General features: G+C 36.8%; 422 protein-coding genes, 5 tRNA genes, 1 other RNA gene, 8 pseudogenes, 2 riboswitches and 2 other annotated features (2 of these 440 running past the window's edge). Of the genes and pseudogenes, 326 read left to right on the forward strand and 110 right to left on the reverse strand.

Annotated elements, in window-relative coordinates; translation table 11 throughout:
• The 6 genes from gyrA to dnaA all read right to left on the reverse strand — a co-directional run.
• Window positions 1–1,866 carry the 5' portion of a DNA gyrase subunit A gene (gene gyrA, locus AB1280_RS18105; protein WP_429756582.1) on the reverse strand. Its footprint begins 609 nt before the window's first position, so 1,866 of the gene's 2,475 nt are visible here — the first part of the coding sequence; the start codon lies at window positions 1,864–1,866; the stop codon falls past the left edge of the window.
• A gap of 91 nt (window positions 1,867–1,957) precedes the next feature.
• On the reverse strand, window positions 1,958–3,880 hold the full coding sequence (gene gyrB / locus AB1280_RS18110) for a DNA topoisomerase (ATP-hydrolyzing) subunit B (protein WP_272190492.1): 1,923 nt from the start codon (window positions 3,878–3,880) through the stop codon (window positions 1,958–1,960).
• A gap of 38 nt (window positions 3,881–3,918) precedes the next feature.
• Complete coding sequence (gene recF / locus AB1280_RS18115) at window positions 3,919–5,046, reverse strand: DNA replication/repair protein RecF (protein ID WP_272190489.1); 1,128 nt, start codon at window positions 5,044–5,046, stop codon at window positions 3,919–3,921.
• Window positions 5,047–5,058: 12 nt separating this feature from the next.
• Complete coding sequence (gene yaaA, locus AB1280_RS18120) at window positions 5,059–5,271, reverse strand: S4 domain-containing protein YaaA (protein ID WP_035433842.1); 213 nt, start codon at window positions 5,269–5,271, stop codon at window positions 5,059–5,061.
• Window positions 5,272–5,398: 127 nt separating this feature from the next.
• Window positions 5,399–6,544, reverse strand: coding sequence for a DNA polymerase III subunit beta (gene dnaN / locus AB1280_RS18125; protein WP_272190488.1), 1,146 nt, complete (start codon window positions 6,542–6,544; stop codon window positions 5,399–5,401).
• A 193-nt stretch (window positions 6,545–6,737) separates the two neighbouring features.
• A complete protein-coding gene (dnaA, locus tag AB1280_RS18130) occupies window positions 6,738–8,081 on the reverse strand; it encodes a chromosomal replication initiator protein DnaA (RefSeq protein ID WP_272190487.1) in 1,344 nt (447 codons plus the stop codon).
• 564 nt (window positions 8,082–8,645) lie between these two features.
• Between dnaA and rpmH the strand changes: the two genes are divergently transcribed.
• The 10 genes from rpmH (at window position 8,646) to AB1280_RS18180 (ending at window position 18,535) form a co-directional block, all read left to right on the forward strand.
• On the forward strand, window positions 8,646–8,780 hold the full coding sequence (gene rpmH, locus AB1280_RS18135; protein WP_000831901.1) for a 50S ribosomal protein L34: 135 nt from the start codon (window positions 8,646–8,648) through the stop codon (window positions 8,778–8,780).
• 78 nt (window positions 8,781–8,858) lie between these two features.
• Entirely contained in the window at window positions 8,859–9,224 is a 366-nt protein-coding gene (rnpA, locus tag AB1280_RS18140) for a ribonuclease P protein component (protein WP_272190486.1), read from the forward strand.
• A gap of 39 nt (window positions 9,225–9,263) precedes the next feature.
• Entirely contained in the window at window positions 9,264–10,031 is a 768-nt protein-coding gene (gene spoIIIJ / locus AB1280_RS18145) for a YidC family membrane integrase SpoIIIJ (RefSeq protein WP_020059662.1), read from the forward strand.
• The gene (jag, locus tag AB1280_RS18150; RefSeq protein WP_429756583.1) at window positions 10,028–10,645 is read left to right on the forward strand and encodes an RNA-binding cell elongation regulator Jag/EloR; all 618 of its coding nucleotides are present in this window, start codon (window positions 10,028–10,030) and stop codon (window positions 10,643–10,645) included. Before spoIIIJ ends, jag begins: the two co-directional genes overlap by 4 nt.
• Before the next feature lie 517 nt (window positions 10,646–11,162).
• The gene (gene mnmE, locus AB1280_RS18155) at window positions 11,163–12,539 is read left to right on the forward strand and encodes a tRNA uridine-5-carboxymethylaminomethyl(34) synthesis GTPase MnmE (protein ID WP_272190483.1); all 1,377 of its coding nucleotides are present in this window, start codon (window positions 11,163–11,165) and stop codon (window positions 12,537–12,539) included.
• Window positions 12,540–12,558: 19 nt separating this feature from the next.
• Window positions 12,559–14,448, forward strand: a complete 1,890-nt coding sequence (mnmG, locus tag AB1280_RS18160; protein ID WP_272190482.1) for a tRNA uridine-5-carboxymethylaminomethyl(34) synthesis enzyme MnmG — start codon at window positions 12,559–12,561, stop codon at window positions 14,446–14,448.
• Window positions 14,449–14,469: 21 nt separating this feature from the next.
• Window positions 14,470–15,189, forward strand: coding sequence for a 16S rRNA (guanine(527)-N(7))-methyltransferase RsmG (gene rsmG / locus AB1280_RS18165; RefSeq protein ID WP_272190481.1), 720 nt, complete (start codon window positions 14,470–14,472; stop codon window positions 15,187–15,189).
• Window positions 15,190–15,576: 387 nt separating this feature from the next.
• Complete coding sequence (noc, locus tag AB1280_RS18170; RefSeq protein ID WP_272190479.1) at window positions 15,577–16,425, forward strand: nucleoid occlusion protein; 849 nt, start codon at window positions 15,577–15,579, stop codon at window positions 16,423–16,425.
• A gap of 507 nt (window positions 16,426–16,932) precedes the next feature.
• Window positions 16,933–17,694 (forward strand): ParA family protein, encoded by a 762-nt coding sequence (locus AB1280_RS18175; protein ID WP_272190477.1) that lies wholly within the window; start codon window positions 16,933–16,935, stop codon window positions 17,692–17,694.
• A complete protein-coding gene (locus tag AB1280_RS18180) occupies window positions 17,687–18,535 on the forward strand; it encodes a ParB/RepB/Spo0J family partition protein (protein ID WP_334313770.1) in 849 nt (282 codons plus the stop codon). Before AB1280_RS18175 ends, AB1280_RS18180 begins: the two co-directional genes overlap by 8 nt.
• Window positions 18,536–18,556: 21 nt before the next feature.
• Here the strand turns inward: AB1280_RS18180 and yyaC are convergent, their stop codons facing one another.
• Complete coding sequence (yyaC, locus tag AB1280_RS18185) at window positions 18,557–19,153, reverse strand: spore protease YyaC (protein WP_272190475.1); 597 nt, start codon at window positions 19,151–19,153, stop codon at window positions 18,557–18,559.
• A gap of 695 nt (window positions 19,154–19,848) precedes the next feature.
• Here yyaC and AB1280_RS18190 point away from each other — a divergent pair.
• From AB1280_RS18190 to msrB, 27 genes are all read left to right on the forward strand, one after another.
• On the forward strand, window positions 19,849–20,730 hold the full coding sequence (locus tag AB1280_RS18190; protein WP_272190474.1) for a mechanosensitive ion channel family protein: 882 nt from the start codon (window positions 19,849–19,851) through the stop codon (window positions 20,728–20,730).
• Window positions 20,731–20,750: 20 nt separating this feature from the next.
• Window positions 20,751–20,948, forward strand: a complete 198-nt coding sequence (locus AB1280_RS18195) for a DUF951 domain-containing protein (RefSeq protein WP_272190473.1) — start codon at window positions 20,751–20,753, stop codon at window positions 20,946–20,948.
• Between the two features lie 221 nt (window positions 20,949–21,169).
• Complete coding sequence (ychF, locus tag AB1280_RS18200) at window positions 21,170–22,270, forward strand: redox-regulated ATPase YchF (protein WP_272190472.1); 1,101 nt, start codon at window positions 21,170–21,172, stop codon at window positions 22,268–22,270.
• Window positions 22,271–22,461: 191 nt separating this feature from the next.
• On the forward strand, window positions 22,462–22,749 hold the full coding sequence (rpsF, locus tag AB1280_RS18205; RefSeq protein WP_272190471.1) for a 30S ribosomal protein S6: 288 nt from the start codon (window positions 22,462–22,464) through the stop codon (window positions 22,747–22,749).
• A gap of 30 nt (window positions 22,750–22,779) precedes the next feature.
• Window positions 22,780–23,289: a single-stranded DNA-binding protein gene (ssb, locus tag AB1280_RS18210; RefSeq protein WP_154710359.1), complete on the forward strand. Its 510-nt coding sequence runs from the start codon at window positions 22,780–22,782 to the stop codon at window positions 23,287–23,289.
• A gap of 44 nt (window positions 23,290–23,333) precedes the next feature.
• Window positions 23,334–23,570 carry a 30S ribosomal protein S18 gene (rpsR, locus tag AB1280_RS18215; RefSeq protein WP_020059677.1) on the forward strand — a complete coding sequence of 79 codons (237 nt, stop codon included), beginning with the start codon at window positions 23,334–23,336 and terminating at the stop codon, window positions 23,568–23,570.
• A 108-nt stretch (window positions 23,571–23,678) separates the two neighbouring features.
• The gene (locus AB1280_RS18220) at window positions 23,679–24,617 is read left to right on the forward strand and encodes a YybS family protein (protein ID WP_272190470.1); all 939 of its coding nucleotides are present in this window, start codon (window positions 23,679–23,681) and stop codon (window positions 24,615–24,617) included.
• Window positions 24,618–24,793: 176 nt separating this feature from the next.
• Window positions 24,794–26,767, forward strand: coding sequence for a DHH family phosphoesterase (locus AB1280_RS18225; RefSeq protein ID WP_429756584.1), 1,974 nt, complete (start codon window positions 24,794–24,796; stop codon window positions 26,765–26,767).
• On the forward strand, window positions 26,764–27,210 hold the full coding sequence (gene rplI / locus AB1280_RS18230) for a 50S ribosomal protein L9 (RefSeq protein ID WP_429756585.1): 447 nt from the start codon (window positions 26,764–26,766) through the stop codon (window positions 27,208–27,210). Before AB1280_RS18225 ends, rplI begins: the two co-directional genes overlap by 4 nt.
• A gap of 27 nt (window positions 27,211–27,237) precedes the next feature.
• Complete coding sequence (dnaB, locus tag AB1280_RS18235; protein ID WP_429756586.1) at window positions 27,238–28,599, forward strand: replicative DNA helicase; 1,362 nt, start codon at window positions 27,238–27,240, stop codon at window positions 28,597–28,599.
• 214 nt (window positions 28,600–28,813) lie between these two features.
• Window positions 28,814–30,103 carry an adenylosuccinate synthase gene (locus tag AB1280_RS18240; RefSeq protein WP_272190465.1) on the forward strand — a complete coding sequence of 430 codons (1,290 nt, stop codon included), beginning with the start codon at window positions 28,814–28,816 and terminating at the stop codon, window positions 30,101–30,103.
• 162 nt (window positions 30,104–30,265) lie between these two features.
• Window positions 30,266–30,341, forward strand: a tRNA-Lys gene (locus AB1280_RS18245).
• 13 nt (window positions 30,342–30,354) lie between these two features.
• Window positions 30,355–30,426: transfer RNA gene (locus AB1280_RS18250), tRNA-Glu, on the forward strand.
• Between the two features lie 21 nt (window positions 30,427–30,447).
• Window positions 30,448–30,523, forward strand: a tRNA-Asp gene (locus AB1280_RS18255).
• A 43-nt stretch (window positions 30,524–30,566) separates the two neighbouring features.
• Window positions 30,567–30,639: transfer RNA gene (locus AB1280_RS18260), tRNA-Phe, on the forward strand.
• Between the two features lie 160 nt (window positions 30,640–30,799).
• Window positions 30,800–31,507 (forward strand): cell wall metabolism DNA-binding response regulator WalR, encoded by a 708-nt coding sequence (gene walR, locus AB1280_RS18265; RefSeq protein ID WP_272190464.1) that lies wholly within the window; start codon window positions 30,800–30,802, stop codon window positions 31,505–31,507.
• 4 nt (window positions 31,508–31,511) lie between these two features.
• A complete protein-coding gene (gene walK, locus AB1280_RS18270) occupies window positions 31,512–33,359 on the forward strand; it encodes a cell wall metabolism sensor histidine kinase WalK (RefSeq protein ID WP_272190463.1) in 1,848 nt (615 codons plus the stop codon).
• The gene (locus AB1280_RS18275) at window positions 33,356–34,693 is read left to right on the forward strand and encodes a YycH family regulatory protein (protein WP_429756587.1); all 1,338 of its coding nucleotides are present in this window, start codon (window positions 33,356–33,358) and stop codon (window positions 34,691–34,693) included. Before walK ends, AB1280_RS18275 begins: the two co-directional genes overlap by 4 nt.
• Window positions 34,680–35,498 carry a two-component system regulatory protein YycI gene (locus AB1280_RS18280; RefSeq protein WP_429756588.1) on the forward strand — a complete coding sequence of 273 codons (819 nt, stop codon included), beginning with the start codon at window positions 34,680–34,682 and terminating at the stop codon, window positions 35,496–35,498. The genes AB1280_RS18275 and AB1280_RS18280 overlap by 14 nt, the downstream gene beginning before the upstream one ends.
• The gene (locus AB1280_RS18285) at window positions 35,495–36,289 is read left to right on the forward strand and encodes an MBL fold metallo-hydrolase (RefSeq protein WP_272190461.1); all 795 of its coding nucleotides are present in this window, start codon (window positions 35,495–35,497) and stop codon (window positions 36,287–36,289) included. Before AB1280_RS18280 ends, AB1280_RS18285 begins: the two co-directional genes overlap by 4 nt.
• A gap of 63 nt (window positions 36,290–36,352) precedes the next feature.
• Window positions 36,353–37,546: a S1C family serine protease gene (locus AB1280_RS18290; RefSeq protein ID WP_429756589.1), complete on the forward strand. Its 1,194-nt coding sequence runs from the start codon at window positions 36,353–36,355 to the stop codon at window positions 37,544–37,546.
• Between the two features lie 53 nt (window positions 37,547–37,599).
• Window positions 37,600–37,785 (forward strand): CxxH/CxxC protein, encoded by a 186-nt coding sequence (locus tag AB1280_RS18295; protein ID WP_272190459.1) that lies wholly within the window; start codon window positions 37,600–37,602, stop codon window positions 37,783–37,785.
• A 59-nt stretch (window positions 37,786–37,844) separates the two neighbouring features.
• Window positions 37,845–38,324 carry a 23S rRNA (pseudouridine(1915)-N(3))-methyltransferase RlmH gene (rlmH, locus tag AB1280_RS18300; RefSeq protein ID WP_272190458.1) on the forward strand — a complete coding sequence of 160 codons (480 nt, stop codon included), beginning with the start codon at window positions 37,845–37,847 and terminating at the stop codon, window positions 38,322–38,324.
• A gap of 412 nt (window positions 38,325–38,736) precedes the next feature.
• On the forward strand, window positions 38,737–39,732 hold the full coding sequence (locus AB1280_RS18305; RefSeq protein ID WP_272190457.1) for a glycosyltransferase family 2 protein: 996 nt from the start codon (window positions 38,737–38,739) through the stop codon (window positions 39,730–39,732).
• Window positions 39,733–40,247: 515 nt separating this feature from the next.
• Entirely contained in the window at window positions 40,248–41,636 is a 1,389-nt protein-coding gene (locus AB1280_RS18310; protein WP_429756590.1) for a hypothetical protein, read from the forward strand.
• A 341-nt stretch (window positions 41,637–41,977) separates the two neighbouring features.
• Window positions 41,978–43,012: an AI-2E family transporter gene (locus AB1280_RS18315; protein ID WP_272190498.1), complete on the forward strand. Its 1,035-nt coding sequence runs from the start codon at window positions 41,978–41,980 to the stop codon at window positions 43,010–43,012.
• Between the two features lie 83 nt (window positions 43,013–43,095).
• Window positions 43,096–44,055: a peptide-methionine (R)-S-oxide reductase MsrB gene (gene msrB / locus AB1280_RS18320; protein WP_429756591.1), complete on the forward strand. Its 960-nt coding sequence runs from the start codon at window positions 43,096–43,098 to the stop codon at window positions 44,053–44,055.
• A 264-nt stretch (window positions 44,056–44,319) separates the two neighbouring features.
• On the opposite strand, the gene AB1280_RS18325 is transcribed toward msrB, so the two are convergent.
• The 5 genes from AB1280_RS18325 to AB1280_RS18345 form a co-directional block, all read right to left on the reverse strand.
• A complete protein-coding gene (locus AB1280_RS18325; RefSeq protein WP_429756592.1) occupies window positions 44,320–45,753 on the reverse strand; it encodes a glycosyltransferase family 39 protein in 1,434 nt (477 codons plus the stop codon).
• A 223-nt stretch (window positions 45,754–45,976) separates the two neighbouring features.
• Window positions 45,977–47,536 (reverse strand): ABC-F family ATP-binding cassette domain-containing protein, encoded by a 1,560-nt coding sequence (locus AB1280_RS18330; RefSeq protein WP_429756593.1) that lies wholly within the window; start codon window positions 47,534–47,536, stop codon window positions 45,977–45,979.
• Between the two features lie 689 nt (window positions 47,537–48,225).
• Entirely contained in the window at window positions 48,226–49,047 is an 822-nt protein-coding gene (locus tag AB1280_RS18335; protein ID WP_429756594.1) for a glycosyltransferase family 2 protein, read from the reverse strand.
• A gap of 66 nt (window positions 49,048–49,113) precedes the next feature.
• Window positions 49,114–50,568, reverse strand: coding sequence for an oligosaccharide flippase family protein (locus AB1280_RS18340; protein WP_429756595.1), 1,455 nt, complete (start codon window positions 50,566–50,568; stop codon window positions 49,114–49,116).
• Between the two features lie 568 nt (window positions 50,569–51,136).
• Complete coding sequence (locus AB1280_RS18345; protein WP_429756596.1) at window positions 51,137–51,649, reverse strand: acyl-CoA thioesterase; 513 nt, start codon at window positions 51,647–51,649, stop codon at window positions 51,137–51,139.
• 291 nt (window positions 51,650–51,940) lie between these two features.
• Between AB1280_RS18345 and AB1280_RS18350 the strand changes: the two genes are divergently transcribed.
• Complete coding sequence (locus AB1280_RS18350; protein ID WP_429756597.1) at window positions 51,941–53,266, forward strand: glycosyltransferase family 39 protein; 1,326 nt, start codon at window positions 51,941–51,943, stop codon at window positions 53,264–53,266.
• A gap of 100 nt (window positions 53,267–53,366) precedes the next feature.
• On the opposite strand, the gene AB1280_RS18355 is transcribed toward AB1280_RS18350, so the two are convergent.
• The 3 genes and pseudogenes from AB1280_RS18355 to AB1280_RS18365 form a co-directional block, all read right to left on the reverse strand.
• Window positions 53,367–54,077 carry a methyl-accepting chemotaxis protein gene (locus tag AB1280_RS18355; RefSeq protein WP_429757362.1) on the reverse strand — a complete coding sequence of 237 codons (711 nt, stop codon included), beginning with the start codon at window positions 54,075–54,077 and terminating at the stop codon, window positions 53,367–53,369.
• A gap of 45 nt (window positions 54,078–54,122) precedes the next feature.
• A pseudogene (locus tag AB1280_RS18360) lies at window positions 54,123–54,671 on the reverse strand (protoglobin domain-containing protein); the annotation flags it as partial.
• 190 nt (window positions 54,672–54,861) lie between these two features.
• On the reverse strand, window positions 54,862–55,494 hold the full coding sequence (locus AB1280_RS18365; protein WP_272190448.1) for a trimeric intracellular cation channel family protein: 633 nt from the start codon (window positions 55,492–55,494) through the stop codon (window positions 54,862–54,864).
• A gap of 575 nt (window positions 55,495–56,069) precedes the next feature.
• On the opposite strand from AB1280_RS18365, the gene AB1280_RS18370 reads away from it, so the two are divergent.
• The 8 genes from AB1280_RS18370 to AB1280_RS18405 all read left to right on the forward strand — a co-directional run bounded on the left by AB1280_RS18370 (window position 56,070) and on the right by AB1280_RS18405 (window position 65,360).
• The gene (locus AB1280_RS18370; protein WP_429756598.1) at window positions 56,070–57,452 is read left to right on the forward strand and encodes an O-antigen ligase family protein; all 1,383 of its coding nucleotides are present in this window, start codon (window positions 56,070–56,072) and stop codon (window positions 57,450–57,452) included.
• A gap of 85 nt (window positions 57,453–57,537) precedes the next feature.
• Window positions 57,538–58,668: a glycosyltransferase family 4 protein gene (locus tag AB1280_RS18375; protein ID WP_429756599.1), complete on the forward strand. Its 1,131-nt coding sequence runs from the start codon at window positions 57,538–57,540 to the stop codon at window positions 58,666–58,668.
• A 49-nt stretch (window positions 58,669–58,717) separates the two neighbouring features.
• Window positions 58,718–59,458 (forward strand): WecB/TagA/CpsF family glycosyltransferase, encoded by a 741-nt coding sequence (locus AB1280_RS18380; protein ID WP_272190445.1) that lies wholly within the window; start codon window positions 58,718–58,720, stop codon window positions 59,456–59,458.
• A 221-nt stretch (window positions 59,459–59,679) separates the two neighbouring features.
• The gene (locus AB1280_RS18385) at window positions 59,680–60,879 is read left to right on the forward strand and encodes an MFS transporter (protein ID WP_272190444.1); all 1,200 of its coding nucleotides are present in this window, start codon (window positions 59,680–59,682) and stop codon (window positions 60,877–60,879) included.
• Between the two features lie 155 nt (window positions 60,880–61,034).
• Entirely contained in the window at window positions 61,035–61,751 is a 717-nt protein-coding gene (locus tag AB1280_RS18390) for a LytR/AlgR family response regulator transcription factor (protein ID WP_429756600.1), read from the forward strand.
• A gap of 123 nt (window positions 61,752–61,874) precedes the next feature.
• On the forward strand, window positions 61,875–63,950 hold the full coding sequence (locus tag AB1280_RS18395; RefSeq protein ID WP_429756601.1) for a carbon starvation CstA family protein: 2,076 nt from the start codon (window positions 61,875–61,877) through the stop codon (window positions 63,948–63,950).
• Window positions 63,943–64,146 carry a YbdD/YjiX family protein gene (locus AB1280_RS18400; protein ID WP_272190441.1) on the forward strand — a complete coding sequence of 68 codons (204 nt, stop codon included), beginning with the start codon at window positions 63,943–63,945 and terminating at the stop codon, window positions 64,144–64,146. The genes AB1280_RS18395 and AB1280_RS18400 overlap by 8 nt, the downstream gene beginning before the upstream one ends.
• Window positions 64,147–64,319: 173 nt before the next feature.
• Window positions 64,320–65,360 (forward strand): GGDEF domain-containing protein, encoded by a 1,041-nt coding sequence (locus tag AB1280_RS18405; RefSeq protein WP_429757363.1) that lies wholly within the window; start codon window positions 64,320–64,322, stop codon window positions 65,358–65,360.
• A 34-nt stretch (window positions 65,361–65,394) separates the two neighbouring features.
• Here AB1280_RS18405 and pdxK read toward each other — a convergent pair whose 3' ends face one another.
• The 3 genes from pdxK to AB1280_RS18420 form a co-directional block, all read right to left on the reverse strand.
• Complete coding sequence (gene pdxK, locus AB1280_RS18410) at window positions 65,395–66,219, reverse strand: pyridoxine/pyridoxal/pyridoxamine kinase (RefSeq protein WP_429756602.1); 825 nt, start codon at window positions 66,217–66,219, stop codon at window positions 65,395–65,397.
• Window positions 66,220–66,373: 154 nt separating this feature from the next.
• On the reverse strand, window positions 66,374–67,615 hold the full coding sequence (locus AB1280_RS18415) for a chloride channel protein (RefSeq protein ID WP_272190439.1): 1,242 nt from the start codon (window positions 67,613–67,615) through the stop codon (window positions 66,374–66,376).
• A 632-nt stretch (window positions 67,616–68,247) separates the two neighbouring features.
• Entirely contained in the window at window positions 68,248–68,619 is a 372-nt protein-coding gene (locus tag AB1280_RS18420) for an enoyl-CoA hydratase (RefSeq protein WP_272190438.1), read from the reverse strand.
• Between the two features lie 187 nt (window positions 68,620–68,806).
• Window positions 68,807–68,910: riboswitch (SAM riboswitch) on the forward strand.
• 92 nt (window positions 68,911–69,002) lie between these two features.
• On the opposite strand from AB1280_RS18420, the gene AB1280_RS18425 reads away from it, so the two are divergent.
• From AB1280_RS18425 to thrB, 5 genes are all read left to right on the forward strand, one after another.
• Entirely contained in the window at window positions 69,003–70,298 is a 1,296-nt protein-coding gene (locus tag AB1280_RS18425) for a bifunctional O-acetylhomoserine aminocarboxypropyltransferase/cysteine synthase (protein WP_429756603.1), read from the forward strand.
• Window positions 70,279–71,184 (forward strand): homoserine O-acetyltransferase MetA, encoded by a 906-nt coding sequence (gene metA / locus AB1280_RS18430; RefSeq protein WP_429756604.1) that lies wholly within the window; start codon window positions 70,279–70,281, stop codon window positions 71,182–71,184. The genes AB1280_RS18425 and metA overlap by 20 nt, the downstream gene beginning before the upstream one ends.
• A gap of 143 nt (window positions 71,185–71,327) precedes the next feature.
• Entirely contained in the window at window positions 71,328–72,623 is a 1,296-nt protein-coding gene (locus AB1280_RS18435) for a homoserine dehydrogenase (RefSeq protein ID WP_429756605.1), read from the forward strand.
• Complete coding sequence (thrC, locus tag AB1280_RS18440; protein WP_429756606.1) at window positions 72,623–73,681, forward strand: threonine synthase; 1,059 nt, start codon at window positions 72,623–72,625, stop codon at window positions 73,679–73,681. The genes AB1280_RS18435 and thrC overlap by 1 nt, the downstream gene beginning before the upstream one ends.
• On the forward strand, window positions 73,678–74,601 hold the full coding sequence (gene thrB, locus AB1280_RS18445) for a homoserine kinase (RefSeq protein ID WP_429756607.1): 924 nt from the start codon (window positions 73,678–73,680) through the stop codon (window positions 74,599–74,601). Before thrC ends, thrB begins: the two co-directional genes overlap by 4 nt.
• 3 nt (window positions 74,602–74,604) lie before the next feature.
• Here thrB and AB1280_RS18450 read toward each other — a convergent pair whose 3' ends face one another.
• Window positions 74,605–75,228, reverse strand: coding sequence for a YczE/YyaS/YitT family protein (locus tag AB1280_RS18450; protein WP_429757364.1), 624 nt, complete (start codon window positions 75,226–75,228; stop codon window positions 74,605–74,607).
• 135 nt (window positions 75,229–75,363) lie between these two features.
• Between AB1280_RS18450 and AB1280_RS18455 the strand changes: the two genes are divergently transcribed.
• From AB1280_RS18455 to AB1280_RS18475, 5 genes are all read left to right on the forward strand, one after another.
• Entirely contained in the window at window positions 75,364–76,341 is a 978-nt protein-coding gene (locus AB1280_RS18455; protein WP_429756608.1) for a LacI family DNA-binding transcriptional regulator, read from the forward strand.
• Window positions 76,342–76,452: 111 nt separating this feature from the next.
• Window positions 76,453–77,262, forward strand: a complete 810-nt coding sequence (locus tag AB1280_RS18460; RefSeq protein WP_429756609.1) for an SGNH/GDSL hydrolase family protein — start codon at window positions 76,453–76,455, stop codon at window positions 77,260–77,262.
• The gene (locus AB1280_RS18465; protein WP_429756610.1) at window positions 77,259–78,176 is read left to right on the forward strand and encodes an ABC transporter ATP-binding protein; all 918 of its coding nucleotides are present in this window, start codon (window positions 77,259–77,261) and stop codon (window positions 78,174–78,176) included. The genes AB1280_RS18460 and AB1280_RS18465 overlap by 4 nt, the downstream gene beginning before the upstream one ends.
• Entirely contained in the window at window positions 78,169–79,161 is a 993-nt protein-coding gene (locus AB1280_RS18470) for an ABC transporter permease (protein ID WP_272190428.1), read from the forward strand. The genes AB1280_RS18465 and AB1280_RS18470 overlap by 8 nt, the downstream gene beginning before the upstream one ends.
• A gap of 19 nt (window positions 79,162–79,180) precedes the next feature.
• The gene (locus tag AB1280_RS18475) at window positions 79,181–79,858 is read left to right on the forward strand and encodes a uracil-DNA glycosylase (protein ID WP_272190425.1); all 678 of its coding nucleotides are present in this window, start codon (window positions 79,181–79,183) and stop codon (window positions 79,856–79,858) included.
• A 68-nt stretch (window positions 79,859–79,926) separates the two neighbouring features.
• Here AB1280_RS18475 and AB1280_RS18480 read toward each other — a convergent pair whose 3' ends face one another.
• From AB1280_RS18480 to AB1280_RS18490, 3 genes are all read right to left on the reverse strand, one after another.
• Entirely contained in the window at window positions 79,927–80,223 is a 297-nt protein-coding gene (locus tag AB1280_RS18480; RefSeq protein WP_272190424.1) for a DUF3817 domain-containing protein, read from the reverse strand.
• 232 nt (window positions 80,224–80,455) lie between these two features.
• A complete protein-coding gene (locus AB1280_RS18485) occupies window positions 80,456–81,277 on the reverse strand; it encodes a Cof-type HAD-IIB family hydrolase (RefSeq protein ID WP_272190423.1) in 822 nt (273 codons plus the stop codon).
• A 388-nt stretch (window positions 81,278–81,665) separates the two neighbouring features.
• Window positions 81,666–82,940, reverse strand: a complete 1,275-nt coding sequence (locus AB1280_RS18490) for a purine/pyrimidine permease (RefSeq protein WP_429756611.1) — start codon at window positions 82,938–82,940, stop codon at window positions 81,666–81,668.
• A 124-nt stretch (window positions 82,941–83,064) separates the two neighbouring features.
• On the opposite strand from AB1280_RS18490, the pseudogene AB1280_RS18495 reads away from it, so the two are divergent.
• The 3 genes and pseudogenes from AB1280_RS18495 to AB1280_RS18505 form a co-directional block, all read left to right on the forward strand.
• Window positions 83,065–83,163, forward strand: a pseudogene (locus tag AB1280_RS18495) (TrkA family potassium uptake protein); the annotation flags it as partial.
• Window positions 83,164–83,169: 6 nt separating this feature from the next.
• Window positions 83,170–83,451: a YwdI family protein gene (locus AB1280_RS18500; protein ID WP_429756612.1), complete on the forward strand. Its 282-nt coding sequence runs from the start codon at window positions 83,170–83,172 to the stop codon at window positions 83,449–83,451.
• 68 nt (window positions 83,452–83,519) lie between these two features.
• Entirely contained in the window at window positions 83,520–83,888 is a 369-nt protein-coding gene (locus AB1280_RS18505) for a DUF423 domain-containing protein (RefSeq protein ID WP_035434394.1), read from the forward strand.
• Window positions 83,889–84,012: 124 nt separating this feature from the next.
• Here the strand turns inward: AB1280_RS18505 and gerQ are convergent, their stop codons facing one another.
• The 4 genes from gerQ to hemQ form a co-directional block, all read right to left on the reverse strand.
• On the reverse strand, window positions 84,013–84,432 hold the full coding sequence (gene gerQ, locus AB1280_RS18510; protein ID WP_035434393.1) for a spore coat protein GerQ: 420 nt from the start codon (window positions 84,430–84,432) through the stop codon (window positions 84,013–84,015).
• A gap of 26 nt (window positions 84,433–84,458) precedes the next feature.
• Window positions 84,459–84,881: a cell wall hydrolase gene (locus AB1280_RS18515; protein WP_272190420.1), complete on the reverse strand. Its 423-nt coding sequence runs from the start codon at window positions 84,879–84,881 to the stop codon at window positions 84,459–84,461.
• Between the two features lie 389 nt (window positions 84,882–85,270).
• Complete coding sequence (locus AB1280_RS18520) at window positions 85,271–86,545, reverse strand: serine hydrolase (RefSeq protein WP_429756613.1); 1,275 nt, start codon at window positions 86,543–86,545, stop codon at window positions 85,271–85,273.
• 173 nt (window positions 86,546–86,718) lie between these two features.
• Entirely contained in the window at window positions 86,719–87,462 is a 744-nt protein-coding gene (gene hemQ / locus AB1280_RS18525; protein WP_272190418.1) for a hydrogen peroxide-dependent heme synthase, read from the reverse strand.
• 224 nt (window positions 87,463–87,686) lie between these two features.
• On the opposite strand from hemQ, the gene pta reads away from it, so the two are divergent.
• On the forward strand, window positions 87,687–88,658 hold the full coding sequence (gene pta / locus AB1280_RS18530; RefSeq protein ID WP_272190417.1) for a phosphate acetyltransferase: 972 nt from the start codon (window positions 87,687–87,689) through the stop codon (window positions 88,656–88,658).
• Between the two features lie 33 nt (window positions 88,659–88,691).
• Here pta and AB1280_RS18535 read toward each other — a convergent pair whose 3' ends face one another.
• A complete protein-coding gene (locus AB1280_RS18535) occupies window positions 88,692–89,537 on the reverse strand; it encodes a lipoate--protein ligase family protein (RefSeq protein WP_429756614.1) in 846 nt (281 codons plus the stop codon).
• A 239-nt stretch (window positions 89,538–89,776) separates the two neighbouring features.
• The gene (locus AB1280_RS18540) at window positions 89,777–90,481 is read right to left on the reverse strand and encodes an RsfA family transcriptional regulator (RefSeq protein ID WP_272190414.1); all 705 of its coding nucleotides are present in this window, start codon (window positions 90,479–90,481) and stop codon (window positions 89,777–89,779) included.
• Between the two features lie 236 nt (window positions 90,482–90,717).
• Between AB1280_RS18540 and AB1280_RS18545 the strand changes: the two genes are divergently transcribed.
• From AB1280_RS18545 to AB1280_RS18570, 6 genes are all read left to right on the forward strand, one after another.
• Window positions 90,718–90,942, forward strand: a complete 225-nt coding sequence (locus tag AB1280_RS18545; protein ID WP_272190413.1) for a DUF1450 domain-containing protein — start codon at window positions 90,718–90,720, stop codon at window positions 90,940–90,942.
• Window positions 90,943–91,163: 221 nt separating this feature from the next.
• Window positions 91,164–92,222 carry a FecCD family ABC transporter permease gene (locus AB1280_RS18550; protein WP_429756615.1) on the forward strand — a complete coding sequence of 353 codons (1,059 nt, stop codon included), beginning with the start codon at window positions 91,164–91,166 and terminating at the stop codon, window positions 92,220–92,222.
• Window positions 92,219–93,235 carry a FecCD family ABC transporter permease gene (locus tag AB1280_RS18555; RefSeq protein ID WP_272190411.1) on the forward strand — a complete coding sequence of 339 codons (1,017 nt, stop codon included), beginning with the start codon at window positions 92,219–92,221 and terminating at the stop codon, window positions 93,233–93,235. Before AB1280_RS18550 ends, AB1280_RS18555 begins: the two co-directional genes overlap by 4 nt.
• Window positions 93,236–93,248: 13 nt before the next feature.
• Window positions 93,249–94,040, forward strand: a complete 792-nt coding sequence (locus tag AB1280_RS18560; RefSeq protein WP_429756616.1) for an ABC transporter ATP-binding protein — start codon at window positions 93,249–93,251, stop codon at window positions 94,038–94,040.
• Between the two features lie 119 nt (window positions 94,041–94,159).
• Window positions 94,160–95,101, forward strand: coding sequence for an ABC transporter substrate-binding protein (locus AB1280_RS18565; protein WP_429756617.1), 942 nt, complete (start codon window positions 94,160–94,162; stop codon window positions 95,099–95,101).
• Window positions 95,102–95,240: 139 nt separating this feature from the next.
• The gene (locus tag AB1280_RS18570) at window positions 95,241–96,545 is read left to right on the forward strand and encodes an HD domain-containing protein (RefSeq protein ID WP_098914495.1); all 1,305 of its coding nucleotides are present in this window, start codon (window positions 95,241–95,243) and stop codon (window positions 96,543–96,545) included.
• A 35-nt stretch (window positions 96,546–96,580) separates the two neighbouring features.
• Here AB1280_RS18570 and AB1280_RS18575 read toward each other — a convergent pair whose 3' ends face one another.
• Window positions 96,581–96,769, reverse strand: a complete 189-nt coding sequence (locus AB1280_RS18575) for a 2-hydroxymuconate tautomerase (protein WP_035434058.1) — start codon at window positions 96,767–96,769, stop codon at window positions 96,581–96,583.
• A 109-nt stretch (window positions 96,770–96,878) separates the two neighbouring features.
• Between AB1280_RS18575 and AB1280_RS18580 the strand changes: the two genes are divergently transcribed.
• The 3 genes from AB1280_RS18580 (at window position 96,879) to AB1280_RS18590 (ending at window position 98,759) form a co-directional block, all read left to right on the forward strand.
• Window positions 96,879–97,553 carry a site-2 protease family protein gene (locus AB1280_RS18580; RefSeq protein WP_429756618.1) on the forward strand — a complete coding sequence of 225 codons (675 nt, stop codon included), beginning with the start codon at window positions 96,879–96,881 and terminating at the stop codon, window positions 97,551–97,553.
• A gap of 16 nt (window positions 97,554–97,569) precedes the next feature.
• Complete coding sequence (locus tag AB1280_RS18585) at window positions 97,570–98,079, forward strand: YwhD family protein (protein ID WP_272190406.1); 510 nt, start codon at window positions 97,570–97,572, stop codon at window positions 98,077–98,079.
• A 140-nt stretch (window positions 98,080–98,219) separates the two neighbouring features.
• Window positions 98,220–98,759: a GNAT family N-acetyltransferase gene (locus AB1280_RS18590; RefSeq protein ID WP_272190405.1), complete on the forward strand. Its 540-nt coding sequence runs from the start codon at window positions 98,220–98,222 to the stop codon at window positions 98,757–98,759.
• A gap of 47 nt (window positions 98,760–98,806) precedes the next feature.
• On the opposite strand, the gene AB1280_RS18595 is transcribed toward AB1280_RS18590, so the two are convergent.
• Window positions 98,807–100,864, reverse strand: a complete 2,058-nt coding sequence (locus tag AB1280_RS18595) for a transglycosylase domain-containing protein (RefSeq protein ID WP_429756619.1) — start codon at window positions 100,862–100,864, stop codon at window positions 98,807–98,809.
• A 331-nt stretch (window positions 100,865–101,195) separates the two neighbouring features.
• Entirely contained in the window at window positions 101,196–101,921 is a 726-nt protein-coding gene (locus tag AB1280_RS18600; RefSeq protein WP_429756620.1) for a glycerophosphodiester phosphodiesterase, read from the reverse strand.
• 151 nt (window positions 101,922–102,072) lie between these two features.
• Here AB1280_RS18600 and AB1280_RS18605 point away from each other — a divergent pair, with 151 nt between their 5' ends.
• The 9 genes from AB1280_RS18605 (at window position 102,073) to AB1280_RS18645 (ending at window position 117,715) form a co-directional block, all read left to right on the forward strand.
• Window positions 102,073–102,474 carry a MerR family transcriptional regulator gene (locus AB1280_RS18605; protein WP_272190402.1) on the forward strand — a complete coding sequence of 134 codons (402 nt, stop codon included), beginning with the start codon at window positions 102,073–102,075 and terminating at the stop codon, window positions 102,472–102,474.
• 5 nt (window positions 102,475–102,479) lie between these two features.
• The gene (locus tag AB1280_RS18610; protein ID WP_272190401.1) at window positions 102,480–103,643 is read left to right on the forward strand and encodes an MFS transporter; all 1,164 of its coding nucleotides are present in this window, start codon (window positions 102,480–102,482) and stop codon (window positions 103,641–103,643) included.
• A 186-nt stretch (window positions 103,644–103,829) separates the two neighbouring features.
• Complete coding sequence (speE, locus tag AB1280_RS18615) at window positions 103,830–104,657, forward strand: polyamine aminopropyltransferase (protein WP_272190400.1); 828 nt, start codon at window positions 103,830–103,832, stop codon at window positions 104,655–104,657.
• Window positions 104,658–104,954: 297 nt separating this feature from the next.
• Window positions 104,955–105,830, forward strand: coding sequence for an agmatinase (gene speB, locus AB1280_RS18620; protein ID WP_272190399.1), 876 nt, complete (start codon window positions 104,955–104,957; stop codon window positions 105,828–105,830).
• Window positions 105,831–106,132: 302 nt separating this feature from the next.
• Window positions 106,133–106,492 (forward strand): YxeA family protein, encoded by a 360-nt coding sequence (locus tag AB1280_RS18625; protein ID WP_429756621.1) that lies wholly within the window; start codon window positions 106,133–106,135, stop codon window positions 106,490–106,492.
• Window positions 106,493–106,777: 285 nt separating this feature from the next.
• A complete protein-coding gene (locus tag AB1280_RS18630) occupies window positions 106,778–107,236 on the forward strand; it encodes a DUF1934 domain-containing protein (protein WP_272190395.1) in 459 nt (152 codons plus the stop codon).
• Window positions 107,236–108,906: an arginine--tRNA ligase gene (gene argS, locus AB1280_RS18635; RefSeq protein ID WP_429756622.1), complete on the forward strand. Its 1,671-nt coding sequence runs from the start codon at window positions 107,236–107,238 to the stop codon at window positions 108,904–108,906. The genes AB1280_RS18630 and argS overlap by 1 nt, the downstream gene beginning before the upstream one ends.
• 1,731 nt (window positions 108,907–110,637) lie before the next feature.
• The gene (locus AB1280_RS18640; protein ID WP_429756623.1) at window positions 110,638–113,367 is read left to right on the forward strand and encodes a Cna B-type domain-containing protein; all 2,730 of its coding nucleotides are present in this window, start codon (window positions 110,638–110,640) and stop codon (window positions 113,365–113,367) included.
• Window positions 113,368–114,100: 733 nt separating this feature from the next.
• The gene (locus AB1280_RS18645) at window positions 114,101–117,715 is read left to right on the forward strand and encodes a Cna B-type domain-containing protein (protein WP_429756624.1); all 3,615 of its coding nucleotides are present in this window, start codon (window positions 114,101–114,103) and stop codon (window positions 117,713–117,715) included.
• Window positions 117,716–117,929: 214 nt separating this feature from the next.
• On the opposite strand, the gene map is transcribed toward AB1280_RS18645, so the two are convergent.
• Window positions 117,930–118,724, reverse strand: a complete 795-nt coding sequence (map, locus tag AB1280_RS18650; protein ID WP_272189916.1) for a type I methionyl aminopeptidase — start codon at window positions 118,722–118,724, stop codon at window positions 117,930–117,932.
• Window positions 118,725–118,870: 146 nt separating this feature from the next.
• On the opposite strand from map, the gene AB1280_RS18655 reads away from it, so the two are divergent.
• The 4 genes from AB1280_RS18655 to AB1280_RS18670 are packed head-to-tail and all read left to right on the forward strand — an operon-like array spanning window position 118,871 to window position 122,232.
• Entirely contained in the window at window positions 118,871–119,773 is a 903-nt protein-coding gene (locus AB1280_RS18655; protein ID WP_429756625.1) for an ABC transporter ATP-binding protein, read from the forward strand.
• On the forward strand, window positions 119,770–120,504 hold the full coding sequence (locus AB1280_RS18660) for an ABC transporter permease (protein ID WP_429756626.1): 735 nt from the start codon (window positions 119,770–119,772) through the stop codon (window positions 120,502–120,504). The genes AB1280_RS18655 and AB1280_RS18660 overlap by 4 nt, the downstream gene beginning before the upstream one ends.
• Window position 120,505: 1 nt before the next feature.
• Window positions 120,506–121,633, forward strand: a complete 1,128-nt coding sequence (locus AB1280_RS18665) for a sensor histidine kinase (protein ID WP_429756627.1) — start codon at window positions 120,506–120,508, stop codon at window positions 121,631–121,633.
• Complete coding sequence (locus AB1280_RS18670; protein WP_429756628.1) at window positions 121,630–122,232, forward strand: response regulator transcription factor; 603 nt, start codon at window positions 121,630–121,632, stop codon at window positions 122,230–122,232. The genes AB1280_RS18665 and AB1280_RS18670 overlap by 4 nt, the downstream gene beginning before the upstream one ends.
• Before the next feature lie 45 nt (window positions 122,233–122,277).
• Here the strand turns inward: AB1280_RS18670 and AB1280_RS18675 are convergent, their stop codons facing one another.
• Window positions 122,278–124,035: a M4 family metallopeptidase gene (locus tag AB1280_RS18675; RefSeq protein ID WP_429756629.1), complete on the reverse strand. Its 1,758-nt coding sequence runs from the start codon at window positions 124,033–124,035 to the stop codon at window positions 122,278–122,280.
• A gap of 168 nt (window positions 124,036–124,203) precedes the next feature.
• Here AB1280_RS18675 and AB1280_RS18680 point away from each other — a divergent pair, with 168 nt between their 5' ends.
• Together AB1280_RS18680 and AB1280_RS18685 are read left to right on the forward strand one after the other, a co-directional pair.
• Window positions 124,204–125,061, forward strand: a complete 858-nt coding sequence (locus AB1280_RS18680; RefSeq protein WP_429756630.1) for a helix-turn-helix domain-containing protein — start codon at window positions 124,204–124,206, stop codon at window positions 125,059–125,061.
• A gap of 87 nt (window positions 125,062–125,148) precedes the next feature.
• Window positions 125,149–125,295 (forward strand): quorum-sensing peptide PapR, encoded by a 147-nt coding sequence (locus AB1280_RS18685; protein ID WP_272189908.1) that lies wholly within the window; start codon window positions 125,149–125,151, stop codon window positions 125,293–125,295.
• Between the two features lie 81 nt (window positions 125,296–125,376).
• On the opposite strand, the gene uvsE is transcribed toward AB1280_RS18685, so the two are convergent.
• Both uvsE and cls read right to left on the reverse strand, forming a co-directional pair.
• A complete protein-coding gene (uvsE, locus tag AB1280_RS18690; RefSeq protein ID WP_429756631.1) occupies window positions 125,377–126,330 on the reverse strand; it encodes a UV DNA damage repair endonuclease UvsE in 954 nt (317 codons plus the stop codon).
• A gap of 70 nt (window positions 126,331–126,400) precedes the next feature.
• Complete coding sequence (gene cls / locus AB1280_RS18695) at window positions 126,401–127,594, reverse strand: cardiolipin synthase (RefSeq protein WP_429756632.1); 1,194 nt, start codon at window positions 127,592–127,594, stop codon at window positions 126,401–126,403.
• A 292-nt stretch (window positions 127,595–127,886) separates the two neighbouring features.
• Between cls and AB1280_RS18700 the strand changes: the two genes are divergently transcribed.
• The 8 genes and pseudogenes from AB1280_RS18700 (at window position 127,887) to pyrG (ending at window position 137,783) form a co-directional block, all read left to right on the forward strand.
• A complete protein-coding gene (locus AB1280_RS18700) occupies window positions 127,887–130,013 on the forward strand; it encodes a heterodisulfide reductase-related iron-sulfur binding cluster (RefSeq protein ID WP_429756633.1) in 2,127 nt (708 codons plus the stop codon).
• A 105-nt stretch (window positions 130,014–130,118) separates the two neighbouring features.
• A pseudogene (locus tag AB1280_RS18705) lies at window positions 130,119–131,294 on the forward strand (acetyl-CoA C-acetyltransferase); the annotation flags it as partial.
• A 15-nt stretch (window positions 131,295–131,309) separates the two neighbouring features.
• Complete coding sequence (locus AB1280_RS18710; RefSeq protein WP_272189902.1) at window positions 131,310–132,161, forward strand: 3-hydroxybutyryl-CoA dehydrogenase; 852 nt, start codon at window positions 131,310–131,312, stop codon at window positions 132,159–132,161.
• Between the two features lie 76 nt (window positions 132,162–132,237).
• Complete coding sequence (locus AB1280_RS18715) at window positions 132,238–133,368, forward strand: acyl-CoA dehydrogenase (RefSeq protein WP_429756634.1); 1,131 nt, start codon at window positions 132,238–132,240, stop codon at window positions 133,366–133,368.
• Window positions 133,369–133,381: 13 nt separating this feature from the next.
• Window positions 133,382–134,521, forward strand: a complete 1,140-nt coding sequence (locus AB1280_RS18720) for an acyl-CoA dehydrogenase (RefSeq protein WP_272189899.1) — start codon at window positions 133,382–133,384, stop codon at window positions 134,519–134,521.
• Window positions 134,522–134,578: 57 nt separating this feature from the next.
• A complete protein-coding gene (locus AB1280_RS18725) occupies window positions 134,579–135,220 on the forward strand; it encodes a TetR/AcrR family transcriptional regulator (RefSeq protein ID WP_272189898.1) in 642 nt (213 codons plus the stop codon).
• A gap of 171 nt (window positions 135,221–135,391) precedes the next feature.
• Entirely contained in the window at window positions 135,392–135,919 is a 528-nt protein-coding gene (rpoE, locus tag AB1280_RS18730) for a DNA-directed RNA polymerase subunit delta (protein ID WP_429756635.1), read from the forward strand.
• A gap of 256 nt (window positions 135,920–136,175) precedes the next feature.
• Window positions 136,176–137,783: a CTP synthase gene (gene pyrG, locus AB1280_RS18735; RefSeq protein ID WP_272189896.1), complete on the forward strand. Its 1,608-nt coding sequence runs from the start codon at window positions 136,176–136,178 to the stop codon at window positions 137,781–137,783.
• 38 nt (window positions 137,784–137,821) lie between these two features.
• Here pyrG and AB1280_RS18740 read toward each other — a convergent pair whose 3' ends face one another.
• On the reverse strand, window positions 137,822–138,349 hold the full coding sequence (locus tag AB1280_RS18740) for a DUF2529 domain-containing protein (protein WP_429756636.1): 528 nt from the start codon (window positions 138,347–138,349) through the stop codon (window positions 137,822–137,824).
• A gap of 191 nt (window positions 138,350–138,540) precedes the next feature.
• On the opposite strand from AB1280_RS18740, the gene AB1280_RS18745 reads away from it, so the two are divergent.
• The 13 genes from AB1280_RS18745 to AB1280_RS18805 all read left to right on the forward strand — a co-directional run bounded on the left by AB1280_RS18745 (window position 138,541) and on the right by AB1280_RS18805 (window position 150,816).
• Window positions 138,541–138,909, forward strand: coding sequence for a response regulator (locus AB1280_RS18745; protein WP_272189894.1), 369 nt, complete (start codon window positions 138,541–138,543; stop codon window positions 138,907–138,909).
• Window positions 138,910–139,118: 209 nt separating this feature from the next.
• Window positions 139,119–139,976 carry a class II fructose-bisphosphate aldolase gene (locus AB1280_RS18750; protein ID WP_098310043.1) on the forward strand — a complete coding sequence of 286 codons (858 nt, stop codon included), beginning with the start codon at window positions 139,119–139,121 and terminating at the stop codon, window positions 139,974–139,976.
• Window positions 139,977–140,237: 261 nt separating this feature from the next.
• A complete protein-coding gene (locus AB1280_RS18755) occupies window positions 140,238–141,527 on the forward strand; it encodes a UDP-N-acetylglucosamine 1-carboxyvinyltransferase (RefSeq protein ID WP_272189893.1) in 1,290 nt (429 codons plus the stop codon).
• A 90-nt stretch (window positions 141,528–141,617) separates the two neighbouring features.
• Window positions 141,618–142,583 (forward strand): class II fructose-bisphosphatase, encoded by a 966-nt coding sequence (gene glpX / locus AB1280_RS18760; protein WP_272189892.1) that lies wholly within the window; start codon window positions 141,618–141,620, stop codon window positions 142,581–142,583.
• A gap of 299 nt (window positions 142,584–142,882) precedes the next feature.
• A complete protein-coding gene (gene rho, locus AB1280_RS18765) occupies window positions 142,883–144,154 on the forward strand; it encodes a transcription termination factor Rho (protein WP_020059786.1) in 1,272 nt (423 codons plus the stop codon).
• Between the two features lie 141 nt (window positions 144,155–144,295).
• On the forward strand, window positions 144,296–144,541 hold the full coding sequence (locus AB1280_RS18770; protein ID WP_034635411.1) for a type B 50S ribosomal protein L31: 246 nt from the start codon (window positions 144,296–144,298) through the stop codon (window positions 144,539–144,541).
• A 305-nt stretch (window positions 144,542–144,846) separates the two neighbouring features.
• Entirely contained in the window at window positions 144,847–145,431 is a 585-nt protein-coding gene (locus tag AB1280_RS18775; protein ID WP_272189891.1) for a thymidine kinase, read from the forward strand.
• A gap of 173 nt (window positions 145,432–145,604) precedes the next feature.
• Entirely contained in the window at window positions 145,605–146,672 is a 1,068-nt protein-coding gene (gene prfA / locus AB1280_RS18780; RefSeq protein ID WP_272189929.1) for a peptide chain release factor 1, read from the forward strand.
• Window positions 146,672–147,520 carry a peptide chain release factor N(5)-glutamine methyltransferase gene (prmC, locus tag AB1280_RS18785; protein ID WP_429756637.1) on the forward strand — a complete coding sequence of 283 codons (849 nt, stop codon included), beginning with the start codon at window positions 146,672–146,674 and terminating at the stop codon, window positions 147,518–147,520. Before prfA ends, prmC begins: the two co-directional genes overlap by 1 nt.
• A gap of 188 nt (window positions 147,521–147,708) precedes the next feature.
• Window positions 147,709–148,536 (forward strand): stage II sporulation protein R, encoded by an 828-nt coding sequence (gene spoIIR / locus AB1280_RS18790; protein ID WP_429756638.1) that lies wholly within the window; start codon window positions 147,709–147,711, stop codon window positions 148,534–148,536.
• A gap of 52 nt (window positions 148,537–148,588) precedes the next feature.
• Entirely contained in the window at window positions 148,589–149,047 is a 459-nt protein-coding gene (locus AB1280_RS18795; protein ID WP_272189888.1) for a mechanosensitive ion channel protein, read from the forward strand.
• A gap of 107 nt (window positions 149,048–149,154) precedes the next feature.
• Window positions 149,155–150,198, forward strand: a complete 1,044-nt coding sequence (locus AB1280_RS18800; protein ID WP_429756639.1) for an L-threonylcarbamoyladenylate synthase — start codon at window positions 149,155–149,157, stop codon at window positions 150,196–150,198.
• Window positions 150,199–150,255: 57 nt separating this feature from the next.
• On the forward strand, window positions 150,256–150,816 hold the full coding sequence (locus AB1280_RS18805; RefSeq protein WP_429756641.1) for a manganese efflux pump MntP family protein: 561 nt from the start codon (window positions 150,256–150,258) through the stop codon (window positions 150,814–150,816).
• A 519-nt stretch (window positions 150,817–151,335) separates the two neighbouring features.
• Here AB1280_RS18805 and AB1280_RS18810 read toward each other — a convergent pair.
• Both AB1280_RS18810 and AB1280_RS18815 read right to left on the reverse strand, forming a co-directional pair.
• Entirely contained in the window at window positions 151,336–151,944 is a 609-nt protein-coding gene (locus AB1280_RS18810) for a flavin reductase family protein (protein WP_272189883.1), read from the reverse strand.
• Between the two features lie 158 nt (window positions 151,945–152,102).
• Window positions 152,103–152,489 carry a DoxX family protein gene (locus tag AB1280_RS18815; RefSeq protein ID WP_272189881.1) on the reverse strand — a complete coding sequence of 129 codons (387 nt, stop codon included), beginning with the start codon at window positions 152,487–152,489 and terminating at the stop codon, window positions 152,103–152,105.
• Between the two features lie 360 nt (window positions 152,490–152,849).
• On the opposite strand from AB1280_RS18815, the gene AB1280_RS18820 reads away from it, so the two are divergent.
• The 17 genes from AB1280_RS18820 (at window position 152,850) to AB1280_RS18900 (ending at window position 165,659) form a co-directional block, all read left to right on the forward strand.
• Entirely contained in the window at window positions 152,850–153,347 is a 498-nt protein-coding gene (locus AB1280_RS18820) for a PTS sugar transporter subunit IIA (RefSeq protein WP_272189880.1), read from the forward strand.
• Window positions 153,348–153,492: 145 nt separating this feature from the next.
• A complete protein-coding gene (locus AB1280_RS18825) occupies window positions 153,493–153,933 on the forward strand; it encodes a low molecular weight protein arginine phosphatase (protein WP_429756642.1) in 441 nt (146 codons plus the stop codon).
• Window positions 153,934–154,032: 99 nt separating this feature from the next.
• Window positions 154,033–154,476, forward strand: a complete 444-nt coding sequence (rpiB, locus tag AB1280_RS18830) for a ribose 5-phosphate isomerase B (protein WP_098917345.1) — start codon at window positions 154,033–154,035, stop codon at window positions 154,474–154,476.
• A 66-nt stretch (window positions 154,477–154,542) separates the two neighbouring features.
• On the forward strand, window positions 154,543–155,115 hold the full coding sequence (locus tag AB1280_RS18835) for a TIGR01440 family protein (RefSeq protein ID WP_272189878.1): 573 nt from the start codon (window positions 154,543–154,545) through the stop codon (window positions 155,113–155,115).
• A gap of 178 nt (window positions 155,116–155,293) precedes the next feature.
• Window positions 155,294–156,535 carry a serine hydroxymethyltransferase gene (gene glyA / locus AB1280_RS18840; RefSeq protein WP_429756643.1) on the forward strand — a complete coding sequence of 414 codons (1,242 nt, stop codon included), beginning with the start codon at window positions 155,294–155,296 and terminating at the stop codon, window positions 156,533–156,535.
• A 583-nt stretch (window positions 156,536–157,118) separates the two neighbouring features.
• Complete coding sequence (gene upp / locus AB1280_RS18845; protein WP_020061432.1) at window positions 157,119–157,748, forward strand: uracil phosphoribosyltransferase; 630 nt, start codon at window positions 157,119–157,121, stop codon at window positions 157,746–157,748.
• 397 nt (window positions 157,749–158,145) lie between these two features.
• Window positions 158,146–158,190, forward strand: a complete 45-nt coding sequence (locus AB1280_RS18850) for a DUF4024 domain-containing protein (RefSeq protein ID WP_368087050.1) — start codon at window positions 158,146–158,148, stop codon at window positions 158,188–158,190.
• 41 nt (window positions 158,191–158,231) lie between these two features.
• Window positions 158,232–158,456, forward strand: a complete 225-nt coding sequence (locus tag AB1280_RS18855; RefSeq protein ID WP_272189876.1) for an AtpZ/AtpI family protein — start codon at window positions 158,232–158,234, stop codon at window positions 158,454–158,456.
• Window positions 158,456–158,848, forward strand: coding sequence for an ATP synthase subunit I (locus AB1280_RS18860; protein ID WP_020061434.1), 393 nt, complete (start codon window positions 158,456–158,458; stop codon window positions 158,846–158,848). Before AB1280_RS18855 ends, AB1280_RS18860 begins: the two co-directional genes overlap by 1 nt.
• Before the next feature lie 7 nt (window positions 158,849–158,855).
• Window positions 158,856–159,575, forward strand: a complete 720-nt coding sequence (gene atpB, locus AB1280_RS18865; protein WP_272189874.1) for a F0F1 ATP synthase subunit A — start codon at window positions 158,856–158,858, stop codon at window positions 159,573–159,575.
• 57 nt (window positions 159,576–159,632) lie between these two features.
• Window positions 159,633–159,851: a F0F1 ATP synthase subunit C gene (atpE, locus tag AB1280_RS18870; RefSeq protein WP_020061436.1), complete on the forward strand. Its 219-nt coding sequence runs from the start codon at window positions 159,633–159,635 to the stop codon at window positions 159,849–159,851.
• A 126-nt stretch (window positions 159,852–159,977) separates the two neighbouring features.
• Entirely contained in the window at window positions 159,978–160,487 is a 510-nt protein-coding gene (atpF, locus tag AB1280_RS18875; protein ID WP_272189872.1) for a F0F1 ATP synthase subunit B, read from the forward strand.
• Window positions 160,484–161,026 carry a F0F1 ATP synthase subunit delta gene (locus tag AB1280_RS18880; protein ID WP_272189871.1) on the forward strand — a complete coding sequence of 181 codons (543 nt, stop codon included), beginning with the start codon at window positions 160,484–160,486 and terminating at the stop codon, window positions 161,024–161,026. The genes atpF and AB1280_RS18880 overlap by 4 nt, the downstream gene beginning before the upstream one ends.
• Window positions 161,027–161,037: 11 nt before the next feature.
• Window positions 161,038–162,546: a F0F1 ATP synthase subunit alpha gene (gene atpA / locus AB1280_RS18885; protein ID WP_272189870.1), complete on the forward strand. Its 1,509-nt coding sequence runs from the start codon at window positions 161,038–161,040 to the stop codon at window positions 162,544–162,546.
• Window positions 162,547–162,753: 207 nt separating this feature from the next.
• Window positions 162,754–163,611 (forward strand): ATP synthase F1 subunit gamma, encoded by an 858-nt coding sequence (gene atpG, locus AB1280_RS18890; protein WP_272189869.1) that lies wholly within the window; start codon window positions 162,754–162,756, stop codon window positions 163,609–163,611.
• A gap of 231 nt (window positions 163,612–163,842) precedes the next feature.
• Window positions 163,843–165,237 carry a F0F1 ATP synthase subunit beta gene (gene atpD / locus AB1280_RS18895; protein ID WP_272189868.1) on the forward strand — a complete coding sequence of 465 codons (1,395 nt, stop codon included), beginning with the start codon at window positions 163,843–163,845 and terminating at the stop codon, window positions 165,235–165,237.
• A gap of 20 nt (window positions 165,238–165,257) precedes the next feature.
• A complete protein-coding gene (locus tag AB1280_RS18900; RefSeq protein ID WP_090917905.1) occupies window positions 165,258–165,659 on the forward strand; it encodes a F0F1 ATP synthase subunit epsilon in 402 nt (133 codons plus the stop codon).
• Between the two features lie 375 nt (window positions 165,660–166,034).
• Here the strand turns inward: AB1280_RS18900 and AB1280_RS18905 are convergent, their stop codons facing one another.
• On the reverse strand, window positions 166,035–167,978 hold the full coding sequence (locus AB1280_RS18905) for a diguanylate cyclase domain-containing protein (RefSeq protein WP_429756644.1): 1,944 nt from the start codon (window positions 167,976–167,978) through the stop codon (window positions 166,035–166,037).
• A 267-nt stretch (window positions 167,979–168,245) separates the two neighbouring features.
• Window positions 168,246–168,689: a MarR family winged helix-turn-helix transcriptional regulator gene (locus AB1280_RS18910; RefSeq protein WP_429756645.1), complete on the reverse strand. Its 444-nt coding sequence runs from the start codon at window positions 168,687–168,689 to the stop codon at window positions 168,246–168,248.
• 355 nt (window positions 168,690–169,044) lie between these two features.
• Here AB1280_RS18910 and AB1280_RS18915 point away from each other — a divergent pair.
• The 43 genes and pseudogenes from AB1280_RS18915 to manA all read left to right on the forward strand — a co-directional run.
• Window positions 169,045–169,257: pseudogene (locus tag AB1280_RS18915) on the forward strand (DUF975 family protein); the annotation flags it as partial.
• A gap of 284 nt (window positions 169,258–169,541) precedes the next feature.
• On the forward strand, window positions 169,542–169,910 hold the full coding sequence (locus AB1280_RS18920) for an NADH-quinone oxidoreductase subunit A (RefSeq protein ID WP_272189865.1): 369 nt from the start codon (window positions 169,542–169,544) through the stop codon (window positions 169,908–169,910).
• The gene (gene nuoB / locus AB1280_RS18925; protein WP_020061447.1) at window positions 169,901–170,419 is read left to right on the forward strand and encodes an NADH-quinone oxidoreductase subunit NuoB; all 519 of its coding nucleotides are present in this window, start codon (window positions 169,901–169,903) and stop codon (window positions 170,417–170,419) included. Before AB1280_RS18920 ends, nuoB begins: the two co-directional genes overlap by 10 nt.
• The gene (locus AB1280_RS18930; protein ID WP_429756646.1) at window positions 170,416–171,567 is read left to right on the forward strand and encodes an NADH-quinone oxidoreductase subunit C; all 1,152 of its coding nucleotides are present in this window, start codon (window positions 170,416–170,418) and stop codon (window positions 171,565–171,567) included. Before nuoB ends, AB1280_RS18930 begins: the two co-directional genes overlap by 4 nt.
• Before the next feature lie 3 nt (window positions 171,568–171,570).
• A complete protein-coding gene (locus AB1280_RS18935; protein WP_272189863.1) occupies window positions 171,571–172,671 on the forward strand; it encodes an NADH-quinone oxidoreductase subunit D in 1,101 nt (366 codons plus the stop codon).
• On the forward strand, window positions 172,671–173,672 hold the full coding sequence (nuoH, locus tag AB1280_RS18940; protein WP_272189927.1) for an NADH-quinone oxidoreductase subunit NuoH: 1,002 nt from the start codon (window positions 172,671–172,673) through the stop codon (window positions 173,670–173,672). The genes AB1280_RS18935 and nuoH overlap by 1 nt, the downstream gene beginning before the upstream one ends.
• A 22-nt stretch (window positions 173,673–173,694) precedes the next feature.
• Window positions 173,695–174,114 (forward strand): NADH-quinone oxidoreductase subunit NuoI, encoded by a 420-nt coding sequence (gene nuoI / locus AB1280_RS18945; protein ID WP_020061451.1) that lies wholly within the window; start codon window positions 173,695–173,697, stop codon window positions 174,112–174,114.
• Complete coding sequence (locus AB1280_RS18950) at window positions 174,111–174,635, forward strand: NADH-quinone oxidoreductase subunit J (protein ID WP_272189861.1); 525 nt, start codon at window positions 174,111–174,113, stop codon at window positions 174,633–174,635. The genes nuoI and AB1280_RS18950 overlap by 4 nt, the downstream gene beginning before the upstream one ends.
• Window positions 174,628–174,942 (forward strand): NADH-quinone oxidoreductase subunit NuoK, encoded by a 315-nt coding sequence (gene nuoK / locus AB1280_RS18955; protein ID WP_272189860.1) that lies wholly within the window; start codon window positions 174,628–174,630, stop codon window positions 174,940–174,942. Before AB1280_RS18950 ends, nuoK begins: the two co-directional genes overlap by 8 nt.
• Before the next feature lie 29 nt (window positions 174,943–174,971).
• Entirely contained in the window at window positions 174,972–176,837 is a 1,866-nt protein-coding gene (gene nuoL / locus AB1280_RS18960) for an NADH-quinone oxidoreductase subunit L (protein ID WP_429756648.1), read from the forward strand.
• Window positions 176,834–178,336, forward strand: coding sequence for an NADH-quinone oxidoreductase subunit M (locus AB1280_RS18965; protein WP_272189858.1), 1,503 nt, complete (start codon window positions 176,834–176,836; stop codon window positions 178,334–178,336). Before nuoL ends, AB1280_RS18965 begins: the two co-directional genes overlap by 4 nt.
• Before the next feature lie 7 nt (window positions 178,337–178,343).
• Window positions 178,344–179,864, forward strand: a complete 1,521-nt coding sequence (gene nuoN, locus AB1280_RS18970) for an NADH-quinone oxidoreductase subunit NuoN (RefSeq protein WP_429757365.1) — start codon at window positions 178,344–178,346, stop codon at window positions 179,862–179,864.
• 129 nt (window positions 179,865–179,993) lie between these two features.
• The gene (locus tag AB1280_RS18975) at window positions 179,994–180,230 is read left to right on the forward strand and encodes a DUF1146 family protein (RefSeq protein WP_020061457.1); all 237 of its coding nucleotides are present in this window, start codon (window positions 179,994–179,996) and stop codon (window positions 180,228–180,230) included.
• 70 nt (window positions 180,231–180,300) lie between these two features.
• Window positions 180,301–180,999, forward strand: a complete 699-nt coding sequence (locus tag AB1280_RS18980; RefSeq protein WP_429757366.1) for a YwmB family TATA-box binding protein — start codon at window positions 180,301–180,303, stop codon at window positions 180,997–180,999.
• 34 nt (window positions 181,000–181,033) lie between these two features.
• The gene (gene murA, locus AB1280_RS18985) at window positions 181,034–182,338 is read left to right on the forward strand and encodes a UDP-N-acetylglucosamine 1-carboxyvinyltransferase (RefSeq protein WP_272189857.1); all 1,305 of its coding nucleotides are present in this window, start codon (window positions 181,034–181,036) and stop codon (window positions 182,336–182,338) included.
• Window positions 182,339–182,539: 201 nt separating this feature from the next.
• Window positions 182,540–183,562, forward strand: a complete 1,023-nt coding sequence (spoIID, locus tag AB1280_RS18990; protein WP_429756649.1) for a stage II sporulation protein D — start codon at window positions 182,540–182,542, stop codon at window positions 183,560–183,562.
• A gap of 244 nt (window positions 183,563–183,806) precedes the next feature.
• Complete coding sequence (locus tag AB1280_RS18995; protein WP_429756650.1) at window positions 183,807–185,417, forward strand: long-chain fatty acid--CoA ligase; 1,611 nt, start codon at window positions 183,807–183,809, stop codon at window positions 185,415–185,417.
• A 201-nt stretch (window positions 185,418–185,618) separates the two neighbouring features.
• Complete coding sequence (locus AB1280_RS19000; RefSeq protein ID WP_429756651.1) at window positions 185,619–187,574, forward strand: pre-peptidase C-terminal domain-containing protein; 1,956 nt, start codon at window positions 185,619–185,621, stop codon at window positions 187,572–187,574.
• Between the two features lie 116 nt (window positions 187,575–187,690).
• Window positions 187,691–188,698, forward strand: coding sequence for a LytTR family transcriptional regulator DNA-binding domain-containing protein (locus AB1280_RS19005; protein ID WP_429756652.1), 1,008 nt, complete (start codon window positions 187,691–187,693; stop codon window positions 188,696–188,698).
• Between the two features lie 233 nt (window positions 188,699–188,931).
• Window positions 188,932–189,774: an ATP-binding cassette domain-containing protein gene (locus tag AB1280_RS19010; protein WP_429756654.1), complete on the forward strand. Its 843-nt coding sequence runs from the start codon at window positions 188,932–188,934 to the stop codon at window positions 189,772–189,774.
• Window positions 189,774–190,481: an ABC transporter permease gene (locus AB1280_RS19015; RefSeq protein ID WP_429757367.1), complete on the forward strand. Its 708-nt coding sequence runs from the start codon at window positions 189,774–189,776 to the stop codon at window positions 190,479–190,481. The genes AB1280_RS19010 and AB1280_RS19015 overlap by 1 nt, the downstream gene beginning before the upstream one ends.
• A gap of 161 nt (window positions 190,482–190,642) precedes the next feature.
• Entirely contained in the window at window positions 190,643–191,611 is a 969-nt protein-coding gene (locus tag AB1280_RS19020) for a peptidoglycan DD-metalloendopeptidase family protein (RefSeq protein WP_429756655.1), read from the forward strand.
• A gap of 139 nt (window positions 191,612–191,750) precedes the next feature.
• A complete protein-coding gene (locus tag AB1280_RS19025) occupies window positions 191,751–191,885 on the forward strand; it encodes a hypothetical protein (RefSeq protein ID WP_035430594.1) in 135 nt (44 codons plus the stop codon).
• Between the two features lie 323 nt (window positions 191,886–192,208).
• A complete protein-coding gene (spoIIID, locus tag AB1280_RS19030) occupies window positions 192,209–192,478 on the forward strand; it encodes a sporulation transcriptional regulator SpoIIID (protein ID WP_272189847.1) in 270 nt (89 codons plus the stop codon).
• Window positions 192,479–192,639: 161 nt separating this feature from the next.
• A complete protein-coding gene (locus AB1280_RS19035) occupies window positions 192,640–193,641 on the forward strand; it encodes a rod shape-determining protein (RefSeq protein WP_242216887.1) in 1,002 nt (333 codons plus the stop codon).
• 476 nt (window positions 193,642–194,117) lie between these two features.
• The gene (gene fabZ / locus AB1280_RS19040; protein WP_035430592.1) at window positions 194,118–194,552 is read left to right on the forward strand and encodes a 3-hydroxyacyl-ACP dehydratase FabZ; all 435 of its coding nucleotides are present in this window, start codon (window positions 194,118–194,120) and stop codon (window positions 194,550–194,552) included.
• 286 nt (window positions 194,553–194,838) lie between these two features.
• The gene (locus AB1280_RS19045) at window positions 194,839–195,516 is read left to right on the forward strand and encodes a CpsD/CapB family tyrosine-protein kinase (protein WP_429756656.1); all 678 of its coding nucleotides are present in this window, start codon (window positions 194,839–194,841) and stop codon (window positions 195,514–195,516) included.
• Between the two features lie 307 nt (window positions 195,517–195,823).
• On the forward strand, window positions 195,824–196,567 hold the full coding sequence (locus tag AB1280_RS19050; RefSeq protein WP_272189844.1) for a YveK family protein: 744 nt from the start codon (window positions 195,824–195,826) through the stop codon (window positions 196,565–196,567).
• Window positions 196,557–197,261, forward strand: a complete 705-nt coding sequence (locus AB1280_RS19055; protein WP_272189842.1) for a CpsD/CapB family tyrosine-protein kinase — start codon at window positions 196,557–196,559, stop codon at window positions 197,259–197,261. The genes AB1280_RS19050 and AB1280_RS19055 overlap by 11 nt, the downstream gene beginning before the upstream one ends.
• Before the next feature lie 65 nt (window positions 197,262–197,326).
• The gene (locus tag AB1280_RS19060; RefSeq protein ID WP_429756657.1) at window positions 197,327–198,094 is read left to right on the forward strand and encodes a tyrosine-protein phosphatase; all 768 of its coding nucleotides are present in this window, start codon (window positions 197,327–197,329) and stop codon (window positions 198,092–198,094) included.
• A gap of 257 nt (window positions 198,095–198,351) precedes the next feature.
• Window positions 198,352–199,233, forward strand: coding sequence for a UTP--glucose-1-phosphate uridylyltransferase GalU (gene galU / locus AB1280_RS19065; RefSeq protein WP_272189841.1), 882 nt, complete (start codon window positions 198,352–198,354; stop codon window positions 199,231–199,233).
• 105 nt (window positions 199,234–199,338) lie between these two features.
• Window positions 199,339–199,929 (forward strand): sugar transferase, encoded by a 591-nt coding sequence (locus AB1280_RS19070; protein WP_429757368.1) that lies wholly within the window; start codon window positions 199,339–199,341, stop codon window positions 199,927–199,929.
• A gap of 37 nt (window positions 199,930–199,966) precedes the next feature.
• The gene (wecC, locus tag AB1280_RS19075) at window positions 199,967–201,208 is read left to right on the forward strand and encodes a UDP-N-acetyl-D-mannosamine dehydrogenase (protein ID WP_429756658.1); all 1,242 of its coding nucleotides are present in this window, start codon (window positions 199,967–199,969) and stop codon (window positions 201,206–201,208) included.
• On the forward strand, window positions 201,205–202,191 hold the full coding sequence (locus tag AB1280_RS19080) for a glycosyltransferase family 4 protein (RefSeq protein ID WP_429756659.1): 987 nt from the start codon (window positions 201,205–201,207) through the stop codon (window positions 202,189–202,191). The genes wecC and AB1280_RS19080 overlap by 4 nt, the downstream gene beginning before the upstream one ends.
• Window position 202,192: 1 nt before the next feature.
• The gene (locus AB1280_RS19085) at window positions 202,193–203,464 is read left to right on the forward strand and encodes a lipopolysaccharide biosynthesis protein (protein WP_429756660.1); all 1,272 of its coding nucleotides are present in this window, start codon (window positions 202,193–202,195) and stop codon (window positions 203,462–203,464) included.
• A 25-nt stretch (window positions 203,465–203,489) separates the two neighbouring features.
• A complete protein-coding gene (locus AB1280_RS19090) occupies window positions 203,490–203,936 on the forward strand; it encodes a serine O-acetyltransferase (protein ID WP_429756661.1) in 447 nt (148 codons plus the stop codon).
• Window positions 203,937–203,976: 40 nt separating this feature from the next.
• Window positions 203,977–206,196, forward strand: a complete 2,220-nt coding sequence (locus tag AB1280_RS19095) for an alginate lyase family protein (RefSeq protein ID WP_429756662.1) — start codon at window positions 203,977–203,979, stop codon at window positions 206,194–206,196.
• Between the two features lie 311 nt (window positions 206,197–206,507).
• Window positions 206,508–207,788: a polymerase gene (locus AB1280_RS19100; RefSeq protein ID WP_429756664.1), complete on the forward strand. Its 1,281-nt coding sequence runs from the start codon at window positions 206,508–206,510 to the stop codon at window positions 207,786–207,788.
• Entirely contained in the window at window positions 207,760–208,911 is a 1,152-nt protein-coding gene (locus AB1280_RS19105; RefSeq protein WP_429756665.1) for a glycosyltransferase, read from the forward strand. The genes AB1280_RS19100 and AB1280_RS19105 overlap by 29 nt, the downstream gene beginning before the upstream one ends.
• A gap of 10 nt (window positions 208,912–208,921) precedes the next feature.
• Complete coding sequence (locus tag AB1280_RS19110) at window positions 208,922–210,019, forward strand: glycosyltransferase (RefSeq protein ID WP_429756666.1); 1,098 nt, start codon at window positions 208,922–208,924, stop codon at window positions 210,017–210,019.
• Window positions 210,016–211,140, forward strand: coding sequence for a glycosyltransferase family 4 protein (locus tag AB1280_RS19115; protein ID WP_429756667.1), 1,125 nt, complete (start codon window positions 210,016–210,018; stop codon window positions 211,138–211,140). The genes AB1280_RS19110 and AB1280_RS19115 overlap by 4 nt, the downstream gene beginning before the upstream one ends.
• Window positions 211,141–211,193: 53 nt before the next feature.
• Window positions 211,194–212,567, forward strand: a complete 1,374-nt coding sequence (locus AB1280_RS19120; RefSeq protein ID WP_429756668.1) for a sugar phosphate nucleotidyltransferase — start codon at window positions 211,194–211,196, stop codon at window positions 212,565–212,567.
• A gap of 69 nt (window positions 212,568–212,636) precedes the next feature.
• Window positions 212,637–213,584: a mannose-6-phosphate isomerase, class I gene (gene manA, locus AB1280_RS19125; RefSeq protein WP_429756669.1), complete on the forward strand. Its 948-nt coding sequence runs from the start codon at window positions 212,637–212,639 to the stop codon at window positions 213,582–213,584.
• A 135-nt stretch (window positions 213,585–213,719) separates the two neighbouring features.
• On the opposite strand, the gene AB1280_RS19130 is transcribed toward manA, so the two are convergent.
• Window positions 213,720–214,709, reverse strand: coding sequence for an LCP family protein (locus AB1280_RS19130; RefSeq protein WP_429756670.1), 990 nt, complete (start codon window positions 214,707–214,709; stop codon window positions 213,720–213,722).
• Between the two features lie 364 nt (window positions 214,710–215,073).
• Here AB1280_RS19130 and AB1280_RS19135 point away from each other — a divergent pair, with 364 nt between their 5' ends.
• From AB1280_RS19135 to AB1280_RS19190, 12 genes are all read left to right on the forward strand, one after another.
• Window positions 215,074–215,991: a LytR family transcriptional regulator gene (locus AB1280_RS19135; RefSeq protein WP_429756671.1), complete on the forward strand. Its 918-nt coding sequence runs from the start codon at window positions 215,074–215,076 to the stop codon at window positions 215,989–215,991.
• Between the two features lie 100 nt (window positions 215,992–216,091).
• Window positions 216,092–216,916, forward strand: a complete 825-nt coding sequence (locus tag AB1280_RS19140; protein WP_429756672.1) for an SGNH/GDSL hydrolase family protein — start codon at window positions 216,092–216,094, stop codon at window positions 216,914–216,916.
• 200 nt (window positions 216,917–217,116) lie between these two features.
• Complete coding sequence (locus AB1280_RS19145) at window positions 217,117–217,785, forward strand: response regulator transcription factor (protein ID WP_272189823.1); 669 nt, start codon at window positions 217,117–217,119, stop codon at window positions 217,783–217,785.
• Window positions 217,786–217,795: 10 nt separating this feature from the next.
• A complete protein-coding gene (locus AB1280_RS19150; protein WP_429756673.1) occupies window positions 217,796–219,223 on the forward strand; it encodes a sensor histidine kinase in 1,428 nt (475 codons plus the stop codon).
• A 66-nt stretch (window positions 219,224–219,289) separates the two neighbouring features.
• Window positions 219,290–220,072: a DUF3919 family protein gene (locus tag AB1280_RS19155; protein WP_429756674.1), complete on the forward strand. Its 783-nt coding sequence runs from the start codon at window positions 219,290–219,292 to the stop codon at window positions 220,070–220,072.
• Window positions 220,069–221,103, forward strand: coding sequence for an ABC transporter substrate-binding protein (locus AB1280_RS19160; protein ID WP_429756675.1), 1,035 nt, complete (start codon window positions 220,069–220,071; stop codon window positions 221,101–221,103). The genes AB1280_RS19155 and AB1280_RS19160 overlap by 4 nt, the downstream gene beginning before the upstream one ends.
• A 19-nt stretch (window positions 221,104–221,122) precedes the next feature.
• Window positions 221,123–222,463 (forward strand): MFS transporter, encoded by a 1,341-nt coding sequence (locus tag AB1280_RS19165; protein ID WP_429756676.1) that lies wholly within the window; start codon window positions 221,123–221,125, stop codon window positions 222,461–222,463.
• 253 nt (window positions 222,464–222,716) lie between these two features.
• Window positions 222,717–223,904, forward strand: coding sequence for an efflux RND transporter periplasmic adaptor subunit (locus AB1280_RS19170; protein WP_429756677.1), 1,188 nt, complete (start codon window positions 222,717–222,719; stop codon window positions 223,902–223,904).
• Window positions 223,901–224,581 (forward strand): ABC transporter ATP-binding protein, encoded by a 681-nt coding sequence (locus tag AB1280_RS19175; RefSeq protein WP_272189816.1) that lies wholly within the window; start codon window positions 223,901–223,903, stop codon window positions 224,579–224,581. Before AB1280_RS19170 ends, AB1280_RS19175 begins: the two co-directional genes overlap by 4 nt.
• Complete coding sequence (locus AB1280_RS19180; protein WP_429756678.1) at window positions 224,578–225,777, forward strand: ABC transporter permease; 1,200 nt, start codon at window positions 224,578–224,580, stop codon at window positions 225,775–225,777. The genes AB1280_RS19175 and AB1280_RS19180 overlap by 4 nt, the downstream gene beginning before the upstream one ends.
• 169 nt (window positions 225,778–225,946) lie before the next feature.
• Window positions 225,947–226,612 (forward strand): Yip1 family protein, encoded by a 666-nt coding sequence (locus tag AB1280_RS19185; RefSeq protein ID WP_429756679.1) that lies wholly within the window; start codon window positions 225,947–225,949, stop codon window positions 226,610–226,612.
• A 245-nt stretch (window positions 226,613–226,857) separates the two neighbouring features.
• Window positions 226,858–227,334 (forward strand): sigma-70 family RNA polymerase sigma factor, encoded by a 477-nt coding sequence (locus tag AB1280_RS19190; protein WP_429756680.1) that lies wholly within the window; start codon window positions 226,858–226,860, stop codon window positions 227,332–227,334.
• A gap of 261 nt (window positions 227,335–227,595) precedes the next feature.
• On the opposite strand, the gene AB1280_RS19195 is transcribed toward AB1280_RS19190, so the two are convergent.
• The gene (locus tag AB1280_RS19195; protein ID WP_429756681.1) at window positions 227,596–228,099 is read right to left on the reverse strand and encodes a competence protein ComK; all 504 of its coding nucleotides are present in this window, start codon (window positions 228,097–228,099) and stop codon (window positions 227,596–227,598) included.
• A 229-nt stretch (window positions 228,100–228,328) separates the two neighbouring features.
• Here AB1280_RS19195 and AB1280_RS19200 point away from each other — a divergent pair, with 229 nt between their 5' ends.
• Entirely contained in the window at window positions 228,329–228,718 is a 390-nt protein-coding gene (locus AB1280_RS19200; RefSeq protein ID WP_272189811.1) for a DUF4359 domain-containing protein, read from the forward strand.
• Window positions 228,719–228,748: 30 nt separating this feature from the next.
• Here the strand turns inward: AB1280_RS19200 and AB1280_RS19205 are convergent, their stop codons facing one another.
• Both AB1280_RS19205 and AB1280_RS19210 read right to left on the reverse strand, forming a co-directional pair.
• Complete coding sequence (locus AB1280_RS19205; protein WP_272189810.1) at window positions 228,749–228,964, reverse strand: DUF2922 domain-containing protein; 216 nt, start codon at window positions 228,962–228,964, stop codon at window positions 228,749–228,751.
• A gap of 19 nt (window positions 228,965–228,983) precedes the next feature.
• Window positions 228,984–229,208, reverse strand: a complete 225-nt coding sequence (locus AB1280_RS19210; protein ID WP_272189809.1) for a DUF1659 domain-containing protein — start codon at window positions 229,206–229,208, stop codon at window positions 228,984–228,986.
• Between the two features lie 111 nt (window positions 229,209–229,319).
• Here AB1280_RS19210 and AB1280_RS19215 point away from each other — a divergent pair, with 111 nt between their 5' ends.
• Entirely contained in the window at window positions 229,320–229,805 is a 486-nt protein-coding gene (locus tag AB1280_RS19215; protein ID WP_429756682.1) for a VanZ family protein, read from the forward strand.
• Window positions 229,806–229,854: 49 nt separating this feature from the next.
• Here the strand turns inward: AB1280_RS19215 and AB1280_RS19220 are convergent, their stop codons facing one another.
• The 4 genes from AB1280_RS19220 to AB1280_RS19235 all read right to left on the reverse strand — a co-directional run bounded on the left by AB1280_RS19220 (window position 229,855) and on the right by AB1280_RS19235 (window position 235,764).
• Window positions 229,855–232,611, reverse strand: a complete 2,757-nt coding sequence (locus AB1280_RS19220) for a DEAD/DEAH box helicase (RefSeq protein ID WP_429756683.1) — start codon at window positions 232,609–232,611, stop codon at window positions 229,855–229,857.
• The gene (locus AB1280_RS19225) at window positions 232,595–234,214 is read right to left on the reverse strand and encodes an SWIM zinc finger family protein (RefSeq protein ID WP_429756684.1); all 1,620 of its coding nucleotides are present in this window, start codon (window positions 234,212–234,214) and stop codon (window positions 232,595–232,597) included. Before AB1280_RS19225 ends, AB1280_RS19220 begins: the two co-directional genes overlap by 17 nt.
• 294 nt (window positions 234,215–234,508) lie before the next feature.
• Window positions 234,509–234,823 (reverse strand): DUF3910 family protein, encoded by a 315-nt coding sequence (locus AB1280_RS19230; protein ID WP_272189804.1) that lies wholly within the window; start codon window positions 234,821–234,823, stop codon window positions 234,509–234,511.
• 92 nt (window positions 234,824–234,915) lie between these two features.
• Window positions 234,916–235,764, reverse strand: coding sequence for an SH3 domain-containing protein (locus AB1280_RS19235; RefSeq protein WP_429756685.1), 849 nt, complete (start codon window positions 235,762–235,764; stop codon window positions 234,916–234,918).
• Between the two features lie 841 nt (window positions 235,765–236,605).
• Between AB1280_RS19235 and AB1280_RS19240 the strand changes: the two genes are divergently transcribed.
• Window positions 236,606–236,740 carry a hypothetical protein gene (locus AB1280_RS19240; RefSeq protein WP_429756686.1) on the forward strand — a complete coding sequence of 45 codons (135 nt, stop codon included), beginning with the start codon at window positions 236,606–236,608 and terminating at the stop codon, window positions 236,738–236,740.
• 324 nt (window positions 236,741–237,064) lie between these two features.
• On the opposite strand, the gene AB1280_RS19245 is transcribed toward AB1280_RS19240, so the two are convergent.
• From AB1280_RS19245 to AB1280_RS19260, 4 genes are all read right to left on the reverse strand, one after another.
• The gene (locus AB1280_RS19245; protein ID WP_272189801.1) at window positions 237,065–238,273 is read right to left on the reverse strand and encodes a NupC/NupG family nucleoside CNT transporter; all 1,209 of its coding nucleotides are present in this window, start codon (window positions 238,271–238,273) and stop codon (window positions 237,065–237,067) included.
• A gap of 402 nt (window positions 238,274–238,675) precedes the next feature.
• On the reverse strand, window positions 238,676–240,205 hold the full coding sequence (locus AB1280_RS19250) for an SH3 domain-containing protein (protein ID WP_429756687.1): 1,530 nt from the start codon (window positions 240,203–240,205) through the stop codon (window positions 238,676–238,678).
• 202 nt (window positions 240,206–240,407) lie between these two features.
• Window positions 240,408–241,289, reverse strand: coding sequence for a D-amino-acid transaminase (locus tag AB1280_RS19255; protein WP_429756688.1), 882 nt, complete (start codon window positions 241,287–241,289; stop codon window positions 240,408–240,410).
• A 258-nt stretch (window positions 241,290–241,547) separates the two neighbouring features.
• The gene (locus AB1280_RS19260) at window positions 241,548–243,470 is read right to left on the reverse strand and encodes an LTA synthase family protein (protein WP_272189797.1); all 1,923 of its coding nucleotides are present in this window, start codon (window positions 243,468–243,470) and stop codon (window positions 241,548–241,550) included.
• A 634-nt stretch (window positions 243,471–244,104) separates the two neighbouring features.
• Here AB1280_RS19260 and AB1280_RS19265 point away from each other — a divergent pair.
• Both AB1280_RS19265 and AB1280_RS19270 read left to right on the forward strand, forming a co-directional pair.
• Complete coding sequence (locus AB1280_RS19265) at window positions 244,105–244,470, forward strand: YkvA family protein (protein ID WP_429756689.1); 366 nt, start codon at window positions 244,105–244,107, stop codon at window positions 244,468–244,470.
• Between the two features lie 29 nt (window positions 244,471–244,499).
• Window positions 244,500–244,991, forward strand: a complete 492-nt coding sequence (locus tag AB1280_RS19270) for a metal-binding protein (RefSeq protein WP_272189795.1) — start codon at window positions 244,500–244,502, stop codon at window positions 244,989–244,991.
• Between the two features lie 92 nt (window positions 244,992–245,083).
• On the opposite strand, the gene AB1280_RS19275 is transcribed toward AB1280_RS19270, so the two are convergent.
• Entirely contained in the window at window positions 245,084–245,257 is a 174-nt protein-coding gene (locus tag AB1280_RS19275; RefSeq protein WP_429756690.1) for a hypothetical protein, read from the reverse strand.
• 334 nt (window positions 245,258–245,591) lie between these two features.
• Here AB1280_RS19275 and AB1280_RS19280 point away from each other — a divergent pair, with 334 nt between their 5' ends.
• A complete protein-coding gene (locus AB1280_RS19280) occupies window positions 245,592–247,253 on the forward strand; it encodes a lactate permease LctP family transporter (protein WP_429756691.1) in 1,662 nt (553 codons plus the stop codon).
• A 44-nt stretch (window positions 247,254–247,297) separates the two neighbouring features.
• On the opposite strand, the gene AB1280_RS19285 is transcribed toward AB1280_RS19280, so the two are convergent.
• Together AB1280_RS19285 and AB1280_RS19290 are read right to left on the reverse strand one after the other, a co-directional pair.
• Window positions 247,298–247,990 (reverse strand): DUF2642 domain-containing protein, encoded by a 693-nt coding sequence (locus tag AB1280_RS19285; protein ID WP_429756692.1) that lies wholly within the window; start codon window positions 247,988–247,990, stop codon window positions 247,298–247,300.
• A 45-nt stretch (window positions 247,991–248,035) separates the two neighbouring features.
• Window positions 248,036–249,394, reverse strand: a complete 1,359-nt coding sequence (locus tag AB1280_RS19290; protein ID WP_429757369.1) for an arsenic transporter — start codon at window positions 249,392–249,394, stop codon at window positions 248,036–248,038.
• 199 nt (window positions 249,395–249,593) lie between these two features.
• Window positions 249,594–249,709, forward strand: a riboswitch (TPP riboswitch).
• A gap of 125 nt (window positions 249,710–249,834) precedes the next feature.
• Between AB1280_RS19290 and thiC the strand changes: the two genes are divergently transcribed.
• Window positions 249,835–251,595 carry a phosphomethylpyrimidine synthase ThiC gene (thiC, locus tag AB1280_RS19295; protein WP_429756693.1) on the forward strand — a complete coding sequence of 587 codons (1,761 nt, stop codon included), beginning with the start codon at window positions 249,835–249,837 and terminating at the stop codon, window positions 251,593–251,595.
• A gap of 254 nt (window positions 251,596–251,849) precedes the next feature.
• Here the strand turns inward: thiC and AB1280_RS19300 are convergent, their stop codons facing one another.
• From AB1280_RS19300 to AB1280_RS19310, 3 genes are all read right to left on the reverse strand, one after another.
• The gene (locus AB1280_RS19300; protein WP_429756694.1) at window positions 251,850–253,208 is read right to left on the reverse strand and encodes an arsenic transporter; all 1,359 of its coding nucleotides are present in this window, start codon (window positions 253,206–253,208) and stop codon (window positions 251,850–251,852) included.
• A 556-nt stretch (window positions 253,209–253,764) separates the two neighbouring features.
• A complete protein-coding gene (locus AB1280_RS19305) occupies window positions 253,765–254,784 on the reverse strand; it encodes a cytochrome d ubiquinol oxidase subunit II (RefSeq protein ID WP_272189785.1) in 1,020 nt (339 codons plus the stop codon).
• Entirely contained in the window at window positions 254,777–256,132 is a 1,356-nt protein-coding gene (locus AB1280_RS19310; RefSeq protein WP_272189784.1) for a cytochrome ubiquinol oxidase subunit I, read from the reverse strand. Before AB1280_RS19310 ends, AB1280_RS19305 begins: the two co-directional genes overlap by 8 nt.
• A gap of 297 nt (window positions 256,133–256,429) precedes the next feature.
• Between AB1280_RS19310 and AB1280_RS19315 the strand changes: the two genes are divergently transcribed.
• The 6 genes from AB1280_RS19315 (at window position 256,430) to AB1280_RS19340 (ending at window position 259,889) form a co-directional block, all read left to right on the forward strand.
• The gene (locus AB1280_RS19315) at window positions 256,430–256,573 is read left to right on the forward strand and encodes a hypothetical protein (RefSeq protein WP_272189783.1); all 144 of its coding nucleotides are present in this window, start codon (window positions 256,430–256,432) and stop codon (window positions 256,571–256,573) included.
• A 256-nt stretch (window positions 256,574–256,829) separates the two neighbouring features.
• Window positions 256,830–257,132: a PTS sugar transporter subunit IIB gene (locus AB1280_RS19320; RefSeq protein WP_272189782.1), complete on the forward strand. Its 303-nt coding sequence runs from the start codon at window positions 256,830–256,832 to the stop codon at window positions 257,130–257,132.
• Window positions 257,133–257,146: 14 nt separating this feature from the next.
• Window positions 257,147–258,451 carry a PTS cellobiose transporter subunit IIC gene (gene celB, locus AB1280_RS19325; protein ID WP_429756695.1) on the forward strand — a complete coding sequence of 435 codons (1,305 nt, stop codon included), beginning with the start codon at window positions 257,147–257,149 and terminating at the stop codon, window positions 258,449–258,451.
• 6 nt (window positions 258,452–258,457) lie between these two features.
• Window positions 258,458–258,775 (forward strand): PTS lactose/cellobiose transporter subunit IIA, encoded by a 318-nt coding sequence (locus tag AB1280_RS19330; protein ID WP_429756696.1) that lies wholly within the window; start codon window positions 258,458–258,460, stop codon window positions 258,773–258,775.
• Window positions 258,776–259,033: 258 nt separating this feature from the next.
• Window positions 259,034–259,480 carry a LytTR family DNA-binding domain-containing protein gene (locus AB1280_RS19335; protein WP_429756697.1) on the forward strand — a complete coding sequence of 149 codons (447 nt, stop codon included), beginning with the start codon at window positions 259,034–259,036 and terminating at the stop codon, window positions 259,478–259,480.
• Window positions 259,481–259,484: 4 nt separating this feature from the next.
• Window positions 259,485–259,889: a DUF3021 domain-containing protein gene (locus AB1280_RS19340; protein ID WP_429756698.1), complete on the forward strand. Its 405-nt coding sequence runs from the start codon at window positions 259,485–259,487 to the stop codon at window positions 259,887–259,889.
• 91 nt (window positions 259,890–259,980) lie between these two features.
• On the opposite strand, the gene speD is transcribed toward AB1280_RS19340, so the two are convergent.
• Entirely contained in the window at window positions 259,981–260,352 is a 372-nt protein-coding gene (gene speD, locus AB1280_RS19345; protein WP_429756699.1) for an adenosylmethionine decarboxylase, read from the reverse strand.
• Between the two features lie 163 nt (window positions 260,353–260,515).
• Entirely contained in the window at window positions 260,516–261,484 is a 969-nt protein-coding gene (locus tag AB1280_RS19350; protein WP_429756700.1) for a spermidine synthase, read from the reverse strand.
• 301 nt (window positions 261,485–261,785) lie between these two features.
• Between AB1280_RS19350 and AB1280_RS19355 the strand changes: the two genes are divergently transcribed.
• Complete coding sequence (locus tag AB1280_RS19355; protein WP_429756701.1) at window positions 261,786–263,105, forward strand: 6-phospho-beta-glucosidase; 1,320 nt, start codon at window positions 261,786–261,788, stop codon at window positions 263,103–263,105.
• A 174-nt stretch (window positions 263,106–263,279) separates the two neighbouring features.
• Complete coding sequence (gene chbG, locus AB1280_RS19360; RefSeq protein WP_429756702.1) at window positions 263,280–263,984, forward strand: chitin disaccharide deacetylase; 705 nt, start codon at window positions 263,280–263,282, stop codon at window positions 263,982–263,984.
• Between the two features lie 144 nt (window positions 263,985–264,128).
• Here chbG and AB1280_RS19365 read toward each other — a convergent pair whose 3' ends face one another.
• From AB1280_RS19365 to AB1280_RS19380, 4 genes are all read right to left on the reverse strand, one after another.
• The gene (locus tag AB1280_RS19365; protein WP_429756703.1) at window positions 264,129–264,794 is read right to left on the reverse strand and encodes a hypothetical protein; all 666 of its coding nucleotides are present in this window, start codon (window positions 264,792–264,794) and stop codon (window positions 264,129–264,131) included.
• Window positions 264,795–265,196: 402 nt separating this feature from the next.
• Window positions 265,197–266,387, reverse strand: a complete 1,191-nt coding sequence (locus AB1280_RS19370) for a chromate transporter (RefSeq protein WP_429756704.1) — start codon at window positions 266,385–266,387, stop codon at window positions 265,197–265,199.
• A gap of 474 nt (window positions 266,388–266,861) precedes the next feature.
• On the reverse strand, window positions 266,862–267,626 hold the full coding sequence (locus AB1280_RS19375; RefSeq protein ID WP_429756705.1) for a polysaccharide deacetylase family protein: 765 nt from the start codon (window positions 267,624–267,626) through the stop codon (window positions 266,862–266,864).
• Window positions 267,627–267,779: 153 nt separating this feature from the next.
• The gene (locus AB1280_RS19380; protein WP_272189765.1) at window positions 267,780–268,850 is read right to left on the reverse strand and encodes a glycosyltransferase family 4 protein; all 1,071 of its coding nucleotides are present in this window, start codon (window positions 268,848–268,850) and stop codon (window positions 267,780–267,782) included.
• 408 nt (window positions 268,851–269,258) lie between these two features.
• Between AB1280_RS19380 and galE the strand changes: the two genes are divergently transcribed.
• Window positions 269,259–270,245 carry a UDP-glucose 4-epimerase GalE gene (gene galE / locus AB1280_RS19385; RefSeq protein ID WP_429756706.1) on the forward strand — a complete coding sequence of 329 codons (987 nt, stop codon included), beginning with the start codon at window positions 269,259–269,261 and terminating at the stop codon, window positions 270,243–270,245.
• 157 nt (window positions 270,246–270,402) lie between these two features.
• Window positions 270,403–271,518: a non-hydrolyzing UDP-N-acetylglucosamine 2-epimerase gene (wecB, locus tag AB1280_RS19390; protein ID WP_272189921.1), complete on the forward strand. Its 1,116-nt coding sequence runs from the start codon at window positions 270,403–270,405 to the stop codon at window positions 271,516–271,518.
• A 60-nt stretch (window positions 271,519–271,578) separates the two neighbouring features.
• On the opposite strand, the gene AB1280_RS19395 is transcribed toward wecB, so the two are convergent.
• Together AB1280_RS19395 and AB1280_RS19400 are read right to left on the reverse strand one after the other, a co-directional pair.
• Window positions 271,579–272,769 carry an LCP family protein gene (locus tag AB1280_RS19395; RefSeq protein WP_429756707.1) on the reverse strand — a complete coding sequence of 397 codons (1,191 nt, stop codon included), beginning with the start codon at window positions 272,767–272,769 and terminating at the stop codon, window positions 271,579–271,581.
• 26 nt (window positions 272,770–272,795) lie between these two features.
• Window positions 272,796–273,434: a YigZ family protein gene (locus tag AB1280_RS19400; protein ID WP_429756708.1), complete on the reverse strand. Its 639-nt coding sequence runs from the start codon at window positions 273,432–273,434 to the stop codon at window positions 272,796–272,798.
• Between the two features lie 285 nt (window positions 273,435–273,719).
• Between AB1280_RS19400 and AB1280_RS19405 the strand changes: the two genes are divergently transcribed.
• From AB1280_RS19405 to AB1280_RS19475, 15 genes are all read left to right on the forward strand, one after another.
• A complete protein-coding gene (locus tag AB1280_RS19405) occupies window positions 273,720–274,562 on the forward strand; it encodes a DegV family protein (protein WP_272189761.1) in 843 nt (280 codons plus the stop codon).
• 113 nt (window positions 274,563–274,675) lie between these two features.
• Window positions 274,676–274,990, forward strand: a complete 315-nt coding sequence (locus AB1280_RS19410) for a winged helix-turn-helix transcriptional regulator (protein WP_272189760.1) — start codon at window positions 274,676–274,678, stop codon at window positions 274,988–274,990.
• A 487-nt stretch (window positions 274,991–275,477) separates the two neighbouring features.
• A complete protein-coding gene (locus AB1280_RS19415; protein WP_429756709.1) occupies window positions 275,478–276,656 on the forward strand; it encodes an NlpC/P60 family protein in 1,179 nt (392 codons plus the stop codon).
• Between the two features lie 130 nt (window positions 276,657–276,786).
• A complete protein-coding gene (locus tag AB1280_RS19420; RefSeq protein WP_429756710.1) occupies window positions 276,787–278,133 on the forward strand; it encodes a DEAD/DEAH box helicase in 1,347 nt (448 codons plus the stop codon).
• Entirely contained in the window at window positions 278,133–278,840 is a 708-nt protein-coding gene (locus tag AB1280_RS19425) for a ComF family protein (protein WP_429756711.1), read from the forward strand. The genes AB1280_RS19420 and AB1280_RS19425 overlap by 1 nt, the downstream gene beginning before the upstream one ends.
• A 1,034-nt stretch (window positions 278,841–279,874) precedes the next feature.
• Entirely contained in the window at window positions 279,875–281,473 is a 1,599-nt protein-coding gene (locus AB1280_RS19430; protein ID WP_429756712.1) for an esterase/lipase family protein, read from the forward strand.
• A gap of 119 nt (window positions 281,474–281,592) precedes the next feature.
• Window positions 281,593–281,793: a cold-shock protein gene (locus AB1280_RS19435; protein WP_272189919.1), complete on the forward strand. Its 201-nt coding sequence runs from the start codon at window positions 281,593–281,595 to the stop codon at window positions 281,791–281,793.
• Window positions 281,794–282,114: 321 nt separating this feature from the next.
• The gene (gene hpf / locus AB1280_RS19440; RefSeq protein WP_272189755.1) at window positions 282,115–282,657 is read left to right on the forward strand and encodes a ribosome hibernation-promoting factor, HPF/YfiA family; all 543 of its coding nucleotides are present in this window, start codon (window positions 282,115–282,117) and stop codon (window positions 282,655–282,657) included.
• A gap of 287 nt (window positions 282,658–282,944) precedes the next feature.
• Window positions 282,945–285,455 carry a preprotein translocase subunit SecA gene (gene secA / locus AB1280_RS19445; RefSeq protein WP_272189754.1) on the forward strand — a complete coding sequence of 837 codons (2,511 nt, stop codon included), beginning with the start codon at window positions 282,945–282,947 and terminating at the stop codon, window positions 285,453–285,455.
• A 188-nt stretch (window positions 285,456–285,643) separates the two neighbouring features.
• A protein-coding gene (prfB, locus tag AB1280_RS19450) for a peptide chain release factor 2 (protein ID WP_429756713.1) occupies window positions 285,644–286,745 on the forward strand; the annotation gives its coding sequence in 2 pieces (ribosomal slippage) (window positions 285,644–285,715 and window positions 285,717–286,745; 1,101 coding nt in all).
• A 530-nt stretch (window positions 286,746–287,275) separates the two neighbouring features.
• Complete coding sequence (gene cccB / locus AB1280_RS19455; RefSeq protein WP_429756714.1) at window positions 287,276–287,605, forward strand: cytochrome c551; 330 nt, start codon at window positions 287,276–287,278, stop codon at window positions 287,603–287,605.
• Window positions 287,606–288,010: 405 nt separating this feature from the next.
• On the forward strand, window positions 288,011–288,697 hold the full coding sequence (ftsE, locus tag AB1280_RS19460; RefSeq protein ID WP_272189749.1) for a cell division ATP-binding protein FtsE: 687 nt from the start codon (window positions 288,011–288,013) through the stop codon (window positions 288,695–288,697).
• Entirely contained in the window at window positions 288,687–289,580 is an 894-nt protein-coding gene (gene ftsX, locus AB1280_RS19465) for a permease-like cell division protein FtsX (protein ID WP_272189748.1), read from the forward strand. The genes ftsE and ftsX overlap by 11 nt, the downstream gene beginning before the upstream one ends.
• 123 nt (window positions 289,581–289,703) lie before the next feature.
• Entirely contained in the window at window positions 289,704–291,134 is a 1,431-nt protein-coding gene (locus AB1280_RS19470; protein WP_429756715.1) for a S41 family peptidase, read from the forward strand.
• 175 nt (window positions 291,135–291,309) lie between these two features.
• Window positions 291,310–292,512 carry a PDZ domain-containing protein gene (locus AB1280_RS19475; protein ID WP_429756716.1) on the forward strand — a complete coding sequence of 401 codons (1,203 nt, stop codon included), beginning with the start codon at window positions 291,310–291,312 and terminating at the stop codon, window positions 292,510–292,512.
• A gap of 376 nt (window positions 292,513–292,888) precedes the next feature.
• Here AB1280_RS19475 and AB1280_RS19480 read toward each other — a convergent pair whose 3' ends face one another.
• Window positions 292,889–293,767: a helix-turn-helix domain-containing protein gene (locus AB1280_RS19480; protein ID WP_429756717.1), complete on the reverse strand. Its 879-nt coding sequence runs from the start codon at window positions 293,765–293,767 to the stop codon at window positions 292,889–292,891.
• A gap of 165 nt (window positions 293,768–293,932) precedes the next feature.
• Between AB1280_RS19480 and AB1280_RS19485 the strand changes: the two genes are divergently transcribed.
• The 11 genes from AB1280_RS19485 to AB1280_RS19535 all read left to right on the forward strand — a co-directional run bounded on the left by AB1280_RS19485 (window position 293,933) and on the right by AB1280_RS19535 (window position 303,421).
• The gene (locus AB1280_RS19485; protein ID WP_272189744.1) at window positions 293,933–294,064 is read left to right on the forward strand and encodes a hypothetical protein; all 132 of its coding nucleotides are present in this window, start codon (window positions 293,933–293,935) and stop codon (window positions 294,062–294,064) included.
• A 21-nt stretch (window positions 294,065–294,085) separates the two neighbouring features.
• Complete coding sequence (locus AB1280_RS19490; protein WP_429756718.1) at window positions 294,086–294,850, forward strand: ParB N-terminal domain-containing protein; 765 nt, start codon at window positions 294,086–294,088, stop codon at window positions 294,848–294,850.
• Between the two features lie 14 nt (window positions 294,851–294,864).
• Window positions 294,865–295,950, forward strand: coding sequence for a PLP-dependent cysteine synthase family protein (locus AB1280_RS19495; RefSeq protein WP_429756719.1), 1,086 nt, complete (start codon window positions 294,865–294,867; stop codon window positions 295,948–295,950).
• A gap of 29 nt (window positions 295,951–295,979) precedes the next feature.
• Complete coding sequence (locus tag AB1280_RS19500; RefSeq protein ID WP_272189741.1) at window positions 295,980–296,885, forward strand: ATP-grasp domain-containing protein; 906 nt, start codon at window positions 295,980–295,982, stop codon at window positions 296,883–296,885.
• A 15-nt stretch (window positions 296,886–296,900) separates the two neighbouring features.
• Window positions 296,901–298,241 (forward strand): glutathionylspermidine synthase family protein, encoded by a 1,341-nt coding sequence (locus tag AB1280_RS19505; RefSeq protein ID WP_272189740.1) that lies wholly within the window; start codon window positions 296,901–296,903, stop codon window positions 298,239–298,241.
• A 62-nt stretch (window positions 298,242–298,303) separates the two neighbouring features.
• On the forward strand, window positions 298,304–299,521 hold the full coding sequence (locus tag AB1280_RS19510) for an MFS transporter (protein ID WP_272189739.1): 1,218 nt from the start codon (window positions 298,304–298,306) through the stop codon (window positions 299,519–299,521).
• Window positions 299,522–299,535: 14 nt separating this feature from the next.
• The gene (locus tag AB1280_RS19515) at window positions 299,536–300,750 is read left to right on the forward strand and encodes an ATP-grasp domain-containing protein (RefSeq protein WP_429756720.1); all 1,215 of its coding nucleotides are present in this window, start codon (window positions 299,536–299,538) and stop codon (window positions 300,748–300,750) included.
• 638 nt (window positions 300,751–301,388) lie between these two features.
• A complete protein-coding gene (locus AB1280_RS19520; RefSeq protein WP_272189017.1) occupies window positions 301,389–301,721 on the forward strand; it encodes a DUF1904 family protein in 333 nt (110 codons plus the stop codon).
• A gap of 34 nt (window positions 301,722–301,755) precedes the next feature.
• On the forward strand, window positions 301,756–302,070 hold the full coding sequence (locus AB1280_RS19525; RefSeq protein WP_090915904.1) for a heavy metal-binding domain-containing protein: 315 nt from the start codon (window positions 301,756–301,758) through the stop codon (window positions 302,068–302,070).
• A gap of 110 nt (window positions 302,071–302,180) precedes the next feature.
• Window positions 302,181–302,597, forward strand: coding sequence for an RrF2 family transcriptional regulator (locus AB1280_RS19530; RefSeq protein ID WP_272189018.1), 417 nt, complete (start codon window positions 302,181–302,183; stop codon window positions 302,595–302,597).
• Window positions 302,598–302,713: 116 nt separating this feature from the next.
• Window positions 302,714–303,421 (forward strand): nitroreductase family protein, encoded by a 708-nt coding sequence (locus AB1280_RS19535; protein WP_272189019.1) that lies wholly within the window; start codon window positions 302,714–302,716, stop codon window positions 303,419–303,421.
• A 72-nt stretch (window positions 303,422–303,493) separates the two neighbouring features.
• Here AB1280_RS19535 and abc-f read toward each other — a convergent pair whose 3' ends face one another.
• The 4 genes from abc-f to AB1280_RS19555 form a co-directional block, all read right to left on the reverse strand.
• Window positions 303,494–305,131: a ribosomal protection-like ABC-F family protein gene (abc-f, locus tag AB1280_RS19540; RefSeq protein WP_429756721.1), complete on the reverse strand. Its 1,638-nt coding sequence runs from the start codon at window positions 305,129–305,131 to the stop codon at window positions 303,494–303,496.
• 279 nt (window positions 305,132–305,410) lie between these two features.
• Complete coding sequence (locus AB1280_RS19545; protein ID WP_429756722.1) at window positions 305,411–305,947, reverse strand: flavodoxin family protein; 537 nt, start codon at window positions 305,945–305,947, stop codon at window positions 305,411–305,413.
• A 6-nt stretch (window positions 305,948–305,953) separates the two neighbouring features.
• Window positions 305,954–306,313 carry a MerR family transcriptional regulator gene (locus tag AB1280_RS19550; RefSeq protein WP_272189023.1) on the reverse strand — a complete coding sequence of 120 codons (360 nt, stop codon included), beginning with the start codon at window positions 306,311–306,313 and terminating at the stop codon, window positions 305,954–305,956.
• Between the two features lie 50 nt (window positions 306,314–306,363).
• A complete protein-coding gene (locus AB1280_RS19555) occupies window positions 306,364–307,257 on the reverse strand; it encodes a LysR family transcriptional regulator (protein ID WP_429757370.1) in 894 nt (297 codons plus the stop codon).
• A gap of 286 nt (window positions 307,258–307,543) precedes the next feature.
• Between AB1280_RS19555 and AB1280_RS19560 the strand changes: the two genes are divergently transcribed.
• The 5 genes and pseudogenes from AB1280_RS19560 to AB1280_RS19580 all read left to right on the forward strand — a co-directional run.
• Entirely contained in the window at window positions 307,544–308,557 is a 1,014-nt protein-coding gene (locus AB1280_RS19560; RefSeq protein ID WP_429757372.1) for a YeiH family protein, read from the forward strand.
• A 116-nt stretch (window positions 308,558–308,673) separates the two neighbouring features.
• The gene (locus AB1280_RS19565) at window positions 308,674–308,871 is read left to right on the forward strand and encodes a helix-turn-helix transcriptional regulator (protein ID WP_429756723.1); all 198 of its coding nucleotides are present in this window, start codon (window positions 308,674–308,676) and stop codon (window positions 308,869–308,871) included.
• A gap of 11 nt (window positions 308,872–308,882) precedes the next feature.
• The gene (locus tag AB1280_RS19570; RefSeq protein WP_272189027.1) at window positions 308,883–309,272 is read left to right on the forward strand and encodes a hypothetical protein; all 390 of its coding nucleotides are present in this window, start codon (window positions 308,883–308,885) and stop codon (window positions 309,270–309,272) included.
• An 89-nt stretch (window positions 309,273–309,361) separates the two neighbouring features.
• Window positions 309,362–309,592, forward strand: a complete 231-nt coding sequence (locus AB1280_RS19575) for a hypothetical protein (RefSeq protein ID WP_429756724.1) — start codon at window positions 309,362–309,364, stop codon at window positions 309,590–309,592.
• Between the two features lie 108 nt (window positions 309,593–309,700).
• Window positions 309,701–309,997: pseudogene (locus AB1280_RS19580) on the forward strand (MerR family transcriptional regulator); the annotation flags it as partial.
• A 105-nt stretch (window positions 309,998–310,102) separates the two neighbouring features.
• Here AB1280_RS19580 and AB1280_RS19585 read toward each other — a convergent pair.
• Window positions 310,103–310,510 (reverse strand): exosporium protein D, encoded by a 408-nt coding sequence (locus AB1280_RS19585; protein WP_429756725.1) that lies wholly within the window; start codon window positions 310,508–310,510, stop codon window positions 310,103–310,105.
• Window positions 310,511–310,855: 345 nt separating this feature from the next.
• Window positions 310,856–312,265, reverse strand: coding sequence for an amino acid permease (locus AB1280_RS19590; RefSeq protein ID WP_272189030.1), 1,410 nt, complete (start codon window positions 312,263–312,265; stop codon window positions 310,856–310,858).
• Window positions 312,266–312,550: 285 nt separating this feature from the next.
• Between AB1280_RS19590 and AB1280_RS19595 the strand changes: the two genes are divergently transcribed.
• The 11 genes from AB1280_RS19595 (at window position 312,551) to trxB (ending at window position 324,922) form a co-directional block, all read left to right on the forward strand.
• Complete coding sequence (locus tag AB1280_RS19595; RefSeq protein WP_429756726.1) at window positions 312,551–313,009, forward strand: DUF4362 domain-containing protein; 459 nt, start codon at window positions 312,551–312,553, stop codon at window positions 313,007–313,009.
• A gap of 166 nt (window positions 313,010–313,175) precedes the next feature.
• Complete coding sequence (gene uvrB, locus AB1280_RS19600) at window positions 313,176–315,152, forward strand: excinuclease ABC subunit UvrB (protein ID WP_429756727.1); 1,977 nt, start codon at window positions 313,176–313,178, stop codon at window positions 315,150–315,152.
• A gap of 5 nt (window positions 315,153–315,157) precedes the next feature.
• On the forward strand, window positions 315,158–318,025 hold the full coding sequence (uvrA, locus tag AB1280_RS19605) for an excinuclease ABC subunit UvrA (RefSeq protein ID WP_272189034.1): 2,868 nt from the start codon (window positions 315,158–315,160) through the stop codon (window positions 318,023–318,025).
• Between the two features lie 77 nt (window positions 318,026–318,102).
• Window positions 318,103–318,414, forward strand: a complete 312-nt coding sequence (locus AB1280_RS19610; protein WP_429756728.1) for a hypothetical protein — start codon at window positions 318,103–318,105, stop codon at window positions 318,412–318,414.
• Window positions 318,415–318,552: 138 nt separating this feature from the next.
• Complete coding sequence (locus tag AB1280_RS19615; RefSeq protein ID WP_429756729.1) at window positions 318,553–318,927, forward strand: phage holin family protein; 375 nt, start codon at window positions 318,553–318,555, stop codon at window positions 318,925–318,927.
• A gap of 171 nt (window positions 318,928–319,098) precedes the next feature.
• The gene (gene hprK, locus AB1280_RS19620; RefSeq protein ID WP_272189037.1) at window positions 319,099–320,028 is read left to right on the forward strand and encodes an HPr(Ser) kinase/phosphatase; all 930 of its coding nucleotides are present in this window, start codon (window positions 319,099–319,101) and stop codon (window positions 320,026–320,028) included.
• A gap of 44 nt (window positions 320,029–320,072) precedes the next feature.
• Entirely contained in the window at window positions 320,073–320,885 is an 813-nt protein-coding gene (lgt, locus tag AB1280_RS19625) for a prolipoprotein diacylglyceryl transferase (protein WP_429756730.1), read from the forward strand.
• Between the two features lie 186 nt (window positions 320,886–321,071).
• Window positions 321,072–321,719 carry a pyrophosphatase PpaX gene (gene ppaX / locus AB1280_RS19630; protein ID WP_429756731.1) on the forward strand — a complete coding sequence of 216 codons (648 nt, stop codon included), beginning with the start codon at window positions 321,072–321,074 and terminating at the stop codon, window positions 321,717–321,719.
• Window positions 321,720–321,734: 15 nt separating this feature from the next.
• Window positions 321,735–322,247 (forward strand): acyltransferase, encoded by a 513-nt coding sequence (locus tag AB1280_RS19635; protein ID WP_272189040.1) that lies wholly within the window; start codon window positions 321,735–321,737, stop codon window positions 322,245–322,247.
• A gap of 122 nt (window positions 322,248–322,369) precedes the next feature.
• The gene (locus AB1280_RS19640) at window positions 322,370–323,881 is read left to right on the forward strand and encodes a tetratricopeptide repeat protein (protein WP_429756732.1); all 1,512 of its coding nucleotides are present in this window, start codon (window positions 322,370–322,372) and stop codon (window positions 323,879–323,881) included.
• Between the two features lie 42 nt (window positions 323,882–323,923).
• Window positions 323,924–324,922: a thioredoxin-disulfide reductase gene (gene trxB, locus AB1280_RS19645; RefSeq protein WP_272189042.1), complete on the forward strand. Its 999-nt coding sequence runs from the start codon at window positions 323,924–323,926 to the stop codon at window positions 324,920–324,922.
• A 621-nt stretch (window positions 324,923–325,543) separates the two neighbouring features.
• Here the strand turns inward: trxB and AB1280_RS19650 are convergent.
• Window positions 325,544–325,825: pseudogene (locus AB1280_RS19650) on the reverse strand (IS3 family transposase); the annotation flags it as partial.
• A 100-nt stretch (window positions 325,826–325,925) separates the two neighbouring features.
• Here AB1280_RS19650 and AB1280_RS19655 point away from each other — a divergent pair.
• The 5 genes from AB1280_RS19655 (at window position 325,926) to AB1280_RS19675 (ending at window position 332,885) form a co-directional block, all read left to right on the forward strand.
• Window positions 325,926–326,120, forward strand: coding sequence for a hypothetical protein (locus AB1280_RS19655; protein ID WP_429756733.1), 195 nt, complete (start codon window positions 325,926–325,928; stop codon window positions 326,118–326,120).
• Between the two features lie 160 nt (window positions 326,121–326,280).
• Window positions 326,281–329,361, forward strand: coding sequence for an efflux RND transporter permease subunit (locus AB1280_RS19660; RefSeq protein ID WP_429756734.1), 3,081 nt, complete (start codon window positions 326,281–326,283; stop codon window positions 329,359–329,361).
• A gap of 117 nt (window positions 329,362–329,478) precedes the next feature.
• Window positions 329,479–330,720 carry an MFS transporter gene (locus AB1280_RS19665; protein WP_429756735.1) on the forward strand — a complete coding sequence of 414 codons (1,242 nt, stop codon included), beginning with the start codon at window positions 329,479–329,481 and terminating at the stop codon, window positions 330,718–330,720.
• A gap of 207 nt (window positions 330,721–330,927) precedes the next feature.
• Window positions 330,928–331,338 (forward strand): methylmalonyl-CoA epimerase, encoded by a 411-nt coding sequence (gene mce / locus AB1280_RS19670; RefSeq protein ID WP_272189045.1) that lies wholly within the window; start codon window positions 330,928–330,930, stop codon window positions 331,336–331,338.
• Complete coding sequence (locus tag AB1280_RS19675) at window positions 331,335–332,885, forward strand: acyl-CoA carboxylase subunit beta (protein ID WP_429756736.1); 1,551 nt, start codon at window positions 331,335–331,337, stop codon at window positions 332,883–332,885. The genes mce and AB1280_RS19675 overlap by 4 nt, the downstream gene beginning before the upstream one ends.
• Before the next feature lie 132 nt (window positions 332,886–333,017).
• On the opposite strand, the gene AB1280_RS19680 is transcribed toward AB1280_RS19675, so the two are convergent.
• The 6 genes from AB1280_RS19680 to AB1280_RS19705 form a co-directional block, all read right to left on the reverse strand.
• Window positions 333,018–333,113 (reverse strand): hypothetical protein, encoded by a 96-nt coding sequence (locus AB1280_RS19680; protein ID WP_429757373.1) that lies wholly within the window; start codon window positions 333,111–333,113, stop codon window positions 333,018–333,020.
• 191 nt (window positions 333,114–333,304) lie between these two features.
• Window positions 333,305–333,958 (reverse strand): hypothetical protein, encoded by a 654-nt coding sequence (locus AB1280_RS19685; RefSeq protein ID WP_429756737.1) that lies wholly within the window; start codon window positions 333,956–333,958, stop codon window positions 333,305–333,307.
• Between the two features lie 12 nt (window positions 333,959–333,970).
• Window positions 333,971–334,474, reverse strand: coding sequence for a PadR family transcriptional regulator (locus AB1280_RS19690; RefSeq protein ID WP_429756738.1), 504 nt, complete (start codon window positions 334,472–334,474; stop codon window positions 333,971–333,973).
• A 12-nt stretch (window positions 334,475–334,486) separates the two neighbouring features.
• Window positions 334,487–336,961 carry an ABC transporter permease gene (locus tag AB1280_RS19695; protein ID WP_429756739.1) on the reverse strand — a complete coding sequence of 825 codons (2,475 nt, stop codon included), beginning with the start codon at window positions 336,959–336,961 and terminating at the stop codon, window positions 334,487–334,489.
• The gene (locus AB1280_RS19700) at window positions 336,921–337,649 is read right to left on the reverse strand and encodes an ABC transporter ATP-binding protein (RefSeq protein ID WP_272189051.1); all 729 of its coding nucleotides are present in this window, start codon (window positions 337,647–337,649) and stop codon (window positions 336,921–336,923) included. The genes AB1280_RS19695 and AB1280_RS19700 overlap by 41 nt, the downstream gene beginning before the upstream one ends.
• An 80-nt stretch (window positions 337,650–337,729) precedes the next feature.
• Window positions 337,730–338,491 (reverse strand): 4'-phosphopantetheinyl transferase family protein, encoded by a 762-nt coding sequence (locus AB1280_RS19705; RefSeq protein WP_429756740.1) that lies wholly within the window; start codon window positions 338,489–338,491, stop codon window positions 337,730–337,732.
• 153 nt (window positions 338,492–338,644) lie between these two features.
• Here AB1280_RS19705 and AB1280_RS19710 point away from each other — a divergent pair, with 153 nt between their 5' ends.
• The 10 genes from AB1280_RS19710 (at window position 338,645) to ltaE (ending at window position 361,268) form a co-directional block, all read left to right on the forward strand.
• The gene (locus tag AB1280_RS19710; protein ID WP_429756741.1) at window positions 338,645–339,907 is read left to right on the forward strand and encodes a cation:proton antiporter; all 1,263 of its coding nucleotides are present in this window, start codon (window positions 338,645–338,647) and stop codon (window positions 339,905–339,907) included.
• Window positions 339,908–339,963: 56 nt separating this feature from the next.
• The gene (locus AB1280_RS19715; RefSeq protein ID WP_429756742.1) at window positions 339,964–341,505 is read left to right on the forward strand and encodes an NAD(P)-binding domain-containing protein; all 1,542 of its coding nucleotides are present in this window, start codon (window positions 339,964–339,966) and stop codon (window positions 341,503–341,505) included.
• Between the two features lie 605 nt (window positions 341,506–342,110).
• The gene (gene fabF, locus AB1280_RS19720; protein WP_272189055.1) at window positions 342,111–343,352 is read left to right on the forward strand and encodes a beta-ketoacyl-ACP synthase II; all 1,242 of its coding nucleotides are present in this window, start codon (window positions 342,111–342,113) and stop codon (window positions 343,350–343,352) included.
• 15 nt (window positions 343,353–343,367) lie between these two features.
• A complete protein-coding gene (locus AB1280_RS19725) occupies window positions 343,368–351,542 on the forward strand; it encodes an amino acid adenylation domain-containing protein (protein WP_429756743.1) in 8,175 nt (2,724 codons plus the stop codon).
• Window positions 351,543–351,559: 17 nt separating this feature from the next.
• Window positions 351,560–355,528, forward strand: coding sequence for a non-ribosomal peptide synthetase (locus AB1280_RS19730; RefSeq protein ID WP_429756744.1), 3,969 nt, complete (start codon window positions 351,560–351,562; stop codon window positions 355,526–355,528).
• Entirely contained in the window at window positions 355,513–357,012 is a 1,500-nt protein-coding gene (locus tag AB1280_RS19735) for an argininosuccinate lyase (protein ID WP_429756745.1), read from the forward strand. Before AB1280_RS19730 ends, AB1280_RS19735 begins: the two co-directional genes overlap by 16 nt.
• Window positions 357,012–357,965, forward strand: coding sequence for a kinase (locus tag AB1280_RS19740; RefSeq protein WP_429756746.1), 954 nt, complete (start codon window positions 357,012–357,014; stop codon window positions 357,963–357,965). Before AB1280_RS19735 ends, AB1280_RS19740 begins: the two co-directional genes overlap by 1 nt.
• The gene (locus tag AB1280_RS19745; RefSeq protein WP_272189060.1) at window positions 357,946–359,001 is read left to right on the forward strand and encodes a PLP-dependent cysteine synthase family protein; all 1,056 of its coding nucleotides are present in this window, start codon (window positions 357,946–357,948) and stop codon (window positions 358,999–359,001) included. The genes AB1280_RS19740 and AB1280_RS19745 overlap by 20 nt, the downstream gene beginning before the upstream one ends.
• The gene (locus AB1280_RS19750) at window positions 358,979–360,223 is read left to right on the forward strand and encodes an ATP-grasp domain-containing protein (RefSeq protein WP_429756747.1); all 1,245 of its coding nucleotides are present in this window, start codon (window positions 358,979–358,981) and stop codon (window positions 360,221–360,223) included. The genes AB1280_RS19745 and AB1280_RS19750 overlap by 23 nt, the downstream gene beginning before the upstream one ends.
• Window positions 360,207–361,268, forward strand: coding sequence for a low-specificity L-threonine aldolase (gene ltaE, locus AB1280_RS19755; protein ID WP_272189062.1), 1,062 nt, complete (start codon window positions 360,207–360,209; stop codon window positions 361,266–361,268). The genes AB1280_RS19750 and ltaE overlap by 17 nt, the downstream gene beginning before the upstream one ends.
• Here ltaE and AB1280_RS19760 read toward each other — a convergent pair.
• The 3 genes from AB1280_RS19760 to AB1280_RS19770 form a co-directional block, all read right to left on the reverse strand.
• The gene (locus AB1280_RS19760) at window positions 361,261–361,599 is read right to left on the reverse strand and encodes a transposase (RefSeq protein ID WP_429756748.1); all 339 of its coding nucleotides are present in this window, start codon (window positions 361,597–361,599) and stop codon (window positions 361,261–361,263) included. The two genes, ltaE and AB1280_RS19760, sit on opposite strands and share 8 nt — an antisense overlap.
• A gap of 137 nt (window positions 361,600–361,736) precedes the next feature.
• Window positions 361,737–361,829: a hypothetical protein gene (locus AB1280_RS19765; RefSeq protein ID WP_429756749.1), complete on the reverse strand. Its 93-nt coding sequence runs from the start codon at window positions 361,827–361,829 to the stop codon at window positions 361,737–361,739.
• Between the two features lie 348 nt (window positions 361,830–362,177).
• Complete coding sequence (locus AB1280_RS19770) at window positions 362,178–363,092, reverse strand: helix-turn-helix domain-containing protein (RefSeq protein ID WP_429756750.1); 915 nt, start codon at window positions 363,090–363,092, stop codon at window positions 362,178–362,180.
• A gap of 799 nt (window positions 363,093–363,891) precedes the next feature.
• Here AB1280_RS19770 and AB1280_RS19775 point away from each other — a divergent pair.
• From AB1280_RS19775 to AB1280_RS19855, 17 genes and pseudogenes are all read left to right on the forward strand, one after another.
• Entirely contained in the window at window positions 363,892–364,062 is a 171-nt protein-coding gene (locus tag AB1280_RS19775; protein ID WP_272189064.1) for a hypothetical protein, read from the forward strand.
• Between the two features lie 14 nt (window positions 364,063–364,076).
• A complete protein-coding gene (locus tag AB1280_RS19780; RefSeq protein ID WP_272189065.1) occupies window positions 364,077–364,724 on the forward strand; it encodes a response regulator transcription factor in 648 nt (215 codons plus the stop codon).
• A 238-nt stretch (window positions 364,725–364,962) separates the two neighbouring features.
• Window positions 364,963–365,619 (forward strand): GNAT family N-acetyltransferase, encoded by a 657-nt coding sequence (locus tag AB1280_RS19785; RefSeq protein ID WP_272189066.1) that lies wholly within the window; start codon window positions 364,963–364,965, stop codon window positions 365,617–365,619.
• A complete protein-coding gene (locus AB1280_RS19790) occupies window positions 365,603–366,355 on the forward strand; it encodes an SDR family NAD(P)-dependent oxidoreductase (protein ID WP_272189067.1) in 753 nt (250 codons plus the stop codon). Before AB1280_RS19785 ends, AB1280_RS19790 begins: the two co-directional genes overlap by 17 nt.
• Window positions 366,356–366,378: 23 nt before the next feature.
• Entirely contained in the window at window positions 366,379–367,323 is a 945-nt protein-coding gene (locus AB1280_RS19795; RefSeq protein ID WP_429756751.1) for an ACP S-malonyltransferase, read from the forward strand.
• Between the two features lie 3 nt (window positions 367,324–367,326).
• Window positions 367,327–368,235: a hypothetical protein gene (locus AB1280_RS19800; RefSeq protein WP_272189069.1), complete on the forward strand. Its 909-nt coding sequence runs from the start codon at window positions 367,327–367,329 to the stop codon at window positions 368,233–368,235.
• Between the two features lie 16 nt (window positions 368,236–368,251).
• Entirely contained in the window at window positions 368,252–369,700 is a 1,449-nt protein-coding gene (locus tag AB1280_RS19805; RefSeq protein ID WP_429756752.1) for a class I adenylate-forming enzyme family protein, read from the forward strand.
• The gene (locus tag AB1280_RS19810; protein WP_429756753.1) at window positions 369,688–370,926 is read left to right on the forward strand and encodes an aldehyde dehydrogenase family protein; all 1,239 of its coding nucleotides are present in this window, start codon (window positions 369,688–369,690) and stop codon (window positions 370,924–370,926) included. The genes AB1280_RS19805 and AB1280_RS19810 overlap by 13 nt, the downstream gene beginning before the upstream one ends.
• Window positions 370,914–372,596, forward strand: coding sequence for a thiamine pyrophosphate-binding protein (locus AB1280_RS19815; RefSeq protein WP_272189072.1), 1,683 nt, complete (start codon window positions 370,914–370,916; stop codon window positions 372,594–372,596). Before AB1280_RS19810 ends, AB1280_RS19815 begins: the two co-directional genes overlap by 13 nt.
• A 6-nt stretch (window positions 372,597–372,602) precedes the next feature.
• On the forward strand, window positions 372,603–373,649 hold the full coding sequence (locus AB1280_RS19820) for a 3-oxoacyl-ACP synthase III family protein (protein ID WP_429757374.1): 1,047 nt from the start codon (window positions 372,603–372,605) through the stop codon (window positions 373,647–373,649).
• Window positions 373,646–373,906, forward strand: a complete 261-nt coding sequence (locus tag AB1280_RS19825) for an acyl carrier protein (protein WP_429756754.1) — start codon at window positions 373,646–373,648, stop codon at window positions 373,904–373,906. Before AB1280_RS19820 ends, AB1280_RS19825 begins: the two co-directional genes overlap by 4 nt.
• Window positions 373,907–374,106: 200 nt before the next feature.
• A pseudogene (locus AB1280_RS19830) lies at window positions 374,107–374,261 on the forward strand (tetratricopeptide repeat protein); the annotation flags it as partial.
• Window positions 374,262–374,705: 444 nt separating this feature from the next.
• Window positions 374,706–375,164 carry an NUDIX hydrolase gene (locus AB1280_RS19835; RefSeq protein WP_272189074.1) on the forward strand — a complete coding sequence of 153 codons (459 nt, stop codon included), beginning with the start codon at window positions 374,706–374,708 and terminating at the stop codon, window positions 375,162–375,164.
• An 18-nt stretch (window positions 375,165–375,182) separates the two neighbouring features.
• A complete protein-coding gene (gene rapZ, locus AB1280_RS19840; protein ID WP_272189075.1) occupies window positions 375,183–376,064 on the forward strand; it encodes an RNase adapter RapZ in 882 nt (293 codons plus the stop codon).
• A 3-nt stretch (window positions 376,065–376,067) separates the two neighbouring features.
• Window positions 376,068–377,021, forward strand: a complete 954-nt coding sequence (locus tag AB1280_RS19845) for a gluconeogenesis factor YvcK family protein (protein WP_272189076.1) — start codon at window positions 376,068–376,070, stop codon at window positions 377,019–377,021.
• A 101-nt stretch (window positions 377,022–377,122) separates the two neighbouring features.
• Window positions 377,123–378,073 carry a DNA-binding protein WhiA gene (whiA, locus tag AB1280_RS19850; protein WP_429756755.1) on the forward strand — a complete coding sequence of 317 codons (951 nt, stop codon included), beginning with the start codon at window positions 377,123–377,125 and terminating at the stop codon, window positions 378,071–378,073.
• A 21-nt stretch (window positions 378,074–378,094) separates the two neighbouring features.
• Window positions 378,095–378,352, forward strand: a complete 258-nt coding sequence (locus AB1280_RS19855; protein WP_429756756.1) for an HPr family phosphocarrier protein — start codon at window positions 378,095–378,097, stop codon at window positions 378,350–378,352.
• Between the two features lie 227 nt (window positions 378,353–378,579).
• Here AB1280_RS19855 and clpP read toward each other — a convergent pair whose 3' ends face one another.
• From clpP to AB1280_RS19895, 8 genes are all read right to left on the reverse strand, one after another.
• Window positions 378,580–379,161, reverse strand: a complete 582-nt coding sequence (gene clpP / locus AB1280_RS19860; protein WP_272189079.1) for an ATP-dependent Clp endopeptidase proteolytic subunit ClpP — start codon at window positions 379,159–379,161, stop codon at window positions 378,580–378,582.
• Between the two features lie 299 nt (window positions 379,162–379,460).
• A complete protein-coding gene (locus tag AB1280_RS19865; RefSeq protein ID WP_429756757.1) occupies window positions 379,461–380,336 on the reverse strand; it encodes a DUF421 domain-containing protein in 876 nt (291 codons plus the stop codon).
• A gap of 20 nt (window positions 380,337–380,356) precedes the next feature.
• Complete coding sequence (locus tag AB1280_RS19870; protein WP_035430469.1) at window positions 380,357–380,563, reverse strand: DUF1657 domain-containing protein; 207 nt, start codon at window positions 380,561–380,563, stop codon at window positions 380,357–380,359.
• A gap of 11 nt (window positions 380,564–380,574) precedes the next feature.
• The gene (spoVAE, locus tag AB1280_RS19875; RefSeq protein ID WP_090915955.1) at window positions 380,575–380,925 is read right to left on the reverse strand and encodes a stage V sporulation protein AE; all 351 of its coding nucleotides are present in this window, start codon (window positions 380,923–380,925) and stop codon (window positions 380,575–380,577) included.
• Between the two features lie 3 nt (window positions 380,926–380,928).
• On the reverse strand, window positions 380,929–381,939 hold the full coding sequence (gene spoVAD, locus AB1280_RS19880; RefSeq protein WP_429756758.1) for a stage V sporulation protein AD: 1,011 nt from the start codon (window positions 381,937–381,939) through the stop codon (window positions 380,929–380,931).
• Window positions 381,940–382,416, reverse strand: coding sequence for a stage V sporulation protein AC (gene spoVAC, locus AB1280_RS19885; RefSeq protein ID WP_035430466.1), 477 nt, complete (start codon window positions 382,414–382,416; stop codon window positions 381,940–381,942).
• 83 nt (window positions 382,417–382,499) lie between these two features.
• Entirely contained in the window at window positions 382,500–382,994 is a 495-nt protein-coding gene (locus AB1280_RS19890) for a YhcN/YlaJ family sporulation lipoprotein (RefSeq protein WP_272189083.1), read from the reverse strand.
• Between the two features lie 115 nt (window positions 382,995–383,109).
• Entirely contained in the window at window positions 383,110–383,316 is a 207-nt protein-coding gene (locus AB1280_RS19895; protein WP_020061705.1) for a DUF1657 domain-containing protein, read from the reverse strand.
• A 321-nt stretch (window positions 383,317–383,637) separates the two neighbouring features.
• Here AB1280_RS19895 and AB1280_RS19900 point away from each other — a divergent pair, with 321 nt between their 5' ends.
• The 22 genes from AB1280_RS19900 (at window position 383,638) to AB1280_RS20005 (ending at window position 407,080) form a co-directional block, all read left to right on the forward strand.
• Window positions 383,638–385,551, forward strand: coding sequence for an APC family permease (locus AB1280_RS19900; protein WP_429756759.1), 1,914 nt, complete (start codon window positions 383,638–383,640; stop codon window positions 385,549–385,551).
• A gap of 175 nt (window positions 385,552–385,726) precedes the next feature.
• Window positions 385,727–385,802 (forward strand) — tRNA-Arg (locus AB1280_RS19905).
• A gap of 289 nt (window positions 385,803–386,091) precedes the next feature.
• On the forward strand, window positions 386,092–387,387 hold the full coding sequence (rpoN, locus tag AB1280_RS19910) for an RNA polymerase factor sigma-54 (RefSeq protein WP_429756760.1): 1,296 nt from the start codon (window positions 386,092–386,094) through the stop codon (window positions 387,385–387,387).
• A gap of 9 nt (window positions 387,388–387,396) precedes the next feature.
• Window positions 387,397–387,645 carry a glutaredoxin family protein gene (locus AB1280_RS19915; RefSeq protein ID WP_272189086.1) on the forward strand — a complete coding sequence of 83 codons (249 nt, stop codon included), beginning with the start codon at window positions 387,397–387,399 and terminating at the stop codon, window positions 387,643–387,645.
• Window positions 387,646–387,778: 133 nt separating this feature from the next.
• Complete coding sequence (locus tag AB1280_RS19920; RefSeq protein ID WP_272189228.1) at window positions 387,779–388,801, forward strand: sugar-binding transcriptional regulator; 1,023 nt, start codon at window positions 387,779–387,781, stop codon at window positions 388,799–388,801.
• A 34-nt stretch (window positions 388,802–388,835) separates the two neighbouring features.
• Window positions 388,836–389,840 carry a type I glyceraldehyde-3-phosphate dehydrogenase gene (gap, locus tag AB1280_RS19925; RefSeq protein ID WP_020061700.1) on the forward strand — a complete coding sequence of 335 codons (1,005 nt, stop codon included), beginning with the start codon at window positions 388,836–388,838 and terminating at the stop codon, window positions 389,838–389,840.
• Window positions 389,841–389,974: 134 nt separating this feature from the next.
• Window positions 389,975–391,159, forward strand: coding sequence for a phosphoglycerate kinase (locus AB1280_RS19930; protein ID WP_429756761.1), 1,185 nt, complete (start codon window positions 389,975–389,977; stop codon window positions 391,157–391,159).
• A 31-nt stretch (window positions 391,160–391,190) separates the two neighbouring features.
• Window positions 391,191–391,946, forward strand: coding sequence for a triose-phosphate isomerase (gene tpiA / locus AB1280_RS19935; protein ID WP_429756762.1), 756 nt, complete (start codon window positions 391,191–391,193; stop codon window positions 391,944–391,946).
• A complete protein-coding gene (gene gpmI, locus AB1280_RS19940) occupies window positions 391,943–393,472 on the forward strand; it encodes a 2,3-bisphosphoglycerate-independent phosphoglycerate mutase (RefSeq protein WP_272189090.1) in 1,530 nt (509 codons plus the stop codon). The genes tpiA and gpmI overlap by 4 nt, the downstream gene beginning before the upstream one ends.
• Window positions 393,473–393,499: 27 nt before the next feature.
• Entirely contained in the window at window positions 393,500–394,792 is a 1,293-nt protein-coding gene (eno, locus tag AB1280_RS19945) for a phosphopyruvate hydratase (RefSeq protein WP_090998036.1), read from the forward strand.
• A gap of 175 nt (window positions 394,793–394,967) precedes the next feature.
• Window positions 394,968–395,747 (forward strand): DUF6612 family protein, encoded by a 780-nt coding sequence (locus tag AB1280_RS19950; protein ID WP_429756763.1) that lies wholly within the window; start codon window positions 394,968–394,970, stop codon window positions 395,745–395,747.
• Between the two features lie 258 nt (window positions 395,748–396,005).
• On the forward strand, window positions 396,006–396,374 hold the full coding sequence (locus tag AB1280_RS19955) for a CidA/LrgA family holin-like protein (RefSeq protein ID WP_272189092.1): 369 nt from the start codon (window positions 396,006–396,008) through the stop codon (window positions 396,372–396,374).
• Entirely contained in the window at window positions 396,371–397,060 is a 690-nt protein-coding gene (locus AB1280_RS19960) for an LrgB family protein (RefSeq protein ID WP_429756764.1), read from the forward strand. Before AB1280_RS19955 ends, AB1280_RS19960 begins: the two co-directional genes overlap by 4 nt.
• Window positions 397,061–397,152: 92 nt before the next feature.
• Window positions 397,153–397,386, forward strand: a complete 234-nt coding sequence (secG, locus tag AB1280_RS19965) for a preprotein translocase subunit SecG (RefSeq protein ID WP_090915984.1) — start codon at window positions 397,153–397,155, stop codon at window positions 397,384–397,386.
• Between the two features lie 145 nt (window positions 397,387–397,531).
• Window positions 397,532–398,272 (forward strand): alpha/beta hydrolase, encoded by a 741-nt coding sequence (locus AB1280_RS19970; protein ID WP_272189094.1) that lies wholly within the window; start codon window positions 397,532–397,534, stop codon window positions 398,270–398,272.
• A gap of 356 nt (window positions 398,273–398,628) precedes the next feature.
• Window positions 398,629–400,929: a ribonuclease R gene (rnr, locus tag AB1280_RS19975; protein ID WP_429757375.1), complete on the forward strand. Its 2,301-nt coding sequence runs from the start codon at window positions 398,629–398,631 to the stop codon at window positions 400,927–400,929.
• A 72-nt stretch (window positions 400,930–401,001) separates the two neighbouring features.
• Window positions 401,002–401,469 carry an SsrA-binding protein SmpB gene (gene smpB / locus AB1280_RS19980; protein WP_272189096.1) on the forward strand — a complete coding sequence of 156 codons (468 nt, stop codon included), beginning with the start codon at window positions 401,002–401,004 and terminating at the stop codon, window positions 401,467–401,469.
• A 127-nt stretch (window positions 401,470–401,596) separates the two neighbouring features.
• Window positions 401,597–401,958, forward strand: a transfer-messenger RNA (tmRNA) gene (gene ssrA, locus AB1280_RS19985).
• A 604-nt stretch (window positions 401,959–402,562) separates the two neighbouring features.
• Window positions 402,563–403,330 carry an ABC transporter ATP-binding protein gene (locus AB1280_RS19990; RefSeq protein ID WP_429756765.1) on the forward strand — a complete coding sequence of 256 codons (768 nt, stop codon included), beginning with the start codon at window positions 402,563–402,565 and terminating at the stop codon, window positions 403,328–403,330.
• A complete protein-coding gene (locus tag AB1280_RS19995; protein ID WP_429756766.1) occupies window positions 403,320–405,308 on the forward strand; it encodes an FtsX-like permease family protein in 1,989 nt (662 codons plus the stop codon). Before AB1280_RS19990 ends, AB1280_RS19995 begins: the two co-directional genes overlap by 11 nt.
• 81 nt (window positions 405,309–405,389) lie before the next feature.
• The gene (locus AB1280_RS20000; protein ID WP_429756767.1) at window positions 405,390–406,061 is read left to right on the forward strand and encodes a response regulator transcription factor; all 672 of its coding nucleotides are present in this window, start codon (window positions 405,390–405,392) and stop codon (window positions 406,059–406,061) included.
• Entirely contained in the window at window positions 406,058–407,080 is a 1,023-nt protein-coding gene (locus tag AB1280_RS20005; RefSeq protein ID WP_429756768.1) for a sensor histidine kinase, read from the forward strand. The genes AB1280_RS20000 and AB1280_RS20005 overlap by 4 nt, the downstream gene beginning before the upstream one ends.
• 380 nt (window positions 407,081–407,460) lie before the next feature.
• Here the strand turns inward: AB1280_RS20005 and AB1280_RS20010 are convergent, their stop codons facing one another.
• The 4 genes from AB1280_RS20010 to AB1280_RS20025 form a co-directional block, all read right to left on the reverse strand.
• On the reverse strand, window positions 407,461–409,431 hold the full coding sequence (locus tag AB1280_RS20010; RefSeq protein ID WP_429756769.1) for an FtsX-like permease family protein: 1,971 nt from the start codon (window positions 409,429–409,431) through the stop codon (window positions 407,461–407,463).
• Window positions 409,409–410,176 (reverse strand): ABC transporter ATP-binding protein, encoded by a 768-nt coding sequence (locus AB1280_RS20015; protein ID WP_429756770.1) that lies wholly within the window; start codon window positions 410,174–410,176, stop codon window positions 409,409–409,411. Before AB1280_RS20015 ends, AB1280_RS20010 begins: the two co-directional genes overlap by 23 nt.
• Before the next feature lie 138 nt (window positions 410,177–410,314).
• Entirely contained in the window at window positions 410,315–411,301 is a 987-nt protein-coding gene (locus AB1280_RS20020) for a sensor histidine kinase (protein ID WP_429756771.1), read from the reverse strand.
• A complete protein-coding gene (locus tag AB1280_RS20025) occupies window positions 411,301–412,008 on the reverse strand; it encodes a response regulator transcription factor (protein WP_429756772.1) in 708 nt (235 codons plus the stop codon). Before AB1280_RS20025 ends, AB1280_RS20020 begins: the two co-directional genes overlap by 1 nt.
• 617 nt (window positions 412,009–412,625) lie before the next feature.
• On the opposite strand from AB1280_RS20025, the gene AB1280_RS20030 reads away from it, so the two are divergent.
• The 5 genes from AB1280_RS20030 (at window position 412,626) to AB1280_RS20050 (ending at window position 417,508) form a co-directional block, all read left to right on the forward strand.
• Window positions 412,626–412,946 carry a PadR family transcriptional regulator gene (locus tag AB1280_RS20030; RefSeq protein ID WP_272189098.1) on the forward strand — a complete coding sequence of 107 codons (321 nt, stop codon included), beginning with the start codon at window positions 412,626–412,628 and terminating at the stop codon, window positions 412,944–412,946.
• A 70-nt stretch (window positions 412,947–413,016) separates the two neighbouring features.
• Complete coding sequence (locus AB1280_RS20035; protein WP_429756773.1) at window positions 413,017–413,358, forward strand: DUF1048 domain-containing protein; 342 nt, start codon at window positions 413,017–413,019, stop codon at window positions 413,356–413,358.
• A 171-nt stretch (window positions 413,359–413,529) separates the two neighbouring features.
• Window positions 413,530–414,291, forward strand: coding sequence for an ABC transporter ATP-binding protein (locus AB1280_RS20040; protein WP_272189100.1), 762 nt, complete (start codon window positions 413,530–413,532; stop codon window positions 414,289–414,291).
• Window positions 414,292–415,041 carry an ABC transporter permease gene (locus AB1280_RS20045; RefSeq protein ID WP_429756774.1) on the forward strand — a complete coding sequence of 250 codons (750 nt, stop codon included), beginning with the start codon at window positions 414,292–414,294 and terminating at the stop codon, window positions 415,039–415,041.
• 928 nt (window positions 415,042–415,969) lie between these two features.
• Entirely contained in the window at window positions 415,970–417,508 is a 1,539-nt protein-coding gene (locus tag AB1280_RS20050; RefSeq protein ID WP_429756775.1) for a thiol-activated cytolysin family protein, read from the forward strand.
• 603 nt (window positions 417,509–418,111) lie between these two features.
• On the opposite strand, the gene AB1280_RS20055 is transcribed toward AB1280_RS20050, so the two are convergent.
• On the reverse strand, window positions 418,112–418,303 hold the full coding sequence (locus AB1280_RS20055) for a hypothetical protein (protein ID WP_429756776.1): 192 nt from the start codon (window positions 418,301–418,303) through the stop codon (window positions 418,112–418,114).
• A 401-nt stretch (window positions 418,304–418,704) separates the two neighbouring features.
• Between AB1280_RS20055 and AB1280_RS20060 the strand changes: the two genes are divergently transcribed.
• The 4 genes from AB1280_RS20060 to AB1280_RS20075 all read left to right on the forward strand — a co-directional run bounded on the left by AB1280_RS20060 (window position 418,705) and on the right by AB1280_RS20075 (window position 421,190).
• The gene (locus tag AB1280_RS20060) at window positions 418,705–419,577 is read left to right on the forward strand and encodes a YitT family protein (protein ID WP_429756777.1); all 873 of its coding nucleotides are present in this window, start codon (window positions 418,705–418,707) and stop codon (window positions 419,575–419,577) included.
• A gap of 249 nt (window positions 419,578–419,826) precedes the next feature.
• Window positions 419,827–420,231, forward strand: coding sequence for a phosphate-starvation-inducible protein PsiE (gene psiE, locus AB1280_RS20065; protein WP_272189105.1), 405 nt, complete (start codon window positions 419,827–419,829; stop codon window positions 420,229–420,231).
• 348 nt (window positions 420,232–420,579) lie between these two features.
• A complete protein-coding gene (locus AB1280_RS20070; RefSeq protein WP_098918943.1) occupies window positions 420,580–420,738 on the forward strand; it encodes a XapX domain-containing protein in 159 nt (52 codons plus the stop codon).
• Window positions 420,739–420,854: 116 nt separating this feature from the next.
• Window positions 420,855–421,190 (forward strand): zinc ribbon domain-containing protein YjdM, encoded by a 336-nt coding sequence (locus AB1280_RS20075; protein WP_272189107.1) that lies wholly within the window; start codon window positions 420,855–420,857, stop codon window positions 421,188–421,190.
• 115 nt (window positions 421,191–421,305) lie between these two features.
• Here AB1280_RS20075 and AB1280_RS20080 read toward each other — a convergent pair whose 3' ends face one another.
• A complete protein-coding gene (locus AB1280_RS20080) occupies window positions 421,306–421,425 on the reverse strand; it encodes a DUF4027 family protein (RefSeq protein WP_429756778.1) in 120 nt (39 codons plus the stop codon).
• Window positions 421,426–421,731: 306 nt separating this feature from the next.
• Complete coding sequence (locus AB1280_RS20085; protein ID WP_429756779.1) at window positions 421,732–422,550, reverse strand: LysR family transcriptional regulator; 819 nt, start codon at window positions 422,548–422,550, stop codon at window positions 421,732–421,734.
• 122 nt (window positions 422,551–422,672) lie between these two features.
• On the opposite strand from AB1280_RS20085, the gene AB1280_RS20090 reads away from it, so the two are divergent.
• The 5 genes from AB1280_RS20090 (at window position 422,673) to AB1280_RS20110 (ending at window position 427,081) form a co-directional block, all read left to right on the forward strand.
• Window positions 422,673–423,413 carry an SDR family NAD(P)-dependent oxidoreductase gene (locus tag AB1280_RS20090; RefSeq protein WP_429756780.1) on the forward strand — a complete coding sequence of 247 codons (741 nt, stop codon included), beginning with the start codon at window positions 422,673–422,675 and terminating at the stop codon, window positions 423,411–423,413.
• 228 nt (window positions 423,414–423,641) lie between these two features.
• Entirely contained in the window at window positions 423,642–424,232 is a 591-nt protein-coding gene (locus tag AB1280_RS20095; RefSeq protein ID WP_272189111.1) for a class I SAM-dependent methyltransferase, read from the forward strand.
• Window positions 424,219–424,803, forward strand: coding sequence for a DedA family protein (locus AB1280_RS20100; RefSeq protein WP_429756781.1), 585 nt, complete (start codon window positions 424,219–424,221; stop codon window positions 424,801–424,803). Before AB1280_RS20095 ends, AB1280_RS20100 begins: the two co-directional genes overlap by 14 nt.
• A gap of 69 nt (window positions 424,804–424,872) precedes the next feature.
• Complete coding sequence (locus AB1280_RS20105; protein ID WP_429756782.1) at window positions 424,873–425,574, forward strand: response regulator transcription factor; 702 nt, start codon at window positions 424,873–424,875, stop codon at window positions 425,572–425,574.
• Window positions 425,558–427,081: an ATP-binding protein gene (locus AB1280_RS20110; RefSeq protein WP_429756783.1), complete on the forward strand. Its 1,524-nt coding sequence runs from the start codon at window positions 425,558–425,560 to the stop codon at window positions 427,079–427,081. Before AB1280_RS20105 ends, AB1280_RS20110 begins: the two co-directional genes overlap by 17 nt.
• Before the next feature lie 403 nt (window positions 427,082–427,484).
• On the opposite strand, the gene AB1280_RS20115 is transcribed toward AB1280_RS20110, so the two are convergent.
• The gene (locus AB1280_RS20115; RefSeq protein WP_000637487.1) at window positions 427,485–427,796 is read right to left on the reverse strand and encodes a heavy metal-binding domain-containing protein; all 312 of its coding nucleotides are present in this window, start codon (window positions 427,794–427,796) and stop codon (window positions 427,485–427,487) included.
• Between the two features lie 229 nt (window positions 427,797–428,025).
• Here AB1280_RS20115 and AB1280_RS20120 point away from each other — a divergent pair, with 229 nt between their 5' ends.
• From AB1280_RS20120 to AB1280_RS20155, 8 genes are all read left to right on the forward strand, one after another.
• A complete protein-coding gene (locus tag AB1280_RS20120; protein WP_429756784.1) occupies window positions 428,026–428,463 on the forward strand; it encodes an Rrf2 family transcriptional regulator in 438 nt (145 codons plus the stop codon).
• A gap of 63 nt (window positions 428,464–428,526) precedes the next feature.
• On the forward strand, window positions 428,527–429,177 hold the full coding sequence (locus AB1280_RS20125) for a DsbA family oxidoreductase (protein ID WP_272189117.1): 651 nt from the start codon (window positions 428,527–428,529) through the stop codon (window positions 429,175–429,177).
• A gap of 48 nt (window positions 429,178–429,225) precedes the next feature.
• Window positions 429,226–429,828, forward strand: a complete 603-nt coding sequence (locus tag AB1280_RS20130) for a nitroreductase family protein (RefSeq protein WP_429756785.1) — start codon at window positions 429,226–429,228, stop codon at window positions 429,826–429,828.
• 356 nt (window positions 429,829–430,184) lie between these two features.
• Window positions 430,185–431,243, forward strand: coding sequence for an endonuclease/exonuclease/phosphatase family protein (locus AB1280_RS20135; RefSeq protein ID WP_429756786.1), 1,059 nt, complete (start codon window positions 430,185–430,187; stop codon window positions 431,241–431,243).
• Between the two features lie 46 nt (window positions 431,244–431,289).
• Window positions 431,290–432,792: a DUF4077 domain-containing protein gene (locus AB1280_RS20140; protein WP_429756787.1), complete on the forward strand. Its 1,503-nt coding sequence runs from the start codon at window positions 431,290–431,292 to the stop codon at window positions 432,790–432,792.
• A 122-nt stretch (window positions 432,793–432,914) separates the two neighbouring features.
• Entirely contained in the window at window positions 432,915–433,466 is a 552-nt protein-coding gene (locus tag AB1280_RS20145) for a sigma-70 family RNA polymerase sigma factor (protein WP_429756788.1), read from the forward strand.
• Entirely contained in the window at window positions 433,436–434,830 is a 1,395-nt protein-coding gene (locus AB1280_RS20150) for a DUF4179 domain-containing protein (protein WP_429756789.1), read from the forward strand. The genes AB1280_RS20145 and AB1280_RS20150 overlap by 31 nt, the downstream gene beginning before the upstream one ends.
• Window positions 434,831–434,896: 66 nt before the next feature.
• Window positions 434,897–435,019, forward strand: coding sequence for a DUF4023 domain-containing protein (locus tag AB1280_RS20155; protein WP_035433200.1), 123 nt, complete (start codon window positions 434,897–434,899; stop codon window positions 435,017–435,019).
• 39 nt (window positions 435,020–435,058) lie between these two features.
• Here AB1280_RS20155 and AB1280_RS20160 read toward each other — a convergent pair whose 3' ends face one another.
• Window positions 435,059–435,616 carry a DedA family protein gene (locus AB1280_RS20160; protein ID WP_272189123.1) on the reverse strand — a complete coding sequence of 186 codons (558 nt, stop codon included), beginning with the start codon at window positions 435,614–435,616 and terminating at the stop codon, window positions 435,059–435,061.
• A gap of 318 nt (window positions 435,617–435,934) precedes the next feature.
• On the opposite strand from AB1280_RS20160, the gene AB1280_RS20165 reads away from it, so the two are divergent.
• The 4 genes and pseudogenes from AB1280_RS20165 to AB1280_RS20180 all read left to right on the forward strand — a co-directional run bounded on the left by AB1280_RS20165 (window position 435,935) and on the right by AB1280_RS20180 (window position 440,005).
• On the forward strand, window positions 435,935–436,210 hold the full coding sequence (locus AB1280_RS20165) for an ArsR/SmtB family transcription factor (protein WP_272189124.1): 276 nt from the start codon (window positions 435,935–435,937) through the stop codon (window positions 436,208–436,210).
• A 384-nt stretch (window positions 436,211–436,594) separates the two neighbouring features.
• A pseudogene (locus AB1280_RS20170) lies at window positions 436,595–436,909 on the forward strand (alanine:cation symporter family protein); the annotation flags it as partial.
• Window positions 436,910–437,095: 186 nt separating this feature from the next.
• A complete protein-coding gene (locus tag AB1280_RS20175) occupies window positions 437,096–438,520 on the forward strand; it encodes an alanine/glycine:cation symporter family protein (protein ID WP_429756790.1) in 1,425 nt (474 codons plus the stop codon).
• A 303-nt stretch (window positions 438,521–438,823) separates the two neighbouring features.
• The gene (locus AB1280_RS20180) at window positions 438,824–440,005 is read left to right on the forward strand and encodes a NupC/NupG family nucleoside CNT transporter (protein WP_272189126.1); all 1,182 of its coding nucleotides are present in this window, start codon (window positions 438,824–438,826) and stop codon (window positions 440,003–440,005) included.
• Window positions 440,006–440,693: 688 nt separating this feature from the next.
• Here AB1280_RS20180 and AB1280_RS20185 read toward each other — a convergent pair.
• The 4 genes from AB1280_RS20185 to AB1280_RS20200 all read right to left on the reverse strand — a co-directional run bounded on the left by AB1280_RS20185 (window position 440,694) and on the right by AB1280_RS20200 (window position 443,909).
• The gene (locus AB1280_RS20185; protein WP_429756791.1) at window positions 440,694–441,872 is read right to left on the reverse strand and encodes an NAD(P)/FAD-dependent oxidoreductase; all 1,179 of its coding nucleotides are present in this window, start codon (window positions 441,870–441,872) and stop codon (window positions 440,694–440,696) included.
• A gap of 44 nt (window positions 441,873–441,916) precedes the next feature.
• Complete coding sequence (locus tag AB1280_RS20190; protein ID WP_272189128.1) at window positions 441,917–442,357, reverse strand: DUF1641 domain-containing protein; 441 nt, start codon at window positions 442,355–442,357, stop codon at window positions 441,917–441,919.
• A gap of 667 nt (window positions 442,358–443,024) precedes the next feature.
• The gene (locus AB1280_RS20195; protein ID WP_272189129.1) at window positions 443,025–443,531 is read right to left on the reverse strand and encodes a ferritin; all 507 of its coding nucleotides are present in this window, start codon (window positions 443,529–443,531) and stop codon (window positions 443,025–443,027) included.
• Between the two features lie 63 nt (window positions 443,532–443,594).
• A complete protein-coding gene (locus AB1280_RS20200; RefSeq protein WP_429756792.1) occupies window positions 443,595–443,909 on the reverse strand; it encodes a MazG nucleotide pyrophosphohydrolase domain-containing protein in 315 nt (104 codons plus the stop codon).
• Between the two features lie 72 nt (window positions 443,910–443,981).
• On the opposite strand from AB1280_RS20200, the gene AB1280_RS20205 reads away from it, so the two are divergent.
• A complete protein-coding gene (locus AB1280_RS20205; protein WP_272189131.1) occupies window positions 443,982–444,560 on the forward strand; it encodes a TIGR00730 family Rossman fold protein in 579 nt (192 codons plus the stop codon).
• 295 nt (window positions 444,561–444,855) lie between these two features.
• On the opposite strand, the gene AB1280_RS20210 is transcribed toward AB1280_RS20205, so the two are convergent.
• A complete protein-coding gene (locus AB1280_RS20210) occupies window positions 444,856–445,296 on the reverse strand; it encodes a Dps family protein (protein WP_272189132.1) in 441 nt (146 codons plus the stop codon).
• Window positions 445,297–445,486: 190 nt separating this feature from the next.
• Here AB1280_RS20210 and AB1280_RS20215 point away from each other — a divergent pair, with 190 nt between their 5' ends.
• The 3 genes from AB1280_RS20215 to AB1280_RS20225 all read left to right on the forward strand — a co-directional run bounded on the left by AB1280_RS20215 (window position 445,487) and on the right by AB1280_RS20225 (window position 448,722).
• Complete coding sequence (locus AB1280_RS20215; protein WP_272189229.1) at window positions 445,487–445,921, forward strand: DUF3920 family protein; 435 nt, start codon at window positions 445,487–445,489, stop codon at window positions 445,919–445,921.
• A gap of 304 nt (window positions 445,922–446,225) precedes the next feature.
• Window positions 446,226–446,924: a pirin family protein gene (locus AB1280_RS20220; protein WP_429756793.1), complete on the forward strand. Its 699-nt coding sequence runs from the start codon at window positions 446,226–446,228 to the stop codon at window positions 446,922–446,924.
• Window positions 446,925–447,072: 148 nt separating this feature from the next.
• Entirely contained in the window at window positions 447,073–448,722 is a 1,650-nt protein-coding gene (locus AB1280_RS20225; protein WP_429756794.1) for a M4 family metallopeptidase, read from the forward strand.
• Window positions 448,723–448,763: 41 nt separating this feature from the next.
• Here AB1280_RS20225 and AB1280_RS20230 read toward each other — a convergent pair whose 3' ends face one another.
• From AB1280_RS20230 to AB1280_RS20240, 3 genes are all read right to left on the reverse strand, one after another.
• Complete coding sequence (locus tag AB1280_RS20230; RefSeq protein WP_272189134.1) at window positions 448,764–449,078, reverse strand: metal-sulfur cluster assembly factor; 315 nt, start codon at window positions 449,076–449,078, stop codon at window positions 448,764–448,766.
• 130 nt (window positions 449,079–449,208) lie between these two features.
• Window positions 449,209–450,900: a methyl-accepting chemotaxis protein gene (locus tag AB1280_RS20235; protein WP_429756795.1), complete on the reverse strand. Its 1,692-nt coding sequence runs from the start codon at window positions 450,898–450,900 to the stop codon at window positions 449,209–449,211.
• 611 nt (window positions 450,901–451,511) lie between these two features.
• Complete coding sequence (locus AB1280_RS20240; RefSeq protein WP_429756796.1) at window positions 451,512–452,306, reverse strand: class I SAM-dependent methyltransferase; 795 nt, start codon at window positions 452,304–452,306, stop codon at window positions 451,512–451,514.
• A gap of 118 nt (window positions 452,307–452,424) precedes the next feature.
• Window positions 452,425–452,697, forward strand: a binding site (T-box leader).
• Window positions 452,698–452,748: 51 nt separating this feature from the next.
• Between AB1280_RS20240 and metG the strand changes: the two genes are divergently transcribed.
• The 3 genes from metG (at window position 452,749) to AB1280_RS20255 (ending at window position 457,175) form a co-directional block, all read left to right on the forward strand.
• On the forward strand, window positions 452,749–454,389 hold the full coding sequence (gene metG / locus AB1280_RS20245) for a methionine--tRNA ligase (protein ID WP_429756797.1): 1,641 nt from the start codon (window positions 452,749–452,751) through the stop codon (window positions 454,387–454,389).
• Between the two features lie 162 nt (window positions 454,390–454,551).
• A complete protein-coding gene (locus AB1280_RS20250) occupies window positions 454,552–455,166 on the forward strand; it encodes a DedA family protein (protein ID WP_272189138.1) in 615 nt (204 codons plus the stop codon).
• 857 nt (window positions 455,167–456,023) lie between these two features.
• A complete protein-coding gene (locus tag AB1280_RS20255) occupies window positions 456,024–457,175 on the forward strand; it encodes a methyl-accepting chemotaxis protein (protein WP_429757376.1) in 1,152 nt (383 codons plus the stop codon).
• A 209-nt stretch (window positions 457,176–457,384) separates the two neighbouring features.
• On the opposite strand, the gene AB1280_RS20260 is transcribed toward AB1280_RS20255, so the two are convergent.
• Window positions 457,385–457,756, reverse strand: a complete 372-nt coding sequence (locus AB1280_RS20260) for a DUF3938 domain-containing protein (RefSeq protein ID WP_429756798.1) — start codon at window positions 457,754–457,756, stop codon at window positions 457,385–457,387.
• 325 nt (window positions 457,757–458,081) lie between these two features.
• Entirely contained in the window at window positions 458,082–458,975 is an 894-nt protein-coding gene (locus AB1280_RS20265) for a YitT family protein (RefSeq protein WP_429756799.1), read from the reverse strand.
• A 204-nt stretch (window positions 458,976–459,179) separates the two neighbouring features.
• On the opposite strand from AB1280_RS20265, the gene AB1280_RS20270 reads away from it, so the two are divergent.
• The 3 genes from AB1280_RS20270 to AB1280_RS20280 form a co-directional block, all read left to right on the forward strand.
• Entirely contained in the window at window positions 459,180–459,464 is a 285-nt protein-coding gene (locus AB1280_RS20270; protein ID WP_272189141.1) for a hypothetical protein, read from the forward strand.
• A 31-nt stretch (window positions 459,465–459,495) separates the two neighbouring features.
• Window positions 459,496–460,293: a membrane protein insertase YidC gene (yidC, locus tag AB1280_RS20275; RefSeq protein WP_429756800.1), complete on the forward strand. Its 798-nt coding sequence runs from the start codon at window positions 459,496–459,498 to the stop codon at window positions 460,291–460,293.
• A gap of 244 nt (window positions 460,294–460,537) precedes the next feature.
• Window positions 460,538–460,775, forward strand: a binding site (T-box leader).
• 59 nt (window positions 460,776–460,834) lie between these two features.
• Window positions 460,835–461,373, forward strand: partial view of an APC family permease gene (locus tag AB1280_RS20280; protein WP_429756801.1) — the start only. It continues 760 nt past the right edge of the window; only the first 539 of its 1,299 coding nucleotides appear in the window; it begins with the start codon at window positions 460,835–460,837; its stop codon lies off the right edge, out of view.

Consider the following 461,373-nt stretch of genomic DNA (forward strand, 5'->3'; position numbering starts at 1 on the left):
AATTCCCTGTTTAGTCGTAAAGAATAGATAATGGTCATCACTAAATTCTCGAATCGGGATAATCGCATTTACCCATTCATCTTTATCCACTTCTAACAGGTTAATAATCGGTATCCCTTTCGCTGTACGGCTATACTCTGGGATCTCATATCCCTTCGTCCGGTATACTTTCCCTTTATTTGTGAAGAATAAAATATGATCATGTGTAGATGTTGTTAACAAATGTTCTAAGAAATCATCATTGTTCGTTCCCATACCTTGAACTCCACGTCCGCCACGATTTTGCGTTTTGTACGTAGAAGCTGGTAATCGTTTCACATACCCATTATGAGTAAGTGTGATTACAATGTTTTGCTCTGGAATTAAATCTTCATCCTCGATTGCTTCCATACCGCCAATTGTAATTTCTGATCTTCGTGTATCATTAAAGCGATCTTTAACTTCTGTTAATTCTTCACGAATAATTTCAAGAACTTTCTCTTCATCTGCAAGAATTGCTTTTAACTCCGCAATCAATGCAAGTAGTTCTTGATATTCTTGTTCGATTTTTTCACGCTCTAACCCCGTTAAACGTTGCAAACGCATATCTAAAATTGCTTGTGCTTGCTTTTCACTTAAGCCAAAACGTTCCATTAATCCTTGCTTTGCAATGTCTGCTGTCTTCGAATTACGAATTAGAGTAATTACTTCATCAAGATGATCTAACGCGATGCGTAAACCTTCTAAAATATGAGCACGTGCTTCCGCCTTCTCTAATTCATATGCAGTACGTCTACGGATGACGACCTTCTGATGATCCAGGTAATAATATAGGCATTCTTTTAAATTTAATACTTTAGGCTCTCCATTTACGAGCGATAGCATATTAATACCAAAGCTTGTCTGAAGTGCTGTATGTTTATATAGGTTATTCAATAACACATTTGCATTAGCATCTCGTCGTAATTCCATGACGATACGCATACCATTTCGATCTGATTCATCACGTAAATCTGTAATACCATCAATCTTTTTGTCTCGAACAAGCTCCGCAATCTTTTCAATCAATCTTGCTTTATTCACTTGATATGGTAGTTCAGTTACAATAATAGATTGTTTTCCATTTGCCTTCTCTTCGATCTCTACTTTTGCACGAAGAATTACTGTACCACGCCCTGTTTCATACGCTCTTCGAATTCCACTTCTTCCAAGAATTTGACCAGCTGTTGGGAAATCCGGTCCAGGAATATACTCCATTAATTCTGCAATCGTGATATCCGGATTATGACTTAATGCTAATACCCCATCAATTACTTCCCCAAGCTGATGCGGTGGAATATTCGTTGCCATACCAACCGCGATACCAGTTGCACCATTTACTAATAAATTAGGAAAGCGTGCGGGTAATACAATGGGTTCTCTTTCCGAACCATCATAGTTATCTTGATAATCAATTGTATTTTTTGTGATATCACGCAATAGTTCCATAGAAATCTTGGACATTTTTGCTTCTGTATAACGCATTGCAGCCGCCGAATCACCATCGACAGAACCGAAATTACCATGTCCATTTACTAGCATATAACGTTGACTAAAATCTTGGGCCATTCGCACCATTGTTTCATATACCGCTGAATCACCGTGTGGATGATACTTACCAATTACTTCACCAACAATACGTGCAGATTTCTTATACGCTTTATCAGCAGTAATTCCTAAATCGTTCATCGCATATAAAATTCTGCGGTGAACAGGCTTTAATCCATCACGAACATCTGGCAGTGCACGAGATACGATAACGCTCATCGCATAATCTAAAAACGAGGTACGCATTTCTTGGCTAATATTAATTTCTCGAATTCGGCCTTGTTGTTGGTTGTCTGACATCAACCAGCACCTCCTCATTACATTTCCGATCGATATATCATGTTCATTTATACGTAGAAGACAGGAATACTCCGATTCCTGTCATCAATCATTAAATATCAAGATTTTTTACATATTTTGCATTTTCCTGGATAAAGTTACGACGTGGTTCAACTTTATCACCCATTAAAATTTCAAATGTTTCATCCGCTTCAATTGCATCTTGAAGCGAAACTTGAAGAAGCGAACGTACTTCTGGATCCATTGTTGTTTCCCATAGCTGCGTTGGATTCATTTCTCCAAGACCTTTATAGCGTTGAATACCTGGTTTTGGTTGCTTCGGAATCTCCGCTAATATACTTTCAAGTTCTTTATCGTTGTAAGCATATTCAACTCGTTTACCCTGTTGCACTTTATATAATGGCGGTTGTGCAATATATATATAACCGTGCTCAATAATTTGACGCATATAACGATAGAAGAACGTTAATAATAGGGTGCGAATATGAGCACCGTCGACATCAGCATCCGTCATAATAATAACTTTATGATAACGCGCCTTTTCAATCTCAAAGTCTCCACCAATACCAGTGCCAAGCGCAGTAATAATTGTACGTACCTCATCGTTTGATAAAATTTTATCTAAACGAGCTTTTTCTACGTTAATAATTTTCCCTTTAAGCGGTAAAATTGCTTGGAAATGACGATCGCGCCCTTGTTTTGCTGAACCACCCGCTGAATCACCCTCTACGATATAAATTTCACTAATAGAAGGATCTTTGGAAGAGCAATCTGCAAGTTTTCCTGGTAAGCTCGATACTTCTAGCGCACTTTTTCTACGTGTTAATTCACGAGCCTTTTTTGCCGCTACACGTGCACGTGCTGCCATCGTTCCCTTATCTACAACTTTTCGAGCAACATTTGGATTTTCAAGTAAAAACTTTTCAAACGCTTCAGAGAAAACTGATTCTGTAATTGTTCTCGCTTCGCTATTTCCAAGTTTTGTTTTCGTTTGCCCCTCAAATTGTGGGTTTGGGTGTTTAATGGATACAATAGCCGTTAAACCTTCACGAACATCTTCACCTGTTAAATTACTATCAGCATCTTTTAAAATATTATTTTTTCGACCATAATCGTTAATCACACGTGTTAATGCTGTTTTAAATCCTACCTCATGCGTACCACCTTCATACGTATGAATGTTATTTGTAAATGAATAAATGTTAGTTGTATATCCTTCATTGTATTGAAGAGCAACTTCAATTTGAATTCCATCTTTCGCACCTTCTACATATACCGGCTCTTCATGTATCGGTTCTTTAGAGCGATTTAAATGCTCAACATAAGACTTAATACCGCCTTCATAATGGAATTCTTTCTTTTGTTTATGCTCACGTTTATCTTCAATTGTTAGTTTAATATTACGATTTAAAAACGCTAGTTCTCGTAAACGAGTTGCCAACGTATCAAATTCATATTCCGTAGTTTCAGTAAAAATTTCTGCATCTGGTTTGAAACGCGTTACTGTTCCTGTGTGATCTGTATCTCCAATAACCTTTAAGTCTGCAACTGGAATACCACGTTCATATTTTTGATAATGAATTTGCCCGTCACGATGAACAAATACCTCTAACTCCGTTGATAATGCATTTACGACAGAAGCACCTACACCATGTAAACCACCAGAAACTTTATAACCGCCGCCACCAAATTTCCCACCCGCATGAAGGACTGTCATAATAACTTCTACAGCGGGGCGGCCCATTTTCTCGTGCATCCCAACTGGAATACCACGACCATTATCTGTTACTGTAATACTATTGTCTTCTTCAATAGCTAGATTAATCTCATCACAATATCCCGCTAATGCTTCGTCAATACTATTATCAACAATTTCCCATACAAGATGATGAAGACCTTTTCCACTCGTCGAACCAATGTACATCCCTGGACGTTTTCGAACTGCTTCTAGTCCTTCCAACACCTGTATTTGACTTTCATCATATGCATTCTCTTGCATTTGCTTTTGTTCCATTGACACAAAGATCACCTACTTTTCCATTTAGACAGAAGTTATTTATCTTCTTCTCCACAATCCACTGTGCCGTTCGTTACATGAATTGTTTTTGCTTGTTTTAATGTATCATGCTCAATTCCATCAACACTTGTCGTTGTTACAAACGTTTGCACTTTTCCTTGAATCGTATTAAGCAGATGTGATTGCCTGTAATCATCTAGTTCCGATAACACATCATCTAATAAAAGGATTGGATATTCGTTAACTTCTGAATAAATCAATTCGATCTCAGCTAACTTTAGGGACAGCGCGGTCGTTCGTTGTTGTCCTTGCGAACCAAAAACTTGAACGTTTTTCCCATTAACAAAGAATTGCAAATCGTCACGATGAGGCCCAATTAAGGTTGTACCACGGAAGATTTCACGTTGTTTCACAGATTGGAAACTTTCATAGTATACTTCTTCTATTTTCGACAAATCCATGGATTCTGATACATCTATACTTGGTTTATAAACTATTTCTAGCTCTTCAAGTCCTCTGCTAATTCCTCGATGAATTGGAGCTGCCCATTCTTGCAATAGACGTAAAAATTCAAAACGTTTTTTTAACACTTTTACACCATGTTCAACGAGTTGGAGTGTAAACACATCTAGCATAGTTTCATCATTCTTACTGCTTCCTTGCATTTTTTTAAGCAAATGATTACGCTGTGTAAGGACTTTTTGATATTGACTTAATTCATACAAATACACAGGAGCTATTTGTCCAAGCTCCATGTCTAAAAAACGTCTTCGTACTTGAGGACTTCCTTTAACAAGATTTAAATCTTCTGGTGCAAACATAACAACATTCATTACGCCAATATATTGACTTAATTTTTGTTGTTCAAGTTGATTTAACTTTGCCTTTTTTCCCTTTTTAGAAACATTTAGTTCTAAAGACAAAGAGTTGTTTCTTTTTTGTAGTTTCCCTTTTATTTTACCATAATCCTCATCCCATCGGATAAGTTCACGATCATTAGAAGTTCGATGAGACTTTGCCATCGCTAATACGTAGATCGCTTCCATCAAATTGGTTTTTCCTTGCGCATTTTCACCAATAATTACGTTTACTTTATCTTCGAAGGAAAGATCTAACCTCTCATAATTGCGATAGTTTTGTAAATGTAATTCTGTAATATACAAAGGGATCCCCCTTTATCCTTGAACTTGAAATGTTCCGATCTCCGGAATTTCAACAATATCATTTGTATATAATTTTCGGCCTCGTCGATTTTCAAGCTCTTTATTTACATACACTTCGTACTCTTGTAAAAACCACTTTACCGCTCCGCCTGTATCAATCACGTCAGCCAGCTTTAAAAATTGTCCTAATGTAATATATTCTGTCGAAATTTGAATACGTTTCATCATAAATCGCTCACTTTCTAAAAGTGTTCATTCTTTCATTGTACTAAATAAACAAGCATTAGGAAAGTAATAGCGAGAAATCAAAAGGGTTACCAGTAGATTTGTACTAGTAACCCTTATCATAATTTTAGTACGTACGTACCGGTAAAATTAATTGAGTAATGGAATCATCGTTCACAGTACGAATTAAAAATGGTCTCATCGCACCAGTAAAACTAACTTTGATTTCTGTACTATCCAATGCTTTTAATGCATCCATCATATACTTTGCACTAAACGAAATTTTTAACTCTTCCCCAGTAAATTGCTCACATTGAACTTCCTCTACTACTTTTCCGATTTCTGGAGAATTTGATGAAATTTCCAACATTTGATTTTCTAAAGTTGATAATTTCACAACATTATTACGTCCATCTCTCGCTAATAATGAGGCCCGATCAATCGCTTGTAAAAATTCTTTTGTATTTACAAAAATATCCGTTTTACTATCAGGCGGAATTAGTCTTGTAGTATCAGGATAGCTGCCCTCTAATAGTCTAGAGAAAAATAATAAATGTTTTGTACGGAATAGAACTTGATACTCCGTTATAACAATATCTACCACTTCTTCTGATTCATCAAGAATTTTACTTAATTCATTTAAACTTTTTCCTGGAATAACAACATTAGCTTGAAATTCATTCGCAATAGTTTGTCCTGTGATTTTTGCTTTACGAAGTGCTAAACGATGACTATCTGTTGCAATGCAAGTCAACTCGCTGTTATATACCTTCCAGTTTACACCTGTCAAGATTGGACGTGTTTCTGATGTAGATACAGCAAATACGGTTTGACGAATCATATGTTTTAAAAGATCTGTTGGGATTTGAAATACATGATGTTCTTCAATCTGTGGTAATAATGGGTATTCAGCTGAATCTAAACCATTTAGATTAAACTCAGATTTTCCAGATTTTATTTTTGTCATAAAATGACTTTCTAAAGAAATTTCAACTGTATCTTTCGGTAATTTTTTTACAATCTCACTGAAATATTTTGCTTGTAAAACAATACTTCCAGGTTGTTTTACTTCTACAATTTCTTTCCCATCTTCTTCGACTGGGATAAAAGATTCAATGGATATATCTGCGTCACTACCTGTTAATGTAACACCTTCTTCAGTTGCTACAATTTTAATCCCTGTAAGAATTGGAATGGTTGTACGAGAGGAAACAGCTTTCATTACATCTTGTACACTTCTGACAAGGTAGTCTTTTTGAATTAAAAAATGCATATCGAAAACCTCCGGTAAGTATGAAATTGAGTTTATTTAATAATAATAAAAAATTAGTAGTAATAGTAATAGTAATAGGACTTGTGGATATGTGGATAACCCGTGAAAAAGACGGAAAAACAGTCTATCTACATGTGGATAGACTGTGTGTAAAACAGGAATAGTTATTCACGTTGTTCACATTATTTGATTATTACTTTAAAATATCGCGAATTTCTTCAAGTTGTCTTTGTAATTGTGTATCTGTTTTTAACAACTTTGAAATTTTTTCATGAGCATGAATGACTGTAGTATGATCACGTCCGCCGAACTCTTCACCGATTTTTGGTAAAGAGGAATCAGTTAATTCACGAGACAGATACATTGCAATTTGACGAGGGAAAGCGACAGATTTTGTTCGCTTTTTTGCTTTAAAGTCTTCTAATTTTACTTGGAAAACATCCCCCACAGCCTTCTGAATGTCATAAATTGAAATAATTTTTGGCTTTGAATTTGGAATAATATGTTTTAGTGCTTCAGCAGCTAAATCCGCATTAATATCTTTATTAATTAAAGAAGAGTATGCCACAACACGAATGAGGGCACCTTCTAATTCACGAATGTTAGAGTCAATTTGATTGGCAATATAAAGCATAACTTCATTTGGGATATCAAGCCCCTCAGCTTTTGCTTTCTTACGTAAAATCGCAATCCTTGTTTCTAAATCTGGAGGAGTAATATCTGTAATGAGTCCCCATTCAAAACGTGAGCGTAAGCGATCTTCTAATGTTGGGATTTCTTTTGGTGGACGATCACTCGAAATTACAATTTGTTTACTTTCTTCGTGCAATGCATTAAACGTATGAAAGAACTCTTCTTGTGTCTGTTCTTTTCCAGCAAGAAATTGAATATCATCTATAAGCAGAACATCGACGTTTCGGTATTTATTGCGAAAATCAACTGCTTTATTATCACGAATAGAATTAATAAACTCATTTGTAAATTTTTCAGATGATAGATAAACGACTTTTGCGTTTGGATTATGTTCGATGACGTAATGACCAATCGCATGCATTAAATGCGTCTTTCCAAGTCCTACCCCTCCGTAAATAAATAAGGGATTATATGCTTTAGCGGGTGCTTCCGCTACAGCTAAAGAAGCAGCATGGGCAAAGCGATTGCCAGAACCGATTACAAAAGTATCAAATATATATTTTGGATTCAGCATACTTTGTGGGAAATGATTAGGTTCATCATGCATCGTTTTATTCTTTTGAACAGGAGGATAGTCAAATTCCTCTTCTGTTTGACTTTGTGGAATGATAAAGCGAATTGTAAGTTCTGCTCCCATTAAATGAATAATTGTTTCTGAAATAAGTTCAGAATAATGGGATTCCAACCAATCACGTGCAAACTCATTTGGCGCAGTAATTGTTAAAACGTCCTTTTTTAAGGAATACGCTTTTGTAGACTTAAGCCAAGTTTCATAACTAGGCTTACTCACTTTTTTTTCTAATTCTTTTAAGGTGCTATTCCATAAATCCGAAATATTTTCCAATAGGTGTCCCTCCTTTACAAAAGATGATGAGTAAACAGTGTGTTTAATATTTGTATAACGTAAGCGGAAAACGCTGTATATTTATACGAAACACTTTTTAAAAGAAAAAAGCGCTTGAAATAATAAGATAGAGTTTTCGACAAAAAAACACATTGTGGAAAACTATTTATGCACATGTGATTATATCTGTCCACAAGTTATACACAAACTGTGGATAAAAAATAATTATAAAAAACTTGTTCAAGGTGAAAACACAACTATAATATCAAAAAAAGATAGCGATAGCAATGTATTTCGGAAAGTTATCCACAAAATCAATACCTTGTGGAATAAACTTGTCCACAGTACGATATACTGTGTAAAAAAGAAAAAAATATTTGTGGATAGAAAAAAGTGGCGAAAAAAATTATCCACAACGAATAGAGTGTGCTGTGAACAACCTTGTGAATAGGGAGAAAATGAATATTTGATTAAAATTTTTAGAAGCATTGACATTTTCATAGCAAATTAACTATAATTTATAGGACTGTCTTTAACAGTTATTCCTCAGGGAGGTGTCATATAATGAAAAGAACTTATCAACCAAATAAACGTAAGCGCAGCAAAGTACATGGTTTTCGTAGCCGTATGAGCACAGCGAACGGACGTAAAGTTCTAGCAGCTCGTCGTCGTAAAGGTAGAAAAGTATTATCTGCGTAGGCCACTGATCGTTCAGTGGTCTTTTTTTCTAGTAATTATGAATTTTCCACTGGCGAAATACAGGAGTGTTCAATTGATATGAAGAAAAAGAATCGTGTAAAGAAGAATGAGGAATTTCAAGCTGTTTTTCAAAATGGAAAATCAAATGCCAATCGTCAATTTGTTATATATCAGTTAGAGAAGCCTGATCAAGCGTATTTTCGAATTGGTCTTTCCGTTAGTAAGAAATTAGGAAATGCAGTCATGCGTAATCGTATTAAACGTATGATCCGTCAAGCTTTTACAGAATTAAAAGATGAGATAGATTCTGGGAAAGATTTTGTTATAATAGCAAGGAAGCCTTGTTCAGACATGGACTATGAACAATTAAAGAAAAGTTTAATTCATGCTCTGCAGCGCTCGGGAGTTAAACGGGCAAAAAATGGCGAAAAAAGAGGAAAATGAATTACACTATATACATACCTAAACAAGGAGGAGCAGGCTGTGAAAAAAAAGATAGGCTTACTAGTCATGCTTATTGCTGTTATGGCAATTGCTGCTGGCTGTAATCAAACAAATCAGCCGATTACACCGCAAAGTACGGGAATTTGGAATGAATATTTTGTATACCCGCTTTCTCAATTAATCACGTATTTTGCAAAGTTATTTGGCAATAACTATGGTTTAGCGATTGTTATCACGACTCTTATCATTCGTTTTGCTTTATTACCATTAATGATTAAGCAAACAAAGAGTACGAAAGCAATGCAAGTATTACAACCTGAAATGGCAAAATTAAAAGAAAAATATAGCTCTAAAGACCAAGCAACTCAACAAAAATTGCAACAAGAAATGATGCAATTGTATCAAAAGCATGGTATCAATCCATTAGCAGGTTGTTTACCAATATTTATTCAAATGCCAATTTTATTTGCATTTTATCATGCAATTATTAGAACAGCAGAAATTAAACAACATAGTTTTTTATGGTTTGATTTAGGTCATGCTGATCCATTGTATATTCTTCCAATTGTTGCAGCGATTACAACGTTTATTCAACAAAAGCTTGCAATGGCTGGTACTGCGGGACAAAATCCACAAATGGCGATGATGCTTTGGCTTATGCCTATTATGATTTTAGTTTTCGCAATTAACTTCCCGGCTGCATTATCCCTTTACTGGGTGGTAGGTAACATCTTTGGTATTGCTCAAACATATTTGATCAAAGGGCCGGATCTTAAGGCTAGTAAGGCAGGAGGATCAAGTAAGTGAGTATGATTACTGCTAAAGGACAAACAGTCGAACTGGCAGTGCAATTCGCATTAGAACAATTGCAAGTATCAAGAGATAAAGTTGAGATACATGTTGTTGATGAAGGGAAAAAAGCTTTTCTTGGTTTTATTGGAGGACGACCTGCTATTGTAGAGGTCATTGTAAAAAAAGATCCTGTAGAAGAAGCAGAACTTTATTTGAAAAGCATTATAAAAGAAATGAATGTTGATGTAATTGTTGGAACAGATGTAAAAGGGCGTGATGTCCACTTTACACTTTCTGGTAGTGATGTAGGTGTATTAATTGGAAAAAGAGGGAACATATTAAATTCTTTACAATATGTAACAAAACTTGTTGCATATCGTAGCACGAAACAATATATCGGTGTAACAATCGACGCTGAAAATTATCGTGATAAACGAAAAAATACGTTAGAGTCGCTTGCGCTTCGGTTAGCGAAACAAGTTAGCAATACGAAAAAAAGAGTTGTGTTAGAACCGATGCCTTCTTTTGAAAGAAAAATTATACATCAAGCAATTTCAAATCATCCATATGTGATTACAACGTCTGAAGGTAAAGAACCACATCGACATGTTGTTGTATCTCCGAAATAAAATGAAACTTTAATCAGTGTGTGGGGGGCATCCCAGGCTGATTACTAGCCCTCCCAATCGGACTTTTACGGGCAGTTTATCTCCTGCATAACTTCTTAAGAAAAGCGGAAGCGGCTCGCTCAGAATTGCAGGGCGTCCACGCACCCGACAGAGAGGCGTTTTTTGCCTCGTCCAAGGGGGCGAAACGACCGGAGATTCTAGCCGCTAGAGCTGGACAATGCTTTTGCTGAAATTTGAGGTGGGAATATTACTTGCCCGCGAATAGCGGGATAAACCGGTAACTCGTTTGAGTGCCGGTTTTTTACTGGATAAAATATAAAGACAGAAAAATAAACTGTGGATAAACAAATTGCACTAAACTTATCCACTGTGTATAAGTTTAGTGCGATTTAGGTGAGGACATAATAAAATAAGTTATTATTCTTTTTTACGCAGTTTCGTTATGGTATCCTAATAATTTAGTGAAAGAAAAAATCGTGTTGAAATATAGAGAAATAAGCAAGTGAGGTGAAAGAACATGGAATTTGATACAATTGCTGCGATTTCCACAGCTCTTGGGGAAGGTGCAATTGCCATTGTTCGAGTAAGTGGAGATGATGCGGTAGAGAAGGTAAACCGTATTTTTAAAGGAAAAGATTTAACGACAGTCCCATCTCATACAATTCAGTATGGGCATATTGTGGATTTAGATACAAATAAAGTTATTGAAGAAGTTATGGTTTCAATTATGCGGGCACCAAAGACATTTACGCGTGAAGATATTGTCGAGGTAAATTGTCATGGTGGCCTTGTTTCTGTAAATAAAGTATTACAGCTTATTTTATCACAAGGTGTTCGCTTGGCAGAGCCTGGAGAATTTACAAAGCGTGCTTTTTTAAATGGACGTATTGACTTATCGCAAGCAGAAGCGGTTATGGATTTAATTCGCGCTAAAACAGATCGTGCAATGAACGTTGCGATTAATCAAATGGAAGGTCGATTATCAAAATTAATTGGTCGTTTGCGACAAGAAATTTTAGAGACGTTAGCTCATGTAGAAGTAAATATTGATTATCCGGAATACGATGACGTAGAAGAAATGACACATGGTGTTTTAATTGAGAAGGCAACCTATGTCAAATCAGAAATTGAAAAGTTGTTACAAACTTCAAAGCAAGGGAAAATTTTGCGTGAAGGAATTGCAACGGCTATTATCGGAAGGCCGAATGTTGGAAAGTCATCGCTATTAAATAGCCTTGTACAAGAAAAGAAAGCAATTGTAACAGATATAGCAGGAACAACCCGAGATGTTATTGAAGAATATGTGAACGTGCGCGGTGTACCTCTGAAACTGATTGATACAGCTGGTATTCGTGAGACGGAGGATATTGTAGAACAAATTGGTGTCGAACGTTCAAAAGATATGATGAATAAAGCAGATTTAGTTCTTCTTGTTGTAAATTATAGCGAAGTGTTAACAAATGAAGATGAAGAGTTATTTCGAGCGGTGCAAGGAAAAGACTTTATCGTTATTGTAAATAAAACAGATTTACCGCAGCAAATTGATATGGAGTGTGTTGCAAAATTAGCTGGTTCAGCTCGTGTTATTACAACTGCTTTACTTGAAGAGAAAGGTGTAGATGAGCTAGAACAGGCAATTGCTGATCTCTTCTTTAAAGGAACAATTGAAGCGGCTGATATGACATACGTATCGAATGCCCGTCACATTGGTTTATTAACACAAGCAGAAAAGACGATAGGTGATGCAATCGCGGCTATTCATAGCGGCGTGCCAATTGATATGGTGCAGATTGATTTAACAAGAACATGGGAAATACTAGGTGAAATTACGGGAGACACTGTACACGAAAGTTTAATTGATCAGTTATTCTCTCAATTTTGTTTAGGAAAGTAATTGTAAGGAGGAATGGAAAATGGGATACAACGCTGGTTCTTATGATGTTATTGTAATCGGTGCTGGCCATGCAGGATGTGAAGCTGGTTTGGCAGCAGCCCGTATGGGAGCAAAAACATTAATGTTAACAATTAACTTAGATATGGTTGCGTTTATGCCGTGTAACCCTTCAGTTGGTGGACCTGCAAAGGGAATTGTTGTTCGTGAAATTGATGCGCTTGGCGGCGAAATGGGCAGAAATATTGATAAAACACATATTCAAATGCGTATGTTAAACACAGGAAAAGGTCCTGCAGTACGTGCACTTCGTGCCCAAGCAGATAAATTTGCGTATCAGCATGAATTAAAAAAAACAATCGAAGAAACGCCAAATTTAACATTAAGTCAAGCAATGGTTGAACACTTAGTTGTAGAAGACGGTGTATGTAAAGGTGTTGTTACACAAACTGGAGCAGAATATACAGCGAAAACAGTTGTTATTACAACAGGTACGTTTTTACGCGGTGAAATTATCGTTGGGGATTTAAAATATTCAAGCGGTCCAAATAATCAACAACCATCTGTCAAATTATCAGAGCATTTAGAAGAGCTTGGTTTTGAACTAGTTCGTTTTAAAACAGGTACGCCTCCGCGTGTAGATAGTAGTACAATTGATTATAGCAAAACAGAAATTCAACCAGGTGATGATATACCACGTGCATTCTCATTTGAAACAACAAAGTTCATCATGGATCAAATTCCATGCTGGTTAACATATACAAGTGAAGAAACGCATCGTTTAATCGATGGAAACTTACATCGTTCTGCTATGTATTCTGGCATGATTAAAGGAACAGGCCCACGATATTGCCCTTCCATTGAAGATAAGGTTGTTCGTTTCCACGATAAGCCGCGTCATCAAATTTTCTTAGAGCCAGAAGGTCGTAATACACAAGAAGTATACGTACAAGGTTTATCAACAAGTTTACCAGAAGATGTGCAACGTGAGATGTTAAAGACCATTCCAGGCCTAGAGAACGTAGAAATGATGCGCACAGGATATGCAATTGAGTATGACGCAATTGTACCAACGCAGTTGTGGCCAACACTTGAAACAAAGAAAATACAAAATTTATATACAGCGGGTCAAATTAATGGAACTTCTGGTTATGAAGAAGCGGCAGGACAAGGTTTAATGGCCGGTATTAACGCTGCGTGCCGCTCATTAGGCAAAAAAGAAGTAATTTTAAATCGTTCAGATGCGTACATTGGCGTTTTAATCGATGATTTAGTCACAAAAGGTACAAATGAGCCATATCGCTTATTAACATCTCGTGCAGAATACCGATTATTATTACGTCATGACAATGCAGATCTGCGTTTAACAGGGATTGGGCATGAAATTGGTTTAATTCCAGAAGAACGTTATGAACGTTTTACAGCAAAGAAAGAGAAAATTGAAAAAGAAAAAGAACGTTTAGCAAGCATTATTATTAAGCCACGTCCTGAAGTACAAGAGCTCATTCGTGGAGCTGGCGGAAGTGAATTAAAAGATGGTATACGTGCGAGTGATTTATTACGCCGTCCAGAAATGACGTATGAGCATATTCATCTTCTCGCTCCAAGTGAAGTAGAAGTTAGTGATGAAGTAGCAGAGCAAGTTGAGATTCAGCTTAAATATGAAGGATATATTGAAAAATCTTTACAACAAGTAGAACGAATGAAGCGTATGGAAAGTAAAAAGATTCCGGTTGATATTGATTACGATGCAATTTCTGGAATAGCTTCTGAAGCACGTCAAAAATTAAAAGATGTCCGTCCGCTATCTATGGGGCAAGCATCTCGTATTTCCGGGGTAAATCCAGCTGATATTTCCATCTTACTTGTGTATATAGAACAAGGAAAAATTGCACGAGTATCGAACCAATAAATAGTTAGGAGATATAGCGAGATGAATATAGAACAATTTCAATCTATGCTATTAGAAAGAGGGATTACTCTTTCTAATAGGCAGTTAGAACAATTTGAAATCTATTTTGAGACATTAGTTGAATGGAATGAAAAAATGAACTTAACTGCAATTACAGAGAAAGAAGACGTGTATTTAAAGCACTTTTTTGATTCTATTACAGCTGCTTTTTATCATGATTTTTCAAAGCCATTTTCTATTTGTGATGTTGGTGCAGGAGCAGGGTTCCCTAGCATTCCATTAAAAATATGTTTTCCGAATTTAAAAATTACAATTGTAGATTCCTTGCAAAAACGTATTACGTTTTTAAATCATTTAGCAACAAAATTGGAATTACAAGACGTAGCATTTTGTCATGATCGTGCTGAAACATTTGGGCAAAAGGAAGGAGTACGTGAATCCTTTGATATTGTAATGGCACGTGCTGTTGCTCGCCTTTCTGTCTTAAGTGAATTGTGTTTACCGCTTGTGAAAGTAGGGGGAACATTTATTGCGATGAAAGGTGCAGCTGCAAACGAAGAAATTGAAAATGGTAAGTATGCTCTGCAAGTGCTTGGTGGCGAATTGAAAGAGATGTTTACGTTTCAATTACCATTTGAGGAAAGTGATCGTAACGTTTTATTGATTGAGAAAAAGAGAAAAACGCCAAAGAAATATCCGCGTAAACCAGGAACACCGAATAAATTACCTATTGAAAAATAAATCTTATTAGACGTAAGATTAAGTTATATATCAGTAAGCTACTTTATTAGCACTGATGGTTAGTTGAATGAATCGAGCTTTTACAGGCAGTTATCCACCACCTATCTTTTAGATTTATTACAATGTTAAGGCGTGAGCTTACTGCCCGTTAGAGCGAAAGAAATAAAGTGAAACTTTGATTAGTAGGGAGGCTGCGCTTCTTATTAATCGCTAGTTCAACAAATTTAGCTTTTGCGGACAGTTTATCTCAACCTGCCTTCTTTAATGTGTGGAAAAATGTTGAGATGGGGATATTGCTGCCTGTTAATGCGGGATAAAAACGTAAATGTTTCACATGGAACATTTTTGTATAGAGTATTCAATAGGATTCAAGGTGGTGGAATATGTATGAAAAACACATTTTCTCGTTTATTTGGCTTTGGAGATAAAGAGGCTGAATTAGCACTACAAGAAGAAAGTCATGAAGAAATTAAACAAATTCCGTTAGCAAGTATCGTTCCGAATCGTTATCAGCCACGGTCAATTTTTGATGATGCTCGTATTGAAGAGCTTGCTCTTACAATTCATACACATGGATTAATTCAACCAATTGTTGTTCGACAGTATGAAGAGGGCAAATATGAGATTATCGCTGGTGAAAGACGTTTTCGAGCTGCTACAAAATTAGGTTGGGAAACTGTTCCGGCTATTATAAAAAATTTGAACGATACTGAGACTGCTTCTGTTGCTTTAATTGAAAACTTGCAACGAGAAGAACTTACGGCAATTGAAGAGGCTGTTGCTTATCAAAAGTTAATTGAATTACATAATTTAACGCAAGAAGCATTAGCACAGCGATTAGGCAAAGGACAATCTACAATTGCGAACAAATTGAGACTATTAAAGTTACCTGAAGAGATTAAACAAGCACTATTAGAGAAGAGTATTACAGAACGCCATGCTCGTGCTCTTATTCCACTTAAAAATGAAGAGATTCAATTACAACTTTTGCAAGAAATCGTTGAAAAGCAATTGAATGTAAAGCAAACAGAAGATAGAATTGCTAAGTTGTTAGAAGAAACGAAACCGAAACGAAAAGCAAAACAAAAAGCGGTAAGCCGTGATATGCGTATTGCAATGAATACCATTCGTCAATCTTTACAAATGGTTGCGAATAGTGGCTTAAATGTGAATTCAGAAGAAGAAGAATTTGATGAATACTATCAAATTACAATTAAAATTCCCAAAAAGAAGTAAGAAAAATAGAAAGACCTCAAACCGCCGGTAGAGGTCTTTTTGTTTTGTCACGCATTAAAAACTATATAAATTCAAATTAAAAAATGACACTTCCCCTCTCTTTTTAGAGGGACGAGAGCATCTGACAATGCATAGCAGCAATCTATATGTCGAAAAATCAAAATTGATTTATATAGTGAGGTCTTACTGATGGAAGTTTCACTTTATCCCGCTACTAAGGGGTAGTAATATCCCTCACCTTGAGATTTTAAGGAAAGCAAAGAAGTAAGATGAGGTATAACTGCCCCTAAGAGCCCGATTGGTTCAACTAACCATCAGCGGGGAAAAGCATCCCACTGATGGAAGTTTCACTTTATAAGTACTATATTTTCTTTTAAAATTAAGAAGGAGTTTGTAAATAAATTTTGAAGTTTAATATACAGAAGCAAATGAAGCGTGATTGTTTCATGTTAAAATGAAAATAATCATTTGAAGAATAAGATATAAAGGTTGAAAGTAGGTGACATCATGGGGAAAATCATTGCCATTGCTAATCAAAAAGGTGGAGTTGGAAAGACAACAACATCGGTAAATTTAGGAGCTGGATTGGCACAAGCAGGAAAAAAAGTACTTCTTGTTGATATTGATGCACAAGGGAATGCAACAACAGGAGTCGGAATTGAAAAATCAGATTTAAATGAATGTATTTATAATGTGCTGGTGGAAGACATGGATGTTCGCGTTGTTATACAGAGAACAACAACTGAAAATTTAGAGGTACTCCCTGCTACCATTCAACTAGCAGGAGCCGAGATAGAACTTGTACCGACAATTTCCCGGGAAGTTCGTCTGCAACGTGCGCTGCAACCAATTCGTGATGAATATGATTATATTATTATTGATTGTCCCCCATCTTTAGGTTTATTAACCATTAATGCATTAACTGCTGCAGATTCTGTTATTATCCCTGTTCAATGTGAGTATTATGCCCTAGAGGGGTTAAGTCAATTATTAAATACAGTTCGCCTTGTACAAAAGCATTTAAATAAAGATTTAGCAATTCAAGGTGTTTTACTAACAATGCTGGACGCTCGTACAAATTTAGGATTACAAGTAATTGATGAAGTGAAGAAATACTTCCGAGATAAAGTATATAGATCCATTATTCCGCGTAATGTACGTTTAAGTGAAGCACCGAGTCATGGAAAACCAATTATGATGTATGATGCTAAGTCAAGGGGGGCAGAAGTGTATTTAGATTTAGCAAAGGAAGTGATTGCAGGTGGCTAAAGGACTAGGAAGAGGAATTAATGCGTTTTTTCCAGATTTAGATGTGAAAGAGGGAGAAACAATTCAAGAATTGCAAGTAAATCAATTACGTCCTAACCCATATCAGCCGCGTAAATATTTTCATAATGAAGCAATTCAAGAATTAGCGTTATCTATTAAAGAACATGGGATTTTACAACCTCTTATTGTTCGGAAAAGTATTAAAGGATATGAAATCGTTGCAGGAGAACGGAGATTTCGTGCTGCAAAAGAAGCAGGGATTAAAACAGTTCCTGCCGTTGTTCGAGAGTTAAATGATCAACAAATGATGGAGTTTGCGCTACTAGAGAATTTGCAACGTGAAGATTTAACGCCTATTGAAGAAGCATTAGCTTATCAAATGCTCATGGAAGAGCTTAAGGTAACGCAAGAACAGTTAGCAAAGCGGCTTGGAAAAAGCAGACCGCATATTGCAAACCACATTCGTTTACTTTCTCTCCCATCTTTCGTACAAGACATGATTGTAAATGGAAGCATTTCTATGGGACATGGACGAACGCTACTTGCGTTAAAAGACAAAACAAAAATTAACAATTTATTGCAACGAATTAAAAAAGAAGGATTAAATGTCCGTCAGTTGGAACAAATTATTCAGCAGATGAATGAATATGTTTCACGTGAAACAAAGAAACAAAAACCACAAAAAAATATCTTTTTTGTGGAACAAGAAACGGTACTACGAGACCGATTTGGAACATCTGTGAAAATTAAAGAAACGAAACAAGAAAAAGGGAAAATTGAAATTCAATTTTTCAATAAAGATGATTTGCAACGCATTTTAGAGATTTTAGCGGGAGAATGATAAAAAATAAACCATCTTCAGTTATAGATGGTTTATTTTTTTCATTACAGCAATTTTTTTATCAGTTTCAATAATACTTTCTGCAATACCAGTAGCCATTTTCATAACAAGATTTAGTCTTGTATTTTGTAGTACAAAAAACTCCATAAATCCATTTAAATTTACAATACCATGAATATGCATATCACCAATCGCGGGAAGATTTTTATTCATAGCTGCTCCAGGTTTACTGGGCCCTTTTCCAACTGTAATTGAACCAATATTTTGTGATTTTCCTAGACAAGCATCAATTGCAATGATAAAGGGATTCATAAATGATTTTTGTATTTCTGTAATTGTTTCTTCTAAGTTTAAAGCATGGACAGGTGATTCTAGCGTCCCGTATAACTGAAAATTTTGAATATTGCAGTCTTGTAGCTTTGAGCCAACAAGGGGTCCTAATGCATCACCTGTTGAGCGGTCCGTTCCAATACACAGTATAATAAGTGGAGAGTTTTGTTCGATTGGGAGATGAGAAAGTAGAAAACTACTAATGGTTTGATTGCAATTTGCATCATGATACATAATCTGCTGTGAATCTTTTTCAAAAAAAGGTAAACGAAAACTTCCGATATTCATGAAGCATCCATCCTTTAATAGAATTTAGTATATTTCATATAAAGTGAAACCCCTATCAGTGGAGAGTTTTTCCTCATCTCCCACTGATGGAAAGCCTGCCCAATCGAGCTCTTACGGGCAGTTATATCTCCCTCCTATCTTTTTTAGAAAAGCGGAAGCGGCTCGTTCAGAATCGTAGGACGTTGGATCTCCCAACGGAGAGGTGCTTTTTGCCCTCGTTCGAGGAGGCGAAACGACCGGAGGTTCTAGCCGCTAGAATTGGACACCATTTTCTCAGAATCTTGAGGTGGGAGTCTTACTGCCCCAAAATAGCGTGATAAACTTGATTTTGCATATTACATATTTCTCTTAAGGTAAGAACTATTTTACTTTTAGTCTAGGGGAAACTTGATGCTATGTTAGGTATTCGGATATTCTTGCTGCGTAGATGTTGCTTTCTTATGGGATAAGAGTGTTTGAAAAGATATGATATGAGCAGAAGAGGAGGGCACTCTTGTTTATAGATTTATAAAGTATAAAAAGGATGAAGCGTACCATGTAGTATGGAGAATACTAGTACTAGTATATAAAAAAATGTGTTATTTTATACCTCATGGAATGCGAAAATAAAAGTGTATGAAAGAACTTTTTTCGTAAAATATAGGAGAAATTCTGTTACAATAAATAATGAATATGAGATAGAAAGGTAGGTCGCGATGAAGGGATTTCACGACTTATATACAGACTTTACAAATTGGTTATTAAACGTAGGATTATGGGAGAATATCGGTCTCGGTTTGCTGAAAATCATACTTATTTTTATTATTTCAAGTGTCGTTATTCGGCTCGGCAGGGTGATTATCCGTAATGCTTTCAAAATGAAGGCCAAATCACCAATTCAAATTTCTGAAAGACGAACGATGACAGTAGCGAAATTGTTAGAAAACATTTTAACATATGTTATCTTTTTTATTGTAATAATTGCGATTTTAGGAGTATTTGGAATTGATACAAAAGGATTATTAGCCGGTGCAGGGGTTGTAGGTTTGGCGGTTGGTTTTGGTGCACAAAACTTAGTCAAAGACGTTATCACTGGATTCTTTATTTTATTAGAAGATCAATTTTCAGTAGGGGACTATGTACGCTTAGGTCAATTTGAAGGAGTTATTCAAGAAATTGGTTTACGCACAACAAAAATGAAGAAATGGACAGGAGAAATTCACATTATTCCAAATGGAAGTATTAAGGAAGTAACAAATTTCTCTGTTACTAATAGTGTTGCCTTTGTAGATGTAGCTATTTCATATGAAAGTGATATTGAACATGCAGAACAAGTTCTTGAAAAGTTGTTAGATGAATTACCAACAAGGTATGAGCAAATGGTTGCTCGTCCGGAATTATTAGGTGTACAGAGTTTAGCAGCATCAGAGGTTGTTTTGAGGGTTACAGCTGAAGTAGAACCGATGCAACATTTTGTGGTTGCGAGAGCACTGCGTAAAGAAATTAAAAATCGTTTGGATTTACACGGGATTGAAATTCCATATCCGCGTATGGTTCTATACAACCGTGAAGAACTGATGAATGAGAAAGTAAATTAGCAGTGAGGGGAGTTTAGAGAATGGAGCAAAAACAATATAACTTGCATGACATAGTGGAAATGAAGAAAGCTCATCCTTGTGGCGAAAATCGTTGGAAGATTATCCGGATGGGAATGGATATCCGGATTAAGTGCGAGGGGTGTAACCATTCGGTATTAATTCCTCGAAGAGAATTTGATCGCAAGGTGAAGAAAGTACTTGTAAAACATGAAGAATAGATGAAATAGAAAACAGCAGCGTTGTTGCTGCTGTTTTTTTATTTAGCGATTAATGGGTAGTAAGATTCCCGCTTCAAATTTATAAGAAATCCGCGGAAGATGGAAGGGGAGAAATTGTCTATAAAAGATTATTCGTTTCACTTGATAAGTTTGGATGAAGCTTGTCATTTTATTCGTTACTATCTATAATGATGGAAGATTGAGTCATAGGAGTGGATTACATGGGATTAACGGCTGGTATCGTTGGATTACCGAACGTAGGTAAGTCAACACTATTTAATGCAATTACACAAGCAGGGGCAGAATCTGCGAACTACCCATTCTGTACAATAGATCCAAACGTTGGAATCGTAGAAGTTCCAGATTATCGTTTAAATAAATTAACTGAGCTTGTAGAACCAAAGAAAACTGTGCCAACTGTATTTGAATTTACAGATATTGCAGGTATTGTAAAAGGTGCGAGTAAAGGGGAAGGGTTAGGAAATAAATTCTTATCTCATATTCGTCAAGTAGATGCAATTTGCCAAGTAGTTCGTTGTTTTGAAGACGAGAATATTACGCACGTAGCAGGAAAAGTAGATCCAATTGCAGATATTGAAACAATTAATTTAGAGCTTATTTTAGCGGATTTAGAATCTGTTGATAAGCGTCTTGAACGCGTTACAAAATTAGCGAAACAAAAAGATAAAGATGCTGTATTTGAACATGAAATTTTAGTTCGTTTAAAAGAAGCATTTGAAGAAGGACAGCCGGCTCGTACAGTTGAATTTACTGAGGAGCAAATGAAAGTAGTAAAAGGTCTTCACTTATTAACAATAAAAGAAATGCTATATGTAGCAAACGTTTCTGAAGACGATGTAATCGATCCGTCTGGAAATAAATATGTACAAATTGTAAAAGAGTTTGCTGCAAAAGAAAATTCACAAGTAATTGTGGTTTGTGCAAAAATCGAATCAGAAATTGCAGAGTTAGATGAACAAGAGAAAAAAGTTTTTCTTGAAGAGCTAGGTATTGAAGAATCTGGTCTCGATCAATTAATTCGTGCAGCTTATGATTTATTAGGATTAGCTACTTATTTTACAGCTGGTGTACAAGAAGTTCGTGCTTGGACATTTAAAACAGGAATGAAAGCACCACAATGTGCTGGAATCATTCATACGGATTTTGAACGTGGATTTATTCGTGCAGAAACAGTATCTTATGATGATTTAGTAGAAAATGGATCTATGACAGCTGCTAAAGAAGCTGGAAAAGTACGCTTAGAAGGAAAAGAATACATTATGAAAGACGGAGATGTTGTACACTTCCGCTTTAATGTATAATATTTTTATTTCCTAGGAAAAAATAAAGTATTTAACTTGGCAAATTCATTGGATTTGCCAAGTTTTTTATGTTTTCGTGAGTTGATTCCTCTAACTTACTATGATATAATCTAAACTCGTGAGTAATTACTATAAATTAATTGCTCCTTGCCCAATATGGGCCGTTTAGACCAAAAGGAGGTGAAAGTGTAATGAAAAAGTACGAAATCATGTACATCATTCGTCCAAACATGGAAGAAGAAGCTCAAAAAGCTTTAGTTGAACGTTTTGCAGGCGTTTTAACTGAAAATGGTGCAGAAATCATTAACACAAAAGATTGGGGTAAGCGTCGTTTAGCTTACGAAATCAACGACTTACGTGACGGTTTCTACATGATCTTAAACGTAAATTCTAATCCAGAAGCGATTAATGAATTCGATCGTTTAGCTAAGATCAGCGAAGATATCATTCGTCACATCGTTGTTAAAGAAGAAGAATAATCATTAAGATATATAGGGAGAGTGGTTCGATTGATGAATCGTGTTATACTCGTTGGTCGTTTAACTAAGGACCCTGACTTACGTTACACGCCCAATGGTGTTGCAGTAGCTACTTTCACGTTAGCTGTAAATCGCGCATTTACGAATCAGCAAGGTGAGCGTGAAGCTGACTTTATTAACTGTGTAATATGGCGTAAACAAGCAGAGAACGTGGCAAATTATTTGAAAAAAGGTAGCTTAGCAGGCGTAGACGGACGTCTTCAAACTCGTAATTACGATGGACAAGATGGTAAGCGTGTATATGTAACAGAAGTGCTAGCGGAGAACGTACAATTTTTAGAGCCGCGTAATAGCGGTGGTGAGCAACGCGGTTCATTCAATCAGCAACCATCGGGAGCAGGGTTCGGAAATCAAGGCTCTCAAAACCCATTTGGTCAATCTGGTAACAATGGCAATAATGCTGGATTTACTAGAAATGACGATCCATTTGCAAATGTAGGTCAACCGATTGATATTTCAGACGATGACTTACCTTTCTAATGGGGTAGACGGAACATTTTAACACGAAATGGAGGGAAATGAACATGGCAGGAGGACGCAAAGGTGGACGTGCGAAACGCCGTAAAGTGTGTTTCTTTACATCTAACGGTATCACTCGCATCGACTATAAAGATGTTGATTTACTAAAACGCTTTGTTTCTGAGCGTGGTAAAATTTTACCACGTCGTGTAACAGGTACTAGCGCAAAATACCAACGCAAATTAACAGTTGCAATTAAACGTGCTCGTCAAATGGCACTTTTACCATATGTTGGTGAATAAAAAGGTATGAAATGCACAGTAGAGTGATACTCTACTGTGCATTTTGCTATTCTTTTCTTTTTGTTAACCATGATAGAAGTTTCACTTTATAGAAAGAGGGTGTGAAAAATGAAACGCACACGACTCATTACAGAAGGAGCAGTATTACTTGCTTTATATGCTATTTTGCTTCTTGCTTCTCTGTATATGCCTGTTTTAGGGGCTATATTTATGTTTGCATTGCCGTTGCCATTTCTTATTTTTACGATAAGATATCAGTTAAGTGGTGCTTGTATGTTATTAGGAGCGGCAGTTCTAGTAACGCTTATTGTGAGTTCGCCTCTTAGTATTGCGAATACACTTATGTTCGGAGTAACAGGTGTTATATTAGGGTATATGTATAAAAAGAAAAAAAGTGTTATTGAAATTTTATTGGTTGGGACACTTGTATATCTTGTAAGTTTTGTATTGCTGTATATTGTTAGCATACAGTTTTTTAATATAGATATTGTGAAACAGATGCAAGATATGTTCAAACAATCGATGGAACAAAGCGAGAAGTTTATGAAAATGGCGGGTGCATCTGTAAATGAAGGGCAGCTAGCTGAATTGAAAAAAGCGGTTAATACAATTGGGATGCTTTTACCAACTGTACTTGCTATGGCTTCGCTATTCTCTTCTTGGATTACTATTTTAATTGCCAATCGTGTTTTAAAACGATTAAAGTACACGGCGGCATCTTGGCCCAAATTTCGTGATATACAAATTCCAAAGAGTATTGTTTGGTTGTATGTCGTGATTATTTTGTCCGCTTCTTTTGTAAAAATAGAAGCTGGTTCATATGTAGAAATGATGTTCTTGAATTTATCAACAATTTTTACCTTTTTACTGTTGTTTCAAGGTTTTTCGTTCCTTGCTTTTTTTACAAATACAAAAGGATATACTAAAGCTGTTCCAATCTTAATCTTTGTTGTAGGTTTGTTTGTGCCGGTTTTGTTTCCTCTTATGACAATCTTAGGTATAATTGATTTAGGTTTTTCGTTACGATCGAAAGTACAGGTAAAATAAATATTTGAAAAAAAGTGCTTTTATAAGGCTTTTTTGTAACGAAACATAGAAATCGAAGCTTTTATCCTAAACGGTCAGGCTTTGATCGTCTAGGATAAGTGTAGCTGACTCGACTGAACATCAGTAGAGGATAAAAACTTAACTGATGGAAGTTTCACTTTATAGGAGTTGTATATATGCCTGAATTTTATAAGAAACAGCGGTTTCTATATCCTGTTTATGTATTGGCGTTTTTAGCATTTTTACTCATTACCATTCTTCTTTATTTTCATTGGATGACAGGGATGATTTCCTTTGTTGTTTTTTGTATTGTCTTATTTTTCGTTATTAAATTTGAACTTGCATTTCAAAAAAGTGTTGAAAAGTATACGAATGATACGATTACAAGGGTAAAAAAAGTAAGTAATGAGGCTTTCAATCAAATGCCGATTGGAATTTTACTATATAATAAGGATTACGGGATTGACTGGGCAAATCCATATTTATCTTCTTGTTTAGGACAACATTCTTTAGCTGGATGGCACTTGTATGATCTATCAGAAACCTTGCTTTTATTTACAAAAGGGGAAACAGCTAATGATATTGTATCTTTAAACAATCGGAAATTTCGTGTATTTGCGAGGAAAGAAGAGAAGTTAATCTATTTCTTTGATGTAACAGAGCAAACAGAAATTGAGAAAATGTATGAAGACCAAAGGACGGTACTTGCTGTTATCTATTTAGATAACTACGATGAAGTAACACAAGGATTAGATGATCAATTGCGTACAAATATTACAAGTCATGTTACATCTTTGCTAAATGAATGGGCTGTGAAGCATGGGGCGTATTTGAAGCGAGCTTCATCGGAACGATACTTCGTTGTATTAAATGAAAGTATTTTAATGCAGATGGAGAAAGGGAAATTTGATATTTTAGATCAAGTACGTGAAGAGACGTCTAAACGAAATATTCCTCTTACTCTTAGTATTGGTGTTGGTTCTGGTGATTTATCATTAGTAGAACTTGGAGCTATGGCGCAATCTGGTCTCGATTTAGCGCTTGGTCGGGGTGGAGATCAAGTGACTATTAAACAAGCGACAGGGAAAGTAAAGTTTTATGGCGGGAAAACGAATCCTGTAGAAAAACGTACTCGTGTACGTGCACGCGTGATTTCTCATGCTTTAAAAGATCTTGTGTTAGAAAGTAGCAATATCATTATTATGGGGCACCGAGCGCCGGATATGGATGCAATCGGAGCAGCAATTGGGATTTTAAAAGTAACACAACTGAATGAGCGCGAAGGATATATCGTATTAGATGAAAATGATTCTGATAAAGGGATTAAGCGTTTAATGGACGAAGTTAAGCAGCACGAAGAATTATGGTCGCGCTTTATTACACCGCAGCAGGCTCTTGAATTTGCGAATGATGATTCGCTTCTGGTTGTAGTAGATACGCATAAACCATCTATGGTTATGGAAAGGAAGTTACTTGATAAGATTGAAAATGTTGTTGTAATTGATCACCATCGCCGCGGTGAGGACTTCATTGAAGATCCGTTGCTTGTTTATATGGAGCCTTATGCATCATCTACAGCAGAACTTGTAACAGAGCTGTTGGAATATCAGCCTAAGCGTTTGAAAATGAATATGCTAGAGGCAACAGCTTTACTAGCAGGTATTATAGTGGATACGAAGAGTTTTACATTCCGCACTGGAGCACGTACGTTTGATGCAGCTTCCTATCTTCGTTCTCATGGAGCGGATACTATATTGGTACAAAAGTTATTAAAAGAAGATATGGCCCATTATTTACAAATTGCAAAAACAATTCGAAATGCGTACATTTATAAAAATGGTATTGCAATTGCAAAGGTAGATGGTGATGGGTTTTATGATCAAGTATTAATCGCCCAATCAGCTGATACATTACTTACAATGACAGGAGTGGTTGCTTCTTTCGTGATTGCGCAGCGCAGTGAAAGTGTGATTGGAATTAGTGGACGTTCATTAGGGGAAGTAAATGTACAGCTTGTTATGGAGAATTTAGGCGGGGGCGGTCATTTAACGAATGCGGCAACGCAAATACAAGACATATCAATTGATGAAGCAGAAATGAACTTACAATCTGTTATAAATGAGTATTTAGAGGGAGGAATACAATTATGAAAGTAATCTTTTTAAAAGACGTAAAAGGTAAAGGGAAAAAAGGGGAAACAAAAAACGTACCAGATGGTTATGCGAATAACTTTTTATTAAAGCAAGGACTTGCAATTGAAGCGACAAATGCAAATGTGAAAACATTAGATGCGAAAAAGCGTAAAGAAGAAAAAGATGCAGAATTAGAGCTTGAAAAATGCAAAGAATTAAAAGAAACTCTAGAAAAGTTAACAGTAGAATTAAAAGCAAAATCTGGTGAAGGTGGCCGTTTATTTGGTTCTATTACAAGTAAACAAATTGTAGATAACTTACAAAAAATGCATAATATTAAACTTGATAAACGTAAATTTGAAATGGACGATGCGATTCGTGCATTAGGATATACGAACGTTATTGTGAAATTACATCCACAAGTAACGGCAACAGTAAAAGTGCATGTTACTGAACAATAAACAAAAGATTGAAGAGGAGGTTTGCGTATGAGTGACGTATTTGCTGATCGTACCCCTCCGCATAATATTGAGGCCGAACAAGCCGTATTAGGAGCTATTTTTCTCGACCAAGAAGCGTTAACATCAGCTTCGGAAATGCTAATGCCAGAAGACTTCTATCGAACGGCGCATCAAAAAATTTATCAGATGATGCTTGATCTTTCTGATAAAGGAGAGCCCATTGATTTAGTTACCGCAACAGCAGCACTTGCTGATCAAAATTTGTTAGAAGAAATTGGCGGTGTTTCTTATTTAGCTGAACTAGCGGAAGCTGTACCGACGGCTGCCAATGTAGAATATTATGCACGTATTATCGCGGAAAAATCGATTTTGCGTCGGCTTATTCGGACAGCAACGCATATTGTGTCGGATGGTTATGAACGAGAAGATGATGTTGAGAGCCTATTAAATGAAGCTGAGAAAAAAATATTAGAAGTATCTCAGCGTACGAATACAAAAGGTTTTCAAAACATTAAAGATGTCCTTGTAGCAGCTTACGATAAAATTGAATTACTGCATAATCAAAAAGGTGAAGTTACAGGAATTCCAACTGGTTTTACCGAGTTAGATCGTATGACAGCGGGTTTCCAGCGCAATGATTTAATTATTGTAGCGGCGCGTCCATCTGTAGGGAAAACAGCATTTTCTTTAAATATTGCTCAAAACGTTGCGACGAAAACGGACGAAAACGTTGCGATTTTTAGTTTGGAGATGGGTGCTGACCAGCTTGTTATGCGTATGCTTTGTGCAGAAGGAAATATTGATGCACAGCGTCTTCGTACAGGGACTTTAACTTCAGAAGACTGGGCGAAACTAACGATGGCAATGGGAAGTCTTTCAAATGCAGGTATTTTTATTGATGATACGCCAGGTATTCGTGTTAGTGAAATTCGAGCAAAGTGCAGACGTTTAAAACAAGAACATGGTCTTGGAATGATTCTAATTGATTATTTGCAGCTTATTCAGGGTAGCGGGAAATCTGGCGAAAACCGTCAGCAAGAAGTATCAGAGATTTCTCGTACACTAAAAGGACTTGCGCGTGAACTAGAAGTTCCAGTTATTGCTTTATCTCAGCTTTCTCGTGGTGTAGAATCTCGCCAAGATAAGCGTCCGATGATGTCGGATATTCGTGAATCAGGAAGTATTGAGCAAGATGCTGATATAGTAGCATTCTTATATCGTGAAGATTACTATGACCGAGAAACAGAAAATAAAAATACAATTGAAATTATTATTGCTAAGCAGCGTAATGGTCCAGTAGGTTCAGTTGAACTGGCGTTTGTGAAGGAATTTAACAAATTCGTAAACTTAGAACGGCGCTTTGATGATGGGCATGCACCGTCGGCATAGTGAGAGTATAAAAAAGAAGCACATTTCTTATAATAAAATGTGTTTCTTTTTTTGTTTGTAAAAAATCATGCTTTACATAGGTAAGGAGAAATTCTTACGAACGAAAAAGATAAAAGAGAAAAAAATGTTCGTTTTTAAATTGACTTCTCTTTGCATTTTGGTACAATTATATTGTTTGAAAAGTTCGTTTGAAAATTTCGGAGGTGCTTGAATAATGTCTTCAGTAGTAGTTGTAGGAACACAGTGGGGCGATGAAGGAAAAGGTAAAATTACTGATTTTCTTTCTGAGCATGCGGAAGTAGTTGCAAGATATCAAGGTGGAAATAACGCTGGGCATACAATTGTTTTTGGCGGAGTTAAATATAAATTACACTTAATTCCATCTGGTATTTTCTATAAAGAAAAAATTTGTGTAATCGGAAACGGTATGGTAGTAGATCCGAAAGCATTACTTGTAGAGTTAAAATACTTACACGATCGTGGTGTAAGCACTGATAACTTACGTATTAGTAACCGTGCACACGTTATCTTACCTTATCACTTAAAACAAGATGAGTTAGAAGAAGAGAGTAAAGGCGATAACAAAATCGGTACTACGAAAAAAGGTATCGGTCCTGCATATATGGATAAAGCTGCTCGTATTGGTATCCGTATGGCTGATTTATTAGATCGTGAAGCATTTAAAGAAAAGCTTGAACGCAGTTTAGCAGAGAAAAATCGTTTATTTGAAAAAATGTACGATACAGAAGGTTTCAGTGTAGAAGAAATCTTTGAGGAGTACTTCGAATATGGACAACAAATCGCACAATATGTATGCGATACATCTGTTGTATTAAATGATGCATTAGATGACAACCGTCGCGTATTATTTGAAGGTGCACAAGGTGTTATGCTTGATATTGACCATGGTACGTACCCATTCGTTACATCTTCTAACCCAGTTGCTGGTGGTGTGACAATCGGATCTGGTGTTGGTCCTTCAAAAGTTAATCGTGTAGTAGGTGTGTGTAAAGCATATACAAGCCGTGTTGGTGACGGTCCATTCCCTACTGAACTTCATGATGAAATTGGTCATCAAATTCGTGAAGTTGGTCGTGAATATGGTACAACAACAGGTCGTCCACGCCGCGTAGGTTGGTTTGATAGTGTTGTTGTAAGACATGCACGTCGTGTTAGTGGTTTAACGGATTTATCATTAAACTCTATCGATGTATTAACGGGTATTCCAACTGTTAAAATCTGTGTTGCTTACAAATACAACGGAGAAGTTTTAGATGAAGTTCCAGCAAACTTAAACATTTTAGCAAAATGTGAGCCTGTTTACGAAGAGCTTCCAGGTTGGACGGAAGATATTACTGGTGTAAGGTCATTAGATGAGCTTCCTGAAAATGCAAGAAAATATGTAGAGCGTGTTTCTGAATTAACAGGAATTCAATTATCTATGTTCTCAGTTGGTCCAGACCGTAGCCAAACAAATATTGTTCGTAACGTATACGGTATCTAATCTTGTCTTTTTCTTAAAAATACGGTATATTAAAAAAGAACCCACATTAAATGGGTTCTTTTTTCACGTTTTTATAAAAAATTTTAAAAAAGTATTGCAAAAAGAAAACATTTCATGATATTATAAATCCTGTCGTCACGAAAACATGACATTGGTGAACACGAGCCATTAGCTCAGTTGGTAGAGCATCTGACTTTTAATCAGAGGGTCGAAGGTTCGAGTCCTTCATGGCTCACCATTTTTATTTTCGTGGCCCGTTGGTCAAGTGGTTAAGACACCGCCCTTTCACGGCGGTAACACGGGTTCGAATCCCGTACGGGTCACTTCTTTATATAGTATGTTTTGGTCCCGTGGTGTAGTGGTTAACATGCCTGCCTGTCACGCAGGAGATCGCCGGTTCGACCCCGGTCGGGACCGCCACTTTTGTTTAATACCACAATTAGTGGTTTTATATATATGTTTTGGCTCGGTAGCTCAGTCGGTAGAGCAGAGGACTGAAAATCCTCGTGTCGGCGGTTCGATTCCGTCCCGAGCCACTTCCAGGATATTAAGTGGGCCCGCTTAATATCCTTTTTATATTGTGCAATTTTACAAATGGGATTAGTTCTTTTAAAATAGAATGAAAGGAAGCCTCTAGCATTTGAAGCTAGAGGTTTTTCTGTAAGGAAGGCATTAAATGTTTAGGAGGAAACTAATATGATGGGAAAGAAAATTTTAATCGTTGATGATGAAAAACCAATTGCAGATATTTTAAAGTTTAATTTAGAAAAAGAAGGTTTTGAAATTGTAATGGCTCATGATGGTGATGAAGCTATTGAAAAAGCAAATGAAGAACAACCAGATATGGTTTTATTAGATATTATGTTACCGGGAAAAGATGGTTTAGAAGTTTGTCGTGAAATACGAAAAAACTATGAAATGCCAATTATTATGCTAACAGCAAAAGACTCTGAAATTGATAAAGTTCTTGGATTAGAACTGGGGGCAGATGACTATGTAACAAAGCCGTTTAGTACACGTGAATTATTAGCACGAGTAAAAGCGAATTTACGTCGTCATCAACAAGGAGGGGCAGCTGAAAAAGAAGAAAATGCAGAGATGGTTATTGGTCCAATTGTGATTAACCCAAATGCATATAGTGTAACAAAACGCGAGGAAAATATTGAGTTAACACATCGCGAATTTGAATTACTTCATTATTTAGCGAAGCATCTAGGACAAGTTATGACGCGTGAACATTTATTACAAACCGTTTGGGGCTATGATTATTTTGGTGATGTGCGTACAGTAGATGTAACGGTTCGTCGTTTACGTGAGAAAATTGAAGATAATCCAAGTCATCCGACTTTAATTGTAACAAGACGTGGTGTGGGATATTACTTACGCGATCCAGAGCAGGAGTAATATTATGAAGAAAGTTGGTTTTTTTCAGTCTATTCACTTAAAGTTCGTATTAATTTACATGCTATTAATTTTAATGGCAATGCAAATTATTGGTGTCTATTTCGTTCGAGAGTTAGAGAAAAATCTTGTGAAGAGTTTTAAAGAATCATTAACACAACGAACGAACTTACTTGCTTACAATTTAAAGCAGGAATTTGCAAAAGAAAGAGATAAAACAAAAGATTCTACCCTTGAAGAAGCACTTAAGACGAGTATAGAAGATTTTGCTTCTGATCGAAAAGCAGACATCCAAGAGGTTCGCGTCATTGATGAGAATAGTCGTGTGTTAGCAACATCAAATCAACATAATCAAGGTATTGTCGGAAAAAAAACAACGGATTTATTGGTAAAGCGAGCTTTAGTGCAAGAAAAACCTGTTGAAAAACTGGAAATAGACCGTAATACAGGAAATCGTGTGCAGGTTGTTGCTACTCCAATCAAGGTGCCCATCCAAGCAAATAATGATAAACCTTGTGTAATCTATATCGTTGCTTCTATGGAAGATGTTTATAAACAAATGAAGCTCATTAATCAAATCTTTGCAACGGGAACAGTTATCGCATTATTAGTAACAGCTGTGCTAGGTATTTTATTAGCACAAACCATTACAAGACCAATTTCAGATATGCGAAAGCAAGCTATTGAAATGGCAAAGGGAAATTACTCTCGTAAAGTAAAAGTGCATGGTAATGACGAAATTGGTCAATTAGCATTGGCATTTAATAACTTATCAAAGAAGTTGCAACAAGCCCGTTCTTCTACAGAGAGCGAGAGAAGGAAGCTTTCGTCTGTATTATCTCATATGACAGATGGAGTAATTGCGACGGATCGAAAAGGAGATATTATCTTATTAAATGATCCGGCAGAAAAAATGCTCAACGTTTCACGTGAAACGGCATTAGATCAATCAATTTTAGAAATATTAGGCATCCAAGAAGATTACACATTAGAGAACTTATATGAAGAACCAGACTCAGTTATATTAGATTTTAGTACAAGAGATGAGCCATATATTTTACGAGCTAGCTTTTCTATTATTCAAAAAGACAATGGAAAGGTAAATGGTTTCATCGCTGTACTATATGATGTGACAGAACAGGAACGAATTGAGGGGGAACGTCGTGAATTTGTGGCAAACGTTTCTCATGAACTACGTACACCATTAACAACGATGCGAAGCTATTTGGAAGCATTGGGTGAAGGGGCGTGGCAAGATCCGAATATTGCACCGCAGTTCTTACAGGTAACACAAGAAGAAACGGAGCGAATGATTCGACTTGTTAACGCATTGCTACAACTTTCAAAATTAGATAGTACAGAATATCGTTTAATGAAAGAATGGGTAGACTTTACACAATTCTTTAGTAATATCATTGATCGTTTTGAAATGTCGAAAGAGCAGAATGTATCGTTTAAACGTTCATTTTCTAAGAGAACACGTTTTATTGAGATCGATGAAGATAAAATTACACAAGTTCTTTATAATATTATTTCAAATGCATTAAAGTATTCTCCAGAAGGTGGAACAATAACATATCGTTTACGGGAAAGAGAAGATATGTTAGAAATAAGCGTTAGCGACCAAGGAATGGGGATTCCGAAAGAGAACGTAGATAAGATTTTTGAACGTTTCTATCGCGTTGATAAAGCGCGTTCACGTAAATTGGGCGGAACAGGATTAGGTCTAGCAATTGCCAAGGAAATGATTCAAGCTCATGGCGGTTCCATTTGGGCAAAAAGCGAAGAAGGAAAAGGGACAACTATTTATTTCACGCTTCCAATGGAAAAGGAAGAAGAGGATGACTGGGAATGAATATTGAGAAATTAAAATCAGTCTTGCTAATTAACTTAGTTGTTATTAGTATATTTCTTACTTTTAATTTATGGACCTATGTACCTGATTCTAGTAAGTTGCAAAATGCGAAATATTTACAAGATAATACAGAAGGAGAACAGAAGAGCCTTGCAAATGTAATTTTGCCTTCTGTAGTTCTTTTTCATAAAGAGAATACGCATCTTGGAAGCGAAAATATGGATAGCATTGACCCGTTATATAAGTTGCTTGAAAGAGGAGAATTGTCCGACTTTAAAGATATATCAAATGATATCCCAAAACAGCAATTCTTCTCCTTTATTCGTGGTAAAAACAAGATTGAAATGATTTTTCCTACACATATACCATTGGATTCTACGAGAGGCGTTTTTTCCATTAAAGAAAAAATCCCAGAGTCATATAGCTTTAATCGTATAATGATTGATTTACAAAAAAGTCGGGATGGTAATATTCCTGTATATTTCATTTCATATGAACATCACAAGGTATATCATATGGTATTAAAAGGAGTTATGCTTCGAGAGCTTGAAACGGCACGTGATCAATTTGCAGCTAGTGCGAGGGATTACTCTCAATACGCACTAAGTGAAACGAGAGAGATATTTTTACCAGATACGAAAACGGATATGCAGAGTATGGGGTATTTAGTAAGTGACATATCCGAGGATGTATTTATAAATGCACTATTTACAGATCCTCGTTATGTAAAAAAAGTATCTGATGAACGTGAAAACACATATACAGATGGAATTCGCCTCATGCAGGTAGTAAAGAAAAAGCAAATGTTACAGTACACAAATTCAGCTGTATCAGAACAAGCAAATATATCTGGAAATGCGCTTGTTCAACGTAGTTTTGATTTTATTAATGGTCATGGTGGTTTAACAGATGCTTATCGTTTTGAATATATGAACCCTAGAAAAAGACAAACAACGTATCGTTTATATGTTGATAGCTTACCTGTATTTAACGAAAATGGCATGGCAACGTTAGAAGAAGTATGGGGGGGAGAAGAATTAATTTCCTATAAGCGTCCATTGTTTAAGCTATCATGGAAATATGGTGATGATCAAACAATCTCTCTTGCGGATGGTAAGACTGTTATACAATCCCTGGGGAAAAATGAAAATGTGGATATGAAATTAATTCAGGATATTCGATTAGGTTATAAGCTTACACCGGAGTCAGGGACAGATGGGAAAAATATTGCTGCAGTAAATTTAAAACCTATTTGGTATGTTGTGTACGGTGAAGACAATAAAGTTCAAGAGTGGTGTGAAGAGAAGGGGGGAGAGCTCATTGGATTGGAATAGGATTAAAACAATTTTTATTGTTACCTTTTTCATTTTAGATCTCTTCCTCGTCTTTCAGTTTGTAGACAAAAAAGATAGTAGCCAACTTGATTATACGACGGAAACGAATATTGAAGAACAAATGAAGGCAGATAAAATTACAGCTGAGAATTTTCCGAAAGAACCGACGAAAGATACGTATATTATGGCGAAAAATAGAGTTTTTTCCGATGAAGATATACATTCTTTAAAAAATCAAACGGTGTCTCTACAAGAGACAAATACACTTGTAAGTAAGCTTAAAGAGCCATTTTGGAATGCAAAAACAACAGCAAGTGATAATTATAGTGAATTTCTACGTTCTTATGTAATTGATGGACAAAAATACAGTGCTGCAGGAAAAGTGGAAGGATCGAGAGTGTATTTTTTTCAAAAATATAAGGATAAACCACTTTTTTATAATCAACATGGGATGATTGTTGCTGAACTAAATGAAAAGAAGGAAATTGTATCGTATACGCAAACAATGCTGTATGAATTTAAAGAGATGGGAGATCGAAATAAAGAGTTGGATATTATTTCTGCCCGAAATGCATTAGAAACGTTATATACGAAAACTGAATTGAAACAAGGGATTCATATAAAAGGAGCAAAATTAGGCTATGCAACAGTGGTAGCTCCTTCTTCCTCAAATGTACAAGTTCTTGTTCCAACCTGGAATTTGTATACAGACAAAATGGACTACTTTGTAAATGCAATAGAAGGACAAATTATTCAATTAGGTAAGGACAACAAGGAAATTGAGCAATGGAGTGAGGCTAAATGAGTTTGCATTTTAGTGTACTCGCAAGCGGCAGTACGGGAAATGCGCTGTATGTAGGGACAGAACGTGAAAAATTATTAGTAGACGCGGGATTGAGTGGGAAAGCAATGGAAGCGTTGTTTCACCAAGCCGAATTAGATATAAATAGTATATCTGGTATTCTTGTCACACATGAACATAGTGATCATATTAAAGGGCTAGGTGTGTTGGCTCGTAAGTATCATTTACCTGTTTATGCAAATGAGAAAACATGGAATGCAATGGAGCACTTAATTGGCAATATTTCAACGGAGCAAAAATTTGTTTTCTCGACTGGAGAAGTGAAAACATTTGGAGATATTGAAGTGGAATCATTTGGCGTTTCACATGACGCTGCGGAGCCAATGTTTTATGCGTTTCATCATAACGGAAGAAAATTAGCGCTTATTACAGATACTGGGTATGTTAGCGACCGAATGAAAGGGATTATTAAGGGAGCCAATGCTTTTGTGTTTGAGAGTAATCACGACGTTGAAATGCTCCGAATGGGACGTTATCCATGGAGTGTTAAACGAAGAATTTTAAGTGATGTAGGGCATGTTTGTAATGAAGATGCAGCTCTAGCAATGACTGATGTAATTACTGATGAAACAAAGCATATTTATTTGGCTCACCTTAGTTTAGATAACAATATGAAAGAACTTGCTCGTATGTCTGTTGCGCAAGTGCTTGAAGAAAGAGGACTTGCTGTAGGAGAAGCGTTCCAGCTGCACGATACTGATCCGAAAGCGCCAACTAAAATTCAATACGTATAATTCTTCATTTTGGTAAACAATAAAGGAAAATAGAGATGCTTTCGGAAGGTTAGGTGAGCAAACATGTCCTTTATTGATGAAGAAGATATGCAAATGAAACGAAAAAGAAAGCAAAAGCATAAACATATTTTTATTTCTGGTGTAGCGGGAACAGTCATTGGTGCTACATTATTTGCTTTTGCTATTCCAACGTTTTCGAAATTAGGTTGGACTACAATAAGAGAAACAGAGGCGAGTGAAGAGAAACAGTATATAGCACAGTCTACTCCTCAGGTTGCGAATACCGGAGATGGTTTTGTTAAGGCTGTTGACCGCGCTTCAGAAGCAGTTGTTGGTATTATTAACATTCAGCGTGATAATTTTTCAGAAGCAGATTCAGAAGCAGGAACAGGGTCTGGTGTGATTTATAAGAAAGAAAATGGACACGCGTACATTGTAACGAATAATCATGTCGTAGCAGGAGCAAATCGCATTGAAGTAAGTTTGAGCGATGGAAAAAAAGTTCCTGGAAAAATTTTAGGAACCGATGTTGTAACAGATTTAGCTGTCGTACAAATTGATGAAAAATATGCGAAAAAGATTATTAATCTTGGTGATTCTACGAAAGTTAAACGTGGTGAAGCTGCACTTGCAATCGGAAATCCACTAGGTTTACAATTTTCAGGTACTGTAACACAAGGGATTATTTCAGCCAATGAACGCATTGTACCGGTTGATTTAGATCAAGATGGACATTATGATTGGCAAGTAGAAGTATTGCAGACAGATGCTGCGATTAATCCTGGTAATAGTGGTGGGGCTCTTGTAAATGAAGCAGGGCAACTTATTGGCATTAACTCCATGAAAATTGCTGCAAAAGAGGTAGAGGGAATTGGACTTGCAATTCCTGTTGCAAGAGCTGTCCCTGTGATGAATGAGCTCGAAAAGTATGGGAAAGTAAGACGGCCTTATGTTGGAGTTGAGCTTAGATCTTTAAATGAAATTCCTACTTATTATTGGGATAAAACATTGCATATCCCAGCTAATGTAACGGAAGGTGTATGTATTTTAGATGTAAAAAGTCCATCGCCAGGTAACGATGCTGGTTTACATGAATATGATGTCATTGTAGCGGTTGATGGAAAAACAGTCCAGGATATTATTGCATTCCGAAAAATTCTATACAATAAGAAAATTGACGATAAGATGACGATTACATATTATCGTGGTGCAAAACGAGTAACAACAACTGTAAAATTAGGCAGTCAGCAGTATTAAAACAGGAGGCGGCCCCCTCCTGTTTTCTATTGTGGATAAGTGAGGTGAAAATTATGAAGTTACCTTGTTGTTTAGAACATGTAGAGTTGGCGCTAGATATCATTGTGGATGAATGTGAAGTAGCTCCAGTTATCCACAATGTGGATAATGCAGAAGACGAGAAAAAAATATGTGAATTTTGTCAAAATAAGGCGATATATGTTGTGTCGAACACAGATTCCCACACAATATGTGGATGATGCATGTGGATATGTGGATAACTTCTGTGGATAATGTGTTTGTAAAGTGGGGAGTACATGTGAATATCTTAATTATCTCAATCGGAAAGTTAAAAGAAAAATATTTAAAACAAGGTATTGAAGAATATTTAAAACGACTATCTTCTTATGCGAAAGTGGAAGTTGTTGAATTGCCAGATGAAAAAGCACCAGAAAATTTGAGTGAAGCAGAAATGCAAATGGTAAAAGAAAAGGAAGGAATTCGTATTTTGGATAGAATTTCTGATGATACGCATGTGATTGCATTAGCAATTGAAGGAAAACAAAAATCATCAGAAGAATTTGCTGCAAATTTAGACCGTCTTGCTACATATGGGAAGAGCAAAGTGGCATTTGTTATTGGGGGATCGCTTGGATTAAGTGAAGAAGTGATGAAACGCTCTAATGAGTCATTGTCGTTTTCGAAAATGACGTTGCCGCATCAGTTGATGCGTTTGGTACTGTTAGAACAAGTATATAGAGCATTTCGAATTAATCGTAATGAACCTTATCATAAGTAGATAAGGTTCATTACGATTAAGGGTATCAACTGAATGAAAAGGAGAAGAGAAATAAAGGAATCAATATTTCTCTTCTTTTTTATTTTGGGATTCGAAAGGGATAAAAAATTAATTTTTATTAGGTCAGTGCTAAAAAGTTTATCAGCATTAACGGACAGTAGGTCCCCACTGATGGAAGTTTCATTTTATAACTAAATTAGTCAAAGAAAACCTTCCCATAAGCAAATAGGCTCCTCATTTCTTAGGAGAGACGTTAAAGAAATACTTAACAATAATTTTAATTTAAATTGAAAAGCTACTGGGTATTATTACATTTTATAACTGGATATGTTAAAATAGTTGAGGCATTACTGAAGCTAAAAATTTTTAAGATATATGAAATAGAGTTTTTTGAAAATTAAGGAGTGGAAAAATGGCACGCAATGTACCTCTATTGTCGATTGTTGTTCCTTGCTACAATGAAGAAGCTACATTAGAAGAAACAACAAAAGAACTAACAAGGGTTATGGACGATTTAGTTGCAAATAACAAAATAAGTGATGAAAGTATCATTTTTTATGTAGACGATGGAAGCGCTGATAATACTTGGGGCATAATTGAAGAGAAAACAGCAACAAACCCTTATGTTCAAGGTTTAAAATTAAGTAGAAATTTTGGTCATCAAGGAGCGTTAATCGCGGGTTTAGAATCAGCAAGAGAGTTTTCAGATTGCGTAGTTTCAATAGATGCTGACCTTCAAGATGATGTTAACGTTATCTATCAATTTATTGATAAATATCAAGAGGGTTATGAGATTGTATACGGGGTTCGGGATAAGCGAGACACTGACACTAAATTTAAAAGAAATACTGCTTTATGGTTTTACAGTCTAATGGGAAAAATGGGTGTTAAGTTAGTACCCAACCATGCAGATTATCGTTTAATGAGCAAAAGAGCGTTAGACGAATTTATAAAATATCAAGAAGAAAACTTATTTATTCGCGGAATTGTTCCTCTATTAGGTTTTAAATCTACTAATGTTTATTATGACCGCAAAGAAAGATTTGCTGGCGAATCGAAGTACCCATTAAAGAAAATGATTGCCTTCGCTTTTGACGGACTTACTTCATTTAGCGTTGCACCAATAAGATTCGTTTCATATTTAGGGTTTTTAATGGTGCTTATTGGGATCGGAATTGCTCTTTATGCATTATTTGCAAAAGTTTTTTCATATACAACTAGTGGCTGGACCTCGTTAATGCTATCCATTTGGATTGTTGGAGGAGTACAGTTGTTGGCAATTGGAATTATTGGTGAATATATAGGGAAAATTTTCAAAGAAACAAAAGGGCGACCGAGATATACAATTGAAAAAAATAGTGTTCTTGAGAAACAAAAAGAGTACGTATCAGACTTGATCAAAAAGTAAATGAAAAGCCAGAAAATTCATCCTCACAAAAGTATTTTGGAGTGGATATTCGTAAAAAAGCTATGAGTCTAGTATAAGTTTTTCGTTGAATGTATGGCTAAGGAGAATTCCATAGAAAAATATTCTTAGGATGGACAAACCTTATAAGTATTTACTAACAATTATTTAGGCTGTGTCTAATCAAAATCATCCCCATCTTACTGCTGGGTTATTGCCTAGTACGTGTCTGAAGATGGGGATGAATTTTTAGGGTAGGTATTACATTAGCGTGGCATTTAAAGCTAGCTATCAAATGTTCCTGGCCTTAATTAAATGAATGAGAGGAAGACTTAAAAGAAATGAAAAAGTCAGTTAGATTTAATGATCTCAGGATAAATACAATATCATTTGAAAAACTAAATATCTTTTTATTTTTTTATTCCTTTTTTATTATGCTGTTTTTTACGCAGACATCTCCATTCTTTACGTTAAGTGAGTGGGTAGACTCTAATGCCTTTTTTACAGTTGGAAAAGGTATGGCTAATGGAGTAGTCCCTTATCAAGATATTTTTGAACAAAAGGGTCCTTTGTTATATGGTTTGCATGCATTAGCTTATTCGTTTTCTCATACTACTTTCGTTGGAGTATACATACTGGAAAGTCTTGCGATGTTTGCTAACGTTGTTTTAGCATTCAAGATTTCCCGTCTTTATTTGAAGTGGATGCCTTCTGCACTTATATCTATTTTTTTCCCAGTATTAGTATTAAATCAAAATGCATTTCGTTTTGGGGATAGTGCTGAAGAGTTTTCAATTCCTTTTATAATGACACTTCTTTATATGATATTTAAATATTATAAGTATGGCTCTGATTCTCTATTTAAACGAGGAATTTTTCTTCTAAATGGGATTATGATTGCCTGTGTATTTTGGATTAAATTTACCCTTGTCGGGGCTTGGATTGGATTCTATCTTGCAATTTTAATTATTTGTATAGGTGAAAAAAGATGGAAGGACTTAGTGAACGCAATTGTTTTCACATTTGCGGGGCTAGTTCTTGCAAGTATTCCATGGTTTATCTATTTTGGTATGAATCATGCAATTCAAGATTTGATAGATGTGTATTTAAAATTTAATCTTGGTACCTATTCATCACAAGTTGGTAAAGTTGAAAAACTAGCCAATTTTGCGTTTACTTTTGGAGATGCATTTAATGGTAATTTCGAAAGTAAAGTGTTAATTCTTGTTGGTCTAATTGATTTTATGTTTACATGGAAGTATTTTAAAGATAGAAGCCAAAAATGGATGCTTTTAAGTACGATCATTTTCCTAATAGTAGGAGTATATATTGGGGGAAGAGGCTATCCATACTACTTCCTTATTATAACTCCTTTAGGACTATTTGGATTGATAGCAATCGCTCATTTTATTCAAAATGCTAATATCAAGTCACAGATTACTCTTGATAAAAGTAAATGGTTTGCCCTATCAATGATGGCAATGGCAACAATTTTCTTTTGCTTCGGTTATAATTCAAATATGAAGTCTTCAAAGTTCTATCAGAAGGAACCTCTTGCACAAGAAAAATTTGCAGAAATCATGCATCAAGAACCGAATCCAACGTTATTAAATTATGGTGAGTTAGACGGAGGGTTTTATTTGGTGGCAGATATTGTACCGAATATCCGCTATTTTGAAAGACAAAACATTGATTATAATGAATATCCTGAAAATATGGATGAACAACATCGTTATATAAAAGAGAGAAAAGTTAAATTTGTTGTATTAAGAGTTGATCCAAAAATGAGCCCAAATCAGGTTACAGTTCCTTATCTTCGTGAAAATTATCGTTTAGTTGCTGAGCATACGCAATTTGTAGAAGGAGCAGAAAGAAAATACCTACTCTATAAGGATAAAAGTTTGTAAAACTTGTGGTTTACTATGACAACTGAACAACAAAAAGATTTGCTCTATTCTTTAGTTAAGACATTAATGTGAAACAGAAGCAAGTGGAGTATATGGAAAAAAATCCTCATCTATAGTTAAAGCAGATGAGGGTTTTTTCTATCCATTTAAATTTTTCTATAAGTTACTGTGGCGTGTACTGGTTTTCTTAAACCTTGTATCTGACTGTTTATACGTCAGTTTTTAATGTTTCATAATAAAACTTTTTATTTAGTTTATAATAATACGTTCTGAAAGTATCGTTTATATTGTACAATAAAATAAAAATGAATTATAAGGACAGGAGAGATCACGCTTCGATTATGCAAATGAAAAACCTGTTTCAAAGTAAAGGGTTTCAGAGATTAGCCATATTAGGGTTACTTGTGCTCATCTTATATGGGATGAAAAGCATGTTTAATTTAATTTTGATTACATTTATTCTTACGTATTTAATGGATAGATTTCAAAAATTTATTTCTCGCAAGTTGGAACATTTTTTACCAATTAATAGGAAAATAATTATTGCATTTTTATATGCAGCATTAATTAGTGGAATCGTTATTACATTATACAAATATGTACCAGTTTTAATGGTACAAATTACGCAACTTGTGTATCAGTTTAATGTATTTATAAGAAATCCACCTGATAATGAGGTAGTTAGATATCTAGTTTCTGCAATTGATCATGTGGAATTATCGAAGTATGTGAATCAAGGCGTTGATATTATTTATAATTCACTTACAAACGTTTGGAAAGTAAGTTTGCAAATTTTACTTTCACTTATTTTGAGCTTGTTTTTCTTGCTAGAAAAGTCAAGAATTGTTATGTTTACAGCGAAGTTCAAAGAGAGTAAACTAGCCATTTTCTATAATGAAATTGAGTATTTTGGAAGAAAATTTGCTCGCTCATTCGGAAAAGTGATTGAGGCGCAATTTTTAATTGCGATTGTAAATTGTGTGTTATCGACCATTGCACTTTGGATTTTAGGTTTCCCACAGTTACTTGGACTAGCGTTAATGATCTTCTTGTTGGGGCTTATTCCAGTCGCGGGTGTAATTATTTCGCTGTTTCCACTTTGTATAATTGCTTATAATACCGGTGGCATGGTGTATATTTTATATGTTTTAATTATTGTGGCAGTTATTCATGCGATTGAAAGTTATTTCTTAAATCCAAAGTTTATGTCAGAAAAAACAAATTTACCTATATTTTATACATTTATGATTTTAATTTTCTCTGAACATTTTTTAGGTGTATGGGGATTGATTATAGGAATTCCAATTTTTATGTTTTTACTCGATGTGTTAGAAGTAATAAGTGATGAGAAAGAAGAAATGGTAAATAAGAAATAAAAAGCATCTATTTTGATGCTTTTTTATTTATAACTTACATTTTTGTATGCCATACTGTAAAAAAAAGATAATGGGGTGAAGAAGTGGTTGTAAATGAAAAATATGAATTTGCAACATTTGCTGGAGGCTGTTTTTGGTGCATGGTGTCGCCATTTGAGGAAATGGATGGCGTTATAAAGATTGTATCTGGATATACAGGTGGACATAAGGAAAATCCAACATACAAAGAAGTTTGCTCAGAAACAACTGGGCATTATGAAGCGGTACAAATTACTTTTGATCCAGAGCGTATGTCGTATGGGCAATTGCTGTGCTTATATTGGCAACAAATTGATCCAACTGATGCCGGAGGTCAATTTCATGATCGTGGACAATCATATGAAACAGTCATTTTTTATCATAATGAAGAGCAACGTAAAGCCGCAGAAACGTCTAAACGTGAGTTAGAAGAAAGTGGGCGCTTTTCGAAGCCGATTGTCACAAAAATTTTACCAGCTGCAACATTTTATCCTGCGGAAGATTATCATCAAGGTTACCATGAGAAAAATTCGTTTCGATACGCTTTATATCGCCAAGGTTCAGGGCGTGATGCGTTTATCAAAAAATATTGGCCAAAGGATAATGCTCATTTAAAGGAAAAGCTTACTGACATGCAATTTTATGTTACGCAAGAAAACGGAACAGAACCACCTTTTCAAAATGAATATTGGGACCATAAAGAAGAAGGTATTTACGTTGATATCGTGTCAGGAGAGCCTTTATTTAGTTCGTTAGATAAATTTGATAGCGGTTGTGGGTGGCCTAGTTTTACGAAATCAATGTTATCAGCAAGTATTAAAGAAAAAACAGATGTAAGTCATAATATGACGAGAACGGAAGTGCGCAGTAAAGAGGCAGATTCTCATTTGGGACACGTATTTCCAGATGGACCGGGACCAAATGGTTTGCGCTATTGTATTAACTCTGCTGCATTACGCTTTATCCCTAAAGAGGATTTAGAAAAAGAGGGATATGGGGATTTTCTCATCCTGTTTAGACGCTAAAAATATAACAGCCTGTTCCGTTTATTTCATTTTTGGACAGGCTGTTATTATATTGGAACATATCTGGCACAATCGACGATTCAGAAATCACCAGTATCTTTTTAGGTGTGAATATTTTACATGTAATTTAAAGAACAATGAAATTTACAAGTTTATATATCTATAGTGACGTTTAAACATATGGATTACTCAAAATATGACCTGCACTTACCCCCGCATGTGGCAAGAAAAGGCCCTGACAGCCCAGATGCTCTGGTCTCTACCTTAAAAAGAAAGAGGTTTTTTTCTCATATATCGATGAATTACATAGATTCCATAGCTTTGAATAATGAAGAAGCTAGGAATGATAAAATATCGATACCTTGTCTGTATCTCTATTAAAAAATGCACAGCTATATATCCGATAATAAGTAAGAGAAATAATGTATATTGAAGGTTTTTCTGTTTTGTGAAAAGAAGGGATAATGATCCTATCACACCAAATAACATAGTTGCCATATACACATATTTTTCATACTTCATGGATGTATCAATTAATTCTTTTTTATTTAATTGATTTAAACTCCAGTAACCAGCGGAGTCAGTATCACCCCACATAGAGGAAAATTTATCTCCAAAGAGTGTGAATAGCTTTTCTTTATCAGCAATTCGTTCTTTAATGAGTTTCATTTCTATTGCTTTTCGTTCTTCACCTATTTCTAGACTCATGATTTGTTCAGCATCTGACGCTGAATATGTCCCTGTTGTTTCAGAATTAAGTCCTAAGACAAATTTCCAAAGAGGATCACGGTTAGATAAAGGATACTTTGTAACTCCTGTAGCAATGAATATAGAGCTTACAATATAATGGACCGCGAAAAAGGTCACAAGAATACCAATAAGTTTCTTTGTTGTAGTAAACATTGTTTTTTTATCTTTTCCAAGAAATTCATGAAGGAGTAGATAAATGATAACAGCTAATAAGACGAAACTACCTAAAGGGCGTATTATATCACCAAATGCTAGTGTAATTCCGACAAAGATCCAAGTATATTTACTGTACAACCTTACTAATAAATAGAACCCTAAATAAAATAAAAATGTTGCAAGATGTTCATTAGTTAAGACTGAACTCATCATAATGCTTGGAATAAAAAAAGCATACAATAATCCAGCTATGCGTCCAGTCCACTCATTGAAAATTTCGCTTGTAATGCTATATACACATAGTGTAATTCCTGTACAATAAAGAACATTTAACAACTTTAAAATAAATATATGGTTACCAAATAATTTGATGACGAAAGCTTGGTACGTTGTAAATCCAAATTGATACACCCATGTTGTGTAGTATGGAGAACTTGAAAAACTATAGTCACCTTGAGCCGCTTGTACAGCCCCCTTATACATTAATGCAAAGTCAGATTCAATTGGTGTTGGGATTTTTAGAATCCAAATGAATCGAGTGATAAACGCACAAAGTGTTAATAAAATAATAAATGTAGTTTTTGAAAAGTATGTATTACAAAGATAAGTTAGTAGTATAAGCAAAATCATGATGATAATTATACTGGGAGCACTAATAAGTGTTCGAACGAATAGGGTTTCTTTAACAGTTAAATAAGAATTCCAAATAGAAAAAGAAAAGATAAATAAGCACAAAATTACGAAGCATTTTGCTAAAAATGAATTGAAACGATTCCATTGTATAGATAGCATGATTTGATACACCCCTTGTTGAATAGAATGATTTATACAGGAATAAAGAGCACTATTTATCACGTTTAAGAACTCAAAGTTTCACTTTATAAGAATACAATTTTTTTCAACAAGGTAAAATGTTTTTGAAGAAGAAAAATAATAAAATATGCCCCTTGTTTTAGACAAGAGGCATACTTTTATCTCACTATGTGTAAATAGTAAGACTCCAATTGGTTAAACTTTATTGTTGAGCCGCTTTCTCTGCCCATTCTTCTACGTTCCAAACTTTTGTAATCCAACCTTCATAAAAGTCAGGTTCGTGGCAAACAAGAATAATTGTACCTTTATATGCTTTCATAGCACGCTGTAACTCTTCCTTAGCTATTACGTCAAGATGGTTTGTTGGCTCGTCAAATAATAGCCAGTTACTTTCTGTTGCCATTAATTTGCATAAACGAACTTTTGCTTGTTCACCACCACTTAATTGGCTCAATGGACGAGAAATATGTTCATTTTTTAAGCCGCATTTTGCAAGCATTGCACGTACTTGATGTTGATCTAAGTGTGGGAACGCATTCCATACATCATCAATTGGTGTAATATTTTCAGCCTTAACTTCTTGTTCAAAATAAGCAGGCTCTAAAAAATCACCGAGGCTAATTTTCCCGTTCAGCGGTTTAATTTTTCCAAGAATTGTTTTGAGTAATGTTGATTTTCCGACCCCGTTACATCCAACAATAGCAATTTTTTCACCACGTTCAACAGTCATTGTTAATTTTGGTAATAGAGGGTGCGTATAGCCGATTTCTACACCTTCTCCTTCAAAGACAAAACGACTGCTTGCACGGCATTCTTTAAAAGAAAACTCCGGTTTCATAGCAGTTTCTGGACGATCAATACGTTCCATGCGATCGAGTTGTTTCTGACGACTTTTTGCACGTCCAGTTGTTGAATAACGCGCTTTATTTCGTGCAATAAAATCTTCTTGCTGTTTAATAAATTCTTGTTGTTTTTGATATGCTTGTAAATGTTGGTTTTTGTTCAGTTCTGCTAGTTCTAAGAACTTTTCATATGTTGCTGTATAACGTGTCATTTTTGAAAATTCAAGATGAAAAATAACATTTACACATTTGTTCATAAACTCTGTATCATGGGAAATTAAAAGGAACGCATGAGGATATTCCTTTAAATAGCTTGTTAACCATTGAATATGTTCAACGTCTAAATAGTTAGTTGGCTCATCGAGTAATAGTACTTCAGGTTGTTCAAGTAATAGCTTTGCAAGCAATACTTTCGTACGTTGTCCACCACTTAACGCCGAAACATCACGATCTAGGCCAATTGCATCAATTCCAAGGCCGCGTGCCGCTTCTTCAATTTTAATATCTAATAAATAAAAGCCGCCTGCTTCAAGTGCATCTTGCACTTCTGCCATTTTTTCAAGTAGTTCTTCCAATTCTTCTGGTGATGCTGTTGCCATGTTTTCAGCAATCGTATTTAATTCTTTTTCTTTTTCAAATAAAGATAAGAACGCATCTGTTAATACATCACGAATAGTTCGTCCAGGTGTTAAAATTGTGTGCTGATCTAAGTATCCATAGTGGGTGCCAGGTGTCCATTCTACACGTCCCTGATCATGAATCAGTTGTCCTGTAATAATATTCATAAAGGTTGATTTGCCAACTCCGTTTGCACCGACTAATCCAACATGTTCTCCTGCTAATAAACGCATTGATACATCTTTAAATAGTGTACGATCACCAAAAGTATGACCTAGGTTTTCAACTGTTAATAAGCTCATAGTGTCCTCCGCTCTATTTCAAATCTATAAGTTCATTTTAATTTTTCAATATAAAAGTCGCTGCTACGCAGCATAAAAAATGACCTCATTCACTTTCTCCCTTTGTTTTCATCCTTATATGTTCAGATGCTCTTGCCTATCTAAGAAGAAAGAGGTTTTAGGTCGGTTTTTCAATTTTTATTTAGAATAGTATCTTGAATCATGATACTAAATTCTTAAATATAATGCTATCTTTTATCTTTGAATTATCGCATATTTCTTATGGAAATCGACTGTAATTTTATGGGATTTTCTATTGAGATAATGTGATTTTTATTACAATATTGTAATGTTCTTGTAAGCTAAATCGATAGTGGAGTTCTTGTATATATTATAAACTTTAGTTAGTAAGGTGGTACAAACACTGTAAAGGTGAATAAACATAATGATAAAAAAACTACGATAATGTGTGCTGTATACCAATATGATAAATAGTCATTAGTCTATTCATTTTATAATTGTTTAGAGATTATAAAGAAACCCCTTGTTTTTACGAAAAGACCCCTTGTAGAAAGAGCAACTGTTCCTGTATTGGACAGTTGTTTTTTTATTCTACTTATTTGAGATTAGCTGTTGAAAGCGTCAGTTGATTGTGCTGTTTTCCAGCAGTAAACCCCCTGCTAAAATAGGGGGCTTACTGCTGAACTTATTTATTTAAAGTATCCTCTAACAATCCCTTTTAAGCGATTTGTATGGAATTTTCGTTTATCAGTAGAGACGTTTTGCACTGCACGGAATGAAGCAGCGGCAATGGCGCGTAGAAAGTAAGGGAATCCATAATGTAAGCGAATGACTCTTCCGAAACCGCCGGCATAGGAAATAGCTCTTTTTAATGATTGTTCATTAATAATCTCTTCTTTTACTGGATGATATACGAAAAGATCTTTTTTAAATAAACCTGTATACCCATTCTTCATACCGCGAAGTACAAAGTCAGTTTCTTCACCAGCTCCGTAAATTGTTCCCGCTCCAACTCCTAAGTCTTCATCAAAAGTGCCTACATCTTGTACAAATTGTTTTGTGAAGAAAAGGGCAAAGGAAGGACCCATGAATCCATATTTATTATTTAAAATAATATCTGTTTTAGGAGCGTGTATTAAAGAGCCTGTCCCTTCTACATTTGTTGTATTGGTAGAAATAAAATGAATATTTTTATTTTGTTTAAACGTTTCTTGAATGTTTTCTAACACGTTTGTTTCGTAAATACAGTCGTCATCTGGAAAAGCGATAATATCACCATCAGCTACTTTTAAACCTGTGTTTCGTGCACGGGAAAGCCCTTTGATTGGTGTGTATATATAATTGATTGGGAATTTTTCTTTATAGTCATTAAATAAATCAGCGATTGGTGCATCGTTTTGGTCGACTACAATGAGTTCAAATCCTTTATATGTTTGTTTTTCTAACGATTTTAGTAGATCTATAATATCATCACGTCTGCCGCAGGTCGCCATGATTAAAGAGAATTTCAATCGGAACAGCTCCTTTAAAGAAGTTTCATTCACTTAAACAAGCAAGATGGTGTTTTGTTACTTACATCATTTTTTCTTCAGTTTTCCTTTAATTTTATCTAAAAACATAAACAATATCTCATCTTTTGTTATCAATAAAATCAAGGCATATACACATCCGCATGTGATGATGGTAACAAGAACAGAAAGGATTTTTCCTGCTATTGTTATATGGACGAGAAATGATAACGGTATAAATGTAAGTGAGTAGAAGAGATATTTCAGTTTCGACATATCGAATAATGTATAGTTTACTTTTAGTTTCTTTTTTACATATATATATTCCAGTGCAATTAACAAGCAGTAAGCAATCGTAGTTGTGACAATTGCTGTTGTTGGTGTGAATACATGAAAGACGATAAGCGAGATATTTAAAATCAGGTTTAGGAAACCACCAATGAATAAAAAACGTACTAAAATGCTTTCTTTCTTTTTTACGTAAATAATTTGATTAGATAAGATGGACTCGATACCTATTGAAATCATGTATAATGCAAAAGCAACTAATGTGTTACCAGCGTTAGCATATTCACTTCCTCCATAAATAACAACAGTTCCATGAGCGATAAGCATTAAGCCAATAGCTGCTGGAAATAATGTAATAAAGTACACTTTTGAGATTTTATTTAATAATGCTTCATACTCTTTTTCATCTGCATTTCCTGATAAATAAGAGAGCCGCGGAACGGTAACTTGAATTACACTTAACATAAGTGTATTAATAATCGTCATAATTTGAAAAGCCATTACATAGTAAGCAAGTTCGGATTTACCAGCATACTCCCCTAATAAAAGTCGGTCTAATTGTGTATACAGGATACTTGCATTTGAAAAAATAACAACTAAAAATAATGGTTTTAAATGCGGAACAATGGTTATGTTAGAAAAATCAAACTTAACTTGACGTTTTACATATATAAAACTGATAAAATGGTTTAAAAATGTTGATAAAACTAATAAACCTGCAAATTGTTTGTAATCATTTGCACCATGAATAAAAATAAATAGAAGGACAACATAAATGAGACGAACAATAACTGTTTTTTTCGCAATGAAATCATAATTTTCATGTGCTTCATTGTACCATTCTACATAAAATAAACTTGAAATAAAGTTGAATCCAAAAATAAGAAGGACTGGAAACTCCTCTTTATTCCCATATCCAATGTAACTAAAAAGTAAAAATGCAATTAAAGCAAGGATACTAGTTGTAAAGTTAATAAGATATAAACTCGTAAACAATTGTGAAGTTTTTTTCTTATTTTTTTTTACTAAGCTAATTTCACGTAAACCATATTGATATACGCCAAATGTAGCAAAAACAAAGAAATAATTAAAAATTGTTTCGCTAAGGTTAACTGTCCCCATTGAATGAGACCCAAGCATTCGATATGCATATGGACCTACTAGAAGTGGAAGGATGATATTAAAGGTGTTGAGCAATAATTTATAAAAAATATTTGATACAATTGATTTTTGCATAATTTCACCTTTCATTGATAGTTCTTGAAATAAAATGTTTTTGTGTTTTCTATTGAAAGGAATTCAATATTGGAAGTCTAATTTGCATTTTTAATTCTATAATTTTGACTGTTATGACCTGCCGGATATTGTGAATCAATTCCATTTTATATAAATTCATTTTAAATTTCGACATATAAGTCGCTGCTATATGATCTGTACTCGCTTTTTACCTTTGTTTTAAGCTTTGCATACGGGCCTTTATGCGAGGCCAAATTCCCTCGTCTCTCCTAAAAAGAAAAGGGTTTTTAGGCCGGTTTTATAACTTGTATATATAGTATAAGATTTTTTTATTGAGTGATATGTACGAAATGTTCTTCTAGCTAACAAATTATGTAAGGTATTTCATTCTAAGTAATTACGGATATAAGTTTACCGCAGATAAACTTTGTAAAGCAACAGTGGATTCTTTTCTTAATTGTATTAAAAATAGCATATAATGTATGGAAATAGCATATAAGAGGGCTTGGTATTTCTTCATAAATATAAAAAACTTGGCGAATATATTCGCCAAGAAGAGGTTGTGGAGTTACACATTCCACGGTTTTTGAATTGTTAGCACTTCTGCCATTTCCTTACTTTTTAATCGGTTCATTTTTCGTTTTTCTGCACGTTCCCCGCCCGTGTTATATAACCAGATCTCTTCTTCTGTTTCAGCAATTACACCTGGTATAGAGGCTGGTTTTCCATCTCTTAATGCGACGAAAGTGATGAAGCAAGTAGCGGCAATGCGGCGTTCTCCGCCTAATAAATCCTCTGCAACGATTTTTACGAACACTTCCATAGAAGATCTTCCTGTATAACAAACGAATGCTTCATAGCAAACAGAATCGGTTTGATGAATTGGTGTTAAGAAGTCAACAGAATCGATAGAAGCAGTTACACAATGCTCACGGCTATGGCGGGCAGCGGCGATAGATGCGATGCTATCAATTTCTGCTAATAATTTCCCGCCAAATAATGTTTGATGGTTATTTAAGTCATTGGGGAAAACACGTGTTGTTTTTATCGCTCTTGACTCTCTCATAAATTTCTTTTCCATGTTATCTACTCCTGTTTCGTGTGTTCTAATGATGTTCATCAGAACTTAATTTATTTCATCCATCCATCATTCATTAGAAATAGTGGATGAAAGTTTCTCTGTATATAGATTGTAGTGTAAAAGAGATTTCGCTTACATTGCAAGGAGAATATACGATGTTACTAACTTTGTCATAGAAATAGAGTACCGGTATTCTCTTTATTCGTGATAAAATCGTTTTGTTACAAATATGAAGTTAAGGGTATATATACCTATTAACAAGAGAAAAAAGAGGTGCGATAGGATAAAGTTATGGACAAGATGCAGATAGGTTTTTCAGCTTTTTTTTACAAGGTAGTAGTTGGACTCATGTTCCTCTTTTTTGCATATTCCTTTTGGTATTCTTTTGGAGAGGCAAAAACTGTTTTTGATGTAAAATCTTCTAGTTTAGCAATTATATTAGGTGTTTGTATCATTTTACTTTTGCTGACTACCTCTATTTTACAATATCGATTTACGGATAAACAATTTATTATTTTTCTCATTTCTGGTACTGTGTTCCTCCGGTTTCTATCTATTGTATTAATGAAAGATCCGATCGAAAGTGATATGAATGTGATGTATGAAGCTGCTAAACAAGTTGCACAAGGAAATACTATTTTTAGCAGTCTAGAAACTGTAGTTCAATCTCCTTTTATTATGTACGAATCCTTTTTAATTCGTTTTTTCGGAGATGCAACGTTTGTCTTAAAGGTATGTAATGTTTTATATTGCGGAGCTACCGCTTATTTTATTTATCAGCTTGCTTCAAAACTATTTCATGAAGAATGTGGCCGAATTGCAGCGGTATTATATGCTTTGTATATTCCTAATATCATGCTTTGTTCTGTGTTAACGAATGAGCATTTGGCAACATGTTTATTTTATTTTGCCTGTTACTTACTTATACATAAAGGATTAAGTCATTCGTATATGTGGGGAGTCGCCGTTGCTTTATTTGCTTTCAGTAATATGATTCGTCCATTAGGCTTATTTTTAATTATAGTTCTTGTTTTGTATCTTGTATTAGTAGAAGTTTTACAAAGTCCAGATAGAAAAGGAATGTTGATTAGACTAGTAGGTGTATGTGTTATATTTTATGGTGTTCATTACGCAGTAAGTTATGCACTTGGAACATCAAGTAATTCGCGATACACCTTTACAAACGAGGGGTATATTCAATCTGTCCTAGTAGGAAAAAATGAAAAAAGAGCAGAACAAGGGAAAAAAGAATATAATATGGATTTTATAAACAAAAAGTTGAATAAAATAGAGAAGGATCGTTTTTCTTCTATTCAAATGAGTTTAGGAAAGCTAGAGAAACAAGAAATGAAAAACACCTTTATAAAAGGTGGATATTTTATATACATGATGATTACGATATTTGCGGCAATCTCTATGTTACATCTTCTAGTTCAAAAACAGGAAAATAGAAATTATATGCTGTTTCTACTCATAATTGCGAGCCATTTGTATACAAAGTTTATGAATATGCATATTGTATATGAGGGTGTATTAGTCCCAAGTCTATTGATATTACAAAGCTATGGGATATATATGATAAATCAATATTGTCAAAAGTTATTTTTTAAAAAGTAGGGTTCCTATGAGTGTGGATGTTTTGCTTCCACACTCATAGGAGTTTTGTTTTATCACGTTATTCGTTGATAGTAAAATCCCCACGAATGGAAGCTTCACTTTATCGATTTAATTCTGACATTAAACTATCAGCTGTTAGGGACATTTTTGTAGAAGCCTCTTTAATTGTTTTTATAACATGTGTAATTAACTCAAGTTCACTTTCAATTTTTTGAGTTTGTTCTTTTGAATTCGACATATCTTTTACAATTTCTTCAAAGTAACTGTCGGTTTCATTCATGCTATTTGTTCCATCAGAGACAAAGTTATTAATTTGTTCAACAGAAGATGAAACATGTGTAATTTGTTCATTTGTTTTTTTGACAAGCTTCGTTACATTTGAAATAGATTCTTTTGTTTGCTCTGATAATTTACGGATTTCCCCTGCTACAACTGCAAATCCTTTTCCAAATTCACCAGCACGTGCAGATTCAATCGCTGCGTTTAAGGCAAGTAAGTTTGTTTGATCAGCAATCGATTTTACAATGTCGATGATTTCGTTAATTTTTTTGGAAATGACAAGTAGCTCTTGTGTATCTTGAATAATGGTTTGCATGCTGCCCTTCATGCTTTCCATTTGCTGATTTTGAATATGTAGCTGCTGTTTTCCTTGATTTGCTTTTTGTTCTGATTGTATTGCTAGTGATGTACCTGTTTTGGCAATGTCAATCATATTCTCTGATTGCTGTGTTAATTGGTGAATGGAGGCATTTGTTTTCTCTGATACAACAGCAAGTTCTTGAGCGATATGGCTGATTGTCATTTGGGTCATTTCTTTTTCTTGCTCATGTTCTTTTCGAATCGCTTCATATTCTTGTTCATATGCCGTTAAAACAAGTTCCTGCTCGAGCGTAAAGAGTTTGTTTAGTACATGTACAGCGCAGGAAAAATCCTCAATTTTTGTGAATTTCTCTTTGAAAATTTTAATGATGGAACGGAATAATTCTTGATATGCAGATGTATACCATTTTCTATGTAAACCAATTTTTACGTGTCTTCGTGCAATTTGAACGCGACGTTGAATAAAATCCTCGTCAATATCACCGCTAAATAGTTGTTCAATATGTTTTTTTAATGTTATTTGTAATTTTTGAATGGAACTATGTTTTTCAATGATTTGTATAAGGTATGGTTGCTTTGTAATATTTTCATAGAATTTCTTTGTAATCCAATCCAATTGTTCATAAATAAAAGGTTGTAGCACTTTTACAATCTGTAAATCTTCTTTTGTTACGTGTAACATGTTCATTTGTGCGGCTAAATCGGAACCTTTGGGTACAATAAATGTTACAGTTTTATCTTTACTTTGCTCTTTTATACTTCTTTCTTTCGTTTGATTACTTTCCCTTTTAAAAAAATTTAGCATAATCGTTCCCCCTGTATATATGTCTTTCTCTACTTGTAAAAAACCCCTTGTTAAAGCATTTCCAATATCTGTGCCTTATTTATTATATATACTTTATTGAAATTTCTCCATATCGTTATATGAAATTAAATGGATTTATTTGATATAAAAAAAGAGAATCCATGAAAGAATTCCCTTTTTATAAAATAGGTCAATGACCTTTATGGATTTTTGCATGTGTTTTAAAAAAGACTGGGAAATGTACATTATAGATAAAAGTTACTACACGTATAAAAAATGTTACGAGTAAACAAATATAGAAAGCTAATACGTGTGATCCCATCTCATAAGTAATAAGGAAGCTAATTGCGCCTAGGATGGAGGCAATTGCATAAATTTCTTTACGAAAGACATATGGAATATCTTGCGCACACATATCACGTAAAATTCCACCACCAATACCTGTAATGACTCCCATAGAAACAACTAAGAAAGGAGCATTCATATGATGAGTAATGGCCGCATTTGCACCGATAGCAGTAAATACGCCTAAACCGACGGCGTCTGAGAGCATAATTACAACTTGTAATTTATGAATTCGTTCAAAAAACATACAAGTAAATAATGCTGCTAAAATACTAATAAAAAAATAAATGGGTTGAACAAATGCAACTGGAGGTAAGTTTCCAATCATAACATCTCGAATGATCCCGCCGCCAAGTGCAGTTGCTACAGACAAACAAAGGACACCAAATAAATCAAGTTCTTTTTTTAAACCTACTAATGTACCAGAAATGGCAGCTGCGATAAGGCCGAGAAACGTAAACACATCAATTAAAAACATCACTCCGATCCCTTCTTTCTAAAGATGTTCCAAGGAAAGAATATACACTAAAGTTATAAAAATAACAATTACTGTTTCGCTACATGTAAAAAAAATGAAAGAATAAGGAAAGAAAGCGTTTGAAAATGTCATATAAAGTGAAACTTCTTCTTTGTATCCCACTGATGGAAAACCCTCACCAATCGGGAATTTATGAACAGCTATTCTCACTTATCTTCTTTAGAAAGGCAGAAGCAGCTCGCTCAGAATCGCAGGGCGCCCACGCACAAGGTGGAGAGGGACCTTTTTCCTCTCTCGAGGGGATGAAAAGCCCGGAGATTCTAGCTGATAGAGCTTGACAACTCTTCTCTCTTAATCTTTATACTGCCCACAAATAGCGGGATAAATGTTCTTGGGGTGACGGATATGTTTTATTTTGCATAGCGATGATTTCTGTATTTGCAAGTAAATAAGGAAGAAATGAAAATTACATTTTATAGGATTTTATGATTCAATTAAAATACCATCTAGTCAATTGAAAACTTATGCTATAATAAGTATTTGGAATGACGCAACTATATTTATAGGGGGTAAAGATGTTAAATCACAATAGTTTAAGTTATAAATTTGAACAATTTCTATTGATTTTTATTATATTACAACCAATTATAGATTTACTTACATCGTTTTGTATTTTAGAGCTTAAAATCGATGCAACGGTTGGAGTAATAACACGCTTATTTGTTATGGCTCTTGGTGGCATTTATATTCTTACACAAGCCCGTATGAAAGAAAATCGAAAATATGTTATCTATTTACTTGGGTTAGGAATTGTCCTTGGATTAGGATTTTTAAATAATAAAATGATTAAACATCCGATGTTACAAATGGAAGACCTTAAGTTTATTGCAAAGGCGTTATATCCATTTGTGATGATAAGTTGCTATATTCTCGTATTCAAGTCATTAAAGATGAAAGAAACAATGCATACAAAGATGAGAAATTATATAGCATATGCAGCTCTAATTATAAATGTAACGATGGTTGCAGCTATCGCAACTGGAACGGATTATAATAGTTATGATTATTTTAAAGAAGGTTCTCGTGGCTGGTTTTTTGCAGGAAACGAACTTGGATCGATTTTAGCGATTATATGCCCAGTTGTTGTTTTATATTCTATTGAAAAAACAACAAGCTTAGCAAAAAGTTATTTTTGGATTCCGTCTCTTTTAATCATATTTTCATTGTTTGCAATTGGTACAAAAGTAGGGGCTGGAGCTATTGTCTGCACAGTTGTTATTGCTGTTTTTATGTGCTTTATACAAGCATTTTTACAACGGAAAGAGCGTAATAAAAAGCCATATTTGTTAAATGGTTTAATTGCAACAGTTATATTAGTAGGAGTAGCAGGATATTTTCCATTCTCTCCAATATATAAAAATACAGGGATCAGTCATAAAGTATTTAAATTGCAAGAGGAAGAAAGGCAACAAAAGAATCATGTTAAACAAGAGGAAACGGTAAAAGGGACAGAAAAAACGAAAGAAGAAGAGAAAAAGGCTGAGACACAAGCTATTATTTTTAGCGGACGTGAATTATTTATGCAAACGTATAAAGAGTTTTATAAACAAGCACCTATGTCTCAGAAATTACTTGGTATGGGGTATGGTGGTAACCTTAAAGATGTCTCAGAACTAAAAATAATTGAGAGAGATTTCCATGATTGGTTTTATACTTTTGGAATTATCGGTTTCATTTTTCTTATGATTCCGTTTTTGTATTATGGTTTGAGAATCTTAATGGTATTAATAACAAGGTTCCGTGAAGTATTGACAGTTAAGTACGCATTGTTAGCGGCAGGCCTTGGATTAGCATTAGGAATTGCATTTACAGCAGGACATGTGCTAACGGCACCGGGAGTAAGTATTTACTTTGTCGTATTATTAGCATATTTAATCGTTGATTTAGAAATAGAATAATGGAAAAATAAAAGCTAGCATTATGTTAGCTTTTATTTTTTGCTATAGTAAAAAATAAGAAAATATATTTAATGGAGGAAAAAAGATGAAAGTGTTACATATGAATGCTGGAGCAGAAACAGGTGGCGGAAAAACGCATATTATTTCACTTTTGTCACAATTCCCAAAAGATGTAGTAGAATTAGCGGTATTTGAAGAAGGTGCAATAGCAAGCGAGGCGAGAGCATTAGGGATAAAAGTACACGTTTTTTCACAATCATCTCGTTATGATATATCTATTCTTTCAAAAATACGTTCTTTTATTAATAAAGAAGGTTTTGATATTGTGCATACACACGGGGCAAGAGCCAACTTTTATCTTTCTTTATTAAAAAGAAAGATAAAAGCAAAATGGGTTACAACCATTCACAGTGATCCAACGTTAGATTTTATGACGAGTGGTTTAAAAGGTTGGATTTTTACAAAGTTAAATTTACGTTCGTTTAAGAAAGTTGATTTATTTTTTGCTATTACAGAGCGTTTTAAGATGAATACGGTAACACTAGGTGTACCAGAAGAGAAAATTTGTACAATCTATAACGGGATTGAATATGATCATACGCCAGCAAAGCCTTATGATTTAAAAGAGAATTTTGATATACAAGAAGATGTATTTACAGCAATTCAAGTAGCCCGTTTACACCCTGTTAAAGGGCATGAAATATTATTTGAAGCGTTGCAAAACACAACAATTCCCAAAATTAAAGTGCTGTTACTTGGTGATGGACCGATTGAGAATGAGTTAAAAGAAACAGTGAAACAAAAAGGATTAGAAGATAAAGTTCTATTTTTAGGACATCGTGAAGATGCAAAGAATTTATATGCCGCAGCGCATATAAATTTATTAACATCGTATAGTGAAAGTTTCCCCCTTGTTTTATTAGAAGGGGCGAATCAGCGTTTAACCTCTATTGCTACAGATGTTGGTGATATGTCCCAACTTATTGTTGATGATACATATGGCTGGATTATTCCAATTGGTGATGCTGCGGCGCTTACTCGTGTGTTAGAAGAGGCATATGAAAAGTGGAAAAATGGTGAATTAGTAGAGATGGGTGAGCGTTTGTATACCCATGCGTCTTCTCATTTTTCGTTACGGAATTTATATGAAAATACGTATGGAGCGTATGAGAAGGTTTTGTCTGGTAGTAATGAGTATGCAAAAGTAAGAGGTTAGAATAATTAGTAGTGGAAAAAGATATTTGAAATAGAGAGGATATGTAAATATGGCAGTGCAAACAGTTGATATTTTAGGCGTGCCCTTCTCAACGATGACAATGGAAGAAACAGTTCGTTATGTAATGCAGCAACTGGAAAAGAAACAAGAGAATACGTTTCAAGTTGTAACAGCCAATCCTGAAATTGTGATGTGTGCTAAAAAGGATGCTGCGTTTCATCAGACGCTTCTTCAGGTAGATCTTATTACACCAGACGGGATTGGTGTTGTAAAGGCAAGCGGTATGCTAGGAACACCGTTAAAAGAACGTGTGGCAGGCTTTGATTTAATGTGTAATTTGTTTGAAAGATTATCACAAGAAAAGAAGGCTGTATCTGTCTTTTTACTTGGAGCAAAGCCGCACGTTATCGAAAGAGCTGCTCAAACTTTAACAGAAAGATATTCAGCTGTATCTATTGTTGGAACACAAGATGGATATTTTAAAAAAGAGAAAGAAGAAGAAATTATCGAACGTATTCAAGAAGTGAAGCCGGACATCTTACTGGTTGCACTTGGATTTCCGAGACAGGAAAACTTTATTCAAAATAATAAACATCGTTTACATACAAAAGTAGCTGTTGGTGTTGGTGGTAGCTTTGATGTTTGGGCTGGAGAAGTAAAGCGTGCCCCGAAATGGATTCAAGCTATTCATTTAGAGTGGTTTTACCGTTTGTGCAGTAATCCAACGCGCTGGCGTCGTCAACTTGTATTAGTTGAATTTTTAAAAGAGGTTGTTCGGTCGAAAAAGTAGCGAAATATCGCTGCTTTTTTTCTTTTTTTAAATATTTATTTTCAGGCATAAGGGTATGGATCCGGCTGCTCATTGAAAAATGCCTATGTATGAGGTGTTTTTTTGTGGAAATGATAAGAATCATATGAACAATGATTATCTTTACATATAAATTGTTTTACTTCTATGATATACATATGTAAAATATGATGTAAAGACACCTGTGTTGAGGAGGGCCTGTAGTGGGGAAAATTAAGGAAATCTCAAATCGAAAGCTTCTCGGAATTGCTGGGCTTGGTTGGCTATTTGATGCAATGGATGTTGGGATTCTTTCATTTATTATTGCTGCTTTGCAAAAAGAATGGCAGCTTAGTGCACAGCAGATGGGGTGGATTGGTAGTATTAACTCCATTGGAATGGCAGTTGGAGCGCTCGTATTTGGGATATTAGCAGATAAAATCGGTCGAAAATCTGTTTTTATTATTACATTATTATTATTCTCTGTTGGAAGCGGGTTAACTGCTTTATCAACAACATTAACCGTATTTCTTATATTTCGTTTTTGTATTGGAATGGGTCTTGGAGGAGAGTTGCCTGTTGCATCAACACTTGTATCTGAAAGTGTTGCAGCTCATGAACGTGGTAAAATTGTTGTTTTGTTAGAAAGCTTTTGGGCTGGTGGTTGGTTAATTGCTGCTCTTATCTCATATTTTATTATTCCAACATACGGTTGGCAAACAGCGATGGTTTTAAGTGCACTTCCAGCTTTTTATGCACTATATTTACGATGGGGTTTACCTGATTCACCGCAATTTCAAAAAGCAAAACAAAAGCAATCTGTATTTGCAAACATAAAGGCCGTTTGGTCAGGGGAGTACAGACGAGCGACAATTATGCTTTGGATTTTATGGTTTTGTGTTGTATTTTCATATTATGGAATGTTTCTTTGGCTTCCGAGTGTATTAGTGCTAAAAGGATTTAGTTTAATTAAAAGTTTTCAATATGTGTTAATTATGACACTTGCACAGCTTCCAGGTTATTTTACAGCAGCTTGGTTTATTGAACGTCTTGGCCGGAAGTTTGTGTTAGTCACATATTTACTTGGAACGGCATGTAGTGCATATTTCTTTGGAGCCGCAGATTCAGTAATCACGCTAATGATTGCAGGAATGTTGCTTTCATTCTTTAATTTAGGAGCTTGGGGAGCATTATATGCGTATACGCCAGAGCAGTATCCAACCGCTATTCGTGGTACAGGAGCTGGTATGGCGGCAGCATTTGGACGCATCGGTGGTATTTTAGGACCATTATTAGTTGGTTATCTTGTAGCTACACATGCTTCACTCTCTTATATTTTTACAATCTTTTGTACGGCCATTGTAATTGGTACCCTTGCTGTCCTTGTGCTTGGTCAGGAAACAAAACAACGAGAATTAGTATAATGAAAAGGGAGCTGTATATAGCTTCCTTTTCATTGTTTTCTGACAAAAATATAATATATTTGATAGAAAACTGGCTTGTAAAAAGGGTTTATTTCTAGAAAAGCGAATGTATACAACGAGGCTTATGGACAAAAGGATTAGGTGGTTGGACAGACATGAAAATTTTAATTGTAAATGAAAGAGAAGAAGACAGGGGTCAATTAATAGATTTTTTCACAGAACACGTAAATAATTTGGAATGCTTTGAAGCAAAGACGGGAATGGAATCACTACAATTAGCGAAAAAGCATACGCCAGATTTTATTTTTCTAGATACAGATTTACCAGATGGAACAGGATTTGAAGTTGTAGGATTGCTGCGCCAATTAACGTTAAGCACAAAATTTATATTCATGGGAAATGATATAAAAGATGCAATTAAATCATTTCGTTTCCACGCTTTCTATTATTTATTGCAACCATTTGGGCAGGAAGATTTGCAATTTTTATTGCATAGTATTGAGCAAGAAAAAATAAAGCAAGGGAAGAATCGACTGCAAAAGCTTCCGATTGAGAACCATGAAGGAATTACATATATTCTTCCAGATGATATTGTATACATAAGCAAGAATAAAGAAAATAAAACCGTTTCTATTTATACAAATAATAATCGATATATTTCCACATATACATTACAAGAATTAGAAAATAGGCTAGCGGCATATGATTTTTTACGTGTGCATAAAAGTTATCTTATTAATGTTATTTATGTGAGAGAATTAAAGCCTTATTATAACGGGACATATAATTTATATTTAGAAAAGTATGATAATCAGCCAATTCCTGTTAGCAGAAATTATGTAAAACGACTTCGAAATAAAATTGAGTTGTAGCAGGTCGTGGCCAAATTTGGACATGTTACAATAGGAAATACTCATCATAAGGAATATTATTTCTAAATATTTTGAAAATTTAGTACAATTCCCTCTAAGACATAACATAGGAGGGGATTATATTTGAAAGCATGGAAATCTATTTTACTTTGGGGTGTGATTGCGGCTTTAGGAGCAGCGGGATTTGCGGTGTTAGCATTATCTCGCGGTGAAACAATTAATGCAGTTTGGTTATTGGTTGCTGCCGTTTCTGTCTATGCGGTTGCGTATCGATTTTATAGTAAATTTATTGCAAAAAAAGTTTTTGAGTTGGATGACAACCGAAAAACGCCAGCAGAGCTTCTAAATGATGGGAAAGATTATGTTCCGACCAATAAATGGGTCTTATTTGGACACCATTTTGCTGCAATCGCTGGAGCTGGTCCGTTAGTTGGGCCAATTCTTGCTGCACAGATGGGATATTTACCAGGAACACTTTGGATTATTGTTGGAGTTGTATTAGCTGGAGCTGTTCAAGATTTTGTGATTTTGTTCACATCTATGCGCCGTAACGGAAAATCACTTGGTGAAATGATTAAAGCAGAAATCGGTCCTGTAACAGGTTTTATTGCAATGATTGGTATTTTAGGTATTATGATTATTTTATTAGCGGTATTAGCTCTTGTTGTGGTAAAAGCGCTTGTAGGAAGTCCGTGGGGAATGTTTACAATTGCAGCAACTATTCCAATTGCTATTTTAATGGGTGTATATATGCGGTATATTCGCCCAGGTCGTGTTGGAGAAGGTTCAGTTATTGGTGTTATTTTACTTCTTTTATCGATTGTAGCGGGTCAATATGTAGCAGAAAATCCAATGCTTGCGACTATGTTTACATTTAAAGGTGAAACAATTGCCATTATGCTAATTATTTATGGATTTATTGCTTCTGCATTACCTGTTTGGCTATTACTTGCACCGCGTGATTATTTAAGTACGTTTTTAAAGATTGGAACAATTGTTGGTTTAGCGCTCGGTATTATCATTGTTGCACCAGATTTACAAATGCCAGCAGTTTCAAAATTTATTGATGGAACAGGTCCGGTATTTTCGGGGAATTTATTCCCATTTCTATTTATTACAATTGCTTGCGGAGCTGTCTCTGGTTTCCATGCACTTGTTTCTTCTGGTACAACTCCGAAAATGATAGAAAGAGAAGGGCACGCCCAATCAATTGGTTACGGTGCTATGTTGATGGAGTCATTCGTTGCAGCGATGGCAATGATTGCAGCTTGTGTACTAACACCAGGTACATATTTTGCGATTAATAGCCCGCCAGCACTTATTGGAACGGATGTAACACAGGCAGCACAAGTAATTGGTTCTTGGGGATTTACTGTAACACCAAATGAATTGAAAGAGCTAGCTGCAAACGTTGGAGAACAAACGATATTATCTCGTACAGGCGGAGCACCAACACTTGCAATTGGGATGGCTCATATCTTCTCTCAAGTTATTGGTGGAAAAGCGTTAATGGCATTTTGGTATCATTTTGCCATTTTATTTGAAGCGCTCTTTATCTTAACAACAATTGATGCAGGAACACGAGTTGGTCGATTTATGATTCAAGATATTTTAGGGCAAGTTTATAAACCGTTCGCAAAAACAGATTCTACGCTTTCAAATATTGTAGCAACGACAATATGTGTACTGGGGTGGGGTTATTTCTTATATCAAGGGGTAGTTGATCCGCTTGGCGGTATTAATACATTATGGCCGCTCTTTGGAATTGCAAATCAAATGTTAGCTGGGATTGCATTATTACTTGGAACGACTGTTTTGTTTAAAATGGGGAAAAAGGCATACGTTTGGGTGACGCTCATTCCGACAACATGGTTACTAATTGTGACAATGACAGCGGGTTATCAAAAGTTATTTCATGAAAATCCGAAAATTGGATTCCTCTCTCATGCAAAAGTGTTCCAAGGTGCACTAGATAAAGGTAAACTATTAGCACCAGCGAAAGACGTAGCGCAGATGAAACAAATTATTCTTAATGATTATATTGATGCAGCGCTTTGTGGAATTTTTATGCTTGTTGTAATTGCAGTACTAATATCGTCTATTAGAATATGGATACAAGTATTAAATAATAAAGCGATACCTTTAAAAGAAGCAGCGTATGTTCCGCGTGATGAAAGCGAGGCACAGCATTATGCTTAAAACAGTAATTAACATGTGGAGATATCGAAAACAATTTATTAGCTTACTTGTTGGTGTACCGAGTTATGAAAAGTACGTTGTGCATATGAAACAATATCATCCAAACGAGCAAGTATTATCTCGAAAACAATTTTTTGCTGAAGCGCAAGAGGCAAGATTTAATGCAAAGGGTGGGAAAATTTCGAGATGTTGCTAACGAGGTTATAGTGAAAAAAGGGCGAGATTTCGCTCTTTTTTTGTTTGAAAGTTTCACGTGAAACATCTAGAAAAAATGTTTGGGAGTTATAGGGATATAATATACAATAATAAGTAGGAAAGGGACAAGTTTTTTGTAAAGTGTTAAGTTGTAGAAAGGCCAGGTATATGTTTATGCTAGACGATCTATTTATTAATACAACTATTATTCTTTCCTTTATTTTTGTTGGGGGGCAACTTTTAAAAAATACTTCATTAAAAGAGCCATTATCATTTGAAGTGAAATGTTTTGTTGGTATTGTAACGGGTGCTTTAGGTGCCCTGCTTATAAAGTTTGGTGTTCAAGTTGAGAGTGTAATGTTAGATTTACGATATCTTGCGGTTATATTAGCTGCTATTATTGGTGGGCCCATTGCAAGTTTACTATCGGCTAGCATTCTCTTAATTGCACGTTTGTTGTTTACAGGTTATTCAATGTGTCCATCTGTATGTGTTCTTGTACTAACGGGTATTGGATGTGCTCTTATTTCAACATTTCATATTTCAATGCTGAAAAAATGGATATGGTTACATGTTTATTGCTTAACAATTTCATCGCTTGCGATTTATTTTGTTTTCCAAGATGTTTTTGTATTAAGCCTATACTTACTTATTAGCATTACGACAGGATATATTACTTTTTTAAGTGCACATTATGTTTTGCAATCAAACGAGTTATTTCATGTGATGAAACAGCAAGCAACGATAGATGCATTAACAGGACTTGGGAATGTTCGTAAGTTTGATACAGAATTGAATAGACATATTGAAGATAAGAAAAGCGATGAAAATTCGCTCTGTTTATTGTTGGTAGATATCGATTATTTCAAGCGTGTGAATGACAAGTATGGGCATCCAGCAGGTGATGAAGTTTTACAGCAAGTAGGAGAAATTTTGAAGAATAGTTCTCCATTTCCGCATTTAGTGTTCCGAAAAGGTGGAGAAGAATTTGCGTTATTGTTACCAAATTCAACATTACAGTTCGCTGTAGATATAGGGGAAAAAATTAGAACAGGTGTAGAGAATCATGTGTTTCGATTGCAAAATAATAGTTGTTTAAATATCACGATTTCAGTAGGTACTTCAATTTATAAAGATTCACCACAAGAGTTTATTCAACTTGCAGATGATGCATTGTATTCTTCTAAACGAAATGGTAGAAATCGTGTTTCATAAAAAATAAAGTCGTCACAAATGACGACTTTATTTTTTATACAAGTTCTTTTCCAGCGCCAAATCTACGATATGCACCGTGATGTGTTGGTCCTACATATTCATTTAATTTGAAAGAATGAAGAATGGCAGCTGTAATAAATTCCTTTGCCACTTGAACTGCTTCTTTTACAGGTTTTCCTTTTGCTAGTTCTGCTGTAATTGCAGCAGCGTATGTACAACCTGCGCCATGTGTATACGTTGTTTCAATTTTTTCAGATTCTAAAATATCAAATGTTTCTCCATCGTATAATAAATCAATTGCTTTGTCTGTTCCTAGCTTGCTGCCGCCTTTAATAAGTACATACTTTGCTCCTAAAGCATGGATTTTTTCAGCAGCTTGCTTCATATCTTCAAGTGAGTTAATTTTGACACCGCTTAGTTGATACGCTTCAAATAAGTTTGGTGTTACAATTAAAGCTTTTGGAACGAGTTTGTCACGTAAGCAGTCATTTGTTTCTGGATGAAGTGCTTCATCTGCACCCTTACATACCATAACTGGGTCTATTACTACGTTTTGTAGATTATGCTTCTCAATTGTTTCAGCAACCAGCTCAATGATTTCAACAGAGCCAAGCATACCTGTTTTTAATGCATCAACGCCAACACCTTCAATTGTTGTTTCTAGTTGTGGTTTTAATGTAGACGCTGGAATTGGGAACACGTTATGTGCCCAACCGTTATGCGGGTCCATTGTTACGATTGTTGTCAGAGCTGTCATACCGTATACACCAAGCTCTTGGAATGTTTTTAAGTCTGCTTGCATACCAGCGCCGCCGCTTGTATCCGATCCAGCAATTGTCAGTGCTTTATTTAATGACATTTTGAAAGCCCCCTTGGGTGATAGAATGAAAACCATATTTTTAATTATTATATCAATGATATGAGGAAGTACAAAGTGAAAAAAGAAAGTAGTTCAATCAAAACAAGCAGTACTAACACTTTCATAGCGGTAGTATTGCTTATATATTTTTACTTTAGCTTTGTACTATTCCTTCCTGTTCATTATGGTTAGGGAGTGGAAATAGATTACCAATCATTGCAGCTCCAATCATTGGTATCAATAAATTAATTGGGAAGAACATGAGTAATAATAATGTAATAGCGATTGGTTTTCGTACTGCATAGCTTGAAATGGCTGTAGTGACAATGGCTACACAAGCAATTGGATCTAGTGGTATGACAGTAGCGACAGCATATCCAATACTTGCACCAGCAAATACAATTGGAAAAATATGTCCGCCGCGCCAACCTGTACTTAAACAAACTGCCGTTACACATAATTTTAAAACCCCTGAAAGAAGCAGCATCCCAAATGATAATGCTGTCCACTCATGGACTAAGTCTTTTAATTGATGTTCTCCTGAAAACATTGTATAGGGTAGTAAAGTTCCTGCAATCCCTAAAAGAATGCCACCTATAACTCCTAATGTAACTTTATATTCTTGAAAAGGATGGACTATTTTTTCCAATATATATTCTACCTTGAAATAAAAATAGCCGACACCAGCTCCTATACAAATCAGAGGTAAAAAGGCAAGCCATTCATGTAATGAAAAAGACCCTTTCCCAAAATCAACAATAAAAGATCCTCGATTATCAAACTTACTAAGTAATAAATAAACAGAAAAACCAGCAAAAGTAGTAGCGAGATATACAATAGTCTTTTTTCCTTTGGAAATTTCGTCAATTGGTTTATTCTCATTTTCACTTGGAGCTAAATAACCGAATAATGGTGCATTAAAAATAACACTTAAAGTAGCGCCAATTCCAATTTCAGTTAGTCCCTTCATTCCTTTTAAAGTAAAATGAAAACGATCGCCAACCCACGTACAAAGTCCACCGATAATTCCAACAAGTGCTGCTTCCGGTCCTAAACTTGCACCAAATATTAAAACAATAATAGCTGTTAACGTAGATTGAAGCACAAAACGGTACTCAATCCTACCTGTTTTCTTATATTCACCCATTACCTCTGGCATTAAACGCGGGCATGTACCGAAGTACTTTTGTGACAGTCCGACAAGAACACCGCCAAGCACTGTTACACAAATTGTGTAATAAGGTGGTAATGAAAATTCCTTAGGTAAATATCCCCAAATAAAATGAATTCCAGCATTTGTGGTAACTAAAAATAACCAGACTGTAGCACCAACTATAGCACCTAGAAACATACCGTACATGATAAGTAAAGAATGCATGCCTCTCCTAATTTCCATTTTTTATGCCTCCTTTATGTTATATTCTGTTATGAAAAAATTCGGGATTTTGATACGAAAATAATTATACTTATAAATGTTATAACAGTTCTTTTTCCATTTTTATAAAGAACTTATTGAAGAGAATTGATACAAAAGATAGAGAATTACCTATAGTGTTTAATATTAAAGGGTTTATATGAATTTTATTTGAAATTCATATGAAAAATGTGTAGGGGGCACAGTGATATACCAATCAACTTAAGTTTTGAAAGTATCCCTATAAAGAAAAAAGATCACTTTATAATAAGTGATGTAGAAACATTTATATAAGGTATAACATTGTTGCAAATAGTATTTTCAGGGTTACCATAATGAATAAAATATAACTCTTTCATTTTACATAGTAAGTAAGGTTTTTAAAATGTATTTTTTATCTTAAAATAGAACATTTCCTGTATTTTTTCAAATTTAAAGCCCTATTTCATTCTATTCATATAATAAATTCATGTATATATGTTATTTGTGTCTCTGGAAAGTGGTAGGTGGTAAAATCTCATTTCACGGTTTAGAGAGAAGTAAAAAAATAAGCGGGGCAGGTTTTCTATCAGTGAGGGATGAAGCATCCCCCACTGATGGAAGTTTTACTTTAATTATTGACGAATAATTCCTTGAAAAGATCCTTCCAACACTTTTTTACCGTTTTGATTAAAGCATTCTGCCTTTGAAACGGCAATTACTCGATCTGCTTGTTCTTCGTGATGAGTAAGTGTGACTTCACATCGAACGGTATCTCCGGTAAAGACTGGACGTAAGAAAGTAAATTCCGCATCTCTTGCGATAAAATTTAAATCGCCGCCAATTTTCGTAGGTAATGTTGCAACTAGTAATCCTTGTACCATTACGCGTCCATGTTCATCTGGAACGACATGGTGTTCACCGGCATCACCAGAAATTTTACTAAATAGCTCTACATCTTCTCTCGTAAATGATTTTTCAAAAGTTAACATTTCCCCGACTTTCATGTATGTATCGCCTCCTATTGGTTTGTGAATGATTTGTCATTCATACCTTGAATTTTACAGAATATTCTTTACTCGGTAAAGTCTGGTGGTGGAAATGATGGGGGAATTAATGGAATATTTTAAGAACATTCAGAAAAAAAGTTGACATAAGGAAATAATTTCTATAAAATCATCGGTAATTGCATATGTCTTATCAAGAATAGGTGGAGGGAACGGGCCCTATGAAACCTTGGCAACAGCCGTAAATCGGAATTGTGCTAAATCCTGCAGGTATTTCCTGAAAGATAAGAAAGGCTACATGGCGAGCGTTTATCTAAACTGCTTCTTTCTTATTAAGGAAAGGAGCAGTTTTTTATTTTTTATAAAAGAAAGGAGATTGAGAAATGGAAGAATCATGGGGAAAAGGAACGATTTGTGTGCAAGGTGGCTATACGCCAAAAAATGGTGAGCCGCGTGTTTTGCCGCTTTATCAAAGCACGACGTACAAATATGATACTTCTGATGATTTAGCGGCCCTCTTTAATTTGGAAGCGGAAGGATATATTTATACGCGTATTGGAAATCCGACGCTTGCGGCCTTTGAGCAAAAGCTCACAGAGTTAGAAGGCGGCGTTGGTGCGGTTGCAACGGCATCAGGGCAAGCTGCAATTATGCTAGCAATATTAAATATTTGTGGCAGTGGTGATCACTTGCTCTGCTCATCAACAGTATACGGCGGTACATTTAATTTATTTGCAGTTAGTCTTAAAAAGCTTGGGATTGAGGTCACGTTCTTTAATCCAAACTTATCTGCTGATGAAATTGTTGCTCTCGCAAATGAGAAAACAAAGCTTGTATATGCGGAATCGCTTGGGAATCCAGCGATGAATGTACTGAATTTTAAAGAGTTTTCTGATGCGGCAAAAGAGCTTGGAGTACCGTTTATTGTGGATAATACATTAGCGACACCGTATTTATGTCATGCATTTGAACATGGTGCAAACATTGTTGTTCATTCTACAACGAAATATATCGATGGTCATGCAAGCTCACTAGGCGGCATTGTTATTGATGGAGGGAATTTCGATTGGAGTAAATTCCCTGAATTTGTTGAATCAGATCCAAGCTATCATGGTGTGAGTTATGTGAACAAGTTTGGGCAAGCGGCATATATTGTGAAAGCTCGTGTACAGTTATTAAGAGACTATGGAAATTGTATGAGCCCATTCAATGCGTACATGAGCAATATTGGCTTAGAGACATTGCATCTTCGCATGGAGCGTCATAGCCAAAATGCACTAGCCGTTGCACAGTGGTTATCGCAGCATGAATGCGTTGAGTGGGTCAATTATCCTGGACTTCAAAGTAATGAAAATTATGCATTGGCGCAAAAATATTTACCGAAAGGTGCGAGCGGTGTTTTAACATTTGGAATAAAGGGCGGCCTTGAACCTGCTAAACAGTTTATTGGAAATGTGAAGCTTGCCACATTGGTGACGCATGTTGCAGATGCAAGAACTTGTGTCATTCATCCTGCAAGCACAACGCATCGTCAGCTTACAGAAGAGCAGCAATGTTTGGCAGGTGTAACACCTGATTTAATTCGGTTATCAGTTGGTATTGAAGATGCGGCGGATATTATTGCTGATTTAGGGGCAGCACTTTCTGGAGGAAAACAGTATGCCGATCATCATTGCTAAAGATTTACCAGCTCGTAAAGTATTGCAAAATGAAAATATTTTTGTGATGACGAAAGAACGAGCAGAAACGCAAGATATTCGTGCTTTGAAGATTGCTATTTTAAACTTAATGCCAACAAAACAAGAAACAGAAACGCAGTTGCTTCGTTTAATTGGGAATACACCGCTTCAACTCGATATCCACTTACTTCATATGGAGTCCCATACAGCAAAAAATGTAACGCAGGAGCATTTAACAAGCTTTTATAAAACATTTCGTGATATTGAAGGAGAAAAATTTGACGGACTTATCATTACTGGTGCTCCGGTTGAAACACTTCCTTTCGAAGAAGTAGATTATTGGGATGAATTGAAACAAATTATGGAGTATTCGAATGCACATGTCACATCAACGCTTCATATTTGCTGGGGGGCGCAGGCAGGATTGTATTATCACTACAACGTTCCGAAATATCCGCTAGAACAAAAGATGTTTGGGGTATTTGAACATGAAGTGCAGCAGGAGCATGTGAAACTATTACGCGGTTTTGATGAAAGCTTTTTTGCACCGCATTCTCGTCATACAGAAGTACGGGCATCTGATATTCAACGCGTACAGGAGCTTGATGTGTTAGCGACATCTGAAGAAGCCGGTGTTCATCTCGTTATAAATAAAGATGGAAAGCATATTTTTGTTCTTGGTCATAGTGAATACAGCTGTGAGACATTAAAGCAAGAATATGAGCGCGATCAGCAAAGAGGATTGGATATTGCTATTCCCAAAAATTATTTTAAGCATGACAATCCTTTGGAAAATCCAGTAGTAAGGTGGCGTAGTCATGGAAATTTACTATTCTCAAATTGGTTGAATTACTATGTGTATCAGGAAACTCCTTATATTTTGTAAAGGAAGTTGAGCATAACACGTGGTAACGTTTTCTTTGTAAAGAACGATCTTTATTATTCAGAATGTTCTAAATATATTGTTTTTTATGATCTGACCTTATATAATGGCACCTAAATACAATTTTTAAAGGGGTGGACAGTACTATGAACGAAATTCAAGTTGGCCTATTAGGTCTTGGAACTGTAGGAAGCGGTGTCGTGCGCATTATTGAAGATCATCAAGATCGTTTAGCACACCAAATCGGTTGTCCTATCAAAGTAGCAAAAGTATTAGTACAAAACTTAGAAAAAGAACGAGAGGTCCAAGTAACCCCTACATTATTAACGAGGAATCCAGATGAAATTATAAATAATCCAGATGTTGATGTTGTGATTGAAGTGATGGGCGGTATAGAAGAGGCAAAAGCATATATTTTACAATCGCTCCAAAACGGTAAGCATGTTGTCACAGCGAATAAAGATTTAATGGCACTTCACGGTGCAGAACTTCTTACTGTAGCAAAGGAAAATCAAGCGGATTTGTTTTATGAAGCGAGTGTAGCAGGTGGTATTCCGATTCTACGAAGCATTGTAGAAGGTCTTTCTTCTGATCGGATTACGAAAATGATGGGTATTGTGAACGGAACAACGAATTTTATTTTGACAAAAATGTCTGACGAAGGGAGAGCGTATGACGACGTGTTAAATGAAGCGCAGCGGCTTGGATTTGCAGAAACAGATCCAACATCAGATGTTGAAGGTTTAGATGCGGCACGAAAGATGACGATCTTAGCAACACTTGGATTTTCTACAAATGTAGAACTTCATGATGTGAATGTAAAAGGAATTACATCTATTACGGAGGAGGACATTTCGTATAGTAAGAGTCTAGGCTATACAATTAAGTTAATTGGTGTAGCGAAGCGCGATGGTGAAAAATTAGAGGTAACAGTAGAACCAACATTGTTACCAAATACACACCCGCTTGCCGCCGTTCAAAACGAATATAATGCAGTATATGTATATGGCGAAGCGGTAGGAGAAACAATGTTTTACGGACCAGGTGCGGGAAGTTTGCCAACAGCAACAGCAGTTGTATCTGATTTAGTAGCGGTTATGAAAAATGTACGTCTTGGTGTAACAGGAAATAGTGCAGTAACGCCGCAATATAAAAAAGTATTAAAAGCAGAAGACGAAATTTATGTGAAGAAGTTTCTCCGCCTTCATGTGAAGGATGAAGTAGGTGTGTTTGCGAAAATTACATCACTATTCTCTGAACGAGGCGTAAGCTTTGAAAAGATTATTCAAATGCCATTACAAAAGAAAGGAGCAGCAGAAATCGTTATTGTTACACATCGTGCATCCCTTGCAGATTATACATACATTCTCGAAACACTAGAGACGTATGAAGAAGTAGATTGTGTGAAAGCAAACTACCGTATTGAAGGAGATGCTCGCTAATGTGGAACGGATTACTTGCTGCTTATAAAGAATATTTACCGATTAATGAGCAAACACCGTCGCTTTCGCTATCAGAAGGAAATACACCGCTTATTTTATTAGAAAATCTTTCAGAAAAATGGGGTGTTTCTGTTTATGCGAAAGTAGAAGGGGCAAATCCGACGGGTTCTTTTAAAGATCGCGGGATGGTTATGGCTGTAGCAAAGGCAAAGGAAGTTGGCAGCAAAACGGTTATTTGCGCTTCAACAGGAAACACATCTGCATCGGCAGCTGCTTATGCAGCGCGCGCAGGTTTATCTTGTATTGTTATGATTCCAAATGGAAAAATCGCCTATGGCAAGCTAGCGCAGGCAGTCATGTACGGAGCTGAAATTATTAGTATTGATGGAAACTTTGATCATGCCTTGCAAATGGTACGAAAGCTTAGCGATTCATCACCGATTACACTTGTGAATTCAGTGAACCCATATCGCATTGAAGGACAAAAAACAGCAGCATTTGAAATTTGTGATGCACTTAGGAAAGCACCTGATATTTTAGCCATTCCAGTTGGAAATGCAGGGAATATTACAGCGTATTGGAAAGGTTTTAAGGAGTATAACGAAAAGCGCGGCACGGGTTTACCTGAGATGCGCGGCTTTGAAGCAGAAGGATCGGCAGCGATTGTGCGTGGATATAAAATTGAGGAACCGGAGACAGTTGCGACTGCAATACGTATCGGGAACCCCGCAAGTTGGGATAAGGCCGTTGCTGCTGCTCATGATTCAAATGGGAAAATTGATGAGGTAACAGATGCAGAAATTCTTAGGGCATATGAATGGCTTGCTAAGTATGAAGGGATTTTTGCGGAGCCTGCTTCTTGTGCATCGCTTGCCGGAATTTACAAACAAGTACAAACAGGAGAAATAGCAAAAGGAAGCAGCATTGTCACTGTTTTAACAGGAAACGGTTTAAAGGACCCAAATATTGCGATTGATACAAAAAAAATTCAACCGCTTGTGCTGCCAAATGATGAGAAGGTTGTGTTTGAGCATATTCAAGGAGTTGTCCTTCGATGAAGGCGGCTCCTATGTTTACAATTCGTGTGCCGGCTAGTACAGCAAATCTTGGGCCAGGCTTTGATTCAATTGGTCTTGCAGTAAGCAAATATTTAACGGTGGATGTATGTTCACACTCTAGCTGGGAATGCACAGCGAAAACAACAATTCTTCAAGGGATTCCAAAAGGTGAGAATAATTTACTCATTCAGACGGCGCGCATGGTAGCTGCCCGTTATAGTAAGGAGCTTCCCTATTGTCATCTTCATCTAGACAGTGATATTCCATTAGCGCGCGGACTTGGAAGCAGCGCTTCGGCAATTATTGCGGGCATTGAACTTGCTGATCAGCTTTGCGAATTACATATATCTAGAAGAGAAAAGTTATTGATTGCAACGGAAATGGAGGGGCATATTGATAATGTTGGAGCGGCCTTATATGGCGGCCTTATGATAGGAACATATGATGGAAAAGATATTTCATTTTTGTCTCAACCTATTTATGATATAGAACTTGTCGCGGTCATTCCTTCATATGAACTAAAAACAGTTCATTCGAGAGATGTGCTTCCGAGTACGTTACCGTATATGGACGGTATTCGTGGCAGCGGCGTTGCTAATGTACTTGTCGCGGCCCTATGTAAGGAGGACTGGGTGCTTGCTGGGGAAATGATGAAACAGGATATGTTTCATGAACCATACCGGAAAGAGCTCGTAACTGAATTACAAAAGCTTCAAGAATTAGAACATGAACATTTATATGGTGTTTCTTTAAGCGGCGCCGGGCCAACTGTACTTTGTTATGTGAAAAAAGGAAGTGCTGAAGAAATAAGGGTATGGCTGCAATCAATTTTCAGCTATTGCGTAGTAGAAACGCTTCAAGTTGTAAATGAAGGAGTTCATATTATATATGAACAACAAAAGCCCATTGAAAGTGTATAACTTTCAATGGGCTTCTTGCGTACGACAACTTTGTAATGCTTTTGTACCAACTTGAATAAATGTTTGAATGAGCCAGCCAGTTGTAAAAGAGAGAATAATGGTGCCGAAATAGATAGGACCATTTAGCATGAAACTAGCAGTTAGAAATAAACAAGCTAGAGAAATTTCAGTTTTTTGAAAGGACCATTTTGTTTTTTCCGAGATTGTTAATACAAATGCTTCTTGCGGTGCAGTCCCAAGCTGTGATGAAACATAGATACCAATACCTGCGCCGACAGATACATTTCCGCATATGAGTGTTATATACTTTGGAAGAGATCGAATGCCATCCATTATAACTGTAACTGAGCCAATCATATCAACAAAGACAGAGATTAGCACCATCGTCACAATTGTCCCAATTGTAATACGCTTTCGATTCATATACAGTACGATAAGAGTAAAAATCAAATTAATAATAAACATCCAAGAGCCGATGCTTAAACCAAAGTTTTGATATAAAGCAATGAAAAGGGAATCATACGGGCTAAGGCCAAATGAAGTGATGGTTGTCATCATATTGATTCCGAGAGAAAGTAACAGTAATCCACCTATGAAAAAGATATGTTCTAATTTTAATGGCATAATAAAACACCAATCCTTCCTTATTTCTTCTGCTAGCACAGGATATAATGTGGAAAGCTTACCAGGTCAAGGGGGATATTTCTAAATTCTAAAATTGTTTTGGATGCGGTAATATGTAGGAAGAAGGGAGCTTGTTTGATGTCAAATATTAAAAAAATCGCAGAAATGGCAGGGGTTTCGATTTCTACTGTTTCTCGCGTTTTAAATAATCATCCATATGTAAATGAACAGAAAAGAAAAGAGATATTAGCCATTATTGAAGAGTTAAATTACACGCAAAATTCGAATGCGATTCATTTAGTACGAGGAAAAACAAATGTGATTGGTGTGCTTCTTCCATTTGTAAATAATCAATATTACAGTGCAATTATAGAGGGTATTTCAAGAGAGGCTGCAAAACATAATTACAATATGATGCTTTGCCAAACGGGTTATAGTGCTGATAAAGAAATAGAAATTTTGAATATGTTAAAGATGAAAAAGTTAGACGGGGTCATTATATGTTCGAAAATAAATGCTTGTGAGGAGATTGAAAAATACGCAACATTTGGCCCGATTGTGACGTGTGAAGACACGATATCTAATACAATTTCTAGTATTCATATTGATCACTACAAAACGTTTGCATTAGGAATGGAGTACTTAATAGAAAAGGGACATACTCGAATCGGTTACTGCATTGGACGAAGCGATAGTTTTAATAGTCAAAATCGAAAAAGGGCTTACGCAGATGCTTTATCATCTATTCATGTTACGCCACGACAAGAGTGGCAATTTATAGATTGTTTCACAGTAGAAGATGGGGCTCGTATTGTTCAATCGTTACTTTATATGAAAGAGCGTCCAACGGCTCTTCTCGTATCTTGTAATCATATTGCAGCTGGTATTGTAACAGCTGCTCAAAAAAATGGTCTTTCGATTCCAGAGGATATTAGAATTATTGGATGCGATGATCAACAGGTTGCAGAGATATTAGATATTACAACCATTGCTCATTCGAGTGTGGAAGTTGGTGCAGGTGCATTTACAATTTTAAATGAACAAATTATGAATAAGGAAGCAGAAGTAAAAAGAATTGAGTTATTTGCGAAGTTAACGGAAAGACTGACAACATGAACGAAAAGCACAATCTTAATCAAAATGATTGTGCTTTTTTCATAAGAGAATGAAAATCGCTTTTCAAAATTCCGTTTGGTATAATATGGTCAATCTATAAGGGGGGGTAGCATGAGATCGAAATTTGTGAAAGTTATTTTATTCGTTGCACTAGCGTCTTTTTGTTTATTTGCATACGGATTTATTACTAGTGTGAGTGATGTTCTAAATCCGAAAACATCTAAGCTAACTCCTACCGTGCAAAAAGAAGCGAAAGGGAAACAACAAAAGGAAACATTACAAATTGTTAGCCTAGGTGATTCGTTAACTCGCGGTGTTGGAGATAAAGAAGGTATTGGATATATTGGACGGATGAAGAATGAACTGCAAACAAAATACAAACAAAAGGTAGCGCTCACAAATTTGGCGGTGAGCGGTGCAAAAATGCCAGATTTACTAAAACAAATGGAAAGCAGCGGTACCAGGTATGCAATTAAGCAAGCGGATGTACTTGTTTTGACAATTGGTGGAAATGATTTATTTCCCGGATGGGAATCACTTGGAAACATTGATTTAACGACATATCGTCCTGATACCGTAACATTTCAAGCTAACGCAAGGGAAATTTTGGAACAATTAAGGAGTTTAAACCCAAACAGCTCAATTTTTTGGATTGGTTTGTATAATCCATTTGAAGATGTAGAAGAGTTAAAAGGCTCGTCTCCAATTGTTGTCGATTGGAATGGATCATTAGAAAAGCTTGCGCTTAGTTATTCAAACGTATATGTTGTCCCAACGTTTGATATGTTCCAAAATCGTGGTAAGGATTTATTATATTCGGATCATTTTCACCCGAATGAAGCCGGTTATACATTAATAGCAGATCGTTTATTACAAAACGTTGTTAGCCAGTTAAAACTAGCTGGAGGTGAGAAAAAATGACGGCGATTCTATCTGTACGAAACTTAAAGAAGATTATTAAGAAGAAAACGCTCGTTGAAAATGTATCATTTGATATACAGCAAGGGGAAGTATTTGGATTTTTAGGCCCAAATGGGGCAGGGAAGACAACGACGATTCGAATGCTTGTCGGTCTCATTACGGCAACAGAAGGAAGTATTTCGATTGGTGGTTATGACATAAAAGAAAATTTTTGCGGTGCGATGAAGCAAATTGGAAGTATCGTTGAAAACCCTGAATTGTATACATATTTAACGGGATTTGAAAATTTAAAGCAATTTGCCCGTATGTTAGGTGGGATTTCCGATGAGCGGATTATGGAAATTGCCAAAATGGTACATCTTGATGAACGCATTCATGATAAAGTGAAAACATATTCACTTGGGATGAAGCAACGTCTTGGGATTGCACAAGCTCTTCTTGGCAGTCCGAAACTCCTTATATTAGATGAACCGACAAATGGTCTCGACCCAGCTGGTATTCGGGAACTTCGGGAGTTTGTGCATACGCTTGTGAAAGAAGAAAACATGAGCGTATTCATTTCTAGTCATTTATTAAGCGAAGTACAAATGATATGTGACCGCGTTGCAATTATTCATAAGGGGAAAGTAATTACGGTCGCAAGTGTTGAAGAGTTAGTGAAACAAGCAAGCGACCGTGTGGAGTGGGTTGTGACGCCGCTAGATAAAGCGAAATCGTTGCTTGAAGATTCGGGGGAAGTGACAGAACTTGTCATAGAAGAAGGGCGACTACTATGCCGCATGAATCAAGAGCGTGTAAGCTTTTATAATAAGCAGTTAATTGAGCACGCTGTAGACGTTCATAGTGTAAAACAAGTTGTATTTACATTGGAAGATCTATTTATGGAACTGACAAAGGGGGAGCAACATGCGTGAATTTGCGAACCTCGTCTATAATGAGGCGGAGAAAATATATCGAAAGAAACGTATTGTAGTAGTCATGCTTATTTTAGCAATTTTAATTCCGATTTTTGTTTATGCACAGTACAGAGAAGTGCAGACGACTGTAAAGCGCCTTGGTACGAGCGATTGGAAAGTATCATTACAGCAGCAAATCGTTGATTCACAAAACCGTTTAAATAATTCGCGTCTTCCCGAAGAATGGAAATCGTGGTTAAAGGTAAGAGTGCAGCAGCAACAATATTATTTAGACCATAATATTAATCCAAGTGCACCGGGCGCACCGACTTTTGTACGTATGTTTATTGAACAAGGAATTACACTATTTATCCCGCTTCTTATCATGATTGTAGCAATTGATATCGTATCGGGAGAACGAAGCGACGGAACAATGAAAATGCTCCTTACGCGGCCGATTCGGCGCTGGAAAATTCTTTTAAGTAAATATGTGACGATGGTGTTGTTTATTTCACTCATTTTGTTGCTTGTAGGGGTTCTTTCCTATTTGTTATCAGGCATTGTATTTGGTTATGCTGGATGGGATTTGCCGGTGCTGACGGGTTTTGCAACTGAGAAGGATACGTTAAATACAAGTTTTGTTCATCTCATTCCGCAGTGGCAATACATTGTTATGGCTTACGGACTTGCTTGGTTTGTAGCAATTGTTGTTGGCACAATCTCATTTATGGTGTCTGTACTGATTCGCAATACACCAGCCGGTATGGGAATTATGCTGGCAGCGTTAATTGCTGGAGGTATCTTAAATAATTTTGCAACGTCCTGGGAAGGGGCAAAATATATTTTTAGTGTTAACTTATCGCTAACGGATTATTTGTCAGGACAGTTACCAGCGTTGCAAGGATTATCGATGAGTTTTTCATTACTCAATCTCACGGTATGGGCAGTTGTATCGCTCATGATCGCTTTTGTAGTATTTACAAAACAAGACATGGTAAATTAATTCGATAGGAAGTGACAGAATGAAACAAATATTAAATAATGATTGGGCACAGCTATTAGCACCTGAATTCGAAAAATCATATTATCAACAAGTGCAATCATTTTTAATAGAAGAGTACCGTACACATGTTGTATATCCAAAGCAGGAGGATATTTTTAATGCTTTGCGTTATACGAGCTATCAAGATACGAAGGTCCTTATTTTAGGACAGGATCCATATCATGGGCCAAATCAAGCGCATGGTTTAAGTTTTTCGGTGCAACCTGGCGTACGAACGCCGCCATCACTGCAAAATATGTACAAAGAGCTGCAGGATGATCTAGGGTACCCAATTCCGAATAACGGTTATTTAGTAAAATGGGCAGAGCAAGGTGTGCTTTTACTAAACACTGTATTAACGGTGCGTCAAGGAGAGGCCAACTCTCATAAAGGAAAAGGGTGGGAAGTTTTCACAGATCGCATTATCGAGTTGTTAAATGAGAGGGAAAAACCAGTTATCTTTGTATTATGGGGACGCCCTGCGCAGGCGAAGAAGAAGCTCATTACAAATTCTAATCATCATATTATTGAATCTGTTCATCCAAGTCCATTATCAGCACGACGAGGATTCTTTGGCAGCAAACCATTTTCAAAAACAAACCATTTCTTGGTAAGTAACGGAGAACGGGAGATTGATTGGCAAATTCCGAATCTATAAGTAAGGATTCTTTCGTTTAGGAATTTATACGTAAAAAAACAGGCCACTACGGATGCAGCGGTCTGTTTTTATTTATTATCTTCTTGTTTTAATTTTGCATCTAGTACGAACGTACCAAATGGAATAACAGATGCAACAAGCGCACCAAACGCCCATAATTTTGATTTATTATGAATTGTCGTTACTTGAATAACAGCGAAGATGAATAGTATAAACAGGACACCGTGTGCCATACCCGTTACAGTAACAGCTTTCGGAAAATCTGCAAAATACTTCAGCGGCATTGCAATGAATAGAAGGATTAGAAAAGAAATCCCTTCCAGTACCCCAATGACTCTTAAACGTCCAATCGGTGTTGATAACATAAAATGGCCTCCTAAGTTATGTATGCTTGTATATGATATATTTGTATTCTTTTGGTAAATAAAATAGCCTAGTTTATTTCATTATAATCAAAAATAAACTTTACACTATGATAATGGTGTAAAGTTCAAAATATCTTCACAAGCTAATACATATAAAAAGTAAATCGCGCCTAAGTATTTGACTCAGGCGCGATTTTATGGATGATTAGTTCTCTTCAACGTGAAAACAGTTCTAAACTAGCACTTCGCTATTCAAAACAAATTGTTCTACAACTTTTGCAACGCCATCATTCATGTTTGTGTCTGTTACATGATTTGCAATGGCTTTAATGTCGTCCGGTGCATTGCCCATTGCAACGCCAAGGCCAGCAAATTCAATCATAGCCTGGTCATTATAGCTATCACCCATCGCAATCACTTCTTCACGTGTAATACCAAGTTTTTGGATAAGTTGGTGCAAGCTTGTTCCTTTTGTTACACCATATTCTGTGAATTCTAAGAAGAACGGCTTAGAACGCATAACACTTAATTGTCCTTCGAATTCTTGTTGTAATTTCTTTTCAACTTCTGCAAGACGTTCTGGTGCTTTCATCATTAATACTTTCACAACAGGTTCTTTCACTGCACTTACAAAATTATTAACCTCTATAACTGGCATACCTGTAATATAAGCTTCGACTTCTGTATATTCATTATTTTCCTCTGTCACAATGCCATCACCAATGTACGTATGAATCCACACATCTTCGTTTTGGCTTGTTTTATATAAATTATGGACAATTTCAGGTGATAAAGTACTGCTAAATAATTCTTCGTTTGTTTTACAGTTAATAATTTTTGCGCCATTAAACGATAAAATGAAGCTGCCGTATTCCTCTAATTTTAGTTCTTTTGCAATTGGCCACATCGCAAATGTTGGACGGCCGGAAGCTAGTACAACTTTTACACCGCGCTCTTGGGCGGTCATTAGGGCTTCTTTCGTACGCGGTGAAATCGTATGGTCATCGCGAAGTAATGTATCATCTAAATCTAGTACAATCATTTTATAAGACATTTGAACAATCCTTCCTAATATGAATTTATAATGTGAAATGAATTGTAAGACATCGAACCTCTTTGAAGATGGAATCGATTTTATATGAATGTATATATGAGCAAGCATATTTTGCTTGCTCATATATGTTTCTATTATCGTAACAATTCTTAAAATAGACTGCAATGCTTGAAGCGTGCCAATTTTGTTTACGTTTTGTGTCGATTGGTTTAACTAATTCTCAACGAGAAACCCACTCGTTGAGGAAAGTTTCACCTTACCCCGCCCAAACAGCTGGTAAGAGGTTAGGACAAGGAAACAAAGTACAAACCATCTGTAAGGACCCGATTGGTTCAACTAATCCTCAACGAGAAACCCACTCGTTAAGGAAAGTTTCACTTTACTCCGCTTATTTATCTGTTGAACGAGAGAATAGTATTTCTAGTATAATTGCCATTACAGAGCCGAGTACAAGACCGTTGCTTAAGAAGGATGCTAGGAATGGCGGCAGTGAAGAAAAGGCATCTGATGGAATGAACATAACGCCAATTCCGGTAAAGAGAGCGAGACCTGCAACTTTGAATAAGCGTTCTTTATCTTTCACAGTTTCATATTCTCGAAATGCTAGTCCGATCATACTAGCAAATACCGGATAAATGGCTGCATAGCCAACAGCTACCGGAATTGCTGCAATGAATGAAGTAACCTTTGGAAATAGACTCATAAGAATAATAAAGGTTGATCCAAGAATAAACGGTAGTCGTTTGTAAATATTTGTTGTCGCAATAAAACCAGCTGATCCAGAAATAGCGACAGGTCCAATTGCTGAAAACAGACCGCCAAGAAGCTGATTAATACCGGTTATAATTCCTGCCTGTTTGAATCGATTTTGCACGGCAGTTGCTTCGTATTTCGAAACTACTTGTTGAACAACGCGAATACTTGCTAACATGTTAGTTAGTAGTAACAACGTAACAAAGAGAATGGTAATAACCATATTCCATTCTAAGCGAGGCGTACCAAATACAAAGATAGATGGCATACGGATAATGTCTGATACAGGTGTGATTGGATTTGATAGACCAAAACATGCAAATAAGATCCACCCAATTACAATACTGCACAGTACAGAATATTGACCAATAACAGGTAGTTTCGTAACAAAGAAAGATAGAAAAATGATGATAAGAGAAAGAATAAAGACTTTACCTTGAACAGCAGTATGCTGTCCGTTAAGTCCAAACATGCCTTTTAAGAATGATCCACTTAGCTGTGCAACGAGTAAAAATAGGTAGGTTCCAATAACAGTTGATGTAAAATAGCGGACAAGTTTATCAATAAGTCCAAATATACTAAGAAGAATGCAAATGAGACCGCTTAATAAGAAGGAATATTGCAGTACGCGTAGCGTTTCACCGGTTGATCCAAATAATACAACGCCTAAGCTTGCATATAAGGAAAAGATGCCCCACCAAAGTCCAGCAGGCCCTTCTTGAATTGGTAAGCGATGACCAAAGGAAGCTTGTAAAATACCTGCAAATCCAAGAACAAATAATGTTCGTTGGACGAATGCAATTGCTTCTGCGCCTTCTAGTCCATAGTTAGCGGCAACACTAATGGGAACAATTAAGCTGCCGGCTAAAATAAATAATGCCCATTGCAGGGCAGAAAGAAATGTTTTCATTATATATCGACCTCTTTTTCGTATTTCCATTTCTAGTATATATGTGTTTGATTCGTTATGGCAAAGTTTGAAAATAGAGAAAAGAGATGAAAGTATTGTTTGAGTGCATGAAACATCGGAACAAACAGGAGCGGAAAAATTTGCAGAACGTGATATGATAATAGTATTTGGTCCAGTAGAGAAATTGGGACGATTTGAAAAAGAATTACAATACGTGAGGTGAGAAAGCATGCAAATATCTAGCGATAAGATTTTAAATAAAATGGCAAGTGAAATTGCAAAAGCGAAAGGGGGTGACTCACATAAAGCAAAAGAACATCTTTTAGTTGTTCGTGCATTATGTGATCTATTACTTGAAGAACAGCCAGAAGCTTCTGCATATGTTGAACCAACATTAAGAACAAATGTTGTGGCACCGCAAATGCCTGTTCAGCCAATGGCTTCATTTTCAGGAGAGCCTGTATATGTGAAAGAGGATGATGCAAATGGAAACTCTCTTTTGGATTTTTAGACGCTAAATAGTTGGAGTGTTCGAGGAAATTTTTTATTATAAAAGTAAAAAGAAAAAGGGGAATTCCAATGAAAATTTTCTTCTTATTAGGTTGTATTGCAGCAGCATTATCTGTTGCGCTTGGAGCATTTGGAGCGCACGGACTTGAAGGGAAAATCTCAGCGAAAATGTTAGAGGTTTGGAAAACAGGTGTTACATATCAAATGTTTCATGCAGGGGGATTATTTGTTGTTGCTTTATTAATGGATAAGATTCAATCTTCTCTTGTAGGCGCGGCAGGCTGGTGTATGGTAGCAGGTATTGTGCTGTTTTCCGGAAGTTTATACGCATTAAGTACAACTGGTATAAAATTTTTTGGTCCAATTACTCCGCTTGGCGGTGTAGCATTTATTGTAGGATGGATTTTACTGGGGACTGCGATTGTAAAAGGGCTATAAGGTGAAACTTCCTCTTGGGAAACGCTTTTCTTCCCAGGAGGCTAGTTGAACTAGTTGGGCCCTTACAAATGGTTTGTACAGGATAGCAATAAAACAAAAGCTGGCATATGCCAGCTTTTTCTTATTATCTTGGAGGATAAGTTGCGGGTTGCTGTGTTGGGAAGTAAATGATTTCTCCTGGGAATTCTACATAATCAAGATAGATCATAAGCAGTAAGTAACGTTTTCCAGACTTAGGGTCGCTTAAAATGATGTGATCGCGTCCCGCAGCCTCAATGATGCCTGTATAGGATTGTGTACCAAGTGTGCTGCCGCGCTCATATGTCATGAATATAGTTGCTGGTTTTCCTTTGTTTAAGCGAAGGATATTTTCAATATATGATTGCTCAAGTGGAAGCATCCCTTGAGAAACGGCAAGTTGTGCTTGTGCAGCTTGCGGCGTTGTTGGCATTTGTTGTCCTTGTTGTCCGGGCTGTGGTTGCATATATCCGCCAGATGGTTGATAAAATCCTCCCCCATAGTATGGGTTTTGTTGCTGTGCCATACGAAATCCCTCCTCTTTTCAGTTCACTAATACACACTTGGACAATCCTCAGCACTTGGTTGGAAAAAGCAATGATTTTTAAAGCGACCAGAGTTTTCTTGATTAAACCAAGTTGGTGGACAGGCGCCTCCTGGCCTAAAAAACCATAACGAAAAATTAGCGGGCCAGAATCGCTCTCCTTGAATCGTACGTCTTGCTAGAGCAATATCGCTTTCACGAGCACGCTGATAGAAGTAACCTTTTTGCGTAGCCTCAAATCCACCAGGACTTTGAAATACCATTTGACGAAGGTTTCGAATCTTTTTAAAGTCTAAGCAATTTCCTTTTACGCGATTGACGCCGACATTTCCAACCATAAGCATTCCTTGAGGTCCTTCTCCTTCTGCTTCTGCCCGCATTAATCTGGCAAGTAGTTTTACATGTTCTTCTGTATATGCAATAACACCCATCTGTTTCACCTCTCTTATTACTCCGCTAGAGAAAAGAAAGTGTAGAATAATTACTAATTCATAGGTATGAAAAAAAGGGGGCAGATATGACAACCAAACCATGTTTTAATATGTATCTCTATAGATATTAGTTGAAAAACTGAAATAGAAACCCCTTTCTTTTTAGGGGCGAGAGCATCTGGCCATGCATAAAGGCGGTTAGGGGATTTTTCCTGCCACATGCAACATTTAAAACAAAGGGAGAAAGCAAGTAGCGGACATTTTCTTGCTGCATAGCAGCGACTTATATATTAGGAAATTAAAGTGAAGTTATTACTATTCAGAAGAAATAAGGAATACGCTGAGGAAGATTTGGATAATAAAAAGCTAGCAAATTTGCTAGCTTTTTATTATCCAAATAATTTTAACCACATATTAGAAAAGAAGTCTCCAATGGATCGCATTGTCAATACGAACCAATTTGCTTTTTCTACTTCCTGCGTTGTTTTTACATCGAATTTCGTTTGTTTATTTCCATCAAGGAAACCATATTGATCAGTGGATTCTAAAACAAGTGAGCCGACTTTGGAATCTTTTTTCACAGGTGCAACTAAGCTTCCATCTTCGGAGATTGATTTGTTTGCTTCATAAGAAATTTTGTAAGGCGGTTTACTTCCTTTTTTGGTGACTACCGTTATTTCTTTTTCAGGTGTCACAGCTACAGTATCTTCTTTTCCTTTTACGACAGGAATTGTATTATTTTTATCTATTTTCAATTTCTGTTTTTCAAAGTTTTTGAAGCCGTAATCCATTAATGCACGGGATTCTATGAAACGCTCATCCATTGATTTTGTTTTAATAATAACGGAGATTAGGCGTAAATCACCGCGTTTGGCTGTAATGGTAAAGCAATATCCAGCTGAATCAGAACTTCCTGTTTTTAAGCCATCTGTCCCCTCATATGCAAATGCAGCGTCTGGTAACATCCAGTTCCAGTTTTCCATACGAATTGGGCGTGGATGATTATCAGGGAAATTTCTAAATCTTTGTTTTGTATCTTCCAATATTTCTGGATATTTTGTCATAATTGTTCTAGATAAGATTGCCATGTCTCTAGCTGATAAAGAGTTTTCACCGTTTGGATCTGTTCCTTCCGGGTGCTTGCCTTTTAAATCAGCGTTATTTAATCCTGTAGCATTTACAAATTTATATTTCTTTAACCCTAGTTTTTTTGCATGTTCATTTGCAAGATTTAAGAAGTTCTTTTCACTTCCTGCAAGAAGTTCAGCAAGTGCAACACTTGATCCATTTGCTGAGAAGACAAGAATAGAATGATATAATTCTTTAACTGTATATTGTCGTCCTTTTTCAAATGGAACGTTGGAAAATTCATTGTTACGGGAAATTTCGTAAGCATAATCAGAGATATTCACTTTTGTATCCCAGGTGATTTTCCCTTCTTTAATGGCTTCTAAAACGGAGTATATAACCATGAGTTTTGACATACTAGCAATTGCAAGTAATTCATCGGGGTTTTGCTCGTGTAGTATTTTTCCTGTATCTGCATCAAACAGAATAGCAGCAGCGGCTTCAATATGTATGTCTTCTTTCGCATAAGAGGGAGTTGCTCCTATGAAAGAAAACATGAGTGTGAGCCCTAATAAAATAGATAACATTTTCCTCATAATAAATTATCACCTTCGCATCGTTATTAGCATGTAGCTTGTACTATTCTAACATGAGTTTGAATATGGAAAGATTACAATTTTGTAAGTGATTTGGATAATTTTTCTATTTAATTAGAGATTTCTATTATATAAAACAATAAAAAAAGGACAATTTTCGTCCTTTTTTGTTGTTATACGTGTAAAAATTTTGCAACTTTTTCGCTTGGTAAAATGTTTCCGACAAAGAATGTCCCGAACTCACCGTAGCGTGCACTTACTTCATCAAAGCGCATTTCATATATAAGTTTCTTAAATTGAAGAACATCGTCGGCAAATAATGTTACGCCCCATTCATAATCATCAAAGCCAACAGAACCAGTAATGATTTGACGTACTTTTCCTGCATATTGACGGCCAATTTTCCCGTGGCTATACATTAATTTTTTGCGCTCTTCCATCGGTAACATGTACCAGTTGTCTTCGCCTTGACGACGCTTGTCCATTGGATAGAAACAAACATGGTTTGCTTTAGGAAGCATTGGGTATAAACGCGCAAGAATTTGTGGATTTTGATATGGATCTTCTTCAGCAGGAAGATAGTTACTTAGTTCCACAACAGATACGTAAGAGTATGTAGGAAGCATATACTCTGCTAATGTTGTTTTATTGAATTCAGCTTCAATTTCATTTAATTCTTCCATTGTTGGACGTAAAATCATAAACATAATATCAGCCTTTTGTCCAACGATTGTATAGAGGGCGTGGCTACCTTGTTTTGCAGCTTCTGTTTTATTCCATTTTTCAACGATGTTTAAAAATTCGAACATTGCTTGCTGACGTTCATCACTAGACAATGTTTTCCATGCTGCCCAGTCCATAGAACGGAAATCATGTAGACAATACCAACCATCTAACGTTTTTGCTGCTTCACTCATTAGATTCACCTCGAATAGTCAAGTTTTACACGTTAACTATATCATATATAGATGGAAAAGCATGTATCTTAGTCTCAGGCGCACAAAATTGTCACATTTTATAGCAGAATTTTGGGAAAATATAATCATTTTTATTTTATCAATTTTTTAGAAGCAATACGTTTAAAATAGAGATAAAAAGCGGTATTCTTAAATATGGATTTCAATTCGTAGGAGGGTTATTAGTGAGCGATTTATTTACAACAGTAAAAGAAAAAGTTCAAGGTAAAGGCATTTCTATCGTACTTCCTGAAGGTACTGATGAAAGAATTTTAGGCGCTGCAGAGCGTTTAGCAAAAGAAGAATTAGTAAAACCAATCTTAGTTGGTAATAAAGAAGAAATTAGCGCGAAAGCTGCTAGCATGAACTTAACATTAGCGGGTGTTGATATTTATGACCCAGTTACATACGAAGAAATGGATGCAATGGTAGCATCTTTCGTTGAACGCCGTAAAGGGAAAGCAACAGAGGAATCGGCTCGTGAAATCTTAAAAGACGAAAACTATTTCGGTACTATGCTTGTACACATGGGCAAAGCACATGGTTTAGTAAGCGGTGCAGCTCATTCTACAGCTGATACAGTTCGTCCAGCACTTCAAATCATTAAAACAAAACCAGGCGTTACAAAAACTTCTGGCGTATTTATCATGGTACGCGGTGATGAGAAATATGTATTTGCTGATTGCGCAATCAACATTGCACCAAACAGCCAAGATTTAGCTGAAATTGGTATTGAAAGTGCAAAAACTGCTGAATTATTTGGTATTGATCCACGCGTTGCAATGTTAAGCTTCTCTACAAAAGGTTCTGCGAAATCTCCAGAAACAGAAAAAGTTGTAGAAGCAACTCGCATCGCGAAAGAAATGGCTCCTGAATTAACATTAGACGGTGAATTCCAATTTGACGCTGCATTTGTACCATCTGTAGCAGAAAAGAAAGCACCAGGTTCTGTTATTAAAGGTGACGCTAACGTATTCGTATTCCCAAGCTTAGAAGCTGGCAATATCGGCTACAAAATTGCACAACGCTTAGGTAACTTCGAAGCAGTGGGACCAATCTTACAAGGCTTAAACATGCCAGTAAATGATTTATCTCGCGGTTGTAACGAAGAAGAAGTGTACAAGCTTGCTTTAATTACAGCAGCACAAGCGCTATAATTATAAAAAAAATCCCCGCATATGCGGGGATTTTTAGCTTTCTAACCCAAGTGATTTGTTATTGCGATCAATCATGCGCTGTAAGTGATGCTCGTATAGCGGTACTTCATCTACTGTCAGCTGTGATGGCGTTAATTGCGGCGTAAAACGCTGTAATGTTTGTAAAAGGCGCATCATTAAATCTTGTACAGTAATTGTTTCACCAAGTAGTTCAGATAGTGAAGCCATTGTACTTGGGACAATTTCAGGATACGTAAATCTAGTTTCTGCACCTTGAATTGCTAAGTTGTAAAAATCACGAACAAGTGCCGCACGTGCAGAGCCACTTTCGGTAGCGCATAAATAAATTTGTACTGCGACACCGCCGCGAATACGGCGCTGCGAAATACCAGCAAATTTTTTATCGTTAATACTTAAGTCATAGCTGCCAGGACAGTAAGAGCCAACGATTTCTTTTGCTTCAATAGTAACGTTGTAATCTTTTAACATTTCTTTAATTAAATGCCACATTGTATCATAGCCAAGGTCGATATCGATACCTTTATCTGTTTCCTGGAACAGAAGAGAGATGTTTAGAACACCCTCATCTAATACAACAGCAAGTCCACCTGAATTGCGGACGATAACATGGAAGTCTTTCTTTTTCAAAAATTCAATTCCCTGCTTTAAATAAGGTAATCGTGTATCTTGAATGCCAAGAACAATTGTATTGTGATGAACCCAAGAGCGCATTGTTGCGGCAGATGTACCATTCCCAACTGTTGTACATAACGTATCATCCATTGCGAAAGATTGCAGCGCATGAAATTGTGGACCTAAGCTTGACTGATCAACAATGCGCCACTCTGGCTGAGATAAAATCGAACGAGAATCGCTCATGTAAATAACCCCTTATCTATAAAATGACAATATTTATTATAGCAAAAAAGAGTGATTATAAATATAAGCTGAAAACGGACATAAAGCTCCTCTGCTTTAGGAGGGCGAGAGGAACTGATCAGTCAGGGCCCTTTTCTACCACATGCCAGGATTAGAACAAAGAGAGAAAACGAGTGAAAGTTTCACTTTATAGGTTAGAGTGAAGCCAAAATTAAAAGGATGCTATTATAGCATCCTTCTTATTCTGCAATCTTCTCTAAATTCCCGTTTCGATCCATGCGAAATGATGTTTGTGTACGCTCTTCATCGTCCATTAATGCCAATTTCCTTGCACGGTTCATAATTTTCATGAGCGTCTCGTAATCTTCTTGAACGGTTGTTGATTGTTGTTCTAATTTTTCAACTTTCTGTTCCAACTCAGCATTTTTTCTCATATACTCAGCAATGTCTTGTTTCAATCTCTCATTCTCTCTTTCGAGTGCGGATACTTTTACATTAGAAGTTCCGAGAGTTTGTAGAAAACGGATAACGTCATGCATCGCAATGGAAGAATCTGTTGGCATTGCTTGCGTAGTTTGCATAGTTTGCATAGGCTGAACGGGTTGAACAGGTTGTTCAATATCAATCTCAATATTAATATTGTCATCCAATGTTACCGTAGATGGAGTCGGCGGTGTATATAAAAGACGTTTTTTCGCTTGCTCGCCCCCATTTGCACGCATTTTGTCTTTGCGATGTTTTTTCGCAAGTTGTAATGCTTGATCGTAACTATAGCGTACGACAGCATTCCAGCGGAAACCGCAAGCTGCTGAAGTGCGATTTAATTTATCACCAACTTCTTCAAAGGCATTTAATTGTGTACTTCCTTCGCGTACGTGACGTAAAACTGTTTCAGCAAGAAGTAAATCATCTTCTTCAGTCCAAGCATCTTGTCTTACTTTCATAGATTCATCTCCCTTTCTTTTTATCAATATCTTATTTTTAGAATGGACAAAATGAATCGCTTTTATACAAAGCTGTCAAAATTATGGTAGATTTTGAGTGGAAATATGTTTGTATGCCATTTGTTTCTTGCAGGAAGAAAACTTGCATCGCATCGAAAAGAAAGGTAAAATACCATTTAGTGTTTATTGTTATATGTACTTGAGAAAAGTTTCAAATAGAGGAAGTGTTATATAAAATGGGAAACGAATTTCGTGTGTGTGATGATTGTCAGGCAACGAATATCAAGACGTTAGTACCACGTTTAAAGAAAATAGATGAATGTGCAGATATTCAAATTGGCTGTCAATCATATTGTGGTCCTGGTCGTAAAAAATCATTTGCATTTGTAAATAACCGTCCAGTTGCAGCGCCAAATGAAGATGAGTTAATTGAAAAAATTGAAGCAAAGTTAAACAAGTAAAAAGATACGATGTCGTATCTTTTTTTGTTTTATGAAACGAAAAAAAGTTTTATATAACAAAATTAGTGGTTGACAAATTTTAGTTTGCGTTTGTAGAATAAAAAAGGTGATATTGAGAATCATTATCAAAAATCAAGTTCGTTCTTGGTTTTCTTTTTTTTCCCTTAATGAGAATGAGTTTCATTTTCTTGTTATACATATTGAAAGTTAGGATGTTGTAGATGGAAGTGAGTATGAGAAAGGTTTATGAAGAAGAATCGGTAGACATAAAAGAGATAAAAAGCCATCCGCTTATCGCCTTGACGATTTTAATCGTTGGAACTGTTTTATTAGCTTTAAGTATGGCAGTTTCTATTTCATTTGGTGCCGCTAATATTAGCTTGAAAACAATATGGCAAGCGGTATTTCAGTTTGACGCATCTACTACATATCATAGTGTCATTCAAGAATTGCGTCTTCCAAGGGCAATTGGAGGAGCAGCTGTAGGGGCATTTTTAGCAGTATCTGGTGCAATTATGCAAGGGATGACGAGAAATCCACTTGCATCTCCATCACTTATGGGGATTACAGATGGAGCGGTATTCGGCATCGCCATCATGTTTGCATTCTTCCCAAACTCGCCATATTTAATGTTTGTAATTGCTTCTTTTATCGGTGCAGCATTTGGTGCAAGTATTGTATATGGAATTGGAGCAGCGTCTCCGGGCGGATTAACACCAATTAAACTAGCGTTATCTGGAGCAGCAATTAGTGCCTTACTAGGCGCAATTTCATCTGGGATTGCCTTATATTTTAATCTAGCGCAAGAAGTTAGTATGTGGCATGCAGGCGGCGTTGCTGGCGTGAAAGGGACGAGTTTAAACATGTTACTTCCAGTTGGTCTTGTTTGTCTTATTATTGCGATTATGCTAGCGAGATACATTACGATTTTAAGTTTTGGCGAAGAAATTGCCATTGGTCTTGGACAAAATACGAAGCTCATTAAGTTTATTGGAACAATTCTTGTACTTGTGCTAACAGGTAGTGCGGTTTCTATAGCTGGGTCTGTTGGATTTGTTGGTCTTGTTATTCCGCATTTAACACGTTTTCTTGTAGGATCAGATTATCGCTGGATAATCCCGTGTTCTGCCGTTTTAGGTGGATTACTTATTGAGTGTGCAGATATGATTTCACGTATTATTAATCCGCCGTTTGAAACGCCGATTGGAGCTGTAACAGCGATGGTTGGTGTACCATTCTTCCTCTACTTAGCACGTAAAGAAGGGAGAGGGAAAATGTGAGACAAGGAATATTAACGAGAAAAAACATCTCAATTTTATCTAGTATTGGTTTGTTAATTTGCGTCGTATTTTTAATTAGCTTAAATACGGGTACGTTCAAAATTTCACCAGTTGGGGTGTTGAAAACGCTCGTTGGTCTTGGAGCAGAAGATCAAACAACGATTTTATTTGATTTTCGGATGCCACGAATGATTGTCGCTCTTTTAGTCGGATCAGCTTTAGCAGTATCCGGTGCAATTATGCAGGGGTTATCACGAAATCCACTTGCCGATCCAGGAATTATTGGTATTAATGCTGGATCGGGATTGTCGGTTGTAATCTTCGTTTATTTCTTCTTTGGGAAAGTGACGATGACCTCGTTTTTATCTGTATTCATTCTGCCGTTTTTTGCTTTAGTTGGTGCAATAGTAGCGGCAGGCATCATCTATGCACTTGCTTGGAAAGATGGTGTTTCGCCGGTTCGTTTAATTCTCGTTGGGATTGCAGTAGCAGCTGGGTTCGGTGCGGTGAGTTTAGTATTCTCGATGAAAATGACAGCGAATGATTTCCGTTTTGCTACGATTTGGTTATCGGGAAGCTTATGGGGGACAGATTGGAAGTTCGTATTAAGTGTGCTGCCATGGATGCTTATTTTCTTACCGATTGCTTTTATGAAAGCGCACGTTTTAAATGTAATGAATTTAGGAGATGCGGTGGCAACGGGTCTCGGTCTGAATGTAGAGAAAGAACGCCGTAAGCTATTATTTATCGCTGTTTGCTTAGCTGGTGCATCTGTTGCAGTTGCGGGGGGAATCAGTTTTATTGGATTAATAGCACCGCATCTTGCCCGCCGTTTAGTAGGTGGAAAATATCAAATTATGCTGCCAACTGCTGCGTTAATTGGAACATTATTGCTATTGTTTTCCGATCTTCTTTCGCGCAGCTTACTTACAACATCAGAAATACCGGTAGGTCTTGTCATTTCGGTAATTGGCGCGCCGTATTTCATTTATTTACTTATAAAAACAAGATAAGGAGACGATCTGTATGCCATCTTTATCAGTTGAGTTGATATCTGTTGGATATAGTGAAAATTTAATTATTGATGGGTTGTCTGTTGAAATACCTGAAGGGAAAATTACGACCATCATTGGTCCAAATGGATGCGGGAAATCTACGCTCCTGAAAACAGCATCGCGTATTTTAAAAGCGAAACGGGGTACTGTTTATTTGGACGGAAAAGCAATTGAGAAACAGCCGACGAAGGAAATTGCAAAAAAGATGGCAATTTTGCCACAAACAGCAGAAGTGCCAACAGGTCTTACCGTACTTGAACTTGTTTCATATGGGCGTTTCCCACATCAAAAAGGGTTCGGTACGTTATCAGAAGAAGATTATCGTTACATTCGCTGGGCGCTTGATGTGACTGGTATGCAGGAATTTGCTAATCGTCCAGCAGAGGCGCTGTCAGGCGGACAACGTCAACGCGTTTGGATCGCAATGGCATTAGCACAAGGAACGGATTTACTTGTACTAGATGAGCCAACAACATACCTTGATATGGCACATCAACTTGAAGTGCTGAACTTATTAAAAAAGTTAAATGAAGAAGAAGGAAGAACAATAGTGATGGTTATTCACGATCTAAATCACGCTTCTCGTTTTTCTGATCATATGCTTGCATTAAAAGATGGGAAATTAATGAAACAAGGAACGCCAGATGAAGTCATGACATCTGAAACGCTCCGCGAAGTGTTTGAAATTGAAGCACAAATGGTTCCGTGTCCTGTTAATGGCAACCCAATTTGTCTGACTTATGACTTGATGACAAGTGCGTAAGCAGGTTTAAGTTTGTTCTAGCGGGGAAAAGTTTAATTTCCATAAATTTGTATAGATAGTTGTCTTTACTGAAAGAGCCCTTGTAGCACTTTTACTACAATGAATAAGGAGAGGGAAACATGAAGAAATTTAAAGCTACTCTACTAGTTTTCGTATTAGCGATTACTTCTATATTATTTGCGTCGTGTTCTTCTGATAAGAAAGAAGAAAAGAAAGCAGACGCAAAAAGTGAAGAGCGTGTTGTAAAACATGCAAAAGGAGAAATTAAAATTCCAGCAAATCCAAAGAAAATTGCTGACTTAAGTGGGTCAACAGAAGAGTTATTAATTTTAGGTATGAAGCCGGTTATTACGGCAAATACGACGCAAGAAAAAATTGATGCACATATTGAAGATAAATTAAAAGGTGTGAAACCAGTTGGTTCTGCTTGGGGAGATAAAATTAATATTGAAGCAGTAGCTGCTGCAAAACCAGATTTAATTTTAGTAAACAACCGTCAAGAAAAAATTTATGATCAGTTATCTAAGATTGCACCAACAGTCATGTTAAGTACTCCATTAGATCAATGGCGTCCGAAGTTTGAAGAAGTAGGGAAAATCTTCGATAAAGAACAAGAAACAGCTGCATGGTTAAAGAAATACGATGAAAAAGCAAGTAATTTACATGATAAAATCACTGCGAAAACTGATGATGCAAAATTCATGGTAATGGCTGTATATCCGAATGCATTCCGTGTATATGGTGACTATGGATACGGCAGTATGCTATTTAAAGATTTAAAATTGCCAGCAGTTAATGGTACACCAGCAGATAAACCGTTAGTACAGTTACAAAAAGAGGCATTAATTGATTACAATCCAGACTTCTTATTTGTATTCACAACAGGTGATGGTGCACAGCGTCTAAAAGAATTTCAAGAAGAAACCATCTGGAAGAATATGAACGCTGTAAAAAATAACCGCGTGTATACGATTAAAAACGAAGATTTAAATAAAGGATACTTCCCACTTGGTAAAGAGATGTTATTAGACGAACTATCTACGTTTATTTTAGGAAAATAATAATGATAGAGAAAATCACCTTCGTTTTTTGGATGGTGATTTTCTTTTTATGCAGGAATATACAGTCTTTCATTTCTTTCTGTTTCGCCTTTCGTTTATAATAGGAATAAGAACGTATAATGGAGGGCGGTGAATTTTAATGGCATATGTAAGTGATAAATTAAATGAAACGAAAGTGTTTAAAGACCCAGTGCATAAATATGTGCATGTACGCGATCGCGTAATTTGGGATTTAATCGGAACGAAAGAGTTTCAACGTCTGCGTCGCATTAAGCAGCTAGGGACGACATTTTTTACCTTTCACGGTGCGGAGCATAGTCGCTTTACTCATTCACTAGGTGTCTATGAAATTATTCGCCGCATGATTGATGATGTGTTTGATGGAAGACCAGATTGGAATGCCGAAGATCGTTTGTTGTGCTTATGTGCAGCACTTCTTCACGATGTAGGACACGGTCCTTTTTCGCATTCATTTGAAAAAGTCTTTGAACTAAACCATGAAAAATTTACACAAGCAATTATTGTCGGTGATACAGAAATTCATGAGGTGTTAAGCCGCGTTGATCGTGAATTTCCGCAAAAAGTAGCGGATGTCATTGCGAAAACGTCTACTAATAAATTAGCGATTAGTATGATTTCTAGCCAAATTGACGCAGATCGCATGGACTATTTATTACGAGATGCGTATTTCACAGGTGTGAAATATGGAAACTTTGATATGGAACGGATATTACGGGTAATGCGTCCATTTAATAATCAAGTTGTGATTAAATATAGCGGTATGCATGCTGTTGAGCATTATATTATGAGCCGTTATCAAATGTACTGGCAAGTGTATTTTCATCCAGTCACGCGCAGTGCTGAAGTGATTTTAACGAAAATTTTGCACCGCGCGAAAGCGTTGCATGAACAGTACTATACATTTAAATATCACCCCGTTCATTTCTATTCTTTATTTGAAGGAGAAGTAACAGTAGAGGATTATTTAAAGTTAGACGAGAATGTCATGTATTATTACTTCCAAGTATGGCAAGAAGAAGAGGATGCTATTTTAAGTGATTTATGCCGTCGTTTTATGAACCGTAACTTGTTCAAGTGCGTTGATTTTACGGAAAAGCACGGATTAAACAATTGGGTGGAATTAAATAGTTTATTTAAGAAGATTGGGCTTGATCCGGAATATTACTTAGTAGTAGATTCTACGTCGGATTTGCCGTATGACTTTTACCGTGCAGGTGAAGAGGAAGAACGATTGCCAATTTTACTGCTTATGCCAAATGGAGAGTTGCGCGAATTGTCTCGTGAATCGGACATTGTAGAAGCAATTACAGGTAAGAAGCGAACAGATCAAAAGCTATTCTATCCGCATGATTTACTGTATGAAGATGGGAGAAAAGGAAAAGTAAAAGAAAAAATTATTCGTTTATTAGAAGGAAAAGAGTAAGAGAAGCAGCACAGCTACTTCTCTTATATCAATGATTACTCTTGATCGCTTAAGCGTTTTCCGCCAATTGCGTAATGATTTTTAGACATTTCTTCAATGAATACAACGATTTTTTCTTCTGGAGCACCAGTAGTTTCACTTACTGCAGCTGTTACTTTTTCAGCAAGGGCTTTCTTTTGCTCTTCTGTGCGGCCTTCTAACATTTTTACTGTTACGTATGGCATATGTATCGCTCCTTTTATGTAGATTACAGTACTATTATAACGGATTCTTGAAAAGAACAATCAGAAAATGAAGGATTTTTTGCTTAGATAATTAAGAAGGAGATGAAGTATGGATAATTTCTTTAGATACCCATTGCATGAGTTACCATTGTTAGCTCTTGCAGTTGCAATGGCACTCTCTGTACATGAGTTTGCACATGCATATGTTGCTTATAAATTTGGAGATTTAACGGCGAAGAATCAAGGGCGTTTAACAATATCGCCCCTTTCTCATATTGATCCAATCGGTGCACTCGCATTCTTATTTATTGGTTTTGGATGGGCTCGCCCTGTACCGGTAAACCCATATAACTTTAAGCGTCCGCGCCTTGCGGGAGTTTGTGTTTCGATTGCGGGGCCAATTAGTAATTTATTATTAGGGGCTTTTGGACTTGTTGCTTGGTATAGTTTGCTGAAATTTGGAGTTGTTGACGCGGTCCCAGTAGCGGTAGGAGAGACACTATTTCAGTTCTTTCAAATCTTTATTGGGATTAATATTGTTCTGTTTGTTTTTAACTTGATACCAATTCCGCCACTAGATGGTTATCGTGTTTTGGAAGATTTAGCGCCAACCAGTATACGCGCGAAAATGACGCAATATGAAAAATACGGTGCAATCATTTTATTAATTCTTGTCATTACACCGTTAGATCGCTATACGATTCAACCAATATTTCAAGTTATCATTCCGCGAGTTTTAGGTATGTTGCATACTATAATTGGGCCATTATTTGGATTGTATTAGAAGGGGAGGCTTTTCTATGGCAGAGAAAAAGAAACAAATCGGTTTTAATATTATTAAAAATGACTCTACAGATGGACATGGTGGCTTTGGAGTCGGCGCATTAAGTCTTGAAAATATTTCTCCTGTTATTATTGATGTAACTGAAGGAACGGCAGTTGTGGATATCGGAGCAATGCATGCCCGCAGTGCTGTTGAAAAAGGAATTAAATTTTTAATCAATAAAGAAGAAGTACCAAATGCAAAACCCTACTGGCTCGTGTGGGTAACAATTGAGCGTACGGCAAATGGTGCGTATTATGCAGGTGTAACTGCATGTGAAATGACAGTAGACCGTGAAATTCGCCGCGGTTACAAATCTCTTCCTGAGCATGTAAATAAAATGGATAAATCATTAAAGCGTCACATCATGGTTGATCATATGGATGAGCCTTCTAAAAAAGTGCTCGGAACATTCTTGAAAGAGCATAATGAGGAGCTATGGAATTTTTCTAGTGAAAAATTACGTAGTGAATTGTTAGGAGAGTAATAGGTAGCCCCTTTCTTGTTGAAAGGGGCTTTTTATTTGTTTGAAAACATGTTTTTAATTGAACTGCGCAGGAAAATTATGGTATATGTCAGAAAAAATATATAAATAGAAAATAAAGGGATGTAGGTGGGAATGTGAGAATGAGCGGAGAGTCTATTTTTGTAAAAAGTTTAGAAGAATGTGATGCGGAAGCTATGATGCATTTGGAATCGAAAAACCAAGATTTTTTTCAACTGTATACAGCGTTACGAGAGGATAATTTTTATACGTTAGAGGGTCAAAAGGAACGTATTAGAAAAGGGAATGAAAAGCAGGAGCTTGATGAGCAGTATTCATTTGGCATTTATCTAAATGAAACAGGAGAATTAATTGGGTCTGTTACATTGTTTGAAGTACTACGCGGTCCTTTGCAAAGCTGTTTTATTGGATATACCTTAGACAAACACCGTAATGGGAAGGGATATATGACGGAGGCTGTTAAGCTCGTCGTGTCTTACGCATTCGATGGGTTAAAGCTTCATCGGATTGAGGCGGGCGTTATGCCGCATAATATCGGATCAATAAAAGTTTTAGAGAAATCAGGCTTTCATAAAGAGGGAATTGCAAGGAAAAATGTAAAGATAAATGGAAAATGGGAAGACCATCAAGTATTAGCAATTGTAAATAATAAGGATGAATAGAAAGAAAAGGAGCGATAGAATACGCTCCCTTTTTCAGTCAATTTTATTTACCACGGAAAATACTTCTTCCACCAGCTTTGTTTATTTTTGTCCTTCTCTTTTAGCACTGCCTCAAACTCATCTTTCTCATCAATATGATCCATGCAGTACTCTGTTGGTTCGGTCCCTTTTACAAAATACATTTTAACAGAAACAGGGCACCCTTTCGTGGCGACTTTCCCATTTTCAGGGTTAATGTTTAACGCGACTACATTGGCGGGTTTTTTAAAGCCTTGTTTTGGAGCTTCTTCTAACCCTTGCTCCATAATCGTTGCCCACATATTTTTTGCATAGACTTGCTCAGCTGGATTAGAGATTGTTTTTTGTTTATCATAGCCGACCCAAACACCTGTTACGAGATCTGGTGTAAAGCCAATCATCCAGCTATCTGTCTCGGTTGAACCGGACTTTCCGGCATACGTGCGAGATAACTTTGGAATAAGGTTTTGTCCAGTGACGGAGGCGTAGCTACTTAGCCTTTTATTAAACATGCCAGTCATCATTTCTTCCATTACAAAGGCATTGTTTTCATCAAGAATTTGTTTGTTTTCTAAATGAGCATCATATAAAATGTTGCCATCATGATCGACCACGCGCCGAATAAATGTTGGGTTTACTTGTTTGCCGCCGTTAGCAAGCATACCATAAGCGTTTACCATTTCAAGAGGTTTTACAGGAGATGTTCCAAGCGCAAGCGATGGGACATCTTTTAATGAACTTGTAATTCCAAATTGCTTCGCTGTTTTTACGAGTGATTTTTCTCCTAAGAAAAGATGCGTTTTTACAGCGTATACGTTGTCGGAAACAGCTAGTGCTTGCATCATTGTAATGAAGTCATCGGCGTAATAGTTTTTATAATTGGTCGGATTATATTTTGAAACACCGTCGCCTAATGTGAACACAGTATGTTCGCTTTTTAGGCGGGTTGCTGGTGTAAAGCCTTGCTCAAGAGCGGCGTAATATAAAAAAGGTTTAAACGTAGAACCTGGTTGTCGGTACGCTTGAGTTACCCGGTTGAATTGGCTTTTTTTATAATCGCGTCCGCCGACAAGGGACATAACTTCGCCTGTTTTTGGATTCATGGATACAATAGCAGTTTCAATCTCCGTTGTACTTGGAATGGTTTCGTTTACTGCATGTTCGGCAATCTTTTGTAGCTTTGGATCTAGTGTTGTGTATACACGCAGGCCGCCGCGTGTTACCGTTTGCTCATCGAGACCAGCATCATTGATGAGAGAAGCTTGTACTGCATCTTGAAAGTAAGGTGCAACTTCTGCCACTTCTTCTTTTTCAAGCGGAGCGAAGCTGAGTTGTTCTTGTTTTGCTGCTACTGCTTCTTTTTTTGTGATGTATCCCTGTTCCACCATTTCATTTAAAATGAGAGCTTGTCTTTCTTTTGCCCTGTTTTTATGCAAATAGGGAGAATACAAACTTGGTCCTTTTGGAATACCTGCAAGCATACTTGCCTCGGCTAAGTTTAAATCCTTCGCATTTTTATGAAAGTAAAGACGCGCCGCTGCCTCAATTCCATAGGCACCGTGCCCGTAGTAAATCGTGTTTAAATATCCTTGTAAAATATTGTTTTTATCGTAATTCACTTCTAGACGAACGGTGTACATTGCCTCTAATAGCTTTCTTTTCCATGTTTTATCGTGATCCAAATATAAATTACGTGCGTATTGCTGCGTAATTGTACTCGCACCTTGTACCTTTCCCATCGCTTTGATGTCGGCAATTATCGCCCCGCCTATGCGTTTTAAATCAAAGCCATGATGGTTATAAAAGTGCTGGTCTTCAATAGAAAGTGCCGCTTCTCTTACGTAAGGTGAAATATGATCGAGTGACACGTTATAGCGTTCCTGCGCCCCATGACTTTGCCCCATAACCGAGTCGTCATTTGCATAAAAGATAGTTGTTTGTGGAACTGCAACAGGTGGTGGTCCTAGAATTTTTGCAACAAGTAACACAATGAAAATAGTAAGAACAAAGAAAAGGACACATGATAGCAGTGCAGTAAGGAAAAAGCGCTTATATTTCGCTTGTTTTTCATTTGTTGTAAGTTCCATTTCTTTTGTCACCCCTCATAGCATACTTTTATCCCGCTATCTGTGGGCGGTAACCCCCCGCTTCCGCATTTCTAAAGAAAATAGGTAGGGGGGAACTACCCGTAAAATCCCGATTGGGCGGGCAAACCTTTCATAGTAAAATCATCCATGAAAGGAAGTTTCACTTTACTAGTATTGAGGTTTTGGGTTGTTTTTAAACCATATAAATCCATTTTGATTTTTCGAAATATAAGTCGCTGCTATGCACGGCCAGATGATCTCGTCCACCTAAAAAGAAAGTTATTTTCAGGTCGTTTTTTCAATTCGTATTTATATAAAAAAGAGCTTCTTATTAAGAAAGAAGCTCAAAGGCACGTGTAGGCCAGTCGGTAATGATGACATCAACGCCGTAATCTATCATCTTTTGTAAATCGTCGTATTCATTAATTGTATACGGGCGGAATATATATCCTTGTTGCTGGGCCGTTTGTACAAACTCTTTTGTGAGTAATTCGAAGTTTGGATGGAGGCCATTAGCCTGTCTTTTTGTTGCTTCAGCAATTGGATCTACGAGTGGTTTATCGTATAAAATCGCACGGGGAATCTCTGGTGCTAAAGCTGCAAGTAGAGCAACAGATTCATGGTTAAACGAAGAAAATACAATTTGATTAGCAAGATGAAATTCGCGAACAAGATCTACAACTTTCGCTTCTATACCAGGATAACGAATGACATCTGTTTTTAATTCAATATTTAATTGTAGTGTTGTTGTAGAAAGCCAAATAAGCACTTCGCGGAGCGTTGGGATTTTTGCCTCATGAAAAGAAGAATCCTTGTAACTACCAGCATCGAGTGTTTGTAATTGTTCGGCGGTTTGTTCACAGACAAGCCCTGTTCCATTAGTTGTTCGGTCCACAGTTTCGTCGTGAATAACAACAAGTTCGCCATCTTTTGATACGTGTACATCAAGCTCAATGCCGTGCGCACCAACACGCTCTGCTTCTTGAAAAGCAATCATTGTATTTTCGGGGTGTGTACTTCTCACACCGCGATGCGCAAAAATAAGTGGTTGTTTCATATGTAATAGGCTCTCCTTCTTATTTGTTTTAACTCAATTATGAAACTGAGTAATTTAAAAGACAACCTTTGTAGGAAAAATTTACAAAGGTGTAATAGTTGCATAAAAGTTAACGTTAACGTAAAATGTAATAATATTAGGAGGGATAGACGTGTATAAAATTGAGGAAGTAACTAAACAAACTGGTTTAACAAAGCGGACTCTTCGTTATTATGAGGAAATTGGTTTAATTCATCCACCAGAGCGCAGCGAAGGAAATATTCGCTTATATACAGACGAAGACGTGGAGAGAATTAAAAAAATTGTAGAAGCGAAAGAAGTATTAGGGATTACGCTTCAAGAAATGCAGTATTTCTTATCACTTAAAGAACGGATGGAGCAAAGAAAAAATAGTGAAAATCCGCGTGATCGAGAAGTCATTCAAGAAATAGCAAATATGCTGGCGAATCAAATCGAGACACTAGACAAGAAAATGTTACAAATGAAGCGTGTAAAAGAAGAATTAGAACATAGCCTGGAAAGAGCAACGAAGTTTTTAGAAAGAGGAGAATAATTCATATGGAGAGTAAACAACGATTTGGAAGGCTTATTACAGTTGTCGCTACGTTTCTTGCCTTTTCAGGCATTGGAGTAGTCGATCCGATTTTGCCAATCATTGCAGAGAAGATTGGGGCAACACATTGGCAAGTAGAAATGTTATTTACAGCTTATATTTTAACGATGGCCATTATGATGCTGCCAGCTGGTCTTCTTGCGGCACGGTTTGGTGATAAGCGTATGATGACAATCGGTCTTGCGATTGTAACAGTATTTGCATGTATTTGCGGGTTATCACAAACCATTGCACAGTTATCTATTTTTCGTGCTGGCTGGGGTTTAGGAAATGCAATGTTTTTTGCAACGGCGATGACATTATTAATTGCGCTGAGCAAAGAGGTGCATGAAGCGGTTGGGTTGTATGAGGCCGCGATTGGTTTAGGTATGGCGGGAGGTCCGTTGTTAGGTGGTTTATTAGGTGGGTATTCTTGGCGTTATCCGTTTTTTGCGACAAGTGTTTTAATTGCTTTAGCATTTATTCTCGTTTTCTTTTTTGTAAAAGAACCAGAGCGCAAAGTGAAGCGTCAATCAGCTGGATTGAAAGAATTAATTAACTTAGTGAAATATAAACCTTTCATACAAGGTGCCATTTCTGGGATGTTATATTACTATGCTTTCTTTGTTGTTTTGGCGTATTCACCGCTTATTTTACATTTATCTGCTATTCAGCTTGGATTCGTCTTTTGCGGATGGGGTCTTGCGTTAGCGTATGGTTCTGCTAAACTTGCGCATCGATTAGAAGAGAAATATGAGCCGAAAATGTTATTGCGTTATAGTTTACTCGTATTTGCTGGCTTTTTAATTTTATTATTCTTCGTACATGTAATGTGGTTACAAATTGTACTTATCGTTTTATCAGGATTAGCGTCTGGTCTTAATAATGCATTATTTACAAGTTATGTAATGGATATTTCACCTTATGAAAGATCTATCACGTCTGGTGTATATAACTTTGTTCGTTGGTTAGGCGGAGCGATTGCACCAATTCTATCTGGAATTCTTGGTCACGTGATTTCACCACAAAGTCCGTTTTTAGTAGGAGGAATTGTGGCGCTAGTTGGCTGTGTAATGATTTGTATACCAGTTCGTGAAAATGTAAAAAATGATAGCAAAACCCTTTCCTAGGAAAGGGTTTTCTGACTGTTTTATACATAATTGACTAAATATACGAACAAAAACAATTTGTTTCAAATATATTTACGGTATTTTTATATTTTTAACTATACATTTTATATGTTTTGTTTTATTTTTGTTAGGGGACATTAATGGTGTATCCACATTATAAATTGCAATGAAAGGCGTGATCGCACAATGGAACTATGGTTCACGGAAAAACAAACAAAGCATTTTGGAATTACAGCGCGTATTAACCGCACTTTACATACGGAGCAAACAGAATTTCAAAAGCTTGATATGGTTGAAACAGAAGAATTCGGTAACATGCTTATTTTAGATGGCATGGTTATGACAACGCAAAAGGATGAGTTCGTATATCACGAAATGGTAGCGCACGTACCATTATTTACACATCCAAACCCTGAAAACGTTTTAGTTGTTGGTGGCGGTGATGGCGGTGTTATTCGTGAAGTATTAAAACACCCAAGCGTGAAAAAAGCGACACTTGTTGAGATTGATGGAAAAGTAATCGAATACTCTAAAAAGTACTTACCAGAAATTGCTGGTGAATTAGAAAACCCACGCGTAGATGTAAAAGTAGGCGATGGCTTTATGCATATCGCTGAAAGTGAAAATGAGTATGATGTAATTATGGTTGATTCTACAGAGCCAGTAGGTCCAGCTGTAAACTTATTTACAAAAGGATTCTATGCTGGAATCTCTAAAGCGTTAAAAGAAGACGGTATTTTCGTAGCGCAAACGGACAACCCTTGGTTTACACCGGAATTAATCTCAAACGTGTTTAAAGACGTAAAAGAAATCTTCCCGATTACGCGTCTATACACAGCTAACATTCCAACATACCCAAGTGGACTTTGGACATTCACAATCGGATCTAAGAAGTATGATCCGTTAGAAGTAAGTGAAGAGCGTTTCCACGAAATCGAGACGAAGTATTACACAAAAGAACTTCATAAAGCAGCATTTGCATTACCGAAATTCGTTGGGGATTTGATTAAGTAAGAAAAGCGGAAGCGGCTTGCTCAGAATGGAAGGGGGATGGAGCTCCTGACAGAGAGGCGTTTTTTTGCCTCGGAGGAAGGCGCGAAGCCACCAAGCATTCTAGCCGCTGGAGCTAGACAGTAAGAAAAGCGGAGCCGACTGTTTAGGCCTGCTGGCTAAGGGTCTTTCCCGCAGAAGGAGTTTCGTCCTTCGCGCAGGGAAGGACGTGGTAAATCGATAAAGAGGAGCCAATAGCTCCAAATTTGAGACAAAATGAAAGGTTGGGATACCTTAAGTTCCAGATAGGAGGAAAAGAATATGCGTTTTGATGAAGCTTATTCAGGTAAAGTATTTATTAAAAGTCATCCAAGTTTTGAAGATGCTGAAGTAGTTATTTACGGGATGCCAATGGATTGGACAGTAAGTTATCGTCCTGGCTCTCGTTTTGGCCCAGCACGTATTCGTGAAGTATCAATTGGATTAGAAGAATATAGTCCATATTTAGATCGTGAACTAGAGGAAGTTAAATATTTTGATGCGGGTGATATTCCGCTTCCTTTCGGTAATGCACAGCGTAGCTTAGACATGATCGAAGAATATGTAACAAAACTATTAGATGCGGGTAAGTTTCCGCTAGGTCTTGGTGGTGAGCACTTAGTGTCTTGGCCAATTTTTAAGGCAATGGCCAAAAAATATCCAGATTTAGCGATCATCCATATGGATGCTCATACAGATTTACGTGAATCTTATGAAGGTGAGCCTTTATCTCACTCTACACCAATTCGTAAAGTGTGCGATTTAATTGGCCCAGAAAACGTATATTCTTTCGGGATTCGTTCTGGTATGAAAGAAGAATTCGAGTGGGTAAAAGAAGTTGGTATGAACTTATACAAATTTGATGTATTAGAACCATTAAAGAAAGTATTGCCAACACTTGCAGGACGCCCAGTCTATGTCACAATTGACATTGACGTATTAGACCCAGCTCATGCTCCTGGTACAGGAACGTTAGAAGCTGGTGGTATTACATCAAAAGAACTATTAGATTCCATTGTTGCAATTGCAAATTCAAATATAAACGTAGTTGGAGCAGACTTAGTAGAAGTAGCTCCTATATATGATCACAGTGATCAAACACCAATCGCAGCAAGTAAATTTGTGCGCGAAATGTTACTTGGATGGGTGCAGAAATAAAAGCGAAGCCGACTGTTTAGGCCTGGTGGCTAAGGTTCTTTCTCGCAAAAAGTGCTTTTTACTTTTTGGCGGGGAAGGTTCTTAGACGCGAGGGCCTAGGAGGCGTAGCTAGATAAAATAAAAGCGAAGGCTATTTCGAATGAATTCGAAATAGCCTTCGCTTTTTCATCGGAACATATATTCAGTACCTTTTCTTACAATGATGTAAGGAAAGTGTAAGGAAAATCGATAGTGACTATCTTATATAGATTTTATACTGAAGATAATAATAAGGAATTATTACGTAAGAGGTGAAAAGCTTTATGCGTACAATATTGAAAGTTGTAGTGGTAGTTGCTATTTTATGCGGGGCAGGAGCCTTTTATTTACAATCAAAAACAGAAGGTTTGCAAGCCTTTGTAGATAACTTTTTTTCAAACAAGGAAGTAAAGGCATGTTATGCTATCTCAAATCAAGGTGAAAAAAAAGGAGATTCGTATTTGTATGCTTTTACTGCTTATGATAGAGAAGGAAATAAGCAAGTTGTGAAAAAAATGATAAATCGTGAATTGCGCCATGGAGAATATTTGAAAATCTATGCAAAAGGAAGCCAAGGTCAAGGATGGGCTGAATTGCGGGAGAATGAAGTGCCAACAAATGTGCTAGAAAAATTGAAGAAATAGTGGAAAACTGAGTTTGCAAAGAACTTGGTTTTCTATTTTTCACATGGATAATCGTTATATCGTGATTATGAGTGGGGATTTTCTTTTTTCTGCCAATTTAGAAAGCAAATTGTATAAATTGTTTTTGGAAATACAGCTTTCAGCAGACAGACACCACTGTTTTTTGATATGATAGAAAGAGTGTTTTATTTTTAGGAAAACTTCAGTAGCTTGTCTGGAATAGGTGAAGAAGAATGCCAAATATTCTAGACACTGGAGCTAGACAAATGCTATATCTATAACATTTTGAAAGGTGTGCAAGACGTGGAGAAGCAACAACTTGCAGGCTTACCAGTACAAGTTCACTTTGTAACAGAAATTCGTGAGGGAGTGCGAAAGGAAACTATTGCTTTTGATATAAATGGTCTATACTATGTAAAAGGTCAAAGTACATATGTAACGTTTCAAGAGCCGAACGAACAAGGCGAAGTGAAGACAATTATTAAAATCCAAGATGATCAAGTTCTCATTATGCGTTCCGGTGCTGTTTCGATGCGCCAAACTCATAAAAAAGGTGAGTGGACAACAGGAACGTATACAAGTGAGCTTGGAACGTTTGCATTGCAAACGAAAACAGATAACGTCCTTTTTAAATGGTCGGAAGAAAAGAAAAAGGGACAACTCTTTCTAACGTATGCATTGCTTCTAAGTGAACAAGAAGCAGGCCGATATACAATTACCATTAATCTTAAGGAGGCACAATAATGAACTCTTTAGAACAAGTAAAAGAACTCATTAAAGAGGAAATTAAGGCGGCTGTAGTAAAAGCAGAATTAGCGACAGAAGAACAAATTACAAACGTTATATTAGAAACGCCAAAAGATAAAACATACGGTGATTTCTCTACAAACACGGCGATGCAACTTGCACGTGTAGCGAAAAAAGCACCTCGTATGATTGCAGAAGAATTAATTGCAAACTTTGATAAAGCAAAAGCTTCTATTGAAAAAATCGAAATTGCTGGTCCTGGTTTCATTAACTTCTACATGGATAACAGTTATTTAACAGATTTAATCCCTGCAATTATTACAGCCGGCGAAGCTTATGGTGAAACAAACACAGGTAAAAGTGAAAAAGTACAAGTTGAATTCGTCTCTGCAAATCCAACAGGTGACCTTCACTTAGGTCATGCACGCGGCGCGGCAGTTGGTGATACGCTATGTAACGTATTAGCAAAAGCAGGTTACGATGTATCGCGTGAATATTATATTAACGATGCAGGTAATCAAATTCATAACTTAGCGCTTTCTGTTGAAGCTCGTTACATGCAAGCGTTAGGTTTAGAAAAAGAAATGCCAGAAGACGGGTACCATGGTGCTGATATTATCGGAATTGGTAAGCGTCTTGCAGAAGAATTCGGCGATCGTTACGTGCAAGCAGACGCAGAAGAAAGCTATGAGTTCTATCGTCAGTACGGTTTAAAATATGAACTAGAAAAGCTTCAAAAGGACTTAGGAAGCTTCCGTGTAAATTTTGATGTTTGGTATTCTGAAACATCATTATATAAAAACGGTAAAATTGATGAAGCTCTTGCAGTATTAAAAGAGCGTGGTGAAGTGTTTGAAGAAGAGGGCGCAACATGGTTCCGTTCTACAACTTATGGTGATGATAAAAACCGCGTATTAATTAAAAACGATGGGTCTTACACATACTTAACGCCAGATATTGCATATCACCGTGATAAATTAGAGCGCGGTTTTGATAAATTAATTAACATTTGGGGCGCTGACCACCACGGTTACATTCCTCGTATGAAAGCAGCAATTCAAGCGCTTGGATACGATAAAGATACATTAGAAGTAGAAATCATTCAAATGGTACAACTGTACCAAAACGGTGAAAAAGTAAAAATGAGTAAACGTACAGGTAAAGCTGTTACACTTCGTGAGCTTATGGAAGAAGTGGGCGTGGATGCAATGCGTTACTTCTTTGCAATGCGCAGCGGTGACTCTCATTTAGACTTTGATATGGACTTAGCGGTATCAAAATCAAATGAAAACCCTGTATACTATGCTCAATACGCACATGCACGCGTATGCAGTATTCTTCGCCAAGGTGAAGAACTTGGATTAGCTGCAGGCGGCGATGTGAACTACAAATTAGTTGCTTCAGAGAAAGAAGTAGACTTATTGAAGAAATTGGGTGAATTCCCAGCAGCAGTTGCAGAAGCAGCACAAAAACGCCTGCCGCACCGCATTACAAGCTATGCATTTGATTTAGCAGCAGCACTTCATAGCTTCTATAATGCAGAAAAAGTATTAAACCAAGATAACTTAGAATTAAGCAAAGCTCGTTACGATTTAATGCGTGCGGTACGCATTACACTTCAAAATGCATTAGCATTAGTTGGAGTATCTGCACCAGAAAAGATGTAATGAAGAATATATCTATTTTATTTAGAAGTGATATAAAAATATCTGATCAGTCTATAGACTGATCAGATATTAAAAATAAGAAATTTGGAAGGTCATGAAGAAATATCGCATATACAGTTTGATTTTGGGAAATTATCCCTAAGAAATCGTTTTCGGTTTTTTGTTCTAAATATATATGTGTCAAAAATGTGTAATATTATTGACGTAAAAAATAGAAAATATTGCTTTTTTGTAATTACTTTAGAATAATAGGCTTGAGAAATAATTTCTGTTTAGGGGGAGGAATGACCTGATTGTTATAAATTATGTTTCACATATTTAAAATAATACTTCATCTAACCAAGTGTCTAAACGATTAGCAAGTAACTTTGAACACGTTTAACCTAATCAATTAACTAGGGAATTATGTGTCTCAAATATAAAATTTTAAAAATGACATAAGAACCCTCTTTCTGTTTAGGTAAGCGAGGGTAGTTAATCATGCATAAAAGGTGGTCAATACTTTTTCTTGCTACATGTAAGGGTGAGAATAAAGGTAGAAAGCGCGAATGCAACTCATGTTTTATTCTGCATAATAACGAATTATATGTTGATAAATCAAAATGAATTTATATAGTACGTGCGGTACAATTTAATTTTTCATAATTTGATAAGGGTAATGAAAGGATATAAATCTTTCAATTTCGATATTACCATTGATCATTAAGATATGTCAATATCTCGATTCTTGGATTTTATTCCTCTTTAGAAAAATTATTGTATATAATTTCACTTTCATTCTTCGACATAAAAACCAGTAGGCGAAGACCTTTTTTGTAATACACATTTATATACTCCAAAAATGAAAATACTGACTGATGTATTTCTGCATCATGCATATAAATTTGGTTGGCAATTACGCTTTTTTACTACCTCAAGTTTGTACTGTATTCAGATTTGGAGAATATGATTATTTATCCGTATAGATGAATGATAAAAACTTCGTCCGGAGCGTTTTTAATCATATAGCGCTGAGGTTAAAATACTTCTTGTTTTTCTTACCAGTTTGTTTCGGCGTGTAGGTCAGTTTTGTATCTCTAAATTTAGCATATGACTGATTTCACTTCGATTCATGGTCACAGAAAACTTATCTTCAATGACATTCTTTAGAATATGAGTATACTAGCACGCTTCAAAGCTGCTTTTTTTCGACTTGTGTCATACGCCGTACTTCTTGTTCTTCATCTGGAGAATCATTAAGTAAGGTGGCTAGATGCATATTTATTGCGAAATGGCTCGTCCATATTGCCCACATTAGAGTTTTTACGTACTTAGCATTTTGCAATGGATATGAAGAAGTTTTGCAATCTCTACCACAGAATACTCTTACATAAAAAGGCGAATGGTTACCATAGATCCTTTTAAAATTTGTTCTTGTTAAATAGTACAAATCAATAATTTAACTGTTTAGATATATTAGGAAAAATTAGATGAGTTTATATAGAAGTAACATTTTGAGTTTCGAATTAATAGAAGGGGTGAGGAAAGAGACGAAGATTATAATGGCTATTCAACATATATAAATAAAATAGCTCAATGACATTGAGTAATAGAATTTTTGTTATAGCCTCTTCACCCCGAAATTACCTATATTGCAATTAAGAGGGGGTAACATAAAGCGTGTATTTAAAAAGAATCACTTCAATTTTTTCAATTATAATGATTTTTATGTTTACTATAGGTCAGAGTTTAATGCCCATAATAGTAAATGCACAAGAGTTAAATACAGCAGGATTTGTGGATAGTTTTACGATTAAGCAAAATCTACAGAGCGGGGAACAGACGAAAGTAACTATAAACTTCAGTGAAAAAAATGGATTTAGGCTGAAGTCCGGAGACACACTAACATTAACGCTGCCTCCAGAATTAACAGGATTAAATACAACTTTTAATTTAAATGATTATGGTACTTGTACAGTCACTAATGGTACTGTGGTATGTACATTTAATGATAAAGTGAGTGAATATCAAAATATTAAAGGGTATTTAAACTTTAGAGTGCAAGCTGATAATGTAGGAACGGACCAAAAGAAAGAGATTGAAACAAATTTTGGTACAACTGTAGCTAAGCAAGCTATAACAATTACCGGTCCAACTAGTGGTGGTGGTACAGATCCTGGAGAGAGACCTTTTTTTTATAAAACTGGTGATATGAACTCAGGTAATGATAATGAAGTGCGTTGGTTTTTGAATATAAACTTAAACAGAGAAAAATTAAAGAATGATATTACTGTGACTGATAATTTACAAGAAGGCCAAAAGCTTAATAAAGATAGTTTCTATATAATCGTTGATGATGGAATTGATCGGAAAAGTATATCATTCCAAGATTTTCAAGATAATTATGGGACGATTACGTTTACTGGTGATACCTCATTTAAGGTTGTAATTCCGAAAGATAAAGCGAATGGTAACTCATTTTCGATTGGTTATACATCTACTATAACAGAAGCTGGAAAGAAACAAGATTTCTTTAAGAATGATTATCAAATTGATTACCAAGTAGCAGACAAACAGCCAGTTTCTGACTCGGGTACTTATCCAGTCGAAAATATGTCAGCTGGTGGTGGAGCTAGCGGAGATGTACCTTCAAAAGGAACACTAAAAATTGTTAAGCACCTTGAAGGAAGTGAAGAAAAGGTAATACCGAATGTTTCATTTAATTTGTATAAAGATTCAGGCGAAAAAGTTGGAGGTCAATATACAACAGATGAAAAAGGTATTATCGAAATCAAGGATTTAACACCAGGAAAATATTATGTGCAAGAAGTTTCAGCTCCAAATTATATTGATTTTGATCCGCAGGCAAAAGTAGAGTTTGAAGTAAAATCAGATACTGTAAATGGCATTAAATTACCGATTTCGAATAGAGTGAAAACTACATCCATTACAGGGATGAAGACGTGGAAAGACGACAATCAAAATCGCCCGAAAGCCATCAAAGTCGACTTATATCAAAATGAAAAAGTGGTTGACACGAAAGAGGTAAGTGAAGCAACGGGTTGGAAATATGAATTTGAAAATTTAGCAGCCTACGATACAGATGGTAAAGAATATAAGTATGAAGTGAAAGAACAACCGGTGGCAGGATATGAATCAAAAGTGAATGGTTATGACATTACGAATACAAAAGTAGGAAAGACATCCGTTGCAGGAACGAAGACGTGGAAAGGTGGCACAGAGGAAGAGCATAAAGCCATCAAAGTCGACTTGCTACAAAACGGTCAAGTGATTGACACGAAAGAAGTAAGTGAAGCAACAAATTGGATGTACAAGTTTGATAATCTGCAAGCTTATGATGTGAATGGAGTAGCATATAAGTATGAAGTGAAAGAAAAACCAGTACCAGGATATGAATCCAAAGTAGATGGTTTTAACATCACGAATACAAAAGTAGGAGAAGTAAACGTAGAAGGAACGAAAACGTGGAATGACGGTAACGCGACAGATCGTCCAAGCTCAGTTAAGGTAGACTTATACCAAAATGATACGTTCCTACTTACGCAATATGTGACAGCAGCAAATGATTGGAAGTATACATTTGCAGATTTAGCAGCTTATGATGCAAATGGAAAAGCCTATAAGTATGAAGTGAAAGAACAACCGGTGGCAGGATATGAATCCAAAGTGAATGGTTATGACATCACGAATACAAAAGTAGGCGAAACAAAAGTAGAAGGAACGAAGACATGGAAAGACGATAATGCAAAAGATCGTCCAGCAATGATCAAAGTCGACTTACTACAAAACAATAAAGTAGTAGATACAAAAGAAGTAACAGCGGCAACAGATTGGAAGTACACATTTGAAAAACTACAAGCATACGATGCAAATGGAGTAGCGTACAAGTATACAGTGAAAGAGCAGCCAGTAGATGGCTACAAAACAGAAGTAAGAGGTTATGACATTACAAATACAAAAGTAGGCGAAACAAAAGTAGAAGGAACGAAGACATGGAAAGACGATAATGCAAAAGATCGTCCGAAAATGATCAAAGTAGACTTACTACAAAACGGCACAGTAATCGCAACACAAGAAGTAACAGCTGAAAAAGGCTGGAAGTATGAATTCAAAGATTTAGCAGCATATGATGTAGACGGCAAAGCATATAAGTATGAAGTAAAAGAGCAGCCAGTAGATGGCTACAAAACAGAAGTAAAAGGTTATGACATTACAAATACAAAGATTCGGGAATGGACAGATGAAGACCCCAAAGATCCATCCAAGGGTCCAAACATAGATCCGAAAGATCCGAACACAAATAGCGATACAAAAGTTCCATCCAATAAAGAAAACGATAAGACGACAGTATTACTTCCTAAAACGGGAGGAACACCAGCGGAGATGATTTCAATTGTTGGAGGTATGATATTGTTCGTTTTAGGGGGAATGTTATTCGCTCGTCAACAAATGAAACAATAAAAAGCTTTGGAGTATTATAGATGGCCCCTTTAGGGAATCATTCAAGAAACTTCATGGATAGGTGAAGAAAAGAATGAAACCTAAAGGGTTTTTTATTCTAAAGATATTTGTCATAGTAATAACGTAAAAGTAGGAAAATCTTCGTTAGTTTTTCCTTGTTTGTTTTGGTGTGTAGGGTGATTTTGTAATGAAGGATTAATTCTACCCTGATTCACGGTAACAAAAAGCGTATCCTCAAAATTATCCTTTAGAATACAAATATTCCAGTACATTTTACAGCTATAACGTCCTTTAGCGGTTATGCTGCATTCAATTATAAACATTACTTATTGCCTTTTTAGGAGATCCGTATCAGATTCGGTTGAAGTAGCTTCGCACTCCTAACAGCATAATAAGACGAATAACTGTCACGTGTTTTATCATGGTTGTTTATCTACTACCTTTGTATTTGTGATATGAAATCATTCCCATATATTCATCGGTATCCTTATCTATTCTTGTTAAACAATATAGAACAGAATAGTTGAGGCCTACATACATCGAGAAAACTAGATGGATCAGACCCCCGTGGATGGAAGTGTTACTTTATCTAATCGATGGAAGGACTGAAAAAGAGGGATAATATTTATTGAGAATTAAGTAAAGCATCCCAATGACATTGAATAATAGAACCATTGTTATAGTTTGTTTGTATCGGACTGTATCTATATTTAGAATTTACAGGAGGGAACACATGCATTTAAAAAGAGCAACTTCGATTTTTTCAATTATAATGATTTTTATGTTTACTATAGGTCAGAGTTTACTGCCTATAATAGCTAATGCACAAGAGTTAAGTACAACAGGATTTGTAGATAGTTTTACGATTGATAAAACAAATCTAAAATATGGAGAACAGACTAAACTAAATGTAACTTTTAGTGATAAATCTGGAAATAAGATGAAGGCTGGAGACACACTAACATTAACACTGCCTCCGGAATTACAAGGGTATAACGCAACGATTTCATTAAATGATGGACAAGGTAATAATTTTGGTACTTGTCAAGTAAGTGCAAGTAATGTGGTATGTACATTTAATGATATGGTGGAGAAATTTCACAATATTAAAGGGTATTTTAATTTTACGATTCAAGCTACTAATGTAGGGACGGACCAAAAGAAAGATGTTGAAACAAATTTAGGTACAACTTTAAATAAGCAAACTGTAACGATTGCTGGTCCAACCAGTGGTGGTACAGGCTCTGGTCCATTTTTCTACAAAACTGGTGATATTCAAACAAATAACACTGATGAAGTGCGTTGGTTCTTGAATATAAACCTAAACAAAGAATATTTAGGTAGTGATATTTTTGTGTCTGATAGTTTACAAGAAGGTCAAACACTTAATAAAGATAGTTTCAGGATAACTATTGAGAATAGTAGCATCGGCCGTACAGCCTTATCACTGCAAGAATTTGAAGCTAAAGGTTATGGAAGGATTGAGGTTACTAGTCCTACCTCATTTAAAGTTGGGATTTATAGGGATAAAGCACATGCTACCTTATTTGAGATTTATTATACAACTGCTATAACGGAAAGCGGAAAGAGCCAAGAGTTTTTTAAGAATGATTATAAGATTAATTATCAAGTTCTATACAAACAACCGGTTTCTGAGTCGGGTAGTTCCGAAGTCAATAATATAACATCTGGCGGTGGTGCTCAAGGTGATTTACCTCCTAAAGGAACGTTAAGGATTGTTAAGCATCTTGAAGGAGATGAAGAAAAAGTAATACCGAATGTCTCATTTAAGTTGTATAAAGAGTCAGGTGAACAACTTGGAGATGGATATAAAACAGATGAAAAAGGCATAATCGAAATTAAGGATTTACCACCAGGTAAATATTATGTGCAAGAGGTTTCGGCTCCAAAATATATTGATTTCGATTCTCAGAAAAAAATAGAGTTTGAAGTGAAAGCAGATACTAAAGATGGAATTAAACTATCAATTTCAAATAAAGTGAAGACTACATCTGTTACAGGAACAAAGACTTGGAACGATAACAACGCATCAGAACGTCCAAGTACAATCAAAGTCGACTTACTACAAAACGGTCAAGTAGTTGACACGAAGGACGTAACAGAAGCAACCAATTGGAAGTACACGTTTGATAATTTACAGGCGTACGATGCAGACGGCAAAGCATATAAGTACGAAGTAAAAGAACAAGAAGTAGCAGGATATAAATCAGAAGTAAAAGGCTATGACATTACGAATACAAAAGTTGGTCAAACAAAAGTAGAAGGAACGAAGACGTGGAAAGACGATAATGCGAAAGAACGTCCAAGTACAATCAAAGTCGACTTACTACAAAACGGTCAAGTAGTTGACACGAAGGACGTAACAGAAGCAACCAATTGGAGGTACACGTTTGATAATCTCCAAGCGTACGATGCAGACGGCAAAGTATATAAGTACGAAGTAAAAGAACAAGAAGTAGCAGGATATAAATCAGAAGTAAAAGGCTATGACATTACGAATACAAAAGTTGGTCAAACAAAAGTAGAAGGAACGAAGACGTGGAAAGACGATAATGCGAAAGAACGTCCAAGTATAATCAAAGTCGACTTACTACAAAACGGTCAAGTAGTTGACACGAAGGACGTAACAGAAGCAACCAATTGGAGGTACACGTTTGATAATCTCCAAGCGTACGATGCAGACGGCAAAGTATATAAGTACGAAGTAAAAGAACAAGAAGTAGCAGGATATAAATCAGAAGTAAAAGGCTATGACATTACGAATACAAAAGTTGGTCAAACAAAAGTAGAAGGAACGAAGACGTGGAAAGACGATAATGCGAAAGAACGTCCAAGTACAATCAAAGTCGACTTACTACAAAACGGTCAAGTAGTTGACACGAAGGACGTAACAGAAGCAACCAATTGGAGGTACACGTTTGATAATCTCCAAGCGTACGATGCAGACGGCAAAGTATATAAGTACGAAGTAAAAGAACAAGAAGTAGCAGGATATAAATCAGAAGTAAAAGGTTATGACATTACGAATACAAAGGTTGGTCAAACGAAAGTAGAAGGAACAAAAACATGGAAAGACGACAACGCGGCAGCTCGTCCGAATACAATCAAAGTCGACTTACTACAAAACGGTCAAGTAGTTGACACGAAGGACGTAACAGAAGCAACCAATTGGAAGTACACGTTTGATAATTTACAGGCGTACGATGCAGACGGCAAAGCATATAAGTACGAAGTAAAAGAACAAGAAGTAGCAGGATATAAATCAGAAGTAAAAGGCTATGACATTACGAATACAAAAGTTGGTCAAACAAAAGTAGAAGGAACGAAGACGTGGAAAGACGATAATGCGAAAGAACGTCCAAGTACAATCAAAGTCGACTTACTACAAAACGGTCAAGTAGTTGACACGAAGGACGTAACAGAAGCAACCAATTGGAGGTACACGTTTGATAATCTCCAAGCGTACGATGCAGACGGCAAAGCATATAAGTACGAAGTAAAAGAACAAGAAGTAGCAGGATATAAATCAGAAGTAAAAGGCTATGACATTACGAATACAAAAGTTGGTCAAACAAAAGTAGAAGGAACGAAGACGTGGAAAGACGATAATGCGAAAGAACGTCCAAGTACAATCAAAGTCGACTTACTACAAAACGGTCAAGTAGTTGACACGAAGGACGTAACAGAAGCAACCAATTGGAGGTACACGTTTGATAATCTCCAAGCGTACGATGCAGACGGCAAAGTATATAAGTACGAAGTAAAAGAACAAGAAGTAGCAGGATATAAATCAGAAGTAAAAGGCTATGACATTACGAATACAAAAGTTGGTCAAACAAAAGTAGAAGGAACAAAAACATGGAAAGACGACAACGCGGTAGCTCGTCCGAATACAATTAAAGTAGATTTACTACAAAATGGTACAGTGATTCAAACACAGGACGTAACAGCGTTAACCAATTGGAAGTACACGTTTGATAATTTACAGGCGTACGATGCAGACGGCAAAGCATATAAGTACGAAATAAAAGAACAAGAAGTAGCAGGATATAAATCAGAAGTGAATGGTTATGACATTACGAATACAAAGATTCCGGCATGGACAGATGAAGATCCCAAAGATCCATCCAAGGGTCCAAAAGTAGATCCGAAAGATCCAAACACAAATGGCGATACAAAAGCTCCACCTAATAAAGAAAACGACAAGACGACAATATTACTTCCTAAAACAGGAGGAACACCAGCGGAGATGTTTTCGATTGTTGGCGGTATGGTATTGTTCGTTTTAGGTGGAATGTTATTCGCTCGTCAACGAATGAAACAATAAAAAGATTTAGAGTATTATTGATAGCCCCTTTAGGAAATCATTCAAAAAACTTCATGGACAGGTGAAGAAAAGAATGAGCCCTAAAGGGTTTTTTCTATGCTGAAAACTGAAAGCTTTTTAAAATGAAATCAGCGCGTCCAAATTGAGTACTGGGACGCGCTGATTTCGTTTTTTATGACAGGGGTTAGATTACTATAATTCCTGTATTTTTTGCTTATAGCGCTGTTAAAATAATCGGTTCACTGCGAGTTACAACGATTGTATGTTCACACTGAGCAACAAGGCTTTTATCTGGTGTGACAAATGTCCAGCCATCGTCGCCACGTTCGATAATATGATCTGCTCCCATTGATACGAATGGTTCTACTGCTAAGACAAGGCCGTCTTTTAAGAGAGTGCTATCCATTGGATCGAAATAGTTTAAAATATGGTTTGGTGCTTCGTGTAAGCTAAGGCCAATGCCGTGTCCCGTTAAGTTTTCAATGACTTTATAGCCATTTTTACGAGCATCATTGTTAACTGCACGACCAATTTGGTTTTGTTTTGCACCAGCTCTTATTTTTTTCATAGCTGCCCAAAATGCACTCTCAGCAGCAGCGCAAAGCTTTTCTTTTGCTTCGTCTTGTCCAAGAACAAATGAAATACCTGTATCTGCGTAGTAACCATCAAGTGCTGCAGATACGTCGACGTTTACTAAGTCGCCTTCTTTTAGAACGCGGTCTCCTGGGATGCCGTGTGCAACTTCTTCATTGACGCTAATGCAAGTTGTCCCTGGAAAATTATATTCTTTTTCAGGTGCAGAAATAGCACCGTGCTCATCTAATACTTTCTTACCGATTAAATCAAGCTCTTTTGTTGTCATGCCTGGTTGCGCTTGTTTTTTCATTTCCTCGCGAGCAAGCGCAACGATGCGGCCGATTTTTCGTAAGCTTTCTAAATCTTGTTCATTGCGAATAATCATGAAAACCACTGTCCTTCCTCGAATGTACATCTTATATGATTGTATCATGTTTATTTTTGTCCTGCTACCAACGTGGGAAGTCACCCATTTCAAGATTTTCTGACATTTGTCATATTCATGTCATGACGTCTCATACTGTTTTCCATCCCTTCCAATTTATACAATATAAATATAAGAACGACGGAGGTGGAGGAATGAAACAAGTAATTGAAGTAAATGGTGTTTCAAAAACATTTAAACATAAAAAGGCAGTAAATAACGTTTCATTTACAGTAGCGAAAGGAGAGATTGTTGCATTACTTGGACCGAACGGAGCGGGGAAAACGACAACAATTTCGATGATGCTTGGATTAAGGGATCCTTCAGAAGGAAAAGTTTCTATCTTCGGTAAGAGCCCAAAACACCGAGATGTTCGCAATCGCCTAGGAGCAATGCTGCAAGAAGTGAGCGTCATTGATAGCGTGTCAGTAGAAGAAGCAATTGACTTGTTTCGTAGTTATTATACGAATCCAATTGCAAAAGAGACATTACTTAAGTTATCCAATTTAGAATCAGAAAGAAAGCAAAGGTGTGAAAAGCTATCTGGCGGTCAAAAAAGACGTTTAAATTTTGCACTTGCACTTGCGGGAAATCCCGATTTACTTTTCTTGGATGAACCAACAGTAGGGATGGATATTACATCTAGAAAAAGCTTTTGGGATACAATTCGAAAATTAGCAGGTGAAGGAAAAACAATAATTTTAACAACGCACTATTTAGAAGAAGCAGATGCGTTAGCAGATCGAATTTTATTATTTGGTAATGGAAAAATCATTGCTGATGGAACGCCAGATGAAATGAAAGCAACAATTTCTCAAAAAACAATTTCATTTTATGTGAAAGAGGAATTGCCGACGAATATGCTTCGCAGCCTATCTCATGTTACAAGTGTCCAGTGGCATGAAAAACGTGTGGTGCTGACAACAGATGATACGGATGCTACGCTTCGAGAAATTTTTCATAAAAACTTGCCTGTTATGGATATTGCTGTTGATCGGGGCAGCTTAGATGAAGCTTTTGAACAATTTGTCGCTAATCAGAAGGAGGAAATCGCATGAGAGCGTTTTGGATGCAATGTAAGATAGAAATATTACGTACGTTTCGCAATAAATTATTTATCTTTTTCTCTTTATTAATGCCAGTTATATTTTATTATATTTTTACAAATGTTGTGTCAGTGCCGCGAAACGGAGATGCATGGAAAGCGCATTATTTAATTTCAATGGCTACTTTTAGTATTGTAGGAACAGCACTCTTTAGTTTCGGTGTTCGTCTTTCACAAGAAAAAGGGCAAGGGTGGACACAGCTTTTACAAATTACACCACTGCCAGAAGGAGTATATTTAACAGCTAAAATTATTGCTCAAACGGTTGTAAATGCTTTTTCAATCATCGTTATTTTCATCGCGGGTATAGTCATTAATGATGTACAGTTAACAATTGGACAGTGGATTGGCGCTGGATTATGGCTATTGGTTGGTGTTACACCATTTTTAGCACTTGGAACGATTATCGGTGCGATTAAGAAAGCGGATGCGGCTACCGGACTAGCAAATATATTAAATATGTGTTTAGCGATTCTAGGAGGCTTGTGGATGCCGATTGAAATATTTCCAAAGACGTTAAGAAGTATTGGGGAATGGACACCGACATATCATTTCGGAAGCGGAGCTTGGGACATTGTTGCTGGTAAGACAATCGGTTGGGAAAATGCGGCGATTTTGGGAGGTTATTTTATCGCTTTTGTTGTACTATCAATATATATAAGAAAAAGACAGGAAGCGGTATAACATGATCGAAAAGAAGCAGTTTGAAATCTTTCCAAGACATATGGGAGTCTTCCCTTATATATGGCTCGTATATTTGTTGTACCCTCTTTACTACTTGATGGGGCAATCAGGTTGGAAGTTGATATTAGGAGGCGGGATGCTTGTACTTTTTGTTATTGCATACCGCCAGCTTTATTTTGTGCCAAAGAACTTTGTTATATGGGCTTGTATTCAATTTGTAATTACTTTCTTATTTGGTACGTTTTATCACCCATCTATGATTTTCTTTGGATTTTTTACAGCAAATGCAATGGGGTTTACACCGACAAAGAAACAATTTCGATTGTTGTTTTTCTTTTTTATTGTAATGATTGGTTCTTTTATGTTGGTGAACATCAGCGAGTTTACAAACACGTCTGCTATAACTATGATCCCAATGTTTATTTTAATGATTGTTACACCATTTGGCATGCGGAATTTTAATCAGAAAAAGATATTAAGAACACAGTTAAGTGAAGCGAATGAACAAATTCGTGATCTAGTAAAACGAGAAGAACGGCAGCGCATTGCAAGAGATTTGCACGATACGTTAGGACATACGTTATCGCTTATTACATTAAAAGGCCAGCTTGTTGAGAAGCTTATTGTGAAAAATCCAGAGCGTGCTTGTCTGGAGGCAAAGGAGATCACGCAAACATCAAGAACAGCGTTAAAACAACTGAGAGAATTAATTTCTGATATGCGGATGATTACTGTAGAAGAAGAGCTAGAGCAAGTGAAGGTGATTCTTCAAGCTGCTAGCATATCGTTAGAAGTGCAGCAGGAGACAAGTACGAATGTATTATCACCGCTAGAACAAAACATTTTAGGAATGTGTATACGTGAAGCGGTGACAAATGTTGTTAAGCATAGTAAGGCAACGGAGTGCGTAATTACTCTACTTGAAGTACAAGGGAAATTGGCTGTACAAGTAAAGGATAATGGTGTTGGATTACAAAAGAATCATGATGGGAATGGTATTCTTGGCATGAGGGAGCGATTGGCCCTTATTGATGGAATGCTTAAATTAAATGATGTTCATAATGGAACGATGTTAACAATACATGTTCCAATTGTCATAAGAACAGGGAAAGAGGGTGCGCGTGCATGATTCGAATCATCATTGCCGAAGATCAGCGTATGCTTCGCGGAGCGTTAGGAGCTTTGCTGGATTTAGAGGATGATATTGAAGTTGTTGGACAAGCGGAGAATGGAGAAGAGGCCTTAAAGCTAATTGAAACATTACAGCCGGATATTAGTATTATGGACATTGAAATGCCGATTCAGAGCGGGCTGGATGTTGCTGAAACATTACGGAAACAACAATCACTGTGCAGAGTTATGATTTTAACAACATTTGCTCGTCCTGGCTACTTCGAGCGTGCAATGAAAGCAAATGTTCATGGATATTTATTAAAAGATAGTCCGAGTGAAGATCTTGCAGCGGCAATTCGTAATGTTATGAACGGAAAACGAGAAATTTCTCCGGAGCTTATGTTTGGACTTTGGCAAGAACAAAATCCGTTAACAGATCGGGAAAAAGAAGTTCTTCTATTAGCCAAAGAAGGAAAGACGACAAATGAAATCGCCAAAATACTATATCTTTCATCTGGAACTGTTCGAAATTATATTTCCGATGTTTTAACGAAATTGGATGCAAAAAATCGGATCGAGGCGATTACGATTGCGGAAGAAAAAGGGTGGATATGAGAAAAGATGTTTACCAATGTGAATCGGTAAACATCTTTTTAATTATTATTTTTTTTGTATTTCAATTACGTTATTTACTTGTGGTAATGCTTTGTAACCATGAGCAATAAATGCCTTTTCCACCTGTGTCGCTACTGCATTGCCATATAAATCTTTTGCAGCTTGTACAATGTGAGAGTGAAGGGACTCGAAATCTTCTGCTGATGTTGCATAGTTTTGCAGGGTTCGCATAACGATTTTGCTTACTTTCTCGTTCCCTTGTTTCGCGACTGTTACACCATTATATGTTTTTCCCTCTACCAATTGATAAAGAACGTGGCTAATAATACCTGAATTTGCGTGAGATTCTTGGTTGTTTCCGTCATTATAGAAATCTTGTAAATTTGTATATAGTTTTTTACCACGGTCACCAATTTCGTTTGGAATATCGCGAATTGTTTGGCCGTCTAATGTATCACCCATAATCCAATTTCCTTTGTCTTTTTTTACGTAAAACTCTACTTGTGTTCCCCAGAAGTCCGCAAGTCCTTCGTTTAATGCATTTGTTTCATCGTTTGGATATTTTACAACTTTATTTTTAGTTGTTCCGCTAAATACAGCGTGTCCAAATTCATGTGCAGTTACATCAATAGCAGATGTTAATTTTCCGTTTAAGCCATCGCCAAATACCATTTGATTCCAACCTGGATGCCAAAAAGCGTTTTCATAGTTTGTTTTTACGCCATCATTTACTTCAGTAGAATCAAATCCGTGTACGCTTGCAACAATTTTTGCATCTTTATTATCATAACTTTTTAGATTGTGCTTTGTTTTATAATAATCATAAATAGCACTCATGTTTTTCATAACACCAACAGCTTCTTTATCTGCGAATGTAGTTGATGTACTAGAAACGAGTGTGCCAGGATAACCAGTTTGGTTATATCCGCCTTGTGAATCCGCATAGTTTGCATCATAAATATAAATACCATTACCACGCGTTAAATCAGCTAAATAAAATTTTTCATCAGTTCCCTTTGCGATATTAAATAATACCTTTTCTAGTAGTGTATTTACACCAGCTCCGTGTTTCTTTGCTGGAGAGAACTGAGGAATCCCAGCTTGTGGAATAGGTTGTTTTTCTTTATTTTTTACCATTTTTTCTTGGAATAACATTTCACTATGAATTAAATCAATAATTGCTTGACCGTTAATGATTTGATCATTATTTTCATATGTAAATGTAATAACATCTGCATATGTATAGCTGCCGTCTTGCTTTTTATAAATGACAGTTTCACTAGTGAATTCTTTTTCTAACGCATCGTTTGGAATTTGAAGAGAATTTCGTAAGGAAGTTTTTACTTCATTTTTCGACAAAAAATTTGTTATAGTAAGATTAGGTTGTTGTTCTAAATTTTGGGTAACCTTACCGCTGACAGTTGTAATTACTCCATTTTTATCTACTTTTACAATTAAGTCTTGGCCGTATACTTTGTAGCTTTTATAAGTTTGGGTAAGACGTACTTCTGTTTGGTTTTCTTTTGTTTCTTGATTTGTTAGTTTGAAATCAGCACTTTTTTCAGTGGTAACTTGCTCTTGTTGTGCCTTTGCCCCTTGTACGTCACCTTTTAAGTATTTTTTCGCGATATTTTCTTTCGTATCGTTTTGGGGTTCTGTTAATGTTCCGATTGTTAGACCAGGTTGAGCAACGTCAACTTTCACCTGGTTATTATCAATTTCTTGAGCATGAATTGCTTCACTTGATAAAGGACAGAGCAAGCCGAAAGCAAAAAGAGCACTAGTCATTTTTTTGTAATTCATCTTTAACACTCCTAATCTTGTATTTGTATGAGATGAATTGTAAGAGGAAATTGCTGAATTTTATATAAATTATGCAATATTTCATATCGAAAATTGTCGAATTGGCATTATTGTAGTGGTGTGGCCATTTTTAAAACTAAATTGCTATAAATGGGATGGTGGACGAATATGCACGCGCAAAAACTTGGAGCCGAAATTAAAAAGATTAGAATGATGAGAGGTTTGACACAAAAGCAACTATCTGATAATATATGTCATCAATCAGAAGTAAGTAGAATTGAATCAGGAGTAGTATATCCGAGTATGGATATATTGCAAGGGATTGCAGCGAAGCTACAAGTACCAATTATTCATTTTTATGAAGTACTGGCTTATTCTGATATTGAACGAAAAAAACAATTTAAGATTCATATTAAAGCGTTATGCAAACAAAAGAAATATGAAGAAATTTATAAAAAGGTATGGGATGAATTAAAGAAAGAAGAAGAACATCCAGAGTTTCAACAGTTTCTTCTTTGGCATTATCACCTGTCAGCGTATGTGTTGAAAAAAGTGAATTATGAATACTGCATTTTGGAGCTGAAAAAATTAATAAATCAGCAATTAGTGGGAATCGACGTATTTCAAAATTTATACATTGAAAATTCAATTGCAAATATTTATGCGGAAAATGAATGTATTCAAAAAAGCATTGAACTTTATCAAGATATTTTAAAACAGCTGGAATCATTACATAGTAACGAGGAGTTTGCCATAAAGGTTGGCTATAATCATGCAAAGGCATTGTATTTAGATGAACAGTATGAAGAAGCTCTTTATCACGTTGAAAAAGCAATCGAAACATCATGCCGAATTAGTAACATGACACTCATTGGGCAGTTATTTTATCAAAAGGGAGAATGTCTTGAGAAACTAGGACATTTAGAAGATGATATTAGAGTTGCTTATGAGAAAGCACTTTTCTTTTTTGAACTATTAGACTTAAATTCTTACAAAAATACGCTCTTAAAAAAGATGAAAATTTAGATAGGCAAAAAATGGGTATGCACAATTGCATGTTTTATGGATAAAATTTCATGTTATATTAGAAAAAAAGACATGGGGGAATGGAATATGAAGAAACTTCTTGTTGGTAGTTTATTGACATTAGCAATGTTAGCAGGTATTTCATTTGGCGGTACGCTAGTAGATCAAAATCAAGCAGTAACAAATCATAGCGATGTAGTACAGTTAGCTTCAGATTTACCATTTGAGCACTAAGATATAAAAACAACCGTCTATTCAAGGCGGTTGTTTCTTTTTTAGGTCTTATTTTTTTTTATAATACTTTTTGGCATAGGTTTACCATTCAAGGATGCTGCCGCTTCGGCGTTTTACGCCTCTAATAGATGAAAGGTCCGCTACTAGTTGAAAGAGTGCTAAATCTTTTTGTTTACTTTCAATCATAATATCGAAGTCTTGATTTAATTCTTTTGCAGTCGATAGGAACTTTTGGATAAATGGAACGTCAATATAATCAGAATGCGCCCGAAACTCTTTTTTTGATTTTGGCGAAGAAATATGAACTTTTGGTAGGACATTTGTATGATTCCAAGTTGCAAAAATAGCTGGAAGCAGTTCTTCTAATGATTCTTCACATGGATTTGCAACATGGTGATGATAATCGAAGACAAAGGGAATTTGTTCCTGTTTACAAACCGTTAATGTTTCGGTTGCTGTATATGTTTTATCATCATTTTCAAGTGTCATTTGCCTTTTAATAGAAACAGGAAGTTTTTTGATATTCTCATGAAATCGAAGCAAGGCTTGTTCTTTATTCCCGTATGCTCCTCCGACATGAATGTTAATGTATGCAGAATCCGCAATGTTCATGGCAGATAACAAGTTGTAATGGTATGTCATATCAAGAATAGCATTTGTCGTAATATGTGTTTTCTCACTTGTAAACAGCGTGAATTGATTCGGATGAAAGCTTACGCGCAAATGATGTTTTTTAATTAGTACCCCCATTTCTTTCCATAAATTTTTAAAGGGGTTGATGTAATCGAATTTTACCTCTGGATGTGTAGCTAATGGAACAATAGAAGAAGATAGGCGATATAATTCAATTTCATGTGCGATATTATAGTGCAAGATGCGTAACGTATGCAAAATATTTTGTTTTGTCACATCATATAATTTTTCATCGCGTGCTTGTTTATTCATTTCTTTCCACTTTGTAAATGTAAGTGTTTTTGAAGGAGAACAGTCCCACAGTGCAAGTGCATGTGAGACATATCCAAATCTGATGCGCATTTGTATCCTGCCTTTCTGTATTTATCCTGTTTTAAAGGGTAGTAAGCCCCGCGCTGATGGAAGTTTCACTTTATAGGAAAAGAGAAAATAGCGTTCCAATCCATTCCTTGCCTTTGTCAAGGAGAGAGAGCGAAGACACATCGTCCATAGAAAGTAAAACGGAGGATTCTAAGTCTTGCTCAATTTCTTTCTTCACTTGTTCTAAAAATGGCGAGCCATATAATATACAATTAATTTCATGATTAATATATAAGCTTCGCTTATCAAAATTTGCCGTTCCGATATCACAAATACAACCATCTACCATTACAATTTTCGCGTGAAAAAATCCATCTAGAAATTCGTAAATATGACAGCCTGCTTTAATAAGCTTCCGGCAATATGGAAGTTTTGCTTCGCGAACAAACGGATGATCTGCTTTTTTAGGTACGAGTATAGTGATATGAACGCCTCTTTTTTGAGCGCGTAGCAATGCGTTCATTAGTTTTTTGCTAGGAATAAAATAGGGCGTACCAATATACAGCTCTTTTGTTGCATTTTCGATAAGATCGAGAAAAATTTGTTGTAAATATGCGCCGTCAGTTGGTACGAATTGATGAGAAGTCCCTCCTTTTTTTAGTATAGGAAAATAATAATTTTCATGTAATAAGTCTTCATTTGTATCATCGCGCCAATCATGTAGAAACTGCGTTTGCAAATCTTGTACACCTTCTTCGGTAAGGCGTAGGTGATAGTCCCGCCAAGGCCCTAGTTCTTGGTTGTGCCCTAAATACTCTTCTCCGATGTTGAAGCCTCCAATGTACCCAATTTTCCCATCAATAATTGTAATTTTTCTATGGTTTCTTTGGTTAACAGAGAAAAAGAGAAAGGGAAGGCGGATTTTATGACAAAATGAAAAGTGCACACCATGTTGCTTTAGTTTAATAATCATTTGTTTTGACAAATGATGACTGCCGATTCGATCAAGAAGAAGGCGCACTTCGATGCCTTGTTGCGCTTTTTCCATCAAAAGCTGTAAAAATGTATGACTAATCTCATCATTTTTTACGATAAAAAATAAAATATGTATATGATGTTTAGCGTGTTGTATATCAGTAAACAGCTCCTTATATAACGCTTCGCCATATGTATAAAGTTTAAAATTACTATGGCGTACAGGAAAGGAACGCGTCTTAAGGTTGTTTAAATGAATTTTTCTTCCGTAGATGAAGTCAAAAGTTGCCCATAGTAAGAGAAAGACAAGGGCGAGAAATAAGAATTTCATGCAATCATTCCCACTCTGTATTCATTTTTATCCGATTATTCGAAGGTAGTAATGGATTAGTTCAACTCATCATCAAAGGAGAATGAAAAACCCCACTGATGGAAGTGTCGCTTTATAGTTTCACCGAAATAAAAAGCTTTATGAAAAAATATATTGTTGTATAACAAAAAACTGTTGACTGAATGCTCACTCATCATATAATGGGAGTAGGGGTAGTGAATTCAGAAAATTATTTATTTTTGAAGATTCGAAAATAAATAAGTATACTACATGTAGAGGGGTTGGCAGAAATATGAATAGCTTGTTAATTGTAAATTGGTTGGCGACAATTGCCATCATAGCGTATGCAGCATATTTATTTGTGTATCTTATACGCACACGAATTACCTACATACGATTAGGAAAGAAAGTAGAGTTTGATCGCCGCTTCAAAGAAAGATGGGATCTTATTAAAGGGAATGTCTTCGGACAAAAGAAGCTGCTCAAAGATAAAAAAAGCGGTATCATGCACGTTATGTTTTTTTACGGATTTATTCTTGTCCAGTTTGGAGCAATTGACTTCATATGGAAAGGCTTAGCACCAGGATCACATCTTCCACTTGGACCACTATATTCTGCATTTACATTCTTCCAAGAAATCGTCACACTCGTCATTTTAATCGCAGTCTTTTGGGCTTTTTATAGAAGGTATATTGAGAAACTTGTTCGCTTAAAGAGGAACTTTAAAGCGGGACTTGTTTTAATTTTTATCGGCGGTTTAATGTTATCTGTTCTCCTTGGTAATGGAATGGGCATCATTTGGCATGGAGAGGAATTATCATGGAGCGAACCAATTGCTTCTGCAATCGCTTACTTATTTTCTGGGATTGGCGAAACAGCTGCAATTGCCCTATTCTATTTTGCTTGGTGGATGCATCTGCTTATTTTGTTAACGTTTTTAGTTTACGTTCCACAATCGAAACATGCGCATTTAATTGCAGGACCAGCAAATGTGTACTTTAGCCGTTTAACAAACCCAGGAAAATTAGAAAAAATTGATTTTGAAGATGAAACGCAAGAAACGTTTGGCGTTGGGAAAATTGAAGACTTCAAACAAACGCAGCTTATTGATTTATATGCATGCGTAGAGTGCGGCCGCTGTACGAATATGTGCCCGGCAACGGGAACTGGTAAGATGCTGTCGCCAATGGATTTGATTTTAAAATTGCGTGACCATTTAACAGATAAAGGTGCAGCAATAACGTCGCGCGCACCGTGGGTACCAACTGTTGCGTTTAACAATACAAAAGGAAACCAATTAGCGATGATGGCAACTGGAGATGGACAACATGAATCTGCAGCAACGCTCGCATACAATCCAAGTTTAATTGGTGATGTCATTACTGAAACAGAAATTTGGGCTTGTACAACGTGTCGTAACTGTGAAGATCAATGTCCAGTTATGAATGAACATGTTGATAAAATTATTGATTTGCGCCGTTATCTCGTTTTAACAGAAGGAAAAATGGATCCAGAAGCGCAGCGCGCCTTAACAAATATCGAGCGTCAAGGAAACCCGTGGGGACTGAATCGTAAAGAGCGTGAAACGTGGCGTACGATGGAAGAGGAAGTTTCCATTCCAACTGTGAAAGAAAAAGCAAAAGCAGGCGAAGAGTTTGAATACTTATTTTGGGTAGGTTCTATGGGATCTTATGATAATCGCAGTCAGAAAATTGCGTTATCGTTTGCGAAATTAATGAATGAAGCTGGCATTTCCTTTGCTATCCTCGGAAATAAAGAGAAAAACTCAGGAGATACACCGCGCCGCCTTGGAAATGAATTTGTTTTCCAAGAGATGGCGAATAAAAATATTGAAGAGTTCGAGAAAGCAGGCGTGAAGAAGATTGTTACGATCGACCCGCATGCGTACAACACGTTTAAAAATGAGTATCCGGACTTTGGCTTAAAAGCAGAAGTCTATCATCATACAGAATTGTTAGCACAGTGGGTGAAAGAAGGGCGCTTAAAGCCAGTTCACCACGTAGAAGAAACGATTACGTATCACGACTCTTGTTATTTAGGTCGTTACAACGAAGTGTACGAAGCGCCTCGTAATATTTTAAAAGCAATTCCAGGTGTGAAGGTTGTTGAAATGGAGCGTAATCGTGAAACAGGAATGTGCTGCGGAGCGGGCGGCGGTCTGATGTGGATGGAAGAGACGGCTGGTTCACGTATTAACGTGGCACGTACTGAACAAGCACTTTCGACATCGCCGACGATTATCGGTACGGGATGCCCGTATTGCTTAACGATGATCAGCGATGGTACGAAGGCGAAAGAGGTAGAAGAGCGCGTGCAAACGCTAGATATAACAGAGATTTTAGAGCGCTCTGTCATTGGACCGAAGAAAGAAGCAATGCAAGAATCCGTACAACTTTAGATATAGGGGGGTGCAAACCTTGCACCTCTTTCTCACAACAGCTGCACTGAACGAGCGTTCAATCAACGCCATAAATAAGAAGAAATGGGGGAATATGTTTTGACAAGAACAGTAATTTTAAGTGCTGCAAGAACACCTGTTGGAAAGTTTGGGGGAGCTTTAAAGGATGTAAAGGCAACGGAGCTTGGAGGAATTGCAATTCGAGCGGCATTAGAGCGCGCGAATGTTGCAGCAAGTGATATTGAAGAGGTTGTATTTGGGACGGTTATTCAAGGAGGACAAGGTCAAATTCCATCGCGCCAGGCAGCACGAGAAGCTGGGATTCCGTGGGAGACTCGCACGGAAACAGTGAATAAAGTTTGTGCATCTGGACTTCGTGCTGTAACGTTAGCGGATCAAATTATTCGTACTGACGATCATTCATTACTTGTAGCAGGCGGCATGGAATCAATGAGTAATAGTCCATATATTTTACGCGGCGCACGCTGGGGATATCGCATGGGGCATAACGAAGTTGTCGACTTAAATGTGGCAGATGGTTTAACGTGCTCATTTACTGGCGTGCATATGGGGGTGTACGGCGGCGATGTTGCCAAAGAAGATGGTATTTCCCGCGAAATGCAAGACGAATGGGCATACAGAAGCCACATGCTTGCTATCCAAGCACAAAAGGAAGGCCGCTTTGAAGAGGAAATTGTTTCTGTATCTGTGCCACAGCGAAAAGGGGAGCCGGTAGTCGTAGCGCGCGACGAAGCGCCGCGCGAAGATACAACAGTTGAAAAATTAGCAAGGCTAAAACCTGTATTTGATAAGGATGCAACGGTTACAGCTGGAAATGCCCCAGGTTTGAATGATGGAGCAGCAGCGCTCGTATTAATGAGTGAAGAGCGTGCGAAGGAAGAAGGAAGAAAGCCGCTTGCAACAATTTTAGGGCATACAGCGATAGCGGTGGAAGCAAAGGATTTTCCAAGAACACCGGGTTATGCCATTAACGAGCTATTAAAGAAAACTGGCAAGAAAATAGAAGACATTGATTTATTTGAAATTAATGAAGCGTTTGCTGCTGTGGCAATTGCAAGTGCGAATATTGCAGGCATTGATCCAGAGAAGATTAACGTAAATGGCGGAGCTGTTGCGATGGGGCATCCAATTGGAGCGAGCGGGGCGCGCATTATTGTGACCCTTATTCATGCATTGAAGCAGCGCGGTGGCGGAATTGGGATTGCTTCTATTTGCAGTGGTGGTGGCCAAGGCGACGCAATTATGATTGAGGTTCATTAAAAGGGGGCTATAAGCATGACGGTACAAAGCATTGTTGTAATTGGTTCGGGGCAAATGGGTTCTGGCATTGCACAAGTGTGTGCGATGGCAGGTTATAACGTATATATGCAAGATTTAAAGCAAGAACAGTTAGATCGCGGCATCGCAATTATTACGAAAAATTTATCTAGGCAAGTTGAGAAGGGCCGCATGAGCGAAGACGATAAGCAGGCAACGTTACATCGTCTGACAGCAACACTTACGCTAGACTGTGTAAAAGAAGCAGATCTTGTCATTGAAGCGGCTGTAGAAAGAATGGACATTAAAAAGAAAATTTTTGCTAACTTAGATGAATTAGCACCGGAGCATGCGATTTTAGCAACAAATACATCTTCGCTGCCAATTACTGAAATTGCAGCTGTTACGAATCGTCCAGAAAAAGTTATCGGTATGCACTTTATGAACCCGGTTCCGGTTATGAAACTAGTTGAAATTATTCGCGGCTTAGCAACAGAGGACGCAGTATATGAAACGATTGAGGATATTACAAAAAAAATCGGTAAAGTCCCAGTTGAAGTAAATGATTTCCCTGGGTTTGTGTCTAACCGTATTTTATTGCCGATGATTAACGAAGCAATTTATACGCTATATGAAGGCGTGGCAACGAAAGAAGCAATCGATGAAGTTATGAAGCTTGGCATGAATCATCCGATGGGACCGCTGACACTTGCTGATTTTATCGGTTTAGATACTTGTTTATACATTATGGAAGTACTGCATGAAGGATTAGGAGATAGCAAATATCGACCATGCCCGCTCCTACGTAAATATGTAAACGCAGGCTGGCTAGGACGGAAGACAGGACGCGGCTTTTACGTTTATGAATAAGTAATACCTCTTTCTATTTACTAGTGGTCTTACCAAGTCATTCAATCACAATAAAAAATAATTTGAGGTGGAGCAGATGAACTTTCAATTTACAGAAGAGCAGCAAATGATGCGAAAAATGGTTCGGGACTTCGCTCAGAAGGAAATAGCTCCCTTTGTTCCAATTATGGAACAAGGGGTGTTTCCTAGAGAAATCCTAAAGAAAATGGGTGAGCTTGGACTAATGGGGATACCGATTTCAGCAAAATACAGCGGAGCGGAAATGGACTTTATTTCGTATATTTTAGCCATTCATGAAATTTCAAAAGTAAGCGCTACCGTAGGGGTGATTTTAGCTGTACATACATCTGTTGGAATGAATCCGATTTTATATTTTGGAACAGAAGAGCAAAAACAAAAATATCTTCCGAAGTTGGCAACTGGTGAATATTTAGGAGCATTTGCGTTAACGGAGCCAGGCGCCGGATCGGATGCAGGGAGTTTAAAATCAAGAGCAGTTAGGCAAGGTGATGAGTACGTTATTAACGGTTCGAAAGTATTTATCACAAACGGCGGCGAGGCAGATACATATATTGTTTTTGCTTCGACGAATCCGGAGGCAGGTACGCGCGGAATATCGGCATTTATTGTTGAAAAAGATACACCGGGTTTAATTATTGGGAAAGATGAACACAAAATGGGGTTATTAGGTTCTCGTACAGTGCAATTAACGTTTGAAGATATGAAAGTTCCTGCTGAGAATTTGCTTGGTGAAGAAGGGCAAGGTTTTAAAGTGGCGATGGCAAATTTAGATGTTGGTCGCATCGGTATCGGGGCACAGTCACTTGGTATCGCTGAAGCAGCGCTGGAGTGTGCTACTGATTATGCGAAAGAACGTCATCAATTTGGCAAGCCAATTGCTGCGCAGCAAGGACTAGGGTTTAAGATAGCGGATATGGCAACGTCTGTTGAAGCAGCTCGTTTGCTTGTATATCGTGCTGCGTCACTAAGAGCACAAGGTTTACCGTGCGGGAAGGAAGCGTCAATTGCAAAATTATTTGCTTCCAAAACAGCAGTAGAAGTGGCAATTGAAGGTGTGCAGGTGTTAGGTGGTTACGGTTATACAAAAGAGTATCCTGCAGAGCGATTCTTCCGTGATGCAAAAATATGTGAGATTTATGAAGGAACAAGTGAGATTCAGCGTTTAGTTATTAGCAGAGCACTTTAAGGGGGAAATAGAGATGCATTTTAAACTATCAGAAGAGCATGAAATGATTCGAAAAATGGTTCGTGATTTTGCGAGAAATGAAGTCGCACCAACGGCAGCAGAGCGCGATGAAGAAGAACGCTTTGACCGCACTTTATTTGATCAAATGGCGGAACTTGGCTTAACTGGTATTCCGTGGCCTGAAGAGTACGGCGGAATTGGAAGCGATTACTTAGCGTACGTAATTGCAGTAGAAGAGTTGTCGCGTGTTTGTGCATCTACAGGTGTAACATTATCGGCGCATACATCGCTTGCAGGATGGCCAATTTTTACATTCGGTACAGAGGAGCAAAAGCAGAAGTACTTACGCCCGATGGCAGAAGGAAAGAAAATTGGCGCTTACGCTTTAACGGAGCCGGGTTCTGGCTCAGATGCTGGCGGAATGAAAACAACAGCAAAGCGTGACGGCGATCATTATATTTTAAATGGTTCGAAAATTTTCATTACAAATGGTGGAATTGCAGATATTTATGTTGTATTTGCACTGACAGATACAGAATCAAAGCAGCGCGGTACAAGTGCATTTATTGTGGAAAGCAGTACGCCGGGGTTTTCTGTTGGGAAGAAAGAGAGCAAGCTCGGTATTCGTTCTTCACCGACGACGGAGATTATATTTGAGGACTGCCGCATTCCTGCTGAGAATTTACTTGGCGAGGAAGGACAAGGATTTAAAATTGCAATGCAAACGTTAGATGGCGGTCGTAATGGTATTGCCGCGCAAGCCGTTGGTATCGCACAAGGCGCACTTGATGCTGCTGCTGATTATGCGAAGGAACGTCATCAATTTGGGAAACCAATTGCCGCGCAGCAAGGAATTGGATTTAAGCTAGCGGATATGGCGACGGGAGTAGAGGCGGCGCGCTTGTTAACATATCAAGCGGCTTGGCTTGAATCAGAAGGTTTACCGTATGGAAAAGAATCAGCAATGTCTAAATTATTTGCAGGAGATACAGCGATGAAAGTGACAACAGAGGCTGTACAAGTATTTGGAGGATACGGTTATACAAAGGATTATCCAGTGGAACGCTTTATGCGCGATGCAAAGATTACGCAAATTTACGAAGGGACGCAAGAAATTCAGCGCCTTGTTATTTCACGTATGTTAACAAAGTAGAATTTATGAAGAAGCGTAGGAGCCCCCTACGCTTCTTCATGCAAAGGGGTGAAGGAGATGGCTAAGCACAATGTACAAGCATCTGTGAAAGATGAAAGACTCATTGCACTTCGGCGTGAACAAATGATTAAGGGTGCTGTGCAGCTCTTTAAACAAAAAGGATTTCCGCGCACAACAACGAGAGAAATTGCAAAGGCAGCAGGCTTTAGCATTGGTACACTCTATGAATATATTCGAACGAAAGATGATGTGCTTTATTTAGTGTGTGATAGTATTTATGAACATGTAAAAGAGCGCTTAGAACGAGTGCTTTGTAAAGGAAATGGCAATGTTGATAGTTTGAAAGCAGCGATTACAAATTATTTTAAAGTTATGGATGAATTGCAAGAAGAGGTTCTTATTATGTATCAAGAAGTTCGTTTTCTACCAAAAGAATCGCTGCCTTACGTACTAGAGAAAGAATTTCAAATGGTAGGGATGTTCGAAGATATTTTGCAGCAATGTGTTCAAAATAAAGTATTTACTTTAACAAAAAAAGAGATTCAATTGCTTGCTCATAATATTTTTATTCAAGGGCAAATGTGGGGATTTCGTCGCTGGGCGTTGCAGAAACTTTATACACTGGAAGAGTATACAGAGATGCAAATTTGCTATGTGTTAAATGGCGCTCATATGATTCAAAACGAAAAAGGAAAATAAACTTCCATCAGTGGGGGGAAGAGCCCCCCACTGATGGAAGTTTCACTTTACAATTCCCTATTTTTTTGTGGCATATTTGGTGCAGTTTTGTTTATAATGAATAGTATGGATTTTTTTTGAACAGGCCTTTATATAATTAGGATATATTTTAAGAAAGGAAGTGCCGCACAAGTGAATTTAAAGCAATTTTCACCAGAAGAGCAAAAAGAATTGTCTATGATCGAAGTTGTACATAGCTTGTTAGAGGAAAAAAAACAAGCAACACCGTTTCATGATCTAGTTCAAGAAATTGCTCAATTACTGGAACTATCCGAAGAACAAGTTGCTGCGAAAATCGCGCAATTTTATACAGATTTAAATATCGATGGGCGTTTTATCAACCTTGGAGAAAATCGTTGGGGATTACGTGGATGGTACCCATACGAGCAAATTGATGAAGAAATTTTACCTCAACCGAAGCCTAAGAAGAAACGTAAAGCTGACGAAGATGAGTTAGATGCCTATGTCAATGAAGATGAGGACTTCGAAGAAGATGCCGACTTCGAAGAAGAAGAGGAAGAAGTAGAAGATCTTGATGAACTTCTTGCTGACGAAGATGATGATGATCTTGATGACTTAGATGAGGAAGATGATGATTTCGTTGATGAAGATGAGTTAGAATACGACGAATCAGAAGAAGAAGAAGAGGAAGAGCTGTAGTTCTTGACTTTTCATTATCGTCCATGTAGAATCATTTTTGGGCTCTTTAAAAAAGACGATAATAACTTTTACGTGTAAATATAAAAGAAAATTGCTCCCTATTTATTACTTTTTGTGATAAAGGGAGCAATTTTCTTTTTTGTTTTTTGTTTAGAAAAATGAAAGAGTCTAACAATAAGGTAAGGTAAGTGTTATCTACATACGTTGCGATTTGCAGCGGTAATTATATAACAGCAAAGTAGAAGGGAGTACATTCATGACTAAGTATATTTTTGTAACAGGCGGTGTAGTATCATCTCTAGGAAAGGGGATCACAGCAGCATCCCTTGGAAGACTATTAAAAAATCGTGGTTTAAACGTAACAATTCAAAAGTTTGATCCATACATTAACGTAGACCCAGGAACAATGAGTCCATACCAACACGGTGAGGTATTCGTAACAGATGATGGTGCAGAAACAGATTTAGACCTTGGTCACTATGAGCGTTTCATCGACATCAACCTAAATAAATATAGCAACGTAACAACAGGTAAAATTTACTCTTCTGTGCTTCAAAAAGAGCGCCGTGGTGAATATTTAGGAGGAACTGTTCAAGTTATTCCTCACATTACAAACGAAATTAAAGAACGCGTATATCGTTCGGGCCGCGAAACTAATGCGGACGTTGTTATTACAGAAATCGGAGGAACTGTTGGTGATATCGAGTCTTTACCGTTCCTAGAAGCAATTCGTCAAATTAAGAGCGATATTGGTCGTGACAATGTAATGTACATTCATTGTACGTTAATCCCTTATTTAAAAGCAGCTGGCGAAATGAAAACAAAACCAACACAGCATAGCGTTAAAGAACTTCGCAGCTTAGGTATTCAACCAAATATTATCGTTGTTCGTACAGAGCTTCCTGTTTCTCAAGATATGAAAGATAAGCTTGCATTATTCTGCGACATTGATACAAAAGCAGTAATTGAAGCACGTGATGCAGATACATTATATGCAGTTCCATTATCTCTTCAAGAGCAAAACATGGACCAAATCGTTTGCGATCATTTGAAATTAAACAATCCAGCTGCAGATATGACAGAATGGAATGCATTAGTTGAGAAAGTACGCAACCTGTCTAAGAAAACAAAAATCGCTCTTGTTGGTAAATATGTAGAGCTTCAAGATGCATACATTTCTGTTGTAGAAGCACTTCGTCATGCAGGTTATAAATTTGATACTGATGTAGAAGTAAAATGGGTAAATGCTGAGCATGTGACAGTAGAAAACGTGAAAGAATTAGTTGGCGATACAGATGGTATCCTTGTACCAGGTGGTTTCGGGGACCGCGGTGTAGAAGGTAAAATCGCTGCAATTCAATATGCTCGTGAAAACAAAGTTCCATTCTTAGGAATTTGCTTAGGAATGCAACTTGCATCAATCGAATTTGCACGTAACGTATTAGGATTGGAAGGTGCGAACTCTTCTGAAATTAATCCTGACACGCCTTATGCAATTATCGATTTATTACCAGAACAAAAAGATGTTGAAGATTTAGGCGGTACACTTCGTCTTGGTTTATACCCATGTAAGCTTACACCAGAAACAAATGCTTACAATGCATATAACGAACCGGTTGTATACGAGCGTCATCGTCATCGTTATGAGTTCAACAACCAATTCCGCCAAGATATGGAAAACGCAGGATTCCTGTTCTCTGGTACAAGCCCAGATGGCCGTTTAGTAGAAATTATCGAGTTAAAAGAACATCCTTGGTTCGTGGCAGCACAGTTCCACCCAGAACTTGTATCTCGTCCAAACCGTCCACAACCGTTGTTCCGTGACTTCGTACAAGCTTCTATTATTAATAAAGAAAGTAAGTAATAAGAAAAAGGCGTCCTACTATAGGGCGCCTTTTTCTGTTACTCATATTCATTCATAATGTCATCGATTGTAAATTTTAATCCGTGATATGCAAATAAAGCTGTCATTAAGCTTGGAAAACCATAACGAGAGCCGTCATCATCTGGAATTAATGGTTTTACAAGTTTTGTATCAATATGTGCATCGGTGAATTGTTCTAATGATAATTCGCCTTCTTGTTTAGCTGACATACCAACAATAAAAGAACCGTTTTCTTGCAATTGTTTTGCTAGTGAAATAATTTCTTCATCTGTGGAAAAACGGCTAATAAGTAGTACGCGATCGGTAGCAGTTACGTCTGCTTGTTTACCGTCTTCAAATAGACGTTTTGCATTTTGCATAGGCTCGGTTCCATATAAAGCCTCGTAAATTACACCTTCCATCTCTTTCGTACCATGCAAATAAATGTGCCCATCTGAGGCTAAGGCTTGTGCAAGTAAACGAGCGCTATCTTCTATATTCATCTCTTCTTTCTGAGCAATGTTTGTGAAATAGCCACTTAGCTGAGTAGAAAAAATTTTAAACATGGTGATGCTCCTTTCTAGCGTGCTTGACGGCTTTTATTATAGCTTATTTATTCACAATGGTGCTAGCACTAGGGAATGAGAGGCGGTAAAATAAGAAAGAATAGGAAGGAATTTGATAAAAAGTAGCGAAAATAATCGAAAGAGATGCGAAAAATATAAATTATGGGTTTATTATAGAAAGGTTGGGGAGCATGGAAGGGAAAATTTTAATCGTTGATGATCAATATGGTATTCGTGTTTTATTACATGAGGTGTTTCAAAAGGAAGGTTACGAAACATTCCAAGCGGCAAATGGTTTTCAAGCCCTTGATATCGTGAAAAAAGATTGCCCAGATCTAGTTATTTTAGATATGAAAATTCCAGGAATGGACGGAATTGAAATTTTAAAACATATAAAAGAAATTAATCAAGACATTAAAGTGATTTTAATGACGGCTTATGGTGAATTAGATATGATTCAAGAAGCGAAAGAACTCGGTGCGTTAATGCACTTTGCAAAGCCGTTTGATATTGATGAAATTCGTGGTGCTGTGCGAAAAGAAATTGCTGTACAAGCATAATCGTGAATTTTTTATTAAAAAATATAGAAAAAGCGTTTTCATGGGCTGATGAGCAGGTGAATGCAGTTGAGTTTTTGAGTACAAGTTGGTATCCTATGGAGTGTAGAAGAAAGTCCGGTATGTGATTATACATATTTTTCCTCGTTGTGGTGATACTACCACCGATAAGAACTTATCGGATACAAAAAACGTTTTTAGGAGGATTTACCATGCCTTTAGTTTCTATGAAAGAAATGCTAAACAAAGCGCTAGAAGGAAAATACGCAGTTGGTCAATTCAACATGAACAACTTAGAGTGGACACAAGCTATCTTAGCTGCTGCGGAAGAAGAAAAATCTCCTGTAATTTTAGGTGTATCTGAAGGTGCAGCTCGTCATATGACTGGTTTCAAAACAGTTGTAGCTATGGTTAAAGCTTTAATCGAAGAAATGAACATCACTGTTCCTGTTGCGATTCATCTTGACCATGGTTCAAGCTTCGAAAAATGTAAAGAAGCAATTGATGCAGGTTTCACATCTGTAATGATTGATGCTTCTCACCACCCATTTGAAGAAAATATCGAAACTACTAAAAAAGTAGTAGAATATGCACATGCTCGTAACGTATCTGTAGAAGCTGAGCTTGGTACAGTTGGTGGACAAGAAGATGACGTAGTAGCTGAAGGTGTTATCTACGCTAACCCAGAAGAATGTAAAGAACTAGTAGCTGCAACAGGTATCGACTGCCTAGCTCCAGCATTAGGTTCTGTACATGGCCCTTACAAAGGTGAGCCTAACTTAGGATTCAAAGAAATGGAAGAAGTTCGTGACTTAACTGGTGTACCTTTAGTACTTCACGGTGGTACTGGTATCCCAACAGCTGACATTAAAAAATCTATCTCTTTAGGTACTTCTAAAATCAACGTAAACACTGAAAACCAAATCGAGTTTACAAAAGCGGTTCGTGAAGTATTAAATAAAGACCAAGAAGTTTACGATCCTCGTAAATTTATCGGACCTGGTCGTGAAGCAATTAAAGCGACTGTAATCGGTAAAATCCGTGAGTTTGGTTCTAACGGTCAAGCATAATTCTAAGAATGACTTTAGAAACCGTCTAGCCTTTTAGACGGTTTCGTTTCGTTGTATAATGAAAGCGCGAACATTTTATGGAATAGACAAATTTCTACTTGTTAGGGCATTTAAAGAGAAATATTTTTGTAATTGTGTAAAAATAAAGGGAACAAATAGCATGGACATACTCGTAAGTGTAAGAATGTATCCGAATTAGTAAATTTACCGGTTTAAGTAGGGAGTAGATCGGGAAATGAATTCACATGAAGGGGGCTTAAGATGGATAAGTTGCTGATTGAAGGCGGTGTGCCCTTACATGGTTCGATTCGTGTGAGCGGTGCGAAAAATAGTGCTGTTGCGCTTATTCCTGCGACCATTTTAGCAGAAACACCAGTTACAATTGGTGGTGTACCTAATATTTCTGATGTGAAAATCCTCGGTGATTTGTTAGAGGAAATTGGTGGATCTGTCACGTATCATCAAGATGAGGAAATGACAATTGATCCTTCTAAGATGGTAGCAATGCCTCTTCCGAATGGAAAGGTAAAAAAGTTGCGTGCTTCTTATTATTTAATGGGAGCAATGCTCGGTCGTTTCAAACAAGCGGTAATTGGGCTTCCTGGTGGATGCCATTTAGGGCCTAGGCCAATTGACCAACATATTAAGGGGTTTGAAGCGCTTGGAGCACATGTCACGAATGAGCAAGGTGCAATATATTTACGTGCAGATGAACTGCGGGGTGCGCGTATTTATTTAGATGTTGTCAGTGTAGGTGCGACAATTAACATTATGCTTGCTGCCGTGCGTGCAAAAGGTAGAACAATCATTGAAAATGCAGCGAAAGAACCAGAAATTATTGATGTAGCCACACTGCTTACAAGTATGGGAGCTCGTATTAAAGGGGCAGGAACAGACGTGATTCGTATTGATGGTGTTGAATCGCTTCACGGTTGTTATCATTCTATTATTCCAGATCGTATTGAAGCTGGAACATATATGATTTTGGGTGCGGCTTCTGGCGGTGAAGTTGTAGTTGATAATGTGATTCCGCAGCATTTAGAATCTATAACGGCTAAGCTTCGAGAAATGGGTGTAAGAGTAGAAACGCACGATGATCAAATTTTGGTAGACGGGGATCGCCAATTAAAAATGGTAGATGTAAAAACGCTCGTATATCCAGGGTTTCCAACTGACTTACAGCAACCGTTTACCACGTTATTAACGAAGGCTAGTGGAACGGCAGTTGTAACAGATACCATTTACGGAGCGCGATTTAAACATATAGATGAGTTAAGAAGAATGAATGCGCAAATTAAAGTAGAAGGCCGTTCTGCTATTGTGACAGGCCCTGTTTCGCTGCAAGGAGCTAAAGTGAAAGCGAGTGACTTACGTGCCGGAGCTGCTCTTGTCATTGCAGGTTTAATGGCAGAAGGAATTACTGAGGTTACGGGGCTCGAGCATATTGATCGCGGCTATGAAAATTTAGAGGACAAGCTTCGAGGTCTTGGAGCCAAAATTTGGCGTGAAAAAATGACAGAACAAGAGATTGAACAGATAAAAAATGCCTAAAGAGCTTTGCGGTTGCCAAAGGGCATAAGGTAAATGGGATTGAATATGAATTGTGGGAGAAATATTAAGGTTTAAAGGAGAGGGATTAGATTGGAAAGAAGTTTATCCATGGAATTAGTACGTGTAACGGAGGCTGCAGCGTTATCATCAGCGCGCTGGATGGGACTCGGTAAGAAGGATGAAGCAGATGGAGCAGCAACTTCAGCGATGCGCGATGTGTTTGACACAGTACCGATGAAAGGAACTGTAGTAATTGGTGAAGGGGAAATGGATGAAGCACCAATGCTGTATATCGGTGAAAAATTAGGGACTGGATATGGTCCGCGCGTTGACGTAGCGGTTGATCCATTAGAAGGAACAAATATCGTTGCAGCAGGAGGATGGAATGCATTAGCAGTCATTGCCGTAGCAGACCATGGAAACTTGCTACATGCACCTGACATGTATATGGATAAAATTGCGGTTGGCCCAGAAGCAGTTGGCGCTGTTGATATTAATGCACCGGTTATTGATAACTTACGTGCTGTTGCGAGAGCAAAAAATAAAGATATTGAAGATGTTGTAGCAACTATTTTAAATAGACCGCGTCATCAAGCAATCATTGAGGAAATCCGTAAAGCGGGAGCGCGTATTAAATTAATTAACGATGGTGATGTAGCTGGTGCTATTAACACAGCGTTTGATCGCACAGGTGTTGATATTTTATTCGGATCTGGCGGTGCGCCGGAGGGGGTTCTAGCTGCTGTAGCATTAAAATGTTTAGGTGGAGAAATTCAAGGGAAGCTTCTTCCACAAAGCGAAGCAGAATTAGAACGTTGTAAAAAAATGGGTATCGATGATATTAATCGTATTCTTCGTATGGAAGACTTAGTAAAAGGTGACGATGCAATCTTTGCAGCAACAGGTGTTACGGACGGTGAATTATTGCGCGGTGTTCAATTTAAAGGAAGTACTGGTACAACACACTCTCTTGTTATGCGCGCGAAATCGGGAACAGTTCGCTTTGTTGATGGGCGTCACAGTTTAAATAAAAAACCAAATTTAGTTATGAAGTAAAACTTCCATGAGTGGGAATTTTTCTTCATTCCCGCTACTGGAAATTATAGCTAATAAGGATTTAGCTGTTTGCATAGATAAAATAAGACGTGTAAAAGTGATGGATAGGGCGAAGACAAATTTTATTGTCTTCGCTTCTTGTATTTGTCTCGCAATGTATTGATTAAAATGAGGTAAAAGGGTTACAATAGGGAATATTACTCTACTTGTATTTATTGCCTTTCATTAATATGTATTAGCCTTCCGTAATTTCCCTTACCCAATGAAAAAAGAGAATAATATTAAAGTGTGGTGTCCGAATGAATTTAACAATTTCAGCATTAGAGAACATGAAGTTAAAAGAATTATATGAACTTGCAAAAGAATTTAAGATTTCTTATTACAGCAAATTAACGAAGAAAGAATTAATTTTTGCAATTTTAAAAGCGCGAGCAGAAAAAGAAGGTTTCTTTTTCATGGAAGGTGTACTGGAAATTATTCAATCAGAAGGATTTGGATTCCTACGTCCAATCAACTACTCTCCGAGTTCTGAAGATATTTATATTTCAGCTTCGCAAATTCGTCGTTTTGATTTGCGTAATGGAGATAAGGTTTCTGGTAAGGTACGACCTCCAAAAGAGAATGAACGATATTTCGGGTTGTTGCAAGTTGAGGCGGTTAATGGAGATGATCCAGAATCAGCAAAAGAACGTGTGCATTTTCCAGCGTTAACACCGTTATATCCAAATCGTCAAATGAAATTGGAAACGGAAACGAAGAAATTATCAACACGTATCATGGATTTAATTGCACCAGTTGGATTTGGACAACGTGGTCTTATCGTTGCACCGCCAAAGGCTGGTAAAACGATACTGTTAAAAGAAATTGCACACAGCGTTACAACAAATCATCCAGAAGCAGAACTGATTGTACTTTTAATTGACGAACGTCCAGAGGAAGTAACGGATATTGAACGTTCTGTAAAAGGCGATGTTGTAAGTTCTACTTTTGATGAAGTACCAGAAAATCATATTAAAGTAGCTGAACTTGTACTAGAGCGTGCGATGCGTCTTGTTGAACATAAAAAAGACGTTATCATTTTAATGGATAGTATTACCCGTTTAGCACGTGCTTACAACCTTGTGATTCCGCCAAGCGGACGTACGTTATCTGGTGGTATTGATCCAGCGGCATTCCACAGACCAAAGCGTTTTTTCGGAGCGGCTCGTAATATTGAAGAGGGCGGTAGTTTGACAATTTTAGCAACGGCTCTTGTCGATACAGGGTCTCGTATGGATGATGTCATTTATGAAGAGTTTAAAGGAACGGGAAATATGGAGCTTCACTTAGATCGTTCTTTAGCAGAACGTCGTATTTTCCCAGCTATTGATATTCGTCGTTCTGGTACACGTAAAGAAGATTTATTGATTCCAAAAGAACATTTAGATAAGTTATGGGGTATTCGTAAAACAATGAGAGATACGCCAGACTTCATAGAAAGCTTCTTGCGTAAGTTGCGTCAGACAAAGACAAATGAAGAATTCTTGCAAAATATCCCTGCAGATTCAAAGAGATATGTCACAATGAAGTAATGCTAAAAACAGGTAGTTGCAAAATGCAGATAGCCTTGTTATAATTTCATCATGTGCGTTTCATCACTATAGTTGTGATTGCAGCTAACGATGAAAAAACTCTGTTTCGAAAATGATTCAGGGCGGAAGGAGATGAAAAGAATGAAAGCAGGAATCCATCCAGATTACAAGAAAGTTGTATTTATGGATACAAACACAGGCTTCAAATTCTTAAGCGGATCTACAAAAGGTTCTAACGAAACTATCGAGTGGGAAGATGGTAACACTTATCCATTACTAAAAGTTGAGATCAGTTCTGATTCTCACCCATTCTACACAGGACGTCAGAAGTTTGCTACTGCAGACGGACGTGTTGACCGCTTCAATAAGAAATACGGCCTTAAGTAATAACAAACATAAAGCAGGCAAGTGTATATATCCGCTTGTCTGTTTTTTTTGCAAAAATATAAAGCTTTACCTACTTAGAGTAGGAATAAGTATATAAATCCAAAGTAAAAAACGACATAAAACCATCTTTTTTAGGTGGGCGAGAGCATCTGACCATGCGTAGAAGCGGTCAGAGACTTTTACTGCCATATGCGAAGTTCAAACAAAAGGAGAAAGAAAGTAGCAGGCTCCTTTTTTCCTGCATAGCAGCAATCTATATGTCGAAAAATCAAAATGGGCTCATATAGGTGAAAGGAGGAGCTTTTATGTACGTAATAAATCAACACGGTTGGCTTGAAGTGATTTGTGGAAGCATGTTCTCAGGGAAATCAGAAGAGCTCATCCGCCGTGTGCGCCGTACGCAATTTGCAAAGCAGAACGCGATTGTATTTAAACCGTGTATTGATAATCGTTATAGTGAAGAAGATGTTGTGTCGCATAATGGATTGAAAGTAAGAGCGGTTCCTGTTGCTGCTTCAAAAGAGATGTTTGAACACGTAACAGAAGATATTGATGTTATAGCAATTGATGAAGTACAATTTTTTGATGGGGACATTGTGGAAGTGGTGCAAGAATTGGCAAACCGTGGCTATCGTGTAATTGTTGCCGGTTTAGACCAAGATTTCCGCGGTCTACCATTTGGACAAGTTCCTCAGCTTATGGCAATTGCGGAGCATGTAACAAAGCTGCAAGCAGTATGTGCTGAATGCGGATCTCCTGCAAGTCGTACGCAACGTTTAATCGATGGGGAACCAGCTTCTTTTGATGATCCCATTATTTTAGTTGGCGCATCTGAGTCATATGAGCCACGTTGTCGTCATTGCCATGCTGTACCAACTAAACAGAGATAAAAACTCGCTACATAAGGCGGGTTTTTTTAGAAAGTGCGGGCAGATTAGATGTGGCTCTGTTTTTAGGAGATATCTAATTCCGCCTCCACTTTTAAATATAATTTGCGTTTTTTTTGTTATGTACCATATACTATTTGTATTAGATTAGAGACTAGGATGTTGAGGTGAATGTTGTGTTAGATCGTTTGCAAGCTGTAGAGGACCGTTATGAAAAGTTAAACGAGCTTTTAAGTGATCCAGAGATTATAAGTGATTCGAACAAACTTCGTGAGTATTCAAAAGAACAATCTGATATACAAGAGACGGTAGAGGTGTACCGTGAGTATAAAGATACTCGTGAACAATTAAGAGATGCAAAAGCGATGTTAGAAGAGAAGTTAGATGCTGACATGCGTGAAATGGTAAAAGAAGAAGTGTCTGAGCTAGAGGGGCAAGAGAAGGAATTATCAGAGCGTCTGAAAATTTTACTTGTTCCAAAGGACCCGAATGATGATAAGAACGTTATCGTAGAGGTTCGTGGTGCTGCTGGTGGTGATGAAGCGGCATTATTTGCTGGTGATTTATACCGTATGTATAGCCGTTATGCTGAGGTGCAAGGTTGGAAAACTGAAATTATCGAAGCGAGCTATACAGAACTAGGTGGATATAAAGAGATTATTTTTATGATCAACGGTAAAGGTGCTTTTGCAAAGTTGAAATTTGAAAATGGTGCACACCGTGTACAGCGTGTTCCGGAAACAGAATCTGGAGGACGTATCCATACTTCTACAGCAACTGTAGCTGTATTACCAGAAGCAGAAGAAGTAGAAATCGATATTCATGAAAAAGATGTTCGTGTGGATACGTTTGCTTCCAGTGGTCCTGGTGGACAAAGTGTTAATACAACGATGTCAGCGGTACGTTTAACGCATTTACCGACTGGCGTAGTTGTTTCTTGTCAGGATGAAAAGTCACAAATTAAGAATAAAGAAAAAGCAATGAAAGTATTACGTGCACGTGTTTATGATAAGTTTAGACAAGAAGCGCAAGCTGAGTACGATCAAAACCGTAAACAAGCTGTTGGTACGGGAGACCGTTCTGAGCGTATTCGTACGTACAACTTCCCGCAAAATCGTGTTACAGACCATCGAATCGGTTTAACGATTCAGAAGCTGGATCAAATCTTACAAGGTAAGTTAGATGATTTCATCAATGCCTTAGTGATGGAAGATCAGGCGCAAAAGATGGAGGCAGCTGAGTAATGCGCCTATATGAAGCCCTGAAATGGGCTTCTTCTTTTTTACGTGAATATGGACGTGATGAAAACGCGGGAGAAATCGTCCTTTGTCATGTACTGCATACAAATCGAACAGGTTTAATGATGAACATGCGTGAAGAATTAACGGAAGAACAAGAGCAAACTTTTACAAACTTTATTCATAAGCATGTAGAGGGTATTCCTGTTCAGTATTTAATTGGCTATGAAATGTTTTATGGGCGCCCATTTTTCGTAAATGAAGAAGTGCTCATTCCAAGGCCAGAAACAGAGGAACTGGTGCTAGGGGTGTTAACACGTATTCGTCGTAAATTTGGAGATAAAGATGTTCACGTGGCAGACATTGGTACTGGGAGCGGAGCAATTTCAATTACTCTGGCTTTAGAAAATCCGCATTTACATGTATACACAGTTGATATTGCTCCAGAATCAATTGAAGTGGCGCAGAAAAATGCGGCAGAACTTGAGGCGAATGTAACGTTCTATTACGGTGATTTATTGTCGCCATTTCTGGAAACAAAGCAAAAGCTAGATGTTGTTGTGTCGAATCCGCCTTATATTCCAGAAGAGGATTGGAGAGGTCTTTCTTCTGTAGTGAAAGAGCATGAGCCAAAGCGTGCACTTGTTGGCGGTGAAGATGGGCTTGATTTCTATAGACGCTTTATGGAGGAATTGCCAAAGGTGCTGCAAGAGGAAGCGATTGTTGCGTTTGAAGTGGGTGTAGGACAAGGTGAAGATGTGCGTGTCTTGCTGCAAGAAACATTCCCTCATGCGCATGTAGAGGTTGTATTTGATATTAACGGGAAAGATCGCATGGTCTTTGCGGAAATGTGATTTTAACAGGGAGCTGACCTGGGAACGGATTTTTGTCAGCTCTCTTTTGTGCATTTAGCATGTCGAACCGCCGATATATTAGTGGACATGCAATCGTCAGTCTAAAAAATGAATAGATTCTAAATTTACTAGTTTAGAAAGAAAAAAACTTGTCTACACTGTTTTACTGAAGGGGCGGTGGAGATAAGATGAAAAAACAAGCGATTGCTTATCTGCTTTTATTATTAATTGGTGCACAGATGATTGCGCACTTTGGATATATGAAAGTTGATGCAAAAGGACCTGTCGTAATTCCGAAAGAGGCGATTCGATTACGTATTTTGGCTAATAGTGATTCGAAGGAAGATCAAGAGTTAAAACGTAAAGTGCGTGATGAAGTGAAAGCGCAAATCGATGGTTGGGTGGCAGAGTTAAAATCGTTTGAAGACGCACGTCGCGTCATTCAAAGCCGTATCCCAGAACTTGAACAAACAGTTGCAAAAGCATTGAAACGAGAAGGCAGTAAGGAAACTTTTACTGTTCAGTTTAATAAAAATATCAAATTTCCAACGAAAGTATATGGGAATTTTATTTATCCGGCTGGAGAGTATGAAGCAGTACTTGTGACAATTGGAAAAGGTGAAGGGGCAAATTGGTGGTGCGTGTTATTTCCACCTATGTGTTTCTTAGACTTCTCTAGTGGTACAGCTGTTAAGCGAGAAGAGCATGTTGTAAAGGCCGAAACAATTGATGAGGACGATGTAGAAGAAAATTATGTGCAAAAGGAAATTGTAAAAGAAGAAGTAAAACAATCTCTTAAGGATAAGAAAGAGACGCACATCGCACCTAAGCGAAAATTGAAAGCAAAGGCTGTGCAAGAAAATCGTATCGAAAAAGAATTACAAGAAGAAAGCAAGCAAGAAGAACCACGTATTAGTAAACAGGAAGAACAAGTGAAGGTAGTAGAAGAAACGGAAGAAAAGCCAGAAGTAAAATTGTTTATTGTAGAAGCATTTACATCTTTATTTTCAAAGTAAGTTCTAAAAAAGAGTCCCTCCTCATATATACAAGTATGAGGAGGGATTGTGTATGAAGCAAATTCGTTTTGCTACAAAAACAGATGTGGAAAGATTGCAAACCTTTTTTGGACAAGCTCGAATGAAAGAAGAACGCTTAGATCAATTGCATGGGAATTTTATGATATTAGAAGAAGAGGAACAAATTCAAGCAGCTGTTGGATATGAGCAAGCTGGAAATGATGCGCTTCTTCGTTCTTGTTTATTCACACCTGCTGTGGATAAAGCTATGTTTTTGCACTTTTTCGAAACGTTTTTACAGTATATTAAAGAGAAAAATATTGAACAATTATATTTACTCACAAATAGTCCACAATCTGTGACAATATTTCAATTTTTTCGATTTGAAATGGTTGAAAAGGATGTTGTAGCAGAAGGAATTCGGGAATTAGAACATTTTTGTAAAAATATAAAACAACCGAATGTAATTATACTAAATTGTCAGCTATTCACAAAGTTATCCACTGATTAAAAGGATTTATCCACATTTTGTGGATAAATCTTATTTGTCTTTTGGATAAATCTCATAGTAAACTACAAATAACAAGTATTTCATGGTAGAAAAGGACGTGGAAAAAAATGAACACAAAAATGTGGACTGTGGATAATGTTGTGGAAATAAAAAAATATTATCCACAATTACAAGAAGCAGCGCATTTATTACGAGAAAATGAAGCGGTAGCGTTTCCGACTGAAACAGTATATGGCCTTGGTGCGAATGCATTAAGCGACGAAGCTGTTGCAAAAATTTTTGAAGCAAAAGGAAGACCAAGCGATAATCCGCTTATTGTACATATTGGTACGGAAGAACAATTAGATGGTATTGTAGCTCATATTCCGCCAGTTGCGAATGAATTAATGAAGCATTTCTGGCCGGGACCATTAACGCTTGTTTTTCCGAAAAAGGAAGGGATCTCTGAAAAAGTAACGGCTGGATTGGAGACGGTGGCAGTTCGTATGCCAGATCATCCGGTAGCATTAGCGCTTATTGAAGCAGCGAGTGTACCGGTAGCGGCTCCAAGTGCGAATCGTTCTGGGCGCCCTAGCCCGACGCTCGCTTCCCATGTATATGAAGATTTAGATGGGAAAATTGCTGGTATTGTGGATGGCGGGGCAACTGGTGTTGGTGTGGAATCAACCGTACTAGATTGTACGAGTGAAATACCAACGATTTTACGTCCGGGTGGTATTACGAAGGAGCAATTAGAAAAAGTAATTGGTCCTGTTTTATTGGATCCGGCATTAAAGGATGAAACGGAAAAACCAAAATCACCAGGGATGAAATATACGCATTATGCACCGAAAGCTCCGCTTAGTATTGTAGAAGGTTCACGTACATTTATCCAACAACTTGTGGATAATAAAAGGCAAGAAGGCTATAAAGTAGGTGTATTAACAACAGAGGAATATGAGCACGTCTATCAAGCAGACGTTGTTTTATCTTGTGGAAAGCGCAGTGATTTAGCAACCGTTGCGACGAAGCTTTATGATGTATTGCGTACATTTGACGCAAGCGGTGTTGATATTATTTTTAGCGAGTCGTTCCCAAGTGAGGGGATTGGTAGTGCCATCATGAATCGCTTAACAAAAGCTGCAGGTCACCGAATCATATTCGAAAAATAAATTCTAACTTTCCTCGGACGTGCATATTTTGAAGTAGCAAGTCCGAGGGGGGACATTATGACAATTGAACATATTATAAGCGAATTGTTGCCGCTATTTATTATGGCATTTGCGCTAGGACTTGATGCGTTTTCTGTTAGTCTCGGTATGGGGATGATTACGCTTAAAGTGCGTCAAATCTTTTATATCGGCATTACAATTGGTACATTTCATATAATTATGCCTTTTATAGGTATGATGCTTGGGCGTTTTTTATCAGAGCAATTTGGCTCTATTGCTACTATTATAGGTAGTGTTTTATTAATGGGATTAGGATTTCACATTGTGTATACGTCAATGTCCCGCGGTGATGAGTATAGGAATGCTCCGGCCGGGGCGAGTTTACTATTGTTTGCTTTTAGTGTGAGTATGGATAGTTTTTCTGTTGGCTTAAGTCTCGGTATTTACGGAGCGCGTACGTTTGTCACAATTCTCATATTTGGTGTTGTGAGTATGATGCTTACTTGGTTCGGATTGTTAATTGGCCGTAAGGCACATAGTATTCTGGGAACATATGGAGAAGTACTTGGCGGTATTATACTTGTTGGATTTGGGATAAAATTATTATTTTCAGTATGAACGTAGTCAACTTTAATTGTATTTATTGTAACTCTTATTTCCTTATATTTTTTTGTTGTTAAATTAGCGAAACCGAAGAAAAAAGAAGTCGAATCATTTTATGAGGAATAGTATGAAAGCCCAGATGCGATAAGTAGCTGGGCTTTCATAGTTGTATACATAAAATATCGGCGTCTAGAACAGTCGGTGGCTTCGCGTCTTCCGCCGAGGCAAAAAGCGCCTCTATGTCAGAAGCTCCATCTCCCTCTTGTTCTGAGCAAGCCGCCTCTGCTTTTAATATATCTAGCTCCGGCGTCTAGAACAGTCGGTGGCTTCGCGTCTTCCGCCGAGGCAAAAAGCGCCTCTATGTCAGAAGCTCCATCCCCCTCTTGTTCTGAGCAAGCCGCCTCCGCTTTTAATATATCTAGCTCCGGCTCCTAGCCCCTTCTGTCTAAGAGCCTTCCGCACCAAAAGGTAAAGAGCACCTTTTGTGCGAAAGAACCTTAGCCGACGGGGCTAAGCAGTCGCCTCCGCTTTTAATTATGGCCTTACAAGCTCAAACTGCTCCCCAAGTTTTGCGTAGTTATGTCCAGCTAATCGGCTGATTGGTTTTAGTTCTTCAGCATGAATGCGTCCGTTTTCATATAAGTGCTCAGCGATATGGAATCGTACGATGCGACCGATTAATAGATCGCATGCTGGGGAATTTTCTGTTCCACCTAATTGAATAGCGCGCTCCAATACACATTCCATACGAATGCTTGCTTCCTTTACCCCTGGTACAGAAATGATATCGCTATCAATTGGTGTTAGTTTGGCAAGTTCAATTTCGCTTTCATTCGGAGGAAGATTGGCTGCGGTTTCGTTAATGGCTTCTGCATAAGATTCATCAGAAATGTGAACGACAAATTCTTCTTTTTCCATTGCATTTCGTGCTGTATCTTTTGGTTTGCCCTCTTTTCGTTGTACAGAAACGGAGATTAGAGGCGGATTCGCCGCAACGATATTAAAGTAGCTAAATGGGGCGCCGTTTAGTACTCCTTCATTTGTAACAGTTGTGACGAATGCGACTGGGCGCGGAATAATACTCCCCGTTAGTAATTTGTAATTGTCTTTCTCAGTTTGTTCATTTGGATTAATCGATAGCATATATGTAATCTCCCCTCTTAACATGTGTAACACTTCTTTGTTTGTTTACAAGATAAAAGGGGGAAACTCCTGCTGAAAAAATATATTTTTGTAAAGGGGATAAAAAAATCCCCCACAATTGTGAGGGATTGAAAACATCTTGAATTCAAGATGTTTAGTTAAATTAAAGTGTAAGCACCAGGACCAATAAGTGCTACGCCAACGGCAACCGCGATTAAAACAAGGTTATATTCGAAACCGTTTTGTGTAACCCAGTAGCCGTTTTTACCGTGAACTGTGATGATCGATACTAACATTGTACCAACAATAAATAGAGCGCCTATCCAAGTGAAAATACCAGCAGCAAATAAGAAACCGCCTAGTAATTCAGTTGCTCCGGCCATAAATGCCATCAATACGCCTGGTCGTAAGCCGATTGATTCCATCCAGCCGCCAGTTCCTTTTAAACCGTACCCCCCGAACCAGCCAAATAACTTTTGAGCGCCATGTCCCATGAAAGTAATACCGATAATAAGACGAATAATAAGAAGACCAATGTTCATCATTTTATAAAACCTCCAAAAAGTTTATTTACTTACCTTATGTAAGTAATAATAAAATAGTTACTTACTTTAGTCAAGTGGATTATCAAAAAAACAAAAATTAATTTTACAAACAATAAATGAAAAGATAATGATGTTGTTAAGGAGTTTAGACAATTTGTGGGTAAAATTGAAAGGAATTCGCTTCATTTTCAATTGAATTCAGACAGTCTGAATTGACTAGAATTTTCCAAGAAGATACAATAAGGGTCTGGTTAACAATTTCAACTAACCATCAGTGAGAAAAGCATCACTAATGGAAGTTTCACTTTATGGAAACGTTTTTATATCCCTAAAGCGGTGAATGATAAGGAGGATTACCCTATGTTTAAAAAATTATTTGGTTTTGGTTCTAAAACAAATGCAGAAACAATTGTATCTCCATTAACTGGAGAAGTGAAAAATATTGAAGAAGTACCAGATCCAGTATTCGCTGGTCGTATGATGGGAGACGGTGTTGCCATCGAGCCAACTGAAGGTGTAGTAGTATCTCCGGTAGATGGCGAGGTTGTCCAATTATTCCATACAAAACATGCTGTAGGGATTAAATCGAAAAACGGCGCAGAAATCTTAATCCACGTTGGATTAGAGACTGTAAAAATGGAAGGCGAAGGCTTCGAAACACACGTATCGGAAGGACAAGTTGTTAAAGCTGGCGATAAATTAATCTCTTTCGATTTAGAACTAATCCGTGCAAAAGCGAAAAGTACAATTACACCGATCGTTATTACAAACACAGATGCAACCGAATCTATTGAAACAACTGTAGGTGTAACAGCTACAAAAGGTTCAACTGGAGTAATGAAAGTAACAATGAAATAATCATTTGATGAGTAGGGAATCCATTTCATAATTGAAATGGGTTTCTTTTTTATGTCAATTTTTTAACTTATATATACATTTCTTTTTTTCGCTACCATTGTGAGTTATGATGAAAATAGATATTCATCATAAGGAGTGGTGTTTGGTGAAGCGAGTATTATTCGTTTGTACAGGTAATACGTGCCGCAGTCCAATGGCAGAGGCGCTATTACGTCATCATGGTAATGGACAGTTTGATGTGCAATCTGCTGGTGTATTTGCGGCGGTTGGCAGCGATGCATCTTCTCATGCCAAAAGTGCACTGGATGAAAAAGGTATCCGGGTTGTGCATTCTTCAAAGCAAGTGACAGAAGGGTTGCTGGAGTGGTCGGATGTTGTATTGACGATGACAGCGGGACATCGTCAACTTTTATTAACACACTATCCGGAAATAAGCGAAAAAGTGCATACATTATATGAATTTGTAGAAGGTACAAATAAGGACATTTCTGATCCTTTTGGCGGTTCGCTTGCTACCTATCGAGCAACACTGGAAGAAATAGAACAACTTATGCAAACTTTAGTGAAAAAACACTCAGAAAGCTGATGTTTCGTGTATAATACGATATTGGAGATTATGCTGATTTAATGGAAAGAAGAGATTTCTACTAATAGAAGTTTCATTTTATATTTGGAGGGGTTTAGAATGAAAGTAGTTGTAGCATCTGATCATGGCGGATTGAATATTCGTAAAGAAATCGTAAGTCTATTAGAGGAATTGAACATTGAATATATTGATTTAGGTTGTGAGTGCGAAGCGGGTTCTGTAGATTATCCAGATTTTGCATTCCCAGCAGCAGAAATGGTTGCAAACGGTGAAGTGGATCGCGGTATTTTAATTTGTGGAACAGGCATCGGTATGTCAATTGCAGCAAATAAAGTACACGGTATTCGCTGCGCATTAGTACATGATACATTTAGTGCAAAAGCAACGAGAGAACATAATGATACAAACATGTTAGCAATGGGTGAGCGTGTAATTGGAGCTGGATTAGCACGCGATATCGCAAAAATTTGGTTAACAACGGATTATGAAGGCGGCCGTCACGAAAATCGTGTAGGGAAAATTAAAGCGTACGAAGCGAAGTAATTGTAGTCTAACTTCTAGTAAGAGATAATATAATTTGTTGAACCTACCTGCGAAAGGAAGAGCGTAATGAGTGAAATATCACAATTAAAAGAGCAGTTGCAAACAGCGCTTTTTGAATTTCAAGAGCAAGCCACGCTGCGGAATGGGAACCTTTTTGTTGTGGGATGTAGTACAAGTGAAGTGCTTGGTGAAAGAATTGGAACATCCGGAACGATGGAAGTTGCAGAGGCGATTTTTTCTGAGTTAACACATTTTCAAGAGCATTATGGCATTACTCTAGCATTTCAGTGCTGCGAACATTTAAACCGTGCTTTAGTGGTAGAAAGAGAAGTCGCAGAAAAGCATCAGTTTGAGATTGTAACTGTTACGCCTGTCAGATCAGCGGGTGGGGCTCTTGCAACATATGCATATCATAATATGAAAGACCCCGTTATCGTAGAGTTTGTAAAAGCGGATGCAGGTATTGATATTGGAGATACATTTATCGGTATGCATTTAAAACATGTAGCTGTTCCGGTCCGTACGCGAGTGAAAGAGATTGGGCATGCTCATGTAACCATGGCAAAAACGCGTCCGAAGTTAATTGGCGGAGCACGTGCAGTATATGCAATAAAAGAGGAAACGTTTACTTGTAGTTAAGTAAGAAAAAAAGACCGAATTTGGTCTTTTTTTCTTTTATCATGTGTGGAGTCGTGTTAGAATGTAGTTGAAAATGTGAAGATTTAATAGGATTACAGCTAGAACTTTCGTTTTTTCTTAGGAAATGAAGGGAAAATATCGGAAATAGGTGTAGTTCGTTCAGAAAAGGGGGATTTTGGTGGAGCATTTAAAACGTCAAGATGAAAAGGTGTTTGCTGCGATTGAATTAGAATTAGGAAGACAGCGTTCAAAAATTGAGCTTATTGCATCTGAAAACTTCGTAAGCGAAGCGGTAATGGAAGCGCAAGGTTCTGTATTAACGAACAAGTATGCAGAAGGATATCCTGGAAAACGTTATTACGGTGGTTGTGAACATGTAGATATCGTGGAAGATATCGCACGTGATCGCGCAAAAGAAATTTTTGGCGCAGAGCACGTAAACGTTCAACCACACTCTGGTGCACAGGCAAATATGGCTGTATACTTCACAATTCTAGAGCAAGGTGACACTGTGCTTGGTATGAACTTATCTCACGGCGGTCACTTAACACACGGAAGTCCTGTTAACTTTAGCGGTGTGCAATACAACTTCATTGAATACGGTGTAGATCCTGATACACATCACATCAATTATGAAGACGTATTAGAAAAAGCGAAAGAGCATAAACCAAAATTAATTGTTGCCGGTGCTAGTGCATATCCTCGTGTGATTGATTTTAAGAAATTCCGTGAAATCGCTGATGAGGTTGGCGCATATTTAATGGTAGATATGGCACATATCGCAGGACTTGTAGCAGCAGGCTTACACCCAAACCCAGTACCATACGCTGATTTCGTAACAACAACAACTCATAAAACATTACGCGGACCGCGCGGCGGTATGATTTTATGTAAAGAACAATTTGCAAAGCAAATTGATAAATCCATCTTCCCTGGTATTCAAGGCGGACCGCTTATGCATGTAATCGCGGCAAAGGCAGTTGCATTTGGAGAAGCATTACAAGATGACTTTAAAGCATATGCACAAAATATTATTAACAATGCAAATCGTTTAGCTGAAGGTCTGCAAAAAGAAGGGATTACTCTTGTTTCTGGTGGAACGGACAACCACCTAATTTTAATCGATGTTCGCAATTTGGATGTTACCGGAAAAGTTGCAGAGCATGTATTAGATGAAGTTGGTATCACAGTAAACAAAAATACAATTCCATTTGATCCAGCTAGCCCATTTGTAACAAGTGGCGTTCGTATTGGAACTGCAGCTGTAACATCAAGAGGTTTTGGGTTTGCTGAAATGGATGAAATCGCATCAATTATTGCTTACACATTAAAAAATTATGATAATGAAGCAGCATTAGAAGAAGCGCGTATTCGTGTAAATACCTTAACTGATAAATTCCCAATGTATAAAGAGCTATAATAAAAAAAGCTGTTGAAACGTATTGTTTCAACAGCTTTTTTTAAGACAATTATTCTTTTGATATTAAATGGAAACAAATATGATATCAGTAAGTGGATGTAATATATCAAGAAGCTATTGTGTAATCCAAAACAGGTGGAGCATTTCGGAAAACGTAAGGTAAAAGGGGGATTTCTTCCTTTCGAAATAACGGATTTAGATGAAGTGCTTCCTGAAATGAATTGCAAAGACATAGTTTTGAAGGAGTTTATTAAATGAAAGGTTCATTTTTTTCTTATATTAATTATGTTCTATTGAAATAACATAATTAATAGTAAGAAACTAAAAAACAGTATTTCATAAAACTTTATATATGAAGAGAAGAACATTCAAGGTAACCTATGTATACAAATCTTGAAGACATTCTAAATATATAATGAGGGATGCCGTCTCTATAATTGGTAAAGCTATTCTTGTAAAAGGAAGAAGTGTTTGAAATTTTACCAAATTTGCCCTTGAATATTAGAAGCGTTTTCTTTACAATCGTACATAGTGTAAAAACAGGTGCTCTCACGCATCAATATCATCCGAAGGAGCGATTCACATGGGAAAACTGTATGTTTTTGATCACCCTTTAATTCAACATAAGATTACATATATTCGCGATAAGAATACAGGTACGAAAGAATTTCGTGAACTAGTAGATGAAGTAGCAAGTTTGATGGCGTTTGAAATTACACGCGATCTTCCTCTTGAAGAGATTGAAATTGAAACACCTGTAAGTAAAGCGAAAACAAAAGTGATTGCAGGTAAGAAGCTTGGTTTAATTCCGATTTTACGCGCGGGCTTAGGAATGGTAGATGGAATTTTGAAATTAATTCCAGCAGCGAAAGTAGGTCATATCGGTTTATACCGTGATCCAGAAACATTACAACCTGTAGAATATTATGTGAAGCTTCCAACTGATGTAGAAGAACGTGACTTTATTGTACTTGATCCAATGTTAGCGACGGGCGGTTCTGCATCAGAAGCCATTACGTCATTAAAGAAGCGCGGTGCGAAACATATTAAATTAATGTGTATCGTTGGTGCTCCAGAAGGCGTAAAAGTGATTCAAGAAGACCATCCTGATGTAGATATTTATGTGGCTGCATTAGATGAAAAATTAAACGATCATGGATATGTTGTACCAGGTCTTGGAGATGCTGGCGACCGTTTATTTGGAACGAAGTAAGACAACAGACGAGAGGGCATCCTTCTCGTCTGTTTTTTTATACAACATAAAAATTGGTGAAATCGCATATAATATAGAAACATCATATTTGAGAAAGGTATGTTAAATGTGAAAATTTATATATCAAGAAAACATAATAGTGACAAAGTTGTGAACTTTTTTCTTCTATTATAATGAGAAAAGGTCTAGAAGTTAGACGACTTTTAACATTTTTTTGAAGGAGAACGTTTTCAGTTATGGGAATAAATACCTAATACTCAAATTTTTTGATTTTTTTCGATTTGACGTTGACACTGTTTAATACCCTATTGTATGCTAACAACGGGGATAGATGGTAGGGTTTTCATTGACAAATTTTCGTCTATTCTTTGACAAAAAAAATAATTTTCTCATTTAAATAGGATTTATGCAAAAAAATGAGTTATTATTAACACATTCTTAAACACATAGTGAATGAGGCGTTACATATGGAGGGATGAATCCTTGGGGGAAAACAAGCGTAGTCCATTTAAGGCATATGCTTTAATGACCGGAATTCTTTCTCAGCTCGTTGGTGCGATTTTAGTTGGAATTTTTGGCGGGCAATGGATTGATAGTAAGCTTGGAACGTTTCCATTATTTCTAGTAATCGGTTTATTATTAGGACTTGGAACAGGGGTTTATGCGATGATTCGACTCATTCGACAATTTTATTCGGGAGAGCAATGATGATAGAAGTACATGAACTTGTCCAAAGACAAAAGAAATATATGTACAACCTTCTCGCACTCTTTGTATTAGGATGGGGCTTTACCTCATACAAAGATGTCTTTCTAGGACTGATTATCGGAACGATTTTCGGTTTTCTTAGTTTGCGCATCGTTGCACACAAGACGGACAAACTGTTAGATCGCGTTACACAAGGTGAGACAGTGAAGTATAAAGCGACTGCAGTGAGTACATATTCGAGATTAGCCGCGATAGGGCTATTAATTTTATTTGCAGCAAAATATCAACATTTAATGGCGATGTGGAGCTTAGCATTAGGATTGCTGACAGGATATCTTGTCATGATCATAGATTTTCTTTATCTACAGTATAAGAGCAGGGAAGAGAGGTGAATTACTAGTGGAACACGGTAAATTAGTTGAATTTCTAGGTTTAACGTTCGACTTGTCCTCTGTTATGATGACGACTGTTGCGGCAGTAATCGTATTTATCATTGCTATTATGTGTACCCGTCGCTTAGCTCTACGTCCAACAGGAATGCAAAATTTCTTTGAATGGGTTGTGGACTTCGTAAAAGGTATGATTAATAGTACGATGGATTGGCAAACAGGTGGACGCTTTTTAACGCTTGGAGTTACACTCATTATGTACATCTTTGTAGCAAACATGCTCGGTTTGCCGTTCATGATTGCGACAGCTGAAGGTGGAGAGCATATTGCATGGTGGAGATCTCCAACGTCTGACCCAGCAGTTACTCTAACTTTAGCCGTGATGGTAGTTGCCCTCACCCATTATTATGGAGTTAAAATGAAGGGTACGAAAGAATATTTAAAAGGCTATATTCAACCAATGAAATTCTTATTCCCATTAAAGGTAATTGAGGAATTTGCGAATACATTGACGTTAGGTCTGCGTTTATTTGGTAACATTTATGCAGGTGAAATTTTATTAACGTTACTTGCTCAGTTAGGAGCAAGCGGAACGTTTGGCGCATTAGGTGCTGTTCTGCCGATGTTAGCATGGATGGGCTTCAGTATCTTCGTAGGTGCTATCCAAGCATTTATCTTTACAATGTTAACGATGGTGTACATGGCTCATAAAGTAAGCCATGACCATTAATATATTTAAAGTAAGTACAAAATTTATTTTTTATTGATAAAAAGGAGGACTTTTAAAATGAGTTTAGGTGTAATCGCAGCTGCAATTGCAATTGGTTTATCTGCATTAGGTGCTGGTATTGGTAATGGTCTTATCGTATCTCGCACAGTTGAGGGTGTTGCTCGTCAACCAGAATTACGTGGTGTACTTCAAACAATCATGTTCATCGGGGTAGCGTTAGTTGAGGCGCTTCCAATCATCGGTGTAGTAATCGCGTTTATCGTATTAAACAAATAAGGGATAGCTCCCCTTACAATAAGTGGCGAAGATCGTTTTGGGACCTTCTTCGCCATTGCTTTATGAATGAAACATTACTTGTCTTTTCATTTGTTTAATTTAGATTTTTGAAGGGAGTGAATCCTTGTGCCAACTCTATTATTAGGAGCTGCTGCTGTCCCATACGGAACAGTGATTTATACAATTGTCGTTTTCCTAATTCTATTAGCATTACTTCGTAAATATGCATTTGGACCTTTAATGGGAATTATGAAGGAACGTGAAGATCATATTTCTAGCGAAATCGACGCTGCAGAAAAGAACAATGCAGAGGCGAGAAAGTTAGTAGAAGAACAACGTGACATGTTAAAACAATCACGTATTGAAGCGCAAGAATTAATCGAGAGAGCGAAAAAGCAAGCAGAGGATCAAAAAGAAAGTATCGTTGCTGCTGCAAAAGAAGAAGCAGTATCTATTAAAGAATCTGCTGTACAAGAAATTCAACGCGAAAAAGAGCAAGCAATTGCTGCTCTTCAAGAACAGGTTGCTTCTTTATCTGTCCAAATTGCTTCTAAAGTTATGCAAAAAGAACTGAAAGAAGAAGACCAAGTTCAATTAATTCGCGATTATATTAAAGAGGTAGGAGAAGCGCGATGAGCAATGAGATTGTAGCTAAACGTTATGCCGTCGCTCTTTTTCAAATCGCAAAAGAAAAACACGTACTAGAAATGTTTGAGGAAGAACTACGCCTTGTGCAAAGTGTTTTTGTAAGTAGTAAAGAACTACATACATTTTTAGGACAACCAAGCATTTCAGTTGAAAAGAAAAAACAATTTCTTTCTAACGTGTTTTCTACTGTTTCTCAGCCGATTTTAAGCACGTTATATATTTTAATCGATAATCATCGCGAAACATTATTACCTGAAATTGTAGATGTGTACGTTGCACTTGCCAATGAAGAGCGTAACGTAGCGGATGCAACGGTTTACTCTACTCGTTCTCTAACAGAAGATGAGAAGCTTAGCGTTGCAGAGGCATTTGCAAAGAAAACAGGAAAAGATGCAATTCGCGTTCAAAATGTTGTAGATGAAGATTTACTAGGCGGTATTAAAGTACGCATTGGAAACCGCATTTACGACGGCAGTTTACAAGGAAAGTTAGCACGTATTCAGCGTGAACTTATGAAGAATAGATAGGGGTGAAGCGCATGAGCATCAGAGCTGAAGAAATTAGCGCACTGATTAAGCAACAAATTGAAAACTATCAGTCTGAGATCGAAGTTAGCGATGTTGGTACAGTTATTCAAGTTGGTGACGGTATTGCACGTGCTCATGGTCTGGATAACGTTATGGCTGGTGAGCTTGTTGAGTTCGCTAACGGCGTTATGGGACTAGCACAAAACTTAGAGGAAAATAACGTAGGTATCATTATTTTAGGACCTTATACTGAAATTCGTGAAGGTGACGAAGTACGTCGTACAGGTCGCATCATGCAAGTACCAGTAGGGGAAGAATTAATCGGTCGTGTTGTAAACCCACTAGGTCAACCAGTAGACGGTTTAGGTCCAATTAACACAACAAAAACTCGTCCAATCGAAAACCCAGCACCAGGCGTAATGGATCGTAAATCTGTTCATGAGCCACTTCAAACTGGTATTAAAGCGATTGACGCTCTTGTACCAATTGGACGCGGACAACGTGAGTTAATTATCGGTGACCGCCAAACTGGTAAAACAGCTGTTGCACTTGATACAATCTTGAACCAAAAAGATCAAGATATGGTTTGTATCTATGTAGCAATCGGACAAAAAGAATCTACAGTTCGTAACGTAGTTGAAACGTTACGTAAGCACGGTGCATTAGAGTACACAATCGTTGTAACTGCATCTGCTTCTCAACCTGCTCCATTATTATACTTAGCTCCATATGCTGGTGTAACAATGGGTGAAGAGTTCATGTACAACGGCAAACACGTATTAGTTGTATATGATGACTTATCAAAACAAGCAGCTGCATACCGTGAGCTGTCATTACTATTACGTCGTCCTCCAGGTCGTGAAGCGTATCCAGGGGATGTATTCTACTTACACTCTCGCTTACTAGAGCGTGCGGCGAAATTAAGTGATGCAAAAGGCGCTGGTTCTTTAACAGCATTACCTTTCATCGAAACACAAGCAGGGGACGTATCAGCTTACATCCCAACAAACGTAATCTCTATTACAGATGGACAGATCTTCTTACAATCTGATCTATTCTTCTCTGGTGTACGTCCAGCGATCGACGCAGGTACTTCTGTATCTCGTGTTGGTGGTGCGGCTCAGATCAAAGCGATGAGCAAAGTATCTGGTACACTTCGTCTTGACCTTGCATCTTATCGTGAATTAGAAGCGTTCGCTGCGTTCGGTTCTGACCTTGATAAAGCAACACAAGCGAAATTAAGCCGTGGTGCACGTACAGTAGAAGTATTAAAACAAGGCTTACATAAGCCATTAAAAGTAGAGAAGCAAGTTATGATTCTTTACGCATTAACACGCGGATTCTTAGATGATATCCCAGTAGTAGATATCACTCGTTTCGAAGACGAGTTCCATGCTTGGTTAGATACAAATGCTGCTGAACTATTAACTGAAATTCGTACAACAACAAAACTTGCTGAAGACGACAAAATGGCAGCAGCTATTAACGGCTTCAAAAAAGTTTTTGTGGCTTCTGAGTAATAATAAAAAGCGGAAGCGGCTTGTTTGGCCGCTCCACTTTTATATAAGCAGGACTCTTACATAGAGTGCTAACGGATATGAAGAGGAAAAGAGTAGGTGCACCTATTCTTTTCCTTCAATCATGAACAAGTATAACGATTAGAAAGATTGACGAAGTGGAACTCTTTCTAATCATGCCAACTTCCGGAAAAAAGGTGGTGAAAACCTGTGGCATCTTTACGCGATATAAAAGCGAAAATTAACTCGACAAAGAAAACGAGTCAAATTACGAAAGCGATGGAGATGGTATCTGCATCGAAGTTAAGCCGTGCAGAACAAAATGCTAAATCTTTCGTTCCGTATATGGATAAGATTCAAGAAGTAGTAGCGAGCATAGCGCAAGGTAGCGGGGTAAATCACCCAATGTTAACAGCGCGTCCTGTGAAGCGAACAGGATACATCGTTATTACATCGGATCGCGGACTAGCAGGTGGATATAACAGTAACGTTTTACGTGCAGTAAGCAACGTAGTGAAAGAGCGTCATAACATGGATGCAAATCAATACGCAATTATTGTACTTGGACGTCTAGGACGTGATTACTTAAAACGTCGTGGTTTTAATATCATTGATGAAGTACTTGGATTATCAGATCAACCAGTATTCGCTGATATTAAAGACATTGCTTCAAGAGCAATTTCTATGTTTACAGATGGCGCTTATGATGAATTGTATATTTACTACAATCATTATGTAAGTAAGATCTCACAAGAAGTAACGGAGAAGAAAATTTTACCGCTTACGGATGTGGCATCTGACAAAGCAACAACTTCATATGAATTTGAACCATCTGAAGAAGATATTTTAAAAGTATTATTGCCACAATACGCAGAAAGCTTAGTTTACGGTGCATTACTAGATGGTAAAGCAAGTGAACACGCAGCGCGTATGACAGCAATGAAAAGTGCTACAGACAACGCAATGGAAGTTATCGATACACTTACACTTTCTTTCAACCGCGCTCGTCAAGCAGCGATTACGCAAGAAATTACGGAAATCGTTGGCGGTGCAGCTGCGTTAGAATAGTAATAAAAAGCGGAAGCGGCTCGCTCAGAATGGGAGGGGGATGGAGCTTCAGACGTAGAGGCGTTCTTTGCCTCGTAGGAAGAAGCGAAGCCACCGAGTACTCTAGACGCTGGAGCTGGATTAAGTAAAAAGCAGAAGCGATAATCCTTATGCGAAATGAAATATAAAAAATGCAAAACCGACTGTTCGTAGAAAAGCCGGTTAATTTAAAGAAAGCTAGGAGGGAACCCGATGAATAAAGGGCGCGTTACGCAAATCATGGGTCCGGTTGTAGACGTTAAGTTTGACGGCGGAAAGCTACCTGAAATCTACAATGCCCTTAGAATCAAAGAAGAAGCAATGGACTTAACTTTAGAAGTTGCGCTTCATCTTGGTGATAATACAGTTCGTACAGTAGCAATGTCTTCTACAGACGGACTTGTTCGTGGTACAGAAGTAGAAGATACTGGTAAACCAATTTCTGTTCCAGTTGGTGATGCAACACTTGGTCGTGTATTTAACGTATTAGGTGATGCAATTGACTTAGGTGAAGCAGTGGCAGCGGATGTACGCCGTGATCCAATTCACCGTCAAGCACCTGCATTCGAAGAGTTATCTACAAAAGTAGAAATTCTTGAAACTGGTATTAAAGTAGTAGACTTATTAGCTCCTTATATTAAAGGTGGTAAAATTGGTCTATTCGGTGGTGCCGGTGTAGGTAAAACGGTATTAATCCAAGAATTAATTAACAACATTGCACAAGAGCACGGTGGTATCTCTGTATTCGCTGGTGTAGGTGAGCGTACTCGTGAAGGTAACGACTTATACCACGAAATGAGTGATTCCGGCGTAATCAAGAAAACAGCGATGGTATTCGGACAAATGAACGAGCCGCCTGGGGCACGTCAACGTGTTGCGTTAACAGGTTTAACAATGGCTGAACATTTCCGTGATGAGCAAGGACAAGACGTACTTCTGTTCATCGATAATATCTTCCGTTTCACGCAAGCTGGTTCTGAAGTATCTGCCCTACTTGGTCGTATGCCATCTGCGGTAGGTTACCAACCAACACTTGCAACAGAAATGGGTCAATTACAAGAGCGTATTACATCAACGAATAAAGGGTCTATCACGTCTATCCAAGCGGTATATGTACCAGCCGATGACTACACTGACCCAGCACCAGCAACAACGTTCGCTCACTTAGATGCAACAACAAACTTAGAGCGTCGTTTAACACAAATGGGTATTTACCCAGCGGTAGATCCATTAGCATCTACATCTCGTGCACTATCTCCAGAAATCGTAGGAGAAGAGCATTATGCAGTTGCTCGTCAAATTCAACAAACACTGCAACGTTACAAAGAGCTTCAAGATATCATTGCTATCTTAGGTATGGATGAGTTATCTGAAGAAGATAAATTAGTTGTACATCGCGCTCGTCGCGTTCAGTTCTTCTTATCACAGAACTTCCACGTAGCAGAACAGTTTACAGGTCAAAAAGGATCTTACGTACCTGTAAAAGAAACAGTTCGTGGATTCAAAGAAATTCTAGAAGGAAAACATGATGACCTTCCAGAAGACGCATTCCGTCTTGTTGGTGGTATTGAAGAAGTTGTTGAAAACGCGAAGAAAATGATGGCATAAGGCCTTAGGAGGGACGAATTATGAAGACATTTCCAGTCAGTATTGTAACTCCTGATGGACCGGTTTATGAAAACGAAGTTGAAATGGTAAGCGTAAGAGCAGAGAGCGGGGAAATGGGGATCTTAGCAGGTCACATTCCGACTGTTGCACCACTTAAAATTAGTGCAATTCGCTTAAAAAATGGTGGACATACAGATTACGTAGCAGTTAGCGGTGGCTTTATTGAAGTTCGCCCTGAGAAAGTAACAGTATTAGCACCATCTGCTGAAACAGCAAATCATATCGACGTTCATCGCGCAAACGAAGCGAAGCGCCGCGCTGAGCAACGTATGCAAGATAAACAAGCACATGTTGACTTCAAACGTGCAGAAATGGCACTTAAACGTGCGATTAACCGTTTGGACGTTTCAAATATGAAGTAAAGAAAAAGCTGTAAAGGGATAAACCTTTGCGGCTTTTTCTCATTTATATATAAATACAAATTGAAAAAATGACAAAAAACCCTTTTTTAGTGGGGACGAGAGCATCTAGCCGTGCATAGAAGGGATTAGGGCCTTTTCCTACCACGTGCAAAGTTTAAAACAAAGAGAGAAAGCAAGTAGCGGTCATGTTTTATCCCGCTATTCGTGGGCAGTAATACTCCCGCCAAAGCATTGTCCAGCTCTAGTGGCTAGAATGTTCGGCGGCGAGCCACTTCCGCTTTTCTTAAGAAACTAGACAGGAGATAAATTGCCCGTAAAAAATGAAGAAAATCTTTACTGTTTAACGGTTTACTAAAGTAATAACTTTGCATATATTCACAGTCGGGCTTTTGTATAAATTGAAAAACCGTTTTTTCCTTTATTTTTCGTTTCGTACATTGCCATATCAGCATGTTGTAGGAGTGACATCGCGTCTTCACCGGCGTCTGGATATGTGGCAATCCCAATGCTCGGTGTAATTTGTAACGTATGATTTTCTAATTCAATTGGTGCGTTCATGATTTGTAAGATAGCATTTGCGATACTTTTAATTTCTGAAAGGGTTTCGTATTTTTCGATTAAAATGGTAAATTCATCGCCCGCGAACCGGGCAACCATTCCGTTTTGTCCAACCGCATGTTGCAAGCGTTTTGCAACTTCAATTAAGAGGAAATCTCCAGTTTTATGCCCAAGTGTATCATTAATAATTTTGAAGCGATCTAAATCGAGAAACATAATAGCGAGTGTTATGTTTTCTTTCTTAGCGTGAAGAATCGCATGATTAAGTTGTTTTTCAAATGCACGACGATTAACAAGCTGTGTCAATGTATCATGATACGCTAAGAAGTTAATTTGCTCTTGCTGTCGTTTTCCTTCTGTAATGTCTTTCACCATTAAGTAAATACCTGTGATGCGTGCTTGCGGTATGATGGGTACTACGGTTACATGTAAATAATAAATATCTCGGTTCTGATGATACGCTCTTATTTCTAAAGTTGTAGAGTGTCCCTCTTTCACATAACGAAAAGCATTTATGGCTTTTTCTAAATCTTCCTCATATACGAGAGAGCGATAGGATTCATGTAAAAGTGCATCTGTTTGATAGCCAAGTAATATAATCCCTGCATTATTTACATTTAAAAAATTCCCATGTAAATCTAATGTGAAAATAGGATCTGGATGATGCTCATATAGTGATTTAAACATTTGTTGGCTTTTATATAATTCATTTGTTTGTTTGACTAAGTCCTCTGTCCGTAGTTCAATTTGTTTTTCTAACTCTAGATTAAACAGCTGTTGCTTTTGCAATAGTTTTTTATTTTGATGCCGTACTAACATATGGCGAATAAGTACGAAGAAAAATGTTATAAACACGCCTTTTTCTAAAATGGGAGAAAAGTTTTCTTCATGTAAGGTAAATAGAATTAATGACGCAACTGCTAAATAAGGAAGTGATAATCGAACCTTCTCGCCTATTTCGGGATTGAAAAATATTTGTTCAGATTTGTTTTCTTCGTGTGTATGAAGCAGACAAGCGATTGCGACTAGCCCTAATACAATTTGGAAGAAAGGTGTTATTGTGAATAAAGAATGATTGGTTGCAAAATATTTAATATATCCATACATGGAATCAAGCAGTGCATATAAAATGAGTGAACCGCTTAATAAAGCAATAACTACTCGAGAAACAAATGATAAGGGACGAAATAATAAGCTAATGCCCATGACTAAAAATAGTAGATCTGTAATTGGATATACAAGTAATATAAATTTGTGAATGTTAGCGAGCGCATCTGGATGTACAGTATTTTTAAAGAATAGATAGCAATGTAAGGTAAATGCTGCTGTAACGATGATACAAACATCACATAACATAAAGATTTTTTCCCAATTTGTGCACTCATACATATTTTTATAGAAAAAAGCTAGCGTATAGAAAAGTACAAATAACAAATAGAATAGATCCGAGTAATCTATAAGTGCTTTGTAACTATGCGAAATGAAGTGTTGATACATAACAATTGTGTCGCCGATAAAATAAAAGAATGAGCCGATTGTTAAGAGCATCCAAAACGTATAAGCATGCCCTTCTTTACGAGAAGTAGAATACAATAACGAGCAACATATAATCACATTAAGAATGAAAGTTACGATACTTGTTTGTAATTGAAATGGGAATGAGTATGCATCCCATATTTGCAAAGCCATATAATGAAATGCAATATAAATCAATAAAGAATATATAAGAAAAAATAAATGGGTTTGTCCATTTTTTACCATAATAAGTCCCCTATGAAGTTAGATGTCATGTTATAGTATGTCATTTTTTTTAAGGGAATAGTATACTCAAAATATATTTGCTCACACAATAAAAAAAGCCCGATTGTTCCAAAGTGTAGGGAAATCGGACCTTTATAACTATGTTATGGATATTTGAGTCATTTTGCTGCATGTGCACATATTTCGGTGTTAAAAAACATATCGATATCTTTCCCTGTATAACGTTTGCATTCATCATCCATAGAATCTCCCTCCCGTAAATAATGGTTATTTTTGAACTTTCCTAAGTAAATCTAAAAGTTGTTTTTTTTCCTCATGATCCAACTTAGAAAATTGTGCTACCTGAAAGTGCTCTTGACTTGGAACCACTTCATGAAATAATTTTTTTCCTTTTTCAGTCAATGAAAGGTATTTTGTTTTCCATTCTTGCTCGCGTTTAATGAATCCCAATCCTTCCATTTTGCTTAACAGTTGCGTAATATTGCCTTTCGTAACAAAAAGCTTATCTGCTAATTCTTGTTGAGACAATTTTTCATGGGAACCGACTTGAACTAAGACGTCAAACTGGGCTACCGATAGATTCCATTTTTTTAAGTGTTGATTCGATTCGCGAATACTTTGGTTATATACTCTTGAGAGACGGAACCATAACATTAAACCGAGACGTTCCTCTTGTTTAGATAAGGAAGGATTGCTTGCATTTTCTTTCATCATGTCACCTAATTCTTTCATTTTTACATTGAATTTATGACTAAACTGATAGAATGTCAAGGCTTATAGTCGGTACGTGACGTTGTTATAAGTTTCCTAGATAAAATCGGTTTATAATTAAACTGATAAATGTAAATGTTATACTTGTTTACCATTACGTTTTGTATGAAAAGGAGTGTTAAAAATGGAAGAGAAAAAAGTAACGTGGTTAGAATTTTGTTATGACTTGCTATTTACAATAGCTCATATTTATCAAAATATATCAAAAGGGAGATACCTTTAACAAAATTTGGGGTTATTGTGAAATAAATTCCATATATATAATAGTATCATTTAGAGTATTAGGAGGTTATATATGATCAGCGAATTAAAAAGAGAAGCACTTGATGCATTAAGAGGAAGATGGGGATTAGCGGTAGGAGCGACTTTATTAATCGGAATTCTTATTGGTGCTGTAGAGTTAGCAACTACAGGTGCTTTTTCAATGTTTTGGGGGTGGAAAGAGGCAAAGGATTCTATTACAGTAAGTATTGTGGCGATGCTTATTATCGGTCCGTTAACGCTGGGTGAGGGCTTTTAATCAGTGGGGGATGAAGAACCCCCTACTGATTAAAGTTTCACTTTATGAGAATGAAATTAGTTACAATTACTGTACACCAAGTAACATAAGGAAAAGTCTTCCTCTGGTTACTTGGTTTTTCTTTTTTTCAATGTATCGACATAAGAATTTGAAATTTGCTATAATATCTATAATTGCATTATTTAGAAAAATTAAAAAATAATAAATAATGCAAATGAATCATAACGTGTACTGAGTGAACTTGTTTTTATGAGGGGGGAGAGAGTTTCACAATGGTAAATGTATATGAAAATAGTTATATGATTGTCAGTATTTTTTTGCTATTAGGTATATTGTTACCGGTTGTAGCACTCACCTTGGGGAAATTGCTACGTCCACATAAACCAAGTGCAGCGAAGAAAACAACATATGAAAGTGGAATTGAGCCGTTTCATGATGCAAACGTCCGCTTCCATGCCCGCTATTATATTTTTGCATTGCTTTTTGTCATTTTTGATGTGGAAACTGTGTTTTTATATCCGTGGGCGGTAGCGTATGACGAACTGGGGTTATTTGCATTAGTGGAAATGCTCATTTTTGTTATTATGCTACTCATTGGTCTTGCATATGCTTGGAAAAAGAAGGTGTTACAATGGCTATAAATTTTGAAGATATTCATCCACAGGAACGCGCTGAGTTAGAAAGAAATATATTTTTCACGACGCTTGAACAAGTAAAAGGTTGGGCACGCAGCAATTCATTATGGCCAATGACATTTGGATTGGCATGCTGTGCAATTGAGATGATGGGAGTAGGTTCTTCACATTATGATTTAGATCGATTTGGCTCGTTTTTTCGTACATCCCCGCGTCAATCGGATGTCATGATTGTATCTGGAACGGTTACGAAAAAAATGGCCCCTATTGTTCGGCGTTTATATGATCAAATGCCAGAACCGAAGTGGGTCATTGCAATGGGATCGTGTGCAACGGCGGGTGGACCGTATGTAAATTCATATGCTGTTGTAAAGGGAGTGGATCAAATCGTGCCGGTGGATGTATACATTCCTGGTTGTCCGCCGAATCCAGCAGCTTTAATTTACGGGATTAATAAATTAAAAGAAAAAATTCGTTACGAAGCAAAGACAGGAAAGCAGGTGACGAATAAATGAGCGATCAAGATAAAAATATAGATGATCTGAAGAAAGAAGCGGCAAGACGTGCAAAGGAAGAAGCAAAAAAAAGGCTTGCGGCACGTCAGGAAAATGAAGTTCATCATGTAGAAGAAAAAGAGAAAGCGCTATCAGTCGAAAGTGAAATCGATATAGCAGAAGCAAAGGTGGCCGCACTAGCGAAGCAGAAGGAAAAGGAAAAAGAATCAGATCCAGAAGATAATGAGAAAGAAAAAGCAATCGCCGCCGCGAAGGCAAAAGCAGCGGCCGCAGCAAAAGCAAAGGCGGCCGCACTAGCGAAGCAGAAGGAAAAGGAAAAAGAATCAGATCCAGAAGATAGTGAGAAAGAAAAAGCAATTGCCGCTGCGAAGGCAAAAGCAGCGGCCGCAGCAAAAGCAAAGGCGGCCGCACTAGCGAAGCAGAAAGAAAAAGAGAAAGAATCAGATTCGGAAGATAGTGAGAAAGAGAAAGCAATCGCCGCCGCGAAGGCAAAAGCAGCGGCCGCAGCAAAAGCAAAGGCGGCCGCGTTAGCGAAGCAATCTGAAGGCGGAAACATAGATGCGGAGAAAGAAAAAGCAATTGCGGTTGCAAAGGCGAAAGCAGTAGCTGCAGCAAAGGCCCGCGCTGCTGGAGGAAAGAAAGAGGAAGAAGAAAAAGTAGAAAAACCTTCGCAAAATCAGCCGTATTTAGATGCCTATGTTCAGGCGGTTATAGCGAAATTTGGCGAAGGTGTGCTGGAAGATTTCTATATTAATAGGTTGTCTAAGGATGTCCCAACGCTCGTTGTGAAAGTAGCGCATTACTATGAAGTGATGGAGCTTTTAAAGAAAGATCCTGAATTGGTATTTAGTTATATGTCAGAATTGCATGCAACAGATTTTGCTACGCATATGGAAGTGTATGTGCATTTATTTTCATACGGTAAGAAGCGATCTGTAGCGGTGAAAGTAAAGCTTGACCGGGACGAGCCAAAGGTGTCTTCAATTGTACCACTTTGGAGCGGGGCTGATTGGCCGGAGCGCGAGGCATATGATTTGCTTGGCGTTGTGTTTGAAGGACATCCAAATTTACGGCGTATTTTGATGCCTGATGATTGGATCGGCCATCCACTACGAAAAGATTATGAGCCTTTTGATGCGGGGGTGTAAAACATGATTCGTACAGAAGAAATGCTTTTAAATGTAGGACCGCAGCATCCGAGTACCCATGGTGTATTTCGGCTCGTTATTAAAATTGATGGGGAAATCATTAAGGAAGCTACGCCTGTAATTGGTTATTTGCACCGTGGTACAGAGAAAATTGCGGAAAGTTTGCAGTATACGCAAATTATTCCATACACAGACCGAATGGATTATTTAGCGGCAATGACAAATAATTATGTCATTTGTCACGCAGTGGAGACGATGATGGGGCTGGAAATACCGGAGCGTGCTGAATATTTGCGCATACTTGCAATGGAGCTTGGGCGCGTGGCGAGTCACCTTGTTTGGTGGGGAACCAATTTGCTTGATATTGGAGCTGTCAGTCCATTTCTATATGCATTTCGCGAACGCGAGATGATTATTAACCTACTGAACGAATTATGCGGAGCGCGTTTAACGTTTAATTATATGCGTGTTGGCGGGGTGAAGTGGGATGCGCCGGACGGCTGGATTGAAAAAGTGCAGGGATTTGTTCCTTATATGAGAGAGCAGCTAGAGGGGTACCACGACCTTGTGAGCGGCAATGAAATTTTCTTAAATCGAGTAAAGGGAGTCGGTACTTACTCGGCAGAGGACGCCCTGCAATATTCGTTAAGCGGAGCAAACCTGCGCTGCACAGGTGTGAAATGGGATCTTCGTAAAGATGAGCCGTACTCTATTTATGACCGATTTGAGTTTGATGTTCCTGTCGGTAAAGTGGGTGATGCTTGGGATCGTTACGTTTGCCGAATGGAGGAGATTGAAGAGTCGCTGAAAATTATTGAACAAGCGGTAGAGCAGTTTCCAAAGGAAGGAGCAATCTTAGCGAAGGTGCCAAAGATTATTAAACCACCAAAAGGTGAAGCATTCGTGCGAATTGAGTCACCGCGCGGCGAGATTGGCTGTTACATTGCAAGTGAGGGAAAGAAAGAACCGTATCGCTTAAAGTTCCGTCGCCCATCTTTTTATAATCTGCAAATCTTACCGCATATCTTGAAAGGCGAGAATATCGCAAACTTAATTACAATTTTAGGCGGCATTGATATTGTACTTGGGGAGGTTGATGGGTGATGATACAAAACCTCTTGGAGTCACCCGCAAGCTGGACGAATTTTCTTATCTTTTTCGGATTGGCAACGTTGTTATTGTTTGTCGTTCTTGGCTTTGTTACATATGGGATTTTAGCAGAACGAAAAGTAATGGGGTTTATGCAGGGACGTATAGGGCCGAATCAAGTGGGCGGTCGTTTTGGACTCCTGCAAACAGTGGCAGACGTGTTAAAACTTTTGTTAAAAGAAGATACGATTCCGAAATTGGCCGATAAACCGCTCTTCATATTAGCACCGGTCATTGCGTTTGCGCCGGCATTCATGGTACTAGCGGTCATTCCGTTTACAGATAAGTTGCAGTTTGCCGATATCGGCGTTGGCTTACTGTATTACATTGCAGTCTCAGGTATTACGACAATTGGTGTTGTAACTGGGGGCTGGGCGTCTAACAATAAATATTCATTACTTGGCGGAATGCGCGCCGCAGCACAAATGATCTCCTATGAAATTCCACTTGTGATGAGCGTAATCGGGGTTGTCCTTCTAACGGGCAGCTTAAATTTAAATGATATTGTAGAGGCGCAAGAAGGGGTTTGGTACATTTTCGTGCAGCCAATTGGTTTTATCGTTTTTTTAATCGCGGCTGTTGCTGAATTGAACCGAACGCCGTTTGATTTACCGGAAGCCGAATCGGAGCTCGTCTCTGGATATCACACGGAGTATTCGGGATTTCGCTGGGCGTTCTTTATGCTTTCTGAGTATGTGTATTTCTTCGGAATGGCATCGCTTATGACAGTGCTATTTTTAGGAGGTTGGCAGCCAATTCCGTTTCTAGCGTTTATTCCAGGGGCTGTTTGGTTCGCGCTCAAATTTAGTGCGGTTGTCTTTCTGTTGATTTGGTTCCGCGTAACGTTCCCGCGTATACGAGGCGATCAATTAATGGAGTTTGGCTGGAAAGTATTACTGCCGGTAGCACTTGCGAATATTTTCTTAGCAGCATTGATAAAAGAATTGTTCTTCTAATCTAAAAGGGGGCAGGAGTACAATGAAGGGATTATTTAAAGGTTTAAAGTATACACTTAGCAATTTAAGTAAGAAGAAAGTAACGTACGACTATCCAAATCAGCCACTACCACTCCCAGATCGCTTTCGCGGTATTCAAAAGTTTTATCCGGAAAAATGTATCGTGTGCAATCAATGCGCAAATATTTGTCCGACAGACTGCATTCAACTAACAGGGAAAAAGCACCCAGATCCAGAGAAGAAAGGGAAAATCATTGATACGTATGATATTAATTTTGAAATTTGTATTCTTTGCGATCTTTGTACGGAAGTTTGCCCGACAGAAGCCATCGTGATGACAAATAACTTTGAGTTGGCCGAATATTCGCGAGATGATTTATTTAAAAACTTACAGTGGCTTGATGAAAATGATCAACATGTGAGAAGGGAGAATAAAGCATGAGCGGCGAGTTAGTAGCATTTTTAGCATTAGCCCTGCTTGCGATCATGGGCGGTGTACTTATGCTGAACTTAACGAAAGTGATGCATATGATGCTCGCTCTAGTATTTACATTCCTTAGTATTGCCGGGCTTTATTTCATGTTATCAGCAGAATTTGTCGGGGTTGTCCAAATTTTGATTTATTCCGGTGCGATTACGATTATTATGATTTTTGGCATTATGTTAACGAAGCATAATGATCAAGAAGAATTGCGCTTTGGCTTTCGTAAATTCATTGTTTTTCTTGCTGTAGTAATCTTCGGTGCGGTAATGTATTTTGCGGTGAATAACGTCGATTTTGAGAGTGGACGTGTTCAAGGCGGTTCACTACTTCATGAACAAAATACACGTCAGATCGGAGAATTGTTGTATTCGAAATATATAATACCTTTCGAGTTAACCTCTGTTGTATTACTTGTTGCCCTTGTGGGAGCAATTGTACTTGCGAAGAAGGGCGAGAAAAAGGAGGATTCGCATGAATAGTATTCCAGCTTCTGCGTACCTGACGCTTGCGATTATACTGTTTTGCATCGGTTTATTTGGAGCATTAACGAAGCGTAATACAGTAATTGTATTGGTTTGTATTGAACTTATGTTAAATGCGGCGAACTTAAATTTAGTTGCCTTTAGTAAATTAGGGATGTTTCCAAATTTAAAGGGACAAATTTTTGCATTGTTCACAATGTCCGTTGCTGCAGCTGAAGCAGCGGTTGGTTTGGCGATTTTAATTGCTTTATATAGAAACCGCGCAACTGTTAATACAGATGAAATGGATTCGTTAAAGCATTAAGGTGATGACCGAAAAGGGGGGAGAAATTCATGATGGATTATGCATGGCTAATACCGCTTTTCCCGCTTGTGTCTTTCGTTTTACTCGTGATATTTGGCAAGAAGCTAAAAGAAGGAAGTAGCTGGGTTGGTATCTTGCTTACTTTTCTTTCATTTGCGGGTGCGGTAGTTGTATTAATAGAACGGCTATCATCAGAAACGGTAAAGCAGCAATGGACTTGGCTTCAAATTGGGGATATAAACATTTCTTTTGGCTTCGAAGTAAATGCATTAAACGTATTAATGCTCTTTATTGTCTCACTTGTAAGTTTGCTCGTTCATATGTATTCGAAGGGATATATGCACGGCGATGAAAGACTCCATATCTTTTATGCATACTTAGGGTTGTTTACATTTGCGATGCTGGGGCTTGTCATCTCGACTAACTTATTACAACTTTATATATTCTGGGAGTTAGTAGGACTCGGTTCCTTCTTATTGATTGGTTTCTATTTCTTTAAAGAAGCAGCAAAGGCTGCTGCGAAAAAAGCGTTTATTATGACGCGGATCGGTGATATCGGCTTGTTTATCGGGATGATTCTATTATTCTGGCAAGTTGGCAGCTTTGATTACGATGTCATTTTTCAGGCCGTACAAGCTGGAGAAATTTCTGGAACGATGATTACATTGACGGCGATTTTAATCTTCGTCGGCGCAATGGGGAAGTCAGGTCAGTTTCCGCTCCATACGTGGCTTCCAGATGCGATGGAAGGTCCGACACCGGTATCAGCGCTGATCCACGCGGCAACGATGGTTGCTGCTGGGGTATATTTAGTTGCTACTATGTTCCCGCTTTTCGCAGCGAGCGAAGCAGCGATGCAGACTGTTGCGGTTATTGGCGGTATTACGGCAATTTTTGCAGCATCTATTGGTATCGTGCAAACGGACATTAAGCGTGTATTAGCCTACTCCACGGTAAGTCAGCTTGGTTATATGATGCTCGCGCTCGGTTCTGCTGGGTACGTGGCGGGTGTGTTTCATTTAACGACGCATGCTTTCTTCAAGGCTTTATTGTTCTTAGCGGCCGGCAGCGTCATTCATGCCCTGCATACGCAAAACATAGAAGAAATGGGCGGCCTGTTTAAGAAGATGAAAGTGACCGGCTTATTGTTTTTAATTGGAACGGTTGCGATTAGCGGTGTTCCATTATTTTCTGGTTTCTTTAGTAAGGATGAAATTTTAGCGGCGACGTGGGAGCGCGGCAATTACGGTTTATTCGTCCTAGCGGTAGTCGCAGCTTTCTTCACTGCTTTCTATATGTTCCGCTTGTACTTCCTTGTCTTCATGGGAGAGGCGCGCGGGGAGCAGAAACATGTGCATGAGTCTCCAAAGGTAATGACAGTGCCAATGATGGTTCTTGGCATTCTAGCAATCGTGGCTGGTTATGTGAATACACCTTGGTTCGGAACGTTTCTTGGGGATTGGCTTACAGAGGACGCGGCGATTCAAGTGAGAGAGGTTCATGGCCCCGCCTGGATTATGATTGTGGCAACGATCGTTTCATTGGCTGGGATTGGTTTAGCGTATTTGATATATGGAAAACGTACCATTTCCCGTGATTGGCTTGGCGGGAAGAATACGGCCATGTATAGCTTGCTCAAGGAGAAATATTATATTGATGAATTGTATAGTGTAACGGTGCTTCCGCTCGTGAAAGGAATTGCATATGTTCTATATTTCTTTGAAACGTATATTGTCGAAGGGATCATGCAGCTTATTAGCGGCAGCGTAAAAGGTGTAAGTACGATTGGCTCGAAACTCCAAAACGGACAAGTGCAAATGTACGGCACGGTTACAGCGGTTTGCTTAGCCGCGCTCGTAATGATTCTGTTATTGACAGGGGGGTATGGACAATGAGTTCCTTTCTATTATCTTTCTTCATTTTCTCCCCGCTTCTTTGTATCATCCTGCTGGCATTTGTACCGAAGAAAGAGGAAAGAGCGGCGAGGATGGTTGGTTTGCTTGGAACATTACTTCCGCTTGGCTCCGCGCTCTTTATCGTAAGTACATATGCATCGGGAAAAAGTTTAACGATGTTTGCAGAAAAGGTAAAGTGGATTCAATTTGGAAAATTTCCAAGTGTAGAGAAAGAATTGTTTACCATTTATTACGAACTCGGCATTGATGGCTTCTCGCTCGTCATGATGTTTCTGACGGCATTATTGGCGACTTTGGCAGCTATTACGGCCTTTTCCGTTACAAAGCACGTAAAAGGTTTTTACATGCTCTTGCTTATGCTTGAAGTCGGCATGCTTGGCGTCTTCGCAGCGGAAAACTTGCTACTGTTCTTCGTGTTCTTTGAAATTACATTGCCAGCTATGTTTTTACTTGTTGGGAAATGGGGCAAATTTAGCAGTGAAAAAGCGGCGTACAGCTATTTAATTTATAACGGCATCGGTTCAGCGATTTTACTCATTGCCTTTTCCATTTTATTCGCAAGAGCAGGTACAACAAATATTGCAGAGCTGCAAGCTGTTTTAGCAGGAAAAGAAATGACAACCGTTGGTGAACTGTCTAACTCCTTGCAGCTTGGTTTATTTATAGCAATTATGATTGCGTTCATGATTAAACTTCCAGTCTTTCCGCTGCATCGCTGGATGGTAAATGTCCACGTAGAGGCGCACCCGGCGGTAGTCATGCTGCATGCAGGTGTTCTCTTAAAGATTGGAGCATACGGGATTGTTCGCTTTGGAATGGGACTTTTCCCAGAGCAGTTTGAAACGTTCGCGGTTGTTTTAGGCGTTTTAGGCGTTATCAACTTGTTGTACGGAGCACTCTTAGCGCTTGTTCAAACAGATTTCCGGAAGGTGCTCGCATATTCCAGTATTTCGCATATGGGAATTGTACTAATCGGTCTATCTGCGCTGAACGCGGCGGGAATGAAGGGGGCATTGTTTCAAGTCGTTTCCCACGGTTTAATTGCGGCGTTGTTATTTTTCTTGCTTGGTATAATCGAGCAGCGCTTTCATACTTCTGACATTACAAAGCTTGGCGGCTTAGCGAAGCGAGTACCGGTGCTTAGTGGATTCTTGTTAGCGGGAAGTATGGCTTCGCTTGGACTTCCTGGAATGTCTGGCTTTGTGAGTGAATTTCTCGCATTTCTTGGCTTGTTTCAAGAGCACAGGGTATTAGCGGCAATTGGGGCGATTGGAATTATTTTAACAGCCGTGTACGTACTCCGGGCAGCTATGCAAGTTATATTTGGAAAAAGCGAATGCGAGGCGAAGAGTGATCTACACGGATTGGAGTATATTCCAGTGATAACCTTGCTTGTTTGTATTCTAATCATCGGTATTTTGCCGGATGTGCTGGGTGAACCGCTTCGTGACACATTACAATCGTTAGGAGGTAGGTAGAATGGATATGAAAACATTACTAGGCTTATCATGGCATTTCATGACGCCGGAATTCATCCTGCTTGGCGGGGCTATTCTTCTATCACTTCTAGATCTGTTTGCGAAACAAACGTTTCAGCGCCGAAATTTAGCATACGGGGCAATTGGGACGGTCATACTTGCACTTGTGGCGCTCGTTACATTGTACGGTGCACCAGCCGGAGAGATATTAGACGGATCTTTTATATTAGATGGATTTTCAAAAGCATTTAAAACACTCTTATCGCTCGGTGGCATTCTTGTATTACTTCTTGCGATGAGCGATGATGATAAGCAGCCGATTGAAGATCGAGGAGAATATTATTACTTATTTTTAACGGCGCTTCTTGGCGCGATGTTTATGGCATCTAGTAGTGATTTTATTACACTGTTTATTGGTCTTGAGTTATTGTCATTGTCTTCGTACATTTTAGTCGGCATTCGTAAGGAGCATAAATATTCGAATGAAGCGGCAATGAAGTATGTCATAAACGGTGGTATTTCTACGGCAATTACGTTGTTTGGAATGAGCTATTTGTACGGATTGACAGGCTCAACAAATATTTTAGATATGCAGCGTTTGTTCGTGCAAGGTGTGAGCGGTGATATACAACTTTTACTGTCGCTTGCGTTTATCCTGCTTTTTGTCGGGTTGTCTTTTAAAATTGCAACTGTCCCATTTCATATGTGGGCACCTGATGTGTATGAAGGAGCAGCAACGCCTGTTACGGCATTCTTAGCAACTGTATCGAAAATTGCTGGGTTTGTAATGATTGTGCGCATTTTCTTAATCATTTTCGCAGCTATTCCTGTGCAAAATGAGACAACATCACTATTTAGAAATATGAGCATCTATATCGCTGTTCTTGCTGGGATAACGATGATTGTTGGAAATAGCGTTGCTTTAAAGCAGAGCAGTATAAAGCGAATGTTTGCGTATTCGGGAGTGGCGCATGCTGGTTATTTACTCGTACCACTTGTTGCCATGTCGCCATTTCTTATGGATAGTATGTGGTTTTATATGTTTGCTTATGTACTGATGAATATCGGAGCATTTGCAATTATCCACGGGATAATCTTACAAACAGGGCAGGGAAATATTTCCGCTTTTGCTGGTTTGTATAAACGATCACCATTTCTTGCGACTATGATGACGATTTTTATTTTGTCACTAGCTGGTATTCCTGGGACAGCTGGATTTATCGGGAAGATTAACATCTTTTTAGGGGCCTTTATCGTCCAGCCAACTCATTACGTACTAGCCTCGATTATGATGGGAACAACGGTTATCTCATTCGTTTACTATTTTCGCATTTTACAGCAAATGTTTTTTCGACGGGCAGAAAGTGAAGAGCGCATTGTTCTTCCGGTTAACTTGAAAGTCGTTGTAAGTATTTGCGCGATTGCAACAGTTGTACTTGGTATATTACCAGCAAGCGGTTACAATTTCTTTTATAATTATTTTCCATTGATGAAGGATTTCTTCTTTCTTGGGAACATGGTACAATAGTACAAACTGAAAGTGTAGAGCCTAAACTCTGCACTTTTTATTTTGGTAAATTTTCGTTTACTACATGAGTAGTAAGAAAGTCTGGTTCATACGGGCAGCTTCCCGTTTGAGCAGGAGGGTTGATTGGTTATGGCACAAATTTTAGGGCAACAAGCACTCATTGCAATTGTGTCGCATTTACTGTTTATTACTATCACGTGGTGGGCGCTGCAAGGTCTTCATCTAGAACGATTAATGAAGCCAGGGAAAGTTATGCAAACGAGGGTGCTTCTTATTCTTGTAACGATTGCCATCGGTACATCTGTAAGTAACTTTTTCCTTGATTACTTAGGCTATTCAAAGAGTTTAACGTACCTTGTAAAGTAAAAAAGTACAACGTATAGAACCATCCTTCTCCGTCAACAATGGGGACTAGGAGGGGATGAACGTGAAAAAAATGCAAGCCATGATGTTGATTGTCCTGAGTGTAGTTATATTTTTAGTTGGATATCGAGAAATGAAACCTGTGAGCGATCAGGGAAAAATGGAAAGTATGATTACTGCTTTAAAAAAGAACGGTGCTGATGTTCAGCGTTGGTCTTGGTTAGCAAGGGAAACAAAGACAATTTCCGATATACATACGTTTGAAAAGTTATTGAGTCAAGTGAAGGAACGTGCAAATGTAACAGAATGGGAAATTGAGCAATCTAAAGATGGCTATAAAGCAACCGCGCAAAAAAAGTTTTCTTCTTATGAAGAAAGACTAGTAGTTACGTGGACAATGGAAAATACTAAAGAAAACACTTTCATTATATATGAATTGAGCGGAACAAAATGGGATCCAAAATATACAGATAAGACGATTAAAATTTTTGATACAAAACCAAAAATTTATACTTGTATTCAAGGTGTGCTCAGTGATAAGATTGAAGGTGTTTTGCAAGATAGAGCAAATGAAGTTTTGAAAGATCTTTCAGCAACAACGATTGAAAAAATAGAAGAAAGAGCATTTGTGTCAGTCTCCGCATATAATAAAAAGTGGAATGACGCTCTTTCAACAAATAAAGAGAAAATCAATGTGCAAATAGCAATACGTTCTACGAACAACAAGAATACAATTGTGGTTGGCACACCGATCATAACTTCTGAGTATTGAATAGATGTGAAAAAAGGACACGGAGGGGAATAACTTGGAAAAGATCATCGTCCGTGGCGGAAAGCGGTTGAACGGCACAGTGCGCGTAGAGGGCGCAAAAAACGCTGTATTACCTATAATCGCTGCAGCCCTATTAGCGAGTGATGGAAAGAATGTACTATCTGAAGTACCAGAATTATCAGATGTATACACAATTAATGAGGTTTTGCGTCATTTGAATGCAGAAGTATCTTTTGCAAACAATGAAGTAACAATTGACGCATCAAAAGAACTAAACATCGAAGCACCATTTGAATATGTACGTAAGATGCGCGCGTCCGTTCTTGTAATGGGGCCGCTTTTAGCACGTAATGGCCGTGCACGTATTGCGCTTCCTGGTGGATGTGCAATTGGTTCACGTCCAATTGACCAACATTTAAAAGGCTTTGAGGCAATGGGAGCAAAAGTAAAAGTTGGTAATGGATTTGTTGAGGCGCATGTAGACGGTAAGTTAACAGGTGCGAAAATTTACTTAGATTTCCCAAGCGTAGGGGCAACAGAAAATATCATGTCTGCCGCTGTATTAGCAGAGGGAACAACAGTTATTGAAAACGTAGCAAAAGAACCAGAAATCGTAGACTTAGCGAACTTCTTAAATGCAATGGGAGCAAAAGTACGTGGTGCTGGAACTGGCACAATTCGTATCGAAGGTGTCGATAAATTATATGGTGCAAACCATTCCATTATTCCTGATCGTGTTGAAGCAGGAACATTTATGGTTGCAGCAGCAATTACAGGCGGAAACGTGTTAATTGAAAATGCTGTACCAGAACATTTACGCTCTATTACAGCAAAAATGGAAGAAATGGGCGTTACAATTATTGAGGAAAACGAAGGTATCCGCATTATCGGTCCTGAGAAGTTAAAGGCGGCTGATATTAAAACGATGCCACACCCAGGATTCCCAACAGACATGCAATCACAAATGATGGCATTATTACTGAAAGCAAACGGCACAAGCATGATTACAGAAACAGTATTCGAAAACCGTTTCATGCATGTGGAAGAGTTCCGTCGTATGAATGCAGATATTAAAATCGAGGGTCGTTCTGTAATTATGAATGGACCAGGTAACCTGCAAGGTGCTGAAGTAGCAGCAACAGATTTACGCGCTGCAGCAGCATTAATCCTAGCCGGTTTAGTATCTGAAGGCCATACGCGTGTAACAGAATTAAAACATCTTGACCGCGGATATGTAAACTTCCACGGCAAGTTAGCTGCATTAGGTGCAGATATTGAACGTGTAACTGAACAAGTGAAAGAAGTAGTAGAACAGCAAGTATCTGATCTTCACGCTTAATAAAGGTAGCTTCTATGCAAAGGCATGGAAGCTACTTTTTTGTGTACTCTTATTGTTATAGTCAAGAAACATAATATTTATGCCTGTTTCATTTAAAATTCTAAAAATTAAAACAAAAAACAGATGAAAAAGAACGTGTTCTAAATGCTTGTCTTACTCCATAAGAATGAAATGAGTCTAATTTCATAGTGGAGGAAGATCATGAAAACGACAAAGCCCATTATTGTCATCATAACGCTGTTAATAGCGTTAGTGATTATCGTACCAAGCTTGCTTGTTTTTCCATTTGGGAAAGTGAAAGAAGGGAAGGGTCATTTACCTTCTGCTCTTAAGTCCGCACAAGACATACCAGCTCCCTCTCCTACAAAAACTGATGTGCAAGTATCTGTGTATCGCAGTCAGCAAAAAAAGACCGAAACAGTTTCAATTGAAGACTATGTTGCCGGTGTTGTTGCGGCAGAAATGCCAGCAAACTTTGAAATGGAAGCATTAAAAGCACAGGCATTAACAGCGCGTACATTCGTTGTGAAGCGTATGTTAAGCGGACAAAAGCTTCAAAATAAAGCGGACGTAACAGATACGGTAGAAAATCAAGTGTACAAAAGTAAAGCGGAGCTAAAAGAACAATGGGGCAAAGAGTACGAAGGCAAAATGAAGCGAATTGAAGAAGCGGTAGCAAAGACAGCCGGACAAGTTTTAACGTATGACGGCAGTCCGATTACAGCATCATTTTTCTCGACAAGCAATGGCTATACAGAAAATGCCGCAGATTATTGGGGCAGTGATTATCCGTACTTAAAAAGTGTAAATAGTCCTTGGGATCAACAAGCACCGAAATTTACGAGTGAACAAACCTTTACTGTTGCTGACTTTCAAAAGCGTCTTGGCATAAAAGTGTTGGCAAACGGAAATGTTGGCAACATTAAAGAACGCACAGAAGGAAAGCGCGTTAAGGAAGTTGACTTTCAAGGAAAGACATTAACAGGGAGAGATGTAAGGGACAAATTAGGCTTACGTTCCTCTGACTTTACGTGGAAGCAGCAAGGTGATCAAATTGTCATCACAACGAAAGGCTATGGTCACGGCGTCGGAATGAGCCAATACGGTGCAAACGGAATGGCTAAGGAAGGGAAGGCATATACAGATATTGTTGCCCATTATTATAAAGGTGTAGCCATTTCGGCACTGAATCAATATGAGGGAAAATTGACAGCGAAGAAGTGAAAGCATAGCGCGGCGGCGCTATGCTTATTTTATGTTAGAGTATCTCGTTTTGTCGAAGGATCTTTAAGGTGTGTCGAACTGCCGATAAACAGTGGTAAAGGTATGAATACATCATTTTGTATGATGTAACCCTCTGTCAGACTTTGTAGAAAAGGAAAGAACGGTTGTTAGTTTTTGCCTAGGTTTGTCGTGTTATAATACAGTTGTATCTTTAGATATACAATGATGATAGGGGGTATGGAAGATGATGATGGATGTACCACTTCTCATTCCGGCAATGATGGAACGGGCAGAGAAGTACTTTTCCAAAAAGGAAGTTGTCTCGCGTACGGCATCACGAATTCAAACATTAACATACGGAGAAATTGCAAAGAGGACAAGAAAGCTTGCAAGTGTATTAACGAAAATGGGGATTAGGACAGGAGATAAAGTAGGGACACTCGCCTGGAATCACCATCGCCATTTAGAAGCGTATTTTGCAATTCCAGGAATCGGATCGGTATTACATACGATTAATTTACGACTTTCCTCAGAGCACATTTCCTACATTATTAATCACGCCGAAGATAAAGTTATTTTGGTAGATGAAGATATGGTTCCTGTATTAGAAAGTATTCAACACGAAATTCCTCATGTGAAAGCATTTATCATTATGACAGATGACGATGCACTACCTCATACAACGCTATCACCAGCATATCACTATGATAAACTCCTTGAAGAAGGCGATGAAACATTTCAATTTATAACAGATTTAGATGAGAAAGCACCTGCCGGTATGTGCTATACTTCCGCAACGACAGGAAAACCAAAGGGTGTTGTGTATACGCACCGTAGTATTGCACTCCATAGTTATACGCTTGGACTTGTAGACGGAGGGGACATATCAGAATCGGACACTTGTATGCCTGTTGTTCCAATGTTTCATGTCAATGCGTGGGGGCTCCCATTCGCAAGTACATGGTTTGGTACAAAGCTCGTCTTACCAGGACCGCACTTTACCCCGGGAATTTTAGCAGAGCTAATTGAACGTGAGAAAGTAACGATTACTGCCGGTGTTCCAACTATTTGGATTGGCTTACTGCAAGAGCTTGAAAAATATCCGTATGATATTAGCAGTGTCCGTACGATATGGTCAGGCGGATCAGCAGCACCAAAGGGTATGGTTCGTACCTATGAAGAAAAATATGAAATTGCGTTCAGACAAATCTACGGCATGACAGAAACAAGTCCGGCCGTTGTCATTAATTGTCCGAAGTCGTATCAACGTGATTTACCGAAAGAAGAGTATTATGAATTACGCTCCCGCCAAGGTTATTTACTCCCAGGTCTTGAAATGAAAGTCATCGGTCAAGAGGGTGAAATAAAATGGGACGGTGAAGAAATGGGGGAGCTTTGCCTCCGCGGGCCATGGATTGCCGGCAGTTATTATCATGATGAACGTACTGAAGAATCGATGAAAGACGGCTGGCTACACACAGGAGATATCGTAACAGTGGACCCGGAAGGTTTTATTAAAATTGCTGATCGCACGAAAGACTTGATTAAAAGTGGGGGCGAATGGATTTCCTCCGTCGATTTAGAAAATGCTTTAATGACACACGAAAAAGTATTAGAAGCATCTGTCGTTGCTGTTCCGCATGAAAAATGGCAAGAGCGTCCTGTCGCATGTGTCGTTCTAAAAGAAGGAGAAATGGTCAATCAAGAAGAGCTATATGATTTATTAGAAAATCAATTTCCAAAATTCTGGATGCCGGATGATATTTTATTTGTCGAAGAAATTCCGAAAACATCTGTCGGGAAGTTTTTGAAGCGAGCACTTCGCGATCAGTTGAAGAGTTATATGGTGAAGTAGAAAGATAAAATGAACGAGTGAAAGCATAGCGCGGCGGCGCTATGCTTTTTTATGTGGAGTGAGTATCTGATGTTGTCGAAGTGCAGATAAGTGATATGTATATGTTTATTATAAAATATGGTAATTATAATTGAAAAAATATGTAAATTGTAATATTCTGAAATTGGTATAACATATAAAAAAAGGGGAGAAAGAAAGAAAATGGTAAAATGGCGTAATAAAATAGCTTTTTTAACAGTATTTATTTTTATTTTTATGAATTTTTTTATCGAAGCACCTGTTTTTGCAGATATGAAAAATGCAACTTCTATTGCTATGAATCGTGACTCTGCAGGTAGTGCTCAAAATGGATATGAAAAAGAACCCAATAATACACGGCAAACGGCAAATAAAATTCAATTAAATACAGTATATAAAGGGGCATTAAAAGAATCTTGGGATCATGATTATTATACATTTACGCTTCCGTCTGATGGAAATGTAACATTTTCAATGAAACGCAATAAAACAGCGAGTTGGTATTTGTATATTACAGATAGCAAGGGGAACTCTTACAAACATTTCACAACAGGAAATGGTGCAAATGCTACTGGCAATGAAGAAAAACAAATTGGTTTACCGAAGGGAACATATTATGTAGAGATAATGGATAATCAAAAAGCAATGAATATTCCGTATGAATTCCAAGTGAAATTTCAAGCGAGTAACTATTTTGAAAAAGAATTCAATGACAGCTTTGCGCAAGCTAATTCTATTGAATTAAATAAAAATTATAGAGGAGCGTCGATAAATGGTATCGATACTGATTATTATTCATTTTCAGTTGATGCAACAAAAGTAATCCGTATAAAAATGGAAAGATCTAAAGAAAGTTCTTGGGACGTAACGCTTTATGATGCCAAACAAAAGTATATGAGTAACTTCTCGACTGAATATGGAAAAAATGGAGTTGGAAGTGAAGAACGTACATACACGTTAACAAAAGGGAAATATTACATTACAGTATTTAATGGGAAGGGTGTGGTGGAGAATCCGTATCAATTTAGCGTTTTAGATCGTTCCCCACAATTAACAGAAAAACAAATACAAGTGAATAACTATAAAGGGAAAGACGATGTTGTTACAGTAAATGGTGTGAAAGTAAACGATGTTGTAAAGGTGTACGATCAAGCAACGGGTGGTAAATTGTTAGGCTCGGCTAAAGTAACAAAAGGAACACAGGTGAGTATGAACGTAAAGCAACTTGGACCGAAAGCTGGTAAAGTGTATGTTTCTTTAACACAACCAGGAATGGGAGAAGGTATGCGTACGGCTAGTAGTTTCGCAGGTGAACCGACAAATGCACTGCAAGCAGGTCAGCTGAAAGTTGTAAATAATAAAGGGAAAGCTGATGTTATTACAGTAAGTAATGTGAAACAAGGCAGTGTTGTAAAGGTATATGATCAAGCAACAGGCGGAAAAGTATTGGGCACAGCAACAGTAACAAGTGGAACACAAGCAGTTATAAATGTGAATCAAATTGGAGAAAAAGCAGGTAGTGTATATGTAGCGTTAACAGAATCTGGTTTATTAGAAAGTGCACGAACAGCATATAAATTTGCAGGTGAACCAACAAATGCACTACAAGCAAACCAAGTGAACGTTGTTAACAACAAAGGGAAAGCTGATGTTATCACAGTAAGTGGTTTACAAGTAAATGACGTTGTAAAAGTATATGACAACGCGACAGGCGGAAAATTATTAGGAACAGCAACAGTTACAAAAGGCACACAAGCGGTAGTGAGTGTGCAGCAGTTAGGTGAGAAAGCAGGAGCGACATACGTGACTGTTACAAAGCCTGGTATGAATGAAAGTACACGAACGGCGTATAAGTTTGAGGGGGAAGTATCAAACTCATTACAAGTAAGCCAAGTGAAAATTACAAATAATAAAGGGAAAGCAGATCACATAGTAGTAAGTGGAGTTGTTAAGGGTGATACAGTGCGCGTGTATGATGCAAACAGTAAGCTCTTAGTCACTTCTCCGCAAGCAACGGGAACTACTGTTACGGCAGAGGTGAAACAGTTGGGAACACAAGCAGGTTATGCTTATGTTTCTGTAACGCGTACAGGAATGAAAGAAAGCACAAAAGTAAAAGTAGCTTATAAAGCAGAATAGAGATTGTATGAACAAGCCAGTGAATCAAGTCGTTGGCTTGTTTTTCGTATAATTATCATAATTTTCCAGTTGTTGTTTGTTATAATGAGAAGAAAAAATAACATGGGGGAAAAAATATGGCGCTACTTGAGCTAAAACAATTGGGAAAGACAAATCAATTGCCAACGATTCAGCTCAAAATCGAAAAAGGACAATGCGTTGTGCTGCAATGTAATAATCATACAGCTAAAGTTTTACACCGTATTATCATTGGAGAGGAAGAGGCATCGACAGGAAGTGTGTTATTTGCAGGAAAGCCTATTCAAAAACAAGTGTATGCACGTATTGGTTTTTGTTTTTTAAAAGATGAGGCATATGATCGTTTGAGAGTGAAGGAATATTTCACCTTTTTATCCGGATTGTATGAATCTAGTATGAATATAGAAGAGGTCTTTCAGCATGTTGGTTTACTTGATAAGAAAAATGTCCAAATAGGAAAGTTGTCATTTTCAGAGAAACGTCGTCTTCATATTGGACGTGTCATGATTCATAACCCCGATCTCGTTATATTTGAAGAACCGGAACAAAACGTAGATATAGAGAGTACGATTATTATTCGGAAGGCAATTATGAAATTAAAAGAACAAGGAAAAGCAATTTTCATTACTTCTGCCTTTCTTTCAGACGCATTATCTTTAACAGAGGATGTGTATGTGTTACATCCAGATGGCGTGAAAAAGGTGGAAATTGAACAAGAAGAACAAGTAGAAGTAGAAGACGAAAAAGTGATCAATATGATTCCGCAAATGAAATTAGAACGTATCCCGGCAAAAGTAAACGATAAAATCATTTTATTGGATCCGATGGAAATTCAATTTATTGAAACGCAAAATGGTACTACACATATTCATGTGCATGAAGGTGATTTTATTTGTGTACTTACGTTAAGTGAATTAGAAGAACGTCTAAAAGGATTCGGATTCTTCAGATGTCATCGCTCTTACCTTGTGAATTTACAACGTGTACGAGAAGTGATTACATGGACGCGAAACAGCTACAGTTTAATCCTTGATGATGAACGAAAAACATCAATTCCGCTGTCAAAAGGAAGAATGGATGAATTGAAAGATGTAATTGGACTGTAAGTTGGTGCTTCATTCAATCCGATTATTGCTCCAACCACCCATATACTGTTTCACTGAACTCATATTACGCTCCATTCACCGGTAAAAATACTCCTTTTACCGGTATTTTACTGCCAAGCCTCTTTATTTTTCATATGATTGACTCAAGAAAAGCGTAAACAAACAAGCGGAGGCAACTAGCAAGTCGCTGAAGCAGACTTCAACTATAAAAGAAAAGCAAAGGGGATGACGAAATGACGTTGGCAGTTGAAATGAAAGACGTAATGAAAACATTCGACAGCAAAACAGCGCTTCGCAATGTAAGTATTGAAGTAAAACAAGGAGAAATCTTCGGGTTTCTTGGTCCGAGTGGATCTGGAAAAACAACAACTGTAAAAATTTTAACCGCTCAGTTACTTCATAGTGTAGGAACGGTAAAAGTGCTAGGACAAGATATTACAGGGTCAGGAAGCATTGATTATAAACGAATTGGTATTTTAACAGATAACAGCGGTCTATATGAAAGACTTAGCATTTATGATAACTTACTATTATTTTGTGACTTATACGACTGTAAAAAAGAACGAATTGATGAAGTGTTAGCAGAGGTAAACTTATTAGACGATAAAAAAACACAGGTGAAAAAGCTTTCAAAAGGGATGAAACAACGGGTGACATTAGCAAGAGCAATTCTTCACAAACCAGATATTCTCTTCTTAGATGAACCAACATCAGCGCTTGATCCAGTGAATGTTCAAAACATTCATAACATCTTAAGAGATTTAAATAAAGAAGGAACGACAATCTTCTTAACGACGCACAATATGGATGAAGCAGAAACACTTTGCGACCGCATTGCGTTCTTGTGCGGTGGGGAAATTGTTGCACTTGATACACCAGAAAACCTACGACTGCAATATGCGAAAGATAAAATTGAAGTTGTGTTAAAAGATAAGAAAAAAGAAACAGTGCAAAAAGATGAATTAGGAGCAAAACGTATTTCGGAATGGATGAAAAAAGGTGAATTACTATCGATTCATTCTTATGAGCCGACGCTCGGGGATATCTTTATTGAAGTAACTGGGAGGGGATTATGATGACATTTTCTATGAAGCGGTTTTCGGCAATTTTACGGAAAGAGATGCAAGATTTAAAAACGAATGCCCAAGTATTATTAATGGCGATTTTACCACTTGGCTTAGCGTTATTTTATCAACAAATGGGGGGCGGGAAAGAGCTTCTAGGGGGAATTGTAGTTATTATGGTATTGAGTATGGTGACAACAATTACACAAGCGACTCTAATTGCAGAAGAAAAAGAAAAACACACTCTTCGCGTTATGATGCTATCACCAGCGTCTCCTATAGAAGTCATTTTAGGGAAGTCTTTACCAATTATGGTTTTATCGTTCTTTTTAAGTATAATAAGTTTATTTTTGTTAGATACGTTAAAGGGAAATGTCTTTTTATTAATGATCATTATTTTATTGGGAGTACTGCTATTTATTATAATAGGGACAATGATTGGTCTTTTAGCTAAAAACCTAGTGCAGGTTTCTGTGCTTGGCACACCGATTATGATGATTTTTTTTGCAGGGCCTTTATTGCATCTCTTTGTGAAGAATGAAATCGCAAAAAAAATTCTCTATCATATCCCGACAAATCATATTTTTAACGCAATTACAGGTGCATTAGAGGGAAAAGGCTTTCCTGCATTGAGTGAATATATAATAAATATCTCCGTTTGGATTTTGATTACGTTTATTCTGTTTCTCTTCGTCTACAAAAAGAAAAAACTAGACTAAAAAACTGAGCATTTTGGCTCGGTTTTTTCTTTTTTTATCATTTCCTCGGAAATTTTGTAATTCCGATGCATATATTTACAAATTTTGTCGAAAAGTAATCAGTTATAGATTGTATAGGATGTATGAATCTTGTTCAAAATGATTGCTGAGGTGATGATAGAATGAGAGAGAGGGAAAACAAGAAGTCTTCTCGAAAAGTAGTCCATTTGTTTCAAAAGCGTTGGGTATTCCCGACACTATACATTGTGTGTGCAGCAGTCATTTTAACGGTTGCATTATGGTATCAGGCAACGAATACGAAAAAGATGCCTGAGAAAAATGAAGCAACGCAGCAAAGCCAAGGTGAAAATCCGACAATGCCAGTAATCAAATCTTCAGAAGTTGTGAAGATGCCAACTGCAAATGGTACAGAAGTTGTTGTAAAGAAGAAGTTTTACGAAGATAAAGCAGCGGCTGAGGAGCAAGAACAAGCACTTGTTTTTTATAACAACACATACTCTGCAAATACAGGAATCGATATCGCAGCGAAAAATGGAAAAGAGTTTGATGTAACAGCAGCATTAAGTGGAACCGTTACAAAAGCGGAAAAAGATCCACTTCTTGGCTATGTTGTAACAGTTGACAGCGGCAACGGTATTACAACGTTTTACCAAAGCTTAGCAAATGCAAAAGTGGAAAAAGGCGCGAAAATTAATCAAGGTGAAGTGTTAGGGAAAGCAGGATTAAGCGAAGTGAATAAAGATGCAGGCTATCACGTTCATTTCGAAGTTCGTAAAGATAATGTTGCTGTAAACCCAGAGAGCTTCTTTGATAAGTCTGTTGCGGACATTAAAGTTGAAAAGCAAGAAAAGAAAAAAGAAGAGAAATCAACAAGCGGTCAGGCTGATGATAAACAAAAAGAAGAAAAGTCAACAAACAGCTCAGCTGACGATAAGCAAAAAGAAGAGAAATCAACAAGCGGTCAGGCTGATGATAAGCAAAAAGAAGAGAAGTCAACAAGTGGTTCAACTGACAATAAGCAAAAAGAAGAAAAATCAACAAACAGCTCAGCTGATGACAAGAAAAAAGAAGAGAAATCAACAAATGGTTCAACAGAGAACGAAACGACATCTTCTGAACAAGCTGAGTAATGTACAAAACCATCAACTCTCTATACGAGAATTGATGGTTTTATTTTTATATAAAAATACAATGTTTTTAAAAACATTGTAACGGCAAGGAAATTGGACAGAATTCTCGAATATATATTACTAAAGGGAGGGGATTGGTTTGTCGTTATTATTTGTTGTGTCAATTGCAATTATTTTATTATTTGTTTTGTTTTCTTTATATTATTTGATTACCAGTAAGAAAGAAGTCCCCCATCAAAGCCTTTTGGAGGAAGAATTTGATCGAGAGGAATGACGCTTTTTAGAAGGCGTCATTTTTTGTTTCCCTTTTGTTTCAAACGTAAAACTTTCATTTTTCACCGATTTCTCAAAAAAAAATGTAATTTTTGTCACCGTAGTCCGCAAAAATAGAGAACTTGTAGCATATAAATACAATGCGGGCAATACAATGGTTATAAACCAAAGCAAAGAGAGTGTTTGAGGTGAGAAATCGTGGATCATTTCATTATAAATCCCAGAAAGTGTAGCGCTTACAAACAGCACTCGAACTTACAGCTTAGTCACATGCAGCGAGTCTCATTTCACCCTTCTCACATCCAACTTAGGGAGGCGAGTGGTGTGCACGATTACATCAAAGAGAGAACAATCAAGATTGGCAAGTATATCGTGGAGACAAGAAAAACAGTTCGTGTTATTGCGAAGGAATTTGGTGTTTCAAAAAGTACTGTGCATAAAGATTTAACAGAACGCTTACCAGAAATTAATCCAGAGCTCGCAAATGAAGTGAAGGAAATTCTTGATTACCATAAGTCAATTCGTCATCTCCGGGGCGGCGAAGCGACGAAACAAAAGTATCAAAAAGAGGATACAGAAAAAATCGTGCGTTAATAATCTGACATTAAGCAAACATTCCAAAAAAAGTAACTTTTTTTCAGGATAATTCATTTCTTCAATATTACGTTTCAGGAAATAATATGCTAAAATTAGAAATTAGGTATAAAAGAATTCGGGTTTAACCTGATTTAGATATTGAGGAGGAAGACACAGGAATGTTTGCGAGAGATATCGGAATTGACCTTGGCACGGCCAACGTATTAATTCATGTAAAAGGTAAAGGAATCGTATTAAATGAACCGTCTGTTGTGGCAATTGACCGCAATACAGGAAAAGTATTAGCGGTAGGGGAAGAAGCAAGACGTATGGTAGGGCGTACACCTGGAAACATTGTAGCGATTCGTCCGCTTAAAGATGGTGTAATTGCTGACTTCGAAATTACAGAAGCGATGTTAAAACATTTCATCAACAAACTTGACGTAAAAGGCTTTTTATCAAAACCTCGCATTTTAATTTGCTGTCCAACAAACATCACGTCTGTAGAACAAAAAGCAATTCGTGAAGCTGCTGAAAGATCTGGCGGCAAGAAAGTATACTTAGAAGAAGAACCAAAAGTAGCTGCTGTTGGTGCTGGTATGGAAATCTTCCAACCAAGCGGAAATATGGTTGTGGATATTGGCGGAGGTACAACAGATATTGCAGTACTTTCTATGGGCGATATCGTTACCTCCTCTTCCATTAAAATGGCGGGCGATAAGTTTGATATGGAGATCTTAAACTATATTAAACGTAAGTATAAGCTATTAATTGGGGAACGTACGGCAGAAGATATTAAGATTAAAGTAGGTACAGTGTTCCCAGGTGCACGTAGTGAAGAACTTGAAATTCGCGGTCGTGACATGGTAACAGGTTTACCTCGCACAATTACAGTATGCTCTGAAGAAATTACAGAGGCACTAAAAGAAAACGCAGCTGTTATTGTACAAGCTGCAAAAGGTGTATTAGAACGTACACCACCTGAATTATCTGCTGATATTATTGACCGTGGTGTTATTTTAACAGGTGGCGGTGCATTATTACACGGCATTGACATGCTTCTTGCAGAAGAGTTAAAAGTACCTGTATTAATTGCGGAAAATCCAATGCACTGTGTAGCGGTTGGAACAGGTATCATGCTTGAGAACATTGACAAATTACCACGACGCGCCCTGCGATAGAGACGTAATGGAATCAATTGAAAGAACGAAAAACGTTAGGCATACATCCTAACGTTTTTTTTAGTTTATATATCCTTTTATCTATTTTTAAAAATATAACGTTTTTACGAAAAATGAAGAAAAATAAAGAGAAAAAGAGAAAAATAGATTATTATGGGGAAATTTGTAGAAATTTGTCGTTTTCATATCGTATACAATTGTATTATAATGAAATCGAATACGACAAATTGAGGTGAATATGCCTTTGGTATATTGACTTCCCCTAACTTGGGCATATGCTTTTTCTCTCTCCGTGTGAACTGTATTTATGTTTGTTATACCAAAATTTGTAGGGAAGAAAGAGTATATGCATTTTTTTAAATGACACGAAGCAGAAAAATCTGCTTCGTTTTTTTGTAATGACAAATAATATATAAAGTGGGATAATATATACAACCTAGTACTAAGACTAATATCTAAAAAAGGGGCCAGATGTGATGTTAAATATAGAGCAAATTAAAGAAATTATCCCGCATCGCTATCCATTTCTACTTGTTGACCAAGTTCTTGAAGTAGAAGAGGGAAAACGTGCGGTAGGGATTAAAAACGTATCTGCAAATGAAGAATACTTTAATGGTCATTTCCCTGACTACGCGGTAATGCCTGGTGTTCTTATAGTAGAAGCACTAGCTCAAGTTGGAGCAATTGCTGTTTTAAAGAAAGAAGAAAACCGTGGTCGTCTTGCTTTCTTTGCTGGCATTGACAATTGCCGCTTTAAACGACAAGTACGCCCAGGTGATCAGCTTCGCTTAGAAGTAGAAATGACACGTGTACGCGGTCCGATTGGCAAAGGAAAAGCAGTCGCAACTGTAAATGGTGAAGTAGCATGTGAAGCGGAAATTACATTTGCACTTGGAGATAAGAAAGAGTAAACCGTCATGATGATGACGGTTTTTTTATTTTATCTATTTCTTTTTCCTTATACGACATTACATTTTTGAATATAAAATATATTCAAAAAACTCATTGTTAATATAAGTAAAATAATGTATGATTTTGTATGTGCTAGAAACGGTTGAATAAATTGTGATTTTCTTATGCTAGAAAAGTGTATATGTCATCTTGAGAATAGAAAAAACCTCTAGTATGCGCTGATGATTAATGGGGAATTGCTCCCAATGGATGAAGGTGTCACTTTATATGAGGAGGATGTCGTATATGTTTTTTCGTAAACGTCTGCAGTCGAAGCGGAAACTCATTGCATATGAAAGGCCGCAATCTGTTCTTGCTGAGCAATACCGTAATATCCGAACGAATATACAATTTGCTTCTATTGATCAAAAGATCCGTTCTATCGTTGTAACATCGGCAAAACCAGGAGAAGGAAAAACAACGACGACTGCCAACCTTGCTGTCGCCTTTGCACAACAAGGAGAAAAAATCTTGCTTGTCGATGCGGACTTACGAAAACCAGTTCTTCATCAACTATTTCGAGTTGATACCGTTTTTGGATTAACAAATGTATTATCGAGGCAGCGGACACTGCAGGAATGCATTGTAGAAACGGATGTAGAAAACGTGCATCTGTTAGCGTGTGGACCTATCCCGCCGAATCCAGCAGAATTACTAAGCTCAGCGATGATGGGGGAGTTATTGAAAGAAGCAGAGAAGCACTACGATCTCATCATTTTCGATACACCACCAGTTCTTGCTGTTACAGATGCTCAAGTCGTTGCAAATCAATGTCAAGGTATGATACTTGTACTATACAGCGGAAAAACGGAAAAAGAGCAAGCACTAAAAGCGAAAAATGTATTACATCATACAAACACAACATTACTCGGTGTTGTGCTTAATGGGAAACCTCAGTCTGAACATACTTACGGATATTATTAAATTTTAAGAAAATAAGAAACCTAGGTGAAATTTATTGACTCCTAGGTTTTTTATATATATAAATATTTTAGATGTATAAAAATACAGGAATGTTTATTAGGTGTTTGTTGGTAAATTGCCGCGAGGATATTGTCAGATTTAGTAGGATTTTGTAATATTAAATTAGGTTTTTTAAAAGAATGAATATAGGTACTGTGAATTGACAATAACATAGAGGTTTTTATAAAAATCTTAGGTTTTATAAAAATCGTACATTTTTTTATGTTATACTTTTTGTTATGTAAAATTATGAGAGCTGGGGGAGCTTATGGAAGAAACGATTAGTTTAAAAGAATTATTTCAAGTTTTACGAAAGCGCTTCGCAATGATTCTTACTATTACATTTGGAGCAGCAATCATTAGTGCGATTGTGAGCTTTTTCTTTATGACACCAATCTATCAATCATCAACGCAAATTCTTGTTAACCAAAAGAAGCAAGAAGGAGCAGCGATTCAATTTAATGAAGTTCAAACGAACGTTCAATTGACTAACACATATAAGGTCATTATTAAAAGTCCTGTTATTTTAGATCAAGTGAAAGAAAAGTTAAACTTAAATATAACAACACAAGAGTTAAATAAACAGATTGAAGTTGCTAATGAAAAAGATTCACAAGTTGTAACGGTAACAACGCAAGATAAAGACCCAAAGGTAGCTCGTGATATTGCTAACACAACGGCAGAAATATTCAAAGGCGAAGTTGCCAAAATTATGAGTGTAGATAACGTCACTGTTTTATCAAAAGCAGAAGTGGCAGACGATCAATCTCCAATTAAGCCGCGTCCGATGATCAATATTGCGATTGCGTTTGTTGTAGGATTAATGGCATCTGTTGGACTAGCATTCTTACTAGAATACTTAGACAACACTGTAAAGAAAGAAGAAGATGTAGAGAAATTACTAGGATTACCAGTTCTCGGTATCGTTGCGCGTATGGATGCAGAAGAAGTAGGGAGTAAATCACGTGCAGCATCAGCGAAGAAAGTAAGGGGGCAAACAATTGGTTCTTAAAAGCTTATTTAAGAAAAAGAATAATCATCGTCAACGCCGTCAATTAATTGCATACCAACAGCCAAAATCACCAATCTCTGAGCAATATCGTAACATTCGTACAAATATTGAATTTGCCTCAGTAGATCGAAAAATCCATTCCTTAATGGTGACGTCTGCGAATCCAAGTGAAGGAAAAACGACGACAACATCAAATATTGCTGTTGTATTTGCTCAGCAAGGAAAGCGCGTCCTACTTGTCGATGCAGACTTGCGAAAACCAGCAACGCACCAAATGTTTCAAGTTGACAACATTTTCGGTTTAACAAACGTCTTAACAGCTGGTGAACGATTAGAAAAGTGCATTCAAAAAACAGCAGTAGATAAATTAGATTTTCTCTCATCTGGCCCAATTCCGCCAAATCCTGCAGAACTACTTGGATCTAATGCGATGAAAGAACTGCTTGCTCAAACTTACAGCTTATATGATCTAGTAATCTTCGACTTGCCACCAATCTTACCAGTAACAGACGCACAAATTATGGCGAGCCAGTGTGATGCATCTGTACTTGTTGTACGTAGTGAACAAACTGAAAAAGAAGCAGCAGTAAAAGCAAAAACATTATTAGAATCTGCAAAAGGTAAATTGCTAGGTGTCGTTCTGAACGATCGTGAACGTGAACAGAGCTTATATTACTACTACGGTGCAAACTAAAGGGTTGTGCGCACGGCGCACTTCTCTTTCATCTTGAAAATTCATAAGAAGAGAGGGTGAAGACAATGATCGATTTGCATTGTCACATTTTGCCTAGTATCGATGACGGGGCTGGGACGTTAACGGATAGTCTTGCAATGGCACAAAAAGCAGTGGCAGAAGGTATTCATACAATTGTTGCGACTCCGCATCATCAAAATGGTAAATATATAAATGAACGCGCAGAGATTCTTCATCAAATAGAACAATTAAATGAAGCACTCCAAGAACATGATATTCCTCTAACTGTGTTACCAGGTCAAGAAGTTCGTTTATACGGGGACTTATTAGCAGATTATGAAGCTGGTAAAATTCTTACATTAAATGAAATGAATAAATATATACTAATTGAATTTCCATCCAATCATGTACCGCGTTATGCTGAACAAATGTTATACGAATTAAGAGTAAAGGGTATGATTCCTATTATTGTTCACCCCGAACGCAATGCGGAGTTAATCGAGCAGCCAGATAAATTATATAACCTCGTAAATAAAGGTGCGTTAACACAAGTAACAGCTGGGAGTCTGCTCGGGAACTTCGGTAAAAAAATTAAAAAGTTCTCCATGCAGCTTGTTGAACATAACTTAACGCATATGATCGCATCAGATGCGCATAACACAACGACAAGAGCATTTCATTTACAAGCTGGCTATGATGTTATCGAAAATGAATTTGGCACAAATACGCTCATAGACTTCAAAGAAAACCCATATTTGTTAATAAATGGAAAAACGATATATAAAGAAGATCCACAACAAATTCGCCGTAAAAAAATATTTGGTATTTTTTAAGGTAAACAATGGTGATGTCTCCTAACCGTTATCAACGGAGGCACTCGGTTGTGCTGTGGGTAGAAATTATATTTCAACCTACCTTAGACGCTTGTCGTCGGGAGCATGGCGTGAGGATGGGTTAGATGCCCAATATATTTTATAAAAACTCTAGCTATGGAGTTGTGCAGAATGACACTGTAGCTAGAGTTTTTATCATTTTAGTATTCTTATATAAAGATAAAAGAGGAATGGAAAAATAGTTAGGGGGAATTATTTTGAAACAAGTAAAAAAAGCAATTATTCCAGCGGCTGGACTGGGAACAAGATTCTTACCAGCAACGAAAGCAATGCCAAAGGAAATGTTACCAATTGTAGACAAACCGACAATTCAATACATCGTAGAAGAAGCAATTGAATCTGGTATTGAAGACATCATTATCGTAACAGGAAAAGGAAAACGTGCAATTGAAGATCATTTCGATCATTCCTTTGAACTGGAAGAAAACTTACTATCAAAAGGTAAATATGAAATTTTAGAAAAAGTACAAGAATCTTCAAAGATTAACATTCATTATATACGTCAAAAAGAACCGAAAGGGTTAGGACACGCAGTATGGTGTGCTCGTAAATTTATCGGAAATGAACCATTTGCGGTATTACTTGGCGACGATATTGTACAAGCAGAAACGCCATGCTTACGTCAGTTAATCAATGAATGCGAAGCAAAAAGTGCTTCTGTCATTGGTGTCCAAACAGTACCAGACAACGAAACACATCGCTACGGCATTATTGATCCAACTATACAAAAGGGCCGCAGCTACCAAGTGCGTAAATTTGTAGAAAAACCAGCACAAGGAACAGCGCCATCTAACTTAGCGATTATGGGTCGTTACGTGTTAACACCAGAAATCTTTATGTTCCTAGAAGACCAGCAAACAGGTGCGGGCGGAGAAATTCAATTAACGGATGCTATTCAACGTTTAAATGAAATTCAAAGAGTGTTTGCTTATGACTTTGAAGGAACACGATATGATGTTGGAGAGAAGTTTGGCTTTATTAAAACGACAATTGAAATGGCACTTCAGCATGATGAACTAAAAGACGAGTTGATGAAGTATATGAATGAGTTGGTAGAGAAAGAGAATGTGCATGTATAAGGGAGGAAGATAAAGTTGGAAAACCAAAGTGCGCTAAGTGAATCTATACAACAAAGTGCTACTGTAGTAAACAAACCTAGTGCTTTATATTTGTTTTTTAAAAGAATGATAGATATTGTTGGTGGAGTTGTAGGTTTGCTTATTTTTTCCCCTGTATTTATTCTTATTCCAATCCTATATATGCGAGGAGATAATAAAGGACCGGTATTCTTTAAACAAGTTCGTATAGGAAAAAATGGGAAAGTATTTTACATTTATAAATTCCGTTCGATGATTGTAAATGCTGAGCAAAGGTTAAAACAGAATGAGGTATTATATAAAAAATATATAGACAATAACTATAAACTTGAGCCAGAAGAAGATCCTCGTATTACTAGTATTGGCCGTTTTTTAAGAAAAACAAGTCTCGATGAATTACCACAATTTATTAATGTGCTTAAGGGAGAAATGAGTTTAGTTGGACCAAGACCAGTCGTGCAAGAAGAACTTAAAGAGTACGGACCTAAGAAGGCGGATTTCTTATCTGTAAGTCCTGGATTAACGGGTTATTGGCAGGTAAGTGGCAGGAGTAATGTAGGATATCCTGAAAGAGTAGATTTAGAATTACATTATGTATATAATGCTTCTTTATTCTTTGATATAAAGATTCTATTTTTAACAGTAGTAAATGTGGTATTAAGAAAAGGTGCTTATTAATTAGTTTCACTGGTTTAACACAGAAAGGATGTCAGAGATGAACGAAAAAGTTTGTGTAGTAGGATTGGGTTACATTGGATTACCAACAGCTAGTTTATTAGCAACTAAAGGGTTTCAAGTATATGGAGTAGATGTTAATAAAGATGCAGTAGAAATGATTAATAGCGGAAAAGTACACATTTATGAACCGGATCTAGATATTATGGTAAAGGCCGCTGTACAAAGTGGAAATCTAAAGGCTGGAGTAGAACCTGAAGTAGCCGATATATTTATATTAGCTGTTCCGACACCTTTTAAAGATGATCATAAGCCAGATTTAACATATGTCGAGCAAGCAACAAAAACAATAGCACCATATGTAAAGCAAGGAGATCTAGTAATTTTAGAGTCTACAAGTCCAGTAGGAACGACAGAAAAAGTTACAAAATGGATTTTAGAAGAACGGGAAGACTTAACTATAAATGAAGAATTAAATTCAAATAAAGGTGTTTTCTACGTATCACACTGTCCAGAAAGAGTACTTCCAGGACACATTTTAAGGGAGTTAGTAGAAAACGATCGTATTATCGGTGGTATTAATTCAGAATCTACAAAGAAAACGGTAGATTTTTATAAGAAATTTGTAAAAGGTAAAATACTTGAAACAAATGCTAGAACAGCAGAAATGGCAAAACTAACAGAAAACTCATTTAGAGATGTAAATATTGCATTTGCTAATGAGTTATCTATGATTTGTGATGAGTTAAATATTAATGTTTGGGAACTAATTAACTTAGCTAACCGACATCCACGTGTAAATATTCTACAACCAGGACCAGGGGTAGGTGGACATTGTATCGCAGTTGATCCTTGGTTTATTGTAGATGCTGCACCAGAGCGAGCGAAACTTATTCATATGGCAAGAGTAGTGAATGACTATAAACCAGGTTATGTAGTAGATAAGATTCGTGAAAAAGCAGATAAATTTAAAAATCCTGTTATTGCTTGTTTAGGTTTGGCATTTAAGGCTAATATTGATGATTTGCGTGAGAGTCCGGCAGTTGAAATAGTGGAGTATTTAGCTAAGCAACAATTAGGAGAAATTGTAGTTTCTGAACCTAATATTCAACAATTACCTGATAAACTAAGTAAGTTAGGGATTGAACTTGATTCTACAGCAGCTACCATTTCTAAAGCAGATATAATTGTATTATTGGTAGACCACGATTCATTTAAAGATATTGATCGTTTAACATTAAATGAAAAAGTTGTTATTGATACAAGAGGAATTTGGAGATGAACAAAAGTAAATACTTTTTGATAGGACCTTATCCCCCTCCTTTAGGAGGGGTAAGTGTCTATATTTACCGTTCTAAAAAAAGGTTAGAATCAATGGGGACTCAGGTTGAAGTAATTGATTTTTCAAGAATGTCTTCTTATGAGAAATTAAAATTTTTATTTATTACAAGCTTTCTATCGCCTTCTCATCATACATTTCATTTAGACGGTTTTAAATTTCCCTTAATGATAATGTTAATACTTAGGCCATTTAAAGCCCAAGTTATTTTACATCATCATTCAATCAGGAGATTAGATAGTCTTGGGAAACTCCAAAGATGGATTGCTAGCCTGTTTGTAAAAAAAATAGATGAATGTATTATGGTAGGAGAGCATTTGAAAGATGGTTATGTGAAAAACAATCTGCCATTACCAAAGAAGATAACTATACAATCTCCTTTCGTACCTCCTCCAATGGAAGATGAAGAAAGAATTATGGATACTTATTCGTATGAAACGAAGGAGTTTATAACAAAAGCAAGACCCCTTATAGTGGGGAATGCTTCTGTAATTACATTCCATAATGGATTTGATTTATATGGTTTAGATATAAGTATTAAGATGATTGCTAAACTAAAAGAAAAGTATGAAGATATTGGATTGATTTTTGCAATTGCAGAAATTGGTGATGAGAATTACTTTAATGAAATGAAAGAAACAATAAAGTTAAGTGGACTTGAAAATAATATTCACTTTATTACTGGACAAAAAGAATTATGGCCACTTTTTAAACATGCAAATTTAATGATACGACCAACATATAGTGATGGATACGGGATTAGTATAGAAGAGGCTATATACTTAGGGTGTTCAGCGGTTGCGAGTGATGTATGTAAGAGACCAAAAGGAACGGTACGGTTTAAAAATAGAGATTTAGATGATTTTGTAGCTAAAGTAGATGATTGCATAAGTAAGATGAATGAGGCATTGAAGGAGCACGTATAAAATGAAACATCGTTTAATAACCCTTAATAATAAGATCCGTAATAGTTTAGTCCAGTTAGGTAAAAAGGGTTTCTTTAGTCTATTACTTACTAAATTCTTAGTTCAATTTTTAGGGTTTGGAAGTATTATATTAGTTGCTAAATTTATCACTCCCGAAAGTATGGCACAAATCAGAAGTTTACAAACGTATTTAACACTAGCGGTCATAATTGGAACTTTTGGTCTAGATACGACTATATTAAAATTTTGTGCAGAAAAGCGAGATGATAGCCAGAAAGACAAAATTCTTGCTTATTCTGTGCAAAATAGCTTGTTGTTTTCTACCCTATCTATTGTGTTATTTAATATATTTTTAATATTTATCTCTAAACAATATTCGATTCATTGGAGCATATATACTTTATGTGTACCTATATTAGCTTTAACGAATATATTAATGAATTATTTATTAGCTTTAAAAAAAGTTAATAAGATGGCAAGTGTACAAGCGATTATAAAAGTACAGAGTGCATTATTTATAATCGTTGGTACTTGGTTATTTGGTGTAAAAGGTTTTATTATTGCCACCGTTTTAGGGTTAGCTATTGGATTATATCCTTTATTTAAAGAAGCAAAGCCTGCTAAGAGACTAGATGACATGAGCATAGATATACCTAAGCAATTTTGGGGAATTGCTTTTTTTAGTTTTCTAGCTAATTTTGTAAACAACATAGGGAACTATGCAGATATTATTATTATGGATAACTTTGTAACTGATCGTGTTGAAATGGGGTATTATTCGATTGCTACGATATTCCTGTTAGGTGCTACTCAAATTACGGCAACACTGCAAAGCATATACACGCCTTACTTAACAGAAAAAAGTAATAACTATAAAGATTTAAAGCAAATGGCCTTTAATGTTCAGAAAAAGGCAGTAATTTTAAGTATATTTGCAGGATTAGCAGTATACATGGTTTCTCTCGTATTTGTTCCGCTCTTTTATGGAGATGCATATAAAAGTACAATCACATACACTGGTATATTAATGATTAAATATGTATTGTATTCATCGTATGCGATTATGGGGGCTATGCTGGTAGCAATAGGGAAGATGAAAGAAAATTTTTATGTAACACTCATATCGATGCCTATTGTATTAATCAGTAATTACGTAGCTTTACAGAATTTTTCTATTATGGGAATGGCATGGGCTCAGGTATTTAATGGACTAGTGATACTGTTTCTACAGTATTTATTTGTATATAGGGTGTTAAAGAATAACACGAGATAGGTAAAAATAAAGAGGTGAGAAATCTATGTTAGATGCATATAAGCTCTATTGCATTGCTAGAAAACAGCAATTAAAGGGTAATCATAAAATAGCGAAAATAATCACGAAAATTAACAATATGTTGCATAATTCAATAATACCTCCTACTGCAGAAATAGGTAAAAATAGTTCTTTTGGGTATGGTGGTATAGGAGTTGTATTACACAGAAACTGTATAATCGGAGAAAATTGTGTTATAGGTCAGGGGTGCACCATTGGAGGACGAGCAGGACATGGTGGGCCACCAATTATTGGTGATAATGTTTATATAGGGCCAGGAGCAAGGTTATTAGGAGATTTTAAAATAGGTAACAATGTTGTTATAGGCGCTAATGCGGTTGTTATTAAAGATGTCCCTGATAATAGTGTAGTAGCAGGTGTCCCTGCTAAAATTATAAATACTGATCCTAGTAGATATTTTAGCAAGGATTAGTTCTAGCATGTAATATTTAAACATAGGAGAAGAATTTTTTATGTCTTACTATTTAAAAAAAGCGAAAGAATTAAGCCCCAAGGAACTAACAGGAAAAATAAAGGGAAAAATAAAAAATAAGCTATCGAAAAGAACAGAAGCGTTAAAAGATAGTTGGGTTCCTACATACGCCCAAACTTTAGATAGTTATGAGATAGAGCGCATATTATCAGCTCCTATAGTATATGATTTTTTAGAAACAGAGATTTTACAAATTAATGAATTATCATCATTATATTTAAAGCATCATTTTGATTTATTAGGATCTGGTTGGGTAAATATAAAATATAATATGGTCTGTAATGGTATAGAAGAATTTCAATATAAAGCACCTATAGTAGATAGCAATGAGGATATTTCATGTCTTATTAATAAGAAAAATAAGCTATATAGTAAAAAAATAAGAGATATGATAACTAGCAGCTACAGTCCAATTGACTGGCGTTTAGATTTCAAATCGGGTTACTGCTGGGATTCAAAGTTACACTATTCTCAAATTCGTTATGGTCAAGACTTAGGTGCAGACATTAAAGTTCCATGGGAATTATCACGTATGCAACATTTAGTTCAATATGTATGGGCATATATGTTAGCGAATCAAGGAAAAGAAGATTTCAAAGAGGCAGAAATATATGTGATTGAGTTTCAGGATGAAGTGTTAGATTTTATATCTATGAACCCACCTAAATTTGGAGTGAACTGGGTTTGTGCAATGGATGTTGCAATTAGGGCCGCTAATTGGTTATTAGTATATGATTTATTTAGGGCACAAGGAGTAACGTTTAGCAAAGAATTCGAAAAGGCATTTAGTCTTTCTATATATGATCATGGGAAATTTATTTACAATCATTTAGAGCGTAACGGTGAAGTGCGTAATAATCACTATTATTCTAATATTGTAGGTTTATTTTTTATTGCTGCATATCTTCCTATTACGGAGGAAACGAAGGAGTGGTTATGTTTTGCATTCCAAGAAAGTATTCAAGAAATGCATGCACAATTCTATGATGACGGTGCAAATTTTGAACATTCGACTGCATACCACCGATTATCAGGAGAATTAGCATTATATGTTACTGCTTTAGGGTATGGATTACCAGAACATAAAAAGAATATATTAAAGAATTATAGTGTAGAACAGCATAATGTAATTTGTAAGAAAAAAGATTTTAATCCTGATACAAGTTGTTTTTGGAATATAGAAGATGGTCCAATTTTCCCTGATTGGTATATGGATCGATTAGAAAAAATTGCAGAATTTACTGTAGCTATAACCAAACCGAATAAAGAGATTATACAATTTGGTGATAATGATAGTGGACGATTCTTAAAAATGCAACCCATATATCAGTTGTTGTCTGTAAAAAAAGCGAAAGAAGTATATTTGAATTTACAAAATTATAATGTACGTGACGATGAAAATTATTGGGATGAAAATTTCTTGAATCATCGTTATTTAGTAGCGGGAATTAATGCTTTTTTTGAAAGGGACGATCTTGATCGATATGTAGAGGGTCCTTCTATAGAGAATAAGATTATTAAAGAGCTAATAAAGGATCATTTTAATAAAAATGATAAAAGTAATCAACAAGTAGTGATTAATAATGGATTGGTAAAATCATTAAATAAAGAAGATGAGAAAAGAATACAGTTATTAAGAAAGCAATCACAATTTGTTGAATATATATATCCATCCAGTTCAAATTTACTAGAAAACTTAAAAGTTGTTTCTTATCCTAAATTTGGAGTATACATTTACTCTTCAAAAAATCTATATTTAGCTATTAAATGTGGGCCCCTTGGAAGTAACGGGAAGGGGAGTCATGATCATAACGACCAACTTAGTCTTGAGTTAGTGATTGATGGGAAAGAAATAATAAAAGATCCTGGAACGTATCTATATACAGCGATTCCAGAGAAACGAAATTTATTTAGATCTACGAATGCTCACTTCACTATCCAGGTCGATAATAAAGAGCAAAATGAATATTATCAAGGATTACCTGGGTTGTTTATGTTAAAAGAAGGTACAAAAAGCGAGTGTTTAGAGTTCTGTTCAATGAAATTTGTTGGATGTCATAATGGCTTCGATACGAAAGTATATAGGATAATAGAGATTATGAGTGATAAAATAGTTATCTCTGATTATGGAACTAGTCAAAGAATTACTCATTTTAATTATTATTCAAATGGTTATGGTAGAATAATTAGTTTAATTTAATATATGTTTTGAGATAAAATGATGTGGATAGAAAAGTAGAACATTTATAGAATTAACAGGGTGTTAAATAGAAAGATTATCTTTTATTGATAGTCTTGTTAATTTTTGTGTTTTTAAAATACCTTTTATTTGTTATTACAAATTGTTTTTTCTTGAAATGTTACTCGTAACTATTTTGATTTATGAAGTTTTTATATAATGATGTATTATTCATGGCACCTATAGATCAATATTTTATTGAAAAAAACGTCCTAATTATAGGTGGATTGTTTTAATAAAGTATCAATTTAAATATTTTAATTGTAGTTAGGATGATTAATTTGCAAAATCATAATGCTATTACGAACAGCTTGGTCATCAAAATATTTATATTCTTAGCAGCTTTTTTAGCTTTTTTAACACTAGAGCCTTTTTTTGTATGGGGAAATAAATTAAAAGAAGTAGTAGGGCTTGTTTATATTTCTTATTTTTCCCTAATCACCATTAGGTATAATATTATTTCTAAAAAAAATATAAAATTGGCATTTGGTGTAATTTTTTTAGTATTGCTATATAGTTTTAGATACGAAGAAGGATACAAAATTTTATATAGCTTTTTATTTTTATGTACTTTGCTAGTTCCTTTTGTGCTATTAACTAATGAAATGAAGTTAAAGATATACGATTATTTCATTAAAATAATAGCTATTTCGTATATTCCTGCAATAATTGTTGCACTGTTATTACTAATAGGTGTTGACTTGAGTTGGGATAATTTATTTAGTTATTCTACCAGTAAATCATATTATCGTCAGTATTTATGGAGTGCGAATTACGCAGTGTATCATGGTCTCTCTGAACAGTATTTCTTTTCGTTTGGAGGAAGTATCGATAGAGTATGTGCCATGTTCAATGAACCTGGTGTAGTAGGAACCGTGAGTGCTTTAATTTTAATTTCTAAGAGATTTAAATTAAATAGATTATACGAAAAGATAATTCTTATAGCGGGAATTTTATCTTTATCCATGGCATTTTATTTGTTAATTGGCTTGTATCTGCTACTAAGAAGTAAAAAATATGCCTTTTTATTTATCATTGCATATATTCTTATTTTTTCTCTTACTCCTAAAGATTCATACCTATATAATAGAATTCTCTATCGATTTGAAATTACCGACAAGGGTGTAGTTGGGAATAATCGTACCAATGATGGATTTACTTATGTATATAATGATTTTAAAAGCAGTAGTATAAGAGAACAGCTTTTTGGGATGGGCGAAAAGGAGTATTTTGATAAAGCTTTGAATTATAAATCAGATGCTTTGTCGTGGAAAACTTTCACAATTATTAATGGGTATATTCTCTTACTATTACACTCGCTATTCTTTATATATATATGCCTTAAAGAAAAAAATAAAACAGCGATGGTTTTCGCATTATTTTATTTCATGTCCATATACCAAAGACCTTTTGATTTTTCATTAGGATATTGGTTAATATTCTTTGGTGGGATTCTACTTAGTTTAAACATTCAAACGAACGAGGATAAAGTTAATAATATAGAGTTACCAAGGAGAAATTTAAATGAAAAAGAAGGCTTTGTTTGCAACTAGTAACTATTGGAATTCTCCGTTTCAAGTAGGGACACATCACATTGCTAAAGAATTAGTGAAAAAGGGCTGGGAGATTGCTTATGTTTCGGCACCTATTTCACCGGTTCATAGAGTATTTTCACCTACTAAGGAGTTTTATGACCGATATGAAGTGTATAAAAAGGGTGGAGAGATGTATGAAGATGGACAAGTTTGGTCGTATGTGCCGGGAGCATTATTAACACCCAATAATAAACCAATCTTAAGAAGTGAGTTTATATATAATAATTGGAATAAGCTTACTTCCCCTAACATTAATAAGTTAATAGATTCCAAAGGGTTTAGAAAAGTAGATTTGCTTTATTTCGATAATGGTCTTCAAAATTACCTACTAGACTTTATAGATTGTAAAAAATCAGTTTTTAGAATGGCAGATAAAAACTCTGGTTTTTCTAATCATACGAACGCATTAGGGAATGCGGAAACGAAGTTATCTCAAAATGTAGATTGTGTTTTATATACAGCTCATACATTAGAAGAGCATGTAAATAGTTTGAAGCCAAAAGATACATTATATTTTCCAAATGGTGTTAATCTAGATCATTTCTTGCAAAAGCAGGAGCAACCGATTGAATATAAATCAATTGATAAACCAATCGTTGTTTATGTAGGTGCTATAGAAGAATGGTTTGATTTTCATTTATTTAATGAAATGGCAAAAATGATGCCAGATATTGCGTTTGTAGTTATTGGACCTGATCAATTAGCGAAAGAACATATTGGTGATCGTGAAAATGTTCATATTTTAGGTAGAAGAAGTTATGATCAACTGCCGGCTTATCTTCAACATGCTAATGTAGGGATTATACCGTTTAATGTTAAAGATTATGCACACTTATTGGACTATGTGAATCCTTTAAAGCTGTATGAATATATGGTTTGTGGAATTCCAGTTGTTAGTACAAAGTGGAAAGAGCTGGAGTATATAAATAGTCCAGCTAAATTAGCTGAAAACCTAGAGGGATTCGTAGAAGCAATCAGAGAAACGGTACAAGATACTGATAAAGAGAAATATATTAGTTTTGCTAAAAAACATAGCTGGGCTAGTAGAGTAGATAATCTGCTAAAAGAAGTCCTAGAATAGGTGATTACTTGTGAAAAAAAAGGTGTTATTAATAACAGTTAGGGCAGATTATGGTGGGGGACCCGAACATGTATACCGCTTAATGAAAAATATGGATAATGATATAGAATTTTATGTTGCTTGCCCACAAGAAGAACCATATTGGGATAAGTATAAGGAATTAGTAGGTGAGGAGAAGCTAATAAAAATTCCTCATAGAAAGTTCGTCTTAAAAGCCTATTTAGAAATATTGAAATTTATAAAGGACAATAATATCGATATTATTCATTCGCATGGTAAAGGTGCTGGTATCTACAGTCGTTTATTAAAAGTTCTTGCTCCTAAGAGAGTAAAAATAGTGCACACTTTTCATGGTATACACTTAGATTATAAAAATGTAATCAATAAAGTTTATATATTAATTGAACGAATTCTATCTCGGCTTACGAATGAGTTTATTTGTGTATCAGATGGGGAACAAGATAAAGTGAATACGGTGAATTTGGTACAAAGTAATAAACTGAATGTTATTGTGAACGGTGTAGAAATTCCTAAAGATAGAATGATTAATGAAAATAAAACTTTAAAGATTGTATCTGTTACAAGATTTGATAATCAGAAAAACTCTAAGCAATCTATAGAAATAATGGAAGAGTTGATTAAAAATCCTGGTTTTGAGAATTCAACTTTAACTTTTATAGGACAAGGTTCTCAAATGAAGGAATTGCAAGAGTATGTGAATCAAAAAAATATAAATAATAACATTTTATTTTTCGGTCCAACTCAACATGTAATAAAAGAAATGAAAAATCATAATCTTTATTTGTCATCTGCTAAATGGGAGGGTATGCCACTAGCTGTGTTGGAAGCTATGTCATTAGGACTGCCAGCTGTATTATCTAGCGTTGTTGGTAATAGAGATGTTGTAGAGCATGACAAAGAAGGATATTTATACGATTTAGAAGATGTTAACGGAGCGGTTAATGGAATTATTAAGCTGCATGAGAAAGACAAATGGATGAACATGTCAAATGGAGCTAGAAAAAAGGTTATTAATAAATATAGCGTGCAGCAAATGGTAAAGTGTACAAAACAAATATATTTTAAGATTAGTGGTGTATCTAAATGAAAATAGCAATAGTACATGATTGGTTTGTGACATATGCAGGAGCTGAAAAAGTTGTAGAGCAAATGTTAGAAGTTTTCCCGGAAGCGGATCTATTTAGTCTTGTAGATCATTTAGGAGATAATAGAGAATTTATAAAGAATAAAGAAGTAAAAACTACTTTTATTCAAAAATTACCTTTCTCGAAGAAGAAATATAGAAACTATCTACCTTTAATGCCATTAGCAATTGAACAGTTAGATTTATCTAAATACGATGTTATTCTTTCTAGTTCACATGCTGTAGCAAAAGGGGTTTTAACTGGGCCAGATCAGTTGCATATTTCTTATGTACATTCGCCTATTCGCTATGCATGGGACTTACAACATCAATATTTAAAAGAATCCAATTTAGAAAAAGGAATTAAGGGATTTATTACAAAGACTATTCTTCATAAAATAAGAAATTGGGATTATCGTACTGCTAATGGTGTAGATTATTTTGTAGGTAACTCTAAATTTATTGGACGCAGAATATGGAAAGTATACCGAAGAGAGTCAGAGGTTATTTATCCGCCTGTTGATATTTCTGCATTTACACTGCATGAAAAAAAGGAAGATTTTTATGTAACTGCATCCCGTATGGTTCCTTATAAAAAAATTGATTTAATTGTAGAAGCCTTTGCATCCATGCCAGATAGAAAATTAGTTGTAATTGGTGATGGACCTGATTTTGAAAAGGTAAAGTCTAAGGCAAAAGGAAATATTGAGCTTTTAGGGTATCAGTCTTTTGAGGTGTTAAAAGATTATATGCAACGTGCAAAAGGCTTTGTATTTGCTGCGGAAGAAGACTTTGGTATTACACCGGTAGAGGCACAAGCATGCGGAACACCTGTTATTGCTTATGGTAAAGGTGGAGCAACAGAAACCGTATTAGATTTAAGTCATGAAAAACCAACAGGATTGTTCTTTAAAGAACAAACTGTAGAAAGTATTGTAAAAGCGGTAGATGAATTTGAACGAAATTATAATCAGTTTAGTTCTGCTAATTGTAGAGAAAATTCTATTAGATTTTCTCCAGAGAGATTTAAAGAAGAGCTAAAAAATATGGTAGAAGAACGATATAAGGAAAGATTCTCTAAGTGAAGGAAGTATATCCTTCACTCTTTTAATTCTTATGAAAAGGGGTAGAGATATTTATGAAATTAATATTATTATCAGGTGGATCAGGAAAACGCCTATGGCCGTTATCTAATGATTCACGTTCAAAACAATTTTTAAAAGTTCTTAAAGCGGATAATAATGAGCTACAATCTATGGTTCAGAGAGTTTGGGGCCAATTAACAGCACTTGGATTGGAGAAAAATACTGTTATTGCAACAAGTAAATCTCAAGTAGATATGATTAATAGTCAATTAGGACAAAATGTACCGATTATTATTGAACCAGAACGTCGAGATACGTTTCCTGCTATTGCTTTAGCAGCTTCTTATTTATACTCAAAACAAAACGTAGATACGAATGAAATTATCGGAGTATTACCTGTAGATCCATACGTAGAGGATAACTTCTTTGAGAGACTATTGGATTTAGAGAAAGCATTACAATCTTCAGATGCTGATTTGGCTTTAATGGGAGTTACTCCTACGTATCCTTCTGAAAAGTATGGCTATATCGTTCCTAATGTAGCGGAAAGTCATTCGAACTATATTCAAGTAAGTCATTTTAAAGAAAAACCAAAACAAGAAGAGGCAAGTAAACTCATTGAATTGAAAGCACTTTGGAATTGTGGTGTTTTTGCATTTAAATTAGATAAAATTATATCGTTATTAGATCAAAAAGGATTTCCCGTTCAATATGATCAATTATCAAAACAATATAGTGATTTACCTAAAATAAGTTTTGATTATGAAGTTGTTGAGAAAACAAAAGATATTATTGCTCTTCCTTATAATGGATCTTGGAAAGATCTTGGGACTTGGAATACGCTTACTGAAGAAATGGGAACAAATATGATTGGAAAAGGAAATATGAGTGATGAATGTGAGAGTAATCATATTATTAATGAATTAGATATTCCTGTCTCCGTGTTAGGTCTTTCCAATATTATTGTAGCAGCAAGTCCAGATGGTATTCTAGTTTCTGATAAGGAAGCAAGTCCACGAGTGAAAGAGTTAGTGGGAGATTGGGAGCAACGTCCAATGTATGAAGAACGTCGTTGGGGCTGGTACCGTGTATTGGATTATACAAAATATGAAGATGGAAATGAAGTACTAACAAAACGCATCGGCATTACAGCTGGAAAAAATTTAAGCTATCAATATCATAATAATCGTAGTGAAGTATGGACAGTTGTAAAAGGTGAAGGCGTGTTTGTGTTAAATGATAAATTTAAAGTTGTTCGCCCAGGTGATGTATTAGAAATTAAACCTAGTGAAAAACATGCTATTAAAGCCGTAACAGATTTAGAATTTATTGAAGTACAATCAGGCAGTGAATTGATTGAAGAAGATATTGTTCGAGTTTATATGCAATGGGAAGAGATTGAACAATTTTGTTATACAATAAAGTAAGTACAGAGGAATATTAAAAACAGTGCTATTTCTTATAGCACTGTTTTTTGTTTTAGAGGTGAACGTAATTTGTATAAACAGCCGTTATTTTTAGAACCGGTATTACAGGAGCGAATCTGGGGAGGCGAATCTTTAAAAGGGTTTGGTTACAAGTTAGCTTCTAATTTAATCGGTGAGTGCTGGGGGATTTCTGCTCATCCGAATGGGCATAGTGTGGTAAAGAGTGGTTTATATAAAGGAATGACCGTTGAACAGTTGTGGAATCAATTCCGTGAATTATTTGGTCATTATAATAGAAAAAAGTTTCCTTTGCTAACTAAAATTTTAGATGCAAATAAAGACCTATCTGTTCAAGTGCACCCTAATGATAAATATGCTTGTAAAAATGAACATGGTGAACTCGGGAAAACAGAGTGTTGGTATATTATCGATTGTAAGGAAGGAGCAGAAATGGTATATGGCCATTATGCTCAAACAAAAGAAGAATTTAAAGAAATGATTGCGAATGGTGCTTGGGAGCAATTGTTACGTCGTATACCAATTAAACCAGGTGATTTTTTCTATGTACCAAGTGGAACAATTCATGCACTTTGTGAAGGGACATTAGTGTTAGAAACACAACAAAGTTCGGACACAACATATCGTGTGTACGATTATAATCGTGTTGATCAAATAGGAAATAAACGCGAACTTCACCTTGAAAAAGCGGTAGAAGTTTCGTCCGTTCCTCATATTGATTATGATATAACAGTACAAGTTAATGAAGAGAACGGTGCTATCATTACTACGTATGTACAAGAAGAGTATTTTTCTGTTTACAAGTGGGAGATTCAACAAGAAGCTTCATTTCAACAGAATAAAGATTTTCAATTAGTGAGCATTGTAGAGGGTGAAGCGATAGTGACAACGGTAGATGGTAATTTTGTTATTAAAAAAGGGGATCATTTTATTTTACCTGCTAACATGGGGAACTTTGTTATAAAGGGAAATGTAATTGCAATTGTATCTCACACGTAGAATATAAGATATGTGTTGTTAACTTTTCTAGAGAAATTATTATACGTTCATCATAATAATTTTTTATTGTTCAGACTATATAAAAATGTGTGGAGAAAGCATTCTCCACACATTTTTTGTATTATTTTTAATTCGTTAGTTCATAAAGTATTGTGAAACAACTTGCTTCAATTGTTCCTTATCCATTATCAACTCATCGTTATTATTCTTTAAAATATCATCATACATAGTCTTCCATTCGCCGCCAATCTGATGATATTGCAATTGTTTTGCTGGATCAAAGTCTTTTACAGCCATTCCTAAGCTTAACATGTCTGTTGTTGTCATATTGGTTGTGATTAAGAAGTTTGGAATTTGTTTAACAAATGCTGGCAATTTCGTCGCGTTTGAAGGTTGCAGTGTTTTCTTTGCAATCCCTACTAATGCTTCCTCTTGTAATCTTTGACGATCATATTCGCCGTTTTTAAGAGAATAGCGTTCATGCACAAGCTCTGTTACCATTTTGCCATCTACTGAATGTGTACCGGCATTGATCACTTTATTTTTATTTTCAGGGTACCAAGGATGTGTAAGTTTTACATCGAACGGTACATTCATTTCGATACCACCAATTGCATCGACCATGCCTTGTAAGCCTTGGTAGTTTGTTTCTACGTAGTAGTTAATGTTTACACCAGTTAGTTCGGTAATGGCCTGTATTGCAGCTTCAACACCTTTTTGTTGGCCCTCAGTCGCTTGTTTGATGTATTGTACGCTTGTCAACTTTGTATAACCGTAGCCGTCAAGGTGTACACGTGTATCACGAGGAATACTCATTGCGTGATATTCTTTTTTATTCAGATCCATATGGACAATCATCATAGAATCGGAGTGACCGATTTTGTCGCCTTTTCGCTCATCTGAACCGATTAATAAAACATTAAAGACACCATTTTGTACCTTTGTGTTCTGACTTGGATCTGCTTTTTTATTAGAATTAGAATTGGCATTGACTACAGGAACATTTTTGAAATGGTTCTCAGGCTGCAGTTGTTTGTAGGCATACACGCCTCCACCAACAGCAAGGATGAGTATTGCCAGAAAACTGATACCAATAATTTTCCATATTTTCTTTCTTTTTTTCATAAGAGCCTCCACTGTGTTCTAGTTATCTAGATATATATAAATAAAATTGTTGAATGCATATGAAATAATTCTACTATATAATGGACATGTTTTTCTACTTTGTTTTCTTATATTTTAAATTTGTAATAAATGTGGGAAAGCATGGCATTTTTTATATGTAATAGATATAAACATTGAAGATTCAGCAAGGAAGGAAACTCTTTTGGAATAATAAAACCTGTTCGGCGTACAATAAGGGATATTACTGGGAAAGCTGATAGATTATATTATCTGTAGTTTAAAAATTCAAATTAATTGTAAATTTTTTATGTTATGATAAATGTTGTTAATAATCTATTAGTTGAAGGGAATGAAGGCATAAAAGATGAAAAAGAAAATTTTATTTTGGATTCTAGGCATTATAGGTCTTCTCGCAATTGCTGGAGGAGCTTATGCGTATCATATTTATTCTAATGTATCAAATACGTTAGAAGCAGTTCATAAACCGTTAGATCGTGAAAAATCAGAGAAGCGAGAACAAAAAGTAGATGTCGCAGATCAAAAACCGATTTCGATTTTATTAATGGGTAGTGATCAACGAAAAGATGAGACTGGTCGCTCGGATTCTTTAATGTTATTTACTTTAAATCCAAAGACAAAGTCGATGAAAATTACAAGCATTCCACGTGATTCTTATACAGAAATTATCGGGAAAGGTAAGAAAGATAAAATTAATCATGCTTATGCATTTGGCGGAATTGACATGGCTGTGAAAACAGTGGAAAACTTCCTTGATGTTCCTGTTGACCATTATATCGAAGTGAACATGGCTGGATTTAAGGATATTGTAGACGCGGTTGGCGGTGTAGATGTTTATAATGATTTGGACTTTACGATTGATGGGGTTCATTATGCAAAGGGAAATTTACATTTAAATGGTGATAAGGCTCTCTTATATACTCGTATGCGTTATGAAGATCCTCGCGGCGATTTCGGACGTCAAATGCGTCAACGCCAAATGATTCAAGCTGTAATTAAAAAAGGAGCAAATGTTTCTTCACTTGCAAACTATGGTGATGTATTACAAGCAATTCAAAAGAATGTAAAGACAAGCTTAACGCAAGAGCAAATGTTTGATATTCAAAAAAATTATAAGGATTGTACGAAAAACAGTGAAGAAGTTCAAATTCCTGGTGATGGTCATAAAGCTGAGGATGGTATTTGGTACTACTTTGTAACAGACCAGACTCGTAAAGATTTATCTAATAAATTAAGAGAACATCTTGAGCTGCCTAAGAAATAATCTTTCATAAACCCAATTACTCTTACAGTAGTTGGGTTTATTTTTACATGCTTTTATACTAATATATATGTAGTATGAGATAAACAGATGAGGTGAACGAATGAATAAAAAAGCATTACTTGTGCTTTTTGTTTTTGTGTTGTTTGTTGCTTCTGTTGTAAGCGGTAAGTTGTATTGGAATAAGAAAGTTGCCAATGCAACGCAGCAAGCGGGGGAAACGAAGCAAGAGGCTAAGGTGGAAGAAGTAAGTACACAAAAGCAAAGTGCAAAGACAGAAGAAAAAAAGCCGGAAACAAAAGTGTCCTTTAATGAAGCTTATGCAAAGAATTTACCTGATGCGGTAAAGGGAAAATTGAAGAAAGCAGCAGCTGATAAGAAGGCTGTGAATCTTGTGATTGTTGGCGATCAAGCTTCAGCGGCTAATGCTTGGCCAGCGAAGGTGACTGCTAATTTAAAGCAGGCTTATGGGGAATCACTTTGGAATGTTACTGTGAAAGAGTTTAAGGATGAAAGTACAGATGATTTAATTGCACATAAGCGCGATAAAGAAATTGCAGATACAAAGCCAGATGTGATTTTATTTGAACCGCCGTTTGTTACAGATAATAGTAAAATGGGTAACGGTAGTTCTGTAGCAAATACGCAAAAGTTTGTACAATCGTTGCAGGCAGGTGCGAAGGATGCTGTGATTATGATTCAACCGCCAAACCCAGTGTATAATGCAAAGAATTACCCGAAAGCGATTGCTGCTTTGAAACAGTTTGCTGAGCAAAACGGTTATATATATATTAATCATTGGGAAGTATGGCCAGATCCAACGACGAAGGGTATCTTACCATATTTACAAGATGAGTTTGGTTTCCCAAGTGCGAAAGGTCATGAGCTTTGGGCACAGTATGTGACGAATTATTTTGTTGCAAAATAATGATAGTTTCACAGAATAATTAGGGAATATAATAGAGGGAATTGTCGTCAATATATAGTCGATAATTTCCTCTATTTTTATTTTTGCTGTTTGTTATACTATATAAATCATAAATAAATTGTTGCTATGCATGGTCAGATGCTCTTGCCCTCCTTAAAAAGAAAAGGAGGTTTTTATATAGCTTCGAAAGGAGGTACCCTATGAAAATACTTGTAGTCGATGATGAAGCTAGCATTTGTAATTTAATTCGGATGCAGTTAGAGATGGAAGGATATGAAGTACTTACGGCTGCGAATGGAAATGAGGCGCTACAAAGATGGGAAGAGAAGCCTGATGTATTGATTTTAGATGTGATGCTTCCTGATATAGATGGTTATGAACTTCTTCGGCTGTTTCGGGAGAAGGATCGCGATATTCCGGTGTTAATGTTAACGGCGAAGAGTCAGATGAATGATAAGTTGCTCGGTTTACAGCTTGGTGCTGATGATTATGTGACGAAGCCTTTTCATTATGCAGAGCTACTTTTGCGTGTGAAAAATATGACACGGCGTGTACAGAAGAAGGAAACGATTCATCACGAAGTGATTCAGGCCAGCGAGTTTGTGATTTGTCCAAAGGAACGAAAGCTGCATGTGAATGGAGTAGAAATTCATTTGACGTACCGCGAGTTTAATTTGTGCCAGTTGTTTGTGATGAATCCTCAGCGTGTTTTTATGAGAGATGAGTTGTTAGAGAAAGTATGGGGTTTTGAGTATATTGGCAATACGAGAGCGGTTGATATTATGGTGCAGCGTCTGCGGAAGAAGCTTGGGAGTAGCGGAGAGAGTATTAAAACAATTTATGGCGTTGGCTATAAGTTAGATTGTTAAAGGTGATTGGATGTCATTAAAACGAAATATGGTACTTGGTATAGTAGGGTTATTGATTCCCATTTTGTTTCTTCTTTATATGGTGATTTATATTTCGCTTGAAAAGAGTATGTATCGAAATGCGGCAAGTTCACTCGAGAAGTTAAGTGTGGAAGCACAAATATATACGATGAATTATTTGGAGAAGGAAGCGGAAGTGGAGACGCTTGGGCCCAATTCGTTATTGATTGCTTCTTATTTAGCAAAGCGGATGGATGTTCGTGTTCAGATGATTGGGAAGAACGGAGAAGTTGTGGCGGATACGCAAAAAGGAGCACTTCTGTACCGGAATGTCGATATTGAGCGTTCGTTGCAAGGGAAGAAGGCCTATGTTGTGGAAAATGGTGATCCAGCTCCGCTTTTATTGTTTTCAAGTCCCGTTTATTACGGAGATGAAGTGATCGGGGCAATTCGGTTTGTAGATGAACTGCGTGATGAGAAGGACGTATTGATGAGTGTGAGCTGGACATTTGTCGTGACATCGATTTGTTTAGTGGCCGGGGGCATTTTCTTTGCGATTCGTTTGGCGAAGTCGCTTCATAAGCCGATTGATCAATTGAGACAAATGGCAAAACGTCTTGCCAATGGTGATTATAAAAGCAAAATTGAGTTAACAGAGTATGTGGAAATTGCGCAGTTGTCGGCTTCTTTTAATGCGATGGCTGATGCAATTGAGTTACATGTAACGCAATTAAAGGAAGAGAAGGAGAAGCAGAAGGATTTCTTGGACCGGATTACGCATGAGTTGAAAACACCGCTCACTGCCATTATTGGTTATGTCGATTTAATTCCAAAGCTGCAGCAGGAGCGCGATGTGAAGGAAAGTCTTCATTATATTTCGGTAGAGAGTCAGCGTTTATTGTCGCTGGTGGAGGAGTTATTGCAATCTTCGAAGTATGGAACGAGTACGTTTGAAGTTTCACCGACGATTGTGGATATAAAGCAAATTGTGGATGAGGCCATTTCGATTGTAAAGCCACGCTTACAGCAGTATGAGATCGAGGTTGTGAATGAGTTATATTCTACATATGTTGTGGCTGATTTTGATAAGACAAAGCAGATTTTCTTAAATGTATTTGATAATACGATTAAATATAGTGATGCTTCGCAATTAAGAGTGAGTACGGTTAGAAATGAACAGGAAGCAAAGGTGCTTATTTATGATGATGGTATTGGAATGGATGAAGAGGTGCTTGCGGAATGGAATCGTTCTCCTCATAGGAAAGTGTTATCTTCTAGTTACGGGAACGGATATGGTTTATTGATTTGCAAGGAGATTATGAGTAAGCAAGGAGGAAGTATGCGGATTGAAAGCAATGATATGGGGACGATGGTATATATCACATTTCTGTTACCAGGATATATGGAAGATATAAAACATTTGAAAGCGATTAAATGATACATTTATGAAACATTTATGCGGTATTTTCGAAACAACGTTTTTTTATCTTGGAGGTAGGCAGAAATGAAAAGGCTATCATTTCAAGCGCTCTTGTTTGTCTGCTGTATGATGTGTTTTGTCCTGTTGTTTTATTTCATTGAAGAGCAGTTGTACAACCGTGTCACAATTGTAAATGACAAGCAAGCAGTTTTAAAAGGAGCAAATGAATCTGTTCCTACTGAAGTAAGAGTAAAGCATGAAAAGTGGGGAGAAGTAGTTGTGACAGACGAAGTTCGTCTGCATGCGATTATCTCATTTTTTGATCGTATTCGAATGGAAAAGAATCATGCAGATGCCGGAGAGAAAGTATTTACTGGAGAAATAACGTACTTGAACGGGCATAAGCGTACGTTCGCAGTAGGTGATTTGTTTCAGTATGAGACAGATGTGTATGGAAAGAATGGTACAGATCCAATGATTTCCGCGTTTCAAACGTATTTATTAAGTTTATATTATACGCCTGAGAGAATTGGTGATTTCTTTGCGAATGCAAAGGAAGTGGTTGTGCGGCAAGGTGATGATGTACGTGCTGCCGATTTGGATCCCATACTTGCGCGAATCCGGCAAGCGAAACAAATTACGGATTATGCAGAAATTCAAAAGCTGCTGTATGCGCAGAAAAATCCAATCGCTTATATAACCGCCTATCAAAATGGAAAACAAATAGAGAATAGACGCGAGGATATTCTTACGATTTCTGTATATAGAGATTACTTTATTGTCCAATATCTCGGCGATAATAATGGAAATGTTATGTATATGAAAGGCTCCCTAGCAGCATTATTTGTAAAGGAGAATGTTTCATGAAAAAGATAGCCTTTTTCTTCTTTTTGCTAGTAATTGGAGGAACGATGTCTAGTTGCTCTCGAGATACTACCACTATTAAATATGATAAGAGCGGTCTTCCGATTTTAAAGGACCGTCATCTCGTTGCTTATGTTGCAGCGCGTGAAGAAGTAGGCGAGGCATTGTTATCGTCTTTTTGCAGGGCGCGCGGATGTACGTATGAATTTATTCGTCTTTCTACAGAGGAAATGTTAAGAAGAGTAGAAGCGGAAGCTGATAACCCAAAAGCAGATGTGATTATTGGGGGCACATTAGATGCTCATCAAATGATGAAGCGAAAGGCCATTTCGATTCCTGTAACAAGTCAGCATGCTAATAACATTTCAAAAGCCGTAAAAGATAAAGAGGGCTATTGGTATGGTTATGAAGTAGAGCAGCTGGCGATCGCTATTAATAAGGAGCGATGGAAGCAGGAAATAGAACCGCTTGGAATTTCGTATCCCACAGAATGGAAAGATTTATTACATCCTGCTTATGCGGGGAAAATCGTCATACCTGATCCGAATGTATCAGGAACAGCGTATACGTTGTTTCAATCATTAATAGATACGTTTGGAGAAGAAGAAGCAAACAAATTTGCGGTAGGGCTTGCCAAACAAGTTGCAAAAGTAACGGTTAATGGTTATATGCCTGCGGAATATGTTGCAAGCGGCGAATCGATTGTCGGCATTAATTTCATCGGAGATCAGCGTATGCTGCAAAAGCAAGGCTTCCCAATTGTAAGTAAGGTACCGAAGCAAACAGGGTTATCTGTTAATGCGATTTCTAAAATACAACATGCACCGGATGGTATTATAGCGGATTTATTTATTGATTATTGTTTATCGGAAGAAGCGGGGTATATTTTAGAAAAGGTTTCGTTTGGCGTACCAACGATGCTTGCAAAGCGTCAACAAGAAGTGCAAGGTCAGCCAGTTGGAAGAACGAATCAATCAGTATCAGATAGTGGAATCATCGAGTTATGGAATAGACAACGTCTCTCTCAAAAGTGAAAAAAGGAGAAGAGATAATATGTTTAAATGGCTTAAGCCTGCACCAGCAATCGAACGTTTGCCAGCGAATATGATTGATAAATTATACACACTACTACGTATTCGTGTGTTACTGGGAATCTCGGTTGGGTATGCAGCGTATTATTTAGTTCGTAGTAATTTTACATTATCTAGTACGTACTTAATAAAAGAATATGGTTTTACTACAACGGAATATGGTTTATTAGGTTCCGTTACAGCGATTGTGTATGGACTAAGTAAGTTCTTTATGGGGAATTTATCAGATAAAGCATATGCGCAGCGCTTTATTGCGGTCGGTTTATTCATATCGGCAATTATAAATATTGGTCTTGGTTTTGCATCTTCATTTGGCATGATTTTAACATTATTAGTGTTCAATTATATTTTCCAAGGAATGGGAGCTCCTCCTTGTAGTACCGTAATGACGAAGTGGTTCTCGAAGAAAGAGCGTGGTACAAAAACAGGACTTTGGAATATTTCACATAATGTTGGTGCGACGCTTGTAGCACCGCTTGTTGGAATTGGAATTGGTATTTTCGGTGAAAGTCATTGGCAATCCGCTGTGTTTATCTTCCCGGCGATCATTGCAATGGTCATTTCAGTTCTTATGTGGATCAATGCGAAGGATACACCAGAATCTGTCGGTCTTCCGCCAATTGATGAATATCGCAATGATTATGAAGACCTTGAGAAGGCAGACAATGCGGGCAAAATGTCACCAAAAGAAATTTTGTTGAAATATGTAGTGAAAAACAAATTTATTTGGTATTTATGTATTGCGAACGCATTTGTATATTTAATTCGTTTCGGCATTATTAACTGGGTACCAATTTATTTAACAACGGTTAAAGGATTTACAAAAACAGAAGCGCATGCAGCGTTCTCCATTTTTGAAGTAATGGCAATTCCAAGTTCATTAATCGTAGGTGTGTTAAGTGATAAGTTATTTAAAGGAAAACGTATGCCACTATGTGTCATTAGTATGGTTGGTGTTGTTATTGGAACGCTAGTATATTGGCAAGCATCGAATATATTTGTTGTGAGTGCTGCAGTTTCCATTATTGGTTGCTTAATTTACGTACCACAATTTTTAATTGGTTTAAGTGCAATGGAATTAGTACCAAAATTCGCAGTAGGTACAACAGTTGGTATGTGCGGCTTGTTCGGTTATTTAGGCGGAAGCTTTGTTGCAAGCGCAGTGATTGGTATTATTGTTGAGCGCTCTGGTTGGGACGGCTGCTTCATTCTATTATTAGCCGGCGGTATTTTATCTACTGTATTCTTATTCATGGTTCAATTTGGTCATGAGAGAAAAGAGTCTCAGAAGAAGCTGGCTTAATGATTTTGGAGAGGAGAATCTATCAATTGGTAGGTTCTCTTTTTTTTAATCAAACGTTTGTTTAAGGAAGATATGCATATATGCATATTCACAAGTGATGAATTTCAAAACACGACATAGTTTGATACAATTTATAGTAGTTGTGCCAAACTATGACATACAAATGTAATAAATGTCTTATGTTTGTTGAGATATTTTGGAAAAGTTTGTATAATTTAAGTGTAATGACAACTTAAACAAAGGGAGAGAGACAATGTTACCAGATACCGTTCGTACTCCGAATAAGAAGAAAAAGTGGATTATCATAGGAGTTATTGCGCTTATTATTATCGTTGCTGCTGTAAATATTTTTATTATGCAGAGTAAGAAAACAGGCAGCACAGAAGATGTGAAGTTTACGGAAGTAACAGAACGTCAGCTCAATAATACAAAGCTCGTTTCTGGTCAAGTGAAACCAGGGAATATTGAGAGTTTCTATGCGGATGCGACTAAAGGAAAAGTGAAAGATATTGCTGTAAAAGAAGGTCAAGAAGTGAATAAAGGGGACAAGCTGTTCTCTTATGATAATGAAGAAGTTAATTTACAAGTGAAGCAAGCAGAAATCGAACAAAAGGTGGCTTCTATGCGCTTTGATCAAGGGAAGAAAAAAATAGATTCATTGAAACAAGATATTAAGAAAGCGAAGGATAGCGGAGCGGCGAAAGAGATGATCGATCAGTTAGAATCGCAATTAAATGAATTAGAAATGCAACAAAAAACATCGGACCTTGAAAAAGAAAAAGGGAATCTTCATATCGAAGAATTAAAGAAAAAACGAGATGAGCTTACGGTTTACAGTAATTTTGCCGGTGTTGTGCAAAAGCTTGATAAAGATGCTTCGCAAGGTTCTACGTCAGCGATGGCTGGTCAAGGGAAAGCATTTTTACAAATCGCCTCTAAAGATGCATTTCAAATTCAAGGTACATTAACTGAACTTCAAAAATCACAAATTCAAAAAGATCAAACGGTTACAGTGACAGCAAAGGCAGCGCCGAAGAAGAAATGGGCTGGGAAAATTACAGAGGTAAGTGAATATCCGACAAGTGCGGAAGTAAATACACAAGCTTCAGCAGGCGGGGAAGCAGGCGCAAATATGTCTTATTATACATATAAAGCATCATTAGATTCCCAAGATGGATTATCACCAGGATACCATGTGTCTATTCAAGTAAATTTAGAGAATAAGAAAATGGTTGCTGTTCCTAGTAAAAGTATTGTAACAGAAAAAGATGATTCATTTGTGTATGTAGAGGAGAAAGGGAAACTTCGCAAGCAAATTGTGAAGAAAGGCTCAAGTGATGGAGATTGGACCGAAGTAGTTGAAGGCGTAACAGTAGGACAAAAGGTGGTTGAAAATCCTTCCGATAAAGTGCATGACGGAATGGAAGTGAAGAAAAAATGATTACCTTAAACAATATTCATAAAACGTATTATCAAGGAAGTTTAGCTGTACCAATTTTACACGGTATTAGTTTAAAGATTGATAACGGTGAATTTGTTTCGATTATGGGGCCATCTGGATCGGGGAAATCAACGCTTATGAATATTATTGGTTGTCTCGATCGTCCAACAGAGGGTGAATATATGTTGGATGATGTGAATATTTTAACAGCAGATGAGTCAAGATTGGCGCTCATTCGAAATGAATATATCGGCTTTGTGTTCCAGCATTTTAATTTACTGCCGCGTCTTTCGGCGGTGGAGAATGTAGAGCTTCCGCTTATTTATGGCGGTATAAAGAAGGCGGAGCGCCGTGAGCGAGCATTAGAGGCATTAGGGAAGGTAGGACTCGCAGATCGCGTGCATCACTTGCCAAATGAATTATCAGGTGGACAAAAGCAACGTGTGGCCATTGCACGTTCGATTGCCAATGATCCAACATTTATTATGGCCGATGAACCAACAGGTGCGCTTGATACAAAATCAGGTGAACAAGTTATGAATATTTTCACTCAGCTAAACAAAGAAGGTACAACAATTGTAATGGTTACGCATGAAGAGGAAGTAGCAGCGTATTCGTCTCGCCGCATTGTGCTTAGAGATGGGAAAATTACAGAAGATAGAAGGTGTGCTGTATGAGCTTACTAGATAGTATTAAAATCGCTCTTTCTTCTATTCTAGCTCATAAGCTGCGCTCCGCATTGACGATGCTTGGGATTATTATCGGTGTTGGTTCCATTATTACTGTCGTTGCGATTGGGCAAGGCGGGGAAGCGATGCTGAAATCTCAATTTGCAGGTACAGGTAATAATGTGATTCAGCTTCAGTTTCAAGAGGATATTGACGATCCATATTCGATGGGGATGGGGCAACGTCCAGAATTAAAAGATGAAGATATTATCGCGCTGAAAGAATTGCCAGAAATTAGTCATGTTGTTACGACGAATTCGGGTATGGAAGCACTCAATATTAATGATAAAAAAGACATGACGAATATTATTGGACTTGATAGTGAATATTTTGCGGTGAATAAAATTAAATTGACCGAAGGCCGTTCTTTACATGAATCAGATGTTGAGCAGGGCAATAACGTTGTGATGATTAGTACGAAAGCAAAGGATACTTTTTATCCGAAAGAAAATCCTGTTGGAAAAATTATCGAGGTAAAAGGTCAGCCATTGCAAATTATCGGGGTGTATAAATCAGATAATAGCTTTATGGGCATGGGCCCGTCGGAAATATTAATTCCGATTTCGCTTTGGCCAACACTATATGGAAAAAATGAAATTCAAAATATTGCAGTACAAGTAAAAAATGTTAATCAAATGGAATCGGCAGGGAAAAAAGCTGCTGGCGTTTTAAATGACCGAAAATCAAATGATATTCCAGGAAAGTATGAAGTTTTCGATATTGAGAAAATGAAAGAAAGTATTTCGAAGGTGACGAATATTATGACAATGATCATCGGCGGTATTGCAGGTATTTCCCTTGTCGTTGGTGGCATCGGCGTTATGAATATTATGCTCGTATCTGTTACGGAACGTACACGTGAAATTGGTGTTCGGAAAGCGCTCGGTGCAACGCGCGGGAAAATCTTGCTTCAATTCTTAATCGAGGCTGTGATGTTAACACTTCTTGGCGGTTTGATTGGAATTGGTCTTGGATACGGAGGCGCTTATATCGTTTCTACATTTGCGAAATGGCCACCTCTTGTTTCATGGGAAGTTGTCGTTGGCGGCGTCTTATTCTCTATGACGCTCGGCATTATTTTCGGATTGATTCCGGCAAACAAAGCAGCAAAATTAGATCCAATCGAAGCGCTGCGCTATGAATAAAGTGAAACTTCCCTCAGTGGGTGGACTTTTACGGGCAGTTTTCTTCTCTGTTCTACTGCCCACAAATAGCGGGATAACACCCAGTTCTTATGGGTGGTGAATCTCTGTTTGAAAAAGTGGGGATTCACCACCCGTTAGAACGGGTATAAAAATAAAGGAGGTTTTACATATGGAAGCGAACGTAAACACGCAAAAGGTAAGTGGAGAGAAGCCATCATTATTTGGAATGATTACATCGCCTGGTTTGCAGTTTGAGAGAATGAGAACGAATGCACCGGTGTGGGGTGCGTTTTTCTTATTAGTTTTATTTGGTGGTATTGCATTCATGGCGGTTAGCTATGCATCGTTAAACAGCCCTGAATTAGTAAAAGCACTTAAAGAAGATTCTACTGGAACTGCTAAGTACTTTATAATGGGTGGGGGATTTGTTACGGGTCTCATTATAACAATGATTATGTTCTTCATTTCTGCTGCATTCTATAAAATCATTATGATGTTTATGGGTAATGATACATCATACAAGAAATTATTATCTATTACAGTATATTCAAGTATCATTACATACATCGGTTTATTAGTGAATGCTGTATTAGCAATTGGACTAGGCAGCGATGGAACCGCACGCTATACAAGCTTAGGATCTTTATTTGAAAAAGGGACAACCGCATTTGAAATTGGAAACTCAATTGAAATCTTTACAATTTGGGGCATGTATGTGACATGGTTAGGACTACACATTGCAGCAGGCTTAAGCAAGAAACAAGCAACGATTCTTATTGTAATTTTCTTTGTTATTTCTCTTGTTTTTAGTACTTTCAAAGGTTTTGGTGCTTAAGTAAAATGATGAGAGGGTTGTCGGGATTTCCCGACAACCTTTTTTTATGTTGCATAATGGCGCTAAAGACAAAATTGCTATGGAATTTCATATAAGGCCAGTAAAATTTCAAATGCTACATAGGTAAATTTGAAATTTTGCTAGTCTATCATGAAATGCAGTGCGGTGAAAGGGGCACTGTTTTTTTATAAGGTAAAGGTACCGCGGAATAACGAAGAGGTATACCTTTTAGAAATGGGTTAAACGTGAAGCCAGTTACCTTTACGGAAACAGTAGCGCTGTATGAGAAGATGATTAAAAATCAAATGAAGAAGCTTCTTATTTATCGAGATTATGAAGAGTATTATCAATGTGGGCTTATTGCACTTTGGCGGGCGTATGAGAAATATGATGAGGAGAAGGGAAGCTTTCCGACATATGCGCTTGTGACGGTTCGTGGGTATTTGTTAGAACGATTAAAGAAGGAGTGTCGTGTTCAAGAACAGGAGGTTTGTACGGAGCAGCACATTTTAGGAAATATTGGTAGAGAAGAGGAGCAGAGAGAGACGTTTGAGTATATGAGTATGCTAGAGGAGAATGAGCAGTTTGTCTTATTTGAGCATTTCTACGGCGGGAAGAAAATACATGAGATTGCAACTGAATTAGGTATGACGTATCATCAAGCGCGCTGGATATATAGGCAAGCACTGAAAAAAATGCGGGCGTATGCAATGGAAAAGTGATAGAAAAAGGAGGCGATAGCCTCTTTTTTCGTAACTATTCAGTCATACATTTCATTTTCCAGCATATAAATTGCTGCCATGAAGATAAAAATAGCAATGCACCTTGCTATCTTTATTTGTTTCCAAACTTTGCGCGTGGCAGGAAAAGACACTGACCGCTCCTATACATAGCCAGTCACTCCATGAAAAAAATGCTTTTTTTCCTTTTTTTCATGGAGTGACTGAGTAGGTACCCTTTTTCTATCTGTATGTAGCGTTCGCTTAACGAAGAGGAAAAGAACGATCTATTGATAGATTCATTTTATCTAGAAGAATGAGTTTTGCTAAAATATGACCGGCTTTCATCCATTGATTCTTCATTTGATTGGGACTAATAGGGAAAATTTGATTTTTGCCATTACGAAAATGTATGTTTGTATGGCGTGAATCGTGACGTTCAAGTCTTTCGATGTAAGCATAAAATATCCAGGAGCATGTCCAAGATGAAGGTGACTTTGTAGGAATGGCGCACATGAGGTTTTTGTGATCAATAGGGATTGGGACGTTTTGTTTAAAACGACAACATTCTTGAATGGCTAATCGTTTTCCTTCATAAGTTGAGTAGTTTCGCATAATGCAACTTTCACGAATGAGTTGTAGCGGTGTTTTCGCTGAAAAGATGATTCTTTGCGTTTCCCAAATTTTTGTTTGATAAACAGGATGAGCGTATGCCTCAAGTGCCATCGTTTGCGCGGAAATTTCATACCAATCAACTAAATCAGCCAATGAAAAAGCCTCCTCATATTGTAATGAATTACACTTTCTATTATAAAAATAAAATATAAAAATAATTTAAAGAATTTGTAAATTAATGTTAAAAAATGTATTTATTTACTTTTTTCTCCCGGTATTTGCGGGAGGGATTCTCCATTAGAAATTTGTAGCTATTTAGGTTGTCTAATTTGCAATGGGATTCCATATATATGAAAATAGAAAGGATAGGCGGTGAGGAAATATGAAATGGAAATATGTGCTTCTCGCTCTGACTGTAGTACTTTTCGTATATTTAGCAAACAGTAACCCGGGTAAAGGGGAATATACAGACTGGGCAGCAAAGCAGTTTATGACACGGAATGATATTCATAAGAAATTGACGGAGGTTGAGCAAGAAGATAAAGAAGGACTTCTTGGTGAGTTAGCTACTATTGGAAAGAAATTAGCGAAGAATTATGTAGAGCCGCAAGTTGGTTTATTAATTGATCATTATACGAAGCGGAATGACTATATTTTTTTCTCGACATATACAACGGAGTTTAAGATAGGAAAAGAAAATTATAAATATGTTTCAGTCGGTATTTCACATATCTTTATACCAGTTGAAATGCCAAAAAAGAAAGAGAAGTAACCGGATTGGTTACCCCTCTTTCTTTTTTGCTTATATGTTAATTTTCACTTCAGAAATACTCTTTTCGACAATGCGTGCGCCTTTTTTGCGAGCATGCTGCCCAAGTGATAGGAAAATGCCAGCGGATATAATGGTATCCATGACGCTGTTTACGGTTTGTTCGTTTACTGGTGTAACAGGATTTTCGATTGAAAAAGTGGTTGTTTTACCGTCTTCTTTTAAGAAAACTAGCTCTAGTACTTCCATTTGTTATTCCCTCCTTTTGTTATAGGTTAGATACGTCGGTTGTGCTGACAAGCTGAACGGAATCGAGCTTTTGTTGTTGTAATGAAGCAATTGCAGTTGCAACTTCGTGTACTTTGTTTAAGTCTGCATCTGGTTTAACATTTTTAAATTGTTTGTTTTTCATGATCGCTTTGCCGTTTTTGTCTGTGCCACCGTTTAGGACTAGACGTAAGCTCATATCGGATACAATTGTTTGAATCGCCATGTTTTTCACCCCCTTTTCGTTATATATATAGGTGGTAAGGTCAGATTTTTGGCGTGAATTTTTTTCTTTTTTTTGATACGCTTAAAAGAAATAAAATAAGGAGTTTCAAACATGAAGCGTAAATGGTTATTTTGGATTCCCGTTTTAATATGGATGGGGATCATTTTTTATTCATCTTCTCAAACATATCAAGAGCAAGATATACGTCCAGATATCACAAAATATGTGAATGTGGAATTTGTGAAAGAGCATTTTTCATGGGTATCGATTGATTATGGCGGGGGTACTCCTGTTAGCATTGTGAACAAAGGGGTCGATGGATTTCTCGAATTTTTTATTCGTAAAGGTGCTCATTTTATTGTGTTCGGTATTCTTGGTGCATTGTCATATTTCGCGTTATTAAAGTGCGGCTTTAAGCGAAAGAAAGCCTTCTGGTTGGCGCTGCTTCTTGTCGCTATGTATGCGGGCATAGATGAGATGCATCAAGCCTTCACAGGTGACCGTACACCGATGTGGCAAGATTCTGTATTAGATACGTGCGGTGGTATCACAGGTATTTTCATAAGCAATTTCGTTTGGAAAAGAAAAAGGAGCTGAAATAGCTCCTTTTTTATATAGACTTTTTGACGATATAAGATAAAGTTGCTTATACTCCTAAAAGTTCCTTCAGCTCGTTTGTTGATAGTTCTGTAATCCAGTTTTCGCTTGTAATAATTGCATTATTGAGCGATTGTTTTCGCTCGAGCATTTCATCAATTTTTTCCTCAAGTGTTCCTGTTGTAATGAGTTTATGCACATGGACAAAGCGTTTTTGACCGATACGATAAGCGCGGTCTGTTGCTTGGCTTTCAACGGCAGGATTCCACCAGCGATCGTAATGAATAACATGGTTGGCTGCGGTTAAGTTCAATCCTGTTCCGCCCGCTTTTAAAGAGAGCAGGAAAATGCCATGTTGTCCGCTTTGGAACTGTTCGATCATTTTATCGCGCTCTTTCTTTGGTACACTGCCGTTTAAGAAGATGACGCGCTCTCCAAAGTGTTCTTCTAGCAATGTTTGCAACATATTTCCCATTCGAATATACTGCGTGAAAATGAGGCAGCTTTCATGCTGATCCCGTATGTTTTCAACGAGCTCCAATAATGTTTCTATTTTCATAGAACGATTGGTTAAGTTTGTTGGGGCATCTTCTTTTAAATAGAGAGCAGGATGGTTACAAATTTGTTTTAGTTTATTTAACATGAGCAAAATAAAGCCGCGGCGCTCAATGCCTGTTAACCCTTCCACATTCTTTAACGTATCTTGAACAAGTTGTTCATAGAGCGATGCTTGTTCTGCCGTTAACGGACAGTATGCTTTTTGCTCTTGTTTATCTGGTAAGTTCAAGGCAACCAATTTATCTTGCTTCGTGCGGCGCAGTAAGAACGGTGCGATTAAACGCTGCACTTGCTGAATCTTTGTTTCGTCGCGATCCTTTTCAATCGGCGTTACGAAGCGGCGCTGAAACTGCGGTAAACTGCCAAGATAACCGTGATTCAGAAAGTCAAAGATCGACCATAATTCTGATAAACGGTTTTCCATCGGTGTTCCTGTTAAAGCGACTTTATGATTTGCTTGTAATTTTCGAACAGCACGCGATTGTTTCGTGTGCGGGTTTTTAATATTCTGCGCCTCGTCGAGAATAATCGCATCCCAGCGCTGTGAGCTGAGTTCTTCTTCATCAAGCTGCGTGAGTGCATAGGATGTTAGAATTACATCGGCATCTTGCATAAAAGTGGACAAACCTTCTCCTTTTGCCCGGTTACCGCCGTAATGAAGCTTCACTCGTAAGCTCGGTGCAAAGCGCTTGAACTCTTTTTGCCAGTTACCGAGAACAGATGTGGGCGCCACAATAAGCGCTGGGCCTGTTTTTAGTTTGTGTTCTTTTATATATAGTAAGTAAGTAATTGTCTGGATACTTTTTCCGAGTCCCATATCATCGGCTAGTAACGCACCAAATCCAAGCTCTCGTAAATAGAGGAGCCACTCGACTCCTTGCTGTTGGTATGGCCTTAATGTTGCTTCTAAGGAAGATGGTACTTGTATAGATGGAATTTCTCCGATGTGCAGCAATCTGTCAAACAGCTTGTCATAATAATCATCGAGTTCGATTTCCATATCTGCGAATGGACTGTCTTCTTCGATTACTTCTGTTTCTGCTCCGCGAAGTAATCGCTGCTGCACGACGTCTTTCATTTCAAGTCCGTATTTGTCTGCTTTCTTCATCAGCTTCTTCACTTCTTCGATAAAAGCAGGGTCAAGTCTCATCCATTGTCCGTTTATATGGATAAGGCGTCTGTTTTGTTCAATGAGCGCGAGAAATTCCGTCTCTGATAAATTGATGCCGTTTGTAGAAATACGCCAGTTAAAATCTACGAGCGTATTCATGCCAAAGAATGCCTGTCCTGCTTTTGCATTATGTTTCACTTGGATGCGCAGCTTTGGTTTATTTGCTTTCAAGTTTTGCCACCATGATGGCAGTAAAATATCAACCCCAGCTGCTAGCAATTCATTGCTGGCTTCTGTTAAAAAGCGCCATGCTTCCGTTTCGTATAATTCACTTCGAAATAGATCATCTTCCATTAACCAAGGTACGAGTTTGCCGAAACCTTCTTGCGTTTCCGTAATACGTGCTTCGTGTTTCAACCATCTTTTCGGCAGTGATTCAGCATCTTTATATACGTATATTCGATGAGTGCCGCGCTTTGGAGTTAATATGGTTTCGAGCTGCCACGTTTCAAAATTATTCTCCGGTTCTTGGAGGCGGAGTCCAACTGCAAATGGAAGATCATCTTCGATATAGCCAATTTTACGCAGCCAATCGTTTTCATGAATGGCAGTTTCGAGCTGTCTTTTCGTAAAGTCATAATGCTCATATAGGCGCTGTGCATCTTCCCATGTTTCGCCAGAACGAGTATGATGGCGCAGTGTTTCATTAATTGCTTCTGAAAACAGTGCTTGTACCGTCTCATCTATTGCTTCCTCATGAGCGATTTTCCAGGAAGGATATCGATGCCATTGTTTTATATCTGGAAGAAAGTCTCCTGTCCTGTAAGCTTCCCACATTTTTTCTGCCATTGGCGCGAGTTCGCTAATCGTTGCACTTGTTTGTAGCTTGGTAAATGAATTTATCGGCTTTTTGGCGATATATTCAAATGCTTGAGTAGCATTTAAAATGATGCCGCTCCGCTGTTCATAAGTTCCTTCTTGCAGAAGTGTTCCATAGAAAGAGGAGGAGTGCCATGTGAACGCATGTTGTTTCCAGCTGCTTAAAGGCAAACTGTTCCCTGTTTCATCTTCTGCCCAAAGAAACCAGTTTTGTTTCATTCGTTCGAGCCGAATGATAATATCAATTTGTGTTGTCATGGATCAACTTCCCTTTCCGCAGTTCTTCTTGTAATGCTCGCAGTCGTGAGTGAGAGGATGCAATGATCATGATGAAAGACTCCCATTCATCTATCCGTTTGAGCTTTTTATAAAGTGTTCTTAGTTTTTTTAAGTAACGAACAGCTCTGCGGTACGATTTGCGATTCTTTTCTTCAATCGCTTGCAATGCAGCATAATGATAGAGTGGGAGAGCAGCTTCTGGCGCTTCTTTTTCAACTTCTTTTAATGCTTCTTTTAACAATTCAATGGTTTCAAACCCATACAGTAAATGGAGCTCCGTCCATGTGTGATATTGCTTTTTAGCGAGTACATACTGTTCATAGCTGGTGAAGCTATATGGTAATAATTCTTGAAGAATCATCTCATAGCCAGCTTGTTCGTTCGTATGCGTTGCATATGTTTCATACATCACCATAAATAAGCGGACAACATCTTTCACAAAGTATGAATCGTGCTCGGTCGTTATCGTGTCTTTCACTCGCTTGTAGGTGAAGGACAGCCACTGTTTTGCCCGCTCCCACTGCATGGAACTTAATAAATCTTCAAGCCAATCAAAGTACAGGCCAACAATTTGTGGTGGCTGCGCTTTTAGTACATCCATTGCCTCTTTATCTTTTCGCTGTAGAAAGAGAAGATGAGCGGATGCAAGTGCTTTTGATAAGGGCTGCATTTTTGTTTCAATCCGCTGTTGTTCTTCCTGTATCCAGTCGGGTTCTACAAACAGCTCTCCCCATAGGTGGCGATAAATAAAAAATCGCTCCTGTGTATAAGAAGGGGCAGAGAAGAAGATTGTATGTAGCATTTCGGCGATGTGCTGTAGAAATGGTTGAAGTACATCTTGAAATGGTTCAGCTTTCAAATCTTGTACAATGTTTTCTATTTTATTAACAAAGAGTCGTACAATATTAATTGGTTGATGATAAGAATAGAGTTTGTCCTCTTCAAATGTTTCAATCTCTTTAAGTAGCTTCTGAAAACAAAAGAGTGCTGCACTTAGTTTAAATAATTCGTGAACCGTAACAATGCGCGGTGCTTTTCGTTCAATTTTCATATAGAATTCCGTGAAAATATTCATCAGAAAATACATTTGTTTGTATGAAAGACGTGCGTGTTCTTTCACAAATGCATCGTACTCAGATTCGAAGTACGGAAACCAGCTTTCATAATTTGTATCGTTAAAATCGGTCATTTGCAGCATTTGCCGCGCGGTGCGAATGGGCGGGAGCGCCGGCTTCGTTTTCTTCTTAAATAAAGTTAGAATGTCTCCTACTTGTCCAAAGCTTGAAGCTGCATATAGTAATACGGCGAGCATATGCTCACATTGCGTCGGTGAAAAGCAATCACAGTAACTTTCGGACACGTTTCGAATCGGAATATTTACGCTATAAATATCTCCGTCATGTTCGACTGTTCCTGATAATGTATATCCATCGAAATCAACGTTATACACGAGTCCACTACGATAGAGCTGAAGTGCATTTGATACTTGTTCCTTGTCAGCCGCTTGCTGTGGATCGAGTCCTTTCAAAAACTCATTGGCAATTTCCATAATTTCATCTTTCGTAATTGAATGTTGCAGCATACTGTTCCTCCGCGCAAAAGATTTCCTTCTTTTCTATTATAAGGTGAAACTTCCCTCAGTGGGGGTTTTGTTCATTTCCCACTGAGGGTTAGTTGAACCAATCGGGCTTTTAGGGGCAGTTATCCCCCACCTATCTTCTTCGCTTTTCTCTGAATCTTGAGGTGGGGGTTACTGCCCGTTAATGCGGGGTAAGGTGAAACTTCCCTCAGTGGGGAGTAGTTAAATGAACTAGGCTCTTATGGGCAGTTATCTCCTAATTTTTTCCCTTTCATTCAACTAAAAAGACTATCTCTTTTAGGAAGAGGTAGTCTTTTGCTGTAATATGCTTTGTACGTAAGGGTCTTGCAAAATCATTTTGATTAAAGGAATCGTTTTATTTTTGAAGTGGTAGCCAGTATCAATTGGAAATGGCTTTTGGCTGCCAGGCTTGACGCCGTATTGTATGATTTTGTATTCTACGTCCCTGCCGTGCTGTAAGATAATGAGTCTATAACGATTATCGTCATGCTCTAATGAAAAATCAATTGCAGTTGCATCGTATGTAACTGCATCTTTATATATATATGGAGTTGGTGTACCAATCCAGTCAACGCTTGCATTTATATCCATATGAAATCCTCCTTTCTTCTATTATAAGAAAAATAATAGCCAGCTCTCAACTGATGAGAGCTGGCTCGTTTTTTTTTTAGCAACAATAGTAATTAGTCTATAATTTTCACTTTTACACTTTTACGTCCCCAGTTGTTCGCAGCGCTGTCAGAGCCTACTAGGACGTCGATACGATTTCCTTTAATTGCACCGCCAGTATCACCAGCAACTGCTTCACCGTATCCTTCTACCCAAATTTTTGAACCAAGTGGAATGACTTTCGGGTCAACAGCAACCATTTTCATATTTGGGTTTGCTGTTAGGTCATGCCCCATTGCAGATAATACGCGACCGCCATGTGTGCCGCCATTTTCGCTTGGATGAGCTGTGTAAGCAGTTGCGACAACTGTTAATTCACGGCCATTAGCTTTTTCAGCTTTTGTTTCTGTAGCAGTCTGCGTTTCTTGAGCCTTAGCTGGCCCGGCTTTTGCCGGCGCAGGTGCTTGTTCCTGTGCTGTTACGACAGGTGCATTACCTGTTAAGAAAGGAACATTTACATAAGCTGTTTTTCCGTTATATTCAAATTGTAACCAGTCGTTTTGAACTTGATGTGTTGTTTCGATCACATCATCTTTCTTTAATGTACCCAGAATTTCTGAGTTTGTGTTTGCATCAGCGCGTACGTTTAATACGTTTGCTGTTACATAATAGATGTTTTTCGTAAATTCTGCGCTTACGAATCCTTCTTTACCATTTAGGTTCACTTTTAGCCAACCGTTTTCTGTATTTTTAACATCTAATTTATTACCATCCAGTACTTTTCCTACAACTTTTGATTCAATAGTTGGGTTTTCTCGTACGTTTAGTACCTCTGTTTTAACAACTGTTTCTGCTTGTGCAGAAGAAGTGAAAATCCCAAGACCAAAAACTGCTACTGTTGCTATACCAAGTAACTTTTTCATGAAATAGCCTCCAATGCTTTTGTTTTCGTGACCTCATTATAGCAACAGATTTTTGGGGGAAAGGGGAAAACACACAATTACAAACCATTCGTAACAGTTCATTAACACTTTGTAATATAAAAAGGAGTATAAGGAAAACGCTCTTTTCTTATGTTTTAAAGGATTCTATTCCATATTTACGGATTGAGGAACGGAAATGAGATATTGCAAAGTAGTTAATCGTATTTCACCCATATTACAAAGTTATTATGGAAGTGTTGCGTAAACAGAGGATTTTCTTAATTCACAAGCAGCATAGTTATAAAAATATAATCAATTTGTGCTACCTTTCACAAATTATAGTCCGATTTTAAGGAAAATCATCATGTAATTGTTACAAAAAAAGAAGGTGTCATAGAACAAATTTGGCCTGTTTCATTTCTGTAATAGTACGTGAATGGGATAATTGAGGGGCTTACTTAGTGACATTTCTCTCTCTATATATAAGTAAAAAAAGACATAAATGCTAGGGGAGGAGGAGAGTATCTGGCTGTCATAGAAGCAATCAGGGCCTTACCTGCCACATGCGAGTGCAAATTATATTGTATTCTGCATAGCAGCGAATTAGATGTTGAAATATTATATAGATAAATGTCTTTGTAAGATATCGTTTATGAGCGCAAACGAGAAGGCAGGCAGAACGAGTTGGAAGCATCATTAGGTATGAGATATTTAATTTTGCATGATATTTACAAAAAAGTGTCGAAAATGTGTTGTCACATCTTTCTAAATGTGCTATATTATTTCCTGTAAGCGATTTCAATTAAAGTTTCATGGCAATCAGGGGAGGACATCAAGAATAATGAGACGTTACGAACGAAAGTGGAAACATATTTGTTTAAAGCGTGCTACACAACGAGCGATACATGAAAACGCAGAGCAGAAAATAGAGAAAACTACAGGGGAGCAAGAAAAGCAACTTGTCTTGCAAAAGTAGTATCCACTTTTTTTCGTATATATTATAAGAAAGTATTACGTTCATTGGGGGATGGGCGTGAAGTAACTTTCAACTAAGGGGTATTAGTTCGATATATAAGTTTTACGGCTAAAATAAGCGCAGAGCATACGGCAGCTCTGCGTTTATTTTTTTGCTTATTGGGTCTCTATATATACACGTTCAAAAATGACATAAAAATTCCTTTCTTTTTAGGGGGGAGACGAGAGTATCTGTATGTGACTTAGATATCGAAAAATTAAAAGTGTAAATGAAAAAGACCCATCTTAAGTGAAAAATGAACTTAAGGTGGGTCTTTTTCATTTATTAAAACATCATGCCTGCTACAGCAGCGTTTAGGAAGTTTGCTAATGTACCTGCAATTACCGCTTTAATTCCCAATTGTGCAATTTGTTGGCGGCGTGAAGGAGCAAGTGTACCTGTCACACCTAATTGAATAGCAATAGATGAGAAGTTTGCGAATCCGCAAATTGCAAACGCTAAAATAACGTTTGTTTTATCAGAAAGCTCTGCCATATGCTTAGCTAAGTTTCCATATGCAACGAATTCATTTACCGCAAGCTTTTGTCCGATATAACCAGCAGCTTGAATCGCTTCATGAGGCGAAACCCCGATTAGTATAGCAAATGGAGAAAGGAGGTATCCAAAAATTAAATCAAGACTTAATTTGATATGGAACCAAGAACCGATCCATCCTAATAAACCGTTTAATACAGCGATTAATGCGATAAATGCCATGAGCATTGCTGCAACATTAATAACAAGCTGCATCCCTTCAGATGCACCGCGTGCTGCTGCGTCAATAACGTTTGCATCTGTACGCTCTGTAGAAAGCTCTACATCGTTATTTACTTTTTCTGTTTCAGGCATCATTAATTTTGCAATTAGTAAGCTTGAAGGTGCAGCCATAATAGCAGCTGCAAGTAAGTGTTCAAGTGGAATTCCCATTGCCGCATAACCAACAAGTACCGATCCGGCAACAGATGTCATACCGCTAACCATAATAGCGAAGAATTCACTATTCGTTACGCGATCTAAGTAAGGTTTAATTAAGATCGGTGCTTCCGATTGTCCTAAGAAAACAGTTGTAACAGCATTTAAGCTTTCTGTTTTTGAAGTTCCAAGAAGTTTGCTTAACCCGCCGCCAATAATTGTAATAAACCATTGCATAATACCAAAATAATATAATACGGCTACGAGTGAGCTAATGAATACAATTGGAAGTAATGCTTGAATAACAAAGACGAAGCCCCAAGGCCCTTTTGCGTTAGCTAAACCACCGACAACGAATTGAATTCCTTCATACGAGAAATTAATAAGAGTTTGTACACCGTCAGCAGCATGCTTTAAAGCCGCTTTTCCTGCGTCCCATCTTAAGACGATGAAGGAGAAAGTAATTTGCAGTGCAAGCGCAATTGAAATCGTGCGCCAATTAATAGCTTTGCGGTTGGAAGACAGTAAAACTGCAATTACCAAAACTCCAAACACGCCGCCAATTCCCCATAAAACATTCATGCTTGTAAATCCCCTCTCTGAATTGTTGGAACATTGCAAATAGTATGATTGCTCCGTTTCTCTGAAAACATTATCTTATGTAACTTATCACACCAGACATCAGAGGTCAAACGTCTGTAAAAAAGTCAGAATAGGAAAACAATAATTGGAATTAACGCATATAAGAGGAAGGATAGAGAAGTGATATAAAAGCATTTTAAAATCGCTGCCACGCCGAACAAAACTCGCTGTCTCCCTTTATTTTAAACCGTTCCCGTAGCAGAAAAAGGCCTTGATCCGCCGCTACTATGCATGGCCAGCTGCTCTCGTTCATCCAAAAAAAGGTTTTTTAAGTCGTTGTTTAATTTATATTTATATAACAAAAGAGCCTTCTAGTAATCTAGAAGGCTCTGAAGCTATTAATTAATAAGGCTTAGAATATCCTAAGAAATGGCTGCTCCAATATGAGCTATTTAATGATGCTACTTTAACTCCATTGTCCCCAGCTTGGATAAAGCTGCCACCACCAAGGTAAATACCGATATGAGATGGGCCAGATTTATATGTGTTTTGGAAGTAAATCAAATCGCCTGGCTGTGGGTTAGATGTATGTTGGAAGCTGCTCCAATATCCAGCTACGCTTTGACGACTGATTGAATAACCAAATTTTTTGTATACGTGATAGATATAACCACTGCAGTCAACACCGTTTGCAGAAGTGCCGCCCCATACATATGGAACACCTTCCATTGATTGTGCGTATGAAAGTAGTGATGAAGTATCACGAGAGTTATTGCTTGTGTTATTATTGTTGCTGTTGTTTTCAGCTGGTTTTTGAGCTGGCTTATTTTCTTGTACACCACTTACAGGTGTTTTAGATAAGAAGCGAGTTCCTACATAACCAGTACGGCCGTTATAGTTAACTTTGCTCCAACCAGATTCATCTGCAAGTACTTGTACTTTTTGTCCTTGCGGTAGTGCACCGATTACACTGTAGTTTGTTCCAGCACCGCTACGTACATTTAGTGCGCTTGCGTTAATGTAATATTCGCCGCTTCCTTGAGCTGGAGTTTCGGTGTTATTGTTGTTATTTTCAGCTGGTTTTTGAGCTGTAGAAGTGCCGCCTTTTACAAATTTCACAAATTCGCTGCTAACATAACCTGTATTTCCGTTATGCTTCACTTTGAACCAACCATTTTCAGCGCCAATAACGTTTAATGTTTGGCCTTTTAATACACCGCCAATGATGCCGTGGTATGTAGCTGGGCCTGTACGAACACGTAAAGATGTAGCATCTACAACATATGTACCGCCTGTTTGAACTGTAACGTTGCTGTTATTTTGTTGTTGGTTATCTTGTGTTACGTTTGAATCAGAACCGCCTTTTGTTACATAGTCTTTGCTAACATAAGCGTTTTGTCCACCGTAGCTAATTTTGAACCAATCTTGTACTTCACCAACGACTTGTACAACTTGTCCTTTATGTACAGAGCCTAATTGTGTGTGTGAAGTGCTAGGGCCTGTACGAACACGAAGGGAAGATACACTTACGGTATAATTTCCGCTTGCTGGCTGAACAGTTGAGTTGCCTTGTGATTGAGAACCACTGTTAGAAGTGTCCGTATTTACAAATTTGCCACTAACGTAGCCAACTTGTCCATTATAGCTAATTTTGTACCAGCCATTTTCCTGGCCAATTACGTTTAATGTTTGTCCTTCATATACACGAGACGAAATGTCAGAGTTGGTGCTAGGACCTGTGCGAACGCGTAATACGTCTGCATTTACTGTGTATTTTGTTTCACTTTTTGGAGCTATCTTAGTTGTTTGTGCTGCTTGTGCTGCAGGTTGTTGTGCGTTTTGATCAGGAGCTGCTGCCTGAACTGTTCCCATTGCCGGGGCTGCTGCACCTGCTACAGACACTGCTGCAAGACCAGCAAGATATTTTTTCATAGTTTGTCGATTCCTTTCTGTCTGTATTTTAGGTGATGAAAAAAATTACCAACTAATAAAAATTCTAAAATGGTTGTCGACTGATGTCAATGCTTATAACGAAATCCATATATGACAAAAAGGTTAAAAAAATAAGAAAGGTGCCAACTTGCACCTTATTCTGTCAATTATATCTATATATTTACAATAAATAGATATACTGTCATTCATTTTTAAGGTAAAAGGCGTTGGAAGTAGAAAAGCTTTGCATAAATGTTTTTTGTAGTAATTTTGTGATAGGACCTACTTGTCCGTTTTGAATAGGGGTTCCATCTAGATGGGTAAGCGGCATTATTTCAAAGGTTGTGCCTGTAAAGAAGCATTCATCTGCTTTATATACATCATGAATGCTAAATAATTCTTCTCGCAGAGAAATATGTAATGTGTGGGCAAGTGATATAATATATTGCCGAACAATACCGTTTAAAATGAGATGATTTGCAGGATGGGTGTATAGTACATCATTTTTCACAAGAAAGAAGTTAGAATGACTACCTTCTGTGACAATGCCATTCCGAACGAGAAGAGCCTCTTTGCAGCCTTTTCGCTCTGCTTTTGTATTAGCAAGTATATTTGGTAACAAATTTAATGATTTAATATCGCAGCGAAGCCAGCGAATATCGGGTTCTGTTATCGCGCGGATCCCATATTCAATCCATAAAGCAGGTCGCTCTTTTTTTCGAATGTAGGCATAAATAGTTGGAGTTGTATCAAAAGAGAAGGCATGAACACGAGGCTTGATGCCTCGGGAAATTTGTAAATAAATGATGCCGTCTTCTTGAAATTGATTCTTTTCAAGTAGTTCGTATAAGGATGAGATAAGCTCAGCTTTTGAGAGATTGAGGGACAACTCAATTTCTTCCATAGAGCGGTATAATCTTGTGATATGCGGGTCTAATAAGTGTAAAGTACCTTTATAAATACGAATAACTTCATATATGCCATCACCGAACTGTAGACCGCGCTCTTCTAAATCAATATGAGGTTGTTCTTTTGTTGTATCCATCATTCTTCCATTCCATAATATAAATCGTTCATACGTCATGTTTTCCCCTTCCTTCTCCGAGTAGTGTTTGCACATACAAATTCGAAGGTTGAAAGAAAGAATCCTGCTTTATAATACAAAAAAACAACGTTCTAGAGTAGAACGTTGCATAAAGGAGGGCAGCTTGTTTATTAGGGACAAAGCTTACATGTTTTATTATAGATATGTTTCGTGAATTTTATGTAAAATTTTGGTAAAGGTTGTGTAATGATTACGCAGCCTTTTTTGTATAGATGTCACTATATAAAAAAGCGCTGATTACTCAGCGCTTTTTTCTTTAATTTTTGTTTTGATTGTACCTGTTTTTGTTTTGTTACCTTCATAGAAACGAAGTAAATCGCCTTCAATAATTTTATCTGACATATGCAATTCATTTTGAGCACGGTCAACCATTGCTTGTGCTTCAGCTTTTGGTACTTGTGCAACTTCACCTGTTAGGCGGTTATAGAATGTGTTATTTTTGTAAATATATTGATCAGTAACGAAGCTTCCATCACGTAATACGACAAATGGTTTGCGCTCTGGTGCGAACAAGTCATGCCCGAAGTGAATATCATTTGTTGTATCAACACCTAGTAAGTGAAGGATTGTTGGTTTTACATCAATTTCTCCAGCAGGTGCTGTAATTGTTTTACCTTCTTTTTGACCAGGAACGTGAATGAAGAACGGTGTACGTTGTAAGTTCATTTGGTCAAATGTTGTAATTTCTTCTTTTCCTAGGAACTGTGCCATTGCACGGTTATGGTTTTCAGAAATACCATAGTGGTCACCGTAAAATACAATAACAGAGTTATCGTAAAGACCTTCTGCTTTTAAACGTTCAATAAAGTGTTTTAACGCTTCGTCTAAATAACGAGCTGTGACTACGTAATTATCGAATACATCGTCACCAGAGTTATAAGGTTCAATTAATTTTGTTGCCTCATTATAATCAAATGGATAATGGTTTGTTAATGTAAGGAAACGTGTATAGAATGGTTTCTTAATATTTTTTAACATATCCACTGATTGATCAAAGTACTCAATATCTTTTAAACCCCAACCTAATTTTGTTTCAGGTGTTATTTTATAATCTAATTCGTTAAAGTAACGATCGTAACCAAGTGCTGGGTACACGATGTTACGGTTCCAGAACGTTGCATTGTTCGCATGGAATACAGCTGTGTAATACCCTTGATCATGCAAGATTTCTGGTGTTGCAACAAATTCATTGTTACCGTGTGTAAAGAATACAGCGCCGCGATCTAATGGATATAATGAGTTGTCTACAAGAAACTCCGCATCAGATGTTTTTCCTTGGCCTGTTTGATGATAGAAGTTGTCAAAGTAATAACTTTCTTTTGCAAATTGGTTTAAGAATGGCGTCACTTCTTGTCCGTTTACTTTCGCACCAATTAAGAATTGCTGCATGGACTCAAGAGATACAACAATTACGTTTTTCCCTTTTGCTGCGCCGAACATATTTGGATCTGGCTTTTCTTGTACTGTCTTTACATAGTTTTCTGCTTCTTGCAACTTACTTCCATCTGCAAATGCTTTTTGTGAACTTGATTTTGCTTGTAAGCCAAGATCGTATATTTGGTGTGTGTATAAACCTAAGTTTTTCACAAGCATGACGCGGTCAAATGAACGCGTTAATAATTCAGGACGCTCTGTTTCTGCAAGTCCTAAGTTTGCAAAGAAAATTGCAATTGTTGATACAAAATATAGTGAGCGCATTGGACGTGAAATACGCTCTGTTTTTGCATACTCTTTCTTTTTCTTTAACAAAATGAAGAAGAAGATAAGATCCGCAAATGCAACAACAATTTTGTAGTTAAAGAGCGATTTTACACTAGAGCCAAGACTACTGAAGTTTGACGTTTGTCCGAGTACAGGTAATGTTACGAAGTCATTATAGAAACCATAGAACATTACGTTACCAACAAGAACTATAGTAAGAACAAAGTCGATTCCAAGTGCAATATAATTACGTTTTTTACCTTTTGCAAATAATGCGAGACCCACTAGAAATAATGATGTTGCTAATGGGCTAATTAATAAAATAAACTCTTGCATAAACGATTCTAATTTTAGATCGAAACTAGTACGTGTGATTATATACGTTTTTAACCATAATGTAAGGGCAACAAATAACGTAAATCGCACGTTTTGAAATTGTAATTTCAAAGATTCCTTCATCCATTTACACCCTTTCTCTATCAGGCTTGGTCAATTTTTGAGAGAAAAATGCTCAAATAAAAAATACATAGTTTTCTTTGCCATGGATAGAGTTTTTTTCTTTCATACATCCATATATGACTTGAACTATGCATACCTTTTGTTTTCCTGTCTCTATGTTGTTCCGTAAGCACAACGTCATTTTTGTATTATACAACAAAATTTGGCTATTAGGAACACAGTAGAATCTTACATTTTTTGTATTTTGTCCATTATAGCTGACAGTGAAAACTTTAACATTGGTTTATATGCTCGTCAACTAAAAAATATAACAAAATTGGGAAAGAATATGTAGTAGAAGCGAGTATTTTATATTGAGAAAAATATAAAAACATAAATCGAACACTTGTTCTTTTTATGTTTATTTGTTACAATAAAAGCATATGATAAGTAACGTTCCAAGCTAGAATCTACACTATATTGTATGTGTGTGAAGTTTACTTATGTTGTAAATAAGCTGGGTATTATAGAAATAAATATGAAACTTCTATTAGTAAGAGAACATCACTTGCTTATGAAACGCTCTTACTAAATTTCTTTATTTCGTCACAAATTGACCGCAAATCGCGGAAGAATAGCGAGGGGAGATTTCATAATGAAGGGGAATTTTTCAGTTGAGGCGTTTTGGGATAAAGTAAAAAATACAGCAATTAAGGCGGGGCATTCAGTCATTTATGCTAGCTTGTTGCTGTTTTATGTATTACAAAAACGAGATGTTCCAAAACGAGTAAAGCTTGTAATTATTGGTTCTCTTGCGTACTTTATTGCACCGATTGATGCGATTCCTGATTTTGTAGCTGGACTTGGTTATACAGATGACTTAGGTGCATTAACGGCTGCACTCGTACAAGCTGCAATGTATGTCGATGAAGAAGTAAAAGAACAAGCGCGTACAAAATTGGGAGAATGGTTTAGTTCTGAAGTGGATACGTCACTTATCGATCAAAAGTTAGATTCATGAAGTGAAGCGTCTAACGGAAGGAATGGAATATGCCATCAGGAAAAACACACACGAAGATAAACTTAGTTTCTCTTCCTATCGTATTATTTATGCTAGTTTCTTACGGGTTAACAAATTTTGATTTTTTACTTACGTTTGCGATTGGGTTTATTGTTGGGACGTACTTTTTAACGCCGGATTTGGATATTCATAGTGCCGCTTATCGGAAATGGGGATTACTTCGCATCTTTTGGTATCCGTATCAAACTGTGATGCCGCATCGCTCACCGCTTACCCATACCATTATTATTGGTGATTTAATTCGGCTTCTCTACATGCTGCTTGTTTTCTCACCGTTTTTATATGTGTTAAATAAAACGGTGCTAGAGGGAAATTTGCTTGGAATTGCAAAGGAGCATGAAATAGAAATTATCACGTTTGTACTCGGTGTTATAGCTGCTAGTACATTACATATTATAGCGGATGGCGTGAATACAAGGCGAAAAAAGATAATGCGCCGCAAACGGAGAAAAAGAAGATAGTAAAAGCACTTGCATATTGCAAGTGCTTTTATTCTTATAAATAAGAAACTGATTGAAAATGGATTTTTTAGTCAGCTTCTTACGTAAATATATTATCTAGCTGTGACATCTTTCATTGCTTCAGAAACACGATCAACTGCTGCTTTTCCAACATCTTCGACAGTATCAATTGCATTTTGCATCGCATCGCTTGCTGCTTCAATGCCGCGTTTTGTTTTAGTACGTCCTTCATCAATTGCATCTTGATTTCGATTTTGCTCAGACATTTTTTAGTCCTCCTAAAGTTAGTTTTCAACTTTAGTATAAGAAAATATTATTTTGCTATTCATGAATGAACTTTAAATCACAATGTTATCTCGTTTTTTATTGCAGAACATATAATCATATCATATTTGTGAAAAAGTGAACAAAGAAATTGTGAATAAAATTCGAAAAATAGGATTGTAAATAAAGGAAAATATGATAAAGTATAAATATAACATTTGTGAAAACGTTTTCTTGGGGACGTTTTATTTTTTTTTAGGTCTAAAGGTCTGATGACCTGGTGGTCTATTTATATGGTTGTTAGCGAACAGGAGATACTAGAAAGGAAGAGGGACTATGAGCACATGGACACAAATTTATGATCCGCTAGGTAACATTTGGCTTTCGGCAGCAGTTGCAATGATTCCAATTATATTTTTCTTCTTGGCTTTAGCAGTTTTTCGTATGAAAGGCTATGTTGCGGGATTTATTACAGTTGTATTAACAGTTATAATTGCACTTTTCGTTTATAAAATGCCATTTACGATGGCGATGGCAGCAACTGGTTATGGTTTTGCTTATGGATTATGGCCGATTGCATGGATTATCGTTATGTCAGTGTTTTTATACAAAATTTCAGTAAAAACAGGACAGTTTGATATTATTCGTGCATCTGTTCTTTCTATAACAAGTGATCATCGTTTACTTGTTATTTTAATTGGGTTTTCATTCGGTGCGTTTTTAGAGGGGGCAGCTGGGTTTGGTGCACCGGTAGCAATTACAGCTGCGCTTCTTGCGGGACTTGGTTTAAATCCATTATACGCAGCGGGACTTTGTTTAATCGCCAATACAGCGCCGGTAGCGTTTGGGGCTATGGGTATTCCGATTTTAGTAGCTGGTCAAGTAACAGGTATTGATCCTCATAAAGTAGGACAAATGGCTGGGCATCAATTACCGCTTCTATCATTATTTGTTCCATTTTTCATCGTATTCTTAATGGATGGATTAAAAGGTGTGAAGCAAACGTGGCCTGCATTATTGGTAGCAGGCGGCTCGTTCGGGATTACGCAGTTTATTACAGCAACATATCTTGGACCTGAGCTTCCAGACATTACATCAGCATTAGTAAGCTTAGTGAGCTTAGCATTATTCTTAAAAGTATGGCAACCAAAAGAAATTTATCGTTCTGGAAAAGGACAAGAAGAAGCAGCGGCAACGGTAGATGCTGATTCTACAGTGAATTTAGTAGCAGGAAAAGTTTTGAAAGCGTGGTCACCGTTTATTATTTTAACGGTAATGGTTGTTATTTGGAGCCAGAAATTCTTTAAAGATTTATTTGTTCCAGGAGGCGCGCTTGAAAGTTTAGTATTTAAATTTAAAGTTCCGGGTCTGCATAATTTAGTCATGAAGGCAGAGCCAATCGTTAATAAACCAACGCCGTATGAAGCTGTATTGAAGCTTGATATTTTATCAGCAACAGGAACAGCAATTTTAATCGCATGTATCATTACAATGTTTGTTTTAAAAATGAGTCCAAAACAAGCAGTAGCTACATTTAAAGAAACGTTGCAAGAATTAAAAATGCCAATTCTATCAATTGGATTAGTACTTGGTTTTGCATTTATTGCAAATTACTCTGGACTTTCATCGACGTTAGCATTAGCATTAGCAGGAACTGGAAGCTTATTCCCGTTCTTCTCACCATTCCTTGGATGGATTGGGGTATTCTTAACAGGATCAGATACATCTGCAAATGCATTGTTCTCAAACCTACAAGCAATTACAGCGCAGCAAGTAGGTGTGAAGGAAGTATTACTTGTTGCTGCAAATACAACAGGTGGTGTAACGGGTAAAATGATTTCACCGCAATCGATTGCAATTGCATGTGCGGCAGTTGGACTTACTGGGAAAGAATCGGATTTATTCCGTTTCACAGTGAAGCATAGTTTATTCTTTGTAACAATTATTGGTATTATCACATATATTCAAGCTTATTATTTAACGTGGATGATTCCGTAAACAACAACAAGGGGGCCTCTCTTATCATGAGGTCCCCCTTTTTATTATTTCTGATAAGGGAAATGAACAGTTTTAATATGGTATAAATTGAAATGAAAATGTTGATTACGTGCTGTAATAAGTTCAATTTGATTGTCCGTTACTTCCGTTAATTTTCCAACTTTGTAAGCATGTATGCCTAAATCAAGTAATATAATATGTTGTTTTAGTTTTTTCAATTGTTCAGAAAACGTCCGGGCAAGTGTAAGTTTGGAGGCTGCTGGTGATAGTTTTTCTCTTTCTAATCCATAAGGCGTTTCAGCTTCTTGATAAGGAATAAGATATTTTACGTGATGAAATGGAATATATAATGTTTGATAGACAGGTGAGAGAAATACAAAATAGTCATTCATAATATGAGTGACATACCCATGTAAAAAATGTTCGTGTGATAGTGCGAGTTCAATATATTGTCCTTTTGCTACTTGTAGTGTTTTTCGAAGTGAAATTGTAGATTCGGTTGATAATATATCTTGTGGTAGTAAAGATTCTGGAATTGTGAGATTTTCAAAGAGTAAGGATTCTGTGGATGGAGTTAAATGTTGAATGTGTAAACTAGAGATATACATGTATTTTTCTCCATCATACAATACAATAATATCTGAGCCTTTATCAATCATAATTCCTTCAAATGGGAGAAGCGCCCCGGATATTGTTACTTGTATGGGTTTATTCATATATTTTTGTAAATGAAGCATAATAATCTCCTTTCTTGTAATTACATATGTTCCTTTTTCTCGCTTTTAAGCTGCGAAGACCAATTTCAACCAATAATATAAGCAAAATAGCGTGAAAATGACAGTTGGCGGAATGACGAGAAATGTCGCCTTCATATACGTTCCCCAGCTGATATTTACTTTTCCTTTTCTTATAATATACATCCACATTAAGGTTGCTAATGTACCAATTGGGAGTAGTAGTGAGCCCATGTCGCTACCGATGATGTTTGCAAGATAAATCGTTTTCAATGTAATCGGATCTAGTCCCATTTCGGTAAGGGCGATCGTACCAATCATTAAGGCAGGATGGTTATTAAAGATGTTAGAGAGGATAGAAAGTAAGCCGCCCATAATAAAGTCGGCATGAAATAAACTACTGGTAATAAGTGGATGAAGTTTTGCGACGAGAAATTCGGTTAAACCGATGTTATGAAGTCCATATACAATTACGTACATAGAAAATGCGAAAACTAACACATACCAGGGTGTTTTCTTAATCATGTCAATCGGTGAAATGCGTAGTTTGTACCATCTCCACCCAAGTAAAATAATAGAGCCAATGACCGCCGTGATGGCGATGGAAAATTGAAAGTACGATGCAATAAACAAGCTGATGCGAACGCATAAAACAAATAATAGAATTCCGAACATAAATTGTGTTCGCTTACGATTTGCATCTATTTGGGGCCTTGGTTGCAATGGATGAAAAGATTTTTTAACGAAATTTTCATCTAAATATATCGGTAAGACCGGGAGTGTTTTCGGTAATTGTTTATGAAAGATGAGGAATAATAGGGACGCCATAAAAAGAAGGCCTAACGTGGCAGGAACAAACATCATTGCTGTATGCATGTATAAATCCATATGGACAATTTTTAAAGCAATTAAATTTACAATATTGCTGACACCAATTGGTGCACTTGAGGCAGTGGCGATGAGTGCGCCGCTTAATAAGTAGGGTATTTTTTGATCATGTGTAAGTCGTAAATGATGTAATAAAAGCAGTAAAATAGGGGTTGTAATTAAGATGCTGCCATCATTATTAAAGAATAATGTCATGAGGAAGCAAAGAAGATTTGTATACCAAAAGAGGCGAATACCAGAGCTTTTAGCTTTTTGGGCAAGTTGAACAGCGCACCAATGAAAAAAGCCGAAACTTTCTAGAACGATCGCCATAACAATGGTCGCCATAATTGTTATGGCGGCGCCAATAATTTTTGAGCTAATATCACCCAAGTCGGCAAAAGAGACCGTGCCGCTTAAAATGACAATCATTGCCCCAACTGTTGCTGGAATTGCTTCGTTCATTCCTTTTGGTCGCCAAAAGATGATGAGCATAGTTCCGAGAAACGCGAGTATGGTTATTGTAGATTGTAGGTTTATCAACTCTTTCACTCCTGTTCTTATAGTGAAGTGTCCGTACAGAATATATTCCTACACAGGTTTATACTACATATGTATGAAGTGCGGATTCGGCTTGTACTAAGTGAAATAACTATTTTTGAGTGAAAAAGAAAAAATTAAATATCTTTGCATTTTTTAGACAATGATGTATGATAGGGTCGTAGTAAAAATTTAATCAGTGAAAAACTGGGGGTGCCCGATAGAGCTGGGCTGAGAGAGAAGCGTGTCGAAGCTTCTTAACCCTTTGGACCTGATCTGGTTCGTACCAGCGGAGGGAAGTTGTCGGCTTTACATAACAATGTCTTTATGTAGCCAGGTCCTATTCTTTATGATGGGCCTGGCTTTTTTATTTGGCATTGCTAGCCGCTAGTTCTCATCCTTGTCACAAGAAAAGTGAAGACACAGGGGAGGAAAAAGTGATGAAACAATCTGTTTCAGCTGAGCAAATTGAGTTGAAGTCAAGTTTACCGGGAAGCAAGAAGGTATATGTAGAAGGTACGCGTGAAGACATGAAAGTACCAATGCGTGAGATTGCACAAAGCGATACAAACGGTGTGCCAAACCCGGCTATTCGTGTGTATGATACGAGTGGTCCTTATACAGATCCGAATTACAAAGTGGAGTTAGAAAAGGGGATGCAGGCGCCGCGCCGCTGCTGGATTGTGGAACGAGGAGATGTAGAAGAGTATGAAGGTCGTGAAGTGAAGCCGGAAGATGATGGAGTGAAAGCAGCATCTACACATACGCCTGTATTCCCACAAATGGGACGGAAGCCACTCCGTGCAAAAGACGGGGCAAATGTTACGCAAATGCATTATGCGCGTAAAGGTATCATCACATCAGAGATGGAATATGTAGCCATTCGCGAAGGTGTGGAGCCTGAATTTGTGCGGAAGGAAATCGCTGAAGGTCGTGCTATTTTACCAGCAAATATTAATCACCCGGAAGCAGAACCGATGATTATTGGTCGTAACTTCCATGTGAAAGTAAATGCGAATATTGGGAACTCGGCTGTTTCATCATCTATTGCTGAAGAAGTTGAGAAGATGACTTGGGCAACGCGCTGGGGTGCTGATACAATTATGGACCTTTCTACTGGGAAAAATATTCATACGACACGTGAATGGATTATTCGTAACGCTCCTGTACCAGTTGGAACAGTGCCGATTTATCAAGCACTTGAAAAGGTAAACGGAATTGCGGAAGATTTAACGTGGGAAGTATACCGTGATACGCTAATTGAACAAGCGGAGCAGGGGGTAGATTACTTTACCATTCATGCTGGTGTGCTGCTTCGTTATATTCCGCTTACAGCAAAGCGTGTAACAGGAATTGTGTCACGCGGCGGCTCGATTATGGCGCAGTGGTGCCTATACCATCATCAAGAAAACTTCTTGTATACACACTTTGAAGAAATTTGTGAAATTATGAAGAAGTACGATGTTTCCTTCTCTCTTGGAGATGGATTACGCCCTGGTTCGATTGCGGATGCAAACGACGAATCTCAATTTTCTGAGCTTGAAACATTAGGAGAGCTTACAAAAATTGCTTGGAAGCATGACGTCCAAGTAATGATTGAAGGGCCAGGACATGTACCGATGCATTTAATTAAAGAGAATATGGATAAAGAGCTGGAGATTTGTCACGGTGCACCGTTTTATACGCTTGGACCATTAACGACAGACATTGCACCTGGTTATGATCATATTACTTCTGCAATCGGTGCAGCGATGATCGGCTGGTTTGGTACAGCAATGCTTTGTTATGTAACACCGAAAGAACATCTTGGCCTGCCAAACAAAGATGACGTTCGTGAAGGTGTGATTACGTATAAAATTGCTGCGCACGCTGCTGATCTTGCAAAAGGTCATAAAACAGCACATGAGCGTGATGATGCTCTTTCAAAAGCGCGCTTTGAATTTCGCTGGCGTGATCAATTTAATTTATCATTAGATCCTGAACGTGCAATGGAATATCACGATGAAACATTGCCGGCAGAAGGAGCAAAGACAGCGCATTTCTGCTCTATGTGCGGTCCGAAGTTTTGCAGTATGAGAATTTCGCATGATATTCGTGAGTATGCGAAAGAGAATGATTTAGAAACAACAGAAGCAATTGAGAAAGGTATGAAAGAAAAAGCAGAAGAGTTTAAAGAAGCGGGTAGTCAGTTATATAAATAAGTAGAAAACCTGAAATAAAAACCCTTTCTTTTTGAGGGGGGCGAGAGCGTTTGGCCGTGCATAGAATCTGCCACGTGCGATGTAAAACAAAGATAGAAGGAAGTGGAGAGCCTACTTTGTTTTGTATGCTAGGGCCTTAAATAGAAAGCGCCTTTCTAAACATCTCTTAATCTATGATTATGTGTACCTAACCTAATATAAATAATCATCCCCCTGCTGAGCGAGAGCAGGGGGATTTTGTTTCGTTTGATAAGTTAACGGGCGAAAATGAGCTGTACCCAGTAGAATAAGAGGAAGAGGGTTACGATTGTGGTGAGTGGGATAACAATTAAGGAGACGCTCAAGTAATCTTTCCATTTTACTTTAATTTTATTTTGCTTTAGGATATACATCCAAATAAGAGAAGCGAGTGTACCGATTGGTAATAACAATGATCCCATATCGCTACCAATGATGTTTGCAAGATAGATGGTTTTGAGGGTAACTGGATCTAATCCCATTTCTGTTAAGGTAATCGTTCCAATCATTAAGGCAGGATGGTTGTTAAAGATGTTTGATAGAATTGAAACGAGTCCCCCCATGGTAAAGCTAGCATATAATAAACTTTGATTGACAATCGGTTCGCATGCTTGGACAAGCCAAGCTGTTAATCCAGCATTATGAAGCCCGTAAATCATAACGTACATGGAAAAAGCGAAAATGAGAATGTGCCATGGTGTCTTTTTTAGTATATCGACTGGGTTTGTTCGTAAATAATACCATCTCCATATGAGGAGAATGAGAGAGCCAATCACGGCAACAATTTCAATCGGAATTGCAAAGAACGAGGCAACGAAAAGAAGACAACGCATAAGGAAGACAAACAGTAACACTTTTAACATAAATTTCGTGCGTTTACTTTTCGTATTAATCGAATTTTTTCCTTTTAATGGATGGAAGTGTTTTGTGAAGAAGACTTCTTCGATGTCGTAAGCGGATTTTGGTAGTTGTTTCGGTAGTTTCTTTTTCACAACTATATACATGAGCCATGACATAAAGAGAAGTCCTAATGTTGCAGGCACAAACATCATCGCTGTATGCATATAGAGCGTCATATGAACGATATTTAGTGCGATTAAATTTACAATATTACTAACGCCAATTGGAGCACTAGAAGCAGTTGCAATTAATGCGCCGCTTAATAAATATGGAATTTGTTGATGCGGTTTTAATTGAAGGTTTTTTAGAAGTAAAATTAAAATTGGTGTTGTAATTAAAATGCTACCATCGTTATTAAATAATAATGTCATAAGAAAACAGAGTAATTGGATATACCAATATAAGCGATGCCCAGAGCCTTTTGCTAAGCTTGCGAGCCTGGCTGCTGCCCAGTGAAAGAAACCAAAACTTTCTAATATAACAGCCATAACGATCGTGGCGAGGATGGTAATAGAGGCGCCGCCGATTTTACTAATGATATCGGTAATGTCACTGCGTGATACGAGGCCGGCAATAATGATAATTCCCGCTCCAATTGCAGCTGGCCATGCTTCATTTAATCCGCCTGGTCGCCAAAATATGATGGTCATGGTAAGAAGAAAAACAACAACCGTAATCCAAATTTCGATACCCATAGCTAGCCTACCCTTCTAATTTTTGAAATTTGAACAAGAGTATTTCGACTTGTCCAAGACTTTCTATTTAATCATATTCAAATTGTTAAAAGAAGGTATGAGCCATTACACTAACTATTGTAAATATGTATGTTTGATACTTTAGGGGAAAGATCTAGTATATAGGAATTTTGGAGTGAAAATAGGCACATATTCAGTATGTGCCTATTAGGTATTTATAACAGAAAAGCGAATGCGTGCATCTACCTAATTTTCTTTTGCTAGGTAAATGCGGAGTGAAATCTACTCTTTATTTTGTAGTAGATGATGTTTGACTAAGAATTTTTAATTATATAATGGACAGAACACCATTTTTTAGGTGGGCAGGAGCGAGTGGAGGTTCTGTTTTGGTTTGTGAGATGGTGTCTTTATTATTCTATGTTGAATTATGTCGTAACGTCTTTGCCCCGCTATTTGCGGGCAGTAAAGGCTGAAGAAGAGCAGGGAAGAAAACAGCCCGTAAAATCCCGATTGGTGAGGGCTAACCATCAGTGAGAAAGCGTCACTGATGGAAGTTTCACTTTAAAAATGATCGATCCTTCAAGAATAAGTTCCAGAAGAAGATGAATCCTGGTAGTAAAATTGCGATACCGATAGCATAGAGAACGAGCAGTGCATAAAATGTTTCTGTCGTTGTAAAGCTTGTGAAAACTGTCACGTCTGGATAAATAATATACGGAAGATGGGCAACGCCATAAGCGTAGCTTGCAAATCCATATTGGGCGACGACAGACAGAACTGCAATGCGCGGCCAACCTAGTATTCCTTGCCTTTTGTTCGTCCACCAAAGTGAGGAATAGCCAATGATAAAAAAGATGATTGAGATTGTAAACCATAGGAACTGTTTAATTAAACCTTCCATGAGCCAATGTGTTTCCGGTTCCATGACGACAAGTGCGATGATGGCAGTGACAAGCGTTGCAGGACCAAGTAAGATGGCATTTCGTCGATAGAGACGATATGTATCTTTAGAGCCTTGTTCGCTAGCGAAGTCAGCGAGGAAGAGTGCTGATAAAAAGAGTTCGGACGTTAAGCCAAAGAGCATGTACCAATATACAACCGGGCTTGATAATAATTTTCCATATAGTAACGTTTCTTTCCCGTTAGCAGTGGTAATGAAGGCTCCTTCTGTTACGGGGAGAACTGTAATTAGGAGAGCTGGAATCAATAGGCCAGTAATGCCTGAAATTGTGCGCAGTATACGCTCGTACTTTGGCACAGAGTAAGCGAACACCATAAAGGTACTGCGAATGGCAACGAGAATGAGAATTAAGGTAACAGGTACAAACATTGCTGTTGCAAGTGTAAAGGCGGCCTTTGGAAAGAAGCCGAGAAATGCTACAACGACAAAGACTAGAAATGTATTCGTAACTTCCCACGTTGGAGATAAGTAACGATTCGCCAGCTTTCCAGCAAGTGTTGGATGTTTTGCGTACACCATCCCCCAAAAGCCGGCTCCGAAATCAATGGAGCCTAAAATACTGTACACAAAAATGACGGCCCAGAGAATGATAATGGCGATACTTGCTTCATGCATGTGAATCCCCCCCGTTCGGTTGTAAGTCGTTCTTTAATGGATGTCGCCTAAAGAATGTTCGTAATACGAAGATAGTTAATGCACCAAGAGCGATGTAAAGGACGACAAATACGACGAATAATGGTCCGACAAAATCAGCACGCGTGGCAGCATCTGTCGTCCGTTGAAATCCATAAATTGTCCAAGGCTGCCGACCGCTGCAGCTGAAAATCCAACCAAATTCAATGCCAAGAAGCATAATCGGACCGCACGCCGCAGTGGCCCATAGCATCCATTTCGGCAATTGTCCTCCTTTTTTTCGGTAAATGAAGTACCAATATCCAAGAGAAATTGCAGCGACGGCAAATGTAAATGTAGCTGTTCCGACCATTAAATCAAAGAATAGATGAGTGTAAAAGGGCGGCCACGTTTCTTGCGGAAATTCATTTAATCCTTTTACAACTGTGCTTGGAGAAAAACCAACTAACATGCTCAGCAGATTTGGAAATTCAATGGCGTATTTTAATTTGTTTGTTTCTGGATCAAGTACGCCGCCAACAGCCAGCGGTGCATGTGATTGTGTCTGATATAATGCTTCTGCTGCTGCTAATTTCTCTGGTGAGTGCTCATGCAGAGCAATCGCAGATTCATGTCCAGAAAGCCACATGATTGCGCCTGCAATAAATGTGACGATTAAACCTAAATATAGTCCTTTTTTATGATAGGTAATCTCCTGTGCGCTTTTATTTCGTTTTAACAATTTGAAACCGGCAATCGAAGTGATGACAGCAGCTCCTGTTGCATAAGCTGTAATGACAACATGGATGGAGCTTGTGACAAAGCTTGGATTAAAAAAGGCTTTCCAAGGGTCGACATTATAGACTGAGCCGTCTGCTGCCATTGAAAATCCGGCTGGTGTATTCATCCATGTATTTGCCGATGTAATAAGTACAGCAGATGCAGTTGCACCGAACATCACAAAAAAGAGCGATATTAATCGCATGGATGGTGGCAACTTATCAGCAGCATACACATAAATGGACATGAACAACGCTTCTAGGAAGAAGGCGAAAATTTCAATTTGAAACGGGACGGAAATGACTTGTCCGACAATCTTCGCAAAGCCAGGCCAAAGCAAGGAAATCTGGACGCCTACAATTGTTCCTGTTGGAATGGCAACACCAAGGAGAATCGCAAATGCTTTCGTCCATCTTTTGGCCATCACAGAATAATCGGGATCCTTTTTCCAGTGATATAACACTTCACTTATAAAAATCATTAAAGAAAGGCCGATTCCTAGCGTTGCAAAAATAATATGGAAAGCTAACGATGATCCAAAGAAAGCGCGCGATAGTGTAACAGTATCCATATGTCCTACTCCTCTTCTTTTTTTTGCCATTATTTTCTTACCATTATGGAAAATTTATTCAACAAAGTGACAAAAAATATGTATGTACTTGAGGAGAGATTATGATATTATAATGTTGGAATCTTCAGAAAATAAACAAAAAGAAGAATTTGTATTTTATAATTGTGCTTTGAAGAAAAATGTTTTATAATGCTTTATGCGAACGTTAGTTCCGTTTTGGTTTTTATAAACGATAAGGCAGAAATGCTAATGTTCACTGGATTTAGTCGTATTCATGAAACGGAGGGGGAAGTTTTCATGTATCCAGAAGTCATTAAAAAAATGGCATTTTCGAAAGAGCATAAAGATTTATTGTTAAAGCTATATAATAAAGAAATTACAAGGCGTGAATATGATCGTCTCGTACAGGCATTATATCGGCCGGCAAAAGAAAGCATATAGTGAAGGAATAACTTCATTCTATAGCATTAAAGGAAAAGAGGTAATCTGAAAAAGGTTACCTCTTTTTGTATAGCGAAGAATACGTTCTGTTTTTCAATGCGATTTTCGGAATTGTAAGTCTTTCTTAAAGGAAGTGAATTTAGCATAGAAAATTTTTGTTTATATGCTCGTCATATGAGAATTCCCCTAGACATATATATAGGTTAGCTTAACCATATGGATAGCTGGAAAGGGCGAATGAGAAAGGGGGCATCATATGAATATTTTGCTTTGCTGCGCTGCGGGCATGTCTACGAGTTTGCTTGTTACAAAGATGGAGAGAGCAGCAGAGGCGCAAGGGATAGAAGCTAGAATTTGGGCTGTATCTGGGACGGAAGTTCGTAATCATATTGATGAAGCGGATGTATTATTATTAGGCCCGCAAGTACGCTATCTCTTACCGAAAATGCAAGAGCTCTGTAAAGAGAAAGGAATACCTGTTAATGTCATTCAACCAATGCACTACGGACTTTGTAATGGAGAAGCGGTGTTACAAGCGGCATTGTCAATGAAGGCATAAGGAGAGTGGAGAGAATGACGGGGTTTTTAGAAAGATATGTTATGCCTGTAGCGGGAAGAGTTGCAGAGCAGCGTCACTTACAAGCTGTTCGAGACGGAATTATTTTAACGATGCCTTTCTTAATTATCGGATCATTTTTCTTAATTATTAGTGCGTTGCCGATACCTGGATATAATGATTTTATGGCTAATTTATTTGGACCTGGCTGGCAAAAGGCATTAGGGTATCCGGTAAGTGCCACGTTTAATATTATGTCCTTAATAGCATCTTTTGGAATCGCTTACAGATTGGCGGAACAATATAAAGTAGATGCATTAGCATCAGGGGCGTTGTCGCTTGTGTCATTCTTATTAGCAACGCCATTTCAAGTTTCTCATATTGTAGAAGTGACGAAGGAAAGTATTTTAGTAGAAGGTGTGATTCCAGCTGTACTTACTGGCAGCCAAGGTTTATTTGTGGCGATGATTTTAGCACTTATATCTACAGAAATATACCGTGTTATTATACAGAAAAATATTGTAATTAAAATGCCAGAAACGGTACCGCCAGCCGTATCGCGTTCGTTTGTTGCACTGATTCCTGGTTTTGTTGTGATTATAGTTGTGTGGATTATACGGTTAATTTTGGAACATACTTCGTTTGGCAGCATTCATAATATTGTGGGCCAATTGCTACAAGCACCGCTTAGTGCGCTTGGTGCTAGCTTATTTGGAGCAGTGGTTGCGATTATTCTTATTCAAGTATTGTGGGCATGCGGGATTCACGGAGCGGCAATTGTTGGCGGCGTGATGGGGCCAATTTGGCTCTCATTAATGGATCAAAACCGTGTCGCCTTTCAAGCTGGGCAAGATGTACCAAATACAATTACGCAGCAATTTTTTGATTTATGGATTTATATGGGCGGTTCTGGAGCGACGCTCGCACTTGTCGTAGCGATGTTACTATTTGCACGAAGTCAGCAATTAAAAAGTTTAGGCCGGTTATCTATTGGACCAGGTATTTTTAATATTAATGAGATGGTGACATTTGGAATGCCAATTGTATTAAATCCCCTTCTTCTTATTCCATTTATTCTTGTTCCTCTTGTTCTAACGATTGTGACATATTTTGCGATGGAATGGGGCCTTGTAGCGCGGCCGAGCGGCGCAGCTGTACCGTGGACAACACCAATTCTATTTAGCGGCTATTTAGCAACGGGCGGTAAGGTTTCAGGTGTTGTGATGCAGCTAGTAAACTTCTTCTTAGCTTTTTTCATCTATTTCCCATTCTTAAAAATGTGGGATAAGCAAAAGCAGGAAGAAGAAAGGGGGGAGCAATAGAGGGAAATGGATACGATAGAGACAACGGCTTTTCATCTAATTTTACACGGGGGAAATGCGAGAAGCTCAGCGATGGAGGCAATTCAATTTGCGAAACAAGGAAAGCTTTCCGAAGCGGACGAAAAATTGCAAGAGGCGGACAGCGAGTTAAAGGAAGCGCATCGCTTACAAACAGCGTTGATTCAACGAGAGGCAGGCGGCGAAAAGGTCGAACTTACGTTGCTGTTCGTTCACGCACAGGATCACCTTATGAATGCTATAACAATGAGGGAATTAGCGAGTGAATTTGTTGATTTATATAGGAAGATGTTAGATGGAAAATAGGCCTTGCGGGTGCAAGGTCTTTTTTTTATCCTGCCATTCGCGGGCAGTAAAGGTTGGAGAAGAGCCGGGAAGAAAACTGCCCGTAAAAGCCCGATTGGAGAGGGCTAACCATCAGTGTCTGGGGGTGCTCCCCGCTGATGGAAGTTTCACCTTATGCACCGAAAACGCCAAGTTAAACAAATAATGGAACCACTTATGTACATATCCATTTATTTTTTCCACATTTATGTAAAAATGAAGTAGTAAAGGGGGGCTGATATGAAGGTTCATATTGATTTAGACCCAGCACATGAAGAACTAGAAATTGTGATAAGGACGAAAGAAATGACTGAAGATGTTCAACACATTTTGAAAATATTAGAAGGGGGGACGATAAAGCAAATTGTTGGGATAGAAGATCAACAGTTTTATTTATTGGAGTTTGAGGAAATATATTGGTTCTATTCGGAAGGCAGAAAGGTATTTGCCCAAACGACAAAAGGAAATCTTGAAGTAAAACACAGGTTGTATGAATTAGAGAGTGCCTTGCAGCGAGAAGGATTTGTTAGGTTCTCAAAATCAACAATTGCAAATATAAAGCATGTGAAAAGTTTTGAAATGTCGTTTAGTGGCAGCATGTGCGCCCATTTTTCAAATGGGATGAAAGAGTATGTTTCGCGAAAATATGTTGCGCTTATTAAAGAAGTTTTGAATATAGGAGGTTAGTATAATGATGGATAGAATAGGTGCAAAGTTGGCAGCCGGTATGGGGATGGCGATGTTTTATAGCTTACTATTTTTGGGGATCGTTTATGCAAATGGGGTGGAGACAATAGAGATAAAGACATTGTTAATTCAACTTGTTGCAGCAAATATAATTGGGGTAATTTTCTCTGTTGCTTCTTTTGTTTTTGAGAGGGAAGAATGGAGCCTGTTAAAGCAAACAACCATTCATTTCATTATATTACTAGGAACATTTCTTCCGGCGGCAATATGGATGGGGTGGGTTCCTAATCATGCAAGTGCCATTCTCATTTGTGTAGGAAGCTTCATTATCATTTACTTCATGATATGGTTTGCAATGACAATGTATTGGAAGAAAAAGATTGATGGGTTAAATAATCACCTTAAATAGGAAGTTCGGTACGTCGAGGGTCTCTATCCTGTTATTTGTGAGCTTTCCATCAGAGGGGAGGAACAAGCCTCCCACTGATGGAAGTTTCACTTTATTCAATAACGGTTATGTCACCTAAGCCGCGCGTGAATCGTTTTGTATACAATTGTTTCGGTTTTAATATAGATATTACGTAGTCGATCGCTTTTTGCGGATCTGCTTTTGTTCCACACGTATAGCAGTCAATTGCTGCAAATCCTTTTTCTGGATACGTATGAATCGAAATATGACTTTCAGATAGTAGAACTAATATGGTAGTCCCAGATGGCTGAAAGGTTTTTGCATCTACGGATAATACTGTTGCCCCGCATATATTTGCTGCTGTGATGAGATGTTTTTGTAAGAATTGCTGATCATCTAAAAAAGCGGCATCTACCTCCCATAGATCGACTAGTATATGTCTTCCGAATGTTGAATACTCCATGTTTCCTCCTTTTTTATCTTGTATTAATAGGCAGTAAGACTCTCACCTCGAGATATAGGGATAATGAAGATGCTAGGTGGGAATAACTGCGAGCATGTGCCTGATTGGGCAGAGTTTTCATCAGTAGGGGAAAGACATCATTGATGAACGTTGCACTTTATGATTAATACTCCATATCTTTCCCATAGTAACGATGCAAAATGAGTTGATCACGTGTGTTAATTTTGACATTTTCTCTTTCCTCTAAGAGATCATCTCTAAAGCGGGATAATAAGGCTAAGTTTTTCGGAAGTGTTCGGTGGGGAACGTTTACGGAACGTTTGCTAATGTTACGTAGCGTCGAAGAGGAATAGGTTGCGATGTGAAAGCCCCAATCATTTCCGAAAGAAGGAACGATTGTATGATAACTTGCTACAGTTAAACCAGTGCTGGCAATTGTTTTGCCGATGCTCCAATATGTTAGTGGTGCATCTTGTGGTGAATTGGCTTGGCAGACGAACACGCCTCTTTTTGTAAGGAAGCTAGCTACAGTTGAGAATAATTCTTTCGTATATAGCTGACTTAATGTGGAAGTTGCTGGGTCTGGGAAGTCAATAATGATAACATCGTATTTCCGCGAGGATGTACGTAAAAACTTTTGTGCATCATATGCATGGATGTTCACACGCTTATCGAAAAATGCACTTTCATTTAACTGGACAAGTTCAGGTAATTCCGTAGCAAGTTTAATCACTCGTTCATCGAGATCGACAAGATCGACGCGACGAACCTTTTGATATTTTAACACTTCTCGTAAGGCAAGGCCGTCTCCGCCTCCTAAGATGAGGACAGATTCAGGACAATCTACAATTGTCATAGCAGGATGGACGAGGGCCTCGTGATACATTCTTTCGTCTACGGAACTAAATTGTAATTGTTCGTCAAGGTACATTCTGACGTCATTTACTTTTAGTACGTCAATTTTTTGGTATTGACTTGTTCCTTGATATAGAGACTTATGTTTTCCTGCCAATATTTCCGAGAGACTAATCTTGTCCCATATGTCGCCTTGGCTGTGATAAGATTTTTCTTTTTTTTCAGATTGGGAAGTATATTCTTTCTCGCAATTATGCGATTTATACTTTTTGGACATGTTGAACTCCTTTCTTTTGATGCGAAATAGTTTTTGTTAGTTCATGATAGTATATGAAAATGAAGAGAGAAGGTTTGGACAATTTAGTATTTTTATAGATTAATTAAAACATTGATTTTAAGTGTATTCCAAATTATTTTACACAGCGGCTAAACAAGGAAATATAGAAGAAGCAGAGGAAGTGATGAATGAAGCGCATCATTTCTAACATGAGCTCATACAATCAGAAGCAAGAGGAGAAAAAACAGAAATGGCAGTACGACACTGAATAAGAAATCAATGCGAAAGGAGAACATGTTGCATGCGTGGAATAAAAGTTGCAACGATTGGCGGTGGCTCTAGCTATACGCCGGAGTTGATTGAAGGTTTTATTAAGCGCTATCATGAACTTCCTGTTCGGGAAATTTGGTTAATTGATGTGGAAGAAGGAAAAGAAAAGTTAGAGATTGTTGGTAACTTAGCAAAGCGTATGGTGAAAAAAGCAGGAGTACCAATTGATATTCATCTGACGCTAGATCGCCGCGAAGCGTTAAAAGACGCGGACTTTGTGACAACGCAGTTTCGCGTTGGATTGTTAGAAGCGCGCGGAAAAGATGAATCTATTCCGTTAAAGTATGATGTAATTGGCCAAGAGACAAATGGTCCTGGCGGTTTATTTAAAGCTTTACGAACGATTCCGGTTATTTTAGCTATTTGTAAAGACATAGAGGAGCTTTGTCCAAACGCATGGTTAATCAATTTCACAAATCCAGCGGGCATGGTAACAGAAGCGATTCTTCGCTATACAAACATTCAAAAAGTTGTGGGGCTATGCAACGTTCCGATTGGGATTCGTATGGGGTTAGCGAAGATTCTCGAGGTAGATTCAAGCCGTGTACACGTTGATTTTGTAGGCTTAAATCATATGGTGTACGGACTAGATGTGTATGTAGATGGTGTAAGCGTCATGGACCGTGTGCTCGAATTCATGACAGATCCAGAGAAACAAATTACGATGCAAAATATTGCGATGCTTGATTGGGAGCCTGATTTCATTCGTGCGCTTCGGGCAATCCCATGTCCATACCACCGTTACTACTACAAAACACGCGAAATGTTAGAAGAAGAAAAGCAAGAGTCACTAAAAAATGGTACACGTGCAGAAGTGGTGAAAAAGTTAGAGAATGATCTGTTTGAACTGTATAAAGATCCGAACATAGATCATAAACCACCGCAATTAGAAAAACGCGGCGGCGCATATTATAGCGATGCGGCCTGCAGCTTAATTACGTCTATTTATAACAATAAAGGTGATATTCAGCCTGTAAATACAAGAAATAATGGTGCAATCGCAAGTTTGCCAGCTGATTCTGCTGTTGAGGTAAACTGCATCATTACAAAGGATGGTCCAAAACCGATTGCGGTCGGTGACTTACCGGTACCAGTTCGCGGCTTAGTTCAGCAAATTAAATCGTTTGAACGTGTAACAATTGAAGCTGCTATAACAGGCGATTATCATAAAGCGCTGCTTGCGATGACCATTAATCCACTTGTACCATCTGATAAAGTAGCAAAACAAATATTAGATGAAATGCTAGAAGCTCATAAGAAATATCTTCCGCAATTTTTCAAAAAGGCATAAAAGCTCTTTTCTTTTTAGGGTGGGCGAGAGGAACTGGTCATGTATAGGAGCGGTCAGGGCTTATTTTAGCCCCGTGCGATGTGAAAAGAGAGGTAGGAAACAAGTGCGGGTCACTTTTTACTTTGTGTACCAGGCAAGCGTCTGTTGAAGAAGATATACCTAGGAGGGGACGTAATGATTCAATTAATTGTAAACGCAGATGACTTCGGATTAACAAGAGGTGTAAATTACGGCATTATTGATGCGCACGTGAATGGGCTTGTCAACTCCGCAACAATGATGATGAATATGTCAGGGGCAGAGCATGCCGTGCAATTAGCGAGGCGATATAAGACGCTCGGAGTTGGAGTACATCTTGTATTAACCGCAGGAAAACCGCTTCTTTCTGACGTATCTTCGCTTGTAAAAGAAGATGGTTCGTTTCATTCGCAAAGTACGGTGTGGGAAGGGAGGATAAATCCGTATGACGCCGAGCGAGAATGGACTGCGCAAGTTGAAAAGTTTCTATCCTATGGTTTAACACCGACGCATCTTGATAGCCATCATCATGTACATGCACTGCCGATTTTGCATGATGTCTTAGAGCGTTTAGCAGAGAAATATCATCTTCCGGTGCGCCGCTGTGAACAAGAACGTGCAGTACGCCCATTTTCTGATGTGTTTTTGCACGATTTTTACGGAGATGGTGTAACGGACGACTACTTTATGACTTTGCAAGAGCGTGTAGCGGACGGGGCGACAGTTGAAATCATGGTACATCCAGCTTATGTAGATGCAGAGTTGATGAAATGTTCGTCTTATGTGATGAAGCGTGTTGAAGAGTTACGCATTTTAACAGAGAGCAAGCTTCCGAGCGGGATGGAGCTTGTCAAGTTTTAGAAATAGAGCTGATCAAGAAGTCTACTTTTTATTCAGCTCCAGCGAATGGGCGATTCGTGTGTCGAAGCGTTGATATATTTGGTGGACATTTGAAAGGAGTGCATTCAAAAGGTACTTATGTATCCGTTGAGTGCGCTCCTATTATTATTTCGTCCAAAGTTTGACCAGTTCCAAGTCGCTAGCTGAATATTCCCTTTCTCCATAACGAACTTTTTCGTAGATCGGTATAATATTTGCTGGCTTATTAAGTCGTAATAGCCACTGCTGCACGGTTTCATATGGTTTTCTTCTGTTATGTTTAGGTAGCTTTTTTTCCCATTGTATTAGTTCTTTTCGGATTTCATTATGAATCGGCTGGATGTCATTGATATGTTCATCTGCTATCGTAGTAGTTTCGGTGTGAGTTTGTTGTGTAGGACGTACAATAGAGGCTGGTTGGATTGACTTTTTCTTTTTGAAATATATGAAAGCGAGAATGAGAGTTGCTGTGATAATTATAATAGTAGTTATCCATGATTTTTTGTTGTTTTGAATGCTTTCATTGATAGTACCAAAAATCTTATCTTTCCATGGTATTTGAATAGGTGGACCTTCGAGTTCCTCCTCATCGTCCGTAATTACTGTTGAATCACCATGTGGTGCTGGCATTTGTTTTTTCCAATCCGCTTCATAGCTATAATAATGTCCCCACCCTATGAACTTTCTAAATTCCTGTTGTGTAAATAAGGAAAATGTAGATAGTACCCATGAAATGATTACAAACATAACAACAATTATCGTTCGAGAGAACCAGAGCCGATTTTTAGGCATGCGCAACTCAACTCCTGTTTCTAAATTTGTCTGTTCTATAAATCGTAACACAATTTGCAGGTGTAATAAATTGAATATTTAAAAAATTACATCCTCCAAAGTGTGAGGAGGATGTAAAACTAGCTTTTATCCCGCATTAACGGGCAGTAATACTCCCGCCTCAAAATTCAGCAAAAGCATTGTCCAGCTCTAGCGGCTAGAATCCCCGGTCGTTTCGCCCCCCTTGGACGAGGCAAAAAAGCGCCTCGTCCAAGGGGACTCCAACGTCCTACGATTCTGAACGAGCCGCTTCCGCTTTTCTTAAGAAGTTAGGCGGTAGATAAACTGCTGGCATGCGCCCAATTAGTGAGGGCTAATAATCAGTGGGGGATGAAGAAAACCCCCACTGATTAAAGTTTCACTTTATAGTACCGACAAAATCACCCCGCTGATCGCACCAATTATCACAATGACCCATGGCGGTATTTTCCAAAAGGCAAGCATTGTAAATAAGAGTAATGCGACAACGAAATCAGCGGGCTGCATAACGGAGCTTGTCCAAATAGGATGATAGAAAGCAGCAAGTAAAATACCGACAACCGCTGCATTTATCCCGAACATAGCTCCTTGTACGTACGGTTTGCGGCGCAGTGCATCCCAAAAAGGTAATACACCGACAACGAGTAAGAAGGCAGGAAGGAAAATGGCAATTGTCGCGATTGTTGCCCCGATTGTTCCGTCCGTAACGGCCCCGATATAAGCGGCAAATGTAAATAATGGCCCAGGAACGGCTTGCGTCATTCCGTAGCCAGCGAGAAATTGTTCTTTCGTTATATAGCCGTTTGACACAAATTCATTTTCTAGGAGCGGAAGAACGACATGACCGCCGCCAAAGACGAGAGAGCCTGAGCGATAGAAACTATCAAACATAGCAATCCAGTGCGAGAAAGAGCGGAATATCGGCAATATTATTAATAAGAGAAAAAATAAAGATAGGCATAGCGCCGCGACTTTGCGAGAGATAGGAATAGATATTTCTGTTTCAGCTGTGATTGTGTGCTCTCTGTATAAGAGCCATCCAACGATGCCCGCGAATAGAATAACGATAATTTGTATCCAAGCTGATTGGAATAATAGAACAGTAGCCGCGGCGATGACTGCAATCGCTATGCGGTTTCGATCTGGTGTTAGCTTTTGCGCCATTCCCCATAATGCGTGAGCGACAATTGCTACGGCTACTAGCTTTAAGCCGTGAATCCATCCCGTGTGTGCGATATCAATCTGTTGCAGTAATGAAGCAAACAGGACGAGCGCAAGAACGGAAGGGAGCGTAAATCCAAGCCAGGAAACAATGGCCCCAAGTATACCACCCCGTGATAATCCGATTCCGATTCCAACTTGACTACTAGCAGGGCCGGGAAGGAATTGACAAAGTGCTACAAAATCAGCGTAGCTTCTTTCATCCATCCATTTTCGCTTCTGAACGTATTGGTTATGAAAATAGCCAAGATGTGCAACAGGTCCTCCGAAGGAAGTGAGCCCGAGCTTTGTGGAAACGAGGAAGATTTCTATTAATATTTGTAATTTATTTACGATATTTTGTTTAGGTTTCATAGTAATAGGAGTCACCTTTTTCTTGAATAAAGTTTTTATAAATCTTATGCATGGCCAGAAGCTCTCGTCCATTAACAAAGGGGACGGTTTTTTAATATGTCTTTATACATCATATCGAATCTATGTAAATAAGAATATGGCAAGAATGTAATGGATATGTAAAATTGCATATTTGAGAAGTAACTTTTTATGTTACAGTAAATTTGTAAGAAGATAGCCTCCTAACTATCTTTGATCCAACGGATAATAGTTCTGCAAAATTACTTGTCACTGAAAAAGAACAAAAGAAACTTCCTCATTTAGGCTTCTTTTGTTCTTTTTCTTTTTTAACGAATTGATTTTGAATAAAGAAATTCATTATAAAAACCACTTCAACCAATTTCAAGTGCTTTTCATTTGGTTGAAGTGGTTTTATGTCGTTTTTTAGCTTATACACATATAGGAGTTGAACAGCTTTAGCAGAGACTAAAGCTGTTACAATCTCGCGTCCTTCCAAAAATTCACTTCTGAATGAGAAGAAGGGTTATAAGGAAGGAGTGTATACCCTTGTGAATGAAGGTAGTCAATGACTTGTGGTAGGATTTGTACAGTGACGTTCGAATCGTGCATTAATATGACTTCGACTGAATTATCACTTTGATTCATGACTCGTTCCAGTACGGCAGATGGATTATGAGCACTTTTCCAATCGTATGTATCGATTGTCCAATCCCACATTTTATAGTGAGCTGTAACAAGAGCATCTCGATAATTTTTCTTTAAATAGGGCATGCTGCCATAAGGAACGCGAACGAGATGCGTGTCAATTCCAGTGATCATCCGAACAATTTCCCGAGCTTGTTCCATTTCAGAAACTAAAATAGAGGGATCACCATTATAAAGGGATTTTGCATTATGAGACATACTATGTAATCCTAAATAATGACCTTCTTCAATTACTCGTTTTGTTGTTTGAGGATAACGAGAGACACGTCCACCGATAACAAAGAAGGTTGCTTTTCCGTTTTTTTGCTTTAAAATGTTTAAAATTTGTGATGTGTATTTGTTTGGTCCATCATCGAATGTCAAATAGGCCACTTTTGTTTGCGGAGTAGCTGTATATTGACGAAGCAGTTGTGTTTCAGAATGAGAGATAGGGCGATTCTCATGTGAAGGTACAACGGCAGCCTGCAAAGGTGATAGAAAACATAAGATGATAGTAGAAAACAAACAAATAAGTAAAAATGTTCGCTTAATCATGATGCTCACCCTAATTTGAAGATTGTACTGTTATCATGCTCCAAGGTGGTCATTCTCAAACGAACTATATTTTGGAAAATAAAAAAACAGGAGGATTTCTTTAAAGAGATCGTCCTGTTTGTATATTTTTATGTTGTATTGGTTATACTATTTTTATTCTTCACGTTTTTTTACTTTTTTATAGATTGAAATAATTGGTTTATAGCGATCATGTACAAGACCAATTATTTCTGCCACAATTTCTGTAATTAAAATAAGAAGGAATAGAAGAAAAATTGAGAGCGATAATGTTGCTTTTGAAAAAATAATGGCATTCACACTAAAGAAAATACCAAATGCATAAATAATTAGCACCGTTGTTCGATGAGAGAATCCTATTGCAAGTAAGCGGTGATGCAAATGCGATTTATCAGGCGCTGAAATAGGTCTCTTATTTACAACGCGGCGAATTATCGCAAATGTTGTATCAAAGATTGGTACCCCTAAAATAATGATTGGAACGATAAAGCTAAACAATGTCACACTTTTGTATAGTCCAAGTAGTGATAGCACCGCAATACAATATCCTAAAAACAGTGCTCCTGTATCTCCCATAAAGATTTTCGCTGGATGAAAGTTATAGAATAAAAAACCAATTGTACTTGCTAATACGATGAGTGCAAGCGGTAAAATAATTGCGCTACCAGTACCGGTTACGCTAGTAGCAGCCATATAAGCTAATGTTGCTAGAACAATGGAAGAAATGCCGGCCGATAATCCGTCAAGGCCGTCAATTAAATTAATAGCATTAGTAATACCGACAATCCAAAAGACCGTAATTGGATAAGATAGCCATCCAAGTTCAGTGTCTCCTAAAATTGGAATGTAAAGCACTGGTATTTGTAAATTTTTCACGATTAACAATGCGACTACAAGTTGTCCGCCGAATTTTGCTTTTGCAGATAATTCATACATATCATCTAAAATTCCAATGATAATAATGATGACAGCACCTATACTAATCGATACGATACGCTGTTCATACAAACCGCTAACAAAGCACCCTATTACAACTCCGATAAAGATTGCCAGTCCTCCAAGACGAGGCATAATGTTTTGGTGTACTTTACGAGCATTTGGCTTGTCTGTTGCCCCGATTTTAACGGCTAACTTAATTACGAAAGGGGTAGCGATTAGTACGGCAATGAATGATGCCAAAACTGCATAAATAATTCGTGAGTCCATTAATACCCCACCTTTTATATTTTAACGTATTGAAATCTCTCTTTTACTTCAAAATTCAATATATGTTTTTGGCTCATAACATATGGTATCATAAAAAGAATGGAATTCAATCTTTTTTTCGCGTGACTTTAAATTGTAATAACTGAAATATATGACATTTTTAAAGCGAATTATAAGATGAAAATTATTCTTAATATGGATGTTTTACAGAAAAATATGTATATTTCCTATTTAGGGATGATGGTAAATGTTATATGAGAGTCATGATAGAAATGTGTTGTGTAAACAGAATAAAGGTAAATGCTTTTCTTGTTATGAGCTATTAGGAGAAGATTGATTTTACAGGTAGGAATTGCTGTATAATAAATATAGAGCTATAGATGATATATTTTTATAGGGGGAGAAACCATGATTTTAGTTGTTGGCGGAGCAGGATATATTGGAAGTCATACAGTAAAACAATTGTTAGATCAAAAATTTGAGGTAGTCGTATTAGATAACTTATCAACTGGTCATCGTGAAAGTGTTGATGAGAGAGCGATCTTAGAAGTAGGAGATTTAAGTAACGCTGCAGATTTAGATCGTGTATTTAGTAGCTATTCTATTGATGCTGTTATGCATTTTGCGGCAAATAGTCTTGTTGGTGAATCTGTTTCCAATCCATTGAAATATTATAAAAACAACGTGTCGGCAACGATTACGCTGCTTGAGAAAATGATGGAGCATGGCATAACATCATTTATTTTTTCTTCAACAGCGGCAACGTACGGTATTCCGGAGACAGATATTATCACAGAAAAGACTGCAACAAATCCAATCAATACATACGGACGCACTAAATTAATGGTTGAGCATATTTTACAAGATTTTCATGCCGCTTATGGCATGAAATATGTTGTGCTTCGCTACTTTAATGCGGCGGGAGCTCATGTATCAGGAACAATTGGAGAAGATCATACGCCAGAGACACATTTAATTCCGCTTGTGCTTCAGCACTTATTAGGAAAACGTGAATCGATTTCTGTCTTTGGTACAGATTATGATACACATGATGGCACTTGTATTCGCGATTATATTCATGTGACAGACTTAGCGGAGGCGCACATTTTAGCGCTGCAAAGTTTACAAAATGAGCAAAAGACAAATGAAGTATTCAACTTAGGAAACGGCAAAGGCTTTTCTGTAAAAGAAGTGATTGAAACGTGTGAACGTGTAACTGAGAAGAAGGCAAATGTGATTCACGTAGAGCGCCGCGCTGGAGATCCGGCACAACTTATCGCTTCATCAGAAAAGATTTATAACGAATTGGGTTGGAAGGCGAAATATTCGCTTGAAGAAATGATTCAAACAGCTTGGGAATGGCATACATCTCATCCGAACGGATATAGTAAGTAAAAACAAGTCAGCTGCAGGGAAGCAGCTGACTTGTTTTCATATTGGTTCATATGTCTTTTGGGGAATATACCCTTTTGTCGTTGTAGATTCTCATATATAATAACAAGTGTTGTCGTATATGACGAATCGAGAAACTGAAAGAAGAGAGGAATTGAATATGACAGAACGCATTAAAGTAATGACGATTTTTGGAACGCGTCCGGAAGCTATTAAAATGGCCCCTCTCGTGTTGGAGCTGCAAAAACATTCACAGCAAATTGAGTCTATTGTGACTGTAACAGCACAACATCGTCAAATGCTGGATCAAGTGTTAGACATTTTTGGCATTCAGCCCAATTATGATTTAAATATTATGAAAGACCGTCAAACGTTAATTGATATTACAACTCGTGGTTTAGAAGGTTTAGATAAGATCATGAAAGAAGCGAAACCAGACATCGTTCTTGTACATGGTGATACAACAACGACATTTATTGCAAGCCTCGCTGCCTTTTATAATCAAATTCCAATTGGTCATGTGGAAGCTGGCCTTCGTACATGGGATAAATATTCTCCATATCCAGAAGAAATGAACCGCCAATTAACTGGTGTAATGGCAGACATTCATTTTGCACCAACAGCGAAGTCGGCAACAAACTTGCAACAAGAGAATAAAAAAGAAGCAAACATTTTTATTACAGGAAATACAGCAATTGATGCATTAAAAACGACAGTAAAAGAATCGTATACACATCCGGTGTTAGAGAAGGTTGGAGATAATCGCCTTGTTCTCATGACAGCACATCGTCGTGAAAATTTAGGTGAGCCGATGCGTAATATGTTCCGTGCAATTAAACGTCTTGTTGAAACACATGAAGACGTACAAGTTGTATATCCAGTACATATGAATCCTGTTGTTCGTGAAATTGCAGGAGAAATTTTAGGGGAGCATAATCGTATTCATTTAATTGAACCGCTTGATGTCATTGATTTCCATAACTTTGCAGCTCGCTCCTACTTAATGTTAACGGATTCTGGTGGTGTACAAGAAGAAGCGCCATCACTTGGTGTGCCAGTTCTTGTTCTTCGTGATACAACAGAGCGTCCAGAAGGTATTGAAGCAGGTACATTAAAGCTTGCTGGTACAGATGAAGAAACAATTTTCGACTTAGCAAACGAGTTATTATCAGATAAAGAAGCACACAGTGCAATGGCAAAAGCATCGAATCCATACGGTGATGGTCAGGCGTCAGAGCGTATTGTGAAAGCGATTGTCGAATATTTTAATAAATAATAATTCTTATTTTTGAAAAGAAGAAAACCAGCTGCTCCTGAAAAGGAGACAGCTGGTTTTTTAGTGCCCAGACATTTGCCATTCTTCGTTTGGTTGCTGATTGGATGGAGGTGTCTTTTGTGTATTTGAATTACGATTTGGTTTCGTTGTTTCTTGCTTTCCAGCCTGTGTATTCGAATTGTGATTCGGTTTAGCAGGTTCTTGTTTTTCTTGCTCTGTATTTTGGCCGTTTGTTGGTTTAGCAGGTTCTTTTGTTTCAGATTGTTCTTGCGTACCTGACGCAGAATCTGGTATTTCTAAGTTTTGATTAAGGGAATGGCGAACTTCTTGAATGTTTAATTCGTTTGGAATGAAATAATAAATTCCATCGATTTTCTTATCTTCGCCTTCCATTTTTATAGTTTGAATGTTAGATGCATCAAAGCCAGAGAATTTCTTATAGAGTGCAAGACCATCGGATACAGGTATATCTGTTTTGATATATTTTCCGATTGCTTTTGCAAGATCATTTATCTTAAATACGGTAGCAGGTGAATTTAATTCATGTACGACCGCTGCAAGTACTTGACGTTGACGAGTTGCACGTCCAAAATCACCATTTGGATCTTGCTTTCTCATCCGGACATAAGCTAGTGCTTCTTCTCCGTTTAAATGCTGCTGTCCTTTTGTAAACTCAATCTTTTTGTAATAGTTCACATCGGATCGTTCCCAAAAATCAAATGGAACATCGACTGTAACGCCGCCAACAGCATCGACGATACCTTTAAATCCTTTAAAATCCAGTTTTATATAGTGATCCACAGGTACTTTTAAAAAGTTTTCGACGGTTTCTCTTGCCATTTTTTCTCCACCGTAGGCATGAGCTGCGTTGATCTTATCTTTTTTATCACGCCCGGCAATTGTCACACGTGAGTCGCGCGGGATACTCATTAAAGATACCTTTTGTGAATTTGGATTAATTGTCGCAAACATTAAGGAATCCGTTCGTCCGTTTTCACCGCCTGTTGCATAATCTTCAATTCCCATAATTAAAAGACTGAATGGTTTTTTCGTAATTTCTACATCTTCTGTACGGAGTTTCGATTTATCGTGCTGCATGCCGCTATAAATTCCCATTAAAGAAGAATAGGAATTATAAGCATAAACTCCTGCGCCTCCGATAAGGAGAGCGAAAATGAGGAATATGAACCCTTTGCGTCTTCTTTTCTTTTTCGTTCTTCTATTTTGGAGATGTTGATAACGATCTTCCATAAATAATCTCCTTTAAGTAATATTTATTATTGTGCTATATCTTGTTCTAGATATAGTATCTCATCTTCGTTAATTGTACATTTCCCATTTGTGATTTCAATCATCCATTCTGCGAAGGATTGTTTTTGGTTTTCCTCCACATACGTATCGAATGTAACGTAATCTAAGTAGTGTATCTCTTTAATAGTATATATCGAGTTACGTAGTTCATTTTCAACTTTTCCAAGTAATGTATAATCAACTTCCGTTTTCATGACGCGCATCAGTTTTCGTTCAACGATGCCGACATGGTTGAGACCTTCACTTGTGCATTTTCCATATGCACGAATTAAACCGCCTGCTCCAAGTTTAATGCCCCCGAAATAACGTGTGACAACGACGACAGTATCTTTTAAATGACGCTTCTTTAATACTTCTAGAATGGGTACACCGGCCGTACCGCTCGGTTCTCCGTCGTCGTTTGCTTTTTGGATTTGGTCATGTTCACCAATTAAGTAGGCAGAACAATTATGAGTTGCGTTCCAATGTTGCTTTTTAATCTTTTGGATAAATTCTTGTGCTTCTTCTTCTGTTGATGCGCGGTTTACATAGCAAATAAAGCGAGATTTTTGAATGACTATTTCATGTTCGCCATATCCTTTTACTGTGAAATATTGTAGTAACAATGATATACGCTCCTATCTTTGTAAATTGCAACTTCTATCAACGTGTATTTTAATCCCAATTAGAACGGGATAAATTACCAGTACTCTTTATTCTAAAAGGGCTAGTTTGGAGTTTCAAATATTTTTTGCAGAAATTTAGCTCTTTCTATTATAATTTGAATTTTTGTGTTGTAAATTGTTGAAATAGTGTTTATAATTTTGACCTCTCGTTTTCGCCAGTTAATGCACCTTTTTCCATTTTCATGTACAATAAATAATAAAACTGTTTATAAGGTAGGTACAAAAATGAAAATAGCTATTGTAACCGATAGTACGGCATATATACCCAAACATGTGCGTGAAGAATTACATATACATATGATTCCTTTGAACGTTATTTTTGGAAATGAATCTTATCAAGAAGAAGTGGAAATTACAACGGAAGATTTTTATGAGAAAGTCAGGGAGCAAGAAGAACTGCCGAAGACATCACAACCAGCTATCGGAAAGTTTGTTGAGTTATTTGAAGAGCTAGGGAAAGAGTATGATGCGGTGGTTAGTATACATCTTTCTAGCGGGATTAGTGGTACATATCAGACGGCAACGACAGCTGGTCAAATGGTAGAAGGAGTAGACGTATATACGTACGATTCAGAGATTAGTTGTGAAGTGCAAGGGTTTTATGTACATGAAGGCGCAAAAATGGCGAGTGAAGGGAAAAGTCCAGAAGAGATTATAGCTCGTTTTGATGAGATGAAGAAAACAATAGATGCGTACTTCGTCGTTGATGACTTACATCATTTGCAGCGCGGTGGCCGTTTAAATAGTGCACAAGCATTTCTTGGAAGTTTATTACAAGTAAAGCCGGTATTATATTTCCGTGATAAAATTATTATTCCATTTGAAAAAATCCGTACGCGTAAAAAAGCGTTAAAACGTATTGTAGAAATCTTTGATGAACAAGCAAGTAAAGGGATTCCAATGGAAGCTGTTATTATTCATGCGAACAGAGAAGAAGAAGCTAAAGAATGGGAACAGGAATTGAAAGAAATATACCCGCATGTTGAATTTCGAATTAGTTATTTTGGGCCAGTAATTGGGACACATTTAGGCGAAGGTTCACTTGGTTTAGGATGGTATACAAAATAATAAAAATGAAGCTCTCTTTTAAGTAGAGAGCTTTTTTGGTAAAAATATAAAAATAAGTGATATAACTTACTTTTTATAAGAAACTATTTTATAATAAAGAAGAGGTGAAACATATGGAACATAATCCGTGTTTATGTCCAAAGTTCGAATCTGCTTTTACACTTCTTAGTAAAAAGTGGACAGGTTTAATCATTACATCATTATTAGAAGAACCGAAACGATTTCGTGAAATTGCTGATATTATTCCAAACATGAGCGATCGTATGTTATCAGAGCGTTTAAAGGAATTAGAGAGCGAAGGAATTGTTGTGCGTGCCGTTTATCCAGAGGTGCCAGTACGTATTGAATATGGTTTAACAGATAAAGGAAAAGCGCTAGAGAGCGTCATGCAAGAAGTACAAAAATGGGCGGAGAAATGGGTTCATTAATAAAGTGAAATTGTATTGAGTGGGAATTTATTGTTAAAAAGTGCAAGATGGTGTTCTTGCACTTTTTATTTTTATATACCAGTTAAAAAATGATATGAAACCCCTTTCTTTTTGGTGAGGTGTGAGCGTATGACAGTGTATAGAATCGGTCATGTTGTATGCTGAAACATCAAAATGAATTTATAGAAAAATAACAGAAAAACGGTAGACTGGAAAATTATTCTATGTAATAATAATAGAGTTTGAATATGTTACATTTTTGTAGAAAAACTGAAATTGTCCGACAAAAGAAAAAGGATTATCGTTTCATTTCCTTGTTTCTCTACAATAAAACACAAGATTAGAACAGAAATGTCAAAAAACTACAAGCGCAATATTACATTTCTTTTACAAAAGCGTAACATTACAAAAAAACATTGGTAATTATGGTATAAATTTATTAGATAAATTCGGGAAAATAAGAGAAAAGAAAGCGGTGTAAAACATAATGAAAAAAATTAAAATCGCATCTTGCGCATTAGCAGCAGGATTTATGATGTTTTCAGTAGTAACACCAAACGCATTTGCTGAAGATGTAAAAACACAAATTCAACAACAAAATGACACTTTACATAAACAACAACAAGAACGTGACGAAATTCAAAAACAGATGAACGAACTTAACAAGAAAATTGAAGAGTTAGACGGTTCTGTTAAAGAAAACGAATCTAAGATTGCTGAAACGAAAAAGCAAATTGAAGAAGCACAAAAAACAATTGAACAAAAAGATAAAGAGATTGCAGATTTACAAACAAAAATTGCAAAGCGTGAAGAACTGTTGAAGAAGCGTTTAGTTGCTCTTCAAGAGAAACCAAACCCAAACGTTGTAACTGAAGTAGTTGTAAATTCTAAAAGCTTTGCAGATTTAATCGATCGTTTAACTTCTGTTTCACAAATTCTTGAATCTGACCAAGACATTATGAAAATGCAACAAAATGATCAAAATAAAGTGAAAAAAGATGTAGCGCTTATTAAAGATACACAAAAAGAATTAAAAGATGCACAAGCGAAACTTGAGACGGCAAAGAAAGATTTAGATGCACAAAAAGCACAGCAACAGGCAGCGGCAAATGACTTAAGTGCAAAAATGCAAACGGTTGTAAATAGCATGACAAGTACAGAAAGCCAATTGAAAGAATTAGAAAAACAAGCATTAGTGCTGCAACGTTTATCTGAGCAACAAGCAGCAGCGGCAAATCCAGCACCAGCACCAGCGCCAAAACCAGCTCCTGAAGATGGTAATAAAGGCGGTGTACAAACTCCGCGACCAGCTAAAGGTGGTAGCGTAATTGAAAAAGCACAAAGCCTAATTGGTATGAAATATGTATGGGGAAGTTCAGACCCAGCAAACGGTGGTTTTGACTGCAGTGGTCTTGTATCATATGTGTATGGTTTAGGTCGCCAAACTACAAGTAGCTTATGGGCTTCTGTACAACAAGTAAGTGATCCACAACCAGGTGATCTTGTATTCTTACAAGGTACATATAGAGCGGGTGTATCTCACGTAGGTATCTATATTGGCAATGGTCAAATGATTCACGCTGCTGATGAAAGTACAGGTGTTACTACTGGTAACTTGAATAGCTCGTATAACAAACAACATTTCTTAGGATACGGTAGATTATAAGATTTATAATGAAATAAATTATGTGTATAAAGTCGGTAGCTTACTATTTTCAGAGTAGGTTATCGACTTTTTTGCTATTTTACAAACTCTTTCTATGTTTTTTATAGTAAAAGCAGAAAGGGGGAGTAAGATGTTAGAAGGTCGTCAACTATTGTTAGAGGAAGTATGTGTATCGAAAGAAGAACTGTATCAGTTGGAGCGAGAAGGTTATATTCGTTACGAGAAAGGCATTGTAGAGAAAAACTCTCGTTATTTGTGTCAGCGCTGCGGAAATAAAGAGCGGCGATTGTTTTTTTCGTTCTCATGCTATCGCTGCAATAAGGTTTGTGCGTATTGCCGGAAATGTATCATGATGGGAAGAGTGAGTGAATGTACAAAGCTCGTTCGCTGGACTGGTCCGATACAAAACGAAGTAATTGAGAATGGTCTGAAGTGGGATGGTGAGCTATCAGAAGGACAGCGAAAGGCAGCAGACGGAATTGTCCAGGCAGTAAAGCGAAAAGAATCATTTTTCGTCTGGGCTGTATGCGGCGCGGGAAAAACAGAGATGTTATTTCATGGTATACAAGAAGCATTGCGGCGAGGAGAACGCATTTGTATTGCCACGCCGCGGACGGATGTTGTACTTGAACTTTATCCGCGTTTACAAGAAGTGTTCCCAGCAGTTTCAATTTGCGCATTATACGGGGGGAGTGACGACTTATCCAAAAACGCACAGCTTGTTATTTCGACAACGCATCAGCTTCTTCGTTATTACAGAGCGTTTGATGTAATGATTGTAGATGAAATTGATGCCTTTCCTTATTCGATGGATGGCACGTTGCAATATGCAGTTCGCTTTGCTAGTAAAGAAAATGCTTCGTTTATTTATTTGACAGCAACGCCATCTAAAGAGTGGCAAAGAAAACTTCGTAATGGAAAACAAAACGGCGTGATTATTTCGGCTCGCTACCACCGTTATCCCCTCCCGATTCCTCTTTTTCGATGGTGCGGTAATTGGCGAAAATCCATCGAAAAGAAAACGTTACCTTCTGTCATTTTGCGATGGCTCCACATCTATTTAGAAAAACAATATCCTATGTTTCTATTTGTTCCTCATGTTTGTTATGTAGAAGAAATCGTTTCTATTTTAAAGTGTATAGATCATCGTATAGAGGGTGTACATGCGGAAGACACAAAGCGGAAAGAGAAAGTGGCTTCGTTTCGAAAGGGAGAGATTCCGTTATTAGTGACGACAACGATTTTAGAACGGGGCGTTACTGTTTCGAATTTACAAGTGGCAGTGTTAGGAGCAGAAGAGCATGTCTTTTCAGAAAGTGCACTCGTTCAAATTGCTGGACGAGCAGGGCGCAGTCGTCATGCTCCTTCTGGGGATGTCACCTATTTTCATTACGGCAAGACAGAGGCGATGGTTGCGGCGAAAAAGCAAATTCAAATGATGAATAAACGAGCAAGGCAAGAAGGGTTAGTTGACTAATGCATTGCCTTCTTTGTGATGATGTTGTCTCTCATTTGCCGAGCTGGTTTTCTTTTTTTGTTGAACAAGACAAGAGGACGGTATGCACGTACTGTGAACTTAAATTTCCTTATATTATTGGAGATATTTGTGTGGATTGTGGCAGGATGTTTCAATATTTAGCAGATGAATATAGGAAAGGGGAATACTGTCAGGATTGTTTACGCTGGAGGCAAAATCCATATTTTCGGCATGTGTATGTTAAAAATCGCTCTGTCTATGTATATAATGATTGGATGAAAGAAGTGTTAGCTCGGTTTAAGTTTCGTGGTGATGCAGCGCTTGTGCACATATTTGCTTCTTCGTTTGCCGATGCTTTTCAGCGGCATTTTTCGCATTGTGATTGTATTGTTCCGATTCCGCTTAGTTTATCGCGTCAATATGAACGAGGGTTTAATCAAGCTGAATTATTAGCGGCATGTTTATCGATTCCGGTGATGAAAACATCGCTTATGCGAAGTGGTGCAGAGAAACAAAGTAAGAAAACAAGAGCAGAACGATTACAGCGTTCTCAGCCCTTTTCCTTTGCGGAAGAAGAATCTTTTTGTGGAAAAGACATTGTCTTAATTGATGATGTGTACACAACTGGTATTACGGTGCGTCAAGCGGCGCAATGTTTTTATGAAAAAGGTGCGAATACCGTTTTGTCTTTGACGTTATGTCGCTGATTTTTCATTTGTTTTTCTTCACACTTAACTAGAAAAGCAAAAAGAACTTGTAGTAATCACTACAGGTTCTTTTTGAGATAATAATAAGGGTAAACTATTTTAACAAGCAAAACAGGGGAAACTACCTAAGTAGTTATTTGGTAAGTTTATTATATAACAAATATTGACATTTGGGGTGTTTAATTTTGAAAATTGTGTGAATTGCAAGGATCAAACAGTATATTATGCTCTTATTCATTCAACAAACCTTTTTATCAAATATAAAAGCCTTTAAATTAATATCGTAATATCACCTATTACATGCTTCGTTTTTCAATATGTATACTAAAACATTTTTGTTATATTAAGAGTCACACAAATAATCTGCACATCAATTTACCTTTGATAGACAGATTATTTGTACGATAATTTATTATGAGTGCAAGAAGATTACATGAATGCTTTTAAAAGAGTTGTTATTAATGGAATTAACCCACCTAAAAATGATAAAACTGCAATTGCGATTGTCATAATAATTCCTCCTCTAATATTTTTTGAAAATTAAGAATTTTGTATTTTTAGTATATTATAGATTTGAAAATATGACAATATGTTTTTTTAAAATTGTATATCATCATAGTTTTTATCTACTCGAATTACGCAATGGTACTATTAAATTTTTGGAAGAAGAAATCCCGCCTTTTTTATCCCGCTATTCGTGGGCGAGCCGCTTTCGCTTTTCCTTGTTGTCCAGCTCTAGCGGCTAGAGTGTTCGGTGGCTTCGCTTCTTCCTACGAGGTAAAGAACACCTCTACGTCAGAAGCTCCATCCCCCTCACATTCTGGGCGAGCCGCTTTCGCTTTTCCTTGTTGTCCAACTCTAGCGGCTAGAGTGTTCGGTGGGAGATAAACTGCTGGCATGCACCCAATTGGTGAGGGCTGATTAAATTTTCACTTTATCGTGTGTCTATTATTTAATGAATTACAAATGATTGGATAAACCTGTGCATAACATAATTGTACGGGACAATTTTAAATTCGATAAGGGGGCCTGTTATGTTTCATAAGTTCAAACGTTTCTTTGCCTTGTTAACTGTTTTTATTTTGATTTCTTGCTCTTTTCCTATTTCATCTGCTTTTGCTAGTTCTGTGCAACTATCTGGGGGGATTTTTCCACCGTCAGAATCGTTTACTCCTGGGAGTTGGTTTTTAGGGGCAACTCCTGAGAATAGTTCGAATAAACCGCCTATCGTATTCGTTCAAGGGAAGAATGGAAACGCTAAGGATTGGTATGGTGAAACTGTTTATCATGGTATGAACGATATGTATAATTATGCTTATAAGGCAGGATATCAAACTGTTTTTATCCAGTTATATGATGCGGCTGGAAAAGGTTCAGCGAGTGAGTGGGATAATGGGCGTTTGCTCGCTTCTATGCTGGAGGAAATCTATAATCATTTTGGGAGGAAAGTGAATATTGTTGCCCATAGTAAAGGTGGACCAGATACGCAAGCGGCGCTTATTCATTACGGTGCCAACCGTTTTGTTGGAAATGTAGTGACGCTTGCCTCGCCGCATTATGGATCGAATCTAGCAGATTTAGCATATAGTTGGTGGGCAGGCTGGCTTGCTTCTTTGCTAGGACAACAGGATGCGGGTACGTACTCTTTGCAGACAGGGGAAATGGCACAGTTTCGTAATATAACAGATAGTAATCCAAACGCTAAGTTGAACCGTTATTATACAGTGGCGGGAACAAGTTGGGGACCGGCCTTTTCTGCATTGTCTGTGGGTGGATTTTATCTTTCCTGGTATGGTGGGAATGATGGGTTAGTTAACGAATGGAGTACGAAGCTGCCTTATGGAAAACATTTATTCACAGATTCTAGTCTCGATCATGATAGCATTCGAATGGGATCAGCTGTATTTTCACGGATTGAGCCTTATTTGCGTGGTACTTCACCATCTCCTTCTATCGTAAACGAAAATATATTTGAAGAATCACAAAAAAGCCTGGCTGCTAATGCGAATCAAACGGTAGTTGGAGGGGAACTCCCATCAAATAGCTGGGTGGAACAAACTTTTGCAGTGGATACTGTAACAGATGGAAGTATTTCTGTATTGACTGCAAATCCAAATGCACAAATACAACTTATTGCTCCATCTGGTAAGGTGTACACAAATCAAAGCAGCAAAGCAGCGATTGGAGAAGAATATGCTTATTTTAACGGAGCGACGATTCGAACATTCCAAGTAGATCAAATGGAAGAAGGCGAGTGGCGCTTGAAAATGATGTCAGAGAAAAAGGACGATGCGTATTTGATGCTTGCGAATTATAAACAAGCTGCGCCGTTTACATTAGAAATGCCTGGTAAAGTGAAACAAAACAAAGCAGAATTTAAGTTAACAAAATATCAAAAGCGTTCCTTAAAGCAAGAAAACGTATCCTTTGATGTGCACGTTGTAGATCGGGACGGGAAGTTAGTTTCACAATCTAATACGTTGCAAAAAGAAGATACAGCTACATTCACTGGGAAGTTGCCGAATGTTGAAAAATCAGGTGTGTATAACGTAACGATCGATATTAAAGGGAAAAATAAAGAAGGAAAAGCATATACGCGGACGATTGTGCGTTCTGTGTATATTGAGAAATAGTATATGTCGAAAGGTACAATAAAAAGACGATAAGTCTTCTTTGACTTTCCATTTTCCAATTCGTTATAGTCAAAGTAGGGGGCAGATGCCTTTATTTTAAGATTGAAGGGAATGGAACGATCATGCAAGGAAAAGTAAAATGGTTTAATTCAGAAAAAGGTTTTGGGTTTATCGAGCGCGATGGCGGAGATGATGTTTTTGTTCATTTTTCTGCGATTCAGGACGATGGATATAAAACGTTAGAAGAAGGACAAAATGTGAAATTTGAGATTGTAGACGGTGCGCGTGGTCCGCAAGCGGCAAACGTTGTAAAGTTGTAATCATTTTATCAGAGAAAAATGGTGCGCCATAAGGACCAACGTTTCACATAAGAGAACCTCCGTTGCATAGCTAACGGAGGTTTTATCATAAAGAAAGCGTTGTCAAGAAGTTGTAGCAATTTTGTAACTAATTCTTCACACCTACATACAGTAAGTAAGATGTGAATAGGATAAAATAAGGGTAGGAAAGATAATACATTTTCTTTTCTACAAAAATCGATAAAAAATATCGATTTTATCAAAATTTTTTAAAATGTAGGAAGGGTTTTTGATACCTTTGTCGAAAACCTTATACATAGGCTTGAAAGGAGGAGTTCATCTATGAAATTCAACATTCGCGGTGAAAATATTGAAGTAACTCCAGCATTAAAGGAATATGTAGAGAAAAAGTTAAGTAAGTTAGAACGCTATTTCGATACTTTTCCAGAAATTAAGGTAAACTTAAAAGTATACTCTGACAAGCAAAGGGTGGAAGTAACAATCCCGTTTCCAGATTTATTACTTCGCGCTGAAGAAACAAATAGCGATATGTACGCTGCTATTGATTTAGTAGTAGATAAACTGGAAAGACAAATTCGTAAACATAAAACAAAAGTAAACCGTAAGTTACGTGAAAAAGGCTCTGTAAAAGCAATGTTGATTCTTCCAGATCAATCAGCTGTGCAAGAAGAGGTTGCTGAAGATGAATTAGAGCTTGTCCGTACAAAACGATTTGACTTAAAACCAATGGATGTAGAAGAAGCGATTTTACAAATGGATATGTTAGGTCATAACTTCTTCGTCTTTACAAATTCAGAAACAAATGAAACAAATGTTGTATATGGCCGTAAAGATGGAAAATATGGTTTAATCGAAACTAAATAATAATATAACAGAAAACGCAGCTGTCATGGCTGCGTTTTTTTAGGTTGTATAGGAATGTGAGCAGATTGTTGTTTTACTTTTCTATAGATGTATAGATGCATTTGGCAGATTGTTGTCATACATACAAAACAAGTGTTACAATTGTCAGTAGGTTTACACTTTTTTAGTAGGCGAAACAATTCTATTTTTTTATACAAACATGAAATTGAGTTTTATAGCTACCAACCAGTGAAAAGAAGACAGCCACTGATGGGAGTTTTATTTTAATAAAAGAGGAGCGTATTCTCATGATCGGTATTTTAAAAAAGGTGTTTGATACAAATGAACGTCAAGTAAAACGTATGCAAAAAACCGTGGATAAAATAGAAGCATTAGCAGATCAAATGTCACCACTGACAGATGAACAGTTAAAAGGAAAAACAGTAGAGTTTAAAGAGAGACTAACAAAAGGTGAAACAGTAGATGATTTGTTGCCAGAAGCTTTTGCTGTTGTGCGTGAAGCGGCAACACGTGTACTTGGTATGCGTCCATACCCTGTTCAGTTAATGGGTGGTATTGCCCTGCATGAGGGAAATATCTCTGAGATGAAAACAGGGGAAGGTAAAACGTTAACTTCTACTTTACCAGTATACTTAAATGCTCTTACTGGAAAGGGTGTTCACGTTGTTACGGTCAATGAATATTTAGCACAGCGTGACGCAGGTGAAATGGGACAACTACATGAGTTCCTTGGGTTAACAGTTGGTATCAATTTAAACCATATGTCACGAGAAGAGAAGCAAGCTGCGTATGCTGCTGATATTACGTACAGTACGAATAATGAACTTGGATTTGACTACTTACGTGATAACATGGTGCTTTATAAAGAGCAGTGTGTACAGCGTCCACTGCACTTTGCCATCATCGATGAGGTAGACTCTATTTTAATTGACGAAGCACGTACACCGCTAATCATTTCTGGACAAGCGCAAAAATCTGCAGAATTATATATATTTGCCAATGCATTTGTGCGTACGTTAACAAATGAAAAAGAATATACGTTTGATGTGAAAACGAAAAATGTTATGTTGACAGAAGAAGGGATTAACAAGGCAGAAAAATCGTTCCACATTGAAAACTTATTTGATTTAAAACATGTAGCGCTTCTTCACCATATTAATCAAGCGCTTCGTGCTCACGTTGTTATGCAGCGTGATACAGATTATGTTGTGCAAGAAGGCGAAATCGTAATTGTTGACCAATTTACAGGTCGTCTTATGAAAGGTCGTCGCTACAGCGAAGGATTGCATCAAGCGATTGAGGCAAAAGAAGGCGTAGAAATTCAAAATGAAAGTATGACACTTGCAACGATTACATTCCAAAACTACTTCCGTATGTATGAGAAGCTTTCTGGTATGACAGGTACAGCGAAAACAGAGGAAGAAGAATTCCGTAACATCTATAACATGCATGTTATTGTGATTCCAACGAATAAGCCGATTATTCGTGATGACCGTGCAGATTTAATTTTCAAAACGATGGAAGGGAAATTTAATGCTGTTGTAAACGATATTGTTGAGCGTCATAAAAATGGACAACCTGTTCTTGTTGGTACAGTAGCAATTGAAACATCTGAGTTGATTTCGAAGATGTTAACGAGAAAAGGTGTACGTCATAATGTCTTAAATGCGAAAAACCATGCACGTGAAGCAGAAATTGTTGCTGAAGCAGGTCATCAAGGTGCGGTGACAATCGCGACAAACATGGCTGGTCGTGGTACGGATATTAAACTTGCAGACGGCGTACGTGAAGTCGGTGGTTTAGCGGTTATCGGTACAGAGCGTCATGAAAGCCGACGCATCGATAATCAGCTGCGCGGTCGTTCTGGACGTCAAGGAGATGCGGGTGTAACGCAGTTCTACCTATCAATGGAGGATGAACTGATGCGTCGTTTTGGTGCTGACAATATGAAAGCGATGATGGATCGTTTAGGTATGGATGATTCACAACCAATCGAAAGTAAAATGGTATCTCGCGCTGTTGAATCTGCACAAAAACGAGTAGAAGGTAATAACTACGATGCGCGTAAACAGCTTCTTCAATACGACGATGTACTTCGTCAGCAGCGTGAAGTTATTTACAAGCAACGTCAAGATGTAATGGAATCAGAGAACCTGCGCGGTATTATTGAAGGAATGATGCATTCTACAGTAGAGCGTATGGTAGCTCTTCATACGCAAGAGGAATTAGAAGAAGAGTGGAACATTGCTGGTCTTGTTGAGTACTTAAATGCAACTCTTCTACAAGACGGTGATGTGAAAGAAGAAGAATTACGCCGCTTAGCGCCAGAAGAAATGATCGATAGCATCTTTGCGAAAGTGAAAGCACGCTACGACGAGAAGGAAACGCAAATGCCAGAAGCACAAATACGTGAATTTGAAAAAGTAGTTGTATTCCGCGTTGTAGACACGAAATGGATGGATCACATCGATGCAATGGATCACTTACGTGAAGGTATTCATTTACGCGCGTACGGTCAAATTGATCCACTTCGTGAATATCAAATGGAAGGTTTTGCGATGTTTGAAGCGATGATTGCTTCTATTGAAGAAGAAATTTCTCGTTACATCCTAAAGGCGGAAATTGAACAAAACTTAGAACGTCAAGAAGTAGCGCAAGGGGAAGCAGTTCACCCGAAAGATGGCGACGAACTTGCAAAGAAGAAACCAGTCGTAAAAAGTGACCAAACAGGCCGCAACGACTTATGTACATGTGGCAGCGGGAAAAAATACAAAAACTGCTGTGGAATCGGGCAATAATAAAGAAAAGCGGAGCCGATTGTTTTTCTCATGAATGGAATTTTTTAATAAACATTCATATAATAACAAGAGATGAACTCTCTCTCGCAAAAGCAGAGAGAGTTTGCCTTGTTGCTAGGATAAAGTATTGAAGGGCTTACCACTCTTTCATATGGGATAAGTGAAGTAATTACATAGAGGTGACAAAAATGGAATTAGTAGAAATTAGGCAAGAACTAGAGAAAATGGCTAAGAGATTAGCGGCGTTTAGGGGGTCTCTTTGACCTCGCTGGAAAAGAAAAGCGAATCGCAGAACTAGAAGAAATTATGATGGGTGCAAGCTTTTGGGATGATCAAAAGAGTGCGCAAACAGTCATTAATGAAGCGAATGCTTTAAAAGATATGGTTGGTAAGTTTAACACGCTTAACGAAACGTTTGAAAATCTAGAAGTAACGCATGAACTTGTAAAAGAAGAATACGATGAAGAATTGCATGCAGAGCTTGAAGTTGAAGTGAAAACTTTATCCGCAGATATGAACGAATACGAACTTCAATTATTACTAAATGAAGAACACGACAAGAATAATGCTATTTTAGAGTTGCATCCAGGTGCAGGCGGAACAGAATCACAAGATTGGGGTTCTATGCTGCTTCGTATGTATACGCGCTGGGCGGAAAAACGCGGCTTTAAAGTTGAAACGTTAGATTATCTTCCTGGAGATGAAGCTGGGATTAAAAGTGTTACATTATTAATTAAAGGGCATAATGCTTACGGTTATTTAAAAGCAGAAAAAGGCGTACACCGTCTTGTACGTATTTCACCATTCGATTCATCTGGCCGTCGTCATACATCTTTCGTATCTTGTGAAGTGGTACCAGAGTTTAACGATGATATTGAAATTGAAATACGTACAGAGGATTTGAAAATAGATACGTACCGTGCAAGTGGTGCGGGTGGGCAGCATATTAATACGACGGACTCAGCAGTTCGTATTACACATATTCCAACAAATGTTGTCGTAACATGTCAATCTGAGCGTTCACAAATTAAAAACCGTGAGCATGCAATGAAAATGTTGAAAGCGAAACTGTACCAACAAAAATTAGACGAACAACAAGCTGAGCTTGATGAAATTCGTGGTGAGCAAAAAGAAATTGGATGGGGAAGTCAAATTCGTTCATACGTATTCCATCCATACTCTCTTGTAAAAGATCATCGTACAAATACAGAAATCGGGAATGTGCAAGCAGTTATGGACGGAGAAATTGATGCATTTATTGATGCATATTTACGTTCTCGTATTTCGTAAATAAAAAAATGCCAACAGGGCGTTGGCGCATACGTGAGAAAGTGCGAAGTATACCTTCTATACTAGAGGGAGAGAAAGAGGAGAGAAGTTGCATCGCAACTTCTCTTTTTGGTGGGTGTAGTTGTAGCATACAAGCTGTATACTACTTTGTAAAAAGTAGAAAATAACAAAATGCTGCATGTGATAGAACAAAAAATAGAGTGTATTTTGGATTTTTGATACGATATAAATACAATTTGAAAAATCGACATAAAAACCTTTTCTTTTTAGGCGGGGGGAGCACCTGCCGTGCTTTATTCTGTATAGCGGCGATTTATATATTGGGAAATCGAAATGAACTTATACAGAAAACATTTATTTTTTGTATTTTATCATTTGTTCACGAAATTGAAACAATTACTAAAAAGCCTTGAGTCTGCAAGAGATCATCTTTGTTTAGGGTAATATTGGTTGTGCAGGTAAGTTTTGAATTTGCAGGAAAATCATTATAATGCTATTGAGGGATCAATTAATAGTGGGGAGAGATATAGATGAAGAAAAAATTATTGACGATTGTATTAGGCGCATCGTTAGCCCTTACAGTAGGAGCGTGTGGAAAAAAGGAAGAAAGTAAACCTTCAAGTCCTGGCCAAGAAGCAAGTGCTGATAGTGCTGAGAAGATATTTCAAAAAAGCTGTGCAGGGTGCCACGGTAATGACTTACAAGGATTATCTGGACCAGCGTTACAAAAAGTAGGCGGAAAGTACGAGAAAGAAGATATTGAAAAAATTATCACGAAAGGCCGCGGTGCGATGCCAGCTGGTCTAATTCAAGGCGAAGATGCGAAAAAAGTAGCAGAATGGCTAGCTGAGAAGAAGTAAAATAGAAAAGCGTAGGTGGCTCGATCAGAATGAGAGGGGGATGGAGCTCCTGACAGAGAGGCGTATTGTGCCTCGGAGGCAGGGCCGAATAACTTAGAATCTCTTCATGAAATGCCAACAAATAAGACCTTTTTGTATGACAACAGAAGGTCTTGTTTGTTTGTGTTATGTCTTATATTTCGTACCGTGTAACATAACTGTAACAAACTTGTATCCGAATTTAAAACCGAATAATGGTACAATATAGGACGTAGTGCCTTTTTGTAGAATTTTGCAGAAAAAGTTTTACATATTTAGAAGATGCAATTGTGAAAGACATGAAAGCGACCGAAGATTTTAGCAACTATAGTTAAACATCGAAGAATAAAAAGTGTCGAAAAAATCATTAGTATTGGGTGATAAATAATGATAACAATGACGAATGTTTATAAGGAGTATCCAAATGGCATGAAAGCCGTTGATGGACTCACAGTAAAAATTAAGCAAGGTGAATTCGTGTATGTAGTAGGACCGAGTGGAGCCGGGAAATCTACATTTATTAAAATGATGTATCGTGAAGAAAAACCAACTACAGGATCTATCAATGTAAATGGTTTAGTAATTGAATCTTTAGCAGAGCGTGACGTACCATATTTTCGTCGTCAGCTAGGCGTAATTTTCCAAGATTTTAAGTTGCTTCCGAAGTTAACTGTATATGAGAATGTTGCGTTTGCTTTAGAAGTTATCGAAGAAGAACGTGACGTGATTCGTGAGCGCGTTATGGAAGTATTAAGTCTTGTGGGTCTTGAAGAGCGTTCTGATTCATTGCCAAGTGAGCTTTCTGGTGGGGAACAACAACGTATTGCAATCGCAAGAGCAATCGTGAATCGTCCGAAAGTTGTAATTGCCGATGAACCAACAGGTAACCTTGATATGGATACAGCGATGGATATTATGAATATATTTAAACGCATTAATGAACGCGGTACAACAATTATTATGGCGACGCATAATGCGGATATTGTAAATACAATTCGTCATCGTGTAATTGCAATTGAAGGTGGAAAAATTGTTCGAGACGAGATTGAGGGAGGATACGGATATGAAGACTAAAACCCTTAGTCGCCATTTACGAGAAGGTGTCAAAAATTTATCCCGTAACGGATGGATGACATTTGCCTCTGTAAGTGCAGTAACAGTTACATTACTACTAGTAGGTGTCTTTTTAACAGCGATTATGAATATGAACCATGTTGCGACGAAAGTAGAGCAAGATGTAGAAATTCGTGTACACATTGATCCAGCAGCTAAGAAAGAGGATCAAAAAAAATTAAAAGAAGATATTTCAAAGATTTCGAAAGTCGATTCTGTTAAGTATTCTTCTAAAGACGAAGAACTTAAAAAATTGATTAAAAGTTTAGGCGATAGCGGAAAATCATTCGAGCTATTTGAGCAAGATAACCCGTTAAAAGATGTATATGTTGTAAAAGCGAAAGAACCAACTGATACAGCTGTTATTGCAAAGAAAATTGCAAAAATGTCATTTGTAAATAAAGTACAGTACGGACAAGGTGAAGTAGAAAAATTATTTGATACGGTAAAAACTGGCCGTAATATTGGGATTATCTTAATTGCTGGTCTATTGTTCACAGCAATGTTCTTAATCTCTAATACAATTAAAATTACAATCTATGCACGAAGCACTGAAATTGAAATTATGAAACTTGTTGGGGCAACAAACTGGTTTATTCGTTGGCCATTCTTATTAGAAGGATTATTCCTAGGGGCACTAGGTTCAATCATTCCAATTATTATGATTTTGACTTCATATAATTCGCTTCAATCTATGTTTAATGAGAAATTTGCAGGGACAATTTTCGAATTGCTTCCATATAGCCCGTTCGTTTTCGAGCTATCCGCATTGTTAATGCTAATCGGTGCATTAATTGGTATGTGGGGAAGCGTTATGTCAATCCGTCGTTTCTTAAAAATATAAAGTGTAAAAAGTTGCAAACATATTTCGTACAAGCTTATCATATAGTAGAAATAGTTAAAGGCATCGCACAGTGTGTGATGCCTTTTCATACACCATTGTGTGTTCGGAAAGGGGAATTCCGCATTGAAACGTAGAGTTGCGATTATAGGAATGGTTGTAGCGTTTTTCATTGGCGCTGGCGGAATGTTTGCGGGTATATATTGGTTTGGTGGACCTTATATCGCGCAATCTATTACAGGGAAAGATGCCAATGTAAAACAAGCGGATTTGGATAAAATCCGCGAAGCGTATGCATTAATTGATTCACGTTATGTTGAGGAAGTGAAGGATGACAAGTTAGTTGAAGGAGCTATTCAAGGGATGCTTGCAACGTTGAAAGATCCATACTCTACATACATGGATAAGAAAACAGCGACGCAATTTGAGCAATCGCTTGATCCGGAGCTAGAAGGAATCGGTGCTGAAGTTAATAAAACGGATGAGAAATTAATTATTGTGTCACCGATTAAAGATTCGCCTGCAGAAAAGGCAGGTCTGAAACCGAACGATCAAATTTTAACAGTTGATGGAAATGGTGTGAAAGACTTATCACGCGAGGAAGCAGTTATGAAAATTCGCGGAAAAAAGGGGACAACAGTTACGCTTGAAGTGAAGCGTTCAGGAGTTACGGATCCGTTAACATTTAAAATTAAGCGTGATAAAATTCCGATTTTCACTGTATTTAGTTCTGTGAAGAAAGAGAATGGAAAGGATATTGGATATATACAAATTACCTCATTCTCTGAAAAAACAGCGAAAGAATTTAAAGATCAGTTGAAAGGGCTTGAAAAGAAAAATATACAAGGGCTTGTTATTGATGTACGCGGAAATCCAGGCGGTTATTTAACAAGTGTTGAAGACATTTTAAAAGAGATTATGACAGATAAAAAGCCAATGCTTCAAGTAGAACAGCGAAATGGTGAGAAGCAAAAGTTCTACACATCTTTAAAAGAGAGAAAATCGTATCCAATTTCTGTATTAGTTGATAAGGGCAGCGCCTCTGCTTCTGAAATTTTAGCAGGAGCGTTGAAAGAAGGAGAAAGCTATCCTCTTATTGGTGAGAAAACATTTGGAAAAGGTACTGTTCAGCAAGCTGTACCGTTTACAGATGGCAGCAATATTAAACTGACAATGTTTAAATGGCTAACACCAGAAGGCAATTGGATTCATAAAAAAGGAATTGAGCCGACGGTTGAAGTAAAGCAGCCTGATTACTATTATGCAACACCAATTCAAATTGAAAAAACGTTGTCTTACAATGATAACGATGAGCAAGTGAAGCATGCACAAGAGATGTTAAAGAGTCTTGGGTATGAGCCAGGTCGTGAAGATGGCTACTTTAGTAAAGAAACAGAAGCGGCTGTGAAAGCATTCCAAAATGCAAGCAGTATGGATGCAACGGGTAAACTTGATAAAAAGACAGCAGAGACAATCCAGAATAAGATTGTTGAAAAAATCCGTTCTGGTGAAAATGATCTACAGCTTCAAACAGCACTGAAATTAATGGCGAAATAAGAAAAACTGCCGGGAAAATCCCGGCAGTTTTTCTATATTTTGATGTGATAAGTATAATGTTCTGTATATTTTTTAGGTATTAAACAAACGTTTGATTAATTATGATAAGATAAAATGAAACAGAGTAAATCTTGCATAAGGTAATGTGTACGGGAAGAAATGAAATATCTTAAAAATGGTGGTGAATCGTTTCGTGGAGAGTTGGTTATCAGAAATTATGAAGGCAATCGTGCGTTTTTTAACGCATCCGGCTTTGTATGTTTTCTTTATAAGTAGTTTTTTTGTTGGATATTTACGAGTATTACGAGAACGGAAAGATTTTTCCTTTAAGGTGTATGATGTTTGGTATGAACTACGTACGTCGATATTTTCAGGAATTGGTTTAGGAATCATTTTATCACTGATTACAGTTGGAACAGGACTGATTGTATCACAAGCAAGTGTGATTATAATGGCGATTTGGACGGTATCGCTTGCTATCATTGCTCAGTATAGATGCTTATCACCTGCATATACGTTAGGAGTTGCCATTGCAGCAGCGGTATTATCTTCGAAAATTCCATTCTCTTTCTTACAACTCCAAGAAGGAGAAGAGAGTAGCGTTGTATCATTAGCAATTTTACTTGGGCTAATGTTAGTTGTAGAAGGTTTACTCATTTCTAAGAATGCTGCAAACTATTCAACTCCGAAATTGCGAAAAGGAAAACGCAGTTTAAATATTGGACTCCATGAATCAAATAGATTATGGTTAGTGCCGTTATTCGTTCTTATACCAGGTGATGCTTTAACTAAGTTTGTATACTGGTGGCCGGTGGTCTCTGTTGGATCACAAAAGTTTTCCTTATTCTTAATCCCGTTCATAATTGGATTTACGAGAAAAATTAAAAGCTTTGAGCCAAAGGGCGCATTGTTATTTACAGGACGCCGCGTATTTGGACTAGCTGCAGTTGTCCTTTTATTAGGAATAGCGAGTTATTGGTGGCATACATTAGCAATTGTAGCTATGGGAGCAGCGATGCTTGGGCGATTGACAATTGCTGTACAAGAGCGTTTGGAAGATGAAAAGCGCCCCGCATACTTTTCTTCTCGCGATAATGGCCTGGTTGTACTAGGCACAATTCCAGGTACAGCCGGAGAAGAGCTAGATTTGAAACCAGGGGAAATCATTGTGAAAGTGAATGGAATCGTTCCAACAACTGCAGATGAGTTCTACAATGCACTGCAATTAAGAACAACAGGTGCTTTTTGTAAAATGGAAGTTCTTGATACGAACGGCGAGCTTCGCCTTGTACAACATGCAATTTATGAAGGAGAACATCACGAACTTGGGATTGTGTTTGTTGAGCAAGAACATAAGTGGGATGTGGACGTTATATAACTGTATTTTTTCGTAATTAATTGTTTTTATGGAATGAACTGAATGTCTTTTTGATTATTTAAAAAGGATGGAATTCATTTCTTGAGGAAGACACTGAAATGATAAATTGTTCATTATATTTAGACATAGAATAAGTTTGATTTTTATTACAACGAATCGAATAGACATATAGAGAAAGGTAATGGAGTAATTTTACCTTTCTCTTTTTTATACCATGAAGGAAGAGGTGCTATAAAAAGATTATGAAACATTTCTTCATCTAATAGGAGTAAAGGGTTAGAAGTATATATAAAGTTTTAGCTTTTTGAATTGTTTACAAATGTAATTTTTATAAATTTTTTAGTTAATATCTTTAAAATAGATAATTTTGTAGGTATCATTCAAGACAAATTCCAAAATCTTTTACATTTAACTTAATATGTTCTATAAACTCGGTAGCATTTTGAGATTCAAATATAAAAAGTGCTTTTTTAAAAATAGGTATTGCCTTATCCTTTTTGTTCAGGAAACAAAGATTATATGCCTTTTGGTAGTACAATTCTCCTAGAAGATATAACGATTCTATCTTTATACATTGTTTTATTCCTTGTTCTGTATAAAATAAAGATTTTTTGTAGTTTTGAGAAAGGGTTAAAGTACGAGCTAACCCATAAATAACTCTAATTTGAATATGATTCTTGTCCTTTAAAGGGGTATGTGTAATTGAGTTTAACAGCTTCGTATAAATAGATATTGCCATGTTATATTCCTGGCACTCGCAATGAATGATAGCGATACTATTTAGAATTTCAATCTCTCTTCCTTTTAACCATACTTCATTATGAAGGGTTAAGTATAATGCATGATTTAATAATTCCAAAGCTTTTTCTTTATCCTTGTATAGATGATATATACATATTCCCTCATGCCATAATAAAAATTGCTGTGCCTCAATTGTTTTAAAAGTATCTTGTTTTTTTTCTGTCTGAACTATATTATAAACTTCAGCATAATTACGTTTTCGAATTAAAAGTCTAATTATTGATATAGCATCTTCTATATAGGCACTCGTATATTCCTCCTCAAAAAAGCACTCCATAGAAATACCTAAACGTTTTGCAAGTTCATATAGAATGATGCTAGACGGAATTTCAGTTCCTTTCTCTAATTTACTGATTTGCGCTTGTGTACAAATTCCTTTAGCAAGTTCTGCTTGGGTATAACTGTTTAATATACGGTACTTTTTAATTATCTTTCCTACACTTTCTGTATTCATAAGTTTCACCCCTATAAAATATTCCTATAATTATAATTTTAGTGTTAATTCGTGAAATAAAAGGAAAAACCCACATCAAAAAGTCTAGTTTTACCAAAAAACAGAAAAAATAGATCTCTTCGATTATATTATAATGAAAAAAGGTAAAACTTAGGAGGGATTATATTGAGAAAATATTTTCAAATGGCTCTTTTTCTTGTTTTAACAGGTTCTATTTTGGCTACAAATGTTAATCAAAATAAATATGCGGCGGAAAAGCAAACAGTACCAGCTTATACGTTACCTGAACAACACTAATTAAAAGGAGAAACTGTAAACATGATAGAGAGCTTACAAATGATACCTATTGATAAAATACTTTTTCATGAACAACATCAAGAAAAGCGATTAGATAAAATAATTAGTAATATTGCGTCTGAAAAATTATTGATAAATCCACCAATTGTTATGATGACTAAATCAAATCAATATCTTATTTTAGATGGAGCGCATCGTACATTAGCATTACGAAAAAATAAATGTATGAATATTGCAGCTCAAATTGTTCATGAGGATCAAGTTAGTGTTAGTTCGTGGTTGCATCAAATTCCTAAAGATCAAAATATAATGGAGAAAATTCAGAGTTATTCCAATATATGTTTGCTCGAAGAACCATTGGATGGTAAGCATTACTTTATCAAAATGATCTTGGATGAGAAAAATTATTATCTGTATCCGAATGAAAATAGTACAAACTTAAATAATTTCCTTTTAATTTGGAAAGAAATCGTCGAGATGTATGCTGATATATGGGGATTTAAAAGATTAACAAAAGAAGAATATGCATGTAATTCTTCTACTATTACTTTTGAGTTTCCAGAACTATCAATTTCAGAAATATTATCAGTTGTTGAAAATAAAGAGGTGTTACCAGCAGGTGTGACAAGATTTATTTTACATTGTGGTAGATTGCTTAACTTGAACATTCCGATAAATATAATAAGAAGTCCTGAAGCATATGAGTATGATTGGAAAGAATTATTAGAAAATTGGAAAGAATCTTTGCGTTTATATACAGAACCTGTATATTTATGTGAAGTATAGTGAGGGATGTAGAGATGGAAAATATATTAAGTACAATTGGTAGGACACCGATTGTTCCTCTTAATAAAATTGTAAAAAATGATGAAGCAAAACTATATTTAAAGCTTGAGAGAATCAATCCTGGAGGTAGTGTAAAAGACAGACCGGCACTTTATATTATTGAAGAAGCAGAAAAACGTGGATGGTTAAAACCTGGAGGGACTATTATTGAGTCCTCTTCAGGTAATTTTGGGATTTCGCTTGCTATGATTGGTGCAGTTAAAGGTTATGAAGTGATAATTTTGGTTGATCCGAAGACAACAGAATCTAATATTGCGATGTTAAAGGCATATGGTGCAAAAGTAATTGTTGTAGATCAACAAGATGATACAGGATCTTATCATAAAACAAGAATTTCCTTAGCGAATCAACTCTATCAAGAAATTCCAAATTCATTTCGGCCTGATCAATGTTTTAATATGTTAAATAGTGAAGTGCATTATTTGAAAACAGCAGAAGAGTTATATAACCAGTTCGAAGGAAATATTAATAGTATTATTATTCCAGTAAGTACAGGCGGACAAATCGGAGGGTTTTCCCGTTATTTTAAAGAAAATGCGCCCCATATTAATATTATAGCAGTTGATGCGGTCGGTTCCTCTATATTTGGTGGCGAGTCTCATGCGTATTTATTACCTGGGATGGGATTAGGTTGGACGCCGACTAATATAGCTGACTTATCTTTAATTGATCAAGTATACAAAGTAGAAGATGATGATGCGTTTACGATGTGTCGAGTGCTTGGAAGAAAAGAAGGTATTTTATGTGGTGGTTCGACAGGGGCTTCCATGGTGGTAGCTTTACATCTTGCACAAAAGTTAAATGTGGGTGAAAATATCGTTTGTTTAGCTGCTGATAATGGAGAAAGGTATTTACACAGTATTTATAATGAGGACTGGCTAATTGAACGCTCGTTAACGACAGAAGTGAACATAGAAAAGATTAGAGAGAAAACAAAGCACCTTAAACCGTATAGTCTTAATCCGATTCAAAATGGTAACTATCGTCCGGATCTTGTAAAAGCATTAGGTGTGCCAGATACAACACTATTACCAGTATAAAGAAAGAATATAGCAGGGGGTAGAAAATAATGGAAGAGAAGATTTTTTATATTTTAGGTACTGATGAGGATGACTTAGATCATCAAGCATTATTTAATGAGCTTGAAAAGTTAGGGCGAAAAGGTGAACGAATACATCCGCATGACGTAACAACAAAATTCACAGAATCAGGAACTTCTTTTTTTGTAAATGGGAAAGAAATATATCCAGCTGCGGTATTAGGTTGGGTATATGAAGATTTATTAATTCCAGGGATGTATATATTAGAAGCACTTGAACGTTCTGGAATTCCTGTTATTAATTCAGCGAACACATTATTTTGTGGGCAAAATAAATATTTGAATAGCGAAGCACTACATAGAAATCACATTCCTCATGTACCTGTATTTTGTGGGTATGGATTTAAAGATGTAGAGTCGTTTTCAAGCGATTGGTCATTCCCGTTAGTTTTAAAGCCGATTGTAGGAGCTGGTGGTAAATCCGTTGTAAAAGTAGACACAATGGAAGAGTTAGAAAGATTAGTAGAGGAACTTGCAGGTTCACAAGAATATTATTATATTCAACCATATATTAATAAACCTTCTAGGGATATAAGAGTAACATGTGTTAATTACAAGGCAGTTCATGCCATATACAGATCCAGTACGAACAATTGGATAACAAATTTAGGCTTAGGTGGAAAAGCAGAAATGATAGAATTAACTCCAGAATTAGCTGAAATTGCTGAGCGAGCTAGTCGTAGTTTAAATGCTATGATTTCCGGAGTGGATATTGTTGAAGATATAGATAATGAATGTTATAGAGTAATCGAAGTGAATACATGTCCAAATTTTGAGTTGAAATCATTATTTGAGGATCCAGATACATCGGCTGAGGAAGCGTTAGCGGAATTTATGATTGAATATTCAGGCAAAAACACTTCGATGCATGTTTAGAAAGGAATGAACACTTTGAGTAATCTGAAAAATCTTCAAATTAATTGGACTGAACAATTAAAAATCCAAAGGGAATTAAATGAATTCTCTTTGGATTTACAATCTAAGTTGTTTGGTATCTCTTCAACGAATATTATTGGGGATCATCCAATGCAGCCTTTTGTTTTGTCGGAAAATTTGTACAAAGAGTTGGGGGATGTATCCGTTCAACTAGCAAAATTAATACTAGAGATACCAAAGAGGGTTTTTAACAACGATTATAATGAATTTTTTAAGAAACATAATATCTCATCTGATTTTCTAAATCGTTGCTGTACTGTGGGTATGAATGAAATTGAAAGTTATATGCCACCACTTATGAGGCCTGATGTTATTTTTACATCTCAGTTCGAGCCTAAATTTATAGAATTCAATATTTCAAGTGCAATAGGAAGTTTAACAGATATGCATATTACTTCACACCAATTTTCTCATATTGATGAAGGAGAAAATTCATTTTTTGAATCACCGTTAGATGGATTATACAATTATATTCAAAGCTTAGAGATCGAGCAGGAAAAAATAAGGTTTGCAATATGTGAATGGGGTGAAGAGAATCCTAGATATTTTTTAGAGATGGCTAGTTATTTAAATAAAAAAGGAATAGAAGCATTCTTTTGTAAACCGAAAGACTTAAAAGTTAACGATAATGGAATATATTTAGGGGAATCTAAAATTGATTACATTATGTGGGGATTTTGCTTTGATGAAGTAGAAAGTCGTTTTCAAGAAATTGAACATATTATAGAAGCTGCTAAGGACAAGAAGGTGAAAGTAATTGGTGATTTTATAGAGGAAATTTTTTGTGATAAAACTCTGCTATTATATTTGTCTGATGAAAGATTTGAAGATGCTTATACATCAGAAGAATGGGATTTATGCAAAACCTATATACCTTGGACAAGAATGCTAGAACCTCGCTCAACATCTTACCAAAATAAAAATATTGATTTAATTCAATTTGTTAAAGAAAATAAAAACAGTTTGATTTTAAAGCCGAAAGATTTATATGGGGGAAGAGGCATCTATGTAGGAGCTGATATGTCATATGATGATTGGCAAGAGATTGTTGAGAAGGCAGTCTATTCTAAAGAATATATTGTTCAAGAGTATTATGAAACACCTCAATTTGAATTAATGTGGTATAAAGATCGTAATCTTATTTTAGAAAAATCTAAAATCGTGTTAGGCCCTTTCATTATCGGTGAACAAATTGCGGGGTGTTCTGTAAGAGCGTCTACAATTACTTCAGGGAACGTAATTAACATTAAAAATGGAGCTAGTCATCTTCATACTGTCATTACAAAAGAGGTGTGATAAAAAGAACAATTACATTGTGTAGGATGATACATCGATATTTGGGGTGAGGAGGAGGCTATTTGAAAATAGGTTTTTTGAGTAAGGGTAGTAGAGATATTAATATTATAATACTAGGAAGTTTTTTGATAGGAATTGCTACCACTGCTATGATTCCTTATCTGTCTCTATATTTAAATAAGCATACAGATTATAATCTGTCTGTCATAGGAATTATTGTTAGTGTAGGTCCATTAGCGGCTGTGCTGGGTGGAGTTTTAGGTGGAGCAATGACTGATTTATTTGGTAGAAAGAAAATTATGGTTTATGCACTCACCCTAAATATTATCACTAGTTTATTATTTATTATAGCTGATAATGCCATTGTGTTTGCCTTTTTGAACTTTTTCGCAGGAATTTCAAGAATGGCATTTAATCCAGCTGCACAGTCTTTATTAACAGATTTATTACCAGAGGAAAAGCGAATTAAATATTTAAGTTATGATTATACTGCTTATAACGTTGGAACCGTTTTAGGAATGTTGTTAGGGTCTATCGTTATTCAATTTTCTATGGGAACAGTTTTTGCTTTTTCGGCTACTATTATGTTTGTTTTACAAATATTGGTGATGATTGGGGTGAAAGAAAATCCCAATATTGTATTAAAAGTCAATAAATCATCCAACTCTAAATTAGTAGAACAAATGAATGTATTAAGAAAAGATAAAGCATTAATGTGGATGTCATTAGGTGGAATATTGTTTAATTTAACCTTTTGTCAAATTACTACTACACTACCTATTTATTTAGAACAGGAATGGGGCAGTTTAGGGGTAAAGCATTACTCATTGCTTATTGTTATTAACTCTGTAATGGTAATAGTAATGCAAATATTTATTACGAATATGTTTGGAAAGAAGAATTCATATAAGGTGCTCATGTATGCATGTTTACTAGTTATGATAGGGTTTCTATCGATGAGTATCTTCAAAAGTTTTAATTTTTATATTGTTAGCATCATTTTGATTACCCTTGGGGAATTATTATCATTTGTGGGAGCACAAAATAGTTTGTTGTCTCTGTCGGATGAATCAAATAAAGGAGCCTATTTTGGAGCTTGGAGCATACGGCTAATTGGTGATTTTATGGGACCTAATATTGGCATGTTTATGTTAGGGAAATATTCTGGATCTATTCTGTTTATGGGAAGTTTCTTTTGTGTAATGGCTAGTTTATTTACCTATATTATTGCTTACAGGTCGGCAAAAAAACAAGAGGAAGTTAAAAGTCGCATTGCTTAAAGAGGAGGAAGATAATGAGTGTATTAATTATTAATAATTTTAGTAGAGCAAGGTACTCTGAGATGTTGCCAGAAATCAAAAATCAGTTAGTTGTTTTAAGTTATTGCGACTTAGAAGACTCGGATGAATTTTTGTATTTTGAGCGTATTTCATATTCACAGTTATCTTCGTATGTAGTTATTAGAGCTTTAGAATTATACGAACGTTATCAATTTGAAAGTGTTATTGCAGATGATGAGTATGACTTAATCAATGCTGGTTTAATAAGAGAAAAGTTAAATATTAAAGGGCAAACGGTAGAAAGTGCTATTGCCTTTAGAGATAAAGTTGTTATGAAAGATTATCTTTCAAAAAAGTTAAATGTTCCTCCATATAGAAGATTACATTCTGTCAAAGATCTATATGAGTTTATTGAACAATATAGTTATCCTGTTATTATCAAACCGATAGATCAAGGGGCTTCTAGAGGTATTTATGTACTATATAATAATGAAGATTTAAAAGATTTTTCTAAAATTTCATGGGAAACAAATTGGGAAGTAGAAAAATTTGTAGAAGGAGAAATGTATCATATTGATGCATTAGTTGAAGATGGGAATATTGTAACTTTGTCGGTTTCTAAATACTTAAATGGTTGTTTAGCTTTCCAAGATAATCAAAATTTAGGAAGTTATCAATTACATCCAAATGAGCTCATGTTCGATAGATTAAGGGAATTGTTTAAAGAGGTATTAGAAAATCTGCCGCATCCACCTGTAAGTGTATACCATTTAGAAGTATTTCATACAAATAAAGATGAATTTTTCGTTTGTGAAATTGCTAGTCGGATAGGTGGAGGATTAATTTCGAATTTGGTTCTAGAAACATATGGTATAGATTTAGGGGTATATTGGTTTAGAAGTATTTGTAATCTTCCGAATAATGAAGGGGAGAAAGAGTATATCGATACGGTGAAGGGTTTTATGTATATACCGCCAAGATATGGGACTCTTAAATCGGTGCCTAAAGATGTAGACTTTCCTTTTGTTACATCCTATAAAGTAGTTGCTAAACCGCTTCAAAAATATGATAAAGCAAGTAGAAGTATTGATAGAATTTGTGAAGTAGTTATTGAGGGAACTGACAGTAAAGATCTAGAAAACAAACTCATTCAATTAAGCGAATGGTTTGCAGATCAAATAAAGTGGGATATAGAATCAAATATTGAGACTGAACGTGCGGTTTTATAATTGTAACAAATACAACGGTCGCAATTTGCCGATTGATCTATTTATTAACAATGAATTATAGGGGTTATTTCCGAAATGTGGGTATATAGAGGGTGAGGGCTTTTTCAAGATAAAAAGAAAACGGATATTTACTATACATAGTAGATAGCCGTTTTCTTTTTGTTTTTGTATAATTAGTCGGTTTTTATTATTTATCTAAAGCAGAAATGCTCTTATCAACCTTGTATGACGAATAAATTTTATCTAATTAGTTTTGAAGTAGACTGTAATCTAAGAGAGAATATAACCTTTAGTTCAAAGAGTTTAAAAAAAGACTAAGTGGAACAGAAGAATATTTAGAAACAAAAAACAGTTGAAAAAATCTAGCTTAAAAGCAGGGATACTTTGGGGGATTTCAAATGTTTATTTTAAAAAATCTTATTAACAAATAAAGATATTGTGTTTCTTGAAACTGTCACTGAAATGTCTTTGTCTGTTCTGGTGAAATAAAATAAATTGTGCTATGATGTGGGCAAATAAAGTGAACTTCCATCAGTGGGGGCTTTATCCTCCACCTATCTTTTTTGGTTTTCTTTGAATCTTGAGGTGGAGGGTTTAATGCATTGTTAATGTAGGATAAATTTATTGGAGGGATTTACATGCCACATGTTGTGTTTCGTGGAATTACTACTGAACAATTAAAGGATATAAGTAAACCATTAGTAGAAGAGCTCGCAGAGATTTGTGAGTGTGGTACAGATAATTTTACGTTAGAACTACCAAGTTCTACATTTGTATATAATGGGGAAGAAGTAGAGGCGTTTCCTCTTATTGAAGTGAAATGGTTCGAGCGAGGGCAGGAAACTCGCGATCTATTTGCTAAGGCCATTACTACGTATTTAATGGATTTCGGACTTCCTGAAGTAGAGGTTGTGTTTACGGTTTTCACAGAATCAGCGTATTATATTAACGGAAAGCATTGTGCAAGTTAAGGCTATAAACTTTTATACATAGGAGGAATTAGATATGATCGTTACAACAACTTCTGTTATTCAAGGAAAAGAAATTGAAGAATATATTGATATTGTAAACGGCGAAGCAATTATGGGGGCGAATATCGTTCGTGACTTATTTGCTTCTGTTCGTGACGTTGTTGGCGGCCGTTCTGGTGCTTATGAAAGTAAGCTAAAAGAAGCACGTGATATTGCAATGGAAGAAATGAAGCAGCTTGCAGCGCAAAAAGGTGCAAACGCGATTGTTGGCATTGATGTTGATTATGAAGTAGTTCGCGAAGGCATGTTAATGGTAGCTGTAAGCGGAACGGCAGTTAAAGTTCGATAAGAGAATGATTTTATGAACCCTTTCTCAACTAGGAGGAGGGGTTCTTTTCATATGGACTTTAAGTTGTCTTTTCAGCGAAATCGTTTAGACTAATAGAGAGGTGAAAACGAATGAAAGAGAAGGTTTCAAGTACGAAATGGTTCGGACTTGCTGTGCAATCTTTATTAGTACTAGCGGATTATGATGGTATTTGTCCTAGTGCAGTTATGGCTGAAAAGTTAGGAACAAAGCCACTCTTTTTAAGAAAAATCCTTACTCATTTAGTTAAAGCAGAACTGATTGTAGCGAAAGAAGGACGAGATGGCGGTTATTATTTAGCTAGAGCAGCAAATGAAATTACATTAGTAGAAGTTTATGATGCGATAAGAGCAGATCCGTATTCAAAAGGATTTCTTGATGTAGATGAGAAAGAATGTTTTTCTCCTTCAACATGTTCAGCGTTATATGAATTAAGAGATGAAATGGAAAGATGGCTTGTAGATGGACTGGCAAAGAAAAAACTAGCTGATTTACTTCCTAAAGAATAAATAAAACGGAACTGTAGTTTTCGTTTTATTTTTTTATCATTAACTGTTCTTGACAAAGGAACAGTTAAAAGAATATACTGTTCTTAAAATCAGAACAGTTAAAGGGGAGAAAAATGATGTCAGCAAAAAAATCGGCAACAGAAGAATATTTGAATAAAATCCATGAGCTTAATACTCATACGGAAGCTCCAAAAGAAATTACGGACACAGATTTCTTTACTATCGCTAAGGAGCGCCAATCTGTACGTCATTATGATCCACATTTTAAAATGGATGAAAAAGATATTCGTGAAATTTTAGAGCTCGCAACTTTAGCTCCGTCATCGTCAAACTTGCAATCATGGAGATTTCTTGTTGTGCAAGATGAAGCAGCGAAAGAAGAGTTATTACCAATCGCAAACAATCAAAAACAAATTGTCGATGCATCTATTGTCATTGCTGTTTTAGGAGATAAACAGGCCTATAAAAATGCGGAGAAAATTTACGGAGAAGTGGTGAAAAAAGGAAGAATGACAGAAGAAACGAAGAGTTTCTATGTTAATTCGATTGTTGAAAACTACGGAAAATTCTCTAATGAACAAGCTACTCGCGTGGCGATGATTGATGGTGGTTTAGTAGCGATGCAGCTTATGTTAGCGGCAAAAGCAAAAGGTTTTGATACTGTACCAATTGGTGGTTTCCATCCGCAGAAATTTGTAGAAGCTTTCTGTGTTCCAGAAAATCTTGAACCTGTTATGTTAATTTGTGTAGGGAAAGCGATGCAGGCTGGATTTGAAAAAGTTCGTCTTCCACTTGATGATGTGTTAACTTGGAATAAATTTTAATCGGAAGAAAAAACGGGGCTGACTTTGGTCAGCCCTCTTTAGTGTGTCTAATATTGTCGAAGCGCCGTTATATCAGAGGACAGCTTTTTTGCATTCTTTAATTTCGCGCAGTAATTGCTCATATTCACTTTCCAGAACAATCACATCATCGTGACGCCCTGGCATCGAAATGCGTCCAATTACTTCTGTTAATTTTGTTTGCAGACGTAGTAGTTCTTGCTCTGCTGGATTGATAGAAGATTGTTCAGTTCGTTTCGTATACTGCTCGTAATTTCCTTGAAAGATCCGTGGTTCGTTCTCATCTAGGTGTAAAATGTGGTCAGCAATTTTATGAACGAAGGTGCGGTCATGACTAATGAACAACACAGTACCAGGATAATCTTTCAGCATGTGCTCTAGTTCTTCTTGCGTAGCAAGGTCTAAATAGTTTGTCGGTTCATCAAGAAGAAGAAGATTATAGTCTCCTAAGAAGATTTTTGCTAGTGCGACCTTTACACGTTCGCCGCCGCTTAATACGTTTACTCGTTTATAAACATCTTCTCTTCGAAATAAGAGGCGCGCAAGAATTGTTCGTACGAAAGATTCGTCATAACGCGTTTCTTCCATTATGTTTTGTAAAATGGTTTTGTCGTTTTGTAAAATAGCTAATGTTTGTTCAAAGTAACCAATTTTACAGCTTTTTGAAAGCTGAATTCCTCGTTCCTTTGCTTGAATAAGATGAAATAGCGTTGTTTTTCCACTTCCGTTTTTTCCGAGAATCGCAAGTTTTGCACCTGGAGTTATACTTCCATTTATGTTGTGAAAGAGGGTGCGGCTGCCGATTTTTTTCGTAACTTTATTTAATTGCAGGGCCGTTTTACTATGAATGGGTGCATGGTATTGTATATCAAATTTTGTATGCACAATTTCTTTTGGTTTTTCTTTCTTTTCTAATTGCTCTAATCTTGTTTCTAGTGCTTTTGCGGCTTTTTGAACGTTGCCTTGGCTATAAGCTGCTCCGGATTTGTATAGACAAGATTCATAAGAAGAAAAGCGCGTTGGGATTTTTGTCATACCAGAAGCCCGCTGTTGTCTGCTGGCGATTGCCGTTTCTAAACGTTGTCTTTCTTTCGTATATTTTTCATATTCTGCTTGCTGGCGCTTCTTTTGTTGCTGCTTTTGCTCCCGGTAGTTTGTGTAATTTCCTTTATATTCCCGAACGGTACCATCTTCAATTTCGATCATCTTTGTACAAATGGCGTCCAATAAGGCGCGGTCATGAGAAATTAAAATGATCGCTCCTTTATAAGATTGTAATGCCTGTTCTAGTTGTTCTGTACCATGCATATCAAGATGACTTGTCGGTTCATCAGCAAATAAGATAGCTGCTTCTTGTTCAAGAGCATGAGCAATTTTTAAACGTCCGCGTTCGCCGCCGCTCATATTTGTTGTGATGTGAGAAATGCCCCATTGTCCTTTTGCAAGAGAAGAGGCTGTTTCTAATGTCTCCTCATGGAACTGCGGAATGGTGGCGATTGAACCGTAATGAGTAATCGTTCCTGCATCAGGTGCTATTTCCTTACTTAATATTTGTAATAGCGTTGATTTCCCGGCGCCGTTTACACCGACGATTCCAATGCGGTCGTGCGCATAGATATCAAGTGCTTGTAACGTAAATAAAGTGTGATCACCAAAGCTTTTTTCAATGTTTCGTGCTGTTAAAATGGTCATAAAAAAACCTCCCTAGTTTCACTAGAGAGGACATATTTCACCCGTAGTATGTAAAAGGAGATGTACAAAAAACTGTACACGTATTTTTACATGTTCCTGTCAAAAGAAAGTTATCGACAAAAGGGCATACTAATCCTCTTCTAGTTTTCATCATTTTGGTTCACTATTTGTGATGGATGAATAAAAAAGAGAATTAGAACTTCATTGGCCGATGTACCTTCCTTTCATAATTTCACCTTTATTGTATGCATTTGGGTGTGCATTTGTCAAATCATTCTGTTAATTTTTCTTGAAAATTTGATTATATAGTTTTGCCTTTTCGGTTGTTTCTTTGTCATTCACAATCTCTCCTGGTGCATTGGCAGATCCAATTATATAACCTTCAAAAGAAGCGCCGACAAAGTCAAAAATGTATTGAAACTGTGCAATGAGCGGAAGTGCTTTTAACTTTGGATTGTCGCCGCCGACAATGACAACATACAATTTCTTATCTTTCATACGTTCTTTGAAATGAAGGGATGCATCTCGTAAGCTTTGTGACCAGCGATCGACAAAGTTTTTCATATATCCGCTCATACCGTACCAATAAAGCGGCGTTGCAAAGACAATTGTATCATGCTCAAGCATTCTTTTAATGATGCCTTCGTAATCATCATCAATTGGTTGAAAGCCCTCCGCATCGTGGCGCTGATCTGTAATTGGTTGGATTGTATGATTGCGTAAATATACTTCTTCAGTTTGGACGCCTTCTAACAGCATATGTGTTAATTGTTCTGTATTCCCATGTGGACGTGAACTGCCGTGTAAAACGAACATCGTATATCAATTCCTTTCGTTTAAAAAATTAATATGTTTTTGTAAATTCGCTTCGATATGAGAAAGTAACGAAATCTGCTTTTTTACTTCCGCAAGCTTATCTTCGTAAAGTGTGATGATACTGCTGCACGGGTTATCGTATAAGTGCGGCTCTATTTCTAAACAGCGCAGCATTTTAGCGGTCTCTTCTAAATTTAGTCCAAGCTGTAAATACATTTGAATAAGCTTTACTTGCTCAATGGTTGTTTCATCAAAATCACGATAGCCATTTGCAAGTCGTTTTGAAGTCAGTAAGCCTTTATCTTCGTAATGCCGTAGTGACCGTTCGCTTACGCCTGTATGTTTCGATAATTCTCCGATGCGCAAATCTATCACTCCTTCATTTCACATTTTAAACCCTGACACTAGTGTAAAGGTCAACGATGTTGATTCGCAAAGTTTTGCACATGGTCTAAAAAGACTTGAATCGCTTTAGAAGGAATAAAATATTTTCCCCGTATAATGGAGAACGGGCGCATGAGCTTTTCGTTTGGCACAGGGATGTGACATACTTCACCAGCTTGAAGTTCCTTACGCACTGTCCAGTCTGATAAAATGGCAATGCCGAGTCCGGCAGCAACGGCTTCTTTTACACTTTGAATGCTGCTAAATGTAAAGTAACGCTTCATTTTTAAATGATGGTCGTGAATAAAACGGTCGCTGTAAGCTCTCGTTCCTGAACCGGTTTCACGGAGCACCCATACTTGATCTTGCAGCATGTTTGTCTGAATCGGGTTTGTCATCGTCAGAGGATGATTTGGCGGAACGACTAGCTTCATTTCATCCTCCATAAATGATTCTACGTCTACATCTGTGTAGATGACTTGCCCTTCTACTAAGCCAATATCTAGCTGATTCGAGCGAACACCCTGTAATACCTCTTCTGTATTCGAGATAAAGGTATGAACTTCAACGCGTGGATGTTCCTTTGCATAGTTTGCTAATATTTTAGGAAGAAGATATTCTCCAATTGTAAAACTAGCGCCAATGCGCAGTGTCCCTGTAACGATATTATGAAGTTCATTAATTTCTTGTTTTGCTTCTTCGTACAGTGTAAGCATTTGTTTTGCATGTATGTATAAAATGTTTCCCGCTTCTGTGACTTGGACATGTTTTGGTGAGCGTTGAATGAGTGTTGTACCAAATTCATTTTCTAAATTGCGAATGTGCATACTTACACCTGGCTGGGAAAGGTTCAACATTTCGGCAGCTCTTGAAAAATGTTTTTGTTCTACGACTGTTACAAAAATTTTTAAAATGTCGGTGTTGATGAGAATCATTCCTTTCGTTTTTTTATTCTGTCCAGCTCCTGCGGCTAGAATGATCGGTGGCTTCGCGCCTTCCTCCGAGGCACAATACACCTCTTTGTCAGGAGCTCCATCCCCCTCCCATTCTGAACGAGCCGCATCCGATTTTCTTTTTATTTTATCATAAGTTTTCTTGATGATTGAGATAGCATATTAGTATTAAACTTATGATTAAAATACTTTTATAATGAGAGTAGAACAAATATGCATGTTTACAAGATAGGTATTGGAGTGATAAAAAGTGAATCAAATGATAGCGTTAGAAAAGGAGAAGCGTTTCGGATTCGCACAGGGCATTGGGATTACGTTACTGATCGCTATTGTTGCAAAGTATTTGGCGCAGCTTCCATTTTTAAATATTATGGGCCAATTGGTAATTGCTATTCTAATCGGAATGATATGGAGAGCAGCAATCGGTGTACCGAATCAAGCAATTGCCGGAACGAATTTCGCAAGTAAAAAACTACTGCGTCTAGGGATTATATTACTCGGTATGCGATTAAATTTAGTTGATATTGCGAAGGCGGGCCCAAAGGTATTGGTCATGGCTGCAATTGTCATTATATTTACGCTTACTGTTGTATATGCATTAACACGTTTTTGTAAAGTAGAGAAGAAGCTTGGCATTTTAACAGCGTGCGGAACAGCGATTTGCGGGGCGGCTGCTGTTGTGGCAATTGGACCGCAAGTAAAAGCAAAGGATGAAGAGATTGCAGTGAGTGCAGCAATCGTTGCGATTTTAGGGACAATTTTCACGTTAGCATATACACTGCTGTATCCTGTGCTTAACTTGTCTCCGTATGGGTATGGTGTTTTTTCAGGGGCAACGTTGCATGAAATTGCTCATGTCATTGCAGCGGCAGCACCTGGTGGAAGTCAGTCGGTTGATATTGCGGTCATTATGAAGTTAACGCGCGTTGCCTTTCTTGTACCTGTGGCAATTTTAATTGGCATATGGTTTCAGCGCGGAGAAGAAACAGGACAAAAAAAATCTTGGCGTGACATTCCGATTCCATGGTTTATTTTTGGCTTCTTAGCAGTGAGTGCGTTTCATTCGTTAGGAATTGTACCTGAAAAAATCGCAAGCGATATTGTTGTTATTTCCTACATGCTTATGGCAATGGCCATGGCGGGGCTTGGTTTAAATGTAGAGTTTAAGACATTCCGTAAGCTAGGAACGAAAGCATTTGTTGCAGGGCTAATTGGATCAGTATTACTTTCTGTTCTTGGATATACGCTTGTTTATGTGTTACATTTTGTGTAGAGGACTTGCTGGGCAAGTCCTCTTTTTATTGGAAATTTTGTAAAGATATCTTTACTTGTTTTAGAAAATATTTATAATGAAAGTAAAGATATCTTTACTTTTTAAAGGTGGATTCCATGAGTGTACAAAACAGAATTAAAGAATTAAGAAAACAAAATCATATTACGCAAGTTGAGATGGCAAAAGCAATGAAAGTGACGCGCCAAACCATTGTTGCGATTGAAAATCATCATTACAATCCGAGTTTGGAGTTGTCGCTCAAGATTGCAAAGTATTTTAAGATGAGTGTGGAGGAGATTTTTACGTTGGAATAGGGGGAATGGTGATGGGAAGTTATAAATCGTTATACATAGGGACTTTTTTAGGGTTAATTATAGGAGATGGTCTATTATTTATGATGGATTCTTCTATACCGAAGATACCGGTATTATTGAGTAATGTTTTAGCGATAGTATTTGTGATTTTATACACTTATTCCAAAAAGAAAAAGTTTGAATGTGAAGAAATTCCTGAGATTGATGAACGGGTACAAGATAATATAAAGAGATACTTAAATATTTCTTTTATGATGTCATTTATTATTCTCATTTTCTACATTTGTATAAGTAAAGCGGTCGGTAGAGAAACGTTACCAATACAAGAAATGTTTCTTATGTGCTGCGTTTTGATGGCTGGTAGTTTTAGTGTTGCAACGGTATTTGGAAAGCGGGCGTAGCAGCAATTTATATGTTGAAAAAGTAATGTATGTAATTAATTTAATAACTTCTAAGAGAGTGAATAATGACTTTGAGGGAGAAATGAAGCATGAAAAGACGGGTCGATGAATACGAATGGCACATAACAGGAAAAGCCTCTAGATACACTTTTATATTTTACAGTACATGCCTGTTAATTTGGACATTTTACGACATGATAACAAAAGGGAAAACAGGTTGGGAATTTCTGATTATGGCAACTGGTAGTGCGATCTTTTTCGCGATTTGTGCATGGGAGAAACTAAAGCTAAAAAATCTTGAAGATGATGAATACGAATGATTTCGATAAGAGCTGTTTACACGAACCTAGATGTAAACAGCTTTTTATTTTTATAAATCCTCTTAAAACTAACGCTACGTGACCTTTTGTAATGAAAAAGAGAGGGTGGTGGAAATGATTTCTATTCAGCAATTAACGAAGGAAACGGGTGTTACAGTAAGAACACTTCGGTATTATGATCAAATTGGTTTGTTAGAGCCGAGCGGAAAGACGGAAGGCGGAAACCGATTATATAGTGAACGTGATGTGCTGAAATTACAGCAGATTTTGTTTTTAAAAGAAATGGGATTCGCCTTAAAAGAAATTACGAATATGTTAGAAACAGAGCGTGTAAATGTTAAAGAGTTTTTACAACAGCAATTGCTGTTCGTAAGAGAAGAGCAGCAGAAGTTTTCACGTATGGAGAATTGTTTTCGGTGTAGATACGCTGATCACATTCTCGTATGTTATTCTCCCGAAAAAGAAAAAAACGAGATGTTGTCGCGCTAGGGTAACATCTCGTTTTTTTCTTTATTCCTCACAGTAGATACAGAACGTTTTTTGGATAAACACATTCAATCCACCTGGAGTAGAAGCAACATTTGAGACACTTAAGCTTTCAAAGTTTTCTACTTGAAATATTCTTGTACTTTCTGTAATTATAGCAGTAATAGGGTTACGAGGGCTTTTTGATATAATAGTTATCGCCAAAGGGACAGGATCTTTACCTTTTAATGAGGTAGAGCTTAGCTGAAGTAATGTTTTATTATGAGACCCTGTGAAATCTTGGAAAACAGGCTGATGGCTAGTGCCTTCTGGTACGAGAACGAGCACTGGTGAATTTGTCGATCCAATTATGTGATTTTCAACAAAACAGTTAGGAGTATTTGATTCATCTTTAAGAGATTTTTCATTAAATTTGTCATGATGATCAAGCATATTGGGATTAAACCTCTTTTCTTTATTTTTGATACATTGTATTCCTTAAATAGAAAACACGTGTGGACAATGCGTGACGAGCTAGTTGTTCGTTTAAGTTGAAGATTGAGCTAGATGGATTTGACGTATGTCACTATAAAAAGAAGCTGCTGTCCTTAATGGACAACAGCTTCTTTGCTATCCCGCTCTAATAAGCGGTAAATAAAAATGGAAGTTTCACTTTATCCCGCCCAAACAGCCGGTAAGAAGTTAGGTAAGGAAGAGAGACAAACAAACCGTCTGTAAGGGCCCGATTGGTTCAACTAACCTTCTGGGGAAAAAACGCTCCCAGAAGGAAGTTTCACTTTAGGCAACGTCTTCTTTTTGACCATCTCTCAACGTACTATTTTTATAACCATAGCTGAAATATACAACTAATCCGATAATTAACCAAACGACAAAGCCGATCCATGTTGTTGCTGGAAGTTGTAATGTTAAGTATCCGCAGAATAGAACTGCTAATATCGGAACTAATGGTACGAATGGTACTTTAAAGGCACGCGGCAGGTCTGGTTGTTTTTTGCGTAAGATGATAACGCCGATTGATACAACGATAAATGCGAATAATGTACCGATGTTTGTTAATTCTGCTAGCTTGTCCAATGGAACGAATCCAGAAAAGAAAGCAACCATAGCTGCTGTAATCCAGCTGTTCATAACTGGTGTTTGTGTTTTTTGGTTTACACGAGAAAGTGCTTTTGGTAGTAAGCCATCACGACTCATTGCATAAAATAAACGAGTTTGTCCATATAGCATAACGAGTAATACTGTTGTAATCCCAGCAATTGCTCCTAAAGAGATAAGTCCAGCAACCCAATCTTGATGAATATATTGCAAAGCATATGCAACAGGATTCTTTACGTCTAATTGGTTGTAGGGAACGATTCCTGTCAATACTAATGAAACAACGATATATAAGATTGTACAGATTGCCAAGGAAGCAATAATACCAATTGGCATATTACGTTGTGGATTTTTTACTTCTTCAGCAGCTGTTGATACAGCGTCAAATCCGATATAAGCAAAGAATACAGTTGCTGCTCCAGTTGTTACGCCAGAGAAGCCAAATGGCATGAATGGCGTCCAGTTCTCAGGTTTTACATAGAAAGCACCAACGCCGATGAATAGAAGAACAACAAATATTTTGATAGCTACCATAATAGCATTGAAGCGAGCTGATTTTTTTGCGCCTCTTGTTAATAAGAATGTCATGATGAAAATGATACAAATTGCTGGTACGTCTACGTATGTGCCAGCCGCCGGATTATAAGCGCTTGTTAAAGCGTGTGGCAATTTAATCCCAAATCCAGATAATAATCCTTGGAAATATCCTGACCAACCAGATGCAACGGCTGAGGATGCCAATCCGTATTCTAGAATTAAGTCCCAACCTAAAATCCAAGCAATAATTTCTCCAAATGTTGCATAGCTGTAAGTGTATGCACTACCTGACACCGGTACAGTTGAAGCGAATTCCGAGTAACATAATGCCGCAAATACGCAGGCTAAACCGGATAAAATAAACGATAAAATAAGTGCTGGTCCTGCATGTTTTGCTGCTGCAACGCCGGTAAGAACGAAGATACCTGTTCCAATAATAGCGCCGACTCCTAACATTGTTAAATCAAATGCGCCTAGTTCCTTTTTTAAAGAAGCGCCTTTCTGCTGCGATTGCGCTAGTAGTGCAGAAATCGATTTTTTTCGAAATAGATCCATATAAGCTCCCCCACCCTCTAGTTGTTAAAATATTCTGAACTTTAAGTTCGATTTGTCGTATAATGTCGAATCTTTAAACGTATTGTAATATGAAAAGTGGGTGTTGTAAATACAAATTTTTTAGAAAATTCTACCTATACAAAAAAGATGAATTTCTTGTCGATATTTGTATAGGTGTTTTTGTTGCTACACTAAGTTATTTCATTTTGAATGGTAGTATAAAGCGGAACTTCTTACTGCCCGCGAATAGCGGGATAAAGTCAAAATGGGCTGGAGAGGATTAAGATGAGAAAAGGAATTGTCTTATTGTGTTTTTTATTCTATATAGGCGGTTTGGTGGGGTGTTTATCCTCTGTAAAAACGGGAAATCAAAAAAATGATGAAACAAAGGTTGATAAAAAGAGTGATATCATCGTAAAAATAGGTGGAGAATCTAATTTAGATAAGTTTCAGCAGTTTCTAACTCATGTGAAAAATGGCAAAGCTGATAAAGTTCGTATTGTATATTATACAGATGAAGGAGATCCGATTTTTCAAACGTTAGATTATGATGGAATCAATATAAACTATCTTTTTGATGATTCCAACGACAAATTTGGAGGAAGTCAAAAAGGGAAAAAAAGTGATGTGTGTAAAGGGATTATGAAAGAAAAAAGTGATGAAGCTGTAAGTTATAAATTAAGTGAATGTAAAGGAAATCGTAAGAATGTGAGCTATTTTTTGCTGGAGGTACGTCATGAATAACTGTAGGAAGATGCTAAGTAAATAAGCATCTTTTTTGTTGTTATATATTGAATTTGTAGAAAGGGTGTCGAATTGTTTATCGAATACTTGTTCGTTTTTTTGGTTTTTTTATAGGCGTTCGTGTTAAAATGAAAATACAGATTTTTTACGAGGAGGGCGGATTTATTTGGAACATCAATTTGAAATTGTCTCAGAATATTCCCCGCAAGGTGATCAGCCAAGAGCGATAGAGCAGCTGGTAGCTGGGATTAAAAATGGTAAGAAACATCAAGTGTTGCTTGGAGCGACAGGGACGGGTAAGACATTTACGATTTCAAATGTTATTAAAGAGGTGAAAAAGCCAACACTTGTAATGGCTCATAATAAAACGTTAGCAGGACAGTTATACAGTGAGCTCAAAGATTTCTTTCCGAACAATGCAGTTGAATATTTTGTTAGTTACTACGACTATTATCAACCGGAAGCGTATGTACCACAAACCGATACGTTTATTGAAAAAGACGCACAAATTAATGATGAAATCGATAAATTGCGTCACTCAGCGACGTCGGCTTTATTTGAAAGAGATGATGTCATTGTTGTAGCGAGTGTGTCTTGTATTTACGGTTTAGGTTCTCCAGAAGAATATAGTGAGCTTGTTGTTTCTTTGCGCGTTGGTATGGAGAAAGATCGCAATCAATTGCTTCGTGAACTTGTTGATGTGCAGTATGGCCGTAATGATATTGACTTCCAGCGTGGGACGTTTCGTGTGCGCGGTGATGTAGTTGAAATCTTCCCTGCATCTCTTGATGAGCATTGTATCCGAATTGAATTCTTCGGTGATGAAATTGATCGTATCAGAGAAGTAAATGCATTAACAGGTGAAGTATTAGCAGAACGTGAGCATGTGGCGATTTTTCCGGCGTCTCACTTCGTTACACGCGAAGAAAAAATGAAAGTCGCTATTGAAAATATTGAAAAAGAGTTAGAAGAACGCCTAAAAGAATTAAATGATAACGGTAAATTGTTAGAAGCGCAGCGGATAGAGCAGCGGACGCGTTACGATTTAGAAATGATGCGCGAGATGGGCTTTTGTTCAGGGATTGAGAACTATTCCCGTCATTTGACACTCCGTCCAGCTGGTTCAACACCATATACATTGTTAGATTATTTCCCTAAAGATTTTCTCATCGTGATGGATGAGTCGCATGTATCAGTGCCGCAAGTACGAGCAATGTACAACGGTGATAAAGCGCGGAAACAAGTACTTGTTGATCATGGATTCCGTCTGCCATCAGCACTAGATAACAGACCGCTTATGTTTGAAGAGTTTCAAGAGAAAACGAATCAAGTTGTGTATGTATCAGCAACACCGGGTCCATATGAACTTGAACATTCACCGGAAGTGGTGGAACAAATTATTCGTCCGACAGGGCTATTAGATCCGAAAATTGATGTAAGGCCAATTGAAGGGCAAATTGATGATTTACTAGGAGAGATACAAGACCGGATCGCGAAAAATGAGCGTGTATTAATTACGACATTAACGAAGAAAATGTCAGAGGATTTAACAGATTATTTGAAAGATGTTGGGATTAAAGTAAACTATCTTCATTCTGAAATTAAAACGTTAGAGCGGATTGAAATTATTCGCGATCTTCGCCTTGGCAAGTTCGATGTGCTTGTCGGTATTAACTTACTTCGAGAAGGGCTCGATATTCCAGAAGTATCGCTTGTAGCAATATTAGATGCAGATAAAGAAGGATTTCTTCGTTCAGAGCGCTCGCTTATTCAGACGATTGGTCGTGCAGCTCGTAATGCAAACGGTCATGTTGTGATGTATGCAGACCGAATTACAAAATCGATGGAAATTGCAATGGAAGAAACGAAACGTCGTCGTCAAATTCAAGAAGCATACAATGAAAAGCATGGTATTATACCGAAAACAATTCAAAAAGAGGTGCGCGACGTGATTCGTGCAACGATGGCTGCGGAAGATACCGAAACGTATGAAGCAGCACCACCTAAGAAAATGACGAAAAAAGAACGAGAAAATGTAATTGCAAAAATGGAAGCGGAAATGAAAGAAGCTGCAAAAGCGCTTGATTTTGAGCGGGCAGCTGAGCTTCGCGATTTATTATTAGAACTAAAAGCAGAAGGGTGAAGGCAATGAGTAAAGATTTTATCGTTGTAAAAGGTGCGAGAGCCCACAACTTAAAAAATATAGATGTCACCATTCCGAGAAATCAGCTTGTTGTTGTAACAGGGCTATCTGGTTCAGGGAAATCATCGTTAGCGTTTGACACGATTTATGCAGAAGGGCAACGTCGATATGTAGAATCGCTATCGGCGTATGCACGTCAATTTTTAGGGCAAATGGATAAACCAGATGTTGATGCAATTGAAGGACTATCGCCGGCCATTTCAATTGACCAAAAAACGACGAGCCGTAACCCGCGCTCAACCGTTGGAACAGTGACGGAGATTTCCGATTACTTACGCTTATTATTTGCGCGTGTGGGGACTCCGATTTGTCCAAATCATGGAATTGAAATTACATCGCAAACAATTGAGCAAATGGTAGATCGTATTTTAGAGTATCCGGAGCGTACGAAGCTACAAGTGCTCGCACCGATTGTATCGGGGCGTAAAGGTGCGCATGTAAAGCTATTAGAAGATATTAAAAAGCAAGGGTACGTTCGCGTTCGCGTTGACGGAGAAATGCTTGATGTATCAGAAGAAATTACGTTAGATAAGAATAAAAAGCATTCTATTGAGGTTGTGATTGACCGGATTGTGGTGAAAGAAGGAATTGCTGGTCGCCTTGCCGATTCATTAGAAACGGCTTTGAAGCTTGGTGAAGGCCGCGTTTTAATTGATGTGATTGGAGAGGAAGAGTTGCTGTTTAGTGAGCATCACGCTTGTCCGTATTGCGGATTTTCTATTGGTGAACTGGAGCCGCGCATGTTTTCTTTCAACAGTCCGTTCGGTGCATGTCCGTCTTGTGATGGTCTTGGTTCAAAGTTAGAAGTAGATCTTGATTTGGTCATTCCAAACTGGGGTTTATCATTAAACGATCATGCAATCGCACCTTGGGAGCCAACAAGCTCACAATATTATCCGCAATTGCTAAAGTCTGTTTGTAACCATTATGGTATTGATATGGATGTACCGGTGAAAGATATTCCGAAGCATTTGTTTGAAAAAGTGTTGTACGGAAGCGGAGAAGAAAAAGTGTATTTCCGCTATGTGAACGACTTTGGTCAAGTAAAGGAAAGCGAGATTATTTTTGAAGGTGTAATCCCGAACATTGAACGCCGTTACCGAGAAACGAGCTCCGATTATATTCGTGAGCAAATGGAAAAATATATGGCGGAGCAAGCCTGTCCAAAATGTAAAGGTGCTCGTTTGAAGCCGGAAACTTTAGCTGTTTTTGTAGGTGGAAAAACGATTGCGGAAGTGGCGCAGTTTTCTGTGCAGGATGCGCACGAGTTCTTTACAAATATCGAATTAACAGAAAAGCAACAAAGTATTGCAAAGCTGATTTTGCGCGAAATTAAAGAGCGTCTTAGCTTTCTAATTAATGTTGGACTTGATTATTTAACGCTTAGCCGTGCAGCTGGAACGTTATCAGGTGGAGAAGCGCAGCGCATTCGCTTAGCGACGCAAATTGGTTCGAGCTTAACAGGGGTATTATATATTCTTGATGAGCCTTCAATTGGTTTACATCAGCGTGATAACGATCGCTTAATTCAAACACTGAAAAATATGCGTGATTTAGGAAATACGCTTATCGTTGTGGAGCATGATGAAGATACGATGATGGCTGCAGATTATTTATTAGATATTGGTCCTGGTGCAGGGATTCACGGCGGGCAAGTTGTTTCAGCAGGGACGCCGCAAGAAGTAATGCATGATGATCATTCGTTAACAGGACAATACTTATCAGGTAAAAAGTTTATTCCAGTTCCGTTAGAGCGTCGCAAAGGTGATGGTCGTAAGATTGAGGTTATAGGAGCGAAGGAAAATAACTTAAAAAATGCGAAGATGTCATTCCCGCTTGGAACATTTGTTGCGGTAACGGGTGTATCTGGTTCAGGAAAAAGTACATTAATTAATGAGGTGCTATATAAAGCAGTTGCTCAAAAATTATATAAATCGAAGAGTAAGCCTGGTATGCATAAGGAAATTAAGGGCCTTGAGCATTTAGATAAGGTAATTGATATTGATCAGTCCCCAATTGGACGTACACCGCGTTCTAACCCAGCGACATATACAGGTGTGTTTGATGATATTCGTGATGTGTTTGCACAAACGAATGAAGCAAAAGTGCGCGGTTATCAAAAAGGACGCTTTAGCTTTAACGTGAAAGGTGGCCGCTGTGAAGCGTGCCGCGGCGATGGGATTATTAAAATTGAAATGCACTTCTTACCAGATGTGTACGTTCCATGTGAAGTTTGTCATGGAAAACGTTATAATCGTGAAACATTGGAAGTAAAATATAAAGATAAAAACATTTCTGAAGTGTTAGAGATGACAATTGAAGATGGGGTAGAGTTCTTTGCTAATATCCCGAAAATTAAACGTAAACTCCAAACACTTGTGGATGTAGGGCTTGATTATATGAAGCTCGGTCAACCGGCAACAACGTTATCGGGTGGAGAAGCGCAGCGCGTGAAATTAGCATCTGAGCTGCACCGCCGTTCAACAGGCCGCACGTTGTACATTTTAGATGAACCGACAACGGGACTTCATGCACATGATATTGCCCGCTTGTTAAAAGTGCTTCAGCGTCTTGTTGATAATGGTGAAACGGTACTTGTTATTGAACATAACTTAGATGTTATTAAAACGGCTGATTATCTGATTGACCTTGGTCCTGAAGGTGGAGATAAGGGCGGACAAATTGTTGCAACAGGTACGCCAGAGCAAGTTGTGAAAGAAGAACGCTCTTATACAGGTAAGTATTTAAAAGGTGTTTTAGAACGTGATACAGCACGTATGAAAGAAAAAGTGAAAGAAGTAGAATTAACATAGTAAAGGAACATGTAACAGAGGAGCGGTGCTTCCCTGTTACATGTTTTCTGTTATATACATCCAAAGGAGTTGAGGATGTGAATTCTACCGAAAAAGTGTTAGCCTCTTGTTGTTATTTTAGTATTTTTGTGGCTCCGTTATTATTTCCAATCATTGTGTATTTTGTTGTTCCTCATGAAGAAGTGAAATCTCATGCAAAGAAAGCTTTTGTTTCGCATTTACTACCGTTCTTTTGTTTATTTTTCGTTTTTCTACTCGGGTTTGTGATGAATACACCCGAACAAATTGGTGTAATGATGCTTATAGCACTGTTGTTATTTGGATTAGTGAACCTTGTTATTTTCATTTGGAATGTTGTGAAAGGTGTACAATTGCTTGTGAATGAGTAAAGAATTTCCTGTGAGAGGAATTATTTTATCTGTAGTTTCATTTCATTTGTTCTTGGTAATTTTAGCAGATTTCAAGTATCATTGTTGATATATAGTTTAAGTATTTATTGTCCCTAGTGAAAAGGAAGTGTAAAGAACATGAGATGGGTTATATCACTTATTGTAAATAGTATTGTGCTAATCGTTGTATCAGGTCTTCTCAAAATATTTGCACCAGGTGCGTTTGAAATAGCGAATATACAAACAGCAGTGATTGCGAGCGTTATTTTGTCTCTTTTAAATGTATTTGTTAAACCGTTATTAATTTTAATTACGCTGCCAATTACTGTGTTAACATTTGGTTTCTTCTTAATCGTTATTAATGCGATTACGCTAGAAATTACAGATTCGTTACTTGGTAATGCGTTTAATTTATCTGGATTTGGTGCAGCAATTATGGCGGCTATCTTTATTTCAATTTTAAATATGTTAATTGAGAAAGTAATTATTGAACCGTTATATGAGAAAAAATAATCAGACAGCAGGAAGTATCCGACAAAATGTAGAACATTTTGCGCAAAGCGTGGAATGTTTTTTTCTTTTTCAAAAGAAACCGTATTTCTTGTTTTAAGAAAAAAATGGTACAATAGCGGGTAGAGTGGTAGTACGCTGCCTAGATACATTCCGCAACGTGGAGGTTTACATATGCCAAAAGTTCGAACGAAAGATTTAATTGAACATTTTCAGTTAGAATTAGTAAGTGGTGAGGAAGGAATTCACCGTCCAATTGATACAAGTGATTTATCACGCCCTGGAATTGAAATGGCAGGATTTTTTACATATTATCCAGCTGATCGTGTGCAACTTCTTGGGAAAACTGAGCTTACTTTTTTTGATACGTTAACAGAAGAACAAAAGAAAATGCGCATGCAAGCGCTTTGTACAGAAGAAACACCATGTATTATTGTAACGCGCGGTCAAGATGTACCGGAAGAGTTAATGCAAGCATCTCGTCAGACAGGTGTGCCGATATTATGTTCACCGTTAAAAACGACACGTTTATCGAGTCGCTTGACGAACTATTTAGAAAGTAAATTAGCGCCAACGACAGCTATTCACGGTGTATTAGTTGATATTTACGGTGTTGGTGTAATGATTACAGGGCAAAGTGGTGTCGGGAAAAGCGAAACAGCACTTGAGCTTGTGAAGCGTGGACATCGTCTTGTTGCTGATGATAGTGTAGAAATTCGCCAAGAAGATGACGATACACTAGTTGGTAGTTCGCCAGAGTTAATTGAGCATTTACTTGAAATTCGTGGACTGGGCATTATTAACGTAATGACGTTATTTGGTGCAGGTGCAGTGCGTAATCATAAACGTATTTCACTTGTGATTAATCTTGAAATTTGGGATCAAAAGAAGAACTATGATCGCCTTGGCTTAGATGAAGAAAAAATGAAAATTATTGATACAGATATTACAAAGATTACTCTTCCCGTACGACCAGGTCGAAACTTAGCTGTCATCATTGAGGTAGCAGCGATGAACTTCCGCTTAAAACGTATGGGCGTCAATGCAGCGCAACAATTTTCAGAGCGTCTTATGAGCGCGATTGAACTAGGAGATCAAAATTAAATATAAGAAGCTTCCATTAGTGGAATAGAAAGGGAGTAGAGAATATGCTGTTAGGGTCTGTACCGCAGCTTGATCGCGTGGCAGTTCAGCTTGGACCGTTTCCAATTTATTGGTATGGCGTCATTATTGGTACGGCTGTGTTGCTTGGATTATGGCTTGCAACCCGCGAAGGAGAGCGTCTCGGTATTCCGAAAGATACGTTTATTGATTTGGTCCTAATTGCAGTGCCGATTGCAATCATTTGTGCACGTGCATACTATGTTATTTTCGAATGGGACTATTATTCCCAAAACCCGAGTCAAATTATTAACATTCGTCAAGGTGGTTTAGCGATTCATGGCGGATTAATTGGTGCAGTTCTTACCGGGATTGTATTTACAAAAGTACAGGGTCTATCTTTTTGGAAGCTAGCAGATATTGCAGCGCCAAGTATTTTACTTGGACAAGCGATTGGCCGCTGGGGCAACTTTATGAACCAAGAAGCTCATGGCGGTGAAGTAACACGTCAATTCCTTGAAAGTTTACATTTACCACAGTTTATTATAAATCAAATGTATATTGATGGTGTGTATTACCATCCAACATTTTTATATGAATCGTTATGGAGTTTTGCTGGGGTTATTTTACTTCTATTTCTTCGAAGAGCAAATTTACGTCGCGGAGAACTGTTCTTTACGTATTTAACTTGGTACTCCATCGGTCGTTTGTTTGTAGAAGGGTTGCGCACAGATAGCTTAATGCTTGGTCCCCTTCGTATTGCACAGGTTGTATCCATTGTCTTAATTCTCGTTTCTATCATTTTTGTTGTTGTGAGACGAAAAATGGGATATGCGGATAAACGATATTCAGAAAAATAATGATAGAACTTCAGAGGTAAATCAGAAAAAGTAGCGTCATACATGCGGCGCTGCTTCTTTTCATATCCCGCTCTAACAAGCAGTAAGTACAGAAGAGCCCGATTGGTTCAACTAACCATTCGAAGGGAAGTGCACCTCCGAATGGAAGCTTCACTTTATCATAAAACAGCTAAGGACGTGGAAAAGATGAACATTAATACAGTGTTATTTGATCTGGATGGGACGTTGATTAATACGAACGAACTTATTATCTCTTCATTTTTATATACTTTAGAAAAGTACTATCCAAATCAGTATAAGCGTGAAGACGTACTGCCGTTTATTGGTCCATCATTGCATGATACATTCAGTAAAATTGATGAAGGCCGAGTAGAAGAACTTATTCAATGTTATCGTGATTTTAATCATCAGCATCATGATGAGTTAGTAGAAGAGTATGAAACAGTGTATGAAACTGTACAGGATTTGCGAAAGAAAGGGTATAAAGTTGGGATTGTAACAACGAAGGCGCGCAAAACTGTCGAAATGGGATTAAAACTATCGAAATTAAAACAGTTTTTTGATGTTGTGGTGACAATTGATGATGTAGAGCATGTGAAACCGCATCCAGAACCGATTCAAAGAGCGTTGCAATTGTTAGAGGCAAAGCCGGAAGAAGCGTTAATGGTAGGAGATAATCATCATGATATTGTTGGCGGACAAAATGCTGGCGTGAAGACAGCAGCTGTTGCATGGACAATTAAAGGACGCGAATACTTAGAGTCTTATAAACCGGATTATGTGTTAGAAAAAATGAGTGACTTGTTAACGATCTTGCCTCATGAACTAGGCTGACAAGGGGAGAGAATAGTGCGACGGACAACACGCTATCCTGTGTCAGGAGCAAATTCATTATGGAACGTATATAAGACCGTTTCGTTTTGGAAAGTGATGAAAAACTTCATTGTCATTCAAATTGCGCGTTATACTCCATTTTTACGGATGAAAAATTGGTTATATCGTACATTTTTGCGAATGCAAATAGGAGAGCAAACTTCATTTGCCCTTATGGTTATGCCAGATATCATGTTTCCTGAGAAAATTACGATTGGGCGTAATTCGATAATTGGTTATAATACAACATTATTAGCTCATGAATATTTAATTACAGAATATCGCCTTGGTGAAATTAGAATTGGAAACGAAGTAATGATTGGAGCAAATTCGACAATTTTACCGGGTGTTGTCATTGGAGATGGAGCGATTGTTTCAGCGGGTACATTTGTTCATCGTGATGTACCGAGCGGTGCTTTCGTTGGTGGAAATCCGATGCGTGTTATTTATACGAAAGAGGAAATGACAGCGAGAAAAGGGAAATGTTAGAAATGTAACATTTTCCTTTTCTTTTCGGGAATGAAAAGGAAATATTTGCGTATAATATACTGTTTTGTTTTTAGAAGAATCGTTTATACTTATAGATAGAAGAATGAAATAATGGAGGATCTATGGGGAAAAATCAAGAAATTCATAAAGATAACGGACAAGTTATTTCTTTTAATCAATTAGCCGATTTCTTTTATGATAAAGGAATGAAGGCTTATCGCAATCATCATTTAGACGATGCGATTAAATATTTTAAAAGAGCGGCACAAAGTCAGAAAGAGCCATTTATTTTATGTCAATTAGCAACGGCGTTATCGGAAGTGGGAGAGTACCACGAATCGAATCAAATTTTATTACAAATTGTTCGTACGGGTGAACAAATAGAAGAATGCTATTATTTTATGGCAAATAATTATGCGTATCTTGGTCTATTTCAACAAGCAAAAAAGTATGCAGAGCGGTATTTAGACATTGCGACGGATAAAGAATTTATTGCAGAGACGATGGAACTTTTAGAGATTATTGAAGAAGAAGAAATGGATGCACCGGAATTGGAAGATGAAGATGGATTAATTGTGATGCAAGAGCAAGCAAATCATTATATTCGGAACGGTCAATTAGAAGAGGCGATTGCTACGCTTGAAGGCGTTATAACGGAATATCCGGAATTTTGGTCGGCACATAATAATTTAGCAATTGCTCATTTTCAGCTTGGCAATGTTGATCAAGCATTGAAAATGACAGAATTAATTTTAGAGAAAAATCCAGGGAATATTCATGCCTTATGTAATACGCTTATTTTTCTATATTCTATTGGGGAATATAAGCAAGTAGAAAAGTTAGCGGAGCAACTGGAGACAGTGTATCCGATGTCGTTTGAGCATCGTGTAAAACTAGGGACAACATTTGCGACAATTGGTCGTTTTGAAAGTGCATATAAATGGTTAAAAGTTTTAAAGCGCCAAGGCTACGAAGGTGATGTTAGTTTTTATTATTGGTTCGCATATTCTGCTTATATGGTAAAAGATGAACAAACAGCAGAGAAAATGTGGTCGCATGTTGTGGAGTTACATCCTGATAAAAAAGGGAAGGAGCCTTGGAATGCTATTAATTTAGCAGATGAAGGCCAAAATATTTTATTTCGAGAACTGCAGCAATCATTTCAGCAAAGTGAAACGTTAGAAGAACAAATGCTGGCTTTATATTTAATGAATGAGCTGACAACACCAGAGAAAATCGGCTTTTTCTTTGATGTGATGCAATCTCCTAAGCGTGTTCCAATCGTATCACAGCTCGCGCACTATTTCTTTTTAATGAATAGTCATAAAAGTATTCCACAAGAGCTTCAGCCGTTTGAACAATGTGTTCATATTGCTGATGCTTTATACAACTATACAAACAAAGATGATGAGCTGATTGAAGAGTGTTTACATCTTTGGTTTTGTACATTTATACGCTTATACACGAGCGGAACGGCGTTTACAAATGTATATGGCTGGTCAGCGGCAGTTGAATATATTGTAAGAGGCGAATTTCATGATAAATTGACGCAGGCAGAGCTTGGGAATATATATAATGTATCGGTAGCAACTGTACGAAAGTATGTGCAAGCAGTAAGATGTGTGCATGAGTAAGAGTGAGCAAATCATTGGGAAAAAAACATTGCTGACAGTATAATGAGGGTGTTAAAAGATCGTTATGAACAGGAGATGAAGACTATGGCAGAAGAAAAAATTTATGATGTAATTATTATTGGAGCTGGTCCAGCAGGTATGACAGCAGCTGTGTATACATCTCGATCAAATTTAAGTACGTTAATGCTAGAGCGCGGTATTCCGGGCGGACAAATGGCAAATACAGAAGAAGTAGAAAATTATCCGGGTTATGACCATATTTTAGGACCGGATTTATCAAATAAAATGTTTGAACATGCAAAGAAATTCGGTGCAGAATATGCATATGGTGATGTGAAACAAATTATTGATGGAAAAGAATATAAAACAGTAATCGCTGGAAAGAAAGAATATAAAGCACGTGCCATTATTGTAGCGAGCGGTGCGGAATATAAGAAAATTGGCGTTCCAGGCGAGAAAGAACTTGGCGGACGCGGCGTATCATACTGCGCAGTATGTGACGGTGCATTCTTTAAAGGAAAAGAGCTTGTCGTTGTTGGCGGCGGCGACTCAGCTGTTGAAGAAGGTGTGTATTTAACACGCTTTGCAACGAAAGTAACGATTGTTCACCGCCGTGATCAATTGCGTGCACAAAAGATTTTACAGGACCGTGCTTTCCAAAATGAAAAAGTTGATTTCATTTGGAATCACACTGTAAAAGAAATTAATGAAGCAAACGGAAAAGTAGGCAGCGTAACACTTGTAGATGTAAATAGTGGTGAAGAGCGAGAGTTTAAAACAGAAGGCGTATTTATTTACGTTGGGATGTTACCACTTTCTAAACCATTTGCAGAGTTGGGTATTACAAATGAAAATGGTTATATTGAAACAAATGAGCGTATGGAAACGAAAGTTCCTGGTATTTTCGCAGCTGGTGATATTCGTGAAAAAATGCTTCGCCAAATTGTAACAGCAACAGGCGATGGAAGTATTGCAGCGCAAAGTGCACAGCACTATGTGGAAGAGTTGTTAGAGGAATTGAAGACTGTAACAGAAAAATAAAAAATCAGTGTAACTATTTAGCCATGGTATTATCCCCTTTAAGTAGCCATTCAAAAAAACCGTCATGATAAGATGAAGGGAAGAATGAAACTTGGAGGGGATTTTTCTATGGCGAAAAAGGGACAAGAATTTCCATCCTACACGGAAGAATTTAAATTAAATGCCGTTATGGCCTATGTGAATGGGGTCAAAAGTAATCAAAGATTTTCAAAATGATTAGGTATTCGAAATTGTGCACAATTAAAAGTCTGGATGGAAAAGTGGTGAATCATTTAATGAACGTAGTAATGGTACTTCACCGTTTAAAGGATGACCACGTACAAACTTTAAAACAATTGAGGAAGAAAGAGACTATTTGAAAGCGCAGGTAGCTTATCTAAAGAAGCGGTATCCAAATCTGGTAACGGGGATGAAGTGAGCCAATCATCATTAAAAAATGAACCTGTTAGCTCGAAAAAAGTGCGACAAGTGTTCGATATATGTATCCAAAACGTGAAACTGTAACAATTCCCTCTATTCGTCTTGCGTTTTTAGCTATAAGCTGAGTAGTTACAAATTAGTTAGAAATTTAGGTTTTTTAAGATAGATTCGATTTTATATCGAGTCTATCTTTTTTTTATTCTGCATTAATAATTGTAGGACATTGTACATTGCTGATATCGAGTATTTATGGAGGTTATTCTTTGATACTTGTACTTTCGTCCTAGTATCAGAGCTGCTTGCTTTAAAATATCATTTTCCATAAGAAGTTGTTTTGTTTTCTCAACGCTTTCAACTGGTCTTATTATCTTTCTCTTTAAACGAGCCAAACGTATGATTTGGATTGATCCACCGATCCAATGATGATGGTGTTAATTCGTATTCTTCAATAATGCCTTTCCTTGGTTTACCGTTTTTATACATTTTAGTATAAATGGAAAATATGCGTGATACACTGGGGTTTTCTTAAAAGTTATTTCTTACAATGGATATAGAAAAGAGGCTACATGAGAGGAGCAGGAAATTGAAGCGAAGGGCAGTTGTCACAGGATACGGAGTTGTGACTACAATTGGAAATACTGTTGCAGAGTTTTGGAGTAGCTTAGTCAATGGAAGGAGGGTGCCTATTAATTCGATGACAAGATATATGCTTGGCACTTCAGGAATAGTAGAGATTATATCTACTATTTTGTCTATCCAACATGGTATTATCCCCTAGGTTTTGAATTCCGAAAATTCAGATTAAGTGGTTATACTAAGTATTATTCAAGATGAGAATCTCAAGTGTTGTATTGAAATTGCAATGAGTAATTCTTTTGGATTTGGAGGACAAAATGCAAGTCTATAGTAAAAAAATATGATGTGAATGGAGAAAGCTTATGAAATCAATCATTGGATTTTCAATTAAAAACAAGCTTGCTATTTGGATTGTAACATGCTTTATTATTGTATTTGGAACATACGTGGGGTTCTCTATGAAACTAGAGACAATTCCTAATATTAATGAGCCGGTTGTAAATATTACAACTGTATACCCTGGGGCATCACCAGAGACAGTAATGAGTGATGTAACAGAACCAATTGAAAAAAAAGTACATAACTTAGAGGGAGTAAAAAATGTTACTTCAACTTCCTTTGAAGGTGCTTCCACAATAGCAATTCAGTATGATTTCAAGATCAACATGGAAAAAGCAGAAAATGAAATTAAGGAAATTATGTCTGGGGTGAAACTCCCTGAAGGAGTTACGGCTCCAGAAGTAGCAAGAGTTAACTTCAATGATTTACCTGTATTTGTATTGTCTTTAACTGATAGTACGAAAAAATTGGAAGATTTAAGTAAGTTATCTGAAAAGGAGATAATGCCTGCATTTGAAGAGGTAGAAGGTGTTTCTAAAGTTGAAATCCTTGGGAAACAAAATAAGGAAGTAGAAATTAAGTATAAGCAAGATAAGTTGGATCAGTATGGTTTGTCTGTAAAAGAGGTAAATACATATTTGAAAACCATTAAAAATGATGTGAATTTAGGGATGCAAGTACTTGATGGAAAAGAAAAAGTCATCAAAGTTAATGGGGCTGAAGGTAGCCTTGAAAAAATAAGAGAATTGCATATTCCTATCAATCTCAAGATACAAAATAGTAACTCTGTTGAAAGAGACACTTCGGTTTCTTTAAAAGATATCGCAGATGTAACAATTGTTCAAAAAGCCCAATCTGTTTCTAAGACTAATGGAATGGAAGGTATCAGCATTCGGATATTACAAAGTAGTAATGGTAACACGGTAGACGTCGTGGATGGTGTCAAAGAGAAAGTGAAGAAGCTACAAAAGAAGCATAACTCATTAGAATTTGTATCTGTCTTAGATAGTGGAGAGCCGATTAAGGGCTCGGTTGGGATGATGGTAAATAAAACATTAATGGGCGCAGCTTTTGCGATACTAATTATTTTACTTTTCTTAAGGGATATCAAATCTACAATTATTGCGGTTATTTCTATACCGTTATCGCTTGTCATTTCTTTAATTATATTAAACCATTTAGATATGACATTAAACCTAATGACATTGGGAGCTATGACGGTGGCAATTGGACGAGTTATAGATGATTCTATTGTAGTTATAGAGAATATATATCGACGTATGACCTTAGCGGAGGAAAAATTAAGTGGTATTAATTTAATAAAAGCAGCAACTTCTGAGATGTTTTCATCTATTATGTCATCTACTATTGTGACCATTGCGGTGTTCTTGCCATTAGGTTTAATTGATGGACCTGTTGGAGAGCTATTTATGCCATTCGGAGTTACTATTGTATGTGCTTTATTAGCTTCTTTAATTGTGTCAATTACTGTTGTTCCGATGATGGCGCATTTAATGCTTAAGAAGAAAGGTAAAGTTGTTAAGAAAGTATCTTCAAATAGAGTGGCTACAAGCTACTATAAGATATTGAATTGGAGTTTAAACCATAAATTAATTACTTTCTGTATAGCTAGTGCACTATTTATAGGAAGTATATTCTTAATACCATCTATTGGAGTCAGTTTTATTGGTTCCAGTGAGAATAAAATGATATTAGCAACCTATAATCCGTTGCCTGGTGCTACAGAGGATACAATTAAGAGTGACGTTAAAAAGGCGGAAGAATATCTACTTAAACGAGATCACATAAAGATGGTACAGTCATCTTATGGGGAAGGTAATCCGCTAAACCCAGCTGATAAGAAACAAGTGCTATTTTTTATTACTTATAAAGATGGCTTAAAAGATTTAAGCAAAGAGCAGAAATCTATTTTTAACGATCTTCAAAAGTTAGGAATGGGTGAATGGGGATTCAATAGTTCAGGAAATAGTAATGGTAAAGTAGACATTTTTGTTTACGGAAAAACGATTGACGAAATTCGACCAGTTGCAGATTCTGTTAAGAAAACTCTGGAGGATAATGAGAAGGTCACAAATGTCAAGTTAGATTTATCAGACTCTTTAAGACAGGTGAACTTTACATTAAATACAGAAAAATTGGTTACCTTAGGAATTCAGCCAACGCAAATATATAACAAATTGGGTTCCGCTAAGGAAGAGAAAATTGGTAATTTAAAAATTGATGGACAGGAAATACCGATAAGGACTGTGGAAAGAGATGCTATAGTACATCAAGAAGAACTTAGTAAGCAACAAGTTACTACAAATTCAAATCAAAAGATAGAATTAGGAGAAGTTTTGCAAAAAGCGGAGAGTGATGTACCGGCCTTCATTACTAAGCGAAATGGAGACATATATACAAAAATATCAGCAGAAATAACCGATAAGGATGCTGGAAAAGTTACGGAGAATATTCAAAAACAAATTGATGAACTCTCAGTGCCGTCTGGAGTACAAATTAATGTTGGTGGAGTAACAGAACAAATTGATGAATCTTTTACACAGCTAGGAATTGCAATGGTTAGTGCAATTGTAATAGTATATTTTGTTTTAGTTGTTACTTTTGGGGGAGGATTAGCTCCGTTAGCTATATTATTCTCTTTACCATATGCTTTAATCGGAAGTTTATTAGGTTTGCTAATTACAAATGAACCAATTAGTGTATCTGTAATGATTGGTGCACTTATGCTGATTGGTATTGTCGTAACAAATGCTGTTGTTCTAATAGATAGAGCAATTACAAATGAACAAAAAGGGATTTTATTAAGAGAGTCAATCCTTGAAGCGGGAGTAACTAGGTTGAGACCTATTCTTATGACTGCCATTGCTACGATTGGAGCACTATCTCCATTATTATTTGCAGAAACTTCAGATGGAAGCGGGCTTATTTCAAAGGGATTAGGAGTCACTGTAATTGGTGGATTGACCTCTTCGACATTATTAACATTAATTATTGTGCCTGTTGTATACGAAGGTTTAATGAAGCTAAAACATAGATGGGCTAAAAAGCGTAAGGATAGACAAGAACTAAAAATTGGTGCTTAGCGAAGATATGCTAAGCCCTTCTTTTTTATAAGTAAGAGATAAATAAGACCTTTAAGTATATTTTGTTCTTTAATTAGACAAAGGTAATTTATGAAATAAGAAAGAAGAGGGGGCATTATGGAAGGGATAGCTGAGTATAAGGAGTATTCACCAAAACTATTTAGAAATAAATCCTTTCTTTTAATAGTAATGGCGACTGGATTTTCCAGTTTAGGTGCTTCAATATTTCTTTTTACGCAAACATGGTATATAGTGAAATTTTTAAATTTAGGAGCAGCTGTAGGTTGGGTAATGATCGGTTCAAGTATTCCGCAAATGTTATTTTTGTTTGTAGGGGGAGTTCTTGCTGATCACTGGAATAAGTCAAAAATTATGTTATGGTCAGATTTTATAAGAACGATTCTTGTAGGTTCGATAGTGTTAGTATTTATCTTATTTACAAGGGTTCCTCTTATTATCTTTATTACTTATGCTTTTTTGTTTGGGATTCTTAATGCATTTTTTTATCCTGCTAGGGATTCAGTTATACCTTTAATAGTCGGAGCATCCCAGCTTTCAAGAGCAAGCTCTATTATCTATACAACAAATCAGCTTACAGTAATTGCAGGACCTGTAATTGGTGGGATATTAATAGGGAAATTCAGTTATATTATAGCATTTGCTTTTGTTTCTAGTATGTTACTAATAAGTACAATTATGGTTGCTATTACTAATATTCAACATGACCAAGAGAAAAGTGTGCAGAGAGTCAAGATTGGAACAGAAATGCGAGAGGGTATCAAATATTTACGTCAATCTAATGTTTTATTATCGCTTGTATTAATTTCTATTTTGGTAAACTTTCTTATTGTTGGACCACTTTTTATGGGATTGCCTATTTTTGTAGATACAGTATTAAACGGGGAAGCGTTTGACTACAGTTTCTTGGAAGGGAGTTTATCAATTGGCCTATTTATTGGGTCTATTATTATGGTATTACTCAATGTAAAGAAACAAAAAGGAACATTAATTCTTATACTTCTTATGTGTTTATCAATAAGTTTCATAATATTTAGTAAATCAACGAAGCTTTGGTATAGCATAATCATGTTATTTTTAGTCGGAACATTTACACAGATGATAACAATTCCAGTAATTGGTATCATTCAAGGTTATACGAAGAAGCAGTATTTGGGAAGAATTATGAGTTTACTCACCTTGGCATCGATGGGGTTAACACCACTTTCTTATGGACTCACATCAGTGCTTATTATGTATAATATTGGGATTTCAAATATTATATTTTGGAGTGGTATTTCTTTGTTTGTCTTATCTATTGTTTTCTATTCTTTACGTCAAGGAATACGTCATATTGATTAAGTTTTTCTATGATACAAGTTATTAAATTCTAGAGTTGAACAGCAATGTTTGGAACCCTGCTTATTTATAATTAGTTATGTAGTTGAATTATAGTCAGCAATAAGAGATATGGCAGGGGTATACTATAGAAATTTTTGATTGAATGAACTGTGAGAAAAGATAAGAGGAATACGGTTTGAGATTTGCATTTTGTAAGGAGGATAGGAAATGATTAAAAAGATTGAACACATTGGAATTGCAGTACATTCTTTAGAGCGGGCGTTACCATTTTATATAGATGTATTAAAGCTGAAACTGTTAGGGATAGAAGAGGTAGAATTACAACAAGTAAAAGTAGCCTTTTTAGCTATTGGTGAGAGTAAATTAGAGTTATTGGAGCCGTTAAGTCAAGAAAGTTCAATTGCACGTTTTATACAGAAGAATGGGGAGGGCATACATCATATAGCATTAGGAACAACATCAATTGAGGAGAGGATTCAACATATGAAAGAGTATGGGGTACGGATGATTGATGAAGTACCTCAAATAGGGGCAAAAGGTGCGCGAATTGCTTTTGTTCATCCTAAGTCAAGCCACGGTACATTATATGAGCTATGCGATAAAGGGGGGAGAATATGATTGACATTTACGAAAAAATTAATGAATTATATGATAAAAAGAGCGATATTAGAATTGGGGGTGGTGACGAACGAATTTCCAAGCAACATCAAAAGGGGAAGTTGACAGCTAGAGAACGTATTGAATTGTTGCTAGATAATGATACATTTGTAGAGTTACAACCTTTTATTGAGCATCGGTGTACAGATTTCGGATTAGATAAAAAAATTGGCCCTGGTGATGGTGTCGTCACAGGATATGGAAAGGTGAATGGTCGCCCAATTTATCTTTTTTCGCAAGACTTTACCGTATTCGGTGGTGCACTTGGAGAAATGCACGCGAAGAAGATTTCGAATATTATGGATTTGGCAGCTAAAAACGGTGTTCCTATTGTTGGGTTAAATGATTCAGGCGGTGCACGTATTCAAGAGGGTGTATTATCCCTAGATGGATATGGTCAGATTTTCCATAGGAATGTAAAATATTCAGGAATTGTCCCTCAAATATCAGTAATTTTAGGACCATGTGCAGGAGGAGCTGTATACTCTCCAGCTATTACCGATTTTGTTATTATGGTTGAAGAAAAGAGTCAAATGTTTATTACTGGCCCAAAAGTAATTGAGGCAGTAACAGGAGAAAGAATTTCGCCTGAAAATTTAGGTGGGGCGATGGTTCATAATAAGATAAGTGGAAATGCACATTTTGCAGCGATCGATGAAGTAGAAGCGTTGTCCCTTGTCCGTACACTTCTTTCTTACTTACCGCAAAATTATCAAGAGAAACCACCTATGATAAAAGAAGAACCAGGGGAAGATTATCGTATGGACTTACCAGATATTGTTCCAAATGATACACAGCGCCCTTATGATATCCGTCGTGTTATTGAACAAGTAGTTGATTTTCCTTCTTTTTTTGAAGTGCAAAAAAGTTTTGCGAAAAATATTGTAATAGGATTTGCACGTATAAAAGGAGAAGTGGTTGGCCTAGTTTGTAATCAGCCGAAGACATTGGCCGGTAGCTTAGATATTGATTCATCTGATAAAGCAGCTCGCTTTATTCGTTTTTGTGATTCTTTTCAAATTCCAGTGGTTACATTTGAAGATGTAACAGGTTTTTTTCCCGGGGTAAAGCAAGAACATAGTGGTATTATTCGTCACGGTGCTAAAATTTTGTATGCATATTCTGAAGCAACAGTACCAAAAATTACAGTGATTTTGAGAAAGGCTTATGGAGGAGCATATGTTGCATTGAATAGTAAAGCTATTGGAGCAGATGTTGTGTATGCATGGCCAAATGCAGAAATTGCAGTTATGGGACCGCAAGGGGCAGTGAATATTATTTTTTCAAACGATATTCAAAAGAGTGATAAACCTGAGGAGAAGCATAGAGAGCTTATTAATGAATACTGTAGCAAATTCGCAAATCCGTATATTGCTGCTAAACATGGGATTGTTGATGATATTATAGATCCGAGGGAAACACGTATAAAGTTGATACAGGCACTTGATATGTTACGAACGAAAAAAGAAGAAAAGTCAATGAAGAAACATGGAAATATCCCACTGTGAAAATAGTGAATATTCTTTTTGTTTTAATCTCTTCCTTCAGATAAGGCTGTTTTGTGGAACAGAGTGTCGTATCTAAAAAGTGGAGTATTACATGGGCATATCCCTTCCAAGTAGACCATTCTAAAAAGAATTTTATACCACGGTCCTTTTCCTATGTTCTATCAAAGAAAGGCCATGAAGTTTTTCACGGAATCGCTCTTGATTATAAAATATAATATGTTTCTGGATTGTTTGATTGTCCTTGTTCCGCTATAAAAAAATCCCCTTCAGATAAACAGTACTGAGTCCGTCATACCAGATGGACTTTTTTACTGTCTACCTAAAGAGGCGGATACCAATAGTTAGATTGTAGTACTACATTTTTATTAATGTAACAATCCTAAATGATGATTATTTTTGATGTACAAGCTTTATATAATTTAATAAGAAGTATTTTTAGATGTGTCCTCTTTAGGAAAGAATGTATAGGATAGAGAAATTACTGCATCTACAGCTAGTATGAGTGACCAAATTCTACTTAAATTATTAAAAGCAATGTTGTTAGATGGAAAGTGTGGCTGTTTTTCTTCAAACCACTGAGTTAGTGTATTTCCTATATTATTGAGATCACTAAGCTGGTCAGAGAGGCCGAATAATGATATTAGTATAATATGAGCTATTATATAAATAAGGAAATGGACAAAAAAATGCTTTCTTTCATTTCTTGCGTGTTCTTTTCCGGATAATTTTTTAATGCTTTTACTATCAGGTATAGGTTTTCCTTTCCATGCTGCAACTTTTCTTTGCATAAAAGCATCGAGCCTTCTAAAATCAGATTTTCCATTTGTAAGAGCATACACAATGATTACTACAATAACGACTTGATAATTTGAAAATTTTCCTGTTTGTAAGTAGTCAAAGAACCCCATAGTAGCAATCCATAGATCATTTACAATGAACAGTATAAAGAATGTTATACTTAATTTCTTAAATTCAAACCAATACCGTAATAATAAGAAGCTTATAACAGAAACCCAGAATACGGATTCAGCGATAATGAGAAACATCCATTTGTTTTCTAAAATAAAGTTCATTTTTAATCCCCCTTAATACTCCTGTAACATATCTAACCATTTAAGATCGGCTTCTAAATGAAGGAGCTTCCCTTCAATTAGGAATAGCATTCCTTCATTTTCCTCCGTAGAATCAATATGGATTCGTAATCTTTGAAGTTGTAATATGGTTTTTATAATTGATTCTTTTTGTTGTTTAATCATGTTTGATAGTTGAGAGTATTGTAGTTTTTTTGCACATAATAACTTAAAGTGAAATTCATCTTTCAGAATTGAAGTTTCTACAGGATGGAGGAGCCAATTGTGAAGTTCCTCTTGCCCATTTTTAGTAATTTTATAAATTTTTAAATCTGATTCATTTCCTTCGTTTATTTCTTCTACCAATTTATCCCTAATTAGTCGATCTATAGTCGTATAGATTTGCCCAGCATTTAGTTCCCATTGTTTATAAACCATTGTTTCGAAAGAAATCTTTAAATCATAACGATGTCGTGGAGATTGAGACAACAATGTTAATATTGCATGTTTTACTGACATATATATTCACCATTAATCCTCTTTTAGTGCTCTATCAAGTTTAGAATTTGCTGCTTGGTAAGCTGGTAAGATAGCTGACAGGCAGCTGACGAGAATGCCAGAGATAATTGCAGTTACTAAGGTAGGAAGTGGTACGGAAAATTCAATCAAAGGATCTGACGCAAATGACGTGTTTAAGTATATAGTAAAGATCCCTAGGATGACGCCGATAACTACACCGTTTATTCCTATAATAAGGCCTTCATATATAATCATTTTATATACTTGAGTAGTTGTGAAGGCAACGGCTCTCATAATGGCGATTTCTCGTACGCGATCTATTACATTGATAATTAAAGCATTTAAAATTCCAATCCCAGAAACAATGATTGCAATAATAAGTAAACCGTTAAATAAAGATTTTACCCCTGGCAGAGCCCGTTTTTGTTTTTCAATTTCTTCATGTAAAGTTTGGATTTCAGACAGGTCATTGTAAAATGTTTGTAGCATATTCTGTTTGACAATGTTCTCGCTTGCATTATTGGTAGTTAGTATAAGTCCTTTGTGAGCTTCTACCCCATTAAAGTGAGCGTCAAAGTTTTTTTGTGCCATGAAAGCGGTATAGCCACCGTACATTGAAGCATTGACTTTTCCAACTACCTTTAGTTCTTTTATTTCATTATTATCTTGTAAGATACTGATAGTATCCCCTATCGCTCCTCCCCATTCTTTAAATGCATAATTACCTAATAAAATCCCATTTGAATTCAAGTCTAGCTGTTTTAATAACTCTTTTTCTTTATGTTTGGGATCATAAAATAAAGGATTCTTTTTATACCAATTTAAATCTGTACTGATGATAGTAAAGTTACGAGTATCCTTTCCTGATTTCCAGATAACTTCCTTTTCTTTATAAGCGCTAACTTGTTTTACGCCGTTTATCTTTTGGATTTGTGTTAGCTTGGCGTCAATAGGTGTTTCAGTTGAAAATTGTAGATTTCCACCAAAAGAACGAGTTACATCTGTATGTACATTCTTCTCTAGTGAGGTAAAAATAGAAGAAACCAATAGTCCTAAACAGATAGCTACAGCTAAGATGGCAGACATGTTAGATGATCGGTTTAAGGTAAGTAAAGTATTATTGCTTGCAATACGCCCCTCGTAACCAAAAATATCTTTTTTACTCAATAATGTTGTAATTATTTTCATTAAGAAAGGAAACAACAACATAACCCCTATAAACAAGAATAATATAGAACTGGTGTGACTAATAAAAACGCCGACCAGTGATAAAATTCCAAGGATAATACGTAGTTTACCATTTCCTGTTTGGACAGAAGGTACATTTTTTAAGGTGGAAATTATATTAACTTTACTTGCATATGTTACTGGAATAATAGAGGCCAGAATAGGTATAACTATTCCTAGACATAGTGTTGCAGGTAAAGCAAATTTGTATTGCATTGTATACACCATATTTTCTTGAAATGAATTAAATAATGTTCCCTGTAAGATGTTAGCCAAACCAAATCCAAGAGGAATCCCAAAACTCAGACTAATACTAGCCAGTATAATTACTTCCATAAGGAAGAATTGTTTTATTTGGAAAGGGGTGTATCCAATTGTTTTCATAATAGCAATTTCACTTTTTCTCTCTACGATACTAACATACAAAGTATTATAGAGGATAAAAGTACTAATAAACATTGCCAATCCACCAATGGCATAAAGCATAAAATACAAGTCGTCCAACTGATTTGTTTGTTTTTCATCTAGAACAACCTCTTGTACTGATACAAAAGGGTCGGAAATGTTAGATTTTAAAGATGTTACAACCGATTGAGCATCTACTTCGGATTGGAATTTTAGTCGTATCTCTTGTACTTCATCAGGAAGATGAAACCATGACTGTACAGTAGCCAATGAGGCTAGTGCTCTCCAACTCTTATCACTTGCTTCCTCCCAACTATTTGGCCCCTCTAATAGTGGAGTGTTTTCAACAATAGCAGCAATTGGAACTGTCTTTTTTCCAGAAGGGAGGTTTAGCGTAATGGTATCTTTTACATCTAACTTCCAAATTCCGGCTGTTCTAACTGGAATGATAATTCCTTCATTAGTTAGGTTACCTTTGAGTACTTTAAGGGAAAGTAACTCATTTTGAAAGGAAGAGAGTCCTGTAATACGGATTCTTGTGTGAGTAAAGCCCCGTTCCTCTTTTAGGTTAAAACTTGATTGTTTATGGAGTACAGCAGTCGCGCTTTGTATTCCTTTTTCTTTTTCTGCAATATTTAATATGTCTTTGGAAAATAAGTGATTACTAGAAGAAATGACGTAATCCGCATTTCCTGTATAGAGTTGTAAGCGTTTATTTGTTAATCCTTTAGCTGTTTCTACGGTACTAATTACTGCAAACATGGTGGAAACCCCAATGATAATCGCCATAATTGTGATAAGAGCTCGTAGCTTTTTACGTGTTAAGTTTCGCCAAGACACTCGCCATAACATCATCAGTATCCCCCTCCATTGTTATATCAGACTCAATAATTCCATCTTTAAGTAGAATGATACGATCAGCATAACTTGCAGCTAATATATCGTGAGTAACCATAACGATGGTTAATCCTTCGTTGCGATGTAGAGAGGATAATAATCGTAATACTTCAGTTCCAGTTTTTCGGTCTAAATTTCCAGTTGGTTCATCAGCTAAGATTAATTTTGGATTCATTGAGAGTGCCCTTGCAATTGATACACGTTGTTGTTGGCCACCACTTAGCTGAGATGGAAAGTTGTTTTCTTTTCCTTCAAGTTTTACGGCTTGAATAAGGTGGGAAATTTTTTCGTTTATAGAATTTTTCGCTATCCGTTCAGCCTGCATAGGAAAAGAAATATTTTCTGTAACAGTCATATTCGGTAATAGTTGATAATTTTGGAAAATGAAACCGATGTTCTTTCTTCTGAATAATGTACGTTGTTTTTCATTTAATCGATTTAAGGCATTCTCATCAACAAAAATATCTCCCTCATCAGATGTATCAAGACCTCCAATTAAATTCAGCAATGTGCTTTTTCCAGAACCAGATGGCCCCATTATTGCTACAAACTCTCCTTTAGCGATTTCTAAATCAATATTATGTAGTACATGAAAGGGTGATTCCCCAAGAAAATAAGTTTTATTTATATTCTGAACTTTAATCATAGAGTACCTCCTAGTTAATATATACTCGGTATATAGTAAGTGTATACTGAGTATATATTAACTAGGAATAATATGTCAAATTAATATTTAGAAAAATTTGGTTTATTTTTTTGCATAGCTGAATGTAGGGATATTATAGATGGAAGATAAATAGTATGAACGTTTATTATGTCCTTTGTGCAAATACAGGCGGAGTAATCATCCTTAACGGTAAAACTATTGAGTGTCCAATCTTCAATCTGAACATTTTTCAAATGAATATTTGGTGTTAGATATCCTGGGATACTATTTGGTGGCTTTTGAAATCCAGTTCCCTGCGCTTTTAAAATAGCTTCTTTTTGAGTCCAAAGATGATAAAATGCGTAAAGTTTTTCTGATTGATGGAACTTATGGAAATCTTCTAACTCTAGATCAGTCATAATGAGGGAGCTAAGTTCGTTAGGATCGAGTGTAGGATTTATATTCTCAATATCAACACCAATAGTTTGGTATTGAGAGAAAGAAAAAGCTGCAATATCTTGAGAGTGTGAGAGATTAAATTGTATGTCTTGCTGATTTTGTAAGGGAGGTACGAACGGCTTGCCATATGAATTATAGTGTAGCTCAATGTCTTGCGGGTTTAGTCTAAGGTAGGAACTTAATAAAAGGCGTAAAATTCCGCGACAAGCGATAAAAGTTTCTTTGGACTTTTGATCCAGAAATTGATGTGCCCTCTGTTTTTCATCTTCTGAGAGGATACTTTTTAGTAGATAGGCAGAACTATCTAATTCTAATAGCCATAAGTGAATATTGGATTTAGATAAAGGTGGAACATGTTTTAAACAATTTTTTAGTATACTCATTTTACCTCTCCTTTTAGTTTGTCTTCCCTTAACGTATTTGAAATAAATAAAGGAGTCAATATAATCCCTAATTTATTGCGCTTTATACGGATGTCTAAAAAGTTGAGAAATATTACAATTTTGTTAGGTTAAAAAGAAAGGGGCGTATGTTATATGAAAGATTTGCACTTGTTTGTAACACTACTTTTTGTACTAGTAATAATTATTGCGGTATCTCGATTTGTAGGATACTTATGTTTGCGTATTGGTCAGCCGCGTGTTTTAGGGGAGATGATAGCAGGGGTTCTATTAGGTCCAACTTTGTTTGGAGCTCTTGCCCCAGATTTACATGCAATTCTATTTTCAGCCGATATTAAAATGATATTGTATATGCTTAGTAATCTGGGTTTAGCTCTTTACATGTTTTTGGTTGGTGCAGAACTTAATTTTGGAGAGTTTGATAAGCGTTTTTATAAAAGTTCAGTTGCTTTAGCATCAGCGGGATTTATCACCCCTTTTGTGTCTGGTATTTTCTTGGCACTACTATTACACAGTCAATTCTCAAAAGGGGGTAATTGGATACATTTCAGTTTGTTTATTGCGATTGCTATTTCTATGACTGCTTTCCCAATGTTAGCCAGAATTTTTCAAGAGAGAAAACTTATGAATTCTAAAATTGCTAACATTACCCTGCTAGCGGCTAGCATTATCGATGCATTTGGTTGGATCACACTGGCTATTGTAACGGCTCTAGTAACAACTGACTCGGTTAGAGGTGGTCTGATTGCTGCAGGAGGGGCAGTAGTTTTTATGTTAGTATTGCTAACCATTGTAAAGCCATTAGTAAATAAATTAGGGAAGCTAGTTGAAGAAAGGGGGACTTTATCGCAAGGTCATATAGGAATCATTCTTGTTCTTGTATTGAGTGCTGCGGCTATAACGGATTACATTGGTGTATATTCAGTATTTGGTGGTTTTATGTTAGGGGTTGTTATGCCAAAAAACCAAAAATTTCAAAGTGAACTTCGTTCGAAGTTAGAGGATATAGTTGTAGTATTTTTAGTCCCTATTTTCTTTACTTATTCTGGGATTAATACAAGTTTCTCAACTTTAAATTACTCTCTTTTCATTGCCTTTCTTGCTATTTTATTAATTGCTGTTGCTAGTAAATATGCAGGGTGTCTTTTTGTAATGAAAAGGATGGGATTTGGATGGAGGGAATCTTCTGCCATCGGTTCCCTTATGAATGCAAGAGGATTAATGGAGTTGATTGTTTTAAATGTGGGACTTGCTTATGGGATTATTCCCCAAGAGTTATTTTCTTTGCTGGTTTGGATGGCTATTATTACAACTGCTTTGGCAATGCCGTTATATAATCTTTCTTTCTCATTTAAGACTACAACTAAAAAATTAAAACAACAGTTAAAAGCCAGTTAAATATTTTTAATTATTAGAATGTTACAAAAATAAAACATATATAGGAGTTGTTAGAAATGAATAAACTTATTCACGATGTAGTAATTATTGGTGGGGGACCTGGTGGCATACAATTGGCATTAACTTATAAAGAATTATGTATAGAACAAGGAAAAGAGCCTAATATGGTAGTTCTTGAAGCCGCTCATGAGGTGGGACATTCATTTAGTAAATTCCCAGTTCATGGTAATTTAATCAGTAACAATAAGTTATATTCAGGGAAGCCTTATAAGAGTCGTTATGCAGAACGCTTTGATTGGAATAGCTTAATTACAAAAGATAAAGATATTTTAATGCGTAATTATAGCGTGGACTTTTATCCGCGTCGAGAAACTGTCGTTCAAATGTTAGGGGATTTAGTACGTAAGTATGAGTTACCGGTTCAATATGATACTCAATGGACAGGGACAAAAAAGAACGACCAGGGTTTATTTGAAGTGGAAACGACAAAAGGAATATTTTTAAGTCGTACAGTTGTTGTGGCGACGGGACTAAAGCCGAGTAAGCCTGAGGTTGAAGGTATTGAGATGGTTACAATGTATGAAGATATGAAACCAAAAGAATATTACCGTGATAAAAGGGTGTTAATTATTGGAAAAGGAAATAGTGGCAGTGAAAGTGCATTAGATATTTTAAATGAAGCAAATGTTATTATGTTAGCTAGTCCAACTCCGGCAAAATTAGCTTATCAAACACATTATGTTGGTAATCTTCGAGCTGTAAATTCTATTATTGCAGAGAATTATCAATTAAAACATCAGGCGGCTCTACTTGATTGTTGCATTCAGAAAATTGAAAAAGTAGAAGGCGGATTTGACGTGACTGTAGCATACGTACATGCCAATGGCGAAGTAGAGAAATTATTTTTCAATGAGATTGTTGCTGCAACTGGATTTGAAGCAAATATAGAATCACTTATTCAAGATTTTAAGATTAATATTCTTCATAAGAAATTTCCTTCTATTAATGGAGTATTTGAATCTACTGAAGTTGAAAATTTATATTTTGCAGGAGTACAAACACATGGTTTGGATTATAAAAGTACATCTACAAGTGGTTTCATCCATGGTTTCCGTTATAATTCTAAAATCCTTGCTCACCATCTAACTGAAAAATTAGGCATAGCTGAAACGAGAACCAAGCCTGTGGAAGGTTGTATAGTAGAGCTAATTTTGGATGAATTGAATAATTCAGGAGAATTATGGCTTCAGCCTGCCTTAGTGGGACTATTATTACAAAATAAGAATGGTCAGTGGAAAGAAATGGGGCATCGTACATCACATGAATTCGAAGGTATGGAAGTAGAAGAAGGTGAAGTATTTGTATTTGTAACCCTTGAGTATGGAGATATTCATAAGTTTCAGGAAACTTTAAACATTCCACGTGTTCCAGGTGACGCTTCTCAAAGTGTTCATATTCATCCAGTTATTCGTGTGAAAACAGAGGGAGATATCCAAGAAAACCATTTAGAAGAACACTTAGAATCACGTTTTGATAAAGAAAAGTATGTTCCTTTCATTAAAGGAATTATTAATCAAATAGAAGTTGTACATGCGTAAATAATTAAGAAAAAGGGGAGTGTGATTTTACTTTTTAGTAGATAACATAAAAAAATATGCAGTCAGCGTAAGTTGATACTTGAGTGACAAACTGATTGAGCTTAGATTGAAATTGATCTTAATTATAGTAAATATAATCTTTAATGATTTGTTTTAACTTAAATTCTGAGCTCACTTGTCATAGTTACAAACTATTCGTTTTGAGGAGTTAAGTTCAATATAGGCGTGATCAAGGCAGTTTTCTTTGCAAGAGAGACTGCTTTTTACGTCACATGTTTCTAAAATTTTGTTGTACGGCTAAGGTGTATGAACGTAATGTAGTCTTTTTAAATAGAGAAGTACTTGATAGCGTTTGAGGATATACCATTACGTCTAGTTTGAATTTTCTAGTATAGAATTCAAATGGTTGCCCCTTTTCGTGAAAGAGCTATCATTTCAAAGGCTCAGTACTTGTGCCATTTGTTGTTTTTTTCTTTTTGAATATTGAGTCAAAATCTTTGTTATTACTACAGTTTTCTATTTTTTAAAGGTTGCGGAGAATACGGATGTGGTTATACGTACAGCTTTGTAGAATAATATTTAATTCAAAGTAAAGGAGATTATCAATGGGGAAGCGTGTAGTAGTAACAGGTATGGGCGTCATTACGCCAATTGGCAATGATGTGGAATCCTTTTGGCATAATGTGCTCCGTGGTGTAAGTGGAGTAGCGTATATAAGCTCTTTTGATACAGAAGGTTATACAACAAAAATAGGTGCAGAAGTGAAGGGATTTGATCCAAGACTCTACTTTAATTCTAAAGAGATTAATCGTATGGATAAGTTTGCACAATATGGGGTAATAGCTGCAAGGCAAGCTGTTGAAGGAGCAAAATTACCTATAGGTAAAATTAATCCATACCGTATTGGGACTATGGTAGGTTCAGGGGCAGGTGGTATGCATATGCTCATGAAAAATTATAAGAAATTCTTGGAGAAAGGGCCAAGAGGTATAAGTGCTTACTTAGCATCAGGAATGACAATTAATGCTACATCAAATGAAATTGCTATTCGTGTAGGTGCAAAGGCAAAGAGTGGAGCATTTGTAACTGCTTGTGCAACTGCAGCCACTTGTATTGGTGAAGGAATGCGAGCCATAAAGCATGATGAGGCTGATGTCATGATTGTAGGGGGGACAGAAGGGGACTTTACTCCAATTGATGTAGCCTCTTTCTCCAAAATTAAGGCGCTTTCTACTAGGAATGATGCTCCTCAAGAAGCGAGTCGACCATTTGATAAAAATAGAGATGGCTTTGTAATTGGTGCAGGAGGAGGCGTGTTAGTTCTGGAATCGGAGGAGTTTGCTAAGAGAAGAGGAGCGACGATATTAGCCGAATTGGCTGGATATGGAACGACGACAGATGCTTATCATATGACAGCGCCAGATAGTAAAGGTGAAGGGATACTAATGGCAATGAAACTTGCGCTAAAAGAAGCTGGCTTGAAACCGAATGATTTAGACTATATCAATGCTCATGGAACAAGTACGAGACTTAATGATTATATTGAAACAATGGCTATCAAAAAATTGATGGGGGATCACGCTAAGTTAGTTCCAGTTAGCTCTATTAAGTCCATGACTGGTCACCTGCTTGGAGGTGCCGGGGCTGTGGAGTTAATTGCGAGTATTCTAGCTCTACAAAATGATATTGTTCCTCCAACAATTAATTATACGGAACCGGACGAAGGGATGGATTTAAACTATGTGCCTAATGAGGCGCAAGTACACAAGGTTAATGCAGTAATGAGTAATTCATTTGGATTTGGCGGACATAACGCTTGTCTTGTTGTAAAAAAATATAATGGATAAAACAAGGGGGATTAAATGAACAGAATAGCAAGAAGAACTAGAGAGAATAACGTAGAAAGTTTTTTAAACATGGATTTATGCATCCATGAGCTAATTGAGAAACAAGTTGAATTAACGCCTGAAAGAACAGCGGTTATTTTTGAAGGAGAAGCTCTTTCTTATAAACAACTGAATGAAAGAGCAAACCAATTGGCTAACCTTTTAATTCAAAAGGATTTAGAACTTGAAGCACCAGTGGGAGTGTGCATGGAACGCTCTTTAGACTTGGTAGTTGCATTATTAGGGATTTTGAAGGCTGGAGGTGCGTATATACCTTTGGATCCGTCATACCCAAAACAAAGGTTGGAGTATATGCTTGAGGATTCTAGGCCATCATTTATTATTTCGACAAAAGATAAGAATGAATTATTTATATCATCTTTAAATCAAGAAAAATGTATTTTTTTAGACCAATGTGAAGAACTGGAGAATCAAATTAAAATCAACCCTAAGTCATCAGTAAAACCCGAAAATTTGATGTATATCATATATACATCCGGTTCGACCGGTAATCCTAAAGGTGTAATGAATACACATGCTGCTCTTAATAATCGTCTTCAGTGGATGCAAAAAGAATTTTCCTTAGGAGACATGGACCGTATTTTGCAAAAAACGCCTTACAGTTTTGATGTTTCGGTATGGGAGTTTTTCTGGCCATTGCTTTCTGGGGCAACTCTAGTAATAGCAAAACCAGAAGGGCACAAAGACCCAAATTATCTTATGAAAGTGATTGAGGAGTATCAAATCACAACGGTTCACTTTGTACCATCTATGCTACAAATCTTTTTAGATGCTTGGGAATCAAAACAACAGCAAACGTCTTTAAAAAGAGTTATCTGTAGTGGAGAAGCACTAACTAAGTCGATGGAACAAACATTTTTTCTGAAAATGGGAAAAGTAGAACTCCATAATCTATATGGACCAACTGAAGCGGCTATTGATGTTTCTCATTGGAAATGTGATGGACGAGAATCAGGAAAGATGGTACCGATTGGATACCCTATTAGTAATATTCAGCTTTATATACTGGACGAGAATAAGGTACCCATTGAGGAAACAGGAATTAATGGTGAACTGTATATTGGTGGAATAGGTGTTGCTAAAGGATACTATAACAAGCCGGAGTTGACAGATGAAAGGTTTATTAAGAATCCATTCAAAGATGGAGAAAAGTTATATAAAACTGGTGATATTTGTAGATTTCGTCACGATGGTGCAATTGAATATGTGGGAAGAAGCGATTTTCAGGTTAAAATTCGTGGTATAAGAATTGAATTGGGGGAAATCGAAGCTATTATTGAGCGCCTTCCCCATATTAAACAGTGCGTTGTAGCTACGTTTTATGAAGAGAATCATACATACTTATCAGCTTATATAACGTTAGTTGAAGGGAAAGAATGGAATGAAGAGGAGACGAGAATAGATGTTGGAAAGTTACTTCCTGAACACATGGTCCCATCGTTTTTTGTTCAACTAAAAACCTTACCTTTATCCCTTAATGGAAAGATAAATCGAAACGATCTACCGAATCCAAAAATCTTACGCATTATTGAAGAAAGTGAAAAGCCTGTAACTACTACAGAGAAATTTATCGCTAATTTATGGGGAGAACTTCTTAAGTTGGACAAGGTAGGCCTTAATGAATCGTTTATCAACATAGGGGGGAACTCTTTGTTTGCCGCAAGGTTTGCTGCTCGGATAAAAGAAGATTTAAATATTTTTATAACATTGCAACATCTATTTGAATATCCAACCGTTCGTAAGATTAGTGACTTTATTGAAGAGCAAAAATCTGATTCAGAGCAGATAGAATTAATTCCAAGTGTCACATCTAATACCCGTATGGATCTTTCATATTCACAAAAAAGACTGTGGTTTATTAATGAACTAGAAGGTTTAAATTCTTTATATAGTTTGCCGAATTATATAGAGATCGAGGGAGACTTACATGTTAAGTCGTTGGAAAAAGGTTTAAATGAGGTAATACAACGACAGGAGATTTTAAGAAGTAATTTCTTTTCGGGAAATGGAGTACCGTATCAGATAATTAATTTTAATAAAGATTGTGTTTTGAATGTGATTGATTTATCTGCACATGGTGAAGAAAATGGAATGATAGAAGCAATAAAGGAAATGAAAGATGATGCTGCTATTCCATTTAACCTTGAGATAGATCCATTATATCGCTTTAAACTATTTAAAATTAATAAAAAACGACATATTTTATATTTTAATATGCATCATATTATCTCAGATGGCTGGTCTCATAATGTTTTTAAAACAGAATTATTTGAATACTATAAAAAAAGTATTGATTCAAAAATGCTTAATAAAGAAGAGAGAATTCAATACAGTGATTATATTGCTTGGCAGAATAATTTGACAAATAGCCCTTTATATAAGAAGCAACTGACTTATTGGAAAGAAAAATTATCTACTGAGGCACCTATTATTCAATTAGCTGCAGACCAGAGAAAAATCCCCTCTGGTAATTATGAAGGGAATATAAATACGTTTAGATTCCCACATAAATTAATAGTTCAATTAGAGCGAATATGTAAAAAACAAAAAAGTACATTATTTATGGCTATGCTCTCTCTATACAAGATTTTCCTATATCGTCTCTCTTCTGAGAATGACTTGGCTGTAGGAATACCTGTCGCTGGTCGTAATCATCCAAAATTGGAGGAGTTAATAGGTTTCTTTGTTAATACGTTAGTTATTCGCAATAGAATTGAAGAGGGGATGTCATTTGAGGATATATTGCAGATTGTTCGAAAATCATCAATTGAAGCATTTTCTAATAGTGATGTACCGTTTGAACAGGTTGTAGAGGAGGTTCAACCTCAGCGATCTGTACACCAAACACCATTATTTCAATATATGTTTGCTTTTCAGGATTTTTCTCCTTCATTAGTAGAAGTTCCACATTTAAATGTTAGTGAACCAGTACTTATTCATAACGGAACAGCTAAATTTGATTTGACTTTATTTATTGAGAAGGACGTTAATGGCTATTATGGAAAGTGGGAATATCGAACTGATGTTTTTAGTGAAGAAGCGATTGAACGTTTTACAAATGTCTTTTTAAATTTACTTTCTGCTGTTATTAATTATTCTGATTTTCCTGTGGAGCAGCTTTCATTACTTACAAAACAAGAAGAAGAACTTTTAATTAAAGGGTTTAATCCTACAAAGAATAAGTTTCCTACTGTTTGTTTGCATGAACTTTTTGAGCAACAAGCAGTACGTACACCTGAATACATTGCAGTGAAGTATGAGGGGCAGCAACTAACATATAGGGAGCTGAATGAGAAAGCTAACAAACTGGCTCATTTTCTCAAGGATAAAGGAGTTAAGCCGGATACACCAGTTGGACTACGAATTGATCGTTCTTTAGAACTTGTTGTGGCAATGTTAGGAATTCTAAAGGCGGGTGGAGCGTATCTTCCAATTGACACGGAACTTCCAGAAAATCGTGTGTATTCGATACTTAGCGATGCCAATGTATCGCTATGTTTAACACAGAAATCACGGGTAGCTTTACAAAGTCCAGGCATTGAATACATGGAGTTTTCTTTGCTTGAAAGTAATTTTGATAATTTTCCAGATACCAAGCCGCATGTTACGTTAAATCACGATCATCTTGTATCCGTATACTATACATCAGGATCTACTGGAAAGCCGAAAGGAGTCAGTAGTACACATAAAGGATGGGTAAATAGAATGAACTGGATGCAAAATAAGCATCAGTTAAAGGAGAAAGAGGTGGTTCTACAAAAGACTACTTTGACATTTGATGATGCTGCAGTAGAATTTTTTTGGCCATTGATGGTTGGTGGAACTATTGCGCTTATTCCAAAAGATACACATAAGGACCCTAGTAGTATCATACATTATGCAATTCATTATAAGGTTTCGGTGTTACAATTTGTCCCTAGCATGCTACAAATGGTGCTGGATTTGATTACACCAGAACAAAAATTATTATTATCCAATTTAAGAATAGTTGTCTCAAGTGGTGAAGCTTTAAAAGTGGAGCTTATTAATGAGTTTTATAAAAAAATGCCAGGTAATCTATTTAATTCATGGGGAGCAACAGAGGTATCAATTGATTCTACGTGCTTTGATTGCCAACCAGTTTGTAATCAATTTTCAGAAATTTCTTCAGTAGGTAAAGCGATCGATAATAACCGTGTTTATGTGCTTGATCGTTACTTGAAGCCAGTTCCTCTCGGAACTGTGGGTGATTTATACATTGCTGGTATTGGTTTAGCTAGAGGGTACCTGAATAATCCTGAACGAACAGCAGAGGCTTTTATTTCAGATCCTTTCTATCCAGGAGAATCTATGTATCGGACAGGGGATAGAGGATATTTGCAATCCAATGGAAATATTATGTTCGTTGGCCGAGAGGATAATCAGATTAAACTGAGAGGTATGCGTATTGAACTTGGAGAAATTGAAAACACCCTGAGAATGTTAAAGAGTATAAAAGAAGCAGTAGTGATAGTAAAGAAGATGGATTCTGATATTCAGCATCTAGTAGCATATTACACAATGGAACAAGGTAATACGGATCCTTGGTTTATAAAGCAAGAATTGCAACAAGTCCTTCCTGATTATATGGTACCAAGTTACTATGTGGAGTTAGAAGATTTTCCACTTAATGCAAATGGTAAGATTGAGCGAAATAACCTTCCAGATCCTTCAAAGGAACATTTAGTAATTAACTCTCAATTTATAATGCCAAGAACTCAAGCTGAGAGGAAGATGGAGAGTATTTGGATTCGAAGATTAGGGCTAGAACGAATTGGTATTCAGGACAACTTCTTTGAACTAGGGGGCCATTCGCTACTTGCTGTACAAATTATAGCGGATATTAATAGAGAATTTAACACTAATATGCAGGTTAAGATGCTATTTGAGAACCCTACTATAGAGGGAATAAGTAGTAAGGTTCAAGGGGGATGTGAAATAGGTGCACGTAAAAACCCTATCGATAAGGTTGATCGAAGTAAACCAATTCCTGTATCAGACGCTCAAAAGCGGATTTGGTTTCTAAATAAATTAAATCATGACACTAAATACAATATGCCTCTTGTATTGAAATTTAGTGGCTTAGTAGATGAGATAAGGTTGAATCATTGTATTAATCAACTCATAGCTAGACATGAATCTCTGAGAACGGTATTTGTTGAGAGAGAAGGAGTTCCATATCAAAGAGTACTACCTCAAGTAAGTATTTCCTTACAGAAAAAATATCTAGAAGGAAGTGATTTGCAAGGGATTATTCAAGAGGAATTACAGCAAACATTTAATCTATCACAGGCTCCTTTAGTGAGAGGAAGTTTAGTGAGAAGCCGTAAGGAAGATACATTAATTCTAGTATTTCACCACATTATATGTGACGGTTGGTCATTGACTGTTTTAAAAGATGAACTCCTTCGTCTTTACATGGGTGAAATGAAATTGTTAATAGAAGAGCCAACTCAGTATCCAGATTATGCTGTTTGGCAAATGAAACAGCAAAAAGAACAGGATTATAAGGAGCAAGTTTTATATTGGAAAGAAAAATTAGCTGGTCCTATCCCTTTGCTACAATTACCGATAGATAAACAAGTAAATGACCTTAAACAGAAAAATTATACGATTCATAAGGTGCTCGATAGAAAACTCTCAAGGAGAATCAGGTCATTTAGTAGAGAACAAAAGGTAACAACATTTATGTATTTTTTGACTGCATTTAATATGTTATTGGGTAAGCAGTCAGGACAAAAAGAAATAATTGTAGGAACGCCAGTTATAAATCGGAAATTAGAAGAGCTATCAAGTTCAGTTGGACTATATTTAAATACCTTACCATTGAAAGCTGATATCAAAGAAGATATAACATACCTTGAGTTATTACAACAGATGAAGGAAGTTGTTATAGAGGCTTTTGAGAATCAAGATATCTCGTTTGAGAAGATTGTTGAAGAGGTTCAACCTGATCGGAACTTAAGTAGAAATCCACTATTTGATGTCCTAATAAATTATAGGAATTTTGAAGAAGAGAAAACTTACAGGCTAGGTGATTTGGAGGTACAAGAGGTTGTTGTAGATTCCATTGAATCGAAGTTCTTTATGACACTCTATATTGAAGAAACTTTGGAACACTTTAATATTAGCTTGGCTTTCCAAAATGATATGTTCTCTATAGAGAGAATGGAAGAGTTACTTAATCAGTATGTTTATCTTCTGGAACAGACGTTGCAAATTTCATCAGGACTAGTAGGGGATTTTTCTTTAATCACTCCTCAGGCCAGAGTATTACTACCGGACCCAACAGAGCAGCTGAGGGAAGAAAAATTTCAGACCGTTATTAATAGTATTGAACAATGGGCTTTAACTATGCCACATCATGTAGCTGTCGAGGAAGGAGATGTTCAATATACGTATCGCAATTTACAACATAGATCTCTACAAATTGCCAGAGCACTTTTAAGCAAGGATGTAAAGGCTGAGACAGTGGTGGCTGTATATGGAAAAAGAAGTTTTGAAATGATTGCCTCTATTTTAGGAGTTCTTCAGGCAAATTCTATTTTTCTTAATATTGATCATCAGGTACCAGTGCAAAGAATGAAACAAATGTTAGAGATAGCACAAGCAAAATGTATTTTAGCTACTGAACCAATGCCAGCAGAACATGAGAAAATTGCTAATGAGCTCGGAATGTCGATAGTTAGAACGGATATGATTCCTTTATCAACAGAAGAGCCGGACATGGCTATTCATTCTAATTGTACAAGTGAAGATGCATATATTTTCTTTACATCAGGTACAACTGGTGAGCCAAAGGGAATATTAGGAACACATAATGGTTTAGCGCAATTTTTACAATGGCAAAAGACACAATTTCAAGTAACTCCGAAAGATCGCACTGCCCAATTAACACATGTAGCTTTTGATGTATATCTAAGAGATATATTTTTGCCTTTAACAAGTGGAGCAACTCTTTGTATCCCATTAGAGGAAGAGACAAATATCCTTGGATGGTTACAGAGGAAGGATATAACATTACTCCATGCAGTGCCATCTCTTTCAAGGATTTGGTTAGATCATTCAGCTAAAGGAGAATATTTAAATGAATTACGACATATTTTCTTTGCTGGTGAACGGTTACAAGCTAATTTAGTCCAAGCTTGGCAGCAGGTAACTGATGCGCAGATAAATAATTTCTACGGACAAACGGAGACAACGCTCGCAAAATGTTTTTTTGAGGTTCAGGCAGAATTAGATTTTGATGTAATTCCGATAGGCAAGCCAATTCCACAAGCACAGTTGCTGATTTTAAATGAAAGAGGGCAGCTTTGTGGTGTGGGAGAACCAGGTGAGATTATTGTTAGAACACCATATTGTACAAAAGGATATATTAATAAAAAAACGGAGGCATTCTTTGAAAGTACTTTTACAAAACACCCAGAGGATAAATTGTATCGGACAGGTGATATGGGAAGGTTTCGTCTAGATGGTGGAATTGAAATTATTGGGCGTAACGATGGACAAATCAAAATAAGAGGCGTCCGCATTAATAAAGATGAGATTACTGCTGTAATTCTTAAACAAACGAATGTAAAACAATGTTTAGTCTTAGATGTTCAAGATATGGGAGAAACAAGGCTCAATGCGTATGTAGTATTTAAGGAGAAAGATAAGGTTGATTTTAATCTACTACGTAGGGAATTAATGAGAGAACTTCCATTAGCCATGATTCCGAGTCAATTTATAGAAATTGATAGGTTGCCTGTTACCAAAAATGGAAAAGTGGATCAAGTGCAGTTGTTAGAATATGTAGTTGAAAGAAAAACGGAGTCTGAAGAGAGAAATCTGTGTCCGTTAGAGAAAGAACTTGTAGCAATTTGGTCAGAATTATTGCCTAGTAAAAACATTAAGCATACTGATAACTTTTTTGAATTAGGAGGACATTCCTTATTAATTGTAAAAATGATTTCCTTTGTTCGGGAGCGTTTAAATTATGATATTAGTTTACGAACAGTTTTTGAACATCCAACAATTCAAGAGATAGCAATTCATCTGCTTGATAGTAAGAAGAAAAAAAATATAGCTATTACAAGGGTTGAGAGAATTAAATATAGGATTGAAGAATAATGGAGGGAGTGAATGAGATGAGTAAATTGCCAGTTGAAAATGAAGTATATATGCTTCCGGCTTCCTATGGACAAACCCGAATGTGGTTTTTTGAGCAAATGTTTTCAAACAGTGCCACTTATGCAATCCCCTTTATCTTTAAGATAAAGGGGGCACTCAATAAAAAAGCACTAGAGCAAACACTTCAAAAAATTATTAATCGTCATGAAGTATTACGTACAACCTTTTATGAAAATGATGGGGAGATATTACAAAAAATTTCGGTAAGTGTTCCTGACTTTAATTTGGAAATGATTAAAAGAGAGGGGATTGAACAGGTACAACCTTTAGAGTCATATCTGAAGGAGTTTTCAAAAGAGACATTCGATCTAGTAAAGGGACCTCTAATAAAATTTAAACTTATTCAATTGGGCGAAGAATATCATTATCTTTTAGTTAACGTACATCATAGTATATTTGATGCCTGGTCTATAAATATATTGGAAAAAGAAATATTGAAGATTTATCCGTACTTCGATAAAGAGTTAAATTTTGATTGGGAAGAGCTTCCTTTACAGTATGCAGATTATGCAGTTTGGCAAAAGAAGAGTTTTGAGGGTTTAAATCTAGAAGAGGGTTTGAATTTTTGGCGAAATTACTTACAACACGCTCCCTTAGTTTTAGATCTTCCAATAGATAGAGCTCGGCCGAAGGAACCTTCTTATCAAGGGGATAATTACAAATTCGCGTTTCCGAAAAATTTATCTAATGATATTCAAGAGTTTTGTCGAACCAATAATACAACATATTACGCATTCTTTTTATCGGTATTTAATATATTGTTATACAGATATTCTGGACAGAAAGATATTGTAGTAGGCACGCCTATTACTAATAGAAAGGATAAACAGATACAAGAATTAATAGGTTTTTTTGTTAATACCTTGCCGATTAGAACAGTTATCCAATCTAATAAAAGTTTTCGAATGGTATTACAGGATACGGTTGAATCTTTTCTTCAAGCTCATGAGAATGGTGATGTGCCATTTGAAAAAATTGTACAGGAAGTAAGTCCTGAACGTGATAAAAGTTACCATCCAATATTTCAGGTGCTTTTCACCTTACATGAAAATAAAGAAGAGAAGCTATCTCAACAGTTATTGATAGAACATGAAAAAATTAACACAAGCACTTCTAAATTTGATTTTGTTTTATACATTTCGTGTGAAACCGATAATATGACAGGAGAGATTGAATATAGTACCGACCTTTTTGATAAGGTTTCAATCGATAGGATTTTTGAAAACTATGTGTCATGTATTCAGGCAGTTCTTAAATCACCAGATGAATCTATTTCTGCAATAAATATGTTGACGGAGGAAGAGAAAAGTGAATTGGTCATTGAGGAGAGCGTGAATTTAGATTGTAGTAGATTTGTACATCATTTGTTTGAAAAAGAGGCTGCCAATTATGCAAACAAGACAGCAATAAAAGGTACACAATATTCCTTTTCGTATAAGGAATTAAATGAACGAGCTAATCAAGTTGCAAATGAGTTGCAAAAACAAGGAGTTCAATCTGGTGACGTTATTGGTATATGTCTTAAAAGATCTCCAGAGCAGATCGCTACAATAATAGGTGTTTTAAAATGCGGTTGTGCCTACCTTCCAATTGATCCGGCTTTGCCTAAGGAAAGAATTAGACTTATCGTAGATGATTCTGGGACTAAAATGATAATAACTGATGGCATAGATTTAGCAGGGATATTAGATGTATCATTCCTTTCTCTAAATGCAATCCTTAGAGATGGAAGTACAGAATGTATCAAATGGGTTCCATATCAACACCCGAAGGAACATTTAGCCTATGTTATTTATACCTCTGGATCAACAGGAAAGCCAAAAGGAATAGGAATTACACATGCATCCTTACTGAATCATATTCAAGGTATGCTACAGGTATTTCCTATGGGGGATGATGAGAGAGTTTTGCAGAATATTACCTATAGTTTTGATGCATCAGTAACAGAAATATTTTCCACGTTTTTAGGAGGGGGTACTTTAATTCTTACTCATCCAGATAGACAATTTGATATTGAGTATTTGGCTGAGTTAATGATTAATGAGTCTGTTACAAGGGCGCAATTATTCCATAGTCTAATAGAGAAGTTAATAGATCTTTCTTCATTCACAGAAAAGAATAACCTTCGTTATGTATTTACGGGAGGAGAAGCGCTTAGTAATCAGTTGGTTCGCCTATTTCATGAAAAGATGGGTGAAAAAGTTTCATTTGTAAATCTATATGGCCCAACGGAAGCTACAGTGGCCTCTACATATTGGATAAGCGAACCTAATTGCAATCAAAATTCTGCCCCTATTGGTTCGGCCCTACCTGGATATCATTTGCTTGTTCTTAATGAAGATTTACAGCATGTTCCTAGAGGCGGAGTAGGTGAACTTTTTATTGGGGGAAAAGGTGTAGCACCGGGATATTTCAATAACAAAAGGTTAAATCAATCGAATTTTATTTCAATTAATAGTAATGGGATTAGTAATTTGTATTATAGAACTGGGGATTTAGTTAAACAATTAGCAAATGGTCAATTTGTTTTTCTTACAAGGAAAGATTCTCAAGTTAAGGTAAGAGGTTTTCGAATTGAACTGGATGAAATCAAGAACGAGTTATTAAAGCAAACAGAGATTGAAAATGCAGTTGTGATAACGAAAGAAATAAAAGGAGACAAGAAGATATTTGCATTTATCATACGTGCAGAGGGAGCGGATATTTCTGCGAATAATGTAAAGGAGAGACTTGAAAATACTTTACCTCATTATATGATCCCAAAAGTAATATCTTGGATTGATAAAGTTCCTATTACGTTAAACGGGAAGGTTGATCAGCAAAAGCTACCTTTTGAAAGAAACGATTTAACTAATAAGGAAAAAATATTTGCTAAGAATTTATTGGAACGGCAACTAGCAGATATTTGGGGAGAGGCATTGAACCTGACTTCTGTAGGAATAAATGAGGATTTTTTTGATCTTGGTGGCCACAGTATAAAGGCTATTGAAGTTATGGGATTGATTCGTAAGAAATTAAATCTTCATATACCGCTGTCTTGTCTATTCGAATATAAGACAATAAAAGAATTGTCTGAATATATAAAAAAGGGTGGTTATTCTGGAGGAACAGTTCTTACGCTTCCACTAAAGCAGACCACTTCTTCAGAACCGCCACTATTCCTTATTCACCCAGGTGGCGGTGGCGCATTATGCTATGTCCCATTAGCAAAAGGTATTACCAAGAATATAAATATATTTGGAATACAATCACAAGGGTATGAAACAAATAAGGAACCTTTAACAAGTATCTTTTCCATGGCGAAGTTGTACACGGAAGAGATACTGAAAATTCAGTCTAAAGGGCCGTATCGTTTGGCAGGATGGTCTATGGGTGGAACATTGGCTGTAGAAATAGCGAGGTTGCTAGAGGAAAGAGGAGAAAATATTTCATTTATTGGTTTAATAGATGCACATCCATTTGATCAGTCTATGAAAAGACTGGATCGTGAAGAGCCATTAGTAGTGTGGGCATATAGTTTAGGCATTCAAGCTAATGAGCTCTATAACAAAAGTGAGATTGAAAAGTATCAAATTGTGTTGGGGGCAGCCAAAGAGAAAGGAGTAATTCCGAGAAGTGCAGAGTTAGAAGATGCAAAGCAAATTATAAAAGTAATGGCAGCAAACAACATGGCAAGTGATCAATATGAATTTGGTGAACCAATTCAATCAAATTTAGTTTTGCTAAATTGTAAAGAAATAGATTCTCGTTATTCTCATGAATTAGTAGATATTGAATGCTGGAAAAATAGGACTAAGGGGAAAGTATATGTTTATCCTATTAAAGGGAAGCATAATAATTTGATGCTATCCCCACAAGTTGAGTATATAAGCGAGATAATTACAAATGTTTTAGAAGGGAGAGAGGGAATATGCAGACACAAGTAACGGGGCGTATTCAAAAATCACCCCATGAGGCATATATAGAGAATATTTTGTTTCCTCAATTTGAGTACGAGTTAGAAAATTATTTACCTCACTACTTAAATATTGAAAGGGTTTTATTAAAGGCTTATAAACAAATGGATGTTTTATCTGAAGAAGAGGTTTGTAAAATATGGAAATCTATTGAACGAGTTGATAGGGATTCTATACTTAAAATTTCAAGTAATAATATGACAGATATCGCGTTAAGTATAGAAAGAGTAATAGAGCATCATCTAGATAAATCTATTACAAAGTGGCATATTGATCGAAGTCGTAATGATTTTCAAGCTTGTGCACAATTAATGTATGCACGTGAGAATTGGATTCATCTTACTAAGAAAATGGATTCATTTGCTCAACTTTTGATAAAAAAAGCAAAAAAGCATATTCATACGGTTATGCCAGGCTATACTCATTATCAATCCGCACAAATCATAAGTGTAGGATTTTACTTAACTGCGATTAGTCGTCATTTATTAAGAACAATTAATAAGATGATTGACGTATTAGATACCATAAATAACCAATGCCCTTTAGGATCAGGGGCAATGTCCGGTCAAGAGTATGAATGGGACTGTATTCAAATGGCTAATGATTTGGGGTTTCAATCTTATATTGGTCATGCGTTGAGTGGTGTAGCATCTAGAGAGTGGGTATTAGAAATTGCAGGATGCATTTCATTTTTTGCTAACAATATGAGCCGATTCCTAACGGATATTATGCATTGGGGAAGTAGTGAGTACCAGTTTATAGATCTACCAGATGAGTTAACTGGTATTTCTTCATCCATGCCTCAGAAGAGAAATTTTCCTGTTATTGAGAGGCTTAGGGGAAAGACGAGTCATCTAATTTCCTACCATATAGATTTTTTAATAGGCCAACGAAATACGCCATACAGTAACTTGGTAGAAGTATCAAAGGAAGCAAGTCGAAATTTATCTACACTATTTAAAGAAACCGACAGTTTATTAGATTTACTAATTTTAGTTTTTGAGAACATCTCTTTTAAAGAAGAAAATATGAAACACTGTTGCGCCTTAGAGTATTATGGTGGTTTTACGCTAGCTAATATATTAACAGAAAAGAGTGATATTCCATATCGAAAAGCTCAAGTTGTAGCGGGACGATTTATTACAAAATCTTTAGAAACTAACATTCTTCCTGCAGACGCTTCCGTTGAACTGTTGAATGAAATTTGCTCTGAATACGGATATTCTAATATGGTTTCGTTGAGGGAATTAAGAAATATATTTGATGTTGAGAAAGCATTGGGTTTAAAAAATACACAGGGTTCTACTAATCCAAATGCTGTAGAAGAAATATTAAAAAGCCAATGTGTAGAAGAAGAGCGTTTACGTAAGGAACTATGTACCTTTATGGATAAAGTTGAAAATAGAATTGATAAGCTTGAGAACTGGGGATCTATTTGTGAGGAGATTATATAATGAGACAATCGAATCAATTATTGTTAGAAAAGGAACAAACTAGCGTCATTAAAAAAGGGAGTGGGAAGGCTTGTGGAACCTTCGGAGAATTGTTACAAGGTGTTTTGCCAGAGGATAGAAATTTTTTGGTAACACTTCCTATTAATCGGTACTCGCGGTGTGAATTTATTTCTATACCCGAAGCAAAGGATCTTAGCATTTACCCACCAAACCAAACAAAATCTTTAGAGATAGCAAAACGAATTTTACAGTTTTATAGCTTACCAGCCGGAGGGTCTATCAAGATATACAGTGAACTTAGTAAAGGGAAAGGGCTTGCTAGTTCTACAGCAGATATGGTTGCGGTTTCAAGGGCTATTGAATCATGTTTTAAAATTAATATCCCTTCTTCCATCTTAGAGATGTTATTGCGCGAGATTGAACCATCCGATGGAGTAATGTACCCAGGGATAGTATCTTTTTATCATAAAGAAGTTAAAATTCGAGAATCAATCGCTGATTGCCCACCGTTAACTGTTATTGCATTGGATGAAGGGGGACAAGTTGATACAGTTGCTTTTAATGATCTTCCCAAGCCATTTAATTTAGAAGAAAAACAAGAGTATCAAATGTTACTAGAACAGATGGTGTTATCTGTAAGAAATCAAGACTTAACTTTATTGGGAGAAGTGGCTACCAGAAGTGCCGAATTAAATCAAAAACTTCATGCGAAAAGGACATTTGAAAAGATGCATTCTATTTGCGAAGCGATTGGGGGACTAGGGGTTGTAATAGCGCATAGTGGAACATATATAGGGATTTTAATTTCAAAAACAGATCCTTTTTACTCACAAAAAATTTCCTCCGGTCTGTTGAAAATAAGAGAATTAGGTTATCCAACAGAGATATTTCATACTGTATCATCATCTTGCTTACAAGAAGGAGGAGAGAGAAATGAAAGATACTATTATTGATTTAATTGGCCTAACGCCTTTGGTAAAACTTCGTGCCAACGGTGAGAAAAGAAACGGGGCGGTTTATGCAAAATTAGAAATGCAAAATCCATACGGTATGAAGGATCGTGTGGCAAAACAAATGATTTTAGAAGCAAAACGTACAGGTTTATTAAAAGAGGGCGCTCCTATTGTAGAGAGCTCCTCTGGTACCCTTGCAATGGGGCTTGCAATGGTTGGAACGTATTTAGGGCATGATGTTCATATTGTCACAGATCCTCGAATTGATGATTTAACTTACAAGAAACTTAAAGCCTTAGGAGCGCATGTCCATATTGTAGAGAAGATGGCAGACACAGGTGGTTGGCAAATGGCAAGATTACGATATTTAAAGGAATTACTTGTAAAGTATCCGACAGCATATTGGCCAAAACAGTATGAAAATATTCAAAATCCTTTATCGTATGATCATCTCGCTAAGGGTATAACAGAGGATTTAGGAAAGGTTGATTATTTAGTTGGAGCAGTAGGGAGTGGAGGCTCGTTATGTGGCACTGCCCAAGCACTCAAGTCTACTAATCCTGATTTGAAAGTTTTGGCCGTTGATGCAGTAGGAAGTGCAGTGTTTTTTCAAAAGGACAGACCATATCGTCTTCAAAGTGGATTGGGTAATAGTTTAAAGCCGCCAAATGTTGATTACTCAGTTATTGACGAAGTACACTGGCTAAATGATGAAGAGGCTTTTAATTGGACACTGGAATTAGCACGCCATGAGAAAATTATTGCAGGAAATAGCTCAGGTAGTGTATATGCTGTTGCCAGATGGTTAAGTACACAAGTTGAGGAAGATAAGGTAATTGCTTGTATTTTTCCTGATAGAGGAGATCGTTATGCTAATACGATCTATGATGATAGTTTTTATATACATCATAAACTAAATAGAGGGAAATTAAATATAAATCCGATAGAAATAGGGAGTATACAAGATGTCGACCATTGGACTTATTTTCATTTTGACAAAGGAAAGTGTATAAATGAAGAAACTACTATTTATTGAGTCAAATACTACTGGAACAGGAATGTTAGCTTTGATAAAAGCAAGAGAGCTAGGATTTACACCTGTACTTTTTACAAGTAATCCAAAGCGGTATATAGGGTTAGAAGAAACTCAATGTATAATCTTAGAATGCGATACGAATAATCTAGATTGTATTAGAGCAATAATTCGGTCGCGATTCGAAGCAGATGAAATAAAAGGTATCACAACAACAAGTGAATTTTACATTGAAACGGTAGCGGTCCTAGCTAAAGAACTAGGCCTTGTAGGGAACCCTATAGATACTGTGAAAAAATGCAGAAATAAGGCAGAAATGCGTCTTCTACTAAAAGATATGTGCAATATTTATCCACTGTGGTTTTATACTATTGGATCGCCTGAAAGGTTAGAGGAGATAAAAGATAATATCAGATTTCCATGTATTGTTAAACCTGTCGATGATAGTGGTTCTAATAATGTATTGAAGTGTTATTCATATGAAGAAGTAAGAAATCAAACTGAAAAAATTTTGAATAATATGTATAATGTTCGATCTCAAAAAAACATACAAAATGTACTAGTGGAAGAGTATGTACCTGGGCAAGAATATAGCGTGGAAGTTTTTGCTCACAATGGTAAGTTTCATATTGTTGGAGTTACTCAGAAGATTGTGGGGTATGAACCGTATTTTATAGAAGGTGGGCACACATTTCCAGCGCAAGTTTCTGATGATATACGGTTAGTTATTGAAAGAGGCGTAGCTGCAATTATAGAAAAGATAAACTGGCAAAATGGCCCTTGTCATCTAGAAATTAAGGTAAGGGAAGAGAAAATATTTTTAGTAGAGTTTAATGGCAGACTTGCTGGAGGAATGATACCAGAATTGATTCGGTATGCGACTGGAGTAGATTTGCTAAAAGAACAATTAAAAGTTGTAACAGGGATAGCGCCGGAAGTACATCAGAATCCTTTCTTATACGCAGGGATACGTTTTATTATCCCACCTAGAGATGGGATAATAAAAAGTATTGTTGGTATAGAGGAAATAGAGAATACTTTAGGAATTGAAGAGGTGAAATTTCGTGCGATTTTGGGAGAATCCGTACAAAAAGTTCAAAATGCTTATGGAAGAATAGGGCATATAATCGGGATATCACCAAATGTAGATGAACTAAATTTCCTCTTAGATAAATGTATGGATACCTTAAAGATAGAAGTTGAGGGGTGTGGAGAGTGTGATTAATTACTTGAGTGACACAGTAACATTACCTACTGAAGAAATGCTAAAATCAATTCAAAATGTTGAGCTAGGTGATGATGTATATGGACAAGACAAGACAGTTAATCAATTAGAGGAATCAGCTGCTAATATGCTAGGAATGGAAGCTGCGTGTTTCATGCCAAGTGGTACAATGGCTAATCTTGCTTCTATTTTAGCTCATTGCCCAAGGGGGACTGCGGTTTTGGTTGGGGATGAATCTGACATTTATATTTATGAGGCAGGTGGGGCTGCAATTTGTGGGGGTGTTATGTACCAGCCAATTAAGACACAACCAGATGGTCGCTTTCTATTGACTGATTTAGAGGCTGCCTTCCCTAACGATGAAACAGATCCACAGTTTGCGTTGCCAGCATTAATATGCCTAGAGAATACTCATAATCGTTGTGGCGGGAAAGTACTACCACTCTCATACTTAAAAGAGATTAAAGAGTTTGCTATGAAGCGAAATATCCCAGTTCATATGGATGGTGCACGAGTATTTAATGCAGCAGTTCATTTAGGTATAGAAGTTAAAGAGATCGCGCAATATGCAGACTCCCTTCAATTTTGTTTATCCAAAGGACTATCAGCACCAATCGGTTCAATAGTAGTTGGGAAACATAAATATATTGAGAAGGTAAGACGGATTAGAAAAATGTTAGGGGGAGGGATGCGTCAAGTAGGAATTATTGCAGCACCAGCTATTGTAGCTTTACAAACAATGACCTTGCGTTTGCAAGATGATCATAGAAGAGCGAAGAAGTTGGCGACCGGATTGGCGAATATTACCGGAATTGAGCTTGATGCATCAGAGGTACAAACAAATATTGTGATGTTTCGTGTAACAGATCCAAATTATAATTGGATAAAATTTTTAAAGGAAACTGAGGAAAGAGGTATCATCTTATCTGAAATGGGTTATGGTCGGATAAGAGCTGTTGTTCATCGACATATTACAGAAAAAGATATTGAATATACGATTGAAATAATAGAGAAGTTGTTGAACAACAGCCCTGTAATTAAATAGTTATAATTGTTTTGTTGTTTTTTAGACTTTCTTCCTCAAACGAGCGGTTCTTTTCCGCCTGTTTGAGGAAGTTGTGGGCTATGGCAACCAGCCTGAACTCGGTTGTTACTCTCGTCAATCTCCTTAACGAGAATTGACGGAACGACCAATTGCCCTTGATATGACTGACCGCGCTTTCTACCTCCGTTTTTCGCTTGGCGTAGATTTGTGATCCTTCGTCAGACCAAAGGCTTTGTTTTGCTTTCGCTTTTAATTCTTCATAACTGTCTGTCACCTTTTTCCGTACAAAAGAATACTTATTGGCATTCGCTTCAATTTTTGTACCATCCAAAAAGTAATCATCCATAGATATGTAGTTTTGTTTTAATAAGAGTTGGATTAATTCTGTGAAAAGTGGTTCAATCATATCTTTCGTTCGGAACGAAAACGATTGATTGTACGAAAATCAGGCGTCTGTTGCCTAGATAGTCACATCATCAGTAGGTGTTCTCGCGATAATCTGGCAATATCACGACAAGAATAGATTTTTTGCGTATATGCGTAGAGGATTACCTTTGTCATCGTTTTTGGGTGATATGAACTATGCCCCCCCTTTGATAACGAGAGAAGAATAACTCGTCACTGACTTGTTCCACCATATCATGGATGACTCTCACCACATGATCTTCTGGAATTAATTCGCTATAGTCCATTCGTAGAATTAATTGACCCATGTTATAATGAAAGTAGCTGAATGGTACTCATAGAAAATCGCCTCCTATTTTTGTTGGTTTGGTCACTTACAATTATACAGGATAAGGCGATTTTTTTTGTGCGCAAAAAAGGGCCACCCATAAGTCGGTGAAACCGACTTATGGGACAGCCCCTTTTTTGGTATGTAATTTTATGTCTGTATGTAACTAGTTCTTCTTATATTTCACCTGAGCTTGTTGTTTCGTCTTTACTTCTTTGTAATTGATCATTTACTTGCATAAGTGTACGCTCGGTCTGCGTGATAAATTGGTTTTTAGATTCAAGAAAGAATATTGATAAAGCGTTTTCTAAATACTTTTTAGCACTAACTAGATCGTTCTTCTTTTTATGTAATATTCCAAGCATATGGTTAATTTCCCCAGCCGAGTAAGAAAGATGATTAGAAATAAGGTAGTATTGTAAACGGTATGCAATATCAAGGGATAAATCTTCTTGATCGTTTAAGTAGTATACATGGGCTAGGTTATACCCGACCCTTGGAAATAGGGACTTATCCTCTACAAATGGTAGGTTTTCAAAAGCATTTATCGCATTTGTGAGAACGGGAATAGCTTGTATCGACTTCTTTTGCTCTATAAGTATAAGGGAAAGTGAATTTGCTATATTGATATCAATTTCTGTGAGAATCCTATTATTTGGAAGGAGGTTCCGGAAAGTTTTTTCTGCTTTTATAAGATCATGTTCAACTTTATGGAATATAATCCCTTTTAGCCAGTGGGTAAGTTTCGCTAGTTTGCTATTTTTCATGCCTTGTTGATTGCTGAGGAATGCTTCGCATTCCTCAATGAGATACTGGATAGAGATGAAATCTTGGTAATATAGATTCTCGCGACATAACATTTTTATTTTGTTGATATATTCAACTATACTCTCATCCTCGTGGGACATGATGTAATCAATAGGTATATTAAGTTTTATACAAATATTTTGTAGAATATCTAATCTTGGAGACTGCAGTCCTTTTTCAATGCGATATAGCGTAGAAGTGTCACAAATGTTTTCTGAAAGCTGTTGCCGAGAATAACCGCTTTTTTTTCGGAAATATTGGATTTTATTACCTATATTACTCATTAACTAACCTCCTGTTATAAATATTGCTTCTAGCTAAGTATTGGATTGTTGATCGTATTAAAAAAATTTAATTGTATTTTTAGTAAAGGGATTTACATTTATATAATACAGGGTAGATTTTTCCGTAGATTCTGATGTTTTTTGAGCGAATTTGAAAATTGGTATCACCATTTAGCTGGAAATTCCTTTTGGGGATTTTTAGCTAAATAGAAAGTATGAGACGCAATATTATAAGTTTTCTAGTTGTCTCGTACATAAATTCGTTCATCGATTAAAATGCATGAACTTTATATAACCTGAAATATTCATAGTCCCCCGAAATGAATCAATTTTCTAAAAATGATATTTCGTGTTTTTTTGTAAAAATTAGCATTTATAAATCTGATAAACTGAATATTATGTCATTTTAGTTGTTGTTTTAGACAGACTTCACCCTTGGACTAAAATAACTGTTTTTCTAGTTAATCAAGGTATACTGTTGCGGCTTATTCAAGCTGAAGTTTTTAAATTTGACGATTGAAGTTAAGTGTTAATTGCAGTAAAGTAGCCACTATAAGAATCCCTTCTGTGGTTATTTGGTGGTACTTTTAACCTTATTAGAAATGGGTTCTTTTTTCACTTTTTAAGTGCAATAAAATTAAGGATTTTAAGCTTGATATAAAACCGGCTACGCTCATTTTTTTCGAGATTCTGTGAATAATTTGGATGTAATTGTGTCTCAATATTGCGCAAATACATATATATATTACCAAAATATCCAACTATAATAAAGGCAATAAAAGGATATGGAGGGAAAAATATGAATAATAAAAAGTCGATTTTTCTAGGTGCTATTTTAAGTGTTCTGTTAAGTGTAATGCCAGTGGTAGATAATTCAGAAGGAAGTACTGGAGCTAAAGTAGAAAATTCTAAAATTAACGTAGAACAGCCTATCTTCTTCTCGGATGACATAATTGGCGGGCATCACTAAGGATGTATAGAAATATGAAGAGAAAAAAGATTTTAGTTGCTGTTCAAAATGTAAAAGGTACCTCAATCTATTCGGAGATAGCGGCCAGCGGGCGGTTTCAGACTCATATTCTTAATAATAAATATATGTTGAAGGATCCTTCATTTTTGAGTACGTTTGATATTGTAATTGCAGATATCGCTAATTACAATATTTTGAAGGGAATGGTAATTAAAGCTCCTCATTTAATAGTTCTTATAAGTAGCAAAGAGAGGCACTTATTCTCAATGATTGAGGGAGTCGAAGCTATTGTGAAGAAGGGGGATTCTCATGAAATAGTAGAAGCTCTAACCGCCATTGAAAAAAATGAGTTCTATATTTCTGATGAATTTAGATTGTTGTTTTCGTGGGAAAGAAAAAGTGTATTGCTAAATAAATTAAGTTTCCAAAAAGAGGATCTGTCTGATTTGTTAACTAAGACGGAACTTCGTGTTATGAGAGAATTAATTAATGACAAGACAAATCAACAAATTGCTGACACCTTATATTTAAGTAAAAGGACAGTTGAGTATCATATAGCTGCTTGCATGCGGAAGTTGGAAGTGAAGTCTCGGGTAGGACTAGCGGTGAAAGTTACTAGAGCCATTTTATTAAGAGGACAGCAATATGAATATAATGTCTGATTAATACAATAGAAGAATATCTTAAATAAAGAGATGTATGAAAACCTTTCCATACATCTCTTTATTATTTATTACAGATTTTTATGGTAGAAAAAGAAACTAATTATCCTGTCTTAGTTGTGTTTTTAAAGAACATGATAAATATTTTTATAATGCGTATTTGCGTGAATTACGGGTGTTTTTAAACAGTCTGATGTTTATGCTATAAATAAGATTTCGATATATTAAGGGGGATATTATGAAAGGGCATTTTGTTCAGCTGCAAGCTTTAGAAGAAGAAGATTATAAATTGTTTTCCAAGTGGGTTAGACCTTCCAAAATAAGTGCTTTGGCAAGAGGATCCCAAGATTTTGCTACTGTACGAGAAATTAAGATGGATATTGAGTCAGGTAACACACGTTACGCTACAGTATTGACCCATGAAGGGAAGAAAATAGGTTTTGTTTCGTGGCAGCCATTGAAGTATGAAGGTAGCTATGTCTTAGGTGGCGTTATTGGCGATTCGGATTTATGGGATATGGGATATGGAGCAGAAGCATCTATTTTAATTATGGACTATCTTTTTCATTTTAAAAATGCTCACAAGATTCAATTTGTAAATGGATTATATAATCAGAGAACTGTTCGTTTCTTAATGAAAAATAACGTAACAATTGAGGGGATTCTTCGGGATCATTTTTTCCTTGACGGTGAATATCATGACGCAGTTGTCTCCTCTATTTTAAGACATGAATATTACGCTGGTGGAGAAGGAGAGCAGCCGGAGGATGTAATACCTAAAAATGAAAAAGAGCAAATTCGAACAGAATTATATGAGTATCTAAATAATTATTGGAAAAATGAGTGTTTTCCGAATTTGATGAATCAAGGTGAAAAAAATGGAATGGAACGATAAGGTCGTACTTGTTACTGGTGCATCTAAAAGTTTAGGTAAGGAGATTGCACATCATTTTGCAGAATTAGGAAGTCGAGTAGTTTTAGGATATAGAAGTTCCCTTGAGGAAGTGCAAAGTGTGGTGTTATATATCAAAGAAACAACAGGGAACGAAAAAGTTACTTATGTAAAACTTGACGTGAATGAGTCCGTTCAAGTGCAAGAGACCATACAAAGGATTATAGATGATTATGGAAGTATTGATGTTCTTGTAAATAATGCGGGTGTTAGCTACGGTGGAGCATTAATTCCAAGTAACTCTCTTGATAATTGGAAAGAAATCATTAATACAAACGTGATGGGCACTATTAACTGTATCCAAGCAGTTTCTTTTCATATGTTAACCGAACAAAAAGGAGCTATTATTAATATCTCATCTGTAGCAGGTCTTACAGGAATGGAGAGACTTAGTGCTTATAGTGCTAGTAAATCAGGGGTTATTGGTTTAACTCGTTCTCTTGGAAAGGAATATGCACCTTATAATGTACGGGTCAATGCGGTAGCTCCTGGGTATACAGAGGATACTGGTATGGTAGATAGAATCCCAGAGGATCAGATGGAGGCTTTTAAAAAGAAAATTGCGATGAGACGTTTGGGAACTACGAAAGAAGTGGCCGAGGCAGTTTCATTTCTTGCATCTGAGAAAGCTAGTTATATAACAGGACAAACATTGGTAGTAGATGGTGGCCTTATATAAAGGGAAATGGAGGTAATATTAAAATGAAATCAGCACTGTTATTTCCACCATTAATGACATTGAAAAAAGGGGATTTTCGTGAATTATACGATCATATTCCAAATGTACAGAGAAAATTTGAAGTAGCTAGTGATGTTCTAGGGATAGATCTTGCCACTCAATTTTTTTCCGAGGATGAACAAATTATAAATACAGGTATTATAGCAAGGCCTAGTATCGTGACTATAACTACTGCATTATATGAATTGCTGAAGGAACAATTAGAGGGAATTGATTATTTTCTTGGCCCAAGTCTAGGACAGGTAACAGCATTTCATTGTAGCGGATGCTTAGATTTTAAAGATACGTTAAATATGGTTCGTACTATGTGTGAACTTGAGGAAATGGAATTTACTAAGGGAATGTATAGTGTATATTTTTTTTATAATATTGATACTAGGATTTTGGAGCGTAGCATTTATAACTTGTGTCAAAAAGGATATATATTAGAGCCTTGTATGCATGCTACATCCAATCAAATGATTGTCAATGGGGACTTTGAGAGTTTAGAAAAATTAAATGAAGAAGTGCGAGAATATGGAGCGCTAGCTGTTAAGATTCCTTACGGTCCTCCTGGGCATTGTTCCTTGCTAGAAAATGTAAAAGAAAAATTTAGTAAAAACTTTATGCCTGGCATTCATCTGAAAAAACCAATTACACCATTAATAAGTAATATTGATGCCACAGAAGTTTTTAATGTGTCAAAAGTAGCTTATGACTTGGCAGAGCAATATACGAACAGTGTGAAATGGTATCAATCGTTGCAGACATTGTCGCAACGTGGAATTAATAGACTGTTTGTATTAGGACCAGGAAATTTTGTATACAAGTCTTTAAAGTTTACAGATATTCCATTTGAAATTGTACCACTTGTAACCTTAGCAGATGTGCAAGGAATAGTAGGCGGATTACAGGGGAAGGGGAAATAGAAAATGAAGGGGATCGTTCTTCCAGGACTAGCTCCGTCTAGTTATCAAGATGTTGGATTTTTCATTAATAATGACTCTTTTGCTATTCAGCGGTTTAAAGAGGCAAGCGAAATATTGGGTTATTCGCTTGTAAATGCTTTTAAGGAAGCTGATGAAACAAGTCAAGAAGTATATGAAGTTTGCTTCCTTGCTAATTCAATTGCATTGTTAGACCACTTTTATAATCGTTATAACTATCAGCCTGATTTAACAATTGGGGTAAGTTTTGGTGGAATGAGTGCAGCGGTACAAACTAATACGATTACTTATGCTGAAGCAGTATGGTTAACACATGAATCGGCAAAGCAGTCAAAAGAGTTCTTTAAGCAGATGAAAGGGGATTATCAAACACATTTTATTTACAACATGTCCTTAAATGAAGCCCAAGCTATTATAAAGGAGTTTCAATCAAAAGGGATGTACTTGGAGTTAGTTGGTTTTTTAGAAAAGGTGGTCTGTCTATGTGGGGATGCAAAGACAATTAATTTACTTAAAGAGAAAGTTAATACGATACCTAAGTGCTCCTCATTACATACTATGAAGCAACCAATTCATAGTGCTCTTTTAAAAGATTTAAATGTACAGTTGAAACAAGAGCTGTTTAATCAAATTAAGTTTAGACCGATGAACACACCAATCATATCTGATGTAAATGGAGATGTGATAACAGATTCTGAATTGTTCAAACAAACTTTATTAGATGGTTATGATAACCCTGTTCGGTGGGATTTGGTAACGGATACAATGAGGAAACAGAAATTAGACCAGACTTTTGTTGTAGGACCAAGGAATTTATTCGCGCAATTACTAAAACGAGATTTTAATATAGTTAGGATTAGTCCGGACGAAATTGAAAACATAGCTACTTTATAATGAAAGATGGGAAGTTATGGTATATAAAATTTATACACCAGAAAAGGTTTATTCTATACAAGAATTTAGAAGAGATACTAAAGCTTACACGAGTTATCTAAAGGAAGTCGGTGTTGTTGCTGGAGAAAGGGTTCTACTTACTGCCGAAAACTCTTACACTTTTCTAATTGCATTCTTTGCCCTAACAGAGCTGGCGGCATCGATTGTTTTGGTAGATTGTCTTACAGGTGAAAAAGAATTAGATGAGATTGTAAGAGATTCTGGAAGTCATGTGTATATTTCGGATCGCACTGTTAATCTATCAACGGAAATTAAGAAAGTTCAATTGAACTATTTAATTGAACGAAACTCGTTTGATTTAGCGGATGATCGTATTAATCCTGCATGGATTAATAAGGAAGATGCTCTTATTTTATATACATCTGGCTCAACTGGTCGGCCTAAAGGAATCGTTAAATCTGGAACCTCTTTTATTTCAAATTTAATGAAGACAATGGATGTCATGCAATACCGAAATGAGGACGTGCTATTGCCTTTAATTCCTTTTACTCATTTTTATGGTTTATCTATTGTGTTTGTGTGGAGAATGATGAAATGTGATTTAGTTCTTTGTAATTATAGAAAGATCCGTTCAATTATAAAAGCAATTACTGAGAGGCAAGTAACTATTGTTGATGGTATTCCTTCCACTTATTATGTTTTGGCTAATATTCTTAAGAATCGAGAGAAACTAAAAAATAGTCTAAAACAATCACGAGTCCGTATGTGGTGTGTTGGAGGAGCACCTTTATCCAAAAGGCTTGGGGATGAGTTTCAGTCTTTGTTAGAAAAGCCCTTATTAGATGGATATGGATTATCTGAACTAGGAAACGTGGCACTTAATGTAAAAGGCCAGGAAGGTGGATGTGGTAAGCCCCTTGAAGGAATAGAAATTAAAGTTGTAGATACAATGGACGAACCGTTATCCCCTGGGGAGATTGGAGAAGTAGTTGTAAAAACACCAGAGGTAATGGAAAAGTATTTAAACCGACCTAACGAAACAAGTTTGGTTTTAGCTAACAGTTGGTTTAAAACAAGTGATTTAGGTTATTTAGATAATGATGGGAATCTTTTTGTTGTTGGTAGAAAAGGGAAAGAGATTATTCGAAAAGGTTATGTTATTCATCCGGCAACAATCGAAAAAAAAATAGAGGATACCTTAGGAATAGTAGGAAAGGTTATTAGTCTTCAAGATGAGAAGAAGGGAGCATATATAATTTTGTTCCTTGAGACTCCTTTAAAGGAAACTAGCCAAGTAAAGAAAGCGGTATTTGAGAATCTCGATTCTTTAGTAAGGCCAGATAAAGTTATTTTTCTGGAGGAATTTTCTTATCTTCCTAATGGAAAAGTAGATCTTGTTGCACTTGAAGTTCAAGCAACAGAATATAGAAAGAATGGAGTGGAGGAAGGCTTATGCAAAGTTTGATGCTGGCGAGCGAGTCACCTGCATTACTAGATGAACGTAAAGAAAATATTATTTCTTGTATACAATATATGAAAATTAATAAGTCGGAAATTTTAGAAATTTTGACAGAAATCAGTACGTATCAAACAGCTGAGAAGGAGTTTGATTGCTCGTTACAAGCTTTAGAAAATGCGATTGATGAAGTAATCCAGAATCAGCCACCAACTATTGATCAAATGTCTGTTTTTATGCCGTCTAATGTCATTTTGTATTCCTATATTTTGTATTTAATAGTTCCATCATTATATGTAAAGAACATCGAATTTCGCGGTTCTAGTTTAGTTATTAATCAGGTTAGAAAACTTCATAATTTATTTAAGCCAGTTCATCAATTACCAATAGAATTAAGAGAGTATTCATATAGGAAATATATTAGGGAGTCGGTCTTAAAAGCAGATGTGGTTTTGTTTACAGGGACTTATCAAAATGCAGAAAATATTAAATTTCAGCTTTCGAGAGATCAGTTATTTATTTTCTTTGGACAAGGTGTAAATCCATTTATATTGACTGATTCTGCAGATTTAAAACAGGCTGTAAGAGATCTGGTTGATGTGAGAATGTTTAATACAGGACAAGATTGTATGGGGCCAGATGTAGTTTATGTACCTGAACGGATTAAAAAAGTTTTTATACAATTATTAAAATCAAAATTAAGTAGTTTAAAATTCGGAGATAATTCTGATAAAGAAGCGGATTATGGATCTATTCATTATACGTCCACGTTAGAATCGATTGCACAATATTTAAATCAAAATAGCCATTATATTATTCATGGTGGCAATATCAATTATAAAGAGAAAGTGATAGAACCAACAGTTTTGCTTAGTTCTTTAAAAGATCAGATTAAGATTGATGAATTCTTTTCACCAATTTTTAATATTGTGAGCTACGAAAACGTGGAAGAAATTAAGGGCGTTTTTGATACGGGTTACTTCCTCGAAAGAGCTATGGGAGCAACTGTGTATGGCGAAGAGCAAAATGATTTGATTACATTTTTGCAGAAAAAACATACTGTTTCGGTCAATCAGACTTTATTTGATATAGAAGATGGTAATACAGCTTTTGGGGGATATGGACCGATGGCCAATTATATTTCTTATCAAGGAGAATTATTCATTCAACCAATTCTCCTTTCGCAAACTTTTAATCAACACTGGAAAAAAAGAGGTGAAAAATGGAGCAAGTAAGTGTATATGAGGCAATTGCAAATGTTTTAAAAGAAAATGAGATAGATACGGTTTATGGGTTACCAAGTGATGATCTTCAATTGATGAATGCTATTGAAGACTGTGGTATTGAATTTTTAGTTAATAAAGATCAGAGAAATGCTGTATTTATGGCAACCGGGTATGCATTAGCTGCCAAAAGACTGGGCGTTTGTATCGTTGGAAAAGGTCCTGCCGTTTCCAATTGTGTAACAGGATTATTGGAGGCGCATTCTCAAAATGCACCTGTATTAATAATAGCATCTGGAACACGGACTCAGACATATGGAAGCCAAAGGGCTTTCCAAGAGACGAACCAGATGTCACTTGTATCACCGTTAGTAAAATGGTGTCATCGAGTAGAAACTCCTGATTCTATCGGTTGGGTTTTAAAAAGAGCATTATTTCTGGCGCTGAATGGAAAACCTGGTCCTATTTATATTGAGATTCCAGAAGATATTGGTGAATTGTATATAAATCTTGAATCAGTACAATTTTCACCAATGCCTATCTCAAGAACTTTACCTAATTTGAAATGTTTAGATAAAGTGAAAGAAAAATTAGTAGAGTCACAACGTCCTCTTTTGTTACTTGGAGGAGGTAGTAAAAGTTTAACTGATAATCATTTACTTACTCAGTTTGCAAATACTATAGGCGCTTCAGTATTTGTTACTGCATCTGGAAGAGGAGCATATGATGAGAATCAAAAGCTGTTTTGTGGATTAGCAGGATTATATTGTCCTAAACAGCTGTTTCCGATTGTACAGGAATCAGATCTTGTAATTACAGTGGGAAGCAAATTAGAGGAAACGGCTTTGTTTGGCTGGGAACAGGCACTCCGAACGAAAGAAGTAATTCAAATTAACATTGTCGAAGAAGATTTCAACTTGGATTTTAGTGGACTAAGACTTGTGGGAGATGTTGGACTGACACTAAAATATCTTATTTCTATAATTCAAGAACCATTGGAAAAAGAAAAGTGGATTGAGCGGATTGAACATCTTAAACAAAGTCTATTAGTAGAGAAGGATGAATATCTTCAAAATGCAAATTATTTAAGTGTAGCGCATGTATTAGAAGGTCTACAATTGTATACACCCTCTAATGCTATATATGTTCATGAAAATGGCTTGCAAGATATGTGGTCCTATTATTTTCCTTATTTAAGTTTAATAGAAGGACAAAATGCAATTGTACCAAGTGAACAAACAAGCCTAGGTTTTGGAGTAAGCGCTGCAGTCGGAGTAGCTAAGGCTAAGATAAATCAACCAGTTGTAGCCTTCGTTGGTGATGGTGCGTTCAATTTATTTCGAAGTGAATTAGAAACTGTTATCAATAACCGAGTACCCGTTATCTATGTGGTATTAAAAAATGGAGGATATGGTTGGTTACAGTTTCAAAATAAAAATAAAGAGAGAAAAAATCCACTCTCTTTTGTTAATCCAAGGCTTCCGCTGGTAGGAATAGAGAATCCGCAACTGGAGGTAATCTCTTTGAGAAGTAAAGATGACGTAGAAGATATCTTTAAAGATGTTTATAAACAATATAATCAAGGGAAAACAGTTATTCTAGAATGTATGATTCAACTTGAGGATGTTCCAGATTCATTAAAAGAAATATATGGAGACTTTCCTAAAAAGGAGGGATTTTAATTGGAAATGGGGACAGTGGACAGAAGGGGTGCTAAGAATGCAAGCGGTCTGGTTACACCTGTGACAATACAAGGGATTGGCTCTTATGTACCAGATGAAGTAATTACAAATGACATGCTGACTAGGACTTTAGAAACGACTGATGAATGGATTCAAACGAAAACAGGTATTAAAGAAAGACGGTTTTTACCAGAGGAACTTGTGACATCAGATATGTGTGTGTATGCTAGCAAGCAGGCAATTAAGGATGCTGGAATTTCAGCAGGGGAGCTTGATGCTATCATTCTAACTACGACTACACCAGATCAGAAATTGCCTTCTACGGCACTTATTATAAAAGAGAAAATGGGTGCTACTAATGCAATTCCCATCGATTTGAATCAAACAGGATGTGCAGGTGGGATTTTCTCTATTATGTTAGGATCTCATTTGTTACAGAATGAAAATATTCATAATGTATTAGTAATTGGGGCAGAAGTGCTATCACGTTGTACGAATCCAGAAGATCGTTCTACAAGAGTATTTTTGGGCGATGCAGCTGGTGCGATGGTCCTTCAGAAAACGAAAGAGGGAAGTGGTATATTATCCTGGAACATTAATTCCGGGTTATCCAATGCAGTGGAAATTACTGGTGGAGGAACGAAGTCATTACAAAATGAAGACATTTATACAAGTCAATTTATTAAAATGAATGGGAGGGAAGTGTGGAAGACGGCTACAAGTAATCTTCCAAATTCTATCTGTTCAGTTATAGAGCTTTCGGGTCTTGAGGTACAAGATATCGATCACTTCATTATTCATCAAGCTAACTTAAATATTATTAAAGAAGCGATGAATGCTGTAGGAGCTTCGATGGATAAAACGACTCTTACGGTACAAGAACAGGGGAATACTGGATCAGCAACAATTTTCTCTGCCTTTAATAAGGCTATGAGTGAAAATAAGATCAAACAAGGGGATTATGTAGTTTTCTCCGCAATTGGAGCTGGTTTTCTTTGGGGTTCAATATGTTTGAAATATATAAAAAATGAAGAAAAGGGGTTTGGAAAATGATTAAATTACAAATAAAAGAGAAACTTGTAGAGATGTATAAGATGTCTATTGATCCTATGGAAATTGGTAATGACACACCTTTATTTGGAAAGGGATCTCCCTACGGTCTTGACTCTATGGATGTATTACTCTTTATTAATGCTCTTAAGAAAGACTATGAATTAAACATTGGGGCAGTTGACATGGCTGTATTTAAGACTATTAATAGTATTGTTAAATATATCGGAGAACAAAAAGGGACAAGTGTAGTCGAATAATAAGAAACCTCCAATTTTTAGAGCTTTTTTAACTGGATCACTGATGTGAGACAGGAATAAAACACCTATGCTACCTGTTCCCTATACTCAATCGGGGACAGGTAGTTAAATTTTTAAAACGGTCGTATGTGATTATAATAATGCATGAAATAATTCGCCTTTTCTAGCACAATAGAATTTATAAGGCGTACCTTTTTTTACAGCTCGCACACTATTTCTTTTTAATTAACAGTCATAAAGGTATTCCGCAAGAGCTCCAGCCATTTGAACAATGTGTTCACATTGCTGATGCTTTATACAACTATACAAAAAAGATGATGAGCTGATTGAAGAGTGTTTATATCTTTGGTTTTGCGATTGTAGCATATTTTAGTAAGAAATAAGTGATTGAGGGGGAGCCCTTGGTCGCTTATTTTTTTGTTTGTAAAAGATTAAAGACCTTAAAAAACTTAAAACCCACTTTTTTTAGGTGGACAAGAGCGACTGGCCGTGCATAGAAGCGGTCAGGGCTTATTTCTGCCACATGCGTGGTTTGAAACAAAAGGGAGTTAGCGAGTAGAGGTCATGTTTTGTTGTACATGGCAGCGACTTGTATGTTGAGAAACCGTCATGCCCCCTCTTTTTTGGGGGAGGCCGAGCTGTGTATCGAAGCGGTTAGGGCTTATTTCTGCCACGTGCGGGGGTTGAAGTAAAGGGAGTTAGCGAGTAGAGGTCCTTCGTTGTGGCAAACTGTATTTGATAGTATAATGAAGGAAGTATATAATGGGGATTTCTCCGTTAGTAGCTGAGGTGAAGAAGTTTGCAAAGAGTGACAAACTGTGTGTTAATTAAGGATAATGAAGTTCTCCTATTACAAAAGCCTCGTCGAAATTGGTGGGTTGCTCCAGGCGGTAAGATGGAGCGCGGGGAAACAGTAAGAGAATCGGTTGTTCGCGAATATCGCGAAGAAACGGGTATTTATTTGAAAAATCCAGCATTAAAAGGTGTCTTCACTTTCGTAATCCAAGAAGGAGACAAGGTAGTTTCCGAATGGATGATGTTTTCTTTCTTAGCGACAGATTTTGCAGGAGAAAATAAACTGCAAAGCGAAGAAGGGATAATAGGCTGGCATACATTTGATAAGATTGATGAGCTGCCAATGGCACCGGGAGATCATCATATTATTGATTATTTAATTAAAGGAAATGGTATTATTTACGGTACATTTGTATATACACCAGATTTTGAATTGCTTTCGTATCGGTTAGATCCAAGTTAAATCATGAGGGGGGATATGATGGACGCGCATAATGATATTAAAATGGTTATTATTACAGGAATGTCCGGAGCGGGAAAAACGGTTGCCTTGCAGAGTTTTGAAGATCTAGGATATTTTTGTGTAGATAATTTACCGCCTATGTTGTTGCCGAAGTTTGTTGAATTAATGGCAGACTCGAAAGGTAAAATGAATAAAGTAGCGCTCGGTATTGATTTACGTGGGCGAGAGTTCTTTGATCACTTGTGGGGAGCGCTTGATGATTTAACAGAACGCACATGGATTATTCCGCATATTTTATTCTTAGATGCAAGAGATAGTACACTTGTAACTCGTTATAAAGAAACAAGGCGTTCACATCCGCTTGCTCCAACGGGTCTCCCGTTAAAAGGAATAGAAGCAGAGCGTTCGTTATTAACAGATATGAAGGCGCGTGCGAATATTGTACTTGATACGTCGGAACTAAAGCCGAAAGAGCTAAGAGAAAAGATTATTCAATTATTCTCAACTGAGGGTGAACAAGCATTTCGTGTAAACGTAATGTCATTTGGATTTAAATATGGTATTCCAATTGATGCTGATTTAGTATTTGATGTTCGTTTTTTACCAAATCCATACTATATTCCACATATGAAGCCATTAACAGGTCTTGACGAGGAAGTATCGTCATATGTGCTGAAATTTAATGAAACGCACAAATTTTTAGAGAAGTTAACAGACCTTATTTCCTTTATGCTTCCGCATTATAAGCGCGAAGGGAAAAGTCAGCTTGTTATTGCTATCGGATGTACAGGAGGACAACATCGATCTGTTACACTTGCAGAATATTTAACGAAACATTTGAAGCAAGAATATACAACTCATGTATCTCATCGTGATGTGGAGAAGAGAAAGGGACATTAAGAGATGGGAAAAGAGAGGAAGCCGAAAATCGTTATTATGGGAGGCGGAACGGGTTTATCCGTTTTGTTGCGCGGTTTAAAAAAGTATCCTGTTGACATTACAGCGATTGTAACGGTTGCTGATGATGGGGGAAGTTCTGGGAGACTTCGTGATGAGTTAGAAATTCCACCTCCTGGAGACATTCGTAATGTACTTGTTGCATTGTCAGATGTGGAGCCTCTTGTGGAGGCGTTATTTCAGCATCGCTTTACATCGGGAGAAGGATTAACAGGACATGCGCTTGGCAATTTATTGTTAGCTGGAATGACAGCTATTACAGGTGATTTCTTCCATGCCATTACGGAAACGAGTAAAGTGTTAAATGTCAGAGGACGTGTACTTCCAGCTGCAAATCAAAGTGTTGTTTTGCATGCAGAATTGGAAGATGGTCAAATTGTAAGCGGAGAATCGAAAATTCCGTATTATGGTAAAAAAATTAACCGTGTCTTTTTAACACCGGGGGAAGTAGAACCGCTTCATGAAACGTTAATGGAAATTCAAAAAGCAGATTTACTTGTATTTGGACCAGGAAGTTTGTATACAAGCATTTTGCCAAATTTAATGGTGAAAAAAATCGGGGATGCAGTTCTTCAAGCGAAAGCGAAGAAAGCATATGTTTGTAATGTTATGACCCAAGCTGGTGAAACAATGGGATATACAGCGTTTGACCATGTGAAAGCATTGCATGATCATCTTGGAGAAGCGTTTATTGATACAGCAATTGTAAACGATGAATTAATTCCATCTAAACTATTAGGACGTTATGCAGAAGAAATGTCGGAGCAGGTTGCAATTGATGAGGAATGTTTTGACGCACATAATATTAAGTTGATTAAAGGTTGTTTAGCAAAGTATGATGATCGCGTTGTTCGTCATGATACGATAAAATTGGCTTCGATTTTATATTCATTAATATAAAATCAAAGCTTGAAAAAGCTTGCATGGTATAAGGCGTTACTTCTTTGAGGTAGCGCTACAAATTCATTTAGGGTAGTAAGTATTGCTAGGAGGTGAAACTGTTGTCCTTTGCATCAGAAACAAAGAAGGAGCTAACAAAGCTCGAAATGAAGGAATGCTGCGAGAAGGCAGAATTGTCAGCATTACTTCGTATGAACGGTTCACTCTCCTTTTCAAACCGTCGTGTAATCATTGACATTCAAACGGAAAACGCAGCGATTGCACGGAGAATTTATACATTATTAAAAAAAGGATATAGCGTGACAGTTGAGCTACTTGTGCGTAAGAAAATGCGCTTAAAGAAAAATAATGTGTACATCGTTCGTTTAGTTGAAAAAGCGCGTGAAATTTTATTAGATTTGCACATTGTACGAGAGGATTTTTCGTTTATTCGTGATATTTCAAAAGAATTAATTGAGAAAAAGTGTTGTAAACGTTCGTACTTACGCGGAGCATTTTTAGCCGGCGGTTCTGTTAATAATCCGGAAACATCATCGTATCATTTAGAAGTTTTCTCGTTATACAAGGAACATAATGATGCAATATGTGAGCTGATGAATGAATTTGCGTTAAACAGTAAGACGTTAGAAAGGCGAAAAGGGTACATTACGTATTTAAAGGAAGCCGAAAAGATTACTGAGTTCTTAAATATTATTGGGGCTCATAGCGCCCTTTTAAGGTTTGAAGATATTCGTATTGTGCGAGATATGCGTAATTCTGTAAATCGTCTTGTGAACTGTGAAACAGCAAACTTAAATAAAACGATTGGTGCAGCTTTAAGACAAATTGAAAACATTCGTTATATTGAAGAGACTGTTGGACTTGATTTTTTACCAGATAAATTACGTGAAATCGCAGAACTGCGTATTAATTATCAAGATGTTACATTGAAAGAACTAGGAGAAATGGTATCTGGGGGAAACATTAGTAAATCGGGTATTAATCATCGTTTGCGTAAAATTGATGACATTGCGGAGAAATTACGCGCTGGTGAAGCGGTTGTAAAAAAATAAAAGGCAAAGGGGAATGGGACAGTGGTTCAAAAACGGATAGAGGTGCTGTTGAAAACTGGATTACAAGCACGTCCGGCAGCGTTGTTTGTACAAGAAGCAAATCGTTTTCAATCTGATATTTTTATGGAGAAAGATGGGAAAACAGTTAATGCTAAAAGTATTATGGGGATTATGAGCTTAGCTGTTGGATCCGGATGTGAAGTTACGATTACAACAGAAGGATCAGATGAGATAGAAGCATTAGCAGCGCTTGTTGCTTATGTGCAAAAAGAACAGTAAAAAGCTATCGCGAATGTGCGATAGCTTTTTACTGTATGTGGAGTGTCTGTGGCTGTCTAACATGGTCGAAGGATCTTTATCCTGCTATTCGTAGGCAGTAAAGACCGGGAAATCACGTGGAAGAAAACTGCTCGTAAAGGCCCGATTGGGCAGGCTTTCCATCAGTGAGAAAAGCGCTGATAAATGAAAAAGAGCTATCATGAATGATAGCTCTTTTGTATACGCGATTAACGGTTTGTAAAGATTTTATCAATTAAGCCGTATTCTAACGCTTTTTCTGCTGTCATGAAGTTGTCACGCTCTGTGTCACGTTCAATTACTTCTAAATCTTGACCTGTACGCTCAGCAAGAATTTTGTTTAGCTTATCGCGTAAGAATAGGATACGTTTTGCAGCGATTTCGATTTCCGTCGCTTGTCCTTGTGCACCGCCAAGTGGTTGATGAATCATAACTTCACTGTTTGGAAGCGCGAAACGTTTTCCTTTTTCACCAGCTGCAAGTAAGAAAGCACCCATAGATGCAGCCATGCCGATGCAAATTGTAGATACGTTTGGTTTAATGAATTGCATTGTATCGTAAATTGCCATACCTGCTGTAATAGATCCACCAGGACTGTTGATATATAGATGAATATCCTTTTCTGGGTCTTGTGATTCTAAGAATAAAAGCTGAGAAACGATTGAGTTTGCTACGTTGTCATCAATTGCGCTGCCAAGCATGATGATGCGGTCTTTTAATAAACGAGAGTAAATATCGTAAGCACGTTCCCCGCGATTTGTTTGTTCAATAACTGTAGGAATTAAATTCATGTGTAACTTCCTCCTTTAACACATTTGTTAGTTTTATAATACAATTATGGTCAATAAAGGTCAAACGAAACCACTTCAGTTTTAAAAAATATGTAGGTGTATCATGTTAATTCGCTATAAATAAGGAATTCCCTTCTTCTGTACCTTCCTCATCATAACCGAATTGTATGAATTTAAACATGCCTATGAAAACCCCTCTTTTTTAGGTGGGTGGGAGCATCTGTTCATGCATAGAAGCGGTCGGTGTAACAATAAATAAAAAAAGAACGCCATTACATATATAAGCGTTCTTTTTCGTACTATTCTTTCAGTAAATACGTTACTTTATTTAAAATTTCCTCTAGCCTCTTGGCGTTGTTTACATACATGTTCGCGGCGGTATGTGATTTCGTTTCTAAAGAAAAGAGTTCAAGATCAGCATGACACTTTTTTAAGGAAGCGAGTAATAACGGTTTGTCTTGGGGAGAAGGCATTTGAATTTTATCGTTGTATATGTCGACAGTTAGTTGACCGTAGGAGTCGACTTGTCCAATGAATACGTTGTCGATTGCAACTCCCATTTTTTCGAGTTCAGTACGAATCCAAGCGCGGTTATGACCGCTTGCGGCAAGAGGTTCATCCATTATGTTTCCATCCATAATAACTGTGTGCGTTTCTTTTTCATTTGGTAGTTTTAATCCGATATCTTTTGCAGTTAATGGTTGTCTGTCTTTCTTTAATAATACGTTTAATTCACCGCTCGGCTCTAATATAGCGAATTCAACATCGGTTATGTTGAATACATCTTTTTTTCGCAGAAGCTCTAGTAGTTCGTCGCTTGTATATTTTTCCTTTTTTAAATTATCTTCGAGTACTTTTCCATCTTTTATAAAAATAGTGGATTTCCCCTCTACAAAATCTCGTACCGTCTTATTTTTTAAGGAAATTAGTCCTGCGAAAAAGGGTATGATAGCAAAAACCAGCATACTGGAAATACCGTGGAAGAAGTTTTGTTCCAACCCTGTCGATACTTCTGCAGCGATATCACCAATTGTCATACCTGCTATGTATTCAAAAAAGGAAAGTTGAGAGATTTGTCTTTTGCCAAGCCATTTCGTAATGGCGAATAAAACAATTAAGACACATAAAGAACGTATAATGACAAGTGGCCATTCTGGTATGTGAATGTTAGGCATGTATATTCCCTCCAGTCTTCCTAAAATCCTTTATATTGTGGCTCTTCTCGTTCTAATGTTGAAACCCGCCCTTGTATATCAGCGATGATACTATCCATTTCTAACATACATTCATGAAAAACGCGCTTTGTTTCTTGGTCAGCAGAGTTTTGTGAAAGGGCACTTAAACTTGCTTGTGCACCTTTCAAACTAGCAAGGCATGTTTTTACGCTTGCAACAACGGTCATGAGAACACCTCTTATCCTTTTGGTTTAAATAATAAAGCTCCAATAAATCCGAAGATAATTGCGGCGGATACACCAGCGCTTGTTACTTTAAACATTCCTGTTATAACGCCAATGATGCCATGCTCAGCCGCTTCTGCCATTGCACCGTGAACGAGAGCGTTCCCAAAGCTTGTAATAGGAACCGTTGCACCTGCTCCGGCAAAATCAATTAATGGTTCATACAAATTAAATCCATCTAATATAGCGCCAATGACAACAAGTGTCGCCATTGTATGAGCAGGAGTAAGTTTGAAGACGTCGAACATAATTTGTCCAATGACACAAATGAGGCCACCAATTACAAAAGCCCAAAAAAAGATCATGTATTATACACCTCCAGCTTCAATGGATACTGCATGGGCGATACAAGGAATCGTTTCTTGTTGCTGGAAAGTTAATGGGGAAAGTAAGGCCCCGGTAGCAACTACAAGTATTTTGCTAAACTCTCCTTTTTGCATCCGGTTTAGTAAATGCCCATACACAACAGTTGCTGAGCAACCCGGGCCACTTGCTCCAGCTAAGATAGGTTGGTCGTCTCTGTAAATGAGTAATCCGCAATCTTGAAATTGTTCACTTCGTATAGATGTTCCTTGCTTACGTAGTAAGTCGAAGGCAATTTCACGTCCTACATGACCGAGATCGCCCGTTACAATTAAATCATAGTAGGATGCGTCGATTTGTCGTTCTCTTAAATGGGCTTCTATCGTATCGACAGCGGCGGGAGCCATAGCCCCTCCCATATTAAATGGATCCGTTAATCCCATATCAATCACTCTTCCAATTGTTGCTGATGTTACGCAAGGTCCATCTCCTTGATCACTTAATAAGGCAACACCGGCTCCTGTTACTGTCCACTGTGCGGTAGGGGGCTTTTGTCCTCCGTATTCAGTTGGATACCTGAACTGTTTTTCTACAGCAGTATTATGGCTTGATGCTCCTGCTAATAAATATTTCGCTCCTTTTGCATTTACAATGCTTGCCCCTAAAGCGAGTCCCTCCATTGAAGTAGAACAGGCGCCGAATAATCCGAGATAGGGAGTGCCGAGTGTCCGGCAAGCAAAGCTTGAAGGCGTAATTTGATTAATTAAATCGCCTGCCAGGATAAATTGAATATCTTCTTTTCGTAGTTTTGCTTTTTCGGTTGCCCTGCTGCAAGCTTCTTCGAATAAAACTCGATGTGCCTTTTCATAGGAGTCTTGTCCTAACCATAAATTATCATGCAATGTATCGAAATCATCAGGGATGTTGCCGTTCGCTTCAAATGGCCCGCCAATAACACCAGTTGAGATAATCACGGGTTTGTTTTCAAATACCCATGTTCGGTGGCCTTGTAACATTTAAAACCCTCCCCATTGGATTAGAATCGTTCGAATCAGTGCAATCACAAAAGCGGAAAATACACCAAATAAAATAACAGATCCGGCTAATTTAAACATATTCCCGCCCACTCCAAGAACAAAACCTTCCGTACGGTGCTCAATACAAGCTGATATGACAGAATTTCCAAACCCAGTAACAGGAACAGCTGTACCTGCCCCGCCAAACTGGGCTAATCGATCGTATACACCAAAACCTGTTAGGAGCATGGAAATAAAGATCATTGTTGCTACAGTTGGATTCCCTGCAGATTGTTCAGTAAAATCGAAATAAGTTATATAAAATGTGGAGATAAGTTGACCGATTAAACAAATGAATCCGCCAACAAAAAAAGCTTTGATACAATTTTTTAGAACAGGACGCTTTGGTTCGCGCTGCTGTTCGAATTTTTTATATTCTTGTTGTACTGGTGTTAAGTCTTTATTTTGGCTCGACATATGAATCCATCCTTTTCTATGTTGAAAAGTATTATTCCGCTATTCGTGGGCAGTAAGACCCTACTGATGGAAGTTTCACTTCATTACGTATCAGAATGCATTTCCTCTTTGACTACCTTTAGTTGCTTCTTTATTTCTTTCTTGTCTGCTTCTTTGTTTTTAATCTTCGTTTCTAATTTATCTAGCAACATAAAAATTTTTTTATCCGTACTGACATAAATTTTTAAATTGGGATACGTTTTTTTTAATGTCTGTTTCATTTCCTTTTTTAATTTCTTTAGTTGAAAGCGTTCGTGGTGCTCTGGTTTCGCGGCTACATACAGTTGGTTATCTAAATTCACCGCTTTCACGTCAATCATTTCTTCCATATTAAAAATCTTATCTTTCGCTTGAGTTGCTATGGATTGATCAACAGTCTCCATACTGACTTGTTTTAAAGGTGTATCTTTTTTAGTTGTTTTGTGCTCTTCTTTCTCATTTGCTTCTTTTTTTACTTTTTTATCTAGTGGACTGTTACAGCCGCTTAGGAAATTGAAGAAGAGAAGGAATAACAAAGTAATGATCCTAAATTTTCTCATTGTATCATTCCATTTCTATAGCTCTATGTAATTTGAGGTGAAAAAAGGATGATATTGTATCACCCTTTTTTCGGTTCAGCATAAAGTGGGTATCATTGTTTGATTTAAACGCCCTTTACTGCTGTGTATATTGAGGTTCTTCTTGTTGAACCTCTTGAACGCGCGGAGATAAAGAATCAATGATTGATTGCGTTTGCTGCGCTGCGCTTTGGAATAATTGCTTCGCTTGCTGGTTATCAGTATCAAGAGCGAATCCTTCTAAACTCGCTTGTGCGCTTTTTAATCCTGAAACAGTTTGTTTAAGTTTCGTAATTACAGTCATAACGTAATTCCTCCTCTGATTAAATTGAATTTCAATCATTAGAATTTGTGAATGTGCGTTGAAATATAATTACCAATTTTAGGTTTCGTTTTAAGTGTGAATTTTATCCATATGTAATTTGTAATTATAAAGATTTATGGTGACAAATTATAATATCCGTAGTTATATTTAAGAATAACGATTATGTATGAATTTATAGGCTTTTGATTGAAGGTCTTTTCAGGAGGTACATATTTTATAATTCGTTGTTCAAAATATCATGTATCAATTCAAATTAGGAGAGTAAAGATTAGTAAATAGCGATTAAAAGGAGAAAGAGTTATGGATCATCACACTTTAGTTAGATGGTTGGAAGCGATGTTAATTATATTCGCATTACTTGCAATTTGGTTTTCTGCAAGTAATTTCAGTAGTGTGAAGCGTTTTTTAATTGGTCGTCCGATGCGAACGTCAGAGCTTCATGCGCAACATAACAAGTTATTTTGGTTAATCGCGCTGCCAATCCTGTCAGCAGACTTGTATTCCTCTGTTGCATATGGACCGGAATCAGGAATGACAGAGCTTGTAGGACTTGGTCCTGATGCGAAATGGTTAATTCTGCCGATTACCATTTCTACTATCGTTCTTTTGGCAATTTTGATTGTCTCATATATTATGGGGATTTTGGCATATCCAAACGGCGGGGGAGCGTATGCGATTGCGAAAGATAACTTCAAGCCACGCTGGATTTCTCTTGTTGCCTCCAGCTCTTTACTTGTTGATTATGTGTTGACCGTAGCTGTATCTGTATCTGCGGCGATAGAAGCTGTTTCTTCAGCGTATCCTGTAGTCGCTCCTTATGAAACGATTTTGGCCATTTTATGCGTCGTTCTTTTAGTGCTTGTAAACTTACGCGGAGTAGCAGAATCAGCTCGCGTATTTGCTTGGCCGACATTCGGATTTATGATTTGTATGTTAATGTTAATTTTTACGGGCTTTTTTGATGAACTTCGTCACGGGTTTATTCAACCGAGTACACCGAGCTTTGGAACAGTTCCAGAGGGCTTAACAACTTTACTAGTTTTGAAAGCGTTCAGTTCAGCTTGTTCAGCACTTACAGGAATTGAGACGATTTCAAATGCAGTTCCTATTTTTAGAGAACCACAGCAAAAAAACGCAATTAGAACGTATATTGCTTTAGGGTCGATTACAGCTGTGACACTGTTAGGATTTTCGTTTCATCTGTATGCGAAAGGTATTACGCCAGACCCACACAACACGATGTTGTCACAGTTAGCCGGCATGTATTTTGGCCATGGAATTTTATATCAAGTAATTATATGGTTTACGTTTATTGTGTTAATTTTAGCGGCAAACTCTACATTTACAGGATTTTCTCAGCTTGCTGCGATTGTAGCGGGAGACGGATTTTTGCCTCGAAGTTTAACAAATCGCGGAGATCGCTTAGGGTATTCGAATGGAATTATTGCGCTAGCATCACTAGCATGCATTTTGATTATAGCGTTTCATGCGCATACGAATGCGTTAATTCCATTATACGCAATCGGTGTGTTCCTTTCGTTTACAGTAGCGCAAATTGGTTTGATGCGCCGCTGGAAGCGAGTAAAAGGGTCGCATTGGAAAATCAAGTTTACGATTAATACAGTCGGTGCTGTAATTACATCAATCGTTGCCGTTATTTTTGCTGTTACAAAGTTTACGGGTGGCGCTTGGGTTGTATTGGTTGTCTTGCCGATTATTATTTTCATCTCAATGTCCATTCACAAGCATTATGAAGATGTTGCAAAAGAATTGCGCATTGATATGCAAATGGAACGCCCAGAAGCAAGCGATGTAGTCACGCTCGTTTTAGTGTCAGGTGTTCATCGTGTTGTAAACAACACAATATCCTTTGCGAAAAGTGTAGATGTTGATCCAATTGCTGTATACGTTGGTTTCGATGATGTATCCATAAATAAAATGGAGAAGAAGTGGAAAGAATGGGGAACTCCTTGTAGACTGGTAGTTCTTCGCAGTAAATATCGATCTATACTTGAACCGCTGAATCGTCTTATTAAAACAATAGAAGCGAAACAAAAAGGTGGGGGACATATTCATATTATTATTCCGCAGTTTATTACGCACAAATGGTGGCACAATGCGTTGCATAACCAAAGTGCACTTCTTCTGCGCATGTGGTTTATGCGCAATAAAGATATTGTGATTACAACGGTTCCATATCATTTGCATAAATAGTATTGTTTAATGATTAGCGGCCCACATCATTACGTGATGTGGGCCGCATATTGCATGGAGAATTATTCAGGAATTACGAGATAAGAAGTAATTGCTTCCAAAACGAAGATATCGTATAATAAACAGTGCGCGATAGAATAAAAAGGTATCCTTTTGCCATAGAATTTATAATCATGCGCCCATAGCTCAGTCGGATAGAGCGGTGGTTTCCGGTACCACGTCTGCCGGGGGTTCGAATCCCTCTGGGCGCGTCAAAAAGTCCTAACTTACATTTGTAGGTTAGGGCTTTTTTAATTTTATAGTAATAGTATGGAAGTGAAATTTATGTTATTATATCTAAAATTAGTAGTTGATATTAGTATTTAGTATATATTAATTATTTACATGTGGTATTATTTTCTTTCAATATTATTCATTTTTCGGTTGTAAGATGGAAATTTCATTAATACATATAAGTTAACAATATTTTGGAATGGGTGTCTGTGCAGGATTCTCCTTTTAACAAACTTATTGTACAATAGAAGTGAGGGGGAGATTAGGGTGAAAGCAAGTCTTTTACAAGAACAAAGTTTACGTTTGGCAATGACGCAAGAGTTAAGACAAGCGATTACAATGCTCCAGTACAATGTGCAGGAATTAACGGAGTTTTTGTATGAGCAATCGCTGGAAAATCCCCTTATCGAGCTAGGTGGCTTTGACAGGGAAAAGAAAAAGAGTAAAACAACGAGTAAACAAACTGAGAATCAAATGGAAATTTATAGTGTGGAATCCACAACGATTCAACAACATTTAGTAAACCAATTGCAGTATTACAAAATAGATGAAGAGCAAAGAAAAATTGCCTCATTCATTATATTAAATGTGAATGAGAACGGGTATTTACAAGAAACGAATGAGGAATTAGCGTCGTTATTATCGGTACGTATAGAAGAAGTGAATAGCTGTATGGAGCTTGTTCAATCGTTAGAGCCAGCAGGGGTAGGAGCGAGAAATATTCAAGAGTGTCTATCCATTCAATTAAAGCGCTTACAAAAAAAGAGTGCTTTAGCGGAAATGATTGTAAATGAACATTTTGCATATTTTGTAAAGAAAGATTGGCGAAAGTTAGCAAACGTATTGAAGTGTAGTACAGAAGAATTACAAGAAGCTGTTCATGTGATTACATCGCTGCAGCCGAAACCAGGTTTGGCGTTTTCGGCGGAGAAGCCGATGTACATTGTTCCAGATATGGCGGTGAAAAAAGAAGAGAATCGCTTGGTGATTCAGATGAATGAACGTAATATGCCGAGAATTGAAATTCATTCAGAATATAGTGAGCTTCTTCATAATAGTGAAAGTGACGTCGCTTCTTATGTTTCGGAAAAATATCAGCATGTACAATGGATTATGCGTAGTTTAAAACAAAGGAAACAAACGCTTTTAAATGTAATGGAAGTAATTATTGAAAAGCAGCGCGACTTTTTTATGAGTGGTCCGCAATTTTTAAAACCACTTGCACTAAAAGAAGTGGCCGAGATATTAGGCGTTCATGAGTCAACGATTAGCCGAGCAACGCGCAATAAATATGTGCAAACACCGTATGGTTTATTTGAAATGAAGTCGTTCTTTAGCAATGCGGTAGCAACAACAGAGGACGAGGCAATTTCAACGAAGAGAGTAAAGCAGCTTATCGGAGAGTTTGTAGAGAAAGAAAATAAGAAAAAACCACTTTCAGATCAAAAGATTTCAAAAATATTAGAAGAAGAACACGAAATTGTTGTTTCGCGCAGAACGGTGGCGAAATATCGCGAGCAGTTAAATATTCCAGCTTCTTCGCTGCGAAAAACGATTGTATAGGTGATGAATATGGAGGTTATTCTATATACAAAAGAAGAATGTGGTCTTTGTCAAAAGGCAAAAAAACTTCTGCAAGAGTTGAAAGATGAATACGTATTTGATTTGAAGGAAATAAATATATATGAGGATGAAAAACTGTTAGAGAAGTATCATCTTATGATCCCCGTCGTTGAAATTGAAGGGGAAGAGGTAGAATATGGAATTATTCACAAAGATGTCATAATAAACAGCATAATTCGCGCGATAAGAGTTGAATAACTTTAGATCTCCTGTTACAATAATAAATGTAGCAGGGATTATTTTTTTACTCTATGCGGGACACAATATGTCACTACGGGACATATAATGACCACATAGGGAATGAACCGATGTGGTGAGGAGATACAATATGATGCGCTCATGGATTCAGTACACAAAAAAATTATTACCTGATCTGCTACCTGTTATGCAAAAGAGAATGCAAATTCTTCAGTACATCAGGTTAACACAACCTATTGGTAGAAGAAATTTATCTGCAAGTCTTGGTATGACAGAACGAGTATTACGAAGTGAAGTACAAGTTTTGAAAGATGAGAACTTGGTTCACGTCGCCTCTTCTGGAATGACATTAACAGAAGAAGGAACAGCTGTTGTTCTTGCTTTGGAAGACTTTATGAAAGAAATTTCTGGTTTGAAGGTTTTGGAAAAGCAGCTTAAGGAAAGATTAGACTTGGATGAAGTTTTCGTTGTCCCTGGTGATAGTGATGAATCACCTTGGGTCAAGCTGGAGATGGGCCGTGCTTGTGCCTCTTGTATAAAAAATCGTCTGACAGCAAATAATATCGTTGCTGTGACTGGAGGAACCACGATAGCTGCCGTAGCTGATATGATGCAAATTGATTGCAGGGATCTACATATGTTATTTGTCCCAGCACGCGGTGGAATTGGAGAGAGTGTTGAGCTAGAAGCAAACACGATTTGTGCGAAAATGGCACAAAATACAGCGAGTAATTATCGCTTATTGTATGTTCCAGACCACGTAAGCAGCGAGGCATACGCATCCATTGTGACAGAACCTTCTGTGAAAGAAATTCTTGAGTTGATTCGATCTTCCAACATTGTCATTCACGGAATCGGTGATGCCTTAACAATGGCGCGGAGAAGAAGTACTCTAGAAGCAGATTGGATGAAAATTAAAGAGAACAAAGCAGTCGGTGAAGCCTTTGGATACTACTTCAATGAAAAAGGTGAAGTTGTTCATAAAGTACAAACAGTTGGCATGCAGCTTGAAGATTTAGGGCATGTGTCTCATGTCGTGTCAGTTGCTGGAGGTTCATCAAAAGCAAAAGCAATTCAAGCAGTAATTAAGCAAGGGCACACTTCATTACTAATTACCGATGAAGGTGCAGCAAAAGAGTTAGTAAAGGGTAAATAACCCTTAATATACATCCCCCAAGGAGGAAATTCAAATGACTAAAATTGGTATTAATGGATTTGGCCGTATCGGACGTGTGGTATTCCGCGCAGCTCTTAACAACCCTAACGTGGAAGTAGTAGCAATTAACGACTTAACAGATGCAAAAACATTAGCACATCTTTTGAAATATGATTCTGTTCACGGAACAGTAAACGCAGAAGTATCTGCAAACGGCGACAGCATTATCGTTAACGGTAAAGAAATCAAAGTTATCGCTGAGCGCGACCCAGCTCAATTACCATGGAGCGACTACGGTGTAGAAGTAGTAGTAGAATCTACTGGCCGTTTCACTAAAAAAGCAGACGCTGAGAAACACTTAGGTGGATCAGTTAAAAAAGTTATCATCTCTGCACCAGCTTCTGACGAAGATATCACAATCGTTATGGGCGTTAACCATGAGCAATATGATGCAGCTAACCATAATGTAATCTCTAACGCTTCTTGTACTACAAACTGCTTAGCTCCATTTGCTAAAGTATTAAACGAAAAATTTGGTGTAAAACGTGGTATGATGACAACTATTCACTCTTACACTAACGACCAACAAATCTTAGACTTACCACATAAAGATTTACGTCGTGCACGTGCAGCAGCAATGAGCATGATTCCAACTACAACTGGTGCAGCGAAAGCAGTAGCTTTAGTATTACCAGAACTTAAAGGTAAATTAAATGGTGGTGCAGTTCGTGTTCCAACTGCTAACGTATCTCTTGTTGACTTAGTTGTTGAGCTTGAGAAAGAAGTAACAGTTGAAGAAGTAAATGCAGCATTCAAAGCAGCAGCTGAAGGCGAATTAAAAGGTATCCTTGGATACAGCGAAGAGCCATTAGTATCTATCGACTATAACGGATGCACAAGCTCTTCTACAATCGATGCATTATCTACAATGACTATGGAAGGCAACATGCTTAAAGTTCTTTCTTGGTACGACAACGAAACTGGTTACTCTAACCGTGTAGTTGACTTAGTAGACTATATCGCTTCTAAAGGTCTTTAATTCTTAAGTTTATCAGTTATCAATGACAAAACGAGGGAGAGGGTTTGTTCCCTCTCTCTTCTTTCGTTTTAGAAGCAAATGTGATAAGCTTTTGAATGGGTTTTGTCAATCCTAACTAGTCGGAGGGAAATCCAATGAATAAAAAATCAATTCGTGACGTAGATTTAAAGGGTAAACGAGTATTTTGCCGCGTTGACTTCAACGTACCAATGAAAGAAGGCAAAATTACAGACGAGACTCGCATTCGTGCAGCTCTTCCTACAATTCAATATTTAGTAGAGCAAGGTGCGAAAGTGATTTTAGCAAGCCATTTAGGTCGTCCAAAAGGACAAGTAGTAGAAGAAATGCGTCTAACTCCAGTGGCGGTACGTTTAGGTGAGCTTCTTGGTAAAGACGTGAAAAAAGCGGACGAAGCATTCGGACCTGCTGTGCAAGAAATGGTTACAGCAATGAACGAAGGCGACGTATTAGTTCTTGAAAACGTACGTTTCTATGCAGGCGAAGAAAAGAACGATGCAGAACTTGCGAAAGAATTTGCAGCTCTTGCTGATATTTTCGTAAATGATGCATTCGGTGCAGCTCACCGTGCTCATGCTTCTACTGCAGGTATTGCAGATTACTTACCAGCAGTATCAGGTTTCTTAATGGAAAAAGAATTAGAAGTACTAGGTAAAGCACTTTCTAATCCAGAGCGTCCATTTACAGCAATCATCGGTGGTGCGAAAGTAAAAGATAAAATCGGTGTAATACGTCATCTACTTGATAAAGTTGATAACTTAATCATTGGAGGCGGACTTGCTTATACATTTGTAAAAGCACAAGGTCATGAAATCGGACAATCTCTATGTGAAGACGACAAAATTGAACTAGCAAAAGAGTTTATGCAACTTGCAAAAGAAAAAGGTGTAAACTTCTACATGCCAGTTGATTGCGTCATTGCAGATGACTTCTCTGAAACTGCAAATCGACAAGTTGTAGATATCGATTCTATTCCTGCTGATTGGCAAAGTTTAGATATCGGACCGAAAACAAGTGCAATTTATGCAGATGTAATTAAAAACTCTAAGCTTGTTGTATGGAATGGACCAATGGGTGTATTCGAAATGGCTCCATATGCAGAAGGTACAAAAGCAGTAGGACAAGCATTAGCAGATGCAGAAGGTACATACTCTGTTATCGGCGGTGGTGACTCTGCAGCAGCTGTTGAAAAATTCGGTATGGCTGATAAAATGAGCCACATTTCTACTGGCGGCGGTGCGTCATTAGAATTTATGGAAGGTAAAGAACTTCCTGGTGTAGTTTGTCTTAACGACAAATAATTAGCAGCCTAGAAAAAGGACGGTGCAAAGCATGCGTAAACCAATTATCGCAGGTAACTGGAAAATGAATAAAACTCTATCTGAAGCAGTTAGCTTCGTAGAGGAAGTAAAAGGTCAAATCCCAGCAGCAACAGCTGTTGATGCAGTAGTTTGCTCTCCAGCTCTTTTCTTAGAGCGCTTAGTGGCGGCAACTGAAGGAACTGACTTAAAAGTAGGTGCACAAAACATGCACTTCGAGAAAAACGGTGCATTCACTGGCGAAATTAGCCCAGTAGCACTTAGCGACTTAAAAGTGAGCTACGTAGTACTTGGCCACTCTGAGCGTCGTGAAATGTTTGCTGAAACAGACGAGACAGTAAACAAAAAGACTCTTGCAGCATTTGAGCATGGTTTAACGCCAATCGTTTGCTGTGGTGAAACGTTAGAAGAGCGCGAAAGCGGAAAAACATTTGATCTTGTAGCAGGTCAAGTGACGAAAGCACTTGCAGGCTTAACAGAAGAGCAAGTAAAAGCGACTGTTATAGCATATGAGCCAATTTGGGCAATCGGTACAGGTAAATCTTCTTCTGCACAAGATGCAAACGAAGTATGTGCGCACATCCGTAAAGTTGTTGCTGAAGCTGTTTCTCCGGCAGCTGCAGAAGCAGTTCGTATTCAATACGGCGGCAGCGTAAAACCTGAAAACATTAAAGAATATATGGCACAATCTGATATCGATGGTGCTTTAGTTGGTGGCGCTAGCTTAGAGCCTGCTTCCTTCCTAGGTCTTTTGGAGGCGGTAAAATGAGAAAGCCAACAGCTTTAATCATTCTTGACGGTTTCGGCTTACGTGAAGAAACATACGGGAATGCTGTAGCACAAGCTAAGAAACCTAATTTCGACGGTTACTGGAACAAGTTCCCTCACACAACGCTTACAGCGTGCGGTGAAGCGGTAGGCCTTCCAGAAGGTCAAATGGGTAACTCTGAGGTAGGTCACTTAAATATTGGTGCCGGCCGCGTTGTATACCAAAGCTTAACACGTGTTAACGTTGCAATTCGTGAAGGTGAGTTCGATCAGAACGAAACGTTCCAAAGTGCAATGAAACACGTAAAGGAAAAAGGTACAGCTCTTCATTTATTCGGTTTACTTTCTGATGGCGGTGTGCATAGTCATATTGACCATATGTTTGCACTTCTTCGCTTAGCTGCAAAAGAAGGTGTGGAGAAAGTATATCTCCATGCGTTCTTAGATGGCCGCGATGTTGGTCCGCAAACAGCAAGAGGTTATATCGATGCAACAAATGAAGTAATCAAAGAAACAGGAGTAGGACAGTTCGCGACAATCTCCGGTCGTTACTACTCCATGGACCGTGACAAGCGTTGGGATCGCGTTGAAAAATGTTACCGTGCCATGGTGAACGGCGAAGGCCCTACTTACAAAACAGCATATGAGTGTGTGGATGACTCTTATGCAAATGGTATCTATGATGAATTCGTATTGCCGTCTGTAATGGTAAATGAAGATGAAACGCCAGTTGCAACAATCAATGATGATGATGCAATCATCTTCTACAATTTCCGTCCAGACCGTGCAATTCAAATTGCTCGTGTGTTTACAAACGAAGATTTCCGTGAGTTCGATCGTGGTGAAAAAGTACCTCGCATTCCAGAATTCGTTTGTATGACACACTTTAGTGAAACGGTAAAAGGTTACGTAGCGTTCAAGCCAATGAACTTGGATAATACGTTAGGTGAAGTTGTTTCACAAGCGGGATTAAAACAACTTCGCATTGCGGAAACTGAAAAGTATCCGCACGTTACATTCTTCTTTAGCGGTGGTCGTGAGGCTGAATTCCCAGGAGAAGAGCGTATTTTAATTAACTCACCTAAGGTTGCAACTTATGACTTGAAACCTGAAATGAGCATTTACGAAGTTACGGACGCTTTAGTAAATGAAATTGAAAATGATAAGCATGATGTAATCATTCTTAACTTTGCAAACTGTGATATGGTTGGCCATTCTGGGATGATGGAACCAACAATTAAAGCAGTAGAAGCAACTGACGAATGTTTAGGAAAAGTTGTAGAAGCAATTCTTGCAAAAGATGGTGTAGCACTTATTACTGCTGATCATGGTAATGCTGACGAGGAGTTAACTCCAGAAGGCACACCGATGACAGCTCATACAACGAACCCGGTTCCTTTCATCGTTACAAAAGAAGGTATTGAGCTTCGTGAAGGCGGTATTTTGGGAGATATCGCTCCAACAATGCTTACACTTCTTGGCGTTGAACAACCAAAAGAAATGACAGGTAAAACAATTATTAAATAATTACTCATATAAAAGGAGAGAAATAATATGCCAGCAATTTTAGATGTTTATGCTCGTGAAGTTTTAGACTCTCGTGGTAACCCAACTGTAGAAGTAGAAGTATACACAGAAAGCGGCTCATTCGGACGCGCATTAGTACCAAGTGGTGCATCTACTGGTGAATATGAAGCAGTAGAATTACGTGACGGTGACAAATCTCGTTACCTTGGTAAAGGTGTTCTTAACGCAGTAAATAACGTAAACGAAATTATCGCTCCAGAAATCGTTGGTTTCGACGTAACTGACCAAGCTGGAATCGACCGTGCTATGATTGAATTAGACGGCACTCCAAACAAAGGTAAATTAGGCGCTAACGCTATCCTTGGTGTATCTATGGCAGTAGCTCATGCAGCAGCTGACTATGTAGGTCTTCCATTATACCGTTACCTTGGTGGATTTAATGCAAAACAATTACCAACTCCAATGATGAACATCATCAACGGTGGTTCTCACGCTGACAACAACGTAGACTTCCAAGAGTTCATGATCTTACCAGTTGGTGCTCCAACATTCAAAGAAGCAATTCGTATGGGTGCTGAAGTATTCCATGCATTAAAAGCTGTATTACATGATAAAGGTCTTAACACAGCAGTAGGTGACGAAGGTGGATTCGCTCCAAACCTTGGTTCTAACCGTGAAGCATTAGAAGTAATCATCGAAGCAATCGAAAAAGCTGGTTACAAAGCTGGTGAGAACGTATTCTTAGGAATGGACGTTGCTTCTTCTGAGTTCTACAACAAAGAAACTGGTAAATATGATCTTACAGGCGAAGGCCGCAGCATGACTTCTGCAGAAATGGTTGATTTCTACGAAGATCTTTGCAATAACTTCCCAATCATCTCTATTGAAGATGGTTTAGACGAAAACGACTGGGATGGCCACAAGTTATTAACTGACCGTCTTGGTAAAAAAGTTCAATTAGTTGGTGACGATTTATTCGTAACTAACACGCAAAAACTTGCTGAAGGTATCGAAAAAGGTATCTCTAACTCAATCTTAATTAAAGTTAACCAAATCGGTACTTTAACTGAAACTTTCGAGGCAATTGAAATGGCTAAACGTGCTGGTTACACAGCAGTTGTATCTCACCGTTCTGGTGAAACTGAAGATGCTACAATCGCTGACATCGCAGTTGCAACTAACGCTGGCCAAATCAAAACTGGTTCTATGAGCCGTACTGACCGTATTGCAAAATACAACCAATTATTACGCATCGAAGACGAACTAGGCGAAATCGCTGTTTACGATGGTTTAAAATCTTTCTACAACCTTAAGAAGTAATTTCTGTAAGGTAGTACAATAAGTATTGCTTTTAACCTCCTATTACTGTGGGATATCTACAGTAATAGGAGGTTTTTTATTATATATAGAAACTGTTGGAAAATGAAAAAACACTTGGCAATGATTTCGATTTCTTATATAACTAAGATTAAAGTTGGTAATGGAGGAAGGTTTTATGAAAAAGATTATTGCAGTTTCCAGTTTTGTAATTCTTATAGGAGCGGGATGCAGCAGTGAAAAAACTACAAAGACTGAAGAACCTAAAACAGTATCAGTGCAAAAAGAAAAAGAGAAAGAGAAAGTTAAAGAACTAACGGCAAAAGATATTTTTACGAAGGCTACTGATTATTTCAAAAAAGCAGAACATGTTACTATGACTTGTGATTTGAATACGAAGGCTGCCAATATATCAATAGACACGAAAGTAAAAGCGCAGTCTGAGCCGAATAAAGGAAACTCTCGAACTGAAATGAATATGAATGGGACAGATTTTGTCGTCTTTGATGTAGACGGGAAGATTGCAGCTGAAGTGAAAGATCTGAATTCAGGAAAGTTTATCTCAATTCCAGCAAGTCAATTAAATCAAATGAAAGCTTATGATTTCAAAACATCTAAAAATACGATAGCAGAGCTTGAGAAAACATTACAACTGACAGATAAGATGAAAGTGGAGAAGGATGGAGAGAAATATAAACTTTCATTTCAGTTGAATGGACAAGAAGCGAAGGACTATTTAATCAGCGTGAATGAAAGTGCGAAAACAACATTTGAACGCCAACAGGCAACTGTTGATTCACTGCATACGGAGTATGTTATTACAAAAGAATTTAAAGTTGAATCTATTAAGACAAATGCCGGGATGAAAACGGGTAAAGACACGATTCAAATTACAGGGGATACAAAAATTTCTTATGATGAAAAATTCGATCCAATTCAATTACCAGAAGGAAATTAAAAGAGTTTCTTGCGAAAAACAATTGCGAATTGAAGCAATTGTTTTTTTTGTCACTCGAAAATTTTGAAAATATAAATTTTATATAACAATAAAAAAATCCAATTGCTAATAACGTTTACAAATACAGTAAAAATAGTAATGAAAGCGCATACCATATTGTGTTTTATTTGTCAATCAGATAAATTGCAGGTTTTTACAATTTGTACTATGATAAATGTAGAAAATGTCAAGAATCGCATAATGAAGGATGATAGGCAGATGAAATTCACAAAAATTATTGTCCAAGTAGCAGCGCTTTACGTGTTTAATATGATTGGAACGTGGATAGGAGAAGCGCTTCATCTTCCGATTCCAGGAAGTTTAATAGGAATGTTTTTGTTACTTGTATCGCTTGGATTGAAAGTCCTTCCAGTGAAATGGTTTGAATTAGGAGCAGAAACTTTGGTTGCTCTTATGCCATTTTTACTAATACCTCCAACCATTGGTTTAATGAATTATGGTTCTTTTTTTATGAATAAAGGTATTTCGCTGTTCATTACTGTTGTCGCGAGTACGTTTTTAATTATCATTGTAGCAGGGCATACAGGACAATACTTGGCGAATAGAAAGGAAAAAGAGACACAATGAGTATAGTAATTGGAATTGGTTGGGTTATGTTAACAGCGTTATTGTATCAACTAGCAAAGAAGATTTATAAGTGGTTTCCAACACCGTTTACGATTCCCATGCTTGTCGCAACAGCTTTGATGATTATCTTGTTAATCATATGTGATATACCATATCAACAATACATGCAAAGCGGCGGGGGCTGGATTTCGAAGTTACTTGGACCCGGTGTAGTAGCGTTTGCGATCCCTCTTTATAAACAACGCGGCGTTTTGAAGAAGTATGTTGTCCCAATTGCTGGCGGTGTATTGGTAGGAACAATCGTTGCCATTGCAAGTGATATGATCATTGCAACTGTTATGGGAACGGATAAAAGTTTAATTTTATCTTCCTTACCAAAGTCAGTAACGATGCCAGTAGCTATGAGTGTGTCAGAAGAAGTTGGCGGTGTTCCATCGTTAACGGCTGCTTTCGTAGTAGTTGCCGGGATATCTGGAACAATTTCTGGTCCGCTTTTATTAAAATGGAGCAGAGTGACAAATTCTGTTGGAAGAGGAATAGGATTTGGCTGTGCATCGCATATTATGGGCGTTATGCGTGCGATGAAAAACAATGAGCACGAGGGCGTAATTGGATCGGTGACAATGACATTAACAGCGATCTTAACATGTCTATTAGGACCGTTATTTGCAGCTTTTTTTATTTAATCTGGTGAAGTATTAGGTGTATGAGACGCTCTCGCTTTTCCAATTATTTTATGTTACATTTAAAGTAATTGAAACTTTAGGAGGCATGTAAAGTGCATACGTTTTTATCAGTTTTACTTATTATTGTATCGCTGTTATTAATTGTACTTGTATTAATGCAATCTAGTAAGAGTGCTGGTTTATCCGGTGCAATTTCTGGCGGTGCGGAGCAATTATTCGGTAAGCAAAAAGCACGTGGAGTAGAAGCTGTATTAAACCGCATTACAATTGTTCTTGCTGTATTATTCTTCGTGTTAACATTTGCTGTTACGTATTTACAAGTATAATAAAAAAAGATTCACCTTCCCGGGTTGAATCTTTTTTTATTTCTCCGAAGGAAATTTCTGATTAGATTATGGAAAAGAAACTATGTTACACTATGAATAGACAATATATGAGGATTACATTATAGAAAGAGAAGGAGAAACAGAAATGAAACTAGCATCCCCAAAACCATTTACATTTGAAGCGGGAGAACGTGCAGTTTTACTATTACACGGTTTTACAGGAAATTCTGCTGATGTTCGTATGCTTGGACGTTATTTAGAGACAAAAGGCTACACGTGTCATGCTCCGATTTATAAAGGCCATGGCGTACCACCAGAGCAGCTTGTGCATACGGGTCCAGAAGACTGGTGGAAAGATGTAATGGAAGCATATCAACATTTAAAAGATAAAGGATATGAAAAGATTGCAGCTGTTGGCTTATCGCTTGGCGGTGTCTTTTCATTAAAACTTGCTTATACAATGCCGATTATCGGAGTGGTACCAATGTGTGCCCCAATGTACATTAAAAGCGAAGAAACGATGTACCAAGGTATATTAGCGTACGCACGCGAATATAAAAAACGTGAGCGTAAATCACCAGAAAAGATTGAAGAAGAGATGTTTGCGTTTAAGCAAACACCGATGAACACATTAAGAGCACTGCAAGATTTAATTCGCGATGTACGCAATAACATTGATATGATTTATGCACCAACGTTTGTTGTGCAAGCGCGCCATGACGAAATGATTAATACAGATAGCGCGAATATTATTTATAATGGAGTAGAATCAAATGTGAAAGAAGTTAAGTGGTACGAAGATTCTACACATGTAATTACGCTTGATAAGCAGCGTGATGAGCTGCATGAAGATGTATATAACTTCTTGGAGCAACTAGATTGGTAAGATCTAGTTGCCTCTTTTTTACATATATAACAATATAAAAATCCATTTCTTTTTAGGGTTGGCGAGAGCAATTTGCCATTTGTGCCACGTGCGAGGTTTGAAACAAAGGTAGAAAGCCAGAGCAGGTCCTGTATTGTTTAGGATGACAGTGACGTATATGTGAAAAAACAAAATAGGTTTATCCAGCTATTCGCGGGCAGTAAGCCCCCCGCTGATGGAAGTTTCACTTTATATAAGACAGCATCATTTATATATGATTATCTTTTCGGATACAATATAAAATACGAGGATTTAGAAGGAGGTTTTTGTACTTGGAGGAAATTATTCAAAAAAATATCGATAAATTGTTATCGTTTATGAAAGAAGAGGCATATAAACCGCTTACTGTGCAAGAGTTAGAAGAAGCGTTTGGTATTGAAGATGCGGCGGATTTTAAAGAATTTGTGAAGGCACTTGTCATTATGGAGGAAAAAGGACTTGTTGTGCGGACGAGAAGTAATCGCTATGGTCTTCCAGAGAAAATGAACTTAGTGCGCGGTAAACTCATTGGACATGCCCGCGGCTTTGCATTTGTCGTACCAGAAGAAAAAGGGACAGATGATATTTTCATACCGCCAACAGAATTAAAAGGCGCCCTGCACGGTGATACAGTATTAGCGCGTATTAGCTCAGAGTCAAGCGGTTCGCGCAAGGAAGGGACAATTGTTCGTATCATAGAGCGTGGAACAAAAGAATTAGTTGGTACGTATACAGAATCGAAAAACTTTGGATTTGTGCTTCCTGATAATAAACGCTGGACGAGCGACATTTTCGTTCCAAAAAATGCTTCTATGGGTGCGGTAGAAGGGCATAAAGTTGTTGTTAAAATTACAAGCTACCCGCAAGATCGTTTAAGTGCAGAAGGAGAAGTTATTCAAATTCTTGGTCATAAAAACGATCCAGGCGTGGATATTTTATCCGTTATTCATAAGCATAACTTACCGCTTGCGTTCCCGGCAGATGTAATGGAGCATGCAAACAGTGTACCAGAAACAATTGATGAGAACGATTTACAAGGGCGCCGCGATTTACGAGATCAAACAATTGTTACAATTGATGGTGCGGATGCGAAAGACTTAGATGATGCGGTTACAGTAACGAAGCTTGAGAACGGCAATTACAAGCTTGGTGTACATATTGCCGATGTAAGTCATTACGTGACAGAAGGCTCAGCAATTGACCGCGAAGCAGCTGAGCGGGGAACGAGTATTTATCTTGTAGACCGTGTTATCCCAATGATTCCGCATCGTTTATCTAACGGAATTTGTTCATTAAATCCAAAGGTAGACCGCTTAACTTTATCTTGTGAAATGGAAATTAACGAGCAAGGAGAAGTAGTGAAGCATGAAATTTTCCAAAGTGTGATTAAAACAGCGGAGCGTATGACGTACTCTGATGTGAAGTGTATTTTGGACGATGAAGATGAAGAATTAATGGCACGTTATGAGCCGCTAATCCCAATGTTCCAAGAAATGGGGAAACTAGCTGCTATTTTACGTGAAAAGCGTATGCGCCGCGGGGCTATTGATTTTGACTTCAAAGAAGCAAAAGTATTAGTGGATGAAGAAGGAAAGCCGACAGACGTTGTATTACGTGAGCGTTCTGTTGCTGAAAAGCTTATTGAAGAATTTATGCTAGTAGCAAACGAAACCGTTGCAGAGCATTTCCACTGGATGAACGTACCGTTTATGTACCGTGTTCACGAAGATCCAAAAGAAGATAAACTAGAGCGTTTCTTTGAGTTTATTACAAGCTTTGGGTATGCGGTAAAAGGACGAGGAAATGAAGTACATCCACGTGCGCTGCAACAAATTCTTGAAATGGTACAAGGTCAACCAGAAGAGATTGTAATCTCAACAGTTATGCTTCGTTCCATGAAGCAAGCGCGCTACGATGCAGATAGTTTGGGTCACTTCGGTTTATCGACAGAGTTTTATACACATTTCACATCACCGATTCGCCGCTACCCTGATTTAATTGTGCATAGATTAATTCGCACATATTTAATTAATGGAAAAGTGGACAATGAAACACAATCAAAATGGCGTGAAAATTTACCGGATATTGCTGAGCATTCTTCTAATATGGAGCGCCGCGCTGTTGAAGCAGAGCGTGAAACAGATGAGCTGAAAAAAGCTGAGTACATGCTTGATAAAATTGGTGAAGAATACGACGGGATTATTAGTTCTGTAACAAACTTCGGCTTATTCGTAGAACTTCCAAATACAATTGAAGGTCTTGTTCATGTTAGCTATTTAACAGATGACTACTATCGTTATGACGAACAGCATTTTGCGATGATTGGTGAACGGACAGGAAACATCTTCCGTATTGGTGATGAAATTACAATTCGCGTTATGAACGTAAACAAAGAAGAACGTGCAATTGATTTTGAAATTGTCGGTATGAAAGGCAGTGTGAAACGACAACGAAAAGATCGTCCAGTTGTCATTGACCAGCCAAAAGGAAATAGAAAAAAACGCGGTGATCGTGATAATAATCGCGGAGGGCAAGGAAAAGGATCAAATCACAACGAAAAACGAAATGGTAACAAAAAGAAAAAGTCATTCTTTGAAAATGCACCGAGCTTTAAGAAGAAAAAGAAAAAACGTAAGTAAGAAAGAAGCCGTATATGGCTTCTTTCTTCATATTTTGTTACAATGATACAAATGAAGGGAGGCAGCAAAGAGATGCCAAAAGGTCAAGGGAAAGTCATCGCACAAAATAAAAAAGCATTCCATGATTATTTTATTGAAGAAACATATGAAGCAGGTCTTGTCCTTCAAGGAACGGAAATTAAGGCGATTCGTGCAGGTCGTGTAAACTTAAAGGATGCCTTTGCGCGTGTGCAAAATGGTGAAGTATGGGTACATAATATGCACATTAGTCCATATGAACAAGGAAATCGTTTTAACCATGAGCCGCTTCGTACAAGAAAGTTACTTCTTCATAAAAAAGAAATTTTAAAGCTAATCGGCTATACGAAAGAGACAGGCTATACGCTTGTACCGCTTAAAATTTACTTGAAAAATGGATTTGCGAAAATGGCACTTGGTTTAGGTAAAGGTAAAAAGCAATATGATAAGCGCCATGATTTAAAAGAAAAAGAAGCAAAACGTGAAATTGCACGTGTATTCCGCGATCGTCAAAAAATGTAATACAGAAATTTACAATTGCAAAATGACGATCGTGTGCTATAATAACAAATGTAAGGCCAGTTGAACATTGAAAAACAGCTCAATAGTAGCTATCACGAATATACTTCGTATGCTCCATTTCTTATATGGGGACGTTACGGATTCGACAGGGGTAGTTCGAGCTTAGGTTGCGAGTCGAGGGGATCGGCCTCGTTAAAACGTCAAAGCCTATAACTGGCAAACAACAAAACAACTTCGCTTTAGCTGCTTAATAACAGCTTTTAGCGGTTCGCCCCTCCATCGCCCATGTGGTAGGGTAGCGGACTCACTCTAAGTGGGCTACGCCGGAGTTCGCCGTCTGAGGGCAAAGGAAGAGCATAACCAGACTAGCAACTTGGAAGCCTGTCGATAGGCCGAAGAGTTTGCGAAATGCTAATATATCGACTACACTCGTAGAAGCTTAAGTGCCGATACTTTTGGACGTGGGTTCGACTCCCACCGTCTCCACCAATACATATTTGGTGGTTTTTTTATTTTTGTATTGTGAGTTAAAGCATAAATTGTCCAATTTGGACAATTTATGCTTTATTTTTTTATGTATAGTTTATATATTGAATAATGTAGATTTTATAATAACAACTAGCTATTAAATAAAGAGTTATAGGAAAAAATAGGATATAGTTGAGATGCGTGTAAAAATAGGTCATAGGATTACTTTTACTTCCAAGCGGACATGAAAAATAGTAATGACTAACCCAGATTAACATCCATCCGATTTACAGTTTAATATAGCACTATGTTAAGTGGGTAAGTAATACAAAAGGCATGAAGAGAATTTCTATTCTTTTCATACCTTTTTTAAATTGTTTTTTCATATGGTCTATATTTTACTTCTTGTTCCTATACCCTAAAAAAGTAAGATTGTATGTTGTTGTAATTTACAAATGCCATCACGATTTCTGATAACTTGCATGTAGAGGTATCACTTAATATAACAAAAATGTAATGTTAATGAAATGTAATTCAACCGATACTATGAATGAAATCATATAAAATGAATTACATAAATGAACGGGAGTTAAAGCATTTTTATAATGAAAAAGGAGAAGTATAAATGCGAAATATATTAAGTGTAGAAAAAATTGAAAAATATTATGGTAATAAAGATAATGTAACAAAGGCTATAGATAATATTAGTTTTAAGGTAGATGAGGGAGAATTTGTTGGGATAATGGGGCCTTCAGGAAGTGGCAAAACTACATTGCTTAACTGTATATCAACTATCGATAATGTTACTACGGGAAAAATAATAATAAATAATAGTGATATTACTAGGCTAAAATCAAAGTCACTAGACAAGTTTAGACAAAATGAATTAGGGTTCATATTTCAGGACTTTAATTTATTAGATACTCTTACCGCCTATGAAAATATTGCCTTAGCGTTAACGATAAAAGGTGAGGAACGTTCAAAAATTGATGGCAAAATAAAATCAGTAGCAAAATATTTAGATATTGAACAAGTATTAAGCAAATACCCTTATCAAATGTCAGGCGGACAAAAACAAAGGGTTGCTTCGGCAAGAGCTATCGTAACAGATCCATCTTTAGTACTTGCAGATGAACCAACAGGAGCGTTAGATTCTAAATCAGCTAGATTATTACTTGAAAGATTTGAAAGTCTAAATAAGGATTTAAAAGCTACAATACTTATGGTTACTCATGATGCATTTACAGCAAGCTATGCTCGTAGAATTCTTTTTATTAAAGATGGGAAAATATTTAGCGAGTTGGTAAGAGGGAATGATTCCAGAAAAGAATTCTTTAATAAAATTATTGAAGTTATAACCCTTCTCGGAGGTGACGATAATAATGTATTTTAAGATTGCTGCTAGTAATGTAAAGAAGAGTTTCAAAGATTATACGATATATTTCTTAACACTAACACTGGCTGTTTGTATATTTTATAGCTTTAACTCATTAGAATCACAAAAGGCACTTATGGAAGTTGAGGCTTCAGGTAGATCGTTTGTGGGTACTTTAATGAAAGTTATCTCAATTGTGTCCGTATTTGTATCCGTAATATTGGGTAGTTTAATATTATATGCAAATAATTTCTTAATCAAAAAACGTAAAAAAGAATTAGGAATATACATGACTTTAGGTATGGGAAGAAGAAACATATCCAGAATATTAGTAACAGAGACATTTCTAGTTGGCGTTATATCTTTAGTGAGTGGGCTTATACTAGGTATTGGAGTATCACAGGGATTATCTACATTTGCATTAAAGTTATTTGATTTGCCCATGAATAAATATAAATTTGCAATTTCAACAGGTGCTATAGGTAAAACTGTACTATACTTTGGAATCATGTTTGTACTTGTTATGTTATTTAATGTATATGTTGTTTCTAAATACAAAATAATTGATTTGTTGACAGCAGGTAAAAAAAACGAAGAGATAAAATTTAAAAATCCTATTATATATTTAATAACATTTATTGTATGCGTAGTATCACTTGGACTTGCATATAGTTCTGTACTAAAGATAGGGTTAGATTTTAGAAATCCTATGCTCATAGTAGCAATAATTCTTGGAATATTAGGTACATTGTTGTTTTTCTTCAGCTTATCTGGATTTATCTTATTTGTTGTAAAGAAAAATAAAAAAATTTATTTTAAAGGTTTAAATATATTTATCATCAAACAACTAAATAGTAAGGTTAACACAAATTTTATATCCATGTCTTTCATCTGTATCATGCTATTTATTACAATGACGGTTTTATCTACAGGAATAAGCCTTAAAAGAAATATGGATGCATCACTTAAAGGATTAACACCATTTGATGCTAGTATCCTATTGGAAAATAAGGATGAAAGCTACAACATAGAAGATGTATTAAATAAATTTAATTTTAAAATAAGTAAGAATGAAAAGTATGTATCTTATAATGTATATCATACAGGAATGAAAGTTGTTGACTATTTAACACAAGAAAATAAACTTTTTAAGGAACTCAATGTCGATTTCATTAAAATCTCTGATTACAATAAAATTTTAAAATTAAAAGGTGAAAAAGAAATCAATTTAAATAACAATGAAGTTTTACTTTTATCAAATGATAACCGGTTAGTTAATCCAATAAATGAAAGATTAAAAAATAGCAATAAACTAAATTTAAAAGAAAAAGAATATGTAGTAAAAAATTCTAAAGTTATCACAGATAATCTTCAAACTTTTGATGGGACAACTAATTTATTCACAGTCGTTATAAATGATGAGTTTTTATCAGGCTACAAAATTAACAAATCCGTACTTAATGTGAATTATTTAGATGGCAATAGAGAAGAATATAACCAAAAATATGATCACGTTGAACCGGCCTTTTATGACCAGAATGGTCCCAAATTAAATATTGATTATATATCTGGCATATCTAAGGATGGAGTTTATGCAGAAAGTAAGGGATTGACAACAACCGTACTATTTATTGGGATCTATTTAGGCATTGTATTTTTAATAACGAGTATGGCTGTATTAGCTCTTCAACAATTATCAGAAGCCAGTGATAGCATAGAGAGATATAAATCTTTAAAGAGAATTGGATCAAACAGAACAATGATAAACAAAACAATTTTCATTCAGACTTTCGTATACTTTAGTCTTCCAGTTATTCTTGCCTTGATTCATTCAGTCATTGGAATTTATGTCGTCAATAATTTTATAAACATATATCAACAAGCAAACATTAGTTTACCAGCATTGATGACTGGGTTAGCATTTATTGTAGTTTATGCAGGATATTTCTACACAACATATATCGGGTATAAAAATATTGTAAAAAGTAATACTTGATTTTATTATGATCATTAAGGCTGCAAAATCTTGATTCACAAGGTTTTGCAGCCTTATATTCAATATAGGGAGGGAAAACTCATGAAAAAAATCATTCTTATTGAAGATGATGAAATCATCAGAGAAGAATTACAAAATTTTTTTATAAAGTATGGATATGAAGTAAAGGCTCCCACAGATTTTAATCATATTATCCAATATATAGAAAGTGAGAATGCAGACCTTATATTACTAGACATAAATCTTCCTGTGTTCGATGGCTATTATATATGCAGAGAAATACGTAAAACTTCAGATGTTCCAATCATAATGGTTACAAGCAGAGATAGTGATGTAGATGAACTAATAAGTATGAATTTAGGAGCAGATGATTTTGTAACAAAGCCTTATAATACAGAAATATTATTAGCAAGAGTAACAAACATTTTAAGAAGAACATACGGAGGCTTAAAGACGAATAATATCTTAAATTATAAAGACTTTAGTTTGAATCTTTCGAATGCAACGGTTACTTATCAAGACAAGTCCTTAGAGTTAACTAAAAATGAAGTTAAGATACTTTCATACTTAATAAATAATCGCGGTAATATTGTAAAAAGAGATTCACTTATGGAATACTTGTGGAAATCAGATTATTTTGTGGATGATAGCACTTTAACTGTTAATATAAATAGATTGAGAAAAAAGCTTGAAGAAATAGGGATAGAAAACCCAATAGAAACAAGAAGAGGGTTAGGGTATATAATGCCATGAGCAAAGGTGAATTTATTAAAGATAAAATGGCAGTAATACTATCTAATGTACTGGTATTTATTATATTAGCAGGTATATTGATGACTGCGAATGTTCATTTCATTATAATATTCTTTGTCTTTTGTATTTGGTTTTTTCCGTTGATTTCATATATGGCTGTAGAATTTATAAAATATAAAAATTATTATAACGAAATTAATGGTATATTAGAAAAACTGGAGAAAAAATACCTACTTCCAGAGGTAGTAAAGGAAGCAAACTTTCTACATGGGGAAAAGCTTACTTCTATACTTAAAGAGATAAGTAGAGATATGCACGAAAATGTAAAATATTATAGGGATATGCAAGCGGATTACAGAGAATACATAGAGACATGGGTGCATGAAATTAAGACACCGATAGCTTCTACAAAGCTAATAATTGAAAATAATCAAAATGAATTAACTACTAAAATAGACGCCCAAATGGATCGAATCGAAGGGTTTGTAGAACAGGTGCTGTATTATTCTCGAAGCAATAATGTCAGTAAAGACTATATTATAAAACCAATTAACCTTGATGATGTAGTAAGAAATGTAATTAAAAGAAACTATAGAGATTTTATTCATAAGAGAATAAAAGTAGATATAAAAGATATTAATGAAATCGTATATAGTGATAGGAAATGGGTTGAATTTATTATTAATCAGATAATAGGAAATTCTATAAAGTACTCAAATAACAAAGAACCAATGATACGTATATATTCAATTAAGAAAGCTAACTCAGTAATACTAACCATAGAGGATAACGGGGTAGGGATAATACCTAAAGATATAAATAGAGTTTTTGAAAAAGGATTTACTGGAGAGAATGGAAGGAGATTTAGCAAAAGTACAGGAATGGGTTTGTATCTATGCGAAAAACTGTGCTCAAAATTGGGATTGAAAATTAGCATTGACTCTGGAGTGAATAAAGGAACTAGAGTTACATTAATATTTCCTTTGTCAGGTATGGTAACTTTTGATTCTATTTTATAACAGAGATGCTGCCATCTTTCCGCGTATTTCGGATGAAACTTATAAACAAATAAAAGAAAATTAAAACAAAAAAGAGATGGTTTCGTCATCTCTTTTTTGTTTTTCAATTTTACCTCAAAATCAATTCCTCAATATGTTATAAGAGCACAATTTTCCCCTTATTATTATAGGAAAAATAGGGTTTTATATTCTAAAAAATGTTTTAGCATATATTTTCCGCGCTTTGTTGATGGGCATGGGGTAACGCTAGCATTTCGGAAAACCCCCACGCTAACAGTATTGTTCTAAAAAAACTGTTACTCAAGAGTATTCTTTTAAATTTGTGTAAAAAAGTAGTGTAAGCTAATAACCAGCCTACACTGTTTAAATCATATAGAACCTCAGCCCACAAAGCGAAGTAACTGACGTAAGTAATTTCTTCGAATCAACAAAAAGTAAGTAATTTGCACAAAAATAAACCCTGTAAAAACAAAAATGGAATTTTGAGCAACTGACAAATCTACGTGTTTATGCTGCGCTATATATTGTAGTGCCATAAATGCTACACCACTATGAACTACTGCTACTACAATTGGTACAAAAAATAACATACTAATTTGTTGTGTTACAACCTTCTTCAATTCTTTTTCCGTTAACCCCACTTTAGAAAGCATTTGATACTGTCTTCTATCGCGATCTAGATCTGTGAATAAACGGAAGTACAAAAAGCTAATGGCAAAAACAAAAAATACAATCCCTATTAATACACTAATAATAGATAATAACCCATTTACTTGTTTTCCTTCCATCCATTTTAACATTAGTGATTCAAATATATACGGAGGGTTTGCTTGTGTATTATCATAAGGTATTATACTCATAAGTTTATTAGTAACTGCTTCGGTTTTCGTCCAATTTTGAATTAAAAAACCGTATTGAGTATACTGATTACGTGTATTTTCTTGTAATGGTGTTGTATTTTTTATTTGTTCGTAAACTGAATCAGAAACAACAGCAATAAATCCAAACGAAGGACTAAGTATATGATCCATTAATATTTTTTTTTCAGAAACATGAAGATTTACATCCCCTTCTTGCAATGTAAGAGATGCAACTTCTTTTTTTGATTCCTCTAATGATTGATTTCTTAATCTACTTTTTGACGGGAGAATGAGGCTATCCTTCTCAGTTTGTAAAGTTTCTGTAGGATATCCTAATATTTTTGCTGACTCATTATAATCCGTAAGCTTCATAATATCTACCGTATTTTCTGTTGTGAAAATGGTAGGAGAAATCAATTTGTATGAAAATCCAGCGTCATTCAATTGTTTTTTGATTTGAGAAATATGTGATGTTTCCTTTACGTTTCCTTTATATGATGTATAACGAAATGCATAAGGACTTTGAGATTCTGCTAAAGCACTACTTCCGATGGAAAGACAAACTCCAATAGACGTAAAAGCGACAGCAGAAAGAATACTAACTAAAAATAGTGTTTTCGCATTATCGGTCATTCGATAAGCCAATTCTGAAATAGTTAGCAGATTCGTTTTTTTAAAGAAAGTATGTTCACGCTTCTTTACATATTTGATGAGATAAAAGCTAAGTTGAGTAAATAAAAAATATGTTCCTAACACACTAAAAAAGACGCAAATGAGCATAACATAAATAAAACTGTTCCCTCTCCACAATGAAGCATACAAATAAAATGCCGCAGCATATCCAATCGCGATGAAAAGAATAGAGAGTAACGCTAACCACTTAGATGACTTGGGCTCTTGTTTTGGTTTGTCTTCTGATTTCATCAATTCAATTAACTGAGATACCTTCATCATTCTTGCAGTAAAAACAGAAACGAGTATAAATAAGATTAGGAACGAAAGACATGTCACTACAATTGCCTTTGTTGGTAGATAAAATAACAAGCGACCTTTTAATGCTAAAAGATTTGCACTTGCTAATAAGATTAATTTTCCAAAAATAAGTCCAATTCCAATCCCAACAATAATAGAACAACATCCAATTAACATATTTTCGATAAAGATTAATCTCTTTAACTGAGAATTTGTCATACCAAGAAGGATCAAAACTCCAAATTCACGCTTTCTTGTTTTTAAAAACGCATTAACAGAATACAAAATAAAGAAAAAAGAGAAAAACATAATTAAATATTGAGCAATCTTAAATCCTTGCGTCCCTAAAGCTGTCATCGTTACACTTGTTGATGCAATTTTTCCACTAAAGTAAGGATGAAAAGCAAGTAATTCAAAAGTAAAAAATATCATAACAGCAAATGTGCTACTCAAAAAATGGCCGAGATATAACCGTTTATTACGGGTTACATTATTACTAGCGAATTGACGAAAATTCATTGTGATTTCCCCCTAATAATGACAATACATCTATAATTTTTTGATAAAAAGTTGGACGATTCTCGCCACAATAAATTTCGTTGTAAAATTTTCCATCTTTAATAAAGACAATTCGATCGCAATAACTAGCAGCTATTGGATCATGTGTAACTAACATCATTGTTACCTGTTGTTCTTTATTTAATTTCTTTAATAACTCCATCACATCACGAGCAGCTTTTGAATCTAAATTTCCTGTCGGTTCATCCGCAAGAACTAATTGAGGAGAATGAATAAGTGCACGCGCAATGGCTGTCCGCTGAGCTTGTCCGCCGGAAATTTCATATGGTCGTTTATGTAAAATCTTTTCAATCCCCAATTGTCTAGAAATAGATTCTACTCGCTTATTCATCTCTTCCAAATTCACATTATCTAATGTAAGTGGTAAAACAATATTTTCTTTCACTGTTAATGTATTCAACAGGTTAAATGACTGAAAAATAAATCCTAATTCACGGCGTCGAAATAACGCCAAATCATTAGTGACTAAATGATAAGGGTTCTTTCCATTAATCAATACTTCCCCTGATGTTGGAGCGTCAATGGTAGAAACCATATTAAGTAAAGTAGTTTTTCCGCTTCCTGATGGTCCCATAATCCCTACAAACTCACCCTTATTGATTGTTAAATTAATATTTGAAAGTGCTTCATACAATACTTTCCCAGTATACGTTTTATTTAATTCACGAACCTTTAATGTTTCCATACAATAAGTCTCCTTTATCTTTGTTCTTTTCGAAATAAGTGTAATGTATATATTATATTTCTCATATTGAATAGTCTTTCATTTAGCTAACAACTTTGTAATGTTTCTGAAAATAAAAAAAAGAAGATGAATCATCTTCTAATAAACAGTGTGAGAAAACACAATACGGACTGTAGTTCCTATCCCTATTTCAGAATCTATTTCAATATCATGCCCTAGTTTTTTAATAATATTTTGAACAAGGTACAGTCCCATTCCTGTTGATTCTTTAAATTTCCGACCATTTTCTCCTGTATAAAACGGCCGAAATACACGCGGTAAATCTGCTTTTGGAATCCCAACACCACGATCCTGTATTTCAAGAGTTAACGTTCGATTATTAGTAAAAGTAGAAATTGTTATATTTTCTTTACTTCCCATTGAATATTTAATTGCATTAGATACTATCTGATTCAGAATAAACCGAAGCCATTTTTTATCTGTTTCCACTATAAAATCTTGTTCCATTTCTACCTTTGGATACACATAACTTCTAATGAAGAAACGTTTATTTTCATGAATCACTTCATCAATAACTTTTCGTAGTGAGACTTTTTCTACACAAAAATCTTGTTCAAATGTTTCTAAACGCGCCATGTATAAGACCATTTCCAGTCCTGTTCGCATCCGATCTACTTCCTCACTAATGCTTTCAAAACGTTCATCATCTGCATCCTGTGTAATTAATTCAATTACCGATAAAGGTGTTTTCATTTGGTGAACCCATTGATTTAAAAAGGTGAGGTGTTCTTCTTGTTTATGCTCCCAAGTCTTTAGTGTTTGCTCATAATGACTATATTGCTTTTCTAACACTTGTTGTAATGCAATGGATACTGGAGAAGAATCTAATTCTTTCAGTGATTCATTTAACATTTGGGGAGGATGAGATAATATCTCATAAAATCTACGATGGTTATAATAACGATATATTAAATATCCCATTACAAAGCATGTCCCTAAAAACACACTATACAAAGCAGTTAATAGATTTGTATACCCATCTAACCAATATACTAACAGTGTGACAAATAACTGAATCACAGAAAAACAAATAAAAGGTACTTGGTCCTTTACAAATAACCGCATCACACTGTCTCCTCGTCTTCCCATGTTATCTTTAGACGATATCCAGCACCACGGACAGTTTCTAACGCACCATCAACCCCAATTTCCTGCAACTTTTTACGAACACGCGTAATATTGACACTTAGTGTATTATCATCAACATAAGAGGAATCATTCCACAATTTTTCTAAGATAGCTTCGCGGCTTACAATACTTGGACAGCGCTGTAATAATATTGCTAACAAGGAATTTTCATTTTTTGTAAGAGGTACTGTTTTGCCGTTTAACTCTATTTCGGATCTTTCAGGGTAAAGAATTAAACCAGATTGCTGTATTGCTCTTTCTTCTATTTTTGGAGCATAGTCACCGTATACACGTCGAAGTTGACTTCGTATCTTCGCGATTAAAACTTCATAGTGAAATGGTTTTGTAATATAATCATCCGCTCCATAGTCTAATGCCATGACTTGCTCCATGCCCCCACTACGTGCTGATATAAAAATAATTGGACAAGTAGACAGCGTTCGAATTTGACGACACCAATAATATCCATCAAAACTAGGGAGATTAATATCAAGTAAAACCACATGAGGTTGAACAGTCTGAAATACCTCTAAAATATTTTCAAAATCTGTCGCAATTATTCCCGTATAACCATACTTATTAATGTGTGATTGAAGCAACTTCGCAATTTTTATATCATCTTCTACAATCATAATCTTATACATATTCTACTTTCCTTTACTTGTGTATTTTCCATCTCGATGGAATAAAGTAACATATCTTAAAACGTTTTAATCATTTTCCGTACCTTACTTATATCATTTTCTCCATTATAACGAGGATTGCTTATAAACATACACAAAAACCCCGAATCATGGACTTTTTTTTAGTGTCCACGATTCGGGATACAGTTCAAATGAACAATAAATTTCTAGATCTATTCGGTGAGTTCATTGAAACAGAAGACGCCTTTTTACTTAAAAAAGTTAATGAGTAAAGTAGTGAATAAGATAATCGAAAAATAATGGAGGGATAGAATTACTATATTCACATGTACAACTGCTGGATGGGAATGATCAGCGGTGTAATCATTGTGAAAGAAGCATAGGAGAAAATAAAAGCTCCATAAAGAAAATCGGCTGTATCCAATGGGGATAGCTGTTTTTAAAAATAGTTAGAAAATCCAGTTGACACCCCTACTACTCAGTGATACAATGTACATGTAATAAGTAACACTGAATAGCATGTTTTCTCAAAAGCTATTCAGTAAAAATTCCCCTTAGTACTCTGTAATACTGAATATAAGTCAGACAGAATAGAGGAGGTAGAGGAGGATCTGAACATGGAAAATTTAACTGAAATGCTGAAGGGCTCGCTGGAAGGTTGTGTGCTGGAAATTATCAGCCGTCATGAAACCTATGGCTATGAGATTACCCGCCACCTGAATGAGCTTGGGTTTACCGAAGTCGTGGAAGGGACGGTCTATACCATCCTTGTGCGATTAGAGAAGAAAAAACTTGTGAATATTGAAAAGAAACCGTCAGATATGGGGCCGCCCCGCAAGTTTTATTCACTAAATGAGGCTGGCCGCCAGGAGCTTAAATTGTTTTGGAAAAAATGGGATTTTGTATCATCAAAAATTAACGTCTTGAAGTCAAACTAGCTTCATAAGATATTCTGTCTGATATTTTTGGAGTATCTTGTTCAACTTTATAAAAAGGAGGAAAAATAACATGATGGAAATGTTCAAAAAAATAATTGGTGATAAAAAAGAATATAAGATGATGATGGCACGGGTTGAAGCCCTGCCAGAGGACTACCAATTTGTATTTAAGAAAATTCAAAACTACATGTGGAATTTTTCAGCGGGCAACGGGATGGATATGCTACACATACAGTATGAATTAATCGATTTGTTCGAGGCCGGTGCGGCGGAAGGTAGACAAGTGCTGGAAATCACTGGGGAAGACGTGGCAGCCTTTGCTGACGAACTAGTGGCAAACGCTAAAACATATGTCGCAAAGTATCGCGAAGATTTGAATCAGAGTATCATGAAGCGATTGAGAAAAAAATAAATTTAATAAGCGGTACCGACTGATTAGCTGGTTACAAATGTGAATTGCTGCCATCGCTATTCAGTTATATTTTTAACTCGGTACTAAGTAATACAGATTATCGGTCAGACTAAGTAGAAGAGTATAGGAAATCTAGCTCCGCAAAGCGCTTTTTATAAGGAGGAAAAAAGTATGAACAATGTAGCGATTTCTGTAAAAGGGTTAAAAAAATTCTTTAAAGACAAGGAAGTCTTAAAGGGGGTGGATTTTGAGGTGCGGCGTGGCGAAATTTTCGCACTGCTGGGCTCAAATGGAGCGGGCAAGACGACGACGGTCAACATCCTCTCGACGCTGATGAAGCCTGATGGCGGAGAAGTAGGTATTTGCGGCTTTGACGTCCAGCGTCAACCGGATCATGTTCGCCAGAGCATCAGCCTGACAGGGCAGTTCGCAGCTTTAGACGGCATGCTCACCGGGCGGGAAAACCTGATGATGATCGCCAAGTTGCGTGAAGTCTCCAATCCGGCTCAAGTTGCCGACAATCTGCTTACAAGATTTAGCCTGACCGATGCGGCCAACCGCCGGGCAGATCAGTATTCCGGCGGGATGAAGCGCCGGCTTGACATCGCCATGAGCCTGATCGGGACGCCAGCAGTCATTTTTCTCGACGAACCGACGACAGGGCTTGACCCCGAAGCACGGATTGAAGTCTGGGATACCGTCAAGGAGCTTGCCAGCGGCGGCACAACCATCTTGCTGACAACCCAGTACCTGGAAGAAGCTGAACAACTGGCAGATCGTATTGCCATCCTGCATGGCGGAAAAATCATCACGACCGGTACCCTTACCGAACTCAAAGAGATGTTCCCACCAGCGAAAGTGGAGTACATCGAGAAGCAACCGACATTAGAGGAAATTTTCCTCGCAATCATCGGCAAAAAGGAGGAGATGTAAATGAAAAGCAAAACAGGGGTATTACTAGGTCGTTTAATGCGCAACATCATGCGCAGCCCGGATACGATTATCACAGTGGCGATTACGCCGATTATGCTGCTGCTGCTGTTTGTCTACGTATTTGGCGGCGCCATAAAAACAGGAACGGACAGCTACATCAATTATTTATTGCCGGGAATCTTGCTGATGGCTATCGCATCCGGCGTCGCTTACACTTCCGTGCGGCTGTTTACGGATGTAAAGAGCGGGCTGATGGCGCGTTTCATTACCATGCCCATCAAACGCTCGTCGGTATTGTGGGCTCACGTATTGACCTCGCTTGTTTCCAATGCGCTTACTCTCGTGGTGGTTATCCTCGTCGCGCTCTTGATGGGCTTTCGTTCCAGCGCTGATATCCTAGATTGGCTCGCGGTAGCTGGGATACTCGGGCTGTTTACGCTGGCGCTGACATGGCTGGCTGTCATTCCTGGATTGGCAGCGAGATCTATGGAAGGTGCGACAGCCTACTCGTACCCGCTGATTTTCCTGCCGTTTATCAGTTCAGCCTTTGTCCCCACCGAAACCATGCCTAAAATTGTCCGTGCGTTCGCTGAGAACCAGCCCGTGACTTCAATCGTGAATGCGATTCGTGCCCTCTTGTATGAAGGGTCTGTTGGCAACGATATCTGGGTCGCACTTGTTTGGTGCATCGGCATCATGGTCATCGCTTATTTCTTCGCCAGTAAAGCATTTAAACGCCAGTTAGGGTAAGTACACCATTGGCTCGGTGTCTCGTTTCAACTAAATCTTCCGAAATAAAATATATGTTAGGAAAAGCACGGGGAAATTTTTCATGATTTTCCTATATGCCTCTTGTATCAAATTTTATTAAGTTAATTTAATCAATCTTTATTCCACCCACAAGAGAACTAGCGTGTTCTCTTGTTGAGGGGAACATGAGGAAATTTTTTCAAGGGAATCACAAAAAATTTTGCTTAATAACAGGTATACATCCCATTTCTTTAAGAGTTATTCTAAGGGAGTTACAAAGGCTACCGTTACAAGCTCTTCTATCATTAAGTTATTATACAAGGACACCATTGTTAGAATTAATGGGTTTATCATGTAAAGGTCCTAGTGAATAAGCTATTAATTTTGAATATCCTATGTAGCTAATAGGTATCTGTATTTGTTGTTTTGTAGAATTCACGGCCGATTTATAGGTAAAGTGATATGTATGATTTGAACCATAAGTTTGCCATATCGGCAAGGTTATGGTTCTTTTTGTTTGCGGTGAAATTATAATTCTAAAATGTGGATGTACTTCTATGTAGGATTCAAAAACTAGTTTAAATATGGAGTGTTTCTAGTTTTAAAAGATAAAAAACAAAGTGGAGGCGCTAATAGATTAGGATTTTCCATACAAAGGGAAGCTGATACATTCTTATATGCAACATTGCATACAAGAATGTATTGATAAAAATGTAAGCGCTTACTATAATGAGAGTATAAAGATAAATCACATGTTAGCAACAACAAAAGGAGAGGAAATACGATGACAATCGCAATGACAATTTTAAAATTTCTAGGTGGAGCACTTCCATTCGTTCAAGAACTTTTAAAAGCATTTATGTAAGTTTACTATTTAGCAATTATAGATAAATAATTATTATACCTAAATACGCAAAAAAGGAAGAAGTTGATTTTTTTGAAAATTAGAAAAAACACTAAAGGAATAAAGTTACTAGCATGTTTATCAATTGGTTTATGCACTTTTAATTATTCATCTATTTCTTTCGCTGAAACACCTAAAAGTACTTCAGCTGATCAGGCAAAAAATGCTAGTGGCATTGATGCTGGCATAGGAAATTTAAAGTATGATAGTAGAGATATTTTAGCAGTAAATGGTGATAAAGTAGAGAGTTTTGTTCCGAAAGAGAGTACAAATTCAAATGGTAAATTCGTAGTAGTTGAACGTGAGAAAAAATCACTTACAACTTCACCAGTCGATATTTCGATTATTGATTCTGTGGCTAATCGTACTTATCCAGGAGCAGTACAACTTGCAAATAAAGCTTTTGCAGATAATCAACCTAGTTTATTAGTGGCTAAGAGAAAACCTTTGAATATTAGTATCGACTTACCTGGTATGAAAAAAGAAAATACAATTACTGTCCAAAATCCTACATATGGTAATGTGTCTGGAGCAGTTGATGATTTAGTATCTACTTGGAATGAAAAGTATTCAAAAACACATACGTTACCTGCAAGAATGCAGTATACAGAATCTATGGTGTATAGTAAATCTCAAATCGCAAGTGCTCTTAATGTTAACGCTAAATATCTTGACAATGCACTGAACATTGATTTTAATGCTGTTGCAAACGGAGAGAAAAAAGTGATGGTTGCGGCATATAAGCAAATCTTTTATACAGTAAGTGCAGAACAACCTAACAATCCATCAGACCTTTTTGATAATAGTGTTACGTTTGATGAGCTAACTCGTAAAGGGGTAAGTAATACAGCTCCGCCTGTTATGGTGTCAAATGTAGCTTATGGTAGAACAGTTTATGTGAAGTTAGAAACATCATCTAAGAGCAAAGATGTACAAACTGCTTTTAAAGCCTTAATTAAGGGGCAAGGCGTTGAAGCGAGTGGACAGTACAAAGATATTTTTGAAGACAGTACCTTTACTGCTGTAGTATTAGGCGGAGATGCAAAAGAGCATAACAAGGTTGTCACAAAAGATTTTAATGAAATCCGAAATATCATTAAAGATAATGCAGAATTAAGTTCTAAAAATCCAGCATACCCAATTTCATATACTAGCTCTTTCTTAAAAGATAATTCAACTGCTGCTGTTCATAACAATACAGATTATATCGAGACTACAACTACAGAATACTCTAGTGCGAAAATGACGCTTGATCATACTGGTGGATATGTTGCTCAATTTGATGTATCTTGGGATGAATTCTCATATGATAAAAATGGAAAAGAAGTATTAACTCATAAAACTTGGGATGGAAATGGCAAAGACAGAACTGCTCATTTCAATACAGTGATACCACTTCCAGCGAATTCGAAAAATGTAAAAGTCGTAGCAAAAGAATGTACAGGTCTTGCATGGGAATGGTGGAGAACAGTTATTAATGAACAAAATGTTCCATTAACAAATGAAATAAAAGTTTCAATTGGAGGAACAACATTATACCCAAGTGCTAATATTAGTCATTAGGTAAAAGTGAAGAAGATGATCCCAAAGGCACATAAGTGCCTTTGGGATCATTGTTTTTTTTTCGTTATCGACCGTTCTTTGCGTTATATCGGCGATTCGACATGATATAAAGATTCCTTGATGATATTCAACATGAAAGTAGTTGATTCGCTGAGCTGAATCTTACTGAAAAGCGGACTTTTTAGTCAAATCATAAGAAAAAAGACGCTGTAATGATAAGGTTTTGTAGTCCTTAGCGTACAATTTTCCCGGTTATTTTAACTAGAATAAAACTTTCTCAACATTACTTCTGTTACTTGTATGATAAAATAGAAAAAACAGTTCCCCTTAAGCTGTTTTTTCAAAAGCAATGTACGTGGGAGCAAACTCTCTGATAGGAGGGTTTGTATTTTTTTTTTTTTTTTTTTTTTTCTAGTTCATGCATAATTATTTCTTTTGGATTTACTATATATTTTGGCGCAGTGCTATATGTTTAGTTATTAATATGCCCAATGGATTTGGGATGACTTTATTAAGTTGTGGGAATTTTTGTATATAAAAAAAGCATAAGAGTGTCGTTTTGGCAATCTTATGCTTCCTATATGAAACAATCAGTATCTGTTTTTACACCCTATTTTTTTTGAGAAAGTAAAGTCCTGTAAGAGAAGAGCAAAGTGTAATTACAACTCCAACAGCAAGGATTCCCCAGGACACAGTACTGTAAGGAATTAAATTAGCAAAACCTGCTAAGAGTGCCCCAAAAACTCCTAACCAAGCTAGGCGTACCACATTATTCCAACCTATATTTTTTTTCATAGGTCATTCACCTTCCTTTCCCTAATTATACCATCACGGAGAAGTTAGATGTTGGGCGATTTAGAATATATATACTTGTGAAAATACATTTCGTATTGTGATTTCAATTTTTGGAAATAACATTCTATACCAAATATGTATCAACTAACGATAAGCTCATACTTCCATTTGCATTAGAAATAATGGAAATATGTTTAAAAACTAAACATTTATGGATATTTGAGGTAAATATTATATTATTTTCCTATTTCAGAAGGGGTTGTTAAGATTTCTACTTAAAGAGGAAGGCGTATCAAGAAGTATTCGGATGATAATATGTTAGAATAATTATTAAGAATAGTCTAGTTGACTAAAAAATGGGTAGTCATGAGAAGAGAAAAGGTTCGAAACGGAGGAATTACATGAGCATAATCAAAAAACACAAGCCAAATAAGCTAAAAATCGGTTTACGAGTATTAATGATTATTATTGGGGCATTTATAACAGCGTATGGACTAGAATCAGTATTAATCCCAAACAATGTGTCAGATGGTGGTGTGACAGGGTTAAGTATCGTTAGTTCAAAACTACTTGGGTTACCATTAGGCCTTCTCATTGCAGTCATTAACATCCCTTTTGTTTGGTTAGGGTATAAGCAAATTGGTAGAAATTTTGCTATTTATTCGATTATCGGTATTGCTTCATTAGCAATTGGTACGGTTCTTATGCACGGAATACCAACTATTATTCACGGTGATACATTGTTAGTTACGGTTGTTGGGGGGATTATTATCGGTTTTGGTATGGGATTAGCATTGCGTAATGGCGGCGCATTAGATGGAATTGATATGTTAGCTGTATTACTTTCTCGAAAATTACCTTTTGGGACAAGTGACCTCATCTTATTTTTAAACATGTTTGTCTTTATTTTTGTCTCCGCAGTATTTGGTCTTGAAGGGGCCATTCTTTCAGCAATTGCTTACTTTATTGCTTCTAAAGTCATTCACATCGTTGAAGTAGGTTTAAGTGGTTCTAAAACATTTAAAATTATCACAAAGGAACCTGAATTAATGGTAGAGACAATTCGAGATCGTTTAGGTCGAAGTGCAACGTATAATGAAGTTTACGGCGGTTATTCACATGAACAATTTAAAGAAATTACATGTGTCATTAACCGTTTAGAAGAAAGTAAAATGAAAGAAATCATTCATGAGATTGATGGGAATGCCTTTGTTACGGTATATGACGTAGCAGAAGTAAAGGGCGGTAATTTCAAAAAACATGATATTCATTAATAGTGTCACAAAAAATCACCTTTTGAGTTTTATGAAAAGGTGATTTTTCTATAAAGGCTATGATGTATGATGAAAAGTACTTAATATGAACTGACGGCAAGATTATTTGTTTGCTTTATGGTTCTTAAAATAGCATCGTTAAAAAACAGTTTTCCAATTGTGATTACTAAATTGTTATCATTTGTACAGTGAGGCGCTTTTGTTATAATGTATTAGTATGATTTATCAATAGAGGGGGTGCTAGAAGAAGTGAGATCATTTAATGTTGATGAATTCATTTCCAGTGTTTTACAATGGGTATTGAATATAGCCCTTATCATATTATCCCTTGTTCTATCTATCTTTTTAATTAATGAAACAATTACATTTATAGAATACATATTTTCAGCAAAAAAATACACATCCTATAAATTAGTTGAAAGTATTATTGTTTACTTTTTATACTTTGAATTTATTGCATTAATTATTAAATATTTTAAATCAAATTATCATTTCCCGTTACGATATTTTATTTATATAGGAATTACAGCTTTAATTCGGTTAATTATTGTTTCTCATGACGAACCATTTGAAACACTATTATACGCAGGAGCTATTCTCATTTTAGTAATAGCCCTATATATATCTAATATGAGGGATCTGAAGAAACATTAAAACATAAAAAATAGTGCAGAATAAGATATTGGACTGCACTATTTTTTATCCCGCATTAACGGACAGTAAGATCCTTACCTAAAGATGTAGAGAAAGAAAAGGATAGATACAAGCAGTTGCATACTGCCTGTTCTATCTTTTTTTTTTATGGTAAAAAAATATCCCATTTTAGGGAATGCTAATACAAGCTGCGCTATAATTATCGGGATTTATCCCGCTATTTGTGGGTGTCCTGCGATTCTGAGCGAGCCGCTTTGGCATTTCAAAAGAAGATAGGCGGGGGATAACTGTCCATAAGAGCCCTCACTTTATAAATTAACAAAATAAAGCATCTAGGAGGAAGACAATATGCATGAAATTTTTATGTCAACTTTAGCAGGGTTAATCGTAGGGGTAATCTTTACGTTATTAAAACTCCCAATTCCTGCACCTCCCGTTTTCTCAGCAATTATGGGCATCGTTGGGGTATGGGCGGGAATGAAGATTGTTCAATTCTTTTGGAGTTAACAAAAAGGAAGCGGGTTTTGGCTTCCTTTTTTTTGTTATGCCCGGGTAGGGTTGTCAATAAAAGAAGACTATGGCAGTATATAAAAGTATATATAACGAGTGGAGGAACTAAACTGATGTCAAATTTACCAAATTGCCCAAAGTGTAATTCAGAATACACTTACGAAGATGGAGTTCTGTTTGTTTGCCCAGAATGTGCACATGAGTGGACGTTAGAAGCGGGAAATAGTGAAGATGAAAAAGTAATTAAAGATGCGAACGGAAATGTATTACAAGACGGTGATTCTGTAACAGTAATTAAAGACTTAAAAGTAAAAGGAACTTCATTAGTTGTAAAAATCGGTACGAAAGTAAAAAATATTCGTTTAGTTGATGGCGATCATGATATTGATTGCAAAATCGATGGCTTTGGACCGATGAAGCTAAAATCTGAATTTGTGAAAAAGGCATAAAGTATTTATAGAAATTAAAAAGGATTACCTTGTATATTTATAAGAGGTAATCCTTTTTAATCTGCTTTCTTTTCCCTAAACATCGAAGTTTAACTCCTTTAAGCAATTTTTATCATTACATAAAAAATTGATGAACGACCTTGATTAAACCAGCAAGACAAGATAATAATACAAAGCCGCCTAAGCAAGAACCAGTAACAATTTGGGTAAATACTAAATCTTGATTTTTGTTCATGGGAATCCGCTCCTTTGTCATATTTTCTAACTTTAGCTTATATGGAATGAAGAAGCGAAAACATCGAATTGCCTAACAAGTTTCTTACATTATTGTAAGAATTCTTGTGTTTAAGAAATTCAACGTTTTTGATTGAAATTATACTAGAATGCATGGGAGCTATTGTTATTCTTTTTTTGTTTCACTTGTTAGTTAGGTATATATACAGGAGTAATCATAAATGACCACATTTTAGGATAACTAGGGTATACAATCGCTTTTCGCCTTGTGTATTTTATTGTTTCCAAATTTAGAAAAGAGTAAACGTTATAATTCCTTCAAAAACAAATTGAACTTCTCCAAACCTTGCGACCTTTGTTTTCCGCGTTTCATAATAAAATCAATCTGCATTTTGTCACGTAGTTCTTTATGATGAATGGCTTTCGTTTCTTTTATCACATCCGCTGGTAGAATTGTTATCCCAAGCCCGGCATGAACCGCTTGGAGCATGGATTCAAGTGAATCAAATTCCATTATAGCTGGGTGAATCCAATTCTGTTTCTCGGCGAAATCGAGTAGTTTATTTCTATATACACAACTTGGATCACTATTTATAAGTAGCGATGGCTGTGGTTGTTCACTTGAAGAAATCAGTACGATGTCTTCAAAATAATGATAAACACTTTCGAACTGCGAATCGTTGTATGGACCGCTTATGAAAATCCCATCAATCTCCCCGTAGGCAAGCATTTCTTGTAATTGGGGTTTATTAGCCGTTTTTATTTTTACATTCATGTTGTGATTGGACTGTAAAAAAGAAGCAAGTAGGCTGGGAACTTTCACAGCAGAAATAGTTTGTGGCGCTCCGATAATTAAAGATTCTCGCCACTTTTTAGGATTTAATTTTGATTTTGCTTCGTCCATTAACATCATAATTTGGTCTGTATAATTCAATAAAATTTGTCCTTCTTCAGTCAACGTTACCCCTCTATTATTACGCTCCAGTAATTTGACGCCTAGTTCTTCTTCTAAGCTTTTTATGCGCTGACTAATATTTGGCTGCACATATCCGAGTTTTTCGGCGGCTCTAGAGATAGATTGTAATTCGGCAACATGTTTAAAAATCCATAAGTCATGACTTTCCAAAATAGATCCCTCCACTGATATCATTTGAAATGATACCAACCTTATTATTCAGTATTATACCTTTCGCAAGAGTAAGGATACAATGAGTGATAACAAATAAGATAAGAAGAGGAGAAGGGACAATGGAGATAAAAGATAAAGTAGTCATGATAACAGGCGGCGGTACTGGTATCGGAAGGGCGACGGCTTTGAAGCTAGCAGATGCAGGGGCGAAAGTTGTCATCAATTACAGCCGTTCTGAAAAAGAAGCAGTAGAAACAAGGGACGAAATTGTAAAGCGCGGAGGTACAGCGCTCGTTTTAAAAGCTGATGTTGCAATAGAAGCAGAAGTGGAAGATATGGTCCTGCAAACTGTAAAGTCTTTTGGAACAGTAGATGCTTTAGTAAACAATGCGAGTATAACAGCGCAAATACCGATGGATGATTTGCAGTCTGTAACAGATAAAGTGTGGGATACTCTTTTTAACGTAAATGTGAAAGGGATGTTTCATTGTATAAAGGCCGTTGTTCCTTATATGAAGAGGCAAGGATTAGGTGCAATCGTGAATATAGGAAGCGTAGCTGGGACAACAGGGCTAGGTTCGTCTGTTCCGTACGCAGTAACAAAAGGGGCCATTCATACGATGACAAAATCGTTAGCTATTTCACTTGCACCTCAAATTAGAGTAAATAGTATCGCTCCTGGTGCAGTTCATACAAGATGGTGGGCGGATCATGAAGAGAAGATGCATCAACTTGCTGGGAACATACCACTGAAGAGAATTTCAACACCTGATGAAATTGCTGAGGCAATCCTGTTTCAATTGACGCAAGAATCAATTACGGGGCAGATATTTACAATTGATAATGGACAGACGCTATGAAGTTGCAGGAATTGATTTTGGTGTGAATTTAGTTGCCACTTTGTATGATTCAAATGACTGCCCTTTTTTCATTTGGGAAGAATGAATCGGTAGCGTAAAACAGTAGATAAAGGGAGTTCTTATAGGGGAGGTTTCTTAAGAAAAACTTAAGAAATCTCCCCATTATTTGTTAAGAAATGCAATTTATACTGAGACCTATACAATACCGATGAAACGAGGTGATGTTTCATGCAACTTATTACATTTTTAGCTGAGTTTATCAAGCATCCTAAACACATTGGAGCGATTGCACCGAGTTCGAAACTATTAGCGAAAAAAATGGTGGATGCAATTAATTTTGAAGATGCAAGATACATTGTGGAATTAGGGCCAGGCACAGGGGTTTTTACAAGAGAAATTATGAGGCGAAAACAGAAACACACCACGGTTATTCTGATTGAAGTTAATGAAGTTTTTGTGAGGGATTTGCAGAAACAGTTTGGGAATGATCCAAATGTTTTCGTTATCCACGGATCGGCAGAAAATATACAAACATACATGAGAAAGCTACAGATAGACAAAGTCGATTATGTATTATCCGGTTTACCATTTACCTCGTTACCGCTGGAAGTATCATCACGTATTTTAAGCAATGTGATGGATGTGTTACAAGAACATGGTGAGTTTATTACATTTCAATATTCGCTCACCCGGAAATCGTTTATACAAACTTTTTTCCCGAAAGTATCTGTTACAAAGGTTTGGTTTAATTTCCCGCCAGCTTATGTGCTAGATTGTAGAAAAGAAGTAGGGAGTGCTGTCATGTATGGAGTTACATGAGCTGTTATCCTATATTCAGCATTACGGTTACGGTGCTTTGTTTTTTTGTTTATGGTTAGGGATTGTTGGTATGCCACTCCCTGATGAAATGATCGTGATGAGCGGCGGCTTGGTTTCATCCATGCATATATTAATGCCAATTCCCGCCTTTCTATTAACGTATTTCGGCGTTGTATCAGGACTTTCTTTAGGGTATATCCTTGGAAAGACAGTAGGTTCGAAAGTTCTGGATGCATTGATGAAAAAGAAGAAGGCGAAGTATCTTTGGAAGTCACAAGCATTGCTTGATCGATATGGACATTATGCATTAGTAATCAGCTATTTTATACCCGTAGTAAGACATATCGTTCCTTATTTAGTTGGAATCAACAATATGTCATTTAAAACGTATGCTTTGTATTCATATATGACAGGGTTTGTTTGGACGTTATGCTATTTTATGCTCGGGTATATGTTTGGAGGCAATATTAATTACATTGTAGAACTCACAACGAAGTATGGTTTCATTTTTTGGAGTGTCCTTATGTTAATGTTCGGTGTGTACTACATAGGCAGAGAGAATAAAGGATAATGTAACAAAATCTCAAATTTATTTGTTAAAATATTCCTATCGTAGATTGATAATGTTGGAGGAGAGATTGTGAGTCGAGAAACAATACTTGTCGTAGATGATGAAAAAGAAATTCGTGATTTGATTGCGATTTATTTGAAGAATGAAGGATATGAAGTGCTCCAGGCCGGGGATGGTACAGAGGGGTTAGAAATATTACAAAAGCAGCAAGTACATTTAGTTGTATTAGATATTATGATGCCGAAACTAGACGGTATTCATATGTGTATGAAAGTAAGAGAAATAGCTGAGATGCCAATTATTATGTTATCGGCTAAAACGCAAGACATGGACAAAATTTTAGGGTTAACAACCGGAGCGGATGATTATGTCACGAAACCTTTTAATCCATTAGAATTGATTGCGCGAATTAAGTCACAGCTTCGTAGGTATATGAAAATGAGCGGTGGCTTTATCCAAAATGAAAATGAAATTGAAATTGGTGATATGAAAATAAATGTTGCGACGCATGAAGTGATTGTGGGACAAGATGAAGTGAAACTGACACCGAGGGAATTCTCTATTTTAGAGTTACTGGCGAGAAATAGCGGGATGGTATTTAGTGCGGATCAAATTTATGAACGCATTTGGAAAGAACATTCCTTCCAATCTGATAATACGGTCATGGTACATATTAGAAAAATCCGGGAGAAGACAGAAGAAAATCCAAGGAAACCTCGTTATATAAAAACAGTGTGGGGAGTGGGATATAAGATTGAAAAAGATATTTAAACTATTTTATTATGTGATTCAAAAAATAAAAAGATTGTTACGTAGACCTATTAATTACATTCGTAAGAGTATTAGAATTCAATTAATTACGACATTTATTGTCTGTGCTCTGTTAGGTTTTTTCGTATCACGATTGTCTGTTCCGTTTTTTGAAAAGGCAAATCAACATGCCATCATTGATTATAGCGATGGTATGGAGCAAATCAATAATGAAGCAAAGCGAACAGCTGAGATGATAGTGAGAGAAAATACAGTAGATGCATTGCAAAGAATGATTGATATGGAAAATCAAAATGCTGAGCATGAACGGCATGCTTTAAAAGTGCTAGTTACAGATGAAACAGGAAAGGTTTTATATAAAACAAAGCTAGCAGAAGAAGAGCAAATTAATCTGCATAATACAATTCGTAATGTGATGTCTTTTGCTAGTAATCAACCGATTGATTACAATGGTTTAGGTTTAGGAGAAATCAGAGATTTGCACAAAGAATTTATTACTTTTTACCCAGTTACACTGGAAGGAAAAAATTTATACATGTTCGTAAGCGGCATTCCAACTGGTCAGGTGAAATATAGCAAGGAAGAAGGTCCTGTTCCATTTTTTATTGGGGTTCTCGTATTTATTTTTTCTTTCTTCTATATAACGAAGCGAAAGATGAAGCAAATTGAAGCGATGGCAGAAGGTGTGAAAGAGATTGCCAAGGGGAACTTAGCCTATCGGATTGAAAAAAAGGGCAAAGATGAAATGGCTTTATTAACAGAGAATATTAATCATATGGCAGAAGAGCTTATGGTGAATATTGAAAAAGAAAGAAAAATTGAAAAGCAAAAAAATGAATTGATTACAAACGTCTCACATGACTTAAGAACACCGCTTACTTCGATTATGGGATATTTACGCTTATTACGTGATGGGAAATACGAAAATAAAGAACAATACGATGAGTATGTAAGAATCGCATTTTCAAAGTCAGAGCAATTAAAGAATTTAATAGAAGATTTATTTGAATATACGAAGCTAACAAATGAAAAGATTACATTAGAAAAACAAGAAGTATGCATAAACGAACTTCTTGATCAATTAATTGAAGAACTTGTACCGCAAGCAGAAGAACATGATCTTTCCTTTGTGAAAGAATTTCCCGAAGATCGTTTATACGCTTCCTTGGATTCAGAAAAAATGGTCCGCGTGTTTGATAATTTATTAATGAATGCCATTAAGTATAGTAAAGATGAGGGAGAAATTATCGTTTCGCTTCAAAGAGAGCGACGTAACATTCGCATTTCTATTGCAAACGAAAGTGAAGAGTTTACAAAAGAAGAGTTAGAGAACTTATTTGAACGCTTTTATAAAAAAGATCAATCAAGAAGTCGAGTGTCAGAAGGATCAGGGCTTGGACTTGCGATTGCCAAAAGTATTGTGGAACTAGAAGGCGGAGAAATTCGAGCGGAATATAAGAACGGGGCAGTTCAGTTTATTATTGTATTACCGGTTATGGCGGAGTGATGTTTTATGAAGAATGTAGCATTTATTGGAAATATATGGATTTTGATAATGATTTGCAAAACGATGTAATGGTATTATATAGGTAATACTACTTAAAGTAAGGGGAAATGGTAATGGGAATGTTCACAGCGGTTGCAGTAACTAGTGCGATTTTATTTTTAGCTTGGGCTGTAGGGAACCGAGAAAAAGGGCAGCAACAATAATATTAGGTTAGCCTAATTGTAAAAGAATCTGATTTCAGCTATGTCAAGTGTTATATCTTTTCCATATTGTTATTTGTATTCTTCGTATATGATTTGATACTGGTCTTTGCATATGTGACTGATAGAACAGGTTATTGAATACCATCCATTATAAAAAGAGGAGCGCCTCAATCCAATTGAGGTGCTCCTTTTCTATCTATTTATACACGTACAGCTGTACCGCTTACCGCAACCATTAACATTCCGTCGCGAACTACTTCGTAGTCTACATCGATACCAACGATTGCATTGGCACCTTTTTGCGTAGCAAGTTGTTTCATTTCTTCCATTGCAATGTCACGAGCTTCTTTTAATTTACTTTCATATGCACCAGAACGGCCACCTACAACGTCACGAACAGAAGCGAAGATATCACGTACGATATTTGCACCCATAATTGCTTCACCGTTTACGATGTCTACATACTCGATAATTTCTTTGCCTTGAATAGTATTAGTTGTTGTTACGATCATTATTAACACGCTCCTATAATTTCTAAAGGTTTATTGTTATTTCTTATGCTCTTATTATTGCATGGAAACAGTAAAGCAACTATCTCCTAACCTTACATAAAGATGACAGTTTCGTAAGGTTTTTAAGAATTGAAATGAACGACATATACAAGTTGAAAAAATCTTTTTTAGATTGCTTGACTTCTATCTTCGTTGTAACTATAATGATTACAACAGGGCGGTGATAAATATGAAAATTAGTAGCCGTTTTACAATTGCTGTGCATATTTTATCTCTCCTAAAAACTAATCCACCTTCTATTTGTACTTCAGAGTATATAGGGGAAAGTGTGAATACAAATCCAGTAATTATTCGGAAAGTACTATCGTATTTAAAAAAAGCAGGTTTTGTTCAAGTACGTCGCGGCACAGGAGGAGCTTACCTCGTGAAAGGATTGTGTGAGATTACCTTGTTAGATGTGTACCGAGCCGTAGATGTGGTGGAAGAGGAAAAGTTATTTCATTTTCATGAAAAGCCGAATCCTGATTGTCCGGTAGGAGCAAATATACAAACTGTTTTAGAGGTTATTTTAGTTCAGGCACAAGAAGCGCTTGAGCTCGTATTGGAAAGTATAACAATGGAGAAATTAGTTACATCATTAGTAAATCAAATACATTCTGCAAAGTAATTTTTTTTAAATATGTTGTAACTTAATTGATTACAACTGAATGAAAAGTGAGGGAACATAAACATGACTGTAAAAATTAAAGCTTATTCTGATTTTATATGTCCATTTTGTTTTTTAGGAAAAGCTCCTTTGGATGAGATTGTAAAGGGGAAAGATGTAGAAGTAGAATGGATGCCATTTGAATTACGCCCGAGTCCATATCCGAAAATTGATCCATGGAAAGAACCTGACAAGTTAGGTTCATGGGATTCATTTATTGTTCCTACTGCCAAAAAATTAGGAGTAGAAATGCGTTTACCGCGTGTTTCTCCGCATCCATATACAAACCTTGCTTTTGAAGGATACCATTTTGCGAAGGAACATGGAAAAGGAACTGCGTTTCACGATAGAGTGTTTGCTGCTTTTTTCCAAGAAGAACAAAACATTGAAGATATCGAAGTATTAACAAAATTGGCAGGGGAAGTTGGACTCCCTAAAGAAGCATTTAAAGAAGCATTAGTATCAAGAAAGTATAAAGACGTACAAGAAGAAGCATTACGACATGCTTACGAAGAAGCACAAATTATGGCTGTTCCAACATTTGTCATTGGTGATGAAGTGATTCAAGGATTAGCGAGCAAAGAAAGATTAGCAAAAGCAATCGATCAAGAGCTAGCAAAAAGTAAAGAAAATGAATTAGATGGAATGCAATGTAATGTAGATGGATATTGTTAATAAGAGATTGGATGCAGATCAACATATAAAATATTGGGGGAATGACACATGTCAGTTACTACAACAAATTTAAAAGATGCAATTATGAATCGCCGTTCTATCCGTAAAGTGAAAAAGAACGAAAATATTACGAAAGAAAGAATTAGTGAGATTTTAAAAACCGCTTTATACGCACCGTCAGCTTTTAATATGCAAAGTGGCCGCCTCGTTGTATTAATGGATGCAGAACATGAAAAGTTTTGGGATATCGTAAAAGAAACACTTCGCGCCCTTGTTCCAGCAGAAAATTTTGAGGCAACTGTAGCAAGACTGCAAGGATTCCGTGATGGAGTAGGGACAGTGCTATTCTTTGAAAATCAAGAAACTGTGAAGACAATGCAAGAAAACGCACCATTATATAAAGACCAATTCCCATTCTGGTCTCATCAAGGAAGTGCAATGCTGCAATATGCAACATGGATGGCTTTATCTGCAGAAGGAATTGGGGTGTCTCTACAACACTACAATCCAATTGTTGACGAAGAAGTAAAACAAACTTGGAACATTCCAGCAGAGTGGATCCTAGTGGCACAAATGCCATTTGGTGAACCAGATGAGCAGCCAGGTGAAAGAACATTGTTACCTTATGAAGATGTGGTGAAATTCTATTAAGAAAAGCGAATGATTTCCTGAATAGGGAACACACAATTATTATGGGGAATGGATTCAACTTAAAAACCGGATTATGACTATACTTAAAGAAAAAACGTCTCAAATATTAGAGACGTTTTTTCTATTTATATAATGATTAAAAAACATTGATAACATCATTATTTATTAATCATAATATAATGATATAAAATTGTTAATGTGGTAAAATAAATTTGTTTTCTTATGAAATAAGTAATATTTATTTACCATAATATAAAGTAGAATATTTTGAATTATTTTTATTTATTGAAGAAAGGAGGTATTTACAGTATATTTTTTGAGGAACATTTATTTTGATATAAAAAGGGGTTATTTATTTGAAGAAAATATTAAAAACGCTTTTATTACTAGTAGCATTAGTGGTTGGTAGTGTAGCTATATTTTTAGCCTATATTATGATTACGGATGAGAAACCTGTTAGTGTCCTGAAATTAAATGTAGAAAATAAAAATGAAAAAGTTTTAAAACAGGGAGACACATTTACAGCGACAACTTTTAACATAGGCTATGCTGGTTTGGATAAAAATCAAGACTTTTTTATGGACGGGGGAGAAGGTTCTCGTTCTAGTAGTAAAGAACAAACAGAAAAAAATCTGAAAAACATGCTATCTTTTTTACAAAAAGAAGATTCTGATTTCATCTTATTGCAAGAGGTGGATACGAAATCTTCGAGATCATTTGATGTGAATGAGTATGACGTATTTAAGAGTGGCTTGAAAAACTATGAATCTTCTTTCGGATATAACTATCATGCACAGTGGGTGCCTGTTCCGGTTACTAATCCAATGGGATATGCGAATTCAGGAATGAGTTCATTTTCGAAGTATAAGATTGATACAGCAACAAGATTTCAACTGCCGGGGAAAGAGCCTTGGCCAAAACAATTATTTGATTTAGACCGAGCAATCGTTGAGCATAAAATCCCTGTGAGTAATGGGAAATATTTAAGGCTCGTCAATCTTCATTTATCTGCTTATGATAAAGGCGGAAAAATAAGAAGGCAGCAAGTTGATTATTTGAAAGAGTATATGAACGAACACTATAAAAACGGCGACTATGTGATACTTGGCGGTGATTGGAATCAACTAGTTTCTGATGTACAACTAAAAGATCCGAAGTTTCAAAAAGTATGGCCTGAATGGTTAGTAGAGTTGCCAAAAGATTTCACAGACGGTGGGTTCCAGTGGGCGGTAGACCCGACTGTTTGGACTGTTCGCGATGATGTGAAAAAATATGTAGAAGGTGAAAATTTCGTTACAATTATTGATGGATTTTTAGTTTCGCCAAATGTAGAAGTCGTAAATGTACATGGAAATGATCTGAAGTTTGAAAATAGCGATCATAATCCGGTAAGTGCAGTATTCAAATTAAAATAATCTTTATTTTGCGGTTAACTTTTATTTTGAAAGGAAAGTTTCGTATATGGAGTGGTTAAAGAGAAAATGCTTTTCTAATCTTGAGCAAGAATCACAAAAAAATCATTTATTACTGTTCATTAGCATGTTCAGTTTTTTCTTAGGAATCGCTGCAATTAGTTATTACGGATATATCTTCACGGCTAGAGCAATCCCGTTTTGGGTATGCGGTGCCACTGTGTTTATAGTGGGGATTCTTCTTAATTTCGTTCCGAAAATGGTATACATGTATAAATATATTATGACCTGTATGTTATTAGTGATGTCGTATATTATGATTCAAACGTTTAATGAAAGTCCGGCTATTTTTCAAATGGTCTATTTTACATTAGCGGTTTCCTTAATTTATTTAAGTGAGCGCCTTATTTTAATGCTTGGAGGAGTCGCTGTTATTACGACATTTATCCTTTGTAACTACTGGCCAAAGCAGTTTTTTGCTTATACTGCGGCTTCGGAAGCAGCTAATTTCGCAAGTTTACTGGCGATTGTGACGCTGGCGATGTGGGGCGTCACGAAAATCGGAAAAAGTCTTCTTGTACGTCTAAATAAAGAAAAGCAAGAAGTAATGAAAAAAGCTGTGGAATTAGAAAACACGCAAAAGCTGATTGAAGAAACTGTTCTAAAATTAGATCAAAATTTTAATAGCTTAAAAAATAATGTAAATACTTCAATGGAATCGATGGGAGAAATTAATGTTGCCTTTCAAGAAGTAGCTATGGGGGCACATTCTCAATCAGAGATGATGTCACACTCTGTAGAAGTACTGAATGATATGGAGACAAATATTGAACATATTATTTCACAGGTAAGAGAAGTATCGACAAACGTTGATGAAAGTTTAGAAGCTTCAAAGATAAGTGTGGGCACGCTGCAAAACTTTGAACAACATATGCGGAGCTTAAGTGGAATTCTTACACAGTCAGGACTTATATTTGGAGAATTAACAGAGCAATCGAAAAGGATTACGGAGATTGCAGACGTAATTACAGGAATCTCAGATCAAACGAGTTTATTAGCGCTAAATGCCAATATTGAAGCAGCGAGAGCGGGCGAGCATGGAAAAGGTTTTGCGATTGTAGCGAATGAGGTATTAAAACTTGCAGAAGAGTCAAATCGGTCGGCTGGAAGTATTCAAGGCATTTTAAAAGATTTTAGCAATCAAGCAAGTAAGGTAGAAGAGCAAGTCGGAAAAGGGAAAAAAGTGCAAGAAGAGTGTAATAAAATGTTGTCGGACGTTCTAGCAAATGTAAGCAGCCTTGGTACATTTATTGATTCTATTAATCGGTTAATGACAGAAATTGTTCATCATCAAGAAAGCTTCCAGGTGAAAACGACGAATATCGTTCAAGATGTCACGTACGCGTCTACTGTCGTTCAACAAACATCCACTGCGACAGAGGATGTACTCGTAAGTGTGGAAAAAGAAAGAAGACGTAATGAAACGTCCGTTGAAGCGTTACATACTGTAGCGGCGCAAGTGAAACAGTTAGAAGCAATTTTAGAGAAATAGATGAAAAGACTTGTCTTAAGAAACGTCTCAAGCTTTGTTGGGGCGTTTTTTTATGCAAGAAATAAAAATTTTTGAAACCAAAACATTCCATATCCTATCTAATAAGTGGAAGGAGGGATAAGATGGATGAAATAAAATTAGTGAAAAAAGCGAAAAAAGGTGATGATGCAGCGTTTGAACAGCTCATTAGTTTTTATCAAGACCAATTATATCGCACAGCTTACATGTATGTGCAAAATAAAGAAGATGCCTTAGATATCGTACAAGAAACAGTTTATAAAGCGTACGTATCTTTAGAGCAATTACAAAAACCAAACTTTTTTCTGACGTGGTTGACGCGTATTTTAATACATAATGCTTATCAAGTACTAAATGAGAAGAAGAAGGTTCAACAATTAGAAGATAGCAGAGAATGTAGAGATCTACGAAACGTAGCAAACCGAATTGAGCAAAACATTGACTTACAAGTAGCAATTGGAAAACTAGATGAAAACTATCAAACTGTTATTATTTTACATTATTATTATGATCTTCCGATAAACCAAATTGCGTGGCATATGAATGTGCCTGAAGGAACTGTCAAAACGTATTTGCATCGAGCAAGAAAATCGTTAAAGAAATTATTAGGAGGGAGTGATGAGAATTGGATAAACAGTGGGTTAATGATGAAATAAACAAAATTGAAGTTCCGCGGGAAGACTTACAGAGCGCGATAAAAAATGGTATGAATAGAGCAAAGCAAGAAAAACCAACAAAAAGAAAATATAAACGAAGAAAGATTGCATGGTTAGCTGCTGCATCAGTATGTATAGGTGTACTAGGTTCGGGATTTGTTTTCCCGCAGATGAATCGTGTACTAGCGGAAGTTCCGCTAATAGGGAAAGTGTATGATTATTTTCATGATACGATGGGACAAGATCTCACAGAAAGTAAACTTGTAACAGAGTTGAATCAACAAGCAGTAAGCAATGGTGTTAGTGTAACGATGAGAAGTGTGTATTACGATGGCGGACGGATTAGTGTCGTATTTAAAGTGGATAATCCTAAAAAAGTAAGGATAGGAAAGATTTTTGCTAATGAGTTTGATTACGATTTTAAACTTGTTGATGGGAGTCGGAAATGGCAGAGTTCCGCTTCGTGGATTGGGAGGAGAACGGAAAATGGTTGGCTTGGTAATATCCGTATTAATTATCCGGAAAAAGAATTACCACCAAACACAACATTACCAATCACCATTACATCTATTGGCGAAACGAAAGGGTTCTGGAAATTTGATGTCCCTGTGAAGCAATTAGATAATAAAAAGATTAACTTGCAGCAATCCATTAGCAGTGAGGATCAGCAGCATACAGTTAACTTTGAAAGTATTACAATCGGTAAAGGTGCAACAACGATTGATTACAAAGCAATTTATCCGTTTGTAGGAGAGAAAGACTTAGCGCTAATCGAAAAAATAACAGATGATAAAGGAAAAAAAATTCATTTGTCCAGTTCAGGAATTGAGCTTGAAAGAGAAAAAGTGGGCGATCATGTAGAATCTGAAGGACGTTCTATCTTCGGGAAAATTCCTGATAGTGCGGAATTCATTACAATATATCCTCTTGTTCGTTTATCTGAAAAACCGGTAATTATGAAGTTAGATAAAAAAACACCATTTGAAATTAAGAGCACACGTAGTGACTTCAAAATAATTGTGAATAAAATCCAGCATAAGAACAAGCGATTAATTGTGAATTACACACTTCAAAATGTGGATAGGAAGCATATATCTATGGATGAGCTAATTAACCGTGGTGAAGTTATGAACCTCAAGGGTTCTGCGTATATAGATAAGGAATTTGCACCGATTGGTCATGTTGTAAAGGGAAGCACTGTGAAAGTATTAGATGAGGAAAAATTGCAATTTCAAGCAACGTTCCGATTGGATGGAGAATACGGCGTGAAGAATTTCAGCTTAAAGGATTATGTACTAGAAGTGGAGATGTCGGTGTATCATCCTGAAAAAGTATTACCGCCTGTTAAGATTAAAGTAAAATAATATCTCATGATTTTATCTGTACTTGGTTATAGTAACAAAAGAACGATAACCAAGGAGGCTACAACAGTGGATAACAGTAGTAATTTTGTAGAGAAACTGCACGATACACAGGAGAAAGCAGAGCGTAATAAAAAGCGTCAAGGCAACGGAAACCCGGGCAAAAAAAAGCCGAATAAAACGCATAAATAAAGAAGAAACCCACCTTTTTGAAGGTGGGTTTTCTTGATTTCATTGTGTTGCATTTGTTTTTTTTCTGCGGATGTATAGAAAAGCCAAAGCGGCAAGAACGGCAAAAATAATTAATACAACTAATAAAATAAGCCCATAACGGTGAACATAATGGTTGATTAGATGCCAATCTTTCCCGAATACTAATCCTAATTGAATAAAAGTAAAGCTCCATATGAATGCTCCTAGATAAGCGTACAGACAAAATGTCCGAATGCGCAGACTGGAAATGCCGGTTAAATAGGCAGTAACATGTCGCACACCTGGAATGAAGTAGCCAAAAATCAGTAAGGGAGGACCGATTTTTTGAAAGAGGGTTTGTGTCCGAGCAATTTTATTTTCTGTAATGTGCATTTTAGGACCGAATTTCTTTAAGAAGGGAAGCCCAAGTCTTTTTCCTAATATGTAACTAAGGGAAATACCAACTGCCGAGCCAAACCATGCACTTAATAAGGCGATAGAGAAGTGCATTTTCCCTTGAAATATATAATATCCTACAAAAGTTAATAACGTTTCATCTGGTATTGGTAATCCAATAATTCCCCCAACTAATGCCATGATTAGTCCGAAATATCCATAGTGCGAAATGACATAATTTAAGTGCTGTTCTATTTGTGATCACCTTCCATTTCATCTGCAATAAGAACTGTTGTATATGTCTCTTAGTTTCACCCAATTACGCGCAATCATTACTATGTTTCTTTATTATAGTAATTTTCGTTTCAGAGCCAAAAATAAACGTTGTTAATTTTATTTCTAAAAAGAATTTGAACTTTTTTAAACTTTTTTCAAACAACGGACATAAAATGATAGTTCTCTTCGAATAATATAATGAATCATCGTAATCACTATATATATATAAAGGAGAAATGGAATATGGTTGAAACAGTAGAAAGATATGAAGATATTGCAGAGGTATTAAAAGTATTGGCACATCCAGTGCGTTTAAATTTAGTTGAAACATTAATTACAAAAGGACCTACGAATGTAACAACGATGCATGAGAAATTGGAAATGCCTCAAAGTACAGTTAGCCAACATTTAGCAAAATTAAAAGCTGCGAAAGTTGTTTCGGGCACTCGAAAAGGGTTAGAAATTTATTATGAAGTAGTGGACAATCGCGCGCGAGAGATTGTAGCTAATATTATTTAAATGAAAATGATGGTATTTTTACATTTTTTAACAGTCTAATATTTTATTGTAGACTCTAAAATATAATATTAGACTGTTAAACGATTTATAGAGAGAAGAATCGCAGGTCGTATTTTGTTCTGCATAGCAGTAACTTATATAAATTCATACCAAAAAGCACAATTCGGTTAGGGGGATTGTGCTTTTTTTATGGATTATATTTCCGTGTTAGAAATTGTGACATGGGACAATTTATTGTAAGCGCTTGTATTTTCGAGTATTTTGAAGAAAAACAGAGTATTCAAGAGATAATATGATATGAAATTGTTATTTTGTCGAAAATTGTTGATTTTTGAATGTATTTAAATTACAATTAAATCTGTGTAAGAAAAAGGGGGGGACAACATGATTAGCATTTTAGAAAAACTCGTTGGAGCAACGAATAATATTCTATGGACTTATGTAATTATTGCGATGTTAATTGGCTTAGGCCTTTATTTTTCTTTCCAAGCTTTTTGTATGAGTTCTGCAGCCTGTACGGGATCGGGAACTTAGCAGGGGTAGCACTAGCGATTTCCATGAGAGGTCCAGCTTATTATATGGGGGAAGGTTTAAATAAACATTGGATGGGAGAGTATTATTCTCCAACTTAATTACAAGTAGTTATGACTGATTTTCAACTCTGTACAAGCAAACGCATTTACAGTTGCTTGTAAGAATTAAGAATGCATTTGGACTTGAGCTTATATATAAGTCCAATTTAAAAATTCGGCATACAGAACAAGCATGATGGTGCAGCTATTAGCTGTACGGTTACATGTGTATATGAGGCGAGTTTATTTATGTCGGAAAAATAAGATTATTTTATATGGCTTAGGCTACTAAATTTTGATATGAGGTGATGATATGGAACAATTTTTGACGAATCTATTGGGAGTAACAAATGATTTTCTATGGTCTAAATTGTTAATTATTATGCTTGTTACTGGCGGAATTTATTTCACATTTAAATCGAGATTTGTACAGTTTCGAATGTTAAAGGAAATGGTCCGTGTGTTAATGGAAGGGAAAGCTGGTTCTAAAGATGAAGTTTCCCCATTTCAAGCGTTCTGTATTGGTATGGCTGCTCGCGTTGGAACGGGAAATATCACAGGAATTGCAATTGCGATTGCATTAGGCGGTCCTGGAGCAGTATTTTGGATGTGGATTATTTCTATTATTAGCTCGGCATCAAGCTTTGTTGAAAGTACGTTAGCGCAAATATATAAAGTAAAAGATAAAAATGGTTTCCGTGGTGGTCCATCCTATTATATGGAAAAAGGATTAAACAAACGTTGGATGGGAGTATTGTTCTCTATTTTAATTACGATTACTTTCGGTCTTGTATTTAATTCTGTCCAATCAAATACCGTTACAATTGCTTTTGAGAATGCATTTGGTACAGATCGTTTCACTTTAGGAATTATTATGGCTGTTGCCTTTGCTGGGATTATCTTTGGCGGTGTGCAGCGTATTGCAAAAATAGCTGAATACAAGGTAATGTTTCTAGCGGTGTTATACATTGGTATTGCATTATTTGTTATAATTACAAACATAACAAAAATGCCGGAAGTTCTTTCTCTTATTGTTCAAAACGCATTTGGCTTTAAACAAGTAGCAGGCGGTTCAATTGGTGCAGCGCTCATGCATGGGGTTAAACGTGGTTTATTCTCAAATGAAGCTGGTATGGGAAGTGCGCCAAACGTTGCCGCAACGGCAACAACAAGCCATCCGGTGAAACAAGGACTTATTCAAGCATTTGGCGTATTAACGGATACATTGATTGTCTGTACAAGCACAGCATTTATTATTTTACTTTCTGATGCATACAAACAACCAGAGCTAAATGGTATTGCACTTACACAAGCAGCATTAAGTGAACATGTAGGCTCTTGGGCATCAGGGTGTCTTGCTATCTTTATTTTCCTATTTGGATTCGGTGCGTTAATTGGTAACTATTATTACGGAGAAACAAATATTCGATTCTTAAAAAACAGTAAAGTATGGTTGATGGTATACCGAATCAGCGTGTTAGCTATGATTGTATTTGGTTCGGTTGCAAAGATCCAATTTGTATGGGATTTAGCGGATTTATTTATGGGCTTTATGGTTATCATAAATTTAATTGCGATTGCATTTCTTGGTAAATATGCATTTGCTGCACTTACAGACTATATGAAGCAGAAGAAACAAGGGAAAGATCCTGTATTCCATGCAAGTTCTATCCCAGGACTAAAAAATGCAGAATGCTGGGAAAATCCAGTGAGTGAAAAGGAAGAACAAGTAGGTTAGTAACGCGAAGGAGCATAGAGGCGGGACTCTATGTTCCTTTTTTTGTCTATTTTTCCCGTTAAAAATGTATTGCTTTTTGCAAAGATAACGCTTACAATCAGTTTATGGATGAAATTAAATGATATCATTCTCATATGCCAGAATAATTATTCAGTATAGAATTTCGGTTAATGCAAACGCTTACTAATGTGAGTGGTAAATTGTTTTTAAGGGAATTATTTTTTTAATCTAAATTGTCAGACGTCTATCGTTAGACGACTGGTACATCATGGTAGACTAGACTACAAAATGGAGGATTCAGGTATGAAATTTGTCATGTTTCTTGTCGGATTAATTGCTGTATTTATATTAGCGTTTCTTGTAAGTAGCGATCGGAAAAAGATTAAATATAAGCCAATTGCTATTATGCTTATTATTCAATTAGGATTATCATATTTCTTACTAAATACACAGATTGGATATTATTTAATTAAAGGAATTTCTGATGGATTTAGTACAATTTTAAAATTTGCGGATGCTGGAATTAACTTTGTATTCGGTGGAATGGTAAATAAAGGAGAATTCACATTTTTCCTTTCTGTATTACTTCCAATTATTTTCTTAGCGGTGTTAATTGGAATTATGCAACATCTTAGAATTTTACCAGTCATTATTAAAGCAATCGGATTCTTATTAAGTAAAGTAAATGGTTTAGGAAGATTAGAATCTTATAATGCAGTAGCAGCGGCAATTGTTGGCCAAGGTGAAGTTTTCATTACAGTAAAAGATCAACTAAGTAAGTTACCAAAAAATCGTTTATATACACTCTGTGCATCTTCTATGTCAACAGTTTCCATGTCAATCGTTGGTTCTTACATGAAAATGCTTGACCCTAAGTATGTTGTAACAGCACTTGTTTTAAACTTATTTAGTGGATTTATTATCATTCATATTTTAAATCCTTATGATGTGAGTGAAGAGGAAGATATTTTAGAGTTGAAAGAGGACAAGCACCAAACGTTCTTCGAAATGCTAGGCGAGTACATTATGTTAGGATTTTCAATTGCAGTTACAGTAGCAGCAATGTTAATCGGATTCATCGCATTGATGGCAGCAATTAACGGTCTATTTGATTCTATTTTCGGTATTACATTCCAAACGATCTTAGGATATGTGTTCTCACCATTAGCGTTCATCATGGGTATTCCATCATCCGAGATGGTAACAGCTGGACAAATTATGGCAACAAAATTAGTAACAAACGAATTCGTTGCGATGCTTGATTTAGGAAAGGCAGCAGCTCATTTAACACCTCGTACAATTGGTATTTTATCTGTATTCCTTGTATCATTTGCGAACTTCTCATCTATCGGAATTATCGCAGGTGCAACGAAGAGTATCGATGAAAAACAAGCAAATGTTGTATCTTCTTTCGGATTAAAACTTGTATACGGTGCAACATTAGTAAGTGTGTTATCAGCAATTATCGTTGGGGTTATGTTATAAGATGAAACTTTAATCAGTGGAGGTCTTACTGCCCACGAATAGCGGGATAAAATAAGAAAAGCAATGAGCATCGGGCTCATTGCTTTTTTTGTTGCGTGCCCAGCTAAGCTGGACGCTGCTCACTAGTGAAAGTCCAGTCTAGGTAAGAATCAAGTTGCCTAGTAGCTGACAGGCAAACGGGGGAGAAATTATGAGATTGAAGTCCTGCGACAAAGTAACTTCTTACTAGAAGTGCAAGCGAATTAGCAGGCCGTAACATAAAGTGCAGCTTGCAGCCTCGTCAGAGCCCCCTAGCAATAGGAGAAAGTCGAGCCTGGAGTTAATAGGTGAAGACGATAGAAGATGTGAAGAACTTGGAAATGCAACATCGAAGAATCCCTTCGGGTAAGGAGGATGGTATGCCTCACGTACGGTTTGATGAGGGGAAGCTATCTGTAAAGAAATCCGTTTCAGTTTTCTACTCTACTGCCTCTGTGCTCGCCTAGGCATGGCGAACTGCTTTTTACCGTCTAAAAAGAAAGAGGAGTACATAGAATATTTACAATACACAAAATTGTAACAAGGTAGACAGTATATTTAGAAATTTCAAAAGGTGTATGTCACTTTCTTGTCGAATAATTTATGTAGAGAATTTTGATCAAATAAAAACCCGAATCATAAATAAACATGATTCGGGTTATCATTCATCTTAATAAGCTAAGCTGAATAGACCTTTAATGTGTGATAAGTAACGAACGTTACTTGCTTCTTTCATTAGAGATGCTGGTAAGCCTTTAAGTGGAGTTGAGCTTGCTCCGATGATAGCAACCGCATCTTTACGGCCTAAACTTGCAAGTGTTCCAGAGTTTACTGGTGCAAACTCTTCGAATGCTTTTTCTTCTAGATGTGCATATAGATTGTAGCCAATTAGTTCGCCCATTTGCCAAGCGATTTGTGCTGTTGGCGGATATGGACGGCCTTCTGGACCGAAGACAACTGCACTGTCACCTGCAACGAATACGTCTTTATGAGAAGTAGATTGAAGGTATTCGTTAACAGTTGCACGGCCGCGGTTTACTTCAAGACCTGATTCACCTACTAGAGGGTTACCTTGAACGCCACCTGTCCAAACGAACGTATTTGCAACGATTTTTTGACCATCTTTTAAATCAATTGTATTGCCTTCAACGTTTGTTACAGGAAGGCCTGTTAAGAATTGAACGCCACGTGCTTCTAAGCTAGTAGTTGCACGTTCAATTAAATCATCCGGTAATACTGGAAGGATTTTTGGACCTGCTTCAACAAGCAATAGTTTGATGTCTTTCGGATTTACCCCGTGGCTTTTTGTAAGTTTTGGCATAATATCAGCAAGTTCACCAACTAGTTCAACGCCAGTTAATCCGCCGCCGCCGATTACGATTGTTGCGTCAGCTTCATTTTTTGTTTTCGCGTATTCTTGAATGCGTTCTTCAACATGTTTGAAGATTTTGTTTGCATCGTTTGCAGATTTTAATACCATGCTGTTTTCTTCTAATCCTGGGATGCCAAAGTAAGCTGTTTTACTTCCTAAAGCAACTACAAGAGCGTCGTAAGATAAAGTATTGCCATCGGCTAATTTTACTTCTTTTTTGTCTACCGAGAATGACTCAACTGTTGCGATTTTAAGATCGATATCTTTGCCTTTGAAAAGTTTTTCTAATGGCATAGCAATTGCCTGTTCAGCAATATTTCCTGCTGCAAGGCGGTGTAGTTCCGTAATAATTTGATGTGTTGGATATTGGTTGATAACTGTAACTTGTGCTTCTGATTTGCTGTAATGTTTACGTACATTTAAAGCTGCAAGAAGTCCGCCATAACCAGCACCTAAGATGACAATTTGTTTTGACATAGTATGATATCCCCCGTCTTTACTAATTGTTGTGTAAGAAAGAATTATTTATGATTGCGTTCTGCAGTAATTTGAAGATAAGCGTTTACAAAACGAAACATTTTTTGTGCTTGCGGATCTTTTAGCATTTTTAAAAGGCCAAAAAGACCGATAACTTCGTTGCTTTCTTCAGCGCGATCTTTCGCTTCGATAGCAGTTGCAGCAATGGTTTTCACTGTATCTTTTACAGGTTCTGCAAGTTCTTGGATTGCGCCAACAGTATCATTTTTTAATACTTCATCAGTAGCGACTGCTTGAGCGAAATCATAAGACTTTGTTAAAATGTTAACGAGCTCAGTTAATTTTGGAAGTTGATCTACTAATGTAGTTAAAGACTCTTGAATTTCAGGTTTTAATAGCTGATCAAGTACATCAAGCTGTCCTAGGTTAGCAGAAGTTTGTAATGATTCTTGTTCAGGCTTTGTTTGAGTGATTGTTTCTGGCATCTCCAATTCTCCTTTACGATAGCAATACTTCTTAAATTTTTGGGGAATGAAAGAAGATCCCCCATTACAGATAAGATTTCTTCGTCCGTAACAACTCGAGGAAATTTGTAAAATTTTACACAAAGATTTAGAGCAATATGCTCTTAAAGTTACTATTGCCCGTGAATATGTCTTTTCAAATCGTTGCAACATTCGAATGAACTATAAGTAATCACTGAATCCGAAATAGTAAATTTTAAAAGGCTAGTTGCTTCCTCTAGCTTATGGACTTGTCCAGTAAAAGACTTTGTCTACGAACTGAGTATATTATATACTACAATACACCTATGTTAACATAAAAATGATTATTAAGCATTCGATTTTAATGACTATAATCTACGAACTTACAGGGCGTTATACCTGTTGTTTTATTCCAAGTTTACAATGTAAGAATCATAACTCGACGAAAGTGGTTGATTTATGATTTTTTTGTACATTTTTCCCGTTAAAAATGTATCTTCTTTCGGATTAAAACTTGTATACAGTGCTACATTAGTAAGTGTTTTATCAACGATTATCGCTGGGGTTATGTTATAAAGTGAAACTTTAATCAGTGGGGGTCTTACTGTCCACGAATAGCGGGATAAAATAAGAAAAGCAACGAGCATCGGGCTCATCGCTTTTTTGTTTACTCAGCAGGCGGAGTAAATGTGCGTTTTTCTAATTCTGCATCTAACATAAACAATGCGTTTGAATCACTTGTAATACGTTTTAATTTTTGAATGATACTATCGAAAGACGCCTCTTCTTCTACTTGCTCATCAACGAACCATTTTAAGAAGGTGATGGTAGCATGTTCGCGTTCATCCCATGCAATATCAGATAAGTTATAAATACGTTTTGTAACCTCACGTTCATGCTCAAGGGCAATTTCAAAAGCAGATAAAATCGATTCGTATTCGTTATTTGGATGCTCAAATCCAGTGATGATTGCACGCTCACCGCGATCGTTAATGTAATTGTACAGCTTCATAGCATGGAAACGCTCTTCCTCTGCTTGTACAAGAAAGAAGTTTGCAAATCCATCATAGCTTTCTGATGTACAGTATGCTGCCATTGCCATATACACATGGGCCGAGTAAAATTCAAAGTTCATTTGATCATTTAATGCGTCGCGTAATTTTGGAGATAACATAAAAAGACCCCTTTCATATTAGTACAATGTAATCATAGCATAATTGAAAATAATTCTCACTTATTATTCAAATCGTTTGGAAAGTTTTTTTACATGTGCTTCCATAATATCTTGCAAGTCTAGGTCATATTTTTGCGCTAAAATAATAAGGTTTCCTAGTACATCTCCAAGTTCCTCTTTTAATTCTATTATTAGTTCTTCTTCGTTCTTCGCCGTTTCATCTGGGCGATCACGACCGATTTCGATAGCGCGTATAACGCGAGAAACTTCGCCAACTTCTTCTGCTAAAAAATTAACGCGAATAAAAGAATTATATTGGGCCCATCCGCGTTTATGATAAAATTGTTCCACCCAATTTTGAAATTCATTCGTATTCATCCTTTCCCCATCCTCTCAATATGTAGTATGATTACATTGTAGCATAACAATATATGGTTTTGGGGTGGCAGAATGAAACGGGTTTGTGTGTTTGCAGGATCAAATGTTGGGGAACGTCCAGAGTTTCAAAATGAAGCTCGTCAGCTTGGGGAAATATTAGTTCAAAATAATATAGAGCTTGTATATGGCGGTTCTTGCGTTGGGTTAATGGGAGAAGTTGCAAATCAAGTATTAGAGCTAGGCGGCCGTGTAACAGGCGTCATGCCGCGGGGATTATTTAGAGGAGAAATTGTTCATCACGGTTTAACAGAATTAATTGAAGTAGAGACAATGCATGAAAGAAAAGCGAAAATGAGTGAACTTGCTGATGCATTTATTGCATTGCCAGGCGGATATGGAACATTTGAAGAGCTGTTCGAAGTTGTATGTTGGTCGCAAATCGGGATTCATGAAAAGCCTGTTGGATTGCTCAACATTGCAGAATTCTATACACCATTATTACAAATGGTGGACCGTGCAGCAGAAGAAGGATTTATGAATCCATCAAATAAAGAATTACTTGTCTCTGCACAAACAGCTAATGAATTATTTGTGCAAATGAAGAATTATAAACGACCAGTTATGGGGAACAAGTGGAAGCAATTAACATGATAAAAACCGAGTGGGGGATCCCGCTCGGTTTTTTTGTATGTGTTGTGCATCGAATATTGTTGGAGGGTCTTAAAGTTGTGTCGAATCGCTGATATACTGTGAAAATTGTCGATAAATGGTGCATTTACGTCGATATATCAGAGATTTTTCTAATGATCTAGCTCCAGCAGCTAGATCAGTCGGTCGTTTCGCGCCTTCCTCCGAGGCAAAAAGCGTCTCTATGTCCAGGAGCGTGGGCGCCCTCCTGTTCTGAGCGAGTGGCTTCTGCTTTTCTAATTGTCCAGCTCCGTTTTTCTTATTGATTCAAGAATGCGCGTAACATCCATGCGTGTTTTTCAAGTTCTGTGTAGATGCCAAGTAGTAGGTCAGATGTCATTTCGTCGTCTGTGTCTTGGGCGATCTCCATGCCTTTTTTCAATTCCCCTAGCATCATTTCGTAGTCTTTCATAATTGTTTCGACCATCCCTTCTGCAGTTTCTCCGTAAGCTGCTTCTTGAATAGAAGATAATGTTAAATATTCTTTCATTGTTGCTACTGGTTTGCCACCAACTGCTAAAATACGTTCTGCAATTTCATCGATGTGCGTAGCTGCTTCTGTATAAAATTGTTCGAATTTCTCATGAAGTGTAAAGAATTGAGGTCCTGTAACGTACCAGTGGAAATTGTGTAATTTTGTGAATAAAACGTTCCAGTTTGCTACTTGTTTGTTTAATGTTTCAATTACTCGTGTGTTCATGTGATCAATCCCCTTTAAATTTTTATTTTATACTATTTGTTAATTTATAATTATTATAATCTAATAACAGGTATAAAATCAATCCTTTTTGCATATATAATTTTAAACATTTTGTGACCCACATGGATGTTTAAAATAAGAGCTAATGTGACATACAAGTAACAGAGAGTAAAGAGAAAGGAGAATGAAAATGCAGCTCCCATTTGAAAGGATCTATCAACAAGCTGGGAACTGGTATGTACTTGATGACGATTTTCCGTGGGATATACACCAAGTGAAGAGCGATGTTTTCTCATTAATTGAACGACGTGAGGTGCCTGTTATTTTCTGTGATACGTGTGAAACGAATGATGTGCTAATACGATTAGGAGAAGAGGAAGAAGAGTTTTTATTTCCTTTAAGCGGGTTTTATCATAAAGAAAAGCGACTTATTTTTGTTTGTATGTGGGAGAAGTATGAGAGCGTATTAGAAACATTGTTGCATGAGTTTCGGCACGATATGCAGCATGAACGTAAGTTATTGTACGTTGGAGATGAAATGTATGAAAAGCGTTGGATTGAAAAAGATGCAAGAGTGTTTGCGAAGAGAAAGCTGAGAGAATATAGGAGAAGATATATGAACTAAAATATATTTTTGCTATATTTTAGTTCATAACTTATTAAAATAAAGTAATTGACAATTATTAAGTTTAGTTCTAAACTGTAGTTACGATGCTAAGCAAGACGAATCAACATTTAAAAATAATGAGATTTGTCTGCAGCACAATTTAATACATTCATACAAATCAGATAGGGGAATATACAGAAGTAGTTCCTCTTGCAAGTAAAGCTCATTCGCGAGAAGCAGAAGCAACTGTTGGAATAATTAAGTACAGTTCAAAAAATTTTAAATAAATATCTCGAATTCGAGATAATATGAGGTGAATACTATGTTTAATAAAGTTGATCATAAACAAATGGGAAGAGCAAATCACGTTTGGTTAAATACACATTTTCATTTTTCATTTGCAGATTACTATAATCCAAGTAATATGAGATTCGGTGCACTTCGCGTTATTAATGATGATTTAGTAGCAGCGCAAACCGGATTTGAGATGCATCCGCACCGTGATATGGAGATTATTTCTTACGTAGTGGACGGAGCATTAACACACCAAGATAGTATGGGGAACCGCGGAACAATTGAGCGTGGACATGTGCAATATATGAGTGCTGGAACAGGTGTCTTCCATAGTGAGCACAACTTAGGCGATGAAACATTGCGCCTTTTGCAAATTTGGATTTTACCAGACCGTGCTGGTCATACACCAAATTACGGTGAATTTAAATTTGATTGGAATAAACGTGAGAATACATGGTTCCACATGGTTTCGCCAATTGATGGCGGTGCACCGATTGAAATTCATCAAGATGCAAACTTGTACTCTCTTGCTCTAGAAAAAGGAAAAGAGATCACATTCTCAGTTGGTGAAGGACGCCAAGCTTATTTGGTTCAAATTGAAGGAAGCGGTGTTGTGAATGGTGAAACGCTAGTAATGAGAGATGCAGCAGAAGCAATTGAAGAAGATATTCGCATTCAAGCATTGGAAACAGCTCATTATTTAGTAATTGAGATGAAGAAACAATAAGTATCTTCCAAGGGTAGCGTCTAAATAGGACGCTACTATTTTTTTGAATATTATGTCGAAATTTTCTAAAAAATTAAATAAAGGATATTGCTAATTATCCTAGAACTGTATAAAAGTGTAAAAAAATAGGGATGGGGAGTGTTGTTTTTTGAAAAAGAAAGTTCTATCTTCAACGGTAGCTTTGTCTATGGCTTTAGGAGCATTTACGACATTAGGTACATCAAGTACATATGCAGATGAGCAAAAAATTCAGTACAACCAAGAGTTTCAGACACCATCTTATATTGGAGAAGAGTGGAAAGCACCGGAAGGGCTAGATAAAAAAGAAACGGTGTTTGAGTATTTAAATGGTAAAAAAGACATGTTTAAATTAGCAGGAAATATGGAGAAACATTTTGAAATCGTTGGTGAAGAAAAAGATGCACAAGCAGAAACGACACATATGAAGCTTATTGAAAAACATAACGGTGTTCCTGTTTATGGATCTGATCAAACAGTAGCACTGGATAAAGATAATAATGTAAAAGCGTTTTTCGGACAAGTTATCCCGAATTTAGAAGATAAAAATATTCCAGCGAATGCGAGCATTTCAGAAGATGAGGCTGTAAATATCGCAAAGGCTGATATTGAGAAAGAAATTGGAAAAGTAGATAACTATGATGGTATTAAAAAAGATTTGTATGTATATGAAAAAGATGGACAATATTATCTGTCTTATCTTGTAAAAGCATCTACTTCAAAGCCAGCACCAGGCTATTGGCATTATTTCGTTGATGCAACAAACGGAAATGTCATTGAGAAGTACAATGCGATTGATCATATTACTGGGTTTGGTTACGGTGTAATGGGAAATCGAACAAGTTTTGAAATGGCACAGGACTCAAAAACTGGAGCTTTTTATTTATTCGATGGAACACGTGGAAAAGGTGTTCATACATTTGATGCACAAAATATGGATGAAAATTGGTTCAACCTATTCTCACAATGGCTTGGATATACCGGTGAGGAAATAGAAAGTAAAAATAAATTCTTCGAGGATAAAGCAGCTGTTGATGCGCACGCTAATGCTGAGAAAGTATACGATTATTATAAGAAAACATTCAATCGTAATTCCTTTGATAACGAAGGAGCGAAGTTGATTTCTACTGTTCATGTTGGGGAAGGCTGGAATAACGCAGCGTGGAACGGTGTCCAAATGATGTATGGTGATGGTGATGGTGAGGTATTCATTCCATTATCAGCTGGACTAGATGTTATCGCACATGAGCTGACTCACGCAGTAACAGAGTACACTGCAAATCTAGTGTACAAAAATGAGTCTGGCGCATTAAATGAATCGTTATCTGATATTATGGGAGCAATGGTTGACCGTGATGATTGGGAGCTTGGGGAAGACATTTATACACCAGGTACATCAGGGGATGCACTGCGTTCTTTAAGAGACCCAGCTTCTATTCCAAATCCATTAAAGCCAAGTGAAGGCTATCCAGATCATTATAGCAAGCGTTACACAGGAAACTTTGATAATGGCGGTGTTCATATTAACAGCAGCATTAACAACAAAGCGGCATATTTAGTTTCTGAAGGTGGCAAGCATTACGGTGTTACTGTAAATGGTGTAGGCCGCGAAGCAACAGAAAAAATTTATTACCGCGCTCTTTCAAAATATTTAACTGCAAACTCAAACTTTAAGATGATGCGCCAAGCTGCAATTCAAGCGGCTACAGATTTATACGGACAAAATTCTAAAGAAGTACAAGCTGTAAAGAAAGCATATGATGCAGTAGGAGTAAAGTGAGAAACGAAAAGACCTGACTCATATCAGGTCTTTTTTCTCATTTAATCACGAATGCCTAATGCGATTTTAGCAAACCTGGACATGCGCTCTTTTGTCCATGGTGGATTCCAAACAACATTTACTTCAATTTCGTTTAATTCAGGAACATTTGTTGCTAATACCATTTTGACATCAGATACAATTTGCCCAGCCATTGGACAACCGATAGAAGTCATTGTCATTGTAATGACGGCATTCTGTTGTTCGTCAGTTGTAACGTCATATACTAATCCAAGATTTATAATATCGACGCCAAGCTCAGGATCAATAACAGCCTCCAAGTTGGCATATACTTTATCTTCTAAAGTTTGAGACATAGTAGCACCTCTGTTCATGATTGATATTTATTCTCATTATAACGGATTTGCAATAAAGGTGCAGTGATCTAGCTCACAGTATTTTTTACATAGAAAGAAGCATTCCCTATAACAAGGAATGCTTTTGTTACTACTCTGTTTTAAAACGGGAAACAAGTGTGTCAAGTTCTTCTACAACATGTTTCATCTGCTGTGATTTACCAGACATGTCTTTTATTATGTGTACTTGCTCTCCTGCAGAGTTTGCGGTTTGTGTTGTCTCTGCTGCTACTTCACCCGAGATCGAAGCAATATTATTAAGAGAAGCATTCATTTCTTCTGCACTTGCAGCCATCTCTTCTGCAGTCGCTGAAACTTCTTGCATTTGTGAAGATACTGCATTAATTTGTTCGACAATGGTTGCGAAAGAAGAACCAGCTTCGCGAATTACTGTAATTCCTTGGGCAGCTTCTACTTGACCTTGTTCCATCATCAAATTTGCAGTTTTCGTATCATCTTGAATATGATGAAGCAACTGGTTAATACCCGTTGCAGCGGCTTTTGATTGTTCTGCAAGCTTACGCACTTCATCCGCAACAACGGCAAATCCTTTTCCTTGCTCTCCAGCCCGTGCTGCTTCAATGGAAGCATTTAATGCAAGAAGATTCGTTTGTTCCGCGATATTAGAGATAGATTGGACAGCTGTATCAATATGTTTTGTATGAGTGATTAGACGTTCGACGACTTGGGATGTAGCATTCACTGCGTCATGAATTGTTGTCATCTGTGTAATTGATTTTTCGATTACTTGACTACCTTCACTTGCACGGTCAGAAGTAGTTACAACTAGTTCTGCAACGTCGGAAGCAGACTGGGCAATACGCTGTACACTAACTGACATATCATCCATTGCAGTAGAACTTTCTTCAATGCTAGAAACTTGCACTTGAATGCTATGTTCTAATTCGGACATTGTTGCTTGGATACTCGTTGTTGCATCCATAGAAATATTCGTTTCTTTTAATATGTTTTCAGAAGCAGTGCGTACATTTAAAGATGTTTTTTGCACTTGTCCAATAATATATTGTAGATTTTCTAGCATTTGATTAAAGGAAGCGGCAATTTCGCCGATTTCGTCATTGCTTTTTACATGTAATCGTGCTGTTAAATCGCCGTCTTGGGATGCGAGTTCTTTTAGCTTTGTATCAATTTCTTCAATTGGTTTCACAAGTTTACCAGAGAACAACCAAGCTATGACAATTGCAATAATTGTACAAAGAACAAGAGAAATAAGGACAACCCCCTCAACAAATACGGATGAATCTTTCAATTGTTGGACAAGCTGATCGCACTTCGCATTTTCATCGTTACTATATTTTGAGAAATCACCGATTACTTTATAAACAGTTCCGTTTTGTTCAGCAGTCGCTTTTAGTGATTCGTCCCATTTCCCTTCGTCAATGAGAGGAATCACTTTTTCATTAATATAACGACTCCATTGTGATCCTAACTCAATTGTATCTTTTATATTTTGAGGAGTATTTGAATCGTTTAGTAGTTTTCCTTTTGTATCTTCTAGTAGTTTTTCCATTTCGTGAAATTTATCTAGTTCGGAACGGTTATGCTGTAATAGATAGCCTCGTAACGCTGAGATTTGTACTTGATATGCATCACTGCGCTCTTTTAACACCGTTGCTTTCGGTGCAACATCTTTTTGTAATGTTGTTGCTATATTGTTTTCTTTGTTGGCAAAGAAAAAAATACAAGCTAATGCAATGCCAAATAAAGCACAAATTGTTCCCATCATAAACATAAATTTTTTACGAATGCTCACGTATTTCATAATGATAAATCCTCCTTTTAATAATTGATTTATAAAGATTAATTAATATTATGATTAAAAAGTACTTTATTTCGATTTCGTTCGAAATAAAGCACTTTTCTTTCCTTTAGGAATTATAGCAGACTACAGTATGGAAAGTAAGAAAATATTTTTTTATTAAGATTTTTGCATATAATTAGAAAAGAAAATGCTTTATCTCATATTACTGGGAAGGCATTGTCATGAAAAAAAGCAGTAATCTTGCAAGTAACAAGTCAAATATCATTGTAAAAGTATGTATGTAAAAATTATAACAAACAGTATAGGGGAGAAATATAGAAAGAGGCTTTTGTTCGAAAAAAATATACATTTATATATAGGGGGATTTTTTAAAAAAAGTTTACTAATATAAAAATAAGTATTGTATTTATAAAAAACATACTGTATAATCCTAAATAATCGATGATGATTATCATTTTTCTTGTTTATTGGCATGTGTGTTATTATACCTTTTTTGCTATATAGTCAAAAAACAAATTGTCCTATCTAACAATATTTTGGTAATCTCTTATCTCAACTCAACTTATACTATGCACAGAAGAAAAGCTCTCTTCATTTTGAAGAGAGCTTTTCTATATATTTTTGGCGATGAGTGTATATAGTCCAGGGATACGATCTTCAATTCCTTTCAGGACAGGAAAGACCCATTTTTGCTTTGCGCCACATTCTTCTGTGAGCTCCTCGATATGAAGGCCTGCTTGTGCAATGCTTGTTACGATTTCTCCTAACGTCCATCTGCGAATCATATTTTTAGGTAAAGAATTACGCTCTGCTTCTGATAGGAGTATACTATAGGCTACATCTATTTCAATTACATCTTTTTGAAAGTAATCCCCGCTTGCAATTACTTTGTTATCTTCTACTTGTAGCAGTTTTGTATACATGGGGTGATAGTCTCGTAAAATAAATGTGCCACCGTGTTTTAGTAATTGAGAAATGATTGTAAATAAAGGTTTTAAATCTATGAAATAATGGAGCACACCAAGCTCAAGTAATACTACGTCAAATGAACCGATTTCTTCTTGTATATTGAGTACATCAGACACGATGTACTCAATATGTGTTTCAGCAGCTTCGGCAAGTTCTCTTGCATATTTTGCGTTGCTTTCTGAAATATCGACAACTGTTACATCTGCTCCGAGCAGAGAAAGTGCAACCGCTTTACTTCCTTTGGATCCCATTAGATTTATAATTCGTTTTCCATGCACTGTACCTATATAAGGTACATAATGAGTGACCTCCGCAGCGGGGTTTTCTCGTATTTGCTTGCCGTAAGACTGAGGTGTTCCGTGGCGATTTGTCCAAGCTTTATAAGCTGCTTTACTCCAGCTATCTTTATTTGTTGCACTTAATTGCTCTTGATTCAAAACAATCTCTCCTTTCCGTGAAGGTATATAGTTTCCTTATGAAAATTAGAGAATCCTGCTTGTGATCTGATAATAATTTGATTTTTCAGCATAATTTGCATACAATGTATATTACATATGAAAAGCGTTGAAGAGGAAAAGTAGAATGACCCCATTCTTTCCAGAGAGCTTCGGGAGCTGAAAAGAAGCAAGAATGATCATTTGAACAATGGCCTCTGAGCTTCGTCCTGAACTTATCAATTGATAATAGTAGGCGGCGACGAGCGTTGGCTCTCGTTATCAAAGTCACAGTATACGAGCAATGATTGCTCCGTACTTGCAAAGGTCAATTGTGTGAGCTATTGACGAAATAAGGTGGTACCACGACTGTATATACAGCCTCGTCCTTATCTTTTTAGAAGATAAGGGCGGGGCTTTTTCATTTTTAAAGGAGGAATGTAGGATGAATATTTTTATTGGAGGCGCTTGGCCATATGCAAATGGATCGTTGCATCTTGGTCATATTGCTAGTTTACTGCCAGGGGATATTTTAGCTCGTTATTATCGGCTAAAAGGGGACAATGTTTTGTATGTATCGGGAAGCGATTGTAACGGTACACCGATTACGATTCGTGCTAAGCAGGAAGGGGTAAGTGTTAAAACAATTGCAGATCGCTATCATGAAGAGTTTGAACGATGTTTTCAGGAACTTGGTTTTTCATATGATTACTATGCTCGTACTGACGCTGCTACTCACCATCAAGTTGTTCAGAATATTTTCTTAGAGCTTTTAGAAAAGGGGTTTATTTATAAAAAGACAGTGGAGCAAACATACTGCGAAACTTGCGAACAATTTTTACCGGATCGTTATGTGGAAGGTCTTTGTCCGCATTGCGGTGCGGGGGCGCGTGGTGATCAGTGCGATGCGTGTTCTGCTATTTTAGATCCGGTAGATTTGCTTGGGAAAGCATGTAAATTGTGCGGCGCTGCACCGACAATTAAAGAGACAGAGCATTTTTATTTTGCGTTAACGTCATTACAGCAGAAGCTAGAAGAATATATAGAAACAGTAAAGCAAAGCGGTACGTGGCGTGAGAATGCTGTCCAATTAACGCTGCGCTATTTACAAGAAGGTTTACAAGACCGTGCTGTTTCAAGAGATTTACCAATTGGCGTGAGTGTTCCTGTTTCCGGATACGAAGATAAGAAGGTGTATGTGTGGATCGAAGCTGTGTCTGGATATTATTCAGCAAGTAAGCAATGGGCGCAAGAAACAAACAGTGATGATTCACAGTTTTGGCGAAAGGATACCCGAACGTATTATGTGCACGGTAAAGATAATATCCCGTTTCATACAATTATTTGGCCAGCTATTTTGCAGGGGATACAATCAGAAGCGTTGCCTAAATATATTGTTTCGAATGAATATTTAACAGTTGAAAAAAGAAAGTTATCGACGAGTAAAAATTGGGCTGTTTGGGTTCCTGATATATTAGAAGAGTACCATCCTGATGCGATTCGTTATTTTCTAACTGTAAATGCTCCTGAAAATCGAGATACAGATTTTTCATGGCGGGAATTCATTTATAGTCATAATAGTGAATTGTTAGGAGCGTATGGGAATTTTGTAAATAGAACGCTGAAGTTTCTTGAAAAATATTATGAGAATACTGTACCAACTGGTCAAATGAATGAAGAAATTGGAGAAAAGTTAAAAGAACTATACGTTGAAGTAGGAGAATTCATTGAAAAAGCACATTTTAAACAAGCGCTGGAGCTGATTTTTGAACACATTCGCTATGCAAATAAATATTTTGACGAAAGGCAGCCGTGGAAACAAATAAAAGAGGATAAGGCAGCGTGCGGTGATACGATAAGAAACTGTATTCACCTTATCGTGAATTTTGCACAAATATTAGCACCGTTTCTTCCGTTTTCGTCCGCGCGATTACAACAAATGTTAGGAGTTTCAAAGAGCGGGTGGTCTTATAAGGTTGAAATCCCAGTGCATGTTTTGAATGTATCACCGTTATTTGAACGGATTGATGTGAAGAAAATTGAGGAAGAAGTGGAAAAGTTGAACGAATTTTTCAACGGTATATGAGAAGTGGGTTTTAATTTATATATAGAAAATAATCTCCTTACAAAAATGTAAGTTTATTGTAAGTTATTACAATAGCAGTTTGCTAGAAGTTTTTATACAATAAAAGTAAGAGATAAGAACGTTATAATAGATTGCGTATCAGCAAGAAAAGGAGAGATCAACATGGAATGGATTCACGAATTATTTCAACAGTACGGATACTATGTTGTACTTGTGGGGTTACTGTTAGAATATATTGCACTTCCGTTTCCGGGAGAGCCAACATTAGCTTATGCAGGATATTTAGCGCATACAGGTGAGTTACATTTACCGCTATTAATCTTTTTTTCTTTTTTAGGGACAAGTGTTGGGATGACAATTCAATATTTTGTAGGAAACAAGCTCGGTATGCCGTTTATTCAAAGGTACGGAAAATATGTTTTTTTAACGCAGCGTAAAATTGATTTAACACGAAAGTGGTTCGATAAGTATGGATATTTCCTAGTATTTATTGCATTTTTTATTCCTGGTGTGCGTCATTTTACAGGGTACTTTGCAGGGATTATTAATTTACCATTTCGCCGCTTTGCGATAACAATTTATTGCGGGGCGCTATTTTGGGTATTGTTCTTCTTAATAGGCGGTTATTGGTTAGGTGGCAATATTGATGCTATTTTTGGATTGCTTGAGGATCATATCGGAAAAATTATTATCGGTGTTGTTGTAATTGTGGCGGTAAGTGTAGCTGTGTGCTTCCGTAAAGAAATTAAACGTGTGTTTGCACAAACAGTAAATTAAAATAATCCATTTCATGTTGAGAAAGGCAGTGCTTAAGGAGAAGCACTGCCTTTTTATATAGATAATTCGGTAGTTTTTTCATTACTTATTTTTTTATATCGTTTTTTCAATTTGCACTTATATAGTGTTTACTTTTATGTTATATACATAATATAGTATATTTTAAGTTTTGATTAGAAAGATTATTGAATGTTTTAAGCTTTACATATTTACACTTTAAAGATGCTAGGGCACTTTAAAGTTTTTAAATCTTATATTTCATACGTTGAAATTTAATAATGAAAAGGGGAACTACTATGAACTTACGAACACGAATTTTAGGAATTGTATTTGTAGTCCTCCTGGGGCTGGCGAGTATGAATTGTGTATTTTTATACTTTACTGCAAAAGGCACTGGGGAACAAACAATTGGCGAATTAGGGAAGACTCAAGTTGAAGCAATGAAAAAGCAATTTGATAAAGATACATATGAATTGTGGATAAAGGATCCCCAAAAAAATGATACATATGAAAAGCTGCGAACTACATTAAATGAAATGCGTGAACATAACGGCGCATTATATGTATATACGATGAATTTTAAGAAGGATGAAGCGGTTATTATGATTGATGGGCAACCAACTTCAAAGGAAGCTTCACCGATTGGGGAGAAGTCTGATAGTAGTCCAACAGAAATCCAAAAGCTTAAGCAAGGTGAATGGGTGTACAGTCCCATTATAAATGATGAAAAATACGGGAAATATATGTCCGTTCTTATACCGTTACAAGACGGAAAGGGCCAAGTGTATGGAGCGCTTGGAATGGATATAAAAGCTTCTGTTGTCGATACGATTATGCATAACTTGTTGGCAGATCGAATGGTGAAACTCGCTCTTATTAATATAGGGGTTGTTGTCGCTGCCTTTGTATGTCTGTTCTATTTTATTTATCGAGGGTTAAAGCCACTTCATACGTTGAAAGAAGAAACGAAACGGATTGCAGAAGGGGATTTAAGAGAACTTCGCATTTCATCTCGTAAAAAAGATGAGATTGGACATATGATTGGTTCTTTCGGATATATGATGGAGAATTTGAGAGGAATATTGCATGGTGTACAGAAGGCTACACACTCTGTAACGCAAACATCGGAAATGTTGCTTTCTTCTACGCATGTGATGAAAGAACAAAACCAGACCATTTTATTATCGAGTCAAGAAATTACAAATAGTAATGCACAAACTGTTTCTTCGATGGAACAAGTTTCGAGTGCGATGCATTCCTTTGAAGAAGAAATACATGGTGTTGAACATGCGGTAGGTGATATGAAAAGTATTTCTCAAGCGATGGCACAAGCGGGCGAAGAAGGCCAGGGAATGTTGCAAAATACGGTTATGCAAGGTAAAGAAATGAAAGAGACATTCTATCAATTTGAAGATACCGTCAATTCTTTATTAACACAAGTAAGTCATACGGGAGAAATTTTATATACAATTGAAGATATTGCGGCGCAAACGAATATGCTTTCCTTGAATGCGGCTATTGAAGCAGCTAGAGCGGGAGAATCGGGCCGGGGATTTGCGGTTGTAGCAGAAGAAGTGAAATTGTTAGCAGATCGTACCGCAGAGCAAACAGGGCATATTCGTCAGTTAATTTCTAAGATGCAACAAGAAGCATCTGGTACGACAGAACAACTGTCGCAAGCGTTGCAGCAATATGATGCGCAGTTCAATCAAGTAAGCGTCGTAGCAGAGCAAATGACGGCACTGCAATATATTTCAAACGAATTAAATCAGTCACTGCAGCATGTGATCGAAAAAATGGAAACGATGAAACAGCAGCAGGGCGTGATTCATACGGAAGTATTGTCTGTCACGGCTGCAAGTGAAGAAACAGCTGAAGCTACTGAGGAAGTAAGTGTTACTATAGAAGAAGTGGCACAACATATGAATGTGTTTACACAAGAAGTGCAAGAAATGGCAGCGCAAATTCATGAATTAAGTGAACAAACGAAGCGCTTTACATTGTCATAAAGTGAAACTTTAATCAGTGGGAGACTTCATCCCCCGTTAATGCGGGATAAAGTGAAATTGTAAAGAACTTGTACTCATAGCGCTGAAGTTAAGAAAATAATAGAAAAAGACCATCCTGTTTCAAAGTGAAGTGAATAAGGATGGTCTTTCATTTGTTTTTACTTCTATTATTTCTCTAATTAATAGTTAGTTGATATGAAGAGAAATGATTATGAATTGCTTTCTACCTGAACATGACTGTCATCTTGTAGTAAGTGAAAGATATCAGCCATGCAAAATGCGATAAACCACGTCCATAGACCGTGGAAGAAAGCTGTGCTAATTTGCAGCGGTAAATCATAATTCGTTGTTGAAAATGAGATGCAAGCGCCAACGATACCGATCATTGTTAAAAGCGTCGTTTTTCTAGCATTTTCTGCTGAACTGAAAAAAATAAATGAACCAAGAACGGAAGCGCTTACAAAGGAATCAATCCCATTAATATATACATTTTCACCAATATGAGCATTTGTCCAAAAGCATAAGAGACCGCCTGCTATGGCAAATAATGTTGCAATAATAAGTTTCATTTTTTTGTTCATATGTTTTGCTCCTTTATCATCATAATTTGAATAGGAGAACCAATATATAAATCCATTTTAGCCTTGCTTGTGACAGCGACATCGTTTCCCTAATCTAGATTTATATATGAAATAAGGCGCTATATGTATTGCTTACTTTTATAATGTATACATAGTATAACATGTTTTAGATTCGAATAAAAATAATTATCAGATATTTTGAATATTGGTATGCGTTATCCAATGACATCGTAAAGTGAAACTTCCGTCAGTGGGGGGCTTACTGCCCACGGATAGCGGGATAAAGTGAAAAATAAAAACGCAAGGACATCATCCTTGCGTTTTGTTATATACGTTTAAATCGTCCGACTACTTCTACTGTTTCTGTAATGTTAATAAAGGCATGACTATCAACGTGCCTTATCAGACGTTTAATTTCTCCTAGTTCATAGCGCGTAACAACTGTGTAAATCATTTTTTTCTTATGGTTTGTATATCCACCGACAGCATCAACCATTGTTACACCGCGAATTCCATTTTGGAGCAATGCGCTTTTCACCATATCCCCTTTTTCGGTAACAGTCATCACTGTTAATTTAATGTGCTTCGTATGAATGGAATCGATTACTTTACTTGCTACAAATCGGCTGATTAGTGTGTAAAGTGTAATATCCCATCCGAAAATAAAACCAGCGATTACAAGTAGAATAAGGTTAAAGGCAAAAATAATAGACCCAATTGAAATATCTTTATGTTTTGCAACGATTAACCCAATAATATCGAATCCGCCCGTTGAAGAAGCAAAACGGAAAATGATTCCTGTTGCAGCTCCGCACAGCACACCGCCAAAGACAGAAGATAATAAAATATCATCTGAGATTTTATGAACGGGAATAACGTTCATCGCAAGCGTCGATATAGTAACGAAATATGCTGTTAAAAAAGTTGTTTTCTTTCCTAAGTAAAAATAGCTAAGAAAGAGAAGTGGAATGTTTAATAAAAAGATGAGTGCACCAATGTTGTAGTGCATTAAATAACCGATAATCATCCCAACGCCCGTAAAGCCGCCACTGATCATGTGATGTGGAATAAAGAACATATTCATTGAAACCGCATAAAAAATTGAAGCAACTAAAACAACAATCAGCTGAATTATAAATTCTAAATGCCATGTTTTTGCAGCTGGGAATGATAAAAAGGCGGTATCGGGAACGTAATCGGCGTCTCCTAGTTGGCCCATGTCTGTTTTCATCTCCATATTTATTTTTGATTACAAGAAGAGAATAATGCTTTTTTCAACAACTGACAATAGTTTTATTATTATGCAAAAATTTTATAAAATTTTAACAACTTACATGCGAGTATAAAAACATGAATATGTCAAATATAAGGAATTTACATATTGAATTAGTATGCTATAATCCTGTCATAAGGATGTGAAGAGATGGAATTTCTGTTGCAAGATGCAATGTTATATATATCTGTTGTAACAACGGCACTTTGTTTATTAGAAGTTTTGTTTCTCACTAATGTTTCGCGTTTTGTACGCCAACAAACATATAGAGGGAGACAGAAGGCTTTCGCATGTGTTGAAACGTGCGAGCAGCATATAGGGAATACTTCGTTTTTCTCTGTCTTTTATAAACATGGAATGGCCCGCTCAGTCCGTAGGCAAGAAGCAAGCGGAGAGAGTGATGATGTAGGTCCGTATATACCAATGTTTCGCTAACGAATTATGAAACATTGGAGGAATATATATTATGTTTAAATCATACCGAGCTTGGCTCGTAAGTTTATCATTATTACTTGTTGTTGTTTTATCAGGGTGTGGTAATGCAAATGCGAATGCAAGTGCAGCACCGATTGATGCGAGTAGTCCTGGATTTTGGAATCACTATATTGTATATCTAATTTCTGTTATGCTGCAATTTGTGGCGCACCATTTGCCGAATCATAGCTTTGGGATTGCGATTATCATCATTACGATTGTAGTTCGTACGATATTATTGCCGCTGACGATTACGCAATATCGCAGTCAATTAAAAACAAAGAAAATACAGCCAGCGCTTCAGAAGTTGAAGGAAAAGTATGGCGATACGACGAAAAATCCGGAGAAACAAAAGCAATACCAACAAGAAATGATGATTTTAATGAGAACGAACGGTGTGAACCCGATGATGGGATGTTTACCACTCTTACTACAAATGCCAGTCTTCTCAGCATTGTACTATGCCATTAGTCATACAGAAGAGATTCGTTCAGCTACTTTCTTATGGGTAAATTTAGGACATCCAGATCCTTATCACATTTTACCTGTCCTTGCTGCTGCGACAACATTCCTGCAAATGAAAGTATTTCAAACCAATATGACAGGAGAACAAAGTCAAGTATTGAAAGTTCAGCAGTTTATGATGCCAGCAATGATTTTGTTTATGGGATCTGCTGCACCGTCAGGACTTGTTTTGTACTGGATTACAAGTAACTTATTTACTGTCGTTCAAACTGTATTATTAAAGAAAGTAATGGATCGTGAAGATGGACAACTACAAGAGGCGTAGGGAAGGATAGTTGTTATGATATAAAGAAAGAGTTAACCTCAAATACTGCTCTAGCGGGATTTCGGTTAACTCTTTTTTATAAATATAAAGTGAAAAAGCGAGTACGAGAATAAGAAAAGCACCGCTAATAGTTATTTTATATAACTGTTATACTATACTGGAATAGTTTTATGTGTAATATAAAACACACTTGCTTTTTTGAAAAAATTCAATATAATGAATATTAATAACAAATTTCGACATTATAAAAGTATTGATAAGGACACGAGCTATTTTTTACGATTTTCAGAGAGGGAAGCCTTAGGCTGTGAGTTTCCTAATACGAATGAATAGTTTACCACCTTTGAACTGCAGCAGTGAACGAATATCTAGTAATTGTTTGCCGGCAATCTCCGTTATCTGAAACTTGAGAAATTGGTGATTTGTGTCTTCATGCCAATTGGAACAAGGGTGGAACCACGAATATAACACTCGTCCCTTTTATTAGGGATGAGTGTTTTTTATTTAAATCAAACTAGGGTTAGAGGGAGGACACACAGTTATGCATCATGATGACAAAAATAAAATTGGCCTAACGGTCGCGTTATCAATCGTTGTTGGAACAATTATCGGGTCTGGCGTATTTATGAAGCCAGGTAAGGTATTGGATTACGCCGGAAGTTCTAACATGGCAATCTTTGCTTGGGTAGTAGGGGGTATTTTAACCTTAGCAAGTGGCTTAACGGTTGCAGAAATCGGAGCGCAAATTCCGAAAAATGGTGGTTTGTACACGTATCTAGAGGAGATTTATGGTAGGTTTTGGGGTTATTTATCTGGCTGGATGCAAACACTTGTATATGGGCCAGCAATTATTGGGACATTGGGATTGTATTTTAGCTCATTAATGTTAAACTTTTTTCATATTGATAAAGTGTGGAACTTACCAATTGCAATTGGAACAGTTGTATTCCTTGGTGTGATAAATAGTGTAGGAACAAAATATGGGGGCATTGTTCAAACGATAACAACGATCGGGAAGATGATCCCAATCGTGCTTATTATTGTGATGGGATTTTGGAAAGGGAGCAGCGATGTATTTAA

This window comes from Bacillus sp. S10(2024) (genome assembly GCF_050473865.1).
Lineage (GTDB): Bacteria > Bacillota > Bacilli > Bacillales > Bacillaceae_G > Bacillus_A.

Coding starts and splice junctions, on each gene's coding strand:
- gyrB (WP_272190492.1), bottom strand. CDS start 3,880: ATGGAACAAAAGCAAATGCAAGAGAATGCATATGATGAAAGTCAAATA.
- yaaA (WP_035433842.1), bottom strand. CDS start 5,271: ATGAAACGTATTCAAATTTCGACAGAATATATTACATTAGGACAATTT.
- dnaN (WP_272190488.1), bottom strand. CDS start 6,544: ATGCATTTTTTAATTCAAAAAGACTACCTTGTCAGAAGTGTACAAGAT.
- rpmH (WP_000831901.1), top strand. CDS start 8,646: ATGAAAAGAACTTATCAACCAAATAAACGTAAGCGCAGCAAAGTACAT.
- rnpA (WP_272190486.1), top strand. CDS start 8,859: ATGAAGAAAAAGAATCGTGTAAAGAAGAATGAGGAATTTCAAGCTGTT.
- mnmE (WP_272190483.1), top strand. CDS start 11,163: ATGGAATTTGATACAATTGCTGCGATTTCCACAGCTCTTGGGGAAGGT.
- mnmG (WP_272190482.1), top strand. CDS start 12,559: ATGGGATACAACGCTGGTTCTTATGATGTTATTGTAATCGGTGCTGGC.
- rsmG (WP_272190481.1), top strand. CDS start 14,470: ATGAATATAGAACAATTTCAATCTATGCTATTAGAAAGAGGGATTACT.
- noc (WP_272190479.1), top strand. CDS start 15,577: ATGAAAAACACATTTTCTCGTTTATTTGGCTTTGGAGATAAAGAGGCT.
- AB1280_RS18175 (WP_272190477.1), top strand. CDS start 16,933: ATGGGGAAAATCATTGCCATTGCTAATCAAAAAGGTGGAGTTGGAAAG.
- yyaC (WP_272190475.1), bottom strand. CDS start 19,153: ATGAATATCGGAAGTTTTCGTTTACCTTTTTTTGAAAAAGATTCACAG.
- AB1280_RS18190 (WP_272190474.1), top strand. CDS start 19,849: ATGAAGGGATTTCACGACTTATATACAGACTTTACAAATTGGTTATTA.
- AB1280_RS18195 (WP_272190473.1), top strand. CDS start 20,751: ATGGAGCAAAAACAATATAACTTGCATGACATAGTGGAAATGAAGAAA.
- ychF (WP_272190472.1), top strand. CDS start 21,170: ATGGGATTAACGGCTGGTATCGTTGGATTACCGAACGTAGGTAAGTCA.
- rpsF (WP_272190471.1), top strand. CDS start 22,462: ATGAAAAAGTACGAAATCATGTACATCATTCGTCCAAACATGGAAGAA.
- rpsR (WP_020059677.1), top strand. CDS start 23,334: ATGGCAGGAGGACGCAAAGGTGGACGTGCGAAACGCCGTAAAGTGTGT.
- AB1280_RS18220 (WP_272190470.1), top strand. CDS start 23,679: ATGAAACGCACACGACTCATTACAGAAGGAGCAGTATTACTTGCTTTA.
- AB1280_RS18225 (WP_429756584.1), top strand. CDS start 24,794: ATGCCTGAATTTTATAAGAAACAGCGGTTTCTATATCCTGTTTATGTA.
- rplI (WP_429756585.1), top strand. CDS start 26,764: ATGAAAGTAATCTTTTTAAAAGACGTAAAAGGTAAAGGGAAAAAAGGG.
- dnaB (WP_429756586.1), top strand. CDS start 27,238: ATGAGTGACGTATTTGCTGATCGTACCCCTCCGCATAATATTGAGGCC.
- AB1280_RS18240 (WP_272190465.1), top strand. CDS start 28,814: ATGTCTTCAGTAGTAGTTGTAGGAACACAGTGGGGCGATGAAGGAAAA.
- walR (WP_272190464.1), top strand. CDS start 30,800: ATGATGGGAAAGAAAATTTTAATCGTTGATGATGAAAAACCAATTGCA.
- walK (WP_272190463.1), top strand. CDS start 31,512: ATGAAGAAAGTTGGTTTTTTTCAGTCTATTCACTTAAAGTTCGTATTA.
- AB1280_RS18275 (WP_429756587.1), top strand. CDS start 33,356: ATGAATATTGAGAAATTAAAATCAGTCTTGCTAATTAACTTAGTTGTT.
- AB1280_RS18285 (WP_272190461.1), top strand. CDS start 35,495: ATGAGTTTGCATTTTAGTGTACTCGCAAGCGGCAGTACGGGAAATGCG.
- AB1280_RS18290 (WP_429756589.1), top strand. CDS start 36,353: ATGTCCTTTATTGATGAAGAAGATATGCAAATGAAACGAAAAAGAAAG.
- AB1280_RS18295 (WP_272190459.1), top strand. CDS start 37,600: ATGAAGTTACCTTGTTGTTTAGAACATGTAGAGTTGGCGCTAGATATC.
- AB1280_RS18305 (WP_272190457.1), top strand. CDS start 38,737: ATGGCACGCAATGTACCTCTATTGTCGATTGTTGTTCCTTGCTACAAT.
- AB1280_RS18310 (WP_429756590.1), top strand. CDS start 40,248: ATGGCTAATGGAGTAGTCCCTTATCAAGATATTTTTGAACAAAAGGGT.
- AB1280_RS18315 (WP_272190498.1), top strand. CDS start 41,978: ATGCAAATGAAAAACCTGTTTCAAAGTAAAGGGTTTCAGAGATTAGCC.
- AB1280_RS18325 (WP_429756592.1), bottom strand. CDS start 45,753: ATGCTATCTATACAATGGAATCGTTTCAATTCATTTTTAGCAAAATGC.
- AB1280_RS18330 (WP_429756593.1), bottom strand. CDS start 47,536: ATGAGCTTATTAACAGTTGAAAACCTAGGTCATACTTTTGGTGATCGT.
- AB1280_RS18340 (WP_429756595.1), bottom strand. CDS start 50,568: ATGCAAAAATCAATTGTATCAAATATTTTTTATAAATTATTGCTCAAC.
- AB1280_RS18345 (WP_429756596.1), bottom strand. CDS start 51,649: ATGGAAAAGAAATTTATGAGAGAGTCAAGAGCGATAAAAACAACACGT.
- AB1280_RS18350 (WP_429756597.1), top strand. CDS start 51,941: ATGGACAAGATGCAGATAGGTTTTTCAGCTTTTTTTTACAAGGTAGTA.
- AB1280_RS18355 (WP_429757362.1), bottom strand. CDS start 54,077: ATGACCCAAATGACAATCAGCCATATCGCTCAAGAACTTGCTGTTGTA.
- AB1280_RS18365 (WP_272190448.1), bottom strand. CDS start 55,494: ATGTTTTTAATTGATGTGTTTACGTTTCTCGGCCTTATCGCAGCTGCC.
- AB1280_RS18370 (WP_429756598.1), top strand. CDS start 56,070: ATGTTAAATCACAATAGTTTAAGTTATAAATTTGAACAATTTCTATTG.
- AB1280_RS18375 (WP_429756599.1), top strand. CDS start 57,538: ATGAAAGTGTTACATATGAATGCTGGAGCAGAAACAGGTGGCGGAAAA.
- AB1280_RS18380 (WP_272190445.1), top strand. CDS start 58,718: ATGGCAGTGCAAACAGTTGATATTTTAGGCGTGCCCTTCTCAACGATG.
- AB1280_RS18390 (WP_429756600.1), top strand. CDS start 61,035: ATGAAAATTTTAATTGTAAATGAAAGAGAAGAAGACAGGGGTCAATTA.
- AB1280_RS18400 (WP_272190441.1), top strand. CDS start 63,943: ATGCTTAAAACAGTAATTAACATGTGGAGATATCGAAAACAATTTATT.
- AB1280_RS18405 (WP_429757363.1), top strand. CDS start 64,320: ATGCTAGACGATCTATTTATTAATACAACTATTATTCTTTCCTTTATT.
- pdxK (WP_429756602.1), bottom strand. CDS start 66,219: ATGTCATTAAATAAAGCACTGACAATTGCTGGATCGGATACAAGCGGC.
- AB1280_RS18415 (WP_272190439.1), bottom strand. CDS start 67,615: ATGGAAATTAGGAGAGGCATGCATTCTTTACTTATCATGTACGGTATG.
- AB1280_RS18420 (WP_272190438.1), bottom strand. CDS start 68,619: ATGAAAGTCGGGGAAATGTTAACTTTTGAAAAATCATTTACGAGAGAA.
- AB1280_RS18425 (WP_429756603.1), top strand. CDS start 69,003: ATGGAAGAATCATGGGGAAAAGGAACGATTTGTGTGCAAGGTGGCTAT.
- metA (WP_429756604.1), top strand. CDS start 70,279: ATGCCGATCATCATTGCTAAAGATTTACCAGCTCGTAAAGTATTGCAA.
- AB1280_RS18435 (WP_429756605.1), top strand. CDS start 71,328: ATGAACGAAATTCAAGTTGGCCTATTAGGTCTTGGAACTGTAGGAAGC.
- thrC (WP_429756606.1), top strand. CDS start 72,623: ATGTGGAACGGATTACTTGCTGCTTATAAAGAATATTTACCGATTAAT.
- thrB (WP_429756607.1), top strand. CDS start 73,678: ATGAAGGCGGCTCCTATGTTTACAATTCGTGTGCCGGCTAGTACAGCA.
- AB1280_RS18455 (WP_429756608.1), top strand. CDS start 75,364: ATGTCAAATATTAAAAAAATCGCAGAAATGGCAGGGGTTTCGATTTCT.
- AB1280_RS18460 (WP_429756609.1), top strand. CDS start 76,453: ATGAGATCGAAATTTGTGAAAGTTATTTTATTCGTTGCACTAGCGTCT.
- AB1280_RS18465 (WP_429756610.1), top strand. CDS start 77,259: ATGACGGCGATTCTATCTGTACGAAACTTAAAGAAGATTATTAAGAAG.
- AB1280_RS18470 (WP_272190428.1), top strand. CDS start 78,169: ATGCGTGAATTTGCGAACCTCGTCTATAATGAGGCGGAGAAAATATAT.
- AB1280_RS18475 (WP_272190425.1), top strand. CDS start 79,181: ATGAAACAAATATTAAATAATGATTGGGCACAGCTATTAGCACCTGAA.
- AB1280_RS18480 (WP_272190424.1), bottom strand. CDS start 80,223: ATGTTATCAACACCGATTGGACGTTTAAGAGTCATTGGGGTACTGGAA.
- AB1280_RS18485 (WP_272190423.1), bottom strand. CDS start 81,277: ATGTCTTATAAAATGATTGTACTAGATTTAGATGATACATTACTTCGC.
- AB1280_RS18490 (WP_429756611.1), bottom strand. CDS start 82,940: ATGAAAACATTTCTTTCTGCCCTGCAATGGGCATTATTTATTTTAGCC.
- AB1280_RS18500 (WP_429756612.1), top strand. CDS start 83,170: ATGCAAATATCTAGCGATAAGATTTTAAATAAAATGGCAAGTGAAATT.
- AB1280_RS18505 (WP_035434394.1), top strand. CDS start 83,520: ATGAAAATTTTCTTCTTATTAGGTTGTATTGCAGCAGCATTATCTGTT.
- gerQ (WP_035434393.1), bottom strand. CDS start 84,432: ATGGCACAGCAACAAAACCCATACTATGGGGGAGGATTTTATCAACCA.
- AB1280_RS18515 (WP_272190420.1), bottom strand. CDS start 84,881: ATGGGTGTTATTGCATATACAGAAGAACATGTAAAACTACTTGCCAGA.
- AB1280_RS18520 (WP_429756613.1), bottom strand. CDS start 86,545: ATGAGGAAAATGTTATCTATTTTATTAGGGCTCACACTCATGTTTTCT.
- hemQ (WP_272190418.1), bottom strand. CDS start 87,462: ATGAGTGAAGCAGCAAAAACGTTAGATGGTTGGTATTGTCTACATGAT.
- AB1280_RS18535 (WP_429756614.1), bottom strand. CDS start 89,537: ATGAGCGATTCTCGTTCGATTTTATCTCAGCCAGAGTGGCGCATTGTT.
- AB1280_RS18540 (WP_272190414.1), bottom strand. CDS start 90,481: ATGAAAGTAAGACAAGATGCTTGGACTGAAGAAGATGATTTACTTCTT.
- AB1280_RS18545 (WP_272190413.1), top strand. CDS start 90,718: ATGGGAAACGAATTTCGTGTGTGTGATGATTGTCAGGCAACGAATATC.
- AB1280_RS18550 (WP_429756615.1), top strand. CDS start 91,164: ATGGAAGTGAGTATGAGAAAGGTTTATGAAGAAGAATCGGTAGACATA.
- AB1280_RS18560 (WP_429756616.1), top strand. CDS start 93,249: ATGCCATCTTTATCAGTTGAGTTGATATCTGTTGGATATAGTGAAAAT.
- AB1280_RS18565 (WP_429756617.1), top strand. CDS start 94,160: ATGAAGAAATTTAAAGCTACTCTACTAGTTTTCGTATTAGCGATTACT.
- AB1280_RS18570 (WP_098914495.1), top strand. CDS start 95,241: ATGGCATATGTAAGTGATAAATTAAATGAAACGAAAGTGTTTAAAGAC.
- AB1280_RS18575 (WP_035434058.1), bottom strand. CDS start 96,769: ATGCCATACGTAACAGTAAAAATGTTAGAAGGCCGCACAGAAGAGCAA.
- AB1280_RS18580 (WP_429756618.1), top strand. CDS start 96,879: ATGGATAATTTCTTTAGATACCCATTGCATGAGTTACCATTGTTAGCT.
- AB1280_RS18585 (WP_272190406.1), top strand. CDS start 97,570: ATGGCAGAGAAAAAGAAACAAATCGGTTTTAATATTATTAAAAATGAC.
- AB1280_RS18590 (WP_272190405.1), top strand. CDS start 98,220: ATGAGCGGAGAGTCTATTTTTGTAAAAAGTTTAGAAGAATGTGATGCG.
- AB1280_RS18595 (WP_429756619.1), bottom strand. CDS start 100,864: ATGGAACTTACAACAAATGAAAAACAAGCGAAATATAAGCGCTTTTTC.
- AB1280_RS18600 (WP_429756620.1), bottom strand. CDS start 101,921: ATGAAACAACCACTTATTTTTGCGCATCGCGGTGTGAGAAGTACACAC.
- AB1280_RS18610 (WP_272190401.1), top strand. CDS start 102,480: ATGGAGAGTAAACAACGATTTGGAAGGCTTATTACAGTTGTCGCTACG.
- speE (WP_272190400.1), top strand. CDS start 103,830: ATGGAACTATGGTTCACGGAAAAACAAACAAAGCATTTTGGAATTACA.
- speB (WP_272190399.1), top strand. CDS start 104,955: ATGCGTTTTGATGAAGCTTATTCAGGTAAAGTATTTATTAAAAGTCAT.
- AB1280_RS18625 (WP_429756621.1), top strand. CDS start 106,133: ATGCGTACAATATTGAAAGTTGTAGTGGTAGTTGCTATTTTATGCGGG.
- argS (WP_429756622.1), top strand. CDS start 107,236: ATGAACTCTTTAGAACAAGTAAAAGAACTCATTAAAGAGGAAATTAAG.
- AB1280_RS18640 (WP_429756623.1), top strand. CDS start 110,638: ATGCCCATAATAGTAAATGCACAAGAGTTAAATACAGCAGGATTTGTG.
- AB1280_RS18645 (WP_429756624.1), top strand. CDS start 114,101: ATGCATTTAAAAAGAGCAACTTCGATTTTTTCAATTATAATGATTTTT.
- map (WP_272189916.1), bottom strand. CDS start 118,724: ATGATACAATCATATAAGATGTACATTCGAGGAAGGACAGTGGTTTTC.
- AB1280_RS18655 (WP_429756625.1), top strand. CDS start 118,871: ATGAAACAAGTAATTGAAGTAAATGGTGTTTCAAAAACATTTAAACAT.
- AB1280_RS18660 (WP_429756626.1), top strand. CDS start 119,770: ATGAGAGCGTTTTGGATGCAATGTAAGATAGAAATATTACGTACGTTT.
- AB1280_RS18665 (WP_429756627.1), top strand. CDS start 120,506: ATGATCGAAAAGAAGCAGTTTGAAATCTTTCCAAGACATATGGGAGTC.
- AB1280_RS18670 (WP_429756628.1), top strand. CDS start 121,630: ATGATTCGAATCATCATTGCCGAAGATCAGCGTATGCTTCGCGGAGCG.
- AB1280_RS18675 (WP_429756629.1), bottom strand. CDS start 124,035: ATGAATTACAAAAAAATGACTAGTGCTCTTTTTGCTTTCGGCTTGCTC.
- AB1280_RS18680 (WP_429756630.1), top strand. CDS start 124,204: ATGCACGCGCAAAAACTTGGAGCCGAAATTAAAAAGATTAGAATGATG.
- AB1280_RS18685 (WP_272189908.1), top strand. CDS start 125,149: ATGAAGAAACTTCTTGTTGGTAGTTTATTGACATTAGCAATGTTAGCA.
- uvsE (WP_429756631.1), bottom strand. CDS start 126,330: ATGCGCATCAGATTTGGATATGTCTCACATGCACTTGCACTGTGGGAC.
- cls (WP_429756632.1), bottom strand. CDS start 127,594: ATGAAATTCTTATTTCTCGCCCTTGTCTTTCTCTTACTATGGGCAACT.
- AB1280_RS18700 (WP_429756633.1), top strand. CDS start 127,887: ATGAATAGCTTGTTAATTGTAAATTGGTTGGCGACAATTGCCATCATA.
- AB1280_RS18710 (WP_272189902.1), top strand. CDS start 131,310: ATGACGGTACAAAGCATTGTTGTAATTGGTTCGGGGCAAATGGGTTCT.
- AB1280_RS18715 (WP_429756634.1), top strand. CDS start 132,238: ATGAACTTTCAATTTACAGAAGAGCAGCAAATGATGCGAAAAATGGTT.
- AB1280_RS18720 (WP_272189899.1), top strand. CDS start 133,382: ATGCATTTTAAACTATCAGAAGAGCATGAAATGATTCGAAAAATGGTT.
- AB1280_RS18725 (WP_272189898.1), top strand. CDS start 134,579: ATGGCTAAGCACAATGTACAAGCATCTGTGAAAGATGAAAGACTCATT.
- pyrG (WP_272189896.1), top strand. CDS start 136,176: ATGACTAAGTATATTTTTGTAACAGGCGGTGTAGTATCATCTCTAGGA.
- AB1280_RS18740 (WP_429756636.1), bottom strand. CDS start 138,349: ATGTTTAAAATTTTTTCTACTCAGCTAAGTGGCTATTTCACAAACATT.
- AB1280_RS18745 (WP_272189894.1), top strand. CDS start 138,541: ATGGAAGGGAAAATTTTAATCGTTGATGATCAATATGGTATTCGTGTT.
- AB1280_RS18750 (WP_098310043.1), top strand. CDS start 139,119: ATGCCTTTAGTTTCTATGAAAGAAATGCTAAACAAAGCGCTAGAAGGA.
- AB1280_RS18755 (WP_272189893.1), top strand. CDS start 140,238: ATGGATAAGTTGCTGATTGAAGGCGGTGTGCCCTTACATGGTTCGATT.
- rho (WP_020059786.1), top strand. CDS start 142,883: ATGAATTTAACAATTTCAGCATTAGAGAACATGAAGTTAAAAGAATTA.
- AB1280_RS18770 (WP_034635411.1), top strand. CDS start 144,296: ATGAAAGCAGGAATCCATCCAGATTACAAGAAAGTTGTATTTATGGAT.
- AB1280_RS18775 (WP_272189891.1), top strand. CDS start 144,847: ATGTACGTAATAAATCAACACGGTTGGCTTGAAGTGATTTGTGGAAGC.
- prmC (WP_429756637.1), top strand. CDS start 146,672: ATGCGCCTATATGAAGCCCTGAAATGGGCTTCTTCTTTTTTACGTGAA.
- spoIIR (WP_429756638.1), top strand. CDS start 147,709: ATGAAAAAACAAGCGATTGCTTATCTGCTTTTATTATTAATTGGTGCA.
- AB1280_RS18795 (WP_272189888.1), top strand. CDS start 148,589: ATGAAGCAAATTCGTTTTGCTACAAAAACAGATGTGGAAAGATTGCAA.
- AB1280_RS18800 (WP_429756639.1), top strand. CDS start 149,155: ATGAACACAAAAATGTGGACTGTGGATAATGTTGTGGAAATAAAAAAA.
- AB1280_RS18805 (WP_429756641.1), top strand. CDS start 150,256: ATGACAATTGAACATATTATAAGCGAATTGTTGCCGCTATTTATTATG.
- AB1280_RS18810 (WP_272189883.1), bottom strand. CDS start 151,944: ATGCTATCGATTAATCCAAATGAACAAACTGAGAAAGACAATTACAAA.
- AB1280_RS18815 (WP_272189881.1), bottom strand. CDS start 152,489: ATGATGAACATTGGTCTTCTTATTATTCGTCTTATTATCGGTATTACT.
- AB1280_RS18820 (WP_272189880.1), top strand. CDS start 152,850: ATGTTTAAAAAATTATTTGGTTTTGGTTCTAAAACAAATGCAGAAACA.
- rpiB (WP_098917345.1), top strand. CDS start 154,033: ATGAAAGTAGTTGTAGCATCTGATCATGGCGGATTGAATATTCGTAAA.
- AB1280_RS18835 (WP_272189878.1), top strand. CDS start 154,543: ATGAGTGAAATATCACAATTAAAAGAGCAGTTGCAAACAGCGCTTTTT.
- upp (WP_020061432.1), top strand. CDS start 157,119: ATGGGAAAACTGTATGTTTTTGATCACCCTTTAATTCAACATAAGATT.
- AB1280_RS18860 (WP_020061434.1), top strand. CDS start 158,456: ATGATAGAAGTACATGAACTTGTCCAAAGACAAAAGAAATATATGTAC.
- atpE (WP_020061436.1), top strand. CDS start 159,633: ATGAGTTTAGGTGTAATCGCAGCTGCAATTGCAATTGGTTTATCTGCA.
- AB1280_RS18880 (WP_272189871.1), top strand. CDS start 160,484: ATGAGCAATGAGATTGTAGCTAAACGTTATGCCGTCGCTCTTTTTCAA.
- atpA (WP_272189870.1), top strand. CDS start 161,038: ATGAGCATCAGAGCTGAAGAAATTAGCGCACTGATTAAGCAACAAATT.
- atpD (WP_272189868.1), top strand. CDS start 163,843: ATGAATAAAGGGCGCGTTACGCAAATCATGGGTCCGGTTGTAGACGTT.
- AB1280_RS18900 (WP_090917905.1), top strand. CDS start 165,258: ATGAAGACATTTCCAGTCAGTATTGTAACTCCTGATGGACCGGTTTAT.
- AB1280_RS18905 (WP_429756644.1), bottom strand. CDS start 167,978: ATGGTAAAAAATGGACAAACCCATTTATTTTTTCTTATATATTCTTTA.
- AB1280_RS18910 (WP_429756645.1), bottom strand. CDS start 168,689: ATGAAAGAAAATGCAAGCAATCCTTCCTTATCTAAACAAGAGGAACGT.
- AB1280_RS18920 (WP_272189865.1), top strand. CDS start 169,542: ATGGTAAATGTATATGAAAATAGTTATATGATTGTCAGTATTTTTTTG.
- nuoB (WP_020061447.1), top strand. CDS start 169,901: ATGGCTATAAATTTTGAAGATATTCATCCACAGGAACGCGCTGAGTTA.
- AB1280_RS18930 (WP_429756646.1), top strand. CDS start 170,416: ATGAGCGATCAAGATAAAAATATAGATGATCTGAAGAAAGAAGCGGCA.
- AB1280_RS18935 (WP_272189863.1), top strand. CDS start 171,571: ATGATTCGTACAGAAGAAATGCTTTTAAATGTAGGACCGCAGCATCCG.
- nuoH (WP_272189927.1), top strand. CDS start 172,671: ATGATACAAAACCTCTTGGAGTCACCCGCAAGCTGGACGAATTTTCTT.
- nuoI (WP_020061451.1), top strand. CDS start 173,695: ATGAAGGGATTATTTAAAGGTTTAAAGTATACACTTAGCAATTTAAGT.
- AB1280_RS18950 (WP_272189861.1), top strand. CDS start 174,111: ATGAGCGGCGAGTTAGTAGCATTTTTAGCATTAGCCCTGCTTGCGATC.
- nuoK (WP_272189860.1), top strand. CDS start 174,628: ATGAATAGTATTCCAGCTTCTGCGTACCTGACGCTTGCGATTATACTG.
- nuoL (WP_429756648.1), top strand. CDS start 174,972: ATGATGGATTATGCATGGCTAATACCGCTTTTCCCGCTTGTGTCTTTC.
- AB1280_RS18965 (WP_272189858.1), top strand. CDS start 176,834: ATGAGTTCCTTTCTATTATCTTTCTTCATTTTCTCCCCGCTTCTTTGT.
- nuoN (WP_429757365.1), top strand. CDS start 178,344: ATGAAAACATTACTAGGCTTATCATGGCATTTCATGACGCCGGAATTC.
- AB1280_RS18975 (WP_020061457.1), top strand. CDS start 179,994: ATGGCACAAATTTTAGGGCAACAAGCACTCATTGCAATTGTGTCGCAT.
- AB1280_RS18980 (WP_429757366.1), top strand. CDS start 180,301: ATGCAAGCCATGATGTTGATTGTCCTGAGTGTAGTTATATTTTTAGTT.
- spoIID (WP_429756649.1), top strand. CDS start 182,540: ATGAAAACGACAAAGCCCATTATTGTCATCATAACGCTGTTAATAGCG.
- AB1280_RS18995 (WP_429756650.1), top strand. CDS start 183,807: ATGATGATGGATGTACCACTTCTCATTCCGGCAATGATGGAACGGGCA.
- AB1280_RS19000 (WP_429756651.1), top strand. CDS start 185,619: ATGGTAAAATGGCGTAATAAAATAGCTTTTTTAACAGTATTTATTTTT.
- AB1280_RS19005 (WP_429756652.1), top strand. CDS start 187,691: ATGGCGCTACTTGAGCTAAAACAATTGGGAAAGACAAATCAATTGCCA.
- AB1280_RS19010 (WP_429756654.1), top strand. CDS start 188,932: ATGACGTTGGCAGTTGAAATGAAAGACGTAATGAAAACATTCGACAGC.
- AB1280_RS19015 (WP_429757367.1), top strand. CDS start 189,774: ATGACATTTTCTATGAAGCGGTTTTCGGCAATTTTACGGAAAGAGATG.
- AB1280_RS19020 (WP_429756655.1), top strand. CDS start 190,643: ATGAGAGAGAGGGAAAACAAGAAGTCTTCTCGAAAAGTAGTCCATTTG.
- AB1280_RS19035 (WP_242216887.1), top strand. CDS start 192,640: ATGTTTGCGAGAGATATCGGAATTGACCTTGGCACGGCCAACGTATTA.
- fabZ (WP_035430592.1), top strand. CDS start 194,118: ATGTTAAATATAGAGCAAATTAAAGAAATTATCCCGCATCGCTATCCA.
- AB1280_RS19045 (WP_429756656.1), top strand. CDS start 194,839: ATGTTTTTTCGTAAACGTCTGCAGTCGAAGCGGAAACTCATTGCATAT.
- AB1280_RS19050 (WP_272189844.1), top strand. CDS start 195,824: ATGGAAGAAACGATTAGTTTAAAAGAATTATTTCAAGTTTTACGAAAG.
- AB1280_RS19060 (WP_429756657.1), top strand. CDS start 197,327: ATGATCGATTTGCATTGTCACATTTTGCCTAGTATCGATGACGGGGCT.
- AB1280_RS19070 (WP_429757368.1), top strand. CDS start 199,339: ATGATAGATATTGTTGGTGGAGTTGTAGGTTTGCTTATTTTTTCCCCT.
- wecC (WP_429756658.1), top strand. CDS start 199,967: ATGAACGAAAAAGTTTGTGTAGTAGGATTGGGTTACATTGGATTACCA.
- AB1280_RS19080 (WP_429756659.1), top strand. CDS start 201,205: ATGAACAAAAGTAAATACTTTTTGATAGGACCTTATCCCCCTCCTTTA.
- AB1280_RS19085 (WP_429756660.1), top strand. CDS start 202,193: ATGAAACATCGTTTAATAACCCTTAATAATAAGATCCGTAATAGTTTA.
- AB1280_RS19090 (WP_429756661.1), top strand. CDS start 203,490: ATGTTAGATGCATATAAGCTCTATTGCATTGCTAGAAAACAGCAATTA.
- AB1280_RS19095 (WP_429756662.1), top strand. CDS start 203,977: ATGTCTTACTATTTAAAAAAAGCGAAAGAATTAAGCCCCAAGGAACTA.
- AB1280_RS19100 (WP_429756664.1), top strand. CDS start 206,508: ATGATTAATTTGCAAAATCATAATGCTATTACGAACAGCTTGGTCATC.
- AB1280_RS19105 (WP_429756665.1), top strand. CDS start 207,760: ATGAAAAAGAAGGCTTTGTTTGCAACTAGTAACTATTGGAATTCTCCG.
- AB1280_RS19115 (WP_429756667.1), top strand. CDS start 210,016: ATGAAAATAGCAATAGTACATGATTGGTTTGTGACATATGCAGGAGCT.
- AB1280_RS19120 (WP_429756668.1), top strand. CDS start 211,194: ATGAAATTAATATTATTATCAGGTGGATCAGGAAAACGCCTATGGCCG.
- AB1280_RS19130 (WP_429756670.1), bottom strand. CDS start 214,709: ATGAAAAAAAGAAAGAAAATATGGAAAATTATTGGTATCAGTTTTCTG.
- AB1280_RS19135 (WP_429756671.1), top strand. CDS start 215,074: ATGAAAAAGAAAATTTTATTTTGGATTCTAGGCATTATAGGTCTTCTC.
- AB1280_RS19140 (WP_429756672.1), top strand. CDS start 216,092: ATGAATAAAAAAGCATTACTTGTGCTTTTTGTTTTTGTGTTGTTTGTT.
- AB1280_RS19145 (WP_272189823.1), top strand. CDS start 217,117: ATGAAAATACTTGTAGTCGATGATGAAGCTAGCATTTGTAATTTAATT.
- AB1280_RS19150 (WP_429756673.1), top strand. CDS start 217,796: ATGTCATTAAAACGAAATATGGTACTTGGTATAGTAGGGTTATTGATT.
- AB1280_RS19155 (WP_429756674.1), top strand. CDS start 219,290: ATGAAAAGGCTATCATTTCAAGCGCTCTTGTTTGTCTGCTGTATGATG.
- AB1280_RS19160 (WP_429756675.1), top strand. CDS start 220,069: ATGAAAAAGATAGCCTTTTTCTTCTTTTTGCTAGTAATTGGAGGAACG.
- AB1280_RS19165 (WP_429756676.1), top strand. CDS start 221,123: ATGTTTAAATGGCTTAAGCCTGCACCAGCAATCGAACGTTTGCCAGCG.
- AB1280_RS19170 (WP_429756677.1), top strand. CDS start 222,717: ATGTTACCAGATACCGTTCGTACTCCGAATAAGAAGAAAAAGTGGATT.
- AB1280_RS19175 (WP_272189816.1), top strand. CDS start 223,901: ATGATTACCTTAAACAATATTCATAAAACGTATTATCAAGGAAGTTTA.
- AB1280_RS19180 (WP_429756678.1), top strand. CDS start 224,578: ATGAGCTTACTAGATAGTATTAAAATCGCTCTTTCTTCTATTCTAGCT.
- AB1280_RS19185 (WP_429756679.1), top strand. CDS start 225,947: ATGGAAGCGAACGTAAACACGCAAAAGGTAAGTGGAGAGAAGCCATCA.
- AB1280_RS19200 (WP_272189811.1), top strand. CDS start 228,329: ATGAAATGGAAATATGTGCTTCTCGCTCTGACTGTAGTACTTTTCGTA.
- AB1280_RS19205 (WP_272189810.1), bottom strand. CDS start 228,964: ATGGAAGTACTAGAGCTAGTTTTCTTAAAAGAAGACGGTAAAACAACC.
- AB1280_RS19210 (WP_272189809.1), bottom strand. CDS start 229,208: ATGGCGATTCAAACAATTGTATCCGATATGAGCTTACGTCTAGTCCTA.
- AB1280_RS19215 (WP_429756682.1), top strand. CDS start 229,320: ATGAAGCGTAAATGGTTATTTTGGATTCCCGTTTTAATATGGATGGGG.
- AB1280_RS19220 (WP_429756683.1), bottom strand. CDS start 232,611: ATGACAACACAAATTGATATTATCATTCGGCTCGAACGAATGAAACAA.
- AB1280_RS19225 (WP_429756684.1), bottom strand. CDS start 234,214: ATGCTGCAACATTCAATTACGAAAGATGAAATTATGGAAATTGCCAAT.
- AB1280_RS19230 (WP_272189804.1), bottom strand. CDS start 234,823: ATGGATATAAATGCAAGCGTTGACTGGATTGGTACACCAACTCCATAT.
- AB1280_RS19235 (WP_429756685.1), bottom strand. CDS start 235,764: ATGAAAAAGTTACTTGGTATAGCAACAGTAGCAGTTTTTGGTCTTGGG.
- AB1280_RS19240 (WP_429756686.1), top strand. CDS start 236,606: ATGAGACGTTACGAACGAAAGTGGAAACATATTTGTTTAAAGCGTGCT.
- AB1280_RS19245 (WP_272189801.1), bottom strand. CDS start 238,273: ATGAATGTTTTATGGGGAATTGGCGGCGTGTTTGGAGTTTTGGTAATT.
- AB1280_RS19250 (WP_429756687.1), bottom strand. CDS start 240,205: ATGAAAAAATATCTTGCTGGTCTTGCAGCAGTGTCTGTAGCAGGTGCA.
- AB1280_RS19255 (WP_429756688.1), bottom strand. CDS start 241,289: ATGACGTATGAACGATTTATATTATGGAATGGAAGAATGATGGATACA.
- AB1280_RS19260 (WP_272189797.1), bottom strand. CDS start 243,470: ATGAAGGAATCTTTGAAATTACAATTTCAAAACGTGCGATTTACGTTA.
- AB1280_RS19265 (WP_429756689.1), top strand. CDS start 244,105: ATGAAGGGGAATTTTTCAGTTGAGGCGTTTTGGGATAAAGTAAAAAAT.
- AB1280_RS19270 (WP_272189795.1), top strand. CDS start 244,500: ATGCCATCAGGAAAAACACACACGAAGATAAACTTAGTTTCTCTTCCT.
- AB1280_RS19275 (WP_429756690.1), bottom strand. CDS start 245,257: ATGTCTGAGCAAAATCGAAATCAAGATGCAATTGATGAAGGACGTACT.
- AB1280_RS19280 (WP_429756691.1), top strand. CDS start 245,592: ATGAGCACATGGACACAAATTTATGATCCGCTAGGTAACATTTGGCTT.
- AB1280_RS19285 (WP_429756692.1), bottom strand. CDS start 247,990: ATGCTTCATTTACAAAAATATATGAATAAACCCATACAAGTAACAATA.
- thiC (WP_429756693.1), top strand. CDS start 249,835: ATGAAACAATCTGTTTCAGCTGAGCAAATTGAGTTGAAGTCAAGTTTA.
- AB1280_RS19300 (WP_429756694.1), bottom strand. CDS start 253,208: ATGGGTATCGAAATTTGGATTACGGTTGTTGTTTTTCTTCTTACCATG.
- AB1280_RS19305 (WP_272189785.1), bottom strand. CDS start 254,784: ATGCATGAAGCAAGTATCGCCATTATCATTCTCTGGGCCGTCATTTTT.
- AB1280_RS19310 (WP_272189784.1), bottom strand. CDS start 256,132: ATGGATACTGTTACACTATCGCGCGCTTTCTTTGGATCATCGTTAGCT.
- AB1280_RS19315 (WP_272189783.1), top strand. CDS start 256,430: ATGTATCCAGAAGTCATTAAAAAAATGGCATTTTCGAAAGAGCATAAA.
- AB1280_RS19320 (WP_272189782.1), top strand. CDS start 256,830: ATGAATATTTTGCTTTGCTGCGCTGCGGGCATGTCTACGAGTTTGCTT.
- celB (WP_429756695.1), top strand. CDS start 257,147: ATGACGGGGTTTTTAGAAAGATATGTTATGCCTGTAGCGGGAAGAGTT.
- AB1280_RS19330 (WP_429756696.1), top strand. CDS start 258,458: ATGGATACGATAGAGACAACGGCTTTTCATCTAATTTTACACGGGGGA.
- AB1280_RS19335 (WP_429756697.1), top strand. CDS start 259,034: ATGAAGGTTCATATTGATTTAGACCCAGCACATGAAGAACTAGAAATT.
- AB1280_RS19340 (WP_429756698.1), top strand. CDS start 259,485: ATGATGGATAGAATAGGTGCAAAGTTGGCAGCCGGTATGGGGATGGCG.
- speD (WP_429756699.1), bottom strand. CDS start 260,352: ATGGAGTATTCAACATTCGGAAGACATATACTAGTCGATCTATGGGAG.
- AB1280_RS19350 (WP_429756700.1), bottom strand. CDS start 261,484: ATGTCCAAAAAGTATAAATCGCATAATTGCGAGAAAGAATATACTTCC.
- AB1280_RS19355 (WP_429756701.1), top strand. CDS start 261,786: ATGCGTGGAATAAAAGTTGCAACGATTGGCGGTGGCTCTAGCTATACG.
- chbG (WP_429756702.1), top strand. CDS start 263,280: ATGATTCAATTAATTGTAAACGCAGATGACTTCGGATTAACAAGAGGT.
- AB1280_RS19365 (WP_429756703.1), bottom strand. CDS start 264,794: ATGCCTAAAAATCGGCTCTGGTTCTCTCGAACGATAATTGTTGTTATG.
- AB1280_RS19370 (WP_429756704.1), bottom strand. CDS start 266,387: ATGAAACCTAAACAAAATATCGTAAATAAATTACAAATATTAATAGAA.
- AB1280_RS19375 (WP_429756705.1), bottom strand. CDS start 267,626: ATGATTAAGCGAACATTTTTACTTATTTGTTTGTTTTCTACTATCATC.
- AB1280_RS19380 (WP_272189765.1), bottom strand. CDS start 268,850: ATGGACTCACGAATTATTTATGCAGTTTTGGCATCATTCATTGCCGTA.
- galE (WP_429756706.1), top strand. CDS start 269,259: ATGATTTTAGTTGTTGGCGGAGCAGGATATATTGGAAGTCATACAGTA.
- wecB (WP_272189921.1), top strand. CDS start 270,403: ATGACAGAACGCATTAAAGTAATGACGATTTTTGGAACGCGTCCGGAA.
- AB1280_RS19395 (WP_429756707.1), bottom strand. CDS start 272,769: ATGGAAGATCGTTATCAACATCTCCAAAATAGAAGAACGAAAAAGAAA.
- AB1280_RS19405 (WP_272189761.1), top strand. CDS start 273,720: ATGAAAATAGCTATTGTAACCGATAGTACGGCATATATACCCAAACAT.
- AB1280_RS19410 (WP_272189760.1), top strand. CDS start 274,676: ATGGAACATAATCCGTGTTTATGTCCAAAGTTCGAATCTGCTTTTACA.
- AB1280_RS19415 (WP_429756709.1), top strand. CDS start 275,478: ATGAAAAAAATTAAAATCGCATCTTGCGCATTAGCAGCAGGATTTATG.
- AB1280_RS19420 (WP_429756710.1), top strand. CDS start 276,787: ATGTTAGAAGGTCGTCAACTATTGTTAGAGGAAGTATGTGTATCGAAA.
- AB1280_RS19425 (WP_429756711.1), top strand. CDS start 278,133: ATGCATTGCCTTCTTTGTGATGATGTTGTCTCTCATTTGCCGAGCTGG.
- AB1280_RS19430 (WP_429756712.1), top strand. CDS start 279,875: ATGTTTCATAAGTTCAAACGTTTCTTTGCCTTGTTAACTGTTTTTATT.
- hpf (WP_272189755.1), top strand. CDS start 282,115: ATGAAATTCAACATTCGCGGTGAAAATATTGAAGTAACTCCAGCATTA.
- secA (WP_272189754.1), top strand. CDS start 282,945: ATGATCGGTATTTTAAAAAAGGTGTTTGATACAAATGAACGTCAAGTA.
- cccB (WP_429756714.1), top strand. CDS start 287,276: ATGAAGAAAAAATTATTGACGATTGTATTAGGCGCATCGTTAGCCCTT.
- ftsE (WP_272189749.1), top strand. CDS start 288,011: ATGATAACAATGACGAATGTTTATAAGGAGTATCCAAATGGCATGAAA.
- ftsX (WP_272189748.1), top strand. CDS start 288,687: ATGAAGACTAAAACCCTTAGTCGCCATTTACGAGAAGGTGTCAAAAAT.
- AB1280_RS19475 (WP_429756716.1), top strand. CDS start 291,310: ATGGTGGTGAATCGTTTCGTGGAGAGTTGGTTATCAGAAATTATGAAG.
- AB1280_RS19480 (WP_429756717.1), bottom strand. CDS start 293,767: ATGAATACAGAAAGTGTAGGAAAGATAATTAAAAAGTACCGTATATTA.
- AB1280_RS19490 (WP_429756718.1), top strand. CDS start 294,086: ATGATAGAGAGCTTACAAATGATACCTATTGATAAAATACTTTTTCAT.
- AB1280_RS19495 (WP_429756719.1), top strand. CDS start 294,865: ATGGAAAATATATTAAGTACAATTGGTAGGACACCGATTGTTCCTCTT.
- AB1280_RS19500 (WP_272189741.1), top strand. CDS start 295,980: ATGGAAGAGAAGATTTTTTATATTTTAGGTACTGATGAGGATGACTTA.
- AB1280_RS19515 (WP_429756720.1), top strand. CDS start 299,536: ATGAGTGTATTAATTATTAATAATTTTAGTAGAGCAAGGTACTCTGAG.
- AB1280_RS19520 (WP_272189017.1), top strand. CDS start 301,389: ATGCCACATGTTGTGTTTCGTGGAATTACTACTGAACAATTAAAGGAT.
- AB1280_RS19525 (WP_090915904.1), top strand. CDS start 301,756: ATGATCGTTACAACAACTTCTGTTATTCAAGGAAAAGAAATTGAAGAA.
- AB1280_RS19530 (WP_272189018.1), top strand. CDS start 302,181: ATGAAAGAGAAGGTTTCAAGTACGAAATGGTTCGGACTTGCTGTGCAA.
- AB1280_RS19535 (WP_272189019.1), top strand. CDS start 302,714: ATGTCAGCAAAAAAATCGGCAACAGAAGAATATTTGAATAAAATCCAT.
- abc-f (WP_429756721.1), bottom strand. CDS start 305,131: ATGACCATTTTAACAGCACGAAACATTGAAAAAAGCTTTGGTGATCAC.
- AB1280_RS19545 (WP_429756722.1), bottom strand. CDS start 305,947: ATGTTCGTTTTACACGGCAGTTCACGTCCACATGGGAATACAGAACAA.
- AB1280_RS19560 (WP_429757372.1), top strand. CDS start 307,544: ATGATAGCGTTAGAAAAGGAGAAGCGTTTCGGATTCGCACAGGGCATT.
- AB1280_RS19565 (WP_429756723.1), top strand. CDS start 308,674: ATGAGTGTACAAAACAGAATTAAAGAATTAAGAAAACAAAATCATATT.
- AB1280_RS19570 (WP_272189027.1), top strand. CDS start 308,883: ATGGGAAGTTATAAATCGTTATACATAGGGACTTTTTTAGGGTTAATT.
- AB1280_RS19575 (WP_429756724.1), top strand. CDS start 309,362: ATGAAAAGACGGGTCGATGAATACGAATGGCACATAACAGGAAAAGCC.
- AB1280_RS19585 (WP_429756725.1), bottom strand. CDS start 310,510: ATGCTTGATCATCATGACAAATTTAATGAAAAATCTCTTAAAGATGAA.
- AB1280_RS19590 (WP_272189030.1), bottom strand. CDS start 312,265: ATGGATCTATTTCGAAAAAAATCGATTTCTGCACTACTAGCGCAATCG.
- AB1280_RS19595 (WP_429756726.1), top strand. CDS start 312,551: ATGAGAAAAGGAATTGTCTTATTGTGTTTTTTATTCTATATAGGCGGT.
- uvrA (WP_272189034.1), top strand. CDS start 315,158: ATGAGTAAAGATTTTATCGTTGTAAAAGGTGCGAGAGCCCACAACTTA.
- AB1280_RS19615 (WP_429756729.1), top strand. CDS start 318,553: ATGAGATGGGTTATATCACTTATTGTAAATAGTATTGTGCTAATCGTT.
- hprK (WP_272189037.1), top strand. CDS start 319,099: ATGCCAAAAGTTCGAACGAAAGATTTAATTGAACATTTTCAGTTAGAA.
- lgt (WP_429756730.1), top strand. CDS start 320,073: ATGCTGTTAGGGTCTGTACCGCAGCTTGATCGCGTGGCAGTTCAGCTT.
- ppaX (WP_429756731.1), top strand. CDS start 321,072: ATGAACATTAATACAGTGTTATTTGATCTGGATGGGACGTTGATTAAT.
- AB1280_RS19640 (WP_429756732.1), top strand. CDS start 322,370: ATGGGGAAAAATCAAGAAATTCATAAAGATAACGGACAAGTTATTTCT.
- trxB (WP_272189042.1), top strand. CDS start 323,924: ATGAGGGTGTTAAAAGATCGTTATGAACAGGAGATGAAGACTATGGCA.
- AB1280_RS19660 (WP_429756734.1), top strand. CDS start 326,281: ATGAAATCAATCATTGGATTTTCAATTAAAAACAAGCTTGCTATTTGG.
- AB1280_RS19665 (WP_429756735.1), top strand. CDS start 329,479: ATGGAAGGGATAGCTGAGTATAAGGAGTATTCACCAAAACTATTTAGA.
- mce (WP_272189045.1), top strand. CDS start 330,928: ATGATTAAAAAGATTGAACACATTGGAATTGCAGTACATTCTTTAGAG.
- AB1280_RS19675 (WP_429756736.1), top strand. CDS start 331,335: ATGATTGACATTTACGAAAAAATTAATGAATTATATGATAAAAAGAGC.
- AB1280_RS19685 (WP_429756737.1), bottom strand. CDS start 333,958: ATGAACTTTATTTTAGAAAACAAATGGATGTTTCTCATTATCGCTGAA.
- AB1280_RS19690 (WP_429756738.1), bottom strand. CDS start 334,474: ATGTCAGTAAAACATGCAATATTAACATTGTTGTCTCAATCTCCACGA.
- AB1280_RS19695 (WP_429756739.1), bottom strand. CDS start 336,961: ATGATGTTATGGCGAGTGTCTTGGCGAAACTTAACACGTAAAAAGCTA.
- AB1280_RS19700 (WP_272189051.1), bottom strand. CDS start 337,649: ATGATTAAAGTTCAGAATATAAATAAAACTTATTTTCTTGGGGAATCA.
- AB1280_RS19705 (WP_429756740.1), bottom strand. CDS start 338,491: ATGAGTATACTAAAAAATTGTTTAAAACATGTTCCACCTTTATCTAAA.
- AB1280_RS19710 (WP_429756741.1), top strand. CDS start 338,645: ATGAAAGATTTGCACTTGTTTGTAACACTACTTTTTGTACTAGTAATA.
- AB1280_RS19715 (WP_429756742.1), top strand. CDS start 339,964: ATGAATAAACTTATTCACGATGTAGTAATTATTGGTGGGGGACCTGGT.
- fabF (WP_272189055.1), top strand. CDS start 342,111: ATGGGGAAGCGTGTAGTAGTAACAGGTATGGGCGTCATTACGCCAATT.
- AB1280_RS19725 (WP_429756743.1), top strand. CDS start 343,368: ATGAACAGAATAGCAAGAAGAACTAGAGAGAATAACGTAGAAAGTTTT.
- AB1280_RS19730 (WP_429756744.1), top strand. CDS start 351,560: ATGAGTAAATTGCCAGTTGAAAATGAAGTATATATGCTTCCGGCTTCC.
- AB1280_RS19735 (WP_429756745.1), top strand. CDS start 355,513: ATGCAGACACAAGTAACGGGGCGTATTCAAAAATCACCCCATGAGGCA.
- AB1280_RS19740 (WP_429756746.1), top strand. CDS start 357,012: ATGAGACAATCGAATCAATTATTGTTAGAAAAGGAACAAACTAGCGTC.
- AB1280_RS19745 (WP_272189060.1), top strand. CDS start 357,946: ATGAAAGATACTATTATTGATTTAATTGGCCTAACGCCTTTGGTAAAA.
- AB1280_RS19750 (WP_429756747.1), top strand. CDS start 358,979: ATGAAGAAACTACTATTTATTGAGTCAAATACTACTGGAACAGGAATG.
- AB1280_RS19765 (WP_429756749.1), bottom strand. CDS start 361,829: ATGACAAAGGTAATCCTCTACGCATATACGCAAAAAATCTATTCTTGT.
- AB1280_RS19770 (WP_429756750.1), bottom strand. CDS start 363,092: ATGAGTAATATAGGTAATAAAATCCAATATTTCCGAAAAAAAAGCGGT.
- AB1280_RS19775 (WP_272189064.1), top strand. CDS start 363,892: ATGAATAATAAAAAGTCGATTTTTCTAGGTGCTATTTTAAGTGTTCTG.
- AB1280_RS19780 (WP_272189065.1), top strand. CDS start 364,077: ATGAAGAGAAAAAAGATTTTAGTTGCTGTTCAAAATGTAAAAGGTACC.
- AB1280_RS19785 (WP_272189066.1), top strand. CDS start 364,963: ATGAAAGGGCATTTTGTTCAGCTGCAAGCTTTAGAAGAAGAAGATTAT.
- AB1280_RS19790 (WP_272189067.1), top strand. CDS start 365,603: ATGGAATGGAACGATAAGGTCGTACTTGTTACTGGTGCATCTAAAAGT.
- AB1280_RS19795 (WP_429756751.1), top strand. CDS start 366,379: ATGAAATCAGCACTGTTATTTCCACCATTAATGACATTGAAAAAAGGG.
- AB1280_RS19800 (WP_272189069.1), top strand. CDS start 367,327: ATGAAGGGGATCGTTCTTCCAGGACTAGCTCCGTCTAGTTATCAAGAT.
- AB1280_RS19805 (WP_429756752.1), top strand. CDS start 368,252: ATGGTATATAAAATTTATACACCAGAAAAGGTTTATTCTATACAAGAA.
- AB1280_RS19810 (WP_429756753.1), top strand. CDS start 369,688: ATGCAAAGTTTGATGCTGGCGAGCGAGTCACCTGCATTACTAGATGAA.
- AB1280_RS19815 (WP_272189072.1), top strand. CDS start 370,914: ATGGAGCAAGTAAGTGTATATGAGGCAATTGCAAATGTTTTAAAAGAA.
- AB1280_RS19820 (WP_429757374.1), top strand. CDS start 372,603: ATGGGGACAGTGGACAGAAGGGGTGCTAAGAATGCAAGCGGTCTGGTT.
- AB1280_RS19825 (WP_429756754.1), top strand. CDS start 373,646: ATGATTAAATTACAAATAAAAGAGAAACTTGTAGAGATGTATAAGATG.
- rapZ (WP_272189075.1), top strand. CDS start 375,183: ATGGACGCGCATAATGATATTAAAATGGTTATTATTACAGGAATGTCC.
- AB1280_RS19845 (WP_272189076.1), top strand. CDS start 376,068: ATGGGAAAAGAGAGGAAGCCGAAAATCGTTATTATGGGAGGCGGAACG.
- clpP (WP_272189079.1), bottom strand. CDS start 379,161: ATGAATTTAATTCCTACAGTTATTGAACAAACAAATCGCGGGGAACGT.
- AB1280_RS19865 (WP_429756757.1), bottom strand. CDS start 380,336: ATGCCTAACATTCACATACCAGAATGGCCACTTGTCATTATACGTTCT.
- AB1280_RS19870 (WP_035430469.1), bottom strand. CDS start 380,563: ATGACCGTTGTTGCAAGCGTAAAAACATGCCTTGCTAGTTTGAAAGGT.
- spoVAE (WP_090915955.1), bottom strand. CDS start 380,925: ATGATCTTTTTTTGGGCTTTTGTAATTGGTGGCCTCATTTGTGTCATT.
- spoVAD (WP_429756758.1), bottom strand. CDS start 381,939: ATGTTACAAGGCCACCGAACATGGGTATTTGAAAACAAACCCGTGATT.
- spoVAC (WP_035430466.1), bottom strand. CDS start 382,416: ATGTCGAGCCAAAATAAAGACTTAACACCAGTACAACAAGAATATAAA.
- AB1280_RS19890 (WP_272189083.1), bottom strand. CDS start 382,994: ATGAGAAAATTTAGGATCATTACTTTGTTATTCCTTCTCTTCTTCAAT.
- AB1280_RS19895 (WP_020061705.1), bottom strand. CDS start 383,316: ATGACTGTAATTACGAAACTTAAACAAACTGTTTCAGGATTAAAAAGC.
- AB1280_RS19900 (WP_429756759.1), top strand. CDS start 383,638: ATGGATCATCACACTTTAGTTAGATGGTTGGAAGCGATGTTAATTATA.
- AB1280_RS19915 (WP_272189086.1), top strand. CDS start 387,397: ATGGAGGTTATTCTATATACAAAAGAAGAATGTGGTCTTTGTCAAAAG.
- AB1280_RS19920 (WP_272189228.1), top strand. CDS start 387,779: ATGCGCTCATGGATTCAGTACACAAAAAAATTATTACCTGATCTGCTA.
- gap (WP_020061700.1), top strand. CDS start 388,836: ATGACTAAAATTGGTATTAATGGATTTGGCCGTATCGGACGTGTGGTA.
- AB1280_RS19930 (WP_429756761.1), top strand. CDS start 389,975: ATGAATAAAAAATCAATTCGTGACGTAGATTTAAAGGGTAAACGAGTA.
- tpiA (WP_429756762.1), top strand. CDS start 391,191: ATGCGTAAACCAATTATCGCAGGTAACTGGAAAATGAATAAAACTCTA.
- gpmI (WP_272189090.1), top strand. CDS start 391,943: ATGAGAAAGCCAACAGCTTTAATCATTCTTGACGGTTTCGGCTTACGT.
- eno (WP_090998036.1), top strand. CDS start 393,500: ATGCCAGCAATTTTAGATGTTTATGCTCGTGAAGTTTTAGACTCTCGT.
- AB1280_RS19950 (WP_429756763.1), top strand. CDS start 394,968: ATGAAAAAGATTATTGCAGTTTCCAGTTTTGTAATTCTTATAGGAGCG.
- AB1280_RS19955 (WP_272189092.1), top strand. CDS start 396,006: ATGAAATTCACAAAAATTATTGTCCAAGTAGCAGCGCTTTACGTGTTT.
- AB1280_RS19960 (WP_429756764.1), top strand. CDS start 396,371: ATGAGTATAGTAATTGGAATTGGTTGGGTTATGTTAACAGCGTTATTG.
- AB1280_RS19970 (WP_272189094.1), top strand. CDS start 397,532: ATGAAACTAGCATCCCCAAAACCATTTACATTTGAAGCGGGAGAACGT.
- rnr (WP_429757375.1), top strand. CDS start 398,629: ATGAAAGAAGAGGCATATAAACCGCTTACTGTGCAAGAGTTAGAAGAA.
- smpB (WP_272189096.1), top strand. CDS start 401,002: ATGCCAAAAGGTCAAGGGAAAGTCATCGCACAAAATAAAAAAGCATTC.
- AB1280_RS19990 (WP_429756765.1), top strand. CDS start 402,563: ATGCGAAATATATTAAGTGTAGAAAAAATTGAAAAATATTATGGTAAT.
- AB1280_RS19995 (WP_429756766.1), top strand. CDS start 403,320: ATGTATTTTAAGATTGCTGCTAGTAATGTAAAGAAGAGTTTCAAAGAT.
- AB1280_RS20000 (WP_429756767.1), top strand. CDS start 405,390: ATGAAAAAAATCATTCTTATTGAAGATGATGAAATCATCAGAGAAGAA.
- AB1280_RS20005 (WP_429756768.1), top strand. CDS start 406,058: ATGAGCAAAGGTGAATTTATTAAAGATAAAATGGCAGTAATACTATCT.
- AB1280_RS20010 (WP_429756769.1), bottom strand. CDS start 409,431: ATGAATTTTCGTCAATTCGCTAGTAATAATGTAACCCGTAATAAACGG.
- AB1280_RS20015 (WP_429756770.1), bottom strand. CDS start 410,176: ATGGAAACATTAAAGGTTCGTGAATTAAATAAAACGTATACTGGGAAA.
- AB1280_RS20020 (WP_429756771.1), bottom strand. CDS start 411,301: ATGCGGTTATTTGTAAAGGACCAAGTACCTTTTATTTGTTTTTCTGTG.
- AB1280_RS20025 (WP_429756772.1), bottom strand. CDS start 412,008: ATGTATAAGATTATGATTGTAGAAGATGATATAAAAATTGCGAAGTTG.
- AB1280_RS20030 (WP_272189098.1), top strand. CDS start 412,626: ATGGAAAATTTAACTGAAATGCTGAAGGGCTCGCTGGAAGGTTGTGTG.
- AB1280_RS20035 (WP_429756773.1), top strand. CDS start 413,017: ATGATGGAAATGTTCAAAAAAATAATTGGTGATAAAAAAGAATATAAG.
- AB1280_RS20040 (WP_272189100.1), top strand. CDS start 413,530: ATGAACAATGTAGCGATTTCTGTAAAAGGGTTAAAAAAATTCTTTAAA.
- AB1280_RS20045 (WP_429756774.1), top strand. CDS start 414,292: ATGAAAAGCAAAACAGGGGTATTACTAGGTCGTTTAATGCGCAACATC.
- AB1280_RS20055 (WP_429756776.1), bottom strand. CDS start 418,303: ATGAAAAAAAATATAGGTTGGAATAATGTGGTACGCCTAGCTTGGTTA.
- AB1280_RS20060 (WP_429756777.1), top strand. CDS start 418,705: ATGAGCATAATCAAAAAACACAAGCCAAATAAGCTAAAAATCGGTTTA.
- AB1280_RS20070 (WP_098918943.1), top strand. CDS start 420,580: ATGCATGAAATTTTTATGTCAACTTTAGCAGGGTTAATCGTAGGGGTA.
- AB1280_RS20075 (WP_272189107.1), top strand. CDS start 420,855: ATGTCAAATTTACCAAATTGCCCAAAGTGTAATTCAGAATACACTTAC.
- AB1280_RS20080 (WP_429756778.1), bottom strand. CDS start 421,425: ATGAACAAAAATCAAGATTTAGTATTTACCCAAATTGTTACTGGTTCT.
- AB1280_RS20090 (WP_429756780.1), top strand. CDS start 422,673: ATGGAGATAAAAGATAAAGTAGTCATGATAACAGGCGGCGGTACTGGT.
- AB1280_RS20095 (WP_272189111.1), top strand. CDS start 423,642: ATGCAACTTATTACATTTTTAGCTGAGTTTATCAAGCATCCTAAACAC.
- AB1280_RS20100 (WP_429756781.1), top strand. CDS start 424,219: ATGGAGTTACATGAGCTGTTATCCTATATTCAGCATTACGGTTACGGT.
- AB1280_RS20115 (WP_000637487.1), bottom strand. CDS start 427,796: ATGATCGTAACAACAACTAATACTATTCAAGGCAAAGAAATTATCGAG.
- AB1280_RS20120 (WP_429756784.1), top strand. CDS start 428,026: ATGAAAATTAGTAGCCGTTTTACAATTGCTGTGCATATTTTATCTCTC.
- AB1280_RS20125 (WP_272189117.1), top strand. CDS start 428,527: ATGACTGTAAAAATTAAAGCTTATTCTGATTTTATATGTCCATTTTGT.
- AB1280_RS20130 (WP_429756785.1), top strand. CDS start 429,226: ATGTCAGTTACTACAACAAATTTAAAAGATGCAATTATGAATCGCCGT.
- AB1280_RS20140 (WP_429756787.1), top strand. CDS start 431,290: ATGGAGTGGTTAAAGAGAAAATGCTTTTCTAATCTTGAGCAAGAATCA.
- AB1280_RS20145 (WP_429756788.1), top strand. CDS start 432,915: ATGGATGAAATAAAATTAGTGAAAAAAGCGAAAAAAGGTGATGATGCA.
- AB1280_RS20160 (WP_272189123.1), bottom strand. CDS start 435,616: ATGGCATTAGTTGGGGGAATTATTGGATTACCAATACCAGATGAAACG.
- AB1280_RS20165 (WP_272189124.1), top strand. CDS start 435,935: ATGGTTGAAACAGTAGAAAGATATGAAGATATTGCAGAGGTATTAAAA.
- AB1280_RS20175 (WP_429756790.1), top strand. CDS start 437,096: ATGGAACAATTTTTGACGAATCTATTGGGAGTAACAAATGATTTTCTA.
- AB1280_RS20180 (WP_272189126.1), top strand. CDS start 438,824: ATGAAATTTGTCATGTTTCTTGTCGGATTAATTGCTGTATTTATATTA.
- AB1280_RS20185 (WP_429756791.1), bottom strand. CDS start 441,872: ATGTCAAAACAAATTGTCATCTTAGGTGCTGGTTATGGCGGACTTCTT.
- AB1280_RS20190 (WP_272189128.1), bottom strand. CDS start 442,357: ATGCCAGAAACAATCACTCAAACAAAGCCTGAACAAGAATCATTACAA.
- AB1280_RS20195 (WP_272189129.1), bottom strand. CDS start 443,531: ATGTTATCTCCAAAATTACGCGACGCATTAAATGATCAAATGAACTTT.
- AB1280_RS20200 (WP_429756792.1), bottom strand. CDS start 443,909: ATGAATACGAATGAATTTCAAAATTGGGTGGAACAATTTTATCATAAA.
- AB1280_RS20205 (WP_272189131.1), top strand. CDS start 443,982: ATGAAACGGGTTTGTGTGTTTGCAGGATCAAATGTTGGGGAACGTCCA.
- AB1280_RS20210 (WP_272189132.1), bottom strand. CDS start 445,296: ATGAACACACGAGTAATTGAAACATTAAACAAACAAGTAGCAAACTGG.
- AB1280_RS20215 (WP_272189229.1), top strand. CDS start 445,487: ATGCAGCTCCCATTTGAAAGGATCTATCAACAAGCTGGGAACTGGTAT.
- AB1280_RS20220 (WP_429756793.1), top strand. CDS start 446,226: ATGTTTAATAAAGTTGATCATAAACAAATGGGAAGAGCAAATCACGTT.
- AB1280_RS20230 (WP_272189134.1), bottom strand. CDS start 449,078: ATGTCTCAAACTTTAGAAGATAAAGTATATGCCAACTTGGAGGCTGTT.
- AB1280_RS20235 (WP_429756795.1), bottom strand. CDS start 450,900: ATGAAATACGTGAGCATTCGTAAAAAATTTATGTTTATGATGGGAACA.
- metG (WP_429756797.1), top strand. CDS start 452,749: ATGAATATTTTTATTGGAGGCGCTTGGCCATATGCAAATGGATCGTTG.
- AB1280_RS20250 (WP_272189138.1), top strand. CDS start 454,552: ATGGAATGGATTCACGAATTATTTCAACAGTACGGATACTATGTTGTA.
- AB1280_RS20255 (WP_429757376.1), top strand. CDS start 456,024: ATGGTGAAACTCGCTCTTATTAATATAGGGGTTGTTGTCGCTGCCTTT.
- AB1280_RS20260 (WP_429756798.1), bottom strand. CDS start 457,756: ATGAACAAAAAAATGAAACTTATTATTGCAACATTATTTGCCATAGCA.
- AB1280_RS20265 (WP_429756799.1), bottom strand. CDS start 458,975: ATGGGCCAACTAGGAGACGCCGATTACGTTCCCGATACCGCCTTTTTA.
- AB1280_RS20270 (WP_272189141.1), top strand. CDS start 459,180: ATGGAATTTCTGTTGCAAGATGCAATGTTATATATATCTGTTGTAACA.
- yidC (WP_429756800.1), top strand. CDS start 459,496: ATGTTTAAATCATACCGAGCTTGGCTCGTAAGTTTATCATTATTACTT.